General features: G+C 58.5%; 418 protein-coding genes, 9 tRNA genes, 2 pseudogenes and 1 riboswitch (2 of these 430 running past the window's edge). Of the genes and pseudogenes, 236 read left to right on the top strand and 193 right to left on the bottom strand.

Annotated elements, in window-relative coordinates; genetic code table 11:
- The 3 genes from ilvA to amt (ACWPM9_RS12270) form a co-directional block, all read left to right on the top strand.
- On the top strand, positions 1-441 hold the final stretch of the coding sequence (gene ilvA, locus ACWPM9_RS12280; RefSeq protein WP_484755349.1) for a threonine ammonia-lyase. It extends 807 nt beyond the left edge of the window; the window shows 441 of its 1,248 coding nt (coding positions 808-1,248); its start codon lies off the left edge, out of view; the stop codon is at positions 439-441.
- A gap of 87 nt (positions 442-528) precedes the next feature.
- Positions 529-852, top strand: coding sequence for an HlyU family transcriptional regulator (locus ACWPM9_RS12275; protein ID WP_428189158.1), 324 nt, complete (start codon positions 529-531; stop codon positions 850-852).
- 228 nt (positions 853-1,080) lie between these two features.
- On the top strand, positions 1,081-4,203 hold the full coding sequence (amt, locus tag ACWPM9_RS12270) for an ammonium transporter (RefSeq protein ID WP_484755348.1): 3,123 nt from the start codon (positions 1,081-1,083) through the stop codon (positions 4,201-4,203).
- Between the two features lie 116 nt (positions 4,204-4,319).
- Here the strand turns inward: amt (ACWPM9_RS12270) and ACWPM9_RS12265 are convergent, their stop codons facing one another.
- A complete protein-coding gene (locus ACWPM9_RS12265; protein WP_428189160.1) occupies positions 4,320-4,937 on the bottom strand; it encodes an FMN-dependent NADH-azoreductase in 618 nt (205 codons plus the stop codon).
- Positions 4,938-5,067: 130 nt separating this feature from the next.
- On the opposite strand from ACWPM9_RS12265, the gene ACWPM9_RS12260 reads away from it, so the two are divergent.
- A complete protein-coding gene (locus ACWPM9_RS12260) occupies positions 5,068-6,078 on the top strand; it encodes a LysR family transcriptional regulator (RefSeq protein ID WP_484755347.1) in 1,011 nt (336 codons plus the stop codon).
- Between the two features lie 188 nt (positions 6,079-6,266).
- The gene (locus ACWPM9_RS12255; RefSeq protein WP_484755346.1) at positions 6,267-7,151 is read left to right on the top strand and encodes a hypothetical protein; all 885 of its coding nucleotides are present in this window, start codon (positions 6,267-6,269) and stop codon (positions 7,149-7,151) included.
- Between the two features lie 25 nt (positions 7,152-7,176).
- Here the strand turns inward: ACWPM9_RS12255 and ACWPM9_RS12250 are convergent, their stop codons facing one another.
- The 5 genes from ACWPM9_RS12250 to ACWPM9_RS12230 all read right to left on the bottom strand — a co-directional run bounded on the left by ACWPM9_RS12250 (position 7,177) and on the right by ACWPM9_RS12230 (position 12,086).
- Positions 7,177-8,172, bottom strand: coding sequence for a hypothetical protein (locus ACWPM9_RS12250; protein WP_484755345.1), 996 nt, complete (start codon positions 8,170-8,172; stop codon positions 7,177-7,179).
- A 157-nt stretch (positions 8,173-8,329) separates the two neighbouring features.
- Positions 8,330-10,318 (bottom strand): bifunctional 2',3'-cyclic-nucleotide 2'-phosphodiesterase/3'-nucleotidase, encoded by a 1,989-nt coding sequence (locus tag ACWPM9_RS12245; RefSeq protein WP_484755344.1) that lies wholly within the window; start codon positions 10,316-10,318, stop codon positions 8,330-8,332.
- Positions 10,319-10,481: 163 nt separating this feature from the next.
- Positions 10,482-10,739, bottom strand: a complete 258-nt coding sequence (locus tag ACWPM9_RS12240; RefSeq protein ID WP_484755343.1) for a PilZ domain-containing protein — start codon at positions 10,737-10,739, stop codon at positions 10,482-10,484.
- A 455-nt stretch (positions 10,740-11,194) separates the two neighbouring features.
- Positions 11,195-11,530: a PilZ domain-containing protein gene (locus ACWPM9_RS12235; RefSeq protein ID WP_428189166.1), complete on the bottom strand. Its 336-nt coding sequence runs from the start codon at positions 11,528-11,530 to the stop codon at positions 11,195-11,197.
- Between the two features lie 97 nt (positions 11,531-11,627).
- Positions 11,628-12,086, bottom strand: coding sequence for an Lrp/AsnC family transcriptional regulator (locus ACWPM9_RS12230; protein WP_428189167.1), 459 nt, complete (start codon positions 12,084-12,086; stop codon positions 11,628-11,630).
- A gap of 162 nt (positions 12,087-12,248) precedes the next feature.
- Between ACWPM9_RS12230 and ald the strand changes: the two genes are divergently transcribed.
- On the top strand, positions 12,249-13,367 hold the full coding sequence (gene ald, locus ACWPM9_RS12225; RefSeq protein ID WP_484755342.1) for an alanine dehydrogenase: 1,119 nt from the start codon (positions 12,249-12,251) through the stop codon (positions 13,365-13,367).
- Between the two features lie 199 nt (positions 13,368-13,566).
- On the opposite strand, the gene ACWPM9_RS12220 is transcribed toward ald, so the two are convergent.
- The 7 genes from ACWPM9_RS12220 to ACWPM9_RS12190 form a co-directional block, all read right to left on the bottom strand.
- Entirely contained in the window at positions 13,567-14,508 is a 942-nt protein-coding gene (locus ACWPM9_RS12220; RefSeq protein WP_484757647.1) for a DMT family transporter, read from the bottom strand.
- A gap of 28 nt (positions 14,509-14,536) precedes the next feature.
- On the bottom strand, positions 14,537-15,013 hold the full coding sequence (locus ACWPM9_RS12215) for a DUF1203 domain-containing protein (protein WP_484755341.1): 477 nt from the start codon (positions 15,011-15,013) through the stop codon (positions 14,537-14,539).
- A 71-nt stretch (positions 15,014-15,084) separates the two neighbouring features.
- Positions 15,085-16,503, bottom strand: coding sequence for a 3-mercaptopyruvate sulfurtransferase (sseA, locus tag ACWPM9_RS12210; RefSeq protein ID WP_484755340.1), 1,419 nt, complete (start codon positions 16,501-16,503; stop codon positions 15,085-15,087).
- A gap of 25 nt (positions 16,504-16,528) precedes the next feature.
- Positions 16,529-17,266: an alanyl-tRNA editing protein gene (locus tag ACWPM9_RS12205; RefSeq protein WP_484755339.1), complete on the bottom strand. Its 738-nt coding sequence runs from the start codon at positions 17,264-17,266 to the stop codon at positions 16,529-16,531.
- Positions 17,267-17,273: 7 nt separating this feature from the next.
- Positions 17,274-18,311: a cysteine synthase A gene (locus ACWPM9_RS12200; protein ID WP_428189173.1), complete on the bottom strand. Its 1,038-nt coding sequence runs from the start codon at positions 18,309-18,311 to the stop codon at positions 17,274-17,276.
- 122 nt (positions 18,312-18,433) lie between these two features.
- Positions 18,434-19,870: a cryptochrome/photolyase family protein gene (locus ACWPM9_RS12195; RefSeq protein ID WP_484755338.1), complete on the bottom strand. Its 1,437-nt coding sequence runs from the start codon at positions 19,868-19,870 to the stop codon at positions 18,434-18,436.
- A 91-nt stretch (positions 19,871-19,961) separates the two neighbouring features.
- On the bottom strand, positions 19,962-20,177 hold the full coding sequence (locus ACWPM9_RS12190) for a hypothetical protein (protein ID WP_428189175.1): 216 nt from the start codon (positions 20,175-20,177) through the stop codon (positions 19,962-19,964).
- 385 nt (positions 20,178-20,562) lie between these two features.
- On the opposite strand from ACWPM9_RS12190, the gene ACWPM9_RS12185 reads away from it, so the two are divergent.
- Complete coding sequence (locus tag ACWPM9_RS12185) at positions 20,563-21,111, top strand: VOC family protein (protein ID WP_484755337.1); 549 nt, start codon at positions 20,563-20,565, stop codon at positions 21,109-21,111.
- A gap of 75 nt (positions 21,112-21,186) precedes the next feature.
- On the opposite strand, the gene ACWPM9_RS12180 is transcribed toward ACWPM9_RS12185, so the two are convergent.
- Positions 21,187-21,261 (bottom strand) — tRNA-Asn (locus ACWPM9_RS12180).
- Positions 21,262-21,401: 140 nt separating this feature from the next.
- Between ACWPM9_RS12180 and ACWPM9_RS12175 the strand changes: the two genes are divergently transcribed.
- Complete coding sequence (locus ACWPM9_RS12175) at positions 21,402-21,683, top strand: hypothetical protein (RefSeq protein ID WP_484755336.1); 282 nt, start codon at positions 21,402-21,404, stop codon at positions 21,681-21,683.
- 142 nt (positions 21,684-21,825) lie between these two features.
- Positions 21,826-21,899 (top strand) — tRNA-Cys (locus ACWPM9_RS12170).
- 658 nt (positions 21,900-22,557) lie between these two features.
- Here ACWPM9_RS12170 and ACWPM9_RS12165 read toward each other — a convergent pair.
- The 3 genes from ACWPM9_RS12165 to ACWPM9_RS12155 form a co-directional block, all read right to left on the bottom strand.
- Positions 22,558-23,733, bottom strand: a complete 1,176-nt coding sequence (locus tag ACWPM9_RS12165) for a tyrosine-type recombinase/integrase (protein WP_484755335.1) — start codon at positions 23,731-23,733, stop codon at positions 22,558-22,560.
- 412 nt (positions 23,734-24,145) lie between these two features.
- Entirely contained in the window at positions 24,146-24,337 is a 192-nt protein-coding gene (locus ACWPM9_RS12160) for a hypothetical protein (RefSeq protein ID WP_484755334.1), read from the bottom strand.
- A 665-nt stretch (positions 24,338-25,002) separates the two neighbouring features.
- Positions 25,003-25,725, bottom strand: a complete 723-nt coding sequence (locus ACWPM9_RS12155) for a hypothetical protein (RefSeq protein ID WP_484755333.1) — start codon at positions 25,723-25,725, stop codon at positions 25,003-25,005.
- A 573-nt stretch (positions 25,726-26,298) separates the two neighbouring features.
- Here ACWPM9_RS12155 and ACWPM9_RS12150 point away from each other — a divergent pair.
- The 10 genes from ACWPM9_RS12150 to nusG all read left to right on the top strand — a co-directional run bounded on the left by ACWPM9_RS12150 (position 26,299) and on the right by nusG (position 32,188).
- Entirely contained in the window at positions 26,299-26,808 is a 510-nt protein-coding gene (locus tag ACWPM9_RS12150; RefSeq protein ID WP_484755332.1) for a hypothetical protein, read from the top strand.
- A 4-nt stretch (positions 26,809-26,812) separates the two neighbouring features.
- Complete coding sequence (locus ACWPM9_RS12145) at positions 26,813-27,001, top strand: hypothetical protein (protein ID WP_484755331.1); 189 nt, start codon at positions 26,813-26,815, stop codon at positions 26,999-27,001.
- A 110-nt stretch (positions 27,002-27,111) separates the two neighbouring features.
- Positions 27,112-27,333 (top strand): DUF2312 domain-containing protein, encoded by a 222-nt coding sequence (locus tag ACWPM9_RS12140; RefSeq protein WP_484757646.1) that lies wholly within the window; start codon positions 27,112-27,114, stop codon positions 27,331-27,333.
- Complete coding sequence (locus tag ACWPM9_RS12135; RefSeq protein ID WP_484755330.1) at positions 27,326-28,495, top strand: MT-A70 family methyltransferase; 1,170 nt, start codon at positions 27,326-27,328, stop codon at positions 28,493-28,495. The genes ACWPM9_RS12140 and ACWPM9_RS12135 overlap by 8 nt, the downstream gene beginning before the upstream one ends.
- Positions 28,492-28,791, top strand: coding sequence for a hypothetical protein (locus ACWPM9_RS12130; protein ID WP_484755329.1), 300 nt, complete (start codon positions 28,492-28,494; stop codon positions 28,789-28,791). Before ACWPM9_RS12135 ends, ACWPM9_RS12130 begins: the two co-directional genes overlap by 4 nt.
- On the top strand, positions 28,788-29,498 hold the full coding sequence (locus ACWPM9_RS12125) for a hypothetical protein (RefSeq protein ID WP_484755328.1): 711 nt from the start codon (positions 28,788-28,790) through the stop codon (positions 29,496-29,498). The genes ACWPM9_RS12130 and ACWPM9_RS12125 overlap by 4 nt, the downstream gene beginning before the upstream one ends.
- Positions 29,495-30,388, top strand: a complete 894-nt coding sequence (locus tag ACWPM9_RS12120; RefSeq protein ID WP_484755327.1) for a hypothetical protein — start codon at positions 29,495-29,497, stop codon at positions 30,386-30,388. The genes ACWPM9_RS12125 and ACWPM9_RS12120 overlap by 4 nt, the downstream gene beginning before the upstream one ends.
- Complete coding sequence (locus ACWPM9_RS12115) at positions 30,300-30,794, top strand: hypothetical protein (protein WP_484755326.1); 495 nt, start codon at positions 30,300-30,302, stop codon at positions 30,792-30,794. Before ACWPM9_RS12120 ends, ACWPM9_RS12115 begins: the two co-directional genes overlap by 89 nt.
- Entirely contained in the window at positions 30,787-31,506 is a 720-nt protein-coding gene (locus ACWPM9_RS12110; protein WP_484755325.1) for a hypothetical protein, read from the top strand. The genes ACWPM9_RS12115 and ACWPM9_RS12110 overlap by 8 nt, the downstream gene beginning before the upstream one ends.
- Positions 31,507-31,543: 37 nt before the next feature.
- Positions 31,544-32,188: a transcription termination/antitermination protein NusG gene (gene nusG / locus ACWPM9_RS12105; RefSeq protein WP_484755324.1), complete on the top strand. Its 645-nt coding sequence runs from the start codon at positions 31,544-31,546 to the stop codon at positions 32,186-32,188.
- A 213-nt stretch (positions 32,189-32,401) separates the two neighbouring features.
- Here nusG and ACWPM9_RS12100 read toward each other — a convergent pair whose 3' ends face one another.
- Complete coding sequence (locus ACWPM9_RS12100) at positions 32,402-32,782, bottom strand: PRC-barrel domain-containing protein (protein WP_484755323.1); 381 nt, start codon at positions 32,780-32,782, stop codon at positions 32,402-32,404.
- Between the two features lie 113 nt (positions 32,783-32,895).
- Between ACWPM9_RS12100 and ACWPM9_RS12095 the strand changes: the two genes are divergently transcribed.
- From ACWPM9_RS12095 to ACWPM9_RS11965, 27 genes are all read left to right on the top strand, one after another.
- On the top strand, positions 32,896-33,459 hold the full coding sequence (locus tag ACWPM9_RS12095; protein ID WP_484755322.1) for a hypothetical protein: 564 nt from the start codon (positions 32,896-32,898) through the stop codon (positions 33,457-33,459).
- 174 nt (positions 33,460-33,633) lie between these two features.
- Positions 33,634-34,260 (top strand): hypothetical protein, encoded by a 627-nt coding sequence (locus ACWPM9_RS12090; RefSeq protein ID WP_484755321.1) that lies wholly within the window; start codon positions 33,634-33,636, stop codon positions 34,258-34,260.
- Complete coding sequence (locus ACWPM9_RS12085) at positions 34,257-36,377, top strand: terminase gpA endonuclease subunit (RefSeq protein WP_484755320.1); 2,121 nt, start codon at positions 34,257-34,259, stop codon at positions 36,375-36,377. The genes ACWPM9_RS12090 and ACWPM9_RS12085 overlap by 4 nt, the downstream gene beginning before the upstream one ends.
- Positions 36,374-38,017, top strand: coding sequence for a phage portal protein (locus tag ACWPM9_RS12080; protein WP_484755319.1), 1,644 nt, complete (start codon positions 36,374-36,376; stop codon positions 38,015-38,017). Before ACWPM9_RS12085 ends, ACWPM9_RS12080 begins: the two co-directional genes overlap by 4 nt.
- Positions 38,010-38,297 carry a hypothetical protein gene (locus ACWPM9_RS12075; RefSeq protein WP_484755318.1) on the top strand — a complete coding sequence of 96 codons (288 nt, stop codon included), beginning with the start codon at positions 38,010-38,012 and terminating at the stop codon, positions 38,295-38,297. Before ACWPM9_RS12080 ends, ACWPM9_RS12075 begins: the two co-directional genes overlap by 8 nt.
- A gap of 11 nt (positions 38,298-38,308) precedes the next feature.
- Complete coding sequence (locus ACWPM9_RS12070) at positions 38,309-39,421, top strand: head maturation protease, ClpP-related (RefSeq protein WP_484755317.1); 1,113 nt, start codon at positions 38,309-38,311, stop codon at positions 39,419-39,421.
- A gap of 14 nt (positions 39,422-39,435) precedes the next feature.
- Entirely contained in the window at positions 39,436-39,813 is a 378-nt protein-coding gene (locus ACWPM9_RS12065; RefSeq protein ID WP_484755316.1) for a head decoration protein, read from the top strand.
- A gap of 13 nt (positions 39,814-39,826) precedes the next feature.
- Complete coding sequence (locus ACWPM9_RS12060; protein ID WP_484755315.1) at positions 39,827-40,852, top strand: major capsid protein; 1,026 nt, start codon at positions 39,827-39,829, stop codon at positions 40,850-40,852.
- Complete coding sequence (locus tag ACWPM9_RS12055; protein WP_484755314.1) at positions 40,852-41,064, top strand: Rho termination factor N-terminal domain-containing protein; 213 nt, start codon at positions 40,852-40,854, stop codon at positions 41,062-41,064. Before ACWPM9_RS12060 ends, ACWPM9_RS12055 begins: the two co-directional genes overlap by 1 nt.
- A 44-nt stretch (positions 41,065-41,108) precedes the next feature.
- On the top strand, positions 41,109-41,450 hold the full coding sequence (locus ACWPM9_RS12050) for a hypothetical protein (RefSeq protein ID WP_484755313.1): 342 nt from the start codon (positions 41,109-41,111) through the stop codon (positions 41,448-41,450).
- Complete coding sequence (locus tag ACWPM9_RS12045) at positions 41,450-42,241, top strand: hypothetical protein (RefSeq protein WP_484755312.1); 792 nt, start codon at positions 41,450-41,452, stop codon at positions 42,239-42,241. Before ACWPM9_RS12050 ends, ACWPM9_RS12045 begins: the two co-directional genes overlap by 1 nt.
- Positions 42,238-42,777 (top strand): phage baseplate assembly protein V, encoded by a 540-nt coding sequence (locus tag ACWPM9_RS12040; protein WP_484755311.1) that lies wholly within the window; start codon positions 42,238-42,240, stop codon positions 42,775-42,777. The genes ACWPM9_RS12045 and ACWPM9_RS12040 overlap by 4 nt, the downstream gene beginning before the upstream one ends.
- Positions 42,778-42,806: 29 nt before the next feature.
- On the top strand, positions 42,807-43,052 hold the full coding sequence (locus ACWPM9_RS12035) for a hypothetical protein (protein ID WP_484755310.1): 246 nt from the start codon (positions 42,807-42,809) through the stop codon (positions 43,050-43,052).
- Positions 42,970-43,332, top strand: a complete 363-nt coding sequence (locus ACWPM9_RS12030; protein WP_484755309.1) for a GPW/gp25 family protein — start codon at positions 42,970-42,972, stop codon at positions 43,330-43,332. The genes ACWPM9_RS12035 and ACWPM9_RS12030 overlap by 83 nt, the downstream gene beginning before the upstream one ends.
- Entirely contained in the window at positions 43,332-44,207 is an 876-nt protein-coding gene (locus tag ACWPM9_RS12025) for a hypothetical protein (RefSeq protein WP_484755308.1), read from the top strand. Before ACWPM9_RS12030 ends, ACWPM9_RS12025 begins: the two co-directional genes overlap by 1 nt.
- Positions 44,204-45,319 carry a phage tail protein gene (locus tag ACWPM9_RS12020; RefSeq protein WP_484755307.1) on the top strand — a complete coding sequence of 372 codons (1,116 nt, stop codon included), beginning with the start codon at positions 44,204-44,206 and terminating at the stop codon, positions 45,317-45,319. Before ACWPM9_RS12025 ends, ACWPM9_RS12020 begins: the two co-directional genes overlap by 4 nt.
- Positions 45,320-45,330: 11 nt before the next feature.
- On the top strand, positions 45,331-48,519 hold the full coding sequence (locus ACWPM9_RS12015) for a DUF4815 domain-containing protein (protein WP_484755306.1): 3,189 nt from the start codon (positions 45,331-45,333) through the stop codon (positions 48,517-48,519).
- Between the two features lie 47 nt (positions 48,520-48,566).
- The gene (locus ACWPM9_RS12010; protein WP_484755305.1) at positions 48,567-49,613 is read left to right on the top strand and encodes a hypothetical protein; all 1,047 of its coding nucleotides are present in this window, start codon (positions 48,567-48,569) and stop codon (positions 49,611-49,613) included.
- Positions 49,614-49,625: 12 nt separating this feature from the next.
- Entirely contained in the window at positions 49,626-50,222 is a 597-nt protein-coding gene (locus ACWPM9_RS12005; RefSeq protein WP_484755304.1) for a DUF4376 domain-containing protein, read from the top strand.
- A 79-nt stretch (positions 50,223-50,301) separates the two neighbouring features.
- Positions 50,302-50,583 (top strand): hypothetical protein, encoded by a 282-nt coding sequence (locus tag ACWPM9_RS12000; protein ID WP_484755303.1) that lies wholly within the window; start codon positions 50,302-50,304, stop codon positions 50,581-50,583.
- Positions 50,584-51,150: 567 nt separating this feature from the next.
- Entirely contained in the window at positions 51,151-52,608 is a 1,458-nt protein-coding gene (locus ACWPM9_RS11995; protein WP_484755302.1) for a phage tail sheath C-terminal domain-containing protein, read from the top strand.
- Between the two features lie 59 nt (positions 52,609-52,667).
- Complete coding sequence (locus tag ACWPM9_RS11990; protein ID WP_484755301.1) at positions 52,668-53,177, top strand: phage major tail tube protein; 510 nt, start codon at positions 52,668-52,670, stop codon at positions 53,175-53,177.
- A 37-nt stretch (positions 53,178-53,214) separates the two neighbouring features.
- Positions 53,215-53,481, top strand: a complete 267-nt coding sequence (locus tag ACWPM9_RS11985) for a phage tail assembly protein (protein WP_484755300.1) — start codon at positions 53,215-53,217, stop codon at positions 53,479-53,481.
- On the top strand, positions 53,481-53,609 hold the full coding sequence (locus ACWPM9_RS11980; protein WP_484755299.1) for a hypothetical protein: 129 nt from the start codon (positions 53,481-53,483) through the stop codon (positions 53,607-53,609). The genes ACWPM9_RS11985 and ACWPM9_RS11980 overlap by 1 nt, the downstream gene beginning before the upstream one ends.
- Positions 53,609-55,714: a phage tail tape measure protein gene (locus ACWPM9_RS11975; RefSeq protein WP_484755298.1), complete on the top strand. Its 2,106-nt coding sequence runs from the start codon at positions 53,609-53,611 to the stop codon at positions 55,712-55,714. The genes ACWPM9_RS11980 and ACWPM9_RS11975 overlap by 1 nt, the downstream gene beginning before the upstream one ends.
- A gap of 127 nt (positions 55,715-55,841) precedes the next feature.
- Complete coding sequence (locus tag ACWPM9_RS11970) at positions 55,842-57,224, top strand: sensor histidine kinase (protein ID WP_484755297.1); 1,383 nt, start codon at positions 55,842-55,844, stop codon at positions 57,222-57,224.
- Positions 57,225-57,425: 201 nt separating this feature from the next.
- On the top strand, positions 57,426-57,788 hold the full coding sequence (locus ACWPM9_RS11965; RefSeq protein WP_484755296.1) for a response regulator: 363 nt from the start codon (positions 57,426-57,428) through the stop codon (positions 57,786-57,788).
- Positions 57,789-58,026: 238 nt separating this feature from the next.
- Here ACWPM9_RS11965 and ACWPM9_RS11960 read toward each other — a convergent pair whose 3' ends face one another.
- Positions 58,027-59,607 (bottom strand): putative bifunctional diguanylate cyclase/phosphodiesterase, encoded by a 1,581-nt coding sequence (locus tag ACWPM9_RS11960; RefSeq protein WP_484755295.1) that lies wholly within the window; start codon positions 59,605-59,607, stop codon positions 58,027-58,029.
- A gap of 123 nt (positions 59,608-59,730) precedes the next feature.
- Between ACWPM9_RS11960 and ACWPM9_RS11955 the strand changes: the two genes are divergently transcribed.
- The 7 genes from ACWPM9_RS11955 (at position 59,731) to ACWPM9_RS11925 (ending at position 65,670) form a co-directional block, all read left to right on the top strand.
- Positions 59,731-60,168, top strand: coding sequence for a phage tail protein (locus ACWPM9_RS11955; protein WP_484755294.1), 438 nt, complete (start codon positions 59,731-59,733; stop codon positions 60,166-60,168).
- Between the two features lie 5 nt (positions 60,169-60,173).
- Positions 60,174-60,386 (top strand): tail protein X, encoded by a 213-nt coding sequence (locus tag ACWPM9_RS11950; protein WP_484755293.1) that lies wholly within the window; start codon positions 60,174-60,176, stop codon positions 60,384-60,386.
- A gap of 4 nt (positions 60,387-60,390) precedes the next feature.
- Positions 60,391-61,545 carry a phage late control D family protein gene (locus ACWPM9_RS11945; RefSeq protein ID WP_484755292.1) on the top strand — a complete coding sequence of 385 codons (1,155 nt, stop codon included), beginning with the start codon at positions 60,391-60,393 and terminating at the stop codon, positions 61,543-61,545.
- Between the two features lie 27 nt (positions 61,546-61,572).
- Positions 61,573-62,319 (top strand): lysozyme, encoded by a 747-nt coding sequence (locus ACWPM9_RS11940; RefSeq protein WP_484755291.1) that lies wholly within the window; start codon positions 61,573-61,575, stop codon positions 62,317-62,319.
- Positions 62,319-62,747: a hypothetical protein gene (locus ACWPM9_RS11935; RefSeq protein ID WP_484755290.1), complete on the top strand. Its 429-nt coding sequence runs from the start codon at positions 62,319-62,321 to the stop codon at positions 62,745-62,747. Before ACWPM9_RS11940 ends, ACWPM9_RS11935 begins: the two co-directional genes overlap by 1 nt.
- Positions 62,744-63,466 (top strand): hypothetical protein, encoded by a 723-nt coding sequence (locus ACWPM9_RS11930; protein WP_484755289.1) that lies wholly within the window; start codon positions 62,744-62,746, stop codon positions 63,464-63,466. Before ACWPM9_RS11935 ends, ACWPM9_RS11930 begins: the two co-directional genes overlap by 4 nt.
- Positions 63,467-63,690: 224 nt before the next feature.
- Positions 63,691-65,670 carry a BNR-4 repeat-containing protein gene (locus tag ACWPM9_RS11925; protein ID WP_484755288.1) on the top strand — a complete coding sequence of 660 codons (1,980 nt, stop codon included), beginning with the start codon at positions 63,691-63,693 and terminating at the stop codon, positions 65,668-65,670.
- A gap of 91 nt (positions 65,671-65,761) precedes the next feature.
- On the opposite strand, the gene ACWPM9_RS11920 is transcribed toward ACWPM9_RS11925, so the two are convergent.
- Positions 65,762-67,159 (bottom strand): glycosyltransferase family 2 protein, encoded by a 1,398-nt coding sequence (locus tag ACWPM9_RS11920; RefSeq protein WP_484755287.1) that lies wholly within the window; start codon positions 67,157-67,159, stop codon positions 65,762-65,764.
- Positions 67,160-67,400: 241 nt separating this feature from the next.
- Here ACWPM9_RS11920 and ACWPM9_RS11915 point away from each other — a divergent pair, with 241 nt between their 5' ends.
- From ACWPM9_RS11915 to ACWPM9_RS11905, 3 genes are all read left to right on the top strand, one after another.
- Entirely contained in the window at positions 67,401-69,326 is a 1,926-nt protein-coding gene (locus ACWPM9_RS11915) for a glycosyltransferase family 2 protein (protein ID WP_484755286.1), read from the top strand.
- A 125-nt stretch (positions 69,327-69,451) separates the two neighbouring features.
- Complete coding sequence (locus ACWPM9_RS11910; protein ID WP_484755285.1) at positions 69,452-70,081, top strand: class I SAM-dependent methyltransferase; 630 nt, start codon at positions 69,452-69,454, stop codon at positions 70,079-70,081.
- A 538-nt stretch (positions 70,082-70,619) separates the two neighbouring features.
- Positions 70,620-70,775, top strand: a complete 156-nt coding sequence (locus ACWPM9_RS11905) for an IS3 family transposase (RefSeq protein ID WP_484755284.1) — start codon at positions 70,620-70,622, stop codon at positions 70,773-70,775.
- An 84-nt stretch (positions 70,776-70,859) separates the two neighbouring features.
- Here the strand turns inward: ACWPM9_RS11905 and ACWPM9_RS11900 are convergent, their stop codons facing one another.
- The 8 genes from ACWPM9_RS11900 to ACWPM9_RS11865 all read right to left on the bottom strand — a co-directional run bounded on the left by ACWPM9_RS11900 (position 70,860) and on the right by ACWPM9_RS11865 (position 80,402).
- The gene (locus ACWPM9_RS11900) at positions 70,860-72,149 is read right to left on the bottom strand and encodes a KpsE/RkpR family capsule polysaccharide export protein (RefSeq protein ID WP_484755283.1); all 1,290 of its coding nucleotides are present in this window, start codon (positions 72,147-72,149) and stop codon (positions 70,860-70,862) included.
- Positions 72,149-72,808, bottom strand: coding sequence for an ABC transporter ATP-binding protein (locus tag ACWPM9_RS11895; protein WP_484755282.1), 660 nt, complete (start codon positions 72,806-72,808; stop codon positions 72,149-72,151). Before ACWPM9_RS11895 ends, ACWPM9_RS11900 begins: the two co-directional genes overlap by 1 nt.
- Positions 72,805-73,575: an ABC transporter permease gene (locus ACWPM9_RS11890; protein ID WP_484755281.1), complete on the bottom strand. Its 771-nt coding sequence runs from the start codon at positions 73,573-73,575 to the stop codon at positions 72,805-72,807. The genes ACWPM9_RS11895 and ACWPM9_RS11890 overlap by 4 nt, the downstream gene beginning before the upstream one ends.
- 194 nt (positions 73,576-73,769) lie before the next feature.
- Positions 73,770-75,077 (bottom strand): UDP-glucose dehydrogenase family protein, encoded by a 1,308-nt coding sequence (locus ACWPM9_RS11885; RefSeq protein WP_484755280.1) that lies wholly within the window; start codon positions 75,075-75,077, stop codon positions 73,770-73,772.
- A gap of 135 nt (positions 75,078-75,212) precedes the next feature.
- Positions 75,213-76,196, bottom strand: coding sequence for a capsular polysaccharide export protein, LipB/KpsS family (locus tag ACWPM9_RS11880; RefSeq protein WP_484755279.1), 984 nt, complete (start codon positions 76,194-76,196; stop codon positions 75,213-75,215).
- A gap of 515 nt (positions 76,197-76,711) precedes the next feature.
- Positions 76,712-78,316: a phosphoethanolamine transferase gene (locus ACWPM9_RS11875; protein ID WP_484755278.1), complete on the bottom strand. Its 1,605-nt coding sequence runs from the start codon at positions 78,314-78,316 to the stop codon at positions 76,712-76,714.
- Between the two features lie 152 nt (positions 78,317-78,468).
- Complete coding sequence (locus ACWPM9_RS11870) at positions 78,469-79,179, bottom strand: YoaK family protein (protein WP_484755277.1); 711 nt, start codon at positions 79,177-79,179, stop codon at positions 78,469-78,471.
- A gap of 266 nt (positions 79,180-79,445) precedes the next feature.
- Positions 79,446-80,402 carry a flagellin N-terminal helical domain-containing protein gene (locus ACWPM9_RS11865; RefSeq protein ID WP_484755276.1) on the bottom strand — a complete coding sequence of 319 codons (957 nt, stop codon included), beginning with the start codon at positions 80,400-80,402 and terminating at the stop codon, positions 79,446-79,448.
- Between the two features lie 511 nt (positions 80,403-80,913).
- Here ACWPM9_RS11865 and ACWPM9_RS11860 point away from each other — a divergent pair.
- From ACWPM9_RS11860 to ACWPM9_RS11850, 3 genes are all read left to right on the top strand, one after another.
- The gene (locus ACWPM9_RS11860; protein ID WP_484755275.1) at positions 80,914-81,567 is read left to right on the top strand and encodes a protein-L-isoaspartate O-methyltransferase family protein; all 654 of its coding nucleotides are present in this window, start codon (positions 80,914-80,916) and stop codon (positions 81,565-81,567) included.
- 294 nt (positions 81,568-81,861) lie between these two features.
- A complete protein-coding gene (locus ACWPM9_RS11855) occupies positions 81,862-82,704 on the top strand; it encodes a PopZ family protein (protein ID WP_484755274.1) in 843 nt (280 codons plus the stop codon).
- 119 nt (positions 82,705-82,823) lie between these two features.
- Positions 82,824-85,751: a valine--tRNA ligase gene (locus ACWPM9_RS11850; RefSeq protein ID WP_484755273.1), complete on the top strand. Its 2,928-nt coding sequence runs from the start codon at positions 82,824-82,826 to the stop codon at positions 85,749-85,751.
- A gap of 95 nt (positions 85,752-85,846) precedes the next feature.
- Here ACWPM9_RS11850 and ACWPM9_RS11845 read toward each other — a convergent pair whose 3' ends face one another.
- Positions 85,847-86,125, bottom strand: coding sequence for a hypothetical protein (locus ACWPM9_RS11845; RefSeq protein ID WP_484755272.1), 279 nt, complete (start codon positions 86,123-86,125; stop codon positions 85,847-85,849).
- Between ACWPM9_RS11845 and ACWPM9_RS11840 the strand changes: the two genes are divergently transcribed.
- Together ACWPM9_RS11840 and exoR are read left to right on the top strand one after the other, a co-directional pair.
- A complete protein-coding gene (locus ACWPM9_RS11840) occupies positions 86,115-87,296 on the top strand; it encodes an OmpP1/FadL family transporter (RefSeq protein WP_484755271.1) in 1,182 nt (393 codons plus the stop codon). The genes ACWPM9_RS11845 and ACWPM9_RS11840 overlap by 11 nt on opposite strands.
- A gap of 544 nt (positions 87,297-87,840) precedes the next feature.
- Positions 87,841-88,632, top strand: coding sequence for an exopolysaccharide production regulator ExoR (gene exoR, locus ACWPM9_RS11835; protein ID WP_428186529.1), 792 nt, complete (start codon positions 87,841-87,843; stop codon positions 88,630-88,632).
- A 41-nt stretch (positions 88,633-88,673) separates the two neighbouring features.
- Here exoR and ACWPM9_RS11830 read toward each other — a convergent pair whose 3' ends face one another.
- The gene (locus tag ACWPM9_RS11830) at positions 88,674-89,297 is read right to left on the bottom strand and encodes a hypothetical protein (RefSeq protein ID WP_484755270.1); all 624 of its coding nucleotides are present in this window, start codon (positions 89,295-89,297) and stop codon (positions 88,674-88,676) included.
- Positions 89,298-89,509: 212 nt separating this feature from the next.
- Positions 89,510-90,301: an exodeoxyribonuclease III gene (gene xth, locus ACWPM9_RS11825; RefSeq protein WP_484755269.1), complete on the bottom strand. Its 792-nt coding sequence runs from the start codon at positions 90,299-90,301 to the stop codon at positions 89,510-89,512.
- 290 nt (positions 90,302-90,591) lie between these two features.
- Here xth and ACWPM9_RS11820 point away from each other — a divergent pair, with 290 nt between their 5' ends.
- Positions 90,592-91,917: a uracil-xanthine permease family protein gene (locus ACWPM9_RS11820; RefSeq protein ID WP_484755268.1), complete on the top strand. Its 1,326-nt coding sequence runs from the start codon at positions 90,592-90,594 to the stop codon at positions 91,915-91,917.
- 59 nt (positions 91,918-91,976) lie between these two features.
- Here ACWPM9_RS11820 and erpA read toward each other — a convergent pair whose 3' ends face one another.
- Positions 91,977-92,309, bottom strand: coding sequence for an iron-sulfur cluster insertion protein ErpA (erpA, locus tag ACWPM9_RS11815; protein ID WP_428186533.1), 333 nt, complete (start codon positions 92,307-92,309; stop codon positions 91,977-91,979).
- A 215-nt stretch (positions 92,310-92,524) separates the two neighbouring features.
- Between erpA and ACWPM9_RS11810 the strand changes: the two genes are divergently transcribed.
- From ACWPM9_RS11810 to ACWPM9_RS11745, 14 genes are all read left to right on the top strand, one after another.
- Positions 92,525-93,742, top strand: a complete 1,218-nt coding sequence (locus ACWPM9_RS11810) for a deoxyguanosinetriphosphate triphosphohydrolase (RefSeq protein ID WP_484755267.1) — start codon at positions 92,525-92,527, stop codon at positions 93,740-93,742.
- A gap of 62 nt (positions 93,743-93,804) precedes the next feature.
- Entirely contained in the window at positions 93,805-95,565 is a 1,761-nt protein-coding gene (gene argS, locus ACWPM9_RS11805) for an arginine--tRNA ligase (RefSeq protein ID WP_484755266.1), read from the top strand.
- 59 nt (positions 95,566-95,624) lie between these two features.
- Complete coding sequence (locus ACWPM9_RS11800; RefSeq protein WP_484755265.1) at positions 95,625-98,645, top strand: SPOR domain-containing protein; 3,021 nt, start codon at positions 95,625-95,627, stop codon at positions 98,643-98,645.
- Positions 98,646-98,763: 118 nt separating this feature from the next.
- Positions 98,764-99,780 carry a beta-N-acetylhexosaminidase gene (gene nagZ, locus ACWPM9_RS11795; RefSeq protein WP_428186537.1) on the top strand — a complete coding sequence of 339 codons (1,017 nt, stop codon included), beginning with the start codon at positions 98,764-98,766 and terminating at the stop codon, positions 99,778-99,780.
- Positions 99,781-99,854: 74 nt separating this feature from the next.
- Positions 99,855-100,649: a segregation and condensation protein A gene (locus ACWPM9_RS11790; RefSeq protein WP_428186784.1), complete on the top strand. Its 795-nt coding sequence runs from the start codon at positions 99,855-99,857 to the stop codon at positions 100,647-100,649.
- A 92-nt stretch (positions 100,650-100,741) separates the two neighbouring features.
- Positions 100,742-101,389, top strand: a complete 648-nt coding sequence (scpB, locus tag ACWPM9_RS11785; RefSeq protein ID WP_484757645.1) for an SMC-Scp complex subunit ScpB — start codon at positions 100,742-100,744, stop codon at positions 101,387-101,389.
- Positions 101,390-101,498: 109 nt separating this feature from the next.
- The gene (locus tag ACWPM9_RS11780; RefSeq protein ID WP_484755264.1) at positions 101,499-102,569 is read left to right on the top strand and encodes an ABC transporter ATP-binding protein; all 1,071 of its coding nucleotides are present in this window, start codon (positions 101,499-101,501) and stop codon (positions 102,567-102,569) included.
- Between the two features lie 47 nt (positions 102,570-102,616).
- Complete coding sequence (locus ACWPM9_RS11775) at positions 102,617-102,811, top strand: twin-arginine translocase TatA/TatE family subunit (RefSeq protein ID WP_428186539.1); 195 nt, start codon at positions 102,617-102,619, stop codon at positions 102,809-102,811.
- Positions 102,812-102,876: 65 nt separating this feature from the next.
- Complete coding sequence (gene tatB / locus ACWPM9_RS11770; RefSeq protein WP_484755263.1) at positions 102,877-103,656, top strand: Sec-independent protein translocase protein TatB; 780 nt, start codon at positions 102,877-102,879, stop codon at positions 103,654-103,656.
- Positions 103,653-104,480, top strand: a complete 828-nt coding sequence (gene tatC / locus ACWPM9_RS11765; protein WP_428186541.1) for a twin-arginine translocase subunit TatC — start codon at positions 103,653-103,655, stop codon at positions 104,478-104,480. The genes tatB and tatC overlap by 4 nt, the downstream gene beginning before the upstream one ends.
- Before the next feature lie 114 nt (positions 104,481-104,594).
- Positions 104,595-105,878, top strand: a complete 1,284-nt coding sequence (serS, locus tag ACWPM9_RS11760; protein WP_484755262.1) for a serine--tRNA ligase — start codon at positions 104,595-104,597, stop codon at positions 105,876-105,878.
- A gap of 5 nt (positions 105,879-105,883) precedes the next feature.
- On the top strand, positions 105,884-106,657 hold the full coding sequence (gene surE, locus ACWPM9_RS11755; RefSeq protein ID WP_428186543.1) for a 5'/3'-nucleotidase SurE: 774 nt from the start codon (positions 105,884-105,886) through the stop codon (positions 106,655-106,657).
- On the top strand, positions 106,654-107,307 hold the full coding sequence (locus ACWPM9_RS11750) for a protein-L-isoaspartate(D-aspartate) O-methyltransferase (protein WP_484755261.1): 654 nt from the start codon (positions 106,654-106,656) through the stop codon (positions 107,305-107,307). Before surE ends, ACWPM9_RS11750 begins: the two co-directional genes overlap by 4 nt.
- A 145-nt stretch (positions 107,308-107,452) precedes the next feature.
- The gene (locus ACWPM9_RS11745; RefSeq protein WP_484755260.1) at positions 107,453-108,844 is read left to right on the top strand and encodes a peptidoglycan DD-metalloendopeptidase family protein; all 1,392 of its coding nucleotides are present in this window, start codon (positions 107,453-107,455) and stop codon (positions 108,842-108,844) included.
- A 63-nt stretch (positions 108,845-108,907) separates the two neighbouring features.
- Here the strand turns inward: ACWPM9_RS11745 and ACWPM9_RS11740 are convergent, their stop codons facing one another.
- A complete protein-coding gene (locus ACWPM9_RS11740; protein WP_484755259.1) occupies positions 108,908-109,786 on the bottom strand; it encodes an ATP-binding protein in 879 nt (292 codons plus the stop codon).
- A gap of 223 nt (positions 109,787-110,009) precedes the next feature.
- Here ACWPM9_RS11740 and yajC point away from each other — a divergent pair, with 223 nt between their 5' ends.
- From yajC to ACWPM9_RS11715, 5 genes are all read left to right on the top strand, one after another.
- Positions 110,010-110,357, top strand: coding sequence for a preprotein translocase subunit YajC (gene yajC / locus ACWPM9_RS11735; RefSeq protein WP_428186547.1), 348 nt, complete (start codon positions 110,010-110,012; stop codon positions 110,355-110,357).
- A gap of 64 nt (positions 110,358-110,421) precedes the next feature.
- Entirely contained in the window at positions 110,422-112,977 is a 2,556-nt protein-coding gene (gene secDF, locus ACWPM9_RS11730) for a protein translocase subunit SecDF (RefSeq protein WP_484755258.1), read from the top strand.
- A 4-nt stretch (positions 112,978-112,981) separates the two neighbouring features.
- Complete coding sequence (locus tag ACWPM9_RS11725; protein WP_428186549.1) at positions 112,982-113,368, top strand: Mth938-like domain-containing protein; 387 nt, start codon at positions 112,982-112,984, stop codon at positions 113,366-113,368.
- Between the two features lie 13 nt (positions 113,369-113,381).
- Entirely contained in the window at positions 113,382-114,236 is an 855-nt protein-coding gene (locus tag ACWPM9_RS11720; RefSeq protein WP_484755257.1) for a phytoene/squalene synthase family protein, read from the top strand.
- A gap of 173 nt (positions 114,237-114,409) precedes the next feature.
- Positions 114,410-114,862 (top strand): hypothetical protein, encoded by a 453-nt coding sequence (locus ACWPM9_RS11715; protein WP_484755256.1) that lies wholly within the window; start codon positions 114,410-114,412, stop codon positions 114,860-114,862.
- 60 nt (positions 114,863-114,922) lie between these two features.
- Here the strand turns inward: ACWPM9_RS11715 and trmFO are convergent, their stop codons facing one another.
- The 3 genes from trmFO to ACWPM9_RS11700 all read right to left on the bottom strand — a co-directional run bounded on the left by trmFO (position 114,923) and on the right by ACWPM9_RS11700 (position 117,216).
- Entirely contained in the window at positions 114,923-116,350 is a 1,428-nt protein-coding gene (gene trmFO / locus ACWPM9_RS11710; RefSeq protein ID WP_428186552.1) for a methylenetetrahydrofolate--tRNA-(uracil(54)-C(5))-methyltransferase (FADH(2)-oxidizing) TrmFO, read from the bottom strand.
- A 280-nt stretch (positions 116,351-116,630) separates the two neighbouring features.
- On the bottom strand, positions 116,631-116,774 hold the full coding sequence (locus ACWPM9_RS11705) for a DUF1127 domain-containing protein (RefSeq protein WP_428186553.1): 144 nt from the start codon (positions 116,772-116,774) through the stop codon (positions 116,631-116,633).
- A 295-nt stretch (positions 116,775-117,069) separates the two neighbouring features.
- On the bottom strand, positions 117,070-117,216 hold the full coding sequence (locus ACWPM9_RS11700) for a DUF1127 domain-containing protein (protein WP_484755255.1): 147 nt from the start codon (positions 117,214-117,216) through the stop codon (positions 117,070-117,072).
- Between the two features lie 600 nt (positions 117,217-117,816).
- Between ACWPM9_RS11700 and ACWPM9_RS11695 the strand changes: the two genes are divergently transcribed.
- The 5 genes from ACWPM9_RS11695 to ACWPM9_RS11675 all read left to right on the top strand — a co-directional run bounded on the left by ACWPM9_RS11695 (position 117,817) and on the right by ACWPM9_RS11675 (position 122,313).
- A complete protein-coding gene (locus ACWPM9_RS11695; protein ID WP_484755254.1) occupies positions 117,817-118,932 on the top strand; it encodes a DUF2157 domain-containing protein in 1,116 nt (371 codons plus the stop codon).
- Positions 118,929-119,519: a GDYXXLXY domain-containing protein gene (locus ACWPM9_RS11690; protein ID WP_484755253.1), complete on the top strand. Its 591-nt coding sequence runs from the start codon at positions 118,929-118,931 to the stop codon at positions 119,517-119,519. Before ACWPM9_RS11695 ends, ACWPM9_RS11690 begins: the two co-directional genes overlap by 4 nt.
- Before the next feature lie 140 nt (positions 119,520-119,659).
- Positions 119,660-119,744: transfer RNA gene (locus tag ACWPM9_RS11685), tRNA-Leu, on the top strand.
- A 207-nt stretch (positions 119,745-119,951) separates the two neighbouring features.
- Positions 119,952-121,439 carry a trigger factor gene (gene tig, locus ACWPM9_RS11680; RefSeq protein WP_484755252.1) on the top strand — a complete coding sequence of 496 codons (1,488 nt, stop codon included), beginning with the start codon at positions 119,952-119,954 and terminating at the stop codon, positions 121,437-121,439.
- 133 nt (positions 121,440-121,572) lie between these two features.
- On the top strand, positions 121,573-122,313 hold the full coding sequence (locus ACWPM9_RS11675; protein ID WP_484755251.1) for an MOSC domain-containing protein: 741 nt from the start codon (positions 121,573-121,575) through the stop codon (positions 122,311-122,313).
- Here ACWPM9_RS11675 and ACWPM9_RS11670 read toward each other — a convergent pair.
- A complete protein-coding gene (locus ACWPM9_RS11670) occupies positions 122,298-123,989 on the bottom strand; it encodes an FAD/NAD(P)-binding protein (RefSeq protein WP_484755250.1) in 1,692 nt (563 codons plus the stop codon). The genes ACWPM9_RS11675 and ACWPM9_RS11670 overlap by 16 nt on opposite strands.
- Before the next feature lie 110 nt (positions 123,990-124,099).
- A complete protein-coding gene (locus tag ACWPM9_RS11665) occupies positions 124,100-124,528 on the bottom strand; it encodes a hypothetical protein (RefSeq protein WP_484755249.1) in 429 nt (142 codons plus the stop codon).
- Between the two features lie 280 nt (positions 124,529-124,808).
- Here ACWPM9_RS11665 and ACWPM9_RS11660 point away from each other — a divergent pair, with 280 nt between their 5' ends.
- The gene (locus ACWPM9_RS11660) at positions 124,809-127,046 is read left to right on the top strand and encodes a heavy metal translocating P-type ATPase (RefSeq protein ID WP_484755248.1); all 2,238 of its coding nucleotides are present in this window, start codon (positions 124,809-124,811) and stop codon (positions 127,044-127,046) included.
- A 33-nt stretch (positions 127,047-127,079) separates the two neighbouring features.
- Here ACWPM9_RS11660 and ACWPM9_RS11655 read toward each other — a convergent pair whose 3' ends face one another.
- Positions 127,080-128,261 (bottom strand): MFS transporter, encoded by a 1,182-nt coding sequence (locus tag ACWPM9_RS11655; RefSeq protein ID WP_484755247.1) that lies wholly within the window; start codon positions 128,259-128,261, stop codon positions 127,080-127,082.
- Between the two features lie 133 nt (positions 128,262-128,394).
- Here ACWPM9_RS11655 and ACWPM9_RS11650 point away from each other — a divergent pair, with 133 nt between their 5' ends.
- Entirely contained in the window at positions 128,395-128,964 is a 570-nt protein-coding gene (locus ACWPM9_RS11650) for a TetR-like C-terminal domain-containing protein (protein ID WP_484755246.1), read from the top strand.
- Between the two features lie 20 nt (positions 128,965-128,984).
- Here ACWPM9_RS11650 and sthA read toward each other — a convergent pair whose 3' ends face one another.
- Positions 128,985-130,388, bottom strand: a complete 1,404-nt coding sequence (sthA, locus tag ACWPM9_RS11645; RefSeq protein ID WP_484755245.1) for a Si-specific NAD(P)(+) transhydrogenase — start codon at positions 130,386-130,388, stop codon at positions 128,985-128,987.
- 250 nt (positions 130,389-130,638) lie between these two features.
- Here sthA and recQ point away from each other — a divergent pair, with 250 nt between their 5' ends.
- Positions 130,639-132,501 carry a DNA helicase RecQ gene (gene recQ, locus ACWPM9_RS11640; RefSeq protein WP_484755244.1) on the top strand — a complete coding sequence of 621 codons (1,863 nt, stop codon included), beginning with the start codon at positions 130,639-130,641 and terminating at the stop codon, positions 132,499-132,501.
- Positions 132,502-132,525: 24 nt separating this feature from the next.
- On the opposite strand, the gene ACWPM9_RS11635 is transcribed toward recQ, so the two are convergent.
- The 5 genes from ACWPM9_RS11635 to ACWPM9_RS11615 form a co-directional block, all read right to left on the bottom strand.
- Positions 132,526-134,031, bottom strand: a complete 1,506-nt coding sequence (locus tag ACWPM9_RS11635) for a peroxidase family protein (protein WP_484755243.1) — start codon at positions 134,029-134,031, stop codon at positions 132,526-132,528.
- Between the two features lie 190 nt (positions 134,032-134,221).
- Positions 134,222-135,061, bottom strand: a complete 840-nt coding sequence (radC, locus tag ACWPM9_RS11630; RefSeq protein ID WP_484755242.1) for a RadC family protein — start codon at positions 135,059-135,061, stop codon at positions 134,222-134,224.
- Between the two features lie 17 nt (positions 135,062-135,078).
- Positions 135,079-135,915 (bottom strand): type I methionyl aminopeptidase, encoded by an 837-nt coding sequence (map, locus tag ACWPM9_RS11625; RefSeq protein ID WP_428186568.1) that lies wholly within the window; start codon positions 135,913-135,915, stop codon positions 135,079-135,081.
- A gap of 23 nt (positions 135,916-135,938) precedes the next feature.
- Positions 135,939-136,667: a DNA/RNA nuclease SfsA gene (gene sfsA, locus ACWPM9_RS11620; protein ID WP_484755241.1), complete on the bottom strand. Its 729-nt coding sequence runs from the start codon at positions 136,665-136,667 to the stop codon at positions 135,939-135,941.
- A 173-nt stretch (positions 136,668-136,840) separates the two neighbouring features.
- Positions 136,841-138,649, bottom strand: a complete 1,809-nt coding sequence (locus tag ACWPM9_RS11615; RefSeq protein ID WP_428186786.1) for a PHA/PHB synthase family protein — start codon at positions 138,647-138,649, stop codon at positions 136,841-136,843.
- Between the two features lie 246 nt (positions 138,650-138,895).
- Here ACWPM9_RS11615 and ACWPM9_RS11610 point away from each other — a divergent pair, with 246 nt between their 5' ends.
- From ACWPM9_RS11610 to recJ, 4 genes are all read left to right on the top strand, one after another.
- Positions 138,896-139,228, top strand: a complete 333-nt coding sequence (locus tag ACWPM9_RS11610; protein WP_484755240.1) for a hypothetical protein — start codon at positions 138,896-138,898, stop codon at positions 139,226-139,228.
- A gap of 205 nt (positions 139,229-139,433) precedes the next feature.
- Positions 139,434-140,654, top strand: a complete 1,221-nt coding sequence (locus ACWPM9_RS11605) for an LL-diaminopimelate aminotransferase (RefSeq protein ID WP_428186571.1) — start codon at positions 139,434-139,436, stop codon at positions 140,652-140,654.
- A gap of 55 nt (positions 140,655-140,709) precedes the next feature.
- Entirely contained in the window at positions 140,710-142,032 is a 1,323-nt protein-coding gene (locus ACWPM9_RS11600) for a homoserine dehydrogenase (RefSeq protein WP_484755239.1), read from the top strand.
- A 202-nt stretch (positions 142,033-142,234) separates the two neighbouring features.
- Complete coding sequence (recJ, locus tag ACWPM9_RS11595; RefSeq protein ID WP_484755238.1) at positions 142,235-144,037, top strand: single-stranded-DNA-specific exonuclease RecJ; 1,803 nt, start codon at positions 142,235-142,237, stop codon at positions 144,035-144,037.
- A 28-nt stretch (positions 144,038-144,065) separates the two neighbouring features.
- Here recJ and ACWPM9_RS11590 read toward each other — a convergent pair.
- Positions 144,066-144,140: transfer RNA gene (locus ACWPM9_RS11590), tRNA-Glu, on the bottom strand.
- A 484-nt stretch (positions 144,141-144,624) separates the two neighbouring features.
- On the opposite strand from ACWPM9_RS11590, the gene ACWPM9_RS11585 reads away from it, so the two are divergent.
- The 3 genes from ACWPM9_RS11585 to ACWPM9_RS11575 all read left to right on the top strand — a co-directional run bounded on the left by ACWPM9_RS11585 (position 144,625) and on the right by ACWPM9_RS11575 (position 148,027).
- Positions 144,625-145,359, top strand: a complete 735-nt coding sequence (locus ACWPM9_RS11585; RefSeq protein WP_484755237.1) for a GntR family transcriptional regulator — start codon at positions 144,625-144,627, stop codon at positions 145,357-145,359.
- A gap of 125 nt (positions 145,360-145,484) precedes the next feature.
- Positions 145,485-146,888: a vanillate/3-O-methylgallate O-demethylase gene (ligM, locus tag ACWPM9_RS11580; RefSeq protein WP_484755236.1), complete on the top strand. Its 1,404-nt coding sequence runs from the start codon at positions 145,485-145,487 to the stop codon at positions 146,886-146,888.
- 203 nt (positions 146,889-147,091) lie between these two features.
- The gene (locus ACWPM9_RS11575; protein WP_484755235.1) at positions 147,092-148,027 is read left to right on the top strand and encodes a methylenetetrahydrofolate reductase; all 936 of its coding nucleotides are present in this window, start codon (positions 147,092-147,094) and stop codon (positions 148,025-148,027) included.
- Positions 148,028-148,188: 161 nt separating this feature from the next.
- On the opposite strand, the gene ACWPM9_RS11570 is transcribed toward ACWPM9_RS11575, so the two are convergent.
- The 3 genes from ACWPM9_RS11570 to ACWPM9_RS11560 form a co-directional block, all read right to left on the bottom strand.
- Positions 148,189-148,263: transfer RNA gene (locus tag ACWPM9_RS11570), tRNA-Glu, on the bottom strand.
- Positions 148,264-148,462: 199 nt separating this feature from the next.
- Positions 148,463-148,981, bottom strand: coding sequence for a hypothetical protein (locus tag ACWPM9_RS11565; RefSeq protein WP_484755234.1), 519 nt, complete (start codon positions 148,979-148,981; stop codon positions 148,463-148,465).
- 119 nt (positions 148,982-149,100) lie between these two features.
- The gene (locus tag ACWPM9_RS11560) at positions 149,101-149,538 is read right to left on the bottom strand and encodes a VOC family protein (protein ID WP_428186578.1); all 438 of its coding nucleotides are present in this window, start codon (positions 149,536-149,538) and stop codon (positions 149,101-149,103) included.
- A 191-nt stretch (positions 149,539-149,729) separates the two neighbouring features.
- On the opposite strand from ACWPM9_RS11560, the gene ACWPM9_RS11555 reads away from it, so the two are divergent.
- From ACWPM9_RS11555 to ACWPM9_RS11530, 6 genes are all read left to right on the top strand, one after another.
- On the top strand, positions 149,730-150,308 hold the full coding sequence (locus ACWPM9_RS11555) for a cold-shock protein (RefSeq protein ID WP_428186579.1): 579 nt from the start codon (positions 149,730-149,732) through the stop codon (positions 150,306-150,308).
- 56 nt (positions 150,309-150,364) lie between these two features.
- Positions 150,365-150,784 (top strand): DUF192 domain-containing protein, encoded by a 420-nt coding sequence (locus tag ACWPM9_RS11550; protein WP_484755233.1) that lies wholly within the window; start codon positions 150,365-150,367, stop codon positions 150,782-150,784.
- Positions 150,785-150,873: 89 nt separating this feature from the next.
- Positions 150,874-150,950: transfer RNA gene (locus tag ACWPM9_RS11545), tRNA-Pro, on the top strand.
- A gap of 362 nt (positions 150,951-151,312) precedes the next feature.
- Positions 151,313-151,618, top strand: a complete 306-nt coding sequence (locus ACWPM9_RS11540) for an ETC complex I subunit (protein WP_484755232.1) — start codon at positions 151,313-151,315, stop codon at positions 151,616-151,618.
- 67 nt (positions 151,619-151,685) lie between these two features.
- A tRNA-Arg gene (locus ACWPM9_RS11535) sits at positions 151,686-151,762 on the top strand.
- Positions 151,763-151,982: 220 nt separating this feature from the next.
- Positions 151,983-152,594, top strand: a complete 612-nt coding sequence (locus ACWPM9_RS11530) for a hypothetical protein (protein WP_484755231.1) — start codon at positions 151,983-151,985, stop codon at positions 152,592-152,594.
- A 122-nt stretch (positions 152,595-152,716) separates the two neighbouring features.
- On the opposite strand, the gene ACWPM9_RS11525 is transcribed toward ACWPM9_RS11530, so the two are convergent.
- From ACWPM9_RS11525 to ACWPM9_RS11510, 4 genes are all read right to left on the bottom strand, one after another.
- Positions 152,717-153,490 carry an amino acid ABC transporter ATP-binding protein gene (locus ACWPM9_RS11525; RefSeq protein WP_428186583.1) on the bottom strand — a complete coding sequence of 258 codons (774 nt, stop codon included), beginning with the start codon at positions 153,488-153,490 and terminating at the stop codon, positions 152,717-152,719.
- A 16-nt stretch (positions 153,491-153,506) separates the two neighbouring features.
- Positions 153,507-154,625, bottom strand: a complete 1,119-nt coding sequence (locus ACWPM9_RS11520) for an amino acid ABC transporter permease (RefSeq protein ID WP_428186787.1) — start codon at positions 154,623-154,625, stop codon at positions 153,507-153,509.
- A 36-nt stretch (positions 154,626-154,661) separates the two neighbouring features.
- Positions 154,662-155,855, bottom strand: coding sequence for an amino acid ABC transporter permease (locus ACWPM9_RS11515; RefSeq protein WP_428186584.1), 1,194 nt, complete (start codon positions 155,853-155,855; stop codon positions 154,662-154,664).
- Between the two features lie 168 nt (positions 155,856-156,023).
- Positions 156,024-157,052 (bottom strand): amino acid ABC transporter substrate-binding protein, encoded by a 1,029-nt coding sequence (locus ACWPM9_RS11510; RefSeq protein WP_428186585.1) that lies wholly within the window; start codon positions 157,050-157,052, stop codon positions 156,024-156,026.
- Here ACWPM9_RS11510 and ACWPM9_RS11505 point away from each other — a divergent pair.
- Together ACWPM9_RS11505 and ACWPM9_RS11500 are read left to right on the top strand one after the other, a co-directional pair.
- Positions 157,045-157,359, top strand: a complete 315-nt coding sequence (locus ACWPM9_RS11505) for a hypothetical protein (protein WP_484755230.1) — start codon at positions 157,045-157,047, stop codon at positions 157,357-157,359. The two genes, ACWPM9_RS11510 and ACWPM9_RS11505, sit on opposite strands and share 8 nt — an antisense overlap.
- Positions 157,360-157,420: 61 nt before the next feature.
- On the top strand, positions 157,421-158,611 hold the full coding sequence (locus ACWPM9_RS11500; protein WP_428186587.1) for a cystathionine beta-lyase: 1,191 nt from the start codon (positions 157,421-157,423) through the stop codon (positions 158,609-158,611).
- A 9-nt stretch (positions 158,612-158,620) separates the two neighbouring features.
- Here the strand turns inward: ACWPM9_RS11500 and ACWPM9_RS11495 are convergent, their stop codons facing one another.
- Together ACWPM9_RS11495 and ACWPM9_RS11490 are read right to left on the bottom strand one after the other, a co-directional pair.
- Positions 158,621-159,787: an FAD-dependent monooxygenase gene (locus tag ACWPM9_RS11495; protein ID WP_484755229.1), complete on the bottom strand. Its 1,167-nt coding sequence runs from the start codon at positions 159,785-159,787 to the stop codon at positions 158,621-158,623.
- Positions 159,788-159,815: 28 nt separating this feature from the next.
- Positions 159,816-160,064, bottom strand: coding sequence for a zinc-finger domain-containing protein (locus ACWPM9_RS11490; protein WP_428186589.1), 249 nt, complete (start codon positions 160,062-160,064; stop codon positions 159,816-159,818).
- A 161-nt stretch (positions 160,065-160,225) separates the two neighbouring features.
- Here ACWPM9_RS11490 and ACWPM9_RS11485 point away from each other — a divergent pair, with 161 nt between their 5' ends.
- Positions 160,226-161,008: an alpha/beta fold hydrolase gene (locus tag ACWPM9_RS11485; protein WP_484755228.1), complete on the top strand. Its 783-nt coding sequence runs from the start codon at positions 160,226-160,228 to the stop codon at positions 161,006-161,008.
- 12 nt (positions 161,009-161,020) lie between these two features.
- Here the strand turns inward: ACWPM9_RS11485 and ACWPM9_RS11480 are convergent, their stop codons facing one another.
- Positions 161,021-161,824, bottom strand: coding sequence for an enoyl-CoA hydratase-related protein (locus tag ACWPM9_RS11480; RefSeq protein WP_484755227.1), 804 nt, complete (start codon positions 161,822-161,824; stop codon positions 161,021-161,023).
- Positions 161,825-161,898: 74 nt separating this feature from the next.
- Here ACWPM9_RS11480 and cysE point away from each other — a divergent pair, with 74 nt between their 5' ends.
- The 8 genes from cysE to ACWPM9_RS11440 all read left to right on the top strand — a co-directional run bounded on the left by cysE (position 161,899) and on the right by ACWPM9_RS11440 (position 168,900).
- On the top strand, positions 161,899-162,723 hold the full coding sequence (gene cysE, locus ACWPM9_RS11475; RefSeq protein ID WP_484755226.1) for a serine O-acetyltransferase: 825 nt from the start codon (positions 161,899-161,901) through the stop codon (positions 162,721-162,723).
- Positions 162,724-162,797: 74 nt separating this feature from the next.
- Positions 162,798-163,001: a DUF3126 family protein gene (locus ACWPM9_RS11470; RefSeq protein ID WP_428186593.1), complete on the top strand. Its 204-nt coding sequence runs from the start codon at positions 162,798-162,800 to the stop codon at positions 162,999-163,001.
- A gap of 224 nt (positions 163,002-163,225) precedes the next feature.
- Positions 163,226-163,576, top strand: coding sequence for a phasin family protein (locus tag ACWPM9_RS11465; RefSeq protein WP_484755225.1), 351 nt, complete (start codon positions 163,226-163,228; stop codon positions 163,574-163,576).
- Positions 163,577-163,838: 262 nt separating this feature from the next.
- Positions 163,839-164,192, top strand: a complete 354-nt coding sequence (gene clpS, locus ACWPM9_RS11460; RefSeq protein WP_428186788.1) for an ATP-dependent Clp protease adapter ClpS — start codon at positions 163,839-163,841, stop codon at positions 164,190-164,192.
- A 10-nt stretch (positions 164,193-164,202) separates the two neighbouring features.
- The gene (gene clpA, locus ACWPM9_RS11455) at positions 164,203-166,698 is read left to right on the top strand and encodes an ATP-dependent Clp protease ATP-binding subunit ClpA (RefSeq protein WP_484755224.1); all 2,496 of its coding nucleotides are present in this window, start codon (positions 164,203-164,205) and stop codon (positions 166,696-166,698) included.
- A gap of 135 nt (positions 166,699-166,833) precedes the next feature.
- Positions 166,834-167,592 carry an AzlC family ABC transporter permease gene (locus ACWPM9_RS11450; protein WP_428186596.1) on the top strand — a complete coding sequence of 253 codons (759 nt, stop codon included), beginning with the start codon at positions 166,834-166,836 and terminating at the stop codon, positions 167,590-167,592.
- Positions 167,589-167,924, top strand: coding sequence for an AzlD domain-containing protein (locus ACWPM9_RS11445; protein WP_484755223.1), 336 nt, complete (start codon positions 167,589-167,591; stop codon positions 167,922-167,924). The genes ACWPM9_RS11450 and ACWPM9_RS11445 overlap by 4 nt, the downstream gene beginning before the upstream one ends.
- A 124-nt stretch (positions 167,925-168,048) precedes the next feature.
- Complete coding sequence (locus ACWPM9_RS11440) at positions 168,049-168,900, top strand: urea carboxylase-associated family protein (RefSeq protein WP_484755222.1); 852 nt, start codon at positions 168,049-168,051, stop codon at positions 168,898-168,900.
- Positions 168,901-168,982: 82 nt separating this feature from the next.
- Here the strand turns inward: ACWPM9_RS11440 and ACWPM9_RS11435 are convergent, their stop codons facing one another.
- On the bottom strand, positions 168,983-169,501 hold the full coding sequence (locus ACWPM9_RS11435) for an IS66 family transposase (RefSeq protein WP_484757644.1): 519 nt from the start codon (positions 169,499-169,501) through the stop codon (positions 168,983-168,985).
- Positions 169,502-169,569: 68 nt separating this feature from the next.
- On the opposite strand from ACWPM9_RS11435, the gene ACWPM9_RS11430 reads away from it, so the two are divergent.
- Entirely contained in the window at positions 169,570-169,740 is a 171-nt protein-coding gene (locus tag ACWPM9_RS11430; RefSeq protein ID WP_484755221.1) for a hypothetical protein, read from the top strand.
- Here the strand turns inward: ACWPM9_RS11430 and ACWPM9_RS11425 are convergent.
- A complete protein-coding gene (locus ACWPM9_RS11425; protein ID WP_484755220.1) occupies positions 169,737-170,762 on the bottom strand; it encodes an inositol-3-phosphate synthase in 1,026 nt (341 codons plus the stop codon). The genes ACWPM9_RS11430 and ACWPM9_RS11425 overlap by 4 nt on opposite strands.
- 11 nt (positions 170,763-170,773) lie before the next feature.
- Complete coding sequence (locus tag ACWPM9_RS11420; RefSeq protein WP_484755219.1) at positions 170,774-172,093, bottom strand: glycosyltransferase; 1,320 nt, start codon at positions 172,091-172,093, stop codon at positions 170,774-170,776.
- 194 nt (positions 172,094-172,287) lie between these two features.
- On the opposite strand from ACWPM9_RS11420, the gene ACWPM9_RS11415 reads away from it, so the two are divergent.
- Genes ACWPM9_RS11415 through ACWPM9_RS11395 form a run of 5 tightly spaced genes read left to right on the top strand, consistent with a single transcriptional unit; the run spans position 172,288 to position 176,473 of the window.
- On the top strand, positions 172,288-173,238 hold the full coding sequence (locus ACWPM9_RS11415) for an aminoglycoside phosphotransferase family protein (RefSeq protein ID WP_484755218.1): 951 nt from the start codon (positions 172,288-172,290) through the stop codon (positions 173,236-173,238).
- Between the two features lie 10 nt (positions 173,239-173,248).
- The gene (locus ACWPM9_RS11410) at positions 173,249-174,049 is read left to right on the top strand and encodes a 1-deoxy-D-xylulose-5-phosphate synthase N-terminal domain-containing protein (protein WP_484755217.1); all 801 of its coding nucleotides are present in this window, start codon (positions 173,249-173,251) and stop codon (positions 174,047-174,049) included.
- Positions 174,046-174,939: a transketolase family protein gene (locus tag ACWPM9_RS11405; RefSeq protein WP_484755216.1), complete on the top strand. Its 894-nt coding sequence runs from the start codon at positions 174,046-174,048 to the stop codon at positions 174,937-174,939. Before ACWPM9_RS11410 ends, ACWPM9_RS11405 begins: the two co-directional genes overlap by 4 nt.
- A gap of 14 nt (positions 174,940-174,953) precedes the next feature.
- The gene (locus ACWPM9_RS11400) at positions 174,954-175,721 is read left to right on the top strand and encodes an SDR family NAD(P)-dependent oxidoreductase (RefSeq protein ID WP_484755215.1); all 768 of its coding nucleotides are present in this window, start codon (positions 174,954-174,956) and stop codon (positions 175,719-175,721) included.
- The gene (locus ACWPM9_RS11395; RefSeq protein ID WP_484755214.1) at positions 175,718-176,473 is read left to right on the top strand and encodes an SDR family NAD(P)-dependent oxidoreductase; all 756 of its coding nucleotides are present in this window, start codon (positions 175,718-175,720) and stop codon (positions 176,471-176,473) included. The genes ACWPM9_RS11400 and ACWPM9_RS11395 overlap by 4 nt, the downstream gene beginning before the upstream one ends.
- On the opposite strand, the gene ACWPM9_RS11390 is transcribed toward ACWPM9_RS11395, so the two are convergent.
- The gene (locus ACWPM9_RS11390) at positions 176,460-177,212 is read right to left on the bottom strand and encodes an SDR family NAD(P)-dependent oxidoreductase (RefSeq protein WP_484755213.1); all 753 of its coding nucleotides are present in this window, start codon (positions 177,210-177,212) and stop codon (positions 176,460-176,462) included. The genes ACWPM9_RS11395 and ACWPM9_RS11390 overlap by 14 nt on opposite strands.
- A gap of 208 nt (positions 177,213-177,420) precedes the next feature.
- On the opposite strand from ACWPM9_RS11390, the gene ACWPM9_RS11385 reads away from it, so the two are divergent.
- A complete protein-coding gene (locus tag ACWPM9_RS11385) occupies positions 177,421-178,848 on the top strand; it encodes a GMC oxidoreductase (RefSeq protein ID WP_484755212.1) in 1,428 nt (475 codons plus the stop codon).
- A 438-nt stretch (positions 178,849-179,286) separates the two neighbouring features.
- Here the strand turns inward: ACWPM9_RS11385 and ACWPM9_RS11380 are convergent, their stop codons facing one another.
- Positions 179,287-179,775 carry an NUDIX hydrolase gene (locus tag ACWPM9_RS11380; protein WP_484755211.1) on the bottom strand — a complete coding sequence of 163 codons (489 nt, stop codon included), beginning with the start codon at positions 179,773-179,775 and terminating at the stop codon, positions 179,287-179,289.
- A gap of 176 nt (positions 179,776-179,951) precedes the next feature.
- On the opposite strand from ACWPM9_RS11380, the gene ACWPM9_RS11375 reads away from it, so the two are divergent.
- From ACWPM9_RS11375 to ACWPM9_RS11355, 5 genes are all read left to right on the top strand, one after another.
- Complete coding sequence (locus ACWPM9_RS11375) at positions 179,952-181,190, top strand: methionine adenosyltransferase (RefSeq protein WP_484755210.1); 1,239 nt, start codon at positions 179,952-179,954, stop codon at positions 181,188-181,190.
- 32 nt (positions 181,191-181,222) lie between these two features.
- Positions 181,223-182,038: a hypothetical protein gene (locus tag ACWPM9_RS11370; protein WP_484755209.1), complete on the top strand. Its 816-nt coding sequence runs from the start codon at positions 181,223-181,225 to the stop codon at positions 182,036-182,038.
- Positions 182,035-182,883 (top strand): sugar phosphate isomerase/epimerase family protein, encoded by an 849-nt coding sequence (locus ACWPM9_RS11365; protein ID WP_484755208.1) that lies wholly within the window; start codon positions 182,035-182,037, stop codon positions 182,881-182,883. The genes ACWPM9_RS11370 and ACWPM9_RS11365 overlap by 4 nt, the downstream gene beginning before the upstream one ends.
- A 74-nt stretch (positions 182,884-182,957) precedes the next feature.
- Positions 182,958-183,254: a hypothetical protein gene (locus ACWPM9_RS11360; protein ID WP_484755207.1), complete on the top strand. Its 297-nt coding sequence runs from the start codon at positions 182,958-182,960 to the stop codon at positions 183,252-183,254.
- Between the two features lie 74 nt (positions 183,255-183,328).
- Positions 183,329-184,462, top strand: coding sequence for a hypothetical protein (locus ACWPM9_RS11355; RefSeq protein ID WP_484755206.1), 1,134 nt, complete (start codon positions 183,329-183,331; stop codon positions 184,460-184,462).
- Between the two features lie 77 nt (positions 184,463-184,539).
- On the opposite strand, the pseudogene ACWPM9_RS11350 reads toward ACWPM9_RS11355, so the two are convergent.
- Both ACWPM9_RS11350 and tnpA read right to left on the bottom strand, forming a co-directional pair.
- Positions 184,540-184,838: pseudogene (locus ACWPM9_RS11350) on the bottom strand (aldehyde dehydrogenase family protein); the annotation flags it as partial.
- 277 nt (positions 184,839-185,115) lie between these two features.
- Entirely contained in the window at positions 185,116-185,637 is a 522-nt protein-coding gene (tnpA, locus tag ACWPM9_RS11345; RefSeq protein ID WP_484755205.1) for an IS66 family insertion sequence element accessory protein TnpA, read from the bottom strand.
- A gap of 1,282 nt (positions 185,638-186,919) precedes the next feature.
- On the opposite strand from tnpA, the gene ACWPM9_RS11340 reads away from it, so the two are divergent.
- Together ACWPM9_RS11340 and ACWPM9_RS11335 are read left to right on the top strand one after the other, a co-directional pair.
- Positions 186,920-189,949: a TrlF family AAA-like ATPase gene (locus ACWPM9_RS11340; protein WP_484755204.1), complete on the top strand. Its 3,030-nt coding sequence runs from the start codon at positions 186,920-186,922 to the stop codon at positions 189,947-189,949.
- A gap of 10 nt (positions 189,950-189,959) precedes the next feature.
- Entirely contained in the window at positions 189,960-190,904 is a 945-nt protein-coding gene (locus ACWPM9_RS11335) for a DUF2971 domain-containing protein (RefSeq protein ID WP_484755203.1), read from the top strand.
- A gap of 87 nt (positions 190,905-190,991) precedes the next feature.
- On the opposite strand, the gene ACWPM9_RS11330 is transcribed toward ACWPM9_RS11335, so the two are convergent.
- The 3 genes from ACWPM9_RS11330 to ACWPM9_RS11320 all read right to left on the bottom strand — a co-directional run bounded on the left by ACWPM9_RS11330 (position 190,992) and on the right by ACWPM9_RS11320 (position 194,778).
- Positions 190,992-192,206: a phospholipase D family protein gene (locus tag ACWPM9_RS11330; protein ID WP_484755202.1), complete on the bottom strand. Its 1,215-nt coding sequence runs from the start codon at positions 192,204-192,206 to the stop codon at positions 190,992-190,994.
- Between the two features lie 190 nt (positions 192,207-192,396).
- Positions 192,397-193,644, bottom strand: coding sequence for a hypothetical protein (locus ACWPM9_RS11325; protein ID WP_484755201.1), 1,248 nt, complete (start codon positions 193,642-193,644; stop codon positions 192,397-192,399).
- Between the two features lie 480 nt (positions 193,645-194,124).
- The gene (locus ACWPM9_RS11320; protein ID WP_484755200.1) at positions 194,125-194,778 is read right to left on the bottom strand and encodes a hypothetical protein; all 654 of its coding nucleotides are present in this window, start codon (positions 194,776-194,778) and stop codon (positions 194,125-194,127) included.
- Between the two features lie 160 nt (positions 194,779-194,938).
- Between ACWPM9_RS11320 and ACWPM9_RS11315 the strand changes: the two genes are divergently transcribed.
- The 3 genes from ACWPM9_RS11315 to ACWPM9_RS11305 all read left to right on the top strand — a co-directional run bounded on the left by ACWPM9_RS11315 (position 194,939) and on the right by ACWPM9_RS11305 (position 197,612).
- On the top strand, positions 194,939-195,151 hold the full coding sequence (locus tag ACWPM9_RS11315; protein ID WP_484755199.1) for a helix-turn-helix domain-containing protein: 213 nt from the start codon (positions 194,939-194,941) through the stop codon (positions 195,149-195,151).
- Between the two features lie 212 nt (positions 195,152-195,363).
- On the top strand, positions 195,364-195,591 hold the full coding sequence (locus ACWPM9_RS11310) for a hypothetical protein (protein WP_484755198.1): 228 nt from the start codon (positions 195,364-195,366) through the stop codon (positions 195,589-195,591).
- A 350-nt stretch (positions 195,592-195,941) separates the two neighbouring features.
- Positions 195,942-197,612, top strand: a complete 1,671-nt coding sequence (locus ACWPM9_RS11305) for a recombinase family protein (RefSeq protein WP_484755197.1) — start codon at positions 195,942-195,944, stop codon at positions 197,610-197,612.
- A gap of 83 nt (positions 197,613-197,695) precedes the next feature.
- Here ACWPM9_RS11305 and ACWPM9_RS11300 read toward each other — a convergent pair whose 3' ends face one another.
- The 4 genes from ACWPM9_RS11300 to ACWPM9_RS11285 are packed head-to-tail and all read right to left on the bottom strand — an operon-like array spanning position 197,696 to position 200,580.
- Complete coding sequence (locus ACWPM9_RS11300) at positions 197,696-198,121, bottom strand: HIT family protein (protein ID WP_428186599.1); 426 nt, start codon at positions 198,119-198,121, stop codon at positions 197,696-197,698.
- A gap of 59 nt (positions 198,122-198,180) precedes the next feature.
- Entirely contained in the window at positions 198,181-199,383 is a 1,203-nt protein-coding gene (locus tag ACWPM9_RS11295; RefSeq protein ID WP_484755196.1) for a GNAT family N-acetyltransferase, read from the bottom strand.
- Positions 199,380-200,111 (bottom strand): glycerophosphodiester phosphodiesterase, encoded by a 732-nt coding sequence (locus ACWPM9_RS11290; RefSeq protein WP_484755195.1) that lies wholly within the window; start codon positions 200,109-200,111, stop codon positions 199,380-199,382. Before ACWPM9_RS11290 ends, ACWPM9_RS11295 begins: the two co-directional genes overlap by 4 nt.
- A 1-nt stretch (position 200,112) precedes the next feature.
- The gene (locus tag ACWPM9_RS11285) at positions 200,113-200,580 is read right to left on the bottom strand and encodes a RidA family protein (protein ID WP_484755194.1); all 468 of its coding nucleotides are present in this window, start codon (positions 200,578-200,580) and stop codon (positions 200,113-200,115) included.
- 119 nt (positions 200,581-200,699) lie between these two features.
- Between ACWPM9_RS11285 and ACWPM9_RS11280 the strand changes: the two genes are divergently transcribed.
- The 14 genes from ACWPM9_RS11280 to lpxB all read left to right on the top strand — a co-directional run bounded on the left by ACWPM9_RS11280 (position 200,700) and on the right by lpxB (position 214,905).
- On the top strand, positions 200,700-201,527 hold the full coding sequence (locus tag ACWPM9_RS11280; RefSeq protein WP_428186603.1) for a cell envelope integrity EipB family protein: 828 nt from the start codon (positions 200,700-200,702) through the stop codon (positions 201,525-201,527).
- A gap of 192 nt (positions 201,528-201,719) precedes the next feature.
- Complete coding sequence (gene rpsB / locus ACWPM9_RS11275) at positions 201,720-202,487, top strand: 30S ribosomal protein S2 (RefSeq protein ID WP_428186604.1); 768 nt, start codon at positions 201,720-201,722, stop codon at positions 202,485-202,487.
- A 296-nt stretch (positions 202,488-202,783) separates the two neighbouring features.
- Positions 202,784-203,710, top strand: coding sequence for a translation elongation factor Ts (tsf, locus tag ACWPM9_RS11270; RefSeq protein ID WP_428186605.1), 927 nt, complete (start codon positions 202,784-202,786; stop codon positions 203,708-203,710).
- Positions 203,711-203,806: 96 nt separating this feature from the next.
- Complete coding sequence (pyrH, locus tag ACWPM9_RS11265) at positions 203,807-204,529, top strand: UMP kinase (protein ID WP_428186606.1); 723 nt, start codon at positions 203,807-203,809, stop codon at positions 204,527-204,529.
- A 45-nt stretch (positions 204,530-204,574) separates the two neighbouring features.
- Positions 204,575-205,135, top strand: coding sequence for a ribosome recycling factor (frr, locus tag ACWPM9_RS11260; RefSeq protein ID WP_428186607.1), 561 nt, complete (start codon positions 204,575-204,577; stop codon positions 205,133-205,135).
- A gap of 46 nt (positions 205,136-205,181) precedes the next feature.
- Positions 205,182-205,928, top strand: coding sequence for an isoprenyl transferase (locus ACWPM9_RS11255; protein WP_428186608.1), 747 nt, complete (start codon positions 205,182-205,184; stop codon positions 205,926-205,928).
- Between the two features lie 7 nt (positions 205,929-205,935).
- The gene (locus ACWPM9_RS11250) at positions 205,936-206,769 is read left to right on the top strand and encodes a phosphatidate cytidylyltransferase (protein WP_484755193.1); all 834 of its coding nucleotides are present in this window, start codon (positions 205,936-205,938) and stop codon (positions 206,767-206,769) included.
- A 42-nt stretch (positions 206,770-206,811) separates the two neighbouring features.
- Complete coding sequence (gene rseP, locus ACWPM9_RS11245; protein WP_428186789.1) at positions 206,812-207,933, top strand: RIP metalloprotease RseP; 1,122 nt, start codon at positions 206,812-206,814, stop codon at positions 207,931-207,933.
- Between the two features lie 198 nt (positions 207,934-208,131).
- The gene (bamA, locus tag ACWPM9_RS11240; RefSeq protein ID WP_428186610.1) at positions 208,132-210,459 is read left to right on the top strand and encodes an outer membrane protein assembly factor BamA; all 2,328 of its coding nucleotides are present in this window, start codon (positions 208,132-208,134) and stop codon (positions 210,457-210,459) included.
- A gap of 49 nt (positions 210,460-210,508) precedes the next feature.
- Complete coding sequence (lpxD, locus tag ACWPM9_RS11235) at positions 210,509-211,573, top strand: UDP-3-O-(3-hydroxymyristoyl)glucosamine N-acyltransferase (RefSeq protein ID WP_484755192.1); 1,065 nt, start codon at positions 210,509-210,511, stop codon at positions 211,571-211,573.
- Positions 211,566-212,033 (top strand): 3-hydroxyacyl-ACP dehydratase FabZ, encoded by a 468-nt coding sequence (fabZ, locus tag ACWPM9_RS11230; RefSeq protein WP_428186612.1) that lies wholly within the window; start codon positions 211,566-211,568, stop codon positions 212,031-212,033. The genes lpxD and fabZ overlap by 8 nt, the downstream gene beginning before the upstream one ends.
- On the top strand, positions 212,030-212,845 hold the full coding sequence (gene lpxA / locus ACWPM9_RS11225; protein WP_428186613.1) for an acyl-ACP--UDP-N-acetylglucosamine O-acyltransferase: 816 nt from the start codon (positions 212,030-212,032) through the stop codon (positions 212,843-212,845). Before fabZ ends, lpxA begins: the two co-directional genes overlap by 4 nt.
- Before the next feature lie 6 nt (positions 212,846-212,851).
- Entirely contained in the window at positions 212,852-213,730 is an 879-nt protein-coding gene (locus ACWPM9_RS11220; RefSeq protein WP_484755191.1) for an LpxI family protein, read from the top strand.
- The gene (gene lpxB, locus ACWPM9_RS11215; protein ID WP_484755190.1) at positions 213,727-214,905 is read left to right on the top strand and encodes a lipid-A-disaccharide synthase; all 1,179 of its coding nucleotides are present in this window, start codon (positions 213,727-213,729) and stop codon (positions 214,903-214,905) included. The genes ACWPM9_RS11220 and lpxB overlap by 4 nt, the downstream gene beginning before the upstream one ends.
- Positions 214,906-214,907: 2 nt before the next feature.
- Here the strand turns inward: lpxB and ACWPM9_RS11210 are convergent, their stop codons facing one another.
- Complete coding sequence (locus tag ACWPM9_RS11210) at positions 214,908-216,788, bottom strand: O-linked N-acetylglucosamine transferase, SPINDLY family protein (protein WP_484755189.1); 1,881 nt, start codon at positions 216,786-216,788, stop codon at positions 214,908-214,910.
- Between the two features lie 146 nt (positions 216,789-216,934).
- Entirely contained in the window at positions 216,935-217,855 is a 921-nt protein-coding gene (locus ACWPM9_RS11205) for a zinc ABC transporter substrate-binding protein (protein ID WP_484755188.1), read from the bottom strand.
- 99 nt (positions 217,856-217,954) lie between these two features.
- Here ACWPM9_RS11205 and ACWPM9_RS11200 point away from each other — a divergent pair, with 99 nt between their 5' ends.
- Genes ACWPM9_RS11200 through ACWPM9_RS11190 form a run of 3 tightly spaced genes read left to right on the top strand, consistent with a single transcriptional unit; the run spans position 217,955 to position 220,073 of the window.
- A complete protein-coding gene (locus ACWPM9_RS11200) occupies positions 217,955-218,842 on the top strand; it encodes an ATP-binding cassette domain-containing protein (RefSeq protein WP_484755187.1) in 888 nt (295 codons plus the stop codon).
- Complete coding sequence (locus ACWPM9_RS11195; protein WP_484755186.1) at positions 218,835-219,659, top strand: metal ABC transporter permease; 825 nt, start codon at positions 218,835-218,837, stop codon at positions 219,657-219,659. The genes ACWPM9_RS11200 and ACWPM9_RS11195 overlap by 8 nt, the downstream gene beginning before the upstream one ends.
- A 12-nt stretch (positions 219,660-219,671) precedes the next feature.
- Positions 219,672-220,073: a Fur family transcriptional regulator gene (locus ACWPM9_RS11190; protein WP_484755185.1), complete on the top strand. Its 402-nt coding sequence runs from the start codon at positions 219,672-219,674 to the stop codon at positions 220,071-220,073.
- A gap of 19 nt (positions 220,074-220,092) precedes the next feature.
- Here ACWPM9_RS11190 and ACWPM9_RS11185 read toward each other — a convergent pair whose 3' ends face one another.
- Positions 220,093-221,007 (bottom strand): LysR family transcriptional regulator, encoded by a 915-nt coding sequence (locus ACWPM9_RS11185; RefSeq protein WP_484755184.1) that lies wholly within the window; start codon positions 221,005-221,007, stop codon positions 220,093-220,095.
- 116 nt (positions 221,008-221,123) lie between these two features.
- Here ACWPM9_RS11185 and ACWPM9_RS11180 point away from each other — a divergent pair, with 116 nt between their 5' ends.
- Positions 221,124-221,996, top strand: coding sequence for an aldo/keto reductase family oxidoreductase (locus ACWPM9_RS11180; RefSeq protein WP_484755183.1), 873 nt, complete (start codon positions 221,124-221,126; stop codon positions 221,994-221,996).
- Positions 221,997-222,064: 68 nt separating this feature from the next.
- Here ACWPM9_RS11180 and ACWPM9_RS11175 read toward each other — a convergent pair whose 3' ends face one another.
- On the bottom strand, positions 222,065-222,805 hold the full coding sequence (locus tag ACWPM9_RS11175) for an SDR family oxidoreductase (RefSeq protein WP_484755182.1): 741 nt from the start codon (positions 222,803-222,805) through the stop codon (positions 222,065-222,067).
- 92 nt (positions 222,806-222,897) lie between these two features.
- Here ACWPM9_RS11175 and ACWPM9_RS11170 point away from each other — a divergent pair, with 92 nt between their 5' ends.
- Positions 222,898-223,848 carry an AraC family transcriptional regulator gene (locus ACWPM9_RS11170; RefSeq protein ID WP_484755181.1) on the top strand — a complete coding sequence of 317 codons (951 nt, stop codon included), beginning with the start codon at positions 222,898-222,900 and terminating at the stop codon, positions 223,846-223,848.
- Positions 223,849-223,916: 68 nt separating this feature from the next.
- Complete coding sequence (locus ACWPM9_RS11165; RefSeq protein WP_484755180.1) at positions 223,917-224,456, top strand: hypothetical protein; 540 nt, start codon at positions 223,917-223,919, stop codon at positions 224,454-224,456.
- A 44-nt stretch (positions 224,457-224,500) separates the two neighbouring features.
- Here the strand turns inward: ACWPM9_RS11165 and ACWPM9_RS11160 are convergent, their stop codons facing one another.
- The 9 genes from ACWPM9_RS11160 to ACWPM9_RS11120 form a co-directional block, all read right to left on the bottom strand.
- Positions 224,501-225,028: a gamma carbonic anhydrase family protein gene (locus ACWPM9_RS11160; RefSeq protein ID WP_484755179.1), complete on the bottom strand. Its 528-nt coding sequence runs from the start codon at positions 225,026-225,028 to the stop codon at positions 224,501-224,503.
- 37 nt (positions 225,029-225,065) lie between these two features.
- Positions 225,066-225,512: a YaiI/YqxD family protein gene (locus ACWPM9_RS11155; protein WP_484755178.1), complete on the bottom strand. Its 447-nt coding sequence runs from the start codon at positions 225,510-225,512 to the stop codon at positions 225,066-225,068.
- Positions 225,513-225,995 carry a GNAT family N-acetyltransferase gene (locus ACWPM9_RS11150; RefSeq protein WP_484755177.1) on the bottom strand — a complete coding sequence of 161 codons (483 nt, stop codon included), beginning with the start codon at positions 225,993-225,995 and terminating at the stop codon, positions 225,513-225,515.
- Positions 225,992-227,119 (bottom strand): S-(hydroxymethyl)glutathione dehydrogenase/class III alcohol dehydrogenase, encoded by a 1,128-nt coding sequence (locus tag ACWPM9_RS11145; protein WP_428186630.1) that lies wholly within the window; start codon positions 227,117-227,119, stop codon positions 225,992-225,994. The genes ACWPM9_RS11150 and ACWPM9_RS11145 overlap by 4 nt, the downstream gene beginning before the upstream one ends.
- Before the next feature lie 125 nt (positions 227,120-227,244).
- Positions 227,245-227,862 carry a GNAT family N-acetyltransferase gene (locus ACWPM9_RS11140; protein ID WP_484755176.1) on the bottom strand — a complete coding sequence of 206 codons (618 nt, stop codon included), beginning with the start codon at positions 227,860-227,862 and terminating at the stop codon, positions 227,245-227,247.
- Between the two features lie 57 nt (positions 227,863-227,919).
- Complete coding sequence (locus tag ACWPM9_RS11135) at positions 227,920-229,188, bottom strand: zinc metalloprotease (RefSeq protein ID WP_484755175.1); 1,269 nt, start codon at positions 229,186-229,188, stop codon at positions 227,920-227,922.
- 100 nt (positions 229,189-229,288) lie between these two features.
- Positions 229,289-231,301, bottom strand: a complete 2,013-nt coding sequence (locus ACWPM9_RS11130) for an acetyl-CoA carboxylase biotin carboxylase subunit (protein WP_484755174.1) — start codon at positions 231,299-231,301, stop codon at positions 229,289-229,291.
- A 143-nt stretch (positions 231,302-231,444) separates the two neighbouring features.
- Positions 231,445-232,164: a hypothetical protein gene (locus ACWPM9_RS11125; RefSeq protein ID WP_484755173.1), complete on the bottom strand. Its 720-nt coding sequence runs from the start codon at positions 232,162-232,164 to the stop codon at positions 231,445-231,447.
- 74 nt (positions 232,165-232,238) lie between these two features.
- Complete coding sequence (locus ACWPM9_RS11120) at positions 232,239-233,189, bottom strand: DMT family transporter (RefSeq protein WP_484755172.1); 951 nt, start codon at positions 233,187-233,189, stop codon at positions 232,239-232,241.
- Positions 233,190-233,502: 313 nt separating this feature from the next.
- On the opposite strand from ACWPM9_RS11120, the gene ACWPM9_RS11115 reads away from it, so the two are divergent.
- Complete coding sequence (locus ACWPM9_RS11115) at positions 233,503-233,907, top strand: helix-turn-helix domain-containing protein (RefSeq protein WP_484755171.1); 405 nt, start codon at positions 233,503-233,505, stop codon at positions 233,905-233,907.
- A 7-nt stretch (positions 233,908-233,914) separates the two neighbouring features.
- Here ACWPM9_RS11115 and lipB read toward each other — a convergent pair whose 3' ends face one another.
- Positions 233,915-234,643, bottom strand: coding sequence for a lipoyl(octanoyl) transferase LipB (gene lipB / locus ACWPM9_RS11110; protein WP_428186637.1), 729 nt, complete (start codon positions 234,641-234,643; stop codon positions 233,915-233,917).
- 182 nt (positions 234,644-234,825) lie between these two features.
- Here lipB and ACWPM9_RS11105 point away from each other — a divergent pair.
- A tRNA-Leu gene (locus ACWPM9_RS11105) sits at positions 234,826-234,910 on the top strand.
- A gap of 86 nt (positions 234,911-234,996) precedes the next feature.
- On the opposite strand, the gene ACWPM9_RS11100 is transcribed toward ACWPM9_RS11105, so the two are convergent.
- Together ACWPM9_RS11100 and ACWPM9_RS11095 are read right to left on the bottom strand one after the other, a co-directional pair.
- Complete coding sequence (locus ACWPM9_RS11100) at positions 234,997-235,491, bottom strand: BON domain-containing protein (RefSeq protein WP_428186638.1); 495 nt, start codon at positions 235,489-235,491, stop codon at positions 234,997-234,999.
- 74 nt (positions 235,492-235,565) lie between these two features.
- On the bottom strand, positions 235,566-236,054 hold the full coding sequence (locus ACWPM9_RS11095) for a peptide deformylase (protein ID WP_484755170.1): 489 nt from the start codon (positions 236,052-236,054) through the stop codon (positions 235,566-235,568).
- A gap of 222 nt (positions 236,055-236,276) precedes the next feature.
- Between ACWPM9_RS11095 and mgtE the strand changes: the two genes are divergently transcribed.
- From mgtE to ACWPM9_RS11080, 3 genes are all read left to right on the top strand, one after another.
- Positions 236,277-237,692 (top strand): magnesium transporter, encoded by a 1,416-nt coding sequence (mgtE, locus tag ACWPM9_RS11090; protein ID WP_484755169.1) that lies wholly within the window; start codon positions 236,277-236,279, stop codon positions 237,690-237,692.
- Positions 237,693-237,767: 75 nt separating this feature from the next.
- Positions 237,768-238,154 (top strand): MerR family transcriptional regulator, encoded by a 387-nt coding sequence (locus ACWPM9_RS11085; protein WP_428186641.1) that lies wholly within the window; start codon positions 237,768-237,770, stop codon positions 238,152-238,154.
- Between the two features lie 22 nt (positions 238,155-238,176).
- A complete protein-coding gene (locus ACWPM9_RS11080; protein ID WP_484755168.1) occupies positions 238,177-238,668 on the top strand; it encodes a DUF2867 domain-containing protein in 492 nt (163 codons plus the stop codon).
- A gap of 31 nt (positions 238,669-238,699) precedes the next feature.
- On the opposite strand, the gene ACWPM9_RS11075 is transcribed toward ACWPM9_RS11080, so the two are convergent.
- The 3 genes from ACWPM9_RS11075 to ACWPM9_RS11065 form a co-directional block, all read right to left on the bottom strand.
- Positions 238,700-239,173: a methyltransferase family protein gene (locus tag ACWPM9_RS11075; protein WP_428186643.1), complete on the bottom strand. Its 474-nt coding sequence runs from the start codon at positions 239,171-239,173 to the stop codon at positions 238,700-238,702.
- A 4-nt stretch (positions 239,174-239,177) separates the two neighbouring features.
- A complete protein-coding gene (locus tag ACWPM9_RS11070) occupies positions 239,178-240,155 on the bottom strand; it encodes an acetyltransferase domain-containing protein (protein WP_484755167.1) in 978 nt (325 codons plus the stop codon).
- An 81-nt stretch (positions 240,156-240,236) separates the two neighbouring features.
- Positions 240,237-240,929 (bottom strand): DUF599 domain-containing protein, encoded by a 693-nt coding sequence (locus ACWPM9_RS11065; RefSeq protein WP_428186645.1) that lies wholly within the window; start codon positions 240,927-240,929, stop codon positions 240,237-240,239.
- A 645-nt stretch (positions 240,930-241,574) separates the two neighbouring features.
- Here ACWPM9_RS11065 and ACWPM9_RS11060 point away from each other — a divergent pair.
- A complete protein-coding gene (locus tag ACWPM9_RS11060; RefSeq protein ID WP_484755166.1) occupies positions 241,575-242,975 on the top strand; it encodes an L-serine ammonia-lyase in 1,401 nt (466 codons plus the stop codon).
- 64 nt (positions 242,976-243,039) lie between these two features.
- Positions 243,040-243,477, top strand: a complete 438-nt coding sequence (locus ACWPM9_RS11055; RefSeq protein WP_484755165.1) for a DUF1489 family protein — start codon at positions 243,040-243,042, stop codon at positions 243,475-243,477.
- A gap of 158 nt (positions 243,478-243,635) precedes the next feature.
- Here the strand turns inward: ACWPM9_RS11055 and ACWPM9_RS11050 are convergent, their stop codons facing one another.
- Positions 243,636-244,415 (bottom strand): N-acyl homoserine lactonase family protein, encoded by a 780-nt coding sequence (locus ACWPM9_RS11050; protein WP_484755164.1) that lies wholly within the window; start codon positions 244,413-244,415, stop codon positions 243,636-243,638.
- A gap of 158 nt (positions 244,416-244,573) precedes the next feature.
- Here ACWPM9_RS11050 and ACWPM9_RS11045 point away from each other — a divergent pair, with 158 nt between their 5' ends.
- Positions 244,574-244,924, top strand: coding sequence for a hypothetical protein (locus ACWPM9_RS11045; protein ID WP_484755163.1), 351 nt, complete (start codon positions 244,574-244,576; stop codon positions 244,922-244,924).
- A 279-nt stretch (positions 244,925-245,203) separates the two neighbouring features.
- On the opposite strand, the gene ACWPM9_RS11040 is transcribed toward ACWPM9_RS11045, so the two are convergent.
- Entirely contained in the window at positions 245,204-245,605 is a 402-nt protein-coding gene (locus ACWPM9_RS11040) for a GlcG/HbpS family heme-binding protein (protein ID WP_484755162.1), read from the bottom strand.
- A 112-nt stretch (positions 245,606-245,717) separates the two neighbouring features.
- On the opposite strand from ACWPM9_RS11040, the gene ACWPM9_RS11035 reads away from it, so the two are divergent.
- The 12 genes from ACWPM9_RS11035 to ACWPM9_RS10980 all read left to right on the top strand — a co-directional run bounded on the left by ACWPM9_RS11035 (position 245,718) and on the right by ACWPM9_RS10980 (position 259,974).
- Positions 245,718-247,331 carry an ABC transporter substrate-binding protein gene (locus tag ACWPM9_RS11035; RefSeq protein WP_484755161.1) on the top strand — a complete coding sequence of 538 codons (1,614 nt, stop codon included), beginning with the start codon at positions 245,718-245,720 and terminating at the stop codon, positions 247,329-247,331.
- A gap of 62 nt (positions 247,332-247,393) precedes the next feature.
- Positions 247,394-248,254 carry an ABC transporter permease gene (locus ACWPM9_RS11030; RefSeq protein WP_484755160.1) on the top strand — a complete coding sequence of 287 codons (861 nt, stop codon included), beginning with the start codon at positions 247,394-247,396 and terminating at the stop codon, positions 248,252-248,254.
- Positions 248,251-249,147 (top strand): ABC transporter permease, encoded by an 897-nt coding sequence (locus tag ACWPM9_RS11025; RefSeq protein WP_484755159.1) that lies wholly within the window; start codon positions 248,251-248,253, stop codon positions 249,145-249,147. Before ACWPM9_RS11030 ends, ACWPM9_RS11025 begins: the two co-directional genes overlap by 4 nt.
- Positions 249,148-249,149: 2 nt before the next feature.
- Positions 249,150-250,610, top strand: coding sequence for an amidohydrolase family protein (locus ACWPM9_RS11020; RefSeq protein WP_484755158.1), 1,461 nt, complete (start codon positions 249,150-249,152; stop codon positions 250,608-250,610).
- 50 nt (positions 250,611-250,660) lie between these two features.
- A complete protein-coding gene (locus tag ACWPM9_RS11015) occupies positions 250,661-252,109 on the top strand; it encodes an amidohydrolase (protein WP_484755157.1) in 1,449 nt (482 codons plus the stop codon).
- Between the two features lie 96 nt (positions 252,110-252,205).
- Positions 252,206-253,732, top strand: a complete 1,527-nt coding sequence (locus ACWPM9_RS11010; RefSeq protein WP_484755156.1) for an ABC transporter substrate-binding protein — start codon at positions 252,206-252,208, stop codon at positions 253,730-253,732.
- On the top strand, positions 253,732-255,282 hold the full coding sequence (fdrA, locus tag ACWPM9_RS11005; RefSeq protein ID WP_484755155.1) for an acyl-CoA synthetase FdrA: 1,551 nt from the start codon (positions 253,732-253,734) through the stop codon (positions 255,280-255,282). Before ACWPM9_RS11010 ends, fdrA begins: the two co-directional genes overlap by 1 nt.
- The gene (locus tag ACWPM9_RS11000) at positions 255,269-255,445 is read left to right on the top strand and encodes a hypothetical protein (protein WP_484755154.1); all 177 of its coding nucleotides are present in this window, start codon (positions 255,269-255,271) and stop codon (positions 255,443-255,445) included. Before fdrA ends, ACWPM9_RS11000 begins: the two co-directional genes overlap by 14 nt.
- 21 nt (positions 255,446-255,466) lie before the next feature.
- Positions 255,467-256,732, top strand: coding sequence for a YlbE family protein (locus ACWPM9_RS10995; protein WP_484755153.1), 1,266 nt, complete (start codon positions 255,467-255,469; stop codon positions 256,730-256,732).
- On the top strand, positions 256,729-257,985 hold the full coding sequence (locus ACWPM9_RS10990; RefSeq protein ID WP_484755152.1) for a YlbE family protein: 1,257 nt from the start codon (positions 256,729-256,731) through the stop codon (positions 257,983-257,985). Before ACWPM9_RS10995 ends, ACWPM9_RS10990 begins: the two co-directional genes overlap by 4 nt.
- Positions 257,986-257,990: 5 nt before the next feature.
- Positions 257,991-258,962, top strand: coding sequence for an ABC transporter ATP-binding protein (locus tag ACWPM9_RS10985; RefSeq protein WP_484755151.1), 972 nt, complete (start codon positions 257,991-257,993; stop codon positions 258,960-258,962).
- Positions 258,955-259,974: an ABC transporter ATP-binding protein gene (locus ACWPM9_RS10980; RefSeq protein ID WP_484755150.1), complete on the top strand. Its 1,020-nt coding sequence runs from the start codon at positions 258,955-258,957 to the stop codon at positions 259,972-259,974. Before ACWPM9_RS10985 ends, ACWPM9_RS10980 begins: the two co-directional genes overlap by 8 nt.
- A 49-nt stretch (positions 259,975-260,023) precedes the next feature.
- Here the strand turns inward: ACWPM9_RS10980 and ACWPM9_RS10975 are convergent, their stop codons facing one another.
- Both ACWPM9_RS10975 and arcC read right to left on the bottom strand, forming a co-directional pair.
- Positions 260,024-260,872, bottom strand: coding sequence for an oxamate carbamoyltransferase subunit AllH family protein (locus ACWPM9_RS10975; protein ID WP_484755149.1), 849 nt, complete (start codon positions 260,870-260,872; stop codon positions 260,024-260,026).
- 2 nt (positions 260,873-260,874) lie between these two features.
- On the bottom strand, positions 260,875-261,795 hold the full coding sequence (arcC, locus tag ACWPM9_RS10970) for a carbamate kinase (protein WP_484755148.1): 921 nt from the start codon (positions 261,793-261,795) through the stop codon (positions 260,875-260,877).
- Positions 261,796-262,110: 315 nt separating this feature from the next.
- Here arcC and ACWPM9_RS10965 point away from each other — a divergent pair, with 315 nt between their 5' ends.
- Entirely contained in the window at positions 262,111-262,884 is a 774-nt protein-coding gene (locus tag ACWPM9_RS10965) for an IclR family transcriptional regulator domain-containing protein (RefSeq protein ID WP_484755147.1), read from the top strand.
- 18 nt (positions 262,885-262,902) lie between these two features.
- On the opposite strand, the gene ACWPM9_RS10960 is transcribed toward ACWPM9_RS10965, so the two are convergent.
- The 10 genes from ACWPM9_RS10960 to ACWPM9_RS10915 all read right to left on the bottom strand — a co-directional run bounded on the left by ACWPM9_RS10960 (position 262,903) and on the right by ACWPM9_RS10915 (position 274,844).
- Positions 262,903-264,381: a gamma-glutamyltransferase gene (locus tag ACWPM9_RS10960; RefSeq protein ID WP_484755146.1), complete on the bottom strand. Its 1,479-nt coding sequence runs from the start codon at positions 264,379-264,381 to the stop codon at positions 262,903-262,905.
- Between the two features lie 30 nt (positions 264,382-264,411).
- Complete coding sequence (locus ACWPM9_RS10955; RefSeq protein WP_484755145.1) at positions 264,412-265,155, bottom strand: SDR family NAD(P)-dependent oxidoreductase; 744 nt, start codon at positions 265,153-265,155, stop codon at positions 264,412-264,414.
- A 2-nt stretch (positions 265,156-265,157) separates the two neighbouring features.
- Positions 265,158-266,630: an amidase gene (locus ACWPM9_RS10950; RefSeq protein ID WP_484755144.1), complete on the bottom strand. Its 1,473-nt coding sequence runs from the start codon at positions 266,628-266,630 to the stop codon at positions 265,158-265,160.
- A gap of 14 nt (positions 266,631-266,644) precedes the next feature.
- Positions 266,645-266,968, bottom strand: a complete 324-nt coding sequence (locus tag ACWPM9_RS10945) for a 2Fe-2S iron-sulfur cluster-binding protein (RefSeq protein WP_484755143.1) — start codon at positions 266,966-266,968, stop codon at positions 266,645-266,647.
- Between the two features lie 15 nt (positions 266,969-266,983).
- Positions 266,984-268,183 carry a cytochrome P450 gene (locus ACWPM9_RS10940; protein WP_484755142.1) on the bottom strand — a complete coding sequence of 400 codons (1,200 nt, stop codon included), beginning with the start codon at positions 268,181-268,183 and terminating at the stop codon, positions 266,984-266,986.
- Positions 268,184-268,239: 56 nt separating this feature from the next.
- The gene (locus tag ACWPM9_RS10935; RefSeq protein WP_484755141.1) at positions 268,240-269,994 is read right to left on the bottom strand and encodes a hydantoinase B/oxoprolinase family protein; all 1,755 of its coding nucleotides are present in this window, start codon (positions 269,992-269,994) and stop codon (positions 268,240-268,242) included.
- Positions 269,991-272,108 (bottom strand): hydantoinase/oxoprolinase family protein, encoded by a 2,118-nt coding sequence (locus ACWPM9_RS10930; RefSeq protein ID WP_484755140.1) that lies wholly within the window; start codon positions 272,106-272,108, stop codon positions 269,991-269,993. Before ACWPM9_RS10930 ends, ACWPM9_RS10935 begins: the two co-directional genes overlap by 4 nt.
- A gap of 3 nt (positions 272,109-272,111) precedes the next feature.
- Positions 272,112-273,266: a mandelate racemase/muconate lactonizing enzyme family protein gene (locus ACWPM9_RS10925; protein WP_484755139.1), complete on the bottom strand. Its 1,155-nt coding sequence runs from the start codon at positions 273,264-273,266 to the stop codon at positions 272,112-272,114.
- A 91-nt stretch (positions 273,267-273,357) separates the two neighbouring features.
- Complete coding sequence (locus ACWPM9_RS10920; protein ID WP_484755138.1) at positions 273,358-274,095, bottom strand: helix-turn-helix domain-containing protein; 738 nt, start codon at positions 274,093-274,095, stop codon at positions 273,358-273,360.
- Positions 274,092-274,844: an SDR family NAD(P)-dependent oxidoreductase gene (locus tag ACWPM9_RS10915; protein WP_484755137.1), complete on the bottom strand. Its 753-nt coding sequence runs from the start codon at positions 274,842-274,844 to the stop codon at positions 274,092-274,094. The genes ACWPM9_RS10920 and ACWPM9_RS10915 overlap by 4 nt, the downstream gene beginning before the upstream one ends.
- 345 nt (positions 274,845-275,189) lie before the next feature.
- Here ACWPM9_RS10915 and ACWPM9_RS10910 point away from each other — a divergent pair, with 345 nt between their 5' ends.
- The 5 genes from ACWPM9_RS10910 (at position 275,190) to ACWPM9_RS10890 (ending at position 280,180) form a co-directional block, all read left to right on the top strand.
- On the top strand, positions 275,190-276,509 hold the full coding sequence (locus ACWPM9_RS10910; RefSeq protein ID WP_484755136.1) for a Rieske 2Fe-2S domain-containing protein: 1,320 nt from the start codon (positions 275,190-275,192) through the stop codon (positions 276,507-276,509).
- A gap of 60 nt (positions 276,510-276,569) precedes the next feature.
- Complete coding sequence (locus ACWPM9_RS10905; protein WP_484755135.1) at positions 276,570-278,033, top strand: glutamine synthetase family protein; 1,464 nt, start codon at positions 276,570-276,572, stop codon at positions 278,031-278,033.
- 5 nt (positions 278,034-278,038) lie between these two features.
- Positions 278,039-278,404: a 5-carboxymethyl-2-hydroxymuconate Delta-isomerase gene (locus ACWPM9_RS10900; RefSeq protein WP_484755134.1), complete on the top strand. Its 366-nt coding sequence runs from the start codon at positions 278,039-278,041 to the stop codon at positions 278,402-278,404.
- Entirely contained in the window at positions 278,401-278,895 is a 495-nt protein-coding gene (locus tag ACWPM9_RS10895) for a hypothetical protein (RefSeq protein ID WP_484755133.1), read from the top strand. The genes ACWPM9_RS10900 and ACWPM9_RS10895 overlap by 4 nt, the downstream gene beginning before the upstream one ends.
- Positions 278,896-279,334: 439 nt before the next feature.
- Positions 279,335-280,180 (top strand): copper chaperone, encoded by an 846-nt coding sequence (locus tag ACWPM9_RS10890; RefSeq protein ID WP_484755132.1) that lies wholly within the window; start codon positions 279,335-279,337, stop codon positions 280,178-280,180.
- A gap of 265 nt (positions 280,181-280,445) precedes the next feature.
- On the opposite strand, the gene ACWPM9_RS10885 is transcribed toward ACWPM9_RS10890, so the two are convergent.
- From ACWPM9_RS10885 to ACWPM9_RS10770, 24 genes and pseudogenes are all read right to left on the bottom strand, one after another.
- On the bottom strand, positions 280,446-281,252 hold the full coding sequence (locus ACWPM9_RS10885) for an ABC transporter permease (protein WP_484755131.1): 807 nt from the start codon (positions 281,250-281,252) through the stop codon (positions 280,446-280,448).
- A gap of 13 nt (positions 281,253-281,265) precedes the next feature.
- The gene (locus ACWPM9_RS10880; protein ID WP_484755130.1) at positions 281,266-282,201 is read right to left on the bottom strand and encodes an ABC transporter permease; all 936 of its coding nucleotides are present in this window, start codon (positions 282,199-282,201) and stop codon (positions 281,266-281,268) included.
- Between the two features lie 30 nt (positions 282,202-282,231).
- Positions 282,232-283,353 carry an ABC transporter ATP-binding protein gene (locus ACWPM9_RS10875; RefSeq protein WP_484755129.1) on the bottom strand — a complete coding sequence of 374 codons (1,122 nt, stop codon included), beginning with the start codon at positions 283,351-283,353 and terminating at the stop codon, positions 282,232-282,234.
- A 73-nt stretch (positions 283,354-283,426) separates the two neighbouring features.
- Complete coding sequence (locus ACWPM9_RS10870) at positions 283,427-284,605, bottom strand: ABC transporter substrate-binding protein (RefSeq protein ID WP_484755128.1); 1,179 nt, start codon at positions 284,603-284,605, stop codon at positions 283,427-283,429.
- A gap of 82 nt (positions 284,606-284,687) precedes the next feature.
- Positions 284,688-286,673 carry a primary-amine oxidase gene (locus tag ACWPM9_RS10865; protein WP_484755127.1) on the bottom strand — a complete coding sequence of 662 codons (1,986 nt, stop codon included), beginning with the start codon at positions 286,671-286,673 and terminating at the stop codon, positions 284,688-284,690.
- A gap of 246 nt (positions 286,674-286,919) precedes the next feature.
- A complete protein-coding gene (locus tag ACWPM9_RS10860; RefSeq protein WP_428186654.1) occupies positions 286,920-287,615 on the bottom strand; it encodes a response regulator transcription factor in 696 nt (231 codons plus the stop codon).
- Between the two features lie 201 nt (positions 287,616-287,816).
- Entirely contained in the window at positions 287,817-289,148 is a 1,332-nt protein-coding gene (locus tag ACWPM9_RS10855; protein WP_428186655.1) for an MFS family transporter, read from the bottom strand.
- An 827-nt stretch (positions 289,149-289,975) separates the two neighbouring features.
- The gene (locus tag ACWPM9_RS10850) at positions 289,976-290,350 is read right to left on the bottom strand and encodes a hypothetical protein (RefSeq protein WP_484755126.1); all 375 of its coding nucleotides are present in this window, start codon (positions 290,348-290,350) and stop codon (positions 289,976-289,978) included.
- Between the two features lie 10 nt (positions 290,351-290,360).
- The gene (locus tag ACWPM9_RS10845) at positions 290,361-291,548 is read right to left on the bottom strand and encodes a hypothetical protein (protein WP_484755125.1); all 1,188 of its coding nucleotides are present in this window, start codon (positions 291,546-291,548) and stop codon (positions 290,361-290,363) included.
- A gap of 50 nt (positions 291,549-291,598) precedes the next feature.
- Complete coding sequence (locus tag ACWPM9_RS10840; protein ID WP_484755124.1) at positions 291,599-292,240, bottom strand: hypothetical protein; 642 nt, start codon at positions 292,238-292,240, stop codon at positions 291,599-291,601.
- Between the two features lie 399 nt (positions 292,241-292,639).
- Positions 292,640-293,629, bottom strand: coding sequence for a hypothetical protein (locus ACWPM9_RS10835; RefSeq protein ID WP_484755123.1), 990 nt, complete (start codon positions 293,627-293,629; stop codon positions 292,640-292,642).
- Complete coding sequence (locus ACWPM9_RS10830; RefSeq protein ID WP_484755122.1) at positions 293,626-301,836, bottom strand: hypothetical protein; 8,211 nt, start codon at positions 301,834-301,836, stop codon at positions 293,626-293,628. The genes ACWPM9_RS10835 and ACWPM9_RS10830 overlap by 4 nt, the downstream gene beginning before the upstream one ends.
- Positions 301,833-302,987: a hypothetical protein gene (locus ACWPM9_RS10825; protein WP_484755121.1), complete on the bottom strand. Its 1,155-nt coding sequence runs from the start codon at positions 302,985-302,987 to the stop codon at positions 301,833-301,835. The genes ACWPM9_RS10830 and ACWPM9_RS10825 overlap by 4 nt, the downstream gene beginning before the upstream one ends.
- Positions 302,984-303,547: a hypothetical protein gene (locus ACWPM9_RS10820; RefSeq protein ID WP_484755120.1), complete on the bottom strand. Its 564-nt coding sequence runs from the start codon at positions 303,545-303,547 to the stop codon at positions 302,984-302,986. The genes ACWPM9_RS10825 and ACWPM9_RS10820 overlap by 4 nt, the downstream gene beginning before the upstream one ends.
- Positions 303,544-305,679 carry a hypothetical protein gene (locus ACWPM9_RS10815; protein ID WP_484755119.1) on the bottom strand — a complete coding sequence of 712 codons (2,136 nt, stop codon included), beginning with the start codon at positions 305,677-305,679 and terminating at the stop codon, positions 303,544-303,546. Before ACWPM9_RS10815 ends, ACWPM9_RS10820 begins: the two co-directional genes overlap by 4 nt.
- Entirely contained in the window at positions 305,672-307,381 is a 1,710-nt protein-coding gene (locus ACWPM9_RS10810; RefSeq protein WP_484755118.1) for a hypothetical protein, read from the bottom strand. Before ACWPM9_RS10810 ends, ACWPM9_RS10815 begins: the two co-directional genes overlap by 8 nt.
- Positions 307,381-308,394: an AAA family ATPase gene (locus tag ACWPM9_RS10805; RefSeq protein ID WP_484755117.1), complete on the bottom strand. Its 1,014-nt coding sequence runs from the start codon at positions 308,392-308,394 to the stop codon at positions 307,381-307,383. The genes ACWPM9_RS10810 and ACWPM9_RS10805 overlap by 1 nt, the downstream gene beginning before the upstream one ends.
- 139 nt (positions 308,395-308,533) lie before the next feature.
- Positions 308,534-309,391 (bottom strand): hypothetical protein, encoded by an 858-nt coding sequence (locus tag ACWPM9_RS10800; RefSeq protein WP_484755116.1) that lies wholly within the window; start codon positions 309,389-309,391, stop codon positions 308,534-308,536.
- The gene (locus tag ACWPM9_RS10795) at positions 309,388-311,985 is read right to left on the bottom strand and encodes a VWA domain-containing protein (RefSeq protein ID WP_484755115.1); all 2,598 of its coding nucleotides are present in this window, start codon (positions 311,983-311,985) and stop codon (positions 309,388-309,390) included. Before ACWPM9_RS10795 ends, ACWPM9_RS10800 begins: the two co-directional genes overlap by 4 nt.
- Positions 311,982-313,700 (bottom strand): hypothetical protein, encoded by a 1,719-nt coding sequence (locus ACWPM9_RS10790; protein ID WP_484755114.1) that lies wholly within the window; start codon positions 313,698-313,700, stop codon positions 311,982-311,984. Before ACWPM9_RS10790 ends, ACWPM9_RS10795 begins: the two co-directional genes overlap by 4 nt.
- Positions 313,697-314,686: a DUF58 domain-containing protein gene (locus ACWPM9_RS10785; RefSeq protein ID WP_484755113.1), complete on the bottom strand. Its 990-nt coding sequence runs from the start codon at positions 314,684-314,686 to the stop codon at positions 313,697-313,699. Before ACWPM9_RS10785 ends, ACWPM9_RS10790 begins: the two co-directional genes overlap by 4 nt.
- An 11-nt stretch (positions 314,687-314,697) precedes the next feature.
- A complete protein-coding gene (locus ACWPM9_RS10780; protein ID WP_484755112.1) occupies positions 314,698-315,906 on the bottom strand; it encodes an AAA family ATPase in 1,209 nt (402 codons plus the stop codon).
- 134 nt (positions 315,907-316,040) lie between these two features.
- Complete coding sequence (locus tag ACWPM9_RS10775) at positions 316,041-317,777, bottom strand: hypothetical protein (RefSeq protein WP_484755111.1); 1,737 nt, start codon at positions 317,775-317,777, stop codon at positions 316,041-316,043.
- Between the two features lie 804 nt (positions 317,778-318,581).
- Positions 318,582-319,094 (bottom strand): annotated as a pseudogene (locus ACWPM9_RS10770) (transketolase-like TK C-terminal-containing protein); the annotation flags it as partial.
- An 11-nt stretch (positions 319,095-319,105) separates the two neighbouring features.
- On the opposite strand from ACWPM9_RS10770, the gene ACWPM9_RS10765 reads away from it, so the two are divergent.
- Genes ACWPM9_RS10765 through ACWPM9_RS10755 form a run of 3 tightly spaced genes read left to right on the top strand, consistent with a single transcriptional unit; the run spans position 319,106 to position 321,116 of the window.
- Entirely contained in the window at positions 319,106-319,888 is a 783-nt protein-coding gene (locus ACWPM9_RS10765) for an AAA family ATPase (RefSeq protein ID WP_484755110.1), read from the top strand.
- A complete protein-coding gene (locus tag ACWPM9_RS10760) occupies positions 319,888-320,145 on the top strand; it encodes a hypothetical protein (RefSeq protein ID WP_484755109.1) in 258 nt (85 codons plus the stop codon). Before ACWPM9_RS10765 ends, ACWPM9_RS10760 begins: the two co-directional genes overlap by 1 nt.
- 8 nt (positions 320,146-320,153) lie before the next feature.
- Positions 320,154-321,116, top strand: a complete 963-nt coding sequence (locus ACWPM9_RS10755) for a hypothetical protein (RefSeq protein ID WP_484755108.1) — start codon at positions 320,154-320,156, stop codon at positions 321,114-321,116.
- A 259-nt stretch (positions 321,117-321,375) separates the two neighbouring features.
- Here ACWPM9_RS10755 and ACWPM9_RS10750 read toward each other — a convergent pair whose 3' ends face one another.
- From ACWPM9_RS10750 to ACWPM9_RS10735, 4 genes are all read right to left on the bottom strand, one after another.
- Positions 321,376-321,786, bottom strand: a complete 411-nt coding sequence (locus tag ACWPM9_RS10750; protein ID WP_484755107.1) for a hypothetical protein — start codon at positions 321,784-321,786, stop codon at positions 321,376-321,378.
- Positions 321,783-322,712, bottom strand: coding sequence for a ParA family protein (locus ACWPM9_RS10745; protein ID WP_484755106.1), 930 nt, complete (start codon positions 322,710-322,712; stop codon positions 321,783-321,785). Before ACWPM9_RS10745 ends, ACWPM9_RS10750 begins: the two co-directional genes overlap by 4 nt.
- On the bottom strand, positions 322,709-324,052 hold the full coding sequence (locus ACWPM9_RS10740; RefSeq protein ID WP_484755105.1) for a hypothetical protein: 1,344 nt from the start codon (positions 324,050-324,052) through the stop codon (positions 322,709-322,711). The genes ACWPM9_RS10745 and ACWPM9_RS10740 overlap by 4 nt, the downstream gene beginning before the upstream one ends.
- A 332-nt stretch (positions 324,053-324,384) precedes the next feature.
- Positions 324,385-325,458 (bottom strand): tyrosine-type recombinase/integrase, encoded by a 1,074-nt coding sequence (locus tag ACWPM9_RS10735; RefSeq protein ID WP_484755104.1) that lies wholly within the window; start codon positions 325,456-325,458, stop codon positions 324,385-324,387.
- A 180-nt stretch (positions 325,459-325,638) separates the two neighbouring features.
- On the opposite strand from ACWPM9_RS10735, the gene dusA reads away from it, so the two are divergent.
- Together dusA and ACWPM9_RS10725 are read left to right on the top strand one after the other, a co-directional pair.
- Entirely contained in the window at positions 325,639-326,607 is a 969-nt protein-coding gene (gene dusA / locus ACWPM9_RS10730) for a tRNA dihydrouridine(20/20a) synthase DusA (protein ID WP_484755103.1), read from the top strand.
- 145 nt (positions 326,608-326,752) lie between these two features.
- On the top strand, positions 326,753-327,100 hold the full coding sequence (locus ACWPM9_RS10725) for a helix-turn-helix domain-containing protein (protein ID WP_484755102.1): 348 nt from the start codon (positions 326,753-326,755) through the stop codon (positions 327,098-327,100).
- A gap of 33 nt (positions 327,101-327,133) precedes the next feature.
- Here the strand turns inward: ACWPM9_RS10725 and ACWPM9_RS10720 are convergent, their stop codons facing one another.
- Positions 327,134-328,189, bottom strand: coding sequence for a hypothetical protein (locus ACWPM9_RS10720; protein ID WP_484755101.1), 1,056 nt, complete (start codon positions 328,187-328,189; stop codon positions 327,134-327,136).
- A 327-nt stretch (positions 328,190-328,516) separates the two neighbouring features.
- Here ACWPM9_RS10720 and ACWPM9_RS10715 point away from each other — a divergent pair, with 327 nt between their 5' ends.
- Positions 328,517-329,116, top strand: coding sequence for a J domain-containing protein (locus tag ACWPM9_RS10715; RefSeq protein WP_428186659.1), 600 nt, complete (start codon positions 328,517-328,519; stop codon positions 329,114-329,116).
- A gap of 39 nt (positions 329,117-329,155) precedes the next feature.
- Here the strand turns inward: ACWPM9_RS10715 and ACWPM9_RS10710 are convergent, their stop codons facing one another.
- Complete coding sequence (locus ACWPM9_RS10710; protein ID WP_428186660.1) at positions 329,156-329,377, bottom strand: hypothetical protein; 222 nt, start codon at positions 329,375-329,377, stop codon at positions 329,156-329,158.
- 237 nt (positions 329,378-329,614) lie between these two features.
- On the opposite strand from ACWPM9_RS10710, the gene ACWPM9_RS10705 reads away from it, so the two are divergent.
- Positions 329,615-330,082: a heme-degrading domain-containing protein gene (locus tag ACWPM9_RS10705; protein ID WP_484755100.1), complete on the top strand. Its 468-nt coding sequence runs from the start codon at positions 329,615-329,617 to the stop codon at positions 330,080-330,082.
- 980 nt (positions 330,083-331,062) lie between these two features.
- Here ACWPM9_RS10705 and ACWPM9_RS10700 read toward each other — a convergent pair.
- The 6 genes from ACWPM9_RS10700 to ACWPM9_RS10675 form a co-directional block, all read right to left on the bottom strand.
- Positions 331,063-332,079: a reverse transcriptase family protein gene (locus ACWPM9_RS10700; protein WP_484755099.1), complete on the bottom strand. Its 1,017-nt coding sequence runs from the start codon at positions 332,077-332,079 to the stop codon at positions 331,063-331,065.
- A 232-nt stretch (positions 332,080-332,311) separates the two neighbouring features.
- Positions 332,312-332,677, bottom strand: coding sequence for a hypothetical protein (locus tag ACWPM9_RS10695; RefSeq protein ID WP_484755098.1), 366 nt, complete (start codon positions 332,675-332,677; stop codon positions 332,312-332,314).
- Positions 332,677-333,501, bottom strand: a complete 825-nt coding sequence (locus ACWPM9_RS10690) for a phosphoribosyltransferase-like protein (protein WP_484755097.1) — start codon at positions 333,499-333,501, stop codon at positions 332,677-332,679. Before ACWPM9_RS10690 ends, ACWPM9_RS10695 begins: the two co-directional genes overlap by 1 nt.
- Positions 333,502-334,143: 642 nt before the next feature.
- Positions 334,144-337,176, bottom strand: coding sequence for an excinuclease ABC subunit UvrB (gene uvrB, locus ACWPM9_RS10685; protein ID WP_484755096.1), 3,033 nt, complete (start codon positions 337,174-337,176; stop codon positions 334,144-334,146).
- Between the two features lie 114 nt (positions 337,177-337,290).
- A complete protein-coding gene (locus ACWPM9_RS10680) occupies positions 337,291-339,294 on the bottom strand; it encodes a putative bifunctional diguanylate cyclase/phosphodiesterase (protein WP_484755095.1) in 2,004 nt (667 codons plus the stop codon).
- A gap of 190 nt (positions 339,295-339,484) precedes the next feature.
- Complete coding sequence (locus ACWPM9_RS10675; protein WP_484755094.1) at positions 339,485-340,219, bottom strand: DUF4396 domain-containing protein; 735 nt, start codon at positions 340,217-340,219, stop codon at positions 339,485-339,487.
- 284 nt (positions 340,220-340,503) lie between these two features.
- On the opposite strand from ACWPM9_RS10675, the gene ACWPM9_RS10670 reads away from it, so the two are divergent.
- Positions 340,504-341,994 carry a DUF1800 domain-containing protein gene (locus tag ACWPM9_RS10670; protein ID WP_484755093.1) on the top strand — a complete coding sequence of 497 codons (1,491 nt, stop codon included), beginning with the start codon at positions 340,504-340,506 and terminating at the stop codon, positions 341,992-341,994.
- 13 nt (positions 341,995-342,007) lie between these two features.
- Positions 342,008-343,171 (top strand): DUF1501 domain-containing protein, encoded by a 1,164-nt coding sequence (locus ACWPM9_RS10665; RefSeq protein ID WP_484755092.1) that lies wholly within the window; start codon positions 342,008-342,010, stop codon positions 343,169-343,171.
- 16 nt (positions 343,172-343,187) lie between these two features.
- On the opposite strand, the gene ACWPM9_RS10660 is transcribed toward ACWPM9_RS10665, so the two are convergent.
- Positions 343,188-343,571, bottom strand: coding sequence for an acyl-CoA thioesterase (locus ACWPM9_RS10660; protein ID WP_428186668.1), 384 nt, complete (start codon positions 343,569-343,571; stop codon positions 343,188-343,190).
- 241 nt (positions 343,572-343,812) lie between these two features.
- On the opposite strand from ACWPM9_RS10660, the gene ACWPM9_RS10655 reads away from it, so the two are divergent.
- The 3 genes from ACWPM9_RS10655 (at position 343,813) to ACWPM9_RS10645 (ending at position 347,607) form a co-directional block, all read left to right on the top strand.
- On the top strand, positions 343,813-345,618 hold the full coding sequence (locus ACWPM9_RS10655; RefSeq protein WP_484755091.1) for a methyl-accepting chemotaxis protein: 1,806 nt from the start codon (positions 343,813-343,815) through the stop codon (positions 345,616-345,618).
- Positions 345,619-345,808: 190 nt separating this feature from the next.
- The gene (locus tag ACWPM9_RS10650) at positions 345,809-346,522 is read left to right on the top strand and encodes a hypothetical protein (RefSeq protein WP_484755090.1); all 714 of its coding nucleotides are present in this window, start codon (positions 345,809-345,811) and stop codon (positions 346,520-346,522) included.
- 266 nt (positions 346,523-346,788) lie between these two features.
- Positions 346,789-347,607, top strand: a complete 819-nt coding sequence (locus tag ACWPM9_RS10645) for a sulfite exporter TauE/SafE family protein (protein ID WP_484755089.1) — start codon at positions 346,789-346,791, stop codon at positions 347,605-347,607.
- 319 nt (positions 347,608-347,926) lie between these two features.
- Here the strand turns inward: ACWPM9_RS10645 and ACWPM9_RS10640 are convergent, their stop codons facing one another.
- Complete coding sequence (locus ACWPM9_RS10640) at positions 347,927-348,628, bottom strand: hypothetical protein (protein ID WP_484755088.1); 702 nt, start codon at positions 348,626-348,628, stop codon at positions 347,927-347,929.
- Positions 348,629-348,861: 233 nt separating this feature from the next.
- On the opposite strand from ACWPM9_RS10640, the gene ACWPM9_RS10635 reads away from it, so the two are divergent.
- From ACWPM9_RS10635 to ACWPM9_RS10620, 4 genes are all read left to right on the top strand, one after another.
- Positions 348,862-350,007, top strand: coding sequence for an AAA family ATPase (locus ACWPM9_RS10635; RefSeq protein ID WP_484755087.1), 1,146 nt, complete (start codon positions 348,862-348,864; stop codon positions 350,005-350,007).
- Positions 350,007-352,262, top strand: a complete 2,256-nt coding sequence (locus tag ACWPM9_RS10630; protein ID WP_484755086.1) for a S8 family peptidase — start codon at positions 350,007-350,009, stop codon at positions 352,260-352,262. The genes ACWPM9_RS10635 and ACWPM9_RS10630 overlap by 1 nt, the downstream gene beginning before the upstream one ends.
- 504 nt (positions 352,263-352,766) lie before the next feature.
- Positions 352,767-353,045: a type II toxin-antitoxin system TacA family antitoxin gene (locus ACWPM9_RS10625; RefSeq protein ID WP_484755085.1), complete on the top strand. Its 279-nt coding sequence runs from the start codon at positions 352,767-352,769 to the stop codon at positions 353,043-353,045.
- On the top strand, positions 353,042-353,569 hold the full coding sequence (locus tag ACWPM9_RS10620; RefSeq protein WP_484755084.1) for a GNAT family N-acetyltransferase: 528 nt from the start codon (positions 353,042-353,044) through the stop codon (positions 353,567-353,569). Before ACWPM9_RS10625 ends, ACWPM9_RS10620 begins: the two co-directional genes overlap by 4 nt.
- Positions 353,570-353,742: 173 nt before the next feature.
- Here ACWPM9_RS10620 and ACWPM9_RS10615 read toward each other — a convergent pair whose 3' ends face one another.
- From ACWPM9_RS10615 to ACWPM9_RS10600, 4 genes are all read right to left on the bottom strand, one after another.
- Complete coding sequence (locus ACWPM9_RS10615; RefSeq protein ID WP_484755083.1) at positions 353,743-355,119, bottom strand: mechanosensitive ion channel domain-containing protein; 1,377 nt, start codon at positions 355,117-355,119, stop codon at positions 353,743-353,745.
- A 124-nt stretch (positions 355,120-355,243) separates the two neighbouring features.
- Complete coding sequence (locus ACWPM9_RS10610; RefSeq protein WP_428186676.1) at positions 355,244-356,263, bottom strand: GlxA family transcriptional regulator; 1,020 nt, start codon at positions 356,261-356,263, stop codon at positions 355,244-355,246.
- Positions 356,264-356,447: 184 nt separating this feature from the next.
- The gene (locus ACWPM9_RS10605; RefSeq protein ID WP_484755082.1) at positions 356,448-356,660 is read right to left on the bottom strand and encodes a hypothetical protein; all 213 of its coding nucleotides are present in this window, start codon (positions 356,658-356,660) and stop codon (positions 356,448-356,450) included.
- Between the two features lie 143 nt (positions 356,661-356,803).
- The gene (locus ACWPM9_RS10600) at positions 356,804-356,962 is read right to left on the bottom strand and encodes a hypothetical protein (RefSeq protein WP_428186678.1); all 159 of its coding nucleotides are present in this window, start codon (positions 356,960-356,962) and stop codon (positions 356,804-356,806) included.
- Positions 356,963-357,030: 68 nt separating this feature from the next.
- Here ACWPM9_RS10600 and ACWPM9_RS10595 point away from each other — a divergent pair, with 68 nt between their 5' ends.
- Positions 357,031-357,975 (top strand): LysR family transcriptional regulator, encoded by a 945-nt coding sequence (locus ACWPM9_RS10595; protein ID WP_484755081.1) that lies wholly within the window; start codon positions 357,031-357,033, stop codon positions 357,973-357,975.
- 32 nt (positions 357,976-358,007) lie between these two features.
- On the opposite strand, the gene ACWPM9_RS10590 is transcribed toward ACWPM9_RS10595, so the two are convergent.
- The 9 genes from ACWPM9_RS10590 to ACWPM9_RS10550 form a co-directional block, all read right to left on the bottom strand.
- Complete coding sequence (locus ACWPM9_RS10590; protein ID WP_484755080.1) at positions 358,008-358,820, bottom strand: formate/nitrite transporter family protein; 813 nt, start codon at positions 358,818-358,820, stop codon at positions 358,008-358,010.
- A 123-nt stretch (positions 358,821-358,943) separates the two neighbouring features.
- Complete coding sequence (locus ACWPM9_RS10585) at positions 358,944-360,983, bottom strand: ASKHA domain-containing protein (protein ID WP_484755079.1); 2,040 nt, start codon at positions 360,981-360,983, stop codon at positions 358,944-358,946.
- Positions 360,984-361,149: 166 nt separating this feature from the next.
- The gene (locus tag ACWPM9_RS10580; protein WP_428186682.1) at positions 361,150-361,503 is read right to left on the bottom strand and encodes a hypothetical protein; all 354 of its coding nucleotides are present in this window, start codon (positions 361,501-361,503) and stop codon (positions 361,150-361,152) included.
- A gap of 83 nt (positions 361,504-361,586) precedes the next feature.
- On the bottom strand, positions 361,587-362,555 hold the full coding sequence (locus ACWPM9_RS10575; protein WP_484755078.1) for a methyltetrahydrofolate cobalamin methyltransferase: 969 nt from the start codon (positions 362,553-362,555) through the stop codon (positions 361,587-361,589).
- 73 nt (positions 362,556-362,628) lie between these two features.
- Complete coding sequence (locus tag ACWPM9_RS10570; RefSeq protein WP_484755077.1) at positions 362,629-363,720, bottom strand: methylenetetrahydrofolate reductase; 1,092 nt, start codon at positions 363,718-363,720, stop codon at positions 362,629-362,631.
- Positions 363,717-364,316, bottom strand: a complete 600-nt coding sequence (locus ACWPM9_RS10565; protein ID WP_428186685.1) for a methylenetetrahydrofolate reductase C-terminal domain-containing protein — start codon at positions 364,314-364,316, stop codon at positions 363,717-363,719. Before ACWPM9_RS10565 ends, ACWPM9_RS10570 begins: the two co-directional genes overlap by 4 nt.
- Entirely contained in the window at positions 364,309-364,611 is a 303-nt protein-coding gene (locus ACWPM9_RS10560) for a virulence factor (RefSeq protein WP_428186686.1), read from the bottom strand. The genes ACWPM9_RS10565 and ACWPM9_RS10560 overlap by 8 nt, the downstream gene beginning before the upstream one ends.
- Before the next feature lie 99 nt (positions 364,612-364,710).
- Positions 364,711-365,490 carry a formyl transferase gene (locus tag ACWPM9_RS10555; RefSeq protein ID WP_484755076.1) on the bottom strand — a complete coding sequence of 260 codons (780 nt, stop codon included), beginning with the start codon at positions 365,488-365,490 and terminating at the stop codon, positions 364,711-364,713.
- Between the two features lie 21 nt (positions 365,491-365,511).
- Positions 365,512-366,171: an exopolysaccharide biosynthesis protein gene (locus ACWPM9_RS10550; RefSeq protein WP_428186688.1), complete on the bottom strand. Its 660-nt coding sequence runs from the start codon at positions 366,169-366,171 to the stop codon at positions 365,512-365,514.
- Positions 366,172-366,612: 441 nt separating this feature from the next.
- On the opposite strand from ACWPM9_RS10550, the gene ACWPM9_RS10545 reads away from it, so the two are divergent.
- On the top strand, positions 366,613-366,969 hold the full coding sequence (locus ACWPM9_RS10545; protein WP_428186689.1) for a hypothetical protein: 357 nt from the start codon (positions 366,613-366,615) through the stop codon (positions 366,967-366,969).
- 348 nt (positions 366,970-367,317) lie between these two features.
- A complete protein-coding gene (locus tag ACWPM9_RS10540) occupies positions 367,318-367,695 on the top strand; it encodes a hypothetical protein (RefSeq protein ID WP_428186690.1) in 378 nt (125 codons plus the stop codon).
- Positions 367,696-367,706: 11 nt separating this feature from the next.
- Here the strand turns inward: ACWPM9_RS10540 and ACWPM9_RS10535 are convergent, their stop codons facing one another.
- On the bottom strand, positions 367,707-368,336 hold the full coding sequence (locus ACWPM9_RS10535; RefSeq protein ID WP_484755075.1) for a DUF1638 domain-containing protein: 630 nt from the start codon (positions 368,334-368,336) through the stop codon (positions 367,707-367,709).
- Between the two features lie 18 nt (positions 368,337-368,354).
- Here ACWPM9_RS10535 and ACWPM9_RS10530 point away from each other — a divergent pair, with 18 nt between their 5' ends.
- Positions 368,355-368,513, top strand: a complete 159-nt coding sequence (locus tag ACWPM9_RS10530; RefSeq protein ID WP_428186692.1) for an entericidin domain-containing protein — start codon at positions 368,355-368,357, stop codon at positions 368,511-368,513.
- A gap of 203 nt (positions 368,514-368,716) precedes the next feature.
- Here ACWPM9_RS10530 and ACWPM9_RS10525 read toward each other — a convergent pair whose 3' ends face one another.
- Complete coding sequence (locus tag ACWPM9_RS10525; RefSeq protein WP_428186694.1) at positions 368,717-369,418, bottom strand: corrinoid protein; 702 nt, start codon at positions 369,416-369,418, stop codon at positions 368,717-368,719.
- A gap of 152 nt (positions 369,419-369,570) precedes the next feature.
- Positions 369,571-372,576 (bottom strand): CHAT domain-containing tetratricopeptide repeat protein, encoded by a 3,006-nt coding sequence (locus ACWPM9_RS10520; protein WP_484755074.1) that lies wholly within the window; start codon positions 372,574-372,576, stop codon positions 369,571-369,573.
- Positions 372,577-372,787: 211 nt separating this feature from the next.
- Here ACWPM9_RS10520 and ACWPM9_RS10515 point away from each other — a divergent pair, with 211 nt between their 5' ends.
- The 3 genes from ACWPM9_RS10515 (at position 372,788) to ACWPM9_RS10505 (ending at position 376,034) form a co-directional block, all read left to right on the top strand.
- The gene (locus ACWPM9_RS10515; protein WP_484755073.1) at positions 372,788-374,365 is read left to right on the top strand and encodes a trimethylamine methyltransferase family protein; all 1,578 of its coding nucleotides are present in this window, start codon (positions 372,788-372,790) and stop codon (positions 374,363-374,365) included.
- A 119-nt stretch (positions 374,366-374,484) separates the two neighbouring features.
- On the top strand, positions 374,485-375,162 hold the full coding sequence (locus tag ACWPM9_RS10510) for a ferredoxin (RefSeq protein WP_484755072.1): 678 nt from the start codon (positions 374,485-374,487) through the stop codon (positions 375,160-375,162).
- 125 nt (positions 375,163-375,287) lie between these two features.
- Positions 375,288-376,034 carry a phosphodiester glycosidase family protein gene (locus ACWPM9_RS10505; RefSeq protein ID WP_484755071.1) on the top strand — a complete coding sequence of 249 codons (747 nt, stop codon included), beginning with the start codon at positions 375,288-375,290 and terminating at the stop codon, positions 376,032-376,034.
- 4 nt (positions 376,035-376,038) lie between these two features.
- Here ACWPM9_RS10505 and ACWPM9_RS10500 read toward each other — a convergent pair whose 3' ends face one another.
- On the bottom strand, positions 376,039-376,401 hold the full coding sequence (locus ACWPM9_RS10500; protein WP_484755070.1) for a hypothetical protein: 363 nt from the start codon (positions 376,399-376,401) through the stop codon (positions 376,039-376,041).
- A 221-nt stretch (positions 376,402-376,622) separates the two neighbouring features.
- Between ACWPM9_RS10500 and ACWPM9_RS10495 the strand changes: the two genes are divergently transcribed.
- Positions 376,623-377,642, top strand: a complete 1,020-nt coding sequence (locus ACWPM9_RS10495) for a glycosyltransferase (RefSeq protein ID WP_484755069.1) — start codon at positions 376,623-376,625, stop codon at positions 377,640-377,642.
- Between the two features lie 51 nt (positions 377,643-377,693).
- Here ACWPM9_RS10495 and bmt read toward each other — a convergent pair whose 3' ends face one another.
- The 4 genes from bmt to ACWPM9_RS10475 form a co-directional block, all read right to left on the bottom strand.
- Positions 377,694-378,710 (bottom strand): betaine--homocysteine S-methyltransferase, encoded by a 1,017-nt coding sequence (gene bmt / locus ACWPM9_RS10490; RefSeq protein WP_484755068.1) that lies wholly within the window; start codon positions 378,708-378,710, stop codon positions 377,694-377,696.
- Positions 378,711-378,845: 135 nt separating this feature from the next.
- A complete protein-coding gene (locus tag ACWPM9_RS10485) occupies positions 378,846-379,898 on the bottom strand; it encodes a quaternary amine ABC transporter ATP-binding protein (RefSeq protein ID WP_428186702.1) in 1,053 nt (350 codons plus the stop codon).
- Positions 379,891-380,805, bottom strand: a complete 915-nt coding sequence (locus ACWPM9_RS10480) for an ABC transporter permease (RefSeq protein ID WP_484755067.1) — start codon at positions 380,803-380,805, stop codon at positions 379,891-379,893. The genes ACWPM9_RS10485 and ACWPM9_RS10480 overlap by 8 nt, the downstream gene beginning before the upstream one ends.
- Before the next feature lie 236 nt (positions 380,806-381,041).
- The gene (locus tag ACWPM9_RS10475; protein ID WP_428186704.1) at positions 381,042-382,040 is read right to left on the bottom strand and encodes an ABC transporter substrate-binding protein; all 999 of its coding nucleotides are present in this window, start codon (positions 382,038-382,040) and stop codon (positions 381,042-381,044) included.
- Between the two features lie 978 nt (positions 382,041-383,018).
- On the opposite strand from ACWPM9_RS10475, the gene ACWPM9_RS10470 reads away from it, so the two are divergent.
- Positions 383,019-384,473, top strand: coding sequence for a cobyric acid synthase (locus ACWPM9_RS10470; RefSeq protein WP_484755066.1), 1,455 nt, complete (start codon positions 383,019-383,021; stop codon positions 384,471-384,473).
- Positions 384,474-384,566: 93 nt separating this feature from the next.
- Here ACWPM9_RS10470 and ACWPM9_RS10465 read toward each other — a convergent pair whose 3' ends face one another.
- Entirely contained in the window at positions 384,567-384,692 is a 126-nt protein-coding gene (locus tag ACWPM9_RS10465) for a hypothetical protein (protein ID WP_484755065.1), read from the bottom strand.
- A gap of 63 nt (positions 384,693-384,755) precedes the next feature.
- Positions 384,756-387,209 carry an ammonium transporter gene (gene amt / locus ACWPM9_RS10460; RefSeq protein WP_484755064.1) on the bottom strand — a complete coding sequence of 818 codons (2,454 nt, stop codon included), beginning with the start codon at positions 387,207-387,209 and terminating at the stop codon, positions 384,756-384,758.
- A gap of 334 nt (positions 387,210-387,543) precedes the next feature.
- Here amt (ACWPM9_RS10460) and ACWPM9_RS10455 point away from each other — a divergent pair, with 334 nt between their 5' ends.
- Positions 387,544-387,936, top strand: coding sequence for a GFA family protein (locus ACWPM9_RS10455; protein ID WP_484755063.1), 393 nt, complete (start codon positions 387,544-387,546; stop codon positions 387,934-387,936).
- A gap of 24 nt (positions 387,937-387,960) precedes the next feature.
- Here ACWPM9_RS10455 and ACWPM9_RS10450 read toward each other — a convergent pair whose 3' ends face one another.
- Positions 387,961-389,043, bottom strand: a complete 1,083-nt coding sequence (locus ACWPM9_RS10450; protein ID WP_428186708.1) for an FAD-binding oxidoreductase — start codon at positions 389,041-389,043, stop codon at positions 387,961-387,963.
- A gap of 1 nt (position 389,044) precedes the next feature.
- Complete coding sequence (locus tag ACWPM9_RS10445; RefSeq protein WP_484755062.1) at positions 389,045-390,289, bottom strand: aromatic ring-hydroxylating oxygenase subunit alpha; 1,245 nt, start codon at positions 390,287-390,289, stop codon at positions 389,045-389,047.
- Positions 390,290-390,381: 92 nt separating this feature from the next.
- Positions 390,382-390,587: riboswitch (cobalamin riboswitch) on the bottom strand.
- A gap of 188 nt (positions 390,588-390,775) precedes the next feature.
- On the opposite strand from ACWPM9_RS10445, the gene ACWPM9_RS10440 reads away from it, so the two are divergent.
- Positions 390,776-391,264, top strand: coding sequence for a hypothetical protein (locus ACWPM9_RS10440; protein ID WP_484755061.1), 489 nt, complete (start codon positions 390,776-390,778; stop codon positions 391,262-391,264).
- On the top strand, positions 391,261-393,408 hold the full coding sequence (locus ACWPM9_RS10435) for an outer membrane protein assembly factor BamB family protein (RefSeq protein ID WP_484755060.1): 2,148 nt from the start codon (positions 391,261-391,263) through the stop codon (positions 393,406-393,408). The genes ACWPM9_RS10440 and ACWPM9_RS10435 overlap by 4 nt, the downstream gene beginning before the upstream one ends.
- 277 nt (positions 393,409-393,685) lie before the next feature.
- Here ACWPM9_RS10435 and ACWPM9_RS10430 read toward each other — a convergent pair whose 3' ends face one another.
- The 6 genes from ACWPM9_RS10430 to ACWPM9_RS10405 form a co-directional block, all read right to left on the bottom strand.
- Positions 393,686-394,081 carry a RidA family protein gene (locus tag ACWPM9_RS10430; protein ID WP_428186712.1) on the bottom strand — a complete coding sequence of 132 codons (396 nt, stop codon included), beginning with the start codon at positions 394,079-394,081 and terminating at the stop codon, positions 393,686-393,688.
- A 46-nt stretch (positions 394,082-394,127) separates the two neighbouring features.
- Positions 394,128-395,933 carry an ABC transporter ATP-binding protein gene (locus tag ACWPM9_RS10425; RefSeq protein ID WP_484755059.1) on the bottom strand — a complete coding sequence of 602 codons (1,806 nt, stop codon included), beginning with the start codon at positions 395,931-395,933 and terminating at the stop codon, positions 394,128-394,130.
- A gap of 2 nt (positions 395,934-395,935) precedes the next feature.
- Complete coding sequence (locus ACWPM9_RS10420) at positions 395,936-396,799, bottom strand: ABC transporter permease (RefSeq protein WP_484755058.1); 864 nt, start codon at positions 396,797-396,799, stop codon at positions 395,936-395,938.
- Positions 396,796-397,737 carry an ABC transporter permease gene (locus ACWPM9_RS10415; protein ID WP_484757643.1) on the bottom strand — a complete coding sequence of 314 codons (942 nt, stop codon included), beginning with the start codon at positions 397,735-397,737 and terminating at the stop codon, positions 396,796-396,798. Before ACWPM9_RS10415 ends, ACWPM9_RS10420 begins: the two co-directional genes overlap by 4 nt.
- A 32-nt stretch (positions 397,738-397,769) precedes the next feature.
- Positions 397,770-399,287: an ABC transporter substrate-binding protein gene (locus tag ACWPM9_RS10410; protein ID WP_428186715.1), complete on the bottom strand. Its 1,518-nt coding sequence runs from the start codon at positions 399,285-399,287 to the stop codon at positions 397,770-397,772.
- A 66-nt stretch (positions 399,288-399,353) separates the two neighbouring features.
- Positions 399,354-400,835, bottom strand: a complete 1,482-nt coding sequence (locus ACWPM9_RS10405) for a M81 family metallopeptidase (RefSeq protein WP_484755057.1) — start codon at positions 400,833-400,835, stop codon at positions 399,354-399,356.
- Between the two features lie 15 nt (positions 400,836-400,850).
- Between ACWPM9_RS10405 and ACWPM9_RS10400 the strand changes: the two genes are divergently transcribed.
- Positions 400,851-401,033, top strand: a complete 183-nt coding sequence (locus tag ACWPM9_RS10400; protein ID WP_484755056.1) for a hypothetical protein — start codon at positions 400,851-400,853, stop codon at positions 401,031-401,033.
- A 338-nt stretch (positions 401,034-401,371) separates the two neighbouring features.
- On the opposite strand, the gene ACWPM9_RS10395 is transcribed toward ACWPM9_RS10400, so the two are convergent.
- Both ACWPM9_RS10395 and ACWPM9_RS10390 read right to left on the bottom strand, forming a co-directional pair.
- The gene (locus tag ACWPM9_RS10395) at positions 401,372-402,460 is read right to left on the bottom strand and encodes a D-TA family PLP-dependent enzyme (protein ID WP_484755055.1); all 1,089 of its coding nucleotides are present in this window, start codon (positions 402,458-402,460) and stop codon (positions 401,372-401,374) included.
- 56 nt (positions 402,461-402,516) lie between these two features.
- Complete coding sequence (locus ACWPM9_RS10390; protein WP_428186718.1) at positions 402,517-402,675, bottom strand: hypothetical protein; 159 nt, start codon at positions 402,673-402,675, stop codon at positions 402,517-402,519.
- Here ACWPM9_RS10390 and ACWPM9_RS10385 point away from each other — a divergent pair.
- The gene (locus ACWPM9_RS10385) at positions 402,661-403,524 is read left to right on the top strand and encodes a MurR/RpiR family transcriptional regulator (protein WP_484755054.1); all 864 of its coding nucleotides are present in this window, start codon (positions 402,661-402,663) and stop codon (positions 403,522-403,524) included. The genes ACWPM9_RS10390 and ACWPM9_RS10385 overlap by 15 nt on opposite strands.
- A gap of 875 nt (positions 403,525-404,399) precedes the next feature.
- Here ACWPM9_RS10385 and ACWPM9_RS10380 read toward each other — a convergent pair.
- The 4 genes from ACWPM9_RS10380 to ACWPM9_RS10365 all read right to left on the bottom strand — a co-directional run bounded on the left by ACWPM9_RS10380 (position 404,400) and on the right by ACWPM9_RS10365 (position 410,546).
- Positions 404,400-405,557 carry an MFS transporter gene (locus ACWPM9_RS10380; protein ID WP_484755053.1) on the bottom strand — a complete coding sequence of 386 codons (1,158 nt, stop codon included), beginning with the start codon at positions 405,555-405,557 and terminating at the stop codon, positions 404,400-404,402.
- A 187-nt stretch (positions 405,558-405,744) separates the two neighbouring features.
- Positions 405,745-406,701: an NAD(P)-dependent oxidoreductase gene (locus ACWPM9_RS10375; RefSeq protein ID WP_484755052.1), complete on the bottom strand. Its 957-nt coding sequence runs from the start codon at positions 406,699-406,701 to the stop codon at positions 405,745-405,747.
- A gap of 61 nt (positions 406,702-406,762) precedes the next feature.
- Positions 406,763-409,627, bottom strand: coding sequence for an ATP-binding protein (locus ACWPM9_RS10370; RefSeq protein ID WP_484755051.1), 2,865 nt, complete (start codon positions 409,625-409,627; stop codon positions 406,763-406,765).
- Between the two features lie 373 nt (positions 409,628-410,000).
- A complete protein-coding gene (locus tag ACWPM9_RS10365) occupies positions 410,001-410,546 on the bottom strand; it encodes a helix-turn-helix domain-containing protein (RefSeq protein WP_484755050.1) in 546 nt (181 codons plus the stop codon).
- 199 nt (positions 410,547-410,745) lie between these two features.
- Here ACWPM9_RS10365 and ACWPM9_RS10360 point away from each other — a divergent pair, with 199 nt between their 5' ends.
- Positions 410,746-412,023 carry an MFS transporter gene (locus tag ACWPM9_RS10360; RefSeq protein WP_484755049.1) on the top strand — a complete coding sequence of 426 codons (1,278 nt, stop codon included), beginning with the start codon at positions 410,746-410,748 and terminating at the stop codon, positions 412,021-412,023.
- A 118-nt stretch (positions 412,024-412,141) separates the two neighbouring features.
- Here the strand turns inward: ACWPM9_RS10360 and ACWPM9_RS10355 are convergent, their stop codons facing one another.
- A complete protein-coding gene (locus tag ACWPM9_RS10355; RefSeq protein WP_484755048.1) occupies positions 412,142-413,080 on the bottom strand; it encodes an alpha/beta fold hydrolase in 939 nt (312 codons plus the stop codon).
- A 26-nt stretch (positions 413,081-413,106) separates the two neighbouring features.
- The gene (locus tag ACWPM9_RS10350; protein ID WP_484755047.1) at positions 413,107-413,763 is read right to left on the bottom strand and encodes a flavodoxin family protein; all 657 of its coding nucleotides are present in this window, start codon (positions 413,761-413,763) and stop codon (positions 413,107-413,109) included.
- A 54-nt stretch (positions 413,764-413,817) separates the two neighbouring features.
- Here ACWPM9_RS10350 and ACWPM9_RS10345 point away from each other — a divergent pair, with 54 nt between their 5' ends.
- The 3 genes from ACWPM9_RS10345 to ACWPM9_RS10335 all read left to right on the top strand — a co-directional run bounded on the left by ACWPM9_RS10345 (position 413,818) and on the right by ACWPM9_RS10335 (position 416,799).
- Positions 413,818-414,033 (top strand): hypothetical protein, encoded by a 216-nt coding sequence (locus ACWPM9_RS10345; protein ID WP_484755046.1) that lies wholly within the window; start codon positions 413,818-413,820, stop codon positions 414,031-414,033.
- 185 nt (positions 414,034-414,218) lie between these two features.
- Positions 414,219-415,193 carry an alpha/beta fold hydrolase gene (locus tag ACWPM9_RS10340; RefSeq protein ID WP_484755045.1) on the top strand — a complete coding sequence of 325 codons (975 nt, stop codon included), beginning with the start codon at positions 414,219-414,221 and terminating at the stop codon, positions 415,191-415,193.
- Between the two features lie 259 nt (positions 415,194-415,452).
- Entirely contained in the window at positions 415,453-416,799 is a 1,347-nt protein-coding gene (locus ACWPM9_RS10335) for an MFS transporter (protein ID WP_484755044.1), read from the top strand.
- Positions 416,800-416,933: 134 nt separating this feature from the next.
- Here the strand turns inward: ACWPM9_RS10335 and ACWPM9_RS10330 are convergent, their stop codons facing one another.
- Entirely contained in the window at positions 416,934-419,783 is a 2,850-nt protein-coding gene (locus ACWPM9_RS10330; RefSeq protein WP_484755043.1) for an ATP-binding protein, read from the bottom strand.
- 766 nt (positions 419,784-420,549) lie between these two features.
- On the opposite strand from ACWPM9_RS10330, the gene ACWPM9_RS10325 reads away from it, so the two are divergent.
- From ACWPM9_RS10325 to ACWPM9_RS10310, 4 genes are all read left to right on the top strand, one after another.
- Positions 420,550-421,239 (top strand): hydrolase, encoded by a 690-nt coding sequence (locus tag ACWPM9_RS10325; RefSeq protein ID WP_484755042.1) that lies wholly within the window; start codon positions 420,550-420,552, stop codon positions 421,237-421,239.
- A 49-nt stretch (positions 421,240-421,288) separates the two neighbouring features.
- Positions 421,289-421,567, top strand: a complete 279-nt coding sequence (locus ACWPM9_RS10320; RefSeq protein WP_484755041.1) for a XapX domain-containing protein — start codon at positions 421,289-421,291, stop codon at positions 421,565-421,567.
- A 97-nt stretch (positions 421,568-421,664) separates the two neighbouring features.
- Positions 421,665-423,542, top strand: coding sequence for an amidohydrolase (locus tag ACWPM9_RS10315; protein WP_484755040.1), 1,878 nt, complete (start codon positions 421,665-421,667; stop codon positions 423,540-423,542).
- 4 nt (positions 423,543-423,546) lie between these two features.
- The gene (locus tag ACWPM9_RS10310; RefSeq protein WP_484755039.1) at positions 423,547-424,218 is read left to right on the top strand and encodes a YoaK family protein; all 672 of its coding nucleotides are present in this window, start codon (positions 423,547-423,549) and stop codon (positions 424,216-424,218) included.
- A gap of 1,021 nt (positions 424,219-425,239) precedes the next feature.
- Here ACWPM9_RS10310 and ACWPM9_RS10305 read toward each other — a convergent pair.
- Positions 425,240-425,329 (bottom strand) — tRNA-Ser (locus ACWPM9_RS10305).
- 268 nt (positions 425,330-425,597) lie between these two features.
- On the opposite strand from ACWPM9_RS10305, the gene ACWPM9_RS10300 reads away from it, so the two are divergent.
- The 4 genes from ACWPM9_RS10300 to ACWPM9_RS10285 all read left to right on the top strand — a co-directional run bounded on the left by ACWPM9_RS10300 (position 425,598) and on the right by ACWPM9_RS10285 (position 429,726).
- Complete coding sequence (locus ACWPM9_RS10300) at positions 425,598-426,635, top strand: septal ring lytic transglycosylase RlpA family protein (protein WP_484755038.1); 1,038 nt, start codon at positions 425,598-425,600, stop codon at positions 426,633-426,635.
- Between the two features lie 52 nt (positions 426,636-426,687).
- A complete protein-coding gene (locus ACWPM9_RS10295; protein WP_484755037.1) occupies positions 426,688-427,854 on the top strand; it encodes a D-alanyl-D-alanine carboxypeptidase family protein in 1,167 nt (388 codons plus the stop codon).
- Between the two features lie 151 nt (positions 427,855-428,005).
- The gene (tmk, locus tag ACWPM9_RS10290; RefSeq protein ID WP_484755036.1) at positions 428,006-428,701 is read left to right on the top strand and encodes a dTMP kinase; all 696 of its coding nucleotides are present in this window, start codon (positions 428,006-428,008) and stop codon (positions 428,699-428,701) included.
- The gene (locus ACWPM9_RS10285) at positions 428,698-429,726 is read left to right on the top strand and encodes a DNA polymerase III subunit delta' (RefSeq protein WP_484755035.1); all 1,029 of its coding nucleotides are present in this window, start codon (positions 428,698-428,700) and stop codon (positions 429,724-429,726) included. The genes tmk and ACWPM9_RS10285 overlap by 4 nt, the downstream gene beginning before the upstream one ends.
- A 6-nt stretch (positions 429,727-429,732) precedes the next feature.
- Here ACWPM9_RS10285 and ACWPM9_RS10280 read toward each other — a convergent pair whose 3' ends face one another.
- Positions 429,733-430,476 (bottom strand): sulfite exporter TauE/SafE family protein, encoded by a 744-nt coding sequence (locus ACWPM9_RS10280; protein WP_484757642.1) that lies wholly within the window; start codon positions 430,474-430,476, stop codon positions 429,733-429,735.
- A 281-nt stretch (positions 430,477-430,757) separates the two neighbouring features.
- On the opposite strand from ACWPM9_RS10280, the gene metG reads away from it, so the two are divergent.
- The 10 genes from metG to ACWPM9_RS10230 all read left to right on the top strand — a co-directional run bounded on the left by metG (position 430,758) and on the right by ACWPM9_RS10230 (position 439,374).
- A complete protein-coding gene (metG, locus tag ACWPM9_RS10275) occupies positions 430,758-432,314 on the top strand; it encodes a methionine--tRNA ligase (protein WP_428186724.1) in 1,557 nt (518 codons plus the stop codon).
- A 7-nt stretch (positions 432,315-432,321) separates the two neighbouring features.
- Positions 432,322-433,101 (top strand): TatD family hydrolase, encoded by a 780-nt coding sequence (locus ACWPM9_RS10270; protein WP_428186725.1) that lies wholly within the window; start codon positions 432,322-432,324, stop codon positions 433,099-433,101.
- A gap of 3 nt (positions 433,102-433,104) precedes the next feature.
- The gene (locus ACWPM9_RS10265; RefSeq protein ID WP_484755034.1) at positions 433,105-433,920 is read left to right on the top strand and encodes an MBL fold metallo-hydrolase; all 816 of its coding nucleotides are present in this window, start codon (positions 433,105-433,107) and stop codon (positions 433,918-433,920) included.
- 75 nt (positions 433,921-433,995) lie between these two features.
- The gene (locus ACWPM9_RS10260; RefSeq protein WP_428186727.1) at positions 433,996-434,232 is read left to right on the top strand and encodes an Lrp/AsnC family transcriptional regulator; all 237 of its coding nucleotides are present in this window, start codon (positions 433,996-433,998) and stop codon (positions 434,230-434,232) included.
- Positions 434,233-434,489: 257 nt separating this feature from the next.
- Positions 434,490-434,978 carry a GNAT family N-acetyltransferase gene (locus ACWPM9_RS10255; protein WP_484755033.1) on the top strand — a complete coding sequence of 163 codons (489 nt, stop codon included), beginning with the start codon at positions 434,490-434,492 and terminating at the stop codon, positions 434,976-434,978.
- A gap of 154 nt (positions 434,979-435,132) precedes the next feature.
- The gene (locus ACWPM9_RS10250; RefSeq protein ID WP_484755032.1) at positions 435,133-435,852 is read left to right on the top strand and encodes a helix-turn-helix transcriptional regulator; all 720 of its coding nucleotides are present in this window, start codon (positions 435,133-435,135) and stop codon (positions 435,850-435,852) included.
- Positions 435,853-436,089: 237 nt separating this feature from the next.
- On the top strand, positions 436,090-437,880 hold the full coding sequence (locus ACWPM9_RS10245) for a methyl-accepting chemotaxis protein (protein ID WP_484755031.1): 1,791 nt from the start codon (positions 436,090-436,092) through the stop codon (positions 437,878-437,880).
- Entirely contained in the window at positions 437,880-438,353 is a 474-nt protein-coding gene (locus tag ACWPM9_RS10240) for a chemotaxis protein CheW (protein ID WP_428186731.1), read from the top strand. The genes ACWPM9_RS10245 and ACWPM9_RS10240 overlap by 1 nt, the downstream gene beginning before the upstream one ends.
- Positions 438,354-438,508: 155 nt before the next feature.
- On the top strand, positions 438,509-438,859 hold the full coding sequence (locus ACWPM9_RS10235; protein ID WP_428186732.1) for a hypothetical protein: 351 nt from the start codon (positions 438,509-438,511) through the stop codon (positions 438,857-438,859).
- 86 nt (positions 438,860-438,945) lie between these two features.
- Positions 438,946-439,374, top strand: coding sequence for a DUF4864 domain-containing protein (locus tag ACWPM9_RS10230; RefSeq protein WP_428186733.1), 429 nt, complete (start codon positions 438,946-438,948; stop codon positions 439,372-439,374).
- Between the two features lie 8 nt (positions 439,375-439,382).
- Here ACWPM9_RS10230 and ACWPM9_RS10225 read toward each other — a convergent pair whose 3' ends face one another.
- From ACWPM9_RS10225 to coaD, 6 genes are all read right to left on the bottom strand, one after another.
- The gene (locus ACWPM9_RS10225) at positions 439,383-439,955 is read right to left on the bottom strand and encodes a regulatory protein RecX (protein WP_484755030.1); all 573 of its coding nucleotides are present in this window, start codon (positions 439,953-439,955) and stop codon (positions 439,383-439,385) included.
- A 112-nt stretch (positions 439,956-440,067) separates the two neighbouring features.
- Entirely contained in the window at positions 440,068-441,198 is a 1,131-nt protein-coding gene (tgt, locus tag ACWPM9_RS10220) for a tRNA guanosine(34) transglycosylase Tgt (RefSeq protein WP_484755029.1), read from the bottom strand.
- Complete coding sequence (queA, locus tag ACWPM9_RS10215) at positions 441,198-442,283, bottom strand: tRNA preQ1(34) S-adenosylmethionine ribosyltransferase-isomerase QueA (protein ID WP_484755028.1); 1,086 nt, start codon at positions 442,281-442,283, stop codon at positions 441,198-441,200. Before queA ends, tgt begins: the two co-directional genes overlap by 1 nt.
- A gap of 73 nt (positions 442,284-442,356) precedes the next feature.
- A complete protein-coding gene (locus tag ACWPM9_RS10210) occupies positions 442,357-442,866 on the bottom strand; it encodes a peptidylprolyl isomerase (RefSeq protein WP_428186737.1) in 510 nt (169 codons plus the stop codon).
- 34 nt (positions 442,867-442,900) lie between these two features.
- Positions 442,901-443,470, bottom strand: coding sequence for a peptidylprolyl isomerase (locus ACWPM9_RS10205; protein WP_484755027.1), 570 nt, complete (start codon positions 443,468-443,470; stop codon positions 442,901-442,903).
- A 25-nt stretch (positions 443,471-443,495) separates the two neighbouring features.
- A complete protein-coding gene (coaD, locus tag ACWPM9_RS10200) occupies positions 443,496-443,990 on the bottom strand; it encodes a pantetheine-phosphate adenylyltransferase (protein ID WP_428186739.1) in 495 nt (164 codons plus the stop codon).
- Positions 443,991-444,408: 418 nt separating this feature from the next.
- Between coaD and ACWPM9_RS10195 the strand changes: the two genes are divergently transcribed.
- Together ACWPM9_RS10195 and ACWPM9_RS10190 are read left to right on the top strand one after the other, a co-directional pair.
- Positions 444,409-444,561 (top strand): hypothetical protein, encoded by a 153-nt coding sequence (locus tag ACWPM9_RS10195; RefSeq protein ID WP_428186741.1) that lies wholly within the window; start codon positions 444,409-444,411, stop codon positions 444,559-444,561.
- A gap of 38 nt (positions 444,562-444,599) precedes the next feature.
- Positions 444,600-444,734, top strand: a complete 135-nt coding sequence (locus tag ACWPM9_RS10190; protein WP_428186742.1) for a hypothetical protein — start codon at positions 444,600-444,602, stop codon at positions 444,732-444,734.
- 104 nt (positions 444,735-444,838) lie between these two features.
- On the opposite strand, the gene gyrA is transcribed toward ACWPM9_RS10190, so the two are convergent.
- Complete coding sequence (gyrA, locus tag ACWPM9_RS10185) at positions 444,839-447,682, bottom strand: DNA gyrase subunit A (protein WP_484755026.1); 2,844 nt, start codon at positions 447,680-447,682, stop codon at positions 444,839-444,841.
- A gap of 190 nt (positions 447,683-447,872) precedes the next feature.
- Between gyrA and ACWPM9_RS10180 the strand changes: the two genes are divergently transcribed.
- The gene (locus ACWPM9_RS10180) at positions 447,873-448,505 is read left to right on the top strand and encodes a MarC family protein (protein WP_428186744.1); all 633 of its coding nucleotides are present in this window, start codon (positions 447,873-447,875) and stop codon (positions 448,503-448,505) included.
- 107 nt (positions 448,506-448,612) lie between these two features.
- Here the strand turns inward: ACWPM9_RS10180 and ACWPM9_RS10175 are convergent, their stop codons facing one another.
- Positions 448,613-449,167, bottom strand: a complete 555-nt coding sequence (locus tag ACWPM9_RS10175; protein WP_428186745.1) for a single-stranded DNA-binding protein — start codon at positions 449,165-449,167, stop codon at positions 448,613-448,615.
- Between the two features lie 268 nt (positions 449,168-449,435).
- Here ACWPM9_RS10175 and uvrA point away from each other — a divergent pair, with 268 nt between their 5' ends.
- The 3 genes from uvrA (at position 449,436) to ACWPM9_RS10160 (ending at position 455,069) form a co-directional block, all read left to right on the top strand.
- Positions 449,436-452,360, top strand: a complete 2,925-nt coding sequence (gene uvrA, locus ACWPM9_RS10170; RefSeq protein WP_484755025.1) for an excinuclease ABC subunit UvrA — start codon at positions 449,436-449,438, stop codon at positions 452,358-452,360.
- 91 nt (positions 452,361-452,451) lie between these two features.
- Positions 452,452-453,255, top strand: a complete 804-nt coding sequence (locus ACWPM9_RS10165) for a DUF72 domain-containing protein (protein WP_484755024.1) — start codon at positions 452,452-452,454, stop codon at positions 453,253-453,255.
- A gap of 158 nt (positions 453,256-453,413) precedes the next feature.
- A complete protein-coding gene (locus ACWPM9_RS10160; RefSeq protein WP_484755023.1) occupies positions 453,414-455,069 on the top strand; it encodes a Na/Pi cotransporter family protein in 1,656 nt (551 codons plus the stop codon).
- A 45-nt stretch (positions 455,070-455,114) separates the two neighbouring features.
- Here ACWPM9_RS10160 and ACWPM9_RS10155 read toward each other — a convergent pair whose 3' ends face one another.
- A complete protein-coding gene (locus ACWPM9_RS10155; RefSeq protein WP_484755022.1) occupies positions 455,115-456,608 on the bottom strand; it encodes an NAD(P)H-hydrate dehydratase in 1,494 nt (497 codons plus the stop codon).
- A 351-nt stretch (positions 456,609-456,959) separates the two neighbouring features.
- Here ACWPM9_RS10155 and ACWPM9_RS10150 point away from each other — a divergent pair, with 351 nt between their 5' ends.
- Positions 456,960-457,298, top strand: coding sequence for a P-II family nitrogen regulator (locus ACWPM9_RS10150; RefSeq protein ID WP_428186750.1), 339 nt, complete (start codon positions 456,960-456,962; stop codon positions 457,296-457,298).
- A gap of 66 nt (positions 457,299-457,364) precedes the next feature.
- Complete coding sequence (gene glnA / locus ACWPM9_RS10145; protein ID WP_428186751.1) at positions 457,365-458,774, top strand: type I glutamate--ammonia ligase; 1,410 nt, start codon at positions 457,365-457,367, stop codon at positions 458,772-458,774.
- 109 nt (positions 458,775-458,883) lie between these two features.
- Here the strand turns inward: glnA and ACWPM9_RS10140 are convergent, their stop codons facing one another.
- Positions 458,884-459,428 carry the 3' portion of a TAXI family TRAP transporter solute-binding subunit gene (locus tag ACWPM9_RS10140; protein WP_484755021.1) on the bottom strand. 499 nt of this gene lie beyond the right edge of the window, so only the last 545 of its 1,044 coding nucleotides appear in the window; the start codon falls outside the window, past its right edge; the stop codon is at positions 458,884-458,886.

Below are 459,428 nucleotides of genomic sequence, written 5' to 3'. Positions count from 1 at the left end.
ATCGAGATGCTCAATGTCGAGGGCGTCGTGCTGGAGCCGGCGGGTGCACTGTCAATCGCAACCCTTGATCAGCTCGATCCGCAAGCGCTCAGGGACAAGGCGGTTGTCTGCGTCGTCTCAGGCGGCAATTTCGACTTCGAGCGTCTTCCTGACGTCAAGGAGCGGGCCATGCGCTATGCAGGCCTGAAGAAATACTTCATCCTGCGGCTGCCGCAGCGGCCGGGTGCCCTTCGCGATTTCCTCAATCTTCTGGGCCCGGATGATGATATCGCACGCTTCGAATACCTGAAAAAGTCTGCGCGCAATTTCGGCTCGATCCTGATCGGTATCGAAACGCGGGACCGGTCAAGCTTTCCCGAGCTTCTTGCGCGCTTTGAGGCGGCAGGCCTCGGCTTTGAGGATATCACAGAGAACGAGATTCTCGCCAATCTGATCATCTGAGCGGCATGCGAGATTATGCCGTTCACCATGCCGACATTGCGGTAGCCGGGACTTCTTCCGGCAAACAGGATATGCTAGTTAATCACCATGACTTCGATTTTTTCACGTATCATCTCCGCCTTCTTCGGCGGTTCTTCCGAAAAACCGCAGGCGGCTGCGGCCGCAGAACCTGAGGTTTATAACGGCCTGACGATCTATGCGGAGCCGATCCGCGAAGGCAATCAGTTTCGTCTCGGCGGTCGCATCGTCAAGCAGGTGGGCGACGATATGCTCGAGCGTAAATTCATTCGCGCCGATGTCTTCTCATCGATGGACGATGCGCTCGATTGCTCTTTCCGCAAGGCGCGGCAGATCGTCGATCAGAACGGCGCATCGCTGTTCTCCGATGGTGAAAAGTCTCGCCTGGTGTAAGCCTGATCGCTCTGTCGTCGATCAAAACTTGCCCTTCGGACCTGTGCAGGTGCGAACAACCTGTTGCACTTGCTCAATGAGCTTTGAAATAATCACTCAATTTTAAATGATTGTCGCTTTGATACCGCTATTGTTCGATTGGATATTGCGGTGTCGTTGTCAAACTTCTGTTTTTCGAGCCGATACGTTCGGTTGTTTTTCAGTGTCGCTACATGCCTGAGCCCATCGATGGCGCTGGCAAGCGACACGTCTCTTGCTGAAATTTCCGCCAATCTCGACCTTGTCTGGCTGATCGTAGCAGCCGGATTGGTCATGATGATGCAGGTCGGTTTCCTGTTGCTCGAAGCGGGGATGGTGCGCTCCAAGAATTCGATCAACGTCGCTCAGAAGAACCTGCTGGATTTCGTCTTTGGCGTCGTCGCCTTTGCTGCGATAGGCTTCATGATTGCCTTTGGAACGTCCGATGGTGCACTGCCATTCGGCATCAGCGAGAATTACTTCTTTTTGCGTCATTTAACCCCATGGGAAAGTGGCTTCTTCGTCTTTCAGGTGATGTTCTGTGGAACCGCGGCGACAATCGTGTCCGGCGCTGTTGCCGAGCGCATGAAACTCTCGGCCTATGTTCTCGGCTCACTGGTGTTGAGCGGCCTCATTTATCCCTTTTTCGTCCATTGGGCCTGGGGCAATGCGCTGGCTCCGAGCGAAGGGGCCTTTCTGGCAAATCTCGGCTTTGTCGATTTTGCCGGCTCCACCGTTGTGCATTCCACCGGCGGATGGGTGTCGCTTGCGGCATGCCTTGTGCTTGGACCGAGGCTCGGACGATTCGATGAAAATGGACGGCCAGTTCGTATCGCCGGCCACAGCCCGGTCCTTTCGACCACCGGCGCTCTGTTGCTCTTCATCGGCTGGATCGGTTTCAACGGGGGATCGACGGTTCAGGCCTCGGCGGACATCGCGCCGATTGTTCTAAATACGGTCCTGGCAGGGGGGATAGGCGCCTGCGTGGGGTATACCATCGGTTACTATCGGGATGGTCTGATTTTTCCGGAGAAATCGATGTCTGGCATGCTCGGGGGACTGGTGGCAATAACGGCCGGGTGTCACGTCGTAGAACCGGGCGGAGCTCTCATTCTGGGTTCGGTGGGGGCAACGGTCGCTATATTCGGCAATGAACTCCTGGAACGCTGGATGAAGCTGGACGATGCCGTGGGCGCGATCGGTGTCCACGCATTTGCAGGCGTCGTCGGCACACTCGGATTGGCGTTGATCGCGCCGGCAGACCGTTTGCCGACCGGAGGCAGGCTTGAACAGCTCTATATTCAGTCCATCGGCGTCGGCATCAATTTCTATTGGTCGTTCCTGCTCGGCTTGGCCTTCTTCTGGATCATGGCCAGAACAACCAGGGTGCGCGTGTCCGCCCCCGACGAAGAGATGGGACTGAACGTTGCCGAACATGGCAGCCGGCTGGGCGTCGGTCACGTGGAAGACGCATTGAATGACCTGGTCCGCGGCACCGCCGATCTGAGGCACCGGCTCCCCCAGGTGGCCGGCGATGAAGCGGAAAAGCTGACCGGTCTCTTCAACCGCCTCATGGATAAGGTCGAGGAAGAAGAGCGGGCCCGCGATGAGTTGCAGACCGTCAGGCGCAATACCGAAGAGAACGAGCGTGTGGCTACACTTGCCAATGCGACGTTTGAAGCGATCGTCATGCATAATGGCAGCGAAATCGTTGACGGAAATGAACATTTCTCGGAATTGGTCGGCTTGCCTCTGGCCGAACTCAAGGGTCGCCGCATATCGGAGTTTCTCCTCGATCAGGATCACGCTTCCTTGATCGAGGAAGTCGATGCCAACGGCGAGTTCAATCGGGAGATCAATATCGTCCGTGCCGATGGGGATGTCATCCCCGTCAAGGCGCGTGGGCGGGCCATTACGTACCGGGGTCAGTCCATGCATATCGGTTGCCTGGTCGATTTGCGCGAACATAAGGAAGCTGAACGGCGCATCCGCTTTCTGGCCCTGCATGATACACTGACGGCGCTGCCAAACCGGGCTCTGTTCACGGAACGCCTGAACCAGAGTGTTTTGCGCTCCTCACAAGGTGCAAGCTGTGCGGTCGTGTTGATCGATCTTGATCACTTCAAGGACGTCAATGACCTCTATGGCCATCCAGCCGGCGACGAAGTGATAAGAGAGGCGGCTCGTCGCCTTTCTCACCTCATCGGCCCGCAAGACTTTGCCGCCCGTCTGGGTGGAGACGAATTTGCCATCATCCTCTCGAATGCCGCTTTCGGTGCTCAACTCGAGGACTTCGGTCGCCGTCTCGTCGAGGCCTTCCGCGAGCCCTATGACCTCGGCAACTCCGAAAGTGCCAAATGCGGTGTCAGCGTCGGCGCAGCGCTTTGCCCCGAGCACGCCAGCACTGCAGAAGACTTGATCGGTCGCGCGGACATGGCGCTCTACCATGCCAAGAACTCGGGTCGTAACACCTGGCGGATCTACAAACAGGGCATGAATGCCTTGCTTGAAAAGCGACGTGCCCTGGAAGTCGATATCGAGGCCGGGCTGACCAAGCAGCAGTTCGAACTTCTGCTGCAGCCCCGCATCTGTGCAGCGACAGGGGAAATCTCGTCCCACGAGGCACTTTTGCGCTGGCGCCATCCGGAGCGTGGTTATGTCAGCCCGATCGATTTTGTCCCGGTCGCCGAAGTATCCGGAAAGATTGTACCATTGGGCGAATGGGTGATTGCACAAGCATGCCGGATCTTGAAAGAGGATCTGCCCTTTGGCCGGCTGTCGATCAACGTCAGCCCGATCCAGGTGCGCCATCCCGATTTCCTGACGCAATTATTCAGTATCGTCGAGAGCACTGGCGTCGATCCTGGCCGCATCGAACTCGAGATCACAGAGAGCGTCTTGATGGATGACGATGTTCGTGCGCTGCAGTTGTTGACCAAGGTGAAGGAAGCCGGCTTCACGATTGCGCTGGATGATTTCGGGACCGGCTATTCTTCGCTGAGCTATCTCAACCGATATCCGTTCGACGCTATCAAGATCGACCGCAGCTTTGTCGCCAATCTCGGAGTTGAGGACAACGCAAGCGCGATCGTCAAATCGATCATCGATCTTGGCGCAGGCCTTGGAATGAAGGTTGTGGCAGAAGGGGTCGAAACCATCGAACAGGCGATGTTCCTGGCGCGCTCCGGGTGTGACGAACTACAAGGGTTTTTGCTGGGGAGACCTGAGGCGATTGCCGTCACGCGGATTGCAGACGACATCGCTGCGCAATTGCGGTCAGTACCCCGTCCAGCATCAAGAAGGGGCCGCTCGCCGATCGAAGCCCCCACGTAACGCGCCGCCTTGCTGAACAGTCGGATCGAAAACACCGAAAGCTGGATAAAGCCAGGTTCGCTTCAGCAAAGATAGGTTCCGGTCGCCGCGACATGATCGGGCGACCGGCTCGGCAATCAGGCTGCTTCAGCGAGCTGCTTTGCGCGGCTTTCAGCTTCAGCAATTGCCTTTTCAGCAGCTTCCGGACCGTATGCGACACCTTCGACGCGGATCGTTTCGACATCGGTGATGCCGAGGAAGCCAAGCACAGCGCGCAGGTAAGGTTCTGCGAAGTCAACGGCAGCGGCCGGACCGGAGGAGTAAACGCCGCCGGAGGCAACAACGATATAGGCCTTTTTGCCCTTCACCAGGCCTTCAGGGCCATTCGCGGTGTACTGGAATGTGCGGCCAGCGCGGGCAGCATGGTCGATCCACGACTTCAGGGTCGAGGTGATGCCGAAGTTGACGAAACCGGTGGACAGGACAATTGTGTCGGCAGCCAGCAATTCGTCGACGATGACGTCCGATGCTGCAATGGCCTTGGCCTGCGCTTCGCTGCGCTCATCGGGTGCCAGGCGGATGGCGGTCGAGAAGTCGCTGCCGATATGGGGCAGGGGATTGCCATGAAGGTCTCGCTCGACGATTTTGGCGCCTGGCGTTTTCTTGGCAATGTTTTCGATAAGCTGCTGAGCAACGCGGTTCGAAAGCGATGATTCGCCGTTCGTGCTGCCGCTAACGTGGAGGATGGAAGTCATGGGACACCTATCATGTTGAGTTTCTGTGCCGCACCGGGAGGAGAGCGGCGATAGCGGTTAAATAATGCAGTCTGCTCATCAATAAAACTGTGATAATATGGATGAATTCAATCGATGAAATGGATGGATCGTGCTTCCGAATCCCACTCTTGACCAGTTGCAGGTGTTTCTCGCTGTCGCCGACACAGGCAGTTTTTCGGCGGCTGCACGACAGCTCAATCGCGCCCAGTCTGTGGTGAGCTACACGATCGCAAACCTCGAAGCGCAGCTGCAGCTTGTTCTGTTCGACCGCCAGAACCGCGCGCCAATCCTCACGGATTCCGGCAGGGCAATCTTGGAAGACGCGCGCCGCATGATGGCCGATCTGGACGGGCTTCGGGCGCGCAGCAAGGCGTTGACCGAAGGCCTGGAAGGCGAACTGAAGCTGGCCGTCAGTGTCATGGTGCCCGACTCGCTGCTGATCGCCGTCCTGGCGCGGTTCCAGAAACAGTTTCCGACCATTCTGCTCAGGCTCACCGTCGGCGCTCCATTCCTCGTCAACAGCATGGTGGAACAGGGCGGTGCGGACATCGGCATCGGCGGCTCATCCTGGGAGGCCCGTCCCGGCATAGAAACCCGCCGCGTTGGATTGTCCTTCATGTCGCCGGTCGCCGCGCCTGATCATCCACTGGCGAAACTCGATCGCACGATCTATGAAACCGACCTTCGCGACGAGGTGCAGATTGTCGTAGCCGACACGACGAAGCCGGCAGAAGGAAAGAGCTACAATGTTCTCTCCCAGCGCACGTGGCGCGTCAGTGACATGGGCACCAAACGGCAATTGATGCTGGCAGGTCTGGGCTGGGGCGGTATGCCATTCAGCCTCGTCCATCAGGATCTCATGGAAGGCCGCCTCGTTCGCCTGGACGTGGAGCCCTACGATGCCGCAGATTATCCAGTTGTGGCGGAGTGGCAGACCGCAAAGCCTCCCGGACCTGCCGGCCGCTGGATCGTCAGCGAAATAGCCGGGTCGTTGGGCAAATGCCCCGGCAGCATCGATGAGGCACTGGCCAGTGTCGACCAATCGGGGCGTGTCGGTGATCCCAGATCGTCACAGGATCGACCCCCGAGCCTCCTTCCGAGTGCTCAAGCCGGTGAATGAGATTGGTTCTCTGTTCCGGGAAATTACAAAATGCTGTCAATTTATTCCTGATTTTCGAGCTCGGCTATGATACGCGCGACCATTGAAAACTATAGGGCATCGGCGAAGTGAATATGATGGACAAGCACCGTTTGAAATATCTCGGACGATACGCCTGGGTGGAACTCAAGCGAGCCCTGCGCCTGCCGGTGAAACGCGACAAGAAACATTTCTGTGCGCGCATCATCAACGGTGTTCGGTCGGGACGCATCCATCCGGATACTGTATTTACGGCAATAGCGCGCAAGGACGGTGTCGGTTCCCAAGTGCTTTCCAGGCTAACAATTCAGGCCGCCGCGCGTGATCTTGGCATTGAATATGTTCATACCCCCTTCGGTTCAATAGCGCACGGGGAAGGTGATCCTCAGCAATGGCGCCAGCGCTGCGAGGCCGCTTTCAATCTCGGTGCTCAATTGCGGTTTCGGGAAGACGTTGATCTGCCGCTGATTGACTTCCGCGACTACGTCTTTCGCAAAGATTTGTGGTCCGCCCCGCATATGATCGAGTTCACCCATATGTACGAGTACTGCGACCGGTATCCGGAGCGCCTTCTCGAAATTACCGGCGGTAACGCTCCTGCAAGGAAATTTGTCTCGCCGCGCCTGACCATGGCTGTACACGTGCGCAGGGGCGATGTGTCACTGGATATGACCAGTGAGCGCTATGTTAGCGCCGACCGGATCTATTCCACTGTCGTTGCAGCAAACGAAGCGCTGAAGGCGGCTGGATTTGAGTGCGATATAGATATTTACAGCAATGGCGATGCTTCGGAGTTCAAAGCCTTTTCCGAACGTGGCATGCGCCTGCACCTCGATAAGGGGGCGCTTGAGACGTTTGCAGAAATGAAAAAGGCTGATGTTCTGATGACCGCCAAGAGCACATTCAGCTACGACGCAGCTCTCTATTCGGATGGAATGGTCTTCTATGATCATTTCGTCAGACCGCCGGCTCCCGGCTGGGTGGGCATTGGCAGCAAAGGTGGTTTTTCTGCGCAGACATTCCAGCGCGCATTGTCCCGTCATCTACCGACATGAATTCAAATCGTTCGGTCTGAACGATTCAACGTGATTTCAGGAACCGCAGGCTTAACAATTCGAAAAAAGCTCTCTGGAAACGGAATGGAAAGGAGTCGCGTGCGGCGGCAATGCAGCCATCATAGCCCGAAAATCCACTGATCAGCCACAAAAGACGTCTGCGTTGCGCCCGTCTAGCGTGGATCGGGAACAGATATATCCAGCTGTTTAGAATCCGATAGAGTGGCTTGTCGTAATTGTCTTCCCAAGGGATGACCGCAAATTCGCTTCGCTTAACCATGATCGACAGGATTGCCTGATCGTGTCGATGGGTACGAAACTCGGAAGACTGTAAAGTTGGATCCAGCGCGTCCGTGAGAAGTGAATACTTGTCCTCGCGGCAAAGCTCGATCCAGCGATCCACGAAACCACGAGCGTCTGCACCGTTTCGCAATACCAGAATCGTACCTTGTATTTGCGCTGTTGCGGCTTCCTCTGCCGTCGCTTGGAGACGATGCAAAAGCTCGCGCTTGGAATAGCACGCCTCAATGAACGGCAGCGAGAAAAACAGCCCGCCTGATGTCGATGCCATTTCAAAATAGTCGAGCATACGCCGACCACCCTGTTGCGACAGTTCGCAGCCGCCATCCGCATAGACGAGCAGTGTTCCATCATCCAAGTTGGAGAGCAGTTGCTTGATCAGCAAAGGTTTCCAAAGCCAGTATCCAAAACCACGCGGGTTTTCGCTGATGAACCGTGAGTCTTCGTCTGACCATTCGGTCGGCATCAGCTCGACACCGTCCGGAATGCTGTGGTCGGTCTTTAAATTGATATCTGTCTGTAAGTAGACCATGTCGAACCAACCGGAACGAGCCGCTTCATCTGCAAGACGAAGTGCCGACGTGCGATATCGGGGGCGGTGTGCGCCAAAAGTGGAAAAGACAGCCTTTCCCTTCTTTTCAGGCGCGTCAAAAGGCAGGTGAACGTGATCGGGAAATTCGCGTCTGCGGTAATCCACCTTGCTCATTTTTCTCTCGTTCATGACTGCATGGGTCTCGGTCAATGGCGTTAGGAGATATCCAAGATGGATTAGCGGGTAGGGACGACCTGACGCAATCAACAAATGCCGTTGAACGATATGAGGCTGAAGACCTGCAAGGCTGGACATCTGAAGATTGCAGGCCAGCCCTTCGCGCTTTTCAAAGGATGATGCGGAATTGTGCGAAACCATCGACGCCATCGCCGGCATCCTCGATGGTCGCACCTTTGACAGCCTTCAGATAATCACGGGCCTTCGGGCCGGTTTCGAAAATGGCGGTCGTTCCGTCCATGGGGGCAAAGGACCAGTTGGCATCTGCCGACGGGTTGATGGTTCCCTGGTCGACGATGTAGCGCACGATGACGTCGCGATTGGTGTCCGGCCCGACGAAGATAACCTTGTCGCTGGCGATTTCGGGGAATTTTCCGCCGCCTCCGGCACGATAGTTGTTGGTCACAACCACGAATTTCTGGGCGGGATCAATGGCATGTCCGCTGAACTGCAAGTTGACGATGCGGCTCGACTCCGGATTGATGACTTTGCCGTCGGCATCATATTTCGGCGGCTTCGACAGGTCGATCTTGTAGGTCACGCCATCGATCACATCGAAGTTATAGGAGGGAAAGCCCGGATTGATCAGGCTTGCGTCCTTGGTGCCGGGTTCAACCTGATTGAACATGCCCGCGGACATTTCCAGCCAGTTCTTGACCTGTTCACCGCTGATCAGCACGGCCTGCACGGTATTGGGATAAAGATAGAGGTCTGCGACGTTTTTAATCGCGATATCGCCAGCGGCGACGTCTGTATAATAATCCGGACCACCGCGCCCGCCGGCCTTGAACGGGGCAGCTGCTGACAGGATTGCATAGTCTTTGTATTCGGTTTCCTTCAGCATATCGCGGATATACCAGGTCTGTGCATTCGACACGATTTGCACCGAAGGGTCGTCGGCAACCAGCGCGAAATAGGAATAGAGCGGTGCCGATGTCTTGCCGACAGGCGTGCGCACATAGTCAAGCGTCGCCTGGTGCTCAGCAGCGACCGCTGCCACTACCTCCGGCTTGTCTGCGACTTCGGCGATCACCTTGCGATCCTCGGTGCGGTGGTAGATCGGGCGTGCCTCGCAGGTGAAGTCGACGATTTTCCAGCTGCCGCCATCCTTCTCGATCAGCAGGTCGATCAGCCCCATATGCGATCCCCAGAAGCCGGCCATGACGGCAGGCTTGCCGAGCAGTGTGCCACGAACGGCATCCGCCCCCGGTACATCGGCAAAATCCTTCGGGCCGGGGAACACGAGATGCTGGTGGCCGGTGAAGATCGCGTCGATTCCCTCGACGCCCGCCAGATAGAGAGAGGCGTTTTCCATGCGGTCTTCCTGACCATGGCCATCAATACCGGAATGGGACAGCGCAATGACGATATCCGCCCCATCTTCCTTCATGGCCGGGACCCAGGCCTTGGCCGACTGGATGATGTCCCGCGTTTGTGCTCGACCTTCCAGGTTCTTGGCATCCCAAAGCATGATCTGCGGCGGCACGAAGCCGATGAAACCGATCTTCAGCGGGCTTTCATTCCCGGCACCATCCTTGATCGCCTTTTCCAGGATCACATAGGGTTTGAAGAACAGGTCGTCCTGTTTCGGGTCTGCGGCCAGTTCCCCCTTGGTCAGATTGGCACAGACCAGCGGAAAGTTCGCCCCGTTCAACGTATTGAACATGAAGTCGAGGCCGTAATTGAACTCGTGATTGCCAAGTGTACCGCAATCATATCCCAGCACGTTCATGGCCTTGATCACCGGATGCAGGTCGCCGGCTTTCATTCCCTTTTTGTAGGCCATGTAGTCGCCCATGGGATTGCCCTGCAAAAGGTCCCCATTGTCGATCAGCATCGAGTTGGCGGCCTCGGCGCGGATCGAATCGATAATCGATGCGGTGCGTGCCAGACCCATCGTGTCATTGGGTTTGTCGGCATAGTAGTCATACGGCATCACATTGACGTGGATGTCCGTTGTTTCCATCAGCCGCAGATGGGCTTGATTGGAGGCTGCACGGGCCGAGAAGGGATGAAGCACGATGAGCGCGCTCGATGCAGCAAGGCCGCCAAGCAGTGAACGGCGCGTGATGGGATGTAGATCGGACAGAGGTGTCATGACGTGCTCCTTGGCGAACTCCCGCATAGGGCAGGGAGTTTAAATTCGATCGCTCAGGAGTGCATCGAAAAAATGACAGGCGTGTGATTATCGCTCTTGTTTGAGGCAAGTGCCCTGACGAGGGAGAGTTGCCTTGCGCGCTAGGATCGAGAAGCAGAGATATTCAGCCCGCGCGCGTCAGTTGCCGTTCGTGGAAATTCTTGAAATAGGTTTCGATCTGCGCGGCAGTGTTGCTGGTCTCCTCGATCTGAATCCCCATCTTGCCGGCGCGATACCATCGGACCGTGGCCTCGATCGTTCCAAATTCGCCGGTCTTGATATGCACGGTGCTTCCGGGCCGGGCCTCGATCCATTCATAAAGTTCCAGCGCCATGCCAAGGCGTGATATGTCGATGATGCGCGCACCGAATTCCTTGTTCAAGAATCGAAGCGTCCCGCGGATGTGGCAGCGAATGCGTTCTGAGCGCCGTCCAGGAGTGTTTGAATTCGCAATCATTACTTTAATCGCCTCTAATATGGTAAATATGAACTTAAGTACCATAAAAAGTCAGCCCCTTATGGAGTCTTAATACGATTGATAAAAGTGCAAAGAACGCGCTTAAATTGTAATTGAAGTCATATTTTTCAAGCCATTGATGGTGCCTCGCGGAAATTTCGAGGACTGTCGCCATCGCGCGATGGGAAAAACGACGCCCGATCATTCATTGATTGGCATGATAATTGCTTTCGGCAAAAACAGTCTGTGCACGCGCTGTTGCATTCAAATATTTATCGACTGGCCGTAACGCGAAAGCGCCGCTGGCAAATGCCGACGGCGCTTCAATGCATCTGACGAATTGGTGTGGAACGCGGTTCAGATCTTGCCGACCCTGGGCTTTACCGCACCAGGGTGGGGCGAACCTCCTGATGGAAGTTCCTGAAATAGGCAGACAATTGTGCAAGGGAATTGCTGTTCTGCTTGATCAAAACACCAATTCGGCTTGCGCGACGCCAGCGAACCGTTCCCTCGATCAGGCCAATGTCGCTGGTCATCACGGTGATCTGGCTGCCCTCTGCCGCGTGTATATGACCGTAGAGCTCGACCGAAAGACCTTCGTCGGATACGTCCACGACCCGCGCGGTTGCTTCCTGGTTGAGATACTTGACCCGGCTATCCATACGGCAACGATAGCGCGGAAGCTTTCGACCGTCGACTTTCAGTAGCTGCCCCATGTTTCCTCCGTGAAAAAGACCTGAATGAGTTGTCTCACTGTGCGCCGGACCTGTTTATTTGAGGTTAAGGTAATGTATTAAATTTTTATGACTTGCGTCAGAGGCCGACATTGGGTCTTTCGATCACTTCGCGCAGCGCAAAGCTCGAATTGATTTTCACCACATGGGGCAATGCTGACAGCCAGTCGCGATGGATATGCTCGTAATCCTCGAGATCCTTGGCCGCGATCCGCAATATATAGTCATACTCTCCCGACATCAGGTAGCAGACCAGTACATTGGGCACCCGTTTCACTGCGGCTTCGAATTCGGCGAGCGTCTTGGCGAACTGGCCCGACAGCGAGATATGGACGATCACCATCATCTTGTAGTCCAGCGCCTTGTGGGCGAGGCGGGCGTGATAGCTGCTGATGACGCCGGATTTTTCCAGATTGTCGTGACGCCGAGAACAGGCAGAAGCACTGAGGCCGACCTTTGAGGCGAGGTCGGCATTGGAAATGCGGCCATCCTGCTGAAGCGCCTTCAGAATGGCACGATCAATGGCGTCTAGTTCCATGTATGAAATATTCTCCGAATAATTGTGTTGATTTCGCAATTATCTTCGAAAACGGGCTGAACTGCAATTCCAGTTTGCAAGGACATGCGGTGCGTTTTCTGTTGCCATAGCGCTTCCACAATCCAGTGGCGAAAAGCCAGAACCAGAAGAGAGGAACGCTCAATGCGTGTCGGTTGCCCGAAGGAAATCAAAAATCATGAATATCGTGTTGGTTTGACGCCGGGCGCGGTCCGCGAATATGTCGCCCATGGTCACGATGTGCTGGTCGAGACGGGTGCCGGTACAGGCATCGGCGCAGATGACGCAGCCTATATGGCAGCCGGCGCGAAGATCGCCGCCACCGCCAAGGATGTCTTTGAAAAGTCCGACATGATCGTCAAGGTCAAGGAGCCGCAGCCATCGGAATGGGCGCAGCTTCGCGACGGTCAGCTTCTCTATACCTATCTCCATCTCGCACCCGATCCGGAACAGACCAAGGGTCTGATCGGAAGCGGCGTCACGGCAATCGCTTATGAGACAGTCACCGATGACCGTGGTGGACTGCCTTTGCTGGCACCAATGTCCGAAGTCGCCGGTCGTCTGGCCATTCAGGCGGGCGCTACCGCGTTGCAAAAGGCCAATGGCGGTCGCGGCATTCTGCTTGGTGGCGTACCGGGTGTGAACCCTGCCAAGGTCGCCGTGATCGGCGGCGGAGTGGTTGGTCTGAACGCTGCCAAGATGGCTGCAGGCCTCGGTGCCGAAGTCTCCATCATTGACCGGTCCATCACCCGTCTGCGTGAACTGGACGACATCTTCAATGGCCGCGTGCGCACGGTCTTCTCGACAATCGACTCGCTCGAGCAGGAAGTCTTCGCAGCGGATCTCGTCATCGGTGCCGTACTTATTCCCGGAGCTGCCGCTCCAAAACTCGTGACCCGCGAAATGTTGTCGGGCATGAACAAGGGTGCCGTGATCGTCGATGTCGCCATCGATCAGGGCGGTTGTTTCGAGACGTCTCACGCAACGACCCATTCCGATCCGACCTATGAAGTCGACGGGGTGGTGCATTACTGCGTGGCCAACATGCCGGGAGCCGTGCCTGTGACGTCCACCCAAGCGCTCAACAACGCAACTCTGTTCCACGGACTCGCTCTTGCTGACCGGGGTCTGCGCGCCATCGCCGAGGATCGTCACTTGCGCAATGGTCTGAATGTCCACAAGGGTCGCATTACCAACAAGGCTGTTGCTGAAGCGCTCGGCTACGAAATGCATGCGCCTGAAGCGGTGCTGGCTGTCGCCTGAGGTCAGATGAAACCGAGTTTGCGCGCGGACGCTCACGCGGTCGCGGGCAAGGCCAGAGAGGCCGGTCGCCCATCCGACCGGCCTCTTTTTGCTGCGACTTCAGATTTGGAAGCAGAATAAAACAGTTATGATGAAAAATAGTATGTTGTGATAATTTCTTGATTCATTTTGTCATGAACTTCACGTCATGCATGAGGCCTCAACCGATATCGGGGTGCGGTCGTCTCCAGAGACGGCCAATCATCGTCGGCAGGCGGCCGTCGATGAGTGCAAGGCCCACGACAATGGTCGCCATGCCGAAGAAGTGTTTTGGCTCCAGCAATTCGCCCAGAAACAACCAGCCAAGCAGGATGGCGCTGACCGGAATCAGAAAGGTGACGAGCATCAGGTTCGTTGCCCCGGCGGTTGACAGAATACGGAAGAACAGGATGTAGGCGAGCGCCGTAGAAATAAGCGCAATGGCACCCACTGCAAGCCAGGTCGATACGCTAGGCACGGCAAGCGTCCATGGGCGGTCGACAAAAAGTGCAATTGGCAGCATCAGCACCGTCGAGGCACAGACCTGTCCGCAGGCTGTCACCAGGGGCGAAACACCCATGGCGCGGAAGCGCCTGCCGAAGACGCCGGCAAAGGCGTAGGAGAGCGCTGCTCCCAGAACCGCTAGCTGCGCCAGTACATTCGACCCCAGTCCCGAAAGGGCCGCTGGCCCGACCATGAAAGCAACGCCCGTAAATCCGATGACGGTGCCGGCGAGCCTGCGACCGGTCATCTTTTCGTCCTGAGTGAGAATATGCGCGACCACAACACCAAAAAACGGCGTGGTGGCGTTGAGAATGGATGCAAGGCCACTGGGAATATGGGTCTGTCCCCACACGATCAGGCTGAAGGGGATCATATTGTTGAGGATGCCCATACCGAAAAATGCGGCCCAGATGCGCGGATCAGCTGGCATTGACAATCCGCGTGCGCGGATAACGATCAGCAGTGCAAGCGCCGCAAGCGACACGCGCAACGTGACGAGGGTGAATGGTGGTAACTCCCGGACAGCCACCCCGGTGAAGAAGAACGATCCACCCCAGATCACCGACAGCGTGATCAGCAGCAGCCATTCCCTGGAACCCATGACATTTTGAGCAGGCATCTGATCGACCTCTTTGCGGATCGCCGCCTTAGCGGCGGTCGATGCGACATTGATAGCAGTTGTTACGGGCGGAACGGACATGCACGAAGTCGATGTCATCGCGTGACAGCAGTTCGAGTGCGCGTGATGCAATCGTGCCGCTCGCGGTAACGGCACCGGTTCCATAGACAATTCTTTCGTCCTTGTCATAGCCGCGTAGGATAAAATCAGGGCTGGTGGTCAGCACTTCAGGCAGGGCATCGTCACCGGCATAAGGCGGGCATTCCTCTGCATGCAGAAAGACTGGTCCCATTTCCGCATAGGGCTGGATGGTGGAGAAGGGCCGATAGGCAAGTGTCAGATAGGCGTCGCCAGCTGCGATGTGGCGCAGGCAATGGCGGCATGGCGTTCCGGTGCCGCTCAGCGAGATATGCCGCTCTGGCGGCATTCCATTGGCGTCTTCGGCACCGCTTTGATAGGCGCGGGCCGCTTCTGTGGGCATTGCTACAAAAATCAGGTCAGTCATCGTGAAGTCTCCGGTGTCGATGCGCCCATAGGCCCATGCAAAGGAGACCTCTGCCACCCGAAACTTGCCTGTTAGAGTTTGAAGACCGTCAACAGTTCTTCATCGCTGAGCGGTTCCACCAGGGCATCATAGGTATCGACCGGCGAGAAGCCGAAGCGCTGGTAAAGCTGCAGGGCGCGCGGATGGTCCAGCGTGTTGGTGGTCACGGTCACTTTGGCGGGATCGTCCTGCCAGGCGGAGTAAAGCGCCTGTAGCAGGAACCATTTGCCAAGCCCAAGCCCAAGCGCATGCTCCATCATGCCGAAATAGGATAGCTCGGTAATATCCGGGCTCTGCTGGGCGAGTTCGAAGAAGCCGGCCGGGGCACCGTTGACGTAAAGAACGCTGATGTTGACCGTCGGATCATGCACGATGGCCTTCAATTCTTCGTCGCTTTGTCTCAGACGCTCGTGCCAATGCCAGCGTCCGCCTACCTGCTGCTGCAGAAAGCGATAAAAAGGCAGCGGTATGTCCTTGGCGCGGATGATCGCGGTCTGCACATTGACCGGAACCGGCAACGAAGCCTTCGGCGCGGAGGTCATCTCCAGACGGGTTACGCGTGTCGTGATCGGATTGTGGAGCGCGTGCCTGACCGGTTCGGCTTCGCCCGTGACGACCGGGGTCACGGCCTTCGAGCCCCATTCCGACCATGAGCCGTCATAAAGGGCATTATTGCGGTGGCCGAGTGATTCCAGCGCCAGAGTGACAACTGCTGCGGTCACACCCGATCCGCAGCTCGTGACCACCGGCTGCCGCAAGTCGATGCCAGCCTCCTCGAAGATTGTCCTCAGACTGTCGAGGTCCTTCAGGCGACCGTTTTCGGACAGTGCCATGGCCGGCACGCTGCGTGCCCCCGGCATGTGTCCGGAACGCATGCCCGCGCGCGGCTCGGGCTCTTGCCCGGTAAAACGACCCGCAGGCCGTGCATCGGCAATTTGCCGCGAGGCGCTGTCAACGACCTCGGTCATCTCGTCGAATGAAACGACCCGGCGGGCATTGAAGGTCGGCGTGAATTGGGCGGGTTCTGGCTCAGGAAGATCCGTTTCCACGGCGCGGCCCTCCGCCTTCCAGGCATCGAAACCGCCGTTGAGGATATAGACGTTTCGGGCACCCATCACCCGCAGCATCCACCAGACGCGCGGCGCGGAAAACAGGCCCATGCCGTCATAGACGATGATCGTATCCGTCTCGGAAATGCCGAGCTTGCCAATTTCGGCGGCAAAAAATTCAGGAGCGGGCAGGGTGTGGGGAAGGCCTGTCGTGGTATCGGCAATCACGTCCTGGTCGAAGAACACCGCGCCTGGAACATGGCCGGAGGCGTATTCTTCAGCGCCGTTCCTGTTGTGGGCTGGCAGATACCAGGACGCATCGACGACCTTGACACCCGGTGCGCCGAGCTGCTTTTCGACCCAATCGGCAGAAACAACGAAGCGGCTTTTTTCTCCGGCCATCCGGTTCTCCAGTCCTGGTTCGGGCTCAGGTCTCCGCTTGTCCGAAGCGTATCCGGAAACGTCGGTTTTCCTTACCCTTTTTCTCAATTTTAGCGATGTGAATCGCGCCGACCTCCTGGGTCTCGGAAACATGTGTGCCACCGCAGGGCTGACTGTCAACGGCGGAGTTTTCGCCGATGCAGACCAGACTGACACGTCCAAGCCCGACCGGCGGCCTGACATTTTTGGATTTGACGATCCCGGGATTGGCGGCCAGTTGCTCGTCCGTGATCCATTGCAGGTAGATCGGATGGTTCTCCTCAACAAGCGTCATCAGCCTGGCGGTCACGGCATCCTTGTCGATCGTTTCGCTCATGTCGAAATCGACCCGGCTTTCATTCTCGCCAACGGCAGCACCGGTGATGGGGTAGGGCATGACAACCGATAGCAGGTGGCAAGCGGTATGCATGCGCATCAGCCGGTAGCGGCGTGCCCAGTCGACATGCAAAACCAGTGTCTCGCCGACGATTGCTGCCGGCTGGTCATCCAGTGGGTGGTGAAGAATGATACTCTTGTCAGCACCGTGGCGTGTTTCACCAAGCGCGATCTTTGTGCCATCGGCGCGTTCGAGAAAACCTGTATCCCCCGGCTGGCCGCCCGATGCTGCGTAAAAACACGTCTGGTCGAGCTCGATACCGCCATCCTCGTGCACCGCCGTCACGACACCCTCTGCGGTCGCAAGATAGAAATCATCTCGGTAGAGGGCGCGTGTCGGTGCAGTCATGGTGTCATCAGGCTTCTTCGAAGGGAATGGAAAAATCGGACTTTTCCGTGAGCCAGCCGGGAACGGGCAGGTTTTTTGAGGTGAGGAAGTCCGGGTTGAATAATTTGGACTGGTAGCGATTACCATAATCGCACAGGATCGTCACGACCGTCTTGCCGGGGCCAAGGTCGCGCGCCAGACGCATGGCGCCAGCGATGTTGATGCCGGACGAACCGCCAAGGCACAGGCCCTCGTTTTCGATCAGGTCGAAGATCACCGGCAGCGCTTCCGCGTCCGGTATCTGATAGGCGTGATCCGGCGTGAAACCTTCGAGATTGGCGGTAATACGTCCCTGGCCAATGCCCTCGGTGATCGAGGAACCGGAAGATTTCAGCTCGCCGTTCTTGTAGAACTCGTAGAGTGCTGCACCTTCGGGATCGGCAAGTCCGATCTTGACGTCGGGGTTGAGAGCACGCAGCCCTTCTGCGGTACCGGCAAGCGTACCGCCGGAGCCGACCGCGCAGATGAAGCCATCGACCTTGCCGCCGGTCTGCTCGAAGATTTCCTTGGCCGTGGTTTCCACATGGGCCTGACGGTTGACGATATTGTCGAACTGGTTTGCCCAGATCGCGCCATTGGGTTCGGTCTTCGCCAGTTGCGCGGCAAGGCGCCCCGAGAGCTTCACGTAGTTGTTGGGGTTTTTGTAGGGAACGGCTGGCACTTCCACCAGTTCGGCACCCAGAAGCCTGAGCGCATCCTTCTTTTCCTGGCTCTGTGTTTCCGGAATGACGATCACGGTTCGATAGCCAAGCGCACGCGCCACAAGCGTCAGGCCGATGCCGGTATTACCGGCCGTGCCCTCAACGATCACGCCACCGGGCTTCAGCAAACCCTTCTTTTCCGCATCACGGATAATATAGAGCGCCGCGCGATCCTTGACCGACTGGCCCGGATTGAGGAATTCCGCCTTGCCGAGAATGGTGCTGCCGGTCGCCTCGGAGGCGGCCTTGAGCTGGATCAGAGGCGTATTGCCGATCGCCTCGATGACCGATGGAAAGAATGCCATGGAACGTCGTCCTGTCTTTGCGAGAAGATTAAGCAGCGACTTTTCGGTTCACAAGGCCACAAACACAAGAAATGGGTTTCTGCGTCAGGCCGACAGGGTGGAATAAATGCCCACGGCACGCGCTAGTCTTTGCTGGTATCGGAATAGGCATCAAGCGCGCGCTGCCGGGCGGTCCTGTGATCGACAATGGGGAAGGGGTAGGTCTCGCCCAAGGTGATGCCAGCCTTTTGCAGCACATCCTCAGGTGCCTCGAATGGCTTGTGAATATAGCGTTTTTCCAGTTTCTCGAGTTCCGGCACGAACCGCCGCACATAGACACCCTCACGATCGAAACGCTCGCCCTGAAGCGTGGGATTGAAAATGCGGAAATAGGGCGAGGCGTCGGCACCGCTGCCGGCGACCCATTGCCAGTTGGCCGGATTGGACGCGGGATCGGCATCCACCAGCGTATCGCGGAACCACTGCTCGCCACGCCGCCAGTCGATCATCAGATCCTTGATCAAAAAAGACGCCGCAATCATGCGAACACGATTATGCATGGTCCCGTGCCGCCACAATTCCCGCATGCCGGCATCGACAATGGGATACCCCGTTTGACCTCTTGTCCATTTATCGAACAGGTCTGCGTTGTCTTCCCACGGGAAATCGTCAAACCGGTCGTTCCAGTTCTTCGTGGCAAGGGCAGGGAAATGGTAGAGCAGGTGATGGCAGAAATCGCGCCAGGCCAGTTCCTGTCGGAACTTGATGACATTGGCACTGCTGGCCTTGCCGCCATGGGCTGCATGCCAGATACGGGCAGGCGAGATTTCGCCCAACGCCAAAGATGGCGAGAGGCGGGAGGTGACGCTGTGTGCCGGCAGGTCACGCTGGTCCTTGTAGGCCTCGACGTCCTCGTCGAGAAAGTCATCCAGCCGTTCCAGTGCCGCGTCGCAACCCGGTGTCCAGATTTCGGAAAAACTGTGGGCCCAGTTTGGCGTCGTGGGCAGAAGCGACCAGTCTGCCAAGCTCTCCGATTTGGGCCAGCAGGCAGGTTCTGGAATGGTCTCAGGCGCGGGTATGGGTTCTTGAGGCCCGCCGCTCTTCTCCAGTGCGCGCCAGAAGGGGGTATAAACCTTGTACGGGCCGCCGCTTCCGGTTTTCAGTTTCGACGGCTCATGCAGCAATTGACCGGAAAAGCTCTCCGCTTCCAGTCCATTGTCACGCAGCGTCGCCTTCAAAGCTGCATCGCTATCGAAGCTGGCGGGATTATAGAGTCTGTTCCAGTAGACACCGCGCGCCCGCGTTTCCGCAATCAACCGTGTGATAACGTCGGACGAGGTGCCGGTTTGGAAAATGAGCCGGCTTCCGCGGGCTTTCAGGGCAGCGTCGAGCGCGGTGAGCGAATGGTGGAGCCACCACTGCTGCGCTGAGCCGAGCGGCGCGCTGGTGGCGCCGGCATCGCGAATATAAAGAGGAATGACGGCGCGGCCTGTGCCCAAGGCTGCGGACAATGCGGCGTTATCGTCGACGCGCAGGTCCTTGCGGAACCACAGGATGATCGGCCGGCTCTGTTCAGTCATATCTGCGATAATTTCCCGCTTTTGTCGTCAATGGATGAGTTTACGCGGGAAATGTCGCTGCGGATCATTCTTGTTTGAGGAGGCCTGTTTGTCAGGCCGCCATCACTTCTGGCGCACGCTTCATCGCAGGCTTGCGCTTCTTCGGCGGAGATTTGATGCGCAGAGCCAGATTGCTTGCCTGCTTTTCTTCCCGAAATTCCTGACTATAGGCTTTCGCCATTCCCCACGCTGCCACCGCGACGGCGGTCGAAACAGCAAGGACGAACAGTCCGAAGGCCAACATGATCAATTCCATTCCCATCAGCATGATACGTACCCCTTCCTTGAAGGCTACTGATCAGTCTCGGTGGTCAAATTGAATATTTTGCGGAATATCCGATCGATCACCGATATGGATAAGAAATAGTGTCATGGGTCGTTTGGTTCCAGAACCTCACCAAACTGTGAGCGCAATTGTCGCAGAGCGTCTTTCCGCCGCGCCAAGCCTTTACGCTCCTGCAACATGCATCTGAGCCGGTCGGTGCCCGTGGATCAGCATTGCCCCCCTGCAGCTCGCGTCAAACACTGCCGGAACATGTCTTCCACTCGCCGCGTTGCCCCTCTTAAGTCGCAGGGGCGCAGTTGACTGTCACGTTCTTCAAATCCTGACCGCGCCTGACCTCTGAAATCGACAATCATGATGGAGTAAGCTCTTGGAAGAAGATCGTTTCGGTCCTTTGCCACGCGGCCTGAATCATATTGGCCTCACCGTCCCGGATATCGACAAGGCGAGCAGGTTCCTGCGAGACGGGCTGGGCGCCAAGTGGTGTTATGACGGACTGACCGCAAATGACCCGCCGCGAGAAGGCGGTGACGTGGAACGCCAGCTGGGCCTGCCGGAAGGCGCCAAGGTCGTGCGCCAGAGACTGATGCGGATTGGCAATGGGCCCAATATCGAAATGTTCGAAGTGGTAACCGACAAGGCTGCAGAGCCGCTCGGACTGGCCGATCGCGGTTGGAATCACATCTGCGTCTATTGCGACGATATCGAAAGTGCACTGAGGCGCATCGTTGCAGCCGGTGCCGAGCCGCTCTCTGAGCTTCATGGTAATTCCAGGCATGAGGATACGCCCGGCAATGCCAGCGTTTACGTTCGCCCGCCCTGGGGCGGACTGATCGAATTGCAGTCTATCCCGAACGGCAATTATTACCCTGACGGGAGCGAGGCAGACGCCTGGCTGCCGTCCAGAAAAGACAAGTAGCGGAGAGGTGGAACCCAATGAGCCAAAACGAAAAAGGGTTCGCAGCGTATATCGCGCGAACCCTTCGTCTGAATTTGGCTCCCCGGGCCGGATTCGAACCGGCGACCTGTCGATTAACAGTCGAATGCTCTACCGCTGAGCTACCAGGGAACAACCGCGTGCTGCGGTTGAGCGGCGTAATACAAATGCTGATGCGATTTGCCAAGCGCTTTTTCAAAAAAAAATCCAAAAGCTTGTTTTAAATTCCAAAACGCCCCAATTGCGGGGTCTTGTATCCACAGGTTCCCCCAATGAAAAAGACAAGCCGCTACGGCATAGACAGAGAAAACGGAAAACTGCGGCTCGGCAGCCTGGAAATGCCGTTTCCGCGCTCACGCGCCGGCCGCATTGCCGTGGGCGTTCTGTTTGTGCTGGGTGGCATGCTGGGATTTCTGCCAATTCTCGGCTTCTGGATGATTCCGGTCGGACTTTTGATTCTGTCTCAGGATCTGGCCTTTGTCCGCCGTCGCAGACGCAGGCTTGCTGTCTGGTGGCGCAAGCGCCATCCAGGCTTACAAAGGGCAGGGCGCTGACTTCGACAGTCCCGTTTGTTGCGAAATGACAAGGATGCGACAAAGCGTTAGCAACAAGCTGAAAGATTTTCACAAAATCCCCCTTGCGGTTTCTTCGGAACCGTTCTAAATCCGCGCCACCACACGCTCTTTTGATCTGGACGGCCTCGTGGCGGAGTGGTTACGCAGAGGACTGCAAATCCTTGCACCCCGGTTCGATTCCGGGCGAGGCCTCCAACTCTTCCCGGTGTGACATCTAACATCTTGTAAATTATGTGTTTTTCAGCGTCAGTGTGGCTGTTCTCAACCCGATATGCACGTGGTGTGGCACCTCTTTCACTCTCCACCCCTCCTTCAGTCAAAGATCTGTCCGAATTTTTCACGCCTGTGAGCCTGCCGTTCACGACCTAAAAAACGACCCAGGGAGGCTGATCATAGAGAGACAGCTTTTGGCCGAGGGTCGAATTTAAGATTGGTCGGTGTATGCTGTCATCATCGTTGGCTATACGAATTCGTAGGCGCCAACGGCAGTGAGACATATTTTGCTCTCGCCTGCGAAAGGAAAGGAGAATGTTGTGAACGCATCTCATCATTCCAAACATCCAGCCCATCACATAGAAGTCCGTCTTCACGACCGAGCGAGCCTTTTTGTTGGGAAGCGTGACAGGATCGATCTGGTTAGCCGGACCATGATGAGCGCAGCTGATCAGCTGAGTTTCGAAGACCTTGATGGAGTTGAGCAATCGCTCTTCGCACTAATGGAGAGTATCGCTGTGGAGGACCGAAACCGGCAGAACGCGTGTCGTGTCCGGCCGGCCTGAGTTCCTCCAATTCGCCGATGTCGAGCAGTGACACTAGGATTGCGGCGGCTACCCGTGACTTTGCCTGAAAGCGATTAATCGGTATTTGACGATGAAGCGGCCGACTTGCTGCTTTCTGCTCCATCCCAGGGCAACAGTTTTGTGCCCATTCCATCCCAATTGATTTTGGCCACTGCGTGTCTTGCAAGGCGCGCTCTCTCGGCACTTTGCGTGTAGATTTTGGATGTCTTGCCATCTCTCCATCCAAACATCGCTTCGAGCATGTTATCCGTGGCTTCATTGTGGGCTTGGTCAGTGGCGAGCCCTTTGCGGACAGAATGTGCAGAGCAGTGCGGAAGGTCGGCCTGATTGAACCAGTCGGATATGCGTTTGCCCAACCCCTTCACGGTGAAGGGGTTGCCATACTCGGTCTGCAGGTAGGTCAGACCACACACAGAGCGAGAAGCAATGACGGCATCCAAGATCGGATGAATTGCGATCTCTATATCGACTGGTGTTCTATTGCGGTTCTTGAAAAGCCGAAGGCGAAACATGTCGCCACGGCGATGCTGGGGACCGAGAGCCGCAAGGTCTGAAACCCGCAAACCCGTATACATAAGCAACGAGAGCGCATAGACAGCGTTAGAATGAGCCCCGTGCTTGTCTATGTATTGGCCGATTTCTTCAGAAGTGATCGTGTGGTGGCCGTCGGTCTTTCGCCGGAAAGGCTTTACCAGTCGTGCGTGGTTGTCCACCAATGATCGCCCATTGGCGTCCTGTGTGTCCATGATCTGTCTGAGGATCTTCAATCGTTCGTCCGCGGCGAAAGGGGTATCCCTCTTGCGATCGCGCAACACTTCAATGTTCGCGCGATCGAGGTTGACCATCGGCATGTCTCGAAAGAGCCGGCCCTGCGGTTTGTGGAGAGCAATTGGCTCTTCCCACATGGCCTCGATGATGGCTCGCCGTTTAGATTGAGTTGTTACGTCGAGCTCGAGGAAGTCGTGGCTCCGGATGTACATCAGAGACAGCCATTGAAAACTTCTAGGCGCAACGGAAAGATGTACGGGCTGAACCCGCCCTGGCTCATCAAGCGGGGTGGCGGTCGTTTTTCTTGCTTTCCAGTAGGCGCGCGAAAACTCTTCGCTATCTATGTCGTCAGGCAGACGGCAGATGCGCTTGCCTCTTACACGAAAATAGTATCGCAATTGGCCATGCCGAGTGCGGTTTTTTTCTATGTAAGGCAGATCGATATTCGTCAATTCCCTCATTAGGATGCCCGCCATTCTTCTGGAACGGTGGCATCCCCCTCACTTCTTCCGTCAATGTTGTGTTCAGGCCAAGACTGTATGGCGGCTTCGACATCTGAGACCAGCCAGACCTTTCGTGAGTGCCACAAGCGAGGCGGAGGTAGTGCGCCTTCTTTTACCATGACGTCGATGCTGGTTATGCTAACGCCAATCGACACTGCAACTTCAGCACGGCTCAAGCTCAACCGCGGTACGTGACGATCTTTCGACACCGTCGGGCTTTTCATTGGATACCTCACATTCGATATTTAACCGGCCCTGTTCTTGGCGAAAGAGTGTTTTCGGCCATCTGACTTGAGGGATCGGCATCTACAGCTTCGACTTCATTAGTCTTTTCGTAAAACGCGGACGGACCCGCGGAAACACTAGCGGATCAGGCGGCGAGGCCGGAGCGAGCGTAGCGAATGGAGGCGGCTTCCATCACGGCCGGGGTGATGTCTGATTTACGGACGCAGAGGCGGCTTGCGGCTTCTTCTGCGGTGAGGCCGTGGCCACCGTTTTCAGCGACGAGCGTTGCCACCTGACGGGCAATGATCGATTGGCGTTCTGTCAGCTCGGATTTCATCGGGTTGTCCTTCTCGGCTTGAAACGGTTGGCCACATCGCCGACAGACATGGCGGTGTCTGTCGGCGATGTGCATCCCACGCTTGTGATGAGGGGAGAAACGAGGATACCCGGTGGGATGTGATTAGGGTATGAACGGTACCCTATTTGTGTCAAGCTAAAAAGGTATTTATTGTACCTTTTCGTTTTTGTTCAGAAAAACAAAGGACCGAGGAAGTGGGTGCGACCAAGCGATTTTTTCGAAATTCGGACGCTCGCAGTCCATCAAATCGTCGGCTTATTTTGTCGATTTTTGGGGCCAGAAATTATGGTCCCGGGCATTCCAAGAGCTTCGACCAGCTCTGTGATCTGCCTATGTTGGCCTAGATGCAATATGTCCGAATGGCATCGTTGGAAGCAACATTAAGACCTCGCGGCAGAGGAGTTCGGGGTGGAGATCAGGGGGCGGCAAAGAATGCCGCAGACATGGACAATTCTATGATCTCGGGGAAGCATCGTATCATCATGGTTGAGGCGCACCGATAGATCTGCTGGTAAGTCTACGAATAGGTGCAGATGATGGTTTTGCGCCCTTTTTATTTTCGCTAGAGCGTCAAGTGATGTCGTTCAACACGCAAGTTTTGCCATGAACAAAACGTGTGCCCTCTTCATTCCTTGGCTTCCAAATCAAGGTTTTCTGACGATCCAGAGCACCTTGCCAATTACCGTGATTTCTTCACCTTCAGGCACCCGGTAGAGCCTAATGGGGTCTTGATGCTGAGGATCGTCGCTTTCAGGCCAAAGTTCATAGCCATCGGCTGCTTGCCGGACCCTCTTCGCCGTTCGCTCTATCATCTGTCCTCCGAAACGGCGGCGCTCGACGATGGCCAAGTCCCCCGGTTCGATGTCTGTATGTGCTGCAATGATATTCAGACAAACGAGACGTTCCCCGTGCTGGGCAATCTTGTTCAGGCAGTTGCCCTCGATGACCACCGCGAACTGCCAATCCTCCGGATAACTACCAATTGAAGGAACGTAGTCCATGTCATCATAGGTAAAATCCATATCGTCGACGCTTAACCAGGTATTTGCTGCAACCTTGCCGGTCACCTTAATCATTCCAATTGGTGCAGTGCTTGCGATCAGGCCGTCCACCGGTTTATGTGATTTGGGTGGGGGGCCTTCTCCCGTTTGGAGCCATGCAGTGGATACTCCGAAGGCGTGAGCATAACGCTTAGCGTCGGCAATACCAAAACCATTTCGGCCAGACTCGTGAGCTTTATAGCTGTTCACATTCCAAGCGAAGCGCGCGGCTGCTTTTTCACCGCTTGTGTACCCCGCGGCCTTCCGGGCTACCTTGAGCCGCTCGGCGCGAGCTTCTTTCTCGATTTGTTCGTTTGCTTTCAACATGTTACGAATCATACCCAGATTTAAGGTACTAGTCATACCTATGATGTCTTGACTTTTAGGGTATGATAAATACCCTTTGTAACAATGACACACACCGAACTAATAGATTGCTGGCCCTCTCTTTCCGACTTCGCCGGAGATCTCGGCGTGGCATATGGAACGGCTAAAGCTATGCGCCGCCGAGGGTCTGTACCTTCAGAACATTGGGTCGCAATGGTCGATGCAGCGCGCTCTCGCGCTCTCGTCGAAGTGTCGCTTGATTCTCTCGCGGCTGCGGTCGCCAAGATCAAGGTGGCTGAATGAGTGACCTTCAGAAAGCATCCTCCCAGAAGCGTGGATCATCGACAGGTGAACGCGCCACCTGCCGCCGGAACGCGTCGGTCTTCGCCCATCCACGGGCGAAGTCGATCTGCATTCAGGAGCGTTCCGGCGGTTTCTTACTTTGTGTGAAGTCATGCGGGCCTCCTTGATGCGATGACCTGAACATTCCGCTTTTTTGACCTTTCCCACCACGGGAAAACCCGTCCGGATTTCCCGGTTCGGGAAACGCTGCTTCTTTGTCTGGAGGATGCCATGCAGGACACCCTGACGAATGGCTGGTTTTACCAGCTGAAGGCCGGAAATCGGCTTTTGATCAAGAAGAATGGTGGCATTACAACGTCCGCCGAGATCACGTCGCTTTCAAAAAGCCAGATTGGCCGCTGTCACAGCGACGGCGATACGGAGCTGCTTCCTGTGCCGGCCCAGTTGCGTCTTGAAGCGGAATGCGGCGATCCCGTGGTCACGCGCATTATGGCCGGTTTGCACGGCTGCAAAATGACCGACCCGACCGAACAAAAGACCAACAGCGCCTGCATCGTATCGGAGTCACTGGAGTTGGGCGCGCGAACAGGGAACTACCAGCGCAACACGATGCAGGCTGCATCGGACATGAAGATCTCGATGAACGAGGCGCGCGCAGGATTGCGGGATTTGCATGAGGTCGAAGAAAAGATCGCCGAGTTGAAGCGAATGCACATCGCGATCCTGGCACAGGGTGGCGCAGACGTTGCGGCGCTGAAGCTTGTCGGCGGGGAGGGGTGATCTGATGAGTCGCTTTCTATCCGAAGACTTTAGCCACTCCAACCGGGCGAAACGGCTCATGCTTGGGCAGTGCCCCGCCTGCGGCAACTGGCTGACGATGGAAGAGCGGATCGAGCGCTGGTGTCTGGCCTGCGACGGGCCGTTTGAGGCGGTGGACGTTTCGTCTGCTCGCATGCCGGAAGGCATGCGGTGATGGCTGATGAATTTGATCCCATGGCCGTGACGGGTGATCGCGCAGACGGGGGACGCAGGCCGCGCGAGCGGGCAGGAGCCGAACCGAGCTCGAATGAGGCGGCAAAGCAATTGCGCGCGTTTGTTGAGCGGGTGGAGCGATTGGATGAGGAAAAGAAGGCCATCGCCGACGACATCAAGAGTGTCTACGGCGAAGCGAAAGCCATGGGCTTCGATACCAAGATCATGAAGCGGGTGATTGCGCTGCGCAAAATTGATGATGCGCAGCGGGCCGAAGAGGATGCGATCCTCGACACCTATCTCGCTGCATTGGGGATGTTGCCCGATGAATGATGCGCCATACCAGCTGCTGCCAGCGCTTTCGTCGGATGATTATGCAGCCCTTGAAGAGGATATTATTGCGCGTGGCGTATTGGTGCCGGTGGAATATGACGAGGATGGCAACATACTCGATGGTCACCACAGGGTGGCGATCTGCGAAAGCCTTGGCCTGGTAGACTGGCCGCGCTTCGTGCGCAAAGGGCTTTCGGAAGAGCAAAAGCGCTCCCATGCAAGGGCGCTGAACCTGTCTCGCCGGCATATGACCACCGCGCAAAAACGCGAGATCATCGAAGCGCAACTGAAGGAAACGCCGTCACTGTCATCACGCGCGATCGCGGCTCGGTTCGGGGTGCATCACTCCACGGTTTCAGGTGTCCGCAAGCGGCTGGAAGATGGTGGCGAAATTAGCCACCAGCCGGATGTGGTGGGGCGTGACGGTGTTCGCCAGCCTGCTGCCAAGCCGATCCGCACCATGTTCCTGCCGGAGAAGGCCAACATCCCTGAGATGAAGGGCGTGTTCAAGGCGATCCGAACGCAGGAACGGGCCTTGAGCCGACAGGTGCGCACAGGGCTGATCAATGCCATTGCAGATCGCGGCGCAATGAATGCCGGTGTTCTGCCATCGCGCGCCTTTGCGGTCGGCTATGCCGATCCACCATGGGAACAGCAGGCGTGGAGCGATGCGACAGGGCAGGACAAGGGGCTCATGTATCCCGCCATGCCTCTGCACGAGATCAAGGCGCTTTGTGCCGGCGATGCAACACCCTTTACTGATCACGCAATTCTCTATCTCTGGGTGACGACCAACCGGCTGGACAATGGCATTGATGTGCTGAGGGCGTGGGGCTTCGAGTTCGTCTCGGCGCTCACATGGGACAAGGTGCATATCGGCATGGGCCGATGGGTGCGCGACCGCACCGAACATCTGCTGATTGGTAAGCGGGGGGACTTTCCTGGCCTTGCAGAAGGCAGCCAGCCGCACAGCCTTTATTCCGAGCCACGTACTGCGCACAGCCGCAAGCCGGTTTTTTTCGCCGAGATGATCGAGCGGCTCTATCCCGACATGCGCAAGCTGGAACTGTTTCAGCGCAAGGAAAGCCTTTGCGCAGGTGATGTGCGGCTGAACGGCAAATGGAGCTTCTGGGGCTTTGAAGCCGGGCAGGTGGCATCATGAGCGAAGCACTTCCTATTTTCGACGAGCTGGATGATGCACGCAAGTCGGCGGAACTCGCGCTTGTTCTTTTGCAGCTTCAGCCAGCCACCATGATTGAGCATCAGGACTCGATCCGCAGGCGCTGCCATGCCCGGCATTTTCCGCTCGGAGCTGAGTGTGTTGACCATTACGTCACTGCCTGGCGAGCGACACGGCGCCCTGATGGGAGCTTCAGCGAATGCGCCGAGGACCTCATGAGTTTATCCACTGCGCGTCTTTTGGCTGTGATCGCTGAAGAAGGCGAGGGGGCGGAATGAGACCTCTTCGCGTCCTCGTTGGTTGTGAAACATCGGGTATGGTGCGCAACGCCTTTTTGCGACACGGGCATGATGCCTGGTCGTGCGACCTCTTGCCGGCGGATGATCGCTCCAACCGGCACTACGTCTGCGACATCCGCGAGTTGCTTAATGAGCCTTGGGATCTGCTGGCCGTCATGCATCCTCCCTGCACGCGGCTTTGTAACAGCGGCGTGCGCTGGCTGAGCGAACCACCGGGCAAGCTCAATGCCACCCATCCAGCGGATCTGCGTGCGGCCTATGCCGGGTGGAACCGTGACCAGCGGCTGGAATTCATGTGGAGCGAACTGGAGAAGGGCGCTTCGCTGTTTTCCGACTGCTGGAACGCTCCGATCGAGCGGATTGCTGTGGAAAATCCCGTGATGCATCGCCATGCGGTGGAGCGCATTCGCAACTATCAGAAGCCGGCGCAAACCGTGCAGCCGTGGTGGTTTGGTGATGAGGCCTTCAAGGGCACGAGCTTTTACCTGAAGGGTCTGGATCCCCTTCAGCCCACCAACCGATTGGTGCCGCCACGGGCTGGCACTGACGCGCACAAGCGCTGGTCACAGGTGCACCGTGCGCCGCCCGGCGAAGACAGATGGAAAATCCGCTCCAAGACCTATCCAGGCATTGCCGAGGCTTTGGCCTCGCAATGGGGCGGCTATGCAATGGAGATGGCGGCGTGAGCGGTCCAAGGCTTTCTATTATCCCGGCTGGAGCTGTTCTGGATCGTCGCCTCATGCGGGGTGATCTCGATGTTCTTTGCCTGCTCGGTATGTCGACGGACGAACTTGGATGGTGCCGCCGTTCACAGGTGAAGATGTCGAAACAGCTTGAGGTGGCACGATCCACCATACAGGCCTCGCTTAACCGGCTGATCGCAGCCGGGTGGGTTGAGCGGCGCATGGTGTCCATCCCCGGCATGCCTGGAGAGCGCGACAGTGCGCATGAATATCGGGTGGTTCTGGACCCTTGTGAGCAGGAAGAATGCATCAAGGAAATTGATGAGACAGGCGCAGACCCCTGCCGGCACACCGGCACCCCTGCCGATCCACCGGCACCCCCTGCCGATCTGGATCGGCACCTAATTAACGACCTTACTATTAACGATACCATTCCTCCCGCGGGGCGGAATGGTGCCAAACGCACGGTGCCATCTGTTTCGGTGATGAGCGCGTTGAGTACGGTTCTCGACGACACCCATGCCAAGGCCGTGTTGGAACACCGGCGGGCAATGCGCAAACCGCTGACGGTGCATGCCGCCACGCTTCTGGCAAAGCGATTCGCCTTGATGCCTGATCCAAATGCCGCAGCTGATGCGATGATTGGCAACGGCTGGCAGGGGTTTGAGCCGGAATGGCTGGAGAACCGCAAGAGCCGTGGCAATGCCCCGAGGGGAAGCCCGTCAGGACCACAGCCCAGCGCCTTTCAGCAAAGGCAGGACGCGGCCAAAGCCGCATTCGATCACGTCATTCGCGGAGACAATCATGGAAAAGACAGCATCGACAGCCGTTACGATCTCGACCTTGGACCAGGAGATTTCGGCAATAGCAGCAAGGCTCGCTCCCGCCACTGAACGCGATGTGGCTGGTTTTCTACGCTCGCTGATGGCAGCCGGACTGGCCATTCCGTCGCCGATCGAGCCGGAAAAGGCACCGGGCATTTATGGCTATGCTTTGGCCGGACTTTCGCAAGCTTGCGTCGAGACGGTGACGAAAAAGCTTATTCGGGGCGAATACGATCGGGAGAGTGGATTTCTGCCCAAGCCACCGGAAATGGCAAAGCTGGTGCGGGCAGAAGAGGCCATCATTCGCGCTGATCTGAGACGGCAGAGGGAAATCCGCCAAGCTTATCAAGAGTTATCTGAGCGCCGCAATAGAACTCCTGTGAGTGCGGAATCGAAAGCGCGTGTGCAGGCGCTTGTGGAGAGTGTGAAACGCTCTTTGACGCCACCAAACGCAGAGGGACGCGCCAATGGCTGAGCCGAAAAAGGACAGCATTTTGCGCGAAGTGCGCCGTGTTCACAGGGATTGGCCAACCTTCCTCAGCGACAGCATCCCGGCTGTTGAAAAGGCAGCGCTGGTGCTTCCTGATGAAGACAGGGCCAAGGGGTTGATGATGGCTTCCGCCTTCATTTCGTGTTGCCGTGAGCGGAAGAACGGGGTCTGCAGCTTCGGGGTCTATCTGAAGGAAAAGCGTTGGGAAAAGCTGTCCGAGATCGGGATCGAGGTGCGGGAAACGGCAGTTGCACACAAGCCCTTCAGCAAGGCCTGGATGGCGCTGTGGTTCTCTGAATTGTTGAAGCCTTTGAGCATGGACCAGTGGCCACTGCCAACGATCTATCAGCGCAGGGAAATGCGCGATGCCGACAAGGCGAGGGTCATAGAACGGGAGCGTCGCCAGCGTTACGGATGGCCCAAGGCTAACAGCATGCGGGACCGGCCACGCGAGATGGTTGTGCCGGTGGATCTGGCAAAGTTGAGCGATAGCTTCGTGAAACTTCACCGGGAAAACGATGCGCCAACCGTTGCAGCCTGGAAGGTGTTGCACGACCACATGGGCTGGCCTTGGCTGCCTCTTCCTCTTCACGAATGGCTCTACTTCCCGGATGGTGAACCGGCCGTGGCCATGGCTGAACTTAGAGCGAAACTGTCAGGCGAAGCCGACGCGGAGGTGGAAGATGATGCAGCATAGGGGCGTGAAGGGTGAGAGATTGAGCTACCGCCCGATTATGGAAGCCGAGCTTTCGGCCAGCGAGCGTCAGCGGATCTACGAGGCAAGTCGAAAGGCGGATGCTGCACGGGCCGCTCAACAAAACCTTATCAAGATGGCATCGAAAGACTATGCGGGTTTCGATGCGATGGGCCGATGGGTGGTGACCACTTGCAGAACGGGCAGCGAAGAGACCATTGCCAAAGAACTTAGTGATGCGCGGATAGAGACCTGGTGCCCGAAGGAAAAGTTCAGAACGCGGCCAAGGCGTCAGTTGAAGCCTGTGGATATCTACCGCCCATTCTTTCGAGGCTATCTATTTGCCAAGGTCGTTCCAAGCCATGAGGCCTTTGCCGGTTTGCTAAGTGCGTCACAGTTGAATGGCATTATGGGGCGGGATGGAATGCCTTATCTGATGCCGGAACAGTTGATGGATGTGTTGCAACTTTCAATTCGGAAAAGGCAGTGCCTTCAGAAGGATGACGTCAAGATGCCGTTCAACATCGGGGAGCGCATGCGGGTTGTGGATGGGCCATTCTCTAGCTTCACGGCCATGGTGAGAGCCGTGCTGCCAGAGCGTTGGAAAGCAGAGGTGGAAATGGAGATATTCGGACGAATGACGCCTTTGACGATCAATATTGACTCTCTGGAACGCGACGCCTAACAAATTTTGCCATAGCTGAGGCGATTCTATCGCCTTCGCTTTTGGGATGACCGGGGCGTCTGATGCCTCCTGATGGAGTAGATGTTCTCCCCCGGCCCCAGCCTTGATGAAGTCTCAGCAATCTGAGGCATCGATTCACGGCCAGTGCGTGAGCTATGACGATTTTATTCAAAAAGTGGGAGACCGACCCGAAAAGGGCCGGTCTCTGATATGTTACATCCAGTATGGTGCAACGCCGTAATGGTCGTAGATCTGACGGCCGCGGTCAGCGCTCCAGTCGTCATTGTCGTTTTCGTATTTCGGCGCGCCTTCAACCTGCTCCTTGGAGACGTCGGTGCGGTAGCCGCCGAGATCTTCGTCATAGGTGAGCTTTGCCCAAGGCAATGGGTAGTGGTCGTGGCCGATACCCAGAAAACCACCGAAGCTCATGACCGCATAGGATACGCGTCCGCTACGCTTTTCGATGATCAGTCGTTCGATCGAGCCAATCTTATCGTCGCCTGTGCCGTAAACATCAGTGCCTTCGACCTTGTCGCTTGCGATCAGGTCGTGAGTTTCCTTGGTATCAGCATTCGCTGTTTGTTCGTAGGCCATTTCGTTTTCCTCCTGTTGAGACCTCTACAACGAGAGCGGGAGACCAATGTTCCTGTGGCACCGATATGATTTGGTTGCTTGGCAAGAGTTGAACGTCTGAGAAGGAAAAGCTCATGCCGCGCATCTCCCTGACTTGGGAAGGCTACGGCCTCCAACGCTTCAGCAACCAGATCGGCGAACTGGAGCACCGGTTCCCTAAGGTCCTGCCGCGTATCGTCAACCAGGTCGGTGACCGGGCAAAGACGCAGGTCATTCGCCACCTGACGAAACAGACGGGATTGCCGCGCAAGACGATCGTCAAGGCGATTGGCCGTCCGTATCGCGCCTATGCCGGCAACCTGCGCTACGACATGAGCACGACAGGCGGCAATATCCGCCTCAAATATTTCGGCGCGAAGGAAACCGAGGACGGCGTTGTCGCCAACCCGTTCGGCAAGCGGACACTCTTCCCCGGCGCCTTCATGACAGCCGGCCGCTGGCCAAACCGGAAGCAAGTCCCGAAGTGGAAGGGTCAGGTGATGGTGCGCACCAAAGGGCGGGCTTACAAGTATGCCCGTTCCGGTGTCGAAATCCCTACGGAGATGGTGGACGGCGCAACCAGGGCAGCCTTCATCATGGTGGGCCGAACACTCCTTCAGCCTCGGGTCGAAGCCGCACTGAACAAGCTGCTGCGCTGATATTCCATCCCCTCTACCCATGCCACCCCCTCCATTCAGGGACCGTGTCTGCGAATTCAGAGCGGACGGGGCCGGGGGACTGCGGGATTTTCCCAGTGCGACACTTCGCAAGCGGTACACGGATACACGTGCATGCACGGGTGATGCACAGGTGATGCACGGGACAGCATTGATATGGATGAAGACTGGATCTCGATCACGGAAGCCGCGACGCGCCTGACGGCTGCTGGTGACCGTGTCGACCGCTCGACCCTGTCGCGTTACCTCAAACAACACGCCGAGGCATTGCCACTCAAACCCGACGGCAAATCCAACCTCGTCGACTTCGTAGCACTCTCAGCCCACCGGGCTGAAAACATCCGCATCCGGACGGTTCAGAACGCGGCACCTGAGACCGTCCTTTCGAGATCCGAGCCAACGGCTCCGGGAAAACGTTTCCCCGGAACGCAATCCGATGGCGCTGCCCGCAAGGCGCAGGCCGATGCCGAGCTTCGCGAAATGGATCTGGCGGTTCGCCGCAAAGAGCTGACGCCACTTGCCGAGGTTGACCAGGCGGGACGCGATGCGGTGGCAATGATGCAATCGGCATTCGAGCGGGCGATCGAGGCCGAGGCCCAGACGCTGTCGCTCAAATATGGCTGGGATGAGCGGATCACGCGCCTGGCGCTGAAGAATTTTGCCAAGGCTGGCCTTGCCGTGTTCAACCGACAGATCCTCGAAAAGCTCGATGCCATGGCCAGACGCAAGGATGCCGGCGAAGACGTCTTCGCACTTGAAGGCGCGGCACAGTCGCTGCAATGACGGCTAACGATATCCGGGCGCGGTTTCCGGAACTGCCCCATGGGGCGGTGTCGCTCTATCGGGGGATGGCGGCTGCCAGTCGCGCGACCGAGGATCTGACGATCAGCGAGCATGCGGACCGTTACCGCGAGGTCTCGCCGGAATCCGGATCGCCCTGGCCGGGTCCGTTTCGAACGGACCGCGTGCCTTATCTGCGCGAGCCGCAGGACTGCCTGCATCCGGATCATCCGGCAAGACGGGTGACGGCCAGATGGGCAGCACAGCTCGGCAAGTCGACGGCGATCGAGAACTGGTTCTGCTTTATCGTCGACCAGTCACCGGGATCGATGATGATCGTGCTGCCAACGCTCGAGGAGGCGACCAAGTTTAACCGGGTGAAGCTGCAGCCGACGATCGAGGCATCGAAGCGTATTGCCCATAAGGTGCTGCCGGTCAGCAGCCGCGATGAGCAGGGCAGTACGACCTCTTTCAAGCGCTATGCCGGCGGCTTTTGCCAGATCGTCAATGCCGGCTCATCCAAGGGCCTGCAGATGGTGTCGATCAAGTATCTGGCCATGGATGAGGTGACGGGCTATCCGAAGGATGTCGATGGACGCGGCAGCCCACGCGACCAGGCACGGGCGCGCCAGAAGATGTATGGCGATCTGGCCAAGGAATGGCAGGGCTCGACGCCGGGTGTCTCCGGTGAATGTGCGATTACCGAAGACTTCGATCTGGGCGATCAGCGCTATTTTTATCTGCCATGCCCGCATTGCGATATCTACCAGGCACTCGGCTTTGACATGATGCGCGGGGCAGAGCCTGAGCGGGATTTGCCGGTGCATATGCGCTGCCTTTCTTGCGATGGCGTCATGCTCGATGGCCACAAGCGGGAGATGACCGAGCGCGGCCACTGGATTGCCAGACGCGTGCCCGAGGGGGCAGAGCCCGTGCCCCTGATGATCCCGTCGACCGAGATCGAGGAGTGGATCTGCTTGCCTTGCGAGGGACGTTGCCGGGACTGGCAACCGAGCTATCATCTGTGGGCTGCCTATGCGCCGCGCGAGAAGTGGTCAGAAATCTGGGCTCGCTTTGAAGTGGCACAAGGTGATGTCACCAAGATGCGCACCTTCTACCAGCAGGATCTGGCAGAGCCCTATGATCCGGGCGGTGCTGCGGTCGAATGGGAAAAGATCGTCGATGCGGCACGCGACGCCATGCTGCCATCGCGCATCATTCCGTCCTGGGCAGCCCTGGTGGTGTCTGCCGCCGACGTCCAGGGCTATGGCATCAAGTGGGTGGTCTATGCCATCGGCGCGCGTGATCAGCTGCAGCTGATTGACCGGGAGGTGTTTGAGGGCGCGCCTGACCAGTCGGACGAGCCATGGATCAAGCTCTCGGATGCGCAAGGCAGAACCTATCCGATCGAGAATGGATCGCGGGAAAAGGGTATCGATCTGAGTGGTGTTGATTCCGGTTGGGCAACCGACCGCGTTTATCGTTACTGCGCCGGGCGTCCCAATGTCTACGCGCTGGATGGCCGCGAGCCGATCGGTCTTCCCTGGCTTGGAACGCCGTCGAAGAAAGACATCAAGGATCACAAGAAGCGGATCGTGGCGAAGGTCCTGCTTTATCCGGTCGGGCTTTACGATGTGAAAACCGCCGTCACCGCTGCCATGGCCAATCTGGTGCAGGGCCGGGCGGAAAGCGGACAGTGGCCGCGCAACACCGTGCACTTCGGATCGGACCTTTGCGATCCGGACTTTGCCAAGGAATTGACGGCAGAGCGTCTGATCGATGCCGATGAAGAGGCCCGCTCCAGTGTCAGCCGCCGGGCGCGCCGCATGATCAGGCCAAAGGCTGGCCGGCAGTGGAAGAAGATCGTCGGTCGCATGAACGACTGGTTCGATGCCACGGTCTATGCCTTTGCCTTGTCCTGGCATTTGCAAAACAAGCGTCGTCTCACGCTCGATCGCTGGGCCGATCTGGTTCGTGAGCTCCATGGGGAAGACCAGGAGCCCAAGGACCTGTTTGAAGCGGCCGATCAGAACCCGTTCGTAAAGCCGAAGCCTGAACCTGCGACCGACGGTCCGGCAAAACCTAGACCCTCAAGACCCAAGTGGAAATCCTATCAGTGATCAATGGTGTCAAAAGCTGGTTTCGTGGAGCGGAAAAGCCCGCATCATCAGGGGCGCCCAAGGCCTCCATGCGCTATCTGCGCGGGGATCGCTCGGGCATCTTGAACATGCGTCGGGCGATCACGCGCGATGCCAAGCTTGATGTGCGGGAAGCTGCCGGTCGGGCGTCTGCCCTTGCGATCGACTTTCTGCAGAACTCCGGCTGGATCTCAGGGGCTGCCGACCAGATTGTGGCCGATACGATCGGGACCGAGCTGAAACTCAATGCCCGTCCGGATCTGGCAGGGCTTGGCTATTCCGACAAGGAGCGGTCCGAGTGGTGCCGCTTCGTGGAAGGCGAATGGCGGCGCTGGGCGTGGAACCCGGCAGAATGCGATATGGCGGCCAAGATGACCGTGCCGGAAATGCTGGATGCCGTGGTCAGGACCTATCTCGCCTATGGCGAGGCCTTTGGCGTGATCGACTTCCTCAAAGTACACGAACGACAGCGCTATGGTCTGACCACCGGCACAAAAGTGTACCTGGTCGCCCCGCATCGATTGCCACGCACGACGCGGGAACATGAGGGCCTCGATCAGGGCATCTTCCATGATGCGCGCGACAGGGCGCTTGTCTACCGGTTTCGAAGCCGGGAAGGCGGTATAGAGGTCGACCGGGATCTGAAGGCAAAGGATGTGATCCATGTGATGGATCGCGGCCTCAATCCGGGAAGTCCGAGGGGCATCTCGGTGATTGCGCCGGCGCTGAAGGTCTTGGCGCAATATGACCAGCTTGCCGATGCCACCTTGGCGACTGCACTGATGCAGACGATCTTTGCTGCGACCATCAAAAGCCCGGAGCCCAGCGAAGAGGCCTTCCAGGCGATCCAGACGCTGGCAGACAGCGAACCGCCGGAAGGATTTGAAGGCGACTGGAAGGCCCATGTCGGTGGTATTGCCTCTGATCTGGTCGATGTCTGGGGGATGCGCATCGATGCACTGAAGGACAAGGGCATCTCGATGTCGGATCCGGCGCGCATCAATCATTTGGGCCCCGGCGAAGAGTTCGAGATGCACACGGCGGCCACGCCCGGCTCGCAATATATTCCGTTCTCGCAAAACCTGCAGCGGGAGCTTGCACGGTGTCTCGGCATCACCTTTGAGAGCCTGTCGATGGATCATTCGGGCGCCTCCTATTCGACGGTGCGCATGTCGACCTCGACCATGTGGCCGATCACGACCAGGCGGCGCGAACGGATCGCCGCTCCATTCGCACAAGCCCTTTATGAGCACTGGCTGGATGAGGGCATTGGCGAGGGCCGCATACCCTTCAAGGGCGGGTATGATGCCTATGTCGCCAATAAACAGAAAGTGGTCTGGGCAGAATGGCGCGGACCGGAACGACCGACGGCTGATCCTTACAAGGATGCGCTAGCCGAAAAGGTCCAGCTCGAGACAGGATCCACCACCTTGCAGCGGATCTATGCGGCCAAGGGCCTGGACTGGGAAGAAGAGCTCGATCAGGCCGGCCGCGAGATTGCTGCCTGCGAGGCCGTCAACATGGCGGTACCGCACGGGCGAAGCCGCGGCGGATCGGGCGGACCATTAGGTGCTGCCGCCGAAGGCGGGCGAGATCCGGCAAAGGATGATGTCGATGGCTGATGATCCAACAACTGATCCAATCACTGATCCCCAAAGTGACCCCTTGGCCGTCGACTGGTGTGCCCGGGCGGTCATGCTGCGCAAGGTCGAGGAAGCCTTGCTGACGGGCGAAATGATCACCGAGGCGCGCTTCGGTGAGGACATGGCACGCTATGCCAATGCGAAGCTCGACGATGTGAAGCGGGCGCTCGATGAGGCAATCCGCAATTGCCAGCGCTTACGCGGCGAGACGCCCAGGCGCACACGATATGCAATCTCGGGCCGAATGCGGCCCTACTGAGGACATCTGACATGGCAGCGATACTTGAGGGCAACCGGCTCACTTTGACCGGTGATGTCGGCGATTTTGGCTGGGGTGAATTCTTCACCCATAGCGATGTGGTTGTGGCGTTGGCCAAGGTCGAGGACGACAGCGATCTGGATGTGATGATCAATTCCGGCGGTGGCATTGCCACCGAAGGGGCTGCGATCTTCGCACTTTTGGGACGTCGTGCCGGCGCAACGAATATCATCGTCGACGGGATTGCCGCCTCTGCCGCAAGCCTGATCGCGATGGCCGGCGACACCATCACCATGTCCATCGGCTCCACCATGATGGTGCATGATCCAAGCGGTGTGACGGTTGGCAATTCTGCCGATCATAGCCGGACCATTGATGGTCTGGAGGCCTTGGCCACGGCCTTTGCCCGCGCCTATGCGGCAAAGACGGGCAAGTCCGTCGAGGCCTGCCGCGAGATCATGAAAAAAGAGCGCTGGTTTACCGCTGAAGAGGCAGTCGAAGAAGGCTTTGCCGATGTCGTCGGTGAGCAGAAGGCAAAGGCGGTCGCAGCCTTTGCCTATGACAAGGCCTATGCCCATGCGCCGAAAAAACTCGTGGCCCTGGCGAAGGCCAGACACTGGCACCAGCCGAGCGTCAATCCAAGGGCCACCGCATCCACCACGCACCCATCCACCCCACACGCATCCACCACACAACCCAGCCAACAAGAGGAAGATCCCATGACTGACAAGGAACGGGCAGACCAGCTCGCCGCTGAACTGGAGGCTTTGAAAGCCCAGATGAAAACCCATGCCGAGGCGCATGTGACGGCATCTCAGCAAAAGGAGCTCGAGGAGCTCCGGGCGGAGAAGAAGGCGCGCGAGACCGCCGATGCCATCATGGCGCTGGACGAGGCCAAGGGCCGGGAAGACCAGGCAAGAGCGCTGGCGAGCGCCGGCGTCTCTGTCGAGAACGCAAAGATGATCATGGCTGCCTCCTACAAGCCGACGGACGCCGATCTCTACGAGGAGCGCCGTTTGAACGGTGAGGGTCTGGGCTCGTTCAGGGGTCTTAAGCAACCGACCGCCAAGGGCGACAAGACGGTGCTGAGTGCGGCGGTCGCGCGCAGCAACAAGCGGCGCTAACAGGAGGAAACGACATGGCAATTCTGACAGAAGACCGGTTCGCAGGCGCTGCCCACTACATCGTGTCGGAGGCGAGTGGTTATCGCTCGCGCGAACAGGTCGTCATTGAAGGCGGCTCTGGCGTCCTCAAAGCCGGGACTGTGCTGGGTAAGGTGACGGCGTCTGGCAAATACGCGCCCTATGATCCGACGCTTGAGACCGGCGTCGAGGTGGCAAGCGCGATCCTTTACGAGGGCTGCGATGCCACTAGTGCCGATCAGCGCCGCACGGTCACGGCACGCGATACCGAGATCCAGGCGCAGGTCCTGCACTGGGGCGCATCCGTTACCACCGATCAACTGAAGACCGACGCCCTGACCCATCTGGCAGGCGCCGGCATTATTGCCCGCTAAGGAGGCTTGTCCCATGGCACTTTTAACTGATGTTTTTACCGGCAATGGCTGGGGCGTCGTCGACTTCCAGGAGGAGGTTGTCGAGCGGACGGAATATCGTCCGCAGCTCTTAGGGTCTCTGGGGATCTTCGAGCCGATCTATTCGCGTTCGCGCACCATCGCCATTGCCGATCGCGACCGCACTTTGACGCTGATCCCGACCTCGGAAATGGGTGCGCCGCCTGAAGAGCTGATCCCGGAAGGGGCAAGGGTTCGTCCGTTCAACACGGCCCGCCTTGCCAAGGGATCGACCATTTATGCAGCGCAGCTTGCCGGTGTGACGGCACTTCCCTTCGATGTGCAGACGCGTGAGGTGAGCCAAGAGCTTGCCGATCGCACGGCACAGATCATGGATGATCTGGAGCTCACCTGGGAGCATATGCGCTTTGGCGCCATCCAGGGCAAGGTTCTCGATGCCGATGGCTCGACGCTGATTGACTGGTTTGGCGAGTGGGGGATTGCAGCGCCGGCCGAAATCAACTTTGCCCTGACGACCGAGGCGACGGATGTGCGCAAGAAATGCCGCGATGTGAAGCGGGCCATGCAGGTCGCTGCCAAGGGCATCTGGACACCATCGACGCGTGTCGGTGCGCTGGTTGGCGATACCTTCTTCGACCTGCTGGTCAATCACAAGCAGATCAAGGAAACCAAGCTTGGCACCGAGCGGGTGACCAGCCTTGAGAATATCGAGGGCTTCTCGACGATCGAGATCGAAGGCATCACCTTTATCAACTATCGCGGCACGGATGATGGATCGACGATTGCGATCGAGACCGACAGGGCGAAGTTCTTTCCGATCAATGCGCGTGGTGCCTTCAAGGTCGGCTTCTCGCCGGCCAACGAGTTCAAGCCTTATTTGAACCAGCGTGCGCGCGAGTTCTACGGCTTGATGCTGGCGGATACGTCCGGCCGGGATGCCTGGGACCGTGTCGAGATCTACAGCTATCCGCTGTTTATCTGCACCCGCCCTGAAATGTTGCAGACGGGGAAGGCTGCGTGATGGGCGATATGATCACGATATCAGGCTTTTATGATGGCCGGTTTTACAAGGCCGGCCAGCGGAAAGGCGTTGTCCCGGATGATGCCGGGATAGCGGATCTGGCGAGCATGACCAAGGATGAGTTGCTGGCCCTTGCCGAAACACGCGGCCTTCAGGTGAGATCCTCCGATACCAAGGCCGAGATCATCGAGGCTTTGGAAGGGGCGGCCTGACCATGCCGGTCAAGTCGCGCTCTCATTCTGTGCGGGATCGGGTAATGGCGTCGGTTGATCGGACCTTTGCCGAACCGGTCAGGCTTCTTCCCCTTGAACATGGAGAGGTCGATCCTGACCGTAAGTCCGCCAACTTCAACGCTGTGCTTCGCACAGGTGAGGGCGCTCAGTCGCGTCTGTCCGGTGGAAGAGGAGAGCGGTATCTCACGAAACTCGCCGCAGGCAAAGTAGAACTATTCATCGATAAAATAGCATATGATCATATTGTCGTCCGTAACGGCGATATGATCGTTGCCACCGCGCGCAAGGGAGAGCCGATGTTCGAGGTTTTGCGTGTCGATGATCGCGGCGAAACCCGTCTTGTTCTGGAACTGGGAGAAGCCTGATGTCGCTTGCACGCATTGCCCTTCGCATCGCGGCTGTCGAAGCCATCAAGGGTAAGACCTGGGTAGGCGACAATGTTCTCGATAGCCCCAATGGTGCGCTTGATATCCAGGTGGACGGACGCTTGCGCACCGAGCAGGAAAAACCCTTCATCTCGGTCTATACCGACTATTCGAAGAACGAGGATGTACGGGGTCGAAGCCTCACGGAAACCGGGACTTGCGACCTGGTGATCGAGATCGGCGTGTCGACGGCGATGCTGGAGAAAGATCGCCAGACCGGCCAGACGCGGTTGGTGGGCATCGATATCCCGGCTTCCGATCGCAACCGCGAATTCTTCCTCGATATCGTCCAGCGTCAGATCTTTGATGCGCTTAATGATCCGGGGAGTGAATGGTCGGACATCTATCGCGGCCTGCACCGGGATTTGCTCAAGGTCGAGTTTGCAGGGGCGCGCAGCACCGATGATGGCCAGCGGCTGACGGGGCATCAGATCCGGCTGACGGTCGATCTCGTCAATGATCCGGTCAAGGGCGTGGTGCTCAAACCGCAAAGCCCGTTTCGCCGGTTTCTGGATGCCATCGAGGAGACGGGTGATGCTGTCTATGGGCGTCAGGCACAAACGATGCGCGGCGTTATCGAGGGCGCAGGCCTGTCGATCGACACGGATATCCAGCGTTATGGGCTGACGCGCGATGAGGCAGAGGCCTTGCAGATGGCAGCCCCTGACGGCGTTGCGGAGGACACTGACATCGCCGGGGTGGTGAGCACCTATCCGGATGCATCGCCATGATCCCGCGGCGTGGCGATGAACAGATCGCGCAATTATTCTACCGGATTGCCGAACTGGAACGGCGGGCGCGCAATCGCAAGCGCACCGGCGTGATTGATGAGGTCGGGACCGGCGACAATGCCGGCAAATACCGGGTGAAACTCTCAAGGCAGAATGGCAGGCCGTATCTGACCGGCTGGCTGAAGGCCAGAAGCCTTGCCGCCGGCAGCGTAAAGATCGACGTGCTGCGAAGCGAAGGCGAGCAGGTCGATGTGATCTCCGAAAATGGCGATCTGACCGACGCTGTCATTGATCTCTCGACCTATAGCGCGAGCCACCCGCGCGAGAATGCCGACACGCCCTTCCATATCAAGATCGGCGACACGTTGATTGCGGTGAGTGGCGAGGGCGTGACCATTACCGGTAATGTCCGGATCAAAGGCGATCTCGATGTGGATGGTGGCGCTGTTCGCAATGACGGGACCGCGATCGACAAGACCCACAAGCATGGCGGCGTGATGCCGGGCGGTGCGCTCACCGGCACGCCAAGTTCATAGGCCTCAAAGGCCAACCTCAGGAGACAGATATGGCGAATTACAAGGTCAGGACGGCCTGCGAAGTGCTGGGCATTTGGCGGGAAGAGGACGCGGTGATCGAAGCGGATCCGCGTCAGGTGCGCGAGCTCGTCGCACCATTCGGTAACGTTCTGGAGCGGCAGGAGGATAAGGACAATGGCAAGGCCAGCCGGCGTGAGCGCACAAGACGGGAAACGCCTGACGGACTGGGAGCACGTCCAGCAGTCGATCGGCAAGATCCTGACGACCAGGCTTAACACCCGGGTGATGCGGCGCGACTTCGGGTCAAAACTTCCGGATCTGATCGACCAGGCCATGACCCAGAAAACCATTTTACAGGTCTATTCGGCAGCAGCAGAAGCGATCGACAAGTGGGAGCCGCGTTTCCGCATGCTGATGGGGGCCGTCAATACGGCCGATGCGACGGGCAAGATCCAGATCGATCTTTACGGCACTTACTTTCCGCGCGGGCATCTGGGCGATTATTCCGTGGCCGAGACGCGCGACACGACAGTGATTTTTGCGGGGCAAAACTGATGGTCGAACTTGCATCTTTGCCAGCACCACAGGTGATCGAGGAGATCGACTTCGAGGTGATTGTGGCCCGTCAAAAGGCGACCTTTGCCTCGCTCTGGTCTGCGGTGCGATCCGGCAATCCGGCACTCAATTTGCCGGATTACGATGTCGCCATGCTGGAAAGCGATCCGGCGATCCTGATTATCGAGGAGGAAAGCTACCGCGAAATTTTATTGCGGGCGCGCATCAACGAGGCAGCGCGCGCCAATCTGCTGGCTTTTGCGGTCGGCAATGATCTCGACCATCTGGCAGGCTTCTACGATGTGTTCCGCATGGCGGGTGAGACCGATGCGCGCCTCAAACAACGCGTCATCCTGGAAATACAGGGACGCTCGTCTGGTGGACCGGCCGCGCGCTACAAGGCGGTGGCAATGGCCGCGGACCTGAGGGTGGACAGCGTGGAAGTCTATCGCAATGGCCGAAGCCCCGTGGTGCATGTGGCGATCTATTCGACAGCGCCTGGAGGTGTTGCCTCCGACGAGCTGCTCTCGATTGTCGAGACCGCGCTGAAACAAGACACCGTTCAGCTGGTCAATGACACGATCGAGGTCGCGTCGGCGGTGCGCAGGGTTGTCAATCTGGCAGCCGATATCTGGCTCTTGCCGGATGCGGATGATGCGACGGTCACACGGGCAGCGGCTGCTCTTCGCGATGCCTGGGCAAGTGAACAAAGCCTTGGCCGTGATCTGACACTGAGCTGGTGGACGTCGAAGCTGATGATATCAGGCACTGCCAAGGTGGAGCCGACAGCCCCCATGACGGACATCGAGGCATTGCCGACGGAGGCGCTTGCCATTGGCGATCTCATCTTGACCCTTCGCGGGAGGATCTATTGACCTCGCTTTTGCCGGCAAGCTCCGGTTCATTCGAGCGGGTGATCGAAGAGAGTTTGGGCAAGCGTTGGGCGGATATCGGCTCTGCCATTGCGGCGATCAGCACGGCCAAGCTGGTCACACGTCCACCCTCTTATCTGCCCTTCCTGGTCTATGAGTTCGGCCTCGGACAACTGACGCCCTATGTGCCCAATGTCTATAACCTGCTGGATGAGGGGATCCGCTGGCAGCGTATGCGCGGCACCTATGCGGGGGTCGCCAAAGCCTTGTCCTTCATGGAATTGTCCGGCTCGGTTCAGGCTGCCTGGCAGGGGCGTGAATGGTGGAATTCCGCGCAAGTCACCTTCGATAGATTGCCGGCAAGCGATGACCCGCTTCTGGGACGGGTGGAAGGAATACTGAAACTCTCGCTGCCGACCCGGTCCGACTTTCGCCGTGGCGTGCATGTCTATGATGCAGAGGCGCTGGAAGCGGATGGGTCGATGCTCGACTACACATTGCTCGAGCATGAAAGCGGCATCCGCCTTCAGGATGACGGCGCTCTCTGGTCCTTCGGTCGCGTCACCGAAATCGAGCATGTGCTGACAGAAGCCGAAGGACTTGCGAGCGGCAACTGGATCGAGCCGCCGGACACCGATGGGCTCAAATGGTCCGAGATGATTTATCCCTGGATCGATGCGACATTCCCCTGGGCGGATAACCCGGCGGCACAACGGCGCGCGCTGATGGCAAGCTGGTTTAACGGCAAGCAGCTTTACGCCACGCTTCGGGGTGAGCGTGGTGCCATCATCGGCCATCGCCTGTGTCGTGCTGTTCGTCCCGTCAACAGCATGGTGGGCGGTGTCTATTCCTTTGGGGCTGTCACCTACCAGCCGGTGGCTGGTGGCAGGCTCGTTTATGTCGAGGCGCTCACGGATTTTGACGACTGCGATGATGTCACAACCGCCTCGGTCGAATTGACGGTCGGTGGTCTCGTTGCTCCCGGCATTCCTCAGGGACGGTCATGGCTTGGTCCCGATGATCTTGATGGTGGCGCGGCGATTGCGCTCAGCCACCCAACTCTCCCGCTCAGGCGCACGTTGCGCGAGCAGTTCAAATTCCTGCTGAGATTCTAAGTGAGGTTCTGATGGCCTATGAGCACGAAAGCGGGCTTTTGAACGCCTATGACCGGGCAGCACAGCGTCCGGACATGCAAGGCGTTGTCCATTACGGCGAGCGCCGGTTTATTCAAGGCGCTGAGCTTAATGAAGCCCAGACCATCCAGCGCGATCGTATCCGCCGCGTGGGCCGGCTGATTGCAAGCGACGGCGACCGCATTGAACGCGGCGATGCACTGGTCGATCAGGAGGCCGGCGCAATCACGATCGAGGCCGGCCGTGTTTATGCCGATGGTGATGTCTGGGACATTCCAGCCGCGATATTGAGCGACGTGCCGATGGCAGGCCGGACCGAGATCGGCATTCGCCTGGTGACCAGCTTTGTGACCGACGAAGAGGACCCTTGGCTGAAAGGCCTGGTGGCAGGATCGCTTGCCGAAGGCGAGCCGGGCGCTGCGCGGGAAATCCGCTCCGCCACATGGTCATGGGCCGGCGACGGCAAGCCCGGCACCTTCTTTGCGTCTTATCTGCTGCATGACGGCGTGATCCTTGATCAGGACGGCCCGAATATCCTGGCACCCGCCCTTCAGGCGATCCGCCAATATGACATTCCAAACGGCAATTACATCGTCTCCGGCTGCAAGGTGACGGCATTGGGTGCCGATGGTGGTGCCCAGCGTTTTACCATCTCGGAAGGCGAGGCCAATATCAGCGGCTACAAGCGCACACGCTATGCCGCCCTTCGCCATGCAGAGCCCGAACTCTGGGACGAAGCGGCGATCCCCGGCGAAACGCATACATATATGAATGGAGAGAGCTTCACCTTTGCGGTGGCAAAGCCGCCGATCAGTTCGGTCGGCACGATTTTGCTGACAAAGGAAGTCGCCGAAAACGTCACGCGCGGCGCGCTGGTTCATGGCGCCGATGGCCTCACCAATAACAGCGTGGTCGAGATCGTGTCTGTGGTGCAGGGCGGCGTCAGTTTCGTGGAAGGGGCTGACTTCAACCGCATCAACAACACCATCGACTGGGCGCTGGCAGGAGAAGAACCTGCAGGCGGTTCGACCTATCAGGTCACCTATCGGTATCGCGCCTCTGTGGTGGCTGATGCAGTCAGCCTGACTAAGATTACCGTGTCGGGTGGTGCCGAGGGCGGCGATATCATTATTGCCTATACGCAGCGTCTTCCACGCATCGATCGGCTGTGCCTGGCTGAAGACGGCTCGCCGCTTTACCTGAAAGGTCTGTCTGCGGCCAAGCCGGTTGCCCCGATCGTGCCGACCACGGCGCTTAGGCTGGCAACGATCACCAATAGCTGGGATGCCGATCCCGTCGTTGAGAATGACGGCACGCCGTCGCTCAGCTGGGATCAGCTCTGGCCTTATCTGCACCGGATCGTCGATCTCGATCGGCTGACGCAGCTTGAGCGCCTCAAATCCGGCATCGATGCGCGTGAGCCGGTGGCCAAGAAGGGCATGTTTGTCGATCCGTTGATCGATGACAGTTATCGCGACGCCGGCATCGAGCAGACGGGATCTGTCAGCGACGGCATGCTGACGCTGTCGATCGCGCCGACCTTCCATGCGCTTCCACTCTCACAGCCTGTGACGCTGGACTGGGTGGAGGAGGTGATCACCTCGCAGCCCCTGAAAACCGCCTGTGAGCTGATCAATCCTTATGCCAATTTTACTCCGCTTCCAGCCTCCATGGTGCTCGATCCGCCGGTCGACTTCTGGACGGTCAGCCGCACGCAGTGGCTGTCTGCGCAAACGACAGAGTTCAATCGCGGTGTTCGAAGCGATGGCGGTCCGCTTCAGGTGACCAGCAGCACCAATCAACTGGTCGACACCCGTGTCGAGCAGCTGGAGTTCCTGCGCGAAATCACCGTCTCCGTCTCAATCGACGGCTTTGGTGCGGGCGAGAACCTGGCTACGCTCACCTTCGACGACGTCGATGTGACGCCGGCAGGTCCTGTGACTGCCGATCCCGACGGGAAACTGGAAACCGCGTTTGCGATCCCGGCCAATATCACCGCCGGGTCCAAGATCGTGGCTGCAACGGGTGAGGGCGGTACCGAAGCAACGACGCTCTTTACCGGTCAGGGCACGATCGAGACGGATGTGATGCGGCGTGTGACGACCATTCAGCGCTGGAGCCGTCCGGTCGTGACACAGCAACGCGAGGGTAGCGATCGCCACCGCGATCCGGATCCGCAAGCGCAAGTCTTTGCCGTGCCGGACCTTCGCCAGATCGTTGGCTTCAATATCCATCTTTGCGCCATCGGAGACCGGTCCAACCATATCGTGGTCGACCAGGTGACCACCGACAATGGCTATCCAACGACGGACATCAAGGCAGAGGCCTTTGTGTCGATGGCAGGTGCTGTCGAGGGCTGGACGCCGGCGCGCTTCGGCCTGCCGCTCACCACATCGCCGGATGCCCTGCATGCCCTCGTGGTCAAGACCGACGACAAGGATCATGCGATCTCGATTGCAAAGCTCGGCGGCTTTGATGCCGAGTTGCAGCAGCGGGTGGGTGCCCATCCTTATGTGACAGGCCCACGCTTCTCCTCGGTCAATGCCGCGACCTGGACGGCGCATCAGGATGAGGCACTGGCCTTCGATGTGGTGGCCGCCTCCTATCCCGAGACGACAAAGACCATTGATCTCGGCACCCATGACCTGGTCGATTGTTCGGATCTGCAGGTGAGGGCGGCCGTCGAGCTTCCGTCCGCCGGCTGCTCGGTCGAGTTCGAGATCGAGCGGACGAACGGCACCATCTACCATTTGCAGCCGGGACAGGTGCTGCAGTTGACCGAGTTCATCACCGAGACGGTGGAACTTCGCGCCGTGTTGAAGGGCACTCAGAAACTCAGCCCCATTCTCTATGCACCGGTGCAACTGGTGGCAGGATCGATTGCGACTGAGCTCACCTATGCCACCAGGTCATTTGATCTGGGCGAGGCCGTCCGGGTGGCAAGCTACTTCAAGGCCTATCTGCCGGGCGGATCGAGTGTCGCGATGCATATCGCGATTGATGGTGGTGACTGGGTGGAATTGCCGCTCGTCGAAACCGAGGGCTTGAGCTTTCCGCTCTGGAGCGAACGCAAACACGAGTTGGTGGATCTCACCGGCAGAGCCGCACAACTGCGCATCACCGCATCAGGTGGGCCGGCATCGCGTCTGATCATCGGCGATCTCGGCGCCGGCATCTTCTAATCCCAAAACCAGAAACAAAACCAGAAACAGAACAAGAGAACGCAACAATGGCTGTGACGCTGACCGTCAATTACAACTTTCCAAAGCCCGATCCGGAGGCAAATGTCGATGAAGAATTCTTCCGTCTGCAGACGCAAACGCTGGATCTGATCGATACGGCCATCAAGGCTGCGTCAGATCTGGCCGCTGCCAAGGCCAGTGCCACCCATGGTCATGGGATCACCGACATCGCAGGCCTTGCCGACATTCTGGAACACAAGATGTCGGCCAACCGGACGTTTGCGCTGGATGATCTCACCGATGTGACCGGGGCGGCTAATGCTGCCAACGGTTATCTGCTGGCAAGGACCGCGACCGGCTGGGTGCCGCTGTCGCCGGCGGCTGTGCTCGGATCCCATCAGCATGCCATGGACGATATCGTCGGTCTGGGTGAGGCGCTGGAGAATAAGGTCGATGGTGCTGCCTTCCAGAGCCAAATGGACCAGGTCGGCGATGCCATTGCCAAATCGGTCCCCGCAGGTGCTGTCATGCCCTTCTTCCGGGCAAGTGCTCCAGGCGGATGGCTGAAAGCCAATGGTGCGGCGATCTTCAGGCTGGATTATGTCGAGCTGGATGCCGCCATCTATGTCGGCGACGGGCTGAATGCCACGGCAGACAGTGGCTATCGTTGCACGGATCCTGCCAATCCGGATGGCACAAGGGCGATTGCCGGCGATTACCTGGTCTTGCCGGATCTCCGTGCAGAAACGGTGCGCGGTCTGGATGACGGGCGTGGGATTGATGCGGGCCGTATCCTTGGCTCGTCGCAGGGCGATGCCGTCAAGGCCCATACCCATATTGTCGATCCGCCAACGGTCAATACAGGCTCCGACACCCATAACCACAAGCTCGACAAGGGCCGTTCTGGCGGATGGGGTGGACAGTATAGCGGCCCTTTCCAGAATTCCGGCGTCAACGACGATGGTGGCAATTACTACACGGACAACGACACGCACTCTCACCCGGTGAATATTCCAGCCTTCGATAGCGGTTCTACCGGTGGATCTGAAACCCGTGTCCGCAATGTCGCACTGCTCTACTGCATCAAATACTGAAGGCTGGATGCCATGGACATCTACCACTATGACCGCGACACCGGAGCTTATCTTAGACCTGGCGTCGCCGATCGTGATCCGAAGTCGCCGGCCCGGTTTATCATCCCGGCCAATGCCACGACCGTGGCACCACCCCCTGCAGAAGAGGGCAGTGTCCGCGTATTCCGGAACGGTGGCTGGGGCTATGTGCCCGTCGAAGACCCAGCCGCCGATCCAACACCAGAACCGACACCCGTCGATCTCGCAGCCTATACCGCCCATCGCCGCTGGTTTACCGAGACCTCAGGCTGCCGCTTCAACAACTGGCCCGTGAAAACCGATGCGGAAAGTCAGGCCAAGATCACGGCCGAACGTCTGGCCGTGGAGGCGGGCGTGCGGCTCGATACCGATCTCTGGAAGTTTGCCGATGGCGAATTCCGGGTGCTGACCAATGAGGAGATGACGGGGCTCTCCAACACCGTGCGCGAACATGTGCGCAACTGCTTTGCACGCGAAGGCTGGGTCCAGCTGGCGATCGCAAATGGTGACATCACCACGACGGCTGAAATCGATGAGGCCTTTGCAGATTTTAGCGCGCCCTGGCCGTCTGATCTGGATATGCAGAACTAAGTCCCTACATCCTTGAAGAGGAATCGGTTTGGAATGACGTGTCGTCTTTGAGACGGATGCAGATGAGGAGGGGTAGCATTTGAGACGTTATCTGTACGGCTTTCAGATTATACCGGGCTGCGACAACGCCTTGGGCTTTGCGACGACTCTGGAAGAGGCTGTGAAGCAGGTCGAGGAATTGAGACTGGACCTGGTGGTGGATGATCCACAGCACGAGGTCCAAGCATCGGCGATCTATGAGATCAGCGTCAATGAGATCACCCCTGAACATCTGGTGTCTGTGCTCAATAAACGTATGTCTTTGGCGAAGATCGTGCTGGGAGACCGTAAACTTGTCCAGGTGATTGGCGCAACGATGTAAGGCTTGGAGCATGCTGTTTGATCGGTTGATCCGGTCGTTTCGCCTGTCTGCCGCAAAGGCCATGTGAGTCTTCTAATTGAATTGCCGCTAATTCAACTTAAAGTTAAATGTTCAGGGAATTTTAACCTTGATCATCTATGCTGTACATCTCATCTTCCTTGCTCAAGGTGGACGTCATTGTTCTGCGCAGTCCATGAGGAAAATGAACGGAATGCGCCCGTGAATTATGCGCAGCAAAGACAACCCGCCAGCACCCCAACTGGCGGGTTTTTCTATTTTAAGAAGAGATATGTCGGATCTGTTGTGGCCAACTTGTCCGGCAATGTGAGCACCTCTTGTATTAGATGTTTCTGTAAATATATTGGGTGAGCGGTACATGCATTACCTCGCAAGTTCCATGAATTCGATAAAGGTTTGCGATCGGTGAAGTACCGCATTGTCGACGGACAATGATTGTGTGTCGTCAAGCGAACCCGCCAGTACCCCAACTGGCGGGTTTTTCTTTGTCTAATGAGCAGTGGCCGCCTTTGCGGCCAGCGTTCAACCGTCAGACAGGGAGACAAGTCGATGGCAGACCTTTCGTATCATCATGGCGTCAAGTACGGGGAGAGCGCCGATACGCCGTCGCTTGTGCGCACGCAGAAGTTTGGCGTGGCCTTCATCAATGGCACGGCAGACGGCGCCAATGCCGCAAGCTTTCCATTGGGCCTCACGCTGGTGACCTCGCTCACCCAGGCAGCACACCTTGGCGAAGAGGGCACGCTTCTGGATGATGTGACCACTTTCTTTGGCGAGGGCGGCTCCTATGCCATCGTCAACCGCGTTGCCCATGACGATGATGCCGATCAGCTGGCCTTGAACCTGATCGGCGATCCCGTGGCACGCACCGGCCTTTATGCAGCACTGACGGCCAAGGCAAAGCTTGGCATCAAGCCGCGCATTCTGGTCACCGCCGGCAATACCGGATCGTGGATCGAGAATGGTCTTGTGTCGGTGTCTCTGTCATCCAGCGGCGCAAAGCTCACCGAAGCGCCAACCGTGTCGTTTACCGGTGGTGGCGAGGATGCAGGCAAGATCCTGCCGACCGCGATTGCCGTTCTGGGTGAGGGCGCCAATGACGGCAAGGTGGTCGAGGTGATCGTCACCAGTGCCGGCGAGAACATGACCGAAGCACCGGCGGTCGTCTTCGAAGGTGGTGGCGATGATGGTGCCAAGGTGTTGCCGGTCGCGACCGCCAATATCGGCGATGTCGGTAATGCCTATATCTCGGCGTTGAAGACAATCCTGCCGCAGATCCGAGCCCGGGCCTATGTCCATGGTCCCAACACCACCAATGCCGAGGCCGTGCGCTTCCGCTCGACGCTTGGCGATCGCATCCTGGTCATCGATCCCAAGGGCATCAAGAATGTGTCGGGCGTGCCCGTGATCGTTCCATCGGCTCCGGTCTTTGCCGGCGTGCGTGCCCGTGTCGTGGCCTCGAGCGAGGGCGTATCCGGGTCTGTCTCGAACAAGGAAATCCGCACGCTGGACGGCGTTGCCCGCACGATCGAATATCCGGGCGATAGCAACTATCTGAACGAACACCAGATCGCCACGATCATCAATGAGGGTGGCATGCTGCGCACCTGGGGTTCGCGCCTGGCAGCATCAGATCCGCTGTGGCAATTCGACAGTGTCCGCGCCACCGCCGACATGATCGCCGAGTCCCTTGAAGAGACTTACTTCCAGTGGGTGGATCGCAAGCTGACGGCTGCCAACCTCAAAATGATGGTCGAAGACGGCAATGCCGCGCTTCGCGTCTATGCCCTCAATGACGACATTCTGGGCGGCCGCGTCTGGCTGTCGGATCTGAATGTTCCGACACTCAATGCCCAGGGCAAGGTGTTCCTGAATGTTGAGTTCGAGCCGGTGGTGCCGATGGAGCAGATCAACATCACCGCCTATCGCAACATCCTCTACTTCCAGCTGCTGCTGGATAAGGTGCGTGGCGCCATCGACAACGGCCCGCTGACATTAGCTGCCTGATCGGCTGGCGGCCTCAACAATCCTCCCGACATCTGACTTAACTCCACTGGAGAAACCCCATGGCAAAGACCCTGCCGTCCTTCATCCTGCGCGATTGCATGTTGTTCATCGATCGCGAAAACAAGCTTGGCCAGATTGGCGATATCACGCCACCTGTGCCCGAACAGAAGCGCGATGCCATGCGCAATGCCGGCATGATCAAGCCGCGCCAGGTCCATATGGGCTACGAAGCGCTGGAATTCTCCTTCAAGATGCCGGGCTTTGATCCGCAGGTATTGAAACTGTTCGGCATCCGTCCGGGCGTGGAAACACCCTTCATGATCACCGGTGCGCTCGTCGACGAAGATGGCGAGGTGCATTCGGCCGTGATGTCCATTCGCGGCAAGGTCTACAAGCCCAGTGCCGGCACATGGAAGGGCGGAGACATGGCCGAGAACGACTACGCCGTCGACGTCAATTACTACAAGCTCGAGATCGATGGCGAGCCGATCTACGAGGTCGACGACTTCGACTTCAAGGTGGGTGGCGTGTCGCAATATGCCGATATCCGCACGGCGCTGCTGCTCTGATCGCCATTCTTTCCCTGAACACATTGGAGCTCTATCCATGACCACGAAAACCGTGACCCTCAACAGTGCCATTGACCAGGATGGCACTTCGATCAAGTCGCTCACCTTCCGCGAAGCCAATGTTGGCGACCTGATGATGGCGGGCCGTTTTGAAGACGAGATCTCGTCCACCTGCGCAACCCTTGCTGCCATGTGCGACGTGCCGCTTCCAGCCTTCAAGCAGGTGACTGCCCGTGACCTGAAACGCATCATGAGCCAAGTGGGCGCCATGATGGGAAACGAGGAGGCCACGACTGGCGCCTGATGGCCCACGTCGTGGCCCGCTTTGCCTCCACTTCGCTCGATGTGATCGAGCACTGGTGCCCTGCCAAACTGCTCTTTCATTTTGAAGGCGCCCAAGACCTGCAAAAGCTCCTGAAGGATTTGAACTGATGGCGACGTTGCAAAGCACGCTGCGCATGAGCCTGATCGATGACGTGACCGCCAAGGCCCGTCGGATCAACGCGGTGTTTGGCCAGTTCAAGCGCCAGCAGATGGCCTTTGCCAATCCACTGCGTGGGATGGTGGGGCAGGTGGTGGCCTTTGGTGGTGCCTATCTCGGTGTCACCAAGGGTTTTGATGCGACGGCCGGATCGGCCATGGCGTTTGAGGATGCCTTTGCCGATGTGAAAAAGGTGCTGAATGGTTCTGACGAGCAGCTCGGCAATATCCGCCGGCAGATCATCGGCATGTCGAAGGAACTGCCGATTGCAGCGACCGGCATTGCCGAGATCTATGCAGCGGCAGGGCAGGCCAATATCCCGATACAGGAGATCTCGAAGTTCTCGGAAATGGTGGCGAAGGTCGCAACCGCCTGGGATATCCCGGTCGCCGAGACAGGACAGGCGCTCGCCGAAATCCGCAACCAGCTGCATTTGAGCGTGAGCGAGGTCGGTCTCTTTGCCGACAGCCTCAATCATTTGTCAAACAACTCGCCGGCCAATGCGGCAAGGCTGCTTGCCTATTCCAAGCGGGTGGCAGCAACCGGCCAGATGTTCGGCTTTACCGCCCAGCAGGGTCTGGCCTTTGGCGGTGCCATGATTGCAAGCGGGGCTGAAGCGGAAGTTGCTGCAACCTCGTTCCGCAATATGGGCCGGGCGCTCACCATGGGCGATCGCGCAACCAAATCGCAAAGCCAGGCGCTCGGTCGATTGAAGCTCGATGCCGTGAAGACGGCCAAGAGCATGCAGAAGGATGCGTTGAAGACAACCATCGATGTGATTGAACGGATTCAGGAATTGCCGGAATGGGAGCGGATCTCGATTGCCGGTGCCCTGTTCGGTGATGAAGCCCGTGCCTTGATGCCGCTCATCAACAATTCCAGTGAGTTGCGCCGGCAACTGAACCTGGTGGGCAAGGAAGCCAATTATGCCGGCTCCGCCTTCCAGGAATATGTCATCCGGGCTGACACCACGTCCAATGTCCTGAAGATCCTCAAGAACAAGTTCGCCGACGTGTTCCGGGGCTTCGGCGACAGCATGCTCGGTCCCATCAAGGACATGGCGCTGGGTATTGGCGATGTCCTCGACACGCTGGACGAACGCGTCAGCATCTTCGATGAGATCCAGACCGCCATGCAGGGCTTCATGAACGGGCTCGGCATGAATGGCGGCATGCGCGAGATGATGAACGAGCTGGGCGATCTGTTCTTCGGCAAGGTCGATGGCTCAGGTGCTGCCGATCGTCTCGGGCGGATCTTCATGGAGTTCAAAAGCTGGGGTGCATCCGTTCGTGAATTGAATGCCGCCCTTCAGGACAATCCGATTGCGCAGTTCTTCGGGGATCTCGCCCCTTATGGCTTCGAGGCGCTGAAGTGGTCGATCGGGATCATGCTGGTCGCAGGCGCCGTCAGAAAACTTGCCGCGGCTCTGTTCTTCCTGTCGGGAGCCTCGACGATTGTTGGAGCACTGAAGGTGGTGAAGGGGCTTGGCGGGATCCTGGGTGCTGGTGGTGCAGCAGGGGCTGCGACGGCCGGTGCTGCTGGAAGCGGGGCAGCTGGTGCGGCCACCAAAGCGGCCGGCTCCGGTATCTTTGCTTTGATGCGCACACTGGGGGCCGGACTTGCCGGGCTATGGGCAACCGGGGCCATCATCACCGCTGGCAAAAAGAAGATCGAGAGCGATCCGGAACGCCGGGAAAAACAGAACCAGCACACACAGCAGAACCTGCAATGGCTGAAGAGCTTCTTCATCGGGGATGCTGCCGATCCGGGCTTCAGCTTCCGCAAGCATATGGGCGTTGAAACCAAGGCTGGAGCGGGTGAGGGCGGCGCATCCAATGGGACCGACAAACCGATTACCGCGGATAGTCTGCGGGCTGCCAATGCGCCTCAGGGTGTGCAGGATGTGCGGGTTACCAATCGGCAGCCGCCGGAGGTGAGGGTCACCAATCACTTCGTGATCAATGAGGCGTCCAGTGCTGAGGCTGTCGCCGATCAGGTGATGAGCAGAATCGGGGGCTCGACCAAGTCAGCGGTGGAGGCGAGTTATAGCGATTAGGGGGAGGTGCGACAAACTCATTGACAGCCACACCGCTAGTGACATCTACCCCGACAAATGTTTTAACGATGTGCATCTGTGGTTGACGATTTCAAAACGCATTCGAGTGTCCGGACGAACCGATTCTATGAGTGAGACAAACATTCCTGCGCGAACAAATTCCCCTGTTAATACCGATACAAAACTGAAAACCCTGCTTAAAAAGATGCCGGGTTTCGTGGGCATATTGGCTGGGCCGGACCACGTTGTTGAATATGCCAATGATGCATACACGCAGTTTCTCGGCGGGCGTCAGCTTGTCGGGGTGAAGATCAAGAGTGCTTTTTCCCATTCGACAAATGAAGCCTTCTTTCAGGCACTGGATAAAGTGTACCGGTCGGGAGAGGTGTTTGAAGCCCGTAGTATGGCAGTGGCACTGGAGGGCGACGGCTACCAACGCTATGTTGATGTGGTGTGTCAGCCAATCACGGATGACCACGGAGGGATTGAAGGTGTATTCGTCACCGGCCATGAGGTCACCGACCACGTGGAAGCAGTCGCCAGAGCCAAGCGCAGTGAAGACGAATTGCGAACTCTGGCTGACGCCTTGCCCGTTCTCGTATCCTATATCGATGCTGACGAGCGGTACCAGTTCAACAACAAGATTTATGAGGACTGGTTTCCCAAGACGCGTGAGGAGATCCAGGGGCAAACCATCCGCAGCATCGTGGGGGAGGCTGCCTATAGCGCCGTGCGGCCCCAGATAGAACGTGTGCTTGCAGGGGAGCGGCTTCAGTTCGAGCAACTGATGCCGTACGAGAATGCCGAGCCTCGATACGTGCATGTTGAATATGTCCCTCGCGAAGCGAAGGGCGGCGGCATGCAGGGCTGGTACGCATTGGTACAGGATATTACCAAGACCAAGCTGCTGGAACAACAACGCGAGGATCTGACACGAGAACTGGCGCACCGCATCCGAAACACATTGACATTGGTGCAGTCCATCGTGTCCCAGTCGATGCGCCACGCGGAAACCTTGGATGCCGCCGGGGCTGCGATTTTTAGCCGGATTTCTGCGCTGGGACGGGCACAGGATGTTTTTCTGGAAAAGCACTCGGTCGCAGCGGATTTGGAGACGGTTGTCCGCGCGGCCATTGCGCCTCATTGCAATACCGATCAACAATTTTCAGTCGAGGGTCCAGCCGTTGCGATCGAACCCTCGCAAACGGTCGCTCTTTCCTTGGCGTTGCACGAGCTGGCGACCAATGCCGTGAAATACGGCGCTCTGTCGATGGAAAGCGGTACTGTCGCGATCGGGTGGCAGATCGGGCCGAAATCGGAGTTTACCTTCACCTGGTCGGAATCTGGTGGCCCCGCAGTAACGACCCCAACGCGGGTTGGCTTCGGTTCTCGCCTGATCGAGCGGATGGTCGCGCCGGCTTTTTATGGTGAAGCGGAACTGAAATTCGAAACGGCAGGCGTTCAATTTGAGCTGCATGGACAGCTGCACGTACCTGACGACAATGTCTGATGAGGCGTAATTATGTATCGCTTACGGCATGCCAGCGTCCGGGGCAGGGTTCCTCGATATTGATGCGGTCCGGGACGCAGCCCCCTAGGGAAGTTGTATCCCTGACGAATAATAATATTTAAGGGAACACTTATGAGGCGCTTTCTGTTTAGCCTCAAGCCGCTTCATTCCGGAGGCTGCACATTAAGATTGGTCCTAACCATGAAATCGCCACTGGTTGTCCTTGTCGTTGAAGACGAGCCCTTATTGAGAATGGATATCGCTTGTGATCTTGAACAACGCGGCATGGACGTTCTTGAAGCCGCAAACGCAAATGAAGCGCTAACAATCTTGCAAGAGAACCAGACTGTCGCGGCCCTTTTCACGGATATTGATATGCCTGGCAGTATGAACGGCCTGGGGCTCGCCGCCACTGTCCGAGATCGTTGGCCGCCCATCAAGATCATCGTCACGTCAGGTCATCGTCAGGTGAAGTCATCCCAGATGCCAAACGGAAGCCGCTTTTTTGGAAAGCCCTATAGCTCTGAAGAGGTAGCCAATGCGCTTCTCGAAATGAGCGCGTGAAAAGCGCACAGTTCATGGCAAAATGCAGGATCGCGACGGAAAGTGGTGCGGCGGTCGCAAACGAGGTGATGAGCAAGATTGGTGGGGCCACCAAGTCGGTGGTGGACGCTAGCTGCAGCGATTAGCATTTAGCCTCAGTGATCTCAGTGAAGAGCATGCGACTGGTGAAAACTGAGACCCAAGATACTTTAATGACAACAACTCGGCACGGTTCATCCATCGAGATGGAATGCGCGGCTTAGCCACTAAAAGCACCTTTCGCTTTCTGCGGCGATGCTGACGAAAGCGCTCGAAGCGCTAATTCAGCAGGCATGGGCCGACCTAGTAAGTAACCTTGACCTGCATCGCAGCCTAACGTTTTTAAAGCTGCGAGTTGACTGACTTCTTCAATTCCTTCCGCAGTTGTCGCAATGCTCAGCCCGTGGCCTAGAGCGATGATGGCTTTGACGATGCTGTTTTGCCTATCATCGGTTTCAAATTCCCGCACGAAGCTCTGGTCAATTTTAAGTCGATCAAATTTGAATTTCGACATTTGTGACAGGCTGGAATAACCTGTCCCGAAATCGTCGAGTGCGATCTTAATACCGAGATTTTGCAACTCATCAAGGATGAGAACCGCTGTTTCAGTATCACCAATGATTGCACTTTCGGTGATTTCGATCTCAAGCCTTGTTGGTGAGAAGCCTGTTTCGTTCAAAATATTGACGATGCGCAGAGCAATCAAACCATCAGATAATTGTGTCGGCGATAGATTGAAGGAAAGTCGAATATGCTGTGGCCAGCTCACCGCTTCGAGACATGCTTTTCGGAGCAGTTTTTCTGACAGCTCTGAGATAAGGCCTGCATCTTCCGCCAAAGGAATAAAAACAGACGGCGAGACCTCTTCGCCGGTCGGCAAATGCCATCGAGCGAGAACTTCAAAACCGTAAACATCGCCTGTCTTCAGATCGACCAATGGTTGATAGAAAGGGACGATTGCGTCGACCGACAGAGCATATCGCAGCTGGCGTTCGAATGTTGCTTTTGCTTTCGCGATGTCTCTCAGCTCTTCGCGAAAAATGGAAACCTGCTTGGAAGCGCTTTTTTTCGCGTCATACATTGCGATGTCGCCACACTGAAGAGCTTCTTCCAATGTCGAAACCTGCGAAGGATAGAGAACAACGCCAATGGATGTCCCCACTTCTGTAAACTTGCCGTCGATAAAAATGGGCTCTGTGAGTGTGCTTGCCAATTCAAGCGCGACTTGGCTGGCAACAGCGCCGTCTTTGTGTCTGGCAATCACGACAAATTCGTCGCCGGCCAGCCTGACAACGAGATCATCGGGAAAAAAGGACGTCAGTCGGTTTGATACAGTTTTGAGCAACTGATCCCCCGCCAGATGTCCATGCAAGTCATTCACTTTTTTGAAGCCATCAAGGTCCAGCGAATAAACAACGTACTTATCGCCTGTGGAGTTTTGCTTCTCCGCTAAATCAAATTTACGTACGAACTCGTTTAGCAACCGCCTATTTGGCAGTTCGGTCAATGGATCATAGTGGGAGAGCCAACTCACACTGGCTTCCGCAACTTCGCGTTTGGCGAGTTCGCCCTTGGCGTCGAGGTAGCGCCTTAGCGAAAAAATGAAGCCGCTGAATCCCAAAAGCGAAACCGCCATAATGAACTCATCAAGTTGCCAGTCTTCATGTCTTTCCATGACGCGAACAACATACTCAAAGGCATCAACCCAGCTCAGGAACAAGAATACCGCCAGGAATAAAATCCCTAAAACAATGGCGTCTAGTTTTGCTCTTGCTGATAACGATTGTGGCTGTCGGTTCATAAAATTTGGCCTGTCCGCAACTTTCAACTACATTAGCAACATTAGGATTTCTGCTTAAAAAAACAGTTAAGCTGTATCCTTATCGGTCGCGAAAAATCCTCCAAAAGATTTCAAGGAATCCCGATGTCCGGACCAGTCGCCATGGCGCTTGGCGCTTTTGCATTCGAGGCTCGTGGCTTCGGCTATGATGCACTGACACGACGGATCAATACGCCGTGGGCCGATCAGGAAGTCGTGCAGGGGCTGAACCAGCAGCAATGGACGGGTCCGACCTCGGAAGAGGTGACGATCCGGGGTGTGCTGTTTCCGGTGGAGTATGGCGGCATGGGCTCGCTGGACGGTATTATTGCGGCTGCCAATGCCGGACTGGCGCTGATGCTGGTGTCTGGAAGTGGTGCCCAAGGCGTGATCCATGGCTCCTTCACCGTTCAATCTGTCGATGAGGATCGAAGCCTCCATACGGCTGCCGGCATTCCCATGCGCAATGCCTATGCCATCATGCTGAAGCGTTACGGGCGATCTGCCGGCGTTTTAAGCTCGGTAATCTCCATTTTCCGGTGACTTTTATGACCACGACCTATCAGACCCGCGCGGGCGAGACTGTCGATCTTGCCTGCCTGCAGACCTATGGCCGCACACGCGATGTGACGGAAGCCGTGCTGGCCGCCAATCCGGGCCTTGCCGGACTTGGGCCGGTGTTGCCTGTCGGAACCGTGATCATCATGCCGGTTCTGATCGAGGACACGCCGCAGCGCAATCTCGTCAGCCTGTGGGACTAAGCCCATGAAGCCCTATGTGAAACTATCCGTCGACGGCAAACCTGTGGCAGGCGCTTTCTATGAGCGGCTGATTTCTGTCAGTGTGACGGACAAGGATGGCGAGAGTGCGGATACGATCGACATCGATATGAATGACGGACCGCCGGACTTTCTGGCGATCCCGCGCAAGGGTGCGGTGATCACTCTTGAGATGGGATATGAGGGTTTCGGCCTTCCTATGGTCGGTCGCTACACCGTCGACAAGGTCGCCTGCAAATGCCTGCCATACACCATGTCGATTTCCGGCAAGTCTGCGGATCTTCGCGCCGGCAAGCTGAAGGAAAGGCAGGAACGGCATTTTGACGATCAGACGCTCGGGCAGATCCTGGGCACGATCGCCAGGGAGAGCGGACTGACGCCGGCGGTTGATCCGGCGCTCGCCTCGATCCGCTATCCGTGGATTGGTCAGCAGGACGAAAGCAATATCCACTTTGCCCGCCGTCTGGCAGAGCGCAACAATGCGCTGTTCTCGATCAAGGGTGGACGCCTGGTCTTTGCCAGAAAGGGCAGCGGCAATTCTGCCGGGGGCAGCTTTCTCGGCACAGTCGTCATCACGCCGGATCGCATCATCAAGGGCTCATGCTCGTTCGAGGCCAATGACCGAACGCGATACAGCAAGGTCGTTGCCTATTATCAGGATGGAGAGCAGGCAGAGCGTCGCGAGATCGATGCGGATGCCGATGCGGACGGCGATAGCGTCTATCGCATTCCTGAACCTTTCTCCAGCGTGACAGAGGCAGATGAGGCAGCACAAGCCAAGGCCAAGGATCTCAAGCGCGGCGAGGGGGCATCGTCCGTCACCGTGGTCGGAGATCCGGCGATCTGTGCGGGTGCTCCACTCTTATTTGAGAATGTGAGGCCGGGCCTTGATGGCGTGCCCTACGTGATCGACCAGGTGGTGCATTCCTTCAGCAAGCAGCAGGGCCTGCACTCGCAGATCTCGGCCAAGCTCTATGACGGCAAGTCGGCAAAGGCCGGCGCAACAGATTCTGACGGCGCAGCGGGCGAAAGCTCAGATGCGTCAAGCGACAGCATTGCCCCCAATTCTCCGGCGGGAACGCCGGCGACACCCACGCTCTGGACTGCAGGGCGCAGATACGGATCGACCGACGCCAACTGAGGCGCAACTTCAAAAAAGGAAAAGGATATGATCGTCAATAACTGGCGGCGCGTTGTTGCGCTTTCTTTAAGCTTCTGGATGCAAGTGGCCGGCCTTGTCGTTCTCATCTTACCTGAGGTCCGGTTCTATTGGACGGGTGAGGATTCCGACCCTGTTTTAAGCTGGTGGCTGGGCGTTCTGCTTCTGCTCGCTGGCATTGGCGGACGTCTCTATGAGCAAGGCATGTCGAAGTGGCGAGAATGGCTGCGGATCGCTGGTGTCGGCGTCGTCATCTTCTTGCTGGCATTATTGCTAGCAGGCACGGTTCGCGCAGGCGCGCCAAGCGAGGAAGCCACGCTCAATGTGGCGGTTCCCTTTATTGCGCAGGAAGAGGGCGAGCGGCTTGAAGCCTATCTCGACATTGTCGGTGTGCCCACCATCTGCTCCGGCTCCACGCGGGGCGTGAAGCTCGGCATGAAGATGACGCGCCCGCAGTGCCGCGCCCTTCTGCGCTCCGAGGTGGCTGAGTATCGCACCAAACTGCACCGCTATTTTGTCCCGGCCACGATCAATTATCGCCTGACGCCAGAACGGGACACCGCCTACACGTCGCTGGCCTTCAATTGCGGGATTGGTGCGATCGGGAAAAGCTCTGCCACGCGCCGCCTGAATGGTGGTGACATTGCCGGTGGCTGCCAAGCTTTGACATGGTGGAACAAGGCGGGTGGCCGGGTGATCCGGGGGCTGGTGTCGCGCCGCACGCGTGAGCGTGCCTTGTGCATGCAGGGCCTGTGATGTTTTCCAATCTCTCCGACATCATCAAGATCCCGGCAGCGCTGCTGACCGGGATGGCAGTTTCGGCCTTGGTGCTGATCGTTGCCTATGAAGGCGTAAGCCTGCCGCTGGTGGGGCAGGTGATCAACGGTCGTGTGGCCAATGCTGTCGATTCTGCGACGGAAAGCACCGTCTCTAGCTTCGAGCTTCAGGCCGCAAAATCATCGCTTGAAGAAATGGAACGACAGCGCAATGCGACCGCGCAGGCGTTCGAGGAATATCGCCGCCGGCGCGATGCCGATGAACGGCTGGCCAAGGCCAGCGAAGACGCCAGAGAAAAGGAGCGAATGGCCTATGAAATACGTATTTCCATGGCAAAGCGTCAGTGCCGCCTTGATCGTGACGATCTTGACTTCCTGCTCTCCCAGCCTGATCGACCGGCTGAATGACGCCGCCCGAACGGTCGGCAGCAATGCGGTCACGCCGCAACGATCTGAGCAGCCGCAAGAGTGCCGTGAAGATCAGCCCCATGCGTCGATCAGAATGGGTGATGAAGCGCGCACAGTGCTGGATCGGGAGCGCAAAGCGCTCGATCGCGCCAATGAAAGCAAGCAACGATGCTACACGTTTAATGAGCAGCGCTGGGCGGGGCTCACCGTCAAAGGCGAATGAACCTCGCCGCAACAGACTTCAATCAGCAGACCGATATGCCGAGGGGGCTTCACGCTGGATGACCGAGAACAGACCTATGCAATTTCCGAAACGCGACCGCGACTTCAAATGGAATCTGAACACTATCATCCAGTTGGTAACGCTGGCTGTGATGCTCATAGGTGGCGTTACGGTGTGGGTGAACACTCAGCGCGATGTGAACGATCTGATTTCATGGAGGAATGGCCATGAGAGTTATCATAAGGAGCGGCTCAGGGAACTGAAGGTCGGTGATGCCCGGACCGAAGAGCGGTTTCGCGGGATAGAGGCCGATGTTCGCAAACTGACCTCGCAATCGGAGAACATGACCTATCGCCTGACGGTGGTTGAGCAATCTTCAGCGAATGTCGCGCAATCCATCAAGGAACTGCAGGCGCAGATGTCGCAATCTTCTGGGGACATCAAGGTGATCAAGGAGATCTTGCAGCGGATCGAAGCGGCACAGCGGGGTGGCTAGCTCCTACAATACAGTATTTTCCGTCCAAACCTTTCGCTTGCGGTAGCTTGATTTTAATGGATATTCTAAACGTAGAAGATGGTTGTCTGACTTTCTGCTAAAGAAGGCAGTCAAGCGAATATTCAGTCAGCGCTCCGAAATAAGTTTTGAAAGTTCCGATGTGCTGGCAAAACTTAGGATGCATTCCTCGTCGGGGGACTGGAAAGGGGTAGCGTTTGCTACATATGTTTTTCGGAGATTCCCACTCCCGCCAGTTCAAGCCGGGCAATGCGTGGGGGAATTTGTCTTTTACTAGCTTCTCTGGCGCATCGATAAAAGGTCTTAGGAACGAGAGCTCGAAGACACTTCATGCTGTGACAATCAGGAATTTGGCGGCGACGTCACCCGAAAAATCAATCTATCTCATGTTCGGGCAGGTGGACTTGGATTTTTCCATCTACCGAGAGGCGCTCAAGCCAGATTTTTCTCTCGATGAATTCATGAGGGAAAGGGTTCGCATATATGTAGAGTTTGTGCAGATACTTGCTGGATTTGAGCACGTTAGCCACATATCCATTTTGGCTCCACAGCCATCACCTATACCCGACGATCTTTTCTCGAAAGTGACTGCAGAACATGCGGAGTTGACCGTTGAACAAATGCTTTCTTTAGAAGGTCGGATTGACACGAGCGCAAAACAACGTATCGCCAGAACGATAGCATTCGCAGATCTTTTGGAAGTTTCTTTTCGCAATGTTCCGAAAACGTCGGTGTCCCGTATCGACAGCCAAATGGTCGATGAACAGGGTGGCTTACGGCGCGAATTTCTGCCTCGCAAAGCGACGGATCATCATAGCAACGCCCAGAAAACGTTGCCCCTTTGGCTTGATCACTTGGCGCAATATATCCCTTGGTTTGCCTATCAGAGAAAGCAGGGGTTGTTGAAATCGCGTAAGGCGCTTGTTGGCGTCAAGGCTGGTGGTTGGTGTTGGTTTCAGGACCGACGCTTGGTCTCGATCGGTGATCGGCTGGCGATTGCAACAGTTAGGGGCGGTGGGGGCCTCGATGTTGGTTCCGGCAGCATTTGCGTTACTTTCTTTAATCCAACTAATGGCAAAACTGATGATGTGGTCCTGATGTCTGGCCTGCGTATCAATGATCACAACACGCCGTCTTTGCTGAAAACGGGAGAAAGAGAGTTGATAGCCGCTTTCAGCGAGCATAACGGGCACGAGATATTCGTTCGCAGAATTCGCGTTTCCAAAGGCAAACCATATGTCGCGTCCGCATATTCCATCAAGCTGGACGCTCGCATTACTTATTGCAATCTCATTAAAATGGGAGAAGCGATCTACCTTTTTCACAGAGGAGAAGGCTGGAACCCGAACTTCTTGATGTCGAGCGATGCGGGGAAGAGTTTTCAATGTGGGGGCCGAATCCTTCGCTGGAGCGCCGATGGTTCGAAAGCGAAATCGACTGGAAAGAAGGGTGGCGGGCGTCCGTATGTTCAATATAGACAGGGGCCCGGGAATAAAGTTCATATCATATGCACTGAAGATCATCCTGCGGCTTATGCTACCAGTCTATACCACGGCGTTTTCATGCGAGGGAAGGTGTATCGGTCCGACGGCAAGAGGCTGTCTGGTTTTTGGCAGAAATCTGTTTCGCCCGAAGAACTCACATTGATATTTGAAGGGGATAAGGACAAAACCGCATTTCCATGCGACACGCAGTTAGGCTCGAATGGAACGATAGCTACGGTCTTCAGTGTTAAGGTCGACGGGGGGCCTGCATGTGGTCATGAAAAGGGGGGGGAAGGAGGTCGAGACCAGCGATATTTTTATGCGCGATGGGATGGGGCGAACTGGAAGACGACACAGATCGCGTTCGCAGGAACGTGCTTCACGGATGAGTTTCGTGAGTTTACAGGCCTTGCGTGCATAAACCCGCGAGACCTGAACGATATCGTCATCTCTTGCAATGTCGACCCGGAGAGCGGTGTTCCGCTCGGGACATATAAATTATTTCGCAAAAGTCTTGATAAAGCAGAAGGGTGGAAACAATTAACGGAGCCGCCAGAGGGGCAGTTAGACATTCGTCCTGTATTTGTTTGGCATCAGAAAACGCCACTAATTGCTTGGATGCGTGGGACGTATAGAGACTTCTTCAAGTATGACACGGCGATCATGTTGTGTCCTGGGACGGCCAGCAACGACCTATTCTAGCCGGGCTTAGCGGCGCTCCTTTAGTTTCAAGATGAATGCACAGATGATCGCGTATTCTGACCTATACAAGCAGGAGCTTGCAATTCAGAGCTCAGGTGGCCGTGGCGAGTTCGTGTGCTGCATCCATTGGCGTGTAAAGTGGGTTGCATTCTGCGACGCATCTGATGTGCCGATGGTTCCATCTTTCCCAATAATCCAAGCGTTCCGGGTTCATCGGTGCGCCTCTGCCAGTGCCGGTAATGGCATCGGTCATCAATGATCCAGGCCTGTGTGCCCCTAGAGAAAGGGGTTTTGAAATACGTTTTCCTGACCCTTTGCCGAATTCTAATCGCATTCGCGCCAAATACTCGCTATCCGCCCCGGAGCGAACACTTTCATAGAAGCCGAGCCTTTCAATGGCTACCGCCCGGCGCATAAGTGGCGACGCAGGGTTTAGACGCGTGAGTGGGTAGACTTGGCGGGCGTAAAACATGCCGTCATCCTGTAGGCGGACCCACTGAGAAGTCGTGAACATCAAACGTTTTGATTTCAACAACGGAATGACTTGCTGCTCAATTTTGCTTGGATGTGCCCAGTCATCAGAATCATGGCATGTTACAAATTCACCTTTGCAGATCTTCAGAGCCGCATTGCGCGCTGCATACGGCCCACTATTCTCTTTTAGTGCAATTAAATTGACCCGCATATCAGCCGCGGACAGTTCACTGACTATCGAGCGCGTGTTGTCGGAGCTGCAGTCGTCGGAGACGATGATTTCAATGTCCCGGTATGTCTGCGCCAGAAGCGACTCAATTGCGGCTTTGATCCTAGTTTCAGTGTTGTACGCCGGCACAATGACAGAGACGAGCGGCCCCCGTACAGAGCCAGGTCGGATAGCTGTGCGGATATTGCTAGCGGATATAGGTTTGTTGTTGTTGGCGCGTTCCACCGGAGCCAAGGCGTGGGCGGAAAAAAAACTGTTTAGAAATTGGTTTTTCAAAGCCTGATCGTCGCTCAAATTTGCTAGTATAAGCTGCTTTTCGGCGCTTAGACCTATATTGTTTTTAGGTGGAGCCTCATCTAAGAGCGCCGATGCCATATCCGGACGATTGGTGGCCAATAAAATTGATGCTTTTAGAATAGCGTTGGGTCGGGCGCATTTTGAGATGAGGGAAAGTGCAGTGTCTGGATTGTACTGGGCGATACTGATTGCCGCCGCTTCCAGTGCGCTGCCACGTAACAATCCACTGTCCGCGGCATCTAGCAGCAGTTGACTGCCCTTCTCGATAAAGCCGCAAGCCGCCAATGACACACCAATTGCCATGGCTTCTTGCGAGCAGGAAGGCCTTCTTGCGGCTTCGATGACCGACGCGTAGCAACCAAGCCGATAGTAGGCCCAAACGCATCGCGAGGCGAGAGCGGGGGCGTTGCGCTGCATCTCGGCAATCGCCGCGACATAATTCCCTGTTCGCAACAATACCTCGAATTTGAACCCTGTGGTAAATGCCATTCAACTGTCGCTCATAAGATCTGATAGAAAAACGCAGAATTGCCGTCCCAACGGAATTCCCCGGGGGAGGTTAAGGCTCGGCAGACAATTCGCGGCCAGCCTAGTCATATTTAAACGAAAGGCAAAGTTGGCGTCGTGATAAATTGTTGATATGTCGGATTACTGGTATTAGTGACGCCTTGCTATGTTAGTTTCTCTGCGTTGTTAATCGGAAGGCGTGTAGGCTGCGTGTATGAATAAAATGACCGAGACGACCGTAGTGCGGGCCGACAATCGAGGCTTCGAGCAACAGGTCGGAAGCCTGGGAGTTATCCGTCTTCCAGCTTCAAAGCCTGATATTGGGCTTTTGAAGTTTGTACTCAAGCGAAGCACAGTTTTGTCAAGACGACTTTACCGCAAGGCGCTGGTAGCCTTGCAGCTACGGGAGCGGCCGCAGTCGAAATTAGTCAGGACGTATGAGGCAACGCTTTGGGGCGGCTTCTCAGAGCTATCTTTGAAGAAGCTTCAAGAAATCAGGGATAACGAGAAGCTCTCACCTGGGGAGAGAGGTGACGCCTGTATAGCACTTTCTAGGTGGTATGCCGTAGCGGGCGATTTACAGAAGGCTCTCGTTGAAGTGCGCACCTGGCGATCGATCAATGCCGGCAATCGTGAAGAGAACCGGCAGTACCGAATGGAATCCTATTTTTTGTCCCGTGTCGGACAGGGGGCAAAGGCGCGGGCGCTTTTGATCCACAAGTCGCATTTTGATTCCTCGCGCTACTTGCTATTGGCGAATTCTTGGCAGTCGGACCCAATTCTCGGTGGCACTGATCAAGCCGAAAGCGAGATGTTGAACGCAGTCAACCTTATCTATGAGCAATTCGGCGTTGCAAAAATCGGTAAACGCAACAAGGACCAGCCTCTATCATTGGACAATTTACGCGGATCGCCGTGCGCAAGCCGCTCTGATCCCGCGGTCAAGGTTTCGATTGTTGTGCCGTGCTATAATGCCGGCCGCACGCTTTTGACTGCGCTCCTGAGCTTGGCCGAACAGAGCTGGACGAATATCGAGGTGCTGATTGTCGATGATTGCAGCACGGATGACACTGCCGCCATCGCCAAAGCTTTCTGTCTCGAGGATACTCGGTTTCGTTATTTGCTTCAGGAGCGTAACGGAGGCAGTTATGCAGCACGAAATAAGGCACTGGAAGAGGCTACCGGGCTTCTGTTGACAGTTTTTGATGCTGATGACTGGGCTCATCCTCAGAAAATCGAGAAGCAGGTGGACGCATTCGACTGGAGCATTAAATACGAATTCAATTGTTGCGACTGGGTTCGGGTGACCACTGATATGTTTTTCATTGGTCAAACTAGGCCCTCGAACAAGCTGACACAATTGGATCACTCGTCTGGCATGTTCAAAATCGAAGATCTGAAGTCACTCGGAGGCTGGGATGCCCGTGTCCGGATATCGGCCGACACCGAACTGCAACGTCGTATTCTCAGGTTGGTTGGCGCCAAGAACATGAACCTGAGACGTCGTGGTATATTGGGCGGCTGTCCCATGTCGTTTGGCCGCGATATCCCGACATCTTTGACGCGAACTTCCGCAACAAACATCCTGACCCTGAGGCACGGGGTTCGTCGCGAGTACCGCGAAAGCATGGACTTCTGGCACAAAATTGCGCTCGAAAATGAGATGTCCCTTCATTCATCAAAAACATTCGTGCCGCCTCCCCACACGATGTTGTCCGAGCAAACCGCAAGACCTCAGGGAGAGGTCTTGGTTATTGACGACTTTTCGGTGGAAAATTCTCCCGGAGCGGAGTTGATCGCGGAACTATACGCTTTGGGCGTTCGCGGCATATATGCATTCGACTATCCTGATTTCTATGCTCCTGTTGCTAGACGTGATACCGGTCCACTGCGCGCTCTTCTGGCCTCAAGAGGACTTGAAAAGGTCGCGGCCGGCGAAGCACTTAAAATAACGACCGTCGTTTTGGTGCGCCCTGAATTGTTGGTTGCTGAACTTGATTTGTTTCCGTCTCTGGAGTTTCAGAGGCTTCTTGTGTTAGGTTCCTCTGATGTTTCCGGCGTAATTAGAGCTAAAGTCGCCGATCAGTTTGGCGCACATGGACATTGGATGGATAGGGATCAATTGGTCGAAAAGGAGTACTGGCATTGATTTGCGTCGAGCTCTTGCTGGCAAGATAATTGCAAAAGCACGCTTTCTGGTTGCGGAAAATAAGAGTTCGTCGTGGCGTGAATTTCTCTCGGGTGCGTGATACGTATAGAAAGTGAAGATAAATAATGATCGCAACGCCTACTAAAGAAATGGTTGCTGGATATAAATCTGGGAAATACTGGTCCAAGCGGTCTGACTTGATTTATTATAAATACGTTGATTACATGATTCGTGTCTTGGCGCGAGATAGTAATTCTTTGATCGATGTTGGTACTGGAAATTGTCCATACCTTGAATGGTGGAATTGGATAAATGTGAGGAAATCTATAGATATCGTTGCGCCATATTCTTCAGGTGAAGTCGAGGGTATTACTGCGAATATACTTGATCATAAATTTGAGACTATCTACGATGTATGCACTTGCCTACAGGTTTTAGAGCACATCCCAGAACCTGGGCCATTTGCAAAGAGGCTGTTTGAGGTCGGAAAAACTGTCGTTATATCAGTGCCTTATGGGTGGCCAAAGGGGAAGACAAAAGGCCATGTCCAGGATCCTGTTACTGAAGATAAACTGAAAGAATGGACAGGCAGGGAGCCCACGTACTCGTGTGTCGCAACGGAACCGTTCAAAAAGACCCATGACCAACGTCTTATTAGCGTGTATCTGCGAGATGATACTCCCGACTGGAAACAAAAGATAGAAAATAGGATTGTGCGCGAGATTGGAGTTATTGATACTTCGCAAATTGCGTGAGAAATCCGATGGGCCACTCGTGATGTCACATTGAGGAGAATAGTCTATTTGTTCTTGCGCGCATCGCATGGCAATTTTGCTGACGGTACCCCACTCAATTGAGCCATTTCGAACTTGAGTTTTCTGCTTATGATCCGCGTTGGGCAGAATATAGGAATTCGACGAAGTCCTCGCGGTTTTCTGAAGCGCAGATCGCATGCGTGTTGAAGAAGGCAGAGGATGGAACGCCTACAGGCGATGTGAGCCGCGCGGCCAAGATTTCCGATGCGAACTTCTACATCTATGGACTGTTCCCCGTTTGCAAGCTTGATATTTAAGCGGTCTGACGCTGGACAAGGCCATGCTGCAGGAAGTTCTGTCAAAAAAGCTCTGAGGCCTGCCCGCAAGCGCCAGCTTGTCGATGCATTCAAGCCGGACTGGAAGGTTTCCATCCGGCATGCCGGCGCAGTGCTGAAGATCCGACCGGTCGCTTTACGTATACAAGTCCAGGCGCGGCGAGCAGGAGGAACTGAAGCTCAGGGACATCTGTCAGGCCCGTGTGTGCTACGGCTACCGTCGTGTTCACGTGCTGCTGAAGCGTGACGGCTGGCCCGTCAACGAGAAAATAATCTATCGCCTCTACAGGGAAATGAGCCTCCAGTTCCACAACAAGGTTCCAAAGCGTCGGGTTGGAGTAAAGCGGGGCGCAGATTGACCCGAGCCGACGCATTCTCATAGGTTTTCGTTTGCACGCTAAACTGAAATGTGCTCTTGAGGGGATTGATATGACTTGAGATGTTTAAGCTCTATCTCTTAGGTTGTAGTACCCAAGCGTCATCACGCTCCAGGTAAAAATTGAACCCAAGAACACAAGAAGGATATTGAGAAATCTTCTGGGGTATTGTGCCTCTTCTGAGGACGTTGGCTCAATGAATGCTGCGATGTAGCGTTGTTTGGAGCGTGCCTCTATGCGCGCCTTTTCCAAGCTCGCCATTGCAGCCGTGTAGGCCTGCTGCGAGAATTCTCGTTCGGTTTCAAGCGCCTCATATAGCTGCAGTTTGTCTGCGACCGCTTGTTCGTGAAGTGGCGTATCGGAGTTTCTGGCGCGAGTGCCTGATTGGGATGCAGATGAACCGCCACCGAGTTTGAGGCGCTCCTCGCTGATCTGCTTTTCCAAGCTCTCGATTTGCGCCTTGATAACGCGAACCCGCGGCGTATCCTCTGCCATTTGCGACTGAGCGGTTGTGAGATCGGAGGTAAGCTTGGACAGACGTTCTTCCATTGCGCCGACCAACTGGGTCGCCTGTCTTGCAGCCTCGACTGGGTCGATATCCTGTGATTGCTCCCGGAAATCTCGAATTGCGGTGCGCGCGTCGACGATCCGTTTCTCTGCAATAGACAACTCAGTCCTTGCTGACTTGAGGGATTCCTCTCGTGCAGAATCTGAGAGCTGATTGATGAGACTTTCACAACTAGCCAGCACAAAAGACGCAATGGCCTTGGCCTGCGCGGGCTCGAATGCGCGAATGGTCAGCTTCAATATATTAGAGGAATGGTCGTAGGTGACACTGGCCACGCTTTGCCAGAAAGCCGTTTTATCTTCGATCGAAGAATCCGGTTTGAGGCCGTAATAGAAGTCTCCACCCCTGATGGCATAAGTGCTCGAAAGGTCAAACTTCTCATCTATCTTGCGGACCATCTGGTCGCTCAGGATATAGTCGGACACAATATAGGAGTCAGAAACCGTGCTTGTGGCACCGCTTTGGGAGAATATACCGAGCAAATCACCAGTCGCTGGCATGTTATCAATGCTGCGCACAGTAAAGGACGTTGCGCTTTCGTACTGATCGGCTGCAACGAAGGTCATGTAGAATGACGCAGCGCTAGTCGGTACGACAACCATAATCGCGAAGGCTGCTCCGAGGATCAGGTGACGCGAATGAATGAGCGACTTTTTCTTCCCTCGTTGCTTTTTCGTTTTGTGAAGTAAGCCTTCAAGGACACGCACATTCGGATGTGGAGCGGTCTCCTTCGAGACGGGCGATGGGATTTGCCGAGCCGGGTTCTGCGTCTTTTCGGTGTTCGCCATCAGTCAATCTCCATATTCTTTTCATGCGTCAGTATTGCATCTTCTACGTCGTCGAAAAATGTAAGTCGGCCTTTTTCGAGCACGATTCCCGAACTGCAGTAGTCGCGGATTGTTGACGTACTGTGCGACACCATTATCACGTCGGAATCACTCAGCTTATCCTTGAATGCGTTGTGGCATTTTCGTTTGAAGTTGGTGTCTCCGACCGCCGTGACCTCATCAACAAGATAATAGTCGAAGTGAATTCCCATGCTGAGACCAAACGCAAGTCGGGCTTTCATCCCGGACGAATATGTTTTGACGGGCGCACGAAAAAAAACGCCTAACTCGGCAAATTCCTCTACATACTGCAGAAGTTCGTCCGTATCGACACCATAAACTCTCGCAACAAAACGAACATTTTGTTCCCCTGTGAGATTCGATTGAAAAGTTCCCGACAGTCCGAGGGGCCACGAAACCTTTCCCTTTCTGATGATACGCCCCGAATCAAGTCGTAGGGTCCCTGCGATCAGTTTCAGCAGGGTCGATTTTCCGGCTCCGTTTCGGCCAAGCAAGCCCACGCTTTTCCCACGCTTGATTACAAAGGACACACCGTCCAGTATGACCTTACTGGAGTTTTTGACATGCATGCGCTTGCTTGCGTTTTCTAGCCTGATCATCCGTTTCTCAGAGTTTTGGAGGAAACGAAAAACAGCGCTGATCCACTGAAAAGCGCCAGCGCGACGATAGCATAAAGATAGGACAGATCGAGGCTGGTTGCCCGGTATTCTGGAAAGAGCCCGGTTCTAAATAATGTGATGACATGGACAACGGGGTTTATCGTCAGAATGTCCCGATAAGGCATCGGCATTCCTTCAGGTATGAAAAATACGCCTGATATAAGCAGCAACGGTCTTGTCATGATGCCATATACGCTCTGATAAACTGGAAACTTGAGAAAGAGAACTGTATTGCTCATACCAACGCCGAGGGCAAGAAAGCCGCCGAGTGTTGCGGCCTCCAGAATTGGCCACCAGTTGATGTTGGGAGGCCTTTGCATCTCGAATTCGATGATTATGTAGAACGTGGCAAGGGCGACGAACACGCAGGTGAGCATCTGCAGGATAAACCTGGCTACTACGGTATCGATAGGCGCGACCGTCGGATAGTTCAAAAGTGCTTTGTTCCCACTCAAGGCGCCTCCAACATAGCTCAATGTTCCATTGTAGAAAAAAAAGCCCATATATCCAGAAGCATAGAAGTATGGAAAGCTGTCTCCAAGTGCAGGCGTGTGCGTAACAACGCGGAAAACCGACGTCATCAAAAGCACGTAACCGGCGGGTTCCAACAAGGCCCAGAGGTAGCCACCTGGCTTGTTTCCAAAGCGGGATGCCATCTCGCGGATGAGAAGGGCAATGACAATACGGTAATGGGTTATGAACAGCATGACTCGTATCTAAGCATGTGCGTGGCAGCAATAACAGTGATGTTCATAGAGGGCGCTGTCAGGGATAGCAAAGGAAAAACTGACGGCACAAAAATGGCAAATTTCTCAAGGAGCACTAATGCTGTCATGTTGGCACCGCTATGCGCTCTTGGTGTAGATTACCGAACACGGGAGCTTTGGGCAGAATTGCTGTATCAATTGGCGCGACCTACACTGTGATACTCAAACCCGTTATGCCGGACGTCTGTGGCCTGATAGACATTGCGCAGATCCACCAACACCGGTGTCTTCATACGCGTCTTCAGGCCGGCGAAGTCCAGGTCCCTAAACTGTTTCCACTCAGTGATGATGACCAGAGCATCGGCACCGTCAGCAACTTCGTTCACACCGGTCTTGTAGTCCAGATCCGGCAGGAGCTCCTTGGCTTGCGGGATGCCCTCAGGATCATAAGCTTTCAGGTGTGCGCCCTTGTCAACGAGGGCCTGAACAATGGCGAGGGCCGGTGATTCACGTACGTCGTCGGTGTTCGGCTTGAAGGTGAGCCCGAGAATGCCGATTGTCTTGCCACGTAATTCGCCGCCAACGGCCTGCTCAACCTTGCGGGCCATCGCCCGCTTTCGGGTCTCATTGATGCCGACGATCGTCTCGATAAGGCGGATGGGCGCTGTGTGATCCTGGGCGGTCTTTACCAGCGCCAGAGTATCCTTCGGGAAGCACGAGCCGCCATAGCCCGGACCGGCATTCAGGAACTTGTGGCCAATACGGCTATCGAGGCCCATGCCTTTTGAGATATCCTGTACATCTGCACCGACCTTTTCACAAAGATCCGCGATCTCGTTGATATAGGCGAGCTTCAGTGCCAGGAAGGCATTGGAGGCATATTTGGTAAGCTCTGCAGTCCGCCGCGATGTGACCAGCACCGGATGCACCGCTGGATCAAGCGAAGCGTAGACATCGAGCATGATCTTTCGGGCACGCACATCATTCATGCCGATCACCACACGATCCGGTTTCATGAAGTCGTCGATTGCCGCTCCTTCGCGCAGGAATTCCGGGTTGGAGACGACGGCGAGATCGGCATCCGGATTGGCCCCCGTCATGATGCGCTCGAGCTCGTCGCCGGTCCCGACGGGAACCGTGGACTTGGTGACGATTACGGTGAAGCCCTTGACGGACTTTGCCACTTCGCGGGCGGCCGCATAAACATAGCTCAGATCAGCATGGCCATCGCTCTTGCGCGACGGCGTGCCAACGGCGATGAAAACTACATCAGCATCAGCGACCGGGCCTGCAAGATCCGTCGTGAAGGACAAGCGCCCGGCATCCAAATTGCGGGCAATCATTTCGTCCAAACCAGGCTCGAAGATCGGCACCTCGCCAGCTTTCAGCTGCGTGATCTTAGCTTCAGCCTTGTCGATGCAGGTAACGTCGTGACCGAAATCCGAAAGGCAGACGCCAGAAACGAGGCCGACATAACCGGTACCAATGATCGCTATTCGCAACTGTCATTCTCCATTTTTGTTCGTGAATTCATCTGACTAGCGCAGTAATATTGCTGCGCGACAATGTCCAGCAGGCCCATTTTCTTTCAAAAGGGTTAGGCAAACTTTATCTGGCGACTCTCGCGGTGGCATTGGCTACATGTTCGTGGCCTTCTGAGAGATGAGCCAGTCCATGAGATCAAAGATCGATCCCAATTGTTTCGTCGCTGGATTGATGTAGCGTGTGTAGTGAAAATAGGCTGCGGCGAATAACTCATCAACACTTCGGCTCCGATTGCGCCTACTGCAAAACTGACGGTCGTCAGTAACGCCCCACCCTGAATACCAAGGAATACCGAAGCAGGAAACTGGCTTACCTGCAAGCAAGGCTTCGAATCCCATGGTTGAGGTCACGGTGAACACACTATCCATTTCCAACACCAAGCTTATGGGGTTGACTGCATCACGGAGTAATACAATTCTCTTGCTTTCTTTGAGTTCGCTAAAATAACCCTTCTTTGTCCCGTTCGTAACTTCTGGGTGCGTCTTCACGTAGACAGTAGCGCTCTGATCTTCGTCCAAAGCTGCACGCAGCATTTGGTCAAAAGTGGCCCCATTTGCAGAGCCTTTCGCAATGCTGGTATCTCCGACGGTTTGGTCTACGACCAAAATCCTGCGGCTATCGGAGCTTTTTAGGTGGGATTGAGACAGATGTGGTGCGTGATTATATTTGCTTAGACGGTGCGTGATGATCATCCTTCGAGCGCGGGCCACATCATCAGCAATACCGGAGAGTACATCGACTTGCGCATTCAGAAGATTTTCCAGGTCAGAGGGGCGGGTAGTATCATAGTAGATGCCAGCATGGTCTCTTACGAGTGCGTATGGTCTTGATTTTCGTCCTGGATGAACTGATCGCAAGAATCCATCTTCCAAGTGCAGTGGTTGGACCCCCCACCTCATCGCGAGGCTCTCTGCCTTCTTGCCACTTTTTTTTACGCCCCAGCCTGCCACAAACTCGATATTTTGAGGCCGAAGGAAAACAGGAGGGCGGCAAACTGGCGCACCAAGAAAGACATCTAGCCCCTCCATTTTCATCAGTCCAGAAGAAGTGACGCAGATCCCGCCTCGCTCTTTCATGCTCGCCTAAAACTTCCTGTCTATTAGTTTTTAGTGAAACCTCGTTGGCCGGTGAGCTCCGACTTCCCGTCTACCAGCTAGCTCAAGCCGGGCGCGAGCCTCTGTTGTATAATCCAACACACATAGCAAGTTGTTTCGAATCTTATAATTCAATAGTCATGGCCTATGCCATATCGTGCTATGAACAAAATTCGACTGGAATATGGTGGAGCCGTAATGTTCATCCTCTGCGCGGTCCTTTACGCTTGCGAGAGCCTTACTAGACCTCAGCCTCCGTCGGAGTTGCGCATATCAGGAGGTGTTCCATGACAGTTTTTGCAATATCAGAGTGCAAACTCTGCTTAGTCGCTTTGGAAACCATCCGAAACTGCCTTTTGATGTTTTGTGAGATCGGACTGGGGCAGCCTTTGGTTGGACGGGATTGTTTGCACGAATTGCCGCACGGCGCGATTTGTACATGTCGATCGTTTGAGCGTATGCAGCGGAACTTTGGGAGATTAGCTTTCAACTGTGCATCACGAACGCACCCCGCTCCGACACCCTGCGAAAATATCCAGCGCGGGCTGATAGACCGCCGTCCTAACCTGCATCAGGCCAAGCACGCTGTGGAACAGGTTGTCATGTGAATGCGGTGCGTTCGCCTCGACCGAGACGCAGGAGCGCTCTATGCCGGCTGATGTCAACAGGCTAGGGGAGGTCCACAGGACGAATGGTATATGTGTCTGCTCCTTCGGTGCGAACAGGTAAGGCGCGCCATGCAGGTACAGACCGTTTTCACCCAGAGACTCGCCGTGGTCCGACATGTAGATCATGGCGCTGTCCAGTCGGTCTTCGTGGGCACGCAGCTTGTCTATTACCTCTGCGAGAATATGGTCAGTGTAGAGGATGGCGTTGTCATAGGCGTTCGTGATCGTCTGAGGTGTGCAGGTGTTGAATTCGACCGAGTTACAATCGGGAGCGAATCTCTGAAATTCCTTGGGGTAGCGCAGATAATAGGCAGGTCCGTGATTACCGAACTGGTGCAGAACGAGAACGGAATCGCCATCGACCTTGTCCAGCCATCCATCAAGCCCATCGACCAGGATCTGGTCTAGGCATTCTCCGTCCGAACAATAACGCGGATCCTTGGAGTTGAAGAATGCTGTTTTCTGGATGCGATCGGCCACGTGTTTGTCGCCGGTATTGTTGTCCCACCATTCGGTCTTGATTCCGGCATGGCTGAGCACATCCATGAGGTTTTCCGTCCCCATCGCTCTAACGTGGGAATATTCGGCCCGGCCGTAGACTGAGAACATGCAGGGGACCGAGACGGCTGTCGCGGTTCCACAGCTCGAGGTGTTGTCGAAATAGACGATGTCACGCTTGCTCAGTTCGGGGTTGGTTTGTCGCGCATAGCCGCCGAGCTGGAAGTTCTGCGCCCGTGCCGTTTCACCGACCACCACGATGGTGACACGCGGCTTGCGGTGCGCTTCCGGTGCCTTGTTCACCACCTTCGCGTCGGTTCCAAGCGGCTGAACGACGATGTCCTCTTCCTTGGCCGCTCCGATGAAGAACCCCGCAGCACTTGCCACCGGAAAGACCGGGTTCAAGGTGCTAAACCAGTCTCGATGCTGTCGAATGTTGAAGATGAAGCTCCCGCTATTCCATAGGCCGGCTAGTCCGAAGACGATCAGGCACGGCACGATGATGAGCATATTGACAGCCATCTTCTTCAGGATTGGGCGATGCACCAGTTTCACCGAGGCGATGAAGAGCACCGGCAACAGCCCGAACAGCGCCATGTGGAGAATGAACGCGGACGTGATCAGGTGACCTGCCTCTGCCTGGCTGGTTTCCATGGCGTTGCGGATCATCTCACTGTCGATGATGGTGCCAAACCGATCCATGAACCAGGCGCCGCCAACACTTGCCAGGATGAAGAAAATGAGTGCTGGCTTGATGATGTATTTCGCCGAGAAGGTGAGCATCAGCGCTATGAATGCCCCGAACAGACCGATGCCAATGGCAAGCAGGGCCAAGACATTTCCATCGAGATAGACGAACGTTTTTTTCCAAAAAGTCACGTTCATGAAAAGGAGGATGTAGGCTGCGTTGAGTATGCACAACCATTCGCTGCGCATCGATGGCCTGTATTTCAATTGCGGCTTGGACAAGCGCTTCCTCTTTTAGAATGGACTCAGGAGTCCGCCCTATAAACTTGGGAAGCTGACATAAACCTGAAATTATGCGCGATAACGCAGAATGGGGTGTGTCAGGATTGCGTAGTCAACCCTCAGCTATCAACCGGACGTTTTCCGATCCGGATGTAGCGAATACTCAGCAAAACCAGGGCGCCTGAAAACAGGCAAAAAGCCAATCCCTGGACTGTCTCGAAAGTGAGAGCGCCGGCAATGCCGCCGAGCGCAAAGGAGGCGATCGTGACCGCGTGCAGACGCAAACGCTCCATCACCATTGTTCGCTGCGAGCGCGACACGTTGCCTGTAAGAAGTGCCAGGCCAACGCCGATGTCTGTCGCGATACCGGAGACATGCGTTGAGCGCACTCGGCTCTCTGATATCCGAGTCGAAGCGGCATTTTGGACACCCATTGAAAAGCTGAGCACGGAAACAAGCGCCAGCCCATTGATGTGTTCAAACGAGAGGGACACCCAAAGCCCCGCAAGGGCAAGCACTACCGCCTCGACTATGAGTGTTAGAGCGTAGATGTTGCTGTAACCGCGCGATTTGCCGGCTTGAATGAGAGAAGTGGCGACAAATGCTCCCACGATGAACATGCCCACAATCGCACAAAATGCTGCGGCTGCTTGAAAATGCCTGGCCGAAACAAGTTCGGACACCATGGATACATTACCAGTCATGTTGGCGGAGAAATATCCATAGGCCAGATAACCGGCACTATTCACTCCACCCGCGATGAACGCCAGGATCCCACCGAGGGTGAGGTCCGACTTCAGCTCACGTGTTTGTCCGTCATGAATAAGCATGGGCGCATTTCAGGTGTTGAAGGAAAGAACCGATCGGCGCGTAATAGCTCAAAACGCCTTGATGGCGATCCTTGGGCTTCAGAAGTCTGACCGACTCAAAGGATGAGGCGCACATATATATGTATATGAACGCGATCCGATTTTGGAGGATTTGCTGCCAAAAAATGTGGAACGTAAGCTAGCAACCCAAGGGGCGTGTGTCCGCAGGAAAATGAAAACAAGCCGTCCGGAGGGACGGCCTTGATTTTGTATTGCCGATATTGCTTTTACCGGAAGAGCGAAAGAATATTTTCCGAGTTCGAATTGGCGATCGTCAGTGCCTGGATGCCGAGCTGCTGTTGTGTTTGCAGAGCCTTCAGCCGGGTCGACTCCTCATTCATGTCTGCATCGACAAGACGACCGACGCCGGTCTCAATGGTGTCGCTGAGGTCAGAGACAAATTCGCCCTGCATCTCCAGACGGCTTTGGGTGGCGCCCAGTGTCGCGGCGACGTCCGTCATCATCTGCAGATACTTGTCGGTGGCCATGACCATTCCCTCCACCTCTTCCGAGGTGGTTGTGGAGCTCAAGGTGATCTCGTTCCCGGCCGAACCGGCGGCGGATTCGATCATGAAATAGTCGACCGGCGTCGTAGTCGTGCCAGATGGCTGGTCGACAGTCACACGCAGAGTCAGCATTCCGTTATAGTCGGCTCCGTCACTGATCAGAATGGCCGAGTCCACGTCGAATGTCGTGGTTTGCACAGTAACGGTATTGTCTGCTGCTCGCGTGAAGCCGGAGACCATTTCGGCAGGCTGGGCACCGAGCGAGTCTGTTCCGTAAAGCCAGTTTTCACCGCTGAAGCTTGCAGATTCGGCAACCGAGCGGATTTGCAGCTTGAGCTCGGTGAGTTCTTTGTTAATTTTTTCTTTGTCGACACCAGGTTCACGGGCAGCAACCAGCTTGGCTTTGATTTCATCGACTATATCGATTGCAGCTTCCATGCCAGTATAGGTGGTGTCGACTTTGGCAACCCCAAGAGCAATGGCGTCCTGAACCGCCGATAGGGCTTTGTTGTCGGACCGCATTGTGGTGGCGATCGACCAATAGGCAGCATTGTCAGATGCCGTTTCTACTCGGTAGCCACTTGAAACGCGCCCTTGGGTTTTGTCGAGTGTGGAATTAATCGAGCGCAGTGTATCGAGCGCTGCAATAGCGGCGCCGTTTGTTTGAATGCTAACCATCGGAAAACTCATAATGGGTCAATACTCATCGCGCGTCGGATTGCTCCGCCGTCCGTCATGGTCAGAAATGCGCAATCCTAAAATAGATGCGCATGTTAAATTTTGAATTAATCACTAGTTAAATTGGACCGCTTCGAAGCACGTGGTGCCGCAGAAATATCAACGCAGTTAAGATATCTGCCCTCATGCTTTAATCGCAGGCCTAGGTATTGAGGCGATGTCATCCGGACGTGTGGCAAGGTGTGGCAGGACATGTTGATTTTGTTGCGTTTTTCAAATCGCGATATGTGGCCCAAAAGCCCGCCAGCTAATTGATCCCTATAAACAAATCTGCTCCGGGCGAGGCCACTAATGGGCCATCTCGTTGGAAAACAGCTTCAATCCTGATAGAACGCTGTTAATCCATCGGCTCCTCGCTTTTTCCTCGTCGATCAAAACCGAGCCTTGAAAGCCGGGCGCGGGGGATTTAAGAGACAGAGAAGGCAGACAGGCTGGAATGGGACTCAACGACATGATGGATTTCGAAGCGGCGCGCATCAAGATGGTGGAAAACCAGATACGCACAACCGATGTCACCGCGCATTCGGTGCTTGAGGCGTTTCTCGCTGTTCCGCGCGAATCCTTTGTGCCGGCAGACAAGGTCCGGCTTGCCTATATCGATGAAGACCTCGAGATTGCGCCGGGCCGCTACATCATGGAGCCGTCACCACTCGCCAAGCTTTTGCAGCTGGCCCATATCGGCAAGGATGACGTCGTCCTGGAAATCGGCTGTGGCTGCGGTTACACCGCAGCACTTCTTTCGCTTCTGTCCGGTTCTGTCGTGACGGTTGAAAGCGACGAGGAACTGGCCGCGAAAGCAACCCAGACCCTGTCTGAACTCGGCTATGACAATGTCGCCGTCGTCACCGGGCCTTTGGAAGCGGGTTACGCTGCCGAGGCGCCCTATGACATCATTTTCGTCAATGGCGCTGTTGAAGACGTTCCGGAAGCCCTGATCGGTCAGCTTCGGGAAGGCGGCAAGCTGATAGCCGTCGTCGGCTATGGCAATGCGGCACGTGCAATCGTGCATGTCCGCTCGCAGGACGCCTATTCCAAGAGCGACTATTTCAACGCTGCCTTGAAGCCGCTTCCGGGCTTTCGTCGGGCCGCTGAATTCGTCTTCTGAATCACGCTGTCCCATCTTTCACGCGGCGCAGCGCTTAATGCTGTTATGTCGGCTGATGGGAACTGATCGGGCGAAGGGGCAGGGGCAATCGCCTGAGCGCTGGTCGTACGCTGCTATTGCTTTGTGCCTGGTGCTGCAGCTGCAGCTGATTTAACCATCACTTCATAAATCTGTGTATCACGCGGGAGAAACTCTCCGGCGTGATTTTTTTCTGCAACGCGGTATCCTACGGTGATTCGCGACGCAGTTGTCGGCGGCGACCGTCGCTTTGAGCTCGAAAATACGGGAATGAAAATGGCACAGCCAAATGTAGCGCGTGAACCGTCCATGGAAGAGATCCTCGCATCGATCCGCAAGATCATCGAAAGCAACGATCCGGAGGCTCCGCGCGACTTCTCCTCTCCAATGTCCAACGCCTATGGAGATGAGGGTGGCGATATCGGCGATGAAGCGGAATTGACGATCGAGGATGAGACCATGGCGACCGCCGCCATTTTCGCCGCCAATGATGAGCGTCCTCGTGCAGAGATGCAGCATTACACACCGGAGCCCAGCCGTCAGTCCTTCGCTCAACCGTCAGCAAATGACGCCGAACCGCCGAAGAATATTTCACTTGCTGATCTGGCGGCCCGCGTTCGCGCAGCGGCTGATCGCGCCGAGCCCGGCGTTCCAGCATCTGCGTCTTCATCGGTGCCACCGGCGCAAATGCGTCGGCCAGAGCCGGCAGCGGCGCCTGCCGCAGGGCCGCAAACTGCCCATGTGAGCCACAGCCTTGCAGGCTTGCGCGGCTCTGAAGCGCCGCTGATGACGGCACCGCTTCGCCCGTCCATGGTCGAAGAGCCAATTCGCAACGCCATTCGCGATGCCGCTGATGAGGCCCTGTCTCTGCCAAACTCGATCGACGAAAAGACACGCGAAAATGCCTTGATCTCAGCCGAGACCGGCGCCTATGTCGCCAGGTCCTTCGGCGATCTGGCGAAAGCTGTCGATGGAGAGCAGCGTCGCTCGCTGGACGAAATGGCAGAAGAACTGCTGCGACCGATGCTCAAGGAATGGCTGGACGACAATCTGCCAACATTGGTCGAGCGTCTGGTTCGAGAAGAGATCGAGCGCGTGGCGCGCGGCCCGCGTCGTTAAGAAACCGTATTGCATGCAGACAATCAGCCGCTCCGGCCGCCGGGGCGGCTTTGCTGTTGACACTGCAGGGTCGTCCGGCTTTAAAGCCCACGGTCTCGTGAAAGAAAGTTTGTTCCGAAATGCTCGATAAAACCTATGATTCCGCTGCTGTCGAACCGAAGATTGCCAAGGCCTGGGATGAGGCCGATGCATTCAAGGCGGGCGCCAATGCCAAGCCGGACGCTGAATCATTCACGATCGTGATCCCGCCACCAAATGTGACCGGCTCCCTGCATATGGGCCACGCGCTCAACAACACCCTGCAGGACATCATGGTTCGCTTTGAGCGGATGCGCGGCAAGGACGTTTTGTGGCAGCCCGGCATGGACCATGCCGGCATTGCCACCCAGATGGTTGTCGAGCGCAAGCTTGCGGAAAACAAGCAGCCCACCCGTCGTGAACTGGGCCGCGAGGCGTTCATCGAGAAGGTGTGGGAGTGGAAGGATGAATCCGGCGGGCTGATCTTCAACCAGTTGAAGCGCCTCGGCGCCTCCTGTGATTGGTCGCGCGAACGGTTCACCATGGACGAGGGGCTGTCGAAGGCGGTTCTCGAAGTTTTTGTCACCCTGTACAAGGAGGGCCTCATCTACCGTGGCAAGCGGCTGGTCAACTGGGATCCCAAGTTCGAAACCGCGATTTCCGATCTCGAGGTCGAGAACAAGGAAGCCGACGGCCACATGTGGCATTTCAAATACCCGTTGGCTGGCGGCGAGACCTATACCTATGTCGAGAAGGACGAAGACGGGAACGTCATTCTGTCTGAGGAACGCGATTATATCTCGATTGCCACCACCCGTCCGGAAACCATGCTGGGCGATGGCGCGGTTGCCGTTCATCCGTCAGATGAGCGCTATGCGCCGATTATCGGCAAGCTGTGCGAAATTCCGGTAGGGCCGAAGGAACACCGCCGCCTGATCCCGATCATCACCGATGAATATCCGGACAAGGATTTCGGGTCAGGTGCCGTCAAGATCACCGGCGCTCATGATTTCAACGACTATCAGGTCGCACGCCGCAACAATATTCCGCTCTACCGCCTGATGGATGTGACTGCTGCCATGCGCGACGACGGTGAGCCCTATGCCGTCTATGCGGCCCAGGCGCTCGACATCGCCAAGTCCGGCAAAGTGCCGACGGAGGCAGAGGTCGACGACATCAATCTGGTACCCGAAGAATATCGCGGGCTGGATCGCTACGAGGCGCGCAAGCGCATTGTCGATGCGATCAATGCCGAGGGCCTTGCCGTCACCGTCAAGGATGACGAAGGCAATGACATTCCCTATGTCGAATCGAAGAAGATCATGCAGCCCTTCGGCGATCGCTCAGGCGTCGTCATCGAGCCGATGCTGACCGACCAGTGGTTTGCAGACGCAAAGACGCTCGCAGAGCCTGCCATCGCCAGTGTTCGCGAAGGCCGCACGAATTTCGTGCCGAAGAACTGGGACAAGACCTATTTCGATTGGATGGAGAACATCGAGCCATGGTGCATTTCTCGCCAGCTCTGGTGGGGTCATCAGATTCCGGCATGGTATGGTCCAGACGGCCAGGTCTTTGTTGAAAAGACCGAAGAAGAAGCGCTTGACGCCGCCATCCAGCACTACATCGCCCACGAAGGGCCGTGGAAGGCCTGGGTTGAGGAGCGTCTTGAGAACTTCGAGCCCGGTTCGATCCTCACGCGCGACGAAGATGTGCTCGACACGTGGTTCTCCTCGGCGCTTTGGCCCTTCTCGACGCTCGGCTGGCCCGACAAGACGCCGGAAGTCGCACAATATTATCCGACCAGCGTGTTGGTCACGGGCTTCGACATCATCTTCTTCTGGGTTGCCCGGATGATGATGATGGGCCTTCATTTCATGAAGGACGAAGACGGCAATCCGGTTGAGCCTTTCAACACGGTCTATGTCCATGCTCTGGTGCGCGACAAGAACGGACAAAAAATGTCGAAGTCCAAGGGCAACGTCATCGACCCTCTGGAACTGATCGACGAATACGGTGCGGACGCACTGCGCTTCACGCTTGCGGTCATGGCGGCGCAGGGGCGGGACGTGAAGCTCGATCCTGCCCGGATCGCCGGCTATCGCAATTTTGGCACCAAACTCTGGAACGCCACGCGGTTTGCCGAAATGAATGGCGCCAGGAGCGATCCGCATTTTCTGCCAGAGGCAACCACGCTTGCCGTCAATCGCTGGATCCTGACAGAACTCGCCGCCACGGAAAACGCAGTGACCGAGGCCATCGAGAGCTACCGGTTCAACGATGCCGCGAGCACGCTCTACCGCTTCGTCTGGAACCAGGTCTGTGACTGGTATCTGGAACTGCTGAAGCCGGTCTTTGCAGGTGACGACGAAGTCGCAAAGACGGAAGCGCAGGCCTGCGTCTCTTATGTTCTGCATGAGATCTACAAGTTGCTGCACCCCTTCATGCCCTTCATCACGGAAGAGCTGTGGGCGCATACCGCTGCAGAAGGCGCCAGCCGCGGCAAGCTTCTGTGCCACGCTGACTGGCCGGCACCTGAGTTTTCCGACAATGGTGCTGCGGACGATATCAACTGGCTGATCGATCTGGTGACCGGTATCCGCTCCGCCCGTTCTGAAATGAACGTTCCGGCAGGTGCGATCGCACCACTGGTCGTGGTCGGTGCCAATGGCGTGACCCAGGCGCGTCTGGCCCGTCACGAGGCTGCTATCAAGCGCCTCGCGCGTGTTGACAACATTTCGGAAGCGCCGGAAGCCCCGCGTGGCTCGGCGCAGATCGTCATCGGCGAGGCGACCGTCTGCTTGCCGCTCGGCAATCTGATTGACGTTGCAGCAGAAACGGCACGACTGCAAAAGGCAATCGGCAAGGTCGATCAGGAAATGGGTCGTATCGACGGGAAGCTCAACAACGAGAAATTCGTTGCCAACGCCAACCCGGAAGTCGTCGCAGCTGAACGCGAGCGTCGTCTGGAACTGCAGCAGCAGCGCGCCAGTCTGGCGGTCGCACTTGCCCGTGTGGCTGAGGCGGGTTGATCTGACAAGCGAGAGTCGGTGGCGCCGCATAGCTGTCGCGCCATCGATCCGTTTTCTTCTCGATATTCTCTGGTGATCAGACTTTCAGCGTTTGCTCAAAGTTCGGGCAAGCGATTTTTGGTGTCGTGCTTTTTTTGTGACACATGGGTCAGAGATGAGGAAAATATTCTACTCTGGCCAAATCTGTATCCGTGCAGGGCGTGATTTTTTCTATTATCGCCCGATTTTCCTGTTGATTGAGAGATTTTACGTAAAAAATTAAGCTCCAACTGTGCAGAGTGAAGGCGACGCGGAAGATTGTTATTCGTCGCCGCATCGCTAAGCTCTGAAACATGGAGTCCTGGAGTGGGGAGATATACGGCGATGACAATCATCAAAACGACGGTCGCATGCCTGTTGGCAACATGCGCATTCACAACGGTTTCCAACGCCGGTGGTTTTTCCCGCGGGGAGGCGGACACCGATATCCTCTACGAGGATGGAGTCGTCGTCGGGCGTGCGGGGGTGATCTATGTCGCACCACAGCGCGATTACGACACGATTGACGGCGCGAGTGCTTCGGATGACGATTTCACGGACGCTTACGCAATTCCGTCTTTCGCAGCGAAATTTCGCTTCTCCGACAATTTTTCATGCGCCTTTACCTATACGCAGCCATTCGGTGCTGACAGTACATATGGTTCTGAATCCCAGGCAGCTGACAAGGCTGTCGATGTCGCGTCGGGCTTTCCATATACTGTGGTCGGCGGTAACGCTGTAAAATCAGCAAAGTTCGATACAAATGAGTATGGTGGAACATGTGCCGCGAACCTTGGTGTGGGCAAGGGACAGTTGTATCTGATCGGTGGCCTGTTCGTTGAGTCGTTCGATTACACCGAAGAAAAAGATTTTGGTACGCTGCACCTGCGAGATGACTCGGCGCTCGGTTACCGTATCGGCGCGGCATATGTCATCCAAGAATACGCTTTGCGCGCAGAATTAATGTATCGCTCGCAAGTCGATCACAAGGCTGACGGTGACTATACGCCGAGTGCACCAGCCGTCCCGCTGGGATATACTCTCGGTACGCCTGTCACCGCTTATGGAAATGGAACTCTCCCACAGTCGCTCGAACTCAACCTCCGGAGTGGGGTAGCGCCTGGCTGGCTGGTGTTCGGCTCCGTAAAATGGACGGACTGGAGCGTTCTCCAGACGCTCGACTATAATATTTCGGGTAGCTTTGGTGACCAGCAAAAGGACTTCTTCTGGAAAGATGGCTGGACCATTACCGCTGGCGTTGGCCACGAGTTTAGTGAAACGGTTTCTGGGGCGGCATCAATCACTTGGGACAGCGGCGTTGGAACCGGTGCCGACATCGTAACAGACACTTGGACGCTCGGCGCAGGAGCGCAGGTTAAGGCAGGGCCAGGCGCGTTGCAGCTTGGCGCGGCCGTCAGTTACCTCACAGCCGGTAGCCAGTCTACAACGGATGGCGCACCATTCAACGCTACCTCAAACGGCGATTGGGCCTACGCACTTTCCGCTTCGTACAAAATCAGTTTCTGAGTGCAATTTATCTCTGGCGCGCGTTTCGAAAGGCCCGGTTCGTCTGGGCCTTTCTTCTGCCTGGTCATGCGTCTGACCGCTGCACACACAGAAATTGTGGCAAATCTGCAACGCGCCGACAATCAGCATTGCGCTATCATGCAGAACCCTAATTTGTCCATTTCCCGCCACAAAGGAAGCGCAGCAGAATAGGTCTGCGAGGAAGAGTATCGTTTTGGAACGATGATTGACCTCGAAGACGAAGTTGGTTTGGACAGGAAATATAGCGCATTCCAAGGGGTATACAGAGACGCCGGGCTTTTCATGGGAGAGACGGCGGGCAGGCAGAGGGCCAAAGCCCCAGTCTCGCCAGAAATGCCTCCTAAATTGTGCTCAGCAGTTAAGTTGCTTGCGAAATCCTGACCCGAAATGATGTGTGACGGGTTGCTTGATGAACTGGTTGTTCACGGTTTCGCGTCTAGAGTTTTCGTGGATGGAGAATGCGATTGCGCCTCATCCACGAGCGCAGTTGATGTCCGCATTGGGATGGATGAATAACAGGACCATGGCGAATACCGAGTATAGATTTGCGAAACGCACTGCGGTCGCGCTGGTTGCCGGCCTTTTGGCCGCCCCCGCCGCCTTGGCGTTCGATATCAATTCAGGCGTCAGCAAGGAATCGGGCCCGTTCGACCTCTTCAAGTTCGGCTTCAAGGCCTACAAGGCTGGGCAGAAGAAGGATGCGATCGAGGCCTATCGCTATGCCGCAGAAAAGGGTCACACGGGCTCGCGTTGGGCCTTGGCCAACATGTATGCCGACGGCGACGGCGTGGTGAAGAACGATTTTGAGGCCTTCAAGATCTATTCGGAGATCGCAAATCAGGGTATCGAACCTGGATCCTCCGATACCGGATTTTTCGTCAATGCTCTTTTGTCGCTTGCCGGCTACTACCGCGTTGGCATTCCCGGCACTCAGGTGTCCGCGGATCTGACACAGGCCCGTCAGCTTTATTTTCAGGTCGCCTCGACTTTTGGTGTCGCCGAAGCCCAGTTCCAGTTGGCACGCATGCTGCTGGCAGGTGAGGGCGGCAAAGCCAATCCGAAACAAGCCAAGAAGTGGCTCAACCTGGCGCGCAAGAGCGGCCACGCGGGCGCCATGTCGGTTTTCGGAAACGTCCTTTTCCAGGAAGGCCAGACCGCACAGGGCTTGGCATTCATGACCGCAGCGCTTGACCGGTGTCGCCCTTCAGACTGCCAATGGATGCAGGATCTTCAGGAACAGGCCTTTTCCATCGCGACGGAAGATGATCGCCGTGTTGCCGTGGCCCTTGCACCACAGCTTGGACGTCCGCAGTAAAATCATCGGTTTTGGTCTGAGCGGGTGCGTAAAGCACCTCGTCAGGTCATTGCCGAGGGCCAGTTCAGATAGACGTTTTGATCGCCGACACGTCCGAAGTATGCGTTTCCACCATTCGCAACATCAATATAGGCGCCTGTCTCCGTCTGCTCAAAAGTCGCGTCACTGCCGCGCTTGAGATGCGTTCTCAAGAATGAAGTCCAGCTTTCACGTGAGAATGTGTCTCCGGGTTTGCGGCGAGTCAGCCGTTCTTCCGGGTCGGACACATCCCACGCAGTGATGGTCACGCCGATTTCGGCATCGGTGACCGTCAAGGATCCGTCCGCCAATGCCTCCAGCATATCGGCACCGAGATTGCCGGATCCCTGATCGGTCTCTGCCATGTCTTGCAGCTTGGTCTTCAGGCCCGCCATGAAGGATGCCGTCCGGATGTCGGATGACACCGTTTCCTCTTTCTTCGCCGCTTCGCGAAGGCTGGTATCGTAAAGCGTCGCGGCCTCGCTCAGGCTGTTGATCAGACTGCGGCTGTAATAGGTTGCCCGATCATTCAGCCCGCCATTATAGGCGGCAGCAGCAGCATCGCCTGCCTGTTGATCACCTGTTTCGCGGATGTTCCTCATCATTACGCTGGAAGCCGTTGTCTGGACGGTCGATATCGCGTTCATGCTTCAAATACCCTCTTTCCAAAACAATTCGGACCGACGGATTGGCTTGAAAAAAGCGCCTTTCGTCGGCGGGAGCGACGAGTCTCCGCGCGTTTGAAGGCTAGGAAGCGATCATTGCCTGGAACTTGCGGCGTTCACGCACATGCATGCGTTCGGCCCCCGTCAGATTTCCAGAAGCAGGTCAGCAAGACAGATATATGGGAAGCGGTCGGTCAGGCCGCGAAATCGAACCAGCCGCAGACGGGCACGTGGTCGGATGGCTTTTCCCAGCTGCGCACGTGTTTTTCGATCTCGGTCGCCGTCAGTCTGTCTGCTGCTTCCGGTGACAGCATCAGGTGATCGATGCGGATTCCGTTGTTCTTTGGCCAGGCACCGGCCTGATAGTCCCAGAAGCTGTAAAGCTTGCTCTCGTCATCGGTTGCCCGAACCGCATCTGTGAGACCAAGATTTTCAAGTCGGCGAAATGCATTGCGGGTCTTTGGCAGGAACAGCGCATCGCCTTCCCAGACCTTCGGATCAAAGCAATCGAAGGGTTCTGGAATGACATTGTAGTCACCCGCCAGAATGAAAGGTTCTTCAAGCGCAAGGCGGCTTTCGGCAAAGCTCTGCAGCCTGGCCATCCAGGCAAGCTTGTAGGGATATTTGACCGGATCGTCGGGCGGGTTGCCATTGGGCAGGTAAAGCGAGCAGACGCGCAAGACCCCGCCTTGGACTGAAAATACGCCTTCGATAAAACGGGCCTGCTCATCGCTGTCATCGCCTGGAAGACCGCGATTGACCTCATCAGGTTTCATCTTCGACAGCAGAGCGACGCCATTGAAGCCCTTCTGGCCGTGGGTCTCCACATGATAGCCGAGTGCTTCGATCTCCATGCGCGGAAATCCCTCGTCCTGGGATTTGATCTCTTGCAGGCAGGCGATGTCGGGAGCCGATTGTTCCAGCCACTGGCACAGATTGCCAATGCGCGCCTTGACGCCGTTGATGTTCCAGGTGGCGATTTTCATACGGGATCCTTTCGGCTGGCCCTCAAGCAAAGTCCGATCCAGCCGTGCCAACTATTAGAGGAGCCGTGGCCGCGAGGAAACCCGTTTTGTGCCGAGCCCCAACGATAAAGCTGCCGGGTCGCATCTGGAATTCCGGCGGCTGTTCCAATTTGCGATTGCATCGCACAACGGTTGTGGCTCTATTGAAGATCTGCGTGCGTTTGGGGAGGCCTTCGCAGGATAAAAGAGCAAAAGGGGACAATACAATGACAGACGCAATTGAGCCGAAAAGACCCGGACTTATTTATAACTTGAATGATACTCCGCCGCCCGGCCCAGCATTTCTGGCCGCGTTCCAGCACATTCTTGCCAGCATCGTTGGCATCGTCACGCCGACACTCGTGATCGGCGGCGTTCTGGGGCTAGGCGAGCACGTGCCCTACCTCATCGCCATGTCGATGTTCGTGTCGGGTGTTGCAACCTTTATCCAGTGCCGTCGCATCGGACCGGTGGGCTCCGGTCTGCTCAGCCTGCAGGGAACCAGCTTTGCCTTTTTGGGCGCTGTTCTTGCCGCAGGTTTCGGCGTCAAGGCGCAAGGGGGAACGCCCGAAGACATCCTGGCGATGATCTTCGGTCTTTGCCTGGTCGGTTGCCTGGTTGAAGTGATCCTCAGCCAGTTCATCGACAAGATGGATCGCATCATCACCCCGACCGTGACCGGCATCGTCATCACCGTGATTGGCCTCAGCCTTGTGAAGGTCGGTTTTACCGATTTTGCCGGGGGTGTCGGAGCAGGGGAAAGCTTTGGCGCACCCGTCAATCTCATGCTGGGTCTGATCGTCGTCGCCGTGATTGTCTTTTTCACCTTCCAGAAAAATCCGATGCTGCGGATTTCGGCCATCATGCTCGGACTGATCGCCGGCCTGATCGTCGCTGCAGTTTTGGGTAAGGTGAATTTCTCGATCCTCGGCACCCAGCCGATCTTCGCGCTGCCGATGCCGTTCAAATACGGATTCTCCTTCGACATCACGCTCTTCATTCCGATCGCCTTCGTCTATCTGATCACCGCCATCGAGACGACGGGCGACCTGACGGCGAATTCGGTGATCTCAGGCGAGCCGGTCGAGGGCGAGGTCTACATGCAGCGGATCAAGGGCGGTGTGCTGGCAGACGGCATCAATTCCGGCCTGGCCGCAATCTTCAACACCTTTCCCAACACCACCTTCAGCCAGAACAACGGCGTGATCCAGATGACCGGTGTGGCAAGCCGCCATGTCGGGCTCTATATCGCCGGAATTCTGGTTGTATTGGGCTTTTTCCCGATCATCGGCGGTGTTTTCATGCTCATCCCGAAGGCCGTTCTGGGGGGCGCGACACTGGTCTTGTTCGGGTCCATCGCCGTGGCCGGTATCCGCATTCTGGCCTCGCAGGAGATCGACCATCGCAAGATCTACATCATGGCAATCTCGTTTGGCCTGGGCCTCGGCGTAACGCTCGTGCCCGACGCCATGAAGCAGATGCCGGATCTGATCCAGAAGGTCTTTGCCACCCCGATCACGTTGAGTGGCCTCTCGGCGATCATCCTGTCGCTCATCATTCCGGAAAAGGCCGGTGCGGTAACGACGGAACCTGCCTGAACACAAAAAAAGCGGCGGGCCTTTGACCCGCCGCCTCAAGATGGAAAAGTTGCCGCGCCCTAAATGGCAAAGCTTGTGCCACAGCCGCAGCTTGCGACAGCATTCGGATTGTTGATCTGGAAAGACTGACCCAGAAGATTGTCGACGAAATCGATCTCGGAGCCGGCCATATAGACCAGCGAGACTGGATCGATCAGAACGGTGGCGCCGCTTTTTTCGAGAACGATGTCGTCGTCTTCGGCCGCATCGGCCAGATCAAATTTGTAGGAAAAGCCCGAGCAGCCGCCACCTTCGACAGACACGCGCAGCGCCTGCTTGCCTGATTCGCCCGCGATCACAGCCGCGATACGCTTCGCAGCGGCCTCGGAAAGGGTCACATTCGGTTCGCTCATCATGCCTCCGGCCTATGGCTTGATCGCGAAATCTCCTGGGTTTTCCACGCCATCAGGCAAACGACAGGAGCGCGTGGCAGAAGTCTGCCTTGGGCTCAGGGTTCGAATTGATGCGTCGAGCAAGGAAACTTCGCCGATGCTGTTCTAAAACAATCATCCAGTAGGTATGTAGACGAAGCGGCAACGTCAATGGGCAGAGAAGAGCAGTAGTAGCAATGACGATCGACAGCAGTGCATTGGGTTTCGGCAGCGGCCAGCGTGCAATCTATGCCGCCGATCCGTGGAATTCACGTGGAAGGCTCTTTGACGAGACCTCCAGTCCCACCCGTTCGGATTTCCAGCGCGACCGCGACCGTATCGTCCACACCACCGCCTTCCGGCGGCTGAAGCACAAGACACAGGTGTTTATCGGCCCGGATGGCGATCACTATCGCACGCGGCTCACCCACACGATCGAGGTTGCGCAGATTGCCCGCGCGCTTGCCCGTGCCTTGAAGCTCGATGAGGATCTGGCCGAAGGCGTGGCCCTCGTGCACGATTTTGGCCACACCCCTTTTGGTCACACCGGCGAGGACGCTCTCGACGAAATGCTCAAACCCTATGGTGGCTTCGATCACAATGCCCAGTCATTGCGCATCGTCACCAAGCTTGAGCGCCGCTATGCCGATTTCGACGGCCTGAACCTGACCTGGGAAGCGCTGGAAGGACTGGTCAAGCACAATGGTCCTTTGATGACGAAGGACGGAGAGGGGATCAAAGGTCCTGTACCGCTGCCGATCCGCGACTACAGCCTGATCCATGACCTTCATCTGTCGAGCCATGCCAGCCTTGAGGCCCAGGTTGCTGCAATCTCCGACGATATCGCCTATAATACCCATGACATTGATGATGGCCTGCGCTCCGGGTTCCTGACCTACGAGATGCTGGAAGATGTCCCTTTCCTGGCCGGTCTGATGAAGGAAGTCCGCGATAAATATCCGCATCTGGATGATGATCGCTTTACCAATGAGATGATGCGACGTCAGATTACCCGCATGGTGGAAGACGTGATCGGCGTGACGCAGTCGCGTTTGAAACAGGTGGCTCCTCAGAGCGCGGACGACGTGCGCAATGCCGGGATCACCCTGTCGACCTTTTCCGAGACGATGGCCGAGACGGACAAGCAGATCAAGAAACTGCTGTTCGCCCGCATCTACCGGCATCCGGATATCATGCGAATTCGTGAGGGGGCGGCGCAGATCGTCACCGATCTCTTTAAAGCCTATATGGAAGACCCGACCCGCATGCGCAGCCACTTCTGGGTGAACCACATCAGTGGCCTCAACGAGGGTCAGCGCGCCCGCCATGTCGGCGACTATCTGGCCGGGATGACCGACACCTATGCAGTTCGCGCCCACAGCGAGCTGTTTGACCGGACTCCGGAATTGCGATAGAGCCGCCTCCCGAACGAACACCTTTGCAGGCCGCACCCGGTCTTGCGCCCAGGACGGATGACATGAATCTTTTTGCCGATTTTGAAGCCAGACTTAAGAATGCTTTGGAAGATATTGATCTGATAAAGGAAAAGCGATCTGAGGTTGATTTCGGCCGCGTGATTGTCGAGCCGCCGCGCGATCCAAGCCACGGCGATGCAGCGACCAATGCTGCCATGGTGCTTGCCAAGCCGCTTGGCACCAATCCGCGTGCGCTGGCCGACATCATTGCACAAAAGCTCAAAGAGGATGCCGACATTGCCGACGTCAATGTGGCCGGTCCCGGATTCATCAATCTGAGACTGTCAGAGGATTACTGGCGCCGCCTGCTTGTCCAGATGGTCGAGGAGGGTACAGATTATGGTCGCTCCGCTGTGGGCAAGGGCCTGAAGGTCAATGTCGAATATGTCTCGGCCAATCCGACCGGTCCCATGCATGTCGGCCATTGCCGTGGCGCCGTCGTTGGCGATGCGCTGGCCAATCTGCTGGGCTTTGCCGGTTATGAGGTCACAAAGGAATACTACATCAACGATGCCGGCTCGCAGATCGACGTGCTGGCGCGCTCGGTCTTCCTGCGTTACCGCGAAGCGCTTGGCGAGGATGTCGGCGAGATCCCTGCAGGTCTCTATCCGGGCGATTATCTCGTGCCCGTCGGGCAGGCGCTGGCCGCTGAATTTGCAACCAGGCTGCTGACGATGCCGGAAGACGATTGGATGCCGATCGTCAAGGACAAGGCCATTGATGCCATGATGGTGATGATCCGTGAGGATCTCGCAGCACTCAACGTGCATCACGACGTCTTCTTCTCCGAACGCACCCTGCATGCGGGCAATGGCGGGCGCATCCTGTCGGCCATCAACGACCTGACCTTCAAGGGCCATGTCTACAAAGGCAAGCTGCCGCCACCGAAGGGACAGCTACCCGAAGACTGGGAAGACCGCGAGCAGACGCTGTTCCGGTCGACTGAAGTGGGCGACGATATCGACCGTCCGCTGATGAAGTCCGACGGCGCCTTCACCTATTTCGCCGCCGATCTTGCCTACTTCAAGGACAAGTTCGATCGTGGCTATGACGAAATGATCTATGTGCTCGGCGCCGACCATGGCGGTTACGTCAAGCGCCTGGAAGCGCTTGCGCGTGCCGTGTCCGAGGGCAAGTCCAAGCTCACCGTATTGCTGTGCCAGTTGGTCAAGCTCTACCGCAACGGCGAGCCGGTGAAAATGTCCAAGCGTTCCGGCGATTTCGTCACGCTGCGTGAGGTGGTGGATGAAGTCGGTCGCGATTCTGTCCGCTTCATGATGCTCTACCGGAAGAATTCCGAGCCATTGGACTTCGATTTCGCGAAAGTGACAGAACAGTCCAAGGATAACCCGGTCTTTTACGTGCAGTATGCCCATGCGCGTTGCATGTCTGTGCTGCGCCAGGGCAAGGAAGCATTTCCGGAACTGGAAGCCTCCAGCGCCGATCTGGCGAAGGCTGTCAGCGATATGACGCTTGATCCGGCGGAGATTCAGCTTGTGGCAAAGCTTGCGGAATATCCCCGTGTTATCGAGGCTGCAGCCCAGTCACAGGAGCCGCATCGTCTTGCATTTTATCTCTATGATCTGGCAAGTTCCTTCCATGGTCATTGGAATAAAGGTAAAGATCACCCGGAATTACGCTTTATTAACGATAAAAACCGACAATTGAGTGTTGCCAGACTTGGGTTGGTGCATGCCGTCGCTTCGGTTTTGAAGTCGGGCCTGTCAGTTACAGGCACTGACGCGCCGGAAGAAATGCGATAGTATTGACACCATTTCCCCATATTGCGCTGGCAAATGTATTTGTCGCGTAGAAGAGTGGAATGGGTATGGTTCAGAAACAGGCGGCTCTCCGAGACGGAACTGGGGACGATTTCTTCGCTGAGGACGATCCTCTCGCAGAACTCGCCCGGATCGTCGGATTCGAAACGCCCCATTCGCCAAAGCCGGTTGAAACGGAACGGCATGAGCCGGCATTCGACCTGGAAGACGAGCTTCTGCGCGAATTTGAAACCTATGATGCGCCAACTCCGGCGCCGCAGTTCGTTTCTGAATATGCGCCTGTCCGGGCGCAGCCTGAAGCGTTGTCACTCCCTTCCGTGGAAGAGCAGGTGTTCGAGACACCGGAGCAACAGCAACCCGCTGAAGATGTCGCAGATGCCTATTACCCCGAGTCGATAGAGCTTCCGCAATCTTATGAGGCACAGGCTTTCGCGCCTGAGCCGGCATATATTGAAGAGGATAGCAACGCCCGAGAGCAGAGCGCGTTCGGCCAGACCGATCTCGCCGATGAGCTTGAACTGGCAATCGCCGACTTCCCGCAATTTGCCGAACAGGCAGAGATGCAGTCGTCGCCTGAACCTGTTTATGCCGAACCGAGCTATTCTGAACCGAGTTTTGTTGAGCCCATCTCCTCGGAGCCGGCACATGTCGAGCCGGGCTATGATGCAGACGAACTGTATGAGCCGGCTTTTGCCGAGCCGGTGGACGAACTGCAGACAGCGCCTGAACAGGTTCAGACCCCTGAACAGCCTATCTATGAAGAGCCAGTCGCTTTCGATCCAGAGCCTGAAATCGTCAGCGAGGAAATGTACGATGCTCCGGCACGCACGGAGACGCGCGTCAGACTGCCTTTGACCAATTTTACGCCCAGCCGCGCCAATCTTCGCCGCGAGCCTGATGTTGAGCCGGTGCCAGCACCCGCGCCCGAACCGGAATTTGTGTCGGCTTCCGAGCCAGAGCCTGTCCTGTCGGATGAAGATTTTTTTGCGGAAGAAGAGCTGTTTGCCGATCAGGCAAGCGCGGTGGAGACGCCATTCGACTGGACCGCACCCGCTGCCGCCTATGAGGCGCCGACCGTAGAACCGGCCATTCACTCGACCCAGGTCCCGGCGTTTTCACAAGAGCCAGCTGGAGAAGCAGGTCAGGGGGGCGAGAGGCACGAGCCGGAAGTCGACTTTGCCGAACTGGAAGCCGAGTTGGAGGTGGCGCCGGCGATTGCCGCCCCATCCACGCCGGCACCGCTCGTCGCGCCTGCTGCTGAAGCCAAACCAGCACTTGCTGCCGAGGACGAGTTCGATCCTTTTGCAGACACGGAATTCGAACTGGCGCTTGACGATATCGAGCTCGACCTGTCTGACCTCGATCCTGAACCCGTAGCCAAAGTACAGGACCCGCAGCCTGTGCAGAGCACGCAGCCGGCACCCGTCATGGCCCATGTGGCCCGGCAGCCGGACGTCGCGCCAACAGCCGTGGCTCCACGATCAGTCATGCAACCTGCCGCTCCTGCGCCGCAACCCGCAGCGGACACCAGCGCCGCGATGCCATTCGACCTGTCGCAAATTGCCGAGCAGGATGAGCCGCTGACAACGATGGCGACCCTCGATGTGCCGGATCTCCCGACCCAGGAGGCACCTGCGGAACCGAACTACAAACCCGACTATGGCATCGATGTTGACGCCGAGCTTGAAACCATGTTCGCCGCGGAAGCAGCTGCTGAGACGCCACAACCAGCGTCGACGAGTCTGCCGAGCCGCTCCGCAGCGGCTGCCGCAGCCACGTCTGCGCCCGCGCAACCGGATTTTCAGGAATTCGAGCGCGCTCTGCGCCAGGACCTCGCCCAGTCTTCGCAGGGTGAAGCCCAGGGTGAATCACAGCGTCCACGCAAGATCGCCCTTCAGCAGGCCATCGAAGCGGTGCCGGCAGAAGGCTCGAGCCGCCGTTGGCTCTTGGCTGCTTCGGTCGCTTTCATCGCGATTATCGGCGCTGGCGGTCTTTATGCCTGGATGGGGGGATCACCCATAGGTCTCATCGAAACGGGTGAGCCCGTGGTCATTCTTGCGGACAAGGATCCGGTCAAGGTTGTGCCTGAAAACCGCGGCGGTGCGTCTGTCCCCAATCAGGACAAGGCCGTTTATGATCGCGTTGAAGGTGCAGCCGTTGCGCCCAAACAGGAAAGCCTGATCTCTTCAAGCGAAGAGCCGGTGGACGTCGTTCAGCGCACGCTTCTGCCGCAGAGCGCCCCGGACGATGGCGCCGATGCCGATGTGGATGCTGCTCAATCAACGCCTGTTGGGGAAACGGAAGATCCGCGCCTTTTGCCAAACGGCGGTCGCGAAAGCGCGTCAGAGGCAGATGATGCCGTGACGATCACGCCGCGCAAGGTGCGCACCATGATTGTTCGTCCGGATGGAACGCTGGTCGCTCAGGATGTGCTTGAAGAGCCTGCCCCACAAGCACCGGCATCCGAAGCCGCTCCAACGCTTGCGGAATCTCCGGTTGAAAGCGCGGCCGAGGCTCTGGCCGCGTCAACCGAAACGGCAACGACGAGTGCCGACACGGACGCCGCGGCGTCTGCGCCCCTCGAAACTGCTGCGACTTCGGAACCGGAAGCCGTCGCTGAAGAGCCGGTGGCGCCTGCGCCAAGCAATACACCCATTCCGCGGGCGCGCCCGTCTGAGCAGCCCGCCAACGTGGTGGCAACAGTGACGGAGCAGGGCAATGTCACCCAGACGCCTGCACCGGCCGCACAGCCTGCAGCCACAGCGCCTGCTGCCTCTGCGGCACCTGCGCCGGTCGAGACAGCATCGGCCTTGCCTCCTGGTACCTATGTTGTTCAGGTTGCATCACTGCCGTCTGAAGCGGAAGCGCAGAAGTCCTATCGCAATCTCTCTGCCCGCTATTCCAGCATCATTGGCGGCAGGGGTGTCGATATCAAACGCGCCGATATCTCTGGCAAGGGCACCTATTATCGTGTCCGCATTCCAGCCGGGACACGGGAACAGGCGATTTCCATGTGCGAGAGCCTGAAGGCCGCCGGCGGTAGCTGCCTCGTCGCCCGCTAAAGAGTAACCGACAGCAAAACAGGCAGGCGGCGAGATCGACGGGATCTCGCCGCTTTTTTTCTGTTGACTAACCTGCGACTCACTTCGGCTTTGGCCAGAAGCTCCGTATGGTCAGGCCATGAGCGAATCAAAAGCAATGATCCTGGGCGTCAGCGGGCTTCAACTGACAGCAGAAGAAAAAGCCTTGTTTGCCGGTGAGCGTCCCTGGGGCTTCATCGTCTTTGCACGAAACCTGTCCGAGCGCGAACAGATCTGTGATCTGGTTGCCTCTATGCGTGATGCCGTTGGCCGCCCGGATGCACCGGTTCTGATCGACCAGGAGGGTGGTCGCGTCCAGCGTATCCGCGAACCCCTCTTGCCGCGTTATCCGTCTGCAGCCGTGCTTGGCGAGATCTACAAGCGCAATGCCGGGCAGGGGCTGCGCGCTGCCTGGCTGATGTCGCGCCTGCATGCCTTCGATATGAAGAGCTTCGGCATCAATGTCGATTGTCTTCCGGTGCTCGACGTGCCGGTGGAAGGCGCAAGCAATGTCATCGGCAATCGCGCCTATGGCTTCGATCCGGATACGGTCAGCGCCATGGGCCGGGCCGCAGCAGATGGATTGACGGCGGGCGGTGTGCTTCCGGTCATGAAACATATTCCCGGTCACGGACGGGGTATGGCCGACAGCCATCACGAATTGCCTGTTGTGTCGACGTCGCTTGGTGAACTGGAAGCGCATGACTTCCCGCCATTCCGCGATATGGCCGATTCGTTGATGGCGATGAGTGCCCATGTGGTCTATTCGGCGATCGATCCGGATCGACCGGCCACGATCTCGCGCAAGGTGATCGACGAGGTCATTCGCGGTTCGATCGGCTTCAATGGCTTGCTGATCTCTGACGATGCCTCGATGAACGCTCTGAAGGGCACATTGGGCGAGCGTGCCCGGGCGATCGCCACCAATGGCTGCGACATCACCTTGCATTGCAACGGTGTTATGGATGAAATGAGGGCAGTCGTTGCAGAAGTGGGGCCACTTGCGGGTGAAGCGTTACGCCGCACGAAGGCCGTAGAGGCAGCGTTTGGCCAGGATGACGGTGCCGAAGAGTCTGTCATCCGCGCGGAGTTCGACGGAATGGGAGCCTATAGCTGATGTCGACTACGTCGGGTTCCACGGATGCGCAGGGCGTGAAACCTGCCAATGGGAGCGCACGCAAGCCGGCGCCCATGGAGCAGCTGTGGAGCGACGTGAACGCCGATCGCGGGGTAACCGAGCCGGCGCTGGTGATCGACGTTGCGGGCTTTGAAGGCCCGCTCGACCTTCTGCTGCATCTGGCCCGTGGCCAGAAGGTGGACCTGTCGCGTATGTCCGTTCTGGCGCTCGCCGAGCAGTATCTCCTTTTCATCGACAGCGCGCGCCGCATTCGGCTGGAGCTTGCGGCTGACTATCTGGTGATGGCGGCATGGCTTGCATATCTGAAGTCACGCCTGCTGATCCCGCAACAATCGAAAGATGATGGCCCCTCCGGCGAGGAGATGGCAGCGGTTCTGGCGTTCCGGTTGAAACGGCTTGAGGCCATGCGCGAGTCGGCTACGCGCCTCATCAACCGCAATCGACTGGGCCGGGACGTGTTTGCGCGCGGCGCACCGGAACACATGCCGGATCGCGTGGAATCTGCCTTTGATGCTTCGCTCTACGATCTGCTGACAGCCTATGCGTCGCTGCGCCAGCGCCAGTCGACCACCCAGGTGACGATTGCAAGGCGCACCGTCTGGTCCTTGTCGGATGCCCGTGCAATCCTGTCGCGCATGGTCGGTGAGATCAAGGACTGGACAGCGCTCGACCAGTTTCTCCTGCGCTATCTGACAAAACCCGAAGAGCGTGTTACGGCGATTGCCAGCGCCTTTGCCGCGTCTCTGGAATTGGTCCGCGAAGGCAAGATGGAGATCCGCCAGGAGGGCGCATTCGAACCGATCTACATGCGTGCAGGCGCTCATGCAGTGCCCGCCATCATGGAATAGGAATTCAGCCGGTGATCGAGGACGAGGACATTCACGACATCGTGGTCGAGGACGAGCAGGTGTCTGAGGCTCCTCCGATAGACCCGGCCGCCATGCGCGAGGCCGTCCGTGTGGCCGAGGCACTGGTGTTTGCCTCAGCCGAACCCGTGAGCGAGGGCTTCATTGCCGAGCGGCTGCCAGAGGGTGTCGACATTAGCTCCTTGATGCAGAGCCTGAAGGAAGACTACGCACCGCGCGGCGTCAACCTTGTTCAGGTTGGAGATCATTGGGCTTTCCGCACCGCAGCCGACCTATCCTTTGCCATCCGCAAGGATGAAACCGAGGTCCGCAAACTGTCGCGCGCGGCCTTGGAGGTGTTGGCGATCATCGCCTATCACCAGCCGGTCACCCGTGCGGAAATCGAAGAGGTCCGTGGTGTCCAGACGTCCAAGGGCACGCTTGATGTGCTGATGGAGGCGGGCTGGGTCCGTTTCCGTGGCAGGCGGCGGACACCCGGTCGCCCTGTCACCATCGGTACCACTCGCGATTTTCTCGATCATTTCGGTCTGGAAGAACTGCGCGACCTGCCTGGCATGGAAGAATTGAAGGCGGCCGGAATGCTGTCAGGGCGCATCCCGCAGAACTTCAACATACCGCTGCCCTCCATGGATGATGAACTGACGGAAGATGAAGATCCGATCAGCCAGCTGGAACTTGAAGAGCTCGGCCTCTTGACTCCCGGAGGTGAACCGGACGAATAGGATCATGTTTGTGTAAAGGGCATTGGTCAAATGACCGAACCTTTCTGGAGTGATCCGAAGTTCTGGGTAGATGATGGCTGTGCAGAGTGGAACCAAGCCGGAAACGGCGATGAGCGCACGGCGGACTGCAGGTGTAACCTTTGCGGCGCGTCTTTCCTTTGAAGATATTCATCACAGCTATTTCGGCAAGGAAACCATTCGCGGTGTGTCGCTGACGGCGGAGCCGGGCGAGGTGCTTTGCTTGCTCGGACCGTCGGGCTCTGGCAAAACCACGCTGTTGCGCATTGCTGCTGGCATTGAGGCGCAGACATCCGGACGTCTGACGATCAATGATCGGGAAGTGGCCGGCCCATCCGTCTTCCTGCCGCCAGAAAAGCGCGGCATCGGGCTGATGTTTCAGGACTTCGCGCTGTTTCCGCATATGTCGATACTCGACAATGTCCGCTTCGGCCTGACGGCCATGCCGCGCAAGGATGCGATCAACGAGGCCATGGCATCGCTGGAGCGCGTCGGTCTTGCCCATTACGCACAGAAATATCCACACTCTCTGTCGGGTGGCGAACAACAGCGCGTGGCCCTTGCTCGCGCGCTCGCGCCCCGTCCGGGCGTGCTGTTGATGGACGAGCCCTTTTCCGGTCTCGATTCAAGGCTGAAGGATACAATCCGCGCCGACACGCTCGATGTATTGCGTGAGACACGGGCGACTGCAATCGTTGTGACCCATGACGCGGAAGAGGCGATGCGGATGGCAGACCGTATCGCACTCCTGCGGGATGGCCAGTTGGTGCAGGTCGGCACATCGGATGATCTTTATCGCCGGCCGCGCGATCTATTCGCTGCCGCCTTCTTCTCCGAGATCAACGAGTTTTCCGGCGTGGTTGAAAATGGTTCGGTGGTCACACCTCTCGGCATATTGCCGGCCCCGGACATATCCAGTGGGCGCAATGTGTCGATTGCCGTCAGGCTGTCGGATGTCAAAGTGTCGCAGGAGGGCGGGGCAATCCCGGCACGCATTCTGTCCAGACGTTTTCTGGGCGTCGTCGAACTGCTCAATATTGCCATTCCAGGTGGCGAGAAGCCGCTACGCGCACGCATCCGTGCCGATCAATTGCCGCCCGGTTTGCGCGATATCACTGTCAACATAAACCAAAGCGATATTTTGGTGTTTGAAAAACCATAATAAACCCCTTACATCGGGGTGAAACAAAAAATTAGGAGCTGGAGTAAATGGGTTCTTTTAGTATGTGGCATTGGCTGATCGTTCTCGCGATCGTGCTGTTGTTGTTCGGTCGTGGCAAGATCCCGGAACTGATGGGCGATGTCGCCAAGGGCATCAAGAGCTTCAAGAAGGGCATGTCCGATGAGGATACCCCGGAAGAGCCAGCCAAGACTGTCGACCACAAGGCCGACGAGACCAAGTAACGCAAATCTCGCTTGCGCGAGTTCCGGCGGCGGCATTATGGCCGCTGCCTCAGGAGCATGACTAGATGCTTGACATAGGCTGGACCGAACTTTTCGTCGTCGCGGTGATCCTCATCGTCGTGGTCGGGCCGAAAGACCTGCCGCCGATGCTGAGAGCATTCGGCAAGATGACATCACGTCTGCGCAAGACTGCTGGGGAATTTCGCCACCAGTTCGATGAAGCCCTGCGTGAGTCTGAACTCGATGACGTGCGCAAGACCATAAGCGATGTGCGTAGCCTCAATCCGGCCAATGCGATGCGGGACGCGGTTAATCCGTTGCGCAAGATGGGCGAGGAGATCAAGGCGGATCTGAAGAAGGCGGCGACGCCTGATTCGGCCAAGTCATCGGCTGCGGTCGATGAAAAGAAGTCGACCCCGATGCCGGAAATGTCGTCGCCCTTGCCTCCGATCGATACTGGCATGTTCAAGGATGCGGCACCGGCAACGCTACCGGATCCAATTCCCGGCAAGGCCGACGTTCCACCGGACACGAAGGCAAAGAAAACAGCCTCGTCGCCAAAATCTGCAAAGACGACAAAGGCGGCGTCAAAGCCGGCTTCAGCAGATAAAGTTGCAAGTTCATCCGCGAAAGCAAAACCTGCAGCACCGGCACGGAAGACGGCCGTGAAATCTGCGCCTGCGGCAAAGGGCGTTGACGCAAAGCCGTCCAGCGCAGCTGTTGCAAAGAAACCCGCGAAAAAGCCAGCTGCACCAAAGACCGCAGCCTCTGAACAGAAAGTGGCAGCGAAACCCGCCGCTTCGACCCGTAAGCCGGCATCTCGTGCCAAGAAGGATTCCGCATGAGCGGCGATACTGACGACCAGCCCCAGCCGCTTCTCGAACATCTGATCGAACTGCGTCGCCGCCTGATGTGGTCGCTTGCGGCGTTCTTTGTGGCCTTCATTATCTGCTTCGCCTTCGCCAAGGATCTCTTCAACCTGCTGGTGGTGCCTTACAAATGGGCGGTCATCTGGGCAGGGCTCGATATCACCAAGAGCGAATTGATCTACACGGCGCCGCAGGAATTCTTCTTCACCCAGCTGAAGGTGTCGATGTTTGGCGCTCTGGTCATCGCCTTTCCCGTCATTGCGTCCCAGATCTACAAATTCGTGGCGCCAGGCCTCTACAAGAACGAACGCCAGGCATTCCTGCCGTTCCTGATCGCGTCGCCGATCCTGTTCCTGCTGGGCGGAGCACTGGTCTATTTCTTCTTCACGCCCATGGTCATGTGGTTCTTCCTGGCCATGCAGCAGGCGCCGGGCGAGGGCGAAGTGGCCATTTCGCTGATGCCGAAGGTGTCGGAATATCTCAGCCTCATCATGACGCTGGTCTTCTCCTTCGGGCTGGTTTTCCAGCTTCCGGTCATCACCACGCTTCTGGCCCGGGTCGGCATCATCGACAGCAAATGGCTGGCCGACAAGCGCAAATACGCCATCGTCGTCGCCTTTGTCGTGGCTGCTGTTTTGACGCCGCCTGACCCGGTCTCGCAGATCGGTCTGGCCCTGCCCACCATCCTGCTCTACGAGATTTCGATCTACGCGGCACGCATGGTCGAACGCCGTCGTGCGGAAGCGGCAGCCGCCGAAACTGACGACGCTGCGGTTCCGGCGGAAACAGAAGAGACGTAAGGCTTTCCATTCGTCTTCGTTTGCGTTATCCGAGGCCGTCTGGCCTCGGATGTCGTTTTGGCAACGCTCGCCAGGCTAGTCGCGTTTTGATCGACCAACGACCTGGAATGGCAGATGCTTGATATTAAATGGATCCGAGAAAATCCCGAGGCACTAGATGCAGCGCTTGCCAAGCGCAGCGCAGAGCCAATGGCTGCAAAGTTGATCGCACTCGATGAGAAGCGTCGCTCTGTGGTGCAGTCGCTCCAGGAGATGCAGTCCCGCCGCAATGCCGCCTCCAAGGAGATCGGCGCGGCCATGGGCCAGAAGAACATGGAGCTGGCCGAGAAGTTGAAGGCCGAAGTGGCCCTGATCAAGGACACCATGCCGGCGGCTGAGGAAGAGGAGCGTCAGGTCTCTGCAGAACTGACCGACGCCCTGTCGCGCATTCCCAATATCCCGCTCGATGAAGTTCCCGACGGCATGGACGAGAACGACAATGTGGTCAAACATACTGTCGGCCAGAAGCCCGGCTGGAACCATGCGCCGAAAGAGCATTATGAAATCGGCGAAGCGCTCGGCTACATGGACTTTGAACGCGCCGCCAAACTGTCCGGCTCGCGTTTCACTGTTCTGACCGGACCGCTTGCAAGGCTTGAGCGCGCACTCGGTCAGTTCATGATTGATCTCCACACCACCGAGCATGGCTATACGGAAGTGTCGTCGCCGCTGATGGTGCGGGATGAGGCAATGTTTGGCACAGGCCAGCTTCCGAAATTCGCTGAAGATCTGTTCAAGACCACCGATGGCCGTTGGCTGATCCCGACTGCGGAAGTCACGCTGACCAATCTCGTTTCGGGCGAAATTCTCGAGCAGGAAAAATTGCCCCTCAGGTTCACTGCGCTCACCCCGTCTTTCCGTTCGGAAGCAGGATCGGCCGGTCGCGACACGCGCGGCATGCTGCGCCAGCATCAGTTCTGGAAATGCGAGCTGGTCTCGATCACCGATGCCGACAGCTCGCTCGCCGAGCATGAACGCATGACCGCCTGCGCCGAAGAAGTGTTGAAGCGTCTTGGCCTTCATTTCCGCACCATGACCTTGTGTGCCGGCGATATGGGCTTTGGCGCACGCAAGACCTATGACCTGGAAGTCTGGCTTCCCGGGCAGAAGACCTATCGAGAAATTTCGTCTTGCTCGGTCTGTGGTGATTTCCAGGGTCGCCGCATGAATGCGCGCTATCGCGCCAGGGACGAGAAGGCGACGACATTCGTTCACACGCTGAATGGTTCGGGAACCGCCGTCGGTCGTTGCCTGATCGCGGTGATGGAAAACTATCTGAACGAAGATGGTTCGATCACCGTTCCGGACGCGCTGTTGCCTTATATGGGCGGCCTGACCCGTATCGAAAAGGCAGCGTGAGACCAATGCGCATTCTTCTGACCAATGACGATGGCTTTCATGCCGAAGGCCTCGCCGTTCTGGAGCGCATCGCGCGCACCTTGTCCGATGACGTCTGGGTTGTGGCCCCTGAAACGGACCAGAGCGGGCTTGCCCATTCTCTGACCCTTTCGGAGCCGCTCAGGCTGCGCAAGATGTCGGACAAGCACTTTGCCTTGCGTGGCACGCCGACCGATTGTGTCATCATGGCCATTCGCGAAGTCATGGATGGCAAGCCGGATCTGGTCCTTTCCGGTGTCAATGCCGGTGGCAATATCGCAGACGACGTCACCTATTCCGGCACGGTCGCCGGCGCAATCGAGGGCACGCTTCAGGGGGTGCGCTCGATCGCTTTCAGCCAGCTGTTCGACTATGCCAAATCCGGTCTCGATATTCCCTGGGACGTGGCCGAAACGCTGGGCCCGGATCTCTTGTCTCAGCTGATCAAGGCCGAGCTGCCGCCCGGCACATTTCTCAACGTCAATTTCCCGCGTTGCGCGCCGTCGGATGTGCAAGGCGTCGAGGTGACCCAGCAGGGCAAACTCGATTTCGGCCTCGAGGTGGAAGAACGCGCTGATGGCCGCGGTCTGCCTTACTATTGGCTGCGCTTCGGCAATCGCGGTGAGCGTTTTCCCGAGGGAACCGACGTTCAGGCGATCAAGTCTGACAAGATTTCAGTGACGCCGCTGAAGCTGGACATGACAGATTATGCAGCGCAGAATGCCGTGGCGCGGGCGCTTGGTTTCGGGGGCGGCATTTGAAGACAGGCATGATCGAGAAGGAAGGCTTCGCCGCTCTTGTTCTGCGTTTGCGCGCGGAAGGTATTGCCGATCTTGATCTCCTGACAGCCGTGGAGCAGACGCCCCGCTCCAAATTCGTGCCCTCGCAATTTTCAGAGCAGGCCTATTCCAGCCGAACGATCCCGATCGACTGCGGTGCCTACATGGAGGGCGCCGATCTGGCAGTGCGCATGCTGCATGCGCTGAATGTCAAACCGGGTCAGCGCGTTCTGGAAATCGGCAGCGGTAGCGGCTTCATGACCGCCGTTCTCGGGCGCATTGCAGAACGGGTGCTGTCCCTTGAGCGTTACCGCACGCTGATCACGGCCGCCCAACAACGCTGCGACGCCCTTGGCTTGCGCAATGTCGCCTTCCGCCAGGCCGATGGCACGATCGGGATGCCGGGCGAGGGGACATTCGACAGGATTATCGCCACTGCGGCATTCCCGAACTTCCCGCGCTTCCTCGCCGACCAGCTGGTGTCCGGCGGCGTGGTCGTGGTTCCGGTCATGGTATCGGAAGAAAACTGCATGATCATGCGGTTGACAAAGACAGGCAGCCGCTTCGAGCGGGAAGACCTGTTCCCGGCACCCTATCTGCCTTTGGAGCAGCGCATCGCGCAGGCTCTCTGAGGCGCGACCTGGGTCCGAAATCGCTTGGATACGAGCTCGATTCTCTAAAATAGTTCACTCGGATTCGACACGGTTAACCGCGCAGTAACACTAACGCGGTTTAATAATCAGCATGTCAAGTTGCGTAAAATTATGGATACGAGTCATGCGTATGAGTGTCTTGTCGAAATCTCGACTGCCTGTTGCCCGCTTCGTAGGAGCAGCGCTCCTGGCGAGTGTCGCCACCGGCTGTAGTTCGGATGCGACACGATTTAGCTCTGTGTTCAACGAGGACACATTGACGACCGCCTCCATCGGAAATCGAAACATCACGGGCCTGAACGGCGGCGTCCCGGTGCCCTCGGCTGATGTTGCCTCCTCTGGCGGCTATGCTCAGTCGAATTCGACACCGGACTATTCCAACCGTCAGCAGGCAATGTCTCAGCCTTATCCGTCGGCACCCGCCCGCTACGATGCCAGTGGTTCGGCCTCGCCGGCACGCATGGCGACACAGCCATCGACTGTGGAGCGCGCCGAACTGGCAGCGCCGTCAGCTCCTGCAGCACGTCAGACCCAGAGCCGGGAAACGGCAATGGCTCAGCCGTTCCCGTCTGCGCCGGCGTCCAAACCGAAGTCCCAGCCGATCGTTCCAGAAGATGCGATCGTGACCGGTTCCACGCCGAGCAGTTCCGCGCGCAATGCGGCACAGCCCGCCAACTTCCCGACGAAGCTGCCAGCCCCTGCGCCGCGTCGTCAGCCGGAAGACAATGTCGCTGTCCTGCCAACCTCTGCGCAGACGCGTGAAAAGCAGCAGGCCTTGGCGCAGCCGGTTCCGTCCAAATCCTCCGCAGGTGGCAATGATCGCACGGCTGGAACCTACAAGGTGCAACCCGGTGATTCGCTCGGCAAGATCGCAAGTGCCAATGGCGTGTCTGTCGATGCGCTGAAGCAGGCAAACGGCCTGACGAATTCCAATATTCGTATCGGTCAGAACTTGAAGGTCCCAGGCGCAGCGCCAGTCCAGGCTTCAGCGCCTGCACCCGAGGTCAAGACGGCATCGGTGCCAACCAAGCCGGTCAAGATCGTCAAAGCTTCGGAGCCAGCCTCTTACACGCCGCCATCACAGACGGTAAAGCAGGTCGCAGCCATCGACACCAAGGACAAGGCGCCAGAAGAAACCGGCATTGGCAAGTATCGCTGGCCGGTCACCGGTGCGGTGGTGTCGCGCTTCGGTCAGAATGCAGGCGGCAAGCGCAATGACGGCATCGACATTTCCGTACCTTCGGGCACGCCGGTCAAGGCTGCCGAAAACGGCGTGGTCATCTATGCCGGCAATGGCCTGAAGGAGCTCGGCAACACGGTGCTGGTTCGTCACAACGACGGAACTGTCACGGTCTATGGCCACGCTGACACGCTCTCCGTCAATCGCGGACAAAAAGTGCAGCGCGGTCAGCAGCTTGCTCTGTCCGGCATGAGCGGCAGCGCCGAACGTCCGCTCCTGCACTTTGAAGTGCGCAAGGATGCGACGCCTGTCGACCCAATGACTTTCCTTGACTAAGGTTTTGCGTCTCAAGGAATACAATGAGAAAAGCCCGGGAAACCGGGCTTTTTTCGTTGCGCGTTAATCCTTGTTGAGGCGAACCCGCTCGCGTCCGGCGAGGTCCTGAATATATTGCCAGGCCACGCGACCGGATCTAGCACCGCGCGTTGTCGCCCAGGTCAGCGCCTCCCGATGCATCGCATCGCGGTCGAGCGACAGCGCGAAATGCTCCGCGTAACCGTCAATCATCGACAGATAGTCGTCCTGATTGCACTGGTGGAATCCCAGCCAAAGACCGAAGCGGTCAGACAGCGACACCTTTTCCTCAACCGCCTCGGACGGGTTGATCGCCGTCGACTGTTCGTTTTCCATCATATGACGCGGTAGCAGATGACGACGATTGGAGGTGGCGTAGAACAGCACATTGTCCGGACGCCCCTCGATACCGCCATCGAGTGCCGCCTTCAGCGACTTATAGGCCGTGTCATCATGATCGAACGACAGATCATCGCAAAACAGTATGATGCGGTAGGGGGCCGCCTTCAGCACGTCCATCAATTTTGGCAGCGAGGCAATATCCTCGCGATGGACCTCGATGAGCTTCAATGTGTCGTGACCAGCCTGAAGCAGGTCTGCGTGGACGGCTTTCACCAATGAGGACTTGCCCATGCCGCGCGCGCCCCACAACAGAACGTTGTTTGCCGGATAGCCGCCGGCAAAGCGTTCGGTATTGTCGTGCAGGATGTCGCGAACATGATCCACGCCGCGAATAAGTGTCAGCGCCACCCGGTTGGGTTTCGGGACCGGTTGCAGATAAGCGCGCTCCGGCGACCACACAAAACAGTCTGCAGCAGTCCAGTCATTGGTCGCCGGGGCAGGGCCGGCCAGTCGTTCGATGGCGTCGGCAAGCCTTGTGACTTCCGCAAGTAGCACCGTGCTGGTGTCGTTCGTGTCGGACATCTTGCTTGCTCCATCGGCTGATTTCAGCGGCATATTGATGCGTCAAAGTTATTTTACCGGCGGTTAGCATGGCCTTTTGCAGCTCGAAAGGGTATGAGGCGGAAAATCGGTACGCTTTGCGGCTGTTTTTGTTGCATTCACACGGCTCGCCACTATATTCCGGCGGCCTGCAGTGGCAGGGCGATCGCAGGTTGTGATCCAGTTCGTTTTAGGGAGTTTTCGTATGTTCTTTACACCAGCATTTGCGCAAGACGCAGGCGCCGCCACCGGTTTCGGTTCGTCCGGCCTTGAGATGCTTTTCCTGTTCGCGCCTTTGATGGTGGTTTGGTATTTCTTCCTGATCCGCCCGCAGCGCCAGCAGATGAAGAAGCGCCAGGAAACACTGACGGCCATTCGTCGTGGTGATCAGGTTGTTCTGGGCGGCGGTATTTCCGGCAAGGTCACCAAGGTGATCGACGATAACGAGCTCGAAGTCGAGATCGCAGATGGCGTGCGTATCCGCGCTGTTCGTAGCTATATCGCGGAAGTGCGCGTCAAGGGCGAACCGGTCAAGGCTGACGCCGCATCCTGATTACTTCAACGGGCGCATCTAGCGCCCGCTTTGCCTGCCAATAACCCCTGAATTCGAGAGTTTCATGCTGTATTTCTCGCGCTGGAAGACGATTCTGATCTGGCTCACCGTTCTTGGGAGCATCCTCGTCGCTGCACCCAACCTGTTCAGCAACGAGGAACTGGACCGGTTCCCGTCCTTCCTGCCGACTGGCAAGATAACGCTGGGTCTCGACCTTCAGGGTGGCTCCCACATCATGCTCAAGATCGAGCGTTCCGATATCGTCAAGGAACGCCTTGAGGCAACCGTTGGGGATGTTCGCAACAATCTGCGCGAGGCGGGCATCCGCTACAGCGGGTTGTCGGGAACGGGGCAGTCGATTCAGGTTCGCATCAGCGATACCAGCCAGTTGCAGGCCGCCAAGGATGCCTTGGCTCCTCTGACGGAGCCGGTCTCTGTCGGTGGCCTGACCGGTGGCTCGGTGAATGAAGTCACGTTGACGGAAGGCGAGGGCGGTCTCCTGAAGCTGGACCTCACGGATGCCGGCATTGCCTACCGCCTGTCTTCGGCGCTCACACAGTCCATTGAAGTCGTTCGCCGTCGTGTCGACGAACTGGGTACGACCGAGCCGGTCATCCAGCGTCAGGGCGAAGACCGCATCATCGTTCAGGTTCCCGGTCTTCAGGATCCTCAACGCCTCAAGTCCCTGCTGAACCAGACCGCCAAGCTGACATTCCAGATGGTCGATCTGTCCATGCCTGTGCAGGAGGCAATCACCGGTCGTCCGCCGGCATCGTCCGAAGTCATGTATTCGACGGATGATCCCGCAGTTCCCTATCTGATCGAAAAGCGCGTCGTCGTCTCAGGTGAAAACCTCGTGGACGCCCAGGCGAGCTTCAACCAGCAGAACAACGAACCGGTCGTGACCTTCCGCTTCGACAGCCGCGGCGCGCAGCGTTTCGCCCAGGCAACGCAGCAGAATGTCGGCAAGCCTTTCGCGATCATTCTCGACGATCAGGTCATTTCAGCGCCTGTGATCCGCGAGCCTATCGTCGGTGGCTCCGGTCAGATTTCGGGTAATTTCACGGTCCAAGGGGCCAATGACCTTGCTGTGCTCTTGCGTGCCGGTGCGCTTCCGGCAACGCTGACTGTCGTCGAAGAACGTACGGTCGGTCCAAGCCTCGGTGCAGACTCGATTCGTGCGGGCATCATTGCCGGTATCATCGGTGCCGCACTCGTCGTCGTCTTCATGATCGGTTTCTACGGCTTCTTCGGTGTGATCGCTGTGATCGCTCTCGTGGCCAACGTGGTGATGATCCTCGCGGTCTTGAGTATTCTCGGATCGACGCTGACCTTGCCGGGGATCGCCGGTATCGTGCTGACCATCGGTATGGCGGTCGACTCCAACGTTCTGATCTATGAGCGCATACGCGAAGAACACCGCAATGGCAGGCCTTTGGTTCAGGCAATTGACGTTGGCTTCCAGAAAGCCTTTTCCACCATCGTGGATGCCAACCTGACGACGCTGATTGCAGCCGTTGTCCTGTTCTTCCTCGGCTCCGGCCCCGTGCGCGGCTTCTCCGTCACGCTGGCCGTCGGTATCATGACCACCGTATTTACAGCCTTTACGTTGACGCGCTGGATGTTTGCCGAATGGGTGCGACGTACCCGTCCAAAGACGATGCCGAAGGGTGTTCGCACCGGTATCTTCGATGGCACGCAGATCGCCTTCATGGGCTTCCGTCGCTATACGTTCATCATCTCGGCGGCTCTTTCGATCGCCTCGGTGATCGCCTTCACAACAGTCGGCATGAATCTCGGTATCGACTTCAAGGGCGGCTCGATGATCGAGCTCAAGTCGAAGCAGGGCAATGCCAATCTCGCCGACATCCGAAACAGCCTGAGTGATCTCAACCTTGGCGAAATCCAGGCCCAGGGCTTCGGAGACCCGCAAAGCGTCCTCGTCCGCATTCAGTCGCAGGACGGCGGCGCCAATGCGGAGCAGTCCGCAATCGCAAAGGTTCGCGGCGCGCTGGAAAGTCAATATGAGTTCCGCCGCGTCGAAGTGGTCGGACCTGTGGTGTCCGGCGAACTGACCCAGTCGGCGACGTGGGGCGTGCTGGCGTCGCTGGCGGCCATCCTCATCTACATCTGGTTCCGCTTCGAGTGGCAGTTCGCCCTGGGCGCGATCATCGCCACACTGCATGACGTGATCTTGACCATCGGTTTGTTCGTGCTGACGGGGGTCGAGTTCAACCTCACCAGTATTGCAGCGGTGCTGACCATCGTCGGTTACTCGCTCAACGATACCGTGGTTGTCTATGACCGAATGCGTGAAAACCTCAGGCGCTACAAGAAGATGCCGCTCGACGTGGTGATCGACAGTTCGATCAACCAGACATTGTCGCGTACCGTTCTGACGGCTGTCACGACAATGCTGGCATTGGCGGCGCTCTACTTCTTCGGCGGTGAAGTCATCCGTTCGTTCACCTTCGCCATGCTGTTCGGTGTTGCCGTCGGTACATTTTCGTCGATCTATATCGCCGCACCTGTCCTGATCGCCTTCAAGCTGCGCCCGGAAAGCATGCAGGAAGCAGAAGAAAACAAGAAGAATGTGCGCGCCGACGGCGCGCAGGTTTGAGGCCATGGCACAGGGAATCGTCATTCGTGATGCGCATTTCCCCGGCAGCTCCCAGATCGATGCCTATGGCGATGGCGGTTTCCGCTTCGCCGACATGTCGCATCGGGGGTCGCTGCTGATGGTGCCATCGGGCATCTATGGGTGGTCGGTCGAAGAAGGCGATCCGCTGACAATCGAGAGTTTTCAGCGGGTACTCGATGAGGCCGGAGACATCGAGTTTCTGCTCCTTGGCACAGGCAAGCAGATGCGCCCGATCCCGGCGGATCTCAAAGCCGCCTTTCGCCAGGCCGGTATCTCGTCCGATCCGATGAACACGGGCGCGGCCGTTCGCACCTATAATGTCATGTTGGCGGAACAGCGTGCCGTTGCGGCTGCGCTGATCGCCGTTTGATCGGGGCGGCACCTTGGCCGATTCGCCGATAGACACAGAAACGCTCTGCCTCGATATCCTGCGCGATATCGATCGTGATCGCTATCTCGCATGTCTCTTGTCGCCAAAGGAAAAGCGCGGCGCGCTCGCGGCGCTTTATGCCTTCAATGCAGAGCTTGCCCGCATCCGCGACCTGGTGCACGAGCCTTTGCCCGGTGAGATCCGCCTGCAATATTGGCGAGACCTTCTGAGTGGCGGTGCCCATGGCTCCACGGAAGCCAATCCGATTGCCGCCGGTCTGTTGAATACTGTCGAAACCTATCGACTGCCTATCGAGCCGTTGCGGGCCATGGTCGAGGCACGTCTGTTCGACCTCTATGATGACGCCATGGAAAGCCGGTCGATGTTTGAAGGCTATGCAGGAGAGACCGCCTCTGCTCTCATCCAGCTCGCCGCCGTCATACTCGATCCGACGCAGGCTGCCGGATGCGCGGAAATAGCAGGCCATGCCGGGATTGCCCAGTCCGTCGCCGGTCAGATGCTGCTCATGCCTAGACAGCGCGCACGTGGCCAGATCTTCATTCCGCTGGATATCCTGTCGGCGACCGGCCTTGACCGCGATGGTTTCCTGGCCGGCATCGACGGAGCAAGAATTGCCGCGTCAATTGATGCCTTCGCGGGCCTGGGCTTCGAGCATTTGCAGAAGGCACGGCGCGCCGGGCGCATTCCGGCATCCTTGATGCCGGCATTTCTGACGGCCTGCCTCGCCGAGCCCGTGTTGAAGTCCGCGCGCCGCGCAGGCATTGGCGTCTTTTCCCGAGATCTGCGACCAAGCCAGTGGCGCCGTCAGTGGCGTATGTTCAAGGCCAGCACCACACGCAGTATCTGAGTAGCTGCGCTGTTCCTCGCGCCCTGTTCGGTTTAATATAGCCATTGTACAGCTGAGAGACTCTCCTGCTGCCTGCCTTTTGGTATGCTTGTCTGGAGGGTAAAATTCGCGCAAGCCTCGCGCGGTAACAAGCGCAGGCAAGCCGGCTCCGCCGGCAGATCTGGGGGCTGAATTTGACTTACTTCACTTGGACATTGATCATTGGCTGCGTCGTCATGTTTGCCTATTGGTCGACACGCATGGCCAAGCGAGACACGGGCGATGATTTTGGCGATGCAGGTCTGGCGATTGTCGAATTCGGGCGCGCATTTCCCGCGGAAGCCATTCGCACGCTAAGGACAACGGCCGATCGAAAAGTCGTTTTCGTGCGCCTGCATGACAACAAGGCCGGTATCATGCGCAATATGGGCAACCATTATGCCTGTCGCGTGATTGAACCGGGTTCCGTGCGCGTTCAGCCGACCAGCAATCGAAACGGCTTTGCCATCGAGTTTCGCGATGCGCCTGCTTTCAATGATGAGTTTGTCTTCTCCTCTGCCGAAGAAGCGGCAGAAGTCTCGCTGTGGATGCTGGGCAACTATACGACGGCTGCCGACATCAAGCCGGTGGAAAAATCTGCCGGCTGAGCAGCGAATGCCTTCAGGTGAATGAGCGCGTCTGAGTGACAGCCGCGCTCTTTATCGCTTTCATGAGGCGGTCTGACTCAGCCATTCCTGGCAGGTCTTCAGCGCACGTTCCGCCATCAATTGCTTCTTCATGATCGTCTTGTCCTTGCCACGGAAGCGCTTGACCCCTTCCGGCTTGACGATCGAACCCGGCTCCAGCTCGGGGAACAGTCCGAAATTGACATTCATCGGCTGGAAAGACCGTTTGCCCGGCTCCTCATCGCTGACGAGATGCCCGCCGGTGATGTGGTTGAGAAGCGCGCCAAGCGCCGTTGTCACCGGTGGCAGGCTGGGCGCTTCACCTTTTCGCTCAGCCGCTGCGAATCGTCCCGCAAGAAGCCCGATCGATGCACTCTCGACATAGCCTTCGCAGCCCGTGATCTGGCCCGCAAATCTCAGGCCGGGTCGTCCCTTCAGCTGCAGCGATGTGTCGAGCAGGATCGGAGAGTTGATATAGGTGTTGCGATGCAGACCGCCGAGCCGTGCAAATTCGGCATTCTGCAAGCCGGGGATCATCTTGAGGATTTCGCTTTGTGCGCCGTAGCGCATCTTCGTCTGGAAGCCGACCATGTTGTAGAGCGTGCCCAGCGCATTGTCCTGCCGCAGCTGCACGACTGCATAGGCCTTGACGGTCGGGTTATGCGCATTGGTGAGCCCCATGGGCTTCATCGGGCCGTGACGCAACGTCTCGCGACCGCGCGCCGCCATGATCTCGATCGGCAGGCAACCGTCGAAATAGGGGGTGCCTTCCCATTCGTGAAAACCGACTGTATCGGCTTCGATCAGAGCATCGATGAAGGCATTATACTGCGCCTCATCCATTGGGCAGTTGATATAGTCCTTGCCCGTGCCGCCCGGTCCCACCTTGTCGTAGCGTGACTGATACCAGCATATATCCATGTCGATACTGTCGCGGTGAACGATCGGCGCGATGGCGTCAAAGAAGGCGAGTGCCTCCTCGCCGGTCTTGGCCCGGATCGCTTCAGCCAGATCGGGAGAGGTCAGTGGACCGGTTGCGATAATCGCCTGGTCCCAGTCTTCCGGCGGCAAGACCGGTACTTCTTCGCGCACCACCGTAATCAGCGGTTCGGCTTCGATTTCTTTTTGCACAGCCAGAGCAAAACCGTCGCGGTCTACGGCAAGCGCGCCGCCGGCCGGTACCTGATGCCTGTCAGCGCAAGCCATGATCAGCGAATTGGCAAGCCGCATCTCCGCATGAATAACGCCCACAGCGTTGGAAGTCGCATCATCCGAGCGGAAGGAGTTTGAGCAGACAAGCTCTGCCAGCGTATCTGTCTTGTGTGCATCCGTGCCGCGTACGCCACGCATTTCATGAAGAATGACCGGCACGCCCGCGCGCGCGATCTGCCATGCGGCTTCCGAGCCGGCAAGTCCGCCGCCAATGACGTGAATGGGGGAATATTCAGTGTTTTGCATGGCGGCTGCCATAACATGTCATCTCGTGCATGTCGCGGAAAAGTGTCAGTCACGTCACGACAAAGACAGGCACGATCGGCATTTTTTGCAAGCGACGGAGGGGGAGCGAGATCCAGGCGGAATGACTGGTTTCTCCTCAAACGAAAAACGGCACCTCAAGGGTGCCGTTTTGGATGTTTTCCAGGCCGGGTTCCAGCTCTGTGACCATCTGCGTTGCCTCGTCATCTTCGGCTCGCGCCATACCTTGAACAAGGATGGGCTGGGTCGCAGGCGGTGCCGCAGCGCGGTGGTCTTAGCGGTAAGAACGGCTCGCGATATTGCGAATGTCGTAGCGGGTGATACCGATATCCGACAGAGCGTGGTTGGACAGGTTGCTCAGTTCTGACATGGTGCGGCGGTAAGAGAGCCAATGCTTAGCGATACGTACAGGGTTCATGGGTGTTTCCTCGATAGACTTTTGATTTTCTGGTGGCTGGGCTGTTTCTTTGTGCTCCAGCCTTGAGCGCTGTAATACACCCCTACAAATAAATTGTGCAGTGCAATTTTTGAGCGACTGCCATGCATTTGTGCAGGCGCTTGCGCAATAAACAGGCGACTTAGGGTTGGTGGGTAAAAAATGGCCTCATGACATTCTGCTGAGGCTGCTTAACGCAAGGCACAAAAAAAGCCTCCCGGAAGGGAGGCTTTTTGATCGGCTTGCACCCGATGGGTGGGGCCGGGAAGTCCGCTGATCAGCCGCGAACGGCGTCACGGGCAACGCGGTTGATTTCGCCACGGCCAATACCGAGGTCGCGAAGTTCGCGGTCGGACATGCGGCCAAGTTCTGTGACGGTCTGACGATACTTGCGCCAATTGTTGAGCGAGCGTGCAAAGTTCATGATGTACCTCTTTTGAGTTGTGCGCATCGCCCTCGTTGCGTGCGCTTCAATCTGATGGGACTAATGTATGTTGCGCTGCGAAAAATAAAAGCGCTAATCCCGTAGATCACCCATGCGTCATCTGCATAGCGGCGCGTGTCTTGCGTGTCGTTCGCCTCAAAATTGAGCATTTCAGAGACGAAAAGATGCCGTAGTGAGCCTTGGCTTGGCTCCTGCGCTGCGGACGGAATGTGAAGGAGAGCGGGGATAAGCTTGAAACAATAACGCCCACCGGGGGAGGAGATCCGGTGGGCGTCATTTGAGGTGGTCAGCAACTGGGAGGAGGAGTGCTGCCGACCGTATCGCGATGGCCTTTGGGAGGAGGAGTGCCAACGCGAAATTCTGGGTCTGGATCAGATATTCGGTGAACATCTTCGTTCCCGACCCTTGTTGATTTTGAATGTAGCCCAGTTCGCATCACTTGTGCAGTGCAATAATTTCATGGAAGCCATGCACATTTAGCATGGCCTCTTCATACGGTTCTCTGATGCTTGTCTTTTACGCGCCGCCTTCACTAAAATGCGGTGTCTTGTGACAAGTGCCAGTGCCGGGGGGGCGGAGATGTATCGTGGTAGACTGAAACGGGATCTCGATCTCTGGGCGAGCCAGGGCATCATCCGGACTGACGCAGCTGAGGCGATGCTGGCCGAGTATGATGCGCGCAAGTCAGCCTTCAGTATTGGCACGGTGCTCACCATGCTGGCGGCGGTTTTGTTGTCGGCCTCGATCGCAATGGTCATTGCTGCCAATTGGGAAACGATACCCCGTCTTGCGCGGATCGTTGCCGTTCTGGCGATGATCTGGATCTTTCACCTGGGAGCAGCACTCGCCGTCGCCCGTGGCTTTGTCCGCCTTGCCGGCGCGCTGCTTGTGCTCGGCGCCGCCAGTTTCGGCGGTGCGATTGCGCTGGTCGGTCAATTATATCACCTGTCGGGCGATGCTGTGCAGGCAGCCTTGTTATGGTTTGCCATGACGATGCTCTCGGCCGCGCTGTTCCGCTCTATAGCCCTGACGACCATGGCCGGTGTTCTGCTCTGGTCTATTCTGGTCGCAGTGATCGACCAGAGTAATTTCAACTGGTCTGCGGGATATGCTGGCATACTGGTCCTGTCGGCCATGCTGCTCTCGGCACTGATCGCCTGGACGAAAGCAATCCATGTGCAGCATTTTGTCTATCTGCTGGTGCTGGCACTTCTCTTCTGGTGCTACGTCGCAGATGGCGGGGAGGGCACCGCCCTGACAATTGCTCTGGTGGCGCTGCTGCTTTTTCTGGCTGCCACGCTGAGAGCTTCGCCACTGTCACCTATTGCGGCCAGGATCGGACCCGCATTGCCATTCTATAGTCTCGCCGCCTGCATGTTGGGCCTTCTCTTTCTGCATGTTGATTTCGATGGAGACGGCCTGGCGAGTGTTGTTCTGGCGGTCGTGACCCTGGGCGTTGCAGTGTTGGCCTTGGTGGTGTCGGGCCGGGACAATGGCGCAGTCCGTGCGCTCGCCTATGCCTGTTTCTCTGCCGAAATTCTCTACCTCTCCTATGAAACGATCGATTCGATGCTCGAAACATCCGGCTTCTTCTTTATCTCCGGCTTCGTGGTCGCCGCGCTCGCTTTCATTGCCATAAGATTGGAGAAGCTGTTTTCGGCCCGCGCGGCGGAACGGAGAGGGGCACGACCATGAGGATGCCGCTTTCTCTCGCAAGCCCTGCACGCCGCGCATTATTGTCTGCCCTTGTGGTGGCCACTCTGATGACCGGTTTCATCGCATTCCAGATCGAAAGCCGTGCATCGATCCTGCGCAACGGCACTGAGGTGCTGTTGCGCACAGCGCCCGTCGATCCCCGCGACCTGATGCGCGGGGACTACGTGATCTTGAGCTACGACATTGGCAGGATACCGTTGGAGTTGCTGAGCGCCGACGAGGGCAAGAGCGGCTGGGGCTCCGTCTGGGTGCGCTTAAAGCCCGCCGATGATGGATACTGGCAGGCAGCGGAAGCCTCCTTCGAGCCTCTGCGTTCGAAAGAAGGCAGTGCGATCATCCGCAGTCAGGCTTTTGATCGACGCGATCCAGCCGAGGCCTACGGTGATTATCGTCTCGATTACGGCATTGAACGATTCTATGTGCCGGAAGGCGAGGGGCTGGCAATCGAAGAGGCGCGCAACGAACAACGCGTTTCTGTTGTCGTGCGCGTGTCTGCCTCCGGCGTGGCCCAGATCCGCAGCTTGATGCTGGACGGCACCGCTATCTATGACGAGCCCCTGTACTGAATACGGCTGATACCGCCGGACCTTTCGTGAAATGCCGGTTGAACCTTTTCATTTTTCCTTTGCGCACACGAAAACGGGTGATATAGAGACGCGCGCTCCGAAGGGGGCCTTGCGCATGCGGTGGCATGCGGTCTTGAGACGCGGGTATGGTGAAATTGGTAGACACGCCAGATTTAGGTTCTGGTGCCGCAAGGCGTGGGAGTTCAAGTCTCTCTACCCGCACCAAGGATGCCAGACAGCGTAGGACGATCGGTCTTCGAAAGAAGTCGATGCTGTTCGCGCCGTTTACGGCATTGGCTTCCTGGGGCAATGGGCTTTTGGCCGTATGGCTTTGGAATGTGCATCGCCACGTCCGGGAAACAGTTTCCGGCTCCGTGCTCTAAGAACAACATGGTAGTCCGGGCACGGTCGCCACGACATGAAGGTAGGAACATGCAGGTTATCGAAACGCTCGCTGAAGGGCTGAAGCGCGAAATCAAGGTCGTAATTCCGGCCAAGGACATGGAACAGCAGATGAACGAGCGTCTGGCTGATGTGAAGGACAAGGTCCGGATCAACGGCTTCCGCCCGGGCAAGGTGCCGGTTTCGCACATCAAGAAGATGTACGGCAAATCCATCATGGCTGAACTGGTCAACGAGATCGTTCGCGACAAGCCGACCTCCATCATTTCCGAGCGTGGCGAAAAGTCCGCTACCCAGCCGGAAATCGCGATGACTGAGGACGAGGCAGAAGCCAACAAGATTCTCGACGGTCAGGCCGATCTCGAATTCACGGTTGCCTATGAAGTGATCCCGCCGATCGAGCTGAAGCCCGTCGACAAGATCAAGGTCACCCGCGAAGTCGTTGAAGTCTCCGAAGACGAAGTCAACGAGCAGATCGAAAAGATCGCTGAAAACGCCCGCTCCTACGAGACCAAGAAGGGCAAGGCCGCCGACGGCGACCGCGTCACCATGGATTACCTCGGCAAGGTCGACGGCGTAGCCTTCGACGGCGGCAAGGACGAAGACGCAGAGCTGGTCATCGGCTCGAACCGTTTCATCCCGGGCTTTGAAGAGCAGCTGGTTGGTCTGAAGGCCGGTGACGAAAAGGTCATCACCGTCAACTTCCCGGCTGAATATCCTGCTGCCAATCTGGCCGGCAAGGAAGCAACCTTCGACATCACCGTCAAGGAAGTGGCAGCCCCTGCAGCGCTTGAACTGAACGACGAGCTGGCCACCAATCTCGGCCTCGAATCGCTGGAAAAGCTGAAGGAAGTTGTTCGCGGCCAGATCGAAAGCCAGTACGGCAACATCACACGTCAGAAGGTCAAGCGTCAGGTTCTCGACCAGCTCGACGAGATGTATCAGTTCGACACCCCGTCGAAGCTGGTTGATGCCGAATTCGAAAATATCTGGCGTCAGATCAACACCGATCTTGCCCAGTCGGGCAAGACCTTCGCAGACGAAGACACGACCGAAGAAGAAGCACGCGACGAATATCGCAAGCTCGCAGAGCGTCGCGTTCGTCTGGGCCTCGTTCTCTCCGAAATCGGCGAGAAGGCCGGCGTTGAAGTCACCGAAGACGAAATGCAGCGTGCCCTCTACGCGCAGCTGCAGCAGTTCCCGGGCCAGCAGAAGGAAATCCTCGATTTCTTCCGCAACACCCCCGGCGCATCGGCATCGCTGCGCGCTCCGATCTTTGAAGAAAAGGTCGTCGATCACCTGCTGAGCGAAGTCTCCGTCACCGACAAGACTGTCACCAAGGAAGAGCTGACAGCCGAAGACGAGGATGAAGGCGACGACAAGCCAGCCAAGAAAAAGGCTGCTCCGAAGAAAAAGGCTGAGCCCAAGGCGGAAGCCGCTGAAGGCGACGAAAAGGCGGCCCCGAAGAAAAAGGCTGCTCCGAAGAAGAAGAAGGCTGACGAAGCCGACGCCGAGTAATCTTCGGACAAACATTATCTTGAAAAGGCCGTCCCTCGGGGCGGCCTTTTTCGTCTGTATTGAGGGAACCCTTCCGCGCTTCAAGCACTTGGGTCTATGCTCACCTCATCGCTTCAAACTGCGCAGGAATTTCATGAAAAGCATCGGCCGTATTCTGGAACTGTGGCGCTACCCCGTAAGCTCGCTGCCAGGCGAGCTGTGCCAGGCGCTGGATGCACAGCCGGGCGGTATCATCGGTGACCGGTGTTTTGCGCTTTTCGATGCCGAGACCGGTCTTGCTGCTTCCCCGGAGCGCGAACCGCGTTGGCGCCCGGCCCTGTTTCTCACCTGCGGACATGATGAGACGGGACATGTTTGCATTGGGCTACCGGGCGAAACGGCCATGAGGCTTAATGACCCGGCCCTGCCGGATGCGCTGTCTGGATATTTCGGCTTCTCCGTCAATATCGGCTCTTATGAAGCAACCGACGAACCTCTGGACCGGCAGTTGCCCGTGGTTTCCAACCGCTATGATGTGAGCGATATCCATATCGTCACCACGGCATCGCTCAGGCAACTGGCGGATATCGGTGCTTTTGCAGAACTGGATCAACGGCGCTTTCGCCCCACCATTCTGGTTGAGACACCGGAGGTGGGCGGCTTTATCGAAAATGACTGGATCGGCCGGACGCTCCACATCGGTGACACGGTGCTGAAAGTCACGGAACCTGCCAAGCGATGTGGCATGACAATGATCGCCCAGCCCGGCATTGCCGAGCAGCCGGAGGTGTTGCGCCACATCTTGCGCTATAACCGGCGCAATCTCGGTATCTATTGCGCCGTACAGAATGCCGCGACCTTGTCCGTCGGCCTCGACGTCTACGCCGAGGCCTGAAGCATAGGCGCCTCAGTCGCATCGACGTCTTCTATGATGGCTGCAGCCACCACCTCACCGATATCGCGCGCGCTGGTGATGCCCTGAACGAAGGGAAGCTTGTGCAGCAGAAATGAGATGGCGGCACAATAAAGCCTGTTGCTCAGATTGCCCGTTTGCAAGGGTCGAAATTTGTCGTCCAGATCGATACCGCCGGTTCGCACAATCTCCACATCTGCTTCCACGTCCAGCCAGGTGACAGCTTTGGCGGTTGCCGATTCGCGCACGCCGCCTTGCGCAACCAATGTCGGAAAAGGAAGGTCGCGGGCCGACAGGGAGCTTTGACCTGTGGCGTCGATAAAGGCGCCATATGCATGGTCCTCGCCATGATGAGAGATCACGACACCTGTTTTGACCCCGTCGGTGCGGATATCGTATTCATCGCCCAGGGCTGCGATCTCAAGCTTGTTGGCCCGGTGAAGCGCCAGAAGCCGCTGGATCGACGCATGCGGGACGGTGGCATAATTATCGACGAACACGGTTTTGAAGTAACGGTGAAAGCGCTTCAGATCGTCTTCGTTGAGATGGGGTACCGCGCGGGCAATAATCTCATGCATGCGCAAAATCGAGTAACGCCAAGGCACAGTGTATTTCTGCGTCTTGTTCTGCTCGGCTTCCATCAGGTTGCGACCGGCCCATGCAAACGGATCGACCTCTGCGCGATCGGCAAAATAGGCGGGCGCCAGCGTCTCGATGGTCAGCTGCGATAGTCCGATCCGCGCCGCATAGTCCGGATCCGCGTGGCTGAGTTCCTCTTTGAAAAGGGCAAAGACGCGGTCCAGCAGACCAGTGGCTCCGGCCGCAATTGACGCGTCGATGGCCTCTTCCGTGCAATAGACCGGTGGCAGATAGGGCACTTCGCAATAGAAATCTGCTTCGGGCAGCAGCCCCTTGCGCGACATCATCGTGGCGTGGAAATCCTCGGTGTCGGGGGCCGGCTGATATTGCAACTGACCAGCGGCATCGAGATAGAATGTGCCATGGGCTGTGGCGACCGTCATAAGCGCATCGATACCACTCAAAGAGGTGCCAAGGATCGCGACCGGACAGTTGTGTATGCCCTTCAGCGCTGCAGCGGGCCAGGGAGAAACAAAATAGCCAGGTTTGATTTCGGTGTTCTCAGGCCAGTTGTGGCCTGTTGCCATCACCACATGCTCAAAGGCGAAGTCGAGGTGCTCTGATCCGCCGGCCTCTTCAACCGTGAGCCGGATGCCGTCCGGCTGTAGCGCGATGTCGAGGACACGGTTATGCGGTCGCACTGTGATCGAGTGGCCATTCTCGACGGCGATCCGGCAAAGCTGCTCGAACTGCGCCTTCATATATTCGCCCAGCACGACACGCGGATAGAACTCGCGCTCGTCGATGGCGTCTCGTCGAACGCGAAGGCGGGCGAGAGTGTCGTCATCCTGACGCACAAGCCATGCGACCAGTGGCTCGCAGATTGGCGGAAACTCGATACTGGCGATATTGGCCAGCATCGCGGGATCGTTGATGTCGGGATGATAGGGCGTACCCTTGCCCGGATCGCCTTCTGCCTCGAAAACCGTTATATCTGTCGGTGTGCGGGCGAGGGCCAGGCCCTTCAATGTGTATATGCCGGTCGGACCTGAACCGATAATGGCGATCTTGGGCGTCATCAAACTGTGTGCTCCGCGGGGCGACTAAATGTCCTGATCCCTATCAATCGCCTTGAGCGCAAAGGGTTCCCAAACCGCAGAATGTTTTGATGACGCTCTGATCCACCAAGCTACACGCCGCGTGGTTGCGGCTCCACCTTGAACACGTCATCGCCCACAAAGACGATGATATATTCGGATCTGGGCTCTGCCTCCGCTGCCCAGTCTCGCAAGGCAGAAGCACGCGGCTCCGTCTTCCAGGCATCGGGATGCTCGGGATCAACCAGGACGGTGATCTGCGGTCCCTGCCGATAAATCATCATATGGGTGTCGGCAGGTTCCCATTCCGGTCCGAGGGTCTCGTCGGTCATCCAGAGACAGAGGAAGTCCCGGCAAAGCTGCGGACGCTCCTCATAGACGCGGCAGCCAAAGCCTTCGACACAATTGACGCACCATGCATTGGCGGGCTTCGACAGCGCATCGATTTCCGGCAGTCTGCAACACAAGGTGCAGGTGCCGCAGGATCGGTGGGCAAGGGGTATCGGGGCTTCGATTGGCATGCAGATTGGGATGTCTCGTTTGAACGTTAGGTGGTCGTCGGACTGTCTCAAGCCTACCGATGCCATTGTAAAACGCAGTTCGTCCACCCCTCAGGCAGCATGCATTTGAAAAATGCGCAGTTGCGCATGCCTCGCATCATCCTGAAACCGGCCGCAGAGAGTATCGGCCATGTCTTTCGGAACAAGGCGGGCCTGCCATCGCGTTTTGTGAAATTGGGCTCTTGTATCTCTAGCGGCTAGAGGTCTTACAACATGCTTATGAGACCGAAAGGACGGATTGATGAGCATGCAAAGACAAACACGCTTCCGCATTGGCGGCATGGATTGCGCCTCTTGCGCCAGCAAGATCGACACGGCAGTGCGCGGTATGCCCGGCGTGGACGATGTCTCCGTGTCCGTCACCGCAGGCACGATGACCGTCTCCCATGACGAGACATCCGATCTGGATGCAATTGGCAAGAAGGTTCGTCGGCTCGGCTATTCCGTATCACCCGCGCAGGCGAAGCAGCCCGGCACACACACAGGCCAGCACACCCACGGCACGTGCTGCGGCGGAGATCACGACCATGATGCCAATTCCGGGCGGCATGATCATGATCGCGAGGGTGAAGGAGACGCCCCTGTCGTGGAAGGTCTGCATGGCCACGACCATACACCAATGGATGGCCCCTGGTGGAAAAGCCCGAAAGGTCGCCTGACCATCCTGTCCGGTGCCGCGCTGGTGGCGGCCTATCTGGTTGGTCTCGTTTTGCCGGCAATTGAAATTTGGGCGTTTGCCGCTGCCATGCTGGTGGGTCTCGTGCCGATTGCCCGCCGGGCCGTGATGGCAGCATTGGCCGGCACACCCTTTTCCATCGAAATGCTGATGACGATAGCCGCTGTCGGCGCGCTGATCATCAACGCCACGGAAGAGGCGGCTATGGTCGTCTTTCTGTTCCTTGTTGGCGAATTGCTGGAAGGTGTCGCCGCCGGAAAGGCCCGGCAAAGCATCCGCTCGCTTTCCGAGCTTGTTCCGAAGAAAGCGCTGCTGGAAGACGAGCAAGGCAAGACCCGCGAAGTGCCGGCGGAAACACTGTCGATCGGATCCATCATTATCGCCCGTCCGGGGGACCGCATCTCCGCCGATGGCATCATCCTGTCCGGCGAGAGCGCCATCGACGAAGCGCCCGTCACCGGTGAAAGCGTGCCGGTCTTCAAGGCGAAGGGCGATGCGGTCTTTGCCGGCACGGTCAATGGCGATGCAGTCCTGCGGATCGAGGTCACAGCCGCTGCCGAAGACAACACGATTGCCCGCGTTGTTCGTCTGGTCGAAGAGGCGCAGGAAAAGAAGGCTCCGACCGAGCGCTTTATCGACCGCTTCTCGCGTTATTACACGCCGGGTGTGGTGGCTGCAGCAGCTCTTGTCGCCATCCTGCCGCCCTTGTTGCTCGGTGCAAGCTGGAATGAATGGGTCTACAAAGGCCTTGCCATCCTCTTGATCGGCTGCCCTTGCGCGCTGGTCATCTCCACACCGGCCGCCATCGCCGCCTCCCTGTCTGCCGGTGCCCGCCGCGGCCTTCTGATCAAGGGCGGGTCCGTTCTTGAAACGCTGGGCAAGCTGACGGCCATTGCGCTCGACAAGACCGGCACCCTGACCGAGGGCAAGCCGAAGGTGACCGACATCGTGTCCTATGGTCGATCAGAGACGGAAGTCTTGAGGCTGGCAGCCGCAGTCGAGGCCGGCTCAAGCCATCCGCTCGCACTGGCAATCCTCAAAAAGGCAGAAGTCGACAAGCTCGATCTTCCACGCAGCAGCGACAACAAGGCGCTGGGCGGCAAGGGCGTCAGTGCCACGGTGGAAGGTAGCGAGATCTTCTTCGGTTCGCGAAAATATGCAAGCGAGCGTGGCGACATCAGTGATGCACACAAGCAGGAGATCGAGGCGCTCCATGCAGACGGCAAGACCGTCTCGGTGCTTCTGGTAGATGGTCAAATCGCAGGTCTGATCGCCTTGCGCGATGAACCACGCGCAGATGCCGAAGACGGCCTGAAAGCGCTGGAACTGGCGGGCATCAGAACCGTCATGCTGACCGGCGACAATGCGCTGACGGCGAAGGCAATCGGAGCCCGGTTGGGCATCGAGGTTCGCGCTGACCTGCTGCCCGCCGACAAAAGCCGCATTGTCGGCGAGTTGCAGGCGGAAGGCCATATGGTCGGCAAGGTGGGCGATGGCATCAACGATGCCCCGGCGCTTGCCGCGGCCAATGTCGGCATCGCCATGGGCGGCGGCACCGATGTGGCTCTCGAAACCGCAGACGCCGCAATCCTTCACGGTCGTGTTGGCGATATCGCCGCACTCATCGCGCTATCGAAGAAGACCATGCGCAACATCCACCAGAACATCGCCATCGCGCTCGGCCTCAAAGCCGTCTTCCTGGTCACCACCATCGCCGGCATCACCGGCCTTTGGCCGGCGATCCTTGCCGATACGGGCGCGACCGTATTGGTGACGATGAATGCGCTCAGATTGCTGCGGTGACATTGTCCGCGAACTCGCCCCCCAACGGCAATGTCAATTCGCGCTGGGCTCCAGCCTCCGTATGGCGACAAGCGATGTGAGCGCCAATATCACGATGGCTGTACCGTAGAGATAGGTGGTCGTCACAAGGCCGAGAACCGGTGCCGCCATACCGGCTGCAATTGCGGGCAGGGCAAAAGCGAGATAGCTCTGGACAAAGAAGGTCGATAGCAGCGCGGCGCGGTCATCCTGATCGGCAAAGGGAAGAACGGTCCGCAGGATCGCGCCGAAATTGCCGCCGAAGCCGATGCCGGCAACGACCGTGCCTGCAAACATCAAAACGGTCTGGTGGAGGCTGACGCCGAGCATGGTCACGACCACGCCGGCGACGAGGGCGGATGATCCAACGGTAAGGACCGAGGTCGGGCGCGACTTGCCTGTGGCAACCACCACAATGACCGATGTCAGCATCAGCGCTGACACGACCGCACCGCCGACCAGCGGCGAATGGTTGCCGGTCGCCGCACTCACGAGGCTCGGCATCAGCGAGAGATAGAAGCCGCCAAGCGCCCATCCGGCGATGTTCACCGGTGCGGTTCTGAGCACTGCCGACATCGCCCGCGGTGGAATGGAAACGCGCGGCCGCAATGACGCGATCGCGCCCGGTTTGCGTGTCACCGTTTCGGGAATGACCAAAAGCAAGGCCATCTCCAGCAGGATCACGACGACGAGCACGAGATAAACGGTGTGGGTTGGGTCCGGCGCGTAGGTCACCAGGATAGCGGAAAGCAATGTGCCGGTCATCAGGCCGACGAAGGCACCTGCGCTGTTTAACACCGGTCCATTCTTGGGTGCGGTATCGAGGATCTGTGCACCCAGCGCCGGTATGGCAAGTCCGGTACCCAGACCTTGCAGAAAGCGGGCGAAGATCAGCATGCTCGCACCGTCCGCCATCAGAAAGGCTGCCAATGCCGCAAGGTTGAAAAGGAGGCCGGCAAAGACAACCGGACGCCGACCGATGAAATCCGAGAGCCCGCCGAAAAGCAATAACCCGATGAGCAGACTTGCCACATACATCGCGAAAATGATCGTGATCGTCGAGGCCGCAAATCCATAGGTCTCCTGATAGATGTGGTAAATCGGGGTCGGTGCCCCGCTGACGGCGAAAAAGGTGACGACGGTGGAGAATCCGAAAGGAGCGACACGTTGCAGGGCGCTCGGGGCAGGTGACGACATGGGAATTATCCTTAACGCGAAATATGTGCGTTAGGGATATAGACCTTATCTGTGTTATTGCAATATATTCGCGTTAGCGATGTTAGGAAATAGCCTGCTTGCGGCAGGTGCAAACAAGGTGCCAGGATATCTGATGGCCAAAACGATGATCAGGCAGGGTGGCCGAAGCGCCCGTATTCAGCAGGCTGTTCACGATGCCGTCCGCCAATTGCTGACAGAAGTCGAGCGCTCTTCCATTACCGTGCCGATGCTGGCGGAGCGCGCCGGCATTCCGCCATCCACCATCTATCGACGTTGGGGCGATCTTTCAGAGGTTCTGGCCGATGTGGCCGCAGAACGAATGCGTCCTCAAGCCGATCCCGTCGATCTCGGCAATGCAAGATTGGATCTGGAAGCCTGGGCCGAGCAATATGCCGAGGAAATGTCGTCTGCAGTCGGCCGCGAACTGCTGAAAGATCTCTTCCTTCCCAAAGGGGAAAACATCTATGCCGTCCGATGCTGTGAGCTTGTTCGCGGACAACTGGAGGCGATTGCCGCGCGCTCCGCAGCGCGAGGGGAACGTGTCTTTTCCGTCGACGAGGTGATTGACCGGGTCGTTGCCCCGCTTGTCTATCATCTCCTGTTCGGTGACAGGCCGGTGACCGGAGACTATGGCCACGAACTCGTCGCTACGGTCACCACGCTTCCGGAAAGGCAGACATAGATGGGGAGCGCCGTCGGCGCTCACTCCGTCTTCGGTTCACCCATCCGGTTCCACGCGTCCAGGCCTGCAATTTTGTAGGCTTCGGCGAGCGTCGGATAGTTGAAGGTGTTGCGGACGAAATAGTCGATCGTGCCTTTGAGGTTGAGCACCGCCTGTCCGATATGCACCAGTTCGGTCGCGCCTTCGCCAACAATGTGGACGCCTAAAAGCCTGCGGGTCTTCAAGGAGAAGATCATCTTCAGCATGCCGGTATCCAGGCCCATGATGTGGCCGCGCGAGGTTTCGCGGAAATGCGCCACGCCGCATTCATAGGCAATGCCACGCTCCAGCACTTCTTCTTCGGTCAGCCCGCAAGTGGAAATTTCCGGCACGGCATAGATGCCATAGGGAAAATATTGCGGCGGCTCGCTGGCGTGGACGCCCACCGCATGACGGGCAGCGATGCGGCCCTGTTCCATGGAGGTGGAGGCAAGCGAGGGAAAGCCGATGACATCGCCGGCTGCATAGATGCCGGGAACATCCGTCTGGAACGATTCGGGATCGACCTTGAGACGGCCGCGATGGTCGGCTTCAAGACCTGCAGCCTCAAGGTTCAGTGTATCGACAGCGCCCGTGCGGCCCGCGGCAAACAGCACCATTTCGCTTTGCAGCACACGACCGTTCTTCAGCGTCACGCGACATTTGCCGCTGTCTTCCTTGACCACCTCTTCCACCGACTGACCGAAGATCAGTTTCATGTTGCGATCGCGCAATTGATAGGTGAAGTCCTCGACGATCTCCTTGTCGATGAAATCGAGCATGGTGTCGCGTGGCTCGACCAGCGTCACAGCAGTATCGAGTGCGGAGAAGATCGTGGCATATTCGACGCCGATGACGCCGGCCCCGATCACGATCAGTGAGCGCGGCAGGTGCTTGATCTCCAGAACCTCGTCGCTGTCGATGATCGTTTCGCCATCGAAGGGAATGTGAGACGGGCGGAATGGGCGCGTACCCACGGCAAGCAAGACCGCTTTGGCGCCAACGCGCAGCACTTCGCCGTCGTCTTTTTCCACTTCCAGCGTATCGCGGTCGATGAAATGCGCCTTGCCGCGCATCTGATGCACACGGTTACGAGAGAACTGATGTTCGAGTACATCGACTTCATGATTGAGCGTGATCAACAGGCGCCGGCGCAGATCTTCCGCCGAAATCTCCTGCTTGACCCGGTATGCGCGGCCATAAAAGCCGCGCTCCCGCCAGCCGGTCAGATTCAGCGCCGTTTCGCGCAAAGTCTTGGACGGGATGGTGCCGGTGTGGACAGACACCCCACCGACGCGCGAACCTTTTTCGATGACAAGGACTGTCTTGTCCAGCTTCGCTGCCTGAATTGCGGCGCGGCGTCCTGCCGGTCCACTACCGACCACGACGAGGTCGTAACTGTTCATGAGGTCTGTCCCTGAGCTTAGAACGCGAATCGGATAGGCGGTCACCCCGCACTGCAGCATAAACTAGCACATCATTCTGACTGTTTGGTTATCACCCGGCGCAAAACCTGTTGCATGTATGCAAACCGCCATCGGTCAGGCACAGGCTGAAGCTGGACGAACAGGGGATAGTGAGGGCTCCACCGCCGCAAGGCTCGCCGTCGAGGCCCGATCCGTGCCATAGAAGGGCATGCCTGAAGAAAGCGAGTCCATGCTGCAACCTCAATCCCGTATCGAGCCAATTTTCGACACAGACGGCGTCAGGAATCCGTTGTCGGTGTTGAAGACGGTTTATGGCTATTCCACGTTCCGCGGAAGACAGGCAGAAGTGGTGGAGCAGGTGGTTGGCGGCGGCGATGCTGTGGTGCTGTTTCCAACCGGTGCCGGAAAATCGCTGTGCTTCCAGATCCCGGCACTTTGCCGTGACGGCATTGGTATTGTCGTTTCGCCGCTGATCGCCCTGATGCGCGATCAGGTGGAGGCGTTGAAGCAACTGGGTGTCAAGGCGGCCGCGCTGAATTCCTCGCTCAGCCGTGAGGAATTTGCCGATATCCGCAGCGCCATATCGGCTGGAAAGCTGGACATGCTCTACGTGACGCCGGAGCGCATTGTCACACCCGGCTTCCGCGACATGATGGGCAATGCGAAGATTTCTCTGTTTGCCATCGATGAAGCCCATTGCGTGTCGCAATGGGGCCATGACTTCAGACCGGAATATCGCGAACTCGGAAAGCTTGCGGAACAATATCCGGGCGTACCGCGCATGGCGCTGACAGCGACTGCGGACCCGCATACGCGCGAGGATATTATCGAGCGCCTTGGTCTTGGTGGCGCAAAGGTTTTTACCACGTCGTTCGACCGCGCCAATATTGCCTATGAGATCGTGGAACGCGACCAGCCGCGCCAGCAGCTATTGCGCTTCCTTGCGCGCCACAAGGGGGCCAGCGGCATTGTGTACTGCCTGTCGCGCGCCAAGGTGGAAGAAACCGCCGAATGGCTGGACAAGCAGGGCATACGCGCGCTGCCTTATCATGCGGGCATGGAGCGCGAGCAGCGTGACGCCCATCAGGATGCTTTCCTGAAAGAAGAAGATCTCTGCCTTGTCGCAACCGTCGCCTTCGGCATGGGTATCGACAAGCCCAATGTGCGTTATGTCGCCCATCTGGATCTGCCGGGCTCCGTTGAGGCCTATTACCAGGAGACAGGCCGGGCAGGGCGCGATGGCCTGCCATCGGAGGTCTGGATGGCCTACGGCATGGCGGATGTCATTCAGCGTGGCCGCATGATCGATGGCGGCAATTCCTCGCCGGAAATCAAGCGGGTGGAGCGCGCAAAGCTGAACGCTCTGCTCGCCATCTGCGAAACGCCCGGATGCCGGCGCCAGGCAATTCTTGCCCATTTCGGCGAGGCCCATGCGGGTCATTGCGGCAATTGCGATACCTGCCTGAAGCCGGTCGAAACCTGGGATGGAACGGAGGCCGCGATCAAGGCGCTCGCCGCCATATACCGTACCGGCGAACGCTTCGGTGCTGGCCACCTGATCGACGTGCTGTTGGGCAATGAAAACGAACGCACGCAGCGCTTCGGCCATGCCGATATGCCGGTCTTTGGCGCGGGCAGGGATCTGCCGGCAAAGACCTGGCAATCCGTTTATCGACAACTGCTGGCAGCAGGCCTGGTGCGCGTCGACCATGAAGCATTCGGCGCGCTGAAGCTGGAGCCGGAAGAAGCCCGTGCGGTGTTTCGCAAGGAGCGCGAGGTCAAATTCCGCAAGGACCGTCCGACCAAGGGCAAGGCGTCGCGAACGTCCTCTCCAAGCGCCGCAAGCGCCAAGGCAAGCCTCGATCAGGCCGACGGCGAACTGTTCGAGGCGCTGCGCGCCAAACGCATGGAAATCGCCAAGGACCTCTCCGTTCCGCCCTATGTCGTCTTTCCCGACACCACGCTGGTTGCCATGGCCACCGAGCGCCCGACGGACGAAGCCGAAATGCTCGACATCTCCGGCATCGGCCAGTCCAAGCTCGAGCGCTACGGCGACGCTTTCCTCAAGGTCATTCTCCAACACAGTCGGTGAAGAACCGGTCCCGTTGTCTTGAGCTTAGTCGATCTTTCCATTTTTCATCATCATGGTGAAATCGCTATCGCTGGCTGGCATGCCAGCGATACGGATGATCGATGCAAGGGTCCAATCCTTTGCGTCGCGCTTGTCGCCAGCTTCAAGTAAGGGATCGTCATCCGGCGTCCAGCAAGGCGCTATGTTGACATAAGAAGTCGGATCGCCGAGCAGGAGGCCGGAAAATACGGCGCAGACAATGGTGGACCCCAATGCCCCCAGTGTTTCGCCTCCCTCCTGCGTTTCGGCTTCCTTGAGGACATAGTACCACAGACTGTCATGCTTGGGATCGATGTCCATCGGGGGCAGGCAGTACTTGCGGGCGACAGATGTGCCCGATGGCAACGAAAACCGCCAGCCACGCAAGAGGTTACGGAAGCCAAGAACATTCATGGGGACTGGCTCGTTGGGTAATTGCATAAGCGCATTGGCAAGCTTGCTGTCGATCTTGCGCGTGTGTTGCGGGAAGGGGCCGGCAGAACTTTCCATCTGCAAGAACCAATCCCATTGAATGGCATTCTGGATCTTGATCGGACCAAATCCGCGAAGATCGTTGTCAGGCGTCGCCTTATCGAACAACGGGGCGAAATCGCCAAACCCTCTAACGGGATTGTTCGTCTGATAGGCATTGCGCACCATGGAATGACCGAAGCGATAAGCAGCCACAGAAAACTCGACAGGCATATATGGCTGGTTCTTCCAGTGGAACACATCCTTCATGCCGGGTTTCCAGACAGTACGCCCCATGGGGAACATCTGTTTTTCAAACGCTGAATCGAAGATTTCCGCCTTGGTCACGCGCCGAACGAAATCGTTCCACACAATATATTGGTAAAGCCAGCGCAGGCTCATGCGTGCTTTTTCGAACGGGTCTGCGAATTTCCGGGTGATTGCCCTGTCCACCAACGTATTGTGAGCCTTCAGGAAGGACAATTGAAGCTGTGAGACGATGGCATTCTCGTCATTGCGCATATCACCGATCAGGGCACGTCCTTGCGCGTTGCGTGGCAGATCGGGAAATTTCGTGTCGGCAATCTCACCAAGCAGCAATTTCCCTTTTTGATCCTCTCGCTGGTCGTAGAGATATGGGCTGTCATCAGGACCTCTGCCGTAGACATTGTCGAGATCAAAGCGCGGCGTGCGGTGGTTCATCAGCCCTGCCGGATCATTTTGTCGCATCAGAGACGATGCCGGATCGAAGGTGATGTCGTGGTCGATGAACTGACCGAAATACGTATAGGCCGCCGGGATTTTCGATGAAAGCTTTGTAACCGCCTCCGATGTCTCGTTCGGTGGCTGTCCATCGGGAAACTCCACCATCAGCGTATTTGCCATCTGGAGGAAATGTGCAGTGATTTCTCTCTCACCGGCATTGTCCCCCAATGGCGGCGTCCATGGGTCCAGGTCGGGGCAAATGCGACCGAATGGGCCATGATAAAAGGGTGAGCGCGGAGCAACGATGTCCGCCTTGCCTGCCGTGCCATGCGCCATGAAGACCTCCTCAATCTTTAAGTGAACATCAAAATAATGCACCTAAAAATTGATTTAGTAAATATATGCAATCTTAAAATGCATTCGCGCGATTGGCAGTTGCGCACGGCAAGAGCGATGAGTGTCGTTGACGCTCTCTGCATACAAGCGTTGCAGTGCGCTGTGGTCGCAGGTCGGTCCCCGGGAAAGATCAGATCAGCCGCAGCCCTCTGAGGCTGGCATGGCCATCGCGGCCGATGATGATGTGATCGTGGATGGTAATGCCAAGCGGCTTTGCCGTATCGATGATCATTTTGGTCATGTCGATATCGGCCCGTGACGGTGTCGGATCGCCGGACGGATGGTTGTGAACGAGGATGATGGCCGTTGCCGAGAGCTCCAGCGCGCGCTTCACCACCTCGCGCGTATACACAGGTGTATGGTCGACCGTGCCGCGGCCCTGAACCTCGTCGGCAATCAGCGCATTGCGCTTGTCGAGAAACAGGATGCGAAACTGTTCGCGGTCCTCATAGGCCATGGCGGCATGGCAATAATCGATGACCGATGACCACGAGGCAAGCACCTGGCGCCCGCGCAATTCACTTTTCAGCATGCGATGGGCGACGGTGGAAATGAGCTTGAGATCGAGGGCTGCCAGTTCGCCGATACCGCTCACCTCCTGCAATAATGGCATAGGCGCTCCGAAAACTCCGGCCAGCGTTCCAAAGCGGTCAATCAGCGCCTTGGCAATCGGTTTGGTATCGCGTCGGGGGATCAGCCGAAACAGCAGAAGTTCGAGGATTTCATAGTCGGCCAGCGCTGCATCGCCATTGTCACGAAAACGCGTGCGTAACCGGTCTCGATGTCCATGATAATGGGCATTCTTGGCGTCGGTAGCGCTCTGGCGCGCGAGCTCGTTGGCTATCGTCGAGGTCTTGGCAGGTCGGTCGGCGAAAAAGCCGCGTTCGTCGGCTACGGGCTCGGCTTCCCCCGCGCTGTCGAGAGAGGCCTGAAAGCCGTCCTGTCGATCGTCGCGCGGGTGTTTCGCCATGCCCTGTTCCTTATGTTCTAGCCTTTGAGTGGCGGCAGCCCCGGCCGGTCCAGCCCGCCGGGGGAGAGCGTGAAAATCTCGCATCCGCCAGCGGTCACGCCCACGGTATGTTCGTATTGCGCCGTCAGCGAACGGTCGCGGGTCACCGCCGTCCAGCCATCGGAAAGCACCTTCACATGCGGCTTGCCGAGATTGATCATCGGCTCGATGGTGAAGATCATGCCTTCCTTCAGTTCCGGCCCTTCATTGCTCTTGCCGTAATGCAGGATATTGGGACTGTCGTGGAAAAGGCTGCCAACGCCGTGGCCGCAGAAGTCGCGCACGACCGAGCATCGCTCGCTTTCCGCATAGGTCTGGATCGCCTCGCCGATGGCGCCGGTGCGTGCACCGGGGCGCACGGCGGCAATGCCGCGTTCCAGGCATTCATAGGTCACTTCCATCAACCGTTCGGCGGCGCGCTTGACCGTTCCGACGGGATACATGCGACTGGAATCGCCATGCCAGCCATTCAGCACATAGGTCACGTCGATATTGACGATATCGCCTTCGCGCAGTGGCTTTTCATCCGGCATACCGTGACAGACCACGTGATTGATCGAGGTGCAGACCGAATATTTGTAGCCGCGATAATTGAGGGTCGCGGGCAGGGCGCCATTGTCCATGCCGAATTCGAACACGAAGCGGTCGATGGCATTGGTGGTCACGCCGGGTTTTACCACCGCTGCCAGTTCATCCAGGCAGCGTGCCGTCAATTGACATGCCTTGCGCATGCCCTCAAATGCCGCCGCATCGTATAGGCGGATCGCGCCGGTATTCTTGAGCGGCGCGGTGGCCGCATCGATGTAGTTCACCATATGCTGACTTTCGGTCTTTCGATTTATCTCGTTTCTAATGCAGCCAGGGCGGGTTCGTCCATGGTGATCAGGCGATGCGGGGCAATTTCTACCGGCGATACCCGGCAACTCACAGCATAGGCTTCCACCCCGGTGGCACTGGCGGCAGTAAAAGCCCTGACATAGGCAGGATCCAGATCGCCTGAAATGCTAAACCGGTCGCAATCGTCCCTCTGGATCAGATAGAGCATAACAGCCCTGTGGCCGGCTGCAACCATCGCGGCAAGCTCCACCAGATGCTTTGCGCCGCGTGCAGTGACGGTGTCTGGAAATTCGGCAAGTCCGCCCTCGCGCGAGAAATGGACATTCTTGACCTCGACATAGGTATCGGGCCGCCCGTCGCCGGAAAGCAGAAAGTCCACGCGCGAGTTCTTGCCGTAGCGCTGTTCGCGCCGAAGGTCTTCGTATCCACCCAGATCTCCGACAAGTCCGCCGGTCATTGCCTCTTCCGCAAGCCGGTTTGCCGCCGCCGCATGGACGCCGATGACGGTCCCCTCGGCCTCGATCAGTTCCCAGGAATATCGGTACTTTCGTTCCGATCCCAGATGATCGGCCAGCCAGATTCGCGATCCCGGCGTGGTCAGGCCCCGCATCGAGCCGGTATTGGGACAAAACCCGGTCATCTCTGTGCCATCATCCAGCACCGCATCGAACAGGAAGCGCTTGTAGCGGTGGATAAGTGTGGCGGGCACGAGGGGCGGGGCAAATTTCATGGACCCGGTCTAGCCGTTTCGAAGTGGCACCGCAAACCGGCAGCTGCACTTACCACTGTTCAGCGAGCCGTTGCCGTTGCCGATGGCTTTGCCCCTGACCGGGCAATGTCGACAATTGTCCCGCATGCGGAGCGGAGATGTGCCTGCAGTCGGATGAAGGGTATGCGCTCACGCTACACCCGCTCCAGCACATAGCTTCCCGGCGCGTCGCCAATTGCGTTCAGCTTGCCACCGCCCGGCTTGCGGGCGGGCACGCGCTCGTCGTCCAGTGCCTCGACCCATGTTTGCCAGTGCGGCCACCAGGAGCCGGCATGTTCTTTGGCTGTCTCCACCCAGTCTTCAAACTGGCCTTCGGGTGCCCCATTGGTCCAGTACTGGTATTTGTTCTTGTCGGGTGGATTGACCACGCCCGCGATGTGGCCGGAACCGGACAGCACATAATCGACCTTGCCACCGAAATACTGGCTGCCGACGAAGACCGATTTGGCCGGTGCGATATGGTCTTCCTTGGTGGCCAGATTGTAGATCGGAACCTTGACGTCCTCAAGCGACAGCGTCTTGCCGGCCAGTTCCATTTTGCCCTGTGTCAGATTGTTTTTGAGGTAACAATTGCGCAGGTAATAGGAATGGTTGGCGGCGGCCATACGGGTGGAATCCGAGTTCCAGTAGAGGAGGTCGAAGGCGCTCGGATCGACGCCCTTCAGATAGTTGTTGACGAAATAGGGCCAGATCAGCTCGGACGACCGCAGCATGTTGAAGGCTGCCGCCATCTTCTGTCCGTCCAGATAGCCGGTCGATTTCATCCGTTCTTCCAGATCGCCGATCTGTGCCTCGTCGGCAAACACCTTGAGATCGCCGGCAAAGGTGAAATCCACCTGCGTGGTAAACAGCGTGGCGCTGGCAATACGGTCGTCGCCCTCTTGCGCATGCAGCGCCAATGCGGCTGCCAGCAATGTGCCGCCCACACAGTAGCCGATGGAGTTGACCTGCCGTTCGCCGGTTGCCTTTTCCACGGTCTCCAGAGCGAAATCGATACCCTCGCGAATATAGGCCTCCCAGCCCTTGTCGGCATGGCGCTGATCCGGGTTGACCCAGGAAATCACGAACACGGTATGTCCCTGATCGATGCACCACTTGATGAAGCTCTTCTGCGGATTGAGATCGAGAATGTAGAATTTGTTGATCCACGGCGGGCAAATGAGCAGGGGTCGTTTCAGCACGGTTTCGGTGCTGGGCTCATACTGGATGACCTCGCAGATATCGCTCTGGGCAATCACCTTGCCGGGCGTCATCGCCATATTCTTGCCGACTGCGAATTTCGAATAGTCGGTCTGGCGCATGCGCAACTCGCCGCGTCCGGCTGCCAGATCTTCCGCCAGGATTTTCATGCCCCGCACCAGGTTTTCACCGTTGCTGGCCACCGTCTCGCGGTAGACCTGAGGATTGGTGGCAATAAAGTTGGCCGGTGACAATGCTGCCATCAACTGGCGCACGTAAAAGGCTGCCTTGTGCTTTGTATGCGCATCCAGCCCTTGTGTCTCTTCAACCAGTCGGTCGGCCCATTCGCCAACCACCAGATAGGTCTGTCGCAAAAAATCGAAAAACGGATTGCGCTCCCAGTCCTCATCGGAAAAGCGCTTGTCTTTCACAGCAGAGGCAACGGGCGCCTCTGCCGAGCCGGAGAGCTTGTGGGCGGTGCGCATCCACACATTGAACATGCTGCCAAGGAGAAGCGATTGCGCTTCAAGTGTCCGCTTGGGATCGGCCATCCAGTATTCGGCAATCTGGGAAAGTGTTTTCACAAGCTCGTTCATTGGCTCGGCGGCTGAGTTTGGAACCTCGCCGCGTTCGCGCGGGCCAATCCATTCAGAAGCCGCCTTGCCCAGATTTTCCACGGCCTTGGCAATGTTCATCGCCATCGCCTGCGGATCGCGCACCACGTAAGGCTCGATCAGCTTCGGGTCGAATGCTGGATTGGCCATTTCACCCGGGCCTTCGGCTCCGCTCTCCTTGGTCATACCCATCTCCCCGCTTTTTCTTGTCGCTTTGTATTTGCACATACTTGCGCAAAACAGCTAGAAGTTCCAGCAAGAGAAAAGCAGAGTCTTTTGGCGATGGTAAGACGGGCTCGTCCGAATTCGGACAGGAAGCCGCAATCCGGGGTGACGTGTTCTATGATGAACGGAAAACGAGCTATGTCAGGTGCCTTTTTGGCATGCACTGCTTTGATGCTGGCAGGTTGCGTCAGTGGCGGAAGCGACATGGTGGCCTCCGCGCCCGCAAGTTCACCCTCTGTGGTGACGGTGGTGGACCCCGACGATACCGATCAGGGACCGATGCAACCGAATGACGGCTATCCCGATTTTTCCACGCCGCTCACGGCTGCCAATACGCAGATGAGCAATGATCAGGCAGCAGCACTCGAAGCAAAGCTGAGCGCGCTTGGCGCCCAACGTCGCGCCGGCACGGTCTCTGATGCCGAATATCGGCAGCGGTTGCTGGAACTGCGCGGTATAGCGGAAAAACACGGCAGCGACGCCACGACCAGGCTTGGCAATTAGCGCTTGCCTTTGATGGAATTTCGCCGCAAATCAGGCCGTTACGGGCGTCATTCGCCAGATTTGCGCCAAACATTGCGCGCAATGTCTGGGAATGCGCTATAGTAAAAAGTGCTTCGGTTCGGTGGTCTTATGCCGTGCCGTCTTTGCAACCTTGAAACGAGCCCGCCGCATGCGGCTTTCGCCGCACGGTTAAACGGGGAGAGAAATGGAAGAATTTCATAAAGTCCGGCGCTTGCCGCCTTACGTTTTCGAGCAGGTCAACCGTTTGAAGGCGAGCGCGCGAGCGGGTGGGGCCGATATCATCGACCTTGGCATGGGCAATCCTGATCTTCCGACCCCGAAGGCCATTGTCGACAAGCTGTGCGAAGTGGTCCAGGACCCGCGCACGCACCGTTATTCGTCGTCCAAGGGTATCCCGGGCCTTCGGCGCGCGCAGGCAGGCTATTACGCTCGCCGCTTTGGAGTGAAGCTCAACCCGGAAACGCAGGTTGTTGCAACGCTTGGGTCCAAGGAAGGCTTCGCCAACATGGCGCAGGCCATCACCGCGCCCGGCGACGTCATTCTCTGCCCGAATCCGACCTATCCGATCCACGCCTTCGGCTTCCTGATGGCTGGCGGTGTTATTCGCTCCATGTCGGTCGAACCGGACGAAAGCTTCTTTCCTCCGCTGGAACGTGCGGTTCGCCACTCGATCCCCAAGCCGCTGGCGCTGATCATCAATTATCCGTCCAATCCGACCGCCCATGTGGCCACCCTTGATTTCTACAAGGATGTGATCGCCTTTGCGCGTAAACACGACATCATCGTGTTGTCGGATCTGGCCTATTCGGAGATCTATTTCGACGACAACAATCCGCCGCCATCGGTTCTTCAGGTGCCGGGGGCAGTGGATATCGCTGTCGAATTCACCTCCATGTCGAAGACATTCTCGATGCCCGGTTGGCGCATGGGCTTTGCGGTTGGCAATGAAAGGCTGATTTCGGCGCTGACCCGGGTCAAGTCCTATCTCGACTACGGCGCTTTCACGCCGATCCAGGTGGCCGCGACCCATGCGCTGAATGGCGACGGCACCGACATCGCCGAGGTGCGTTCGATCTACAAGCGCCGTCGCGATGTCATGGTGGACAGCTTCGGCAAGGCCGGCTTCGACGTGCCGCCGCCGGAAGCGACCATGTTTGCCTGGGCCAAGATACCGGAAAAATTCCGCCACCTCGGCAGTCTCGAATTTTCCAAGCTGCTGGTGGAGAAGGCCGACGTGGCCGTTGCCCCCGGCATCGGTTTTGGCGAAATGGGTGACGATTACGTGCGTCTGGCGCTCGTTGAAAACGAGCATCGCATCCGTCAGGCGGCCCGCAACATCAAGAAGTTCTTCTCAACGGCGGACGATACGATGCACAATGTCGTATCCCTCAACGCCCATCGTTGACCTAAAAAGCGGCTCCGTTCGGAGCCGCTCCCACCGAAATATTCAGGATTGATCAATGGCAGATGCCCTTCGAATTGGCATTGCGGGACTGGGAACAGTTGGCGCATCCCTGGTCCGCATTCTCCAGACACGCGCCGATGCGCTTGCAATGGCATGCGGACGTCAGATCGAGATCGTAGCCGTCTCGGCAAGAGACCGGACACGCGATCGTGGCGTGGATCTGACGGGCATCGAATGGCATGACAATCCCGTGGACATGGCAACCACCGCCGATATCTCCGTCTTCGTGGAATTGATGGGTGGAGACAATGGAGCTGCGGCAGACTCGGTGCGCGCGGCCTTGTCGCGTGGTCTGCATGTGGTGACGGCCAACAAGGCCCTGCTCGCCCGCCATGGCGTTGAACTGGCAAAGATCGCTGAAGGGAAAGGCGTTCTGCTGAATTATGAAGCAGCCGTTGCCGGCGGCATTCCTGTCATCAAGACGATGCGTGAGTCGCTCACGGGAAATTCGTTCAGCCGCATCTATGGCATCATGAACGGCACCTGCAATTACATCCTGACCCGGATGGAAAAAGAAGGTCTGTCCTTTGCCGATTGCCTGAAGGAAGCGCAGCGTCTCGGTTATGCAGAAGCGGATCCGACATTCGACATCGAAGGCAATGATACGGCCCATAAGCTTGCAATCATGACCGCTCTTGCCTTTGGCAGCGAGATTGCAGCCGACGAGATCTATCTGGAGGGTATCTCCAACATCTCGATCGAGGATATTCATGCTGCCGCCGATCTGGGGTACCGGATCAAGCTTCTGGGGGTCGCCCAGAAGACCGAGACCGGCATCGAACAGCGCGTTCATCCAACCATGGTGCCGCTCGATAGCGTGATTGCGCAGGTCGATGGTGTAACCAATGCCGTCGCACTCGAATCCGATATTCTGGGCGAGCTGCTGATGGTTGGCCCCGGTGCCGGCGGCAACGCGACGGCCTCCGCCGTGCTGGGAGATATCACCGATATCGCCAAGAGCCGTCCGGGAACCCAGGACGTTCCCGTCTTCGGGACGCCGGCGCGTCTGATGCAGCCCTACCGTCAGGCCGAGATGCAGAGCCATGAGGGCGGGTATTTCATCCGCCTCACGGTCGAGGATCGTGCCGGCGTGTTTGCCTCGATCGCCGCCAAGATGGCAGACAACGGCATTTCGCTGGAATCGATCATGCAGCATTCCAAGCGGCAGGTCGCGGCCGGCGACCCGCAGACGATCATCCTCGTCACTCACGCGACGATGGAAGCCTCGGTCCGCAAGGCTGTCAGCGCCATCAAGGCCGAGGGCTATCTGCTGGGCGAACCGCAGGTGATCCGCATCGAGCGTCCGAAAGACAGCTAGGTTCCAGCCGCGTCATTGCTGGCGCGGTCAGCATCATCGGTCGAGCAGGAATTGCAACGGGTGTCATCGCGATAGACGACATCCGTTGATTTCGCGCGTCCAGTACCTATTGTGAAGTCATGCCATCGAGGCGTGGGTAAACTGTATCGGGAGCTCATGTCAGCTTGGCTCCAACGGCACATCCAGAATCAAGACAGGTGACATGACGGACGAAGTGGATCCGGTACCGAGAGCCTTTCTCGGGGTTGAAAATTCAGTCTCGGGGCAGCGTTGGATTTCGCGCCTGGATCAGGCCGGGCAAAACCGTGCGCTTGCGATGTCACAGGTCCACGGCCTGTCAGATCTCGTGGCAAGGGTCATGGCCGGACGCGGCGTGACGCTTGATGAGGCGACGCTCTTCCTCGATCCCACGCTGCGCGCGCTGATGCCCAATCCCTCGACCCTGACGGATTGCGATCTGGCCGCCGAGCGGCTCATGCAGGCGATCAAACGCGGCGAGCGCGTGGCGATCTTCGGTGACTACGATGTCGATGGCGCAGCATCTTCCGCCGTTCTCTATCGCTTCCTGGCGCATTTCGGCGTTGAGGCCGAGATCTACATTCCGGACAGAATTTTTGAAGGCTACGGCCCGAACCCGACAGCCATCGGCGAACTCATCGACAGGGGCGCGCAACTGATCGTCACCGTCGACTGCGGATCCACAAGCCACGAATCGCTGGCTGTCGCCCGCGAACGCGGGATTGATGTCGTCGTTATCGACCACCATCAGCTTGGTCACGAATTGCCGCCCTGTCTGGCTCTGGTCAATCCCAACCGGGAGGACGATTTGTCGGGGCAGGGGCATCTCTGCGCGGCCGGCGTCGTCTATCTGGTGCTGGTGGCAACGCTGAGAGATCTGCGCAAGGCGGCCCATCCCGGCTCCACCAGCATGGATCTGCTGAGCCTGCTGGATCTTGTGGCCCTTGCCACGATCTGCGACGTGGTGCCGCTCAAGGGCCTGAACCGCGCCTATGTCGTCAAAGGCCTCGCCGCAGCGCGCCTGATGAACAATTCAGGGCTTGCAGCGCTCCTGAAGGTCGCCGGCATCGGCGGCCCCGTCACGCCCTATCACTTAGGCTTTCTCGTCGGACCGCGCATCAACGCTGGCGGACGTATCGGCGACGCAGCCCTCGGCAGTCGGTTGCTGACGGTCGATGATCAGTCCGCCGCGGCCGAGATCGCCGCCAGACTGGATGAACTCAACCGCGAGCGTCAGGCCATGGAAGCCGCCATGCTGGAAGAGGCACAGGCCGAGGCGCTGGCGGAATATGGCACGGCGGAAAACGCCGCCGTCATCCTGACCGCAAGAGAAAACTGGCATCCGGGCATCGTTGGTCTTCTGGCTGCGCGCCTGAAGGAGCGGTTCCAACGCCCTGCCTTTGCTATTGCCTTTGATTCGATGGGCAAGGGCACGGGCTCGGGTCGCTCGATCACCGGCTTTGACCTTGGCAAGATGGTGCGCGCCGCTGTCGATGACGGGCTGCTGGTCAAGGGCGGCGGTCACGCCATGGCAGCGGGCCTGACGGTGGAACGCGGCAAGCTTGGTGCCCTTCGCGCCTTCTTCGACGAATCGGCTGCAAAGCAGGTCGCATCCCTGACGGCAAACCGGGTGCTCAAGATTGATGGTGCGTTGGGCGCAAGTGCTGCCACCACCGAACTCGTCGACAAACTTGAATCCGCTGGCCCCTTCGGAGCCGGCCATCCGCAGCCGCTGTTCGCGGTCCCGTCCCATCGCCTCAAGGATGCCCGTCCGGTCGGCACGACGCATATCAAGGCGACGCTGGAATCGCAGGACGGCCGCCGTCTGGAGGCCATTGCCTTCCGCGCCGCTGAAACGCCTCTGGGGGACTTCCTGATGAGTTCACGCGGCAATCAGATCCACGTCGCAGGTTCGCTGTCGGCCGATCAGTGGCAGGGATCGCGCCGCGTACAAATGCGTATAACGGATGCCGCCAAAGCACCGTAATCATTTATCGATTCGATTTTGAGGAAACTGGTACGCCCTAGGGGAGTCGAACCCCTCTTTCCAGAATGAAAATCTGGCGTCCTAACCGATAGACGAAGGGCGCGTGCCGTGGGCGCCCTTATAGGGGTGACTTTTCATTCCCGCAAGCGCCTTTTTGCTCTTTTTCGACAGAGCGATGACGATTTTGTCTCCTGGGCGAAGATTGTATTCATTCTTTGCCCGCTACGGACCTCCATGAACAGAAAATTCTGCCGAAAGTGCATGTAGCTTGCCCCCCGTTCCGGTTTTCCCAAGAGGCCTATGTACACATTAACGGAGTTGGATCGTTGTGAGATTTACGCGCAACTGGTAATGAGATGGGAATGTACACACTCTCATGGGGATGTGTCGTGATGGATTTCAAACGCTGAAGGCGAGTGCGGTGGCATTCTCGTGAATCGGCTGGTTTTCGATCATGTGACGGCGTGCGTAAGGTGATCGGTGCCGCGTTTGCAGACAATGATGCAGACTCATGGTCTAGTGGAGCTTGCGGCCTTGGTCGCAACCGGACTTGGGGAGAGGTCCGGAGCGCAATGTGGAGGCAGGAAATGACGGAAACACCGGGAAATACGCACGCAACCCGAACCGTGATCGAGTTGCGCAAGAAAATACTCGCCGGCGAATTGGCCGGCGGCACCCGCTTGCTTGAAGTGCCCTTGTCGGAAGAGCTGGAAATATCGCGCACCCCCTTGCGCGATGCCATGAGCCGGTTGGTCGAGGAGGGGCTGCTGGAGCGGGGCAAAAGCGGTGGCTTTACCGTACGCAAATTCACCTTCGATGATGTCATCGATGCCATCGAGTTGCGGGGTGTTCTGGAAGGCGCGGCAGCGCGGCTTGCGGCAGAGCGCGGCGTATCGCCTGATGCGCTGGAGGAGATCGGGGCGACTGTGGCGAAGTTGGATGACTGCTTTGGTGCGGACCCGGACAGCATGGATTTCGATCGATATTCAGAGCTGAATGCGCAGTTTCATCATCAGCTTGCAAGATTGTGCGGCAGCGACATGATCGCACGCGAAGTGGAGCGTGCAGCGCGATTGCCCTTTGCTTCGCCATCGGCCTTCCTGCCGGACAAGGCGGATATCACAGCCTTTCGCCGCTCGCTCTATCAGGCCCAGGCCCAGCACAAGGCGTTGGTTCGGGCGATTGCGGCGCGGGAAGGCTCGCGTGCGGAAGCCTTGGCGCGAGAGCATGCGCGTATTGCGCGCCATAACCTCGACTATCTCATGAACGAAGATCGCAGCCTGATCGAGCAGGTGCCTTCGCTGGCGCTGGTTATGGCCTGAGACGGTCAATTAGCCGGCAACAAGTACAGGACCGCTTTGTCGGAGGAGAAAAAGCCTCTTGCAAGTCCCGCTTGTTTGGGTGTTATAATGTATACATAGCGAGAAACCCCATGGGAGGAGAAACCATGACTAACTCGAGCCTAGAGGCGGTATTGCAGGCTGCTGGCAATCCTGTCGAGCTTTTGCGCAATTCTAAAATCGGTATGTATGTATACCCGGTCGTGACGCCTGAGTTTTCCAACTGGCGTGTGGAGCAGCAGGCCTGGCGTGAAACAGCGGTTCTGTTCGACCAGTCTCACCATATGGACGAACTGATCGTCGAAGGACCTCAGGCGGAAGAGTTCCTCAGCCATCACGGCATCAATTCCTTCTCGAATTTTGGCCTGAACCGCGCCAAGCACTTCGTGCCGGTCACACCGAATGGCCACGTCATCGGCGACCACATCATTTTCCGCGAGCGTGAGGACAAGTTCATTCTTGTCGGTCGTGCACCGACATCCAACTGGCTGCAGTTCTGCGCTGCCTATGGAAAATGGAATGTCCGCATCAAGCACGATCCGCGTTCCCCATCGCGTCCTGAGGGCGAACGCGTGCTGCGCACCCATTACCGTTTTCAGATCCAGGGACCGGACGCACCGAAGATCTTTGAGAAGATGAATGGCGGTCCGATCCCCGACATCAAGTTTTTCCATGTGGACTGGATCAATGTCGGCTCCCGCAAGGTGCAGGCCCTTCGTCATGGCATGTCCGGTGCGCCGGGTCTGGAGATCTGGGGCCCTTATGAGGACAAGTCCTATATCCTCAATTGCATTCTTGAGGCCGCCAAGGATGCGGGCGTCGATCTGGTTCGTTGCGGCAGCCGCGCCTATTCCACCAATACGCTGGAATCCGGTTGGATCCCGTCGCCGCTGCCCGGTATCTATACCGGCGATGGCATGCTCGCGGAATACCGCCAGTGGCTCGGTGCCGATTCTTATGAAGCAGCCGGTGCGATCGGTGGTTCCTTCGTCAGCGACAATATCGAGGATTACTACGTCAATCCGTTCGAACTCGGCTACGATTTCTACATCGGCTGGAAGAAGCAGGACTTCGTTGGCAAGGCGGCGCTGGAGAAGATGAAGGGCCAGACCCATCGAAAGAAGGTCACCTTCGAGTGGAACCGCGAGGATGTGCTGAAGGTCATCGCATCGGCCTTTGAACAGGGCACGCCATATAAGTGGATCGACTTCCCGCAACCGAATTATGCCTCTTCCAGCGCCGATATGGTCATGCGGGACGGCAAGATGGTCGGCATGTCGATGTTCAACGGCTATTCCTTCAATGAACGCTGCGTCCTGTCGCTGGGCGTGGTGCATGCCGACGTCAAGGAAGGCGATGTGCTGACGATGAAATGGGGCGAGCCGGAAACGACTGGCAAGACCTCGACGGAAAAGCACAAGCAGACCGAAATCCGCGTGCGCGTCTCGCCCACGCCGTATTCGAGCGAAGCCCGCGAAAACTACGCGGACAGTTGGCGTTCCAAGAAGTAACAGGGACCACGGCCCGCGTCGTATTAGGCGCGGGCCGAGCAATCCCCGATGAGACCACTGATAGCCGATGTCAGCCGCAAGGGTTGACGTAAACCGGTGCTGCCGAATGCCGGTGAGCATGAGTGTGCCCCGGCATTCGACTATCAGCTCTTCTGCACCAGGCAGGGAAGGTCGGTGCGGCCGCAGACGGAAGGAACAAGGCAATGTTTAAGTTCTTCAAGCGCGCCGATCACGGTAATGAAAAACCTGAGCTCGATTTGTCGACTGTCGTTCAGGGATATTCCATTGAAGTGATGCCGCGCACAGCGGCCAAGATCGATGACTTCAAGGCGCTGTTGCCGGCTGGAACGCGGGTCTACATCGCCCATATCGATGGAACGCCGATCGACGACATGGTGGCAACGGCGTCGCGATTGTCCAGCGACGGTTTCCAGGTCATGCCGCATTTTCCTGCACGCAGCATTGCCGATGTCCATACCCTTGAAGACTGGATCAAGAGATACCGCGATGAAGCCGGTGTCGAGCAGGCATTGTTGCTGGGGGGAGGGAGTTCTAATCCAGCGGGAACATTCGACAGTTCGATCCAGATGATCGAAACGGGCCTGTTCGACAGATATGGCTTCAAGCGCCTGCATGTCGCTGGCCATCCGGAAGGCAACAGGGATATAGACAAGGACGGCTCATGCCGGCTGATCGATGAGGCCTTGGTTTGGAAGCAGGCCTTTTCCGAGCGCACCGATGCTCAGATGGCCGTCGTCACGCAGTTTGCCTTCGACGTCGAGCCGATCATCGCCTGGGATCGCCGATTGCGAAAGGCCGGCATCACGCTGCCCGTTCATCTCGGAATTGCCGGACCGGCCAAACTCCAGACCCTGATCAAATATGCTGTCGCGTGTGGCGTCGGACCGTCGCTGAAGGTGCTGCAAAAGCGTGCCACGGATCTCACCAAGCTGATGCTGCCTTATGAACCCGAGGATGTGCTGGCGGATCTGCAGTCCTATTTGGCTGACGAGCCAGACAGCCTAATCAGGCAGGTACATTTCTTTCCTCTGGGCGGGGTGAAAACCTGCGCGGACTGGGCAAACGGTGTTCTGGCATCTTCGAAACAGTCGGCCTCTTCCCCACCTGTCGCTGTCTGATATCAACAGGGCGGTGACGGGCAATTGACCGGACGAGGTGTTGAGCAGACCTCGCCGGTCCATTTTTTTAAAGATGGGAAACTGCGGCACCAACAGCCAGTGGCACATGCGCCAAGTGCATGATTGCCGATCGATATCCTGCAAGTTTTAGGATAGAGAACTGGTACGCCCTAGGGGAGTCGAACCCCTCTTTCCAGAATGAAAATCTGGCGTCCTAACCGATAGACGAAGGGCGCGTGCCGTGGCGCCCTTATAGTCAGGGCTTTCGAATCCCGCAAGCGGATTTTTGCGCTTTTTTCAAAAAAATGACACAGACCGAAGAAAACGTTGCCGATTGAAATTTTGCAGGAATTACAAAGCCCTGCTGTGCCGGGAAAAAGCCCTTCTCATGAATTGAAGGTGTAACGATCCAGCAACGGACCCTTCGTACCTCGCCTAGTAAAGGGCACCGTCTTCGCTGGGCGGAAGGGTCGCAGGAGCAGCAGCCGGCGCGCTGAAAAGGCTACCTGAAGCGGCATGGATTCCACGTTGCGGCATGCCGGCCGGAATGAGGCTCGATGGTGTTTCGGACGCGGTCACGGGCGCTGCATCCTCAACCGCTTGATAGGCGGAAAATATGCTGGAGCGTCCCGCGTTGACACCCGTTTGCTGCATCACAACGGCCCCTAGATCCTCAGGGGCCTCCTGTAGCTGTGCGGTATCCGTTGTGCCGCTGCCGTCGGCCGCCGTCTGTGCCACCGGGTCGGCAGCATTGGCAACCATTGGGTCGACATAGCCGCCCGGTGTTTTCCCGGGTGCGTCCGCGGTCGCCACAAGATCAGCATCCTCAATATCCAGGCCGAGGGCTGCCTGATCCTTGGCGCCGGTCATGCAGCCAGCCAATAGCAGCAGGCTGGCGCAAGCCGCCACGCGCGATGTCTGTTTCACATTGAGGTATTGAAGGTGACGCAACATATCCGCTCCGCTTCCGGCGAACCCCGCCGTTTGGTTCTTCGCTCATCCGCAACAAAAAAAGACGGGAGCGCAAACTCCCGTCTTCATGGCATGTCAATCTTGCGTGGAGCCGAACGGGCTTACCAACTGCCGGTATTCGGCATTGAAGCCCAGGGCTCAGCCGGTGCCAGACTGTCGCCCTTTTGCAGGATCTCGATCGAAATCCCGTCGGGAGAGCGGACAAAGGCCATGTGACCGTCGCGCGGTGGACGGTTTATGGTCACGCCATTGTCCATGAGGGTCTGGCAGGTGGCATAGATATCGTCGACCCGATAGGCGAGGTGGCCGAAATTGCGACCGCCGGAATACTCCTCCGGATCCCAGTTGTATGTGAGCTCGATGCTCGGAGCGCGATCGCCATATTCGGCGATGTCTTCATCCGAGCAGAGAAAGACCAGAGTGAATCGGCCTTTTTCGTTGTCGATTCGCTTCGTTTCTTTCAGGCCAAAGACCCGGCAGTAGAAATCGAGCGATGCGTCCAGATCTTTGACGCGTACCATCGTGTGTAGATAGCGCAATTTTGGTACTCCTGTATTGGCTGTTACGATATGGTGCAGACGACAGCTTGGAGCAAGGCTGTGGAGCAACAAAAGCATCTGGGTATTATTTGAAACAAGGGCTTGCGCAGCACCATTGCAGGAATGTTATTCTGGATATCAAGAATCAGTTAACATCTGGAATGTGAAGCGTTGCCGAGGGGCTGGTGGTAATGGCAGACAGAATGTCAGCGAAGGGGATCTCTGAATTTCAGGATCTTTCTAGCGAGCCGATAGATCTAATCGAAATCACGGGCGTCGTGAAATGGTTTGACGTCGCCAAGGGCTTCGGTTTCATCGTTCCGGACAATGGAATGCAGGATGTGCTGATGCATGTGACCTGCCTGAGGCGAGACGGATATCAGACCATTCTCGAAGGCACGCGCATCGTGGCCCTCATCCAGAAGCGCGACCGTGGCTATCAGGCCTTCCGGATTCTATCCATGGATCAGTCGACGGCAGTCCACCCGTCGCAGCTTCCACCCGTCAGGACCCATGTCCAGGTGCAGGCCACAAGCGGTCTCGAACGCGCACTCGTCAAATGGTTCAACAGAACCAAGGGTTTCGGCTTCCTGACGCGCGGTGAAGGCACGGAAGACATTTTCGTCCATATGGAAACGCTGCGCCGATTCGGCCTGACGGAACTGCGTCCGGGTCAGACGGTTCTGGTTCGTTTTGGAGATGGCGAAAAAGGCCTTATGGCTGCCGAAATTCACCCGGATATTCCAGATCCGATCAACCGGGCTCACTGATGCAGATGTTGCAGAATGGTTTTGTGAAAAGCGCTGTTGGGGCGCTTTTTTTGTGTTTGGCCGGCGTCGCTCAGGCGGCAGAGCCGATCTTTGGTACAGCCACCGTCACCATCGAGACGGCAGCCGGTCCCGCGCGTGAATTCGCGGTCGAATTTGCCGCCACGCCCGATCAGCGGGCGAGGGGGCTGATGGAGCGTACAGAACTTGCGCCGGACGCCGGCATGATTTTCGATTTCGCGGTGGAACGTGAAGTGATGATGTGGATGAAGAACACACCGCTTCCGCTCGACATGCTGTTCGTTGCCAGCGACGGCGAGATCAAGCGGGTCGCAGAAAACACCGAACCCTATTCAGAGACCATCGTTCCGTCGCGCAGCCCTGTACGCTATGTGCTGGAAATCAATGGCGGTCGGGCGTCTGAACTTGGCATTGCAGCGGGAGATCACCTGAAGCTCAGCAATATCAACCAGCGTTGAAACGGCCTTGTCAAAATTCCGTAAGAAAAACGCATTTTTGCTGTTGCGGCCCATGGGGTAACCGTGTATTGCCACACTCGTCAACGGCACGGAGTGTAGCGCAGCCTGGTAGCGCATCTGGTTTGGGACCAGAGGGTCGGGAGTTCGAATCTCTCCACTCCGACCATTGATCTTCCCAAGAAAACAAGAACTTGCAGGACGCTGAACATAAAGCGTCTGGCGCTTTTGCGCGGATATCATTTCACGTTGTCAGCGCAGGGATGCCGATCGGCAGGGTTTACCGATCAGCCTCTGCGACCGTCCGGGGCCACGCGCATTACGGCCTCTCAACCTTTCAGATTTATGGGATAATCGATGCCCAGCGCCGGGTCGGCATATTGCCATTTGAACCTGTAGCAAGTATCTCAACCTTATGAAGGTAGAAGCTGGTGTACAGTCTCTTCCGTCTCTCTTGCCCCGGATGGACGCTGCTGAAAGCCAGGGTGTTTGAGATGAAATCCTTCGCTTGTGTTTAGGAGCCCGAAGCCCATGTCCGCCAAGATCTATCGACCTGCAAAGACAGCCATGCAGTCCGGCAAGGCCAAGACTCATATTTGGGTGCTCGAATTCGATCAGAACAGCCCGCGCAAGATCGATCCCGTCATGGGCTACACCACGTCCAGCGATACGCGCCAGCAGGTGAAGCTCAATTTCGAGACGCAGGAACAGGCAGTGGCCTATGCGCAGAAGAACGGCGTCGACTATCGCGTGATCCCGCCAAAGGAAGCGGTCCGCCAGGTGGCATCCTACACCGATAATTTCCGCTACAGCCGCCAGCAGCCCTGGACGCACTAAGGCTGAACACCTAGACAGGCGCAAAGACGCTTCAGTCTCGCCCAAAGCCGGCTCAAGCCGGCCAGACGGCCCCTTAGCTCAGCTGGATAGAGCACCGGCCTTCTAAGCCGACGGTCGCAGGTTCGAATCCTGCAGGGGTCGCCACTTCGCTTTTTGTCCATACCGAAGACATAGGCATCAACGATGCCGATCTGTCACAGGTTGGCGCAAATGGTCAGCTTGCTCAACATCTCCGGTTTTCGATTTGCTGCATTGCGATAATATCGACTGATTCGTGGACGCACTCGGTGCGGTTCTTTCTTGCGTGCCGGCGGTACGCCGGGAGATGATGATGAAAGCGTTTCTCGCTGGTTCATTTATATATATGAGCGTGCTTGCGGTCGGCCCCGCCTGGGCAGGCGATTCAGCGCCTTTGACGTTTCAGGCCACCCGCAACTCCGATCGGGATTATGTGGGCGATTGGCGCGTGCGCTTCGGCGGTTCTCTGCCGATGAGTGCCAGCCTCAAGCTTGGCGTGGTCGCCACAGACAGCGGCGCACTCAGCGCAATCCCCACATCCATCTCGGCCTCCGTCGGCACTCTCTATGACAATAGCAGCCACGCCCGGCGCGGCGCGCGCGTTCAGCTATGTCCGAATACGCAGCAGGTGGAAGCATCAGTCAAAAATATCCAGCCTGTCTGGATCGGAGAGAGTGCTAATCTGGAACTGCGCCAGAGCATCGACACGGTGATTTATGGCGAAGCCGATGCCGGCCGCGTCGCAGTCTCCGCCAACCAGCAGGTCTATGTCACCGATATCCGCCATCGCATGGCCGTCACAGCCGGTGCACGGCTTGCCAGCGATCAGGCGCGAATGACGGCAACCCTGAGGCTCGAACAGAAGATCCTGGACCATTGGACCGTGTCAGCGGATTTTGCCCATGGTGTTCAGACCAATAGCGCAGCTTTCAAGGCCAGCTACGCCTTCAACTGGTAGGGCTCCGCCAAACCGGGTGCGGCAATCCGGCCACTTCACCAGCCGACCGGTTGCCCTTGCGATAAAAAAAGCCGCCACCTCGAAGAGGCGGCGACTTTGATGGTCTCTCTGTCTGTTTAAGCTCAGTGCAGGATCTGGCTGAGGAACAGCTTGGTCCGCTCATGCTGCGGATTGTCGAAGAATTCCGCCGGCGCATTCTGTTCGACGATCTGCCCCTGGTCCATGAAGATCACCCGGTTCGCCACCTGCCGGGCAAAGCCCATTTCGTGGGTCACGCACAGCATGGTCATGCCTTCCTCGGCAAGGCTTACCATGGTGTCCAGAACTTCCTTCACCATTTCAGGGTCGAGCGCCGATGTCGGCTCGTCGAACAGCATGATCTTCGGTTTCATGCACAGGGCCCGGGCAATCGCCACGCGCTGCTGCTGACCACCGGAGAGCTGGCCTGGATATTTATTGGCCTGTTCCGGGATTTTGACGCGTTCGAGAAAGTGCATGGCAATCGCCTCTGCTTCCTTCTTTGGCATCTTGCGCACCCAGATCGGTGCCAGCGTGCAGTTTTCCAGAATGGTCAGATGCGGGAACAGATTGAAGTGCTGGAACACCATGCCGACTTCGCGGCGCACTTCGTCGATCTTCTTCAGATCGCTGGTGAGTTCTGTACCGTCGACGAGGATCTGCCCGGTCTGGTGCTCTTCCAGACGGTTGATGCAGCGGATCATGGTCGATTTGCCGGAGCCTGAAGGACCAGCGATGACGATGCGCTCGCCCCCCATCACCTTCAGGTTGATGTCGCGCAGCACGTGGAAGTCCCCGTACCACTTGTTCATATTGATGATTTCGACGGCGACCGAGTTTTCGGCAACGGTTCTTTGAGCGGTGTTGGCCTGTGCCATTTGTATGTTCCCCTCTTTAGCGCTTGTGCCCGGTGTCGAGACGCCGTTCCGTAAAGGCGGAATAGCGCGACATGCCGAAGCAGAATATCCAGAAAATGAAGCCCGCAAACACAAGGCCCGTGAGTGGTGTCACCGGCGATGCCCAGGTGGCGTCCGTGAAGTTGAGGCGGACAATACCGAGAAGATCGAACATGCCGATAATGGAGACCAGCGAGGTGTCCTTGAACAGCCCGATGAAGGTGTTGACGATACCCGGAATGACCAGCTTGATGGCCTGCGGCAGGATGATCAGCCGCGTTTTTTGCCAGTAGCTGAGACCCAGAGAATCGGCGCCTTCATACTGTCCCTTGGCAATGGCCTGCAGGCCGCCACGGATCACTTCGGCCATATAGGCCGAGGCAAAGATGGCAACGCCAACCAGTGCACGCAGGAAATTGTCGATGGTCCAGCCTGTCGGCAAAAATAGCGGCAACATCACATTGGCCATGAACAGAACCGTAATCAACGGAACGCCGCGAACCACTTCGATGAAGAACACGCAGATGATCCGGATGGCCGGCATATGCGATCGTCGGCCCAAGGCCAGCACGATGCCGAAGGGCAGGGACACCGCAATGCCGACAAAGGACAGGATCAACGTGACCATCAGGCCGCCCCATAGGGGAGTTTCGACCTTTTGAAGGCCAATTCCGCCATGCAGCAGGAAGAAGGCGACGACCGGGAAGATGACGAACAGCAAGAGAGCGTTCAGTCCCTTCCGCGGCGCCTTCGGCATCAGCATCGGCACCAGAAGACCGATGAACATGATACCGACCAGTATCGGTCTCCAGCGCTCGTCGAGCGGATAGCGACCGAAGATGAACTGCATCATGCGGTTATCGACAAAGGCCCAGCACGCGCCGGACCACCCGTCGGGTTGATTGCCGCCTTGGGCAATCGTCGCGCAGGCTGCACGGTCAGCGCCCGTCCAGGCCGCCTGAATGAACAGCCAGTTGATAACACCGGGCAGGAGCCACAACAGAAAGGCAACGCCCAGCACCGTCAGAATGATATCCTTGGGCGTTGCGAGCAAATTTTCGCGGATCCATCCACCGGCAGTATTGCCCTGCATCGGTGCCGGCTTGGAGTCGAGCATGTCCTGACGGACATAATGTATAGTCTGTGCCATCGCTTATCTCTCCACCAAAGCCATTCTGGCGTTAAACCAGTTCATGAACAGGGATGTGGCAATGCTGATAGACAGGTAGACGGCAAGCCAGATCGAAACGATTTCGACAGCCTGGCCCGTCTGGTTCATCGTCGTGCCACCGGTGGACACCAGTTCGGGAAAACCGACGGCGACCCCAAGCGAGGAGTTTTTCGTGAGGTTGAGATACTGGCTGGTGAGCGGTGGAATAACGATTCGCATCGCCTGTGGAACCACGACGAGGCGCGTGGTGATCGAGGGGCGCACTCCCAGCGCCGAGGCAGCCTCGGTCTGGCCGTGGGGAACGCCCTTGATGCCGGCTCGGATGATCTCGGCAATAAAGGCTGCCGTGTAGAAGGACAGTGCCAGATAAAGAGCCACGAATTCCGGGCGGATAATGGAGCCGCCACGAACATTGAAGGTGCTTTCAACCGGATAATCGAACGTCAGCGGTGCGCCAACGGCCAGAAAAGCAAGCAGCGGAAGGCCGATCACGATGGCGGTCACTGCCTTTGCGGTGGCAAAGGGCTGGCCGGTGCGCATCTGTCTGGCCTTTGCCCAACGGGCAAGGAAAATGGAAGCTGCAATTGCGACGACGATGGCGATGGGCAGGACGATCGACCCTTCACCCCAAATCGGCGTTGGAAAGGCCAGACCGCGATTGTTGAGGAAGGTCGAGAACGGCAAGATGATCGAATCGCGCGGATGCGGCAGTGCCGACAGAACGCCGGAATACCAGAAGAAGATCACCAGCAGCGGCGGAATATTGCGGAAGGTCTCGACATAAACCGTGCAAAGCTTGGCGATCAACCAGTTCTTGGACAACCGGCCGACACCGATCAGAAAGCCCAGTATCGTTGCTGTCACGATGCCGGTTGCGGCAACCATCAGCGTGTTCAGCAGGCCGACGATAATCGCCCGGCCATACGTGGAATCGCTGCTGTATGAGATGAGTGATTGGCCGATATCGAAGCCGGCCCGGCTCTTTAAAAAGTCATAGCCCGAGGCAGTATTCGACCGGGCCAGATTTTCCATTGTGTTGTTGACGATGTTCCAAACCAGAAACGTCAGCAATGCCACCGTGACGACCTGAAAGAAGATGGAGCGCACCTTCGGATCGTAGATCAGCGAGCTGAAGCTCTGACCAGCCACCGGTTGGTGTACGGCGTGATCTGTCATGCTTGTGTATCCCCGCGACCCCTTTGGGGTCTTATTGGTCTTCTATATCGGCATGCCGGGTTCCCATCCACGGTCCCGGCTCTTGCCGCTCATCGCTGGTCGCCTTGATGGCAATCCTAGAGATGAACGAGGCGGCTTTCGCCGCCTCGTAAGATGTTATGCCTGATCTTAGCGGATCGGCGGTGCGTACTGCAGGCCACCCTTTGTCCAAAGAGCGTTGAGGCCGCGCTCGATCTTCAGCGGAGTGTTGACGCCGATATTGCGCTCGAACACTTCACCGTAGTTACCGACGCCCTTGATCACGTTATAGGCCCACTCATTGGTCAGGCCCAGGTCCGTACCAATCTTGGAGTCGGCTTCAACGCCAAGGAAGCGCTGCACGTCAGGGTTCTTGGAATTCGCCTTCATGTCGTCGACGTTTTCCGAAGTGATGCCGAACTCCTCAGCCTGCACCATCGCGTAACCAACCCAGGTTACGATGTCGAACCACTGGTCGTCACCCTGGCGCACGGCCGGGCCGAGCGGCTCCTTGGAGATGATTTCCGGAAGAACGATGTGATCGTCTGGATTGCTGAGCGTAAGGCGGATCGAATACAGGCCCGACTGGTCGGTCGTGTAAACGTCGCAACGACCGGCCTGATAGGCAGCGTTCACTTCTTCGAGCTTTTCAAAGACGACCGGGTTGTATTCGAGATTATTGGCCTTGAAGTAGTCGGCAAGGTTCAGCTCGGTGGTGGTGCCGGACTGTACGCAGACGGCCGCGCCCGACAGCTCGAGAGCCGACGACACGTTGAGTGCCTTCGGAACCATGAAGCCCTGGCCGTCATAGTAGTTCACGTAACGGAAGTTGAAACCCAGAGCCGTATCGCGGCTGATGGTCCATGTGGTGTTACGTGCCAGCATGTCGACTTCGCCGGACTGAAGCGCGGTAAAGCGGCTCTGCGCGGTGGTCGGCGTGTACTTGACCTTGGTCGCATCACCGAAAACCGCAGCGGCAACGGCCTTGCAGTAGTCGACGTCGAAACCGGTCCAGTTACCTTGCGCATCTGGCGAAGCAAATCCGGCAAGACCGGTGTTCACGCCGCATTGCACGAAGCCCTTCGACTTGATGTCGTCAAGGGTAGCAGCGGAGGCGCCGGAGGCGGCCATTCCTACGACTGCGGCGCCAATTGCGACGGACAAGAACTTGATGTTCATTTTTTCCCAACCTTTATCTATTGTCTTTTGCAGCAGTGGGTTGCGCGTTTTGAACACACACATTGCCACCGGCTCGCTGCCCTCCCGGCGCGAACGGATCTATCACAATCTTAAATGGGTACACGGTCAAGTGGTGATGGACAGAATCGTCCAGAAAAACGGCAATTTGAACAAGCAGCATGAAAAACGGGCAGAAAAAGACGGCTTGAGGCAGCGAATGATTAAAAAACGGTCGTCCGCAAACGCTTTGGATCGCTATTTTCTGCCAGTGGACCTGTTTCAGCCTTGCACTCAGCCATGGGGTTGACCTGTGACTGCGGCAAAGACACAAAACGTCATCGCATATTCTCGGAAAGGCCCACCCCCCAATGCATGATCGGAAAGAAATGCTGGCCAAGGCCGGCATGGAAACAAAACTCTGCCATATCGGCAACGACCCTTCAGCCTTTCACGGCTTCGTTAATCCTCCGGTGGTCCACGCCTCCACGGTCCTGTTTCCTGACACCAAGGCGATGGAATCGCGGGAGCAGAAATACACTTACGGCACCCATGGAACGCCGACGACCGACGCGCTTTGCGAAGCGATCGACGAACTGGAGGGCTCGGCCGGAACCGTTCTCGTGCCGTCAGGCCTTGCGGCCATCAGCGTCCCGTTTCTGGCCTTCCTGTCATCCGGCGACCACGCATTGATCGTCGATTCGGTGTATGCGCCCTGCCGCCGTTTCTGCGATACGATGCTGAAGCGCATGGGCGTCGAGGTCGAATATTATGACCCGGAAATCGGGGCCGGCATCGAAACGCTGATCAAGGCCAACACAAAGCTTGTGCATACAGAAGCGCCCGGCTCGAACACCTTTGAAATGCAGGATATCCGCGCCATTTCCACTGCCGCCCACAAGCACGGCTGTGTGGTGACCATGGACAATACCTGGGCAACGCCGCTTTATTTCAAGCCGCTCGATTTCGGTGTCGATATCTCGATCCACGCCGCGACCAAATACCCATCCGGGCATTCCGACATTCTCATGGGCACTGTGTCAGCCAACAAGGAACATTGGCCGCGTCTGCTGGAGGCCCAGACGGTGCTTGGCATGTGTGGCGCACCGGATGATTCCTACATGATCCTGCGCGGCCTGCGCACCATGTCGCTAAGGCTCGATCATCATCAAAAGAGTGCCCTGACCGTTGCGAAATGGCTGGAAGGCCGCGATGGCGTCGCCAGGGTTCTGCATCCGGCCTTGCCCAGTTTCCCCGGACACGACATCTGGAAGCGCGACTTCAAGGGTGCAAGCGGCATTTTCTCCTTCGTGCTTGCAGCCGGCCAGCCGGAAAAGGCAAAGCCGAAGGCACGCGCCTTCCTGGATGCGCTGCGGCTTTTCGGTCTCGGTTATTCCTGGGGTGGCTATGAAAGCCTGGCTGTCATGGTCAATCTGGATGATCGCCGAATCCGCAAGGCGCCACCGGAAGGCACCGTCATGCGCCTGCAGATTGGTCTGGAAAATGTCGAGGACATTATGGCCGATCTGGACGCCGGATTTGCCGCAGCGGCCGAGGTTTGAAGACGTCGGTTAGCCCTTGGCCTTGAAACCGTAGAGCCAGTCGAGATCCGCGGCCAGGCTCTCCGGCTTGCGCAGGGAAAGCACCACATCACGTCCGAGCCTGAACGGGCCTCGGGCGTGATAGGCAAATTTGTTGAAGGCGCCGCGGTCGCGCACCTTGGTCGCGCGCGCGCTCCGCTCAGCCTCGAAACTCGCCAGTGCCTGGGGCAGGGGCGTCCCGGCGACCTTGCCGGCCAGCACGAAGGCATCTTCGATTGCCATTGCCGCGCCTTGAGCGGCAAAGGGCATCATCGCATGGGCCGCATCTCCGATCAGCACCGTGTCCCGACCATTATGCCAGCGCCCTTTGCCGGCCTGAAACAAGGGCCAGAAATTCGGCTGGTTCGCTTTTTCCAGCATGTCGACAATGGCATCGTGCCAGCGATGGAAGTGTCTGAGCATCATGCGCTTCTGCGCAGCTGTTCCAGTCGTACCCCAGGTCTCTCCGGGGCTGTTGCCAGCCGTGATTGCCACCACGTTGAAGCCGCCGATCTCGCGCAAGGGATAGCTCACAAGATGCGAGTTTGGCCCGAGAAACGCCGTCACATTGTTACGGTCGAGAAAATCGGGAGCGGACTCGTCCGGTATCGTGAAGCGCCACGCGACATTCCCGGAAAACGAAGTCTCCGGCGCATCGGGCACCCGTGAACGGGTCCGCGACCAGACACCGTCTGCGCCGACAATCAGGTCAGGTGCGCGGCCCGTCAGCGCGCCGATTGACTGAGGCGTTGTGTCTTCCAGTCGCTGTCCGAGATGGAGGTGACACAAAGAAGATGCGTGCAGAACGGCCGTCAACAGCGCTTGCTGCAAGGTTGAGCGATGCAGGACGCCATAGGGCGATCCCCAGCGCTCAAGGGCAAATTGGCCGGCAGGCACAAAGGCCAGCGGGCGAAGACTTGTGCCGCTTGCCAGGCCGATCCGGGATGGCTTTTGCCAATGGTTCTCGAGTTCGGGCAAGACCCCCAATCTGTCGAGAATATAGGTGGCATTGGGCGACATCTGCAGCCCGGCACCCACATCGGTGAGCTGCGGTGCCTGCTCGATGATGTCTGTGCGGATGCCGAGACGCGCAAAGGAGAGCGCTGCCGTCAGGCCGGCAATGCCGGCTCCGACGATGGCGACAGAATGAATGGACATGAACTTACCCGCCCCGACGGGACCGGGATCAGGCGGCCTTGGCGTGGAATGTGCATCCGGGAGGATTGGTCTGTTCCGGCTTCAGCGATGCGTTGAAGCGGTAGAGCGTCGAGCAATAGGAGCAGACTCGCTCCGTGTCGTGTCCCATATCGATGAAGATATGCGGATGATCGAACGGCGTGGACGCGCCGGTGCACATGAATTCCTTCACGCCGATCTCGATAACGCGGTGACCACCGTCGTTCTGGAAATGGGGAATGCTATGATGTCCCGCCATGTCTGTCTCCAATGCAATGCGATTTGCGCCGCACATTATCCGGCTTCTGCGCAAATGTGTAGAGGCCGCCGTGACGGAAACCCATGGAAAAACTGTCGCAGCAGGGCTTGATCCGTGTGGCCTCTCCAATATTGTCGCCGGCGACTTAAGGAAGACGCTTCATGAATCTCAATCTGCCTGCTTTTTCACTCTTCCATCACGATGGTTTGCAGCTCGCCTTTTTCGATGAAGGTGACAAGGCAGCCCCCGCCGTTTTGCTCATTCACGGTTTTGCCTCCACAGCCAATGTAAACTGGGTCAGTCCCGGCTGGCTGAAAACACTGTCGGAAGCCGGCTACCGCGTGATCGCCATCGACAATCGCGGCCATGGGGCAAGCGACAAGCCTCATGATTCTGAAGCCTATTATCCGCCGTTGATGGCCGAAGACGCCATCGCATTGCTGGATCATCTGGGCATCGAACAGGCCCATGTCATGGGCTATTCCATGGGCGCGCGCATCTCCGCCTTTGCGGCGCTTGCGCATCCCGACCGCATCCGTTCACTGGTGTTCGGCGGTCTGGGGATTGGCCTTGTCGAGGGTGTCGGCGATTGGGATCCGATTGCAGAGGCCTTGCTGGCGCCGTCCCTGTCGGAGGTTACCCATGCGCGCGGACGCATGTTCCGCGCCTTTGCCGAACAGACGCGCGCCGACCGCTATGCCCTTGCTGCCTGCATCCAGACCAATCGTGTTCTGGTGACGCGTGAACAGGTCTCGACAATATCGCTGCCCACCTTGATTGGCGTCGGCACCAAGGACGACATCGCCGGCTCGCCGCGGGACCTGGCAGACTTGATGCCCAATGCCCGCGTCATTGATATTCCCAACCGCGACCACATGCTGGCCGTCGGCGACAAGGTCTTCAAGAAAGCCGTTCTCGAATTCTATGCCGGGTTGGCAGATTAGCGGTTCCTCGCCCTATCTGCCGGTAAATGCAGGCGCGCGACGTTCGGCAAAGGCTGCGCGTCCCTCCCGGTAGTCGGCGCTGTCAAAGGTCGAGGCTCCGGTGATCTGCGCTTCCGACAGAAGGGTCTGGTCGCCTTGCTCGAAAGCGCGAAGCGCAAGCTTGGACGCCTGAACCGAGAGCGGTGCGTTATTGGCAATCGTTTCGGCCAGCGTGAAGGCTGCTGCATCCAGTGCCTCAGCCGCGGTGACCTCCAGAAGAAATCCGTTTTGCAGCAGTTCTTGCGGTGACATCGCTGCGCCCGTGAACAAGGCTTTGCGTGTCCATTGCGACCCGAGTGCTATCGCGAAATCGCGCACGGCGTCGGCAGGATAGGCAAGACCCAGACGCGCTGCTGGAACGGCAAAGGCAGCCGTCTCGTCGGCAATTCTGAGGTCGCAGGCAGCGGCGAGGCCAAATCCGCCGCCATAGCAGATGCCGCGGACGGCAGCGATCATCGGCACGCGCGCATCGCGAATGGCGGAAAACGCCCTCGAATTGGTCGCCTCGTAGACGCCGGCGCTGGCTGCATCATGGCGCACGTCGGGAAATTCGGAAATATCCGCACCGGCGCTGAAATCGCTTTGCCCACCCCCTGTCAGCACAATGGCGCGAGCCTTTGCGTCTGCGACAAGCCATTGAATAGCATCGGGTATTGCGTGCCACATCGCCAGCGTCAGCGCGTTTTTGCGCGCGCCATTGTCGATGATCAGTGCCCCTGTCCCGTCGTGGACTGCCGCACGAATATGGCCGCCTGCGAAATCACTTGTTAGTTTCATTGACAACTGCCCATTCAGTTTGCATCTGCAATGCTCTATACAGGGAACGCCCGCAAGATACGAGGAGACCGGCGATGGCGGCTGAAAGCGAACGCGTTCGCAGCGAATACCTGAAGTCCATGGACCCGATCTGGGACACGCTCAAGCACGAGGCCAGTGCCGCAGCCGAGCATGACCCGATCCTGGCGGCCTTCCTCTATTCCACTGTGCTGAACCACAAGTCTCTGGAAGATTGCGTGATTTACCGCATCTGCGAACGTCTGGATCATGCCGATCTTCAGGCCGTGCTTTTGCGTCAGGCATTCGAGGACATGCTTAAGGACTGGCCGGAATGGGGCGCAATCCTGCGGGTCGATATCCAGGCGGTCTATGATCGCGATCCCGCCTGCCTGCGTTTTCTCGAGCCTGTCCTATATTTCAAGGGCTTCCACGCCATACAGACCCACAGGCTCGCCCATTGGCTGCTGAGCAAGGGACGCAGGGATCTCTCTCTGTATCTGCAAAGCCGCGCGTCCAGCGTGTTCCAGACGGATATCAATCCGGCTGCGCGGATCGGCAAGGGCATCTTTCTCGACCACGCAACCGGTCTCGTCGTCGGTGAGACCGCGCGCATTGGCGACAACGTCTCGATCCTCCATGGTGTCACCCTGGGTGGCACCGGCAAGGAAGGTGCTGACCGTCATCCGAAGATCGGCGATGGCGTGTTGATCGGTGCAGGCGCCAAGGTTCTTGGCAACATAGAGGTGGGCGCATGCTCGCGCGTCGCTGCCGGTTCCGTCGTGTTGAAGTCCGTGCCGCCATGCACCACGGTTGCGGGTGTCCCGGCCAAGGTCGTGGGCGAGGCGGGTTGTGCAGAACCGTCGCGGTCCATGGATCAAATGCTTTCCGGTGACGTTTAGGCCTTTGCGGGTTTACAGCGCCGCCGGGTGCGTGCAACAAGCGGGCCTGATTTGCATATCGATGGAGAAACGCCTTGAAACCTGACGAAATCAAGAAGCTCGAAGCCTACTTCAAGCGCACCTTCAATCAGGCGATGGTCGTCAAGGCCCGCCCGCGCAAGGACGATTCTGCCGAAGTCTACATCGGTGACGAGTTTCTCGGCGTCGTCTTCCGCGATGACGAAGACGGTGATCTGTCCTTCAATTTCTCGATGGCGATCCTCGACGTCGATCTTTGAGATGCCAATTTGGCGCCAGTGACTGCACAACATTTTGATGTCGCAGCAATAATCGCTCCAAACGGTTCAAACAGGCCCGCAGCATAGGTTGCGGGCCTGTTTTTTAACCGCAAATGCAACCTATGAGAGTTGTGCGATGCAGCATTTTTCTTGACGACGATCGCTGGATGTTATATGAGGCAATCCTGAATTCGAACTGAAACACATTGGGAAGGAATGCTGTCATGTTTAACTTTGATGAAGCGAGCAAGAAGAGCAAGGAAGCCATGGATACGGCGCTGAAGAACTATTCAGAAGTCGCCAAGGGCTTTCAGGCCATCGCTGGCGAGACCTCGGAATATTCCAAGAAGTCGTTTCAGGATATGGCGACATTCATGGAATCCCTGGCCGGCGTGAAGAGCCTCGAGGCAGCCTTCGAACTCCAGACCAGCTACATGAAGTCTTCCTTTGAGAGCTTTGTTTCCGAAGCCGCCAAGGTCAGCGAAATGTATGCCGGTCTTGCAAAGACGGCCTATAAGCCGTTCGAAATGCCGATGGCCAAGGTTGTCAGCGAAAAGACAAAGGCTGCCGCCTGACCCAGCGCACCACCTGCCGACCGCGGCAGGTCCGATGTAATTTGTTCAACCGGCCGCGCCCAGCGTGGCCGGTTTTCTATTTTCAGCGCGAAAACCATTGATTTCCGGTGTTTTTGCACCTGCCCCCAAGCAATTCTAATTGCACTGTGACGGAAGGGGCTTAAAATCCGCCAATTGAGAACTAATTATGTGGACAGAAGAAATCGTCGTGGAATTTGCATCAAAAGATCGGAATGGCTGGACGTATGGGGACGAGACTGAGATGATTGCCGAGCCGGTCGTAATGCAGCAGCAAGGTGACGGTGACGGCGAGGGACCCGGACGTGGTACCTCGGTTATCACCCGAACCAAATCGAAGACCAAGCAGCCGAATTTGTATCGCGTTCTGCTGTTGAATGATGACTACACTCCGATGGAGTTTGTCATTCACGTACTGGAGCGGTTTTTCCAGAAGGACAGGGAAGCCGCAACCCGGGTAATGCTGCAAGTACACAATCACGGCGTGGGGGAATGTGGTGTCTTCACGTATGAAGTCGCCGAGACCAAGGTAAGCCAGGTAATGGATTTCGCCAGGCAGCACGAGCACCCGCTGCAATGCGTGATGGAAAAGAAATGAGGATCTGACCGTGCCAACATTTTCTCCCAGTTTAGAGAAGGCGCTGCATCAGGCACTGACTTTTGCCAACGAGCGGCATCATGAATATGCCACGCTCGAGCATTTGCTTCTCGCCCTGATAGATGACGCCGACGCGGCCGCGGTCATGGGCGCATGCAACGTCAATCTTGACGTCTTGCGCAAGACCGTCGGCGATTATGTCGACAACGAACTCGCCAACCTGGTGACAGGTTATGATGAGGATTCCAAACCCACATCCGGGTTCCAGCGGGTCATTCAGCGCGCTGTGATCCATGTTCAATCATCCGGCCGCGAGGAAGTGACCGGCGCAAACGTGCTCGTGGCAATCTTCGCCGAGCGCGAGAGCCATGCCGCCTATTTTCTGCAGGAGCAGGAAATGACGCGCTACGATGCCGTCAACTATATCTCCCACGGTATCGGCAAGCGCCCCGGTTCCGGTCCTGCCCGTACGCCGCGCGGCGCCGAAGAAGGCGAGGGCGAAGCACGCCAGGCCCGCGACCAGCAGGAAGAGGGCGGCGCCAAGAAGCAGCAGGAAGCGCTGAAGGCCTATTGCGTCAATCTGAACGAAAAAGCCAAGACCGGCCGTATCGATCCTCTGATCGGGCGTCACGACGAGGTCAACCGCACCATTCAGGTTCTGTGCCGTCGTTCCAAGAACAACCCGCTTTACGTGGGGGATCCAGGCGTTGGCAAGACCGCGATTGCCGAAGGTCTGGCCAAGCGTATCGTCGAAGGCAAGGTGCCAGAGGCGCTGGCAGATGCCACGATCTTTTCGCTCGACATGGGCACGCTTCTGGCCGGCACCCGCTATCGCGGTGACTTCGAAGAACGCCTGAAGCAGGTCGTCAAGGAACTCGAGGATTATCCGGGAGCCGTGCTTTTCATCGATGAGATCCACACGGTTATCGGTGCAGGTGCAACGTCTGGCGGCGCCATGGATGCCTCCAATCTGTTGAAGCCTGCCTTGTCCTCCGGTGCGATCCGTTGCATCGGCTCGACCACCTACAAGGAATATCGCCAGTTCTTCGAAAAGGACCGCGCGCTGGTTCGCCGCTTCCAGAAGATCGACGTCAATGAGCCATCGGTTGATGATGCCATCGAAATCATGAAGGGGCTCAAGCCCTATTTCGAGGAATATCACAAGCTGCGCTATACTAATGACGCGATCAAGGCTGCCGTGGAACTGTCGGCCCGCTATATCTCTGACCGCAAGCTGCCGGACAAGGCGATCGACGTGATCGACGAGACCGGTGCGGCGCAGATGCTGCTGCCGGCATCCCGCCGTCGCAAGCTGATCACCGACAAGGAGATCGAAGTCACGATCGCCACCATGGCGCGCATTCCGGCCAAGACCGTATCCAAGGACGACGAGCAGGTGCTTGCCAATCTCGAGCAGGAGCTGCGCTCGGTGGTCTATGGTCAGGACAATGCAATCGAGGCCCTGTCGACCGCGATCAAGCTTGCCCGTGCGGGTCTGCGCGAGCCGAACAAGCCGATTGGTTCTTACGTCTTTTCCGGCCCCACCGGCGTCGGCAAGACCGAGGTCGCCAAGCAGCTTGCCTCGTCGCTTGGCGTTGAAATGCTGCGTTTCGACATGTCGGAATATATGGAACGTCACACGGTTTCACGACTGCTGGGCGCACCTCCCGGCTATGTCGGCTTCGACCAGGGCGGTCTGTTGACCGACGGCGTCGACCAGCATCCGCATTGCGTGGTTCTGCTCGATGAAATCGAAAAGGCCCATCCCGACATCTACAACATCCTGTTGCAGGTGATGGACCATGGTTCGCTGACCGATCATAACGGTAAGAAGATCGACTTCCGCAATGTCATCTTGATCATGACGACCAATGCGGGCGCATCGGAAATGGCAAAGGCCGCCATCGGCTTTGGCTCCTCCAAGCGCAGCGGTGAAGATGAAGAGGCATTGAACCGCCTGTTCACGCCGGAATTCCGCAATCGCCTCGACGCGACGATCCCGTTTGCGCCGCTGCCGACAGAGGTCATTCATCAGGTCGTCCAGAAATTCGTCATGCAGTTGGAAGCCCAGCTGTCCGAGCGCAATATCACCTTCGATCTGTCTGAACAGGCAATCGGGTGGCTGGCAACGCGCGGCTACGACGAAAAGATGGGTGCCCGTCCGCTGTCTCGCGTGATCCAGGAATATATCAAGAAGCCCCTCGCCAACGAGATCCTGTTCGGCAAGCTCAAGAAGGGCGGCGTGGTCAAGGTCGGCGTCAAGAAAGACAAGGCCGGTGAAGATGTTCTGGACCTCGAATCGATTGCCGACACGGCGCGTGTAAAGCCCAAGCCTGAGGCTGAACTCGAAGAGGTCGAAGCAGAAACGTCGAAGAAGAAGGCCCCGGCCAAGAAGGCCAGAAAGACAAAGGCCGCAGAGGCAAAAGCCTCTGATGCGCAAGCGTCCGAAGAGGCGCCGGCTCCGGCAAAGCGGTCCTCGGTGCCCAAGGTGCCGAAGAAAAAGTAAGGGCGCAGACCTCTGCATCATTTCAAGGAAGCCGGGCCATGTGTCCGGCTTCTTTGCATTTTGTGCTCCGGGATCAGGCGACGACGCTCGCGTGGTGCCATTGCCGCATTGCCGGTTTTGGGTTAGCGAGTATGCATGAATTCAACGGATGATCCTCGCAGCGCTACCTACTGGTTCCTGACCGGAATGCGCGGCATTTTCAGCATGCCGGCGCTGATCCTGATGACGTCCTTCGTCGGCTTTGCCGCCTTCGCACTCGAATCGGGACTGACGCGTAGCGAGGCCATGTTCATGACCATCATGATCTGGGCATTGCCGGCCAAGATGATCCTGACGGGCATGCTGGCAAGCGGTGCCCATATCCTTGCCATCTTCGTTGCCGTCTCGCTGTCGTCGATCCGCATGATGCCCATGGTTGCCTCGCTGGTACCGGAGTTGAAGACGCCACGCACGCCTGTATGGCTGTTGCTGTTCCTGTCCCATTTCATCGCCATCACGGCATGGGTCTTTACCACCCAGACCATAGACCGGGTGCCCCGCGAACATCGGACCGCCTATTTCGGCGGCTTTGGCATGACACTGACGCTCACCAACACGCTGCTGGTGGGCATTTGCTACGGTCTGGTCGCAACATTTCCGCCGATGGTCGCCGGCGCGCTGTTCATGCTGACGCCGGTCTATTTCGTTGCCTCCATCTGGGCCACATCGCGCCAGCCGGTGCTGAAACTGGCTTTCGTCATCGGTATCATGGGTGGTCCGCTCTTGGCGCTGGTGGCACCCGGTTTCGATGTTCTGGTGGCCGGCATCGGCGGCGGAACCCTGGCCTATGTGATCGACCGATTCCTGCTGTCTCCGCGCCGGGCGCAGAGCCTTGATAAGGGGCAGCGTTTGTGACCACAGGTGAATACGCAACCTATATCGTCATCATCGTCGCCGGCTGGCTGGCGACGGATATCTGGCGCTGGCTCGGGGTCGTGGCGGGCAATCGTCTGGACGAGCATTCCGAAACGCTCAAATGGGTGAGGGCGGTGGCCACCTCGCTGGTGATGGCCGTGACAGGCAAGCTCATCATCTATCCGGCCGGAAGTCTCGCCGACAGTCCGCTCTGGCTTCGACTGGCCGCGGCCGGTCTCGGCTTTGCCGCGTTTCTGCTGAGTGGCCAGAAGGTCTTCGTTGGCGTCGTCGTGCCCATCGCCATTCTGGCGCTCGGGCTTTTCCTGCTCTGACATATCGTGCACAGGTGTGGGAGCATGGGGCGCAGGCGCCAGAGCGAGCGATTGACTGATCGTGCGCGACGAACAGGCAGTCCGTCCTCCTCACGTCTTGCGGTATATTTGGAGTTTGCACCTGATGAACATAACCGTTGAAGTCCCCGAAGATGCAGCCGAGCGCCGTGCCGTCAAGCCGGTCATCTGCTATCCGAATGAGACGCTGCCGCCGCCAGACATGGCTGTATTGAAGCGTGCCCGCGCAACGATGGTGAAGGTGGACGAGGTCATCGTACCACCTCGCGAAGGCGAAACCTTCGATGTGCCAAAGGGTCATTTCTTCCGCATCGTCAGCATCGACGGTCCGCAGGTCGGCGATCTCAACCTGTGGAACGCAAACGACCTCACCGAACGCTTCTTCAGCGGCAAGACGCGGGCGCTGCACGCAACCCATGTCACCGAAGGTCACAGGCTGTGGAGTAACCTCCCCAATCTCCGCCCCATGGCGACGATTTCCCATGATACGCTTGGCTGGTACGGTTTCGACCAATATGGCGGTGGCGTGCATGATGTCATCGGCACGCGCTGCGACCCCTATACGCACAGGCTTTTGTCAGGCGGCGACTATCACCACTGCTGCCACTCCAACCTGACGCGTGCACTGAGCAAGGCGTCGGGGCTCAGCTTCCGCGACGCCGAGCCTCTGGTGCACGACGTCCTGAACGTCTTCATGTGCACCGGTTTCACCCGCGACACACAGCAATATTTCATGAAGGCCAGTCCGGTTCGTCCCGGCGATTTCATCGAGTTCTTCGCCGAAATCGACCTTATGGGCGGTTTGTCGGCCTGCCCTGGCGGTGATTGCAGTGCGGAACATTCCAGCGATACGGCTGCCTGCTATCCCTTGAAGGTCGAGATCTACAAGCCGGACATGACTGTATTGAAGGATTGGCCGTTCCCGAACCGCAGTGAATATCTGCCGCCGGAAGCGTGATCAGCCGTCATCCTCGGGCAGGTTTTGACCGAGACCGACACTTGCTGACTGTAGAGATTTGAAGCTGGCCCCCGCAACCACTTTAAGCATGAATCACCATTACACCGATATAACAAGCACTTAAACCGACGATCTCTCGCGCCGCCTCTGTCATCCAGGGGCGGTTTTGCGTTTGTGAAACAGAGAATCGGCCGAGTCCTGGGGAATCCGCTTTCAATATGTCGAGAAGTTCGGGATATTTCTTTGCCAAACGGGTGCCTATCGCTTTAACGAACACCTCACGTGCCTTTGGTTTGCTCTGCAGCGTGCTGTGGGCAATCAGAAACAAATAGTCTGCCGCTTTGAAGCCTTGCCGGTCGGCCATGCGCTGGGGGACGTCGGTGAGATGTGCGTGGGACTCGACGTTATTGAGCTTGCAGGTTTCCACCAGCGAGCAGGCGACGGCCCAACGTAGTGCTCCGCCATCACTTCCGGCGAAGAGATAGTCCTTGCGCCCGAGGCTGACAGGCCGGATCGCCCGTTCGACGGGATTGGCCATCTCGATACGGCCATCGTTGAGGAAACGGGTAAGGCCGTCCCATCTGGAGAGCGCATAGTGAATAGCTTTCGCCAGCCAGTTCGCTGGCGCCAGGGACTAACGCAACCTGCGCCTCAAGCCAGGTCCTCAATGTGCTGACGAGCGGCTTGGAGCGGTTCCGCCGCGCTGCCAGCCTGTGGGGCGGCGACTGGCCGCGTACGTCCGTTTCGATGATGTATAATACCCTGACCGCAAATGGTCGCATCCACGTCACGGTAGCCATTGGCGAAGACACGTTGTCGGCACGCATTGGCATCAGCTAAGCGGCGGGCGCATTGCTGAGATGATCTGGCTTTGGGCTCTTGAAAAGATGCTGGCACAGTTCGAATTCAGGTGTATTTGGGTTTCGCAGCAAGTCCGCTGCACCCAAGATCGCGTCAAGAGATATGGACGACGAATTTGGACTGTCCTCGACGGTTAGGCGAACCTCGACTGAATATTTCATGCCCAATGGCCCCGTCCCTTCTATGTGTATGTAACCAACTTTATTGTCCTGCAAAGACTCGACGAAATCGCTCGGGCCGACGCCGATCCCGTCAAAGCCGCCGAGTACTTTCCTAAGTGCATCCGTCTTTGTTTCACGTTTTGCTTGGGAACGAGCCGGATCTCGCATGTTGAGAAAGTCGTGATTGCCGCCAATGTTCAGCTGATACGTGCGATCGACGGACACGCCCCGTCCGAGCAATGTTTCAAGAAGGGCCTCGTGAATGACTGTCGAGCCAACACAGCTTTTCATGTCGTCCCCCAGAAGCGGAAGGCCAGCCGATTTAAAGCGTCGCTGTAGGTTTGGTGATCGTCCGAGGAAGGCTGGAGTGCAATTGACAAGGCCGCATCCTGCATCGAGCGCAACGTCCGCATAAAATTCGGCTGCCTCTTGTGATCCCACAGGCAAGAAGATCACAACGATCTCTGCATGAGAGCGCCGCAGTATTTCGGCAACGCTTTCTTTGGTGGCAGTCGTGCAATCACGGTGAACCAACACGCGATCGCGCAGTATGTCCGGCACTCCGTCAAGCACCGGGCCCGCACGGACCACGACCTGCGTTGGAGCGATTTCAAAGTATTTCGACGTGCAGTTTGGAGGAGAAAACAATGCCTGATCTAACGTCTTACCGACTTTCCTTTCATCAACGTCGAACGCTGCGACTACGTTCACCTCCTCAACCGGTGTAAATGTCAGGCGCGATGGTGATTTGAAAGCACTTGCGGTCGACCGGGCTTGACCTACGAGTTGGACTAGAGAATTCGCACAATTTCCGGCTCCCACAATAGCAATATTCACCATGACCAGTCCTCCTATCCTTCTTTGTGTAGATCAGCATAAGCTGACGCATGCATTTGAACGCATTTCGCGTGACAAAAATCGCTTTCGACGCGTCGCCTCGAACGCTCCCCCATCAGCGTTCGGACACGCGGGGGCAGTGAAGCAAAAGCCGACAGGGAGCCCGCGATCGCCTCGGACTTTCCCGATGGTATAATCAAGCCGTTAAGCCCATCTTCCACAAGATCGGGAATACCGCCAACGTCGGTGGTCAAGATAGGCAGACGGCATGCCATGGCCTCTTGAATTGCCAAGGGCGAGCCCTCTTCCGAAGAAAATAAACAAAAGGCATCCGCCCTTGGGAGGATGGAGAATATCTCATCCCTCGTGCGGTGTCCCAAAAGCTCCACCGCCTCGATTCCAAGGGTTTCCGACCGAATGTCTTCCAAGAGTGGGCCGTCGCCAATTAAGACAAGGTGATGGCCTACGTGTCTGTCCGAATGAGATAGAAAGGCCCTGACAAGTTCATCGGCATTCTTTTTTTTCGTCATCCGAGACGCGTAGACAAAGGTCAATTCGCCATCGGTTGAATCGCGAGCTGTGTCGACGGCGTCGATCGCCGAAAGATCTTCCGTATTTATTACGGCGACAGGAATATGGTATTTGCGGACCGGTATTTCACGCCAGGCGCTCAAGGCACGTCTATTGATAAGAATAATCCGATCACAAATACTCGAGACAAAAACTTGTAGTTGACGATTCATGCAAGTGACTTGATCGAAAATCGATGACTTAGTCGAATATAGATCAGAAATGTCTCTTTCATTGCAAAATGAATGTAGATGCGTCATATGTTTGGTTGACATCCACTTGAAGTGCAACCCGTGGGGCGGCATAAAGTCTTCACATGTCTCACGCCCGATTGTCGAGCGATAAAGGTCAGCGAATTCGAGGGAAACCTCACTCAGAATATTTTCCTCGGTCTCAGGCGGATACTTCCGCCTCACGGAGTCTAACAGCCGTTGAAGTTGTCGAAAACCGAACCTGCAATACGATACACAAAGATCTCCATAGAATGTGTGACTATGTACGATATCAATCCTTTGCTCGACCAGTGCTCTAAGGACGTTATTTGGTCCCGACAAGTTATGATCGAACGGTATTACAGAGATTCCTGCCCGATCGAAACGGCCGTAGACAGCGATATCATGGCCTTTGCCATGGCTCTTAATCTCGATCACATAAAGCCTCAAATTGGGCTCGGCGTGGCCAAGTGAACTGAGGAGCTTCTCCAAAAAGACGTGATCTCCTCCAACGAAGGAGAGATCCGTAACAACGTGCAAAATCCTGATCATGGTGAACCTCGTTTAAGATTGACCAGCCCACGATCGCAATCGACCCGGTCTCGGTAAGCTTTAGCGGCGTAACCGTGACCGAGAGACCATAGGGTGAGCACAATCTAAAATCAAAACGCTGTGCTAAAACCTATCTTGACGTGTGAGGTCAGGGGCGTAGCTTTTCCAAAAGTCATTCTGGAGTGGATCGGCAAATGCAGCAACTTGATGCCACTGATGTCGCAAAAATCGCGGCCGCGTACGGCATTAGAGATTGGTCGATTGCCCAGGATCGAAGCACCCTCAGTGATGGGTCATTTGTGCTCAAAACCGAGGTAGCCTCGTTTCTTGTCAAAGAAAAGCCGCCGTATCGAGCGCTGCGAGACTGGATCGGCCCAAAATTTCAGAGCCATGCCTTCCATCAAGGCGCGCAGGTACCTCGGGTCTTAAAAACAAATGACGGCGCCGAGATTATGAAAATACACGGGTCGTCAATACCGCGGTATTGCTACGTCCAAGAGTATATTGATGGACAAGGCTGGGAGGGCTCTGCAGAGCAGCGAAAGTCACTTGGAAAGTGTCTCGCGGTTTTGCATGCTTCATGCTTACCGGTTAATCCTGGAACAAGCCTGTCGGCCGGACCAAGAGCGAGGTTCTTCGTTTCAAAGCTTCTGGGCTGGTTGGAAATGCCGGGTGCTACCAAAATTGATCGGCGGATAAGACGCCGTATTATTGACCTCGTGCAGACGTTCGATCCTGTCGATGAGCCCGCAGTGATCCACGGCGATGTCAATACCACCAATCTGACATTTGGTCAGATGTGCTACATTTTCGATTTTGATGACGCCCGTATCTGCTCGCGACGGACGGACGTCTCGAATATGTTGCTTTTCAGCTGCGGTTTAGAGTTAGACATACGAACGAAGAGAATTTTATCTTGGCCAGCACATTTGGACGTGGAACAATCTAAACATACGCTGCATGCATACTTAGAAAATTCAATATTTCCAAAAATAAATCCGAGATTAGACATATTTATGTTAAATGCTATCGTGGTACTATGTATAGTCATAATTAAGGGTTACTACAGTTCATTGATGGATGAAAATATTCTCGATTTTTTTGGGGATAGCGGGAACGAAGCGTTCATGGCAGGGTGCTGCTAGGGAGTTGGACATGGATGTTTTGTCGAGACAGATACGCGCTGAGATAATGGGTATACTGACTTCCTCCATGATAGGTGGTCACATCGGGCCGGCTTTTTCGCTTGTGGAGTTACTTCGCGCAGCATTGATCGAAATCGAGGCGCCGCTCAAATTATATGACGAAAACCGGCGTCGCGTCGTCCTGAGCAAGGGCCATGGGTGCCTGGCGCTATACGCAATTCTCCTTCTCGCAGGGCGTATTCCGCCAGATGAAAGATCGAGGTTCTGCGCGGTGGGCGCGCAACTGGGCGGCCACCCCGAGCGCAATCTCAAGTTTGGTATTCAAGCCACGACCGGCTCGCTCGGGCATGGCCTCCCGTTAGCGGTGGGGATGGCACTTGCGGACAGGATGCATGGCTTGCGCGACCGCGACGTCGTGGTGATCGTGGGCGACGGCGAACTCAATGAAGGTTCGAATTGGGAGGCAGCATTGCACGCCAGCAAACATGGCTTGGCAAACTTGCGCGTGCTGGTCGACCAGAATCTCCATCAATGCAACGGTCCCGTCGAGCGGGTCCTGCCGGTACCCGAGCTAGCGGCGGCATGGGCCTCACTTGGGTGGAATGTGCATAATCTCGACGGACATGACCCCGATGAGATCAGACGCATTTTGAACCTTGAGGCTGATGATCGGCCTCGCCTGATCATAGGCCAGACGATCAAGGGTTGGGGGATGCCTGTCAATGAAGGCAGCCCGGCTTGCCATTACACGCCTGAGTTTGATCCCCATTTCGCCGACTGGCAAAAAGCGCTGGATAGAGGGGCGCGATGAGACAGGCGATTTCCGAAGCTTTGGAAAACCTCGCGGCGAAAGACCCCCGAGTTGTTTTGGTTGGCTCGGACCTGGGACCTGGCGCATTTGACAGGTTTAACGAAAAGTTCCCAGGCCGCGCCTATATGGAAGGGATATCGGAGCAGTATATCATTGGAATGGCAGCGGGTCTCGCAGCGAGCGGTTTCATACCCTATGTGCAAACTATCGCAACATTTTTAACTCGACGGGCATTCGAGCAAATCTATCTCGATGCAGGTGTCCAGAAGCTTCCGGTACGATTGTTGGGTTCGGGCGGAGGAATGGTCTACTCGACATTGGGTCCAACCCATACAGCGATTGACGATTTTGCTATCTTGAGTGTGGTCCCCAATCTGACGATATTGGCGCCGGCCACGCCGGCCGAAGCTTTCTCGTTGATCACCGAATATCATGAGATGCCTGGCCCCATCTATTTGCGGATCGGAAGAGGACCGGGCCAGGGCGGAAAGTCGATGCCGCTCAGAGACCCCTGCGAAGTTGCCGGGAAGACCCTTGTGCTCTCGACCGGAACAATCTCGAGCCGCATCGAAACCTTGAAATTCAGCGGCGATGCGCGTGAAAGGGTTTTTACCCTCCATGTTCCTGTTCTTAAGCCTATCAACGCCCAGTTTTTTGAGCCATATCTCCGGATGTGTCGAAACATTGTTACGATCGAGGAACATGTGGAGTTCGGCGGACTACAAACCCAAGTCCTCCATCTACTGAACAAACTGCGGCTGTCTCGTCCTGTCGCATCGCGTTTTCTAGACTACGATGCAGGATCGACCTATGGGCGCGCGGATGACGCACTCCAACGCCTCAAATTTGGTGAAGATGAGCTTTCGGAATTCATTGCCAGTCAAGCTTAGAACGGAGGCTTTAATTGCTGGAACTGCAGAATAGAGCGGCAATAATCACTGGTGGAGCGTCGGGCATTGGACGGGCAACGGTGGAAGTTTTTCTTCGATCCGGCGCGTCAGTTCTTGTCCTAGACGTCGATGATGCGGCAGGTGCGAAACTCATTCAAGAGGTGAATGGCGGCGATCGGTTACGCTTCGTTCACGGGAGCGTGCTTGATGAAACTGCTATCGAATTTGCATGTTCTGAATGCGTTCGCGGCTTTGGAAAAATCGACACGCTGGTGAACAATGCTGGAATTTTCATCATGCGGGGTTCAAGCGGCACGAGGGAGGAATGGGTTCGTTCACTGGAGGGCAATGTGGTGGCCTATGCCATGACCGCGCAAGCCATTGTTCCCAAGATTCTCGAGGCGGGCGGCGGCTCCGTTGTGAATGTGTGTTCGATATCGGCGCATATCGCACAAAAGAATTTCTGGACTTACAGCGCCGCTAAAGGTGCGGTGCACACACTCACAAAATGCATGGCGCTGGATTTTGCTCCGTTGGTGCGCGTCAATTCCGTCAGCCCAGGCACAATATGGACCGACTCGAATAAGGAATTCATGATGCGGGAGTGGGGATACGACCGACGGGCTGCAGATTCAGCACCTGATATCGGTGGTAAACATATCCTACGTCGGTGCGGCGACCCATCTGAAGTGGCGGAGGCGATCTCCTTTCTCGCTTCCGCTCGCGCAAGCTTCATCACCGGCGCCGACTTGCTTGTAGATGGAGGCTACACAGCGCTTTGACCAATCGACGAACCGCTGTAGTCACTGGCGTGGGCGGCGCCATCGGCAAGGCGGTGACACTTGAGTTGCTGGCTCGAGGGGTCACCGTAATAGCCACCTCGACAAACGCCGTATCGTTAGCCGCGGAGATGGATGGATTCGTCGAACAGGGAGTCCTCGAGATTGAACATCTGGATTTTTTGAATGCGGATCTCGTATCTCGGTTTGTCGAAAAGATTTCCAAACGTCGGGTCGATATCCTGATCAACAATGCCGCTGTCTACCTCGATGACCCCAGAGCGATCGACGATGCGGAATTGTTTCGCTTTCCGATCGATCAGCTCGAACAAACGATTGACGTCAATTGTCTTGGCGCTTTTCGCCTGTGTTGGGCCGTGATCCCGGGGATGATCACCAGAGACTTTGGCCGCGTGGTTAACGTATCGAGCGGCATGGGTCGCTTAATGGATATCTCATCACAATCGACATTCTACGCCCTTTCAAAACTCATGCTGAATGGAATGACGATAGCACTGGCAGAAGCCACGCAAGGAAAGAATGTGTTGGTCAACGCAGTTTGTCCGGGCTGGGTCAGGTCACGAATGGGGGGGGCTAAGGCACCCGTTGATCCTCATCACGCTGCCCAGGAAATCATCCGATTGGGCCTTCTTCCGGACAATGGGGATAATGGTCGGTTTTGGCGCGACGGCTTGGAGCTCGATTGGAACTTCAGCCCACGGGGCGAAGCCAGGCTCCGGCTCAAAAGTGAATGAATTCGCGGCTCATCCCGTCCACAAGGAGATGAGATCCCGAGATGAAAGACGCTGCGGGACTTGAAATAAACACTACTGACTTTGCGACTTCGTTTGGCGTGCAGAAGCGGCCCATAATGTTCTTTCGCATGCCTTCCTCGAAGCGTTCAGGCCTCTCAACCCTTAGCCTTCCCCAAATGTTTCTGTCGTCGTAGACCTCGCCTGGGGAAATGACATTCACGCGAATGTTTTCGGGTGCCAATTGTCTCGCAAGCGATCCACAATAGCTCAGGAGCGCTGCCTTGGCGGCGGCATAAGACTTATAGCGCGGCAGAGGAAGCAAGGCGGCCTGTGAACCGATCACAGTCAAAGCGCCGCGCTTCGATAGCCGGAGGCCAGGCAGGAACAGCTCAATGGCATTCGCAAATCCCTCCACGTCGACGCGCAGACACTCCGAAAGGTCTCGCGACTGTGCACTCACATTCCAGACGACGATATCAAATCCACCAAGGTTATCGTACATTGACGCAATCCATGCTTCCAAAGCAACGCGATCCGCAGCATCGACCGGTGCGGTGAAAACCCGGCCCTTGAAGTGATCTTTCGCCAGCTTGTCACGTTCCTGGTCAAGCTCACTCGCGGTGCGGGAACAAAACGCAACGTCGCACCCATCAGCAAGAAAAGCACGAACAAGGGCACCACCTATCCCGCGGGTACCTCCAACAACGACGACCCTCATTCCCGCCAGTTCAAGGTCCACATCGACCTCCTTGAAGGAAAACTCTCGACAAATTCCACAAAAACTTCAAAATCCTTAGTTGTGGAACAATCAGCGATCCTATTTTAAAGGTCAAGATGCCATGAATGCGGGTTCGGAGATTTGCGCTGACATATGCCTTGTGGGTAGCGGGCCAGCAGCAGTCTCAGTTGCACATGAGATAATGATGCGTGCACCTCATTGTCGGGTAATGATCCTCGAATCCTCGGCTTCCAACCACACTGTGATTTCCACCCCGTATCAGCTGCTCCGAAACCGGGGAGGACGCCGAAGCCGCGATTTTGGATCTGATGTGCAAGATCTTTATGGAGGGTTTGCCAAGGGGTGGATCGCCGATGCCAAGCCGTCTTACTTAACCCAGTCTCGTCTACGCGCTTTCGGAGGCACTGGGCGCGTCTGGAGTGGTTGGTGGTGCCCGCTTTCACGAAGGGATTTCTTCGCCAGTATGGAGTTGAGCTGGCCATTGGAGTACGAAGAAGTCCGACACTGGACGGATATCGCCCTGCAGGCTGCCAGACTGCCTGAACTTGCTCTGATGGAAAAGTGGCTTGAGCCGACAAATTCTATGCTCACCGACAGCGCGCTTCGATGCGAGGGAATCTATCTGAAGGATTTCAATTTTTCCGAGTTAGTGCGAGACAATGCCGCTTTGGATGTAAGGATGAACTCCAATGTCGTTAGGATCGGGCTGAGTAGTGACGGGAGATCGATTTCGCATCTAGATGTCTTGTCCTTCGATGAGGACGGCCAACCGGGTAAGCGTTTCAAGGCACGTGCTGAAATTTACGTCCTGTGTGCAGGGACTTTGGAAAACACGCGGTTGTTGCTTCATTCTGAGTTGGCACCAAGCCTTCCGGCGCTCGGTGTCTTTTTCAACGAGCATCCTTATGTCTGGAACGCCGGCTCTGTTGCGGAAAACCACGAGAACGCGCTTTTGCGTGCTCTGACGAAAGCAGTTGCATTTAACGGGCATGAAATTCTTCCCGTCCTTACTCCAACAGTTGACCAGGACTGTAAATGCGCCCCGCCAAATTTTCGCGCGATCTTGGGCGGATTGGGTGAGGATGGTGTGATTAATCTATCGTGGGAAACCCTTCCCAAAAAATGCAACAGGATTTTCCTTGATACGACGGGAGACGTGGATCGAGCCGGTCTCCATAAACTGGTCTTAAGTCACCATCTCGATGAGGATGATTGGAATGGGGTACACCGAAACTTGGAGCGCCTGATGGACTATTTGAGCCAACATTTTGGCGTGAAATGCCCTTGGAATCCAGCCGAAAGCCCAAAGGCCTTCATTCAAAACCGTCTTGCGCCGGGAAATCACCCTGCAGGCTCGACCAGAATGGGAAAATCGGTTGAACATGCTGTTGTAGACAGCGATTGCAGGGTTTTTGGTACAGAAAATCTTTTTGTGACCGGAGGAGGAATTTTCTCGAAGTCCGGTTACGCAAATCCAACGCTCACCATTTGTGCGCTCGCGCGCAGGCTAGCCGCGTTTATCACGCGAGATATGGGTCGCTCATTTGAAACGCATTCACGTCATTGGCCCGCCCGGCTCCGGAAAATCAACGATCGGAAATCTGATAGGAAAGAATTTAGGATACAGCGTCACTGAACTAGACGCGCTTTATTGGCAACCTGACTGGTCGAGGGCTGCAGATGACGCGTTCATGTTAGACGTTCAGCGGGTTGTTGACGGAGAACAATGGGTGGTAATCGGCTCGTACCCGCAGGTTTCAGACGAAATTTTTCACGCGGCAGACACGCTTATATATCTCAGCGTTTCTAAGTGGACCGCTTTTCGTCGGGTAACATCTCGCTCGCTTTCTCTGATTTGGAATCGGACGTTGCTTTGGAATGGCAACACGGAAACACTGAAACGCCTACTTTCCCGTAACTCGATGCCATTGTTTGTTTTGCGCAGTTACAAGGACTTTGTATTGATGCGAGAACACCTTCGTGTGCAATGCGGCAAGACCCAAAAGTGTTTCATAGAGATTGACGCGACAGAAAATATCTCAAAAATCATGAGCGATTTATCAAGGCAATGTCTCTACAAACGGATAACGACTGGCTCATTGGGATAGTCCTTAGCGGAAAGTGCAACGACAGCATCTTTCAAGATCTGAGGAAACACAGTTTCCTGAGTATCTCTAAGCTGACTCGGGCTCCACCACATCAGGGTCTTAACAACCGACTTTTCTTCTAAGGAAAGATTCATGCTCTCCGGCTTGAAGTCATTGATGTACGCTACAAAAAAGGTCTCGTGGAAATGGGTTAGCTCACCCTTAACTGCCAGTATTTGCTCGCCTATCCAGATTTTCGGCCCCAGCTCGATCTGGACGCCAGTTTCTTCAAGTCCTTCTCGCACTGCCGCTGCTTCAACGGTCTCGCCAGGCTCGATGCGGCCGCCGAGTGTGATCCAAAAACCTTTGGATTTGTCAACGCTGACATCCGTGATCGACGGATCCTCGATCTTCATCAGTAAGATATGACCTGCAGGATTGAACACGAGCAAACGTACCGTTGTTCTCTGTTTCATACATCCCTCCTGCAGATGATTATTGGTCTAACTCTTCCATAAGCGGGACATGTCATCAACCAAATAATGCATCTTATACTTGCCAAACCGCCCGCATTGAATATTTTTGGTATTGCTCGCCCGGCGGGATATTTCCCTGAAGTCATCAGGGCAATTGAGCGCTCGAGGAGGCAATAATGAACGTTTTAGAAAACGCGCCGAAATCTCAGTTGATCAAAATAGCGAAGTCTGCGCAATCGGTGTTCAGCAGTCGAGAATTCGAAGTCGTCGAGCGAAAGGGGAGCGGACATCCAGACACGCTGTGTGATAACATGGCTGAGACGGCGTCCCGGCTTTACGCACGCTATTGCCTCGATCGATTTGGACGCGTGCCCCATCACTGGTTTGACAAGGTGATGTTGATTGGAGGCGACGCTGATATCGACTACGGCCGCGGCGTATTGCTCGAACCCTATAGGGTTATTTTTGCAGGAAAAGCGGCGCGCGCCGTCGGAGCGCAAACCATTCCCGTAGCTGACATTGTCACGCAGGCCGCAAAGCACGTCCTTACCACCCAGCTCACCGGTTTCAATCCCGCAGAACATCTGGTTGTCGAAGATCATGTGCGAAAGAGCAGAGGGCCTGGGCAGATCAGGACCCGATATACACCAACGCTTGTCTCTGATCTGGACGATTTCGGTGGCGACAACCTCGTCTCCAATGATTGTAACCTTTGCGTCGGCTACGCCCCACTTAGTGCAATCGAAAGCGTTGTCTTGTCCGCGGAAAGGTTTCTCCAGTCCGCGGAGGTCCGGAAAAGACTGCCTTTCATCGGCCATGATATAAAGCTCGTCGGTACGAGGCGCGGATGTGATTACCACCTGCTTGTCAATCTGCCGATGCTGGCGGAAAGGGTGAACTCATTTGACGATTACCTGTCGAAGGTCGAGATGGTCGAGACGGCTCTCAGAAGCCATACAGATGAACGACTTCCTCAGATCGCCATCGTCATCAATCCTGAACGAAAATGGGGGCGGGCGTACCTGACCGTCACCGGGTCTGTCGCCGACACAGGCGACGTTGGGGTTACCGGGCGTGGCAATCGACAAAACGGATTGATTACGCCAATGCGGCCAATGAGTATGGAGGCAACGGCCGGGAAAAATCCGCTTGACCACACCGGAAAGCTTTACGGCGTGCTTGCACGAGACTTGGCGCAGGAGTTGGCGGACCGATTAAATTCGGAAGTGACAGTGTCGATCAACACATCCAAAGGGGCTAAGCTCTCAGCTCCCGACTCGTTTGTCATCGAGCTGAGCAAAGTGCCCGAGGACGTTGACATCTTGGACGAAGTGAGAAGTCGCGCCCTTCGGGCGTTAGCAAATCTCGGCGAGGTCAGCAGAGGGCTTGTCGTCGGCTCTGAAGATTTGTGGTGATGGGCTGAACCATGCCTAGTGAATTTTTGCTTATGACCAAGCCCGAACTTTCGGAGGCTCTCCGGCCCGATGGAGCCTCGATATTCGATAAGGTCGCGGGCATTTTGATCTCACATGGTGTCGAGATTGTCGGTCAAAGGACATTCGACGGCCGTTCGGCAGCTGCTCTGCTAAAACTATTGTATCCGCGCTTGCACCTCGTGGCGCGTGCCGGTCTCATTGCGGCAAGCTCCAGCGCTAAAGCCCGCGCAAACGAATTTGCTCGGGCGGAAGGAGTGCGAATTGTATCGGCACAACGGTTCTTGCAATCCAACGCCCAGTTGACCCCACAGTCCCTGCAACAGCTTGGAGATGATGCTGGATGTCACAAGTTCGGAAACGGCACCTATGGCGCCCTGGTGGCTGCGTTCGGTCAGCGACTGCTGGTACTAAACCCCTTCTATCACGAATTTGCCGCGAGATTCCGCCCTGCAAAGGTGATCAAAGTGCTTCGATGCACGGCAGATCTTGATTGGGCTGACATCCGACAGGCTGTCATTGGTGACATCAACGCCCGATCCGCTTCCGATGGAAGCATCAGAAAATGGTTGTGGTCGGCGCAAGAAGAATACGGGCTGTCCGACATTGGACTTGCGCGCAATGGAGTGCACGTGTCGCCAGGACCGGTTGAGGCGCAATGGCAACTGGCACAGATTTTTGGGACAAAAGCCTCTTTTGTTTGCGAGAGTTTAGGCTCAAGCCGGATAAGAACAGCTCTCGATCTTTTCGAGGCGACAGAAGACTCCAACTTTGAGGATGCCGACGCGCTATCTGATTTTCTCAAGGCAAATATTGGGGTAAATCGGTGAGAGAAGAGCAGCGTCTTGGCATTCAAGTCAGCGTGAACCAACTTGACGGCGAATTGCTTGAGTGGATAGCCGGTTCTCGCCGACCTATCGAATTGGATGATTTCGGCCGTATTGGTAAGGTGGTAGACGCGGAAGCGCTCAAGTCCAAGATCAGAGATATTCGTCGACTCTTGAAGTCCCCGAAGATTGGAATTCACGGACCGGTCCCTGTTCCATCATTTGCGCCCTTTGATCCAGACATCCAAAAAATAGTTGATCAGCGGTTTGCTACGGCGCTCGGTCTTTCTCAGGAGATCGGGGCTTCCTACATGGTAATCCACAGCCCGTTCCTGTTTTTGGGCGAACCTTATATCACCAGCTCGCATGGTGATATCAAGAAGGACGCAGTTGATCATGCGATCAGGGCGATACGGCCGACATTGGAGATTGCGGAGCGTTACGGATGTACTCTCGTCGTTGAAAACGTGTGGGACAGTACACCGGAATTGCTGGTAAGACTGGTGAGAGAGCTGGAATCTGACTTCCTAAAAGTTAGCTTTGACATCGGGCATGCCTTCACAGCCGGTGGATCAAGATCGCTTCCGCCAGATTATTGGCTCAGGGAGATCGGCGGCTTGCTGGAGCATGTTCACTTGAGCGATTCTGATGGATATGCGGACAGGCATTGGCCTGTCGGAAATGGCAATATCAACTGGACGCCAGTTTTCAACGAAATTGAACGCCTTCCTTCTTTTGAATCCGTCAACTTAATCCTAGAATACAGACCTGAAGATCGAAACAAAGCAGTTTTTCAACGATCTGCCGATTACATCAGTGGAAAATGTGAGAAGCGCAAAATAGGCTAGGCTTTACTTCAGGTTGAATATGGATATTATGGCATCGTAGTCCGTACAAATCGAATAGCATCGGAGGAGTAGAAATGTCTTCTGAATTCAAAACATTCGATGATGTTGCAGGAGCGCTTTCTGCAAGCCACAAGATTGGCCAGGATGCGATACTTTCCGTGTTGCAGGATGGTATGCCTCGGCTTGTTTACTCGCCGATCGAAGTGGCGGCGATCGAAACAGCAAATATTACATCAGTTCCGCTGCCCACGGTTGAGGCAATTCTGAAGTCAGCGTGGACGAGTGCTATCAGCCACGCTGCTCGTGCAGAGGAAAAACGAGGCGTGCATTCAAATGAAAGCCTTACGGCCGCGGCTCACGTCCTGATGTGACGGTCGCGACATTACAACGGTCCCGTTTGGCATTCCTCGTCGAGTCTGCACGAGATTGTGTTCCATACTATCGCATGAGGTTTACGAACCTGCTGTCTTCTAGCTGGGGTGATATCCCGCGATTAGATCGCGAAACGGTTGCAACGCGAGAGCATATCTTTTGTTGCGATGACATCAGCAAGCATGAAGTAAGGCGGTTCTTCACATCCGGCACGTCTGGGACTCCGCTTGAGATAATGTGGGATCGCGACAAGCTCGTTCATGAGTGGATTTATCTTGTTCGTCTTCTCTGTGAATATCACGGACTGAAACCACCTACGCGCGTAAACAAATGGCTGTTCGTTAAGCTGACGGATAATCCCGCCACTACAGAGGGTACTGGTTCACATCTGCTACCGCACGTCGACTACGTAAACGCATTTCTTGAGCCAAATACGGTAGTACGAAGGCTCATGTCGATCGCCAGTCACGCCGCACATTATCAGACAATAATCGTGAATGTTATCCCTGGTCCAATCGCACGAATGGTGGCAACTTTGGATCAAAGCTTCGCAGTTAAGGTCGTGTTGAGTTCGGGCGAAATGCTTAAGAACCAGGATCGCTTCGCCTTAGCGCGGTTTTTTCGCGCGCCCTGTGTAAGTCTCTACGCCATGACAGAGACCGGGATCGTCGGGATCGAATGCGCTCGGCAAAACGGCTTTCACTTCGACCCAAGTTATTGCTTCGTGGAAGTAGACGACGACCGAAAAATGATCGTCACGTCCATGACAAATAAAGTAATGCCATTTATCAGATACAATATCGACGACAGAGGAGTTTTGGAAGAAGATCGATGCCCTTGTGGAAGCTGTCTGCCTCGCCTGAATTTGACAGGCGGTCGAACAGTCACATATTTTTATTCCTCTGACGGTTCGCTTTTCAATACGTTTGCTCTGGACAATGCAGCCGGAGAAATAGGGTTACCACCTTTTAAGCTCTTTCAGGCAGATCCGGGCCGCTACTATCTGATCCTTGAACATGGGGCTGACTGCAGCCCGGATATGTTGCAGCGGTTGAAGGCTTGTATAGCGCCTTTTGCCAAAACGGACGTCGAGATCGAGACGCTTTATCTCAAGGAAGAAACCGGCCCCGTCCCGAAGTTCTACCAGCTTGCTGGCGGAAGAGCAGAACTCAAAGAGCGTTTGGTCGCTCTGCCGCTGATCTCATGAGCCCACCTACGCTTGGGTCTCTGGTAGAGGCGACGGTTCAAGCGTCGTAAAATTAGGCTTGGGAGAAATTGTGCTGATCACAACAACCCACCCATACGGAAGCTCTTCATTTCCAGATACTCCTTGATCCGCGGCTGCGCGCCTTCGCGGCCGATGTCGGATTGCTTGACGGCGCCGAAGGGTGAATTCTCATCGAGAGTGAACTGGTATTCAGCCCGACCATGCCGAATTTCGGAGCTTCATCGACGCGCCAGACGCGCTTTGAATTTCCCGTGTAGAAATAGGCGGCCAATCCGTAGGGCGTGCTGTTAGTATTGGTGATGACCTCCTCCTCCGTCTTGAAACGGAAGAGCGGCGCGACGGGGCCGAAGGTTTGTAAGATCGCATGTCCATCTTCGTGACGCAGGTGGCTCGCCTTACACTGGTCTTCCGAGGGGTGCTTCGCGCGATGTCACGCGATAAAATCGCTGCGATAAGAACTGGCGGCACAAAAAAAGATTGACGTGCCCCCAAACGACATTCCGGAGCCGTCGTGTAACGGCGCTCAGGTCGCGATCCTCGCCTTTGGGAAAAGCCGACGTGCTCTGGAACAGCATCCGGATCACTGCCGACGGCAGCGAAGACGCGCCGTCCGTGAGGCAGATCGACCGCTGTCATCCCGTCAGGCGGATGCACGAGGTCCCGTTAGCACTAATAATGCCAACGATCGGACGGGCGGAGGGATGAAGATGGGCGCACCAGTCGATTTCAACCTCGCCCTCGTCCAGTCGGTCGCGCCAGCGGCGCAGCGAATACGGCGAGAGCTGCAATGCGGCAGCATATTCACGAACACCCATGCCGCTCCAGTTCATCGCTTCAACATGCATCGCCCAGAACGCCTGGACAGCATGGTCGCGCACGTCCGTGCTCACCGAGAAGCGCAACCGGTTTCGTCTCTTTTGCCGCTTCGCTCGTTCTTCCATGCGTTTCTGACGGCGCAATTCCGCCTGATATTCTGCCTGCTTACGCGCGGCGTCGTCGCCCGCAAAGTACTTAAGCCAACGATCGAGCGTGTCCTTCGCCAAGCGATGCACACGGCAATATTCCGTCCGCGTCAGTCCGCTACGCTGCCACGCTTCAACGTGAACCACCCAATAGGATTGCCGCGCCTTGTTCTTGAAATGTCTCAAATTCATCGGAGATCCTCCATGCATCGAAGGAGCCCGACATGGCGCGCAATTGCACTACTCAATCTGGGTGCACAGATCGGACGCTTACAAACGACCAAAGGACTGCCGCCCGCAATCGGCAGGTCGCGATTGCGGCTCCGACCGAAGCGCCCGGCGCTGATATATTGCCCGCCGTCAAACCACGCAGGAGGCGGATGATGGAATACTTTTGCGGACTGGATGTCGCGATTGAGGAGACGGCGGTGTGCGTCGTCGACGATCGCGGCGAGGTACAACCGAGCAACCCTGCGACCGCACGATAGCGGTCGAAGACTGAACACGCGAGCTCCGCTCCGGCGGATGAGGACCGATGCAGACCAGGAACGACGGAACGCACGATATCTTGCCTGCGGCCGTGCCGATCACACGATGGCCGGACCGCGCTCGAATGCCTGTGACGATGCTCCGTCAGTCCGATGGTAAATTGCGCCACGACGGTTCGGGCGCTGCCAATGTGCAGCCAAAACACCCCGTCGACGAGCGCGGAGGAGTGCACGGCGCACCGGAACTCGAACGCACTGAGCGGCAGCGTGTCGAAGAGAACAGCCCAGTATGTTATCGTAGCCACAAGGAAAAACGACGATGGCGAAAAGACCAGCAGAAACACGACCGATTAGGAGGGCTAGATAAAAGCAGGCGATGTGCGCCTTCGTTCGGTCGTGTGTTTTCAGAGGCTTATGAAGCGTTTGCGCGAGGTGCGCCTGATCGGCGCAGCCTGCGCATTCGCAATTTCTTAAACGATTTCCGTGGCTTGGCGCGATGTGTTGGGCCTCAGACATGCGCAGTGAGGAGGTTTTCCTGCTGAGACCAGCATTCCTGCGTAAGAGGTGTTGTCCTCGCACATTGACCAAGCTCGATTGGCCATTGCGAAAAATGGCGCTACGATATGGATGGCAATAATGCGCCAGAGGTGGTCATTGGCTCTGCGCGACACACCGTCTGACTTGGGGCCGGTTCCTGCCTGACAGCTTTGCATGACAGGTGAACGATAGCTGCCGTCCGTAGTGCGAAGGTGGACTAGGTTCGATCAAACTAGATACTGGACCTACGGCTGTCTCTGACACCGCCCGTGGGGTCTCTTAACACTTTGCTGGCGCTCGAAAGATTCCACTGGGAAAGACGATGCCCACACGGTAATTACTTGTCTGAGTAAAGCAGGAGATACGGAGATACGATCGCCGCACAGTACAATGCGCACCTCTTGAGGGCCTTGACGGCGTCGCCGAAAACAGCAGTCGGGGGAAACGGCGTGACCGGAAGCAAATGGCCGCGGGGCGCGGAGTGGCGGAAGTGGGACCTGCACGTCCACAGCCCGGCATCGCACGGGTTCACGGGCGACTATAACCAGTTCATCATCCAGCTGGGCAATGCCGATTGCGACGTGATTGGCATCAACGACTATTTCTCCGTCGCTGGCTACCGCGAAGTGGTCCGCCGGCTGGTCGATCCTGCCGGCGACACGGAAGGCAACGCAGCCTACCGCGACGCCCTTGATAAGCTGCGCAGCAAGATCCTGCTGCCGGTCGTCGAGTGCCGCATGACCAATGTGCTGATGAACAAGCAGGGAAAGGGCGGCCAGCGTCTCAACTTCCACCTGATATTCGACCCGGCGCTCGATCCGGACGATATTGAGACATTTCTGAAGAATCAGCAGGCCGGCGGCAGCTCGATCGGCGGGCGGTACGCCAGCAGCGAGTTCCTGCTGGGCGTGCAGGTCGATTTCAACGAAATCCTGAAGAAGCTGGGCGCGGACGGCAGCTTCCGCGGGCGGTATCTCGTCTGGCTGCCCTATGACGAATACGGCGGCATAGACAACATCGACCCGAATACTGATGCGATGCTCAAGCAGCACCTGATCCGTGACGCCGATATCCTGGGGTCGGCCAACAGGGCGCAAGCCGACTTCTTCCTATGGAAAAACCCCAAATACGGCGAGGACTCCTACCGCGAGTGGTTCGGGAGCCGGAAGCCGTGCATCAAGGGCAGCGACTCCCACAACGTCAACGACGAGCTTGGCAAGCTGAAGGATCAGGACTCCCGACCGACCGACAAATATTGCTGGATCAAGGCCGACCCGACCTTCGCCGGACTGCGTCAGATCATCAATGAGCCGGAGGACCGCGTCTATATCGGCCGCATCCCGCCCAAGCTCGAAGAGGTGCGCGGTAACGCCACGCGGTTCATTGACCGGCTTCACATTCGAAAGAACACCGACGCCGACACACCGGATACCTGGTTTGACAGCGAACTGCCGCTCAACGCCGACATGGTGGCCATCATCGGCAACAAGGGCAGCGGCAAGAGCGCGCTTGCCGATATCCTCGCCTTGGCCGGCAACACGCACTGCGACCCGGTGCATTTCTCGTTCCTCGTCAGGGAGCGCTTCTGCGAGCGCAGCGGGAAGCTCGCAAAGCAGTTCACTGTCCGCCCTGTCTGGGCCGACGGCACCGAGACAGCGCTACCGCTCAATGCGAAGCCCGACACCACCGGCGTCGAGCGCGTGCGCTACATTCCGCAGACCTATCTGGAAAAGGTCTGCACCGAGACGGAACCCGGCCAGCAGAGCGAATTCCAGGCCGAGCTGCGTAAGGTCATCTTCTCCCATATCAGCGAAGCCGACAGGCTCGGCCGGCAGTCGCTCGACGAGCTGATCGAGTACAAAACCGAGGAACTGAAAGGACAGATCGACAACGCACGGCGGGAGATCGAGCGGGTGAACGCCGAACTGGTGCGTCTCGAAGAAAAGGCGGCGCCCGCCTACACCGCGCGGATCGAGGCGCTGATGCGCCAGAAGCAGCAGGAACTGACAGCTCACGGGGAGATCGAGCCGGCAAAGGTCGAGCAGCCCGGCGAAGTCAGCCCCGAACAGACGGCGGCCTACGACGCCATCGCGGAAAAACTCGACACCGAGCGGGCCACGCTCAACCGCATCGATACGGAGACGGCAGAGACGACGCAGCAGCAGAAGACGCTGACCGAGAAGATTGCGCTCGCCCGAAAAGTCGAGAGCAAGATCGACAATTTCGAGAGCGAATATGCCCGCCTCGACCGCGAGACTGCGCCCGATCTTGAAAAGCTGGGACTGTCGCTCTCCACCCTGGTGTCGCTGACCGTCGATAAAGCGGCGCTCACCACCGCGCGCGACAGGCTAATGGCGGAAAAGACGCTTGTCGATGCCGCACTGGACGATGCCGGTACCGGCAGCCTTCCCGCGCAGAAAGCCGCCTGCCTGCTACGTATCGCCGGGCTTCAGGGGCAGCTCGATGCGCCGAACAAGCGCTTCCAGGAGTACAACGAGGCCCTGCGGTCCTGGCAGGAGAAGGGCCAGCTGATCGAAGGGGCAGCCGACAAGCCCGATACGCTGAAGGGCTATGAAGCGCAGCTCTCATACCTGAAGGCGGGCCTTCCCGGCGATATCGAGCAGCTGCGCACGCAGCGCCGGGACATCGCCCGGGGCATCCACAAATGCGTCGCGGCGATCCGCGACGCCTACAAGGAACTGTTCTCCGCAGTGCAGGAGCTGATCGGCTCCAGCGTCATCATCAAGGAAGGATTTAAGCTCACCTTCGAGAGCAGCATCATCGAGCGCAACCTCGAAGGCGACCTTTTCGACAAATTCGTTTCCACGGGCGTCGCCGGCTCGTTCTACCGCAAGGAAAAGGGCACGGCGCTCGAAGAAATCCGCGCGGATTTCAACGTAAATGACGAAGACGAGGCGCTCGCCTATGTCGAGAAGATCATCGCCTATCTCGAACGCGACATGCGCAACGCACAGCAGACGCCCACCGGCGTCGCCAGCCAGCTGCGTAAGAACGTCGATGTAAAAGCACTCTACGATTTCCTCTGGGGTCTCGGCTACCTGGAGCCGGAATATTCGCTGAAGCTGGACGGCAAGGACCTCAGCCACCTCTCCCCCGGCGAGCGCGGCACGCTCCTGCTGGTCTTCTACCTATTGGTCGATAAGAGCAACAAGCCGATCATCGTCGATCAGCCGGAAGAGAATCTCGACAGCCAGACCGTGTACCGGCTGCTGATCCCGGTCATCAAGGACGTGAAAAAGCGCCGCCAGATCATCATGGTGACGCACAGCCCGAACATCGCGGTGGTCTGTGACGCGGAACAGATTATCCACGCCCATATCGACCGTGCCGCCGGCAATGCCGTCATCTACACGATGGGCGCCATCGAGTCGCCGGCCATCAACCGCTTCCTCGTCGATGTGCTGGAAGGCACTCGGCCCGCCTTCGACAACCGCGACGCCAAGTACTTCGTTTCGTAGAGCGGCCGTCATGGCAAAACGGAAGATACCGGAGAGGCTCTACAAATACCGCGCATTCAGCAACCGCACGCTCGACGCGCTGATTGCGGACCAGATATTCTTTGCCGATCCCGGCACCTTCAACGACCCGCTCGACACGAGGCCTACTCTCGATACGGATATCGACGCCGACGCTCTGGCGGCAATCCTCGCGCGACTGGTCGAGCAGCGCGTCAGCGCCGAAATGAACGCGGCCGCAAAGACGATCCGGTACAGCGGACCGAAGACGATCAGCCACATAGCTGCCCACAGCCGGCGGCGCGCAGAACAGGTCGTCGCCGAAATCCGCTACCACGCGACCAACCCCGAATACGATATCGAAGACCCGGCCCGCTTCCTCTTCGGGCAATATGTCGAGGACGAACTTCTGAGGCGCTACGGCAAGGGTATCGTCTCCCTCGCGGAACGAGCCAACTGCCCGTTGATGTGGAGCCACTATGGCGACCAGCACAAGGGCGTGTGCATCGGCTATTCCATACCCGAGCGGGCGGCAGGCGACCTGCACAAAATAAGCTACGGCGGCAGCCGGCTGATCGCGGCGAGCGCTGTCGTCGCCATGCTTGACGGCGACGAGGAAGCCCGCCGCAAGGTGGACGACGCCGTCCTCACGAAGAAGGCCATCAACTGGCGCTACGAGCGCGAATGGCGGCTTATCGGCCCGCGCGGCCCGCAGGACTCCCCGCTAGAGATGGAAGAAGTGGTGTTCGGGATGCGGTGCTCGCACACGGTCAAATTTGCCATAGTCAAAGCCCTCGCGGGCCGCAGCCGCCCCGTCCGGTTCTATGAGATACGCGAGCGCCACGGGCGGTTCCTGCTGGGCCGCTACGCGCTTGATATCGATGAGCTTTCGCTCTCGCTGCCGCGGCGCGCCCTCGATGTGTGTGACCATTTCGAGGACCTGACCGACGAAGCATAGAGGCCACGCGGGTAAAGGCGGAGCATTCGAGGGTGTTGTTGGTGGTGGTCGCGAAGGTCGGCTCGGATATCTTCTGGACGATGCCAGTCATTTCGACGTCGGAGAGTAATAGATGGCGTCGAGCATGGCGACGCGCGCGTCCCAGAGTTCCATGTCGCGACCAACCGGGCGCGGCTCGTTAAACCAAGGCGCCTGCTGGATTGGCTCGATTACGCGCTGCCAATAGTTATCCAGAGACAGAGTCGTCGGCGCGAACGAGAGAGCTCCGGCAAGACCGATTGTATTGCCGGCATTCACACAAACGAACATGTCGGGACGCTTCATGGCAAGGAGACGGGTCGCCGGTCCGAGGCGAGCCGTGCGAGCCGATCCCGAGAAGGCGTCGGTAAAGGCCATTACATAGGTATCGAACTGGTGCTCGTTCACATCTCCGCGCCTCGGAATCGAATCCAGGGCTGCTGCGAGAGCGTCACTGCGCTGTCCGATCAGTTCCGCAAACGTGCCAGCGCCCCCCATTGAGCCGAACCAGGCCCAGTCGAACCCGTCGAGACCCGCCGCTTTGGCCTCGATTTCTCCAAGGACACCGGCAACACCTTTCCATTCTGCAACGGAAAGGCCGGCGAAAGCAGCAGTCTTGGCGAACATCTGCTGGATCTCACGGAGCAGCTTCATCCGCTTCTTGAAGTCGTGGTGCTGGTCCTGGCGGGCGAGCTTCACGAAGTCTTTCCAGGATATAGTCGCGAGCGATGAGTTGACACGCGACCAGTCCTTGGTCTCGGCAGGCAAGATTGGGTTTTTCGGCCTCGGCGTCTTGCCAGCCGCTTCGGACTGTCGGCGATAGCTGTCTGCAAGTTTCCGGGTAATCGGAAGATGGAGGGGCTCATACCGAGTGAGTTGATCGCGGACCTGCTCAAAGAAGCTATCGTTTGCTGGACCTTTGACATGAATACTGGCCTCAAGGTTTCCGCCCAGACCACCCTTGGTGAAGTTGGCGCTTCCGACTATGGCCTCGGCCTTTGCGCCCGACTGAAAGTAGAAGATCTTCGGATGGAAGCAGCCAGGCCGATTTTTCGCGACGAAGGCGTTAGGGACGTCGATAAGGCGATCGATGAGGTCAGGGTCGGTAGCTGAGAAGTCGACACCGAGCAGTACGGATTGAAATTTGGCAGTGTTTGCGAGCAATTTCTCGGCAACTTCAGTCAGTTCGCCCCAGGCAACAGCGATGGAGATTTGCTCGTGCTTCTCAATGAGTGCGGGCAGACGCCTCGCAATCGCCTTTGCTTCCAGTAATGCGATCTCCATTTGCCGTCCCGTCGCCTTTCCAATCCGATCCGATACGATGATCTTCGGATCTACCAGCGCCTACGCAGAAGGAATAGTATCGCTGCGGGAGCAGCTATCTAGGATAAGTTCTCGCTGCCGCATCCCATGCTCCAGTACATGCTCTCTCATGAAGGTTACGACGATCAATTTGAACCACTCCACGTTCCCGTTAAAGGCGTGGCTTAATCCGTTCGGGGACATTGTACGCCTGAACGGTGATCGTGATCTCTCTGTTCGCATCATCCTTATGCCCAAACAAATAGGTCCAACTGCTTTCAGAGCGTTTTCGGGTCATCTTTTTGAAATTGGGATGGCCCGGGGTCGCTTCCTCAATCTTCGCAAGAACCCCGCTGAAGTCCTTGTTGCGATTGAAAACAAGGACGGCAGCCTTTGTGTCTCGCCAGCTTAAATAGGATAACACTTGGTCCAACGTTTCGAGATAGCCTTTTTCACCCGTCCAGAACTTGCACTCGCCTACGAATATGTTCTTTCCATCGACTTTGATGAGAATGTCGGACTTGCCCTCATAATTGAAAGTTTCACCAGTTGCGTCGCCCGAAAAGTGGCCATTGAGCTGTACCAAGAAATGTGTCCGTAAGCTCTCTTCGTCGATTTCTCGAAATGCGCCAGGACTTTGCTCCATCACGCCGACCATATTTTCCAATACGGACAGGATATGCTCGTAATCTTCGATGCTGAGTATTGGCTCTGGCTTGAAGGGCTCACGAGAGGGGACAGGCTTCGGTACGGTGGGACGAATCTTTCGCCGCACAGATGGAGCGACAAAGGTCTGGCTTGCGCCCGGGCGCTCTTTTATTTTGAAGCCAAGTCCTGCGACAAGCGATTTGTCTTTAAGCAGTTTCTCCTTGCGGCGCTCAATCGCCTGCATCGCCAAGCTTTCCAAGCTGCTATTATACAACATTGCGTCGTTCGCCAGCCAGCCAAGATGCTCGTTGAGCGATCTCACGACTCCGTCGATTTCCTGTTTCACCCGTTCAGGACTAAGATCAGCTCCCGTGATGGAGAATGAAACGATGCCATCCCCAATGACCGCTCGTGGATTGTTAAAATTGCGCGTCGTCGGCTGGATATCAAATCCGAGCTTATTGCCGGTAAAGGGAATTTCGACGTCCACGGACGTGCCAGTGATATGATATGATCGGGACCGGTCGCTTATCCATCTGTTGTGATCACGGCTTACGTCGATTTGGGTCTCGCGTTGATCGACCACTAGATCGTCAGGGAATATCTGTGGTACTTCAAATGCCATATCGCTCGCATAAAATTGAGCTAAATCAGTAGTCGAAGTGTTTAGTAATTCGTCGCCACTTTTCCGCTCGATAGCGTCTAGGAGCTGCCTTTTCCATTGCTCTTGTGTCGCAAACCAATCACCCTTGTTGAATAGAAGATCGGGCACTCCATTTCGATAACTGCGCATTTGTAAGCAACCCCAAAACCGAACACTCGGCAGGAGTGTATACTAACGCCTTAGCAATATATCGAGTTTCGCTGAAATAACGGGATTGCACACAGGAATATTAAGAAGTCGGTATCTCCTGCGCCCCGGAAGGCCAACGGGTAGACCCTTCATCCCGAAGTCTGGTTGCAATATGATAGTCCTAGCGATCTAGGCGTGGCTCCAACTACGCGCCAAGCCATTGCCGATGCAACGCCGCACGCCACCCTATTTTGAGGTTGGGCCGAAGCCGTCCAAATGGCCGCTTTGGGAGTTGTCGCGGCGTACTGGATGACCAAGATGAAGGCGCGAAACTGCACCGTGGAGTTGGCCAGCCATAACCGCTTCTGGCCGAATCCTGCCATTGCTGCAAGAGCGTAACGACCGGGTCGGAGCATGTGGGCGCCTCGCGACTGAGACCGACGTCCCCATCGAGGCATTTCATGGCGCAACGCCGTTGGCGCCAAGCCGCGCTATGCGCACAAGGTCAGCAAGCGCCAATCGGATGTGGGGCCAAGGAAACTCGGAACCATCCTCCCAGATATTGCCTTCCCGCAGAACAGCGTCGAGTTTGGCTGCTACACCGACCAGCGAAGTTGCGGGCATAGCTGCCATGGCGTCGAGCAGGTCCGTCGCTCGATCAGCGGATTCCCGCTCGGCTTGCACCGTGGCTGAATAGCCAATGTCCCGGTCAGTCAGGTCCCACCGCAGCTTATGATCCTCGAACTCGGCCGCGGCCTCCGCGCAGGCTGCTGCCTCCTCAGGAGCGAGACGAAGCACATCATGGATCGCCTCGCGCGAATACGCCGCCACATGCTCGCCATCGGATAACCGGATGAGTGAGAAAGGAAAGCCGACGGTCTGTATGAGTTGCCGTTCGAGGCCTTGCTGCCGACGGCAAAGGCGTTCCGTCAGACGGTGAGCATCCTGCCATTGACGCCAGAGCGTCAGGACAGGGTCCGAGGATGCCTCTGGCATGACGGTGTCGAAGGCGAAGGCGCCGGAGCCCCATGCTCCCACCACAATGGCGGTACCTGACAGCATCTTCCTGCGGGTGACGTATGGCAAAGTCGTGGTATTGTCAGAATCAACCATGATCTGAGCTCCGAACAGCTTGGGTTGTGGTCAGGCTGAGTGGAGTGTTCCCGCACTCCGCTTAGCCGCTTGCATGAGTCAAATTATATCACAGACATAATTTGGCGGCTCGATAAATTATGTCAAGGTAATAATTTTGATCACAGAAGAGCAAATCCGAATGGCACGAGCGGCCCTGAAATGGGGCGTCCGGGATTTGGCCCGCGAAGCTCATGTGACAGCAGCGACCATTACACGTATTGAATCTGGCAAATCGGCACACGCTTCAACGCTAAAGGCCATTCAAATGGCGTTCGAAGGCGCCGGAATCGAGTTCATCCCAGAGAACGGCAGTGGCCCGGGCGTGCGACTGGCAAAGAAGATCACGAGTTAGATATACGTTTTATACGCTCTTCCTACGCTGCGGTACGATCGCGGCTAAGTAACTGTTGCAAAGCAATTATTTCCTGCTTTGACTCGTCTGATGGCAGTCAGAAACGAGCAGGAGGAGGTAGCATCCCATGCCCGCATCAGACCGTATCATCCGGTCGAATACCGGGCGATTCCGCACGAGCCTGTCCGGCTTGCCAATGGGAGAGCACGGCGATGGAAGATGACGGAAGCCGCACCGACAGAGAGAGACCGGCGAACGACAACCCTGCGCCTCATGGGCAGGAGAGCGAGGGTAAGGCCAAGCCAAAGGCTTCCGGTAAGCTCGACGCAGCTGTGCTGTCCATTGCCCGGATGATCGGCAGGCAGATGGCGCGGGAACACTTCGAGGCACAGCAGGCCGCCAACGACAACAGGAGAGGAGGCACGGCGGAGGATGTTTAGCACTGTCGCGGCCTTTGCGGACGTCCGAAAACGGCTTGCCTCAGAACTCTGCTTGCAGTTACGATTCCTGACGAGGCCGCACAGTCCGAAATCTGTGTGGTGCCATGAAAGCCTTTTTTGGCTTGAACGATTGGGCCAGAGCAAAGTCGTCCCCTCAAGGCCCAGCCGCTAACGCGGTGGCGCGTACCGCGCCAGCCTTGACCGGCCGTCTTCGCTCAGGCGTTCGGCCGGGACGCAAGGAAAGGCGGATTGCGGGCGCTGCAACCGCGCCCGTCTCGGCCACGAATGCAGCCGTCGCTAGCGCCGCTGACCATGCCGCCAGCGTTGCGGACCAACAAGGAGACATGCCCATGACCCGTGTTGCCCTCTATGCCCGCTATTCCTCCGACAACCAGCGTGACGCTTCGATCGACGACCAGTTGCGCCAGTGCCGCGAGCGCGCCGCTCGCGAGGGCTGGACCGTGGTGGAGACCTACTCCGACCGCGCCATCTCCGGCGCATCGCTCGTCCGTCCTGGTATTCAGTCGCTTCTCGCTGATGCGCAGGCGGGTCGCTTCGACGTGGTGCTGTCAGAGGCGCTGGACCGCCTCAGTCGCGATCAGGAGGACGTGGCTGGCGTGTTCAAGCGATTGAGTTTTGCGGGCGTACGCATCTTCACCCTGTCAGAAGGTGAAATTAACGAGCTTCACGTCGGCCTCAAAGGCACGATGAACGCCCTGTTTCTCAAGGACCTCGCCATCAAGACCCATCGCGGAATCCGGGGCCGCGTCGAGGCTGGAAAGATCGGCGGGGGCAACGCCTACGGCTACCGCGTCGTTCACCGGCTCGACGCACACGGCGAACCAATCCGGGGCGAACGCGAGATTATCGGGGAGCAGGCCGAAATCGTGCGGCGCATCTTCCGCGAATATGTCGCCGGCAAGGGGCCGCAGCGCATTGCCGCCGACTTGAACCGCGAGGGCATTCCAAGCCCCACGGGAAAGCGCTGGAACGATGCCACCATCCGGGGCAACCGCATCATCAGTTCCGGCATCCTGAACTGTGAGCTCTATATCGGCGTCATCCGCTGGAACCGGCAGAGGAAGCTTAAGAATCCCGACACCGGGCGCTCCACATACCGCCTCAACCCCGAAAGCGACTGGATACGCGCCGAGGCTTCCGAGCTTCGTATCGTGCCGCAGGAACTGTGGGATGCAGCCAAAGTGCGTCAGGACAACCTGACCGCCCTTTACAAGAAGCAGATCGACAGTTCGCGTGATGCCATGCGGGTGGCGAGGAACAGCGGGATGAACGCCACCCATCGCCCGCGCACGCTCTTGTCCGGTCTGGTGTTCTGCGGCTGCTGCGGAGGCCCCTATGCCCGACGTGGACAGGACCGAGTCAGCTGCGCCAACCATATACTTGGCAATGGTTGCGAGAACGCCCGCACCGTCCCCGGCAAGGCGCTCGAACACCGCGTGCTGGCGGGTTTGCGTGAGCGCCTGATGATCCCGGACATGATGGCGGGAGCAGTGCGCGCCTATGCAGAGGAAACCAACAGGCTCAACCGCGAGCGCCGCAGTTCCGCCGAGGCCAACCGTCGCGAGCTTGCCGAGGCTGCAAAGGCTATTGCGGAGATCGTTCGCGTCATCGAGCGAGGAGGCTGGCACCGTGCCCTGTCCGACCGCCTGACCGAGTTGGAGGCCAGACAGGACAGCCTCACGGCGCGTCTCGCTGATATCCCGCAGGACGTTCTCGACTTACATCCAGGCATCGCGGAGACCTACAGGCGAAGGATCGAGCGTTTGACCGAGACGCTTTCCCATCCCGGCAACGCGCTAGAAGCCGCAGACACCATTCGCGAGATCATCGATCGCGTGGTGGTCACCCCAGGCGAGAGGCGCGGCAGCTATAGCGTCAACCTGGAAGGCGAGCTTGACACTATCCTCGACTGGATCGATCGCAGCGGAAAACCCGGCTACAAACCCAGGGCAGACACCGCTCAATCACGTTTGTCGGCCTCGGTAAATGCCCGGGCTTGACCCGAGGATCTACAACCGTGGCCGATGCCAGTTGGGCCGTTTGGCTTAGTGCCGTGCATGGCGTCACACGGAAAAGCCGCAACTCACAGTGCCGCCTTGATCTTTTCTGCATTGGCCGTCAGTACCGCCATATCTTCCATGCCACCGGTATGTGGCTTCAGTGTCTGGCCGTCGTGGCGTGGGATCACGTGGAAATGCAGGTGGAATACGGTCTGCCCGGCAGCTGGCTCGTTGAACTGGGCAACATAGACACCATCTGCCGCAAACGCCTGCTTGGCGGCAATCGCCAGCTTTTGCACCACCGGCATGGTCTTCGCCAGAACAGCCGGATCGGCATCGAGAAGATTGCGCGACGGCGCTTTCGGTATAACCAGAAGATGACCGGGTGCCTGCGGCATCACATCCATGAAGGCCAGCGTATGTTCGTCTTCATAGAGTTTCACCGAAGGGATCTCGCCCCGGATGATCTTGGCAAAGATATTGGTGTCGTCATAGGCGGAAGCAGTCATCGCGGGTCTCCTCGTAATTGTCGGTCATTAAGGGCCGGCTGGCGGCAAGATCAAGCACGCTACTCGTCGCACTCGGCTTGCCGCTGCAACTCGCCCTTTCGGAACGGGCTGTGTCCGGCCAGATATTCCCCGGTATATTCCACATCCCGGCGCTCGCGCTCCAGATAATCCGAAATGGCGTGTCTGAGGCCCGGATGGGAAATGTAGTGGGCGGAATGCGTGGTCACCGGCAGGTAGCCGCGTGCGAGCTTGTGCTCCCCTTGCGCGCCCGCCTCGACCCGTGCCAGCCCCTTGGACAGGGCAAAGTCGATCGCCTGGTGATAACAGACCTCGAAATGCAGGAAGGGGTGATCTTCGATGCAACCCCAGTGGCGTCCGTAAAGCGCCTCTGATCCGATGAAGTTGATGGCACCGGCGATATAGCGCCCCTCGCGTTTGGCCATCACCAGCAGCACGTCGTCTGCCATGCGCTCACCGATCAGCGAATAGAATTCCCGGGTCAGGTAGGGCCTTCCCCATTTGCGGCTGCCGGTATCCATGTAGAAGGCATAAAACTGATCCCAGATGTCTTCTGTCAGATCCGAACCGGTCAGCCAGTCGATCTCGATGCCGCCCTCCAGCGCGTGGCGTCTCTCCTTGCGCAGGTTCTTGCGCTTGGACGAGGAAAGCTCAGCCAAAAACGCCTCGTGATCGGCATAACCCTTGTTGATGAAGTGAAACTGCTGGTCGGTGCGGTGCAGGTAATCGAGCGTTTCGAATGCGGGCAGCTCGTCTTCCGGAAGAAAGGTAATATGCGCCGACGATACACCCAGTTGGTCTGCCACCTGTTTCAATCCGCCGGCCAATAGAAGCTGGATTTCCCCGGCCTCCTGTCCACGTGCCGGAAGAAGGCGGGGACCGGTCGCAGGCGTAAACGGGATCGAGCATTGCAGTTTGGGATAATAGCGCCCGCCGGCCCGCTCGAACGCATCCGCCCAGCCCTGGTCGAACACATATTCGCCGCGGCTGTGGCTTTTGAGATAGCAGGGGATCGCGCCGAGCAGTTCGCCTGCCTCGTTCTCCATCAGCAGATGATGACCAAGCCAGCCCGTTTCGGGCGACGCCGATCCGGACTCTTCCAGCGCAGACAGAAAGGCGTGGCTCAGAAAGGGATGATAGCTGCCACCGCCCGGGACTTTCGCTGTGCCTTCAAGGCTTGCCCATTTGTCTGGTGCGATATCCTTGAAGGATGAAATTGCCCGGATGGTGACATTTTGCATCATGCGATCGCTGCTTGTCCTTCTCGTGGGTCGAAACCCTCGAACGTCATTTGATCGGCATAAGTATAGGTCTTCACCCGCATGGTTTCATCCCTCACGGTCCATGTGATGACAGGAATTTTGCGTGCACGCTGCGCGGTGATGAAGCTGTTGGGAAGATGTGCAACGCTATAGGAGATGAAGTCGAGCCCCAGATGCATGGCCTCGTCATGGGAAAAGAAGGCTTCCGGCTTGACGCCTTCCGCAGTCAAACCGACCGGGTAGGGGCAATCGGCGGCCTTGAGATCCCTCAATATCCAGTGGTCGAAGCTCATCAGCGCCACATGGCCCTGATACGTTTCAAGCACGTCCAGCACGGCTTCCGGAAAACCATCATCATCGCCGGCGCGACCTTTTAACTCCAGCACCAGCGGCACCTTGCCCTTGGTCAGTTGAAGCAACTGTTTCAGCGTCGGAATACGGTCGGCGCTGCCGCCGATGGACAGAAGTCCGAGCTCCGCAGACGTCCGCTCGCGCACATCGCCGTTCAATCCACAAAGCCGTTGCAGTTTGTCGTCGTGAAAGACAACCGGAACGCCATCGGCTGCAATATGAAGATCGCATTCGATGGCAAATCCGGCCTCGATGGCGCGGGTAAAGCCGGACAGCGTATTTTCCCAGATCGTCTTGTTCATGTCGTGAAAGCCGCGATGGGCAATCGGTCTTTCGGTAAGCCAGGCGAGGTCGGACATATCAGGCAAACTCTATGATGGCGTCGATTTCGACGGTCGCGTTAAGGGGAAGCGAAGCCATGCCGACGGCCGCGCGCGCATGCTTGCCGGCGTCTCCAAGCACAGTGGCAATCAGGTTGGACGCGCCGTTGATCACCAGATGCTGGTCGGTAAAGCCGGGGCCGGACGCGACAAAGCCGTTGAGCTTGATCACCCGCACGATCCGTGAAAGATCGCCGCCGAGTGCTGCCTTGGCCTGGGCGAGAATATTGATTGCGCAGAGTTCTGCCGCCTTCTGGCATGTGGCAAGGTCGATGTCGGTGCCGGCAAGACCTGTTGCTGCAAGCTTTCCGTTTTCCAGCGGCAACTGGCCGGAGACAAACAGAAGATTGCCGCTCATGGTGAAGGGCAGATAGTTGGCGGCGGGTGCGGCGGCATCGGGCAGGGCAATGCCCAGTTCCTTCAGCCGGCCAGCGATGGCTTCGGACATATTCGTCTCCCGGTTTTGTTTGATCTATCCCAAAGAATCCTGCATTCAGGCAGCAGGTGCCTCGTTTTCGCCGGGTGTGTTCTTATATCATCGGCGGCGAGTCCAACAGGAGCAATTGCATGTATCGTGCGGGCGTTATCGAAGTTTTCAGTGTTACGTTCGCAGCCGTGAGCCTGACCGTGGTCGGTGCCACATCTGCCATCGCCGGGGGCTTAATTCCCCATCGCGCCGTCTACGACATCGAGCTGAAGCAAGCAGACGAGCAATCCGGCATCGATGGCATGAACGGTCGCCTTGTCTATGAATTCGGCGGCGACAAATGCACCGGCTACACGACCAATTTTCGGTTCGTCACGCGCCTTGAAACCGGCGATCAGGTCCGGGTGACGGATCAGCAAAGCACCACATTCGAAAATCCGGATGCCGGTGAGTTTCGCTTCGACAGCAAGTCCTTCACCGACGATCAGCTCGACAAGGAAGTCAGCGGCTTCGCGAGCGGCATCGAAAGCGGTATACGCATCGACCTCGACGAACCGGAAAGCCGCAGTGTGGATATCGCCAGCAGCCGCTTTCCGACAGAACATATGCTCGAAGTGATCGACAAGGCCCGCAAGGGCAAGTCGGTTGTGGAAGAGCGTATCTTCGATGGCTCGGAAGATGGCGATCAGAGCTATCTGACCACCACCTTTGTCGGCAATTCGCAAAAGCCCAAGGACAATGATCCCGAGATCGGCGCCGATAGCCCGCTTGCCAAGTCGCCCTATTGGCCAGTCTCGATCGCCTATTTCAATGATGGCGATAGCGGCGATCAACTGCCGGTCTATACCCAGTCCTTCAAGCTCTACGAAAATGGAATCACCCGCGACCTGACGCTGGATTATGGTGACTTCGTTTTGAGCGGCCATTTGAAGAAACTGGAGATATTGGGCGATGGCAAGTGCCAGTGAATGCTGGCCTCTGCATCACTTTTTTCGCCGCAAGCCTTGCTTTCCCCGCCAACTAGGGATATGGCCAGCCGCATTCCACACGTGTGACTTGGGATTGTCCGGGAGAAATCCGGATCGTTCCGCCGGTGGCGTCTCTGCATGGAGCGCTGTTTGTTGCACGGGGGTTAAACCGGAAACAGGAGACTACCAGGCATGTCATTGCCCGATTTCACCATGCGCCAGCTTCTTGAAGCAGGCATCCACTTTGGTCACCAGACACATCGCTGGAACCCAAAGATGAAGCCGTACATCTTCGGCGATCGCAACAACATCCACATCATCGATCTGGCACAGACCGTTCCAATGCTGTCGAAGGCCCTTCAGGTCGTTTCCGACACCGTTGCTCGTGGCGGCCGCGTTCTGTTCGTTGGCACCAAGCGCCAGGCATCCGAGATCATTGCTGACTCTGCCAAGCGTTCGGCCCAGTACTATGTCAACTCCCGCTGGCTCGGCGGCATGATGACCAACTGGAAGACCATCTCGAACTCGATCGCTCGCCTGCGCAAGCTCGACGAGATCCTCGCTGGCGAAGGCCAGGGCTTCACCAAGAAGGAGCGTCTGACGCTCGACCGCGAACGCGAAAAGCTTGAAAAGGCTCTTGGCGGTATCCGCGACATGGGTGGCGTTCCTGACCTGATGTTCATCATCGACACCAACAAGGAAAAGATCGCTATCGACGAAGCAAAGCGCCTGGGTATCCCGGTCGTTGCTGTCATCGACTCCAACTGCGATCCGGACCTGATCGACTACGCAATTCCAGGTAACGACGACGCATCGCGCGCCATCGCTCTTTATTGCGACCTGATTGCACGCGCTGCCATCGACGGTATCGCACGTCAGCAGGGTTCTGCTGGCCGCGACATCGGCGCTTCGGAAGAAGCTCCGGTCGAGCCGGAACTTTCGGAAGAAACCGGCGCCTGATTGGCCCGAAGGCGGGATCGCTGATCCCGCCCGTGTCTTCTTACAAGCATGTCTTCTTTCAGAAGCATGTCTTCGCACTGAAGATTGGCCGCCTGTCAGCACATGCTGTTCGGCGGCCAGTTCCTTTCAAGGACCGCATATTCGCTTGAGGCGTGACATGCGTATCCAGGCGAGGGAGGCCCGGCCAGGGGCGCGTTTCATAACGCTGTCATGTTGCCGGTTCATGTCCTCCCACCAAACGAAGCGCCGGCCGCGAGTCCCGCTGCTGCGCAAGATAAACGATCAAGAGGCAAACAATGGCTGAAATCACTGCTGCAATGGTGAAGGAACTGCGCGAAAAGTCTGGCGCAGGCATGATGGATTGCAAGAAGGCCCTGACCGAGAACAATGGTGACATCGAAGCCGCCATCGACTGGCTGCGCGCCAAGGGCATTGCCAAGGCCGACAAGAAGTCTGGCCGTACGGCTGCTGAAGGTCTCATCGGTATCGCCAACGCCGGCCATAAGGCTGTTGTCGTTGAAGTGAACTCCGAGACCGACTTCGTTGCCCGTAACGATGCCTTCCAGGATCTCGTCCGCGGTATTGCAAGCGTTGCGCTGACCACCGACGGTTCCGTCGATGCGGTTGCTGCTGCGACCTATCCTGCAACCGGCAAGTCGGTTTCCGATTCGCTCAAGGATGCGATTGCCACCATCGGCGAGAACATGGCTCTGCGTCGCTCGGCCATGCTGGAAGTCGAGCACGGCGTTGTTGCCACCTATGTCCACAACGCTGCCGGCGACGGCATCGGCAAGCTCGGCGTACTCGTGGCACTGAAGTCCGAGGGCGACAAGGAAGTCCTGACCTCCATCGGTCGTCAGGTCGCCATGCATATCGCTGCAACCAACCCGCTCGCCATCCGCTCTGAAGAAGTTGACGCTGCTGTCGCCGAGCGCGAACGCAATGTCTTCATCGAACAGTCGCGCGAATCCGGCAAGCCGGAGAACATCATCGAGAAGATGGTTGAAGGCCGCATGCGCAAGTTCTTCGAAGAAGTTGCGCTTCTCTCGCAGGCTTTTGTCGTCAACCCTGACGTCACCGTCGGTCAGGCCATCAAGGATGCTGAAAAGCTCGCTGGCGCCTCGATCGAAGTCACCGGCATGGCGCGTCTCCTGCTCGGCGAAGGCGTCGAGAAGGAAGAAAGCGACTTCGCAGCAGAAGTAGCTGCCGCCGCAAAGGGCTGATCAGGTCTTTACCCTTACAGGGAAAAGTCGAGGGCATCGCGTGACAACGCGGTGCCCTTCGTGTATCCGGCATTGAATTCATCCCCAGGAGCCAGCATGCCGTCCAAACCTCTCTACAAACGCGTTCTTCTGAAAGCCTCCGGTGAAGCCCTGATGGGCAGCCAGGGTTTTGGTATTGATGTGGCGGTTGCCGACCGTATCGCCGCAGACATCGCTGATGCGAGAAAAATGGGTGTGGAAGTTGGCGTCGTCGTGGGCGGTGGCAATATCTTCCGCGGCGTCGCAGTGGCCTCCAAGGGTGGCGACCGCGTGACGGGCGACCACATGGGCATGCTCGGAACCGTGATCAATGCGCTGGCGCTGGCGACCTCGCTGCGCAAGCTCGACGTCGATACCGTGGTCGTATCCGCCATCGCCATGCCGGAGATCTGCGAAAGCTTCTCGCAGCGCCGGTCACAGCATCATCTGTCCCAGGGACGCGTCGTGATCTTCGCGGGCGGTACCGGAAATCCCTTCTTCACCACCGATTCTGCTGCGGCTCTTCGCGCGGCTGAAATGGGTGCCGAGGCCATCTTCAAGGGAACGCAGGTCGATGGTATCTATTCCGCAGATCCGAAAAAGGATCCGAACGCGACTCGCTTCGACCACCTGACCCATTCGGAAGTCCTCGAAAAAGGCCTCGCGGTCATGGATGTGGCGGCCGTGGCGCTGGCGCGCGAAAACTCCATTCCGATCATCGTCTTCTCGATTCACGAGCGGGGCGGGTTCGGTGAGATTTTGTCCGGCGGTGGCCGGATGACAATTGTGACGGATAATTGAGCGGCCAACAGCAGCCGCCATCAAGTTGAGACGGGAGCAAATACGATGACCGAAGGTATTGATTTCAACGATCTGAAGCGCCGCATGGATGGCGCCATCAACGCTTTTCAGCAGGATATCGCTGCGCTTAGAACAGGCCGCGCCTCTGCCAATCTGCTCGATCCGGTGACGGTCGAAGCTTACGGTTCGCGTGTTCCTTTGAACCAGGTTGCCAACATGTCTGTGCCGGAACCGCGCATGTTGGCTGTCTCGGTTTGGGACAAGTCCATGGTCGGCGCTGTCGATCGCGCGATCCGCGAATCCAATCTCGGTTTGAACCCGATCGTCGACGGTCAGAACCTGCGCATTCCGCTGCCCGAGCTGAACGAAGAACGCCGCAAGTCTCTGGTCAAGATCGCCCATGACTATGCCGAAAAGGCCAAGGTGGCGATTCGCCACGTGCGCCGCGATGGCATGGACGGCCTTAAAAAAGCCGAGAAAGATGGAGTTATCGGGCAAGACGAGAGCAGGGCGCAGTCGGATCGGGTGCAAAAGATGACCGACGACACGATTTCCGAGGTCGACCGCTTGCTCGCGGACAAGGAAAAGGAAATCATGCAGGTATGATGGAGGCCTCTGGTCTCGCGTCATAATTGCTCAAAGCGGATTGTCCATGTCGAATATTCAGCATCGCACGCGTCCCGAGCATGTTGCCATCATTATGGATGGCAACGGCCGCTGGGCGAATGCGAGAGGACTGCCTCGCACAATCGGTCACCGTAAGGGTGTTGAAGCTGTGCGCGAGACTGTGCGCGCAGCCGGTGAAGCGGGCATTTCCTATCTCACACTGTTTGCATTTTCGTCCGAGAACTGGCGCCGCCCGCAATCGGAGATCCATGATCTGTTTGGATTGCTGAAGGCCTTCGTGCGCCGCGATCTGGCCGAGCTGCATCGTGAAAATGTGTGTGTGCGCGTCATCGGCGACAAGGTCAATCTGCAGGAAGACTTGCGCGAATTGCTCAAGGAAGCCGAAGAGATGACCAAGGACAATACGGCTTTGACCTTGGTGATTGCCTTCAATTATGGCTCGCGCGACGAAATTGCGCGCGCCGCGGCAAGCCTTGCCCGCGACGTGGCGAAGGGGTTGCTGTCTCCCGAGGACATTACCCCCGAACGGATCAATGAGCGCCTGGATACCCATGGTATCCCCGATCCCGATCTCGTGCTGCGCACCAGCGGCGAGGAGCGGTTGTCGAATTTCCTGTTGTGGCAGGCAGCCTATTCCGAGCTGATGTTCGTGCCGGAATACTGGCCCGATTTCACCCGCGACGTCTTCTTCAGGGCGCTCGATGGCTATGCTGCCCGCGAAAGGCGCTTCGGCGGTCTGTCGCCAGCCGTCGCCGTCGCAGCGGGATCCTGACCCCGCCATGTCGCAAGAGCTGAAGCTTCGCATCTACTCCGGCATTGTCATGATGGCGGTCGTCATTTCGGCCACCTGGCTCGGCGGCATATCCTTTCGGTTGCTTGCGACCCTGATCGGACTGCTGGTTTATTATGAGTGGTCGACCATCTGTCGCCTCTCCGAACGATCCATAAGGGGGCATGCCTTCGGCTGGCTTTCCATCGTGCTGGTGTCGGCAAACCTCTTGTTCGGCGATGATCTGCTGACCTTTCCCTTATTATGCGGTTTGACCATCACCGCACTGATTCCCGTTTTTCTGCGCAGATGGAGCGGCTGGCAGGCTGGCGGCATCTTTTATGCAGGCCTCAGCGCCATTTCGCTTGCCGCGATCCGCGGCGAAGACGCGCTTGGCTTTGCCGCCATGCTGTTCGTTTTCGTGGTGGTCTGGTCGACCGATATTCTTGCCTATTTCGTCGGTCGTGCGATTGGCGGTCCGAAACTGGCGCCATCGATTTCACCTGGCAAGACATGGTCGGGCGCCATTGGCGGGACGGTTGCCGGCATCCTCGGCGGTTCTGCGGTTGCACTCAGCTTTTTTCAGACAGTGGCCCCGTGGGTCATTGTGGTGTCGCTGCTTCTCTCCATATTCTCCCAGATAGGTGATCTGTTTGAATCCTTCATCAAGCGCCGGTTCGGCGTCAAGGATTCCAGCCACCTGATCCCGGGTCATGGCGGTGTCATGGATCGGGTTGACGGACTGGTGTTTGCGTGTTTTGCAGCATTCTTTCTGGCCATCCTCTACGCCTCTGTCGCCGGTGGAGTGGTCAATACCCTTGGCGGTTTCCTGTTCGGCCTTTAACGGCGCGAAACGAAGAAAGGCTTTGAAGCCATGGAATTCATCATGACAGCCGGCCACTTTCTGATCGGCTACATATTGCCCTTCGTGATTGTCTTGTCGCTGCTCGTCTTTGTGCACGAGATGGGGCACTATCTCGTCGGACGTTGGTCGGGCATCCGTGCGCTGGCCTTCTCGGTCGGCTTCGGCCCGGAACTTATCGGCTTCAACGACCGCCATGGCACGCGCTGGAAGATCTCGCTCATTCCGCTGGGTGGCTATGTCAAGTTCTTTGGCGATGCCGATGCATCAAGCCGTCCCGATGGCGATGACATGGCCGAGCTGACGCCGGAAGAACGGGCGCAGACCCTGTCTGGCGCCAAACTGTGGAAAAGAGCGGCAACAGTCGCTGCCGGTCCGATTGCCAATTTCCTGCTCGCCATTGTCATCTTTGCCTGCCTGTTCGGCTTCTACGGCAAGCCGGTGTCCGATCCCGTCGTCGCGGAAGTAAAGCCGCAAAGTGCAGCCGAGCGCGCCGGTGTCCTTCCCGGCGATTTGCTGCTGGCCCTCGATGGCGAAAAAGTCTCCACCTTTGACGATGTGCGACGCTATGTCAGCATGCGGCCTGACTTGCCGATTGATGTCACGCTCAAGCGTGGTGGCGAAACGATGAGCCTTTCCATGGTGCCGGAGCGCACCGAAATTACCGATCAGTTCGGGAACAAGATGGAAGTCGGATTGATCGGAATTGTCACAAATCAGGACGCCGGCAATTTCCGGGTCGAGCAATTGTCACCGGTTCAGGCCGTGGGCGAGGGCTTCAGGCAGACCTGGAATGTCGTCACGGGTACCTATGACTATCTTGCGAATCTGGTGACAGGCCGGATGAATGCCGATCAGCTGGGTGGCCCTATTCGCGTGGCACAGGCATCGGGCCAGATGGCAACGCTTGGCATCGGTGCTGTGCTGCAACTGGCGGCAGTCCTTTCAGTTTCGATTGGACTTCTCAATCTGATGCCCGTTCCGGTACTCGACGGCGGCCATCTTGTGCTGTATGCGCTTGAAGCATTGCGAGGCAAGCCGGTGGGCGCGGGAGCGCAGGAGATCGCGTTCCGGATCGGTCTTGCGATGATTCTGTCGCTGATGGTCTTTGCCACCTGGAACGACATTTCGAGGCTGATTGGCTAGGGGGCTCCTTGCTATTTCAGATACGATTTGTTTACGATGTTTCAAAGTCGTAGTGGCCATTGAGACACGGAAACAAACGAAGTAAACAGAATTTAACCCCCACACTTGCTTGTAGGGTGAAACCGGGTAAAAACGACTGACGGGCCGGAGTCGGGGATTTATGACTGCGGGACAACGGGAAAAAGGTAAGAAGTACTCATGAAGGCTGGTTCAACATTTTTGAACGCGGTGTCGGCGGTTGCGCTGTCTGCAGGGATTGTTTCGTCGGGAGCCGGAATCGCCTTTCTTGCATCCGCTTCAGTTGCTGAAGCAGCTGTCATCAGGAGCATTGATGTTCGCGGCGCGCAGCGGGTTGGCGCTGACGCAGTCCGCTCCAACATAACGATCAAGCCCGGTCAAAGTTTCTCGAATTCTGACATCGATGAGTCGGTGAAGCGTCTCTACGCCACTGGCTTCTTCTCCGATGTCCGCATGTCCGTATCCGGCAGCACGCTCGTTGTGACTGTCAGTGAGAACGAACTGGTCAACCAGGTCGTGTTCAACGGCAACCGCAAGATCAAGGATGAAAAGCTTCAGGCGATCGTTCAGACGCGCGCGCTCGGTCCTTACAATCAGGGGCTTATCAACGCTGACATCGAACGTATCCGTGAAGCCTATTCCGCCATTGGCCGCAGCGATATCGAAGTGACGACTCAGGTTGTTCCGGTCGCTGAAGGTCGCGTCAATCTGGCTTTCGTCGTCAATGAAGGCGATCGCACCAAGATCACGCAGATCAATTTTGTCGGCAACAATGCCTATAGCGATAGCCGTCTCGCTTCCATCATCAGCACCAAGCGTTCCAATATGCTGTCCTTCCTGACCCGTAAGGATGTCTATAATGAGGACAAGCTGCGCGCTGATGAAGATGCGTTGCGCCAGTTCTATTACAACCACGGTTATGCCGACTTCCGCCTCGTGTCGTCCGACGTGTCGCTCGATTCTGACGGCAATGATTACACCATCACGATCACCGTCGATGAAGGTGAGCGCTACCGGTTCGGCGATATCTCGGTCGAATCGACCGTTGAAGGTGTGGATCCGGCTGAATTGCAGCGTCTGGTCGAGACCAAGACGGGCGCGACCTACGATGCCAGCGATGTTCAAAAGTCGATGGAAGCCATTTCGCGCCGCGTCTCGGCTGAAGGTTATCCCTTCGCCCGCATCGTGCCGCGCGGCAATCGCGATTTCTCCACCAATACCATCGGTGTGACCTATCTCGTCGATCAGGGCGAGCGCGCCTATGTCGAGCGGATCGAGATCCGGGGCAACACGCGTACCCGTGACTATGTCATTCGTCGCGAGTTCGATATCGCTGAAGGTGATGCTTTCAACCAGGAAGTCATCTCGCGCGCCAAGCGTCGTCTTGAAGCGCTCGGCTATTTCAGCGGCGTCAATATCTCGACTGCCCCTGGTAGTTCGCCGGACCGTGTTGTCGTGGTGGTCGATGTTCAGGACCAGCCGACAGGTTCCTTCGGCATCGGTGCAGGCTATTCAGCCGGTGGTGATGGTCTCGTTCTTGAAGCCTCGGTTGAGGAAAAGAACTTCCTGGGTCGCGGTCAGTTCATCCGTGTCGCCGTTGGTGGTGGCCTTGAAGACAGCAAGACCTACAACCTGTCCTTCACCGAGCCCTATTTCCTCGGCTATCGTCTTGCGACCGGCTTCGACCTGTTCAAGAGCTCGACCAGCAGCAATGACGACTACGATTACGAAGAACAGGGCGGCACTCTGCGTGTCACAGCGCCGATCACTGATGATCTGGCAACGACATTCCGCTACAATTACAAAGAGCTGAGCTACGACAGCAATGGATCGACACCGTCCGATACCTATGCGGCGCTGATCGCCGGTGGCGATTACACCCAGTCCAGCGTGTCTCAGTCGATTGTCTACAACACGGTCGATGACCGCGTGATGCCGCGCGAAGGTATCTATGCGAGCATTACCCATGAATATGCCGGTCTTGGTGGGGATTCCAATTTCTACAAGATCTACGGTAAGGCCCGTTACTTCCAGTCGCTGTCGGATGAGCTTGATATCATCGGCTCCGTTGCAGTCAGCGCAGGTTATGTCGCAGCGACCGACGGCAACTTGAATATCTACGATCAGTTCTCGATCGGCGGCAAGGAGATCCGTGGCTTTGAAACCGGTGGTATCGGTCCGCGCCTCACCAATGGCGATGCGCTGGGCGGCACGACCTATATGACAGCGTCTGCCGAGGCATCCTTCCCACTGCCGGTGATCCCGCAGGACTTCGGTCTGCGCGGTGCAGTCTTTGCTGACGCCGGTACGCTCTATGGGAACGACGTGTCGATCATCGGTACCGATGTGGCCGAAGGAACCGGTATGGATTGGCGTGCATCCGTAGGTGCAGGTATCGTTTGGAATTCGCCTTTCGGCCCGCTGCGCTTCGATTACGCGGTCCCGGTCGTCAAGCAGTCCTTCGACAAGGTCCAGAATTTCCGCTTCTCGATGGCAAACCAGTTCTAATTCTGGCGGACCGCACCGCAACACAATTCAAGTTCCGGGGCAGAGTTCGATGGAGCATAATATATTCTTCCCACCCCATGCAGGGGTGAGATTGGGTGCGTTGGCAACCCAACTGGATGCAGAGCTAGAGGATGCCGGCAATGACGGCATCCTTATTCGCTCCGTTTCGCCCATAGCGCGGGCGAAAGAGGGCGATATCTGCTACATCCTGTCCAGATCCTCACGAGATGAACTGAAAACCTGCCGGGCATCTGCCATTCTGTGCAGGCCTGCGGTGCGCTCGGTGATTCCCGATCATATTCCGGTTTTGCTGTCGTCTAATCCGCATGTGGCATTCGCGCGCGCCGGGGCGATTTTTCACCCCGAAGCCATGCGACCGAAAGGCATTGCCGACGATCAGTCCGGTATCCAGCCCGGCGCCTATGTTCACCCGACTGCGAGACTGGAAGCCGGCGTCACCGTCGAGCCGACCGCCGTGATCGGCGCAGATGTGGAGATAGGCGAGGGCAGCCATATCGCCGCCGGTGCTATTATCGGACAATCGGTCAAAATCGGCCGGAACTGTTCGATTGCCTCCGGTGTTTCGATCCAGTGCGCGTTGATTGGAAATGACGTGATCATCTTCAACGGCGCCCGTATCGGTCAGGATGGATTCGGCTATGCGCCAAGTCCGACGGGGCTTTTGAAGATCGTTCAGGTCGGTCGTGTCATCATTCAGGACAAGGTCGAGATTGGCGCCAATACGACGATTGATCGCGGTACGATGGACGATACCGTGATCGGCGAGGGCACCAAGATCGACAATCTTGTGCAGATTGGTCACAACGTCCGGATCGGTCGCCATTGCGGCATTGTCAGCCAGGTTGGCATAGCCGGCAGCACCCGCATAGGCGACGGTGTCATGATCGGCGGCCATTCCGGCGTCAACGGTCATATCACCATCGGTGACGGGGCCCAGATCGGCGCGATGAGCGGTGTGATAGGAGATGTCGAGCCGGGTGCCCGTCTTGGTGGCGTACCGGCCAGACCCATGAAGGATTTTCTTCGCGACGTGGCAAACATCATGAGCCAGTCCGAGTCGCGGACAAAAGATAAGAGGAACGACAATGGCTGACGAAAAGAAGGAGAGCCTCGGCTCTGCCGATATCCTTGAAATCATGAAGCTTTTGCCGCACCGCTATCCGTTTCTGCTGGTCGACAAGATCGTGGATATCGATGGCGACAATTCTGCGGTCGGCATCAAGAACGTGACGGCGAACGAGCCACACTTCACCGGTCATTTTCCCGAATCCCCGATCATGCCGGGCGTGCTTCTGGTCGAAGGCATGGCACAGACGGCTGGCGCAATCTGCGCGCGTTTGCACGGTGAGGGCGGAAATCTCGTCTACTTCATGACGATCGACAATGCCCGCTTCCGCAAGCCCGTCGTTCCCGGCGATCGCGTGGAGTTCCACGTCTTGAAACAAAAGCAGCGCGGTAATATCTGGAAGTTCCACTGTGACGCAAAGGTCGACGGTGCATTGGTCGCGGAAGCCGATATCGGCGCCATGATCATGCGCAAGGAAAATCCATGAGTAAGATTGCTGCCAGCGCGCGCATCCATCCCCAGGCATTTGTCGAGGATGGTGCCGAGATTGGCGAGAATGTCTCCATCGGCCCGTTTTGTTACGTCGGTCCGAAGGTCGTTCTCGCAGATAATGTAGAATTGCTGTCCAATGCCGTCGTGTCCGGTCGAACCGACATCGGCAAAGGTACCCGTATTTTCCCCTGCGCTGTTATTGGCGGCGAACCGCAGAGCGTTCATCACAATGGTGAGGAAACCACGCTGTCGGTGGGTGAAAACTGCACCATGCGCGAAGGTGTCACCATGAATGCCGGCACCGTCGAGGGCGGTGGCAAGACGGTCGTTGGCAACAACAACCTGTTCCTGGCAAATTCGCACGTCGCCCATGACTGCCAGCTTGGCGACCATATTATCCTGTCGAATAATGTCATGCTGGCTGGCCACGTGACCATCGAAGATCGTGTGATCCTGGGTGGCGGTTCTGCCGTCCACCAGTTCACCCGTATCGGCAAGCATGCCTTTGTCGGCGGCTTGTCGGCCGTCAGCTATGACCTCATTCCCTATGGCATGCTCAACGGCAATCCGGGTATTCTCGGCGGTCTGAACGTGGTCGGCATGACCCGCGCCGGTATCGAGCGTGCAACCATCCACCGCGTCCGCAAGGCCTTCAAGCAGATCTTCCGTGAGGAAGGCTCTATCCGTGCCAATGCCGCGGCGGTGCGCGACGAGTTTACCGATTGCAAGGAAGCAATAGAGATCTTTGACTTCATCGCGGTTGAAAGCGATCGGGCATTGTCTTCTCCCTTCCGGGGCAAGAGCTAGAACCCGATGGTAGAGGTCGGTCACCAAAGGAAGGGCCGCCTTGCGATCATCGCCGGGGAGGGGCAATTGCCGCTCCACGTTGCCCATGCGGCCCGGTTGGCGGGTGAAAATCCGTTCATCATGGCCCTCAAGGATGAGGCCGCCCAGGATTGGAGCGGTTTCGACAATGCCGTCATTGGCGTTGGCGACATGAAGGGCCTGGCCGTGATCCTCAAATCCCGCGACATCGACCGCGTCGTCATGTCCGGCGGGGTCAAGCGGCGTCCCAATTTCAGCCAGATCCATGTGAATCTGGCCACCATTCTCAAATTGCCGTCCACCCTTCGCACCCTGCGTGCCGGCGGCGACGATGCCGTTCTGAAGATGGTGATCGGGCTCATTGAGGCGCAAGGCGCAACCGTGGTCGGTGCGCATGATATCGCCCCTGATCTCCTGGCAACGACCGGTCCCCTCGGCTCTACCCGGCCGAGCGATGACGACAGGCGCGATATCGCCCGCGCGGCCGATGCAGCAGAAGTGCTCGGTCGTCTCGATGTCGGACAGGGTGCCGTCAGCATTGGCGGCCGCATCGTCGCACTCGAGGGTGTCGAAGGAACCGATGCCATGCTGGAGCGCGTGGCCGGCCTGCGCGCCGATGGGCGTATTTCGCCCCGCCGCAAGGGCGTACTTGTCAAATTGTGCAAGCCGCAGCAGGATATCCGCGCCGATCTGCCAACCATTGGGCGCTCGACCGTTGAAAATGCTCTGAAAGCGGGACTGGCCGGTATTGCCGTCGAAGCGGGGCGCTCGCTTGTGATCGAAAGAGACGCCGTGTTGAAAGCCGCCGATGAAGCCGGCCTCTTTGTCGCCGGTCTTGATCTTGGTTTGCCGGGGATGGGATTATGAGCGCCAGGCCACTCAAAATCGCTGTGATTGCCGGCGAAGTTTCCGGGGATCTTCTGGGCGGCGATCTGATTGCCGCGCTGAAGCAGAAATATCAGGGCGAGATTTCCCTGATCGGCGTGGGTGGCGAAGCCCTCGAAGACCAGGGCTTGTCGCCGCTCTTCGATTTTTCCGAACTCTCGGTCATGGGGTTGAGCCAGGTTCTGGCCGGCCTGCCGAAATTCATCCGCCTGATCAAGCTGACAGCACGCGAGATTATTGAGCAGAAGCCGGACTTGCTGCTGATCATCGACAGTCCGGATTTCACGCACCGCGTGGCGAAGAAAGTCCGCAAGGCGTTGCCGGATCTCCCGGTCATCGACTATGTCTGCCCGAGCGTGTGGGCGTGGAAAGAATACCGTGCCACGGCCATGCTGGCTTATGTCGATATGGTACTGGCCGTCCTGCCTTTTGAGCCAAAGGTCATGCAGGACCTTGGCGGTCCTGAAACGCATTTCATTGGCCACCGGCTGACAGCAGACATTGACCTTCGAAACACACGTGCCGCCCGCGCCGCCCGCCATTTGCCAGGATCAGGTCAGCGAAAGACGTTGATGTTGCTACCGGGGTCGCGCGGCAGCGAAATCAAGCCGCTGATGCCGGTCATGGGCGAGGCGGCAGCCCAGTTCATCGCCCGCAACGGGCCGACCCGCATCGTCCTGCCGACGGTTCCGCGTCGCGAAGCCTTGGTGCAAGAACTGGCACGGTCCTGGTCCGTCCAACCGGAAATCGTGGTGGGCTCCGACGCCAAGTGGCAAGCATTCGCCGACGCCGATGTCGCCATTGCGGCCTCCGGCACGGTGATCCTGGAACTGGCGCTGGCAGGCGTGCCAGTTGTGTCCTGCTACAAGATGGACTGGCTGATCCGCTTTTACAGCAACCGCATCAAGACATGGTCAGGCGCTCTGCCCAATCTGATTGCCGATTATCCCGTGGTGCCGGAATATCTGAACGACTATCTGCGCCCCGGCAATGTCATGCGGGCCGCCGAACGACTATCCTCAGACACGTTGCAGCGTCGTGCCATGCTGGAAGGTTTCGATTTTGTCTGGCAAAGCCTTGAGACCGAGGTTTCGCCGGGCGAGCAGGGGGCTGTCCTTCTGCTGGATCTCTTGTCGCGCAAGGGCAAGCTTGCCTGAGTTCAAACGGGCCGCGCCGGCACATCGAAATGCTCAGGTGCCTTGCCAGCCTTTACCCGCGCCGCCATCACATCATAGGCATCTTCCAGATGCCGGCAGAAGCGATCGGCATCGAACAACGGTGTCGTATAGCGGTTTGCCTTCAGCTTGGCCTTCACGCCGGCCAGCAATGCAGCGTCCTGAGCAAGTCTGGTCGCCAGTGCCACGAAGCCGTCGTCATCCTCTGCCACCAGCTCCGGCATGCCGACCGCATGGAGAAGGCTTTCCGATACGCGCGAGGCAAAGTTGCTGCCTTTTCGGGTGATCACTGGAAGACCGGCCCACAACATGTCGGATGTGGTTGTGTGGCCGTTATAGGGAAAACTGTCGAGGCCGAGATCCGATGCCTGAACGCGCGCCATATGATTGGCATAAGCCATTTTCGGGGCAAACTGGATTCGATCGCCGGATACGCCAAGCTTTTCGAAATGCGCAAGAGTGGACGCGCGCGCATGCTCGCCATCCACCATCAACCAGAACAACGAATCCGGGTTGGCGCGCAGCACTCTTGCCCAAAGCGCCATTCCTTCCAGCGAATTCTTGCGCTGCGAATTGAAGGCGGAAAAGACGAAGCGCCCCTCCGGTAATCCAGCTTCGGCGCGCGAGACCGGTTTCGGTTGGACCCGAAACACCGGATCGTTGGGCTGATAGGTCTCGGGCAGTCGGCAGAATTTTTCGTGATAATGCGGCTGCGACGTTTGAGGCAGCACGACTGGATCGCCGATGGCATAGTCGCAATTCACATGAACGCAGCTTCCCGGAAAGCCCAGCCACTGCACATGGACCGGCGCAATAGGATGGTTCATCAGGGCGGAGCGTGACCCGCCGGTATGGCCTTTCAGATCGACCAGAATATCGATGCCGCGGCTTCGGATCGCGGATGCGGCCTCCTCGTCGCTCATGCTATCGATGCGAACGATCCGCCCCCAGCTCTTGCGATTGCCTGAATCGAAGCCGATGAAGCGTTCGCGCGTGTAACAGAACAGCGTCACATCGAAGCGTGCCGGATCATGGGCCGTCAAAACGCTCTGAAACAGCCGCATCGTGGCGTGGTCATCCCAAAGATCGTTGGAGAGATAGCCGATACGCAGCCTGTCTCCCCACTGATGCGGCATGCTCAATCGACGAGCGCCGGCATCACCCGGTGGTGCGCAAACCTCGGCAACATTCAGCGCCTGGCGGTTCAACGCCTCGTCACTGCACCACATCAGGTTATGCAGCGGTGTCTCGGCATTCAGTAGATGGAAGTCGCCCTTGGCGATGGCGGCGCGCATCGAGGTCTCTTCGCGCTCAAGAATGGGATAGTCGCAAAATTCCCGCGCAAAGCCCGACAGCGAGGCGCGCAGATAGGGATCGTCCGGCACCTTGTCGACCAGCTTGGAAAACAGCGTGAGATTGCGGATATCGCGATTGTCATGGCCGATGCGTTGCAAGGCCTGCCTGAGCTTGGCCAGATCGTCGCTGGCAATCAGCTCGTTGGTCACATCATCGACGCTTTTCGGCTTGCCGCCGAGGCCCGTCAGGGCGGCGAAAATGGCCGCCGCATCCGGATCGGTCGGGTCATCGCGGCGAAGCTGAACGACCAGCGCCATCGCCTTGTCGCGACGTCCGGCCTCGGCATAAAGTCGTGCGGCGCGGCGACGTCGTTCGGCACTCTCATCGCCACCGAGATTTGCCAGATGCTCGAACACCTCGCCAGCCTCGCCTTTCAGGTCGAGCTTTTCAAAGCACTCCGCCAGAAGGTGAATTGCATCTGCATCATTGGTGGCGGCAATGATCGGCCCCAGCAGTTCCACGGCCTCGTTGTAGCTTTGGGCCTCAAACAGGCGCCTGGCATCCGCCAATTCCGTCCCCACGATACGTGCTACCCCGCAGTCTCTTTCAATAGATCAAACGGCCGGACGGGAGTGCCCGGCCAGCCGCCAAAATCTGTAGGAGAGGGGACTTGCGCCGGGCTAACCTTGACGGCGCCCGGCGGCCTGAACGGGCCTTAGCCTTCGAGGCAGGTCTTCATCGAGGTTGCCATATTGCGCATCAGTTCGAAATAGAGGTCCGGACCATTCTTGAGATCGGCACCCAGCGGATCGAGTGTGCCGGTTCTCGCCTTCGTCCCTTCCATGACCGTCTTGATCAACTTGGATTCGAATTCCGGTTCGGCAAAGACGCAGGCCGCCCCCAGCGTTTCCAGCTTCTCATGGATCTTGGTCAGCCTCTCCGCACCTGGCATCGCTTCCGGCTCGACAACCACCGAACCTGCCACATTCACTCCGTAGCGATGCTCGAAATACTGATAGGCGTCGTGGAAGACCACGAATGGCGTGTTCTTCACCGGTGCCAGCTCAGCCTCGATCTCGGTGTTGAGCGCGTCGAGTGACGCCATCAAGGCCGAGGCATTTTCCTCATAGCGTGCAGCATTGTCTGGATCGGCTGCGACCAGCACACGCTCGATTTCAGCGGCCATTGCCTTGGCGTTCATGGGATCGAGCCACAGATGCGGATCGATGCCGCCGGGCGTGTCCTGATCGCCATCGTCATCGGCCTCAAAAGGGCCTCCCACGCGAAACTTCAGGGTTTCCACGCCGGGCGCCTTGTCCATCTCCGAAACGGTCGCCTTGTCTGTCAGCGCTTCAAGAGGCTTCTCGAGAAACAGTTCAAGACCGGGGCCGGTCCAGAAGACCACATCCGCATCCTGCAGCGCCTGCGCATTGGATGGCTTGAGGCTGTATGTGTGCGGAGAGGCGGCACCGTCGACGATCAGTGAAGGCTCGCCGACGCCCTGCATCACAGACGCCACCAGCGAGTTCAGCGGCTTGATCGAGGTCACCACCTTGGGTGCCGCAGCAAAGGCGGCGGCCGGCATCAGGGCAAGGGCTGCGACGGTTGCGAGAAGGGGTAGGGGACGTTGAAACATGAAGGCTCCTGCTTGTGATCAAGATGTAATGTTATTACATCAATTGCGTTATGCTATAACGTGTGCCATTAGCCTGTGCAAGAGCAAAAAAGGACGTCGATGTCTGTGTTATCCAAACCTGTAGAAAAGCCTCTGGTCACGCTTACCAATGCCGGCGTCAACCGCAATGGCCGCTGGCTGGTGCGCGGTGTCGGCTTCTCCGTCAGCCGCGGCGAGATCGTCACCCTCATCGGGCCCAACGGCTCCGGCAAGTCCACCAGCGCCAAAATGGCCATTGGTGTCACCAGGCCAAGCGAAGGCAGCGTCGAGCGCCACACCCCCTTTACGGTTGGCTATGTGCCGCAGAAGCTCGCCATCGACTGGACAATGCCGCTCACCGTGCGTCGCCTGATGACACTGACGGTGTCGATTTCCGACCGCGAGATCGATGCCGCACTGGACTCCGTCGGCATCGCGCATCTGGCCCGGGCCGAGGTGCAGCATCTGTCCGGCGGCGAGTTTCAGCGAGCGCTTCTGGCCCGGGCCATGGCCCGCAAGCCCGATCTGCTCGTGCTGGACGAACCCGTGCAAGGGGTCGACTATGCCGGCGAGATCGCGCTCTATGATCTGATCACCGATATCCGCAACCGCACCCAATGCGGTATTCTGCTGATTTCCCATGATCTGCATGTGGTCATGGCCGAGGCCGATACCGTCATCTGCCTCAATGGTCATATCTGCTGCCGCGGCACGCCGGAAACCATCAGCCAGAGTCCGGAATATCTGAAACTCTTCGGTGCCTCGGCCGCCAGCACCCTGGCCGTCTATAATCACAATCACGACCATACCCATCTGCCCGATGGCCGCGTGCAGCATGCCGATGGCAGCATCACCGATCACTGCCACGCAGGCGACGGCCATCACCACGGCGACCACGATCATCCTCACGCCGATCACGCCCATACAGATATGAACGGCAAGGCAGACAAGGATCACCACCATGCTTGATGATTTCTTCGTGCGCGCCATTATCGCCGGCATCGGCCTGGCACTGACCGCAGGTCCCCTCGGCTGTTTCGTCATCTGGCGGCGTATGGCCTATTTCGGCGATACCATGGCCCATTCCTCGTTGCTGGGCGTGGCACTGTCTTTGATGTTCTCGCTCAACCTGATGCTCTCGGTCTTCGTGGTCGCGGCTCTGGTCTCGCTGCTGCTTCTGGTGCTGCAACGCCGTCAGGCCCTGTCTGCCGATGCGCTGCTCGGCATTCTCAGCCACGCAACCCTTGCCATCGGTCTGGTCATGGTGGCTTTCATGAGCTGGGTGCGCATCGATCTCATCGCCTTCCTGTTCGGCGATATTCTGGCCGTCACCAAGAGCGATATCGCGGTGGTCTGGGGCGGTGGGTTGCTGGTGGTCGTCGCCATGATCGTGCTCTGGCGGCCCCTGCTGGCCTCCACCGTCAATGCCGAGATTGCCGAAGCCGAGGGCCTGAAGCCGGAACGAGCGCGCCTGTTTTTCATGCTGTTGATGGCGCTGGTCATCGCCATCGCCATGAAGCTGGTCGGCATCATGCTGATCACCTCGCTGTTGATCATTCCGGCGGCTGCGGCCCGCCGCTTCTCGGCCTCGCCCGAGATCATGGCGGTGCTGGCATCCGTCATCGGTGCAATCGCCGTTGTCGGTGGCCTGTTCGGCTCGCTGCATTACGACACGCCGTCTGGCCCCTCGATTGTGGTCGCTGCCCTCATCCTCTTCATCGCAAGCCTGATCCCCTTCGGGCGCAAGCGACTGGATGAGGCCGCCGCCACCCAGACGAGACGTTGAGGAGGAGAGCAAATGATGCAGAAACTCACCAAGAACCAGTCGCTCGTCTTTGGCGTTCTGGAGCGTTCGGATCAGCCGCAATCGGCCTATACCATTCTCGACAAGCTGCGCGACCATGGCTTTCGCGCACCCTTGCAGGTCTATCGCGCGCTGGAAAAACTGCTCGAATTCGGTCTGGTTCACCGGCTTGAAAGCCTCAACGCCTTCATCGCCTGCGCCCACGCCTCAGACGATTGCTGCACCCACGCCCATGCCACCGTCGCCTTTGCCATCTGCAACAATTGCGGCCACGTGATCGAATTCCACGACCACGCCCTCGATCACCGGCTGGAAGACTGGGGCAAATCGAAGGGCTTCAAGGCGGAAAAGACCACCATCGAGATCCGCGGCATTTGCGAGAAATGTGCCGCCTGAGGGTAGCCGGCACGCAGTCTCAAACCTCGGCCTTCATCGCCTTGATGAAATCGATGAAGGCCCTGAGCGGCGCTGGCACCAGACGGCGACCGGGATAATAGAGAAACGGGCCGGAAAAGCTCTCCCACCAGGGTTCCAGCACCGGTTCTAGAGCGCCGCTATCGAAATGCGGTTTCAGCCAGTCCTCAAACAGAGCCACGATTCCCGTTCCACCGATGGCCGCCGCGACGCCGAGATCCGAGCCTCCACCGGCCTGCACGATAAGCTGACCCGGCGCATCGACCGTGATCACTTCCCCGGCACGCTCGAACTCCCAATCGAACACCGCCCGTCCGGCAAAGCGATTGCGGATACAATTGTGTTGCAGCAGATCGCGCGGATGCTCCGGTCGCCCATGGGCTGCGAGATAGGCCGGGGAGGCGCCGCAGGCAAATCGCTGCACGCGTGGACCGATCGGCACCGCAATCATGTCCTGTTCCAGCCGTTCGTCATAGCGGATCCCGGCATCGCAGCCGGCCGTCACGATATCGACGAAGCTTTCATCCGTCTCGATTTCCATGCGGATATCGGGATGGGCCGCCAGAAACGGCGAGACGATGCTTGGCAAGACCAGCCGCGCCACACTCGTCGGCACATTGAGCCGAAGCGTGCCCGCCGGTCGTCCGCTCAGGCTCGCCACCTGGTCGAGTGCCGCTTCGATTTCGCCAAAGGCCGGGCTGACACGCTCCATCAGGCTGCGACCGGCCTCGGTGGTCACCACGCTTCGGGTCGTGCGATTGAGAAGCCGCACGCCGAGCTGCGCCTCCAGCCGCCGCACGGCATCGCTGAGCGCGGACGCACGATATGGCCCGGCCCGCGCCGCCTCGCGAAAGCCACCGGCCCGCGCCACGGCCAGAAAGGCGCGAATATCCCCCATGTCGGCATCGCCCGCCATACAGTCTCTCCATCATTCATTGTCCGGAAAAACGGACAGCCTGTCTCGATTGTATCGTCTAATCGCGAAACGGAAAATGACCTATCTCCGCTGCAGACGAAAAAAGGAGAAAGTCCATGACCAATCTTGCAAAAGCCGGCACCTTCAAACTCGCCGATCTCACCGTAAAGCGCTTGGGTTACGGTGCCATGCAACTGGCCGGTCCAGGCGTCTTCGGTCCGCCGAAGGACAGGGCGGAAGCCATCGCGGTCCTGCGCGAGGCCGTGGAAAGCGGCGTCGACCATATCGACACCAGCGATTTTTACGGACCTCACATCACCAATCAGATCATCAAGGAAGCGCTGCATCCCTACAGCAAGGATCTCGTCATCGTCACCAAGATCGGGGCGACCCGCGGGGAAGATGCCTCATGGAACCCGGCCTTTTCCAGGGACGCACTGACCAAGGCCGTGCACGACAACTTGAAAAACCTGGGACTGGACGCCATCGACGTCGTCAACTTGCGCGCCATGTTCGATATTCACGGTCCTGCGGAAGGCTCGCTCGAAGAACCGTTGACCGTATTGGCGGATCTCCAGCGTCAGGGTCTGGTCAAGCATGTCGGCCTCTCCAACGTCACGGCCAGACAGATCGCTGACGGCCGCAAGATCACCGACATCGTCTGTGTGCAGAACCAGTACAATCTGGCCCACCGCGAAGACGATGCCCTGATCGACGAACTGGCCAGGGAAGGCACCGCCTACGTTCCCTTCTTCCCGCTCGGCGGCTTCTCGCCGCTGCAATCGGAAACGCTGACATCGGTCGCTGCCCGCCTCGGCATCACCCCGATGCAGACCGCACTCGCATGGCTGCTGAAGCGCGCGCCCAACATCCTGCTGATCCCCGGCACGTCGTCACGTGGTCACTTGCGGGAGAATTTGGCGGTGGCCGAGATCGACCTGCCCGACGATGCGATGGCGGAACTGGAAGGGATCGCCAAGGCGCACTGAAGAGACCGATCAGAAATAGAAATGGCGGGTATTTGCCCGCCATTTCCTCTCTCTTCATGCAGCTATCGCTAGGCCTGCGCCGTCGGGCGTATCACGATATCGCCGACATCGACGTCGGCAGGCTGCTCGATCGCAAAGGCAATGGCCCGGGCTATCGCGTCGGGATCGATTGCCATTTCTGCCATCGCCTTGTCGGCCATGGCCCGTGCAGCCTCGTCGAGTGGCGCGTCCTTGGCAAAGTCTGTGCGGATATAGCCCGGAGAAATCCCCGTCACGCGCAGATGCGGCCCGGCCTCCTGGCGCAGGCCCTCCAGCACGGTGCGAACCGCATTCTTGGTCGCCGCATAGACGGACTGGGTCGGCACGATCCGGAGGCCCGCCGTCGACACAACAGTCACGAAATGCCCACTCTCCTGTCTTCGAAAGACAGGCAGCGCGGCAGCGATCCCATAAAGTACGCCGCGAAAGTTGATGTCGATCATCGCCTCCCAATCCTCGACGCGCAAATCGTCGAGGCGCGATATCGGTCCGACCCCGGCATTGGAGACCAGCACATCCATGCGCCCGTAGGCGCTGCAGGTCTGGTCGACGAGTGCCTGAACCGATGCCCGGTCCCGCACGTCCGTCCGGCATATCCGGGCCTCGCCGCCGGTGGATGAAATTTCCTTAGCGACCGCGCGCAATTGCTCTTCGCGCCGAGCGCCGAGCATCAGTTTCGCGCCGGCGCCTGCCAGCCGCAAGGCCGTGGCGCGGCCAATGCCACTGCTGGCGCCGGTGATGGCGATGACCTTGTTTTCGATATCTTTCATGTGCACCTCCTTTCATGTCGCTCAGGATAATGACAAGATGCACGGACACTCTATATCTCTAAGGCCAGATTATTGTTGAGATCGTCCGCAACATGTTTGATGCATTAAGCTCCATCTTCGAATTGCTCGATCTGGAAAGCGCACGTTGCACGCGGCTCGAGGCGGCCGGCGACTGGTCGCTGCGCTTCCCGGAAAAGCGCGCCATCAAGTTTGCCGCCGTCATTCGGGGTGGATGCTGGATGATCCACCCCGATCACCAGCCGATCCGGATGGAAGCGGGTGACGTCTTCCTTCTATCCCAGACGCCCGCCTATGTATTGGCCAGCGATCCGGCACTGCCGCCGGTGGACGGAGCGGCAGTGATCGACTGGAACGCATCCGATATCGGTCACTGGGGTGGCGATGAGGTCGTTCTTCTGGGCGGCGCCTTCAAGGTCAGTGCCCTGCACGAGCATCTGTTGACGGATGCCTTGCCCCATTTGATGCACATCCCCCGCGATGCGCCGTCGGCATCGGGATTGCGCCGCACCCTGGAAATGCTGGAAGTCGAATTCTCGCATTCGGACATGGGCTCGCAGCTGCTGCGCCATCATCTGGCCGACATGCTGCTGGTCCAGATGCTGCGCGCCTTTTCCAGGCGGGAGGATCTTGGTGGAAAGGAGGTCCGGGATAGCCGTCGCAACGACTGGCTCGGGGCGTTGACCGATCCGCGCCTCGCAAGGGCACTGAACGCCATCCATGCCGAGCCGCAGCACCGGTGGACGCTGAAGGGTCTGGCTTTGGTGTCGGGAATGTCACGCACCTCGTTTGCCGAGGCCTTCCGCGCCGCTATCGGCCATCCGCCGATGGAGTATGTGCTGCGTTGGCGTATGCAGCTTGCTGAAGACCGGATCCAGCGAGGCGAAGCGATTGCCGGCATCGCAGCCGAACTCGGCTACGCCTCCCAAAGCGCCTTCGGCGTCGCCTTCAAGCGGCTGAAAGGCTATTCGCCGAAAGCTGCCTCGCGGCGAGCAGCAGAAATGTCGAAAGTGCGATTGTATTGAAACATGGGCGTCAAGAAGAACCGCTATGCTTGAACTCCAAGGTCCCAAGTAAAGCCGGGGAGGTTCCAGTGAATTCAACCTTCAAGGAATTGAGCGATAGGATTGGCCATGTCGGCGAACTCTATGCACGCGTGCATGATATTGACCGAACGCCGGACTGGTATCTTCTGAAGCTCACCGAAGAACTGGGTGAACTGACAGCCGAGCATCTGTTGCTGAATGGTCTGGCAAGGCCGCTTGCCGGTGGTTCAGGCGGTACGCGCGAAGCCTTGGAGGATGAAGCGGCCGACCTCTTTGGTCAATTGGTTCTCTATCTGCGTGCAAATGAGATCGACATCGAGGCCGCGATCGAGCGCAAATGGTTGCGGCATCTCACCGACTACGAGGAGATGGCCGATGGCCGATGGGCAAATTGGCAAAGAGTTACTCGCGCCGTCGGGCTGAGAGATAGAACAGCAACGCCGCCAGAAGCAGCAGTGGCACAGCGATCGCTCCAGCGAAAAGCGGAATCATGCCGGCCATCTCATCAAACTGGCGACGCCCTGTACTTGTCTCAAGCCCCCACCAGCAGAAAAGCAATCCGAAGAGACCGAGCACGGCGAAAATGACGGAAACAGGTCTCATCATTGCAATCGGCCTCCGCCCGTAAAGATCACACCACCTTCAAATCCCGTTTGAACCGCTTCCAGTTCGCCACGTAATTCTCCGCCGACGTCGTCAGCCCCTTGGCCGCATCGCCGTCCAGCGTCCTGACCACCCGCGCCGGCGAACCGACGATCAGGGAGTTGTCGGGAAATTCCTTGCCCTCGGTTACCAGTGCATTGGCGCCCACAAGGCAGTTCCGACCGATCTTCGCGCCGTTCAGGACGGTCGCACCCATGCCAATAAGCGAATTATCGCCGATGGTGCAGCCATGGATAATGGCGTGATGGCCGATGGTGCAGTCCTTGCCGATTGAGACAGGGCAGCCCGGATCGGTATGCACCATCGCCCCTTCCTGGATATTGGAGCCGGCACCCACCGTGATCGGTTCGTTGTCGCCGCGCAGAACCGCACCGAACCAGATGCCGACATCCGGCCCAATCGTCACCTGTCCGATGACATGGGCATCGGGTGCCACCCAGAAGTTCTCGTCTTCAGGTGTCTTCGGCGTCAGGTTTCCAAGCGAATAGAGCGGCATGGCGGTCCTCCGATGGTGGTCTTTTCAAATCCGGGCGTCAGCCCGCAGTCTTTACCCGCCGGCACAGCCTGTCCAGCATTTCCAGAAAGGCCGAGCGGTCGCGGGGTGAGAAGGCGGCGTTATAGCCCTTGCTTTCGCCGGTCTCGCGCAGATGGGCGCCGAGATCGCGCATGGCGCTGGCCATGCCAATATTGGTCTCGTCGAAAAGCCGTCCGGTCGGACCGGTCACCAGGGCACCTGTGCCAACGCAGCGTACCGCCAGCGGCACATCCGCCGTCACCACGATATCGCCGGGGCCGGCGCGCTCGGCAATCCAGTCATCGGCCGCATCGAACGAAGCCGAGACAATCACGATCTTCACCATCGGATCGCGCGATGGGCGAAGACCGGAATTGGCCACCAGCGTCACCTCGATGCCGTGGCGTTCGGCCACTTTCAGAATTTCCGGCTTCACCGGGCAGGCATCGGCATCCACATAGATCATTCAGTCCGCCTTTGGCTGGCCGGGCGCATGGCGCAGCATGTCGACATGCGGAATATCGTCCTCCAGATATTCATCCGAGACGACTTCAAAGCCGAAACTCAAATAGAATTTCTGCAGATGGCTTTGGGCAGCAAGGGCAATCGGGTGACCGGGAAAGCGTGTTTCGCACACCGTCAGCGCCTCGCTCATCACCGCTTCGCCCAGACGCTTGCCGCGATGTGTCGGTGCCACCACCACGCGGCCGATGCGCGCCTCGCCATTCAGTTCGTCAGGCGCAAAGAGGCGTGCTGCCGCAATCACGACGCCTCCGTCCAGCAGGCGCAGATGCAGCGCCAGCGCGTCCTTGCCGTCGAGTTCGGGGTAGGGGCATTCCTGCTCGACGACAAACACGTCAACGCGCAGTTTCAGTAGCGCATAGAGGTCGCGTGCGGAGAACTCGTCGAGCCCCCGCACGTCCACGTCATAGGCGTTTTCGCCGCTCAATAGACCACCACGCCGCGGATCGATTCGCCCGAATGCATCAGCTCGAAACCCTTGTTGATGTCGTCGAGCGGCATGGTGTGGGTGATCATCGGATCGATCTGGATCTTGCCGTCCATGTACCAGTCGACGATCTTCGGCACGTCCGTGCGGCCGCGCGCGCCACCGAAGGCCGTGCCCATCCAGTTGCGGCCGGTGACCAGCTGGAACGGACGGGTGGAGATTTCCTGTCCGGCGCCGGCCACGCCGATGATGACCGACTTGCCCCAGCCGCGATGCGAGCTCTCCAGTGCCTGACGCATCACCGTTGTATTGCCGGTGCAGTCGAAGGTGTAGTCCGCGCCGCCGATCAGGTCGCCATGACGCTTGGTCATGTTGACGAGATACGCCACGATGTCGCCGTCCACTTCCTTCGGATTGACGAAATGCGTCATGCCGAACTTCTCGCCCCATTCCTTGCGGTCCGGGTTGATGTCGACGCCGATGATCATGTCGGCACCGGCGAGCCTGAGACCCTGCAGCACGTTGAGGCCAATGCCGCCGAGACCGAAGACGATCGCCGTTGCGCCGATCTCCACCTTGGCCGTGTTGATCACGGCACCGATGCCGGTCGTCACGCCGCAGCCGATATAGCAGATCTTGTCGAAGGGCGCGTCCGGGTTGACCTTGGCGACTGCGATTTCGGGCAGAACGGTGAAGTTGGCGAAGGTCGAGCAGCCCATATAGTGGTGGATCTTGTCCTTGCCGATGGAGAACCGCGACGTGCCATCCGGCATCACGCCCTGGCCCTGGGTCGAGCGGATCGAGGTGCACAGATTGGTCTTGCGCGAGGTGCAGGAATAGCATTCACGGCATTCCGGCGTGTAGAGCGGGATCACGTGATCGCCCTTCTTCACCGAGGTCACGCCGGGGCCGACATCGACGACGATGCCAGCACCCTCATGGCCGAGAATGGCCGGGAACAACCCTTCCGGGTCAGCGCCCGACAGCGTGAAATCGTCTGTATGGCAAATGCCGGTCGCCTTGACCTCGATCAGAACTTCGCCGGCCTTGGGGCCTTCCAGCTGAACGGTCATGACTTCGAGCGGTTTTCCCGCCTGTACGGCTACGGCTGCGCGAACGTCCATGGGGTGTCTCCTGATTGTCTTTAGATTTGTGAGCGACCTTGGCACAGCAAAAGTGATTTGCTCAAGGTCGAATTCCGCAAATTCGGTGCGACCATGCGATCAATTCAGCGTTTCTACGGGATGGGTCACTTTGGTTCGATCAGTGGCACATGGGCCGCTGCATCCTTGCGCATCTGCCCCGTCAACCGCGGATCCTCGTCCACTTCCACATAAGAAGCATAGGGCGTGAAGCCTGAGCGCTGATAAAAGGCAAGGGCAGCCGGATGGTCGAAATGGCAGGTATGCACCCAGAAGCGCTTGATTGGCTTGGACCAGGCCTTGTCGATGGCTGCATTCATCAGCTTGCGCCCTGTTCCCGAGCCGATTGCCTCAGGCGCCAGGCCAAAAAAGGCAAGCTCACATTCCCCGTCCTGCCGGAAATCCAGTTCCAGCAGTCCGACGCGTCTTTCTCCATCCATCACTGTATGGATCTCGACCTTTGGGTCATGGAGGATTGCGGTCAAGTCTTCATCCGCCATCACCAGCCGCGACATCCACATCCACTCCTCGCCGATCCGGCGAAAGAGATCGCGATAGCCATCCGGATCGGCGTTTTCCCAGCGCTCGATACGAAGGCTGTCACCGGGAGGGTCTGCCTTGACGGGCGGCTTTGCCAACATTTCCAGGCAGATGACGACATTGGCAAGCATGCCGGGCGGCACGCGGGAATAGCCGGTGGGGAGAGGGGGATTATTCGTGTCCATGGTCGCGACTTGGAGCCGCTGACGGCGCCGCTGTCAAGCCTGATGGAAGGGTTTGCCTCAGCCAAACAGGCTGTCACAGGCCGTCACCACCGCATAGGCGTGGATCAGCACGGCCGCATAGAGCCCGAACCCGGTCAGCAAACGTTCCGCGCCCGTCATCTCGTCCAGCGCATGGCGGGGTTTTGCGCCGATGGCCCCCATCAGGCTCATCAAGATGAAGACGGCAAGCGCTGCCAGCAATGCGCTGGTGGGCACGCCAATGCGCCAGCCGGTCCACAAGATAGCGAGCGCAATGCCAAAACTGGTAACCGCAAGCGCCTTGCGCGACTGGAAGATTTGGCGGAGCACCTGCCCGCCGTCGAAGCGTTGCATGGGAAGGAGGTTTAACAGGTTGAAGGCACCGAGAATGAGCAGCATCGCCATGGCCGGGGCTTCGGTCGCCGTCGGTGCCAGTCCCGCATGGGCCGATTGACCGAGCACCGCCAGGATCGGCACGAAGAAGGCCGACATCCCCGGTCCCATCAAGGCACAGGTCGCCACCTCGAACTGACTGTTATAAGGCCGGCCCCCAATGGCGATGCCGCCCAGCAGCGGTACGAAGATCATCCGCACGGTTTGATGGCCAAAGGCGCGATAGGCGGCCATGTGGCCGAACTCGTGCAGCACGATCACCATGGTCAGCATGGTCGACATCGCCAGACCTTCCCGGTTCAGCCCGAAAAATGGCCACAGGATAAGCGTCGACAGCAATGCCAGAATGATCTGCATGCCCGGATGTTCTAAAAGCCCATTGGTGCGCCGGGGCAGATGCTCCACATGCGCCTGAAGCGCCGAGGCCTCGCGGCCAAGCTGGAAATAGCGGTAGAGATAAAAGGCAAGGCCACGGTAACGGTCGGTCTGCTCGATCGTCACCGCCGCGCCGCCCGGAACAGCGCGCACCGAGCGCCGCTCATGAAAATTCTTCCAGAAGCTCTGGTCCAGCGCGCTATCGGCCACGATCTCCATATCGACCGTCAGATCCGGTCCCGCCGTATTCTGTTCAAGCGCTGACTGAAAGGTCCGCGTGATCGGCTTTCCATAGCGGTCCGGCTGCTTGAAATACACCTCTGTCTGGTCGCCTTTGCCGCCCACCGTCTCGCTGCGCAGAACCGAAGGGTTCCACTGCGCAAATCCGTCGGGCTTCAACAGCGCAAAGATGGCCGAAGCGTCACCCTTCAGGCGGAGGTCACGACGGATCGTGCGACGGCCGATCGGTGCGGCAAGCAGGAGCCAGAGCAGGCCGAGATTGACGACAAGAAGGATTATGGCCGGGAGCGGTAGGGTCACGATCTGGTCCCCGCAGAATTTGAGCGCGCAGGGTACAGTTAGCGCAGCCGTCTTAGTAGAGTGTTCAAGCTTTTGCTAAAATTGAAGATAAGCGGTTAATTTATTGAAATTCCATGATAACCGCATCCACTGCCAGGCTCTCTCCGGCCGCAGCCTTGATGCTGGATATGGTCAGGTCACGCTCGGCGCGCAACACATTTTCCATCTTCATCGCTTCCACGACAGCCAGCGTCTCGCCAGTCTTGACCTCCTGGCCCTCTTGGACATTGATCGAGACCACAAGCCCCGGCATCGGGCAGAGCAGCAGCCTGGACGTATCCGGCGGCAGCTTGACCGGCATCAGCGCGTCCAGTTCCGCCTGTCGCGGCGTCAACACCTGCGCCGTGACGGAAAGGCCCTGCCAGTTGATCCGCGTGCCGCTCAACAGTGGACGGATCTGCGCCGTCACCGTCGTCTCGCCAACCACGCCGTTCCAGACAGTGGTGCCTGGACGCCAATTGCAGGTGACCGGCATCGCATCGGCGCCATCGATGGCCATGTCCATTTCAAAGGGAATGCTGACAAAGCCCTCGGCCAGACGAACCGGCACATAGGCCTCGCCGATCTTGACGACCCAGTGCTCCTTGAGCGGTGGAATCTGCTGGCGCAACCGGTCGGCCTGGTTCTCGCGTCGGCTCAATTCCGTCAGTGCCGCGGTCATGGCAATGGCCGAAAGCGTTGCTCTCTCACTCTCATCCGGCAGCATGGGCGCAAACCCGTCCGGATATTCCTCGGCAATGAAGGCGGTCGATATCCGGCCCTCCCGCCAGCGCGGATGCTTCATCAGGGCCGAGAGAAACGGCACATTGTGCTCGATGCCATCGACAACGAATCCGTCCAGCGCATCGCTCATGGCGTCCACTGCCTGCTTGCGGGTCGGCGCCCAGGTGCAAAGCTTGGCCAGCATCGGATCGTAGAACATCGAGATTTCCGCGCCTTCGAAAACGCCGGTGTCATTGCGCACGATCGTATCGCCGTTGCGCCCTTCCGCCGGCGGCCGGTAGCGTGTCAGCCTGCCGATGGACGGCAGAAAATTGCGATAGGGATCTTCGGCATAAAGCCGGCTTTCGACGGCCCAGCCATTGAGCTTGATATCGGACTGGCTGAGCGACAATGTCTCGCCGGCCGCCACCCTGATCATCTGTTCCACAAGATCGATGCCGGTGATCAGTTCCGTCACCGGATGCTCCACCTGCAGGCGCGTATTCATTTCGAGGAAATAGAAATTGCGGTTCGCATCGACGATGAACTCCACCGTGCCGGCGCTCTGGTAATCCACGGCCTTGGCCAGCGCCACCGACTGTTCGCCCATCGCCTTGCGGGTCGCCTCATCCAGAAAAGGCGAGGGGGCCTCTTCCACCACCTTCTGGTTCCGCCGCTGGATCGAGCACTCGCGCTCGCCCAGATAAAGAGTGTTGCCATGCGAGTCGGCCAAGACCTGGATTTCGATATGGCGCGGATCGACGATGAACTTCTCGATGAAAACGCGGTCGTCGCCAAACGAACTCTTCGCCTCGGACTTGGCCCGGTCGAAGCCGTCGCGCACGTCGTCCTCGCTCCAGGCGATGCGCATGCCCTTGCCGCCACCGCCGGCGGAAGCCTTGATCATCACCGGATAGCCGATGTCGCCGGCAATGGTCTCGGCATGGGCTGCATCTTCGATGACGCCGAGATAGCCCGGCACCGTCGAGACATTCGCCGCATTGGCAAATTTCTTCGATTCGATCTTGTCGCCCATCGCCATGATGGCCTTGGGCTTGGGACCGATGAAGACGATACCTTCCTTTTCCAGCGCTTCGCAGAAGGAGGCGCGCTCGGACAGAAACCCGTAGCCGGGATGAACGGCCTCGGCACCTGTCTCCTTGCAGGCGGCAATGATCTTGTCGGCAACGAGATAGCTCTCGGAGGCAGCGGACGGACCGATATGCACGGCCTCGTCGGCCATTTCCACATGCAGTGCGTCCCGGTCGGCGTCGGAGTAGACGGCCACGGTCTGGATGCCCATGCGCCTGGCAGTCTTGATCACACGGCATGCGATTTCGCCGCGATTGGCGATCAATATCTTCTTGAACATGATGCTCCCGCCCCTCCGTCAATTCTTTCAGCCGTTTAAGCCACAAATCCGGGATGGGTTCAATCATGTGCCTATAGGCATTTGGTCTCGGGCCGGGGCAGGGATGGTCGGGCGGGCGGCGTTCTGTCCTTCGCCCTCCGCCCTCAACCCACGGCCCGCATCCGGTTGTCCCGAGGGTCGTCCAGCCGCAGCCAGGGTTGCTTTTCGCGAACCGGGGGAGACACCGCGTCATCGGGCACCTGACGCACCAGATCCATCAGGTCTGTCCAGGCCGCATGCTGCGCGCCGGTCGGCACTTCATCGTCAATCCGCAGCAGCACTGCGCGTTCTCCGGGAAGAAGCGTCTGGCGTCCGCGCTTGATGATGGCCTTGAACACACGATTGATGAAACGCAGATCGTTCTGGGTGACGCTGCGGGTATTGACCGGCCGCATGTCGCCATAGGCACCTTTGTCTTCACAAAGCGCCAGCGCGATCTGCTCGAGCACAAATTGAGGCAGGTCATCCGAGATCTCGCTGTCTGATTCCAGCAGATGGAAGAGAAGGTCTATTCCATCGGTGGTGTTGACGGCACCGGAAGACGACACGCACGACGTGATGCCGCGCGCACAGGCATCGTTGATCGCCCCGCCAGTCGCGCAGTCGCGGGCAATGAAATGCATCAGGGCGTCGGTGAAATAGGGGCGCGATAGCGGTGAACTGTCAGACGTGGACGCATAGAGTGCGTGCAGGGTCATCAGGTCACGAATGGCGCATGCACCACCCGGTAGCGCGTTGCGGCAAACCGCGCGCACCGCACCGTTATCATCAGTTGTAGCACCGGCGAAATGACATGCCGGGTGAGAGAAGCGAGACCCGCTCATCCAAAACTCCGTTTCTTCATGAAACTGGGCGGAGGACTAGCGCCGAAGCCTTTCGATTTCACCAAGAGGAAGGGTTACCCGCTGGTCGACACTTTCGTTAAAATGCCATGTTTCACCAGGCGATGTTCCCGCCACAGGATGAAAAGACCCGAGCCGACGATGATGGTAATCCCCAGCCATTTGGAGGCCGTGGGAAAGTCACCGAAAAGTGCATAACCAAGCACGGTCGCGGCAATGATTTCGAAATACTGAAAGGGCGCCAGCACCGAAAGCGGAGCCATGCGGAAGGCCTTCACCACCAGCAGGTGAATGAAGCCGGAGATTGCCCCGAGCAGTACCAGCAGGAGCAATCCCTTCAGTGATGCGGGCAGGGATGGTGTGAAATCTGCGTCACCCACACCATGGCCAATGCCAAGTGCTGCCACCATGAAAAGAGAGCCGCCAATACCGGCCAGCGTCTGCATGGTCATGGGCGAGTCGGCCGCGCCGAGTGCCCGATTGAGAAACATGTAGAGGGCAAAGAGAAAGGCGCAGGCAACCGGCAGAAACGCTGTCCAGCCGAAGATTTCATAGCTCGGCTGGATAACGATCATCGCCCCGGAAAAGCCGACGACGATGGCAAGCCAGCGCCGCCATCCGACACGGTCACCAAGGAACAGGGCAGACAGAGCCGTAAGGATGAAGGGCTCTACGAAATAGATCGCAAACACATCGGCCAGCGGCATGTATTTGACGGCGATGAAAAACAAAAGACTGGCCGCACCATGCAGAACGCCGCGAAGGAGATTGAAGCCCGGTCGCTTGCTTTTGAGTGCCGCGCTGCCGTTCAGCACCAGCAGGAAAGGCAGCGTACAGGCAAGCTGAAAGAAGAATCGGTAAAAGGTGATCTGTCCCGGGGACATCCCCTCGAAGGCAGCCATATATTTGGCGATCGCATCCATCAGCGGCAGCACCAGCATGCAGCCACCCATGAGCACCATGCCCTGCAGGACCGTGCCCTGTAACCCTGTGCTGTCCTGTTTCATTCTGGGGCATGTCCTTGGGTGAAAAGCGGTCTGTGAGCATATCACCGATACGGGAAGAAGCTGTGGACGGCGAGCCACAACTGTCTTTTTGCACCGATTCGGCCCAGGTGATTCTCCGCCCCCGGCAAATTCTGTCGCCTTCGGGGTGGCACCTGCCGACCCCGCTGCCTATGATATCGCCTATTCTTGCCGGCAACTCCCCGTGAGTTCAGCCGGCCCTTGGCAGGATCCCGTTGCGGCGGCCATGTGCGAATGCCACCGCTGCGCCTGGTGTCCTGCGCAAACGACAAGACAATGTCTGGAGACGGAAAGAATGAGGAAGAAACAGAACGAGATGCTGATCAGCGATGCCGGTGACGACACGCTTGGCGGCCGTCTGTCTTCTGCGCGTGATGCGGCGGGTATCGAGATGAAGGCTTTGGCCAACCAGCTGGGCGTCAAGCACGAAACCCTTCAGGCATGGGAAACCGACCGCTCCGAGCCACGTCCCTCGCGCCTCGTCAACCTTGCCGGCATTCTCGGCGTATCGCCCATGTGGCTGATGACCGGTGCCGGCGGCGGACCGATCGAATATGGCGCCAGTGACGCCGATGCCCCGCTGGAGGCCATGGCATCGGACCTGATGCGCCTGAAGGAACTTCACGAAGAGACCGGCCGACTGATCAACACATTGCAACGTCGACTGTCGGGCTATCGCGGAGAACAGATGGCAGAGTAACAGGTGCTTACGACGGGAGGCCGGGCTCGTTTGTGACCGGCCCGAAGACTGTCTCGAACGCCTCTTTCAGCCGTATGTCGACATCCGTCATCATGACCGGCAGGCCGAGGTCAACGAGGCTGGTCACGCCATAGGCGCTGATTCCGCAGGGAACGATGCCGGTGAAATGCGTTAGATCCGGATCCACGTTCAGCGACAGCCCGTGAAAGCTCACCCATTTGCGCAAGCGGATGCCGAGCGCTGCAATCTTGTCTTCTGACATGCTGCCATCTGGCAATGCGGGTTTTTCCGGGCGGCGCACCCAGACGCCGACGCGGTCCTCGCGGCGTTCGCCCTTCACATTCATCGAATCGAGTGTGCGGATGATCACTTCTTCCAGCGCCGCCACGAAGGCGCGCACGTCCTGACGCCGCCGTTTGAGGTCGAGCATGACATAGGCCACACGCTGGCCGGGACCGTGATAGGTATATTCACCGCCGCGTCCCGTGGCGAAAACAGGGAATCGGTCCGGTGTCAGGAGATCTGCCGCATTGGCGCTGGTGCCGGCCGTATAGAGCGGCGGATGCTCCAGCAGCCACACCAGCTCGTCCGCCTCGCCATTGGCGATGGCGGCCACTTCCGCCTCCATCTGCGCCGCCGCCTCCTCATAGGGCACGAGCCCTTCGGATATTCTCCAGCGGATCGGCGGAGAACCGGCATTGGCATACATTTCAACAGCTAGATCAGTGCGCAGCATAGGGGAACCTCTGCGCCTAAGTGGCAAGAATATCAACGAAGTTCAAGACCTGCAGGCCTTCCGTCTTCAGGGCATCCGGAAGGCTTTGAACGATTTATCAAAAATCTGTCACACCGGCCTTGTGCGGTTCAAAACCTTTTGCTACATGCTGCCCCGCCGGAGCAATTCGGCGCTACCACGATGCGGTCGTGGCGGAATTGGTAGACGCGCAGCGTTGAGGTCGCTGTGGGGCAACCCGTGGAAGTTCGAGTCTTCTCGACCGCACCAAAAACCCGGCTTTCGAGCCGGGTTTTTTGCATTTTAGACCTCAGGCAAGTCTTAGACCTCAGGCAAGTCTTAGACCTCAGGCAAGTCTAGTCGTTGTCCTGTGGAATATGGGTGTCGATTCCGCGCGTGTTGATGAGGTTCCGCACCTCCTCCACGCCTTTGGCACCCAGGGCTACAAGCTCGATCTTGCGGCGCTCTTCCGCCGTGTCCACGGCGCCGCGAAGCGTAACCACGTGCCGGTCGACATGGATGTCCACGCCCATCAGATCGATCTCACGGATCTCCTCAAGCGCCGCATTGACCTCAGATTCGACCTGATCGCTGTTTTCGCGACGATCGGTCTCCGGCAGGACGCTGTTTTTCAGCTTCGGCTGGAAACCGTCTGCCTCGACTTCGGTCACACGATAGCCCTCGTTGCGCTCGCGGTCGAAATCCGCTTCTGCCTTGCCATAGGGACCATTGCCAACCTCCGGCGCCACAGCACCCGCCTCATCGCTATAAGGCCAGCCTTCCTTGAGATCGCGCGCCTCGAAGTCGCGGTAATCTTCTTCGCGGGTGAATTCGGTTTTCTTGTCGATCATGATCGTGACCTCGGCTTTGATTGCAGTCAAAAGACAACGCGCAAGCCACCGCAAGGTTCACCAATCGAGCGAGATTATCGATTTTTCTTCCATTGCTTCACCAGCCGCTCTCGCTTTAACCGGGAAAGTCGCTGCAGCCAGAAGATGCCGTTGAGCTGGTCGATCTCGTGTTGCATGCAGATCGCCGCAAAGCCGTCCATGGCGCGTTCCTGAACCTGGCCGTCCAGATCCTGGTATCGAAGGCGAATGCTGGCCGGCCTTGTCACCGTCTCGGTTGCTCCGGGCATGGAGACGCTGCCTTCCGTATGGCTCGTTGTCTCGACCGAATGGCTGAGCACCTCCGGATTGATATAATCGTGCCGCCCACCGATCTCCGGGAGCTCCAGAACCACCACACGCAGAGGAATTCCGATATGGGCAGCGGTGATCCCGACACCCGGTGCCGCCCGCATCGTATCGTATAGATCGTCAGCAAGAGCCTTCAGCGATGCGTCGAATTGGGTCACGGGCGCACAGGGCACTGTCAGCCTGTTGTCGGGAAAGTAGACGAGGTCGCGTTTCATTTGCGTTTCCGTGATGGCGGTGGGAACTGCCAGGCACCGCCGGTTGTTATGCTGATGTCCGGTGGGTGGACCTTCCGGCGCGAATGGGCTAGCACGAGCCACATTCGCAAATGCGCATAGTCTCCATGACATTGCTATGCAGTTGTTGACAATACGTTTTCAGTCGCCATTGTCTGACCGGCGAAACAGACATGCGGCTGAGGCCGGGGAAGGGGCGGATCGATGAGCGATGTTGACGAAGACCTCCGCGCCACCGCTGCAGAAGAGAGCGGCCACGACATCTATGATGAAGATGGCTCTGTGCGATCCGACTTTCTCACGATGGTCGGCGCAGCCATCGCCGACCGCGACACGCTCTTTCTGCGCAATAACGTCGCCAGACTGCACGAGTCCGAGCTCGGTGACCTGATCGAATCTCTCCAGCAGGATCAGCGCTATGCGCTGGTCCACCTTCTGGGCGATGATTTCGACCTGACCGCTCTGACCGAGGTCGACGAAGCGATCCGCATGCAGATCGTCGACCAGATGCCGAACTCGCAGATCGCAGCGGCCATCGGCGATCTCGATTCGGATGACGCGGTCTACATTCTGGAAGACCTGGAGCAGGAAGACCGGGATGAAATTCTGGCGCAACTGCCCTTTACCGAGCGGGTGCGGCTAAGCCGGGCGCTGGATTATCCGGAAAGTTCCGCCGGTCGACGCATGCAGACGGAGTTCGTCGCAGTGCCACCGTTCTGGACCATCGGCCAGACCATCGACTATCTGCGCGACGACGAGGACCTGCCGGACAGTTTCTCGCAGATCTTTGTCATCGACCCGACCTTCAAGCTCCTCGGAGCCGTCGATCTCGACAACATCTTGCGCGGCAAGCGCATGGTCAAGGTCGAGGCGATCATGCGCGAGACCAACCATCCGATCCCGGCCGAGATGGACCAGGAAGAGGCAGCGCAGATCTTCGAACAATACGACCTTCTCTCCGCGGCCGTCGTCGATGAGAATGATCGTCTGGTCGGTGTGCTGACCATCGATGACGTGGTCGATGTGATTCACGAAGAAGCCGACGAGGATATCCGTCGTCTGGCCGGTGTGGGCGACGAAGAACTGTCGGACAATATCGCCGATATTTCCCGCTCGCGTGCGCCATGGCTCGCAGTCAACCTGCTGACGGCATTCCTCGCCGCCTCGGTCATCTCGCTGTTCGAGGCCACCATTCAACAGATCGTCGCGCTCGCTGTCCTCATGCCCATTGTCGCCGGCATGGGCGGCAATGCCGGCTCGCAGACCATGACCGTGACCGTGCGGGCGCTTGCCACCCGTAATCTCAGCATCCACAATGCCTGGCGCGTCGTGCGACGTGAGGCGGGCGTGGGGCTGCTGCACGGCATGGTGTTTGGTCTGTTGATCGGTCTGATCGCCGGTTTCTGGTTTCAGGACGTCAATATCGGCGGTATCATTGCCGCAGCCATGCTGATCAACATGATCGCCGCAGCCCTGGCCGGCATCCTGATCCCGCTGCTGCTCGACAGGCTCGAAATCGATCCTGCCGTCGCATCGGCCGTATTCGTGACCACCGTCACCGATATCACCGGCTTTTTCTCCTTCCTCGGATTGGCGACCTGGTGGTTCTCGATTAGTTGACGTGCACGTCAGAAAAAATTGACTTTTACGTAAATGACTTTACAGTGATCCGACGTGAAATAACTCGGATTTATCGTGAAAAAACACTACAGCATCACCGAACTGACACGCGAATTCGGCGTCTCGACTCGCACGCTTCGTTTCTACGAGGATGAAGGTCTTCTCCATCCGGAGCGCCGTGGGCGAACGCGTCTGTATCGCGCTGCCGATCGCCGGCTGCTGCAGGAGATCCTTCGCGGTCGCCGGATCGGCTTTACTGTCGCCGAAATTCGCGAAATTGTCCATGTCTACAAGGAACCGCCGGGCGAGATCGGCCAGCTCAAATTGATGATGTCGCGCATCGATCAGAAGCGTGAGGATCTGCGCCAGAAGCGTCGCGATATCGAGGAAACCCTCGCCGAGCTGGATACGGCCGAAGAAGCCTGTCTCACCCGCCTGGTCGAGATCGGCGTCGGCACGTGACCTGTTCGTCGCGGCACGCGCGGTGATTTCGACCGCCGATGGCTTCATTCTGGACGTCAGGGGCGCACTTCATTTCTTCGACACGCGCTCTGCCAATCTGCCTGTCGAGATGACGGCGCTTCAGGCGTGGAACCTCATCATCGCCGAGCCTTTGCCCTTGATGAAAACGGCGTTTCGCATCCGCGACGCCGTCGCATCGCGGTTTGGCGTCAAAAGGATCGGCGGCTTTTCCGGTGTGCCAAGGGAAACAGTCAGCATTGGCGACAGGCTGGATTTCTTTCTGGTCGAACATGTCGAGCCGAATGCGCTCGTGCTGACGGAGCGTGATCGCCACCTCGACGTCATGACCAGCATCCAGATCCTAGACAAGCGACTGACGATCACCTCGTCCGTGATCACGCACAATGCCTTCGGGCGACTTTATATGCTGCCTGTCGGTCCGGCCCACAAACTGATCGTCTCCACCATGTTGAAGCGTCTGCAGCGAAAGCTGGTTCGGCCCCTTGCGGTCTGAAGCCCTTTTCCGCCCAACTGACGCGCCTGTCTCAGATCCAGCGCCGCGTCTGTTGGCAGTAATGTTCGAAATCAGCCCCGAAGCGGCTCAGCAGATGCATCTCTTCGCAGCGGATCGCCATCGACGTGGTGAAAAACGCAGCCGTAAGAGCAGCCACCAGAAACCACGGGCTGGCGGTCACCAGACCGATGCCGATTGTCAACATCGTGTAGCCGAGATAGCTCGGATTGCGTGACAGCCGATAGGGTCCGTCCGTGACCAGCCTGTTGGCCCGCTTGTACGGCATCACCGATGTATGATGGCGCCACAGGGTCCGCACGGACCAGAGCTCGAGCGCAAGCGCCAGAACGATCATGAGCCCACCGGACAAAAGAAAGATGTCGCGGCTGCTTGGTGCAATCGACAGGTTGAAAAGACGTTCAAGCAGAAACGCCAAGGCAATCGCTGCCGCATAGAACAAGGGCGGCCAGTGAAAACGGGAAGGCTTCAGACGATGCGCATTCATGGGCTCAGTTCCCCGGGAAGCTGGATGCGGTGCACTCTTTCGCAATACGTGTGATATCCGCATTCTGACCCGCCTGGATTGCGCCAGACTGGAGTGGCGCGAAAAGCTTCTCGTTTTGCAACCTGTCGAGCGTGCAGGCGCAGAACTGGGTGCACAGCGTCGCGTCATTGCCTTGTTGAACACAGCTGGCATGGCAGCTTGCCAGATAGTCCTGCTGTGGATCGCGCGCGGCGGGCGGTACGGCCATGCTCATCGCATAGACCAATGCAATCAGCACCGGTTGATGCAGCAGATAGAACGCCAGACTGTGGCGACCGATGAAGCGCAAAATCCGGGGACCCGCAGGCACATTGGCAAGGCGGTGTTGCAGACCGAGCGCCAGCATCAACCGGCCACAGGCGATGCCGACCAGAACCACGCCGGCCCAGGGCAGCATTGGCACATAATCATTGGAGCGTGTCAGCACGGTCGATAGACCGACCCACTTCAGATAGGGCAGGTCGAAGACAGGCGAGCGCACATAGAATGGCAAAAGGATTGCCGCCGCACCGACGACCAGCGTGACGATCCACGGCAGGCGCAGGAAGGCCAGCCCGACAAGGCTTGCGGCCGCGATGCAATGCAGGATGCCGAAGAAGATGAAGGCGTCCGGCGTGAAGAACCATGTGGCAATGGTAATGGCGACCGCCGCGACAACGACCGTTGCCAAACGCCGCCAGAATGAGCGCCAGCGAATGCCCGGGTAATGGGCCAGCACAAGGCTGACGCCGACCAGAAGCAGAAAGCTGCTGGCAATGCCGCGCGCATAGATCCGCATCAGCCCGTGGGAGGCAGCGCCCGGATCCAGATAGCCGAAGAACTCCAGATCCCAGCCGAAATGGTAGGACGCCATGGCAATGAGAGCGATACCGCGCAGGGTGTCGAGCACGCCAATTCTGGGCAGGGACGCAGCGACTGTGGGGGCGGAGTGTGGGGCGGCCAAGGTCAATTCCCGTTGAATGCGGTTGTGGCGTGTCGACGATGTCGGTTCAGTCCGCGCAATGGGAGGGCGAATTCGGCCTTTTCATGGCAGCGTTGTCGATAGAGCCGTTCGACGTGCTTCGGAGAAGAATTGTCTGCGCACAAGCACGATAAAGACGAATATTGACGTTCCCATGAACACGTATGGCCCGGCAAACCAGCCGAGATAGCCGATGGACAGGAAGATCGCTCTCAGGCCGGCGTTGAAATGCTTGGCGGCGATGACATTCATCTCGATCACCCGGTCGATGGCAATTCTGGCCTGATCGATATCGACCCGTGTCTGCGCCATCATCGGCACCGCACCAAACAGGATCGTGCAATAGTTGAACAGCCGGTAGGACCAGCCGAACTTGAAAAAGGAATAGCCGAACATCGCCGTCAGGCCGCACACCTTGAGCTCGAATGCGGTCCGGCTGCTATGGCTGATAAAGGGAATGTCGCGAAAGACCGTATCCACCTGATCGGTCGCTCCAAGCAGCGCAAAGCAGCCACCGATGGCGAAGATAGAGGTCGATGCAAAAAAGCCGGTGCCATTCTGCAGGCCGGACAAAATTTGCGTATCGATCATCTTCAGATCGCGGGTCAGGGAATTCTCGAGCCATTCGCGCCGACGCTCCGCCATCGCCTGTGTCAGGCTCTTGCGCGGCAGCACCTGCGCAATGCCCGTGACCCAGGAAAACAGCATCCACAGCAGGGCAAACAATAAGAGAGCAATAATGTCTGTAATGGTCACCGATTCGCCCGCATGAATTGAAACTGGCAAAACTCTAGGCCACGGGCGATTGCGCAGACAAGGTAAATTTCCGTCAACCTCTCGGGCCAAATTGGGGCGGCGAAAAAATGTGATTTTCGCTCAAATTTTCGATAAATCTTTGATATCCCGACGTTCCATGCAATAGTCACATGGCTGTCATGTTGGAAAAGCCACGCATAAGCCATATTTTGCGATTGCGAAGAGAAGCGAATTTTAATAGATGAGCATCAGGAAAGCGGTCGGGGGACAGCTTTTACAACAAGCGAATTAATTCGGAGTCATTATGGAAGAAAGCATCCAGAAGTCCTGCTGGAGCATCACGTTTCGCGCGCTGCTCGGCTTTGCAGGCATCTTGGCGTTGGCTTATCTGTTTGGTCGTATCTGAAATCATCGATCCCGGTATTGCAAAAACGGCGTGGTCTTTCCCAGACCGCGCCGTTTTTGTATGCAAAGCTTGGTAAATCTGTTGATAGATGGGGAGAAAGTCACCATCTCAGGCTGACGAACGCCGTGACTTTTCACCGCGTGTCGCTGCCTTGAAAGGCAATGTCGGTTGGCCGCTACGCTTTTGTCGCGCACTCCTCTAGCGTTCCACCATAAACAGCAGGCAAGGGGCCGCATTTCATGTTTCTGTCCGTATTCGATGTGTTCAAGATCGGGGTTGGCCCGTCGAGCTCCCACACCATGGGGCCGATGTCGGCAGCCAACCGGTTTCTCGATCTGATCCTTTCGGACGACTGGCCAAGGCCGGCTGGTGCTCAAGTAGCAGGGTTGAAGGTCAGCCTGCATGGTTCGCTCGCCTATACCGGCATCGGTCACGGAACGGGCAGGGCGGTCATCATTGGTCTCATGGGCGAAGCCCCCGACACCATCGATCCCGACCGGATGGATGACATGATCGCCGAGGTCGAGCGCAAGGCGCAGGTGACGCCACCGGGTCATCCGGCCTACGCCTTCCAACCGGACACGGATCTGGTCTTCGACAAGAAAAACCCGCTGCCGGGCCATGCCAATGGCATGCGTTTTTCAGCCCTCGATCGCGATGGCCGCGTGATTCTCAGCACGGTCTATTATTCGATAGGCGGCGGCTTCGTCGTCACCGACACCGAGCTTGAAGCGACCAAGGCCGCCCGGAAGACGGCGGTTTCGACCAAGGTTCCCTATCCCTTCGCCAATGCCCGGCAAATGCTCGACATGGCCCGCGCGTCCGGCCTCACCATCGCCCAGATGAAGCGCGCCAATGAAGAGACGGTCATGAGCCGAGACGAGCTCAATGCCGGCATCGACCGCATATGGAACGCCATGACCGGCTGTATCGACAGGGGCCTGCGTCAGGACGGCATCTTGCCGGGCGGTCTGAAGGTCCGCCGCCGCGCCCGCTCCATCCACGAAAAGCTGGAACAGGAATGGCGTTCCAATCGCCTCAACCCGGTTCTCGCCAATGACTGGCTGTCGGTCTACGCCATGGCGGTAAACGAAGAGAACGCCGCTGGCGGTCGCGTCGTCACGGCACCGACCAACGGCGCTGCCGGCGTCGTGCCGGCCACGGTCCGCTATTATCTGCATTTCCATCCCGACGCCGATCAGGAGGGTATCCGCGATTATATCCTGACGGCCGCAGCCGTGGGTGGCCTCATCAAGACCAATGCGTCGATATCGGGTGCGGAAGTCGGCTGTCAGGGCGAAGTGGGCTCGGCCTCGGCCATGGCCGCCGCCGGCCTTGCCGCCGTCATGGGCGGATCGCCGGAGCAGATCGAAAACGCCGCCGAGATTGCGCTTGAACACCATCTCGGCATGACCTGCGATCCCGTGGGTGGCCTCGTTCAGGTCCCCTGCATCGAGCGCAATGCGCTGGGGGCCGTCAAGGCCGTCACCGCCGCCTCTTTGGCCTTGAAGGGGGACGGCGAGCATTTCGTCAGCCTCGACGCCTGCGTGGAAACCATGCGCCAGACCGGCAATGACATGAGCGAGAAATACAAGGAAACCTCGCTCGGCGGCCTGGCTGTCAATGCGGTCGAGTGTTGACGGCCGACGTCTTTTGCCTGCGTGACGCTTGACCTTGCCGCCTGAGAGAGTATCTGCATCTGCCATGACACTGCATATGATCAAGCTTTGCGTTGGCGCCGATTCCATCGATGACCTCAGGCAATGGGTGGCTCAGCGCGCGCTGTCCGCTGTCTCTGCCGGCCTCGAACCCCAAAGCAGTCATGTCACCCGTATGGTACCCAAACGGGTGGAGGAGTTGCTGGATGGCGGCTCGCTGTACTGGATCATCAAGGGCCAGGTCGCGGCACGCCAGAAGTTCCTCGACATCAAGTCCTTTACCGACGAGCAGGGTATCAACCGTTGCGAACTGGTGCTGGTCCCGGAAGTGATCGAAACCGCACCGGCACCCCGCCGCCCGTTCCAGGGCTGGCGCTATCTGGAACCGGACGCCGCCCCCCGCGATCTCAGCCAATCCGGCGACGATCTGGCCGAAATGCCCGAAGACCTGAAACGCGAGCTCGCCGAACTCGGTCTTCTCTAGGCTGCGGCCCGCCCGGCCTTTCAGCGGCCGCCTTGCGACTTGTCTTCGTCGTCATTCTGATTGCGCGTCCGGGCTTGCAGTCTTGTGGCAACAGTCCCCGCAGGGTGAGTCCGATCCTCGACATTCCAGAGCCGCCGTCTCCGTTACCTGCGACGGTCTCAGTCATAAAAGTCGGGAGCCAGTTTGATCGTTTGGACAAGATCCGGATCATGGGTCAGGAAAAGCGTGGCACCGGTCTCCTTGACCAGGGTGTTGATGCGACGGATCGAGGCCAGGGCCTGTTCGTCGTTCGATGCTTCTCCAGGCAGGATTTCGTCGGTAAAATTGATCATCAGGTCGCCGACATCGGCGGCCAGCACGACACGGCCTGTGGCTGGCAGGTCGCAATCCAGAGACTGGTGTCCGGGGGAATGGCCGGGCGTGGCGATGATGCGCAAGCCTTGCATGATCTCCGTATCTCCGTCCACAAGGGTCCAATCCAGTCCGCGAAGGGCATAGTCGGAGGGAAAGCAACTGCTCCTCACAGCGGTCGAATGGCCGTATTCGAACTCTGTGCGAGAGATCACGAATGTGGCCTGTGGCATATGCTTGAGATGGCCGGTGTGGTCGGCATGCAGATGGGACAGGATGACCATGGTGATATCGTTGAACCCGATACCAATCTCGGCAAGCTGCCGTTCCATTTCGTGATGCGGTTTGACGACCGGCGGCGGGTTCCAGCCTTTGGATAGGTATAACGCCTCCAGCTTCGTTTGATCCCGCAGATTGGCTTCATCCAAACCGGCATCGAACAGGACCCAGCCTTCTTCCGTGTCGAAGAGATAAGCGGTGATCGGAACAGAGATGACGAAACGTGCGCCAATGTCGCGGGTCGAAATCGTTTTGGGAATGATTTCATAGCCGCAAAGAAGCACGAACATTCGTTTGATCTTGGTCACTTGGACCTCCTGTTTGACGGGACTGCCTTGCGCCACAGCTGGTCGAAGGCGTTGAGGTTCGATTATGCGGCCCGGGTTGCCGTCGACAAAATCGATACGGCCCGGGGATACGGGCTTGGGGCCGGAGCCGGACAAGCCTTGTCATGCACGACGACGTCGTGGACATCGACCGGCAGAATGAACAGGCCCTTGTCGACATAGATCCGGGCCGCCGGCTCATGGAGCGCCTTCCGCGCGGCGATGCCGGTTCGCTTGGCCCCTTCCTCGACGGGCGCAACCTCTTGCCGATGTTCCACATGAAAGAGGCTGAACGTTGTTTCGGCGGCATGGATTGCCGTGACCCCGCGGTCGCGATGTGCCGTTCCGATGGCGGGGGAATTGCGGTTGTCTTGATGGATTTTCCGGCCAAAGCGGCACTGTTCGTCTTGCTGCGATCGGGACGCGATCACTTTTTTTGGTCTCTGATCGGCTTGACTATAAATTTCCTATTGGAAAATTGTCAATCTTGATGTTTCTTATAAGAAAATAAATAGTCCTCGATACGGCGTGTGTCGTTGAACCCGTCAGTTGGGCATCGCGACGCACATTATACGGTCCATCCAGATCACGCTGCTGATACGGCGCTCCGCAAGGCAGAACGGTATAACCTCAAGTTTTGAGTGAACAGAAGGGTAGTCATGCTAGAGGCAGGTTGCGATCATGACAATCGAACACGACGTCAATGCACTCCTGCCGCGCCGCCTGCAGGGCGTGCGCCGCCGCAGACCGTCGCTCGCCGGGTTTGCCGGCTAACTTTCACAGCCGATTGCGCCAGCGCCGGCAAGGGCACATTCCTCATCGAGATCGGCACTGGCCCCGCCCACGCCGATCGCGCCCAGCAAAAGACCATCCTGCAACAGGGGCACCGCCCCCTTGGCATATATCATATTGTTTCCCTCCAGCTCGGCGATGCGCTGCATGACGACGGAGGTCGGTGGAATGGCGCCGCTTCTGGACCGCGTCGCAGCGGCGGTCAATGCCTTTCCCTGGCAACCGTGGATGCTGGCCCAATTCGAACCATCCATCCGCGCAAAGGAAACGAGCCGGCCACCAGCATCGCAAACGCAGACACATATGGCGATGTCGCGCTTGTTCGCGAAGGCGATGGCGGCGGCAATGGCGGTCTGGGCCTGTTCAAGGGTCAAGGTCATACGGGGGGAACTCCGGGAATGAAATCACAACAATAATGTTCACATTGACAATTTATGTTCGCAATTGCAACATTCTGTCCAGCGTCATGCTACAAACACAAAAGGGGAAGTTATGCCGCAGTTTACACGTCGTGAAGTTTGCGTCGCAGGCCTGAGCGGTCTGCTGTTGTCGGCCTTTGGAGTGGCTGCCGCGCGCGCCGCCGATGGGGAAAAATCGGTCGTGAGGCTTGCAAGCACAAAGGCGGCTGCGCGTCTCGACCCTCATATCGACGTCAAGTGGGAAGTCCTCATGGTGCTGTCGGCCGTCTACGACACGCTGGTCTATCAGGACAAGACGGGCAAGATCGTGCCCGGACTGGCAACCGCCTGGCAGGTTTCGGAGGATGGTTTGCGCTATGAGTTTGAGCTGCGCGAGGGCGTCAGCTTCCACGACGGCGCGCCGTTCAATGCCGAGGCGGTCAAGTTCAATTTTGAGCGCATCAACGCGATCGGTCCGAAATCGCAGAAGGCTGCGTCCCTGATCGCCGATGTGTCCGGCGTTGAGGTGATGTCCCCCACCAAGGTCGCCATTCTCCTGAAGGAAGCGAATGGCGGCTTCCTGTTCAACCTGAGCCTGACATATCTGGCAATGGTGTCGCCTGCGGCTGCCGCGCGATGGGGCGATGAATATCATATGCATCAGGCGGGTACGGGACCTTACAAGTTCTCGGAATACGATATCGGCGAGAAATACACATTGGTGAAAAACCCCGACTATGCCTGGGCTCCGGAGAGCTTTGCCCATCCGGGGCCGGCATTGGTCGATGAGCTGCAGTGGCGCTTCCTGCCCGAACCCTCCAGCCGTTCGGTCGCGTTGCTTGCCGGCGACTTCGATATCGTTTTCGACCTGCTGCCAACCAGTCTCAGCAGGGTCCAGGCCTCGTCCGACTACGAGGTGATCTATTCGCACCTGACGGGGCAGCCGACCTACTGGTTCCTCAATACCCAGAAGGCCCCGACGGACGATCTGGCCGTGCGTCAGGCTCTGCTCCATGCCGTCAACATGGAAGCCGGCGTGAAGTCGATCATGCGTGGCATTGCGCCGCAAGCACGTGGTCCGCTGTCGCATGCGACGCCGGAATTTGCACCGCAACTGGACGACCTCTACCCCTACGATCCGGCAAAAGCCGCCTCGATACTCGACGCGGCCGGCTGGGTCGTCGGCGCCGATGGCATTCGACAGAAAGACGGCCAGCCCTTGGTGCTGGAGGTCGCGATGGCGTCCTGGGGCAGCAGCGAGCCCTTCAGTATTTTCCTGCAGTCGCAACTGAAGGAAATCGGCATCAAGGTCGAGCTGCAGATGCTCGAATACGCCGTTCAGGTCCAGGCCGGCAAGAAGGGGGAAAAGAACCTGCTGTTTACCGGCGGCTCGGGTTTTGCCGCCGGAGACTCGCTGATACCCTTCTTCCTCTCCGAATATGCCGATGACGGCTTCGCCTTCTCCAAGTTCAAGGACGCGAAACTGGATGCGCTGATGATCAAGGCCAAGGAAACCGCAGACGATGCGGAGCGGACATCTCTGTACCAGCAGGCCCAAATCTACATCATGGAGCAGGCACTCATTCTCCCTGTCTACGACTACACGGTGGCAATCGGTGCCAGCAAGCAGATGCAGGGACTGGATTTTGGTCTGGTCGGCCTGGTGACAAGCGCACATGACATGTCCATCGCAGGAAAGCAGGGCTAGTGTTCAGGTTCATTGTCCGCCGAATTATTGCATCACTCCCGGTCGTCCTGGGAGTGGTCAGTTTGTCGTTTGCGCTCATGTATCTTCTGCCCGGAGATCCCGTCAGCACCATGCTGGCGCGATCCGGTGCCTCGGTCCAGCAGATCGAGCAATTGCGGGACCAACTCGGCCTCAATCTACCGCTCTACGAGCAATATTTCAGCTATCTGGGCAATGTGCTGCTGGGCAATTTCGGGCGGTCGATCGTCAGCAGTGACAGTGTGCTCAATCTGCTGGCGAATTCCGTTCCGTCGACACTGCTTCTGACCACCCTCGCTATGCTGGTTGCCATTCCTGTCGGAATTCTTCTCGGTGCAATCGCGGCAGTGTCCAAAAGCGTCTGGTTCGACCGGCTGGTCCTTGGCTTCAACGCGGTCAGCATTTCCGTTCCTGCCTTCTGGTTCGGACTGATGATGGTGCTGTTGTTTTCGGTGCAGCTCGGTTGGTTGCCCGCGTCCGGCCAGGGCAGCATCGCCCATCTGGTCTTGCCGACATTGACCCTGTCGCTCGGTGCGATGGGCACGATCGCCAAGGCTGCCCGGACGAGCATGCTCGAGGTGTTGAAGCAGGACTACATTCTGACCGCACGCGCGCAAGGCAAGTCGAATGTGTCGATCATGATCGAGCATGCGCTGCCGAATGCGATGATCTCGGTTGTCACGATGATCGGCTTGCAGTTCGGCTGGTTGTTTTCCGGGGCCTTTTTCGTCGAGGCTGCCTTTTCCAGGAAGGGACTGGGTTCCGTGATGGTCGATGCCATCCTCGACAAGGATTTCCCCCTGGTTCAAGGGGCCGTCCTGCTGACGTCGCTGGTCTACGTAGCCTTGAACATCGTGATTGACGTCATCTATGCCCTCATTGATCCAAGGATCCGGTTCGAATGACAGTGCTTGCGCAAAACCAGAAGAGCAGGGTGGCCTACCGGCTCTCCAAGATCGGTGCCGGCGTGCTTGCCGTCGTCAAGGCGTGTTACGCGCACAAAACTGCCCGCTTCGCGTTGGGCACTCTGGCGCTGTTTGCCGTGCTGGCAATCCTTGCGCCCCAGCTGGCACCTTATGATCCTTACGATGTCAGGATCGAGAACTCGATGCTGCCGCCCAGCCTGTCGCATCTCATGGGGACGGATCTCGCCGGCCGGGATATTCTGTCGAGAATGCTGTATGGCTCGCGCGTGTCACTGGTCATTGGCATCTTCGCGGTTGCCATCTCGGCCTCGATCGGCGCGACACTCGGGTTGATCTCCGGCTTCTACGGCGGTCGGATCGACAATCTGCTGATGCGCCTCGTCGATGTGATGATGGCATTTCCGGGCGTGCTGCTCGCAATGTCGATCGTTGCCGTGCTCGGCACCGGACTGAACAATGTCATCATTGCCGTCGGCATCGGGGGCATCACCAATTTCGCCCGGGTCAGTCGCGGTGCGGTGCTCAGCATCAAGGAAGAAGTCTATATCGATGCGGCGCGCAGCACCGGCTGCTCGGACCTGCGGATCATCTTCCTGCATATTTTGCCCAATGCCTTTCCGCAGATCCTGGCACTCGCCAGCATGTCTTACGGTTGGGCACTTTTGGGTGCCGCCGGACTGAGTTTTCTGGGGCTTGGCGCAACGCCGCCGGATCCGGAATGGGGGGCAATGCTCAGTGACGGTCGGACGGTGATGTGGGATGCGCCTTGGGCTGCGGTCTTTCCGGGGATCGCTATTCTACTGGTTGTACTTTCCTCCAATCTTCTGGGCGATGCGATCCGCGATATGCTCGATCCCAAACTGCGCAATTAGCCATGGCAGAGCAGGCAAGTCTCATCCGCGCAGGAACGGTGATCACTGATCCGTCGACACATCCGGGCTATCTCGACAAGGCGGCGATCTATGTCGAAAATGCCACGATCAAGGCGATCGGTGCGTTCGATGATCTGCGCGCGGAATTTCCGACAGCAAGCGTCTTTGGCAGCGAGGCGGCGATTGCGTTGCCCGGCCTGATCAATGCGCATGATCACGGCCGGGGTCTGTCTCCCCTCAGTCTCGGGATCGACGACGATCTCCTCGAAATCTGGATCCTCAGCCTGCTGCAGATGCCCATGCTGGATGTGGAGCATGACACGGCGCTTTCTGCGCTTCGACAACTGAAAAGCGGCATCAGCACCACGATCAACAGCTATTACCATCCGCGCATTTGCGAGGAAAACCTCAAGGCCGTGCTCAGCGGTTACGCGGCATCCGGCATCCGTGCCGGCATCGTCTACAGCGCGATGGATGACAGCGTCGTGGCGCGTTTGCTCCAACAGGCGCGCGCCGTCATGCCGGCAGAGCACCGTCCGGCCATCACGGAATTTCTTGAGCAGCGGCAACCCTTCGACGTCGAGCGCTATCAGGCCATTCTCCGAGCTTACGCTTCGATTTCAGACTCTTCGCGCAATTGGCTGATGGCGGGGCCGATCTCGGCGCATTGGAGCAGCGACGCGCTGCTGCAAACGATTGAGGCCACGGCCCGGCAGCTCGGCCTGCACACCCAGATGCATTTGCTGGAAAGCCCGCACCAGGCGCGCGACAATTGCAAATTTGCACCGAAATCGCAGCTGTCCCACCTGGCGGATCTGGGCGTCCTGCATGAACGGCTGTCCTGCGCCCACTGCGTCCAGATGACCGAAGACGATATTGCCCTGATGGCGCAGTCGGGCGCATCGGTTGTGCACAATCTGAGTTCCAATCTGCGCCTGAGGAACGGGCTCGCACCGGTTGGCCGGATGCTGGAGGCCGGGGTCAATGTCGCCCTTGGACTGGATAGTGCGGCTCTGAACGACGATGCCGACATGTTCCAGGAAATGCGTCTCGTCTATCGCAGCCATGCTGCACTGACTGCCCGTCAAGTGTTGTCTATGGCAACTGTGAACGGTGCACGGGCATTGGGTCTGTCCGCCCAGTTGGGAACGATCGAAGTCGGCAAGAAAGCCGATATCCTGCTGCTCGACGGAGACCGCGTCGTCGCACCTGGGTTGATGGCGCCGCATCGGATCTTTGAGCGACTGGTGAATTTTGGACGTCCGGAGGCCGTCCATATGCTCTTCGTCGATGGCCAACCTGTAATCCGTGACGGGCTGCACCCGAAGCTTGACGAAGCCGCATTGACGGCGAGCCTCTTCGATATGGCGGCAGTCGAGAGGGACCTAAGATCGATGCAAACCGCCAAGATGATTGCCGAGGTCACGCCTTATTTGCGGCAAATCCTGCAAGGCGTGCCTTGATGACGGTCGACACCGCACCGCTATCGTCGAGTTTAACTGGAAGGCCAAACATGCATAAAAAAGGCCGGGATCAGACAAGCAGTGCCGGCACTGGAACGCCGTTGGCAGATGCCGACCGCACGCGCATCGTCGACCATGTCGAGGCCTATGCGCCGACGATGAATGCACTCGCGCAATCGATGTGGCTCAATCCCGAACTCGGCTATCAGGAAACCCAGGCTTCGGCGTTGCTGGCGCAGGCCTTGCGCGACCAGCAATTTACCCTGAGCACCGGTGTGGCAGAGATTCCGACCGCTTTCGTTGCAACCTATGGCGCGGGGCAAGGTCCTGTCATTGCATTCCTGGCGGAAATGGATGCGCTTCCAGGCTTCTCCCAGGCTGCCGTGCCAAACCGACAGCCGGTGGAGGGACTGACGAAAGGGCACGCCTGTGGCCACAATCTCTTCGGCGCGGGATCGCTGGGCGCGGCCATCGCGGTCACGCGCTGGATGAAGGAGAGCGGCGTGACCGCCGAGGTTCGCGTCTATGGCACGCCCGCGGAGGAAGGGGGCGCCGGCAAGGCCTATATGGCACGCGCCGGTCTCTTCGATGATATCGATGTCGCCCTCCATTGGCATCCGGGTGACAGCAACACTGTCTGGCAGAACCACTCTCTCGCCAGCATGGGCGCGAAATTCCGCTTTCACGGCAAAAGTGCGCATGCGGCCAGCGCGCCGGAAACGGGTCGCTCGGCGCTCCATGCTGTCGAAGCCTTCCATCATATCGCAGCCATGCTGCGCGAGCTGGTGCCGCTGCATACCCATATCCACTACGTCGTCACACGCGGGGGCGACGCGCCGAATACAATCCCGGATTTTGCCGAAAGCTATCTCTCGGTGCGCCACCCGCAGGCCGCGGTCGTGCGCGAAGTCTTTGCCCGGGTCAGACAGGCGGCTGAGGGTGCTGCGATGGGGACAGGCACCCGTGTCGAGATCGAGCAGATCGGCGGGATCCATCCCTTGCTGCCGAATGATACGCTCGGCCGGCTGACCTACCAGAACCTTCAGGCCGCGCCGCCCATCCGCTGGTCCGAGGAAGAATTGCAATTCGCCCGCGTGTTGCAGGAAACCCTCGACGACAAACCCGACCTTTCGTCGGTTTCGCAGGTGGGTGGCTACTATCACGGTCAGATCGGTGCCTTCTCGACCGATGTTGGCGACCTCAGCTGGATCGCGCCCTGCGCGGCCCTGGGCACGGCAACCTGGGTGCCGGGCACCCGGCCGCACACCTGGCAGGCAGTTGCCGCCGGGGGCACGTCAATCGGCCAAAAGGGCATGAAGCTCGCCGCCATCGTTCTGGCGACGACTGCCGCCAGTCTTCTCCGGTCGCCGGAGCACTTGGAAAGCGCGAGATCCGAATTCCTGTGCTCAAGAGGTCCCGCCTTCACATATCAGCCACTTATCTCGGCGGGCGGACCTCCGCTTGATTACCGACAGGGGCAAACCGGTACGGCGCGTTGACGGAAGCGACATTTTCCCATTGCAATCGACTCCAAAGGCGATACAAATACGAACATATGTTTTTTATGTGAACTTATCGAAGTCGGGACGGATACATTGAAGCAGCTGAAAATAGGCGTCCATTACGAGCCCTCCGGGGTCGATCCGCATCTGGGGGCCGCCGAATTGGCGTTGCAGATGACGAATGGGGTATTCGACACCCTGGTGAACAAGACGGCCGAAGGCGATTATCTTCCCGGGCTGGCGCTTTCCTATTCTGTCTCCGAGGATCAGTGCGTCTACAGGTTTAACCTGCGGCAAGGGGTCGTCTTCCACGACGGAACCCCGTTCGATGCGTCTTCGGTGAAGTTTTCCCTCGATCGTGCGCGCGACCCGGCGTTGAAGTCGCAATTGGCCGGTGGGCTTCTCGGCAGCTATCGGGAAAGCCGCGTGGTCGATACGCATTGTGTCGAGATCGTGCTGGACGCGCCTTACGCGCTGTTGCTCGATGCGCTGAGCCAGGGCTGGCTTGCGCCCGTCTCCTCGAAGGCCGTCGCAGAAAAAGGCGCATTGTTCGCCCGCCATCCGGTCGGCACCGGGCCATTTGTCTTTGATCGCTGGATCGCGGGCGACTGCATCGTGCTGAAGCGCAATGCGGCCTATGCCTGGGCGCCGCCGCTGGTCGAGAACAAGGGGCCGGCGTTGATTGACGAGATCGTCTTCAAGTTCCTTCCCGACAATGAGCAGCGCACAGCGGCGCTGCGTGCGGGCGATGTCGATGCAATCTATTTTACCAACCCTGCGGACTGCCGATCACTGCGTGCCGATGGCCGGTTCGATGTCACGACTTGGCCGATCCGAGGGGTCCCGGTGAGCTTGATGATGAATATCAAGAAGACGCCGACAGATGACCTTGCGGTGCGTCAGGCGATCAGTCATGCGCTCGACGTGGACAGCCTGGTGCAGGAGGTTTTTCACGGCGAATTCCAGCGCGCCCATGGTCCCGTATCGCAGTTTACACTGGGCTACGATCCCGCCGTCGAGGGAGCCTATGCTTTCGATCCGGACAAGGCGGGCCGGATGCTGGAAAAGGCCGGCTGGTTGCTTGGCGCCGATGGCCGGCGCTATCGTGACGGCGTGCCGCTGTCCGTTGTATTTTATGCCCTTCCAGTGAATTTCTACCCGCAGTTCGGTGCGATCGTGACGCGTCAACTCGCGCGCGTCGGCATCGCCGTCGACGTCTTGCTCTGCGATCCAGGTCCCTGGATCCGGGCTGGCATGAATGGCGAGCACAACCTCATTCCGCAGGGAAAATATGCCAGCACGTCGCAATTGTTGAGCTTTGTCTACCACGCGCGCCGCAGCGGCCCCGACGGTTATGGCTGGAGCAAACGCGGAGCGGACGACTATCCCGAGATCGACAGCTTGACCGATGCCGCCGAGACCTGCCTCGACAAGGAGGATTATGTGCCGCTGTTCAAGCAGGTTCAGCAGGCGGTGATGCAGGCCGCGCTCGCCGTACCACTGCACTGCAATACCAACATCGTCACCTCCAGTGCCGGCATTACCGGCATGGCATTCGATGCGATCGGCGCTTACCCGCTGTGCCATGACACCGATATGCCGGCAAGGAAGGTGCAGTGATGGCTTCGCGCGTCCTAATCCGTCCCAAGGAATATCACGACTCGGTCCGGCTGATGCGGGTGTCCGAGGCACTCCGGCGCGAGCCAGGCGTCAGCGAAGCCATGGTCATGATGGCCACCGCCAACAACAAGAAGATCCTCGAAACCTCCGGCTTGCTCACCGCCTCCGTGCGCGATGCCAATCCCGATGATCTCGCGATCGCAGTCATTGCCGATACCGAAGAGGGCGCCGACGCGGCAATCGCGGCTGCGGGCAGGGCGCTCAGCGAAAAGAGCCAGTCGGCCCGCAAGACGGCTAATCCACGCTCCCTGGATGCAGCTTATGCCCTGAAGCCGGATGCACGGCTGGTCGTCATCTCGGTACCGGGTCAGTTTGCCTTTCGCGAAGCCAAGCGGGCGCTTGAGATCGGGCTCAACGTGCTGATGTTCAGCGACAACATGCCGCTCGACGAGGAAAAGACCCTGAAGATGCTTGCGGCAGAGAAGAACCGCCTGATGATGGGACCAGATTGCGGCACCGCGCTGATCAACGGGATCGGATTCGGATTCGCCAACAAGGTTGCGCGGGGCGCGATCGGGATCGTTGGCGCATCGGGTACCGGGATCCAGGAAATCTCGTGCCTGCTCGATGCCATGGGCGAGGGCGTGAGCCATGCGATCGGCACCGGGGGCAGGGACCTGCACGAGGATATCGGTGGGCTCACCATGCTGCAGGGCTTGAAGCTCTTGGCCGAGGACCCGAACACAGAGGTGATCATCGTCGCCTCCAAACCGCCGAGCCCGCAGGTCGCAGAAGCCGTGCTGCGTTTCGTCGAGACGATCGGCAAGCCGGTCGTCGTCAACTTTCTCGGCAAGGACCAGCCCGTTGACCATCGCGGCAACATCATCTTTGCGAAAAGTCTGGCCGATACCGCGCAGACAGCAGCACGGCTGCGCAACCCGCAAGCGACGCTGCCGGCTTTGCCGGACGCCGATGCCGATGCCTTTGTCACGGCGTCCAGGGCCATGCTGGCGCCGACGCAACGCTATGTGCGCGGGCTCTATGCCGGCGGCACATTGTGTTACGAGGCCATGCTGATCCTCGGTGAGGCTTTGGGGCCGATTTCATCCAATCTTGCCTATGGTGACAATCGGATTGCCGACTTGTTCTCAAGCCGGGGCCATACGGTTATCGACATGGGAGATGATGCCTATACCCAAGGTCGCGCTCATCCGATGATCGACCCCTTCATGCGCAACCAGCGGATATTGAAGGAGGCAGAAGACCCGGATGTCGCGCTCCTCCTTCTCGATCTGGTGATCGGTTACGGCGCTCATCAGGATCCTGCCGGTGTGCTCGCAGACACGATCCGCGACGCACGCTCACTCGCGGCCGCACAAGGTCGGCGACTGCCGGTCATCGTCACGATATGCGGGACGCAAGATGACATCCAGAATTATGACAGCCAGCGCGACAGGTTGGTCGAGGCCGGAATTCAAGTCGTGCGCAGCAATGCCGAGGCCGCAGCGCTTGCGGCCCGTTTGGTGAGGGACATCCATGCCACACACTGACAATCCACTCCTCATCGAGGAAGACCTCCCCGTCATCAATCTCGGGGTCGAACTCTTTGCCGAAACGCTGCAGCAGCAGTCGGTCGACGTCGTGCATGTCCAATGGACGCCTCCGCCGCCGCGCGACGAAGAGCTGATGACCCTGCTTGATGCCCTTATCTGATTGCGAGTGCCGGAGAAAAACATGTCCCAACTGAAAACGTTGATTGAACAGGCCAATGCGAAGACGCTCGACATCATGCGTCAGGGCAAGCCGCAGCTTGTCGATGTTGCGCCTGCCATCGACGTCCTGCCGGGCATGAAGCCCAATCTGATCCTGCATTCGGCGCCCGCAATCGCCTTTGACGACATGTGTGGACCGCATCGCAACGGCATCGTCGGTGCCGCGCTCTGGGAGGGCCTGGCAAGCAGCGAGGATGAAGCCATTGCGAAGATCCGCAGCGGCGATATCCTGACCGCGCCCTGCCACCACCACGCCGCCGTCGGCGCGGGTGCCGGCATCACATCGGCCTCCACGCCGATGCTCGTTGTCGAAAACAGCACCTTCGGCAATCGTGCCTATAGCTGCATCTCCGAGGGCGGCGGATTGCGCCTGCTGAAATGGGGCTATTACGATGAGAGCGTCGGCAAGATTCTCTCCTGGCAGGCCAAGGTCTTTGCCCCCGTGCTGAAGGCGGCGCTGAAGGCCTCCGGGCCGATCGACATCCGCAACATCATTTCCCGTGCGGTCGAGATGGGCGACGAGTGCCACAACCGGACGATCGCCTCGACTGCGCTCTTTCTGCGTGAGCTTTATCCGCATCTGCTCGAGGTGGACCTGCCGCGCGACGATGTTCGCGACTCGATCCGGTTTCTGGTGCAATCGGAACATTTCCTGCTGCATGCGATCATGGCGGCCGCCAAATCGATGCTGGTTGCGGCAGAAGGCATCGAGTATTCGACCGTGGTGACCGCCATGGCCCGCAACGGCGTGGACTTCGGCATCAAGGTTTCAGGTCTGGGCGACCAGTGGTTTACGGCACCGGCCAATCATGTGCGCGGCCTGTTTTTCCGCGCGGAATGGAACGCGGAGGACGCAACGGCGGATCTCGGGGATAGCGCCATCACCGAAACGGTTGGTCTTGGCGGCTTCATCCAGCCTTCGGCTCCGACGGTCACCCAATATGTTCAGGGCAGCGTCCAGCAAGCGATCGCCAACACGCTCGAGATGGGGGAGATCTGTGTCGGATCGAACAACGACGTGCGCATCCCGGTCATGGACTTTGCGCCGGCGCCGATCGGGATCGATATCCGCAAGGTGGTGCAGACCGGCATTACGCCTCTGATCGACACGGCGATCACCCACAAGAATGGCGGCCTGATCGGCGCCGGCGAGGTGCGGGCTCCGCTGGCCTGTTTTGAAAAGGCGCTGAAGGCCTTCGGGCAGAAGGTGACGGGGGCTGCAGCATGAGCCTTGCCGAAACCGTCGAACACGCCAATCGTGAAGCCTTCTCGCGGCTGGCATCAGCAAAACCCGTCTGGATCGATGTGCGCCCCGCAATCGAGGTATTGCCCGGCATGACGAAGTCGACCGTGCTTCACGCCGGTCCGCCGATCGCCTGGGACGATATGTGCGGCCCCCAGAAAATGGGAGTGGTCCAGGCAATCCTGCACGAGGGACTGGCTTCGACCGAGAGCGAAGCGGAAGAGCTCATCCGGGCCGACAAGGTCGTGATTGCACCCTGTCATCACTACAAGGCCGTGGGTGGCATGGCCGGTATCACCAGCGCTTCCAGTCCCTTGGCTGTGGTCCACGATCCAGTTCACGACAGCTACGGCTATTCCCAGCTGTTTCAGGGGCCGGCCTCCGGTCTACAAAACCGGGACGACTACAACCGCGAGGCCCGCAAGCGCTGGACCTGGCTCGAAACGGTGCTCTGTCCCGTTCTCGGCGCCGCGATCCGCCATCTCGGCGGACTACCGGTCAAGCCGATCCTCTCCCGTGCTCTGGAAATGGGCGATGAATGCCACAATCGCAACAGCGCCGGCAGTGCCATGGTGCTGAACGCGATTGTGCTGGCGATCTACGAGACCTGTGAAGACCGTGATCTGCGTCGTGAGGCGATTGACTACCTGACGGGCGCGGAACAGTTTGCGCTCTGTATTTCCATGGCGGCCGCGAAGGCGATGGCCGATTCGATGGCAGGGATCGCGCACAGCACCGTCGTGACCGCCATGTGCCGCAATGGCGTCGACTTTGGCATCAGGGTCGCCGGCCTCGGCGATCAATGGTTCACCGCACCCGCAAATCGTATTCAGGGTCTCTACTTTTCGTCGGAATGGAGCGATGCCGATGCGGTGCCTGATATTGGCGACAGCGCCATCATGGAAACGATCGGTCTCGGTGGACATGCGCAGGCCGCAGCGCCCGTGCTCCAGCAATTTGTCGACGGTTCCTTCGAACGGGCGGTCTCCCTGGTTCAGAACATGCAAGGCATCACGGTCGATCTCCTTGCCGAGTTCAAGATCCCGAACATGGACTTCGCCGGTGCGCCGGCTGGGATCGACATCCGCAAGGTCGTGCAGAATGATGTGACGCCGGTGATCGACACCGCGATTGCCCATCGCAAGGGTGGCGTGATCGGAGCCGGCCAGACCCGCGCACCATCAGACTGTTTTGTCAAAGCGCTTCGCGCCTACAATGGGCAATACCTGAAAGAGTAGAGCTGATGGAACCGTTGCTGAGTGTCCGAGACCTGAGCGTCACCTTTCGATCGAACCGGAAAACCGTGAATGCGGTCAAGAACCTGTCGTTCGACGTCGGCAAGGGTGAGATCGTCGCCATTGTCGGCGAAAGCGGTTCGGGGAAATCCAATGCGGTTCTGGCGCTTCTCGATCTGGTGCGCGCGCCCGGAGAGGTGGAATCCGGTGAGATCCTGTTTGACGGGCAGGATCTCACGCAGCTCTCGCCGCGGCAGATGCGCAAGATTCGGGGAAACCGGATCGCGATGATTTTCCAGGATCCGATGACTGCGCTCAACCCGCTGCTTTCGGTCGGGCGGCAGCTGTCGGACCTCGCCAGGGACCATCTCGGCCTCGGCAAGGCGGCGGCCTATCAGAGAGGCGTCGAGACCCTTGCAAAGGTCGGAATTGCCGCGCCTGAACGGCGCATGGCGAGTTATCCGCACCAGCTCTCCGGTGGTATCCGTCAGCGTGTGATGATTGCCATGGCGCTGATCTGCGAGCCGGACCTCTTGATCGCCGACGAGCCGACCACGGCACTCGATGTGACGATCCAGGCCCAGATCATCGAATTGATCAAGGGATTGCAGCGGGAATACAAGATGTCGATCATCTGGATCACTCATGATCTCGGCGTGGTCGCATCGCTCGCCGACCGGGTGATCGTCATGTATTCCGGCACGCAGATCGAGTCAGCTTCGGCCAATACGATCTTCAATGGCACTGTGCACCCCTATACGGAAGCGCTGCTTGCCTCGATGCCCCGGGTCGATGTGCCGCCTGTCGAGGAACTGGTGACACTTCCTCCGCCCCTGGACAAGGACCCGTTGTCGACGGGCTGTCTTTTTGTCTCGCAGTGCCGCTATGCGATTGATCGCTGTCGCGAGGTCGAACCGATGCTGGATGAAGTTGTTCCCGGACATTTTGCACGCTGTTGGAGGATCGACAGAGATGAATAACTCCAGACAGGACGGCGCCATTCGCGTGAAGCCGCTTGTATCCGTCGATGATCTCGACGTGCATTTCGGCGCCGGGCGTGCCAGTTTCGCCTCCGCCGCGAGCGCCACCGTGCGCGCGGTCGATGGCTTGACCTTTACCATCGAGAAGGGTGAGACGCTCGGATTGGTTGGCGAGTCCGGTTGCGGTAAATCCACGGCGGGCAGGGCCATCCTTCATTTGCAGAAGCCGACCGGCGGACGCGTCGTGTTCGACGGGCAGGATCTCAGCCTGCTGTCCTCCCGGCAAGTCCGGCAGATGCGCAAGCGCATGCAGATGGTCTATCAGGACCCTTTTGCCTCGCTCAATCCCCGGATGAGGGTCAAGGATATCATCGCCGATCCGCTGGCAGTCCACAGTCTGGCCAAGGGGCGCGCGCGCGACGAACGCGTCGTCGAATTGATGGAGCTGGTGGGGCTCGACGTCTCGCAGATGGAGCGGTTCCCGCACGAATTTTCCGGCGGGCAACGCCAGCGGATCGGCATTGCGCGCGCGCTCGCCGTCGAGCCGGATTTCATCGTCTTCGATGAATCGATCGCCGCGCTCGACGTTTCTGTCCAGGCGCAGATCATCAATCTGCTGAAAAAGCTGCAGCGGGAAAAGGATCTTACCTATCTCTTCATTTCCCACGATCTTGCCGTGATCCGGCACATCGCGCATCGCGTCGCCGTCATGTATCTGGGGGAGATTGTCGAAATCGGGCCGAGCGAGGCACTCTATGCCACCCCGCGGCATCCCTATACGCGCGCGCTGTTGAAATCCGTGCCTGTCCCGCAGGTGAAGAACGGTGAGAAGCCAAAGCTCGAAGGCATCAAGGGCGAATTGCCCAGTCCGCTGGACGTGCTGCCGGGCTGCCGCTTCTGCAATCGCTGTCCGATTGCCGTGGAGCGCTGCTCGGTCGAGAAGCCGCTGCTGGAAGTGACGACGAGCGGGCATTTCGTCGCCTGCCATCTGGCGCGCGACAGGCCCCGTTGATGAGCCCCCAAACAGGGAATTGAGGGCGCGCGACAGGCCATTCGGCTCCTTATCGTCGTTGCAGAAATCCGGCCCATATGAATCCGGCCAGCGTGTCGGCACCGGAACTGTGGCCGTGTGCCAGGACCGCATCCAGGCTCTGCTGCAGATTGCTGTGAAGGTTTCGTCTTTCGCAGCACAGGAGCAAATCTTTCCACGCCTCCGAGACATGTCCATGTGCCGCAGCTGTCATGAAAGCATGCGACAAGGTTGTCGTTCTACCCCTTGCTGCCGCCAGTATCGCGAACGCTGCGCTCTCAGGTGACTGCCACGTGGCCCAGAGCATGGTCATGACACCGCACAGGAAGTCATCGCCGCTCGGCGTCAAACCAGCGCCCAGTCCTGCCATGTGCGCGGCGCCGTCGAAGATTGCGGACGTGTCGCCACACGCGAGCCCTGTAGCCAGTCGGCCGAGATCGCAGTCGGGCATGGTGCGCGATTCAGGGTGAGCGAGCACAGTTGCGAGCAACGGCGAATGATGTGTGCGTGCCCGGGCGGCCATGATCAGATGCTCCAGGAACCCCCTTATCTGCGAACCATCCAGCCTTGGCGTGGCGGACGGCCAGATCTGCATGTCGTTCAGTGCGATGCGAAGCCCAGGAAGGGCAATTTCCTGTCCTTGCAGGAGGCCGTCGGCCTGGGACGCCATGTCGTCCCAATCGGGCCAAGCGCAAAGCGCGAGGTTCATCGGCCCTGAAGGCTCATTCGGCCCCGTCAACACGAGTAGAGGTCCGCCCTTGGCCGATTTCACATCCAGATAGACATGCCGGTCGAATTGCGCGAGCAGACGCAGCGGGCAGGGGCCGTCAGGCAACTGCGTCGCGGCAAATGCGCCGATCCGTCGGGCTGTCACATCCATCGTCACGAACCAGTGTGACGGGGGATGATACGGGTGCCGGCCTTTCCCTGCACGATGTCGTCGATCTGATGCAGTGCTCCGATGGCGGCCGGCTTCCCGGTCGCTCGCACGAAGGCGAGTGCCGCCTCGATCTTCGGGCCCATCGACCCCTTGGCGAAGGTCTCCTGATCCAACTGCTCGGGTGTCACATCGCGCAAAAGCCGTTGATCCGGTGTGGCGTAGTTCTCATAGACGCCCTCGACATCGGTTGCGATGACGAAAAGGTCGGCGGGAACCTTGGTGGCCAGCAGACTGGAGGCCCGGTCCTTGTCGATGACCGCCTCTATGCCTTCCACCGTGTTGTCGCCCGTCGTTATGACCGGAATGCCGCCGCCGCCGGAGCAAATGACCACCGCATTGTTTTCCAGCAGCCAGCGGATCGGACGGTGCCACAGGATCCGTTTGGGGCGCGGGGATGGCACGACCCTGCGCCACTTTTTCCCGTCGAGCTTGAATTGCCAGCCGTGGGTCGTGGCATGCGCCTTCGCCTCTTCCTCATCGAAAGATGGACCGATGAATTTGCTCGGATCTGCGAATTCCGGGTCGTTTGGGTCAACCTCCACACGGGTCAGGATGGTTGCGATCGGTACGTCATAGCCGAGGAGATTGCCGAGTTCCTGTTCGAGAATGTAACCGATCATCCCACCCGTGGCCGCACACATGACATCGAAGGGATAGGGCGTAGCGGCCTTGAACATTTCCGCCTGCATCGCCAGAAGTCCGATCTGCGGTCCGTTGCCGTGGGTCAGGATCAGTTGATGCGAACGCGCCACCGGCTCGAGAGAGCGCGCTGCGATCCTCGCGTTTTTCCACTGGGTGGCGGTGGTGGGTGGTTCGTTGCGCTGCATCAATGCGTTGCCGCCCAGTGCTACGACTATTTTCATGATCGACTTTCCTCACGGCGCGCAGGCCAATGCATCAAAGTTCATATAATGCACATTAGTTCACCATGAGCAAATTATTCGGTTGCCAGTTCTCTCTATATTCGTGCATACAACCGGCGGAGATCGGTGCAGGGGGCACTGGATGATCGACGGCGCTGGACAATGGCTCAACGCGCACCACCGGCACTTGGGGCGGCGGGCGGCGGGTGGCGAGATTGTTCCGGCTTGCGAAGCCTATGCGTGGCTGCTTAGGTGCTCGACTGGCGTGCCTGTCGCCGTTGTATTTATGCAAAGTGGATTTTTTTCGTGACTGACATGCATTTGGACAAAGAAGAAAAGACCAAGTCCATGGTGGGCTCGCTCGCGCATGGTCTCAACATCATCATGGCGTTCGACAGAAACAACCCGCAGATGACCTTGTCGCAGGTGGCGGAAAAGACCGGCATGGATCGCGCCGGTGCGCGGCGTTATCTTCTGACACTGGTCGGCCTCGGTTTCGTGGAGCAGAACGCCCGCCTGTTCCGCCTGACGCCGAAAGTCATGGATTTGGGATACGCATACCTGTCATCCGTGCCGCTCAGCGAGAAGGCGCAGCACTATCTGGAGAACATCCGCGACAAGTCCGGCTTTCCGGTTGCGCTCGGCATTGTCGACGGCCTTTTCATTGTCCATGTCGCCTCCGCCAATACCGATGAACTGATCTCTCCCGCGCTGACGATCGGGCGCCGCTTTCCGATTGCCTATGCGTCCGCGGGCCGCGCCATCCTGTCGGCGATGGAGGATGCCGAGCGTGAGCAGGTCCTCGCGCAGGTCACTCTGGAACCGATGACAGATGCCAGCATCCGCACAATCGATGCGCTGCGGGGCGAACTCGAGACTGCCAGGACGAAGGGCTATGCGCTGGTCGACCAGGAAATGCAGGTGGGCGTGCGCTCCTTGGCGGTCCCGATCCTCAATGTGAAGGGCGCTGTGGTCGGCAGTTTCAACACCTTCACCTTCACCAGCCTCGTGTCCAAGGAGCAGCTGATCACAGAACTTCTGCCTGTGCTTCAGGACGCGGCAAAGGACTTGCAGCGCATGCTCACCTGAGCGCGTTGCCATGGTTCGTCAGATGACGCCCGACCAGGTCATGCGCCGCCAGTCGGATACGGCGATGGGCGCCTGATCCAGCGTGCCGGCCAGGACGACTGCGCCGAAGCGCGTGTCACCATCGGCAAGGGGGCGCAAGGCATGGCCCTTGGCCGCAAGGGCCGCGCGTGCCGGGTGGCTTTCCTCGATCAGCACATTGCCGTTTTCGCTGCGCCAGCGCGGTGCCGCCACGGCCGAGGCGATGTCTTCGCCGTCGCGGTAGATTTTCGACAGGACCTGCAGCAGGGTCTGCACCTGTCCGTCGGCACCGGGCGTTGCCAATGCCAGGGCGCCCTCGGATGAAACGACGAGTGCGGGTGCCAGCGTATGCACCGGGCGCTTGCCGGCCGCCACGTCATTCGGCGCCGGTCCGAAGCCGGCGGCGCGGTCGTTGAGGGTGATCCCGCATTCCGGCACGTAGACGCAGGAGCCGAAATCGTCGAACACGCTGACCAGCGAAGAGACGGTCAGGCCGCTGTCATCGGAGACTGCGACGCCGGCCGTGTGCAGATAGGCGCGGGGACCGCCCCTCAGCAAGGCGCGCTCCGGATCGAAGGTCAACCGTTCATCCAGCAACGCCAGACCTTCACCGACGCGGGCGCGATAGGCAAAGGACGATTCCGTCAGTTCGATACCGGCATGATCGGCGGCGGCTCCCGTCGGTCTCCCGGACTGCTCGACTGCAGCCAGCGCCATGTTGAGCAGGATGCCTTGCGCCATCGGCGGCTGGGTCGCGACCTTCACCCCGGACCATTCCGTCAGGATGGGGGCAACGATCTCGCAGGCATGGTTGGCGAGGTCGTCGCGTGACAGTCTTCCGCCGAGAGCGCCGACCGCTCTGGCGATCGCCTCTGCCGCATATCCCTGGTAGAAGGCGGCCTCGCCATCTCTGGCAATCGCTTCCAATAAGCCTGCAAGGGCAGGCTGAACGAACAGATCGCCGCGCGATAGCCCCATCAGCGCCCAGCTCTCAGCCCCGCCGGCCAGAAGACGGTCGCGTTGGGCAATACAAGCCGTTTCAAGGATGTTCGTCAGGCGGAAACCCTGCCGCGCAATGCGGATGGCGGGTTGCAATGCGTCTGCAAGAGCAAGGCGCCCCCAGCGTCTTGAGGCCTGGCTCCAGGCGGCAACGATGCCGGGGACCGTGATGCCGTTGGCGCCCTCAAGCTCTTCGCCGGCATAGGCCGCAGGGGCAGCCCCCGCGCCATTGATGGCATGCACGGCGCCACCCGGTTCATGCACCAGGCACAGCATGTCGCCACCGAGACCGCAGGCGTCCGGTGCCAGAACGGTCAGGACCGCCTGTGCCGCGATGGCTGCGTCGACCGCCGTGCCGCCGGCAAGCAGGATTTCCTGACCCGCCGAGACCGCAAGAGGGTGCGCGGCGGAGACGGCACCGCGCCGTCCTTCGAGGACCGGACGGATGGCGGAGGAATAGGGGTCGCGGATGACTGGCATAGAGAGGCCCTTGATGCGTGATAACGGAAACTAGACAGCGGTATAGCCGCCATCGACGACCAGCGACGTGCCGGTGATGTAACGGGCGGCGGGTGACGACAGGAACAACACGGCACCAGCCACGTCCTGCGGTTCCCCTTGCCGTCGCAGAGGGATGGCGGCTTCGATCCGGGCGCGCGATGCGTCGGCATCCGTTTGATGCGACCAGAACGGATCGTTGAACGGTGTCTCGATCCACCCGGGCAGCAGGCAATTGACCCGCACCCCATGCGGTCCCAACTCGTCTGCCAGGCTACGGGCAAGGCCGATCAGGCCCGCCTTGCTGGCATGATAGGCCGGCATGCCCGCATGGCCGCGCAGCGCTCCGGTAGAAGACGTAAAGAGCAGGCTGCCATTGTCGGAGCGCATCAGATGCGGGGCTGAAGCCTTGGCCAGCAGGAAAGGCAGGCGCAGGTTGAGCGCCATCGACCGTTCCCACATCTCCAGCGTCCAGTCGTTCAACGGGGCCGACTGCAGGATCGCGGCCGTGACGAAGACCGTGTCGAGACCACCGAGCGTATTCACGGCTGCAGCGACACATCGGTCGGCGGCGTCGGGCGCCAAGAGATCGATGGACAGGTGGGTTACCCGCCCTTTTGCCGCCTGAGAGATCACCTCGGCGGCGCCTTCGGTATTGATGTCGGCGAGCAGCACGTCGTGGCCCGCAGCCGCAAAGGCCAGCACCGCTGCCCGGCCGATGCCCGTTGCGCCTCCGGCGACAAGAACCTTTCCCATCGTTATTCCCTTCCACCGGGCGCGTTTTCCGAGCCCGTCAAAAATTGGCTTTGCGGCGCAAGGCCGGTCCAGCGGTTTGCCTCTTCCAGCTCGGCCGCCAATCCGAGAAGCAACGCCTCGTCACCATAGCGACCGGCAAAGAGCACGCCCACGGGAATCCCGTTTCTGGTCGTTCCAAGGGGGACCGACATCGACGGCTGTCCGGTCCAGTTATAGAGCCCGGAAAAACTCGTATAACGGCGATTGAGCGCGGCCGCCGCCGCGTCGGTATGCTCAAGGCTGATGGTGCCGGGAGAGGGCGGTAGTTCGGCCATCGCAGGCGTCAGGATGGCGTCATAGTCTTGCATGAAGCGCTGCATGGCAAATTCGGTTTCCAGCATCCGCTCACGCGCCTGCAGGATGTCTGTTCCCGAAACATCGAGCCCCGCGCGGTAACGTTGCCAGGTCACCGGCTCAAGCTCTGCCTCGGTCGCCAGTCGCCCGACGCGATGTTCGATGCCCTGGACCGTCATCGCCACGGAGGCCAGGCGCAGCGCGCGTTCGGCATCCCAGAACGTTTGCGCCGAAACCGGTAGGGTCGCCGGTTCGACGGCGTGTCCCAGCGACTGACACAGCGCCGCGGCATCTTCCAGTGCCGTGAGACAGTCCGCTGCAGGCTCGATGCCATGGACCGAGCGGCCGACGAGAGCAATCTTCAGCCGCCGTCCCTGCTTGCCGAGTGCCCTTGCGAAACCTCCCGCCAAATACCGTGGCGCATGGGCTGCCATCCGTTCTCCGCTGCATTCGATGTCGAGCAATGCGGCGCTGTCACGAACCGTGCGGGTCAGGACGTGCTGCACCGCAAGGCCCGCCGCGCCCTCGAAGCGTGAGGGACCGAGCGCTACCCGTCCGCGCGACGGCTTCAGGCCGAACAACCCGCAACAGGCGGCCGGGATGATGATCGAGCCCCCCGCATCGGTCGCGTGCGCCACGGGAACGACACCCGAGGCGACAGCGGCCGCCGCACCACCGCTTGATCCACCGGCTGTGCGGGTGAGGTCGAATGGGTTCAGGGTCACGCCATGCCGGCGGCTTTCGCTGGTCGATGTGCCGCCGAATTCCGGGCTGTGTGTCCGGCCAAAAATCAAAAAGCCCGCTGCCTCGAAGGTATCGACTACGGTCGAATTCGAGACAGCGGGAGCTGGGGAGAAAAAGGCCGAACCATTTTCGCAGACGGTGCCGGCAAGGTCGGTAAACAGGTCCTTGATCAAAAACGGCACGCCGCCGAACGCTGCGTCTGACGGCACAACCGCACTTCGTGCACGTGCACGTGCCTCATACAGAGCCGTAACGGCGTTCAGCGATCCATTGACGCATGCCAGACGCCGAAGTGCTGCATCGAGCAATTCGTGGCCTGCCACCTCTCGCCGACGCACGAGCCCCGCCAGGCCTGTCGCGTCGTGAGCCACATAGTCGTCATGGGAGAGCGGCGCCACCGGATGTCCCGTGCTCAGACTTGGGTCGGCGGGAGCCGGACAATCAGGCCATCCAGCGCTGCCGACATGGGCAGTTGGCAGGACAGGCGGCTCTTTGCCGTGCGTTCGCTGGATGTCGCCTCCAGCATCTCCTCCTCGACCGGGCCGATCGGCGGCAAGGCGTCGAGATTGCCGCTTTCGACATAGATATGACAGGTGGCACAATTGGCCGAGCCGCCGCATTCCCCGAGGATCCCGTCCAGATTGGCGTGAATTGCAGCTTCCATCAGGCTGTGGCCGACAGGAATATCGAGCGCGGTTTCCGCTCCCTCTGCGCTGATGAAGGTGACTTTGGGCATGTGCGTATTATCCTTTCAATGCTTGCGGGGCGTGAGTTTAAGCGGAAGGCTTGTCACACCCCTGAGGCCTGGATTGAGCCGGACCTGTGACGGGCCGGCCGGCTCCAGCGCTTCAATGCGGGCCACCAATGCCTGGAAAAACACCTCCGCTTCCAGACGGGCGAACATCTGGCCGACACAGCCGTGGATGCCGACGCCAAAGCCGATCTGCCCCACGGTCCGGCGGCGAATGTCGAAGGTATCAGGCTTTTCCCAACGGGCCGGATCACGGCCGGCGGAGCCGATGAAACACATGATTTTTTCGTGTTTTCCAAGCACTGTGCCGGCAAATTCCACTTCGCGCGTCGTCGTGCGAAACAGGCTCTGGCTGGATGAATCATAACGGGTCGCCTCTTCGAAGGCGTTGCGCGCAAGGCTTGGGTCGTCGCGCAGCAGCGCCCATTGGTCCGGATGCTCGGCCAGCGCCCGCAGGCACAGACCGATGGAGTCGATCGTTGTATCGACACCCGCTGACAGGAACGAGCGGACCAGCAGGCCGCCTTCCTCCTCTGTCAGTTCTCCGGCATCGACGGCCTGATAGATCATCTCGCCGACGCCACCGGGCGCAATCGCCTCGCGCTTGCAATGGGCAAGGACCCAGTCCTGCACCGGACCGATCTTGCTGAGGAGATCTTCATACCAGGGCGTTGCCGGGCCGAAGGCGCCGAACACCATGGCTCCGTAAGCGAGAAGATTTTCACGCCCCGTTTCCTCAATGCCGACAGAATCCGGAAACACCTTGAGCGGATAGGGGATGACGAGCTCCGGCATGGCGTCGATCGTACCGCGGTCTGCCACCGCATCGACGAACATCGCGGCATCCGTCTCGAAGCGTGGGCGAATGGCGCGCAACGTCTTCGGTGACAATGCCCGGGTCAGTGCCGCACGCGCTTTCTGGTGTTCCGGCGGATCGACCTCCAGGATGATGCTCGGGCGCCGCCATGGCTTCTGCTTGAAATAGTTGGGCAGGCCCCCGCCGCCGGCATTGCTGAACGTCTCCCAGTCGGTGAGCACGGCGGCCACGGTGTCGTGGTGGGAGACAGCCCAGATCTCGTGCTTCTCCAGCCAGACGATCGGGCCGAGCGCGCGCAGCATCGCATAGGCCTTGTAGGGATCGGCCCGAAACTCCGGCGAGAAGGGATCGAGATCGGATGTGACCCGCGCTGTGTTTGACATAATGCCTGTTCTCCGCTTCCCGGTGCAATGAGGCTCTCGCACCGGCCTTGGTTTTCTCAGTTTCCAGGTGCCGCTGCTCCGCGTCGCTTCCGTCGCAGCGCTTGGGTCTCAGGCTCATTCACCTTCGGGTCCTCGCCCTCACTCAAGACAACCCCATAGGCTTCCCGTGCATGGCCGGTGCTGACCAGCCCGTCGATCACATCGTTCAGAACGCGCATCGGATCACGGTCAAGGGGATCGCCATATCCGCCGCCACCCGCCATGACATGGCGGAACACATCGCCGGTCTCCAGCGTCACAGGTTCGGTCGGAAGCGGCGGCAGAATGCGCTGACGGTTCCCCGGATTGACGACATTGCTCGATGGTTCGCCGGGTTTGCCGCCGAACAGACCATGCGGGGGATGCACGCATTTGTCGGAGCGAACACCAAAATAGGTGTCGTCGGACAGGACGCGATATTGCCGCTCGAGCCCGACCCCGCCGCGGAACTCCCCGGCACCGCCGCTATCGGCGACAAAGCCATAGCGCTCAATGCGGATTGGATAATCCGCCTCGATCATCTCGATTGGAACGTTCGACTGGTTGGATCCCATATGAGGAACGCCGGATTGACCGTCATGGGACGACGTTGCGCCCCAGGTGCCCATCACGCATTCGGAAAAGACATAACGGTTGCCGTTTGCTCCGATGCCGCCGAAACTCGGCAGTGTCGATCCACCGGTGCCGTCGGCCGAAACCCGTTCTGGCAAGGCTCCGGCCAGGGCTCCGAAGATGCAGTCGATGATCCGGTAACCGGTGATGCCGCGGGCGCCGCAGGGCGCTGGGTAGACCGCATTGACCAGCGTTCCCTCAGGCGCTGTCACATGGATCGGTCGTGTATAGCCATGGCAGTTCGGGACGTCGCCGGGCATGATCGAGCGCAGGGCGGCATAGACGTTCGACTTGCAGAAGGAGAGGGGCGCATTGATCCCGCCCTTGACCTGTGCAGCCGTACCGGTCCAGTCGGCGGTGATTTCCGAGCCTGAGACCGTCAGCGCCAGATGCAGTTCAATCGGTTCCGGCGTCTCCCCCAGGCCGTCGATGTGATCGACAAACCGATAGGTTCCGTCAGCGATCTCCGAGATCGCCTTGCGCGCCAGCGTCTCGGCATAATCCTGCAGGGCGTCGCCATAGCGGGAAACCGTTTCGGCTCCATAGCGTGTCAGCAGGGCGCCCAGGCCGCGCACCCCGGCGCGGGCTGCGGCCATCTGGGCGCGCAGATCGCCGATCACCTGATCGGGCACACGCACATTGGCCGCGACGATGTCGATGAGCATCGCGTTTTCAACGCCGCGGTCGACCAGTTTCAGGAACGGAAGCCGCAGGCCCTCCTGGTGTATTTCTGTCGCCCCGATCGAGTTGGAGCCTGGCACCAGGCCGCCGATATCGGCGTGGTGGGCAATCGTGGTTGCCCAACCGCACAGACGTTCGCCGGAAAAGATCGGTTCGATGACATAGATGTCGGGGAGGTGCTGGCCACTGGCCAGATAGGGGTCATTGGCGATGAACACATCGCCGGGATGGATGTTGCCGGCATATTGCACGGCCAGATGGCGCATCGCATCGTAGAAGCTGCCGAGATGCATCGGTGTCGTCAGCCCTTGCGCGATCGTCTGGCCCTGCGCGTCGCACAAGGCGGTCGAGTAATCCATTGCATCCCGCACGATCGGGGAATGGGCGGTTCGCATCAGGATGAGGGCCATTTCATCGGCGATGGCCTCGAAGCCGTTTTTCAGGACTTCGAGCAGAATGGGGTCGAGAGCGGGCGTCATGCCGAGACCTCCGGTTGATGGAACTCGATGACGATATTGTCGAAACGATCGCGCCAGACCCGGGCGTCCGGCGGAACCACGGTCGTGCCTTCATATTCCTCGATCACAATTGGCCCCGACCGGGGGGCGTCATCCAGCGCGTGCCGGCCGATGACTGCAGTGTCATGAAGCCCCTGCTCGGACCCGAAATAGACCGGCCGGGTTGTACCCGTACCCGGACTCGCGGCCCTGCTGAGAGAGAGGGAGCCGGTTGACGGCGCTGCGATCGCGCCCAGAACGCGCAAGGTGACGAAACTGATCGGCTTGTCCGACAAAGCGTGGCCGTAGGTGCGCACATGTTCGTCCTCGAAGCTCTTGCGCATGGCCGCCATGGTGCTTTCCGGATCGAGATCTCGGGGGACCTCGACCGCCAGTTCAAATGCCTGGCCTGCATATCTGAGGTCCGCCTTCCAGGTCACCACCGCATCCGGATTGTCGAGTTCGCAAAGGACCTCGCGCTCCATGGCGTCGAGCCTGGCGATCATGGAGGCGATCGCGGTTTCTTCGACGGGTTTCAGGAATGCGGCCGAGCGGGAGACCTCGAAGTCCGCGAACAGAAGTCCGACGGCACTGAACACGCCGGCTGCCGGTGGCACGACGACACGTTTCATCTGGAGCTCACGCGCCAGCGCCACGGCATGGACGCCACCATTGCCGCCGAAGGCAAACAGGGTGAAATCGCGCGGATCGCGGCCGCGATAGGTCGAGACCGCCTTGACGGCCCGCATCATGGTGATGTTGGCGAGACGGTGAACCCCGAATGCTGCATCCCACATGCTGCAACCGAGCGCGGGGGCGATCCGGTCCGCGAAGGCCTGTCGGGACGCCTCCGCCTTGATCGGCACCGAGCCGCCGGCCAGGGCATCCGGGTTCAGATAGCCGAGAGCGACATTGGCATCGGTCACGGTCGGCTCGGTGCCGCCGGCGTCGTAGCAGACAGGGCCCGGCGCGGCACCGGCACTTTGCGGGCCGACCTTGAGCGCACCTGCCGCATCGATCGAGACGAGGCTGCCGCCGCCGGCGCCGACTTCCGAGACGTCGATGACCGGCAGCTTCAGGGCGTAGCCACCGCCCTTCACCAGCCGGCTCGACAGCGAAATGCCACCGCCGACCTCGTATTCGTCCGTGCTTAGCACGCGACCGTTCTCAATCAGCGCGGCTTTCGCTGTCGTGCCGCCCATGTCGAAGGTGATGATATCCGGATAGCCGGCCCGTGCGCCGAGATGGGCCGCGCCGACAACACCGGCGGCCGGGCCGCTTTCCACCACCGTGGCGGGTTTGGCGATCACATGTTCGATGTCGAGCGTGCCGCCGCTCGACTGCATCATCAAAAGCCTTCCCTTGATGCCGCGCTGCTCGAGCCGCTGTGCGAGCGAGCGCAGATAGGTGGCGACGGTCGGGCCGATATAGGCATTGGCCACCGTCGTCGAGGTCCGCTCGTATTCGCGGATTTCCGGCAGCACCTCGTGCGAGACCGAAAGGAAGACATTGGTCAAACGGCGGCGCAGCGCGTCCGCCACCTGCCGTTCATGCGCGGGATTGACATGGGCGTGCAGGAAACAGATGGCAACCGCTTCGATGTCCAGGCCGTTAATCTCCTCGACCAGTGCCTCGAGTTCGACGCTGTCCAGCGGCGTGAGCACCTGGCCGGTGGCATCGAGCCGCTCGGTCAGTTCGAAGCGCAGACGGCGCGGCACGAGCGGCGCAGGCTTCTCGTACAACGGTTCGTACAGCCTCGGCACCCGAATGCGACGCAGTTCCAGCACGTCGCGGAAGCCGCGTGTGGTGATCAGCGCTGTGCGCGCGCCCTTGCCCTCGAGAATGGCATTGGTTGCCACAGTCGAGGCATGCAGAACCTCGGCAAATGCGGTGCCCGGTATGCCATGACCGTCCCCGAGCGCGTCGATGCCGGTGATGATCGCCCGTGCATAGTCGTCCGGCGTTGAGGGGACCTTGCGCGTTACCAGTTCTCCGCTTGGCGACAGGCAGGCAATATCGGTGAAGGTCCCCCCGATATCGGCGGCAACGCGGTAGCCGTCGATCATGACGATGGTCCTGGTTGTTGCAGCGGTCATGGATCAGTCTTCCCGGTAGCGCGCGAGCTTTTCCTCGTCGATCTCGATGCCGAGGCCGGGCTTGTCGAGTGGAAGCAGCGCGCCGTTCTTCACCTCGAACGGCGCGGTGACGACATCGTCGACATAATAGTTGCCTCCCACCTTGCAGGGATGGGTGCCCGACGGGGCGTTGATCGGGACGACACAGGCGAGTTCGACACTGGGCGTCGCCAGGGCGAAATGGATATTGGCAGCATTGCCGATGGCGGATTCGATCGAGCCATTGACATCGCAGCGGATGTTCATGGCGTCAGCCACCGTGCCGACTTCGGTCGCGCCCCGGATGCCGCCGGCCTTGGCGAGGTAGATCGATATCCAGTCCGATCCGCGTGTGCCGGCAAGCTCGATGGCGTCGCAGACATCCCAGCAGGATTCATCGGCCATGACCGGAATCGTCGACTGACGCGTCACCTCGATCATCGACGGCAGGTCGGCTGCCGGTTGCTCCACGGCATGGGCGCCGGCATCTGCCAGTCGCTTGACGATGGTGATGGCGTTTCGGGCGTCGCGGTAGCCCTGGTTTGCATCGAGCCGCAATATGATGTCGGGACCCAATTCGCGGCGCAGCGCCCCGATCAGGCGGATGTCGCGCTCGGCATCGACCCCGCCCTTGATTTGCAAGGCCTGCAATCCGTCTGCCGCAGCGCCGGCGGCTTCCTCCATTGCGTCGCTGTCGCCCATCAGGCCGACCATATGCGAGACAGGCACACTGTTGCGCACCGCGCCACCCAGCAGCTTGTAGATGGGCTGGCCGAGGCTCTTGCCCCAAATGTCGTGAAGGGCGATGTCGATCGCGCATTTTGCATAGGCATTGCCGATCACCGCGCGTGCCAAGGCCTTGCGGGCCGAGGTGATTGCCGTCGGATCGCTGCCCATCAGGGTCGGCGCGATCACGTTTCTGATGATGGCGACCACGGTCGCTTGCGTCTCTCCGGAGCGGCGTCCAGCCGTGCCACCCCAGTCGGGCAGGGGCGTTGCCTCGCCCCATCCGGTAATGCCTTCGTCAGTCTCGATCTTGACCGCGACGAAGCCGCCGAGATCCTCGCGCAACCCGGCCCATTTGAAGTCCCGTCTCGGCTTCAGGCGAAAGGGGAAGGCTTCAATGGCGGTGATTTTCATGATGGTTCCTCTGCGTGCGCCGACTGTCTTCGCGTTTTAGCAGGCAGAGGCAGACATTCAAGAAAAATATTTCCTATAGGAAACTTTTTTCTCAGGAGATCTCAGCCCGCTTCTCGGTCTTGCGCGGCGGATCGATCAATTCCCTTTCCACCCGGCGCGTGCTTGGGTTCATGAAGTGATTGATACGCTCGGCGGAACCGGCGTTGGGATCGTGCGAGATCGAAAGGATATGGGCGTCCGTCTCGCCGATCGTCACATAGAGATGGCGCATGCTGCTGTCGAAATACGCACTTTCACCGGCGCCGAGCCGGAAAGGCGCATAATGCTCGGTGTGGATTTCAATTGCACCGGACAGCACAAAGACGAATTCTTCGCCCGCATGGCGGCTCCAATGGTCGAACTCGTCGATGGAGCGGGCACGGACGCGCATTTCGAGCGGCACCATGCCTTTACGGGACAATTCCGTTCCATGCGCCTTGTAGTCGTATTCGCCGCTGGTGAAATGGACGCCTTCGTCGATCAGCGTCACGGTTTTGCGCCCGGAAATCTGGCTCTTCTCTCCGGGGCGGACAAAATCCTCGATGCTGATGTTAAGCCCGTCGCAGATCCGCTTGATGATGTCGAATGACGGGGATACCTGGCCATTCTCGATCTTCGAAAGATAGGAAATGGAGACATCCGTCATGCGGTTCAGGTCGTTGAGCTTCAACCCCATTCCTTGGCGCACGTCCTTCAGGCGTAGGCCTATCTTGTTTTCGGAAAAGAATCCGGCATTTTCGGTCTTTGTAGCCCGTTGCGCCGGGCGTTGATCGGTCTTCTTTTCAGTCATACTATCCTCCGGTCGTATGGTGTCTCGGATGGGTCGTTACGCAGTCCGGCCGCGGCTGTGTCGCCACCGTCTATGACGAGCTCCGTCCCATGAATATATGGCTCCTCGAGCAGAAAATGCGCCGCAGCCGCCACTTCCTCCATCGTTCCGAGCCGGCGTAGCGGGATACTGGCAGCCTTGATCGTGGTGCTCCTGCCCCATGGACTATCGATCCAGCCCGGCATCAGGCAATTGACGCGCAAGCCACCGGGACCGAATTCGTCCGCAAGTGCCCGGCAAAGCCCGGAGAGGGCGGCCTTTGCCGCGTGAAACGGTGCCTTGCCGACCGTCCCCGTCAGACCTGCCGTCGATCCGGTGAAGACGATTGCCCCGCGCCCTTGAAGCATCATGTCCCGGGCGACTCTGCGTGCCAGAAAAAACGGGATGGTCAGATTGTGAGCGATATCCGCGTCGAACATTTCCGCATTCCATTGGTCGAGAGGCGCGACCGTGCTGCGATGCATGTTGACGAACAGGCCCTCGGGTGGGCCGGCCACGCGATGGCAAAAAGCCAGCGCGACATCCGCCAGGTCGGCACGGGAGAGATCCACGTCAAGCGGAAAGAGCCTGCCTTTGCGGCCGTTCGAGCCTAGATCGCATTGGCTTGCCGCAGGGTCCACCAGGACAATCTGGCAGCCGCGCGATAACAGCAGGCGCGCCAGCGCGCCTCCGCTTCCCATGGCTCCCCCCACGATCAGAATGATTGGCATTGTAATATCCGCCCGGTGGTTCACTCTTGGTTCCGGTGACGCTCAGTTGTTAAAAAAATATCCTATATGAAAATCACTGATTTTCGCAACACTGCGTCGTAAGAGATGGATTTTCATAGGCGAACGGCCACAAGAAAGTCCTTGGACGGGTGGATTTTCGACCATCTCGCACTCAAAAAATTTCCTATCAGAAATATATATTGACAAGTTTCCGATCAGAAACATACTGGCGCCGTGAATTGGCCGGTGCGCGCGCTATTCGCCGCAGACCGTAGTCGGTCGTGGCCCAGTCCTCAGATTGGTTCGTCCGTAATTCTACCTATTTCGTCAAGGAGTGCCCCCATCATGATGAGCAAAGAGCAGAATGAAATGATCAGCCGGGTTGGCGCGGGCACGCCTGCCGGCGAGGTCCTGCGCCAATATTGGCATCCGGCGGCGCTGCTCGAGGAACTGCCGGAAGCGCGACCGGTCGCACCTGTCCGGTTGCTGGGTGAAGATCTGGTGCTCTTTCGCGACAATGCCGGCGAACTCGGCCTCATCGACCGTTACTGTCCGCATCGCGGCGTCGATCTCTGTTTCGGGCGCCGCGAAGACAATGGCCTGCGCTGTCCGTTCCATGGCTGGCATTTCGACCGCACCGGCCAATGTGTCGAGCAGCCAGGCGAGCCTGAAGGCAGCCAGATGTATCGCAACATCCGCACCAAATCCTATCCGGTGGTCGAGCGGAACGGCGTGATATTCGCCTATCTCGGGGCGGGAGATCCGCCGCCGTTCCCGGATTTCGACTGCTTTCGTGCGCCTGACACGCATGTCTTTGCCTTCAAGGGGCTGTGGGAATGCAACTGGCTTCAGGCCATGGAGATCGGGATCGACCCGGCGCATGCGTCATTCCTGCACCGCTTCCTGGAAGACGAGGACCCGTCGAAAAGCTATGGCAAACAGTTTCGCGACAAGGCTGCTGACACCGAGATCCCGATGACACAGTTATTGCGCGAATATCCGCGCCCTGAAATCCATGTCGAAGAGACCGACTATGGTTTGCGCCTGACCGCGCTGCGGCACCTGCCGGATGGCCGCAGCCATGTGCGCGTGACCAACCAGATCTTCCCCGAGGCGATCTGCATTCCGATGTCGAATGAAATGACGATCACCCAGTGGCACGTGCCCATCGATGACGAGACTTGCTACTGGTTTGCGATGTTTACGAGCTTTGGCAAACCCGTCGACAAGGCATTGATGCGGGAACAGCGCCTGCAGGAGCATACGTTGCCGGACTACGCGCCGCGGAAGAACAAGCGCAACAATTACGGTTACAATCCGAGCGAGCAGGAAACCCTGACCTATACGGGCATGGGGCTCGACATCAATGTACACGACCAGTGGGCGGTGGAATCCATGGGGGCGATCCAGGACCGCACCCGGGAACATCTCGGACGTAGCGATGTCGGTATCAGTCGCAATCGCCGCCGCTTGATCGAGGCGATCAACCGCCTGAAGGTCGGCGACCTGTCGGCCTTGCCGATGATGGGCGAGCGGCGGTCTGTCGAGGAGATCCGCGGGCCCCTGTCGATTGACGCCATCGGGCCGGCCGACGAGTGGCAGCAGGTGTGGCGGGATGCGGATTCCAGGCGCCGCGAAGCCTGTGGCTGGGATGCCTCCGTCTGACCCGTGTGCCCTGCGCGTCGCATCTGACGCCGGTTTGTTCTCTACTGATGAGGTTTTCCAATGTCCGAGACCACTTCGGTTCGTCTTGACAATGGCCTGACGGCCGAAAAGGGTCTTCTGCTCGCTCAGGATTTCGACAAGGCCCATGAGGTCCTGGCAAAGATACGAGATCTGGGGCTGGAGACGATCCGGCTCAACTTCGTCGATCAGCACGGCGTGTTGCGGGGCAAGGCGGTGACCGCCGAGAGCCTGGCATCGGTGTTCCGCAACGGCATGGCGATGACATCGACCCTGCTGCTCAAGGATACGTCGCATCGGACGGTCTTCAATGTCTGGGCCGGAGATATCGGTTTCGGCGAGGGCATGCTGACAGGGGCAGGGGATGTGCTGATTGTTCCCGATCCGGCAACCTTCCGCGTGCTGCCCTGGTCGCCGCACAGCGCGATGCTGATTTGCGACGTCTATGACAAGGATGGCAGTCCCATGCCGTTCTGCACACGAGGCATTTTGAAGCGTGCGAATGCCCTGCTGGAATCGACAAGCCGGCAAATGGTTTGCGGCCTCGAAGTCGAGTTCTACGTCTTTCGCATCGATGACGAGCGGCTGGCGCATAGCGATGGCGGCATGCCGTCCCGGTCTCCCGAGACCAGTCTCCTGTCGCACGGCTTCCAGTATCTGACCGATGGGCGGTACGATGCTCTGGAAGACGTGATGGATCATCTGCGTCGGGCCGCCCAGGCACTCGAGTTGCCGGTGCGCTCCATGGAAGCGGAATTCGGACCCAGCCAGTTCGAATTCACCTTCGAGCCGGATGCCCCGCTGGCCCATGCCGATGCCATGGTGATGTTCCGGATGATGGCGAAACAGGTCTGCCGGCGTCACGGACTGCATGCGACCTTCATGTGCCGGCCGCGCCTGGACAATGCGGTGCCGAGCGGCTGGCATCTGCACCAATCCCTTGTCGATGTCGCAAGCGGCCGCAATCTGTTCATGCCGGCGGCAGATGGGACCCTGTCTGTCGAGGCGAGCGGCTGGATCGCGGGTCTGCTGGAGCATGCCCAGGAGAGTTGCCTGCTGACGACGCCGACCGTTAACGGTTACAAGCGCTATCAGCCAAACCAGATGGCCCCCGACCGCATCCAGTGGGGCCGGGACAACAAGGGCGCGATGATCCGCGGGCTGATGACGCCGGGCGACAGGGCCAGTCGGATCGAGAACCGTGTCGCCGAACCTGCCGCAAATCCCTATCTGTTTTTCGCTTCGCAGATCCTTGCCGGCCTCGATGGGCTGGAGCGGGGTCTCCAGGCACCGGAACCGGTTGAGAACCCCTATGCCACCGATGCCGCCGCCCTGCCGACCAGCCTTGTCGCTGCCATTGAACGCTTCGAGGCGAGCGCCTTCTACCGCGATCGGTTCGGGGCGGCCTTCGTCCGGTATCTGGCCCATATCAAGCGTGCGGAATGGGATCGTTATCTGATGACCGTCTCGGAATGGGAGCAGCGCGAATATTTCGCGTTGTATTAAGCGCCATGCCGCATTTTATCATCGAATATGCCCGGAACCTGGAGCACGAATTCTCGATCGCGGAGATGATGGAGGTGGCGTTTTCGGCCGGGGCGCGCTCCGGCGTGATGCAGCCGGCGGATATCAAGGTTCGCGCCATGCCCTTCGATCACGTCCGTCTTGAGGGTGGACTGACCACGTTCGTCCATGTCACCGTATGCCTGCTGGCCGGTCGCACCTCGGCGCAGAAGGCACACCTCGCGGAGCTCATCCGGCACGACCTTGCACAAGACTTTTCCACCGTGGAAAGCATCAGTGTCGACATTCGCGACATGGACCCTGTGGCTTACAAAAAAAGACTTCTGAAACAACCCGTGGAGAATGCGCATTGACCGGTTTTCTGTCACCGGCCCTGGCAGAGAGGGCCTTTTCCTTTGTCCGCCCGGCCATCGAAGCGGTTTTCGATACGGGCGTTACCGGCCGCGCGCATCTTGCCGTGGTGGTGACGGGAATTGACGCCATCACCGGCTGGCGTCCGGACCAGGGGGGGCCGTTTGCGGAGGCGTGTTACCTCGTCACGGAACTGGGCGACTTGTCGACGTCGCCTTGGCCGAACAGGGAAATCGCTCTGAAAAAGGCCGAGATTTCAGCCCGGTACGCACTGCCCGGCGCGCAAATACCACCGGCCTATCTTCGCGCGGGTGACAGCGTTTTCCAGGGAAGTGCTGTTCTGGGCGGTGTCGTTGCCGCCTGTGCCGGGCTCGACCCGCGACACGACGAAATGTTTTCCTGGTGGATCGCATCGGCCGTGCATGCCCAAGCCCAACTTGAAATCGCTGAATATGCTGCAGCCCATCCGCAAGCAAGTTTCTGGACACCGTGAGCGTTCGACGGCTTGGGCGGCGGCAACCACTGAAGAGCGCGGGGCGAACCGGCCGTCTTTCCCTTTGACGCGAATTGACAAGCATGAACGACCGCAACCCGCTCCAGGCCTCTAGGCGCGGGCAGGCCGACTGTCAGATCCGGCCAGATGCAGATCCAGTTCGTCATGGTCAATCGCCATGCCCTGGAAAACCACTTGGCATGCTCGACGATCTACGCCGCTCTCGGATGCCGGCACCAAGTCCGACAGACGTCCTCGAAGTCTGAAGGTTGCCGCAGAACCGAATGATCAAGCTGTCGTCGGACAGGGGGAGCTTCATTCATCGGTTGCCCGCGGTCGCATCAGAGCCTCCACCATATGGTTGATTGCAGGGCCACTCCCGCATGCGCAGACTTCAATGCCTGATCAAGATGGATCTGCCTCGAGAGGAACGACCGCAATGCCTTCCTTGCGCCTTTCACCTTCAATTTCGTTTCCGCATGGCGCACGACCGGCCTATCTTTTGGCGGCAAGTCTTGTCGTGTTCGGGTGGCTGGCAATCGCCGATATGCTCGGTACGGCCATTTCCGCGTCCGAAACGGGCTTGCTCGGCCCTGGCATGGCGCTCGCCGCTGGCCTTGTCCTGATGCTGAAAGGGATCCCCATCGAACTCTGGCAGTCATTCTGTATCGCGGAGGTAAAGCCGGTTTTCTCATGGGGTCTCTGGAGCCAATTCTGTGGAATGGCTGCAACGATGACGCTGGCGATGATGTTGCCCTGCGCCACGCCTGCTTGGCGGATGCTCAAGGCCGGCTGTTCCGCCGCCCCGGCCTTCTGCTTCCTCTTCGGTTACGGATTTATCTGGACCCTGTTTTCCCTCGCGCTTGCGACCATCGACATGACCTTGTCCATTGAGGTCGGTCCCCACCTGGTCTCCACTGCGGGGCTCACGGGTGTTGTGGCTGCAGGCGCGGTTGTCGCTGCCGGGGCTTTTCAATGGACACCGTTCAAACACAAGGCCCGGCGAAGCATCGCAACCGCGAATATTGTTGCAACTGATTGTACCTCGAGCACATGCGCGTCATTCGCTGCAGGCATTCGCTATTCTGTCTGTTGTGCAAGGTCCAACGGGCCGCTGATGATGACCATGATCGTTCTGGGAACGATGAACATCGTCGCCATGACGCTCATCTTCTTGGTCATGATCATGGAAAAGGGCGTGGCGAAAAACCGGTTGTCGCACGGCATCGGCATGGCGCTGGTTCTTGCCGGATCGGCATGGATGTATTCCGCAGCAACGGCATAGTGCATTCTTGGCATCGGACATGCTTGTCGGCAGGCGTCTTTGTCTGGCGTGCCGCTGCCGACACGGTCACAAGCATCGCGCCTGGGCTCGAAGCTGCAATTCACATTGCTTGACGTCAGCCGCTCACAGCCGATCCGTCAGGCCGTGCGACGGGATGAGGAACCGGTTCGACCGGCACGTCTCTCATGAAAAGAGCAGGCCTCGACCGATCTCCGGCGCGCGGGTGGCGAGCCGCCGTCAGTTGGGTTTTCCCTGCTTATCTGTTTTAGCTGGCCTTGATTTGGCGGCGCTTCATGAGCGCCGAGATCTGGTAGCCCAGTGCCATCACAAAGGCGGCGGCAAGGATGGTCAGAGTGCCCACCGCCGGTACCTGCGGCGTATAGCCGGACTGCAGCTTGGCGCTGACCCACTCGGGAATGGTCGAATCGGCACCGGATGAGAGCATCGACAGCGGAAAATTCGCCCAGGACAACAGGAACGCGAAGGTGAAGCCGGAAAAGATGCCTGGAGCCAGCAGGGGCAGGGTGATTTCCCGCATCACCTGCCAGCGGCTGGCTCCCAGGTCGTAGGCGGCCTCTTCCACCGCCGGATCGAAGGAATAGACCTGGATGGCGATCACCAGCGTGGCGATCGGCGCAATCCAGACCATATGGGCAAACACGGTCGCCTGCCAGGTGGGCGTGATGCCGAGCGCGGTGAACCACAGCAGCAAGGCCAGACCCAGCACGGCCTGCGGAAAAAGGATAGGCAGCAGAATGATCTTCTGGAACAGCCGTCGGCCCTTCCAGTCGTAGCGGGCAAAGGCCAGCGCTCCGAAGAAGGCCAGCACCGTGGACAGGCAGGCAACGGCCACGGCGACGACCGTCGAGGTCCAGAAGAAATCGCGGATCGACAGGGACTGGAACACCTCGATATACCATTTTTCGGAATATTTCGGCACCGGAAAGCTGAAATATTTGGACCGCGAGAACGAGGCGAGCGCCATCGTGATCATCGGCAAATACATGAACAGGATGAGGGCGGCCATGGCGCTGCCATAGGCGATTCTGGCGCGGCGGCTGAAATCGTTCATAAGCGTGATCCTCTCATCCCTTGCGGCCGAAAATGGCGTCGAGATCGACGCGTTTGAACATGGCGAGCGCCAGGGAGCCTGCCAGCACGATCATCAGCATCGACAGGGCCGAGCCTTTCGGCCAGTTCTGCGCGAAGGTGAATTCCTTCTGGATGTCCTGGGCGATCATCACCACAGCCGTTCCGCCGAGCACCTTGGCCTCGGTGATGGCGCCGGCGGCGAGGATGAAGGTGATCAGCGCCCCGATCATGATGCCGGGCATGGCGAGCGGAATATCGACCTCCCGCATCACCTGAAAGCGGCTGGCGCCCAGATCGAAGGCCGCTTCGCGCATCGTCGCCGGCACCATGGAGACGCCGAGGATCATCGGGAAGAGCATCATCGGCAGATTGATGTAGACCAGCCCGAACAGCGTGGCACTGAAGGTGTAGAGCATGGAATCGACGGGGATGCCGAGATAGGTCTGCAGGGTGCCGGAGACGACCCCTCCCTTGACCAGGAACAGCATCCATCCCATCAGCCGCAGATTGTCGGCGACGAACAGCGGAGCGGCCAGGATCAGCGCCAGAATGCCGGCCTTGCGTGTAAACACCCGCGCCATGGCAATCGCCAGGGGATAGCAGATGACCAGCAGGATGGCGACGGTGGAGGCGGCCAGCTGCAGGGAGGCCAGGAAGGACAGGTAATAGCTGTCGGCAAAGATCGTGCGAAAATTCTCAAGCGTCGGCATCTGCAGCAGGGAGAAGGTCTGCGGCGGCATGAAGGCAAACACGAAGACCAGCGTCAGCGGGCCGAGAAAGCCCACCAGCAGCAGAATCCCGACGGGCAGGGCCGCCAGAAATCCGGGTTTCATCAGGCCGCGGCCAAGCCGTACAGGCCAGGCCTCGGCGCGCGAGACCCGACGCGGCAGAGCGGCATTGTGGCTGAGCGTTTCGCTTGCATCCGTCATGGGCGACGTCCTTCGTCTCTGCTGCTCAAATCAGTTGGTAAAGCGGGCGGCCGGGAAGACGGTTGAATCCGCAGCGTCCCAGGCGATTGTCACGCGGCCGCCGCGGGCACTGGCCAGCTGCTGCTCGCGCAGTTTTTCGACCAGAAAGACCTGCGCATCGCCGACGCGCACCTGATACTGCACCCGCGATCCCAGCAGATATTCGTTATAGACCACGCCTTCCAGCTTGTTGGCCGCCGGGGCGGCTGGGTCGTCCAGGAAGCGGATGTCCTCGGGGCGGATGACCAGGGAGCCACCGGCGAAAGCATCGGCGATCGGGGGTGCCAGATAGCTGGCGCCGGTGATCTGGTCGATCACCGTGCCGTCCGGGCCGGGACCGACCTCGAGAATGTTGACCTCGCCCATGAATTCCGAGACGAAGCGGGTCGAGGGATTGCCGTAGATCTCGTTGGGCGTGCCGATCTGCACGAAACGGCCCTTGTTCATCACGCCGATGCGGTCCGACATCACCATGGCCTCCTCGAGCGAATGGGTGATGTAGACGAAGGTCTTGCCGGTCTCGCGGTGAATGTCCTTCAGTTCCTTCTCCAGGATCTTGCGCAGCTTGTAGTCGAGCGCCGACAGCGGCTCGTCGAAGAACAGGATTTCGGGATCGAAGGCGAGCGCCCGGGCAAGGGCGACGCGCTGCCGTTCCCCGCCGGAGCATTGCCACACGCCCTTGCCGTAATAGCTTTCCGGCAGGCGCAGTTGCGCCATCAGTTCCAGTGCCCGTTCCTTGCGGCTTGCGGCCTTCACACCGCGGATCTTCAGGGGAAATTCGATGTTCTGGCCGACGGTGCGATGGGGAAACAGCGCCAGCGACTGGAACACCATGCAGGTCGGGCGCTTGTTGGCCGGCACGTCGTTGATGCGTTCGCCGCGCAAGAGGATATCGCCATTGGTCGGCTTGTCCATGCCGACCAGCATGCGCACCATGGTCGTCTTGCCGCTGCCCGATGGGCCGACGATGGTGAAGAACTCACCCTCGCGTATATCCAGGCTGATCCGGTCGACGGCTGGGAATTCGGCGAAGAACTTGTCGACGGCGCGCAGTTGGAGAATGGGCACGGGCGTTGCCGATGCGATGTCGATATTGCCGGTGGCTGCTGTCATCTTGCGGTCCCATCTGTCTCTTGAACACGTTGAGAACTGTCGGGAGGCCGGGAGCGCCGGTCTCCCTGGCCCTTCAGGCCTTTTCGCGCACGGCGGCCGAGAAGATCTCGTGCAGCTTGGCGTAGCTGGGGATGATGTCGAAGTCGGCGCATTTGGCCATGTCTTCGGCCAGTGTGTCATACTGGAAGGCGTCGAGTTCTTCGCTGTTGAACAGCGCCAGCACCTTGGGGTCGCCCATCTGTCCAACCGGATTGTAAGTCCCTTCGGCAAACGAGACGTTCTTGGCCGTCTCCGGACGGAAGCAGTATTGGAGGAAATCCTCAGCGCGCGGCGATAGCTGAGGGTTGTTGACGAGCGAGGTCAGTTCCATCCAGCAGACGCCGGCCTTTCCGCCCATTTCCTCTGGCCCCTTGTTGGGCACGACGCAGCGCAGGTTCGGATTGCCGTCATAGCGGGCTGCCGAAACGGAATAAACGCTGCCGGGGAAGGAGCCTTCGATCGAGCCGTTGATCATGCCGAGCGCAATGGCGTTCATGTCGTCGGACAGGAAGGCGGCATTGTTGATCAGCTTGCGCATGACCTCCTCGTATGTGCCGATTTCCGCCTCGGTCAATTCGCGAAACGGGTTGAAGCCGGCGGCAATCACCACATGCATGATGACCCAGTCGTCATACATCAACACGGCATATTTGCCCTTGTAGTCGTCCGACAGCATCAGGTCGTAGCCTTCGTCGGCAAGGGTCTGCGCCGATACCTTGTCGGTGTTGATCAGCATGCCCGACGGACCATAGCGCTGGATCATGCCCAGCAATGCATCGCCGTCGTCGGACATGGCCCAATGATAGGGCCACTTGAATTCCGGGATCATCATGTCCCACAGCGGCTCGAACTTCGCCTTGTCCAGGGGCTTGATCAGGTTTTCCGGGTAGAGTTGCCGGCGGCCCCAGGCATTGTTGAGGTTGATGATGTCCCAGACCTTGGTATCGCCGGCGCGCAGCTGGTTGACGGCTTCCGGGTCGGAGATCAGGCCCTGGGCCTTGACGTTACAGTCGAATTCCTTGCGGAACGGATCCAGCACCTTGTCTGAATTGTAGCCCTCCCAGCAATAGATATTCATTTCCTTTTCGCGCGCCGCCCAGGCCGCGCCCGGCATCATGGAGGCGGCGGCGATGCCTGCCGAGATCGAGACAGTGTCGCGCAGAAAGGCGCGCCGGGACTGGCTGAAGGATTGCAAGAGGTTTCTATGCTTCATGTATGGACCCTCTGGTTGGATGACGACGATTATTGCGAGATCGGTATCGCGCGACAGGCGGCGGGCAGGGCCCGCCATGCATTCAACTGTGGCAGCAGCTCGCGCCCTGCGTATTGGACTTGCTGGCCTTGTTGGTTTCCGGCGGCAGGTTGATGAGCGGATTGCCGTTGAAGAAGCCGACCGGCATCAGCTTGAAGCCGCACAGCACGCAGGGCTGGACCGGATGGTCCTCGACGCGCGGGATGTGGTGCAGGCCGAAGGAGTGCCAGACGACGATATCGGTATTGTCGGTCGACCGGTCCTTGGCAGTCCAGGCCGGCAGGCCGTCATCGCCGCTGGAATGGTTCATGTATTCGCCAGCCGGGAAGCGTTCCTCGGGGTCGTAGGGCGTGACCCACAGATGGTTGTAGACGAAGCCCCCGCGCTTGCCCGATGGTCCCTGCGGATTGGTATAGGGCTGGATGGCCGAGGGGGTTTCCAGCTTGTAGGCGGTCGGCTTTCCCACCCAGTTCTTGACGTTCGGATTGGTGATCTTCCAGTAGCGCGACTTTTCGAAATCGACCCGGCGCCTCGCCTTCAGCTCGCTGGTGAGCGGTGTCTGCTCGACATAGAAGGCATTGCCCATGGGATTGTCCGGGCCCATCGGCGGGGCGACGGTGTCGCATTCGACGACGGTGTTGTCTGGGCCGTCGACTTCCATGTCGAGCCGCATGCAGAAGACGTGCTGGTGGATGTGACCGACCACGCCGGGGGCGACTTCGGTTCCGTATTTTTGCTCGGTTCCGGGGACGCAGGCGGCGGTGTTGATGACGCCGGTCGCCTTCATCTCGAATTCGATCGTGCCGTCCTGGAACAAATACCAGTAGCAGCAGTATTCGTAATTGCCGACCGTGGTGATCGAGGAGATGACGAGGCGGCGCATGCGACGGGTCTCGGTACGCTCCGAGCGGAAGTCGAAATGTTTCCAGGCAAGCCCGGCATCTTCCTCATGGATGCAGATGGCACTCGGGATCAGGCGCGGATTGCCCATCATGTCAGGCAGAACGACGTCCATATAGTGGATATGGCCGAGGCAATCGCAGCCGAGCGCCAGCGAATTGACCAGCTTGCCAAAGCCGTATTCGCCGCTGTCGAACACGTTTTTGCGGTAATGCACGCCGTCCGGATTGCCGTAGGGCACGACCATTTCCGCCATGGAGACCCGGTAGAGGATCGGCCGGCGCTGGCCGTCCACGGTATAGCCGACTTGTTGCAGCACCAGACCCTCGCGGCCGTTGAAGCTGATGCGAACATCCCAGTTGTCCCAGGTGAGCTTGTTGCCTTCGATGGTGAAGCTCGGACCCTCGCTCTGCACCACGTCCAGGGGTTTCAGCGGCTTGCGAAAATCGGTGAGCAGCTCGGCATCGTAGTTGATCGGGGTGTCGGGGACTGGAACGAAGGTGCCGGAGGCGGCAGAGTGATCGTCGACCCGCAGCACTTCGAGCTTGTCGACATCGACCACGACATTCAGCCCCTCGACAGGATGAGCATAATAATTGTCGAGTTCGGACATGCGCAGCCAGACAAAGGTATGCGCCAGGCGCTTGCTCTCCTCACCCGGCACGGAAAAATTGCCGGCTGACCAGGGGTCTACGCAGACAAAGGCCATGTTCTCGATGCCGCGACGGCGGATGGCCTCCTGGAAGCGCGGATCCGCTTTGGCCACATCTTCGATCATCATGAATTCTTCCGGCGAGATCATCGGACGGGCATCGGCCAGAAAGTCGACCTTTGTGACCGTCCCCGTGCCGAGATCCAACCGGCCGCGCCAGACGCCGGTGCTGCCGCGCTTGTGCACGTTGAACCGCGCCTTGCGCTCGATGGGCATGCCGGCAACGAAGGCACGCACGACCTCCTTGGCAGGCTCCAGCAACTCGATCGTCTCGAACAGCATAGCAGGACCGAAATCGAAGTGGGCGCGCAGGATCGACGCGGCCTTGATCAATTCCTCTGCCGTGAGCGGGTCGAGCGGATGCGCAAAGGCAGGCGAGGCTTGCAGGGGCAGGGAAACATTGGGCCTCTCGTTCATGGCCGATCCTCCATTTCAGGTTTTCACCGTCGACATCCGCAGGCGTCATTCCTGCGCTTCGTCAACTCTTGGAGCTCAATATTTGTGCGTGCCCAAATAATGTCCATCCACCGAACGGTTGACATCCGTCAAAGAAAACGGGCTTTGCCGGAAACGCCGGGCAGCCGGGGCCGCAGCCGGCAGCGAAGCGTCACTGCAGCAGGCATTGTCCGGATCGTCCATGAGGATTTTGGGGGCGTTGCTGGTTCAGCTGAATTGCATCATGCGCGACACAAGCCCGGCCCGATTGTCGACGCCAGCCTTGTCGAAGATGTGGATGAGGTGGGTCTTGACCGTCGCAACCCCGATCCCCAGACATTCGGCGATATCGGCATTGGTGCGACCGCAGCACAGCAGTCTGGCAACCTCCGCCTCGCGCTGGGTCAGGTGCAGCAATGCGTTGGCCTTCTGTGCCGTGCCGGCCTTCGACCGCGGCAGCACCTCCTGGAGATTGAAGGAGATGTAGGGATGCAGCGTATCGGCCAGATGGAACTGATTGGCCGTCGGCATGGTGTCGTCAGCCGTCCACATCACGCTGATGCCGGCATAGATCTGGCTGTCGCGCTGAAAGATCAGTTCTATCGTGTTGCTGACCTGGAAGACGTCGAGGAACTGCCGGTAGAGGGCCACCTCGCTTTCGGGCGCATAGCGCCCGGCATCCATCATATTGATCACCGGACTTTGCTCATGCTCGATCTGGCGCACATGCAGCGGGTCGTGGGCATGCATCTCACGGATGTAGATTTTCAGGAACTCGGAGGGGACCCGCGAACATACAAAATTATGCAGGTTATTATTGTCATCCACGGAGTAAAACACCAGTCGGCTGGCGCCCAGCGCCCCGGAAAGCAGCCGAAAGGTCTCGTCGATGAATTCCCGCTTGCGAACTTCCGTGAAAGCCATGGCTATACTCCACAGTGCGCTAAAATGCCGCAATGCAATTATTGCTGCGATGCAACAATGGAGTCAAGCGCCTCGGCGATGAGGCCCTGGAAACACAGGGTGGAAGGGAGGTGTCAGCGGCACCTGATGGCGGCACGCGGATCGCAAAAAAAAGCGCGGGCATCGTCGATACCCGCGCTCCAGTTTTGCAGTGTGTCAGTCTCAGTGATCGTTGTGCAGGTAACGCCCCTGACGCGGCAGGCGCAGGGCGACCAGGAATGCGATGACCATCATCGCCGTGACATACCAGTAGAACATCTGCTCATGACCGGCCGTCTTCATCGACAGCGCCACGAATTCAGCCGAACCGCCGAAGATGGCATTGCCGATGGCATAGGCCAGACCGACACCCAAGGCGCGCACTTCCGGGGGAAACATCTCGGCTTTCACGATCCCGCTGATCGAGGTGTAAAAGCTGACGATAGCAAGCGCGAGCACGATCAGGATGCCGGCCATAAGCGGGCTTGTGACATGCTGGAGCGTTGTCAGGATCGGCAAGGTGCAAAGCGCACCCAGCGCTCCGAACAGCAGCATGTTGTTGCGGCGACCGATCCGGTCCGAAAGGGCGCCGAACACGGGCTGCATGCACATATATAGAAACAGCGCCACGGTCATCACATAGCTGGCCGTCTTGACCGGCATATGGACGGTGTTGACCAGATATTTCTGCATATAGGTGGTGAAGGTGTAGAAAATCAGCGAGCCGCCGGCGGTATAACCGAGCACCGTGAGGAATGCCGGCGTGTGATGGCGAAACAGTTCCGTGATCGACCCGGCATTCTTGTTGGCACGGGTCTCGGCCTTCTGCGTCTCGGCAAGGCTGCGGCGCAGAAAGATCGAAACGATGGCCGCCAAAGCGCCGATGATGAAGGGAATACGCCAGCCCCATTGGGTGATCTCTTCCGAAGACATCAGGGATTCGATGATGACGATGACAAGCACAGCCAGCAACTGCCCGCCAATCAGTGTCACATACTGGAACGAGGCAAAGAAGCCGCGGCGACCGCGCAGCGCCACTTCCGACATATAGGTCGCCGTCGTGCCGTACTCCCCGCCCACAGAAAGGCCCTGAATAAGCCGGGCGACCAGCAGCAGGAACGGCGCAAATGCCCCGATCTGGGCATAGGTCGGCAAGACCGCGATCATCAGCGATCCGCCGCACATCATGGACACCGAAATCAGCATCGAAGACTTGCGTCCCAGACGGTCGGCAACGCGGCCGAAAATCCAGCCGCCGATCGGGCGCATCAGGAAGCCTGCAGCGAACACGCCTGCGGTCTGCAGCAATTGAACCGTCGGATCTTCGTTGGGAAAGAACGAGCTTTTGAAATAGAGCGCCGTAAAGGCATAGACGTAGAAATCGAACCACTCGACGAGATTGCCCGACGATGCCGCCATGATGGAGAAAATACGGTGCCGCGTTTCTTCGGCAGTATAGGGAGACGCAGCCTCGGCTGCGGATGTCTTGACCAAGATTTTATCCTCCTGGAACATATTGATAGGCCAATGTAATGATTAGTGTACGTACATCTATCGCGATCTGGGCAAAAGGCAATCCACAGCGCTTTGCAATCTGCAGGATACGGGCATGCGTCATGGATTTGCAGGCGCGACGATGACGGCAGGCTGGCATCGACCGGTGCGATATCATCGATGCGCCGCGCAATGCAGCGGCCCGGGCGCGTGAGTGGTTTCAACGGCGCGGCTGTGTTAGACAGTGGCCGATCTTGAAAAAAGACGGCGTGGACGCTCGGCAGGAACGACAGAACAATACAATGAAGAAGCAGTATTTTAACGGCGAAAAACTCTTCGCCGTCGCCCCCATGATCGATTGGACCGATCGGTGAAAAACATTCATATATAACAGAGCGATACACGAAATAACATGTACCAAGTACCATGCATTATTGATTGACCGTGAGGTGAGTATTGCAAATTATTTGCGGTTATGGCTTGGCAGCCGAAAGCAGACAGAGCTTGCCTGTAAGATGATGGTCGTCAGAGGGGGCGGGGCAGATTGTTCAACTCACTTACTGCCTGACCTTAAGGCCGTCGCGTTTTTGTTCCCCGACAAGCCAACTGGTCAAGGCCGCAAGCACTCCACGGCCTCACATAGGCCGCATCACCCGCTCGATGTTGCGTTCGCCGCAACGGTCTCAATGGCACTGTGACTGGATAGCCGCTCCGGTTTTGGGGCGAGCGGAGACTGCAAGCTCAAACACTTCCGCGCCGTCACAACACGATACGACAAACGCGACGAGGACTTCCTCGAATCCGTCCAACTCACGTCAATCACAATTGGCTCAAAATCTACGGTTCGCCTAGCGCTTCGACTTGAGTACTTCTTCAAGAATCTTCTTTATGGCTTCTCGCATTTCCTGATCTTCAGCGTCGGACAGGTCGTTTTTCGAGTTGCGTCTTTCTTGAGCGAAGACTGCGTAGAGGCTCGCGAAAGAGCCGGCAGAACCAAGGATCTCCACACCGTGCTGCCTAATAAAGCTGATGGTCACATCCGCATAGGAGAGCATCATCAAGATATCAGTGGCAATTGCGCCATCGGCCGGCGCGTAACCATATTCGATCTTGTATGCGTTTCGGGCGAGAAAGCTCTCCATGGTATCAAGGTCGTCAACCGCCTCCGCCATGGCCAACAACAGCCGCCGTCTCAAATCCTCAAAATCCAGATTGTCTGCCATGTCAATGCCCTCACAGTGTCAGCTTGTTCCGTGCGAAATACGCTATGAGGCGCGTCGCGATGTACAATATTGTGAAAATCGAAATAAAAAATAGAGGAAACTCTATTTCTCCCGCTGCAGCACGCCTTGCAGCTTCCCTTGTTAGCTCGCCTGAGAAATCAAATCTTTCGCTTTGTGTCGCCATATGGATTCCCTCTGACAAAATGGGGCCTGTAATCAATGAAAATATGCACAAAATGCAGCTCGAAATCGAGATTTCAACCCAGAAAACCTTGGATTTTGGTTGAATCAGGCTCAGGAACTGGATTCCGACATAGGCTGCCAAAACGACCACAATGATCACTAGATATATGCTATTGAAAATCGTGCCAGATAACCATTCGCCACGCAACAAACTGACGATCATAACGGCAAGAAATCCGGTCGATAGTGTGAAGCAAAAATACTGCAACACGAGACCCGGCGTTGCGCCTAAATAAAGAAGCAGCCGCATGAAAAATGGCGACCTAGGCCAAAAAACAAAGAGCGTACCGCTGTCTACAGCGTGGCGGATCGCGCGATAGGCGGTGTAGAGAAAATAATAAATCGTGACCAATATTGTCGGAAGCCCGACCAGCGGTAGGAAGATGTCCCCCCAAAGCGGTGGCGCAATCATCTTCATGGCGCCCAGAAGGCCGGGATATGAAAGGGTGAGGCCAAGAAGCGCAACGGTGGAGACGGCCCAGGGCGCTATGGGGTTTCCCTTGCGGCCTTTGGGTCGAGAAGGCAAGGCGGCTGTTAGAAGCGCGAATACGCAAAGAAGCGCGGCATCAAAAATCAATATGTAGTTCGTGTGTTCCACAGATGCCGATATCAGATAAACGCTCCGCACGGAGAACGCCGCAGGCCAGAAGAAAATCAACAGATTCCTCGCGTGAAGGCTGTAGCCCGTTTTGTGATATTCGCGTTCGTGAAGAGACATTCGATTTTTGCTGAAGACCGCAAGCAGTGGCGGTTGTTCACCGTCGCCAAGCGTATGATAGGGTCGCTCAACACCGGGCACCGAACGGTAAGCCGCGACATCGGCGAAATATTCCCGGGCCTTGATATAAGATGTTAGCAGCCCATAGATGCAAAGCGCAACTGACGAAAGAAAAGCCGCAAAAACAACCAACACACCCGAAATATATAGAGGCAATATCGATGCAAACGGCATCATCAGCATCGAAGTCGGAAGTGTGGTGAACGCCGAAAAATATATGATCGAAATCAAGATAAAAAAAACAGCGAAATAAAATATGAATGAATCAGATTGTCTCGTGTTAGATGATGCGCATATTCATGCGCCATGAAGAATTTCTGGGAGCTTGCCTGTAGGCCCGTATCCCGCCCGTTCAATATTCGTCCGATATTGAAGCGGGGCGCATAAAACAATCTGCCAATCGAGAAATAGTCCGGATAGGTCGTGCTGATGATGTCCTTGTAATAACCAAAGCGGTCCAGGATCGCTTGGGCTGTTGCTGTCGTTTTTTCGTTGGAAAGAAGTGAAACGCCTTTCAGTTTGTGGGTGCAGAGATGGCTGAAACAGAACAGTAGGAAAACGATGCAGGCCATGGCAATCCAGGCGGCTGGCCATGTGATGATGTTGGTTCTATGCGTTTCGAAGCGAGATGCGGTAACGATCATCCATTCACCGAGCCGTTCCCAGGAGCCATCCGCTACCCGTGAGAACTGAAGCCCAAACTCGCTGACTGCAACCGTCCAATCAACGGCTTGGAGTATTGTAATCATAGCCATGACCGTCAGCCAAAGCGTGAGACCGGTGAACCCTATCAAATTGAGAAGGCTGCGCCCTGAGAGTATATAACGTCTGACATTCTCTGCTGTCGTTTCGTAAGCGGATGTTTGCATGCGCACCACTCTTGAAATTGTGCCTCCGGCACTTCAATCTATACTAGAAAGCCAATTTTAAAAAAGTACAAGCGTCTTTGGTGACTGGTTACTATTTTGTCTTGTCGGGTGATTGATTTTCACTCTATGCGATTTTTGGGTTTCTCCTCATTCTGTCCGTCCTGCGCGGTTCCGGGTGCCGTTCGCTCCTCGCGTTTGGCTTCAATCTGGCCTTCTACTGTGTTCGGCACCCATTTCTTTATCAGGTGGCGAGCTTTGACACTGCAAATGTTCGGCTTTGAAACATTTTCTCATAGCTTTGAGTGCGGCATATTCTGAAGATAATCCCCCATTTGGGCGGGTTCCGCAGCAGAATTCACCCGCTACTTTTCAGTTTCTGCGCGGGCGCGATGGTGCTGACTATGACAAACGCTCGATGATCACACCACCGACCGATCCGGGAAAAACCTGACCAATATCCAGCCGTGCGGCTCGTTGAAGATCAAGCCCCCAGCCGCTACGATCGACTTGCAATTTAAGAAATACCGTTTCGGATGCATCGATGCCTTGCTCGTCGGGCTTCTGCAAGGCCCTGACCGTCAGCGTCGCGTTGCCGCTTCCAGTTCCACTCTGGACCAGGATGGCCGTGGCGATCATTTGAGCCAGCGCCAGCTGGTCGCGGTTCGCGCCGGCAGTTCCGATTTCTTCAGGCACAATGGCCAACTGGCCGTTTTCCACAATCGTATGAACGCGAGGGTGAAAGGCTTGTGGCGGAAATATGAGGTCGATCAACATTTCGCCCGTGTACTCGTGTCGTGTCGCGCGCATGTCGATCGCGAAAGGACGTTCGAGCTGATTCATAAGCTGGGCAAGATCGTTTTGCCAGAGCGTGGTGCCTGTGGCCGGTCCGGTTGCTGGATTGTCGATCGTGGGCGCTGGCTGCATGACCGAGCGCAGCCATTCGCTATGTGCCCGCCGCCAGGCTGCCAGGCCGTAACTTTTCGGTCGGACCCGCTGAAAGACGTCGCGTTCAGGCTTCCGGTAGACCGGTTGGATGCGCAGGGCTTGCGCGTGCGCACGCAGGCCGCAGCTGAGGGCCGCGTTCAGAGAATCCTGGACTTGGTAGAAGAGTTGCGCGGCCATGTACGGTTCAAGAGCAGGGCTGTCGGGCGCCTCCGCATCGCCTTCCGTAGGTGACCACAGGAAACGCTCGGCATCGAGAACGTAGGTGCGTGTATCGGCATGTCCCGCCAGACTGGGACTGGCCGTTAGCTGCAGATTGGGCTTCCGCCACTGGACGCTTGGCGGGAGCCGGATTTGCTTGGTGAGCGCGCTGGCCGGAGCAACGAACTCTATGGGACCATTGCATGGCAATGTAATGAGATGCTGTTCGCTTTTCACCATCGTCAAGGTGCTCTGTTTCCGCCCTCGTGCAGAGGGTCCGTTGGCTTGCGACAGTCTTCGGGCCGGCAAGCCTGGCCGGCGCCCGCAAGTGTGCTAATAGGACCGCCGCTCCAGGGTTCCCTCATGGCTGCCAGGCTTGCATTCTGGGGGGCAGGCCGCGATTTCGGTATAGGCGGCACGCGCGGAGGGCTATCAGATTCGGTATCTGTCAGGCCGCTAAGGGCTGCGTCTATGTCCAGCAGATAGACTTCCTGGCTCGTAATGATCATTGCGGCGTTCTGGCCGCGGCGGGCGAGCAGCTTCACAGGCATCTCGTCAGTCGCGCCAGCTGGCCGCGAAGGCAGGTCCAGCGAGAGCCTGAGCGATCGCCCGTCTGATATCGCGATGCGCCGACCGCCGAGGGTGATCGAAAGCGATGACGTCTTGGCGCCGAGCTCCGGCGCGATCGAACGAAACCGGGTTCGTAGCGCGACGTCGACCATTTCTTGCCACTGTAGAGCGGAGGCCTCGCCAGAGCAATCCATTCGGACCATGCGGGCCGGATTGGCGAACAGCAACAGGGCGCCGTCATCGGCGCGTTCCGCCTTGCGCCATTGAGCGTCCGGCAACTTTGCAAGGATGGGGCCGCAGCGACTTTCATCCTGGACCTGGTCTAGGCGAGTTACTCCGCTCCGCGATAGCTGCACCGCCGCCTGCATATCGGGATCGAATATCCACGCGCCATTGGCCGGCCCGCTGAAATAGCTGGCGATGACGCCGTCCTGACCGACAAGCGTCGCCCCCACCTCCGTCGGTACCAGAAAACCGTGCTGTTCCTCTTTTCCGGGCTGCGGCCAGCGAGTAGCGATCGGCGGAGCAAGCGCTACGAGATCGCCGAAGCGGCCGCGTTTGAGTTCGCGCGCGATTACGGGTCCGTTGATTGTCTTTCCGCTGGCGTGCGCCCCGGATTGCAGGCCGTGGCGGTAAGTCCAGAACAGGTCTTGTCCTTGCCATTCGGAACATTCCCGCGTGCTGGTCGGGACGCCGTCAGCCGTCAGGTTGCGGCTCGAAGCGTTGGACTTCAGGCAAAGCTGCGGGGTGGCGCCCGATCTGTCGGCGGTGATCCCGGTGATCGCCTGTGGATCAGAGATCGTCTTGTCGCGTTGCGCGGAGGCGATGTTCAGCCTGGTCGACATATGGCGCCACCAGCCGTTCGCCGCTATGATTTCGGTGACGCCCCTGAACGGCGCGGCAAGCGCGCGATAATCGTCCATGGCAAAGCGCCCGCCATCGAGAGAGACGTCTTCTCCCTTGAAGCGGATGGCGGCGTGGTCCGAGCCGTTCGGACCGGCGCCGATGCGACGCCAGAGCCAGGTCTCGCCATCGGCGAACAGCGTACGCGTTGCTGCAAAGGGATCTTTGGAGAGACGCTTGAAGGCGCCCAGTTCACCTTTCTCGTCGGGATCTTCCCTATAGGCACTGCCATCACGGCAGCGAAACTGGACTGGCCCTCCCGGCAGGTTCTCCACGGCCTGGTCACGTCCGTCCAGCCTCTCCACGCGATCGATGACACAGGCGGCCAGACTGTCGGCCGAAGCGGCCGTCCTGAATTCGATCCTGCCCGGGTCGATTGCGCCGGACAGGGGCGCGCGCGGCATGGCAACCATGCCTGACGGCGTCAGGCGCTCGATCCGGTCGTCGCGCAATGCTAGGCCAAGCGTCTTTTCGATCGCGGGCAGGCCTCCCGCCCAGGCCAGCGGGCGCCACAGGCCGTCCGACCAGAGATGCAGATAGCTCCTGTCGTGCTGTCCTGTGACGATGCGCAGGCGTCGGGCATCGAACACGATCTTGCCCTCGGCAAAGGCCTGCACCGCTTCCGACTTCGTGCGGTTCACGGGGGACCAGGCGGGATCGTTGAACTGCAGGCTGCCGGACCCGGTCAGGAGATAGGCGCCGGCGGCAAGAGCCTCACCGCGATCGAGCGCGGCCTCGTGGTCGTTGCAGTAAAGGCGATCTGCACGGCTGCCCGGCAGGGCAAAGAGCGGCGATGTTCCCTTGCGCGCGGTGCGCACGACGTCATTGGAGGACCAGAGTTCGTACATGGCCCCGCCGCAACGCATCGTGCCGGACAGCTGGTCATGGGGCCAGCGACCCTCGGCACGCGTCAGCACCGGCCCCTGCAGCGTGCCGTCGAACTTGTAGCGGCCATAGACCCGTCCATCTGATTTGGCCCAGACCCAGAGTGCCTCGTCGACTACCAGGCGTGTGTCCAGAATCGAAGGGCCGCCGCAGGCCGCCTGGGCCTGCCCGCCGACGAAGGTGGCGCATCCACCATCGCTGGCGCGGGCCTGGATGAGCGATGGCGCCGCATAAGGCCTGCCGGCGGCCGTTATGGCGGCGGCCGGCCTGGCGGAGGCTGGGGTGGCGTTCGCCGAGAGATCGAGTATCGCGCCCGCGCCGCCAGCCAGGTCACTGTCGCCGGGCGTCAGGCGGCGCAGGCCGAATTGCGTTCCCACGAACAGGACGTCGTTTTCCCCATGGATCGACGTTGCTCGGTCGAAGGGCATGTGCGTGCCGCGCGACCAGTCGAACGGCGCCTTGCGCGTGCTGCCGGAGGGCAGGCTCACATTGCGCAGCGCGACAACCGGCTGACCCGCGTTGAATGCGAGATCGAAAGTCCCGTCCTCCACGGCCAGTCGCTTGATCCACGGATCTTTTCCGGCGCTGGGCGATGCCCATGCCTGCGTCTGGGAATTCCAGATGGCGGTACCGCTGGAGCCGTTCCGCGCAAAAATGATCGTTTCGCCGGGGCGCGAGGGTACGGCGTCGAAATCGGCCGCAGGCACGGTTGACGTCGCGGCCGGGCCTATATCGGCGAGCTCGGCAAACGAGGGCAATGCATGGGTGCCAAGACCGGTGGCAACGACCAACGCGTTACCCTCTGCCGCCGCGGCAACCAGCCTGTCTGCCCTGAAGTTCAGCGCGTCGCGTTCCACCTGCCATGCATCGGCCGCCTGGACCGCGCGGATATCGGTCATGCCGTTGGTCATGGTCCAGCGCGTGCTGTTAATATCGACCATGGTCCGCTGGGCAAAGGGATCGGGGGCCGGGACCCAGCCGCCCTGCCGGGCTGCCGAGAACCACTGCCCGCCGACTCGGGCGACGTCGCCGCTCTTCGTTTCGGCAAGCCGCTCAACCATGAGCCCGGGAACTGGTCCGGCATCGAAACCGGTGAGGCGTTGCGCGGATGCCAGTCCCGACGGGCCGGTAAGGGTGACCGTCTGGTTCTTCCAGCCGACCGCCGCGCGGATGTCGAAAGCCCATCCCGACGCGGCGAAGGCATTGGCGCGCGATCCGTCCGGCCGCAGGAGAGCGGCCTCGATTGTCGCACGCCTCAAGGAGGCAGTGATTTCGAGATTGTCTTCGGCAATGGTTTTAAGATCGCCATCATCTGTGGCGCGGCCGGTCACGCGTTCGGTACCGGTCCGTCCGGCCATCAGAAAGCGGCCGTCGGCCAGCCCGACCGGGTCTTGCCGGTGCTCGTAGGCGACGAGGCGGGGCGGGTTTCCGGGCGAAAAGCGCCAGAGACCCTGGCGTGTGAGCCAAGCGGTGGTCCCGTCCGCCGCGCGTGAGGCCCTGCCCGCAAGGGTGGGCAACAGCTGTCCGCCGAGGATCGCTTCCGGTGGCGCCAATGCGACATCGTTCTCGTCCACCGTCCTGAAGACGATCTTGCCGGCGGCCTTGTCCCACCGGATCCAGCCTTCGTCGAGCGGAAGCCATGGAACGAAGGTGTTGGTTCCCTCGGCAAGCAGATCGCCGGTCGCGGTTTTGATCGTCGTGCCATTATCGCCTTGCTGGTAGGTGGCAGGGGCCAGGACCGGGCGTCCTTCGAGCGGGCGGATCAGATCTAGGATCCGGGCGGTTTCGTCGGTCATCCCCGGTGGGGGACGCCATGCCGGCGCATCGGCTACGCGTTCGGTGAACCGGCCATTGGCCGCGTCGACCGCGTAGGCCGCGGCATCGGTGTGGAGGATGGCCACGTCACCCTGCATGCTGGCGCCGCGGATGGCGCCGCCCCTGGGCAGAGTGATGGCGGTATCGAAAGCCAGACGCCAGCATGGATAAAAGAAGCCGGCCTCGGCGGAAGGCTTGCAAAGGCCATTGTAGAAGAAATTCACTGTACCGTCGGAATATTGGAGCCAGAAACCCGGGGTTTGTTGGCGCGAGGTCGTTTGCGGCACATTCGCAAGCGTCGCCTGGATGACGGCCACGACCATACCATTGCCCGGATTTGATCCGCTCAATATCTTGCCGTCGGAAAGGCGGAGGATGCGGTTCTGGGCGTCGATGCCGATCAGGTCGCCGCCGTTTTGACGACTACCTTGAGCATTGCCCAGGGGATTGAACGTCACGGCTGTCGTGCTTCTACCGTTGCGAAGACCCGGGCGCTTGAGCTGCCCGGATTCCACGGCGAACGTATCCGTTCCAACCGCTGCGAGGACCCGGTTCTCATGGATCGTCAGCCTGTCGACTTGCCTGGCGAGGAACTTGGCGCCGTCAGAACCAAGGTTCCACAAGGGGCCGCCCGGCCGTTCCCATAGATAGGTGCCACCGCCCGCGGAAAACACCAGATTATCCGCGGAATGGACTATATCGGGAAGCGGCACCGGGTGTCGCAGCCGCATATCCGTCAGGAAGGTCTGCCCCTCGGCAAAGATGAGGTGCCCCCCGCTGATCTGGAACGCCTTGATGAGCGCGGTGGGCGCTAGCGCGGTTGGCGTCTCCAGGATGGTGTCGCAACGCGCCGCTGCTGCATTGGCGCGCACCTCGCAGCTCAGGACGGCGCCGCCTCGATCAAGGCGGATAAGCCTCGAAGCATTGCCGATAAACATATAGCCCTGATCGTCGCCGGGTTTGTAGGAAAAGGCAATCTCGCGTAATACGGCATCGGTATCCGGGGTCTGATCCGCTGGAAGCAGCCAGATATGCGCGGGCCTGTCGGCCTCACCCTCGATGAAGGCAATGTTCCGGCCGACACGATAGGGGCGCGGCTCGACGGCATCGTTTGGAAGAACCAGATAGCGACCCGCGGCATCGCTATTGCCTTTGACGAATTCGACCTTGCCCGGCGAGCCGATCGCCCATGTCTGCTGTTCTGCCGAGATGTCCGTTATCGCGGAGGCTTCCGAGACGAGGCTTGGAAGCTTTGGTCTCTCGACTGGCTGAAGCGGAACAGGCGTATTGCCGCCTGACCAGTTGCCGGCATAGGAAAGCCCATTTTCGCCCCAGACCGTGACGACCGCGGCCGTCGCCGTCACATCCGTCATGTCGATGTTCTCGACAAGCGTCGGAGCACCGGTGAGGGCTATGCGCTGCCATGTCCTGGCGGATATGTCGTAACGCCATAGGGCGTCGAATGCGGCAAACAGCAGCGCGTTGCCGGCCTTCGCCATGCGGCGCAGCGTCGCCGGCGCCGGCCCTTCCGTCACGGGGTGAAGAAGCGTGCTGAGCGCTCCGCCTTTCCATAGCCGTACGTTGCCGTCGCTCAAAAGGGCGGCAATGCTGCCGGTCTGCTCCTGCACTTCGACCGATAGGCCGGTCAGCCGCTGCTGCCACGGGATCGTGATTGCAGGAGTATCACAGCTCTGCGGCTGTGGCAGCGCATTTTCCGGCAGCCAGGCCAGGCTGGTTCCTGTCACCGCCACGATCTGCCCGTCGAGCAGGTAGAGGCGCAGGTCCGTATCGTTCGGTAGCCCGGCCACCGTAATCCAGCGTCTTTCGGCCGGTACGTAGAGACCGGCGCCGGACTCCGTTGCCACGAGGATACGGTCGGCCGGCAGCGCCAGGGCATCGATCACCCGTCCGCCCGGGGCAATGTCGCCGAAGAACATGCAGCTTGCCGCGTCCTGGCGGGGGAAATGCATGAGATAGCGACGCCCGTTTCTGTTCCCCATGGCGACCGCCCCGCCCCCCGGAGCATTCCAGGCGGCTTCGAACGAACGGTCGGAAAGACGCTGGGTGCCATGTCGCAAGGTGCCGGCGGAAAACCACAGCGGCATTCCGTTGCTGATGTCGAGGATCCGCACATCGCCCGCACCGCCCGCCCATGTGTCGCCGAAGCGGCGTTCGGTGGGGGCGTATTGCTGGACTAGGCCGTTGCCGCCCAGATAGAGATCTCCGCCGGCGGAGAGGGCATCGGTGACCTCGTTGCGGGAAAGGGCCGCTCCCGGACCTGCACCGACGATTTCTGTCCAGTTGGAATTGTCGAGGCGCAGAACGCGCCCGTCGCTCGCAAGTGCGGTCAGGTCTCCCGAGACGCTGATGTCGGCGATCCGCTCATCGTTGGGAAGGGATCCGGGGCCGCTCCAGCTGCGGTCGCTTCCGTCATAGCGCCAGATCAGCTGTCCATCGGAAAAGAACAGCTGGTCGCGATAGGCGGCGACGCTGGAAAATGTAGTCGATCCCTGGCGCGGACTGCCGACAAGCGGCATGATATCGCCTTCGGTGGCGTTTCGCGCGGTCGCCTCGTAAGGCAGGCCGTTGCGATCGACGAGCCACAATCCCGCGCGTCCGGCATTGGACGAGCGCAGCGGCGCAGGCAGCTTGCCGATCGTGGTGGCCGATATCGCATGGCTTGGAAAAATGCCGGAGAGAGCGACCAGGCTGACATCGCCGCTGGTGGGCGAGACCAGCCAGAACTGGCCGCCGCCAGCCATCAGGCGCATGCTCTCATCGGCAAAGGGTGGATCGAGGAGATCCATCTTGATCCAGGAATAGCGCCGCTGCGCCACTTCATGCACCAGGATCCCCTGCCGTGATCGCAGAAGGACGAGGTTGCCGGCACTCGCGCCGCTGGTAAAGGTGACGCCGGGCATGGCGATGTCCCGCGAGACGACCGTGCTGTTGCGCGTTACCTCCCGGACCAGCCCATCCTTGTCGATCACCAGAATCTGGCCGGCGCCGATCGACAGCACCTGCGAGAACGGAGCGCCATCCAGTTTCCATTGACCGGCCAGCTTGCCGTCGCGCAGTTCGGTGACGCGATCGGAGGCGGTGAAAAAGATGTCCTTGCCGCCGTCGGCGGCGTGAAACGCATCGACCTTGGCCGCCTCGATCATGTTCCAGCTGCGGATGGCCGGATCGTAGACGTGAACGCCTGAGTTGCCGAGCGTGACTATCTTGCCGTCCTGAAGTGCTGCATGGCTGATCGTATTGGCCGAAAGCCCTGTATAAAGCGCCTGCTCACCGACGATCACCGGAAGGCGATCGATGCCCTGGACGGAGCGGATGCTCAGGCATCCGCCGGCGCTGCTATTCTGGCAGGCGCCCTTTGCCAAGGCGATCAGCCCACCATCGGCGGCGCGGTCGAGATCGAGGATGGCGAGGCCATCGGCATTCGACCATTCGAGCATTTGCGGCTTGGCAGTATCGATCCTGCCGATGCCCTGTGCCCCGGCGATCCAGAACACGTCGCCCACGGGAACGATGCGCATCTCCGCCGGATCCGAAGCTTTGATGAGCACGTCCGTGCCCTGCTGCGTGAACCAAGCGCCTGTTTCCTGGTTCAGCAAGGCGGTTCCATGGGCGCCCGCATAAATCAGAACCCAGCGATGATCCTCCGCTGCGGCCCAGCTGATCACGTCGGCCTGTTCCACAGGCCTGCCCTTTGCGCCGATCCAGGCACCATCGCTCCAGAAAGCGCTCCAGCGACCACCGGGACTGCGGCGGGCAACGCCGCCACCTTCGGTCACGGCGAACGATGTATCGGGCGCCGCACAGGCCGACTGGTCGCTCTCTGCTGTTTGGCCGCAGGCGCTCAAAAGGCTGACAAGTGCCGTGCCGAGACGCCGATCGTCCAGAGCTTTCTCCTCGCCGATCACCAGTTCCCGGTTGGCGTCGTAGCGATGCACGGTACCGTCGGCCCGGCCGATTAGCACGGTACCGTCGCGCATCGTCGCGGCATCCGCGATCGGCGAGGAAGAGTTGCGCAGATTGGTCAGGATCCGTTCGTCGGGCGCCCTGCGCAGGATCGGCGGATCGAGCCAGCCATTGGCATCCTCGCTGACGGCGAGGACGAAACCGGCGAATGTCAGGACGGCCAAGCTTGCGGTGGCGATCGCAAGCAGGGTGGCGTCGAGCCTCTGGCCAGGGCGGGCATTCCCCTGCCTCACGCGCCAGTGGCCGACAAGCGCTTGAAGGGACTGGCGATATTTTCCTTGCCACGTTTTGCTCAAGATGCCGTCCCCTCCCAGGCAAAGCGTTCGCCGATCGGCAGGTCCGCCCCGGATGTGCCAAGCGCCTGCGCTAGCAGGCCTTCAAGGGGAGGTCTCGTCGTGGACTGCTCGGATAGGGCGCTCCAGAAGGAAAACGAAACGAGCGTCTCGGCTTCCGGCAGGCCGCAGGCCGGCGCCTTCGCACGCACCGCCGCCCAGAGCGTGAAGAAAGGCCGTGTCGAATGGAGGCCGTTGCGGCGCGCCAGATGCGCGGCCAGAAGCGTCATCGCTGCCGCGGCAACGGGGTCGAACTGAACGTCTTCTCGGGTGCGGAGCGCGTTTTCCAGCTGTTCGATCATTCTGGACAGCGCCGTTTCCGCCGACGCCAGCCCATGGTCGTCGGCGGTCAGGCTTGCAAGCACATAGAACCAGATCGCTTCGCGTTTCTCGTCGAGTGCGCTCTTGATGTGCTCGATGATCCAGAGAGCGCCGAGCCGCCGGCCGGCGTCGGCCCGGCCGGGTACCGCCAGGCCGACGAAGGCGACGATTTCGAGCAGCTCTATGGCCGCGGCGCCATCCGTCGGGGATAGCTGCAGCCGCAGTGCACCGGTATCGAGCATCCGGCCGGCGAGACGCCTGTCGACAATGCCTTCCGCTTCGATGTGATCGATCGCTGCGTTGCGAAGCTCCACCTGCCGTTCCGAAACGACGGCATGGGCAAAATCACGCGGCGAGCGCCCGGTGCGCCTGCCGCCCGGACCCAGCCGGGCTGCTATGAACCTGCGGCCATGGGAAAATGGCAGGAGAGCCAGGATGGCTCGCCGGTGAACAGAGCGGATGATATCGGCGACTTTCAGGAATTCGGCGGTCAGGAGCAAGGCCAGCACGGCCGCCGGCAGCGCCCACAGGAGCGCGTAGGGGTAGAGGCCGGTCCACAGGGATCCTGCCAGTGGAAGATAGACGGTGTCGTGCAACCAATAGAGGATCCGACCGGGACCGTCAGTCGGAAACAGACGCGCGGCAACGGCATAGGCCGGCAAACCGATTACCGCGGCAATGGCCGCCAGCAGCGCGATCCGGAGCAGGACGTACCGCGGCCGCCGCTTCGGCCACGCGCCGGCCTGCCGCAGCAATGAGCGCGTCGCAACGATTCCGTGCCCGCCGCCGCTCATCGGACTTGCTCCACGGACATCGACCCAGTCCCAGGCGCAGGCCTAGTCTCAGCCCCGCCAGTCTCAGACGGAACGGCCGCAGGGGAGGGTGCGACGGGATCCGGCGTGATAGCTGCGCCGTCGGTCTCAGCGATGGCTGCGATGACCGCCGCGATCCTCTCGCGCAGCAGGAAGGCCGTGACGCCAAGTGCGATCATCATGGTCAGGATGGCGATGTGAAGCTGATAGCGGTGCAGAAAGAGCTTGAACTCGGCGATGGCGATGGCGCGGCGGAGCCGCCGGCCCAATTGCCCCGCCTTACGCTTCGTCTCCTGGCGAATATGCCCGATTTCGCTCGCTGTCGTGGCGAACGTGGCGACGGTCCTCGGCGCAACCGCGTTCATGCGCTTCATTGCCCTGGCGAGTTGTCTTGCGGCAAGCCGGATCTCGCCCTTCTCCGGCATGGGTACGGCGGTGCGCCGCCTTGCCGTGTCGATGCTCGCGGCGAGGCCGGCAGCCAGATCGGCAATGCCGCGACGGGACTTGTCCTGCAAACAATCCTGCGCGCCGTCACGGCTCATCTCGGCCTCCCGCGTCTTGATCCGCCGGCACCGTCCAGATCGTTGTCCGCAAGGATCCTGTCCAGCTTGCGTCGCAGCATGGCGAGCCGCTCGCTCGCATCGTCGATGGCCAGTTCGCCGGCCTGCAGTTCCGCGAGCACGCGGTCGGTGAAGCGCTGCCGCTGTTCCAGCAGGTCGCCGTCCCGGATCGAAAGCGCGCTTTCAGCCTTGCTGGCCACGCGAAGGGCTGCGTCCGCCTCATCCATCAGGGTTTCGAGCGCCTGCATGCGTCGTTTTGCTTCGGCAATGTAATCCGTGGCCAGCATGATCCGGTCGCCGGCCGCCTCGGTTTCGATGACGAGCGCATTGATCACTGTCTCGGCGTCGCTGCGGATGGCGGTCCGGCTGTCGTTCCAGGCTGCCGTCAAGTCCGTCACCGAGGCTTGCAATGTAACCCGCAACGCCTCGGCAACCGCGCCGTCATAGAGATCGGCTGCGATTTCTGTCAGCTTTTGCCTGTCGACGATCTGGGGGCTCCGGACCTGAAGATAGTCGTTGAGCCAGCCGATGTGGACGTCGAGCGGCGCGAAGGATTGCCGGTCGAGCACCTCGACTTCCAGTTCGAGAACCCGATCCGTCATCCGGGTGAACAGAAAGAGTGGTTCCGCCGTCGGAGTATCGAAGACCGGCGCTGTCTGTTCGAACAGGTCGCCTAGCACCAGGCGCAGCGTCCCATCGGTATCCGAACCGAAATGCGCCAGCGAAGGCTCGAGAAATGTGCCGCTCGGCACAAAAACCAGGGTGCGCGCCGGCCGCCTGGCATGCGCCTCGGCGACGAACGGATCCAGCCAATAGGTGATCGGGCGATCCTCCGTCTGGCGCCGCCATTGCGCTTCGGCAAGATGGATATGCGTTCTCGCGGGATTGTAGAGGATGAAATGTGCCGGTTCGTCCTGGCCCGCGGCATGGCCGGCCGTATATTGCAGGCTGCCGTCGGTCAGGGCTTCCTGCGGCAATTGGCGCAGGCCGTCGATCAGGGCGGGTAACTGCCGGTCGCTGAAGCGAAGCAGTCTTAGCTGCGGCGCGCCAAGCGCCTCGATCTGGGCGATCCGCGCGTTAAGATTATCGATTTCGCGAAGCAGGGGTTCAACATCCTGCCCAGCGCTGAGGTCGCGGGGAATGCTGACGATCGAGACCCGGTAGCCAAGGCGAAAACGCAGGTCGCGAATGCGCTGGCGCAGCTTTTCGGCCGCCTCGACTGACGCCGTCGCGCGGAGGACCTTGAAATCGAAAGCCTGGGACGGCTCTTGCCTGGCCAGCACGTCTTCGACCGGTAGCGCCGGGGGTTCGACGAGATAGAGGCGATAGGTATCCTCCTGCGGAAAAAGCAGCGCAATGCCTGTGCAGGTGGCGCTGATGGCGCCGGCGTTGCGGGTTGCGTCGAATATGGCTCCGAGCTGCGACAGGACGTCGTTGGAGAGGTTCTTGAGGCGATGGTCACGCCACAGCGTGAAGCGGCCGGCATGCTGCGGCAGGAGCATATAGACACCGCCGCGAAGATCGCTACGGCCGAATTTGCCGCCCAGCAGCCCGCCCTCTTCGGCATTGTCGGTGAGGAAGATGATCGTATCCGAAATGGTCTTCTCGGCATCCTCCGCCGAGAGGATCTGCACGTCGCGCCCCCTCCGGGTCACGTCTGCGATCTCCTCCGCGACCGTGGCGTCACCCAGGGTTGCGCTGATGATGACGAGCCGCTGGTCCTGTGCCGTCAAAACTTGCGGGACCGCATGTGGTTCGGCACTTCGATCTGCGAGAAGGACGGCGGCTTCAAACAGCGGCAACCCTCTCGAAAAATCGATGGAGCGAACGCCCTCAAAGCGTGGTCCGACAGGCGTGCCGGCGATCGACTGTATGTAGTTTACCAGCCTGCCGCGGCTCGCGGAGATCTCGTCGGCCCGCAGATAGGGCGGCGAGCCTTGGCCGGGCAGGGCGAAGCGGGCAAGGTTGTCGTCAAGAACATCCACGCGCAGGCCGGACTTGACCGCGTCCTGCCACATTTCGCGGGCGACAGTGGCAAGCACCGCCAGCATATCCTGGGTGGAAATCGATGGAAACGTATAGCCATGTCGCTGGCCGGATTTTGTCTCAGCCACGGATGGCCTCCAGCGTCTGCACCATGATCCAGTCCGATAGGCGCCCCATCACGGTTTCCAGGGCGCGCCTGGGATCGTCGTCCGCCTCGATCTTGATGACTCCGCCGGACGACGTACGGCCGGCAAACACGCTGAAGACGGAGCCGGTTTCGAGGCGGTCCGGCACCAGGATCAGGGCGCAGGTGTGGCGTCTTGCCCTTTGCAATCCCATTGCCGCGGCAAAGGCCACCTGTTCTCCCGACCATCTCACCATCAGGGTTTCATCGACGCCGATCCGGCTCGGGCGGATGTTAAGTGCAAAGGCGCGGGCATAGTCGGAGAGTTGCACCGGCCGCACCGCCGCTGCACCGCGCAAGGGGCGCTTCCCACCGGCTGATGTCGCGACTGCGGCAATGGCTTCGCTGCAGACCGCAATGGCCGCATCCGTTGCCTGGCCTAGCAGCTCGCCTCGGCCGATCTCGGCCGGCTGGCCTCCCCTGGTCCGCAGTTTTACCCTCGACAGGCGATCGAAAATGGCCGGCGTCAGCGTGGAATCGGCGATCATGCGGCGCCGGTCGTCGCCTGAGAGCAGGATGGGATCGAGTTCAAATTTTGCCCGCGGCCCGTTCGCCGAGACCGCCGCGGCAAGAAGGCCGTTGCCGATCCGGCCGCACCAGGCGAATTCGCTGCGCGTCAGGCTGTGGTCGGCAAGAATGAGCTGCAGCCGCATGGTGGCGTCGATCCAGGCGGATTTGACGAGCATGGCGGCCGTGGCGTCGAGCGGCGCTTCGTCGATTGCGATCGACACGAGGTCGCGCATCGGCCGTTGCGGCGGGGGACGATGCTTGATGAGAAACCCCTGCTCGACGAATTTCAGCAGCCGATAGTCGCGTGGCATCATGAATTCCGAATAAAGCGCGTCGGTCAGGTCCTCGAGCTTGCGGGAATGCAAAATGCCTTCCACGCCGTCCTGGCGCGGCCGGGAACCGGCGCGCTCGTGATGCGCAACGGTGGAATGTGGCGGCGGCCGTCTGCGATTGGCGCCGCTATCGTCGAATTGCGGCTCGCAATCGAACACGAGCTGGGTGAGCACGGGATCGACATCCACCGGAATGGCTGGCGCGCTGGTGCGGCCGTGGGCCTCGATGGCTGCGGTCCCCCTTCGTTTCACCGTGCCCCAGAGGATAACGGCCCGGGAGGTCCAGAACGCCGCACCCATGACGGTTGGGTCGGTCAGCGCGGCCAGCACCTTTTCCTCGATCGCCCGATGGTAGGTTTCAAGGTCCGGCCCGCTGCCGAAGCGAGCATCTTCGCGGTCGAACGCGACAGGGCCGAAAATGACCACTTCGCCGAGCGCGAGCGCGGCATGCCGCACCACTGGCTCGGCCACATGGATGTGGAACACGTCATGGACCCGATGCCAGGCGGCCGTATTGCCAAAACCCCTGTTGATGCCGAGGGCCGCTGCCGCCAGCGGATAGACATGCCCCCAGGGGAGGACGGCAGCGGGGCTTTCTTCCTCCATGCGCGCAAGAGCGATTGCCAGCCTCGGCGTCAGCGGCACGTGTCGATCATGCATCGCATCGAGCATTGCGCGCGCGCGCTCATCGAGCCGGGGAGCGACCGCGAGATCAATCGTTGGATCGGCCTCGGCATCCGGAAACAGCGTCCGCGCCGGGGCAATGATTCGAAGCGCGGGGATGCCATGCGCGGGCGCCGCCATCACGAATTGACCTTGAGCACGGTCTGCCTCAGCTTGCTCTCGATATTAGGATCCCATTGATCGAGCGAGAAGCGGGTGATGACGTCCAGATCCTCCGGCCGCATGTCGATCGTCTTTTCGCCGGCCTGATCGGCGCGCAGAAGGCGCATGCTCAGGATGAGGCCGGTCAGCTTGACGAGGCGCCGGTTGGACATGGCCGAGAGATCGTCGCGCACCAGCGTGCGCACGAGGTCTGTCAACGCGCTGAACACCACGTGCCCGGGATCAATGCGCAACGTGTTCTTGCGCGTGCGATCGTCGATATCCGCCCGCATCTGCGCCAGCTTCGCGAGAAGCTCTTTCCAGTCCGGCTTGCGCTCGAGCGCGGTCGCATGGGTCTCGCGCCAGCCGGATCCGATCAGGCTGGCGATCTCATCCGTCTCGACCGCCTCGCGGGCGACGTTGGAAAGGCGGCATCGCAACAGGAAGCGATCGAATACCGCGGCCAGGTGCGGGTCGGTCGGCGTGTGGTTGGTCGCGGCGAACATCAGCTGTAACTCGGTGGCTACCGTCTCGCCGCGATCGTGGAATTTCCGCTCGTTCATGAAGGTCAGCAAGGCGTTCAGGATGGCGCTGGACGCATTGAAGACTTCGTCGAGGAACACGACCTTGGCATTCTGCATCATGTTGCGATCGAGGCGCTTCAGCTGATTGTTCTTATGCAGTTCGGCAAGATCGTAAAAGCCGAACAATTCGCTGGGCTCGGTGAACTGCGTCAGAAGATATTCGAAATAGCCCGATGACTGGGCCGCAGCCGGTGCGGCGGGCGCGGCCTTTGCCGTGGCGTCGAGCCCGGTATCGGGAAGCAGATGCAGCAGGTGGCAGAAGGAGCGCACCAGCCGCGATTTCGCCGTACCCGGCGGGCCGATCATCACCAGGGCTTCGCCCGAGAGAGCGGCGATCAACATGCAGTCGACGGCGTCGTCCATCTTGTAGAAGCGCTTCCTGAGCTGGGCTCCGACGGCATTCAGCATTGTCAGTGTCTGCCGGTGGCTCTGGTAGAGCGCATTGAGCCCGTCACGTTCGAACATGGATTACCTCTCAGCTTGCATTCTGTGCCGTCCGCGGCGCCTGACCCAATTCCATTCACAGTCCTGAAGACTGTAAAGCGCCCTAGAGCCGCCTTGCAAGAAGCATCGGCGCGTAGCCGGGCGCCTCCCGCCGCCAGCCGGGACGCACCTGTTCCGTCGCCGGCCCAGCTTCGTGCTCAAAGGCTGCGTCCCGGTCGACCAGCAGCGGTAAGGCCGCAATATGCGGTGCGGGCACGGAAAAGCGGCCGAGCGCGCGCATGAGCACATACTGGTCCCAGAAGCCCGCCCAACCCTTGCCGCTCGCCATGGACCTTGCCTTCGCGGCGATACGGCCGCGCAGGACTGGTCCCGCCCTGCCTCTTGCGCGCGGCTGCACGCGGGTGCCGGCGAGGTCGATCAGCAGCCACCAGGTCGTCTCCGACAGGACCGGCGCGATACCGCCGGCCGGATGCATGATCACTTCCCGGCGGAGCGTCGTGCGGATCACGGCGGCCACCTGCAGCTGGAAGGCCGGATCGGTCCAGGCTTCCCGAACGAGGGCGCCGATGAAATGGGGCCATTCCGGCGGTGCACTGGGCCTTTGGCGGGAAAGGCGACGGATGACATCGTCCCCGAAAGCCTGCCAGCCGCTGCCGCCGATGGCGCTCGCCAGGATGCCGGCCTGCCGCGCGTTCCAAAGGGGAGGGTCGTTGATGAAGAACCTGGAGGAAAGGGTGCGCATCGCCCGCTTGCCTGCCCTGTCGGGCGCTTCATCCTGCGAAAGCAGCGCGATCAGCGCGTTGGCGGCGGCCGGACCGTTCGGCCCCGGCGCTGGAAGCTCGGCGGGCCGGTCGAGTATGATGAAAATGGCGCGCAGGGCCATGTCGCGCAGGGATGCCACCGCGACATCCCGGTCGAGCTGCGCGCGTTGCCTGCGATGTGTATCGCGCCTCGACATCATCGCCGGACGCCTCCGCCATAAAGGGAGGCCGCGAACAGAACCAGGCCGATGCCGGCGAGCGAAGGCCACAAGGGCAGGTCCGGATAGCGGTAGGTCGCATTGCCAAGCCTTGGCGTGCCGCTGGTCAGGTCCATGCCGCCTGTTTCCTCCGCCAGGGCGGCAAGGCTAGCCTGATTGATGCCGAAGTCCAGCGCTTCCGCTGTCGAGATCCGGGCTCCGGCACCGCTTGCCGCGGCCGGCAGATAGAAGGGGATCGTCTGCGGCTTCCTGCCCGGTTCCGACAGGGTCAACAACCCCCGCTGCGGCTTTTCACCAAGGGAAAGCCGCGCCGATCCCTCGAAAATACCGGGCTCGGACGCGGGCTGCAGTGCTGCGGGCACGGATTGCCCATCGGCCAGCATGATTGCGCCGCCGAGGCTCTCGCCCGGCTTGTCTTCGCCGGTAAAGACGACGCGCAGATGGAAAATCGCGCCCTCCTGGCGGATATGGATATCGAAGCGATCCTGTTCGCTCCAGCTGACGAGCCGTCCGAGAATGGCGTCGATGGCAGCCCTCCCATCGGCGGAATTCGCCCAGGCCTGGGGGATGGCGCCGAGAAAGGCGCCGGTTCGCAGGGACCGGACCTCGGGATCGTCGCGGAAGACGAGCAACGGATCGGGCGGCGGGGCCGAATGGATCGCGACGAGATCGGCCTCGGGGCGAACGTAGCTGTAGGCAATGCCGTCAATGGCGGCCTGCGGCGCGAATGTCGCATCGCCGAACGGCGCCAATGGTCGGAACGCGCCCTCGCGCCAGAACACTTTTCGCTCCTGCGGTGTGAAGGCTTCGAACTTGATATCGGCAGGAACCCGGCCGCGCGAGAAGGTTTTTTCCTCTCCCCAGCTTGCCAGCCCGCCCTTATAGCGCTGGTCGTCGACGCCGATCAGCGTGGTGTGGCAGGCCGGGCTGACGCCGGGCGCCGAGAAATCGGCATCGCTGATGAAGAAGAACAGGCAATTATTGCCTTTGAGACTGGTCGCGGCTTCGATGGCGGCGGCGGGATTGGTGCCACCAGTGGCGCCGAGAGCCCTGACGAACCCCATCGCATCGCTCTTTGCCTGTTCCGTCATGGCATTGCTGCGGAACGGGCGGGCAGCCACGTCCGAATAGGGAATGACGGTCAGCGTATCGACGGCACGCAGGCGTGCGACGATCGTTTGCGCTGCCGCCTTCGCATCGGCAAGCCTGCCATTGTCCTGCATCGAACCCGAGGTGTCGATCATGATCAGCACGTCGCGTCTCGGCGGCTGCGCCAGCTGCAGGTCCGGATTGCTGTTGACTGGCAGGACCGGACCGAGCGCCGTCGCCTCCCAGTCGCTGATGCGCTGCTTGTCTTCGACCGAGCCGCGTTTTGGCCCGTTGACGATGAAGACGCCCGTTCCGCTTGCGGCGGCATTGACGAGCGCGCGCGGGAATTCCGCGGCGAAATCGGACGGCTGGAGCCCGTCGACGACAATGGCATCGAAGGTCGCAAGATCCGCCTGTTCATCCGGACGCGCATGATAGATGATATATTTCCGCTCGTCTGCCGCGCCGAGCCATGCGGCGGGGCCATAGGCGAGGATCCGCGCAGGGCCTCGCACCAGGGCGAACAGCCGTTCGGTCTGCTCCTGGACATCGGCATTCTGTGCGCCGCCGGAGCGGAAGCTCAAATCGAGATAATTGATCCCCAGTCGGTCGAAACGCGTATCCACCCGCACGCCGCGGGGCTCGGCTGCGGCGCCCGGAGATTTCTGCCCCCTGCCCTTGGCCGCGCCGTCCACGGAAAAATCCATCGTGCCTTCGCCGAGCAGCGTCAGGCGTGCGACGGCAGGGCTTGCGAGCGTCTGCCCGGCGGGCAGGTCGGAGGCGATGATACCCATGGTCGGACGTTTCGAGCCGAAGGGCATGACATGAACAGGTATGCCGGATTGCCGGGCGCGCAGTGCTGCCGCGGCGGCATCCCCACCGGTTGCCCAGCCATCGGACAGGACGAAGATCGCGCCTGTCCCCTTGTCGCTGGCAATGAGATCGATCGCGCCATCGAGCCCGGCGGCGATATCCGTGCTTCCGTCGGCGCCGCCGAGCGCCTGCCCGCGGACGCTCGCCGGCAGGCCGGCGAGCGGCATGAGCGTGACGCCGCGCGCTGCGGTGGTGCCGAAGGGCAAGACACCACCGCGCCAGCCGTCCCGCACATCCTGGGGCATGTCGGCGATGATGCGCTCCAGCGCGTCCGCAAGCGCGTTGCGCTGGATGTCATAGGCCGCGTCGCCATCGCGGCGCACGCTTTCGGACGTATCGAGCGCGACGACCAGCACACCGCCTTCGGGCGGCTGCGTATTTTTCCTTAGTTCCGGCAGGCCGGCCGCGACGCCGAAAAGCAAGGCGGCGAAGACGCCCGCAAGCGCGCCCAGGCGGCGTGTCGGTCCCGAGGAGACGAACAGGAAGGTCCATGCCAGGCTGGCGATCGCGACGGCAAGGCCGAGCCATCCGCCGATGAGCAGCGGTATGTCGCCGGCCGGGCAGGTGAGGTGGTAATCGGCGAAAGCAAGCGCCTCGAGCCAACGGCAGATCATGCGCGAACCTCCTTTCGCCAGATCAGCCCTTTCCACCGTTCGATCGCGATGAGCAGCAGGGCGGCAACCAGCAGCCAGGCGACCCAGTCGGGCACCTGCTGGTCGGCGCTGACGGTCGTCAGGCCGCTCTCCGCCGAGGACGGAAGGTCGAGCGGGCCGTAATCGGGCGGTGGCGAAAGGGGCCGGGCCGTGTCGCTTTCGAAATTGGCATTGGTGATTTTCCGTCCGGCCGCGTCGTGCCAGTCCAGCACGGGCGGATCGATGGCACTGTCGGCGGCCCAGCGCAGCGCATTGAAGAAGAGGATAAGGGAGAGCGCCTCGACATCGCCGGAGGCGCCTGTGACGGGAGCAGGAACCACAGCCGCCCGCGGAGTTTCCCGTGCGGCGATAAACGCCGATCCGATGGATGCCTCGGGGCGGATCACTGCGATCATGTCACGCGGGATACCGGAGGGCGGCACCGGCGCATTCGCCTCGAATATATCGAAATCGATGTCATTCAGCAGCGGATGGGCGTGAACGAAAGGGCCGATCCGGTTCGCGGCGCCGGCGCTTCCCGGAGCCCTTGCGGGGGACCTTGCCGCTCCGGAGGCCCAGCCGTCATAGACGGCCACGACGGCGCGATCGGCGGGCAGGCCGCCGGCAAGGCGGTCGAGGCTGGTGACGAGAACCGCATTGCCCGTTGTCGACGGATTGGCCGCGGCAAGCCCCGGTGGGCGCGGCATGGCGGCGAGCTGCCAGTCGAAGACCGGCTCGGGAACCCGGGCGAGATCGAACGATACGGCATCGTCGCCGGAATAGGCGCCGCCGTCGCGCAGCCTTATGTCGTACCGACCGAGCCTCATCTCCGCGATCGTCGCGCGCCAGCCATTTTCGGTATTTTCGTCGCGATAGAGAGCCACGTCGAGGTTTTGCCCATCCCTGCGGGCTTCCAGCAGGATTGTATCAGGGGCCTGCCCATAGGCGCGAATATAGATGTCGAAGGCAACCTTGCCGCCATTCAGGCCGCCACCGTGTGGCACCACTTTGGTGATGGCGAGGTTTGGCAGCGGCTCGCCCACCTGATGCCAGATCACCGGCCCGCGGAAGGCCGGCCGCATCGAAGCCGGCCGGGGTCGGTCGCTGACGACGAGAACATGGGAGGCGGCGCAATCGCTTGATGCGGCGCTGTCGAGCGCCGACAGGAGAATGCCGGCACCGGCGCCCTCGGGAAGCGGATGCAGGGCATCCAATAGTGTGGTCGAGATGCGCGGATAGGGCTGGAGCGTGGCGCCGGCCGCCACGAGATCGCTGCAGAACGGGGCGGTGCCGGCTGCCGCACGTGCCTGCGCCTCCGCCTCCGCCTGCCGGATTATCGCCCTGGCGGCGTCGAGCCGCGTCCCGGCACCGCCTGTTTGTTCGGGCAGGGCCATGGACGTGCTGAGGTCGAGGACGATCCGAAGCCCCATGGGACGGCTCTCCCTGGGGATCTCGGCGAACCAGGCGGCGAACACGGCGGAGAGGACGCTTGCGGCCGCACCGAATCGCAGCCAGAAGGGCAGGGACGATACCGGCGGTATCAGGGATATCCTGTTCTTCGGCGCCTTGCTCACCGGTAGGTCCGGCAGGAAACGCGCCACTGAGATGCGCAGCGACCGGTAGGCCGGGCGGACCATGTGGAATGCGGTCGTTACCACGCCGCCTGCGATTGCCGCCATGAGTGCGAACCAGATCATGCGGCCCTCGACATCAGGCCCGGCAGGAAAGCACCTTTCGGAAACGACCGCCGGAACCACAGCGCAGCACCTTCGGTTGAAAGGCCGGCCTCCTGCGGATACCGCAACGGTGCTTCGGGCCAGATCAGGCCGGGGCCTTTCCACGCCCGCCGCAGGTTGTCGCGGTGCCGTTGCAGGGATGCGTCCGTCTCGACAAGGATTCGGTCCGTGCTTTCGTGGATTGCATTGTCGAAATTGCGGCCCTCCATGCCGCCCAGGCTGAACGGACCGGCGGAGATCATCGCCCGCTCCACTGGCCATGCATCGATTTCGATAACCGAAAGCGTGCGGTAGTCCCGCTGGGCGTGCCGGGCAAACGCCTGTATCGCACCATCGGTATCGAGGAACAGCATGTCGCTGATCAAGGCGACGGCCGATGCCGGCTTCACCTGCTTGAGAAACGGGCCTGGATTGGCCGGCGGCGTCGAGCGCCATTCCGCTTCCGTTGGCCGCCTAGCCATCAGGCCGGAAAACAGCCGCCGCGCCGCCTCAAGGCCGACCACGCCGCGGACCTGCAGCGGACGGGCTTCGGTTGCCGGCCCAAACAGGGTGCCGACGACAATGCGGTCGCCTTCGGCAAGTGCTGCATGGATGAGGCATTGCGCAATCCAGATCGCGACACGGATCTTCTCGACTCCTTCGGGGAGATACATAGCGGGGCGGCAATCGATCGCGACCGCGAGCGTCATACGATCTTCCGCCTCGAAGGTTCTGACGATGCGTTCGTTTGGCCTGCCGCGGCGGGCCGAGGCCAGCCAGTCGATCTTGCGGATATCGTCGCCCATCGCATAGTTGCGAAATTCCTTGAACTCCAGCGATTGTCCCATACGGCGGCGCAAATGGGCGCCGAGGTCCCGCGCCGGCACGTGCCGGCGCATGTCGAGCCGCAGCCGCTTCAGTTCTGCGTCACTGAAAGGCGGGTCTATCGGAGCGCTGAACTGTGGCATGGGCCATGAACCTAACGATCTGCGGGCGTCTTGATCGCGGCTTCGAACCGCTCGTGATAGCCCTCGAATTCCTTGGATGATGGTGCGCAAAGAGCTACGAAGCGACGGACTTCGTCATCATGATCGGCCGGTTCGTCCTCCATTCCGGAATAGGCATGGCGAAACCGGATGCGATGCCGCAGGGCCGCAACGATGGTGGCGACAAGGCCCTCGGCCGATTTTGCGGTGATATCGCCCGGTTCAAAGCCATCGGGATCGAGGCCCGCCACCACCGCCCAGCCAAGCGCGCCCCGCGTCATTGCCACGGCCGCACGGGGGCCGAGCGCGTAGTCGACGCGCTCTTCGCAATAGTCGCGTAGGTTCTTCGCCCTCCCCGGGGTGAGCCCTTCCAGCTGCTGATACGCGCGAACGCTGGCAAGGACGATGTTGAGGATATGCTGGCGCACGGCATTGCTGGGATGCGCCCCGCGCACCAGAGCGCCGAGCCGGTGGAGCTGGGCCAGCGTTGCATGGCCATCGGCATGCGATCCTGCCCCTTCGTTCTTTGCCGCGTCCCTTTTGATCTTCCCATGCACGTCCTTGTCGATGATCCATTGCAATTGTGAGGCATCGGGAAATGGCATCTTGGCCTTGAACAGAAAGCGGTCGAGCTGCGCCTCCGGCAGGGAATAGGTGCCCTCCTGATCCACCGGATTCTGCGTCGCCACGACCATGAAAGGTGTTCTGGCCTGGATCAGGCTGCAGCCAATCGCTACCGTGACATCGTCCACCAGGTCCTTTGGCTCACCAAGTACGGTCACCTGTTCTTCCGCCATGGCCTCGAGCATGGCCGCCTGGGTTTTCGGTGTGGCGCGGTTGATTTCATCGGCAAGCAGGATCTGATGGAAGATCGGTCCGGGCTGGAAGGTAAACTTGTTCTCCGCATCGGGTATTTTCGTGCCGGTGATATCGGAGGGCATGAGATCCGGCGTGAACTGTATGCGTCCGAAAGCCGGCTTGCCATGGATGCCGTTGTTGAGGCTCAACGCCGTCGTCAGGCTCCGCGCGAGCGCCGTCTTGCCGAGGCCCGGATTGCTCTCCAGCAGAACATGCCCGCGCGTGACGAGCCCGATCAGCAGCAGGTCCACCACCTGCTCCATGCCGAACATCTGGGCGCAGATGCACTGCCGAACGCTGTGAATGAACTGGATCTCGCCCTTCGCAACCCTTAGGTCAGTCATGCTGTCGAGAAGCCCCCATGCCGTTCGAGGCGTGTGTAAGAAAGTCGCGAAAGTCCGTTTTTACGTTTTTTCGTCAAAGCCGACCGTTCCCGCCATTTGGAGAGAGCTAGCGTTTCAAAGAAATGCAATTTTTCCTACAATAGTCCCTTGATCCACACAGGTACCTTTTGATGTCTTGGATCAGACGGAGGCACGTTCGTCGGAGGCGGTTCCTCCGGAAAATGTGAAAATTCAAGATTATCCGGCACCTGTCCCACGGATGCGAAAGGATGCTGAACATGTCCGACGCCTAGTGTACCCTTTTCCCGATTGTTACCATCATTCACCACTGTTGAGGGATTTTCAATAGGCTTAACGTTAAGATTGTCGTTGTTTGCGTGAGGTGCATCTTTACCCTGAACACCACCGGAGGATGAATTCTTGTCGGCGGTGACCAATTGTCCGTCAGAGGGGGCACCCATTCTATTGCCCGACTCTTCGGCGTTGCTACCGGCCTGCCAGCGCTGAACATGGCCGTCGGCCCTCGTCTCCATGGGCGAAGCCGCCTTGTCGGTTCCGCCGGCCTGTGCTGGGTTGGATGCTTCATCCGGTCCACCTGAGCTGGGGGGTGTGTCGGGTTGCGAAGCGCCATTCTTCTTAGGCTGCTGCGTGTCATTGTTGCCGTTGTCCGCATTCTGGCCAGAATGGCCTTGGCTGTTTCCAGGAGACTGGTTGTCTCCCTGTCCAACTTTACCGTGCCCCGTCTCGTTCTTTCCGGTTTGGGATTGCTGGCCGGGCGCGTTTCTGAGTGCAACCGACGCGGCCTCCAGCTGTGTTCCTTTATCCTGAGCGGCGGCATTCGCTTTACCCGATGCGCCGCCGCTAGATGCCTGATCCTGCTGTTGTGGGTCCTGTGTTGTTGATGTGCCCGAACCAGGATTTCCACTTTGCTCAGAACTTCTGCCTTGCGATGTTGAATCCCGCTCCTGCGAACCACCGCTGTTTCCACCCGCCGATGGCTCTCCCGGTTTCCCGCTTGAATCTCTTCTGCCTGATGCGCCATTCTGCGCGTTTGATCCGGCCGCGGCATTGCCAAGGGCATTGTCGGCGGCATTCGTTGGCCCATCGGAGGCTCCGCCGCCCACAGCTGCGCTATCGTTCGTCGCGCCGTTGCCTTGGTCAGGCCGTGGCTTATTCCTGGACATGGCTGTCGTATCGTCCTGGTTCTCGCCAGCACCGGTCGGGTCGGTAAGATCGTTCCAGAATTGCAGCGGCCCGACAAATTGCGGTACAAACGAAGATGGGACCGTTAGCAAGACAATAAAGGCGATCGCGGCGGCGACCAATGACGGTAGCCAGAGACCCGCAAGAGCTTGAAAACGCAACGCGAGAACCGGTGCCAGCCGGCGCCCCTCCATGTGGCCGGACAGGTTGGCTGGCCAGACACCGCCGGGCTCTTCAAGGAGTGTTATCAATTCGCGCGCGGCGAGGCAGTGACTCTCTTTCCTGTAAAGCGCGCGCAAGGCTCGATCGACGAAATGGCGGCGGTCAAACATAGCCAATGCCGCCGGCAGATTTGAGGAAATGTGACCGGAGGGGGGCAACAGCGCCGTCACGATATCGTTCGGGCTCCGGCGTGCGCAAACGGAGAGTGCCGTCAGTACGAAAACAGGGAGGAGGCTCGCGGCAGTCAGCGCGGCAGTAATGGGCAGGCTTCGAAACGCGGCGACGACAGTCAACAGCGTGGCGAGACAGAAAAGGACATAAAGCGATTGCAGCGCGCCAAACCGTCTCCGCTCCGATGCGGCCAGCAGCAAAAGCCCCTGCCGCACATCGTCAACACTTCCAGGGTGTAATTTGTTGACTTGCTGTATCCGGATATAGGATAGCATTCCTTGAATGACAGTCGCCAGCAATGCGACCAGTACAAGGATTATCAGCCAACCGAGCAGAGGGGCGGCGCGCAAACATATCATAGCGCCGACCAAGGCGGCAGCCGCGATCGAGAGGGCGACGATAAGTGCATTGCGCCGTCCCAGGAGGCGGTCCCAAGCGGCAGGGTGGAGAACTTCCTCCCCTCTCTCCCAAAGCCTTCGCACGGTCTTCAAAATGCAGTCCAGCCGTATATGTCATGGTTTATTTTTTAGATCCGCCAGGGCTTGAAGATATTCATACCTCGCGGAGCCCATCGAAACTATCGACTATGTCGCAATCCGGCAACGTTTGTCAGGTCATCGAAACTTCGGAAACGCCGAATTCAATTGTGTCCGGAAAAATACTCCTCCTTAAAAACTATAATTGCTCTATGCAAGTCTTCAACCATCTGGCAATTCGTGGCGTTGGTGGAATGCGCTTACGAATTGCTACCTTGGCGATCCTGCTTAATCTCATCTTGCTCCTCAACCAGAGGTGTGAGCCCGAGAAATGAAAATCTGTTGCCTTTTGTGGAATGCCAAGAGTTTTATTTGGGTATTCAGAAATGGCGCGCCTGTATGAGGGTACGAGGGCGAGACCAAGCCAATCGCTGATCATGAACGAAACTTTGAAGGCGCTCCAAAACAAACACTCATATGGAATTGTCTCGACGCTGATGGCTTAACGCCTGTAGTCAATTGAGCGCGATGGATAGCTGGCCATCAGGTAGAAGAACCGTCGCGTTCCAAAACAGATCCTGGTCCATGTCCGTGGTTGTTCGTTCATCTCAGCGCGAGCAAAAATGAACTCTGCCGATGGCTGTGCGATACCGCCGCCTCCGCTGCTTCGATGATCGAATCAGTATCGATGCCGAAATGGGCGTAGAGATCTGATATCGTTCCGGTCTGACCGAAATGCTCAACGCCGAGGCTTGTCAGCGCATGCCCGTGAACCGAACCCCGCCATCCCAGCGTTGCCGGGTGACCGTCGGTCACGGTTATCATATGGGCATGCTGGTGTAGGGGGGCGAGCAGGTTTTCCACGTGGCTGCGGGCGGCGGGATATCCGTGCCGTCTGGCGCGTTGTGCGGCCGTCCAGCCGGCATTGAGCCGGTCGGCCGACGTCACGGCTAGGACCGCCACGTCGCGATGGCGTTCTGCCAGCCGCCCGGCGGCAGTCAGCACTTCCGGCGCAACGCAGCCCTGATAGGCCAGAACCAGAGACGTATTCGGTTGCGGTTCACGAAGCCAGTAGGCGCCATCGACAACGCCTTGGCGAAACGTCTTGCTGTCCCGACAACCGGCTGATGCTGATCGACTACGGCACAAACTTGGAAGTACTGTTTTCTAATCTTATTCTTGGCTCGGAGCCTGTTCGAACTGAATTGCTTCGGCATGCCCGCCTTGGTGATCTAGCGTCCTGTCGCTGCATCGTGCGTCTTGCTCACCCGGCCGTTCCTAAAATTCCAAAGAAAAAACGCGTCTCGTCTCGCAAGGGCATCCAGCTCACCGACGAACTTGAGACGGTTATCGCCAATCTTCAACGCACCGCAACCTGTTGGCACGTCGACAATGAAAGCGAGACATACACCTTTGACTTCCTAATCACGGAGGCGACACGGCAAGCATTTGCCCATTTCTGGCCAGATGCCTTCTCGCTTTACCGCTCTCTGCACAAGCTCGCCCTTCTTAATGACCTCGCAATTCCTCGACCTGCGCGACAGCGGTTTGACAAGGCGGTGAAGGAGCGGAGGTTTGCCTCCAGGCTGCCCGAGCCTCAACAAGAGGACATGGTTTTCAGCTTCGAGGAGGTTCGATTCTGGCCCGCGCAGTCTAAGTCTGATCCGGTCGATTATGTCTCACTCTCAGATGGTGAACACCAACAAGCGCTGATCCTTGGCACTTACGCAATGATCGCCGACACCAACGCGATCTTCCTGCTCGATGAGCCTGAATCACACTTCAACCCGAAATGGCGCGTCGAATTTGTCCAGCAACTCATGAAGATGGTGGGGGATCGCGGCAATCAGGAATTGTTGCTGACGACGCACGCCCCTTCGTGCCTTCGGACATGCCTAGAGATCAAGTGATGATCTTTTCGAGAGATGAGGAGACGGGTAAATTTTCCGTCAGTGATCCAAAGATCGAGACGTTCGGGACAACATTCGACCGTATTCTCGAGAGCTGTTTCGGCATCCGACCGCCCAACTCGCAGATTGCAGAAAAAGAAATCGAGAGGCTTCTCAAGTCTGACGATGTCGCTGAAATTGAGGAGGGGTTCAAAGATCTTGGTCCCTCGATCGGGAAGGCCCTTTTGGCAGACCATCTACGCAAGCTGAAAAAATAGGCCTAAAGATGCTTTTTTCCTACCCGATTAATGCGTTGGGCGATAACTGGCTGAACGCTCTCGCCGTAAATCTTATGCTCGCAGGTATGGATGCGATCGACGACGGCTCCCAACCTGCGACGTGGCCTGGATGTCTCCCGGAGGGACGGCGCAATATTTTGGCGCAACGCACGGGGTTACGGTCGAAGCTCGCGAGCCTACTCCAAGAGTATTCTCAGCTCCCCATGGAGGAGCGGTCGGACGTTCGGGCCGCCATCATCCGACAGACGGCCTTGCCGGACGTTTTTAACGATAATGGTCTATGCCCGACTATCAATTCCCTTCCTCAGTCTATTCGAGGGCCAGCGGACGCGTTGGCGACGTATCTCTTTGGCCAACTGTCGAGCATCAAAGAGGGCAACGGCTTCCTTCGCGACAACCAGTACAACGCCATCTATGCAACTGAGATACGGATTTGCCCCTTTTGTGGCCTGAACTATTTTCGGGCTCCCGGTGCTCCCCGACATGCGCTCGACCATCTGCTTCCAATCTCGATATACCCCTTTGCTGCCGCCGATCTTCGCAATCTTCCGCCAGCGTGCGACGAATGCAACTCGACCTATAAACGCGCAATCGACATTCTGATCGGGAACGATGGCTTAAGACGTCGCTGCTCCGATCCTTATTTTGGTCCTACCTATCGCATCACGCTTGATGGCAGTGAATTTTTCAATGGTAATGAGATCAGAGGTTATACCCTGCCGCGTTGGAACATTAACATCGTTGGTCAGGAGCCGGATCGCGCCGACACATGGGACGCAGTGTATCAAATCAAAACTCGCTACACGCGTGATATTCTTGACGCAGATTTCCTCTCGTGGATCAGTCACTACAGCAAGTGGTTTATTCGGGAGAAAGGGGCTGATCATGACGCCGCAGCGGTTGCGGCCGAACTTCCACGCTACATCGAGGGTGTCGTTCAGGATGGCTAGGCGGATCGTGCCTTTCTGAAAGCTGAAGCTTTTCGGCTACTGGACAGGTCCAGCAGCGATCCCCACATCGGAGAGGACGTACGGCAATGGCTGTGGGGCTTTGTCGAGTACGCCAGCTAAATGCGAGCATTTATTCCGCTTTCAATGGCTGTAATTACCCTCAACGAGAGGGTCCTGCGATTGCATGCGGAGAGAGATGTTTCCATTCTCTAGAAGCGCTTTGGCGTTGGCCGCTCCAATATGATTGCCCAGTGAGGTACTATTCACCGCGGATTGCCGACGAATCCAAACGATATCCGACCATTCTGGCAATGAGCTTGGTTTTGATCGTTTCGACATTGTCTTGCTTGACGATGTGAACATCTCTTATCCTTCCCGCTTCGACTAGCACCGCGCGGCTGATTTTAATCCCATCGAGGTATTCTAAAGCTTTTTCCCTTGTCTCCATCATTGAAAGAGCAGTCACTATTTCATGCGCTAAATTCTGAACTCGATTTCGCTCCTCAACGAGGCTCTCTGTGGCACGATTATATTTATTTTTCGGAGCCCGAAACTTCTTTAATCCTGCAACGTCCAATACCGCCTGAAGTTCTTTCTCGTCGAGAGCGTCAATGGCGTCGGCGAAAGAACGAAGAAAGCTCGATATAATTTTATTTTTGCTTTCTGTCATAGCTTTATTGCCTCCAAGAATTCAGTTGTGACTTGCCCAATGCCATCCACAACCTTCTGATGCGAGTAATTCGATGTGTCATTAAGAACAACGGGAACGCCGTATTCCGGCGCGCCGGCAAACATGGTGTCATTGCGAGTGATATATGATTTAAAAACCCGTAGGCCGCTATCCTGGGCAATTTTGCGCATGTAGGTCCGCTGCGCGGAGATTGGGACCCCCCCGTATTCCTGGATCATCGTGAAAACAATGCCTAAGATCGTTGGTTTAATTGTCTCTTCTTTGTGGCCGTTCTCAAGGTTTGCGAAATCATTATAATCATCGATTAGTTGCCGTATGCTTCTCCTGAGATAATCTATACCTAATGTTGATAGTTGATCTGGTTTTGTTGGTACTAATATATGCTTGCTAGAGACGATAGCAGTCTTAGTTACTATATTAAAATTCGGTGGGCAGTCGATGAGGCAAATATCGTAGCTATCTTGTAACTTTCGATCGTTGAGGCCCGTTAGCAGGCGCTTGTGTACCGAAAGAAAATTGCGGCGTGCTTGAGCGAGACTTGCGCCGCCAATCTGTGTCGCTAGTTCCAAATCAACGTTGATCAAGCCGAGATGGGAGTAAATTACATCTAACCTTCCTCTAGCGCGCAAACTGGCATTTACGCGCTTAGGACTTTGAACGAGAGAAAGCAGCGGAAGCTTGTCGCCAGTGTCAAAACCATCGAACCACGCTTTAATCGTTCCCTCTTTCTCATAAACACGACTCCATTCATCTGCTGAAATAAACGAAAATGTCAGACTGGCTTGCGCGTCAAGATCAAGCAGGAGCACTCGATGGCCACGCCAGGCAAGCTCAGCCCCAAGGTTTGCGGTAAGCGAAGTTTTACCGACGCCGCCTTTGTAGTTGATAACCGATACGACTTTCATTTTGGTATAACCTCATCATTGCTCCCCGTGCCTGGCTGAAACTGAATTGCACGTTCTATCGCTCTCGGCACCAGAGCAAGGCTTCGCCGGTCTCGCAGCACCCATCTCATGTAAAACATCAGAAACGGATCGGTAAGAGCTAACACCTGCTGTGTTTGAAGCCATTCTAATGGCGCTGTGCGACTATCTGAAACTTGGCTTGCCAAGCCAGAAAAAACCTCATTGACCCGACTGAGCGTAGGTTTTCGAGCGCTACTCAGTTTCGAGGCCGACTCGCATATTTCCGAGTAACTGGTTAATTGTTGTGGACCGAGGCGCGCGACAGCGCTGAGCAAAAAAATCCCAATCTCCTCCTCGCCACCATCGCGGAGCTTTACCATTCTGGATTTTGCTGGCTTTGCAGAAGCGAAGCGGTCGAAACGCGTCAAGCCTTTTCGATCAACCACGTTATCATAAATTCTGGCGAGAGCGCTTGCGTCTATTGCCTTGGTATCTGTAGCCCCCTGAAGTGTCTCGCTAATCTCATAGCAAATTTCCTGAACCAGAAGAGGATTACCGAAACTATCCTCGCAAATACGACTAAGCACATTGGTCGGGACTTCAATTCCCAGCGCAGAAAAACCCTTCAACGCAATGTCAAGTAGATCATCCGGTGACCACTTTGGCACTTCAACATGATGAACGCGGCCCTCGACCTCAGTTTCAACATCAGTTGGATCAAAAGACCGGTGAGGCACAGCCAAAATGACTACCTTCAGCCCCGCAAAGACCGATGACTTGAGTGAGCGTACAACAGTACGTTGCGTTACTTTGTCTAAATAATGGAAATCCTCAATCACGAGCACTGCATCTTGCCGGCGTAGCTCACTAAGCGCATCAAGCAGCGCGACGTTATTAAAGGTCAGGGCCTCGGATTTCTGCCACCCTCTTGTAGCATCCGTAGAAATCTTCCCCTGAAAGAATGCCGGTACCGAAAGTGCGAGTTCGGCAAGGGACCTAATCGACCATGAGCTCGTTTTGGTCCGTGTTTTTGAGGAGGGAATCTTAGCATGGTGGGCAATGTGCTTCCAAAAATCTTGCGCACTTTCAATTTGACCACCTTGTACCAAAATTTGGCGCGTATTCTGTAAAACACGCGTGATGAGCACTGACTTGCCGCACTTTGTTGGCCCACTCATGACGATAAACGCATGTTTCCTAGCGAGGGCGCCCGAAACCTTGGCTTCGAGGTCAAGATGCGGCCGAGCGACGTATGTTACCGATGGAACGCCGCCAGGTTTGAAAACCTCACCGATACTAATGGTGCGAGAAAATACTCCGCGTATCCAGTTTGTCGCCATCTGTCATCCTCGTTGCGCTAGTTCGATAGCCGAACGTAACAAACCAAAATCAGACCTATACCGCGGAACTCCTCGGAGCAACACACCTCACCATGCTTAGCCGAACCGTGATAAAATTTGGCGATTTCTTCGATTGCCGGTTGGCCGGCGGGTCAAGAACTTCGCTAACGGGGGAGATTTTCTGCTTCTGGCACGCAGGGGAGTAAACGCCCCGCGCTTTGCGAAGCGTATCGTAACAAGTCTTTGTTGCCTTAGGCCCCCGCAACCAATCCCTTCTCACACACTACGCGGTTCCGCGCTTGCACCAGTGGCACACAGTAGGCAGACGCTACCTATTTGGTGTCCATGACCAACTGAAGGCCGTGCCAGCCCGCATATTTGTCGCCCGTCTCGCGAATGTGCGTATAACGCTTGAGGCTGATCCATGAACGGTGCCCGCTGACTGCAGCTACATGGGGGATACTCCAACCCATCTCAAACAACCGTGAAATGCCCTCGTGACGCAGGTCATGGAAGCGCAGATCGTCGATGTCCAACAACTTGCAGGCTCGCGTGAAATTCGCGGAAATGGCGTCGGTGGAGTAGGGGAAGATGTCTGACTTGTTCTTTGGCATGCTGCCGATGATCTGGATCGCCTGGTCGGGAAGATCCACCCAGGTATGATTGCCTATCTTTTCTCCAGGATGCTTCATATCGCGAACAAGGGCGCGTTTGTGCTCTCTCTGGAAATCCTTCCATCGGATCCGCGTAATTTCTTCCTGGCGGCGGGTCGAAAATAGCGCGAAAGCGATGACTTTGTGCATTGGCATTGACTGGGGGGCTTTCTTCCGCCGTTCAATGAAATGGCCGATCAGGCGATCGAGCTCATCCAAAGTCGGTCGCCGATCGCGTTGCGCTGACCGGGTTATGATACCCATCCGGCGGGCAACCTTGACAGCGTCCTTCATTTCCTGCTCGTCGAGCCGATAGCCCCACATCGGCCGCGCGATCGCGAAGATTGCACCGAGATGGCTGGCGTAATTCCCGACGGTTTGTGGCTTTGCCGTGAGTGACTGTAGGAATTCAACGATGTCCTTCGATTTGATCGAAGAGCAGGGCATATTGGCGATGTCGTAGTTCTTGATGGCTTTCAAGACCTGCGCTTTGGTTCGACCAACCCCTTTGACGGTTTCCTCGGTGTAGCGATCAATGACTTTGCCCAGCGTCGTCGGATCAGAGTTTTTTGATGTGATGACTGCCCCTGGTTTCGAAAGCTCCCGCTCGCGCTTTGAAATCCAGGCCGCCGCCGCCGGACGTCTGTCAAAGGTCTCGGTCTCGTGATAGGCTTCACCATCCCGCACAACCCGCACTCGTGCCATGTAGCCGATACTGCCGTCCTTGCGCTTGCGTGCGGTGATAGTGCCCATAACCGTGCCTCAGTTGGTACATGAAAAACGATAATTGTTACATTGTACCAAGTCTAGTACCAGAATCGGCGGAGATAGCGCGGTATGAGCGTAAATGAGACGATGAAGAAAGTGCCATAAGTGTCTGCAACACAACAAAATGTCAATTATTTCAAAGCTCCCGTTTTTGCCGTGGCGCCGATGATCGATTGGACGGACCGGAATTGCCGGTTTTTCCATCGGCAGTTGTCGGCGCATGCGCTGCTCTATACCGAAATGGTGGTGGCGGATGCGATCATCCATGGGCCGCGCGAGAGACTGTTGTCCTTTTCGCCGGAAGAACGTCCGGTGGCCTTGCAACTGGGTGGCTCCGATCCGGCCAAGCTCACCGAGGCGGTGCGGATTGCCGCCGATTACGGCTATGACGAGATCAACCTGAATGTCGGCTGCCCCTCCGACCGGGTGCAGTCGGGCACATTCGGCGCCTGTCTGATGCAGACGCCGGATGTGGTGGCGGCCTGTGTGGAGGCCATGAAGGCGGTGTCGGACGTGCCGGTCACGGTCAAATGTCGCATTGGCGTTGACGACCAGGACCCGCAAACGGTGCTGCCGGATTTCCTCGCCCGCGTGATTTCCGCCGGCGCCGATGCGATCTGGATCCATGCCCGCAAGGCCTGGCTGAAGGGGTTGAGCCCCAAGGAAAACCGCGAGATTCCGCCACTCGATTACGATCTGGTCCATGCCATGAAGCGCGCGAACCCGGATGTCTTTGTCGGCATCAACGGCGGCATAACGACGCTGGACGAGGCGGCCCGACATCTGGCGGTGATGGATGGCGTGATGGTCGGCAGGGCGGCCTACCACAACGCCACGCTGCTGACCGGCGTGGATTCAGCATTCTACGGCAAGACCCCGGAGGAACCCGACTGGGATCTCTTGTGCGACACCATGATGGCCTATGGCGAAAGCGTGATGGCCGGCGGCGGACGGCTGCATCATGTGACCAAGCATATGGTCGGCCTGTTCCAGGGCTATGCCGGCGCCCGCCGCTTTCGCCAGATCCTCTCCAATGACAGCACCAGGCCCGATGCTTCGCCGGAACTGATCGCCCGCGCCTTTGCAGCCGTCGATATTGCGGCAGGGCCGAAGCTGCAGGTCGCTGCCGAATAGGGTTTGCGCGGTGTGTCGGTGCCGGTCTTCACGCCCGCAAGGGAGCGGCGTCCCGCGCCCATGGCTCGTGCTATGCAGTGGACTGGCGGCCAGATTGGCATGTTCCCGACCGCTGTATCTGCACAAGTGAGGGAGCAATTGGCACATGAGCACGATCGGGGAACGGTTTCAAATGGCGCTCGCCAGCCGCGGTGCGTCCAAGCAGATGGCATTCGCGGCGCGCATCGGCGTCGATGCCAGCCAGATCAGTCGCTGGCGCCGGGGGCGCGGCTGGACGGTGGGCAATGCGGTCCGGGTCTGTCTGATGCTGGATATTTCGGCCGACTGGTTGCTTCTGGGCCGCGGTCGTATGGATTTGCATGTCGATCCAATGCCCGCCAGGTCCGAAGACAAACTGTCCGAGGCGGCGACGCGATTGCCGCCGCCCATCATCGACGTTCTGACCAGCGTTGCAGAGACCGTTCAGGCCCAGCTGGATCGCTGCCGGCACTAGGCCGCCATGGCATGAATGCCGGCAGCGATCGGCCTACTGGGAGACGAACCACAGCGCTCCCTCGTCCGGCAGGATGGAGTTCAGGATCATCGGCATGGTCTCCTGCCGTCCGTTGCGCTGATAGCACAGCACATAGCGGTTCTCTTCATGCACCGCGTTCTGGATGTCGGGGGCCTCGGCCCAGAGCTGAACCAGTGTGCCGTCCTTCGAATATTGCCCCTTGGCGGCCGTGGCGAAGGTTGTGCTGCGTGCCCAGTTGCTGACGATGACATTGGTGACCGGCGTGAGATCGACCATCGGCCCGTCGTCGGAACTGTCGTCGGGCGTGGCCCCGGTCTGCGCCGCGAGCGCGTGGCGCAGACTGTTGCTGCCCGGCGATTTGGGGAACAGGATCTGCCCGACCTTCATGGCGTCCAGCTTGACCGAATAGGTTTCCCGGTCGGAGACGGTGATGAACAGCACGCGTTCATACTCCTGGTTGACCTCGATTTCCATCGACATCGGCAAGGCGAACATCATCTTCCCCGTCGAGGCATCCTGGATGGCAAACAGGATGGCGTAGCTGTAGGTTGTCTTGTTGCCGGTCTTCTTTTCCCAGAAGATCCAGGCATCGCCCGATTGCGTCTCCAGATCGGTGAAGGCGTCGGTGATCGCCCCGGTCATCTGTTCGACCGTTGCCGTGCCGAGGGCAACGCCCACCGCCTGCTTGAGCACCTCGACAATGCGGCTGATCATGCCCGAGACCAGCGCATTGGTCTGGCTGAGCGTCGACTGGTAGACGTTGAAAATGCCGATCTGATAGCGCTTGTCCGTGATGGGAAGGGCGGCGTTGTAATTGGCGATCAGAGTGCGCGCCTTGCCCTGGTCGAAGCGGCCAGACACCGTGTCGATGGCGTCGTTGAACAGCGCCGTCAAGGCGACCGCCTGGCTCAGATAGTCGATGTCGTCAATGGCCACGATCTCCTGGAAATTCTCGGGCAGGTTGGCGGTCATGTTGACGAACAGGAACGGCGGTCGACGCCCCCGGCACCTGGCGATGTGGCGTGCACTGACACGGTAGTCCATGGGTTTCGCTGGCGATGCGGTCATGTCGGTTCTCCCTGTGTGTTTGCTCCGTTGAGGTTGCGCCTCGATAAAAGTGTACCGCGCCTGGACTGCAACCATGGGGTGCTTTCGCATGCGTTACGCGCAAATCCCGTGCAGGCTGCGCAAGCGGCATGCCCATGCCGATGCTCATGCCAGTGCCTATGTCCATGCCGCCCGGCCGGGTACCGCAGACCGGGAGCATCTTATTTTCGCCCCGTGCGTGGCCGAGTGAATGAGCGGACGCGATTGGTCGGTGAAAACCGCTTTGGCGTCTTGAAGCGAAGGGCGCCGGGCGGTAGGTCTGGGGCGGGCTGCAGGACGGACTGACGAATGACGGAAAACGGCGTGATCGACCCTTACGAAATGCTCGGCATCGAGCGCGACGCCAATGAACAGGCGATCAAATCGGCCTATCGCAAGGCGGCCAAGACGGCCCATCCCGATTCGGGTGGCGATGCCGAACAGTTTGCGCGCCTGCAGACGGCCTTCGACCTGCTCAAGGATCCGGTGCGCCGCCGCGTCTATGACGACACCGGTTACGATCCGCAGCTGGCCGATCCCAAGGACCTCAAGGGCCTGATGATGATCGAGACGCTGGTCAACGACTTCATTCTCGACGAGCGCGAACCCGGCAGCTTCGATCCGGTGGCTGCCATGCGCCGCAAGCTGTCGGACGACATCCTGAAAAGCCGCTTCCACATTCTGGAACTGGAACGCCACCGGGCCCGGGTGCGCAAGCACATGGACCGCCTGGGCCGCAAGCCGGAAACCGATGTGCTGGGCTCGATGCTGCGCGCCCGCTCGCAATCCATTTCCGATGCCATCAAGCAGGCCGAGACCCAGATCGAGGTGATCGAGCAGGCCTATACCATGCTGCAGGGCTATTCCTACGAACTGGATGCCGCCGACGAGGCCAAGGCGGCGGAGTAGGGCGGTTGGCCGGACCGAGCCGGGCGCCGGGCTTTCGCCTCAGGCCTCGCTTGCCGATTTCGGCTTGACCTTGCCTTCCATGCGCGCGCGCACCAGCTCGACACTGCCGCGCACATAAATGGCGGCCGGCTTGCCGCCGGCACCGGCCACGGCAAAGGTGATGATCGACACGCCTTCCTCGAAGGTGGTGATGTAAAGCACTTGATCCGGATTGATGTAAACATCCTGGTTGTGGGTGTTCTTGAAACCGATCAGTGCCATGCATGTCTCCCGTTTGACCTTGCCGCCCGCGCTTTCGATTCGCCTCAGGCAGCCCTTGCAGCTTGTTCTTTTGCCGCGATAAGGTGAATGGAAAATTACGCCTCTCCCACTATTTTGCACACGAGATCGCCGCAAGCGCCGATCACACTGTCTGGCGCCCGACAAAGCCTCTTCGCCAAGGCGCCGGTCCGGTCTAGGATGCGGCCGACAACCGATCGGCGCGGGAGAGACGAGATCATGACGCAAGCAACCGACCTGGAACGCAAGGTGGCCGCCGACGAGGCAAGGCTGGTCTTCGACGGCTTCGACGAGGCCGCCGCCTTCGAGATCGGCTGCCGACTGGTCGATGCCGCCCGCAGGGCCAAGGCCCCCGTGGTGATCGACATCCGCACGCCCGACCGCACCCTCTTTCACGCAGCCCTGGCCGGTGCCGCCCCCGCCAACGATCTGTGGGCGCGGCGCAAATCCAATGTGGTCTTCCATTTCCACCGCTCCTCCTATGCCGTCGGCCTGGAAAACGCCCGCAAGGACCGCAGCCTCGGCCCCGGGATCGGCCTCGACCCGATCGACTATGCCGATCACGGCGGCAGTTTCCCGGTGCGGGTGAGGGGCGTGGGCGTCGTTGCCGCCATCACCGTTTCGGGTCTGGCCAGCGCCGAGGACCACGCCATGATCGTCGCCGTGCTGGAAAGCATGCTCGGCTGACACGCCAGGCGGGGGAAGATCGAGACTGCTGTCGCGCCGCGCTGCCAGACACATCTGTTTGCTCCTCCTGTTTGCCACTTCTGTTTGCCAGTCCTGTTTGTCAGTCCTGTTTGCCAGTCCCGTTTGCGAGTGCGGTTGACCGGCGACGGCGAACGGCCGGCCGGGCGAAAACCCTCCGGTGGATGGTCTGCTGTTCTGGCCTCTCGCTTGAGAGGCGGACGGGGCGCCGGAAGCTGCCTCGATAGAACATTATAAATGGCACCTTTCGGCGCCCCGTTCGGCGGTTTTTGTCCCGGGCATCTTCGGTGCGGGCTGACACCGGCTCCACCCGATGCCTCGTCCGGCGACTTTTCGCGATTGTCGGTCGCCCGCCGGATTTTAAAGGACGACGGTGTTGCACCCGCCGCCGTGGCCCTCACGCCCTGGACCCTCGCAGACCGGGACATGCGTCTTCCCCCGATCCCGAGCGCCGGCCCCGCCTCGCTGACACGCCTGTCAGTGTATCCGATGGCGGAACGGAGCCATTATCGCACGGGTTTTACGGGTGTGGAAAAATTAGGGGTGGCTGCGTTGAAATCATTGGTAAATCGGGCAGAAACGTCCAACGGGTTGGGGGTAAAAACCCGTGGGTTTTTAGGGGGGGGGCACCATGATCGCTGACGCCCTGGACCCTCGCAGACCGGGGCATGCGTCTTCCCCCAATCCCGAGCGCTGGCCCCATCGCGCTGGCAAGCCTGCCAGTGTATCCGAGGGCGGGGCGGAGAGGGCGTCGCACGGGTTTTGGGGTGGGGATGAGAATGGGGAGTGGGTTTTGGTTTGTTGGGGGGAGTTCGCGCAGGTGAATTCTGAGTGAGGTCGTGAAACTATGGCGTCAACGAGGCGCCAATAGCCCAAGTTTTCGACTCTGGCGTCAATCGGTCTCGTGTCCGCCAACTGATTGTTAATAAGCCCTGAGGTGAGCGCTGAGCCAACGGCATGAGTCAGCGCGAACGGGCAGCTCTTAAACGCTCTGTCAACTTAGCAAGGTGGGGATTGTCCGGTTCAACGTGTCGAATGAACTCTAGACGACCTGCAAGATGTTCTAGGTAGAAAGGATTGAAGATTTTACGTCGCGAGACATGTGTCTCAAGCCCAGCGGACCAAACAAAAAAAATATCTCGGGCCAGGTCCCTTCTGAACTCCCGCGTGACGCGCGGTTTCCCAGAGGTAATATCTAAACCCGTCACTATTTTTTTATCATGTTCGCCAAGAAGTATATATTTTCGCTCGTTAATGGAGAATCCGAAATTTTCTATCGATCTGGTGAAGAAATGGGCAACATTTGGAGTTATATTGTTTCCAGATACAGCGATGTCATCTGCGTATCTCGTGTATCTTAGTCCGTGTTTCTTGGCGTATTTGAACATACATTCATCAAATGGACGCATTATGATATTGCTAATTGATGGACTAGTTATTGCGCCCTGTGCAAGGCAATCATGCAACGTGCAAAGTTTAGCGAACAACAAGCTCAAATTTCTTGGGTACCCAAGATCTGAAAATATCGAGAAGACCCGACCAATCTTAATGCTCGGGAAAAAGTCTTTAATGTCTATTTTTAAGAGAGATTTCCTTCGGCAGTGCACGTTTGCGTTATATAATATGTCTCTATTTTTTCGGAAACCAACTGCAGTGTTGTGAATTGATACTTGGTCCAGAACTTCTGACTTAATCCAATTTTGCACGGTGCGTAGCGAAGGGTAAGGTGTTGATATTTCTCTTAACCCACCACTGCGCTTCTTAATCCGAAATGTTCGGTAGAAGGAATGTGGAGCGTGCGCCATCGAAAAAATTGAATGTTCTTCGATACCTACGAGTTGGCTTAGATGTGTGGATTCGAATACCGGTGGAACGCCCGCTTGAATGCATTTCCGCACAAAACTAAGATATGCTCCCGAAATATCTTCGGAAACACCGCAGTCGGAAAAGTAATATTTCCATTCTTGTTCATTATTCATGGAGTTCAAGAGCGCCCATTGCTACTGAAATTATTCGTTGTTTACAACGCAGCAGTGAGTGAACGAAAATCTTGTTCAAGATTTTTCGGGCACTTACTAGGACGTAAGTCCAGCAACGCACCGAATTTCGCGAGACGCGAAATGAGGTGCGTTGAGCTGGCTTATGTCTGCCTTACACACAGAAGCGATTTCACTTCCTAACGCTAGCAATGGGCGTTCTTGACTCGCTAGCCTAATGATCCTTGGAAGTGTGTAAAGCGAAAAAATCAGCATCAAGCTGTGAAATTCGAGGTAGGTATGGGGCGAAGGCCTTCAATGGTTGACGGTGGAAGCGATCGGGAACTTCGTTGATATCGCTATCCTGAGTGGCGCGGAACTTTGATTGATTTTCCAACGCCCATTTTCGTCCTAGTCTGGTAATGGCTACATTAGCTCCTTCGACTGATACGAAGCCATCAGCCTCCAGAGACTTTACCGTAGCAATTAAATCGCGAATCGATATTCCAAGTTTTGTCGTTATCGATCCTGAAAATATCGGAGAATTATTCGTCATCAGAACGCGAAGTATGGTTGTCTCAGCCGTCGAGAGCTCGATCATTACTGATTTCTCACAAGAATGGTGTCTCGTTTTGCGCCTTGGCGTGTCTGGGGCCACCAAAGCACGGGAAAATTTGAGTTCGGTGCATTGCTTCTGTGCAGCGAAAACATGGCTTCTGCTTTGCCGTAGCCAAAACTTGGCAGTTCTACATCGTCGACTTTGGGCATGAGTTCCGCCTCCAAAGCTGTCATAGTTTTCGTCATCAGCGCCAACTCTTCGTCAACAAAATAACCAGAAATGCCAGCTTTGAAGGCCTCTACGACATGAATTTTAATGTCGGCCTTCTGAATATTGGTGATGGCGTTCTCCATCGCTCCGACTAATATACATTCACACCGAATCTCATGTCCAAGCTCTTCGGCTCTTTTTTTAACGACGCCATAGCGCTGAATTATTGTTTTACCTGTTCCGGAAAAGTCATCTATTATGAATGCAGCATCATATTCAGCGATTTTCGATACGAACTTAGGCATGTAGGAATATAAGTCAATGTTCTTGTGGTCGCGCAAAAATGGCTTCAATTTGTATAGAAGATGCTGAGAACTGTCAGAGTCTGGATCAAATGCAGTTGCGACAATTGCAACCTTGTTCTGATCGGTTAAATCATCGGTTATTATTCCGACGATCGATTGTACTGCAAACCCAAATTGTTTGTCGGATAATATTCGCAAGTTGTCGATTATGTGTTCGACAAGATTGAGTTTTTCTTTAGTGTCGCAAGCTGAAATCAGGCTCCTAATACCGACATCGTAGTCAGACAAAATTTCGTTCACAAAATATTTTTTGAAAACAAAGGCTTCTAACGCCTTTCCTTCAAGTGCCATGTCTGCTTACCCTCTTACAATACCACCCGATTTTTCTGTGCTGGATCCAAAAGTCAATACTTCGATGTCATAGGAAGAGAGGAATCGGTCAATATGGGATAAGTTTGCTAACCGATGAGTTCGGTTAGAAGCGATGTCTTTCTGCGTCACTGCAATGAGACCTGTTTTCAAGCGTAGTGGATTTATTCGGCCACACCTCACCGCATCCAGATAGACACACCATACAATCTCCGCCAGTACAAAGCCGGTCGCGCCGCGCAGCGCCAGCGATCCGTTATGATGCGCCAGCCGCCGCAGAGTGCGCCGAGCGAAGAGGCTGCATCGTCAAGGCGCGGCTGACAGACGCACGCTTTACCCCCTCACCAAGTTCGCCATGCCAATCGGCTTTGCCTCTTGGGGCGAACTATCCTCTCCCACAAGGGGAGAGGAGGGGATGGTGACGTGGATGGCGCTCACCTCTCCCCTTGTGGGAGAGGAAGCGATTTCTGCGTCTTGGCGCAGCCAAGTGCTAGAAATCGCAGGTGAGGGGGATGTGAGGCGGGCGTGACCTGCCCCCTGACCGACAAAATCCAAGACCTGGCTGCGCCAAGACCTTGATTTTGTAACCTCTCCCACGAGGGGAGAGGCGGTATCGCGTGGGGCTCACCGTCCCGGCCGGCCGGTCTTGCCTTTGCTGCGCTTCTGCCGTCTGGCGTCGCCCTCGTCCTCATAGGAGCCCGTGCCCACCTTGCCGCGCACCAGCGGGCGCGGGTCGTCGGGCTGCCCCTCGCCAACCCTGCCCGCAGCGGGGAGGGCGCTGGTTGTGCCTGCCGGCTTGTCGGGGACCTTGCCGGTGACCGGCTTTTCGGTGCGGCCGACGGTCATTTCGTCGAGATCGTTTTTTCGAAACAGGCTTTTGCCGGCGGGTTTGGCCATGTCGGTGCCCGGTCCCATATCGTCGAGTGAGGGCTTGGCGAAATAGGAGGACGAGGCCTGCGGCTTGCCGGTCTTGGAGCGGCCGGACAGGGAGATGCGGGGTTGGTCGACAGACCCCTCGCCAACCTTCCCCACAGGGGGGAGGGCGTTCGTTGGGCTTGCGGCGGCCTTGCGGCTTCCTCCACCGCTCTCCACTGCCTTGGCCTCCTGCCTGGCCATGGGGTCGTCCATGGCGGCCAGTTCGGCGGCCTTGAGGCGCTTGATCTCGTCGCGCAGGCGCGCGGCCTTTTCGAAGTCGAGATCGGCTGCGGCGTCGCGCATGTCCTTTTCCAGCGCGTTGAGATGGGTCTGCAGATTGTTGCCGACCAGATGGCCGCCATCGGCAAAGCCCTTGGCCCCGCTGGCCCCGGAAATGTCGGCGCGGACATGGTCGCGCTCGTAGACCGAATCGAGAATGTCGGAAATGCGGGCCTTGACCGATTCCGGCGTGATGCCGTGTTCGGTGTTGAAGGCCATCTGCTTTTCGCGCCGGCGTGCGGTCTCGTCCATGGCGCGCTGCATGGAGCCGGTGATCTTGTCGGCATAGAGGATGACCTTGCCGTCGACATTACGCGCCGCACGGCCGATGGTCTGCACCAGCGAGGTTTCCGAGCGCAGAAACCCTTCCTTGTCGGCATCGAGAATGGCAACGAAACCGCATTCGGGAATGTCGAGACCCTCGCGCAGCAAGTTGATGCCGACCAGCACGTCGAAGGCGCCGAGCCTGAGATCGCGGATGATCTCGATGCGCTCCAGCGTGTCGATGTCGGAATGCATGTAGCGGACGCGCACGCCCTGTTCATGCAGATATTCGGTCAAGTCTTCGGCCATGCGCTTGGTCAGCACGGTGCACAGCGTGCGGTAGCCCTTGGCCGCGGTGTCGCGGATTTCGCCCAGCACGTCGTCGACCTGGGTCTTGGCGGCGCGCACCTCGACCGGCGGGTCGATGAGGCCGGTCGGGCGGATCACCTGTTCGGCAAAGACGCCGCCGGATTCTTCCAGCTCCCAGCTGCCGGGCGTGGCCGAGACGGCAACCGTCTGCGGGCGCATGGCGTCCCATTCCTCGAAGCGCAAGGGTCGGTTGTCCATGCAGGACGGCAGGCGGAAGCCGTATTCGGCAAGCGTTGCCTTACGCCTGAAGTCGCCGCGATACATGCCGCCGATCTGGGAGACGGAGACATGGCTCTCGTCGATGAAGAGCAGGGCGTTGTCGGGGATGTATTCGAACAAGGTCGGCGGCGGCTCGCCGGGGGCGCGGCCGGTCAAGTAACGCGAATAGTTTTCGATGCCGGCGCAGGCACCGGTTGCCTCCATCATCTCGATATCGTAGCGGGTGCGCTGTTCCAGCCGCTGGGCTTCGAGCAGCCGTCCGCCCTTTTCCAGCTCGGCCAGACGGATCTTAAGCTCTTCCTTGATCGCCTTGATGGCGCCGTTCAGCGTCGGCCGCGGCGTGACATAGTGGGAATTGGCGTAGATTTTCACCGACTTCATGTCGCCGGTCTTCTTGCCGGTCAGCGGATCGAATTCGGTGATGCTCTCGATCTCGTCGCCGAACATGGAGATGCGCCAGGCGGCATCTTCCAGGTGGGCCGGGAAGATCTCGATGGTGTCGCCGCGCACGCGAAACGAGCCGCGCACGAAATTGATGTCCTGGCGTTTGTATTGCTGGGCCACCAGATCGGCCATCAGCTGGCGCTGGTCGAGCCGGTCGCCGACCGACATCTGGAAGGTCATGGCGGTATAGGTCTCCACCGAGCCGATACCGTAGATGCAGGAGACCGAGGCAACGATGATGCAGTCGTCGCGCTCGAGGATGGCGCGGGTGGCGGCGTGGCGCATGCGGTCGATCTGTTCGTTGATCGAGCTCTCCTTCTCGATGAAGGTATCCGAGCGCGGCACATAGGCTTCCGGCTGGTAGTAGTCGTAATAGGAGACGAAATATTCCACCGCATTGTCGGGGAAGAAGTTCTTGAACTCGGAATAGAGCTGGGCCGCCAGGGTTTTATTGGGCGCGAGGATGACGGCGGGGCGCTGGGTCGCCTCGATCACCTTGGCCATGGTGAAGGTCTTGCCCGAGCCGGTGACGCCGAGCAGGACCTGGGTGCGGTCGTCATTGGAGATACCCTCGACCAGATCCTTGATCGCGGTCGGCTGGTCGCCGGCCGGTTCGTAGTCGGAGGCCATGCGGATCTTGATGCCGCCCTCGGACTTGTCGGGCCGGGCCGGGCGGTGCGGGGTCCAGATCTTGCCGTCCTTAAACAGCGGATTGCCGCTTTCGATCAGCGAGGACAGGGCCTCGACCGTAGCGGTGACGGCCCCGGGGGCCAGCGTCTGCGCCTCCTCCAGGCTTACATCCATGCCCGCGACCGGATTGAGGCCGGCGGCCGCCCGCGTCTTCGGATCGGAGGATGCGCCCATGGAGGTGCCGCGCGCGGAGCGGCTGGCGGTGGTGTTCTTGTTGAGGCTGACGGTTTCGGAATGCTTGCGCGCGGCATTCTCGACCTTCTTGCGGTGCTTGCCGGCCTTGGAGGCCACCTCGCGCTGCGTTTCCACCGTGGACGACTCGGCTTCGGCCTCGAGCTGCTTCACCCAGTCGGAGACGCTGCCGCCTGCGGGCGCGCCTTCGAATGCGGATTGCGGGGCTTCCTCGAAGCCGTGCGCTGCGCTTGCGGACGCATCGCCCTGCTGTTTCGGATCGGATTTTTTCGCTGATCTTGCCATGGGAGGAATATGGAGAAGCCCCTCCGGAAAGGAAAGGGGGCGGGCCGCGAAAATCGGAACAAAGGTGCAACGGGCAGCGACCATGCTGACAGGTTCTGGTTGCGCAAGGCGGCCTCAGGCCACCGCCTTCTTCGCCTCTGCGGTATCGACAGCGCTCTTGCGCGCGGCAAGCCAGGCGCGCAGGGCATCGGCCGACATGGGGCGGGCGAAATGATAGCCCTGGGCGATCTTGCAGCCCAGCATCAGCAGCATGTCGGCATCGGTCTGGTTTTCCACGCCTTCGACGACGATTTCGATGGAGAGCGCATGGCCGAGGCCGACCAGCGCCAGGATCAGTTCCTGGTTGGCACGCGATCCGGTCACGCCCTGGACGAAGCTGCGGTCGATCTTCAAGCGGTCGACCTGCAGGCTGATCAGATAGGCGAGCGACGAATGCCCCATGCCGAAATCGTCCACGGCCAGCTTGAACCCGGCATTCTCCATGCGCTTGAGCTGTTCGCCGGCGCCCTCGGCATCGAGAATGGCTTCCTCGGTGATTTCGATTTCCAGCAGCGAATGGGTGATGCCATGGGCTTCTGTCACGGTTTGCAGCACATCGGCCACCGAATAATGGGCGAATTCGCGCGGCGATATGTTGAGGCCGACGGTGGCCTCGGGCAGGCCGAGTTCCGGCAGTTCGGTGAGCAGGCGGCACACGGCATGGGCGATATAGATCGTCAGCTGGTCGGCGATATGCAGAGACTGGGCCGCCTGGATGACTTCCGGTGGAGACACGGACCCCAGTTGCGGATGAAACCAGCGCAGCAGCGCCTCGAAACCCAGAACCTCCCTGGTGTCGAGCGCCATTTGCGGCTGGAACCAGACTTCGAGCGCATTGGCCTCGATGGCGCGGGCGAGATCCTGTTCGATCACGCGCTGGCGCTCCACATGGGTCTTCATTGCCGGATCGAAGGCGCGCACGCAGCGGCGGCCGGATTCCTTGGCGGCATAAAGGGCAAGATCGGCACAGGCCAGGAGATCGTCTGCATTTTGGGCGTGATGCGGATAACCGCCAAGCCCGATGCTGAGGTGAACCACCATCGCCGCGCCGCCGACCGAGATCGGGCGCTCGCTGAGTTCGATGATGCGGTTGGCATAGGCGCGCGCATCGACCGTGGCCATGGGACCCTTGACCAGGACTGCAAACTCGTCTCCGCCGATCCGGGCAATCATGCCGTGATCCTGGACCGCGCAGGTCAACCTGTCGGCAATTTCCTTCAGCACCCGGTCGCCGGCGCTGTGGCCGAGGGTGTCGTTGATCTGCTTGAAATGATCGAGGTCGATCAACAGCAGGGCGACTTCGGATTTGTCCCGGGCTGCGGCAGCAAGATCGGTCGCGACGCGGTCGTTGAAGCTGGCCCGGTTGGCCAGACCCGTCACGGGATCGTAATTGGCGATCTGTTCCAGGCGTGCATTGGCCTGGGTGATATCCTCATTGGCCTGCGCCAGGGAGTCTGCGAGTGCCGTGGCACGCAGTCTGACAACTTCGCTCTCGAAAAAGGTTTGCTGCGCGCCAAGGCTGCTGCGCACCAGAATGACCACGAGCGCGAACACATTGGAGGCAAGAATATAGGCGGTAGCGCTGCCGTTGCCCAGCAGCGAGATGAAGATGGCCGACTGGATGGGCAAGGCGAAGACCATCGACATGGGGAAGCAGACGATGCCCCGCACCACGGAGCCGCTGGATATGCCGAGCATCACCAGCAGGATCGCAACATCGCTGGTGCTGCCATCGAAGTTGGGAATGATGAAGGGCAGACATGTCCATGCCAGGCCAGATGCCAGCGAACCGGCGATCAATGTCCGCAACACGAGATGCGGGCTCGTGTGAACGAGCGAGGTTCTTGCAAATATGGCAACCGAGACGCCACGCAAAATCAGTGTGGCCAGCACCACGCCGAGCCAGATCGTGACTGCCTTGGATGGACCATGGGTTATGATGGCAACCGCCGCCGCGGACACGGCGATCATTGCATTGGCAAGGGTCGTCGCGAGATGGCTGGAAAACAGGATACGTACCTGTGCCCGCTGAATCTCGGGAAGAAAATGTTGGCGATCACTTTCTTCTATCGATGCCACCAGGCACTGTTCTCCCGAAATTCGATTGCATTGAAGCGCGCGCCAGTGCACGCGGCTCATCCCGCTGGACCGTTGCATATATTCAATAATAATATTTTAATGGTCGGCAGCGACGGGGCTCGATCCCGGTGGGAACCGCAACTTTCGCTTGTCATGCGCGCCGGGCGCGCACGCGATCTCGGGCGAGCCGCTACATCTTCTCCTTGATGCCTACTGCGACCAGATACCAGTTGACCGGATAGCTGGTGATGAAACCGCAGATCATGGCGATCTGCATGGCAAACCAGAATTCGAAGCTGTTGACGGAGGCTTCCGCTCCGAAGGCGGCTGGAAAGATCCACAGCTGTAGGGCGGCCATGGCGCCATACATGCCGACCTGCCACGACAGCAAGGACAGCGTGTCGGCTTTCAACGCCGCGATGATTCCCTCCGCCGGAGTGAGATTGCGCATGGGGACGATAGCCAGATATTGAAAGATCACGCCGAGGCCGAAGGCAAAGATGAAATCGAGAATCCAGACCGCGAACATCTTTTCCGAAAACAGCGTCTGCCAGCCAAGAGCGATGTCAACGCCCGGAGCCGCAAAGGCCAGCCATTCGGCGATGACGTCACCGATCATGCAGCCGCTACCGCAGTGAAGCGCGCCTTTGCCGACCATGATGTAAAAGGGCGTCTCGCCCATGTCCCGCATGTCTTCACCGCCGGCACCGGTTTTTGCCATCATGTGCTGATGGGAATGGCGTCCGTAGCGCCAATAGAGCAGAAGCAGGGGGATCGTGCCGAAGAGAGCGGTGACAGGCCAGACCACGTTCATGATCGCCATATGCTGAGGATGTTTGAGGACATCGAAGAGGATGATCAATGCCGTGATGACGCCAAGGGAGATCGCCGCAACGGCCAAAAGATGGAACCAGTCTGGAAACATTGTTTCCTCCTCTGCGCGTGAGCGCCCGGGCGAAAGCCGGTCGCAGGGTGGAAGTGGAACATTCAATAGGGAAACAGTGTTGCAGCGTTGAAGTTCCGGTCCCGCCTGTGCGGACGCGCGCACGCGCAAGAGGAGGGGTCGAGCCACCCCTGTTAACGACATGGAGCGGACTGCCATGATCTGTGCGTAATCAGGCCGTCAAAAATCCGTAAAGCTCGGCAATACTGGTGTTCATCCAAAGAGTGTCAATGATGTTGGCCGAAAGGCCATGAAGGGGACGGAAGATGACCTTAACCCCATCGAGCATGACGGCCATTCGTTTCGGTTATGGTCTTGGATCGGCGAGCGCCGCCGACGATGCAGAAACACTGATCGCAGAACTCGAGCCCGCGCGCCGGCAAGTTCCGCTATTCCCCCTTGGCGGAGCACAGCAGCGGCTTGCGGATATCCGAAACTATCTGCAAGAACAGAAACGCCTGAACCAGATGAAGGCGGCGGGTGAGTCCGACGCGGAGCCCAAAAAAGCGCTTCGCAGCCAGGCGCAGGCGCTGTTTCGCAAAGATGCCATGGCACGTATCGCACAGGCCGTGACATCCCCCTATGCCTTTCACGAGCGGCTGGCCTCGTTCTGGATCAACCACTTCACGGTCGGTGCCGGAAAAACGCCGGTGATGCTGCTGATGGTGCCGCATTTCGAGGCGGTGGCCATCCGACCGTATCTGTCCGGCTCGTTCCGCGAACTCGTTGCTGCGGCATCGCTTCACCCGGCCATGCTGACATTTCTCGATCAGGCCAAATCCGTCGGGCCGAATTCGCCGGTCGGGAAGCGCCGGGGCAGTGAAGGCCCAAACGAAAACTTCGCCCGCGAGTTGATGGAACTGCACACGCTGGGCGTCGATGCCGGATACAGCCAGGAGGATGTGCAGCAGCTAGCGCTGCTGTTGACCGGCCTGGCTATCGCCCCGATGACGGGCGAGACACGTTTCGAACAGCGCCGGGCCGAGCCGGGGCAATTTACCGTTTTGGGTAAGGTCTATCAGCGAAGCGATGTGCCTTTCGCCGATGCGCGCCTGGTTTTCGATGACCTGTCTCGCGATCCCCGCACCATAAAGCATATCTCGACGCAACTGGCCTCGAACTTCATCAGCGAGCCACCGCCTGCTGCTGTGGTCGAGGCCATGGCCAGACGATGGGAAGACACCGATGGTGATCTGACGGACATTTATCGCGCCATGCTCGGCGAACCGATGTCCTGGGAGGCGGCGGGTTCCAAGATCAAGATGCCGCTCGATTATGTGGTGTCCAGCCTGAAAGCGCTCGATGCGGATGAAGCCGTCTTGCTGAAGGCGTCAACGGTGGGGCCAGTACCTCGACAGGACGTGATGGCCGATGACGATACGGCGATGGACGGCATGATGCAGCCAAAGGCACAAGGGGAGCCCAGGCCAAAAGGCGGCGCGAATCGGCAGCCGCTGGCCGGTCACGCGCTGCGCGCACTCACCGATCTTGGGCAACCGCTCTGGCGTGCCTCCAATGCGGCAGGCTTTGACGACGAATCGCAGAGCTGGCTGAGCCCCAGCCAGATTTCCGAGCGCATCGCCTGGGCAAGGCGGGCCATCGGTTATCTGGGCGCAGGTCGCGATCCGCGTGAATTTGTCGAGACGACCCTCGCCGATTTTGCCCGCGACGATACCATCCGTGTCGTTGGACAGGCTCCCAATCGTCAGGCCGGTTTGCTGGCGGCGCTGGCATCGCCCGAATTCAATCGCCGCTAAGGAGGAATTGATCATGCAAAATTCCCTCGTCTTGAGACGTCGTGATCTGTTGGGGGCGGCCTGCTGTCTGGCCGCCTCGCCTCTGGTGACGCCGGTGAGCTTCGCCGCCATGCCCGGAGAGAACCGCTTCGTCACCATTCTGTTGCGCGGTGCCATGGACGGACTGGATCTCGTGCAGCCGCATGGCGACCGCCTGTTTGCGGCGCTGCGGCCAAAATTGGCCCTGGGCGGCGATGCCGGCCTGATCGACCTCGACGGTTTCTTCGGGCTTCATCCGGAGGCAGCAGCACTGGAGCCTCTCTATCGCTCCGGCGAATTGGGATTTGTGCATGCCGTCTCGACCTCCTATCGCGATGTGCGCAGCCATTTCGACGGTCAGGACTTTCTCGAAAGCGGCGGTGCCCGGGGAACGACCGGGGAGGGCGGCTGGCTGAACCGCGTTTTGTCGCTGACCGATGCACGGCTGTCTGCCGTGGATGTGAGCCCGACGCGGGAGATCATTCTGTCGGGCGCCAATCCCGCCGAGGTCTGGTCGCCGCGGTCGGACATGTCGCTGGCGGAGGATGAATTGCAGATGCTGGCGCGTCTTTACCGCAATGACCCCGACTTCTCAGAGGCCCTGACGGAAGCGGTGGGTCTCGACCGCTATACCGATCTGTTGCGGGGAGACGACATGCCGGGGCAGGGAAGTGCCGCGACGGCCAGAATGGCCGCGTCCCTGCTCAAGCAGACATATCGCATCGCCAGTTTCTCGCTCAATGGCTGGGATACGCATGTGAACCAGAAGGGGCAGTTCAAGTCTGCCGTCAACGGTCTGGCATCGGCCGTGATGACCTTGAAAGAGGATCTTGGACCGGCAGTCTGGGACAAGACGGCGGTGATTGCCGTGACCGAATTCGGCCGCAGCGCGCGTGAAAACAGCAATGGTGGCACCGATCATGGCACGGGCGGCTGTGCGGTGATCGCCGGTGGCGCCATTCGTGGCGGAAAGGTCTTTGGCCGATGGCCGGGGCTGGACGATGCAAACCTGCTCGATCAGCGCGATCTGATGCCGACCGGCGATGTGCGTTCCGTTGCAGCGGCCCTGCTCGCCAGCCAGTATGGCATTTCACGTTCTGCATTGGAAAAGACCGTTTTCCCGGGCATGCAGTATGACGGCAAGGCGGCCTTCCTGTAGCGGCAGGCCTTGTGTCTTACTCGGCGGGCACCGGCGTCGGTTTGCCGTTCTCGTCGATGGCGACCATGACGAAGGTCGCTTCCGTCACCTTCTCCATCTTGTCCTTCAGATAGCGCTGCGCCCAGACCTCGACGGCCAGCGTGATCGAGGTGCGGCCCACCTTGGCGACTTCCGTATAAACGCAGAGTGTATCGCCGATCTTGACCGGCATGGCGAAGGCCATTTCCTGGACGCCGGCGGTGACCACGCGACCGCGGGCACGCTCAGCCGCGCGGATGCCGCAGGCCAGATCCATCTGCGCCATGACCCAGCCGCCGAAGATATCGCCCGCCGCATTGGCATCGCCCGGCATGGCAAGCGTGCGCAGGGTCAGTTCGCCGCCGGGTGCCTGCTCAGTCATGATGATATCCATCCTTCATTGCGTCGTCGCTCATCCGCCATGCTCCATGATTGTCGAGACAAGGCCAGAGCCATTGTCGGCAAGTCACAGGAAAAATGCATCGCGCGAAGACGGGCGCCAGCACACGATAAGCGCGATTAATGCTTTGCTCATGAATTTGAGGCTAATTTTAGCAATCGGAATTTACCAAATTCGAACTGTGCCGGATCACAGTCAATGACATTAATGGGGTGGGGATTTCATGAAGAACTTTGGATTGTCGACGCGATTATATGCGCTGGTGGGAATTACGCTGGCTGTTCTGGTCGTCGGAATGGCCTTCAATCTGTACATGTCTTACAACGCGCTGGTGGGCGAACGTCGCGCCACGCTGGCATCGATCGATGACGGTGCCATCGGCATTTTGAACAAATATCACGACATGGAAGTGCAGGGCGTTCTGACCCGGGAGGAAGCCCAGTCCCAGGCAATGGATGTCATTTCCGCCATTCGCTATGCGCCGGACGGCTATCTCTGGATCAATGACATGACGCCGCGCATGATCATGCATCCGATCAAGCCGGCGCTGGTCGGCCAGGATCTGACGGCCATGGCCGATCCGAACGGCAAGCATCTGTTCGTGGAATTCGTCAATACCGTCAAGAAGAGCAAGGAAGGCTTCGTCAATTACTATTGGCCGAAGCCTGGCTTCGAGGCGCCTGTGGAGAAATTTTCCCACGTGATCGGCTTTGAGCCCTGGGGCTGGATTGTCGGCACGGGCCTTTATTCCGATGACCTGCAGGCGCAGTTCCTGCGCACGGTGTCCTACAGCATCGCCCTGATCGGTGCGAGCCTGGTGATCATCGCCGGTTGTGCCTTTGCCATCGTGGCAAGCGTGACGCGTCCGATCCAGCGCCTGAAATCCGCCATGGCCGATATTGCCGAAGAGCGGGTCGATGCCGATATCATCGATGCCGACCGCAAGGACGAGATCGGCGGCATGGCCAAGGCGCTGCTTGTCCTGCGCGATTCCGTGCGCGAACGCATCCAGCTCAGAAGCCGCCAATCCCAGCAGCAGCAGGCACTGGATGCCGAGCGGCAGGGCAATGAACGGGTGCTGCGCACCTCCGCCGAGCGGCAGGAGCATGCCATTCGCGAACTGGGCGATGCGCTGGAACGGTTGGCAAGCGGCGATCTGACCGCGCAGATCGGCGATCTCGGTGCGGACTATGAAAAGCTGCGCTGCGACTTCAACGCCGCGGTCTCCTCGCTGCAGACCATCATGACCGGGATCAACAATTCCAGCCATGTGGTGAGCGAAAGCGCCACCGGCATCAGCGAAGCGACCGGCAACCTGTCCCGCCGCACCGAACAGCAGGCCGCAGCCCTCGAACAGACAGCCGCGGCCCTGGACGAGATCACGGCCACGGTGAAGACCTCGTCCGACCGCGCCAACGAAGCCCGCGACATGGTCAACGAGACCAAGGACAGCGCAAACCGCTCGGGCGAGATCGTGCGCAATGCGGTCGAAGCGATGAGCCGGATCGAAAGCTCGTCGGACAAGATTACCCAGATCATCGGCGTGATCGACGAGATTGCCTTCCAGACCAATCTCCTGGCGCTGAATGCCGGGGTGGAAGCGGCCCGGGCCGGTGAAGCCGGACGCGGCTTTGCCGTGGTCGCGCAGGAAGTGCGCGAACTGGCGCAACGGTCCGCCAATGCCGCCAAGGAGATCAAGACGCTGATCAGCGCCTCGGCCAACGAGGTGGAAACGGGCGTGAAGCTGGTGCGCTCCACCGGCGATGCGCTGGTGGACATCGAGACACTGGTCAACAAGGTCAATGACCATGTCCACACGATTGCGACGGCTGCGCGCGAACAGTCGACCGGCCTGCAGGAGATCAACAGCTCGGTCAACCACATGGACCAGATGACCCAGCAGAACGCGGCGATGGTGGAAGAAACCACGGCGGCCGGCCAGACGCTCGCCCATGAGGCAGCCCAGCTGCGCGAATTGCTGTCACGCTTCAATCTGGCCGCAGCCAGCATGGGCAAGCGGGCGGCCTAGGCCTCCTTCATGATCTGCAAGAGGAGACGGCGCCGGAGGAGAAATCGTCCGGCGCCGTTTGCGTTGGCCCTGTCAGCGCTTTCAAAACGATGAATTGCATTTACCTTAATTTGCAAGGAAAGCTTTACGGCTGCGGCCTAGAATGCCCCGATATTGCCGGTTCGCCGGCCTTGGCAGAATGGTTGTTTGTATGGCGTATTCTTCTCTGCTTGGACGCGTAACCGTGCTGGCGCTGTCGCTTTCGGCGCTGTCGGCCTGTTCGCCGGATCGCTATGTGCCGACCGCAAGCGTTGGCTCGCCGGGCAATCCCGACCGGCAGCTGGTCGGGCGCGTCAACAGCCGCGGCGATCAGCTGCTGGGGCGTGTGGGCGAGGTGTCCTACAATCCCGAAGCGCCGCAAAACAGCGGTAGCGAGGGCATCGATTATCTCAATACGCCCAATCTCGCAGCCGCCGACCATACGACTGCGCAGCCCGAGCAGAGCGCGGAACAGCCGCTTTATGCGCAGGCGGGCGACGAGGATGCGCTGCCGCCGATCGATGGAGGCTATGAAGCGGCAAGCGCACAGCAGACGCCGGCAAAGCTTCCCCCCATCGATGGCGGTTATGAACAGGCCGATGCATCCGCCGACGGCACGCAACCGCTGACCATTCCAGCCGATGGCGTCAATATCGATGCCGGGCTGGGGGGCGCAGCCGGCGGAGAGGCGCAGGTGCAGACGCAGCCATGGCAGCAACCGGGCGGCATCTCGATCGCCGAAGGGCTGACGGCCCAGCCGGTGGTGGACGGGATCGGCACCGAAAATCCGGTGGTGCTTCTGCCCAACGCCTATGACACGCCGGACACCGATGCCGTCACCGGAACCGTTGTGCGAAGGCCGTCTGCCACGCCTGCCAAAAAATAGGCCGGCACAAGGGCCGGCCAAAACCCGAAACGCGGCGGACAGGGGAACCGCGCTCCAGCAGGGATATCGCGTCGCATCCCGACTTCTGGGCTGCGAGGGGACGCTTGGACATGCGGCAGGTCTGGCGGCGGACGGGGCGGCAAACGCAGTGGATGCGTACCGCATTGCCCCATGTCATGCTTGTCCGGCGCCCAGATTGGCCTAAACACGTCACGGTTTGATGACGGACGCCGGAGACCGGCGTCATCCGGGGAGGGCAACCAGCCATGCCGCCACTGAGCGATCTTCTGATCTTTGCCGTCCTGCTGGCCGCAGCCGGCGGTCTGGCCGGCCTGTTGGCCGGGATTTTCGGCATTGGCGGCGGGGCCGTGCTGGTGCCGGTCTTCTACCAGATCTTCGGGCTGGCCGGCGTGCCGGAGGCGGTGGCCATGCATCTGTCGGTCGGCACCTCGCTTGCGGTGATCGTGCCCACATCGGTGCGCTCCTTCATGGCCCATAGACGCCATAGCGCCGTCGATGAAAAACTGCTGAAAGGCTGGGTGCTGGCCGTGCCGCTCGGCGCCATCCTGGCGGCGATGATTGCCGCCGAAGCCTCCAGCGCCATGCTGCGCGGCATCTTTGCCGCCATCACCCTGCTGCTTGCCATCCGCATGGTGGCCAATCGCGCCAGCTGGCATCTGGGCACCGACCTGCCGGGGGAGCCGGCGACCTTTCTGGTCGGCAGCGGGATCGGTCTTCTGTCGGGCCTGATGGGCATTGGCGGCGGGGTGTTGAACAACACCTTCATGACGCTCTACGGCCGCCCGATCCACCAGGCGGTCGCCACCTCCTCGGCCGTCGGCGTGCTGATCGCGGTGCCGGGCCTGCTGGGCTATATCTGGGCCGGCTGGGGCGAGCCCGGCCTGCCGCCGCTTTCGACCGGCTTCGTCAACTGGATCGCCGTCCTGCTGATCATCCCCATCACCCTGATGATGGCCCCGATCGGCGCAAGACTCGCCCATGCCATGAGCAAACGCCAGCTGGAGATCGGTTTCGGGATCTTTCTGCTCGTGGTTTCGGCAAGGTTCTTTGTCAGCCTGAGGTGAGCGCCCAAAAGGGTGGCGTTCGCGGGAAGCTGTGTCCGATGGTGGCAATGGGGGGCTGGCGGACGCCGATTTTGCCCCGCCAGCAAGGGCGTGTTTGGGGGATAGCCGTTGAGGATAAGGGGTGGTGCCCCCTCATGTCTCTTATGCTGTATAGAAGGCAGGGTAATGCTCATGCTGAGCTAGCGCGCCAAAGCTCTTGCGCCCCACCGGTGTATACCCCTAGGAGGAGGTGGCTGCGCAAACCTTCTTAAATACCCTATCGCAAAAATTTCTGGTTTCCGACATTGCATCAATCAAAATACACAAGTGGGGTTGGTGCTTACCCCGTCTTGGCAGGCACCAACCGTAAGGCTTGCTCTAGCCGCTCCCCAATATTCGAGGCCTTGCCCCTACCAGAAAGCTCCATCTCATGCTTGCTGAATACCGCCGCTATGTCGTCCTTGGCAGGCTTAACGAATGGCACGGCTTCCTCGTTCGACATTCTGCCGAATGGAAACAGTCGATCTATCTGAAATTCCAGCTTTGCTAAATCAACAGCTGCCTGCCCCGGATGAAAGTGCGAGCGTGGCTTCTTCTCAAGGTGGCGGCTCTCGAATACCTGTAGTGCACTCACGAGTTCGCGAACCGTCTGATAGCTGATATCGTCAATAGCCTCCGCTACTGACATCAACGTCTCTACAGGCCGCACAGGAAGCTTAATAGAGTTTAGCGTACCCCCTCCCCATGCTATAAATCCATCCTCAACGAACTGCATCAACTCAGCAAGCGCATGCGGTATGCGGATCCGCGCCGCCCGTTCTTGACGCTTCGATAATTCCAGCTGCTTTCGACGCTCTTCGGCTAGCTGCTTCCGCTGGACAACCAATTGAGCATAGACAGCCGCACCCGCCAGAAGTGCGATACCGCCTGAGACTAAGGTCTGCCAGTCATACACATAGCCCCAAAAACCATCGTACTTCGGTTGGCTGGCCCACATCCCAACCGTCGTCAGTCCTTCGAGGTAGATTTCCCATTCTTCCAAATCGGCCTCCTGCTTGCCGCCCGACGGACCTCCTGTCGCACGCGTTATCACATCTCCGCAAGGCATCGCCGCAGTCTGGAAGTGCGTCAATCAGGCCATCAAAAGGCCCCCTTGCAATCAGCATCCACGGGAGCCTGCACGCTCACAATAATGGAAATGGACTAACTTTTAATATTGAAATGAAAACTAGTCCACTGTATGCTGACGAAAAGTCATTGATAGATAGGCATAAAATGACAAAAACTGACGAATCTGACATCAAGGGCGAGTTTATAGTCCACTTGGCCAGACTTGGGATGACCGGAAAGTCCGGGGATGTACAGGCTTATGTCCGGCGCATCGCGAAAAAGCTTGGCAAGGCTGATACTGCGCTCACCGATAGCCTAACTGACTTACTTTCAAGTCAACCTTCCGCGCCAAATGCAATGCGAGATGCGGGAACTGGTTTCGTTCCAGTTGATTCCGATTCGCGCCTGGCCTTGCTGCGGCAGGAGTTTCCCGTATCCCTGGAAGTTGACCCTATTCTCGATGCAGGCATAGCCGAGCAGCTTGAGCAGATAGTAGCAGAGCGCCAAAATCTTTCGTCGCTGGAGAAAGCTGGGCTGCCCCCAACCAGAACAGTCTTGTTTTCCGGCCCTCCTGGCGTTGGCAAAACAATGTCTGCACGGTGGATAGCCAAGCGGTTGAGACGACCCTTGCTTACTTTGGACTTGGCAACCGTCATGAGTAGTTTTCTAGGAAAAACTGGAGCAAACATTCGGCTGGTTCTGGAATACGCCAAAAGCATAGACTGCATACTTTTGCTAGACGAATTTGACGCAATAGCAAAAAAACGTGACGATGACGGAGATGTCGGCGAGTTAAAGCGCTTAGTAACTGTACTTCTACAGGAAATTGATGAATGGCCGTCTCGAAGTCTTCTCGTTGCCGCCACAAACCATGCTGAATTGCTTGATCCAGCGATTTGGAGGCGTTTTGACGACGTAGTCGTATTTCCGCTCCCGGATAACAAGACAAGAGCTCATGTTATCAACGTCGCATTTGACCGGGATGCCGACGCTATACAACCACTGCTGAATACGCTTTCTGACCTGTGGGAGGGGAAATCAAGCAGCGACATCACCCGCCTAGCCAGATGGATTAGACGAAGAACTGTTATCGGGAAGGTTCCTATTGAGGAGGCCTTGCTGGAGACAATCGGACGCGACCTGAAATTGGCACCAGCGTCTGATCGTAAGAAGCTGTTACCGCTTCTCGCAGGTCTAGATATCGCTGATCGACGCATCAGCGCAGCCACAGGAATATCAAGAGACACTTTGAGAAAGTACCGCACAGGGAATGCGCGAAAAATCTCTAGTGATATGGAGGATGATGATTGATGGCCAGCACTCCGAGATACCTAATTGGCGGCGGCGAGAAGCTTAGCGTCGAGGTGGCACGTCCGCCTCGCGGCTTTGGAGACAAAGCGCATCCCTACACATTTTCCGAGGCGGTCGAGCGGCTATCATCACAACTAGAAAATGTAAAAAATGAGCTGAGAAGCTTGCCAAGCTTGGCTTGCCCGAACGGTGAGACCGTTGTGGCTATAACGCTTCATCCTACATATCTTGCTAAAAGCTACTATCCGGCAAACTTGATAACCGAGCTTAAGCTCAAGCACCTAGGCAGTCGGGCGGTACACATCACACCAGACAAAGTCACATCAGAGAAAGTAGCCGATGACGATAGGCCACAACCCGCTCCTCTGCTGTATCTTGCGGGTCGTCGCGAACGACTGTTGAAATTTGCTGAGGCGCTGCCTGATTGGCGTCCAGTAGAGCAGGCCGTTCGAAGCGAATTTAGAGAAATTGAAAAGGTATCGCTCCCAGACGCCACTCGTGCCAAGCGCCTACCTGATGCCCCGTCTGACAAGGCTATACCACTTGAGATTGTTCTGCATGCCGATGCGGACGAAGGCGGCTACATACTGGAGGGGTTTGCAAGCTTCGCTAAGTCCATTGGCCTCAATGTCGATTTGTCGCGTGGACGACAGAACGGGGGGCTGTGCTTTCTGCCCATTTACGCGCCAAAGCAGTTGGTACCTAGGCTTCTCCAGTTTTCTTTTCTTCGTGCGCTACGGAGCATGCCGAGAATTGTGCCACTGGACCCCATAGTTCGTAGTCTGGTTCCAGGTTTTACCGTTGACCTCCCGACTGATCCTGCCACGGCGCAAGAGATTAAAGTTGCAATTTTTGATGGCGGTTTACCGAGCAACCACGGTCTTGACGCATGGGTTAGTCGCAAGAAGGCACCCGGCGTGGGCAACCCAATTCCGTCAGCCCAAGCACACGGCCTTATGGTCACCTCTGCATTCCTATTTGGATCACTGGACCCAAGCCGCACGCAGGCCGTACCGCCCGCAAACGTGGATCATTGGCGCGTATTAGGCGACGATACGACAAACGATGACTTTGAACTTTATTCTGTGCTCGAACGCATAGAGACCGTCTTAGACAGCAGGCCGTACGATTTCGTGAACATCAGCCTTGGTCCGGACTGTGCGATTGAAGATGATGATGTCAACGCATGGACATCGACACTCGACACTCTGCTTGCCGACGGCGAAACCGTCGCTACCGTGGCGTGTGGGAACAACGGGGAAAGCGACAAGGATTTAGGCCTTCACCGTATTCAGCCGCCATCTGATGGTGTGAACATGATTGCCGTAGGCGCTGCAAATAACTCGGGCGCTAGCTGGCAGCGGGCTCCTTATAGTGCTTGCGGTCCCGGTCGTAGCCCCGGCTATGTCAAACCCGACATAGTCAGCTTCGGTGGAACACCTACCTCTCCTTTCTTGGTATTGGGGGGCGCCTCAGAAGGAACTGGTACACAAGGCACCAGCTTCGCTGCCCCCTTAGCAATGCGAAGCGGCGTTGCAATCCGAGCGCAGTTTAATGACCCGCTGTGGGCACCCACGGTTAAAGGATTGCTCATCCACCACGCCAATGCGGGAAGCAACGATCGTACAGAAGTGGGCTGGGGAAGGGTATCGCATGAGATTTCTGATCTAGTGACCTGTGCTGACGGTGAGGCACACATTGTATATCAGCGACAGATGCCGACTAGTGGCGCTGTGCGACTATTCTTGCCGGTACCAGCTGGACTAAGCGGTAACGTCGACATCAAAGCAACCTTCTGCTTCTTTTGCGAGGTCGATCCAGAGGATTCAATCAACTATACGCGTGGCGGTCTCGAAATCCAGTTTCGTCCGGACACGCATAAGTTGGGGAAACCATACTTGAAAGATGGTAAGCTTATCACGCCAAAGCTCCCTCCTACGGATAGGTTCTTTCAAGCCGATGACTTCTATACATCAGAATTCATGCGCAGAGATGATGCGCAGAAATGGGAAACAACCATCACCAGAACCAAAACAAAAAGGGCAACTTCACTTAACGAACCGGCATTTGATGTCAGCCATATCACGAGGTTACACGGGCACAACGGTGGCCGGCGTCCACATATAAAGTTTGCACTGATACTGACTTTAAAAAACAAAGCAGTCGATTTGTACGATCAGGTAGTGACAGCTTCACGCAACCGCCTGCAGCCCATGGTTCCACGTACAGATGTTCGTGTTATAACGCGTAGCTAACATGAACACAAAAAGGAGACGTCGCCCCCCCCCCGGCCATCCCCTCAAGCCACAGCTTCTAAGGCTTTTGAGCGATGGTGGGCGCGCCCTCCAGCACCGCCATAGTTACTTTCAGACCCGTATCGAATTTCACAGACAAGTGTGTTTGCCTCCCGCTGAACACATCTAGCTGTTGCGCGCTCTGGCACCAAGTGCAACGCAAAGACACAAAAAGGAGCCATCGTGTCTCCCTCGTCACGTGTCGCAGTCAAACATGTCAAGGCTTTAGGCGGGTCGTGGCCGCTCGCTCATGGTTCACCGATCCAACGACATCGGTGCAGGCGTTTGGGTGCGCTGGACCGACGGCAGCCATGGGCAAGCGGCTGCACGAAAGGACCGAGGGGCCTGCTCGTCACAATTATGGTTTCTGGGACTGCGAATGGCAACGCGTACGCATTGAAGGCGTACAGATTGACGTGAAGCATCCACTCCCATAGTCTTGAAGTCGTATGAATGGAGGCCTCCATGCCAAGAGCAGCAGTCGAAGACAACGAGCGCATGAGCCTGCGTATCGCAGCGACAGCGAAGGCCAAGCTGCTGCGGGCGGCCGCATTGCGCGATACCGATCTCACCAGTTTCGTCACACAATCCGCGCTTCGAGAAGCAGAGGCGGTGATTGCCGAAGCCGAGGTCGTCAAGGTTTCGGAACGGGACTATCTGCGCATTCTCAATCTTCTGGAAAACCCTCCCAAGCCGAATGACAAGCTGCGTGCTGCCGTCGCAGCGCTGCCGGATACTCTATGAGCCTGCCGCAATGGCATGAGGAGCCGATCAAAAAATCGCATGATCGGTCTTCCTTCGATTGCGGCGATGCGCAGATGAACGCGTTTCTGCAACGCTTTGCACGGCAGAGCCATGAACAGAATGCAGCCAAGACCTTTTGTGCTGTCGATAATACGATAGCAGACCGCATCCTCGGTTTTTACACCATGGCACCTGCGTCTGTGGCGCATGAGGCCGTACCCGCATCGATGACGAGGGGACTGGCACGCCATGACGTGCCGGGCTTCAGGCTTGCCCGTCTGGCGACGGACCGTGCCCTGGCGGGGCAGGGATTGGGAGGACAACTCCTAGCCGCAGCAGCCTTGCGTTGCCTGCGGCTTGCCGGTGAAGGCGGCGGTCTTCTCCTCATGATCGATGCCAAGAGCGAACGTGCTGCCTGCTGGTATGCTTCTTTCGGAGCGGAGCCGCTACAAGACAGACCACTGACCCTCGTTCTGCCGCTCGCCACCTTTGCCCCCGATTTACGCGCCAGGGGCCTGCTGTAAGGGGAGGCGCGATATGCACTCCTCAACGCTTGCTCGCAGCCATCGCGTGCTTCCCGATCCTGTGACACGCAAAGACACAAACGGGGGGCATGGTGTCTGCCCAGCCACCCCTGAAAGCCCGGTTTCCGAGGCTTTTCTGCGATGGCGCGCCCTCGTTTCCCGGCCTCATTCCCCTAATCCAGCTCGCTTGGCGCATGGTCGGTCAAGAGGTCGGTCCGTTTCGATGCCTGCCGCTCTTCGTCGATCTGCTCTGCAATCGCCGGATCGGCGCTGACATCGGCTTTGGTCTGTTGCGGCTTTGTCGCGGGCGTCTTTTTGGATGGTTCGGGCGTTTTGGCGGCTTTGTCTTGCGTCCCCAAGAAGGACGAACCGCCCGGCATGGAGCTGATATTCACCCGATAGATGGGCTCGGGCAGGGAGAAGCCGGCGGCTTCGATCGCATTCTTCGTCACGCGCAGAGCTTCCGAGCGGGCCTTGATGAAATCGGTCTCGTTCTGATCGATCCAGGCGCAAAAGCGAAGGAGGATATTGGAATCGCCCACCGTCTCGATCCAGCCGTCTGCGGGCGGTCTGGTCAAGGTGAAGTCGAGTGTTTGCAGGCTGTCTATGCCGATTTTCAAGGCGACATCGAGCGCGCTTTCGGCATCGACCCCGAGGGCAAAATCGAAACGCCGTTCGGGATTGCGGGTGTAATTGATGATCGTTGCCTTGAACACGACGGCATTGGGTATGCGCACGTGATTGCCGGACGCGTCGAGCAGGATGGTGGCACGCGAGGTGAGGCGGGTGACAAAGCCCTCCTGGCCCTCGATGCTGACATAATCCTTGGGACGAAACGGCTGGCGCAGGCTGAGCAGGATACTGGCGAGATAATTCTCGACCGTATCGCGAACGGCAAAGCCGACGGCCAGACCGACGATGCCGGCGGCCCCCAGAACCGTGCCGATCACCGTTGCCGCCCCGACAATGTCGAGGGCCAGCAGCGCGCCGATGAGAATGAACAGGATCCACACGAATTGCTTGAGCAGATCGGCAATGAAGATATTGGGCGCCATGCGCGACCAGGGCCAGCTGCGCGAGGTGATGAACCAGCCGAAGACAATGAAGGCGCCCCAGAGAATGAGCGCCACGCCGACCAGCGGCAGATAGCGAATGCCGTCCTGAAAACGGGTGAGCACCCGTTCGAAGACCGGCGTCAGGCGCTCGTCGATGGAGGTCTCTTCCTGCAGGGTATTGGAGACCGCAACCACGCCCTCCACGCGTTTGGCCAGGGCCTCGGCCTCGTCGATCAATTGCGCATTGGCCACGGTGCCGAGCAATCTGACAACGCCGGATGCCACCTTGACGTCGACCGTGCTCAAGCCGTCGATTTCCCGGTAGATGGCGCTCAGGCGCTTTGAAATCGCGACATCTTTGTCGGGGCTCGACTGTGCCGAGATCGCCGGCGCATCGGCATTGGTCTGGGCAAAGGACGGCTGTGTTTGCAGGAGGATAAATGCTGCCAGACAGGTGACGGCGATCAGGCGTGTCTTCGAGGTTCTGTTGCGCATCGTTTCCCCAGCCGTTGTGGACGCCTACCTTCTGCTATTCAGGATGGAAGGTCCAGATGCCGGTCTGTTGTCGGGTTGCGCGGCTTGAGGGACACCGGCAATGCACGCGGTGCAAGATGCCCCCTTACACCACCACCCCGGTGCGATTGTTCGACATTGTCTGCTTGCGCTCGGCGCGTTCCTGCTGGGGCGAGCGGTTGTAGAGTTCGCGGTAGCATTTGGAAAAATGCGAGGCGGAGACGAAACCGCAGGCAACCGCGACCTCGACGACCGGCATGGAGGATTGCACCAGCAGATGGCGGGCGCGGTCGAGGCGGATTTCGAGATAATAGCGGGCAGGGGAGCGGCCCATTTCCTGGCGGAACAGCCGTTCGATCTGGCGACGCGACAGGCCGGCACCGTCGGCGATTTCGAGCAGCGACAGAGGTTCGGCCAGATTGTTTTCCATGAGTTCGATGATCTGCAGAACCTTGGAATTCTGCACGCCGAGGCGTGCCCTGAGCGGCAGGCGCTGGCGATCATGCGGGCTTCGCACGCGGTCGGTCAGATGCTGTTCGCAGACGCGGTTGACCAGACCCTCGCCAAAATCCTCGCCAATCAGGTTCAGCATCATGTCGAGCGAGGCCGTGCCGCCGGCGCAGGTATAGATATTGCCGTCCACCTCGTAGAGATCGGCATAGACATCGGCCTGGGGGAAATGTTCGGCAAAGCCCGGCAGGTTTTCCCAGTGGATGGCGCAGCGCTTGCCGTTGAGCAGGCCTGCCTGCGCCAGCACATGGGCGCCGGTACAGAGCGAACCGATGGCCGCACCGCGGTTATAGACCTCGCGCAGCCAGGCATTGACCGACTTGTTGCGGAATTCCTCCACATAGATGCCCGAACAGACGATCACCATACTCGGCCTGTTTTCGCCCGACAAAAAGCGTCTCTCATCGGCAAGCGATGTGTCTGCATCCATGGCTATACCGCTGGAAGAGAACACTTTTTCGCCGTCGACAGAGGCCAGCCGCCATTCATAGGCCTGGTAGCCCAGCATGCGATTGGCAATGCGCAAGGTCTCGATGGCACCCGCAAAGGGTAGCAGCGTGAAATGCGGTACCATAAAGAAAACAAGCGAACGTTTTTTGGTCGGCGATTTGTTCATGCTGAAAGCCCGTGCCCGCGAATATGCCAATTCCTTGCGTGGAAGCCTGCCACGGAGATGGCTCAAAAGCGACAGGGCAATAGCAAAAAACGTCTTATGCGTGCATGGATGATTAAATTCGCGACATTTTAATGGCGCGCCTAAGCAAGCGGCATTCACTGCCGCCCAAAAAGCGCCGGCGGCCTCAGCGAGCGGCTGTTTTGGCCCGGTCGGCTGCCGGCCAGCCGATATCCTTGCGCACGGAAAACGGCAGGCTGGCCAGTGCGTTTTCAGCGCGGCGGCGCGCCTGCCAGTCCCGATAGGTATAAAGCAGGGTAAGGGTGCGGGCAAGCAGACGGCCGACTGGCGGGTGCAACGGGGCGGCTGCCACTGAACGCGGTGCGGTGATATAGGCCATGATGGTATCCTTTCGTCCTTGGCCAGGCGCGATCGAGCGCCGGATGTCGTTATGACATCGCAAGATAAATCACTCAAACGAATGTTGTTTGTGGTATCCATCACAATTGGTGATGAATGTTGCGGACCGTCCGGTGCGAACGCTCAGGCCTTGGGCGGCCAATCGACATCGCGCAGGATATGCGGCGGCAATTTCGACAATTCGCGCTGGGTCTTGCGCCGGTCGTCAGACCGTTTTGCCGCTTCCGCGATCTCGCGGTGGCCGAACAGCCCGAAAAGTCGGGCAATGATGCCGATCAACATGGCGCATTCTCCTTCGTTTCGTTGCCATGACAGGAGAATGCGCCCCATTTGACATTCAATCAAACGCAATGATATCATCTTCATGTTCAATTAAATTGAAGGTCATTGCCATGACGGTTTCATTCAGACAGCCTCTTCCGCTTCTCGACAATGACGTGCTGCGCACCTTTGTCGCCATTGCCGAGACCGGTAGTTTTTCCATGGCAGCCGAGACCGTGTTTCGCACGCCCTCTGCCGTGTCGATGCAGATCAAGAAGCTGGAAGAGCAGTTGGGGGCAGCGCTGTTCCTGCGCGATGCCCGCTCGGTGCGGCTGACGGCGGGCGGCGAGACGCTGCTCACCTATGCGCGCCGCATTCTGGCCTTGTCCAATGAGGCGGTGTCGCGCTTTCGCATGCCCGACCTGCAAGGTGTCGTGCGTCTCGGCGCGACCGACTATATCGGCGAGCGGTTCATGCCCGGCATCTTGCGGCGCTTTGCCGAAACCTATCCCTCGATCATGGTGGATCTGACGGTCGATTCATCCAATGCGCTGCGCAAGCGGCTGCAGGAACAGCGGCTGGACCTGACGCTGGTCAATTGCACGCCAGGGGGGGCGGAGCCAGAAGGCGAAGCGATCTTCCGTGAACAGCTGGTCTGGGCCGGCGCCAAATGCGGGACCGCCTATCTGCGCGAACCCTTGCCGGTGTCGATCTGGGAAGATGGCTGCTGCTGGCGCGCCGAGGCGCTGACCCAGCTGGAAAAGATCAAGCGCCCCTATCGCATAGCCTATCTGTCGGCCCATACCATGGCGCAGCGCGCCGCTGTCGTGGCCGATCTCGCCGTGGCCCCGCTACCCAACAGCTATCTGACCGACGAGATGGTCGCGCTTGGCTCGCGCCACAGCCTGCCGGAGCTTGGAACCTTCGAGGTGCGGCTGCTCTTGAGCGACAATAAGAGCGAGATCATCCAGGCCGTCGCCGACAGCGTGCGCTATGCCTTCGGAGAGATGCATCCGAACATGGCGGCGGCGTAGCCGGAGAACGGCCTGCAGCGCTCCTTCGTGGTCTACTCGTCCGATTTCACCTGGACATGGGACATCAGCGCGAAGATCAGCGTGCCCCCGACCATATTGCCAAGCAGCGTCGGCAGGGCGAAATCGACGACCACCTGATAGAGGCTTGCCTGTCCCTCGGCATAGAGGAACATGGCCTCGATCGCGCCGACGATGATATGGGTGAAATCGCCGATGCCGATCACATAGGTGACGAGGAAGATCACCAGCAGATGGGCATTGGTGATGCGGTGAAGCATCCACACCATGGTGGCGATCAGCCAGCCGGCGAGAATGCCCTTGGCAAACATCTGCAGCGGATCGTTTTCCATCATGTGCAGGCCGATCTTGGTGAAGGCCTCCATCACATCGGTGTCGAAAACGGGCATGGTGGTGATGAAGGCGACGGCGATGGCACCGCCGATGAAATTGCCGGCAAGGGCCGTGCCCCAGATGCGCAGGAGCTTGAACAGATTGCGCCCGGTCGGTTCCGACATGAAGGGCAGGACCGGCGTCAGCGTGTTTTCGGTAAACAGCTGCTGGCTTGCCAGCACCACCAGCACAAAGCCGACCGTGTAGCCCATGGCATCGAACAGGAAGGAAAATTCGGTATCGGGCAGATGCGCCATCAAGATGCCGCGCGCCATCAGCGATGTGCTCATGGTCATGCCGCCGGCAATTGCCGACCACAACAGCGCCAGCACATCGCGATTGATCTCCTTCTCGCCGTCGCGGCGAATGAGCTCGTGAATGGCAGCGGAGGTGGAGGGAAGTTCGTCCTCGATCTCGTCAACGGTATTGGCGTCTTCTTTGGTGTGTTTCGGCATCGGTCGGGCGTTCCTGGCGAGAGCCGCCAGCATGTCTGCGGCGGGGCCTGCAGAACACAGGCCAAGGCCTCAACGCGTCACGCGCCGTTTTGTTGCACAGATCGCACCCGCTGAAAGCGCGGATCACTCCCGATTGCGCCGCCGCCTGCGTCCGCCGCCGTCGCCGTCAGCCTCTGCCAGCACCTTGCGCTCGGGCAAGGTGACGACGTTCGAAAGCTGCGGAAAGGCATCGACCTTGTTGGGCAAAGCCATGGCGTCGATGAAGAGCTGCTGGAAATGCGGCTCAAGCGCCGTTTCGATCTTCTCGATACGCTTGACCGTTTCCTCGATCTCACGGCGGCTGGCACGGTTCAAAAGACACATCAGCGCGCCGTCGCCGGCCGCATTGCCGACGGCCTTGACTTCGCTCAGGTCGCAATCGGGGATCAGCCCCAGCACCATGGCGTATTTCGGATCGATGAAGGAGCCGAAGGCACCGGCAAAGCGGATCGTGTCGACATGGTCGATGCCGAGTTTTTCCATCAAGAGCTTGATGCCGGCATAGAGCGCAGCCTTGGCCAGCTGAATGGCCCGCACATCGTTTTGCGTGACGATGATCTTCTGCGCGCCGTCATGCAGAAGATAGGAAAAGGTGCGGCCATTGGCAAAGACCCGTGGCGAACGCTCGGCCATCGCGCCATCGACGACACCATCGGTGGAGATGATGCCGGACAGATACATTTCAGCCACCACCTCGATGATCGCCGAACCGCAAATGCCGGTAATGCCGACCTTGTCGGCGCCTTCGGCAAAGCCCGGCTCATCCGACCACTGGTCGACGCCGATCACCTTGAAGCGGGGTTCGAGCGTGGCCGGATCGATGCGCACGCGCTCGATCGCACCGGGGGCGGCACGCTGGCCGCAGGAGATTTCGGCCCCCTCGAAGGCAGGGCCTGTGGGCGAGGACGCAGCCACCACGCGGTTCCGGTTGCCGAGCACGATCTCGGCATTGGTGCCGACATCGACCATCAGCATCATCTTGTCCTGGCGGTGCGGACCTTCCGACAACGTTGCACCGGCAGCATCTGCGCCGACATGGCCTGCAATGCAGGGCAGGAGATAGACGCGGGCCCCGTGATTGATGGCCAGATCGATTTCGCGCGACCAGGTATGCACCTCGCCGGAGACCGCCAGAGCAAAGGGAGCCTGACCGAGTTCGGTCGGGTCGATGCCGAGAAACAGGTGATGCATGATCGGGTTGGCGACAAAGGTGGCGTCGAGAATGTCGTTGGCATCGATGCCTGCCTCGGCGCAGACCTTGGCGGTGAGCTCGTTGATCGCCTGACGAACGGCTTTCGTCATGGCTTCGCGACCGTCCGGATTCATCATCACATAGGAGACGCGGCTCATCAGATCCTCGCCGAAACGGATCTGGGGATTGGGCGCGCCGGACGAGGCAATGACGCGTCCCGACAGCAGCGAGACCAGATGCATGGCGATGGTGGTCGAGCCGATATCGCAGGCAATGCCATAGGCCTCGTTATGGAGGCCGGGCCAAAGCGCGATGAGGTTGGGACGCGATCCTTCGAGATCCCGGTGGATGGCGGCCGTCACTCCCCAATTGCCCTTGCGGAGAATGCCCTGGACCTGCGGCAGCAGATGCTGGGCGACCAGAATATTCTCCCAGCCCCAGTCCTTTTCCAGCATCAGGTTCAACCGGTCGAGATCGCCCAGCGGCTTGTGCATGTCGGGCTCATCCACCTCGACATAACAGAGCTGGACCGCCGGATCGCGTGTGAACAGACGGGTGGAGGCGGATTTGCGGATCACCTGGGCATTGACGACGGTATCCTGCGGCACGTCGATGACGAGATCGCCGAGGATCTGCGCCGAACAGGACAGGCGGCGCCCGTCGGGTATGGTGCGCACTTCCGCATATCGCTTCTCCTTCGCGCCGACCGGGGAGATATGGTCATTGGAAGAGACGATCTTGTGCTTGGCAAACGAGCCTTGCTGCACCTCGATCTGGCAGCGCCCGCAGGTGGCACGACCGCCGCACACGCTTTCCACATAAACGCCAAGCTCACGGGCGGCATCGAGCACAGTGGTGCCGACCGGAAACCGGCCGCGTTTGCCGGATGGCATGAAGAGGACGAGGGGATCGGTTTGCGACGCATCATTCATGGCGTGTTTTCCAGCGTCGAACGAACGCAAAAGAGCAGGAATCATGCCCGAAGGGGCGGCTTCTGACAGGAGAGAATGCCCAAGCATGTCCCTTGGCAATTGTCTATTCCCGACATGGTGCCATTTAGTTGCGCAATCGCTTGTTTGAACGATGTCGACGGCTTCGTCACATCATCATTTGTGCCGTCGTGCGGGCGAAATAGATGAAGGAAATCAGGAAACCGAGAGCGACCAGCGGCGCCAGAAGTTCAAGCCAGCGCGCCAGGCCACGGGATGCCTTGAAGCGGCTGCTGCGCAGGTCAATGAGGATCGAGACGAAGAATGCGGCGGCGATATAGAGTGTGCACAGGCCAATCACGATCGCAATCGTCTCATTGAGGGCGGCGTGCTCGGGATGCGCGGCCGACAGCTCGAACAGGGCAAAGGCAGCACCGGCGCCGATCGCTATATGAAGGACGATGGTGAAATAGTCCGAGATTCGGCGCGCATAGATGAATGCTTCATTCGGCTTGTCGGACATGTCGCTCACCCTCCATGGAAAATTGCCGGTGCTTATGTTGCACCGGCAATGCCAATCGGTCGAGAGCAGATATCGATAGAGGCTTATTCGCTTGCTAAACCGCCGCCGACACGCGCTGCACGTCCGCCCCGTCTTCCACCGCCCGTGGAGGCCGATGCAGGCGAGGGGGCCGCCGCCGCGCCGCCTTCTGCGGGTTTGTAGTCGCGATAGGTCTTGATCCAGTTGTAGCAGTTCTCGTCGGTGCCGTTCAAAACATTTGCCGCACGCACGGCTTCCATTTCCTGCGGGCGGCAGGGGTTCATGATGGCGCTGGTCATGCCGGCACCGATGACCATGGGGATAAAGCCGGCATTGATGCCGTGGCGGTGGGGCAGGCCGAAGGAGATGTTGGAGAGGCCGCAGGTGGTGTTGACCTTCAACTCCTCGCGCAGGCGGCGCAGCAAGGCAAAGACCTGCATGCCGGCAGAGCCGACGGCACCGATCGGCATCACCAGCGGATCGACCACGATGTCACAGGGCTTGATGCCGTAATCGGCAGCGCGCTCGACGATTTTCTTGGCAACGGCGAAGCGCACGTCCGGGTCCTGGGAGATACCGGTCTCGTCATTGGAGATGGCCACCACCGGAACGTCGTATTTCTTGCACAGCGGCAGGATCGCCTCGAGTTTTTCTTCCTCGCCCGTGACCGAATTGATCAGCGGCCGACCCTTGGCGATCTTGAGCGCTGCTTCAATCGCGGCAGAGACCGACGAGTCGATCGACAGCGGCACATCCACCAGCCCCTGAACGATCTCCATGGTTTTCACCAGCAATGGCGGTTCGGTCTCGTTGGGATTGACGGCGGTCACGCCGGCATTGACGTCCAGCATGGTGGCACCGGCTGCGACCTGGGCCAGCGCATCCTGGATCACCGTATCGAAATTGCCCTCGATCATTTCGGCGGCGAGCTTCTTGCGGCCGGTTGGATTGATACGCTCACCGATGACGCAGAAGGGCTGGTCGAAACCGATGATGATTTCCTTGGTGGCGGAGGCGACTATGGTACGGGTCATGCATACTCTCCAAAGGCAGGCTTGTGATCCTTGCTGCCGGATAAGGGGTTCGTGGCCGGGCCTGTTTGCCGGTTCACTGCGATTGTTGCGCTGCCTTGCCCGCAAGCGCCTGCTGGTCTTCCGTATTGCGTTCCTGAATGCTTTCGAGCTGGTCGATCACGGCCTGGTCGCCGGTGGAGGGTTCGCGCCGCCAGGGCTTGCGGCCTTTGAGCACACCGGACTCATGGACGATTTCGGCCACATATTCTTCCTGCCGATAGGCCATGACATGGATGCCCGACACGCCCTCGATCTCCTTCACCTCGTTGATGATGTCGATACAGAGCTGTTTGCCCTCTTTCTTCTGGTCGGCTGCGCCTTCCAGACGGGCAATGATGCTGTCGGGAATATGGATGCCCGGCACATTGGAGCGGATCCATTTGGCGGTTTTGGCCGAAGCCAGCGGACCGACGCCGATCAGGATATGGCATGCCTCGGTCAGTCCCAGATCGCGCACCTTGGCCATGTAATCGCGCAGCATCGGTACGTCGAAACAATACTGGCTCTGCACGAATTGCGCGCCGGCGGCGATCTTCTTGGCGAGCCGATAGGGCCTGAAATCGTAAGGCGGGGCGAACGGATTGATGGCCGCGCCCAGAAACACTTCCGGCGGTGTCGAAAGCTTGCGACCGGAGAGAAACTTCGCCTCGTCGCGCATGGTGCGCACGGTTTCCAGAAGCGACATGCAGTCGAGGTCGAACACCGGCTTGGCACCCGGCTGGTCGCCTGCCTGCACGCCGTCGCCGGTGAGACACAGGATATTGGCAACGCCCATGGCGGCCGCCCCGAGCACATCGCCCTGGATGGCGATGCGGTTCTTGTCGCGGCAGGCGATCTGCATGATCGGCGCATAACCCATGCGGGTCAAAAGTGCGCAGATGCCGACCGAGGACATGTGGCAATTGGCGCCGGAGGCATCGACAGCATTGATGCCGTCGACCCAGCCCTCGAACACCGCCGCGCGTTCATAGACGTCGTAGGGATTGGCACTGTCGGGCGGGTTGAGCTCGGTGGTGACGGCAAATTCGCCGCGCCTGAGCACCCGCTCTAGGCGACCACGAGAGGAATGGCCGGGAAGCGGCGGCAAAGGGGCGCTGAAGTCGAGCGCCTGCAGGTCCGGTGTCATGACTGCTCTCCCTTTGCCTTGTCCTCACGCTGGGCCGCCGATAGCGCCGTCACGCGCAGCCAGGACGACGTTTCGCGCAGGGACTGGTTGACGGGCTTTTGCACATTCATGATCGCATCGCCCTTCACCATATTGCGCGAGCCGCTCCAGGCCTGCACCCAGACACAGGGCATGTCCGGCTCGACTTCGCAATTGCCATTGGCCCGTACACCCCCGCATGGTCCGTTGCGCAACTGCTTGGGACAGTTCATCGGACAGGACATGCCGGTGGAGGACAATACGCATTGGCCGCACATGCGACAGTCAAACAGAAGGCCTTTGACATTGCGCTCGACAAAGGTGATCGGAGTTTCGACGCGGTTGTAGCCCAGCGCCTTCCACAGCGGATGCAGCAACAGAAAGGCATCGGCAAACCGGGCATAGAACCATTCGAGCGCACGCGAATGGCGCACCGACCACAAACGGATGGTATAGGAGCGACGGGCGCGCCGGCTGGGCGAGACATCGGACGGGGTGAAGGCGCCGCTTGCGGCCTTCTTGCCCGGTGCAGCATTTCCGACCTTCGGCTTGTCGGCGGCAATTCCCGGATCAGCCATCGGTCTTGCCTCCGGATTTTACCAGTGCCACCAGCCGTTCCCTGTCATAGGCTGCTTCGATCTCGGTCGCCGCCTTGTCGGCTTCCGCTTCCAGATCGTCGCTGACGGGTTCAGGATCGCCCTTGCGCCATTCGGCCAGATAGTCGTCGGTTTCGGCGGCCCCGGTGCGCATGGCGCACATGTCGATGGCCTCGGTGAAGCGCAGCGACAATTCGCGCTTGGCCGTCTTTCGGCCCTGCTTGATGATGACCTGAGCCGGAATGTCTCGCCAGTATACAATGATCTTGTCGGCCATCACGCAATCTCCTCTTCCAACAGGAGAATGCACGTGTGGCGGGCGACAGACTGCGCTTTGGACGACGTCGCAATGAGCAAAAAACGACGCGATGAAGATTTACCAGATGCGCCGGGTGATGCCGCGCCAGAACCACGCCCAGATGACGGGCGGGAAATGGAGCGCCGAAGGTCCGCCGGCTGCGATCGGCTTCAGGTGTCCAGACACGGCATCCGCGACCGCCTGAACGGCGATCGGCAGGGCCGCGGCCGTCAACAGCAGGGGATAGGTTGCAATGGTGTCGTTCTTTGCAGGGACAGTGCGCGCCTCGTATAGCGTCGCACCCGTGTCGGTGCCGGCATCGACGAGATGGACGGTTGCGCCGAAATTCCCCTCGTCGCGATGAACCAAGGACCAGTATCCACCCATCTGGCCGCGATAGGCGGGGTTGATGCCGGCATGCAGGTTGAGGATGGGGCAGGCGATCTGCGACAATGTCCGTTTGTGCAAAAGTCGCGTGCTGACCAGAAGAACGACGGCAGGCTCGATCCGGGCAAGCGCGGTCAGGCAGGTCTGGTCGTTGATCGTGTCGATGCGGTGAATATGCGCGCTGGAAGAGAGTTCGGCAGACAGGCCTGTGGACTGCACGATATCGGCCACCCTGCCGGCGGCCAGACGGCGCAGAAACTTGGAGCCGGCCATGGTGGCCATTTGACCGATGGAGCGAACCCAGCCCAGGCGTCGGGCGCGGCGGCGCAAAATCTCGCCCTTGCTCTCGACGTCTTCGATCAGCACATGGACAGTGTCAAAGCGCCCACAAAGCGCGTTGATCACCAGCGTCGCCGGAAGGCCACCGGGCGTGATCACCACGACCGGGGCGGAAGAATTCGCTGGGGTCATCGGGCCGATATCGCCTTTATACTAGAATACCAGGCTGAGCAGGGCGCCGGCGGTGAAGACGACGAAGCCTGCCACGGCAATGGAGATGACGCCGACTGCGCAGCCGATCGCCACGCCGAGCCCGTCGCGTTCGGAATGGGCAAAGCCGATAATGGCAAGGGCGAAGGCTGGCAGCCAGTTGCCAAGCGGAATGGGCAAGGCGCAGACGATGGCGACGACAAGGGCAAAGACGCCCAGAAGCCGTTCCGAGGTCCGGCTATCCAGAAACCAGAAACGCGGCAGAACCCAGGTCTCGGCGCGTTTCAACCACGGCACCAGCCGGGTGACGATCAGCTCGAAGGTTTCGCGCTTGATGGCGTAATCGCCAATGATGCGTGGCAGGATCAGTCGGCCATGGGTGGAAAAGATCATCTGCCAGGCAACGAAGATCAGCGGCAGTCCGACGATCAGTGTCGCGCCCGGCGGCAGGGGCACCAGATTGGGAAGGGCAAATACGAGGAGAAAGGCACCGAAGGAGCGGTCCTGCATGGCGACAGCAATATCGCGGATCGAGATTTTTTCATGGGTTGTCCGCGACAGTCTGAGCAGCAGATCGGACAGATGTTCCGGATGCTCTTTGTCTGCGGCCCGCTCGAAGGCCTGTGCGAATGCTGTTGCGACCCTGTTGCCCACCTGTTTCACCCTGCCTTTTCTTGTTTGTTGAGCCATGTTGTTACAGACAGTTTGTAAAGCCTTTAAGGCAGGCCTGTTCCCCGAGCCCTTTCGCGCAATATCGTGAACGATTGCTTAAATGCGGGCGTCCTACCCCTACAGTGCCTGGTCGGCCGGAAGGTTCCATCGCACGCAATAGGTGTTTTTTTCGCCAGGATGTGTATTTTGCCACGGCAAGGATACCTGTTTCTTATTCCTGTGACGCCAGTCACTGCTGAAGCCTGGGCAGCGTGATACCCGTTTTTCAGTCGTTGATCGTGCCGAACGACACCCGCAAGCGTATAAGTCTCGCAAAAAGAGGGCGCTTAATACGTGCACATCTCAATCTCGTCCCGACTATTCGAAGGGACGAAATTGGCGATACCGCACGAAGCAAAACAAGGTTGGGGCACGGAAAGAGATTTCAGCTCGATGAGCCAGATATTTGATAATGTCTGCAGTTTCGACACTGCAGAGGAAGCCAAAACCTATGCCCGCAGCGCCCAGGGCCCCCATATTGTCACAGCGCCCGAAATCCTTCGCTACATAACCGGCGATGAAGAACGCTGGGCGCGAAATGACGGCGATGGACCGGTCGGCTCTGTATCCCAGCCCTGGTGCACAGATCCGTTGGCGATGCTGATTGCCGGTGCCCTTGTGGAAGGACATCAGCAAAGCCCGCTGGATCTGATGGACCTGAGCGATCTTTTGAACGAGAGCACAGTGTCGTCGCTGCTGGTGGTGCCGAGAAGCGAGCTTGAGCCGTTGTTCGGTCCCCGGCAGCTCTAGATCCACGGCCGTTGAGCGATAAGGGAGGCGTTGCCCGTCCGGCAGCTCCACACCTTGACGAGCGACAAACCTGTCTTTCCCGAAACTGCGCCGCGATCGTTGCAGTCGGTACCGTGTCATGCGGGACGGTCGCAGCTCTTCTCGACAGTCTGGGATGATGGGTGGCGCGGTCCCTTGGGCCGGGCTTGCCTCTCACATGCCCTTATCGTCCCGCCGGAGGCATCTCTTGCGAATGTCCGCGCGCCGCCGATTGCGCGAATGTGCAAGTCAATTGCGGTGCGCGTCATTGAAGATATTCGGTCATTTATTGACCTTGCGCACGAAGATGTCAGAGCCCGGAGCGGCGTAATGAGACGATCAGATGGAGAGGTAACCGTAGCGCCCGGCGGGACGAGGGTCAGTCGCTTTTCGACGAGGGAAGGGGCGATGCGTTACCTGGAGACGCAGCCGGGTCCGCATCTGGTCACCTCGCCCGAGATCCTCGGCTACATTGTCAAAGACGGCGACTGGGAAAACGATGGCGACGCAGGACCGCAAGACGCAGCGCAGCGCTTTTGCATAGACCCCGTAGCCTTGATGGTGGCCGGCGCGAAGGTCGACCAGCGACAGGTGCAAATGCTGGATCTCCTCGACATAACGCAGATCTTGCACGACAATCCGAAAGAATTGGTTTTGCTCTTGCCGCGCGATGAACTGCTTCTTCTGCTGGACGAAGACGCGGTCTGAGGCCAGAGGCGCTAAAGTCTCGTCAGTTCCTCTGCAAGATCACCATATCCGGTAAAGCGGTATTCATAGGCGAGCCCGAGATATGTGGCTGCGGCTTCAGCCCGTAGCTGAAGATCGGGGTCTTCCTGTTGCGACAGGTAGATGAGCTTGGTGTAATTGCCGAAATAAATGTCGCGCAATTCCGGGTGCCGGTCCAGGCCGAGAGGTTCGATCACGAAGGCATCGAACTGGCGGGCGAGGAAATCTGTCAGGAAAAAAGCGGTGACATCCTCGTCCCACCGGGCCGCAAAGGCCTCGTTGCCGGCGAAGAAGGAATAACAGTGCGGCCCGTCCAGCCGCTCGACACCCTCACGTGCACAAAGCGTATCGATGTCCCCGCCGGTGCCGCAATCGGCATAGCCGATAAAGATGCGTCCGGCTCCGTTTTTCCGGGCCTGCGCGATCGCGTCTGCCAGCCCCGGCGCGATCTTTTCAGGGCGTGCATGCCAGATCGCCGGCAGGCAGGTGAGCTCGATATGCGACAAATGGCTCTGCTCGATCACGGCCAGAATTTCCCGCGCAATCGCTCCGCACGCAATCACGTGAACTTTTTCGCCTTTCGTGCGTTCTAGTGTCGAACGATCTGTTTGATTAACAACCATCACGGGGAGACTACCATAATGAAATTTGCTAAAGTATTCGCACTGACGGCCATCGGTATCATGGTTCTGGTACTGAGCGGTTGTGGCAACACCATCCGCGGCGTTGGCCGTGACACAGCAAATGCCGTCGATGCGACGCAGGATGCTGCTGTAACTGTAGAGCGTTCCACTTACTGATTGTATACGCCAGGAGAGGGGTAGACAGCCATGGAAATGACGACCGTTGCAAAGATTTCGGCCATTCTCATGCTTACCGTTGTGTCGATCGGAATGTTCGATGCCGTGTGGAGGTCAACCTCCAAGACAGGGGCTGCAACTGCCCCGGCCTTCAATATAGCGCTGACGGGGAACTGATCCCCGTCAACCTATGACACTATTGGTCAGGCGCGCGCACCCAGACTGTTGTGCTTGCGGCTGATCAATTCCTTGGCTGTCTCGACGGCGACAGCGGCGTCGCGACAATAGGCGTCGGCGCCCACGGCCTTGCCGAATTCCTCATTGAGCGGCGCGCCGCCGACGAGAACGATGAGATCGTCGCGAATACCTTTTTCCTTCATCGTATCGATCACGACCTTCATATAGGGCATGGTCGTCGTCAAAAGTGCCGACATGCCGATAATGTCGGGCTGTTCGCGCTCGATGGCTTCCAGATAGTTCTCGACCGGATTGTTGATGCCGAGATCGACGACATCGAAGCCGGCCCCTTCCATCATCATGCCGACCAGGTTCTTGCCGATGTCGTGAATGTCGCCCTTGACGGTGCCGATGACCATCTTGCCCTGCTTGGGCGCGCCGGTGGCGGCGAGCAGCGGGCGCAGGATCGTCATGCCGGCCTTCATCGCATTGGCCGAAAGCAGCACTTCCGGCACGAACAGAATACCATCGCGGAAGTCGATGCCGACGATGCGCATGCCCTCGACAAGGGCTTGCGTCAGGACATCATAGGGCACCCAGCCGCGTTCCAGCAGGATATTGGTGCCTTCCTCGATTTCCTCCTTCAGACCGTCGTAAAGATCATCATGCATCTGCTGCACGAGTTCCTCGTCGGACAGTTCCGACAGGATAATTTCGTCGTCTGACATAGTCTCTCACTCCTCGCAGCACCATATCGCTCAAGAGCAACCCAAAGCTCCCAGATTGTCAGTCTAGCTGCAGTTCGGCAAAAACGCATTTCGAAAACGACGCGGTGCGCGGAAATTGCGACAGGCAAAAAGGACGGCACTTCAGTTGTCGATCAGTTGTTGATGAGAACGAAGGCGGCGGCCGTGGCCTCGTCGACGCCCTGAATAACGCCATTTGCTGTGTCGATCTTTGTCTGTCGGAAGGCTTTCTCATAGGAGATGCCATTGGCCAGATTGCGATAGAAAGCCGCCATGAAGCGCTGGGCTCCGGCGTCGGAAACGGACCAGCGCGCCAGCAGGCTGCGCTTGACGCCAGCCGCTGCGAGTGCCGATGGCATGCCGGCCAGACCGTCGACGTAACTGATGTCGCCGCTTGCCGTCTGGCAGGCCGACAGGGTGACAAGTTCGGCCCCGGACAGCGGAAAGGTGGCAAGTTCCGATGCCGTCAGCAGACCGTCTTGCGGATCCGTCGGGCCAGAGTCCGTATCGGCGTGATTGGCATCGGCGAGTGCAATACCGGCAAAACGCAAGGGATGGGGCTCGGTCTTCGATACGGGCCGGAAATAGCCATGCGTGGCGAAGTGAATGATCTGACGCCCTTCGCTGTCGGCCCTGACAGCTTTTTCCGTCGCGCTGTCGCCACTCAATCGGGTGGTCTCCACACCCATTTTCGAGAGGGTCGAACGCACATCATCCGCTTCGATTTTGGTGCCGGGCAGCGGTGCGAATGGGCTGTCACCGGAAAAATCGACATCGCCGACGACCAGGGCCTGCCTGGCCGAGCCGGCTGACAGATCGCGTTTTTCCTCAACCGGTATGGAGGCGGCATTGCCGACGATGCGGATGTCCAGACGCTCGAACAGCGGGCGCCTGTCGCCATCAAGCAGACTGTCGAACGGGACGAGATTGAGAATGCCGTCCGGAGCGACAAAAACGGTCTGCTTGCGTTCAAGCTTTTCATCGATCCTGGAGAACAGCATCTTGTAAAGTGCAGAGCGTGTCTCGCGCGATGACGGGTCGGCCGGCGGTTCCAGCAATCGGGCAATCTCGTCCGTATCGCCGAGATCGTAGATGTAGACCTGACTGTCTGACAGCGACAGCATGGCAAAGATCCTGTCATGCCAATCACCGTCATCCATCTTGACCGGAACCACGATAAAGTCGGCGATGGCGGCGTCCGGGCCCATGTGACGGACGATATCGGAATAGTCCCGACGCTTGACGGTCGACAGGTGCTTCAATTCGTTGAACCGCCCGGCAAGGCGCGCCTCGGCTTTCGCCAGACTGTCGCGTTCCGCTGCGCTGCTGTCATCCTGCAGGCTCTTGCGGCGCAGGGACTGGACTTCGTCGATCAGAGCCTTGTCATCGCTGCTGGCGTTCTGTTGTGCGGCATCGATCACCAGGCGTTCGAGGCTGCGCGGTGATTTCCAGTCGAGAAGCACGGAGGCGAGCACGCTGCTGTCATCCGGCCGTCCTTCCTGGCCACCGCGATAGGCGAAAGTGACGATGTCGCCCAGCGTTGCGCGGGTCGTCTCCGCGATCTCGTTGAGCAGGCGCGCATCCGAACTCGATGCGAATTCGCGTTGCGCCCAGGCGTTCAGGTCGGTTTCGAGCTGGCGATAGCGCCTGGAAGCTGCCGGGTCTTTTTGCTGCCGCTCGACGCGGGCGAGGTTGGTGAGCATCTTGATCGAGGTTTGATGGATCGGTCCGAACACGGAACGGGAAAGCTGATAGGCAAGGCGTGTCAGGCGCAGTTCTTCCCGGGCGTCGCCTCGCTGTTCGGCAATGCCGGCCTGCTGATTGGCAATGATGACGTTCATCCCGGTGGCTGGCGCACTATCGGCCAGAACATCGCTGGCCAACGCTGCATTAGGTTCGACCCCGGACACGGCAGCCAGGCGGTTGCGCCGTTCGATCATCGCGAGGGTCTGCTGCCCGTCTTCCCCGAAAGCCTGCGTCATGACGGCAATCAGCGCGTCATATTGTTGGATGGATTCTGCCTTTAGACCGATCATCAGAAGATCGAGGGCATAATTCTTCCAACTGACCAACGTGTCCTGATCGGTCGGTCCAAAAGTGCGCCTGCGCGTGTCAAGATTGCCTTTGTCGATGGGCAGTGCCTTGTCGGCCTGTCCGATCTGGCGATAGACCTCGGCGAGATTGTTGCCTTGGATCATGGTGTCGGCATCGCTTGCCCCAAGCTCTTCGACGGCGCTGCCGTAGGATTTTTCCAGAAGCGGCAAGGCGGCGGTCGGGCGCCCGGCGACAGAGTAAGTCTGGCCGAGCCCGCCGATTGCGGAAATGGTATCAGCCGAGTTTTCGCCAGTGGTCTTCGTCAGGAGGGCGATGGCGCGCTCGTGATAGTCGACCGCCTTGTCCCAGTCCTGTCGCTGACGTTCGAGGATGGCCGTGTTGAACAGGATGATGCCGAGCGAATAGTCATCCGGCTCCGTCTCGTAATCGGCAATCAGCTCGGCAAACGCCTGCGACGCTGAATCGACAAATCCGTTGTTGACCAGAATATTGCCGAATTGATTGGCGAGGCGGCGATAGCCTTCGCGATCCACCGGGCGCACCAGCGCCAAGGCTTCGCGCCGCGTTTGACCGGCCTCCAGACGGCGCTGCGCGCGCTCGAGAAGAACCGCCTTTGTTAACAAGGCGCCGGCATAATCGAAATTAGCCTTGCCGCTGTTGCGCTCGATAAGGTCCATGCGCTGTTCAGCATAGGCAATCGCCTCATCGTAGCGTTCAAGCGCGCTGCTGGCATCCACCGCGATCTCAAGTCCGTAGAGTGCGGCAGAGCCGCTGCTATCTCCCAATTTGGACAGGAACGGCAAGACCACATCCAGGGCTTCTGACGGCCGTCCGGTCTTGTTTGCCATTTCGGCAAGGCGCAAGACCACAACGGGCTGCCGGGTCGTGTCGTCCTCGCGATTGAAGAGCGCCTTGTACTGTTCGTAGGCGGCACCATAATTGCCCGCTTTCGCCAGTGTATCGGCGACATCCAGCTCCGATTCGCTCGCCTGCATATTGTCTTGCGCTGTGGTCGGCAGGGCCGGTTGGACCATCCACAGAATGACAAGGGCCGCAGCAAGGCGGGCGGTAGCGGAACATGTCATGCAATGGCCTTTTCAGTACTATGACTATTGTCTTCAAATACTATTTGGATGATGTCGATATGAAAATTGCCGAGGACGTTTTCTGTTCCCGAAATTGAGAGTTTCGTTGTGAGCGACATGCGTGCCGCTTTCAGGAAGGTATCGCTTGCGGCATTCATTAGGATCAAAACGAATAAAAGGGCCGCGCGCGGCGATCAGAGAGGAGATCACCATGGACGAGACGACTGACAGGAGCGGACAGGCGGAGGGAGCTGGTCGGCGTGTACGTGGTGAAGGTCGCGGAGCTGCCGCAAGACGCGCGTCGCGCAGCGGTGGCGGCGCCGGACCGTCCATGCCCTATATCACGCGCAAGATTGGCGTTTATGAGGTTCTGGACGATGAAGCGCTGAGCATTATCGAGCGCAATGCCGATATCGTTCTCGAGGAGATCGGTATCGAATTTCGCGATGACGCCGAAGCCCTGGCGCTGTGGAAGCAAGCCGGTGCCGATGTCCGGGGGCAGCGCGTCCATTTCCCCAAGGGTCTGTGCCGCGACATTCTCAAGACTGCGCCCTCGGAATTCACCTGGAATGCCCGCAACCCCGCCCGTTCGGTCCGCATCGGTGGCAATGCGACGGTTTTCGCGCCGGTCTATGGCCCTCCCTTCGTGCGCGACCTCGACGGCAATCGCCGCTATGCGACCATCGAGGACTTCCGCAATTTCGTGAAGCTTGCCTATATGGCGCCATCCATGCACTCGTCGGGTGGCACGGTTTGCGAACCGGTCGATGTGCCGGTCAACAAACGCCATCTCGATATGGTCTACAGCCATGTCAAATATTCCGACAAACCCTTCATGGGATCGGTGACGGCACCGGAACGTGCCGAAGATTCCGTGGCCATGGCCAAGCTGGTGTTCGGCGATGACTTCGTTGAAAACAACTGCGTCATGCTCAACCTCATCAATGCCAATTCACCGATGGTCTTCGACGAGACCATGCTTGGGGCGTTGAAGGTCTATGCCCGGCACAACCAGGCCTGCGTGGTCTCGCCCTTCATTCTGTCGGGCGCCATGAGCCCGGTCACAGTGGTGGGCACGCTGACGCAGATCCTGGCGGAAGTCCTGGCCGGTGCGGCGTTCACGCAATTGATCCGCAAGGGCGCGCCGGTTCTGTTCGGCACTTTCGCGGCTTCCATCTCCATGCAGTCGGGTGCACCGACCTTCGGCTCCCCGGAACCGACACTGGTCTCTTATGGTGCAGCCCAGCTCGCCCGTCGCATGGGGCTTCCGTTCCGCACCGGCGGCTCGCTGTGCGGCTCCAAGGTGCCGGATGCCCAGGCAGCGCATGAATCGGCCAATACGCTCAACACGACATTGCTCGCCGGCACCAATTTCGTCCTGCACGCGGCAGGCTGGCTGGAAGGCGGCCTCGTCAGCTCCTATGAAAAATTCATGATCGATCAGGATCAGCTCGGCATGATGCAGAAGCTGGCGGCGGGTGTCGATGTCTCGGAAGACGGTCAGGCCATGGATGCCATCCGCGAAGTGGGCCCCGGCAGCCACTATCTCGGATGCGCCCACACCCAGGCCAATTTCCAGACGGCCTTTTATCGCTCGCCTCTCGCCGACAACAACTCCTTCGAGCAATGGGAGATCGAAGGTGCCAAGCGCATCGAGGAACGCGCCAACGCGCTTTGCCGCAACTGGCTGGACACCTATGAAGCGCCGGAACTCGACCCGGCCATCGATCAGGCTCTGCTGGACTTCATTGCCGAGCGCAAGAACTCCATGCCGGACGCCTTTACTTGAAAGCATCCCGTTGCCAGGGAGCAAGGCGGGGCGGCTAAAGTCGCCGACATGATCCAGGAAGAGGTCTGGCGTCCTCACTATAAATACGAGGGGCCGCGCGGGTGAGCGCGGCCTTTTCCATGTCAGTCGACGATATTGCCGAACAGCTGAAGCCATCGGGCTTGACGGTGCTGGGCGTTGTCAATTTCGACGCAGGCGAGGGGCCGGCACTGGAAGGCGGAATTTCGGCGCGATCCGTCTTGCTGATTGGCAATGCTGGCGGCAGCATGTGGCCACGATTTTCAGCCTGGCTGGCGCAACATGAGGACTGCGACGAGCCGCTGGATACCTGGTCCAGACAGGTGATCGCTCCGGTGGCGACGCGCCAGGGTGGAACGGCCTTTTATCCCTCCGATCCGCCCTATCAGCCCTTCCAGCAATGGGCGATGAAGGCCATCGGTCTCAAACCGTCGCCACTCGGTATCTTGATGCACCCGGAGTTTGGCCTGTGGTTCGGCTTTCGCGGCGCGATTGCCTTCAAGGACAAGGCCGAAGGTCCTGCGCCGAAACGGAATGCCCATCCCTGCGACAGCTGCCCGGACAAGCCATGCATGACTGTATGTCCCGTCGGTGCGGTCACCGAGAGCGGATTTTCGGTGACCAAATGCCGTCAATATTTAGGGGATACGGCGGGGCAAGTAGGCTGCATGCGGTCGGGCTGTCTGGCGCGCAATGCCTGTCCGGTTGGCAGCCGCCACCGCTACCCGGACGGTCAGATCCGCTTTCACATGCAGGCTTTGACCCTTCCGGCGATATGACAATACCCATCTGGCCGCTTTCTGCAGCGCGGGTCGATGCGTCTTGGCTGGTGTCGTCATGGCTTCGTCAATATTGCAGTCAATACAGGGGCCTGAGCCGCGTCGATTGAATCTGGACATGAATCATGAAGCTTGTGGCATTACTGGCCGTCCTCATTGCCTTTGCCATGGCACCTGCAGCTGCGGCGCAACCAGCCTGCGAAACCATGGAGAAGAGTGGCGTGGACTTTACCGTCTGCCGCTTCGATCCGGCAAAGGACGACATTCGCCTTTTCAATCGCGCCCCAGATGGTGAGCCGTTTGGCAGCTTCGATGCGTTGAAGCGGCAATTGTGGATTGATCGCCATTACCTGCGCTTTGCCATGAACGGCGGCATGTTCGAGCGCGATCTCTCGCCGGTCGGGCTTTATGTCGAGAACGGCATTCGCCTGAAAGCGGCTTCAACGGCCAAGGGCTGGGGGAATTTCCACCTGCTGCCGAATGGTGTCTTCGCGCTGGGAGGGCGAGAGGCGCGGATCGCCGAGACGCACCGCTACCTGCAATCCGGATTTCAGGCCGACTATGCCACCCAATCTGGCCCGATGCTGGTGATCGATGGTAAGATCCATCCGCGTTTTCTGCCAGACAGCGACAGTCTAAAGCGTAGGAATGGCGTGGGGATCGACGGTCAGGGCAGGGTGGTGTTTGTCCTCTCGCGCCAACCGGTGCGCTTTTATGATTTTGCCACGCTGTTTCGCGACCGGCTGGATTGCGCTAATGCGCTGTTTCTCGATGGCACGATTTCAAGCGTCTACCAACCGGATACGGGTCGCAATGACAGGTTGTTTTCCCTGGGGCCGATGATCGCGGTTGTCGGGCGCGCGCCCGACTGAAGGATCAGAGCGGCGACTTTGGATAAGCCCGCTCGAAACCGCCGGATTTCGTCAGCCCATCGCGAAAGGCGACGAAGGCCGCGTGCTGGCTCGAACGGCCAACTTCTGCCAAGCGCATCTGCAATCTGGCCGGCGCGTTATTGCCCATCCATTCGCCGCAACGTTCCAGTTTCAAGGAGTTGAGAAACTTGGCCTCCGACTGGTTGTCGAGATAAAGGTTGATACCCGCAAGCAGCGCTTCATCCTGCGTCGGATTTTCGAGCAACAGGCGAAAAAAGGATTCGTCTGCTTCGTTGAAAGTGGAGAGCTTGCTCGCAACCGTTTCGCGGTCGGGGAAGGGCATCTGCTGCGCTGACATCCGTGGCATCCTTCATTTCGATTCGTTCGTGCCCTTTGATTAGAAGAGACGCGACTTCACCGCAAGTTGTGCGCGCTCTTGCCGTGCGAGAGCGCGCTTTCGTTGACAGCTGTAACTTTAAGTCTGAACAGTTGTATTAGCGCCAGCTACGATTCGTGGAGCCTCTGTCGAGACTGGCGAAACTGGCGAGGGCAGAGTGGCTTGCCCATTCAGCGCCCGGAGCGGGAAATATGACACAGCTATCCATCTGCATGCCGAGCAACAGAGTGCTCAAGGATTCGATCGCCTCGATCGAGAGCGCAATCGCCTATTGCCGGCAGACAGATGCGGTTCTGATCGTCTCGGACAATTCCGAAGATCCGGAAAAACGCGAATTCTTGCAAGGGCATTCAGGCGATTTGATCTACGTGTCCAGCGTCAACACATCGGCTGCGGAGAACTGGAAGCGTGCATTCGCAGCCGCCGAGACCGCCTTCATCATGCCGATGGGAGACGATGACTTGATTTTCGCCGACCCGGCACAGCCCGCACTCGATCTGGCGACGCTGGGCGGCGATTATATCGGCGCCTTTGCCGTGAACATCGCTTTCACCCAGGCGCATGGCCAGTTGGCACGAAAGGCGCTTTCGCTGACTGCCGACGATCCCGCCGAGAGGATGAAAGGCTATCTCAACAATGCCGGTGGCAATAATAGCAACTACTACAGTATGTACCGCCGTGACGTTTTTGGCGGATTGTTGTCTCTATTTTTGTCGGCTCATCCGACCCAAGGCAGCTATTGCGATTGGGCGCTTTCTCTCGCCCTCGTGGCCTCGGGCAAGATGGCCCACGACCCTGGCACCGTGTTTCACTACAACATGGACAATTGGGGGTCGCGGGAGAAGATCGATGCGCTCAACACGACCATATACACTGCGGTCGGTTTGCCTGAAGGATCGGACAGATACGAACATCTGCTGATGTTTCTCGATCTTTACGTAATGGCGGCGCGCAAGGACACGCCGCTGACAGAGCCGCAAAAGACAAAGCTTGCGAATGACATCGTGCTGATGACGATGGGACGGTTCGTCCGTCGGGTGAAACAGACGCCGGACGATTATGACGAAACGACGCGCTACCTCGTCGAACTGGCGATGGCGGAACAGAATTCGCTCGGCATTTTTCAGATCGCGCTCATGATGGCGGATATCCTTCAGCCGGGTCTGAAGGATCGCTATGTCGAGTTTTTCCGGCGGGCCGTCGCAGCTTAGCTGTTTTCTCGCACCGTGAGCGGCTCCGTTCGCGCGTCTTTGCCTAGGCGATCAACCGCGACGGCGATTGCGGCGTTCGCGTCCGCCAACCGGTTCGTCGGATGCCGCCTTGTTGCGCAGGGGGCCGATATGATCGACGATGGTTTCGATCGTCGGGCGCGGACCGGCGCTGTAGTCATCGATTGCCTTGCGCATGGCGGCAAGATGGTTGCACGAGGTGCCGCAGCAGCCGCCGATGATCGTCGCACCTGCATCACGTGCAAGCCTGGCATATTCCGCCATCAGCGGCGGGGTGCCGGAATAGACGATCTCGGTGCCCTGATATTCGGGAATGCCGCAATTGCCCTTGACGATGACAAAGGCGTCTGGCGCAGCCTCGGTCATGTCGAGCAGGCTTGAGAGAATGTCGGATGCGCCCACACCGCAATTGGCGCCGACGGCAACCGGGCCATCACCGATATCGCTGGCCACGCCGTGAATATCTTTCGGCGCAAGCCCCATCATGGTCTTGCCGGCCGTGTCGAAGGAACCGGTATAGGTGTAGGCGAGACCAACCCTGACGGCGGCCTCTGCTGCTGCCCGGATTTCCTCGGGCGACGACATGGTTTCGATCCAGGCGACATCGACTCCGCCGGCCTTCAGCGCTTCCATCTGCTCCACGAAGGAGGCAACGGCCGTTTCGTGGGTGAGCGCGCCCATGGGTTCGAAAAGCTCGCCCGTGGGTCCGATGGATCCGGCAACGATGACCTTGCGGGGGGCCTTGTCGGCAACGGAACGGGCGATCTCTGCCGCCGCCTTGTTCAGTTCGAAAACGCGGTCCTGGGCATTGTGCAGCTTGAGGCGATGGCTGGTGCCACCGAAACTGTTGGTCAGGATGATGTCGGCGCCGGCATCGACGAAGTCCTGATGCAGCTTGACGATCTTCTCAGGCGCGTCGGTATTCCAGAGTTCAGGCGGCTCGCCTGCCTCAAGGCCCTGCGCGAACAGATTGGTTCCGGTTGCCCCATCGGCGAGCAGCACACCTTTTTCGGCGATGAGTTGCGAAAGCGGATTGGTCGCAGCAGGCATGGGCAGATCCTCCAATATCAATTCTGAATTGATATAAGGATTTCTTTATATGACCGCAATCGGAAAACCGACCAAAACAAACGCCGCAGCGACAGGTCCCTGTCTCTGCGGCGTCAAAGGTCATGCCGTGATGGATCACTCAGCCGCGATCGGCTCGTCCAGATGGGAAGACGGTGTGACCATGGCGGCGATGATGGTCGACAGGGTAACGGTGCCCATCGGGGTTCCGTTGCTGGCCATCACCGTTGCCTGTGTCTGGTTGGCATCCGTCATCTTCTTGGCCGTCTCCTCGAGAACCGTACCGGCCTCGACCGGCAGGCCGACGGGCGCCCCCTCCAGCGGCTGCATGATGGTTTCCACCTTGATCACGCGCCCGCGGTTCACTTCCTTGACGAAGGCGGTGATGTAGTCGTCCGCGGGGTTGAGCACGATCTGCTGGCCGGTTCCCTGCTGGATAACCTCACCGTCGCGCAGAACGGCGATCTTGTCGCCGAGGCGAAGCGCTTCATCCAGATCGTGGGTGATGAAGCAGACGGTCTTCTTCAACTCTTCCTGAATGTCGAGAAGAACCGTTTGCATATCCACGCGGATCAGCGGATCGAGCGCGGAAAATGCCTCGTCCATCAAGAGGATATCGGCATCGTTGGAAAGCGCTCTCGCAAGTCCGACGCGCTGCTGCATGCCGCCCGAAAGCTGGTTGGGATAGTGGTTTTCGAAGCCGGCGAGCCCGACGCGTTCGATCCATTTCTGTCCCGTCTTTTCGCTTTCCGAGCGCGAGATGCCCTGAATGTCGAGACCGTAGATGGTGTTTTCCATCACCGTACGGTGCGGAAGCAGGGCAAATTTCTGGAATACCATTGCCGTCTTGTGGCGGCGGAATTCCCGAAGCTCGTTCTTGCTCATCTGACAGACGTCGATGTTATCGTAGAGGACCTCGCCGGCGGTCGGATCGATCAATCGGTTGATGTGGCGGATCAGGGTCGATTTGCCCGAGCCTGAAAGCCCCATCACCACGGTAATGCCGCCAGCCGGCATCGAGATGTTGATGTCCTTCAGGCCCAGCACATGACCGTGCTTTTCGTTGAGTTCGGACTTCGTCATCCCACCCTTGACCGCGTCGATATAGCGTAAACCGTCGGGGCCAAAGATCTTGTAGAGTTGGCGAACTTCGATGCCGTGACTAGCCATGAATGACCTCCGAATGTCTCTGGAGCCGCTTGCCGTAAGCCTGGCTGGTGCGGTCGAAAATGATAGCGATCGCAACGAGAGCGAAGCCGTTCAGGAAGCCGATGGTGAAGAACTGGTTGGTAATGGCCTGAAGCACGTTCTTGCCAAGCCCGCCCACACCGATCATCGATGCGACGACGACCATGGCCAGCGACATCATGATGGTCTGGTTGATACCAGCCATGATCGTCGGCAATGCCAGCGGTATCTGCACATTGAAAAGCTTCTGGTGGTTGGACGATCCGAAGGCATCGGCCGCTTCCAGGACTTCCTTGTCGACCAGCCGGATACCCAGATTGGTCAGGCGGATCATGGGGGGAATGGCGTAGATGACCACCGCGATCAGACCCGGCACCTTGCCGATACCGAAGATCATCACGACCGGGATCAGGTAGACGAAGCTCGGCATCGTCTGCATGACGTCCAGAACAGGATTGACGATGGACTGCGCTCGCTCGGAACGCGCCATGACAATACCGATCGGAATGCCGACAACAATGGCAATCAGCGTACAGACCGTGACCATGGCAAGCGTGACCATGGTATCTTCCCACAGACCAACCAGGCCGATCACGAACATGGATATAAATGTGCCGATCGCCACCTTGGTATCCCGGCTGGTGATGTAGACCACCAGCGTGAGCGCCAGAAGGATGATCAGCCAGGGCGAATCCACGAAAAGGTCCTGAAGCCAGTTGAGAAACCACTGTAGTGGTTGAAGAGCGTTGTCCAGGAAATCGCCATAGGCGCGGACAAAGGATTTGAAGCCGGTATCGACCGTCTTCTTGAATGCGCGCATCAGATCATTGTCGATTGCCGGAAACTCACACAGGAGCGTCGGCAGCGCATTGCACAAAGTTGAAGCCATAAATTCTATCCCCTTATTGACCCCATCCATCCGGCCGGTAGCTCTTTTTGGCTTCTGGTTACCGGGAGGATGCATGCGGAACAGGATTGCTTGTCTGACAGTCCCACATGCTGCCGAAAAGGCACGCCCTCGATGAGGTGTGCCCTATTTTCTGTCATGACGCCCGCATGGCTGGCGCCAGACCGGATATCCCAAAACAAAGATGACGGGGTTTCCCCCGTCATCTCCAAGACCGCTTAAAGCGCAGCCTTTACTTTTTCAGCAGTTTCCGGAGAAACCCACTTGGTCCACATATCCTCGTAGTTTTCGAGGAAATGTTCAGCGGCCTCTTCGTTGGTACCCTGGTTGTCGTCCATCCAGGCGAGAACCTTGCCGACGGTCTGGTTGTCCCATTTCCGGGTCTTCAGATAGTCCATGGCGACGGCATTGTTTTCGGAGAAGTCCTTGGTGACGACCGTGTAGACGTCCGATACCGGATAGGAGTTCACCTTCGGATCCGGGCAATCTGGAACGGCTGTGCACTTGTCCCATTCTTCCTTGTCGTTTTCGACGCCGAAGGACAGCTTGACCATCTCGTATTTGCCGAGGATTGCGGTTGGCGCCCAGTAGTAGCCGAGCCAGCCCTTCTTCTTTTCGAAGGCGTTGGCGATGGAACCGTCAAGACCGGCAGCGGAACCGGTATCGACCAGATCGAAGCCTTCTTTTTCAGCGCCCAGAGCGCGGTAGAGGTTGGCAGTCGAGATCTGGCAGTTCCAGCCCGATGGGCAGTTGTAGACGGCGCCCTTGGACGGATCTTCCGGTGCCGGGAACAGGTCAGGATGCTTGAGCGCGTCCTGAACGGTTTTGATGTCCGGATGTTCGTCGGCGATGAACTTGGGAATCCACCAGCCTTCGACACCGCCGTCAGACAGAAGCGGTGCCGCTTCGATCAGACGGTCTTCTTCGATAGCCTTGTCGAGCGGAATGCGGACAGCGTTGACCCACAGTTCCGGTGCGATGTCGGGTTCGCTCTTTTCGTTCATGGATGTGAACGTCGGCATGGTGTCGCCGGTCACAAGGGTCACGTCGCAGCCGTAGCCGTTTTCGAGGATTGCCTTGTCAACGTATGCCGCAACACCTGCTGAAGCCCAGTTCATCTCGGCAATGGAAACTTTGCCGCATTCTGCCGCCTGAGCGGATCCGGCCAGTGCGTAAACGCTGGCTGCGAGGAAAGTGGAAGCGAGGAGCCTCTTCATTAGCTAAGACCTCCCAGTCTTAATAGATTTAAGCAGCATTGAAAGATGGGACCGACACGGCAGCTGCAAGGCCCTGCGGTCCAAAAGAATTCATTCGCCACCAAGCCGCTTGGGTGGCTCGGACTGGCTGTCGGCTGACATTTTTGTCTGGGGATCTGCGAAAAAGTGCCGCAGGCCACCGACGTCTTCACCGATGCCTAAAGCCTAGAGGTTTGATTACAGAAATCAACCTTTTCATAATGATAAATAGGGGCTGCAACCCTTGGGACCCACCACAACCACCCAGCCGGAGGCCGTCTCTCACAGCGGTTTGGGCAAAATTTGGCCGTGAATTCTGACTGCGCGCAAAAGTCGCGCTTAGGCAAGACCGATTGTGTCTCATCTGCGTCAAAACTGGGACATTCGGGAATTTGCAAGGCGTGTCCGGACGAAAGTTGCGGATGCAATATTTTTTGCGCTGCCAGGCGCTGCGCTAACGTTCCGGTAACGATGTGCCGATAATTGTGTGCCTGTCATCCGCTGAAAAGCGGCAAAGGCGCACCGGTCTTATGTATTGCGTACCGGTGCGCCTTTTTACGTTTGCGGCGACGCGTGTCGCCCAGCTGTCAGGCAGATTACTTGCCGAAGCCGAAACGCGGGAAAACGCGTTCCCAGCGTGCTGGTGCCGATGGGGCCGAAACCCGCGAGCCCCAGAGGATTTTCACGCTGTTTTTGTTTGTAAATACGTAGACCATGAGCATTTCCTCGGATGTACTGCTGTTGGGCTTGTTTTTCTCGTTATTTCCCCGGCATCTAATCCCTTTCTGCGGCGCGTTAATGCTCACAGACGTCACGCGATGTCGCAATTTGAGGATGACTGATCAATTTGCGCCAACATGCTGGACGCGAAATGCCTGGCACTTTACAAGCCCTTAAAAAACAAGCGGAAATTACAATGTCGCGCCCTGTGACAAAGCCAGCCAACGAAGGTTTGAAACCATGACCAGAACGATCATGTTGCAAGGCACGGGCTCGGATGTCGGAAAAACGATACTGGTGGCAGGGCTCTGCCGGCTGGCGGCATCCAAAGGACTAAAGGTCCGCCCGTTCAAGCCGCAGAACATGTCGAACAACGCAGCCGTTTCCGATGACGGTGGCGAGATCGGGCGTGCGCAGTGGCTGCAGGCGCTGGCAGCGCGTATTCCGACCTCGGTCCACATGAATCCCGTGCTGCTGAAACCCCAGACAGAGACGGGCAGTCAGATCATCGTGCAGGGCAGGGTCTATGGCCAGGCGAAGGGACGCGACTATCAGGCGCTGAAGCCGAAACTGATGTCGGCCGTGATGGAGAGTTTCGAGACCATGCGCGCCGGTGCCGATCTTGTGATCGTCGAAGGCGCGGGCTCGCCGGCGGAAATCAACCTGCGCGCCGGCGACATCGCCAATATGGGATTTGCGACCCGTGCCAATGTCCCGGTGGTACTGGTCGGCGATATCGATCGGGGAGGGGTGATTGCCTCCCTCGCCGGCACGCATCTGATCCTGCCCGAGGAAGACCGGCGCATGGTGTCGGGCTATATCATCAACAAGTTTCGCGGCGATGTCTCGCTGTTTGCCGACGGCATCGACGCCATCGGCGGCTTCACCGGCTGGTCTTGCCATGGCATCGTTCCCTGGCTGAAGGTGGCGCGCCGCCTCCCGGCAGAAGATTCCGTCGCCTTGGAGCGTCTGACACGCAAGGCAGAGGGGGGGCTGAAAGTGGCAGTGCCCGTTTTCTCGCGCATCGCCAATTTCGATGATCTCGATCCGCTGGGGGCCGAACCTTCTGTCGATCTGATCTTTGTGCCTCCTGGCGAACGAATACCGCCTGATGCCGGGTTGATCGTGCTGCCGGGTTCCAAGTCGACGATCGGCGATCTCAAGGACCTTCGAGCGCAAGGCTGGGACCGCGACATTGCCGCCCATGTCAAGCGCGGCGGCCGGGTGATCGGTATTTGCGGCGGCTACCAGATGCTGGGGCGGATGGTGCGCGATCCAAAGGGGATCGAGGGTGATCTGCCGGAAATCGAGGGCTTGGGTCTTCTGGATGTCGAGACGGAAATGGCGCCGGAAAAGACGGTCCGCAACACCACGGCCCATTCGAGGGAATACGATGCGCCTCTGCACGGTTATGAGATCCATCTGGGGGTGACAGAAGGACCGGATTGCGCCCATGCACCCGTGTTTGTCGACGGTCGGGAAGAAGGGGCGATGTCGCCAGACGGCAAGGTGATGGGCACCTATCTGCACGGGCTGTTTGGAAGCGATGCCTATCGCATGGCCTTGTTGCGAAGCCTCGGCATCGATACGCCCGGCTTCAACTATCGCCAGGGGGTGGAAGATGCTCTCGATGACGTGGCCCGGGAGCTCGAGGCGGTGCTGTCTCCGCGCTGGCTCGAAGGCTTGATGGGGTGATGCGGGACTCTGGAGCGCGCAAACAGAAAAGGAGCGGCGAAAGCCACTCCTGTTCATGCTGGAACATTGATTGTTCCCGACAATGTGCCGCTATCAGCCGAGGCCGATAAACGACAGAATTGCACCGACGACGACCACAAGGCCTACGATGTAAATAATGGCGTTCATTGTCTCTCTCCTTTGCTTGTCTCGCAAAGATGAACGGGCCAGATCGGTCATTGTTCCGCAGCTTTGTCGAACCGCGGTCGGCAGGCCAGTCTTTAGGCGTGGAAATTTGCCGCCTCAGGCTGATTTCCGCGTCAGGGATGCGGGCTCTTGGGGCTCGATGTCGTAACCTGCCACCTCGCGGCGCAGACCGTCGGTCGTTTCAGCCAGACCGTTGGCGACAGAATGGGTCTTTTCCGCCATCACGGCTGTCTCGTCGATGGATTTGCCGATGCGGTCGATCGCGTCCATCAGGTCATTGCATTGCGCGCTCTGGCGCTTGGCGGTCTCGGCAATTTCCGCCACCGACCGCATGCCGCGCTCGGCGCGTTCGGACACGCCATCGAGCGTGGTCGATGCCTTCGAGATGGCCTTTACCGATTCCTGCACAGTCTCCATTGATGAGTTGAGCAGTTTTCCGGCCTCGTCGGCAAGCGAGCCGACCTGGCTTGCAAGACCGCGCACCTCTGTGGCGATCACCCCGAAGGATTGCCCCGCCTTGCCGGCGGAGGAGGCCTCGATTGCGGCATTGATGGCCAGGATATTGGTCTGGAAGGCAATCTCGTTGATGTGATCGATGATCTTGAGCGCCTCGGCGGCCGTGACCTCCATGCGGTTGACGGCATCGACGGCAACGGCTGCCGCATCCTGACTGCTGCGCGAGGCAGCAACCGCCTCGCCGACCGCGGTGGTGGCACCCTGGGTTGCCGTCGAAATGCTGTTGGAATCGGCCTGAAAGCCACCCAGGCTTTGGCGCAGGGACGCCATCTGCTGATGCTGTTGGTTCGCCGAGACCGCAAGCTGGCGCGAGCCGGTTGCCTGTTGTTCGGCGGCGCCGGACAGATCGTCGACCGAAGAGCCGATCGAGCGGATCAGGCCCGACAGTGTATCGAGCAGTCCATTGACGCCATCGCCGATGGATTTCAGCGTCCCCATCTGAGCACCGAGATCGACGCGGTTGTTGAGGCGTTTGTCCTGAACGGCGGCGATCACCTCGGCAATCTTGGCGATGATTTCCTGTTCGGATTCCTGGCGCCTGGCATCGGCATTGCGGCGGACCGTATCGGCATCGCGGTTCTGGTCGTCGAGGAAGCGGCGGCGGATATTGTCCTGCTCCAGACGCGCCATCAGCCGGTTGAACAGGTCTGCCAGTTCTCCGGCCTCGTCTCCGCGGTCGACTTCCAGGCGGGCCGAGAGGTCCGCGTCGCCGACCGCAAGTTCCATCAGCAGCTCCTGCAGCCGCCCGGTGCCCAGCGTTTCGCCATGTTCTGCCGTATTGAGGCCCGCCAGTTCCTGCTCGGCCGTGACGCGCAGAGGCATGACGGACGACAACAGCTTGAGCACGATCCAGACGCCGCCGAATGCCCAGACGAAGGCGGCGCCGGCGCCCAGCATCTGCACCCCGATCTGCGCAAACCGCGATCCGGCGGCCAGATGCTGCTCCGGTGCCAGAAGGGCAAGGGCAATGGTGCCGAAGACGCCGGCGAAACCGTGCACGGGAATGGCGCCGACCGGATCGTCGATCTTGAGTTTCAGCAAAAGCCACACACCCGATACCGCAACCATGCCACCCACCAGGCCGACGAGCAGCGCACCTTGGGTGGTCAGAACCATGCAGCCGGCCGTCACTGCGACCAGGCCGCCCAGGACGCCGTTGATCAGGCCTTCGGGACGCCATATCCCTTCCTTCATGCGCGACAGGAATGTGCCGGAAAGACCACCGAAGACACCGGCTGCCAGCGTGTTGAGAATGATATGCCCCACGGGGGCATCCATCGTTAGGGCCGATCCGCCGTTAAAGCCGAACCAGCCGATGAACAGGATGAGCGTTCCGGCGCTTGCCAGAACCGTGTTGTGGCTGGCAATGCGGCCGACCGTGCCGTCTTCGAGAAAGCGCCCGATGCGCGGCCCCATGATGACGACAGCTGCCAGACCCGACCAGGCGCCTATGGAATGGACGACGGTAGAGCCGGCAAAATCGATGAAGCCGAGATCCGCCAACCAGGCCGTATTGCCTGGAAACAGAAGCTTGCCCCAGGCCCAATGACCGAAAATGGGATAGACGAGGGCGGCAATGACCGCGACCAAGACGAGATAGGCGGAGAAAGTCAGCCGCTCCGCCACCGCACCGGAGACGATGGTGGCAGCCGTGCCGCAGAACATGGCCTGGAAGATCAAGAAGGAAAGTGCCGCCTCGCTGTCGCCGGAAAACAGCATGAGGTTGCCATCCATGCCGATGAAGCCGAAGAGATCCGCGCCGAACATGAACATGTAGCCAATGATGCCGAACAGGGCGACGGAGACGACCAGATCGACCAGGTTCTTCTGAGCCACGTTGATGGAGTTCTTGGAGCGAACCAGGCCGCCTTCCAGAAACAGAAAGCCGATCTGCATCATGAACACCAGAGCAGAGGCGACCAGAACCCATGTCTTGTCGATCAAGGCAATCGGATCGGCGTCAGCGGCATAAAGAGGTGGAGCAAAGGCAAGAAATAAGAATGTATTCGTCAGTAGAAGTGCGTGTTTGCGCATGATTGTTTCCCGCAAGGTTATGGGCACAATCCTTGTTCGGTTATACTTAACGAAGTGTTGCTTTGTCGCTTTGCACGTCGAGTAAATGCCCGCGATTGCAGGACTTTATGGCTGAGACCGGACGTATCCATGTGCTGATTTCAAGCCGACGCATAAAAAATATGCGTTTGCTTTATTCTAAGGCAGGGCAAGTGACTGTCGTCGCAATACTTCAGTCCTCTGTACATGTCGCCGGAATGGCCCCGATTCCGACTGGTAGCGGGCACAGAGCGTCGTGACATTGAAGCCAGTCTCGGCAATGGTCTGGCCGAGTTTCAAGACGGGGAGATGATGGATGGAAACCTTGACCGGCGGGTGCCTGTGCGGTGCGCTGCGTATTGTCGCTTCAGGCCGGCCCGACAGGGTTGGGCTTTGCCATTGCATGGATTGCCGAAAACACCATGGTGCGCTGTTTCATGCCTCGGCTATTTTCCCGCAAGACGCGGTGAAAGTGGACGGAGAAACGCGCGCTTATCAGGGACGGCATTTTTGCCCGCGCTGTGGATCGTCCGTCTTTTCATGCAGCGGCGATGAGATCGAGGTCAATCTCGGATCGCTCGATCAGCCCAATCAACAGGTCCCGACCTACGAGCTCTGGACGGTGAGGCGCGAAAACTGGTTGCCGCCATTTCCGCTGCAAAGGCGCTACGACCGCGATCGGGAGAGTGATGAGCGCTCCGAAGAATAGATCGCGGTCGTGAAATCGCAGGGTTTAAGCTTCGATCTCGACGGGTGTCAGCGGACGTGAGCAGCAGGCGAGGATATAGCCTTCCTCGATCTCTTCTTCGAGAATGCCGCCATTATGCTGCATGTCGACTTCGCCCTTGAGCTTCATCACCTTGCAGGTGCCGCAAAGCCCGGATTCGCAGGCAGCGGCAATTCGCACACCAGAGGCACGCGCGGCCTGAAGCAGGGTGTGGCCCGGCTCGCACAGACCGTCCTTGCCCGACATTGCGAATGTGACCTTGGTCGGCTTTTCGCCGTCCGCATAATCGGGCACCACGATCGGGGCAGGGGCAGCGGCCGGGAGGAAGGCTTCTTCATGATAGTGGTCCATGTCGAAGCCCGCACTTTGAAGTGCGTCCTTGACCGTCGCCATGAAGGGCGCAGGACCGCAACAGAAGACCTTGCGGTCGAGGAAGTCGGGCACCAGAAGCGAGATCTTGGCCCGGTCCACCCAACCCTTCAGGCCCGACCACAGCTGCGTGCGCTCCAGCTGCTCGACGATAAAGCCGAGCGTGAAATGCGGCATGTAGCGCGCCTTGTACTCCAGCTCCCAGCGGAAGATGATATCGTTGGGCGAGCGGGCGCAGTGGACGAAGGCGATGTCGCTGTCGGGTTCGCGGTCCGAGAGATCGCGGGTCATCGACATCATCGGTGTAATGCCGGAGCCGGCCGAGATGAACAGATATTTGTCGCCGGGATGACGGACATAGGAAAAGTCGCCAACCGGCCCATAGGCCTTGAGTTTCATGCCCGGTTGCAGATGTTCCATCATCCAGCGTGTGCCGATGGAATCCTTCTGCGCCTTGGCCGTCACCTGAATGGTGTAGGGACGCGACGGCGTGGACGAGATCGTATAGGTGCGCATGACCGGTTCCGGCCCGACCGGCAGTTCCAGCGTGAGGAACTGACCCGGCTGGTATCGGAACCAGTGGCCCGGATGGTCAGACTTGAAGGTGAAGGTCATCACATCCGGTGTTTCCGGCGTCCAGGCGACACATTCGAGCATATGCTCCTTGTCGCTCCAGGGCCGCATTTCATCGACATGCCTGTATGTTTTGTCTTTTGCCATTTTATGCCACGACCGAGAGTGGAGCCTTGTCGCCCTGCAGGCGGTTGACCATGAAATTGGCGTACCATTCGACAAACTGCATCACGCCGCCTTCATGTTCGACGGAGTAGGGGCCGGGCTCATAGGCCGGCGAGCGGATGCCGAAGGCGTTTTCTTCAACGATGGAGCGGTCCTGGTCGTTGGTCATGTTCCACACATGGGTCAGCTTTTCGACGTCATAGTCGACGCCTTCCACCGCGTCCTTGTGAACGAGCCATGTCGTCGTGACCGCCGTCTCTTCTGCCGACAGCGGCAGCACGCGGAAGGAAATCGCATGGTCGCCGAGAATGTGGTTCCACGTGGTTGGATAGTGGAACAGCAGCATGGTGCCGATATTGGAGATGTTGACGTCGCCTGACAGCGGCTTCTTCACCGCCGGCTTGCCGTCCATGGTGTAGCTCTCCGCACCGGGGATCAGCGGCATGCGGGCAACGCGGAACTGGCCTGTCGGATCCATCAGGAACTCGCTCGGCAGCCCACCGGCTTCGCAACGGGCCCAATGCTCGGCAATGACCGGATCGTCGCCGGCGCCTTGCACGCCGGTCGCAGTCGGCGCTTCCGGATAGGTTCGGCAAAGTTCGGGATGGTTGCCGGCGCAGTGATAGCACTCGCGATTGTTTTCCCAGACGAGCTTCCAGTTGCCTTTTTCGATAATGGTCGAGCGGGCAGCAACCTTGGCTTCGGCCAGACGGTGCGGTGCCATATAGGGTTCGATACTGGCGCGCATCGGCGCAAAATCGGCAGGTTCCTGCGCAAGACAGACGAAGATATAGCCGGCTACACTCTCGCAGGCGACGGGCTTCAGGCCAAACTCTGCCTTGTCGAAGGTTTCACCCATCTGCCGGGCAAAGACCAGCGAGCCGTCGAGGTCGTAGGTCCAGTTGTGGTAGGGGCAAACCATCTTGGCTGCCGCGCCGCGCTCGGACGTGCAAACGCGATGCCCGCGATGGCGACACGTGTTGTGGAAAGCGCGAATGACGCCATCCTTGCCGCGCACGATGACCACGGGATAGTCGCCGATCTGCACGGTGAAATAATTGCCGGCGCGCGGAACCTCGCAGTCATGGCCGATAAACAGCCAGTCACGGTACCAGATGGTCTCCATGTCCAGCTTGAAAATGTCCTCATCGATATAAAAGGGCTGCTCCAGGGAGAAGCCTTCGCGGCGGTTCTTAAGTTGCCGCAAAACTGTCGTCTGCAAATCCATTTGCGCCCTCATTGATGTTCATTGGCGGACGCAGAAAAGCAATGCGGCCTCTTGGGTTTGCCGCATGTGCCCGGACCGCCCGCCGCGGCCGAAACTGACATGTCTACAAGGCTGGTTTCCGGGCTCCGGAGCTGTCCGTCATGGACCATCCGACTCCTTCCCAGGCTTGTCTGCCCAGTGGCCTCCCGTCGGATTTTTCGCTCCGCCACCGTTGCGGGGGCAGCGCCGGATTTAGACCGGCTTCCCAATTCTCCGCTCCGCTTCCCTGCGGCCCGGCACCTTGGATTGAGATCATACTAGCGGCTATGCGGGGGTGCGATGCGATGGAAAGCGACATCGAGAATGCGCAATTTGAATAGTCGCTGAAAACTGTGTCCGCCCCTTGGCCGCCGTCTGCTCACGACACGGCGGCGCTTCGAACTATTTCGCTAATGTGCAAGGCGCGATGGATCCTATCGCCAAGTTGTGCGTTCACCCCAACAAGGGGTGAGTAGTGCAGACCCTGAAAACGGTCAAAACAAAGTGGTTTCGTTCAATCACGCGGCGGGTGGTTGGGCACAGTTTTGCGTTTTGGGCCGTCCCAACTCGAAGAGGAAAGTCATGAACAATCCAAATTATTATTACCCATTGGGAATTTGGGTGCTTGCTGTCGGCGCTGCCCTCGGCCTTGCCGTCGCACTTTATAATTTTGTTGTCCCGCTCACGGGCGTCAACGGCTCGATCGGAGCGGGTCTGGTGGTGTTTTCCACGGCCATCATGTTGCTGGCGGCGTTGTTTTTCCCGATTTTCGGCCATGGCGCGCTGAGAAACATCGTACGCGCATTAATAGTACTCGACATCGTCTGCACGGCAGCTGCCGGTTATTTTCTGCATGAATGGTTGCTGATTGGCGCCATGGTTGTGGCCCTGATCGGTGCGATCTGGGAGATCGCCCAGCCTTCGCCTGCCGCAACGACATTTCAAGGAGCAGCATGATGAAGCGGATGAATATCGTTTTTGCAAGCGGCCTCATCCTGGCCGCATTGGGCACCGCCGCCTATGCTCAGGATACCGCCCAGCCCGAAGCGCCGGCCGCTCCGTCAGCCGGCACCACGGTTGAACAGGACAGCACTGCGCCAAGCGCGCCTTCGACATCCGACAGCGCCGATACGGCAGCGCCGTCTACGTCCCCCGCGCTTACGGACGCAACGCCCAAGCCGGACCGCTATCCGGGCGTCGCCGATCCGACATTCAACACCACGCCGCGTCAGCGCACGAATATTCCGATGATGCCGAAAACGGCGACATGGGACAGTTTTCACGGTCAGCTGAATGCGCAGAAATATTCTCCGCTGACCGAGATTACGACCGATAATGTCAAGGACCTGAAAAAGGTGTGGGACATGCATACCGGCGACGTGTCTGACGGCAGCGGCGGCACGCCGGCGACGGTGTGGTCGGCAACGCCCGTCTTTGCCAATGACACGCTGTATATCGGTACGCCCTTTTACCGCATTCTGGCGCTCGATCCCGCAACCGGGAAAGAGAAATGGCACTTCGATACCGATTCCACGCTGGAGGCCCTGACGCAGCCGGCGCTCAAGAATCGCGGCGTTTCCTATTGGGAATCGAAAAATCCGGTCGCCGGCGAGCCGTGCCAGAAGATCGTCTATATCGGCACCATGGATGCCCAGCTCTTTGCGGTCGATGCCGATAGCGGCAAGGCCTGCGAGAAATTCGGCAATAACGGCGTTCTCGATGCCAATCAGTGGAACACCATCAATGACCGCTTCCCGTTCTCGCTGCTGCAGCCGCCAACCGTGGCCGGCAATCACGTGATCATCGGCTGGGCCGGCAAGGACTGGGCCTTTGCCGAAGCACCTCCGGGTGCGGTCTTCTCCGTCGATCCGCAGACCGGCAAACTGCAATGGTCGTTTGAGACGCTGCCGGAAGAGGTGCGGCAGAAGACCGGTACCGCCAATGTCTGGACGCATATGTCGGTCGATGAGGATCTGGGCCTGGTCTATCTGCCCGTGTCCTCGCCCTCGCCAAACTACTGGGGCGGCAATCGTACCGAGGAGATCCCCTATGCAACCTCGACGACAGCGCTCGATCTGGAAACAGGCAAGGTTGTCTGGTCGCGCCAGTGGGTCCATCACGACATCTGGGATTACGACATCAATTCCGCTCCGACACTGATGGATATCACGGTCGACGGAAAGACCATCCCGGCCCTGATGCAGGCGACCAAGATGGGCTTCCTGTTCGTCGTCAATCGCGAGACCGGCGAGGATGTCTGGCCGATCGAGGAGCGTGCGGTGCCGGGCGGCGACGGATCGGTGGACGGCGAATATTACGCGCCGACACAGCCATTCCCGACCAAGCCGGCCCCCTTGCTCGACCAGTCGAAGAAGCCGAAGGTCTGGGGCATTGCCGATCTGGTGAGTGGCGGTGCCTGCTCCAAGCTGTTCGATGATCTCTGGTATGAAGGCATGTACACGCCGCCCACAGCCAAGGGCAAAGGTGTCCTGACCTATCCGGATTCCGCCGGTGGCGTTCAGTGGGGCGGGGTTGCCTATGATCCGGAAAACCAGATCGCCGTGGTCAATACCTCGCATATCGTGCAGTACATCAAGCTTTATGCCCGCAAGGAATATGATGAGAACAAGGGCGGGTCCGGCAATGAGAACGGTTTCTACGCCCAGGAAGGCGCGCCCTACGGCATGGAGTTGCAGAACGCGCTGAACTGGCTGGGCATGCCGTGCTGGGAGCCACCATTCGGTGAGCTCGTCGCCATCGACATGCATACAGGCGATGTGAAGTGGCGCCGTCCGCTGGGCGAATCGCAGAAATATGGCTTCTTCATGCCGGAAAGCATGGGTTCGCCCACGATTGGCGGTCCGGCGGTGACAGCTGGTGGCCTGGTCTTCATCGGCTCCACCATGGATGCCAAGGCCCGTGCCTTCGACATCAAGACCGGCAAGGAGCTGTGGTCGGCCCAGCTGCAGGCCCCGATCGTCGCCAACCCGGCAGTCTATGAATATCAAGGCCGCCAATATGTCGCCTTCATCTCCGGCGGCAACTCCATCCTGTCGCCGACCCTCGGCGATCAGGTGGCGGTCTACGCCCTGCCGAAGTAAGTGACAGGCTCAAAGATGCTGAGAGGGGGAAGGGCGCATTTGGCGCCCTTTTCCATGGGCGACAAGGCGCATGCCATGGCGAAGGGCCGCATGCATGGGAAGCCGGTGGCATTCGCATTTGGCAGAGGGGATGCAGCCAAGCGAATGCCCGATGATCGGCGCACAAGAAGACCGGGGTCTTTGGATGTCCGTCCTCGACCCGCAGAGATCCGTTTTGCGGGTCGGGGAACTGATCGATATGGGTGCGGCTGAGCCGGCAGATGGAGCGCCGTCAGGCTTAGCTCAGCGGCTTGTAGGCGATCACGTCCATCTCGACTTTGACATCCACCATCATGGGCGATTGTACGGCGGAACGTGCGGGTGGGTGGTCTATGAAGTGCTTCTGGAAGACGGCGTTGAAGCTTGAGAAATCGCGTGCGTCGTCGAGCCACACATTGACCTTGACGACGTCTTCCAGTGTGCAGTCGGCCAGTGCCAGAACCGCCTTGATGTTTGCCACCACTTGTTCTGTCTGGGCCACGATATTGCCGACGATCACTTCACCGTCGACGGTCGGGACCTGGCCAGAAACATAGACGTAATCACCGGCGCGGACGGCCTTGGCAAAAGGGCGGCGCTGACCGCCGGCCTGGTTCTCGGCCGCTTCGTAGCGAATGAGTGTCTTTGTGCTCATGATGTAAACTTTCTGCTTGGAAGATTGTAAATCGCGGGGGCGCCGATCAGGGCATGTTCTGCACGAAATGACCAGGCGATACTTCCCGGTAGGTGCGTTTTGGCACAACATAGTCGAAGGGCCGAACGGGGCTCTTGATCTCTTCGGCCATGGGCGGCAGCGTCTGGCCACGACGCGACGGATCGGGGATCGGCACGGCGGAAATCAGGCGGCGCGTATACGGATGTTGCGGGTTGTCGAAGATCGCCGCACGCGGCCCGATTTCGACGATTTCACCCAGGAACATGACCGCGACGCGATGGCTCATTCGTTCCACAACAGCCATGTCGTGGGAGATGAAGAGATAGGCAAGTCCGCGCTTTTCCTGCAGGTCCAGCAGAAGATTGGCCACTTGCGCCTTCACGGTCACGTCGAGCGCTGAAACAGCCTCGTCGGCAACGATGAATTTTGCGTCGAGCGCCAAGGCACGCGCGATGGATATGCGCTGCCGCTGGCCGCCGGAAAACTCATGCGGATGACGGTCGGCCATCCTGGCCGACAGGCCGACCTGTTCGAGCAATTCTGCCACGCGTTCCTTCGCCTCGCGTCTGCCCATCAAGCCATGGGCCAGTATCGGCTCTGCAATGGCGGATCCGATGGTGATGCGCGGATTGAGAGAGGCGAATGGATCTTGGAATATCATCTGCGAGGTGCGCCGCATGGCACGCAAGTCGCGCGTGCCGGCTTTCGTCACGTCCTGGCCTTCGATGACGATCTTGCCGGACGAGGGGCTGATCAAGCGAATGATTGCACGACCGGTGGTGGATTTTCCGCAACCGGATTCGCCCACCAGGGACAGTGTCTCGCCCGGACGCAGGTCGAAGGAGACATCCTCGACAGCATGCACACGGCCATTGGGCAGATCGAAGCGCACGGAAAGATTGTCGACCTTGAGGATGGGTTCGATAGACGGGGAGACGGGTATCATCTCCCGGCCTTCGATCGGATCGCCGGTCGACGCATCGACTTCCGGGAAGCGCTTGGGAGCCATGGCTCCCCCCATCGTGCCTAGTCGCGGGATCGAAGCGAGAAGCGATCTGGTGTAGACGGCCTTGGGCGATTTGAAGATATCTTCTGTCCTGCCGGTCTCCAGAACATCGCCGCGGAACATGACGACGGTGCGGTCAGCGATCTCCGCAACCACACCCATGTCATGGGTGATGAAGAGGACGCCCATGTTCTCCTCGCTCTGCAATTCGCGCAGCAGATGCAGGATTTCGGCCTGGATCGTGACGTCGAGCGCGGTCGTCGGTTCGTCGGCGATCAGCAGTTTTGGCCGACAGGCGAGGGCCATTGCAATCATCACCCGCTGTCGCATGCCGCCGGAGAACTTGTGCGGATACTCGTGAAGACGCGTCTTTGCCGCAGGAATGCGAACCCGCTCCATCAAACGGATGGTTTCGGCCGCGGCATCGCTCCAGGAAAGGCCGCGATGCAGCACCAGTGCCTCGGAGATCTGGTTGCCTATCGTGAAGACGGGGTTGAGCGAGGTCATCGGCTCCTGGAAGATCATTCCGATCGAACCGCCGCGCACAGCGCGCATTTCGGCTTCGCTGGCCTGCAGCAGATCCTGCCCGTCCAGCAGGATGCGCCCTTGCGACCGCTCGCGGTCGGCGGGCAAAAGCCGCATCGTGGAGAGCGCGGTGACGCTCTTGCCCGAGCCGGACTCGCCGACGATGGCGACCGTCTCGCCGGCATCCACATGCAGGTTGATATCGCGAATGACCGCGGTCCAGCCCTGCTGGGTCTTAAAAGATGTCGTCAGGTTCTCGACCGAAAGCACGGGCCGGACCTTGGTAATGGTATCCATCATGATCAAAATTCCTTGGCCAGCCGTGGATCGACGAGATCACGCAGGCCATCGCCCAGCAACTGCACGGAGAGCACGGAAAACACGATGGCGAGGCCGGGAAAGACCATCAGCCATGGGGCGTTGTTCATATATTCGCGGCCCGCAGCCAGCATTGTCCCCCATGTCGGCATGTCGGTCGAAACGCCAACGCCGAGGAAAGAAAGGCTTGCTTCCGCCAGCATTGCCGACGCGAAGACGAAGGTGGCCTGCACCAGGATCGGGGAAGCGAGGTTCAGCAACACGTGGCGCGCCAGAATTTGCCATGTCGGCAAACCCATGGCGACCGCGGCTTCGATATAGGGAAGCTCGCGAAGGACCAGTGTCGACCCGCGCACGATGCGTGCAAGACGCGGTGCATAGGTGATGCCGAGCGCCAGGATGACCGTGGAAAGGGACGGGCCGAGCGCGGCGACCAGAGCAATCGCAAGCAGGATATCGGGAAACGACATCATCGCGTCGAGCAGCCGTGAGATCGGTGCGTCCAGGTGGCGGAAAAAGCCTGCCGCCACGCCCAGAATAACCCCGAGAACCGTTGAGATGGCAACCACGCCGAGGCTGACAAGAAGCGAGATCCGCCCTGCAAAGATTGCGCGTGAAAAGATGTCACGCCCGAATTCGTCTGTGCCGAACAGGTGGGCCATCGATGGCGGCTTAAGCTTGTTGACGATCGAAAGCTTGTTCGGCGCGTAGGGCGCAACCCAGGGCGCAAGAAGCGCTGCGAGAACCACAATGGCCAGGATGATCGCACCGGCGAGCATGGCGCGATTGCCGAACAAGCGGCGCAGACTTGAGGCGAACGGCATGGATACGGAGGCCATGGTAGTCATAGGCGCACCCTTGGATCAACGAGAATATAGAGCATGTCGACGATGAAGTTGATCAACACATAAATGGCGGCCACGACGAGCAGTGCCCCTTGTATGACAGGATAGTCGCGGCGCAAAACGGCTGAGACGACGAGATTGCCAACACCGGGAAGGCCGAAAACCGTTTCGGTCACCACCGCGCCCGCGACCAGCATGGCGATTGACAGGCCGATGACCGTGATGATCGGGATCAGTGCATTTTTCAGCGCATGCTTGAGGATCACCCGACCTTCGCCGGCTCCCTTGGCGCGTGCGGTGCGCACATAATCATCCCCGAGAACATCCAGCATGGCCGCGCGCGTAAAGCGGGTGATCAGCGCTGAATTGACCACACCCAATGCCACCGCAGGCAGGACCAGATGATGAAGCCGTTCGAGAAACGGCGTATAGGGGCCGCCGTAACCGGATGCCGGAAACCATCCCTGGCCAACGGCAAAGACCTGGATCAGGATCAGGCCGAGCCAGAAACTGGGTACGCTGGCAGCGACCATGGTCAGGGTGACAACGATCTGGTCGAATAACGTGCCACGCTTGACCGCAGACAGAATGCCGACCGGCAGGGCGATCGCAACCGCAATCAGGATCGAAAACAGGGTCAGGAAGAATGTCGGTTCGGCACGTGCGGCAAGCGCGGTCGTCACCGGCTGCCCGAGGAAGATCGACTGACCGAGATCGCCATGCAATATGCCCACGACGAATTGGACATATTGCATGATCAGGGGCGCATCGAGCCCCAATTTGGTGCGCAACTGGGCTATGTCTTGCGGGGTCGCATCCGACCCCAGCATGACAGCGGCAGGATCGCCAGGCGTCACGCGAACGATGATAAAGACCACCGTCACGACGAGAGCCAGGACAATGGCCATACCTCCCAGTCGTTTGAGCAGTGCCTGCGCAATCCTTGCCATAGTCAGGTCCTTACTTTGTCACATTACTGCTTGGGAGTGACGTTCCAGAAATGCGGCCAGTAGGTTGGCTCATATCCGGAAACGCCCTTGGCAACACCCGAAACGGCGTTGAAGTTTCCAACCTTATAGAGCGGCGCATCATCATAGATCACGGTCTGAATGCCTTCCCAGGCAGATTTTTTCGCGTCGTCTGTGGTGGCGTCCATATAGGTGCTCACAGCCTTTGCCTTCTGGTCGGAGACGTACCAACCGGGATAGGCATCGGTGATCGTGTTGATCGTTGTGGGGTCGCCAGGGAAGTTGGAGTGGGTGATGAAGATATCCCATTCCTTTGGATCGGCGCGGCGCGTGGTCAAGGTTGCCCAGTCCACCACCTGCAGATCGACCTTGAAGCCGGCGGCTTCGAGATAGGCCTTGGCGACTTCGCCGATCTTGTAGTGAAATTCATACTGCCGGCTGGTCATCAGGCGCAGCGGCTGACCGTCATAGCCGGCCTCTTCAAGCAGTTTGGCAGCGGTTTCGGGATCGCCCTCGCCATACCGGGCCACACCGGCTTCGGTATGCCAGAACGAGCCCTTCGGGAAGATCGAGCCGTCGACGCTGAAGAACCGGTCGTCAGAAAAGGCAGCCAGCATCATGTCATTCGGGTCAAGCGCTGCCTGTACGGCCTGGCGCATCGCTTTCTTCGTCAGCAAGCCTTCCTTCATGTTCATGTTGAGCGAGGCCCAGCCTGCATCCTTGAAGATAACGGGCTTTGCATTGTCGCTCTGCTCGACCCGCTCATAGGCGCTGACCGGCAATGAATCTGCATAATCGAACTGGCCGGCGATCAGGCCTTCAACACGGGTATTCGCATCCGGAACCGGCACGAAGCGGATTTCCTTGGCGATTGCCTCGCGTTTGCCTGCATAATTGCTCGGCGTGCCTTCCGGTGACTTGTAGCCATCGAAGCGAACGAGCTGGGTATACTGGTCAGGCTTGCGTTCCTTGAGTTCGTAGGGACCGGTGCCGACAAACTCGGTCAAGGTATCGGCCAGCTTTTCAGACGGCATGATCACGGATGCCTGGGAAAGGGTCGCAAGCAGCGGTGCATAACGGGACTTCAGCGTGATGACCACCGCGTGGTCGCCGTCTTCACTCAGACTGTCGACAAGTTCGGCAACCTGCTTGCCCTTGGAATTGATGGCCATCCAGCGCTTCAGCGAGGCGGTGACATCCTTGGCATCAAAGGCGCTGCCGTCATGGAAGGTAACGCCTTCGCGCAGCGGGATCCGATAGGTCAGACCATCTTCGGAGATGGTCGGCATGTCGGCCGCGAGCAGCGGCACAGACTTCCATTCGGCATCATATGTATAGAGGGTCTCGAAGATATGCTGGTCGATGGTCAGCACGATATCGGTCGGTGTCTGCATGGCGTCAAGCGTTGGCGGTTCACCGATGGTCGCAACGGTGAGCACGCCGTCGCTTGCCTGGGCCAAAGCCAGGCTGCTTGTGCCGGCAAGCGCTGCCAGTGTTATCAGAACAAATGCACTCTTTTTCATGTCATTCCCCTTGTTGCAGTTTGTGTGGTCAAAGCTTTCGTCGGGCTTTTGTCCCGGTTCGAAAATTCATCCATCCAGTCCCAACGGATCGGCAACGCGCGGCCAAAGCTGGAGGCTTGCCTTCAGGTATGGTGTCGTTGCGGGGTCGGTCGGATAGGAGGTTGGCGCGGCGACATAGACGATCTCGGACGAAATCGGCTGGAAGCCCGCATAAAAGTGATTGGTCGATTTGATCAGCAAATAGGCCTTGTTTGCAAAATCGATGCCCTGATTGGAAAAGATGTCCGGCTCATAGGTCTGGGTGCGACTGGTAATCAGTACGATATCGATATTGGTTCCAACGGGACGGATAACGGCCGTACTGCCGAGTGTCACGCGACTGTTACGGAAACTTTGCCAACCGGCGTGAAAGACACGTTCAACGGTGACGCGAAGGTCCAGCGGCTCGCCGCCTTCCGGGCTGGATTTGCCGCCGACGCGCAGCTTCAGTTCAGCGCCCTGGCCGGCCGCGTGGCAGAAGGTGACGGCGATCGGATCCCAAATGGCAGCGACCGCGAAGTCATCCATGCCGCGCTCGAGCATGCGCCGCAGAATATGCGTGGCGTCGCCCGCAACGCCGCCGCCGGGATTGTCCCAGACATCCGCGATCAGAACAGGTTTTTCAGGTTGCGCGCCACGAATGGACACGGCGAGATCCAGGCCCGCTTCGGTGCCGAGCATCGGCATGGCTGTGTCTTTTCGCATGCCGTATAGCTCGCGACCGAGAGCAGCCGCCAAAGCGTCGCCCTTGTCCTTGTCGTTGTCGGTGATGACGACAATGCGGCTTCCCATGTCCTCAACATCGCCGGCCATGAACCCGTGAATGACGGAGACGGACAGGATGCCATCCTTGCCTTCCAGCGCCTGCAGGCGATTGACGAAGGAGCGCATCGGCTCGCGACTGGTCGGGAAAATGGTGATCATCCGACAGTCGAAGGTGGAGATGACCGGCCTGATTTCTCCGCGCAGGGCCTGAAGCGCGAGCTCGACCACATGTTCCCCACGCTGCTCGAAATCCGTGTGCGGGAATTCGAGAAATGTCGCCATGATGTCGAGATTGGCGACCCGGCGCGCTGTCAGATGGCTATGGGGGTCGAATTCGGCGGCGATCAGCACATCGGTTCCGACGAGTTCCCTGATGCGCTGCAGGAAATCGCCTTCGGGATCGTCATAACCCTGGGCAACCATGGCACCGTGGAGGCCGAGCACGACGCCATTCACAGGCATCGCGGCCTTCAGTTCGTCGAGGATCTGGTCGCGCAGGGTTTCATAGGTTTGGCGTTGGATGAGGCCGGCGGGTTCTGCCCAGCACGATGTGCCCTCGATCACGGTAAAATTTTCTGCCTTGCCGCGACGCCGCAAGATCGGCACGACCGAGGAGCAGAGCGTCGGCGTATCCGGATGTTCGCCCGGTCCGGCATAGAATGCCGCCTTGAAAGCGTTCATGTCTGTTGGCACCGGAGAGAATGTATTGGTCTCAGTCGCCAACGAGGCGGTAAAAATGCGCATGTCTTTCATCCGAATATGCTCAGGACCAAACCTCCATCGCTGTGGAAGATCCAATGCCGTCGTAAAGCTGTTTTGATTTCCAAGTTTCGTTCGTCAGCGCTGTCAGGTCTGGAGGCCGATGTGGCGACAGAAGCTGCGCGTATTGAAGATGTGCTTTCCAGTCTCGTTCAGTTCACCCGTTCACCATTTGCGGTGTAATTTATTTTCTTAATAATGCCAATCGAGCCGTTTATGTCAACACGCAGAAACGATTCTGAACATATTGTGTAAAATATTTACGTAATTGAGGAAAAGCCCCTCAGATTTTCAGGCGGGCCGGCATCTGTCTAGGAAGCGCATGGCGGCCCCGACGCGGCAAAATATCAAGAAATCAAGGTCTTCAGTCGCATTGGATCGGCTGGGTTGGCATTGTGGCTGAGGCGCCGTCATGAAAACGGGCGCCCGTGATGGACGCCCGATTTTCACGATATGGTGCAGGCCGCATGGGTCTCGGCGCAGCACGTCAGTTGAAACTGAAGAAAATTATTGCCCGGGCATTACCAGACTGTGCCCCGCGCATCGACTTTTTCGACCCGCGTGACGATCCCGTCGCGATGAAACACGATGCGGTCGAACAGATTTGTAACGACGCAGGTGTGGTTGGGTATAATTTTGACGACCTGACCGATCTCTGCAAACGGCACCTGGCACCCCTGAAGGTCGATGACGGCATGTTCCTCGGATAGGGAGACGATCTGCGCTCCCGCGTAGTCGACAATCGTGCCGTAATCGGTGAAGCCGAGCAGGTCTGACGTGAGAGCCTTCGATCCGCAATCGAGGACCGCGCGATCGGGGGCCGGGCGGGAGACGACGGTTGCGAGGATCTGCATGGCCAGATCGTCGGTGGTGCAATGGCCAGCACGGACCATGCTGCGGTCGTTATAGACATAGGTGCCGGCACGGTGTTCGGTGGCCGACGGCACGAGATGGGCCGCAAACAGATCCGGCGATCCGCCACTGGAACGCACCGGGCAATCGATCCCCTTGTCCGACAGCAATTTCATGGTTTCGGCCATGAACCGCTCCACCTGTTCCGCGCCCCCGACCGCCGGATAGGTCATGATGCCGCCGAAGCGTAGCGCCGGCGCAGCCGCGATCTTCTCGGCAAGTGCCACCGCTGCCTGTGGCGTCTGGACGCCGCAGCGCTTGGCGCCGGTGTCACATTCGACAAGCACAGTGAGTGGCCTGTCCTCACCGAAGGTGGAGGCTAGTCCATCAACCGTGGTTTCGCTATCGGCGACGACGGCAAGCTTTCCAACGCGGTCATTCAGCGCCTTGAGTCGGGCAAGCTTGGTTGGACCCAGAATGTTATAGGTGATGAGGATGTCATCGAAGCCGGCATCGGCGAACGCTTCTGCCTCTGTGACCTTTTGGCAGTTGAGGCCAATTGCGCCCGCCTCGATTTGCTGACGGGCGACCGCGGCCATCTTGTGGGTCTTGATATGAGGGCGGAAACGCTTGCCATGCGAATTGCAATAGGCCTGGGCCCTGGCGATATTGGCGGCAAGCCGTTCCTCGTCGATAACGGGCATCGGCGTTGCGACCTGTTCAAGCGGCGTGCCGGGTTGGGGCCACGGATAGTTCATTGTCAGACCTCATTTGGGGGAGCTGTGCCATTGGTCAATGGAGACAGTTGATATCATCAGGCACAAGTATTTGCATTTTCGTCAGCATCGACAGTTACGTTGATGCTTTGCGTCATTATGCTATCAAAACAGGCGTCAGTGAAATTCATTTTCACGGACCCGCGCATTTTTTCGAGATCGCCGCTGAAGGAGACGACCGGATGGATCTGTTTCATGCCCTTTCCGACGAAGAGGGAAGGCTTTCCAGCCTTGAGACGAAGCTCGCACATTTCGCACTGGAAAATGTCGATTTCGTTGTCAACTCTTCCATCATCGATCTGGCCGAACGGGCCGGGGTCTCGCCGCCGACTGTCACGCGCTTTTGTCGTCGGCTTGGTTGTCAGGGCTATTCGGATTTCAAGGTGCAGCTTGCAAAACTGGCCTATGTCGGCTTGCGCTACCTGAAACCGGAGGCACCGACGGCGACGGCGGAAGAGGTTGCCCACGACATCGTTTCCAAGGCGCAGAACGCCCTTTTCGAGGTCCACCGCCAACTTGATCTCAAGGCAATCGATACGGCTGCGAGCATGCTCAGCAGCGCCGAGTTTATTCAGGCCTTCGGCGCCAGCGGCAATTCGGCGATGATCGTCAACGAATTGCACAATCGCCTGTTCCGTCTTGGCTGTCGTATCAATGCATCGAACGATCATGGCATGAACCTGATGATCTCGGCTGCCGCGCAGCCCGGCACCGTTGTGTTCGGCTCGTCATTCACCGGCCGGGACGAGGGCCTCGTCCATTGCCTTGAACTTTTGCGCCAGCAATCCATCCCGACAATCGTCATGACCCAGAACGACTCGCCTGTGGCGGCGGCAGCCGATGTGGTGATTGCGATCGAGATGCCGGAAGGCAAGAACATCTTTCGTCCGACATCCACCCGATATGCATATCTCGCAGCGATCGACATCCTCGCCAACATGGTGGCCTATGCCAGCCGCAACAGAGCACTGAAATCTCTGCGCTCCATCAAGGAGGAATTGGTGCGCAACCGCGATGGCGACGACCGCCAACTGCTTGGTGACTGATGAAAAAGGGGAGGAGGGGCGTTGGCCGCGTCCGGCGATAGGGAACACCACGTCTACACGATGGCCCTCTGACGCCACTTGTTTGAACAAGGCCGGACCAGGCGCGCTCCAGAAGAGTATGCGGCGGACCTTCCCCGGATTTCAGGCGTAAGCGCGCCTTGTTGCGCTTGGACTGTCCGTGTCGCCATCGCAAAACCAGCATCGGGCAAATTTCGAATAATGGTACAATTTAAAATTTCCTGGTGGAGCAAAAGTAATTTTGCAAACGGCGATCATTTGCCGCCCAAGTAAATACAGGAGATTAAAATGAAATTTGCTATAGCAGCAATCGGATTTGCATTGCTTTCGTCCACGAGTTCATTTGCACTCGATCCGATTCCGGGAAGCATTACATATGATGACGGATACGGATACCTTTCGAAGTCCCCTGTCGGTTCCGTGACGTCGCAGGATTTCTATAGTGGTGGGAATCACTATAGCGAATTGTACGTTCTCGGTGCCGACGGTCGTCTGAAACTGGTGTCGCGCCAGCAGAGAGATTCACACTAGCGTTCCAAGGACGCGACTGGAAAGCAGCACTCTCCAGAATCAGCGCTGCAGTCCATCGGCCTTACACAGTGCCCAGGCAGACTATTTCCAAAAACCATCGGGGGACCAGCAATTGGCCCCCCGATGGTGTTTTTGCGTTCTGCATCATGGTGCACTCCAATTTTGACAAAGCCCGCCGATGGCGAGAATGGCAAGTCGCCGATCAGGTCAACCGATTTGTGGTGAACGCCATACGCGGCCTGGTCGGCGTGGGGCTCTTCGAAAGGGGCGCAAACTACCCCACCGACTAGCCCGCCCCACGCAACCACCCTTCCGACCATCAACATTCAGACGGGGGCTTTGGGCGTCATTGTTCTGGTTCGAGCAAAGAATGCCAGACCGAGCGTCGACATCGCGGCTCCTGCCAGCATGATTGCAGGGTTCCCGAGGTTGGCAGCAATGACAGCTCCCCCCAGCGCCGCACCGGCTGCATTGCCCAGGTTGAAGGCGCCGATATTGACCGAGGACGCAAGGCTCGGCGCGTCCGCCGCAGCTGTTATGACCTGAATTTGCAGCGGCGGAACGAGAATGAAACTCGCAGTGCCCCATATGAAAATGATCACAGCTGTGGGCAGCGAATAGGGCATAAGGAACGAAAAGGCGATCAGGGCCGCTATGACCGTCGCAAATCCGGTCAACAGTGTCAGGTCAACGGAACGGTCGGCAAGTTTGCCACCCAACCAGTTGCCTGCTGTCAGTCCAAGACCATAGTTGACGAGCATCGCGGTAACGAAACCCGGCGAGGCATGGGTCGCGCCATGGAGGATGGGCACAATATAGGTAAAGACCGTAAACATGGCGCTTGCTGCGATGACCGTTAAGGCGAGCGCGCGCAGCACCGGTCCGCTTGTGAGCGCGCGCAACTCCTTTAGAGCGTTGCTTCCCACCGCAACCGGCAGAGCTGGAAGCGTAAGCCGCAGCGCCGCCATCGTGATGACGCCGAGCCCGGCGATACCCCAGAAGGAACTGCGCCAGCCCAGATAGCCTCCGGCCCAAGTGGCAAATGGTACGCCCGCCACATTGGAAAGTGACAATCCCATAAACATCATGGCGACTGCGCCGGCGCGCCGGTTGGCGGGGACGAGACCGGTGGCAACGACAGCCCCAACGCCAAAAAAGGCGCCTTGGCTAAGCGATGTGACGATGCGCGCGACCAGCAGTGCCGTATAGCTGCCGGATACCGCAGCAAGCACATTGCCGAACGTGAAGATGCCGATCAATGCGATCAGGAATGTTCTGCGCGCAACCTTGTCGGCCGCAAGTGTCATGAGCGGAGCGCCGAGGACCACCCCCAGCGCGTAGGCACTGACGAGAAGGCCAGCCCTGGGGATGGAAACGCCGATATCGGTCGCGATCACCGGCAGAAGTCCCATCGGTGCAAATTCGGTCACGCCGATGCTGAATGTGCCGAGGGCGAGAGCCAACAGGCCAAAATTATATCTCATTGGACGCACTCCTTCCCGTCGGCGGAATGCGGCTTCATTTTGGATTTCTGCCGATGGTCGAGCGGAGCAGTCAACGCGGTCCCAGTTTTCGGCAGCGCGTCGACCGCATCTGAAGTGGTGAGCAAGGAAGTAAGGGGCATTCACGGTCCTCCGATGGTTGAGATACCTTGGTTGAGTGGCTTTGCCGTCAGGTGATGATGTTGATCGGGCTTCCCCTGGCGTAAGCGCGCACCTGATCGAAGACGACTGCGAGACAGTCTTCGAATTCGTCAGTGGTTGCGTATCCAAGATGCGGCGTCGCAATCACACGCGGGTGAGAAAGCAGTGGCTCCAAGGCCGGATCTGTTGGGTCACGGTCAAAGAGGTCGATCGCTGCGAGACCTGGGCGTCCCGTTTGCAGCGCAGCCAGCAGCGTATGGGCTTCGAGGATTGTCGAACCACTGGTGTTCACGAGGATGCTGTCTGGACCCATGCCAGCAAGATCCTCGGCGGTAACGGAATGCATGGACCCGCCCGGCAGGCAAAGGTGAATCGACACCACATCGGATCCACAAAAGAATGCACCACGCGTATCGGGCACGGTGTATCCGGCCATACGCGCATGGCTGCGTCCGGCCTGCGAACCCCAGACATTTATGGACATGCCGAATGCCACGCCGTAGCAGGCGGTCAACTGGCCGATATCATTGAATCCCAATATACCAAGTCGTCGCCCTTGCAATGTCCGTCCAAGGGAGGTTTGCCAGCGACCTTCCTTTAACGCGGCTATCTGATCCGGCAGATATCGGGCGGCGGCCAGGATCAGCGCCCAGGTGAGTTCCGCTGTCGCGAATGATGGCTTCGATGCGCGGGTGGCGGATGTCACCAGAACATCGGCACTGCGGCATCCCTCAAGATCGATATGAGACGCGGGGCCCCACAGGCTGATCAGGCGCAAAGCAGGAAGTGCCGCGATGACGCGCTGGCCGATATGTGTCCGTTCCCGGATCAGAACAATCACTTCGGTTGCGACAAGGCGACGGATCAGAGTGTCCTCGTCGACAGCACTATCGGTCCAAATCTGGACGTCATGCCCGGCGAGTTTGCTGAAGCACTTTAGATTCCGAACAGAATTGGTCCAGTCGTCGAGGATCGTGATACGCATGCGAATATCTTGCGCATGCATTCGAATGAAAATTGTATCATTCTATCATTCCGAACGGGCACTATTCTGAAGAAGAAAGCAGAGCGATTGCGCGTTTGACATCCGCCGAATCCGACGCCCCGCGGAGTCTTGCAAGCAACCTTTCGATCATCCGCAATGCCTGTGTTTCCTGTCTTTCCAGTTGCATAGCAGCAAGATCATTGATGATGCGCAACTCCCAGTAACAGGCTTCCTGCGACCGGGCGAGATCAAGCGCCTTGTGCAGACGTGCCTCCGCTTCCGCCGAACTGATTGCACCTGCCTCAAACAGGTTCGCTGTATACCCGCGGAAAATTTCCGGTGCCGCCCAGGGTGAATTTCCGGCCTCGAAGCGCGCGCAGATCTCTGCTGTCACCAGATGGCGGTTGTAGGTGGCAAGGTCGTCGGCCATGAGCGGCTCGAGCACCAGTCTTGACACTTCATCAGGTCTGCTGGTCGCAGTCAGAAGGAGCTTGTGACCCCAATCAATCCAGTAATCCATCCCACTCTCAATGGCGACTTCGACAATGGCGTTCGCATAGCGCGTCATTCCAACTGTATCACCCGACCAGGCGGCAACCGGCACGGCCCCCATCGCCAGTCCCTGGCACAGGGGGTGGTTGCGAAATTGCTCGGCAAAAGCCAGGCAGTCATGGACGACTTCGACCGCGTTGTCGCACTCGCCCAACAGCCATAGAGAACGCGCCATAACCGCGCGCGCAGAGATCCGCGGGTCGACGCGTGTAAATGCCATATAAAGTGAAGAGCCGGTTGCCGCGGTCAGCACCGCTTGTCCGCATTCAACCGCTTCTCTGTGCCGGGCAAGATAGTGAAATGCCTGCGCCCGCATTCGTTCGGCCGATGCCACGAGGTACGGTTCTCCCGGCACGGCTGCAGTTATCTTAGCTGCTGTGGCAGCTTCCAGTGCCTTGTTCCAATCGGTCCGGCTGAACAGCATTCCGAAGTCGAAGTGAATGGCCTCGAATCTCTCTTTTGCATCCCCAGTCTGTAGCTGTAGCTGTGTTACGCGATCATAAACGCGCCTAAGCTCGATCGTGTCCCCCGAAGTGTGCTGCAGCAGATAAGCGAGCTCAGCATTGACGCGCAGTTCCAGAAACGGGTTTGGCGGCTCCAGCATCCGAACTTGGTCCGAGGCATACTCGATCCGCCCCAGATATTCTCGCAGCAATGCCAGCCGACTGGCGAGCGGCGAAGAAAGAGCCGAGAGTTCGATGCCCAGAACTACATTTCCCTCGCCGGAATACGTCCAATCAAGGGCAGCGCGGACATCGTCCATCCACCGGCCATAAGCCCTTACCCAATCCGCTTGTGCTGTATTGTGCCGATCATCCTTTGCCCTCAGGAGAATCTCCCGGCACAATAAAGCATGCCGACCGGCAATATCGTTATGCTCGCCAGACTTTAGAAGTTTCTCACTCGCGTAGGCGCGCGTCGTCTCCAGCAAGCGATAATAATCCTCTCCGTCAACCGTCTCAACGGTCACCATGGACTTTCCGACAAGTTCGAAAAGGCTATCGGCAGCTTCCCCCTCGTTCATGTCGCCGAAACCAGCGACCGCAAACACAGCTTCGAGCGTGAAGCTGTTCCGGAAAATCGACAGGCGATTGAGCGTAATTCGGTCACGGGAATCGAGCAACTGGTAACTCCAGTCCAATGTCGCACGCAGCGTTTGCTGATGCGGCTTGGCTGTCCGTTTGCCAGGACCTAGCAATTCCAGCCGATCTGGCAGGAGTGCAGCCAGTGATCGAACATTCAGACGGTCGACGCGTGCCGCAGCAAGCTCAATCGCGAGCGGTATTCCGTCGAGACTTCGGCATATTTTGGCCACATGCGCGGCGTCTTCGTCGGACATCACGAACAGATCTCGGCAGGCAATAGCCCGCTCAACGAACAATTCAATGGCCGAATAGGCAATCGCTTCATCGGCCATCAAGCTGTCCGATTGAGGTGGTGAATCGAGCGGTGCCAGACGATGGATCCACTCGCCGTCGACGCGAAGTGCTTCGCGGCTGGTACACAACATATGAACACGCGGCGCGCCCCGCAGGATCTCCTCGACCAGCTCAGCGGCCCTTTCGATCACGTGCTCGCAATTGTCAAGGACCACGAGCACGTGGCGATCAGATAGCCATTCCAAAATCTGATCCATTGGCTCGGCCATCGTCAGCCTGAGATTGAATGCCTTGGTCAGCGCGGACACAATGGTTGAGGCGTCCGGGATTGTTGCAAGATCCACAAAATAAACACCGTCCTCGTAAGCATTTTCCAAACGTTCGGCCAATGTCATCGACAGGCTGGTCTTGCCGATGCCTCCCGGACCGACAATCGTCAGGAGGCGGCGATGCGGCATGTGAACGAGAAGTTTTGTCAGCACAGGTTCGCGACCGATCAGCCCGGAAAGGCGGTTCGGAAGGTTCTTGTTGGGCATTGCGCTCGGGGGCAGGGCCACCGGAACAAAGGCCGGGTTCGGTGGCTGCACCTGTTCGGAGTCGATAGGACAAGCATTGTCGCAGACGACCGGCAAGGTGAAACTATATCCCCTGCCGGTAACATTGACGATCATGCGACCGGCAGTCCCATTGTCACCGAGGGCACGCCGCAAGGAAGCCATCTGCACCCGCAGATTGGATTCACTTACCGTCGATGTCGGCCAGATACGTGCGATTAACACGTCGTTGCTCAAGAATGTTCCGGCATTCTCCACAAGCGCGTACAGAAGGTCGAACTCCCGGCCCCTCAGCTGAACTTCCGTGTTGGCCCTGAAAAATTGCCGACGTGTGGGAAATAAGCAGCAATCGGAAAACGATAAGCAAGGCTCTAACGGGACCGGTAACCCGGATCGGTCGCCTTCCTGTTCGTTAAGCGATGGCATTTGCTCATCTTTCATCAGTTCCCCGAGATGAAGGTCTGCGAGGTAGTGAGGCTTCGGTGCTCTTCGTCCCTGCCGAACAGGTCGGTGTCTGGATCAGCACAACGCATTGGATATGTTGACAAGCAGATCATCACTCATCGTCGCCACGGTCTCAAGTGTCATTTTGCGGCATCGCTGAGCGGTGCACTCGCTTTCCTTCGGGGAAGCAGTTCGCCGAGAAGCCGAGACGCGGTCGCCTGTGCCTCGGATATGCCGATTACGCGCAGTCGTTCAAGTGGAATCGGTCGCGATCGTCTCCATCCCGGGCCTGTCGCAAGTGGTCAAACTTGCCACTGCCCTCGGCGGACTTTCTGGCCATTGGACCAACCGGCCACGATCTCCAGGTGCGTCACCTTATCCCAGAAGGAAAAAATACGCCTCCTCGTCTCAATCTCCGCCAGGCTCCTGGCGGTAAACCCGCCCGACGGGAGAAGACCCTTGAGAAATGAGCCTGGTCGGCAAAGCCGCAGGCGAGTGCGATCTGTGCAATTGGGTCGTCACCTTTACTTAGAAGTTCCATCGCGCGATCGATCCGGTGTCGCATGATAAAGGCGTGTGGCGCCACACCGAAGGTACCGCGGAAGGCACGATAGAAATAACTGGCGCTCAACCGCGTTTGCCCAGCAAGCGCCTCGATACGGATTGGTTCTTCCAAGTGTTCTTCGATATAGCTCTTGATGCGCTTCTTCTGCCAAGGTGCAAGGAAATAACATTCATCTTCTTGCCTTTCGCGCGATGTCTGCAGGATTGCGAGCAAGACCAAAACCTCGTCGAGCCGAAGCCGTGTTGCGTCGGGATCGCGCACCACCAGTGAAGCGGCATCTTTAAGTAAAAGCTCTATTTGGGTAGCGCTAATATTGGCTTCGATACAGTTATTCTCGGGTGATATGTTCATCGATCATGCTCCATTCAATTTCAGGTCGAACTATTGTTGAAACTGGGTGCGATTGTTCGATGGCAGGGTGAGAAGAGGCAAATCATTACATGCGAAATTTTGTTAAATATCGCTGTATTTGCTCTCGTTCTATTGTGAGATACCAGGTTCTGGATCAGAAATGACAGGCCTGTTTAATGGGCCTGCTTTGGAGGCATCAATGGTTTACTCCGCTTCACATTCTGACAAAGAAAAGAGCGATACCGGCATGTACGGTGAGCGGCCAACGCTCACAGCCCATCATTTCCTGCTATACTTGGTCTGTGCCCTGGGCTTTATGGTTGATATCGGAGAAATCGCCATTTCCAGTGCATTTGGCGCAATCTTTTCCGTGCCATCGAGTAGCGGAATGGCAGGAAATGGATTGCTTTCAGTGCTCCTGTCGGCACCATATGTCGGCGCGACATTCGGCGCACTCGGCTTCGGTCAACTGGCGCGCCGGTTCTCTATTCGGGTATCTCTGGCCGGTGCCATGGCGCTGCTCACGGTGACCTCCCTTGGCGCCACTTTCTCTCAAGACATTGAGATGTTGATCGTTATGCGGGCCCTGAGCGGGCTTGCCATCGGCGCATTCCCACCCCTTGCCATCGCTTTCCTGGCTGACCACACCCCCGGTCGCTGGCGTGCAGCGGTTACGCTCACAGTAACGGCTATCGGAACCCTTGGTGCCCCTTTGATGATCTATGCCACGCGTCATTTCACCCAGAACCCCGTCTATGGGTTTGAAGGTTGGAGGGTGGCACTGTTTTTCGGAGCGATGATGTCGCTGGCAGTCAGTGTCGGGTTCAGCGCACTGCGCAAGTCAGATAATCGCGCCGCAACACGGGCGCGGATCGAGCCAGCCTCTCCCAATCCTGCGGGACAAGGAAACAGTAAAATGACCACCTTCCTTATCCTTCCCGTTCTATATGCTGTCGTCCCTTGGGCAGGAGTAGGGTTTCCGCTCCTGAGCGGTGCAATCCTCGTCAACAAGGGTTTTAATCTGAACGACACACTGCTTTTTGTAACGGCCATGAGTTTCGGCCCTGCCGTTGGCACTGTTTTGTCCGGCTTCATGGTCGACCGGATTTCGAGACGTAGCGCCGTGTTTTTGACACTGGTCGGAGGAGCCATTTCGCTGGTTCTGTTCGGAATCGGCAATCAACCCTGGCTTCTGGGCGTTTCGTCAGTCTTGTTCGGGTTTTCCATGGGTCTCTTTCTCGCAATCCTGAGCCTCTACGCTGCGGAGTTCTTTTCCGCAGAAAAGCGTGTCATCGCGACAACAAGGCTGTGGGCAATGAATCGGGTCAGCGTCATTTTCGCTCCGCTCGTTCTTCTTCCTCTGCTTCACGGCGCCGGCCCATGGACGCTGCTTCTCACCCTGGCACTGGTCTTGTGTTGTTCGGCCGCACTGACATGGCTCGCACCGGCAGGGCGTGCGGGCGAAGAACTTGCCTGATACAAAGCAAGAAAGCGTCACCGGCAACCGGCAACGCTTTCCTAGATCGCCCTGATCGGCTGGTATCGTCCTGACAGTGAAGAAGGATACCTTCGGCCGGATAGAGGAGGGGACGCCCCTAATTCTTTGCGAGAAAAGTCTTCACAATCCGAATTGTTGCAACCGGGTTTTCTTCCATGATCCAGTGACCCGAGGCGGGCACAATCCCCTCCTCTACATTTATCGCAGTAGCTCTCATGACAGTCGCCATAACCGGGCCAAATGACTGCTCGCCCCCAATCGCCAATACCGGCATGTCGAGTTTACCGTGTTTGGCCAGGAGGGCGCGGTTATCGACGGCATCCTGATCGAAAGCTGCGAATTGCGCAAAGCCTGCATGCATATTGCCGGGGCGGGCGTAGAGCGCGGCGTAATGGCGTCGGGAATCTTCGTCAAAGTTTGCCGGATTGGCCGAGAAATCATTCCAGAAACGGTCGAGATAGATGCGTTCGCGCCCGGCAACGAGGCGCTCCATATCCGGACCGCCGAAGCGGAAGTGCCAGAGCAGGGGATTCTTGAGAACCTCTTCCCACGGACCGATGCCCGGGACCGGCGCATCGATCACGACAAGCTGGTTCACCCGTTTGGGAAACTGCATCGCAAGAGAATAGGCCACCATGTTGCCGATATCGTGGGCGATAACGACGGTGTCCTTCACATCCAGCCTGTCGAGGATGCCGGCCATGTCGACCGCTTCATTCTTCTTCTCGAAGCCTGATGTGGCCGGTGCAGACAGTCCCATGCCGCGCAGATCCGGCACGATGACGGTGTATTCGCTCGAAAGATCGGTTGCCATCTGCGCCCACATGTCGCCGGTTTCTCCATAGCCGTGGAGCAGCAACACCGCCGGCCCGTGTCCCCCTACTCGTGTGTGGATTGTTGTTCCGTTGGTGGCGATCTCCTCTATATGGAACGATGGGGGGAAGGACACCATCGGCGCGGCGCGCACGATTGCGCCGGATGCTGAGGCGAGGATGGCTGTCGCCAGGGTCATTGCGGCTGCGATTAGCTTTAACATGATCAATTTCCTTCGGTCGGCTTGCACTAGCGTTGCGCTGTTTCAAGGTTTGGGCGATCGCCTGCTGCGCCAAGCGGAGCGCGGTTATCGAACCAGGCAGATTGGCGACCCTGAGCGAGCTGCAAGGCAAGCTCGGCCACCCGGCGTCCCAGATGTTCCGCTGTCTTCAGATCGGCTGTCGGCGGCGCAGCTCTGGCATCTTCGTCCGCGTTGGATTGCGCTGCAGCGCCGAGGAAAAAGCCGAGCCGGTTAAGATCCTCTTCTGATCCCGCAGAACTGTTGTTGCCAGGAGGCAGACCGAGACCGACCCAATACATACCGTGCTGCGCGGCGAAGATTGATAGCTGCTGGAGTGTGGCGAGCTTGTCACCGGAGCGGGCAGCAGAGTTTGTGAAACCTGCGGCAATCTTGTCCTTCCAAAGAAACCCGGCGCCGAAGACCTTGCTTGAGGTCGCGTCCTCGAAGGCTTTGAACTGGGCGGAGGGGCCTCCCATATAGGTCGGGCTACCGAAAATCAGTGCATCGCTTCCAGCCAATTCATCCCAGGGCACCTCCGTCCCATCGAGGGCAACAAGCAAGGTTTGAGCGCCAGCCGATGCGCTGCCTCGCGCTACTGCGGCGGCTTGGGACGCTGTGTGTCCATAGCCAGAGTGATAGATGATAGCCACTTTTGCTTTCGTCATTTGAACCTCCTATTGGATCGCAGAATTCAAATGACACGTCAGACGATCGGTCGCTTGACGATCTCTGTTGGGTTTGTCTCGTTCTCGATGTTCATTGCGAGGGGAGATGAAAAGAGCCGGATGCTGGGCTTGTTGGCGGCCCGAAGCCAGCTTATTGCGGTCGACGAGCTGAGTGCTTTGCCTCTTTGTCGGAAAGATCCGCTGACAGCGGCTCACGCTTCGGCGCCCATTCGCGAGCGCCTGCGGCCAGTCTCCTTCAATGAAATTTGAGCACAGACATTCTGCGCTGCCTTCCAAGGAATGGCATCACCCATGCAACAGATCGAGATGCCGTTAAAAGTGTCCTGTTCAAACGAGCAGGGAAAAAGACAATCCAGCGACGAACGGACGTGAAAGTCTTGAAGACGTCAACCAGGGCCTCCTGTTGAGCCCCTTCTAGCAGGAGACACATCTTCATGAGGGATATCTTCAATTTCCATCTTTCCCGTCGGCAGGCCCTCAAGGCAAGCGCCACAGCTTCATTCGTGATTGCTGCACCCGCTCTTGCGGCCGCCGAAGTGGCCCCCATACAACAAGGAAATTTTCCAATGAATGAGAGCTATGTGAAAACCAAAGACGGTGTCGAAATCTATTTCAAGGACTGGGGGCCCAAGGACGCTCAGCCAATCGTCTTCCATCATGGCTGGCCACTGTCGTCCGATGATTGGGACGCGCAAATGCTGTTCTTCCTGCAACAGGGCTACCGCGTCGTCGCCCATGACAGACGTGGCCACGGACGCTCGCAACAGGTCTCCGAGGGTCATGACATGGATCACTATGCCGCCGACGCGTCGGCCGTGTTCGAGGCGCTGGACCTCAGGAACTCAGTCCACATTGGCCATTCCACAGGTGGCGGTGAAGTCGCGCGCTATGTTGCCAAATTCGGCGAACCGCAGGGCCGTGTCGCCAAGGCGGTGCTGGTCAGTGCGGTGCCTCCAATCATGCTCAAGACCACCACCAATCCGGGCGGTTTGCCAATCGAGGTTTTCGACGGGATTCGCCAGGCTGTTGCAGCAAATCGCTCCCAATTCTTCGCCGATTTCCCCGCAGGCCCTTTCTACGGGTTCAATCGCGAGGGTGCCAAGGTGCTTCCGGGAGTGATTCAGAACTGGTGGCGTCAGGGCATGGCGGGTGGCGCCAAGGCACACTATGACGGCATCAAAGCGTTCTCGGAAACGGACCAGACCGAAGACCTGAGGTCGATATCTGTGCCGACGCTCGTCATGCACGGAAAGGACGACCAGGTCGTTCCGATTGATACAAGCGCCATGCTTTCCGTGAAGCTGCTCCAGAACGGCTCACTGAAGGTCTATGAGGGTTATTCGCACGGTATGCTGACGGTCAACGCGGATGTGTTGAATCCGGATCTGCTGGCATTCGTCAAAGCCTGAGCGGGAGGATCTCGCACCGTCTATCGGTCACCCTGCTCATCCCCGGGCGACCGGCAGCATCCTCCCCGCCTGTGCTGCCGGTCCCAAAACCTGGAAACGGGCGGAGTAGGGGGCGAGCCCTTTGTCATGCGGCGGCAGGCTGGAACTGTCGCCAGCGCCGGTCGCGACCTGACTTTTTCAAAAATTTACATCAATTTACTAGCGCTCGGTCGGCGCTGGACCTGAGTATCCGTCCACGTAACCGGAGTGGGGGTGGAACGTGACTGGAAACGACGACGCAACGACAGTGGCGACCCGCGAGCTGCAACTTAACAATCTGCCATTGACGCGCCTGCACATATTCATCCTTCTTGTTTGCGCTATCGGCTTTTCCTTCGATCTCGCCGAAATCGCCTTTGGCGGCATTCTTTCTGCGATCTTTTCTTCGCCGCCCAATGTCGTCGACCAAAGACTGTTGGCCTGGCTTCTCGCCTCAGCCTATATCGGTGCCATCGGCGGCGTGCCTGTGCTGGGATGGTTGGCCGACCGATACGGTCGCCAACGCGTGCTCTTTTGGTCGCTGATCATCTTGACCGCCACCTCGATTGGCGCGGGCTTCAGTTCCAGCATTGAAACGCTGATCCTGTTTCGCGGTCTTTCGGGATTTGCTCTCGGTGCCTATCCTCCTCTGATGATTGCTTTCATGACTGATATTTTCCCAGCGTCACGACGCGGCCGACTGGTCCTGATCGCCGTGGCCATCGGATATCTCGGACCGCCAGGCCTCATCTTCATGGTACGCGGTCTTGGCAGCGCGATGCCGTTCGGCCTCGAAGCCTGGCGCTGGGCGTTCCTGGCCGCAGGCGCCGGTGCAGCCGTCAGCGCTTTCCTGTTCCGTTTCGTCCCGGAATCCCCCCGCTGGCTGCTGACCCAAGGGCGTGTGGCTGAGGCCGAAGCGGTCTTGGCGCGGTTCACCGCCTCACCGGCGATCGGTCGGGCAGTGCCGGCAACGCATTTGGTAAAAGAGACTTCGCCCCGCCAGTCTATGTCGAATTCGGCTTTCGTGAGGAGCCTGGTATTCCTGATCGTCGCCTATTTGCTGATGCCGTGGGCCACGGTGGGGTTCAGCACATTATCGGGAGCGGTGCTGGTGGAAAAAGGCATCAATCCGCGCGATTCGATCCTCTATGTTGGCGTCTCGACATTCGGGCCGCTGATTGGCACGATTATCGGTGGTTTCGTAGTGGATCGCGTCGAAAGACGATCAGCCCTCATACTACTGGCGATCGGAATGGGTGCGCTCGGGATCCTATTCGCGATTGTCAACAACCCGATCGCGCTGATGTCTACAGGCTTGCTGTTCAACCTGCTTGTGAACCTATTCACACCGATTATAGTGCTTTATGCAGCTGAAATGTTCACCACTGATCGCCGCGCGCAGGGCGCTTCGTGGGGCTGGGCCGCGAACCGTTTCGCTTCCGCGCTGGTGCCGCTTGCATTGCTGCCACTGCTTCATGCTCAGGGGCCGCTCGCAATGTTCTTGGTGATCGCAGGTACACTTATGGCCTTTGTAACGGTGGTGGCGATGTTCGGTCCACGCGGGGAGGCAGGCCGCGTCGTCGCCTGACGCCCAAGCGTCTCCCGCTTGCGCGGCGCCAATCGTACCGGCGCCTCCCTAGCCAATGCGCTTCGCAGTCAGCGTCGCTCCATCCTCATCAGGAGAATCCAGCGACGTGTTGACCTGCGATGCCGCATTCCGCGTCAGATACGGCCCTCTAGCAGGCTGCGGGCATGGAGAGCGTCCATCGTATTGTGGCCTTCCGTCAGCCGTTCGAACACTGGCTCCAGCACCTGGCGAAGCATCGCAGGTCTTCCGTCAGCACGGTGCATCTCGGCCAAGGTGATCGCGATCCGCAACTGCCAGGCGAGAGCCGACTGTTGCTCCGCCAGTTCCATGGCCTGCGTGAGAAGGGCAGAGGCTTCCGCTACGCGATCGGAACGCGTCGATTTGAGTGTACGTAGCGCCATTGCCCGTAATATTTCGGGATTGGCCCATCCCGCGATGCCAACGCGGGCACGCATTGTCGCATCCTTGCTGAGCATATCCGGATCGAACGTAACGAGAGTGTCGGCCTGAAGCGACACGGCAGGCGGGATCGAACGAGGCGGGTCGCAGCGACGGCGTGCCAGTACCATGTCGAAGATCTCTCCCCACCGCTGCCAGTTAGGCAATGCGTAGCGCTGAGCGTGTTCGAGCAGTTCAATGACCATGCCTTCGGCTTGTTCATCGAAACCTGACCAGATAGCGACGGGACACGCGCCGAAGCCGAACGCCAGAGAAACAGCGTGTGGGCCGTCCTTGCGGGCATACGACAAAGCTTCGAGTGCTGCTGAATTGGCCTGCTGCGCGTAGCCCTGCATCCAAAGCGAGCGGGCCAGGACAACACGCATGGAAGCCTGACGGTCAACCTGCATCGTACCGAAAATGAGAGGAATATTCACAGCCGGATGTGCCGTGGCGCGCCGCGCATAGAGGACGGCACGCTCATGGTCGCCCGTCATGTTGGTCGCCTGAGCCAGCACGCGATCGGCGGCCAGTCTGGCAGCGTCGTCCGTTGTATTTGCAAGTGCATCGGAAGCACGTTCGGCATAGGCCAGGCCGGCCCTGTAACGGCCTAATGTCAATTCGTGCGAAGCGTATTTGATCAGGGGCGCGGCCAACAGCGAGGGATCTCCGCTCAACTTTGCGAGTGCGATCGCGCGGTCAAGTGAAGTATCCTTGTTCAGGAGTTCGACATCTCGGCTCTGCCGCAGGCCAGAATAGGCAACATTGAGGCGTATCTCGGCCAGCAGTTGGCGCGGCGAGGCTTCGGAGGCGCGAGCCAGTGCCTTTTCCACGCGGTCGTCCAACTCGTTTACCAGTGCAAATTGGTAACCCAGAGGCAGCAGCAGAGCCGTCAAGCGCAGGGCCTGTCCGATATCACCTTCGGCGGTCCAGGCCCAGTCGGTCGCGGCGCGGGCATCGTCGAGCAAGAGGCCGTAATTCTCCATCCAGCTGCTGCGCGACATACGAGTCCAATCGATGTCGGCACGTTCAAGCACGCTTTCGAAATAGACGGCGTGCCTGCGGTTGAGCACAGTCAATTCGTCCGTTTCCTCCGCCTTTTCATAGGCATAGGCACGCGTACTGTTGAGCAGCCGATAGCAGGTCAAGGCTCCTTCGACCTTGACCTGCAGCAGCGACTTGCGAACGAGGCTGGCAACATCGTTGATCACCGCAAGGGGCGAGTTGTCGATAGCGGCGACGGCACGGGCCGCATCAAGCGTAAACCAGCCACGAAAAATCGACAGACGCCGCAGGGTTGACTGCTCACTCGTCGTTAGCCTGCCATGACTCCAGTCCAGCAGATTACGCAGCGTCTGGTGTCGCGGCGCTGCCGTCCGCCTGCCGCGCACCAGAATCTGAAACCGGTCGTCCAGGTGTTCGACAAGATCTTTGAGGCCGAATATCTCAACGCTCGCGGCGGCAATTTCGATGGCAAGCGCATTGCCATCAAGCCGGCGGCAGATTTCCGTTACGAGCGGAACATCGGCGTCTGTGAACCGAAAAGCCTCGGAACATGCCCTCGCGCGCTCAACGAACAGCTCGACGGCGGGGACGCATAATGCATCATCAGCCCGGAGGGCTTCGGCTTCTGACGGCAACCGGAGCGGAAGCAGCCGAAATACCCATTCACCCTCGGCGCTCATTGGCTCAGTAGACGTCGCAAGAATGTGCAGCCGGGGCGCGTTTCGCAGCAACAACTCGGCCATTTGCGCAACAGCGTCGATGATATGCTCGCAATTGTCGAGCACCAGCAACATATTCTTGCCATTGAGAAATGCGCCAAGCGCAGTCGGGCCGTCGTCAACGTTAGCCGAAACCTTGAGCGCGATCGCAACGGCCTGCTGCAGGCTTTGCTCATCAGCGGCAGCGGCGTCCAGATCGACCGTGACGATTCCGTCTTCAAACGTTTCCTGCAGCTTGCCGAGCAGTGCGAAAGCGACGGATGTCTTGCCGATTCCACCCGGACCCGAAATCGTAACAAGCCGTCGGCGTGCAACACGCTCGGCCAGTGTCGTGATCTCTTCGTCACGGCCGATCAGGCGGGTCAATGCCGCGGTACGCAGCGCGTCATCTTGTTCCGGAACCACCCCCGCGATCAGCCGGTATCCTCTGCCGCTGACATTGGTGATGTATTGCGGCGGATCGGCCGTATCTCCAAGGACCTTGCGCAGCGCAGCGATATGAACCCGAAGATTCGCCTCTTCGACGAAGGTGTCCGGCCAAACGCTTGCGATCAAGGCTTCCTTGGTGATTAGCTCTCCGCGCTTTTCGACCAGGGCAATGAGGAGCGACAAGGCGCGACTGCCGATGCGCACCGGCTCGCCCGCCCGGTGCAAGCTGTGCTGCTCAGGATATAGGGTGAATGGCCCGATCCGGATCGCCGGCCCATAAGGTTGAGTATTGGTTGCGCCATTATCCTGCACAGCCAGCCACGCCGAGGGGGCATTGCCCTCGGACGCGATTGGCGCCTGCCTATCGCTTGGCTTGTCTTGCAAGATTGACATGAGGGCACCCTCGGCACCACAATTTATGTGTGAACTCTAAAACAGTTTCTCATCAACCTAAACGATATACCAAATTGTCGCACAAGCAACTAGAAGTGCGAGTCTTCCCGCGTGTAATTGGGCGTAAAGCGAGATGTAAAACCTGTTTGGAATTGCAGTGTGGTCCGCAAGCCCGGGATACGGTGCCTTGCTCGAAACCCGTTGCAGAGCAGGCAGTCGTCGGTTGTGCTGTGCACTCCGCACGACGTTTTACAAAATTTAACACGCGCATAGCCTGACGACGGTCGCTGTGTTGCTTCCCGTGATTAACGAGGCGAGCATGAGATTCCCCAGAATTGGCTCTAGCCATAGAATCGACGACCTGATCATCTTGTTCTTTGCCTGATGTGCAACAGGCCCACATATTGGTTGAACGGCGGTCGAACTCCCGTGTCGATCGGAACAGCATCGATGACCCCCGACAGCCGGTCGACCAGAACGATTTCATAGATCGTCGATCTGTCATGCGGATCGGCTCGGCTGTTCGAGGATCTCCACAAGATCGGTCTCGTTTAGCCACCCGCCCACGGCCTTGGACACGCGCTCTCGCCGCATATTGTCAGAAAACAATCATTCCGGCCAAATTTGATCGGCAGATTCAAGAGCGATTGCCCTGGATGCTGCATTTCGTGGCTTGTCAACGATATGTGGGTCTCCTTCTTCCGAGACCCTCTGATTTTCATGCGACTTTTCAGTCGGAACTGTCCCAGGTCATGAGGTGAATTTAATGTCGAAGCTCGAAATCATTACGCCTTCCAATAGCCAGTTGATCTTTATCGACCAGCAACCGCAAATGGCGTTTGGCGTGCAGTCTATCGATCGCCAGGCGCTGAAGAACAACGTTGTCGGCCTGGCCAAAGCCGCCAGGATATTCAATGTTCCGACGACCATCACGACGGTCGAGACGGAGTCCTTTTCCGGGCATACCTACCCAGAATTGCTGGCGGTCTTTCCACAGAACGACATTCTGGAGCGTAGCTCCATGAACTCATGGGATGACCAGAATGTACGAGATGCATTGGCCAAGCACGCGGCCTCGGGGCATAAAAAGATCGTCGTTTCCGGTCTCTGGACGGAAGTGTGCAATCTGACCTTTGCCCTCTCGGCGCTCAATGACGTAGCCGACTACGAGATCTACATGGTTGCCGATGCCTCTGGCGGAACGTCTGTCGACGCACATAAATATGCGATGGACCGCATGATGCAGGCCGGCATCATTCCGATGACATGGCAGCAGGTTCTTCTTGAATGGCAGCGCGATTGGGCGCGTCGCGAGACCTATGATGTGGTGATCGACCTGGTCAGGGAGCATTCGGGCGGTTACGGCATGGGTGTCGATTATGCATACACCATGGTGCACGGCGCGGAGGAACGTGTCGCTCACGGAAAGCGCATCGGTCCCAACCCCGTCAAGTAAGCGCAGCCAATGTCGCACACGGCTTCTCATCCTGATCGAGGACGCTCGCATGAAAATCTATCTGTTTTCTCTCGGTGCCGGTCTGCTGGTTGGTATCGTATACAGCCTTCTCAATGTTCGTTCTCCGGCACCACCGGTGGTGGCGTTAGTCGGGCTTCTCGGCATTCTCGTCGGCGAGCAGATCTTGCCGTTTGCAAGATCGTTCTGGAGTAGCGAGCCGGCCGCCGTTTCCTGGATCAAGCAGATCAAGCCACACATGTTCGGCCATATGCCCACAGGTAAGTCCGGTGATGGCGCGGTCACCCAGCGTGTTGAAGACCGCGCGTGAGCGCTGACCAGCGACAGGCATGGCGCATTCCACGTCGCCACAACGCCTCTTGTTTCAAATGACGCTTAGCTTCACCCGCACTATCAGGAACCCAACCATGTATGCTGACCTTATTCTTCATCATGGACTTGTCACCACACTGGACCGGACGAATCCCGCAGCTACCGCAATTGCCATTCAAGACGGAAAGTTTCTGTCGGTTGGAAGCGACAGCGAGATCATGACCCATGCCGGTCCGGACACGACAGTCATCGACCTGAAGGGCAAGCGGGTCTTGCCGGGCCTTATCGACAACCATACCCATGTCATCAGAGGTGGCTTGAACTTCAATATGGAGCTGCGCTGGGATGGCATTCGCTCGCTTGCTGATGCAATGGATATGCTGAAACGTCAGGTGGCGGTGACCCCTCCACCCCAATGGGTGCGGGTCGTTGGCGGTTTTACCGAGCATCAGTTCGCGGAAAGGCGTCTCCCGACGATTGAGGAAATCAATGCGGTGGCACCCAATACGCCTGTGTTTCTCCTTCACCTTTATGATCGCGCATTGTTGAACGGCGCGGCGCTACGCGCCATCGGTTATACAAAGAACACGCCAAGTCCACCGGGCGGCGAAATCAGGCGCGACGCCAACGGCAATCCAACCGGCCTTCTTCTGGCAAAACCGAATGCCGCTATTCTGTATTCGACGCTGGCCAAGGGCCCCAAGCTCCCCCTTGAGTATCAGTTGAACTCGACGCGGCACTTCATGCGCGAGCTCAACCGCCTGGGCGTGACCAGTGTCATCGATGCTGGCGGCGGCTTCCAGAACTACCCGGAAGACTATGAGGTCATCCAGAAATTGTCCGATGATGGACAGATGACCGTTCGGCTCGCCTACAACCTCTTCACCCAGAAGCCCAAGGCGGAGAAGGACGATTTTCTCAACTGGACCTCGTCGGTCAAATACAAGCAGGGCAACGACTATTTTCGCCATAACGGTGCGGGTGAGATGCTTGTCTTTTCTGCCGCAGATTTCGAGGATTTTCGCCAGCCGCGACCGGACATGCCCCCCGAGATGGAAGGTGAACTGGAAGAGGTCGTGCGGGTGCTCGCCGAAAACCGTTGGCCCTGGCGGTTACATGCGACCTATGACGAGACGATTTCACGCGCGCTCGATGTGTTCGAGACGGTCGACAAGGAGATCCCGCTAGAGGGGCTGAATTGGTTTTTCGATCATGCCGAGACCATTTCCGAGCGCTCGATCGACCGCATTGCCGCTCTGGGGGGCGGGATCGCCACGCAGCACCGGATGGCATATCAGGGCGAGTATTTCGTAGAACGCTACGGCCATGGTGTGGCCGAAGCGACTCCGCCAATTCGCCGAATGCTGGAAAGAGGCGTCAACGTGTCTGCCGGCACAGATGCGACACGTGTCGCCTCCTATAACCCATGGGTATCAATGTCGTGGATGGTGACTGGAAAGACGGTCGGCGGCATGCAGCTTTATCCGCGCGCCAACTGCCTCGACCGCGAGACGGCGCTGAGAATGTGGACGGAAAAGGTGACCTGGTTTTCAAACGAAGTGGGTAAGAAGGGGCAGATCGCTGTCGGTCAGTTGGCCGATCTGGTCGTACCGGACAAGGATTTCTTCAACTGCTCTGAGGACGAGCTGTCTTTCCTGACCTCCGAACTGACGATTGTTGGCGGAAAGGTTGTCTACGGAGCTGCCGATTTTGCAACATTCGACGAGAGCGACTTGCCGCCAGCCATGCCGGACTGGTCGCCAGTACGAAAATTTCGCGGCTATGCCGCCTGGGGCGAGCCGGAGGGCGCGGGACGCAACTCTCTTGGTCGAACTGTCATAGCCTCCTGCGGCTGCACGAATGATTGCGGGGTCCACGGCCATGACCATGCCGTCGCATGGGCCTCGACACTGCCGATTTCCGATCTGAAGGGATTCTTTGGCGCTCTTGGTTGCTCTTGTTGGGCGGTATGAAGAGATGAAATCTCCCACCCATCTCGTCCTTTTGAGTTTCAATGGCGGCTATGTGGACACGCTCGGATTTCTCGCCCTTTCCGGTCTGTTTACCGCGCATTTGACGGGCAATTTTGTAACCTTGGGGGCGACCGTCGCTGTGGGCTTGGGCGACGCCCTACCAAAACTGCTCGCGCTCCCAGTCTTTTGCATGATTGTTTTCACTGCCCGGCTTTTCAGCCTCAGGTTGGAAGATGCGGGCATCAACCCCATTCGCCCACTTCTTCTGATCAACCTGACATTGCTCTGTGTCGTTGCTATCGGCGTGCTCTACCATGGTCCGATTCGGCCCGGTGAAAACGGCGTTACGCTGGCCGTCGGATTGACGCTCGTTGCAGCGATGGCCGTTCAGAACGGTCTCCACAGGGCATATCTCACCAAGACGCCGCCTACGACCTTGATGACCGGTACGACCACACAAATCCTGATCGACGTGGCAGACATGGTGGTTCGTACCAACGCGGAAAGTGTCGCTGTTGCAAAGATGCGTGTCGGGAAGATGGTCGTCGCAGTACTTTCATTTGCGTCCGGTTGCGCGATTGGTGCTGCCGGCTACATTTTTGCACCGGCTGCTGCTTTCTGCGTGCCGGTGATCCTGGCTGCCGTCGCGCTTTTGGCAGGCGTCGAGGATAACTGATATTCTTTGTTGTATCGGCACCGGCTCCCGAGCCGTCAGGACCATAGCAATCGCGTCACCAAACGCCCCGATTGGGTCTGTTCAGTATATCGAGATCGCGAGAAAGAACAGCTATCTCAGGCTGGCTGCTGGTCATTGACCCAGTCGTCAAGGACGATTATGCGCCGAATCAGCGGCATGCTGAATTCGCTCGCAGCCTGCACTTCCCGACATTCGGCACCGCCATGGTGCCATATACAAAAAAGGCCGACTAACCCTGGCGGAGTAGGGCTAGTCGGCCAAAATCGACAGAGCAATAACGTCTCCATCGACGTGCGCGGTTGGGAGGGAACCGGCACGGTGGCCAGCGGGAGGGGAAAGCGCTGGCCCGTTCGTTTGAACAGCTCGATATTGGGGCAGATTGTCGCCTGAAGATTGTCGCAATCGATCAAACTTCGCAAATCCAACTGTTACGGTCGCTGTTTCAGCGACCTCACGGATATCGAGTGGCAGCGTTTCGATGTGTTGGCAGCCTGCTCGATCTCGATGCCGAACATGATTTTGACGAATGTCTTTCGGGAGAAGCAGATAACCGCGAGCAAGACCAAGATATCGAACGCCACCATGTCCCGAGAAACGGACGACGCCGAAAGGCGTGCGAGAACTGGACATTCCGTCCAGAAATTCCAGCATTGCCGCAAGGATATGATTAGGGCTCTTCGGACGTCGCGCCCAACCGCTCGACTATTCTCACAACTGTTGAGGGGAGTGCATGCGGTCGAAAGAAGTCGGATACCGCCCCCTCACTCGGCCACTGACAGACATTGGGGGCAGCAAGCACGTGCTGCGCACGACTTCGTTTAAGAACCGTTTGCGCGGTCTATATCGCTGGGTACGAAATCGTGACGACCAGAACATTCCCAGCCGCAACAAGCTGTTATCCGGAAAATACCGAGCCAAACCGTCGCGATGGACTCAATGACGCGCTAGCACCATAGGCCATGGAAAGGTCGGTGAAAATCAGGCGCTTACAGAAGCGAAGTGGCGGACAGGGTGGGATTCGAACCCACGGTACGGTCTCCCGCACGCCGGTTTTCAAGACCGGTGCCTTAAACCGCTCGGCCACCTGTCCGTCCTGTTTGCGCTTATGAACAAACTGCACACGCTTTGCAAGAGCGCTTATTCGGCAGCCCGGCAAATATCGCGTTTTACGGTGAGCATTAATAGATACTAAACCAAGGTCGACTACCCGTATAGCCAGTGCATCAGCTGTGCGGGAATTTACCATGTTGTCCTCGTCTCCACGTTTCTGTTATAGACGAGCGGATCGACAGGTTCGGACAATATTGGTTTGCCATTGTTTTCGTTCAAAATGATGGTGTCTGAGTAGTGTGGAGACGATGAGAATCAACCGCGTAAACTTGCGGGCTGCTGGCAAGTGGTTCGGTCTCGCCATTGTGTGCTTCGGCGTCGCATCGTGCACGACCACAACAACCACGACAGGCGGGAAGAAAAAAACCGCAAAGTCCAAGGAATATTTTTCAGAGTCGGCCTATGGTGTGAAAGCCAGCCCGAAAGTCACCGATGGCAATAATGTGCCCAAGGGTGGCGGTCGCTATCTGGTGGGACGGCCTTACAAGGTTGCGGGCAAGACCTATGTTCCACGTCCCAATCCAAGCTACGACAAGGTCGGCCTTGCGTCATGGTATGGCTCCGCCTTCCATGGTCGCCGCACCGCCAATGGCGAGGTCTACGATCAGTATGATCTGACGGCGGCGCATCCGACAATGCCGCTTCCAAGCTATGCCCGTGTGACCAATCTCGACAATGGCAGCTCGGTCATTGTTCGTGTCAATGATCGTGGACCTTTCCACAAAGGCCGCATTATCGACCTGTCCAACACGACTGCCGAACTTCTGGACATGAAGGGCACGGGCACCGCCAAGGTTCGTGTGCAATATATCGGACCTGCGCAGATGGATGGCCACGACAAGGCATTCCTGATGGCGTCTTACAACGGCAAGGGCGGGCGACTGCCGCAATTTGCCCCTGATGGTCTGACCGCGACCCCGGGCGTGATGGTTGCGTCGAACGACGTGCCAACACCGGTGGATCCCGAAAGCCAGATGCCGGTCGCCCCGACGCTTGTGCCCGTCCCCGCCACAGCGACGGCCTTCAATAACACCGCGGTTCAGACCGCCGGCGCCGATCCGTTCCAGCAATTCGTGATCCTGCCGGATACCGGTCCGCAGATCGTCGAGCGACCGCAACAGTCGGCCTCGATCATGTCTGCGCCGGCCAGCAGGCTATCTGCCTATTCCGCGCCTGATTCTGATGCGAACGAAACGCCTTTCCGCGCCGTTCTGGTCCGCAATGACGGACTGACGGAGGAGGCGATCAAGGCCTTTGCGCTCAAGAAGCGCATCGCCGTCAACTGACATCACCAATCCGCCCGGCCTTAGATGTCGCGCGGCACAGTATTGGGAACGCATGAAGATCCTATGCTTTCGCCGTGCCGTTGCGGGTTTGTTTGCCATCGCCCTGGTGGCGACGCAGGCGCTTGCGCAAGATGCGACCGATTTCGAGACAAAGGCCGAGCAGGCGCTGATGGTGGAGGCGTCCACCGGGACGATCCTGTTGTCCAAGGGCGAAGCACAGACCATTCCGCCGGCCTCGCTTGCCAAGCTGATGACCATGGAGGTGGTCTTCGATGCGCTGACAAAGGGCGAGATCTCACTCGATACCGAATATACTGTGTCTGAACATGCCTGGCGCACGGGCGGCGCACCGTCGCGCACGTCCACCATGTTTGCAGCCATCAAATCCTCGATCCGGGTCGAGGACCTGATCAAGGGTGTCATCATCCAGATGGCGAATGACGGTTGCATCATATTGGCAGAGGGCATGGAGGGCTCGGAAGAAGCATTCGCCGCGCGCATGAACCTGAGAGCCGCCGAAATCGGCATGAAGGACAGCCATTTCGCCAATCCCACCGGTTTGCCGGACCCTCAAAACAAAACGACGCTAGAAGACATGGTGACGCTTGCGCGCCATCTGCACACGGCCTATCCGCAATATTACAGCCTCTATGCCACGCCCGATTTCGAATGGAACAACATCTTCCAGCGCAATCGCAACCGGCTGCTCTACACCGATCTTGGCGTCGACGGGCTGGCAACCGGCTATGCCGACGAAAGTGGATTTGCCATTGTCGTGTCGGCCGAGCGCAACGGCGTCAGGCTGTTTCTGGGATTGAGCGGGTTGAAGAATGACCGCGAGCGCAATGAGGAAGCCATCCGCGTCCTGCAATGGGGGCAGACGAATTTCGAGCGAAAGTCGGTGTTCAAAAAGGGCGAGGTGATCGGTCAGGCCAGCGTGTATGGCAGTGCCGAAGGCCATGTCGACCTGCTGACGGTGGCCCCGGTCGAGGTCTATGTGCCTGTGCTGGATCCCAATCCGCTGTCCGGGCGCATCGTCTATCACTGGCCATTGCGACCACCCGTCCAGCCGGGCCAGGAAATTGCCCAATTGCGCGTGTTCTCCGGTGACCGCCTGTTGCGCGAAGTCCCGCTTGAGACGGCCAGTGCCGTGAGCGTTGGAACCTTGAGGCAGCGGGCCATGGACGCCATCATAGAGATGTTGTTTTTCTGGCTTTAGAATGCGTGTCCGGAAGGGTAGCCAGCAATGGTGAAGCCAGCCGCGCTTGATTCATGGGTAGGAACGGCCAGCAGCTGTTTCACCCCATTGATTCTTGCGTTAAACACATCGACATAACCCTCAACACATCCCGCAGAGCAGGAAAGACGTTTTGGCATACCGCAAGGGACTGTTCGTGACATTCGAAGGCGGCGAGGGGGCTGGCAAGTCGACCCAGATACGTCGTCTTGCGGAGGCCCTGCGCCGCAAGGGTCATGATGTACTGACGACCCGTGAGCCCGGCGGTTCTCCGGGCGCCGAGGCACTGCGGCATGTGCTCTTGTCGGGTGCAGCCGAGACCTATGGCGTGCGCATGGAGGCCATTCTCTTTGCTGCCGCGCGCAACGATCACGTCGAAAATGTCATCCGTCCGGCCCTGTCGAAGGGCTTTATCGTGCTTTGCGACCGTTTCATGGATTCCTCGCGTGTCTATCAGGGCGTCACCGGAAATCTGGAGCCGGACCTGATCGACGCACTGGAGCGTGTCGCCATCGATGGTATCGCACCCGATCTGACACTGATCTTCGACTTGCCGGCGGAGGCCGGACTGGCACGCGCCAGACGTCGAAGCGAGCAGGATAACGCGCAATCCGATCAACCCGACAGGTTCGAGCGCGAAGAGATCGAGACCCATGAAAGACGCCGCCGGGCCTTTCTCGAGATCGCCAGGGCGCATTCCGAGCGTTGTCGCGTCATTGATGCGACAAAGGCAATCGAGGAAATTGCAGCGGATGTGTTGTCGCTGGTCGAGCCTGAGATCGCAGCGCACAATGCCGAGGATCGCAAGCAAGTGGCCGGTGGCGAATGAGTGAGGCAACGCCAGGCGTGCTGGACGGCGCAATCGCGCCCATGCGCAATACGGCCCTGTATGGCCACGCGCAGGCCGAGGCGTTCCTCGCCCAGGGCTATCGCTCCGGCAAGGGGCACCATGCCATCCTGATCGAGGGCGAGGAGGGGATCGGCAAGGCGACGCTCGCCTTTCGCTTTGCCAATCACGTGCTTTCCTATCCAACGCCTGAAACGGCACCGGAGATGATGCCCGATCCCGACACCAATTCGCTGGTCAGCCGGCAGGTGTCATCCGGCGCGAGCCACAATCTTTTGCACCTGACGAAACCGGTGGACGAAAAGACCGGCAAGGTGAAGAGCGCCATCACGGTCGACGAAGTACGCCGGGCAGGGCACTTCTTCTCGCAGACCGCCGGCGGTGGAAGCTGGCGCATCGTCATCATCGACGCCGCCGACGACCTGAACAGGAATGCGGCGAACGCCATCCTGAAAATCCTGGAGGAGCCGCCGAAACGGTCTCTTTTCCTCGTCTTGTCCCATGCGCCCGGTCGACTGCTTCCGACCATCCGCTCGCGGTGTCAGCCCCTCAGGCTGTCGCCTCTCGACCATGAGGACATGCACCGCAGCCTCGCCCATCTCGGCATTGGTTTCAGGGACGCCAAGCAGGAGGAGGGGGTCTTGAACCTTGCCGGCGGCAGTGTCGCCCGCGCCCTGAAGCTGGTGAACTACGGCGGTCTCGATATCATTGAGGCCTTCGACAATGTTCTCGCCTCGAGTGGCCCGTCTGCGCGCCGCGGCATGCAGAAGCTGGCCGATGTGCTGAGCGCCAAGGATTCGGACGCGGCCTTCGGCTTCTTTACCGATCACATCGGCGATTATCTGATGCAGCAGGCGCGCAATGCAGCGATGAATGGCGATGGGGCGGAAGCCGATCGGTTCGCGCGGCTGACGGAAACGGTGAACCAGCGTTTCGTCATCAGCGCCGGCTATAACCTCGATCGCAAACAGACCATCCTCGATACCTTTGCCGATCTCGGTATCTAGGCCGTATCAACTTGAAATCAGCTTGGCCGCGACGGTCATCAATGTCACAGCCAGAATGTTGCGGACGAGCTTTTCGGGCATGCGGGGCGCCAGAGCGCTGCCAATCATGATGCCGGGTATGGAGCCCAACAGAAGTTCCAGCAGCATCAACCAGTCGACTTCGCCGATCATCAGATAGCCGAGGCCTCCGACCAAGGTGAGAGGAATGGCATGGGCGATGTCGGAACCGACGATTTCCTGAATCTGCAAACGCGGATAAAGCAATAGCAGCACGGTGACGCCGATGGCCCCGGCACCGACCGAGGTCATGGTGACGATCACACCGAGGACGAAGCCCAGGCTGACCGTGAGCACGGCAATCGTCCGGGGCGAGGGCGGCGATGCGCCGGCAAACAGTCGTGTCTTGAAGGTTGCAATGCGCTCTCCGGCGAAGAGGATGATGGCGGTGAGCAGCAAGGTCCAGCCGAGCGCCGATGTCAGAAGGTCAACCGATTCCAGGCTGCGACGGTCGATCCCGGACAGCATCCACAAGGTCCAAAGGGCGGCTGGAACACTGCCGGCGGCCAGAAACGCCACCATGCGCCAGCGGATCATGCCATGGCTTTGATGAACCAGGGCCCCGGCCGATTTGGTAATGGAGGCGTAGAGGAGATCGGTGCCGATCGCCATCACCGGATGGACGCCAAACAGCAGAACCAGCATGGGGGTCATCAAAGATGCGCCGCCAACGCCGGTAATTCCGACCAGCATGCCGACGGCAAAACCTGTCAGCGAAAAGAGCGGCTCGAAGGAATCGATCACGTGCGGTCGTCCCCGGTTCAGGTGGCCAAGCCCGCAATACGCCGCACAATGAGCAACAAGCCATTCACGATACATCAACCGGGGTAAGGGCCGTCTGGCATCCTGTCAAGAAAAGACGGATCGGGAGCAAAACGCGGATTGCCGCGAAACTTGGTGTTTCGCAATGCGGCAACATGCGTTAAGAGCGGGCCTTGAGTTTGTAAACAGTAGCTGCGGTCAAAGGCCGATCGATGACAGACACCTTTTATATCACCACCGCCATCGCCTATCCGAACGGCAAGCCCCATATCGGCCATGCCTATGAGCTGATCGCGACCGATGTTATTGCGCGCTTCAACCGGCTCGACGGCAAGGATGTATTCTTCCTGACAGGCACGGACGAGCATGGCCAGAAAATGCAGCAGACAGCCAAGGCCGAAGGCGTCACGACGGAAGCGCTGGCCGAGCGGAATTCAAATGAGTTTCGCGCCATGGGCAAGCTGCTGAACGCCTCCAATGACGATTTCATTCGCACCACCGAAGCGCGCCATCACGAGGCGAGCCAGGCAATCTGGAACCGCATGGCCGAGAATGGCGATATCTACAAGGATAGCTATGCCGGCTGGTATTCGGTGCGCGACGAAGCCTATTACCAGGAAGACGAGACCGAACTGCGCGCCGATGGCGTGCGCTACGGACCGCAAAACACGCCGGTCGAATGGGTGGAAGAAGAAAGTTATTTCTTCAAGCTGTCGGAATATCAGGACAGGCTGCTGGCGCATTATGAAGCCAATCCGGATTTCATCGGTCCGGCCGAACGCAAGAACGAGGTGATTTCCTTCGTGAAGTCCGGCCTCAAGGACCTGTCGATATCCCGCACCACCTTTGACTGGGGCATCAAGGTGCCCAACGATCCCAAGCATGTGATGTATGTCTGGGTCGACGCCCTGACCAACTACATCACCGCGACTGGCTATCTCACAGATCAGAGCGGTCCGCGCGCCAAATACTGGCCAGCCGATATGCATATCATCGGCAAGGACATCATCCGCTTCCATGCCGTTTATTGGCCGGCTTTCCTGATGTCGGCTGGACTGCCATTGCCGAAGAAGGTTTTTGCGCACGGCATGGTACTGAACAAGGGCGAGAAGATGTCGAAATCGCTCGGCAACACCGTCGGTCCGTTCGAGCTCATTGACCAATTCGGCTTGGACCAGTTGCGCTATTTCCTGATGCGCGAAGTCTCCTTCGGTCAGGATGGCAGCTATTCGGAAGAGGCGATTGCGACCCGTATCAATGCCGATCTCGCCAACGGCATCGGCAATCTGGCCAGCCGCTCGCTATCGATGATCGTCAAGAACTGCGACGGCAAGGTGCCGGAGCCCGGTGCATTTACGCAAGCCGACGAGGCGATGCTGGGTGCGGTGGATGGCCTGATAGCCACCTGTCGCGACGAGATGGACAGGCTCGCCATCCACAAGGCTGTGACAGCCATCATCGCCGTGGTCTCCGAGGCTGACCGCTATTTTGCCGGCCAGGAACCATGGGCTTTGAAGAAGACAGATCCGCAGCGTATGGGCACTGTGCTCTACGTGACGGCAGAAGTCGTGCGCCAGATCGCCATACTCTTGCAGCCCGTGATGCCGGACTCGGCCGCAAAGCTGCTCGATCTGGTTGCCTCGCCCGCCGACAAACGCGATTTCTCGGCGCTGGGCGCGGCCAACCGTCTGATCGCGGGCACGCCGCTCGAGGCACCAAAGCCGGTCTTCCCGCGTTATGTCGCGCCGGATGCAGAGACAAAGGCCTGAGGTTCCCATGCTGATCGATACCCACTGCCATCTCGATTTCGCTGATTTCGACGCAGAACGCGATGCTCTGGTCGAACGCGCCCACGAAGCCGGTGTGACGCAGATGGTGACGATTTCGACCCGGGTGAAGAAGCTCGATACGCTGCTGGCGCTGACAGATCGCTATCCGACCGTGTTCTGCTCGGTGGGAACCCATCCCAACAATGCCGATGAGGAACTGGACATCGAGACCGGCGATCTCGTGCGGTTGGCGCAGCACCCAAAGGTGGTCGCCATCGGTGAAGCAGGTCTCGATTACTTCTACGACACGCAAAAGCCTGAGGACCAGAAGACGGGGTTTCGCCGCCACATCGCCGCAGCCCGCGAAACGCAATTGCCGCTCGTCATTCACGCCAGAAGCGCGGACGACGACATGGCCGCGATCCTGACGGAGGAAACGGGGAAGGGGGCCTTCCCTTTCATCCTGCATTGCTTTTCCGCCGGTGAAGCGCTCGCCAAGACCGGCGTTGAACTGGGTGGCTATGTGTCCTTCTCCGGCATCCTGACCTTTCCCAAATCGACGGAGCTGCGCGAGATTGCAAGCGGCGTGCCCATGGATCGGCTGCTGGTTGAAACCGACGCGCCATATCTGGCGCCCAAACGGTGGCGCGGCAAACGCAACGAGCCGTCTTACGTCGTCAACACAGCCGAAGTTCTGGCCGAGGCCAAAGGTGTGAGCTACGAGGAAATCGCCCGCATCACCACGGATAACGCACTGCGGATATTCTCGAAAATGCCGAGGCTCTGATCCATGGGCTTTCGCCGGCGCTTTACCATTCTCGGCTGTTCCTCGTCGCCCGGAGTCCCGCGCATCAATGGTGACTGGGGCGCGTGTGACCCGGACAATCCGAAAAACCGCCGCAGCCGCGCATCCTTTCTGATCGAGCAATTTGCGCCCGATGGCGGCAAGACGACACTGGTGGTCGATACCGGTCCGGATTTTCGCGAGCAGATGATCAAGGCCAAGGTCGATCATATCGACGGCGTGTTCTATACGCATGCGCATGCCGATCATCTGCACGGGATCGACGATATCCGCGGTTATTTTCATAGCCAGAAGCAACGGATACCGATCTACGCCGATGCGGAAACCATGGAGCGTATCGAGCAAGGTTTCGGCTATTGCCTGAAGACACCGCCAGGCAGCGGCTATCCGCCCATTGCCGAACCGCATATCATCGAGGACGTGGAGGCACCGTTCACGATAACGGGCGCTGGCGGCACCATATCGGCGCAGCTTCTAAGACAGATACACGGTGACATTATCTCGATGGGTCTGAGAATTGGCGACATTGCCTATTGTTGCGACGTCAGCGATTTCCCCGAGCGCACACTCCAGCATCTGCAGGGTCTGGATGTGCTGATCATCGACGCCTTGCAATACCGCGAGCATCCAAGCCATTTGTCTCTAGAGCAGGCTTTGGGCTGGATCGAGCGGTTGAAACCCAACCGGGTATTCTTGACCCATATGCATATTCCGCTGGACTATGCGACGGTGATGCGCGAGACGCCGGATCATGTCGAGCCGGCCTATGATCAGCTTTCGTTCGAGGTCACGGTCGACTGACCGGCGCTCCGATTGTACATTAGAACAGAAGAATAATAGCCTGATCGAATGACGAAAAGGCGCTCAGGAGGTAACATGGTCTGCATCTTCATCCAGATACGCTGCCGTCCCGGCCGGACCTACGAGGTCGCCGACAGCATCTATGAAAAGGAAGTTGTCTCGGAGCTTTATTCGACGAGTGGCGAATATGATCTGATGGCCAAGGTCTATGTGCCGGACGATCAGGACGTCGGCAAATATGTCAACGCCATTATCGCCGATATCCCGGATGTCGACCGCACGCTGACGACGCTGACATTCCACGCATTCTGAACGAGCGGTGGGATGCAATGTTGGCGCGGGTGACTGATTGTCAGGCGTTCGCGGTGTGTTCCTGAGTGCTGATAATAGTGCAGGTTCATACAGTTATGGGAACGAGATAATGCGTTATGTGATGCTTATTAGTTCCATAATCTATCTTATGTGATCGATGTGTGTAGCCGGGGTACATTCCATTTCCAAGTGCGACATGCCCGTTCCAGCGCCACCCTGCACGTGCCTCCATTCTCCTCATTGAAAGACCCGACACTGTGATACGCGGTTTACAGGATGATGACCGGTCTGCCGTTCTGGCCCTCTGGCATCAGGGTTGGCATGACGCCCACGCGGCTCTGGTCCCGGCTGGCGTTTTGACATGCCGAACTCCGGATTGTTTTGAGATCTGGTTCGACCAGAGTACGGATGTGTTTTATGTGGCGGTTGAGAACGCGACCGTGCTGGGCTTCGTGTCGATCAAGGATGACGAGGTCGTCAAACTCTATTGTTGCCGTAAAGTGCGGGGCTCGGGTCTTGCCGGTCAGTTGCTCGCACATGCAGAAAGTCAGATTGCTGCGCGCGGCTTCACCAAAGCCTGTCTTTTCTGTACCGCTGGCAACCACCGCGCTGAACGTTTCTATGAAAACCATGGCTGGATCCTGTCAGGGTCGTCCCTGGAAACGTTGTGGCTTCCACCAGATGAAACATTGACCGCCACTGTTCTCACGCATCGCTTTGAGCGTGACGTCTCAACATCGCTTTGATCGAACATCGTGTTTTGTGTCCCCAATGCGCCGCTTTATTGCCAGGGGTGTTCCGACTTGAGGTATTCTGTGTTTTGGGAGTAACATCATCGCCGCTAATCGGACAAATACCTCGCACGAGGACCCGGGGGTAATCGAGACGGTGCCGAACCAGATGCGCAGAGCGGCCGAGGCACGATACCGAGATGCCGTAGATCTACGCTCGGTACCTGCTATCAGGCAGTTGTTACACCATCCCTTTGTCGAGCGGATCAGGGCTGCCGTGCCCTTTGACCACGTGGTAGTCGCTGGCCTCGATCTCGACGGCTACCGTCTGGGCCTTGGACATTCGGTCGATACAGATCTTCCGCCCATGTTCCTGGATGCCTATTACGGCGAAGAATTATATCTGGTCGATCCGTTCTTGACGGCGTCGTTGAAGGCAACCGGCGTGACCGTCGAAGCCGATGTCTATCGCGAGACCCCTCCTCCGCCGCGTCTCCGCTATATCACCGAGCAGTTCGAGGTTTTCAATCGTACCTTGTTTCCATTGTTCAGAGACGAACGCCCCTTCGGTGCCGTGGCATTATCGCGCGCAACGCGGTTCGATGCCGAAGAGCTGGCATTTCTCTCCGACATCGCACCGACCATGCACGAGGTCGTCACCCGCCCGATCACGGCGAGGTTCTCAGCGCAGGCGCTGAAACTGACCGCAGGAGAAGTCGCCTGCCTGAAATGGGCAAGCCATGGCAAGACCAGTGATGGGGTTGCAGCCGAGACAGGCTATGCGGCGGAAACGGTCAATAGTTATATAAAGAGCGCGTGCCGCAAGCTCGGCGCGGAGAACCGCGTTCATGCGATCGCCGAAGCGCTTCGCCGTAAGTTGATCCTTTAGAGCACGACCTCCGATCACCACAGCCCCCGATTCAATTTCAAGCAGTGAGCAAAAACACATTTTTTGGTCATATGCCCAATTTAGCCATTCTAATTTACGAAACGTAGATGTTTTGACCCTAGATCTGGCGTTCACAATTGGACGTCGACCTGACTTCGCCAGACAGCGCAGACAAACAAACAGAACAACCTGGGGGTCATCTTGGCCGCCGGGTCAAAAATGGAGGCTCGCTCGACTATGGTATCATTTCCTTTTTCTTCCGATGCCAACGCGGTTTTGGCCGCCTTGAGCAAGTCTCAGGCGGTCATCGAGTTTGACCTGACCGGAAAGATCCTCACCGCCAACGAAAACTTCTGCCGCGCGCTCGGTTATGAATTGAGTGAGATTGTTGGCCAACATCACCGCATGTTTGTCGATCCGGCAGAAGTGTCATCGGCGGAATACAAGCAGTTCTGGCTTAATCTGGCCGCTGGCAAGTTTGACCGCCGTCAATTCAAACGCATCGCCAAGGGCGGAAAAGAGGTCTGGATCGAGGCCTCGTACAACCCGATCTTCAAGGGCAAGAAGCCCTACAAGATCGTCAAATTCGCCACCGACATCACGGACACCAAACTGAAGTCGGCGGAAGATTCCGGCAAGCTGACAGCGCTGTCGCGTGCACAAGCCATCATTGAGTTCACGCCTTCAGGCGATGTCATCACCGCCAATGACAATTTCAACACAGCGCTCGGCTATACCCTGTCAGAGATTCAGGGGCGGCATCACTCGATGTTCTGCGATCAGGACTATGTTCGCACCGCAGACTATAAAAAATTCTGGGAGCGTCTTCGCGGTGGTGAATTCATCGCCGAAGAGTTCACCCGCATCGGCAAAGGGGGCAAGAAGGTCTATATTCAGGCGTCCTATAACCCCATCTTCGACATGAACGGCCGCGTCTTCAAGGTCGTCAAATTCGCAACGGACGTAACTGACCGCGTCGACAACGTGAACACGCTTGCCAGTGGAATGCGCGGCATGGCAGCCCGTGACCTGACCATCTCGATCGACAAGCCATTCATTCCGGCACTCGACCTGCTGCGCCAGGACTATAACTCGGCGGCCGAAATGCTGCGCACGGCTCTTCGAAGCGTTGCTGAAAATGCAGGACATATCGCGTCCGGTTCGAGCGAGATACGGTCGGCTTCCGATGATTTGTCAAAGCGCACGGAGCAGCAGGCAGCCTCTGTCGAGGAAACAGCAGCAGCGCTGGAACAGATTACCACCACGGTCGCCGATTCCAGCAAGCGCGCCGACGATGCGGGAAAGCTCGTGTCGCGCACCCGGGAAAATGCGGAGAAGTCAGGCATAGTCGTACGCAATGCCATCGCTGCAATGGGAGAGATCGCAACCTCGTCAAAGGAAATCTCCAACATCATTGGCGTCATCGACGACATCGCCTTCCAGACCAATCTTCTGGCTCTCAATGCAGGTGTCGAAGCCGCCCGTGCCGGCGATGCGGGCAAAGGATTTGCGGTTGTCGCCCAGGAAGTGCGAGAACTGGCGCAACGCTCCGCCAAGGCCGCCAAGGAAATCAAGGCGCTGATCAACACCTCCGGCGAGCAGGTCAAGAGTGGCGTCAATCTTGTCGGTCAGACCGGACAGGCATTGGAAGAAATCGTCAAACAGGTCCATGACATCAACACCAATGTTGCCGCCATCGTGGAATCCGCCAAGGAACAGTCCATCGGACTGAAGGAGATCAACCAGGCCGTCAACACGATGGATCAGGGCACACAGCAGAATGCGGCGATGGTTGAGGAAACCAATGCTGCAAGCCATTCACTGGCGTCGGAAGCCGATGCCTTGTTCAAGCTGATCAGCCAGTTCCAGCTCAATGATGGCAAGCAATCGGCAGGCTCGGTGCACCGGACGGCACGCCCTGCCCCAACACCCGCCAATTCATCGGTCGCAAGGCCAATCCGTTCCGCGGGCGGCACCCGCGGCAATGCCGCCCTGGCGGTCAAGACCGAGAACTGGGAGGAGTTTTAATGACCGGAATTTCCACCAACCATGATGGCAAGGCGACGCTAGACATCATCGCCTTTACGCTCGGCCAGCAGAGCTTTTGCATCGAGACCACCTCTGTCCGCGAAATCAGGGGTTGGGCCCTGTCGACACCGATGCCTCACAGTTCGCCGGAAGTTCTGGGCGTGATCAACCTGCGTGGTACAGTCATCCCGACCATCGACCTGTCGCGTAAACTCGGAATGGCCGCTGGCATCACCTCGGAGCGCAGTGCCATCGTGGTGGTCGAAGTCTTCGGTAAACCGATAGGCCTTCAGGTCGAGCAGGTCACTGACATGATCTCGGTCACGATCGACCAGTTGCAGCCGACACCGGACCTTATCAGCTCTTTCGAGCGCTCCTATTGCGAAGGCGTCATCACCCATCAGTCCGGCATGATCTGCTTTTTGAACCTGCAGCGCATGTTTGCCGAGGGGCTTGAAGAACTGGCCGCCTGAGGCCCGCGCAAAACTGCCGATCGGCTTCGATCCGGCATCCAGATTGACCTGTGAGAATATCCATATTGTCGAATATATGGTTGTTCAATCAAGGCGTTACACGTAAATGGCGAATCGTGTTATCCCTTCCTCCGGCGGATACGATACGGGGATTGATGATGCCGAATACGCAGGAGATCGAAGTCTGGGCTCTCCAACGCGCCGAGCAGATTGTCTTGAGCGAAGGCATGAAGCTGATGGAGGCGGCCCAGTGGCTTGATCGCAAGAAGACGATGAAGGCATCGGCACAGTTACGTGTCGCGATATGCCAGTCCTTGGTCGAAGCGCTGGCGAAAACCGAATTGCCGAAACCGCGTGAGACGGAAGACAGGTTTGATCAGGAACTGGACAGCCGCACCTCGATCATCGATCAGACCATAAAAAATTCAGCCAAGCCGCCCGAAAGCAATGGCCTTGCCGGCCGGCTTCCGCCATTGATGATGTTCAAGGTCAGTGCATCGGGCTGAACGGATCACGACTTCGAGAGCGCCCTTTCCAAGCGGCTCCATTACCCTATTCTAATAGTGTCAGCACCGAATCATGAGGTACTTGTATGCCCGGATATCGCGTACCCACTATTGTCTTTCTGTCTCTCCTGTCGCTCGCCCTGCCCGCATCGGCCGACGAGACCACCGATAGCATCCGCAAAGTGATCTCATCACAGATAGCGGCCTTTATCGATGAGGATGCATCCAAAGCCTTCTCCTTTGCCGCCCCTGCCCTGCAAAAACGCTTCGGCGATCCACGCGTTTTCGTTGAAATGGTGCGCAAGAGCTATGGCGCGATCTTGCGCCCGGGCGCTTATGCCTTCGGCAAAAGCCATGTCGATGACGACAAGTCCCACGCCTTTCAGGTGGTCTTGATTTCCGAGCCGGACGGCAAGGAATGGGCCGCACTTTACGAAATGGAACGCCAGACAGATGGTCGCTATGCCATCAGTGGCGTCCGGATCATGCGCGATAGCGTCAGCAAGGGCATATAATTTTCGCCCTACAGCGCGCGCCCCTCGGCAATCAACTCTTCAGCGTCTTCGCGGTCCGTTGACAAGACACGTTGGGCGAGGTCGAAGGAAAAGCCGTTGCGGGCGAAGGCCGAAAGCTCCTTGGCCCGGCGCTTCTCGTCGGCGTCCAGGCGGCGAAAAGGTCCGAAAGCGCGCTTGCGGGCAAAGATCATGGCCGCCAGAAGGTCATCTGTGTCGGCCAAGGTCTCGGTTATAAGGGCGCGATCGACGCCTTTTTCAGCAAGTTTGCGGGCAATCCCGCGTTTCGATTTTCCGCTGGCAATGGAGGAGCGGCGCTTGATGTCGGCATAGGCCTTGTCATCCAGCACCTGCAGCGATCGCCCGAATTCAAGGGCGATATTGGTCAAAGCCACGATCTCGTCTTCCGATATGTCCTCGAACTTTTCCTTTGCCTTGCGGCTGATGGCCTGGACGAGCTCGTGCTCGGTCATCATGCGCCGCGACAGACGATAAATCGTCGAACGCTTGACCCAGGCAACCATGCGTTTGGTTGGCTCTGGCTTACCGTCTGTTGCGTCTGCGAAGAAATCGGGCTCGGTCATGGCGGTTTTTTACCACGCCAGGCAGTGGCTGACTATCGGTACGAATGGGCTTCTGAAGACCAATCATTGTCCGTGGTGCGCTTCATGTTTTACCCCCAAAGTTTAGGGATATTCAAATGGGGTCGATATCGCCGCGCGCCCACATATCCTGCGTTTCCGCCATGAAGTCCTCGAACCGCCCCTCCTCGAGCGACTTGCGGATGCCTTGCATCAGTTCCTGGTAATAGGCCAGATTGTGCCAGGAAAGCAGCATGCCACCCAGCGCCTCGTTGGAGCGGACCAGATGATGCAGATAGGCGCGGGAATAGTCCCGGCTGGCGGGGCAGTTGGACTGTTCGTCCAGCGGACGCATGTCTTCGGCATGGCGGGCATTGCGGATATTGACCTTGCCGCGACGGGTGAAGGCGAGGCCATGCCGGCCGGATCGCGTCGGCATGACGCAGTCGAACATATCGACCCCACGCGCCACCGACTTCAGCAGATCGTCCGGCGTACCGACGCCCATCAGATAACGCGGCTTTTCCGTTGGCAGCACCGGCAGAGTGATATCGAGCATATCCAGCATGACGGCCTGTGGTTCGCCCACGGCCAGGCCGCCGACGGCATAGCCCTTGAGGTCCAGTTGTTTCAGGCCCTCGGCCGAACGTATGCGCAGATCCGGGATGTCTCCCCCCTGCACGATCCCGAACATGGCCTTGCCCTGCTGCTCGCCAAAGGCCACGCGGCAGCGCTCGGCCCAGCGCAGCGACATTTCCATTGCGCGCTCGATTTCCGTGCGCTCGGCTGGAAGCCTCAGGCATTCGTCGAGCTGCATCTGGATGTCGCTGTCGAGCAGCCCCTGAATTTCAATGGAGCGTTCGGGCGACATGTGGTGGGTTGAGCCGTCCACATGGCTTTTGAAGGTAACACCCTTCTCGTCGATCTGGCGCAATGCCGACAGCGACATCACCTGAAACCCGCCGGAATCGGTCAGGATCGGATGAGGCCAGCGGATCAGTTCATGCAGCCCGCCCAGGCGGGCAACGCGCTCGGCGCCCGGTCGCAACATCAGATGATAGGTATTGCCGAGAATGATATCGGCGCCCAGATCGCGCACCTGATCGAGATACATGGCCTTGACGGTGCCAACGGTCCCGACCGGCATGAAGGCCGGTGTGCGGATCACGCCGCGCGGCATGGAGACTTCGCCAAGGCGCGCCTTGCCCGAGGTCGCTTTCAGGGTGAACTTGAACGTATCATGCATCAATCATGTTTCCGGTGAAGCAGGCTTGTATCGCCATAGGAATAGAAGCGGTAGCCATCGGCGATGGCGTGGGCATAAGCGTCTCGCATGGTCTCAAGGCCGGCAAAGGCCGAAACCAGCATGAACAATGTCGATTTGGGCAAATGGAAGTTGGTCATCAACATGTCGACCGCACGAAATCGGTAGCCGGGTGTGATGAAGATGCCTGTCGGGCCGGCAAAAGGCAGGATGTCTCCCTCTTCGCTCGCAGCACTTTCGAGCAGACGCAAAGAGGTGGTTCCGACACAGACGACGCGGCCGCCGCGCGCCTTGACGGCGTTGAGCTTTTGCGCGGTTTCAGCCGACACATGACCGATCTCTTCGTGCATCTTGTGCTCGGTTGTATCCTCCGCCTTGACCGGCAAGAACGTGCCAGCCCCGACATGAAGCGTCACGAAATGGCGCTCGACGCCTGCGGCGTCCAGCTTATCGAAGAGATCCGGGGTGAAATGCAGGCCGGCGGTCGGCGCGGCAACAGCCCCTTCTTCACGGGCGTAAATGGTCTGGTAGTCGGCACGGTCCTGCGCATCCTCATGCCGTTTGGCGGCAATATAAGGTGGCAACGGGATATGCCCGACCGTGGCGATCGCCTGGTCCAGATCGGGACCGGACAGATCAAAGGCAAGGTCGATTTCGCCGGCCTCGCCCTTTTCTGCGACGGTGGCTGCAAGCGTGCCCAGCAGGCAGGTCTCGCCGGAATTGCCAAATTCGATCCGGTCGCCTTGCTTGATGCGCTTGCCGGGCCGGGCAAAAGCCTTCCAGCGATTGGCAGCGACGCGCATATGCAGCGTGCAGGACACAGCGGTGCGCTCGGCGCCTTCGCGCAGGCGAACGCCCTCCAATTGCGCCGGGATCACCCGCGTATCGTTGAACACCAGCGCATCGCCTGCATTCAGAAAGGACGGCAGGTCAAAGGCATGGCGATCCGCGAGAACGGGGTCGCCGTCGGGCTTGACGATCAGCATGCGCGCGTGATCACGCGGGCTCGCAGGCCTCAGCGCAATGCTGTCATCCGGCAGATCGAAGTCGAACAGATCGACGCGCATGGTCATCCTTCAGAAACGAGAAAACCCGCCCCGGTGCCGAAAAGCACTGGGACGGGTTGCTGAGATAGCGGCCTTAAGCGTCGGCGGCAACCTTCATCGATGTGATCGAATCAGGATCGCTGACCGGCTCACCCTTTTTGATCTGGTCGATGACATCCATGCCTTCCATGACCTGACCCCAGGCAGAATACTGCTTGTTGAGCCAGGGAGCATCGGCGAAGCAGATGAAGAACTGGGAGTTGGCCGAGTTCGGGCTCTGCGAGCGCGCCATGGAGCAGGTGCCGCGGACATGAGACGTTGCCGAAAATTCAGCCTTCAGGTCCGGCTTGTCGGAGCCGCCCATGCCGGCACGTGCCGGATTGAAGTCAGAGCCACCCTTTTTGCCGAACTTCACGTCGCCGGTCTGGGCCATGAAGTCTGCGATCACGCGGTGGAAGACAACGCCATCATAGGCCCCTTCGCGCGCAAGTTCCTTGATGCGAGCCACATGCTCGGGAGCCACTTCCGGCAGCAACTGGATCGTGACCTTGCCCTTGGTGGTTTCCATGATGATCGTGTTTTCCGGATCTTTGATCTCGGCCATAGTATCTCTCCTTGTAGTGTGGGCGTTTCGCCCCTTACTTCCTGCCGACGGTGACCTTGATCATCCGGTCGGGATTTTCCACGGCGCCGCTCTGCGGATCGCCCCGCTTGATCTTGTCGACGTAATCCATGCCGGCGATCACCTGTCCGACGACCGTATACTGGCCGTTCAGGAACGACCCATCGTCAAACATGATGAAGAACTGCGAATTGGCGGAATTCGGGTCCTGCGAGCGCGCCATGCCAACGGTGCCGCGCTTGAACGGAACGTTTGAGAACTCGGCCGGTACATTGGCAAGCTTGGAGCCGCCTGTGCCTGCCCGCTGGGGATTGAAGCCGTCTTCCATATCGCCGAATTCGACGTCGCCGGTCTGGGCCATGAAGCCTTCGATGACACGGTGAAAGGCGACATTGTCATATTCGCCCTTGGCAGCCAGTTCCTTCAGGCGCGCCACATGCTTGGGCGCAACATCCGGCAACAATTCGATCACCACCGGACCGTCCTTCAGCTGGATTGTCAAAAAGTCGTCATCTGCCGCATGGGCAAAACCGACAAAGCCAGTCAGCATCATGATGCCGGCGGCTGCGAGGGAAATGAGTTTCATGGGGTCTCCCGTCTTGTTTTCGAGCTCATTTCTTGAGCTTTGATTGTAAGGCCTTGAGAACGGTCGCAGGCACAAATGCGCTGACATCTCCGCCCATGGCAGCGATTTGCCGGACCAATGTGGCGGTTATGGGCCGCGACGCCGTCCCCGCCGGCAGGAATATTGTCTGAAGATCCGGTGCCATCTGCTGATTCATGCCGGCCATCTGCATCTCGTAATCGAGATCGGTGCCATCGCGAAGGCCACGCAACAGCAAGGTTGCTCCATTTGCGCGGGCGGCATCAACAGCCAGATTGTCGAAGGAGACGACCGAAATATCCCCTGCCCGCGCTGGCAAGACTTCCGTCAATGCCTGGCGGATCAGATCGGCGCGCTCGTCATAAGTAAACAAGGGCGTCTTGCCCGGATGTATGCCGATAGCCACGACCACCTTGTCGGCAACATTGAGCGCCTGCAGAAGGACGTCGAGATGACCATTGGTCATTGGATCGAAAGAGCCGGGATAAAAAGCAGTCGCCATAGGTGCCTTACCGTGTTTGCCGCCTTTTGTCATGGAAGCGGTTTGGCTGCAAGCGCTTTGCTTGTCTACACCACTGCCTATGTACCGCAGATGAACGCAGTATTCAGCATCGCTTCAAGCGCGTTGTGGGACAAGGGAGGCATGCAAGGCGGGATCGGCGCCGAATGAGAAGGAATACTGGAATGCTTGCCATACTCGCGCTCTCCGCCACGCTATTGTCCCTCATCGTGGAATATACGTTTCAAGTGCTTGCAGAGCGCTTTGAAATAGATGGAAACGACGAAGGCTGAACTTGCAAGCGTGTGCGCTGCCGCAATTTAGGCGTCATTCTTGTTCTTTTATCCACCTCATGCGGAACCTTTAACGAAGTCTTTCGTTTTTGAACCACGCACAAACATTTTTCCAAAGGGACCATGCCATGCGCGACAAAGTAACGGTTATCAATCTGGCCTGGATGCTGACCATGACCGCGATGCTGGCCACGTCAGTCGGCTTTTACATGAACACCGAGGATCAGGCGAGCTACTACGGTCCGCCGATCACGGCGCGGTATCACAGCTTCGGCCACTAAAGAGAGAGCCTGCGGGCACGAACGGAATTGGAGACAGCATGTTTGCAACATTGACCATACTGGCAGCGCTTATCAGTGGAATGTTTGTAATCTCGGTCGCGTCCACGATTGTCGCCTTGCGCCGCGAGCGCGAAGAGCTTGATGCAATGATGGCTCGACGCGAACTGTTCTAGGCCGTTTGCCTCTGTCCGATTGCGTCTGCCGCAACGCACGAAAAAGTCTCTGAGACGTAGGATAGCCCAGCCCCCGAAAGGGCCGGGCTATTTTTTTTTACCGATTACTCAGCAGTATTGCCGGATGTGTCTTCGCTGCCAGGCTCGATCGCCGCTGCCTCGTCAGACACAACAGCCTCGCCCTCACCTTCGGCCACGACATCCTCGTCTTCAGGCTCACGAACGCGCTCGACAGACACGACCTTTTCGTCCTTGGCCGTCGAGAATATCGTCACACCCTTCGTTGCACGGCTGGCAATCCGAATGCCGTTGACCGGAACGCGGATCAGCTGGCCACGGTTGGATACCAGCATGATCTGGTCCGCGTCGTCGATCGGGAAGGCTGCGATCAGTTCGCCGATTTCCGCAGTCTTGGAGGTATCGGTTGCGCGGATACCCTTGCCGCCACGACCCGATGTTCTGAAGTCGTAGGAGGAGGACCGTTTGCCGAAGCCACGTTCTGCAATTGTCAGCACGAACTGTTCAAGCTGCTTCATCTGCTGGTAACGCTCTTCAGACAGCTGGCCTTCTTCGACCACCTCTTCACCGACCAGTGCAATTTCTTCCACCTCTTCGCCAGTGACGGCACGACGTTCCTGTGCTGCACGCTTCAGATAGGCTGCGCGCTCCCATGGCTCGGCATCCGAATGATGGACGATTGTCATCGAGATGATGCGGTCGCCATCGGCCAGATTGATACCGCGCACACCGATGGAGTTGCGTCCTGCAAAGACGCGAACATCGGTGACCGGGAAGCGGATGCACTGACCAAGCGCCGTCGTCAGCAACACATCGTCGCCAAGTTCCGGTGTCGATCCGGTGAGGTCCGGCTCGCGGCAGGTCTCGACGGAGAGGATTTCGTCACCCTCTTCTTCGAGTTTCATCGCGATCTTGCCGTTGCGATTGACCTGGATGAAGTCGCTGAGCTTGTTGCGGCGCACGGTACCGCGCGTCGTCGAGAACATCACGAACAGGTTGTCCCAGGTGCTCTCGTCCTCAGGCAGCGGCATGATCGACGTAATGCGCTCGCCGGCTTCCAGCGGGAACATGTTGATCATGGCCTTGCCGCGCGAGGTTGGCGTGCCGATCGGCAGGCGCCAGACCTTCTCCTTGTAGACGATCCCGCGCGAGGAGAAGAACAGCACCGGCGTATGGGTATTGGCAACGAACAGACGCGTTGCGAAATCCTCGTCCTTCATGGCCATGCCGGAGCGTCCCTTGCCGCCACGGCGCTGGGCGCGGTAGGTGGCAAGCGGAACGCGTTTGATATAGCCGGCATGCGAAACGGTCACGACCATGTCTTCGCGTGCAATCAGGTCCTCGTCGTCCATGTCCGGACCGCCTTCGACGATCTGGGAACGGCGCGGTGTGCCGAATTCATCGCGAACGGCCGCCATCTCATCCTTGACGATCTCCATGATGCGCAGGCGCGAGGACAGGATGTCGAGATAATCGGAGATTTCCGCACCGATCTTGTTCAGCTCGTCGTCGATTTCATCGCGACCAAGAGCGGTCAGTCGGGCCAGACGCAATTCGAGGATCGCGCGGGCCTGCTCTTCCGACAGGTTATAGGTATTGTCGTCATTGATCTTGTGACGCGGATCGTCAATCAGGCGGATCAGCACATCGACGTCGTGGGCAGGCCAGCGGCGTTCCATCAACTGGGTCCGCGCCGTTGCCGGATCGGGCGCCTTGCGGATCAGGGCGATGACTTCGTCGATATTGGCAACCGCAATCGCCAGACCGACCAGGATATGGGCGCGGTCACGCACCTTCTTCAACAGGAACTTGGTGCGGCGGCTGACCACGTCTTCCCGGAAGGCGACGAAGGCACGCAGCATGTCGAGCAGCGTCATCTGCTCTGGCTTGCCACCTGTCAGCGCCACCATGTTGCAGCCGAACGAGGTCTGCAGCGGCGTGTAACGATAAAGCTGGTTCAAGATCACGTCGGCATTGGCATCGCGCTTGAGCTCGATGACCACACGATAGCCTTCGCGGTCGGACTCGTCGCGCAGATCCGAGATGCCCTCGACGCGCTTTTCGCGCACCAGTTCGGCCATCTTCTCGATCATCGTCGCCTTGTTCACCTGGAACGGGATCTCGGTGATGATGATCTGCTCGCGATCGCCGCGCATCGGCTCGACCCGGGCCACACCGCGCATGACGACAGAACCGCGACCGGTCTCATAGGCAGAGCGGATGCCGGAGCGACCGAGAATCATCGCACCGGTCGGGAAATCCGGACCCGGAATGATTTCCATCAGTTCCGGCAGTTCGATCGCCGGATTGTCGATCAGTGCAATACAGCCGTCGATGACTTCGCCAAGATTGTGCGGCGGAATGTTCGTGGCCATGCCGACCGCGATACCGCCGGCCCCATTGACGAGCAGGTTCGGGAACTTGGCCGGTACCACAACCGGCTCGGACATCGTGCCATCGTAGTTGTCGCGGAAGTCGACCGTATCCTTGTCCAGATCGTCGAGCAGCGAGTGCGCGGCCTTCTGCAGGCGGCACTCAGTATAACGCTGAGCGGCCGGCGGGTCGCCGTCGATGGAGCCGAAATTGCCCTGACCGTCGACCAGAGGCAGGCGCAACGACCAGTCCTGCGCCATACGGGCCAGCGCGTCATAGATCGCCTGGTCGCCGTGCGGATGGTATTTACCCATCACGTCACCGGTGACGCGTGCGCATTTCACATACTTCTTGTTCCAGTCCAGACCCAGCTCGTTCATGCCGTAGAGAATACGGCGATGCACAGGCTTCAGGCCATCGCGGACGTCGGGAAGTGCGCGGCTCACGATCACGCTCATGGCGTAATCGAGATAGGACCGTTGCATTTCCTCGATAATGGAAATCGGCTGGATATCGGACGGGAATTCGCCGCCGCCGGGAGTATTTTGCTCAGTCAAATCAGGTCACGATCTCTATTCAGAATCACTACTCAGCTTATAGCCGAAAGGGCGTTGCAGCGCCAATTTCGCCAGCCGTTTTAAACAGACTTTTGCCCGCGAAGTAAACGGCCTGAAATGATGTGGTAACGCGGGGTTGCACCCGCCCCCAAGGCTCGGTCATATATGGGCTCAAACGAGGGACTTAGCCATGGCTAGCGGCGATATTCTTATCAACGCCTTCACGACCTTGCTGGTGACACTGGATCCGCCGGGGCTTGCGCCGCTGTTTCTCGGGCTGACAAGTGGAATGAATTCCGTACAGCGCCGTATGGTGGCGTTGCGCGGAACGCTGATCGCCTTTGCCATTCTGGCAGTGTTCGCCATTTTCGGCGCGCGCATTCTCGATCTGCTCGGCATCTCCATCGGTGCCTTCCGCATTGCCGGCGGCATCCTGCTGTTTGCCATTGCCTTCGAAATGATCTTCGAGAAACGGCAGGAGCGCAAGGAAAAGGCGCGCGACCAGGCCGTCACCGAAGATCACGCCCAGAACATCGCTGTCTTTCCGCTGGCGCTACCGCTCATCGCCGGCCCTGGTGCCATTTCCGCAACCATCCTTCTGTCCGGTCATCTGCCAAGTGCAATCGAGCGTATGGAGCTGCTGGCCGTAATCGCGGTCTGCATGTGTCTGGTGCTGGGTGCGATGCTGATCTCCGGCCCGCTCAACCGCTTTCTCGGCAATACCGGGCGCATGATCCTCACCCGATTGCTGGGCGTGCTGCTGGCGGCTCTGTCGGTCCAGTTCGTGGTCGACGGTGTGAAATCGGTGATCACCGGCGCGTGATGGCGCGTTGCTTTCGCATTAGCGTCACGGACCCGGATGTCAGAATCGGAAAAGGGCCGCAAGGCCCTTTTCCTGCAAACACCAATGTTCGGCCTGGCGCCTCTCGATCAAAACGGAATATCGTCGTCCAGATCGCGTGAGAAATTGCCGCTGCCCTGATTGCCGCCACGGGCGCCACCGCCAGCGGCTGCACCGCCCTGGGCGCCGCCGCGCGACTGGTTGTAGTCGTCGTAACCGCCGCCGTTGCCGGTACCGCCGAAATCGCTGCCGCCACCGAAGTCGCCGCCGCGCGATGCACCGCCACCGTCGCCGCGCCCGCCCAGCATGGTCAGGTTGCCGTTGAAGCCCTGCAGCACCACTTCCGTCGAATAACGGTCATTGCCGGTCTGGTCCTGCCATTTGCGGGTCTGCAGCTGGCCTTCGATATAAACCGTCGAGCCCTTCTTCAGATACTGCTCGGCAATCTTGCACAGACCTTCATTGAAGATCACCACCGTATGCCATTCGGTTTTTTCGCGGCGCTCGCCGGACGTGCGGTCGCGCCAGCTCTCGGATGTCGCGATCCTCAGGTTTGCGATCGGTCGTCCATCCTGGGTGCGGCGGATTTCCGGATCCGCTCCCAGATTGCCGATCAGAATGACCTTGTTGACACTACCTGCCATAACTCACATCCTTGCCGCTATCATGGCGGCCCTATTCATTGCCTCGTTTGCGCACACCTTAAAGCAAAGCGCAGCGCGATTGGATTTTACTGGCCAGAATTCGGCTTGTAATCCACAGCCAATTATGTTCTTTTTTTGTTCTATAAATTGCCTATGATCCTGTCAACCGAATCGGGGAGATTGCAGAGAGTTTCTTGCATTCGCCTCGACACCGGCTTGTCGATGCCTACATAAAGACCCGTCCTCCTCCCTGACAGGCTTGTTATCTATGAGTGATCTGAAGACCATTTCCATTCGCGGCGCGCGTGAGCACAACCTCAAGGGTATCGATATCGATCTGCCGCGCGACAGCCTCATCGTCATGACCGGCTTGTCCGGCTCGGGCAAATCGTCGCTCGCTTTCGACACGATTTACGCCGAGGGTCAGCGCCGTTACGTCGAAAGTCTGTCGGCCTATGCCCGTCAGTTCCTTGAAATGATGCAAAAGCCGGATGTCGACCAGATCGACGGATTGTCGCCGGCGATCTCGATCGAACAGAAGACCACCTCGCGCAATCCGCGCTCGACGGTTGGCACTGTCACCGAGATCTACGACTATATGCGTCTGCTCTTTGCCCGTGCCGGAATTCCCTATTCGCCGGCCACCGGCTTGCCGATCGAGAGCCAGACCGTGTCGCAGATGGTCGACCGCATCCTCGCATTCGAGGAGGGCACGCGTCTTTATATATTGGCGCCGATGGTGCGCGGTCGAAAGGGCGAGTATAAAAAAGAACTTGCCGAGCTGATGAAGAAGGGCTTCCAGCGCGTCAAGGTGGACGGCACCTTCTACGAGATTGCAAACGTTCCGGCGCTCGACAAGAAGTACAAGCACGATATCGACGTGGTGGTCGACCGCATTGTGGTGCGCCCGGATATCGCCAGCCGCCTGGCCGACAGCCTGGAAACCTGCCTGCATGTGCTGGCAGACGGTCTGGCGATTGCCGAATTTGCAGACAAGCCTTTGCCGCCGGAAGAAACGGCAGCGGGCGGTTCGGCCAACAAGTCGCTGAACGAGACCCATGAGCGGGTGCTGTTTTCGGAAAAATTCGCCTGCCCGGTCTCCGGCTTCACCATTTCCGAGATCGAACCGCGGCTGTTTTCCTTCAACAACCCCTTCGGTGCCTGCCCGACCTGCGACGGTCTTGGTTTCCAGCAGAAGATCGATGAAGCGCTGATCGTGCCCGAGGCCGAGCGCCGGTTGAACGACGGGGCCATTGCGCCCTGGGCCAAATCCTCGTCGCCCTATTACAACCAGACACTGGAAGGGCTGGGCAAGGAGTTCGGCTTCAAGCTGTCGAGCAAATGGTCCGATCTGCCGATGCCGGCGCAAAAGGCGATTTTGCACGGCACCAAGGAGAAGATAGAATTCAATTATGCCGATGGGGCGCGTTCCTACAAGACGGTCAAGGAATTCGAAGGCATCGTGCCAAACCTCGAGCGTCGCTGGAAGGAAACCGACAGCGCCTGGGCACGCGAAGAAATCGAGCGCTATATGTCGGCCGCCCCCTGCCCGGCCTGTAACGGCTATCGCCTCAAGCCGGAAGCGCTGGCAGTCAAGATCGACGGTCGCCATATCGGCCAGGTGACGGAAATGTCGATCAAGAATGCCGGTGCCTGGTTCGAGACACTGCCGGAAAAGCTGACGGCCAAGCAGAACGAGATCGCGGTTCGCATCCTCAAGGAAATCCGCGAACGCCTGCGTTTTCTCAACGATGTCGGCCTCGACTATCTGTCGATGTCGCGCAATTCCGGCACGCTGTCGGGCGGCGAAAGCCAGCGCATCCGGTTGGCCTCGCAGATCGGCTCGGGCCTGACCGGCGTGCTTTACGTGCTCGACGAACCCTCCATCGGCCTGCACCAGCGCGATAATGCCCGCCTTCTCGATACGCTGAAGCACCTGCGCGACATCGGCAATACGGTGATTGTGGTCGAGCATGACGAAGATGCCATTCTGACGGCGGATTACGTGGTCGATATCGGCCCCGCTGCCGGCATCCATGGCGGTCAGGTCATCGCCGAAGGCAGCCCTCAGGAGATCATGGCCAACTCCAAGTCGCTGACCGGAAAATACCTGTCCGGCGAGATGGGCGTTCCGGTTCCGGACAAGCGGCGCAAGCCGAAGAAGGGGCAGCGCATCAAGATCGTTGGCGCGCGCGGCAACAACCTGAAGAATGTGACGGCGGAAATCCCGCTGGGCGTCTTCACCTCGGTGACCGGCGTGTCGGGTGGCGGCAAGTCGACCTTCCTGATCGAAACGCTTTACAAGGCCGCCGCCCGCCGCATCATGGGCGCACGCGAGAACCCGGCCGATCACGACCGCATCGAGGGCTTCGAATTCATCGACAAGGTGATCGATATCAACCAGTCGCCGATCGGTCGCACGCCGCGCTCCAACCCGGCAACCTATACCGGTGCCTTCACACCCATCCGCGACTGGTTCGCCGGCCTGCCGGAAGCCAAGGCACGCGGCTATCAGCCGGGCCGCTTCTCCTTCAACGTCAAGGGCGGGCGCTGCGAAGCCTGCCAGGGCGACGGCGTCATCAAGATCGAGATGCACTTCCTGCCGGATGTCTACGTCACCTGCGACGTCTGTCACGGCAAACGCTACAATCGCGAGACGCTGGACGTTACCTTCAAGGGCAAATCCATTGCCGACGTGCTGGACATGACGGTTGAGGAAGGTGTCGACTTCTTCTCGGCGGTGCCGGCCGTACGCGACAAGCTGCAGGCGCTGTTCGACGTCGGTCTTGGCTATATCAAGGTCGGCCAGCAGGCCAATACGCTGTCAGGCGGCGAGGCCCAGCGCGTGAAACTCGCCAAGGAGCTGTCCAAGCGCTCGACCGGTCGTACGCTCTACATCCTCGATGAGCCGACCACCGGCCTGCATTTCCACGACGTCGCCAAGCTTCTGGAAATGCTGCAGGAGCTGGTCAACCAGGGCAATTCGGTGGTGGTCATCGAGCACAATCTCGAAGTCATCAAGACTGCCGATTACATCCTCGACTTCGGCCCCGAAGGCGGCGACGGCGGCGGCGAGATCGTCGCCACCGGCACACCGGAAGACATCGTCAAGGAAAAGCGCTCCTATACCGGCCAGTTCCTCAAGGAGCTGCTGGAGCGCCGGCCCATGAAGAAGGTGCAAGCGGCGGAGTGAGGGATAAAATATGGGCCTGCCGCTTTCGCGGCGGCGCCTGGTTTAGGTTGAATGTAGGTATACTTGATCGATTTCTGACTGGAGATTTTCGATGACCAAATCCGGCAAAATCCGCACCGGCATCGGCGGTTGGACGTTTGAGCCCTGGGAGGGCACGTTTTATCCAGACAAACTGGCCAAGAGGCGCCAGCTGGAATTCGCCAGCCGCGCGCTGACCGCGATCGAGGTGAACGGCACCTATTATTCCAGCCAGAAGCCCGCCACCTTCGCCAAATGGGCCTCCGAAGTGCCTGATGATTTCATCTTTTCGCTGAAGGCCAGCCGCTATTGCACCAACCGCAAGGTGCTGGCCGAGGCCGGTCCATCGATCGAGAAGTTCCTGACCCAGGGGATTACCGAGCTTGGCAGTCACCTCGGCCCGATCCTGTGGCAGTTCATGAAGACCAAGAAGTTCGAACCGGAGGATTTCGAGGCTTTTCTCAAGCTCTTGCCGAAAGAGCAGGACGGAATCGCCCTGCGCCACGTCGTCGAGCCGCGGCATGAGAGCTTCTGCACGCCGCAATTCATAGATATGCTGACCAAATACAATGTCGCCGCCGTTTGCGCCGATCACCACGATTATCCGATGTTTGCCGACGTCACCGCCGATTTCGTCTATGCCCGCCTGCAAAAGGGGACGGACGAGACGCCGACCTGCTATCCGCAGTCGGACATGAAAGACTGGGCAAACCGCTTTGAAGCCTATGCGGCCGGCGGTGTGCCGGATGATCTGTCTTTGATCGCTCCGGACCGGACGGCTGACAAGACGCCGCGCGATGTCTTCGCCTTCTTCATCACGGGCGGCAAGATCAATGCGCCCAATGGGGCAAGAGAGCTGCAATCGCTTGTGGCCTAAGTTTGCGGTGCAACTTTTCATCGTCAAATTGTGACAATGGCGAATCTGGGCTAGTTTCGGTCGTAGCGCTGCGCACATCCATTGCAAAAGCTTGAAATTTTACGTCTGTCGCGGACTGGTTTGTCCAGCCCGCGCATTTTTCTGTTCAGGGATCATCAATGTCGGGCATCGTCGTCTTCATCAATCTGGCCGGGGCCGTTGCCCTTTTGCTGTGGGCGACGCGTATGGTGCGGACGGGCGTCGAGCGTGCCTATGGGACGATACTGAAGGACAAGCTGCGCACGGCCCTTGGCAATCGCGTCTCTGCCGCTGCGGCCGGTTTCGTCTTTGCGGTTGTGTTACAAAGCGCAACCGCTGTCGCCTTGATCCTCTCGTCCTTCGTGGCAGGCGGATATGTCAGCTCTGCCATCGGCATTGCGACCTTGCTCGGTGCCGATCTCGGTTCGGCCTTCGTTGCCCGGATCCTGCGCTATGATCTCTCGCTTCTGATCCCGTTGCTGCTGCTGGCGGGCACCGTGATGTTCCGTGCATCCGAGGCACGCGACTGGCGCCAGCTCGGGCGCATTGCCTTCGGCCTTGGCCTGCTGCTTTTGTCCTTGCGCCTGATCGGAGAAGCCTCGGATCCGCTCAAGACCAGCGAGATCCTGCCGGTCATCATCAACTATCTGTCGAGAGACTGGATCACAGCCTTCTTGCTGGCGGCCCTGCTGGCCTGGGCGTTTCATTCCAGCGTGGCCACCATTCTTCTGTTTGCCTCGCTGGCAGACCGGCATCTCGTCACCCCGGTTTTGATCATCCCCCTGGTGCTCGGCGCCAATTTTGGCGCCGCCGTGATTGCGGCCATGCTGACGCGCAATGCCGAAGCTGCCGCGCGTGTTGTGCCGATGGGCAATGTCGTCATTCGCGGTCTGGGCACGGTTGCAGCCCTGGCCATCCAGATCGCCTATCCTCTGGATACGGCTCTTATCGCTGAACATCCGGGCGATGCCGTCGTGTTGACCCATCTCTATATAAACGCCCTGGTCCTCGTCGGCGGGCTTCTGCTTTGCGGCCTGGTCGATCGGGTTTTGCGGAACGTCATGGCAAGGCCCACGCCCTCGGATAACGGATTGGCCCACGAAGCCCGCTTGTCCTCGCTCAATCCGGATGACGTCAAGGAGCCGCGTCAAGCCGTCAACAATGCCACGCGTGAAGTGCTGGCGCTGTGCGAAAAGACCGAAGTTATGCTGGGGCGCATCTTCGATCTGTTCGATACCTATGATGAAAGCCGCATGCGGCGCATTGCCGAGCTCGATGACGAGATCGATCACATTCACCGCGACATCAAGTTCTATCTCGCACGGATATCCGAAGGCTCGCAGGATCCTTTGACCGCACAGCAATCGCAGACGCTGTTGAGCACCACCATCAAGATCGAGCAGGCAGCCGACATCATCGCCCAGAACATGCTCGCCCGCGCCCGCAAGAAGCATGATCGCAATGTCATGTTCTCCGCTGAAGGCTGGGCAGAGCTTTGCGCCATGCACAATGAGGTGGTCAAGAATGCCCACCTCGCCTTCAATCTGCTCATCAATCGCGATGTTGAACACGCCCGCCAGCTGGTCGTGCGCAAGGAAGTGGTTCGCGAGATGGTACGCCAGAGTGAAGAACAGCACATGCAGCGTCTGAGGGATGGAAATCTGGCAAGCTATGATTCAAGCTCGCTGCATATCGATACCATGCGCGACCTCAAGGAAATCAACTCACTTGTGGTGGCAATCGCTTATCCGGTGCTGGAAGGCGAAGGCATGTTGCGCCACAGCCGCCTGCTCTGATGCCGGATATCCGGAGCATGCCCGGTCACACGTTGCGCGCCGGCGCTAACCATCCTTTACGGAGCGTTGGAATGGCAATATGGCGGAAACCAGATCTTCTGCCGTCATGCCCTCTCCCGCCCTCTTGGCCGCCTCACCATGCAGCCACACACCAGCTGCGGCCGCTTCAAACGCAGGCATGCCCTGCGCCAGAAATGCACCAATGATGCCGGACAGAACATCGCCCGATCCGGCTGTTGCAAGCCACGGCGGCGCACTGGTATTGATCAGCGCTCGCCCGTCCGGCGACGCAATCACGCTGTCGCCCCCCTTGTAGACCACCGCCGCATTGGCGCGGCGGGCGGCCATGATCGCCTTGTCGACTTTGCCCAGCGCGTCATCGCCGGCGAGATCGGGAAAGAGACGGCCAAACTCGCCTTCATGCGGCGTCAGCACGAGCCGCGGTTCCCCATGGGAAAAGGCATCGAACAGAGCCTCCGGCGCGTCCCTGAAGCTCGATATCCCATCGGCGTCCAGCACAAGACAGCGCGCCTTGAGTGCCAGCGCAAAGTCGCGAGCACGGTCCCCGATACCAAATCCCGGACCAAGAACGAAGGCGCTGAGCCGCTTGTCTGAAATCCAGTCTTCAAGGGCTGGGAGATCCGTCACCTCCTGCAGCATCACCGCTGTCAGATGAACCGCATTGGCGTCCATGGCATCACGAGGCGCTGCGATTGTCACCAGCCCTGCCCCGGCCTTCAATCCCGCCATCGCACTCATGCGCGCGGCACCTGTGGCACTTGGACCTCCGGAAAACACCCCCAGATGCCCGCGGGAAAACTTGTGCTGCCCGGCATCGCTCTGTCGCAGCTGAGTGCGCCAGAACACAGGGTCATTTTCCGCCACCGTTCCGGCGCAGGCTTTGACGATCCGCCAGGGGATGCCGATATCGAAGACTTCAACGCTCCCGCAGAGCGTGCGACCAGGCAGCAGCAGATGGCCGGGCTTTCGCGCCATGAAGGTGACCGTGTGTCTGGCCTCGAACGCCGCGCCCAGCACCTGCCCCGTCCGACCGTCCAGTCCTGACGGCAGATCGACCGCGATAACCGGCAGGCCCATGGCCGCGGTTTGCGCAATGGCCGCAATCACCTCTGCCGGTACGGCGCGCGCCAAACCCGCCCCGAACAGGACGTCTATCACCACGTCTCCCGCGCGAGGCGACCACACCGCAAGACTGTCGACCGGCAAATGCCAGCGATCGCGCGCTGATGCGGCATCGCCCTTTAGCCTGAGTGGATCGCCCAGTGCGAAGACCTCTGTCGCGGCGCCCGATTGCGAAAGCGCGCGCGCGGCGACATACCCGTCGCCGCCATTATTGCCCGGGCCGCAGAGCACCACGAAGCGCTGAGCCTGCGGATAGTGCTTCAAGGCCGAAGCTGCCACTGCCTGCCCTGCGGCCTCCATCAGGCGATAGCTATCGATCCCCGAATGTGCCGCTGCCCGATCGGCATCCGCCATTTCAGGAGGTGTGAGCAAAATGTGCAGGCGATCTTCGTTCATGAAACCCATCAAAGCAAATTATCGTGACAGACGACAGCGCCAAACTTTTCCCTTACGCGATAAAAAACATGCACTTGCCTATTTCCTAAACATAATATGTGGTGCAAGGAACGGCCTCGGTGATCGCTGTTGGATCATTCTCCTGTGATTTCCGTTGCAAACGACAATTTTTAGGCAAGATCGGCTGGATTTTTCCGCGCCATTAAGCGAGGTTTGCTCCAGCGGAGTGAGGAAGAGGTAATTTGGACCGAATCCCCATTACAATTTGGCACGTTACATGCATCATCGTGTGCGGGCGGGCATGAGCCCGCAAGTGTTGATGACGATGAGGAAGCGGAGAGATATTTTCTCATGAAAAAGATCGAAGCGATCATAAAGCCTTTCAAGCTCGACGAAGTGAAGGAAGCCCTTCAGGAAGTCGGTTTGCAGGGGATCACTGTAACCGAAGCCAAGGGCTTCGGTCGACAGAAAGGCCATACCGAGCTCTATCGCGGCGCGGAATATGTGGTGGACTTTCTGCCGAAGGTTAAAGTTGAGGTCGTCCTTGCGGACGATAACGTGGAGGCCGTCATAGACGCAATCCGCAACGCGGCGCAGACCGGTCGCATCGGGGATGGAAAGATTTTCGTATCCAATGTGGAGGAAGTCGTTCGTATCCGTACCGGTGAAACGGGCGTTGACGCCATCTAAACGACCTGAGCCTCTCCGGGAGGGACAGGCCATTCTAATCGTCATCACACACAAGGAATTGGATAAATGACGACCGCACAAGACATTATGAAGCAGATCAAGGACAACGACGTAAAGTTTGTCGACCTGCGCTTCACCGATCCAAGAGGAAAGCTGCAGCATGTCACGATGGACGTAACCTGCGTCGACGAAGACATGTTTACCGATGGCGTCATGTTCGATGGCTCTTCGATCGGCGGCTGGAAGGCGATCAACGAGTCCGACATGGTGCTGATGCCAGATACGGATACCGTCCATATGGATCCGTTCTTCGCCCAGTCGACCATGGTTGTCGTGTGCGACATTCTCGATCCGATCTCCGGCGAATCCTACAACCGTGACCCACGTGGCACGGCCAAGAAGGCTGAAGCCTATCTGAAGGCATCGGGTATCGGCGATACCATTTTCGTAGGTCCGGAAGCCGAGTTCTTCGTCTTCGACGACGTCAAGTACAAGGCCGACCCCTACAACACAGGCTTCAAGCTCGACTCGACCGAGCTGCCGTCCAACGACGACACCGATTATGAGACCGGTAACCTCGGTCACCGCCCGCGCGTCAAGGGTGGCTACTTCCCGGTTCCTCCGGTCGACAGCTGCCAGGACATGCGGTCGGAAATGCTGACCGTTCTGCAGGAAATGGGCGTTACCGTTGAAAAGCATCACCACGAAGTGGCTGCTGCCCAGCACGAACTGGGTATCAAGTTCGACGCCCTCGTGCGCAATGCCGACAAGATGCAGATCTACAAATACGTTGTGCATCAGGTTGCCAATGCCTATGGCAAGACCGCAACCTTCATGCCAAAGCCGGTCTTCGGCGACAACGGCTCGGGCATGCATGTGCATATGTCGATCTGGAAGGACGGCAAGCCGACTTTCGCTGGTGACGAATATGCCGGCCTGTCGGAAAGCTGCCTCTATTACATCGGCGGTATCATCAAGCATGCCAAGGCCATCAACGCGTTCTCCAACCCGTCGACCAACTCCTACAAGCGTCTGGTTCCGGGTTACGAAGCACCGGTTCTGCTGGCCTATTCCGCCCGCAACCGTTCGGCCTCCTGCCGTATTCCCTTCGGCTCCAACCCGAAGGCCAAGCGCGTTGAAATCCGCTTTCCGGATCCGACCGCCAACCCTTACCTCGCCTTTGCCGCCATGCTGATGGCCGGCCTCGACGGCATCAAGAACAAGATCCATCCCGGCAAGGCCATGGACAAGGATCTCTACGACCTGCCGCCAAAGGAACTGAAGAAGATCCCGACCGTCTGCGGTTCCCTGCGCGAAGCGCTGGAAAGCCTCGACAAGGATCGCAAGTTCCTGACCGCCGGCGGCGTGTTCGACGACGACCAGATCGATGCCTTCATCGAACTGAAGATGCAGGAAGTCATGCGCTACGAAATGACCCCGCATCCGGTCGAATTCGACATGTACTATTCCGTCTGATGCATCAAGACTGCGGTCCGCCGTCGTGGACCGCAGCCGGAAAACATAAAAATCCGGCAAGCCGAATTGGCCTGCCGGATTTTTTATAAACTATAACATATAGATGGTGTCAGTTCTTCAACCGTTGCTTTAGCAGGTTGAGGTATTCTTCGTTGCCATCGGACGGCGCTGACGTTTTTGCCTTCACACATTGCGGTGCATAGTTGAGCGCCAGGCCAGCTTTCACGCAGCTTCCAACCTGCCAGCCGGGTGGCAGTGCCGTCAGATCGACAGAGGACCATTTCGGATGGCCGGTCTCCTTCAGCGTGTCGAGACCGTTGAGGATCAGGTTGGAGAAATCCGACACGGTCGAGCAACTTTGCCGGTGATAGGCGTTGCGCTTAGGGTCGTAGTCGAAGGTCATCAAAACAGCCTTCACCGCCACAAGATCGACAGCATCCTTCTGGAACGGATAGGTACCGGCGGGGATTTCCGCCTTGGTATAAGTGGCCAGAAGCGGCGTATCGGTGATCGGCAGAAGATGGAATTTCGACGGGTCGATATCGGCCTTGGCAAACAGCGACGCAGGCGCCCCGGCAACATAGAAGAACGCGTCTATATCGCCCGACTGCAACTTCGGCAGAGCCTGATCGGGATTGATGGCGATACGGTCGG

It is taken from the genome of Agrobacterium sp. H141 (assembly GCF_057158725.1).
The sequence above is the reverse complement of the archived record's forward strand: the minus strand, read 5'-3'. Positions and strand labels throughout refer to the sequence as shown.

What these genes read in the sequence shown, in the direction of transcription:
- ACWPM9_RS10395 (WP_484755055.1), bottom strand. Translation starts at nt 402,460, where the DNA reads ATGAACTATCCGTGGCCCCAACCCGGCACGCCGCTTGAACAGGTCGCA.
- ACWPM9_RS11130 (WP_484755174.1), bottom strand. Translation starts at nt 231,301, where the DNA reads ATGTTCAAGAAGATATTGATCGCCAATCGCGGCGAAATCGCATGCCGT.
- ACWPM9_RS10245 (WP_484755031.1), top strand. Translation starts at nt 436,090, where the DNA reads ATGGTATCATTTCCTTTTTCTTCCGATGCCAACGCGGTTTTGGCCGCC.
- ACWPM9_RS11740 (WP_484755259.1), bottom strand. Translation starts at nt 109,786, where the DNA reads ATGTCCGACACGAACGACACCAGCACGGTGCTACTTGCGGAAGTCACA.
- ACWPM9_RS11745 (WP_484755260.1), top strand. Translation starts at nt 107,453, where the DNA reads ATGCGTATGAGTGTCTTGTCGAAATCTCGACTGCCTGTTGCCCGCTTC.
- ACWPM9_RS11860 (WP_484755275.1), top strand. Translation starts at nt 80,914, where the DNA reads ATGATGGATTTCGAAGCGGCGCGCATCAAGATGGTGGAAAACCAGATA.
- ACWPM9_RS11995 (WP_484755302.1), top strand. Translation starts at nt 51,151, where the DNA reads ATGGCAGACCTTTCGTATCATCATGGCGTCAAGTACGGGGAGAGCGCC.
- ACWPM9_RS11190 (WP_484755185.1), top strand. Translation starts at nt 219,672, where the DNA reads ATGATGCAGAAACTCACCAAGAACCAGTCGCTCGTCTTTGGCGTTCTG.
- ACWPM9_RS11075 (WP_428186643.1), bottom strand. Translation starts at nt 239,173, where the DNA reads ATGAATGCGCATCGTCTGAAGCCTTCCCGTTTTCACTGGCCGCCCTTG.
- ACWPM9_RS11465 (WP_484755225.1), top strand. Translation starts at nt 163,226, where the DNA reads ATGTTTAACTTTGATGAAGCGAGCAAGAAGAGCAAGGAAGCCATGGAT.
- ACWPM9_RS11845 (WP_484755272.1), bottom strand. Translation starts at nt 86,125, where the DNA reads ATGATTGTCATCGCCGTATATCTCCCCACTCCAGGACTCCATGTTTCA.
- ACWPM9_RS11610 (WP_484755240.1), top strand. Translation starts at nt 138,896, where the DNA reads ATGCTGGCAGGTTGCGTCAGTGGCGGAAGCGACATGGTGGCCTCCGCG.
- ACWPM9_RS10630 (WP_484755086.1), top strand. Translation starts at nt 350,007, where the DNA reads ATGGCCAGCACTCCGAGATACCTAATTGGCGGCGGCGAGAAGCTTAGC.
- ACWPM9_RS10695 (WP_484755098.1), bottom strand. Translation starts at nt 332,677, where the DNA reads ATGATCGAGCTCTCGACGGCTGAGACAACCATACTTCGCGTTCTGATG.
- ACWPM9_RS10760 (WP_484755109.1), top strand. Translation starts at nt 319,888, where the DNA reads ATGATCTTTTCGAGAGATGAGGAGACGGGTAAATTTTCCGTCAGTGAT.
- xth (WP_484755269.1), bottom strand. Translation starts at nt 90,301, where the DNA reads ATGAAAATCGCCACCTGGAACATCAACGGCGTCAAGGCGCGCATTGGC.
- ACWPM9_RS10850 (WP_484755126.1), bottom strand. Translation starts at nt 290,350, where the DNA reads ATGGCAGACAATCTGGATTTTGAGGATTTGAGACGGCGGCTGTTGTTG.
- ACWPM9_RS10405 (WP_484755057.1), bottom strand. Translation starts at nt 400,835, where the DNA reads ATGCGCATTTTTACCGCCTCGTTGGCGACTGAGACCAATACATTCTCT.
- ACWPM9_RS11405 (WP_484755216.1), top strand. Translation starts at nt 174,046, where the DNA reads ATGAGACAGGCGATTTCCGAAGCTTTGGAAAACCTCGCGGCGAAAGAC.
- ACWPM9_RS11505 (WP_484755230.1), top strand. Translation starts at nt 157,045, where the DNA reads ATGTTCATTTTTTCCCAACCTTTATCTATTGTCTTTTGCAGCAGTGGG.
- ACWPM9_RS10675 (WP_484755094.1), bottom strand. Translation starts at nt 340,219, where the DNA reads ATGTTTCCAGACTGGTTCCATCTTTTGGCCGTTGCGGCGATCTCCCTT.
- ACWPM9_RS11200 (WP_484755187.1), top strand. Translation starts at nt 217,955, where the DNA reads ATGTCTGTGTTATCCAAACCTGTAGAAAAGCCTCTGGTCACGCTTACC.
- ACWPM9_RS10370 (WP_484755051.1), bottom strand. Translation starts at nt 409,627, where the DNA reads ATGAAAGATGAGCAAATGCCATCGCTTAACGAACAGGAAGGCGACCGA.
- ACWPM9_RS11925 (WP_484755288.1), top strand. Translation starts at nt 63,691, where the DNA reads ATGTTTTTCGGAGATTCCCACTCCCGCCAGTTCAAGCCGGGCAATGCG.
- ACWPM9_RS11100 (WP_428186638.1), bottom strand. Translation starts at nt 235,491, where the DNA reads ATGATCGACAAGAAAACCGAATTCACCCGCGAAGAAGATTACCGCGAC.
- ACWPM9_RS10340 (WP_484755045.1), top strand. Translation starts at nt 414,219, where the DNA reads ATGAGGGATATCTTCAATTTCCATCTTTCCCGTCGGCAGGCCCTCAAG.
- sseA (WP_484755340.1), bottom strand. Translation starts at nt 16,503, where the DNA reads ATGGCCGGAGAAAAAAGCCGCTTCGTTGTTTCTGCCGATTGGGTCGAA.
- ACWPM9_RS11670 (WP_484755250.1), bottom strand. Translation starts at nt 123,989, where the DNA reads ATGACGCCCAAGATCGCCATTATCGGTTCAGGTCCGACCGGCATATAC.
- ACWPM9_RS10295 (WP_484755037.1), top strand. Translation starts at nt 426,688, where the DNA reads ATGAAGATCCTATGCTTTCGCCGTGCCGTTGCGGGTTTGTTTGCCATC.
- ACWPM9_RS10865 (WP_484755127.1), bottom strand. Translation starts at nt 286,673, where the DNA reads ATGAACGAGAGGCCCAATGTTTCCCTGCCCCTGCAAGCCTCGCCTGCC.
- ACWPM9_RS11025 (WP_484755159.1), top strand. Translation starts at nt 248,251, where the DNA reads ATGACAGTGCTTGCGCAAAACCAGAAGAGCAGGGTGGCCTACCGGCTC.
- ACWPM9_RS10505 (WP_484755071.1), top strand. Translation starts at nt 375,288, where the DNA reads ATGAAGCTTGTGGCATTACTGGCCGTCCTCATTGCCTTTGCCATGGCA.
- clpS (WP_428186788.1), top strand. Translation starts at nt 163,839, where the DNA reads ATGATTGCCGAGCCGGTCGTAATGCAGCAGCAAGGTGACGGTGACGGC.
- ACWPM9_RS10960 (WP_484755146.1), bottom strand. Translation starts at nt 264,381, where the DNA reads ATGCCAGTCATCCGCGACCCCTATTCCTCCGCCATCCGTCCGGTCCTC.
- ACWPM9_RS10825 (WP_484755121.1), bottom strand. Translation starts at nt 302,987, where the DNA reads ATGAGCGGCGGCGGGCACGGAATCGTTGCGACGCGCTCATTGCTGCGG.
- ACWPM9_RS11985 (WP_484755300.1), top strand. Translation starts at nt 53,215, where the DNA reads ATGACCACGAAAACCGTGACCCTCAACAGTGCCATTGACCAGGATGGC.
- ACWPM9_RS11830 (WP_484755270.1), bottom strand. Translation starts at nt 89,297, where the DNA reads ATGAACGCGATATCGACCGTCCAGACAACGGCTTCCAGCGTAATGATG.
- ACWPM9_RS10280 (WP_484757642.1), bottom strand. Translation starts at nt 430,476, where the DNA reads ATGCTGGTCGGAATTACCGGCGTTGGCGGCGCATCTTTGATGACCCCC.
- ACWPM9_RS11920 (WP_484755287.1), bottom strand. Translation starts at nt 67,159, where the DNA reads ATGGCATTTACCACAGGGTTCAAATTCGAGGTATTGTTGCGAACAGGG.
- ACWPM9_RS10690 (WP_484755097.1), bottom strand. Translation starts at nt 333,501, where the DNA reads ATGGCACTTGAAGGAAAGGCGTTAGAAGCCTTTGTTTTCAAAAAATAT.
- ACWPM9_RS12175 (WP_484755336.1), top strand. Translation starts at nt 21,402, where the DNA reads ATGAAAAAGACAAGCCGCTACGGCATAGACAGAGAAAACGGAAAACTG.
- ACWPM9_RS10240 (WP_428186731.1), top strand. Translation starts at nt 437,880, where the DNA reads ATGACCGGAATTTCCACCAACCATGATGGCAAGGCGACGCTAGACATC.
- ACWPM9_RS11935 (WP_484755290.1), top strand. Translation starts at nt 62,319, where the DNA reads ATGTTTTCCAATCTCTCCGACATCATCAAGATCCCGGCAGCGCTGCTG.
- ACWPM9_RS11410 (WP_484755217.1), top strand. Translation starts at nt 173,249, where the DNA reads ATGGATGTTTTGTCGAGACAGATACGCGCTGAGATAATGGGTATACTG.
- ACWPM9_RS10750 (WP_484755107.1), bottom strand. Translation starts at nt 321,786, where the DNA reads ATGACAGAAAGCAAAAATAAAATTATATCGAGCTTTCTTCGTTCTTTC.
- ACWPM9_RS11000 (WP_484755154.1), top strand. Translation starts at nt 255,269, where the DNA reads ATGCCACACACTGACAATCCACTCCTCATCGAGGAAGACCTCCCCGTC.
- lpxB (WP_484755190.1), top strand. Translation starts at nt 213,727, where the DNA reads ATGAGCGCCAGGCCACTCAAAATCGCTGTGATTGCCGGCGAAGTTTCC.
- scpB (WP_484757645.1), top strand. Translation starts at nt 100,742, where the DNA reads ATGCGCGAGGCCGTCCGTGTGGCCGAGGCACTGGTGTTTGCCTCAGCC.
- ACWPM9_RS11035 (WP_484755161.1), top strand. Translation starts at nt 245,718, where the DNA reads ATGCCGCAGTTTACACGTCGTGAAGTTTGCGTCGCAGGCCTGAGCGGT.
- ACWPM9_RS10800 (WP_484755116.1), bottom strand. Translation starts at nt 309,391, where the DNA reads ATGATGTCGAGGCGCGATACACATCGCAGGCAACGCGCGCAGCTCGAC.
- tatC (WP_428186541.1), top strand. Translation starts at nt 103,653, where the DNA reads ATGAGCGGCGATACTGACGACCAGCCCCAGCCGCTTCTCGAACATCTG.
- ACWPM9_RS10580 (WP_428186682.1), bottom strand. Translation starts at nt 361,503, where the DNA reads ATGTCCGACAAGCCGAATGAAGCATTCATCTATGCGCGCCGAATCTCG.
- lpxA (WP_428186613.1), top strand. Translation starts at nt 212,030, where the DNA reads ATGAGTAAGATTGCTGCCAGCGCGCGCATCCATCCCCAGGCATTTGTC.
- ACWPM9_RS12230 (WP_428189167.1), bottom strand. Translation starts at nt 12,086, where the DNA reads ATGGAACTAGACGCCATTGATCGTGCCATTCTGAAGGCGCTTCAGCAG.
- ACWPM9_RS11440 (WP_484755222.1), top strand. Translation starts at nt 168,049, where the DNA reads ATGAACATAACCGTTGAAGTCCCCGAAGATGCAGCCGAGCGCCGTGCC.
- ACWPM9_RS11945 (WP_484755292.1), top strand. Translation starts at nt 60,391, where the DNA reads ATGAAGCCCTATGTGAAACTATCCGTCGACGGCAAACCTGTGGCAGGC.
- amt (WP_484755064.1), bottom strand. Translation starts at nt 387,209, where the DNA reads ATGCGCAAACACGCACTTCTACTGACGAATACATTCTTATTTCTTGCC.
- ACWPM9_RS10980 (WP_484755150.1), top strand. Translation starts at nt 258,955, where the DNA reads ATGAATAACTCCAGACAGGACGGCGCCATTCGCGTGAAGCCGCTTGTA.
- ACWPM9_RS11725 (WP_428186549.1), top strand. Translation starts at nt 112,982, where the DNA reads ATGGCACAGGGAATCGTCATTCGTGATGCGCATTTCCCCGGCAGCTCC.
- ACWPM9_RS10945 (WP_484755143.1), bottom strand. Translation starts at nt 266,968, where the DNA reads ATGCCCAAAGTCACCTTCATCAGCGCAGAGGGAGCGGAAACCGCGCTC.
- ACWPM9_RS11125 (WP_484755173.1), bottom strand. Translation starts at nt 232,164, where the DNA reads ATGAGCGGGTCTCGCTTCTCTCACCCGGCATGTCATTTCGCCGGTGCT.
- ACWPM9_RS12025 (WP_484755308.1), top strand. Translation starts at nt 43,332, where the DNA reads ATGGTCGAACTTGCATCTTTGCCAGCACCACAGGTGATCGAGGAGATC.
- ACWPM9_RS10740 (WP_484755105.1), bottom strand. Translation starts at nt 324,052, where the DNA reads ATGGCGACAAACTGGATACGCGGAGTATTTTCTCGCACCATTAGTATC.
- ACWPM9_RS10540 (WP_428186690.1), top strand. Translation starts at nt 367,318, where the DNA reads ATGAGACGATCAGATGGAGAGGTAACCGTAGCGCCCGGCGGGACGAGG.
- ACWPM9_RS10365 (WP_484755050.1), bottom strand. Translation starts at nt 410,546, where the DNA reads ATGAACATATCACCCGAGAATAACTGTATCGAAGCCAATATTAGCGCT.
- ACWPM9_RS11315 (WP_484755199.1), top strand. Translation starts at nt 194,939, where the DNA reads ATGGCACGAGCGGCCCTGAAATGGGGCGTCCGGGATTTGGCCCGCGAA.
- amt (WP_484755348.1), top strand. Translation starts at nt 1,081, where the DNA reads ATGGCGCTGGCAAGCGACACGTCTCTTGCTGAAATTTCCGCCAATCTC.
- ACWPM9_RS11700 (WP_484755255.1), bottom strand. Translation starts at nt 117,216, where the DNA reads ATGAACTTTGCACGCTCGCTCAACAATTGGCGCAAGTATCGTCAGACC.
- ACWPM9_RS11415 (WP_484755218.1), top strand. Translation starts at nt 172,288, where the DNA reads ATGCAGCAACTTGATGCCACTGATGTCGCAAAAATCGCGGCCGCGTAC.
- tnpA (WP_484755205.1), bottom strand. Translation starts at nt 185,637, where the DNA reads ATGAATTTGAGACATTTCAAGAACAAGGCGCGGCAATCCTATTGGGTG.
- ACWPM9_RS10430 (WP_428186712.1), bottom strand. Translation starts at nt 394,081, where the DNA reads ATGAGCACAAAGACACTCATTCGCTACGAAGCGGCCGAGAACCAGGCC.
- ACWPM9_RS11525 (WP_428186583.1), bottom strand. Translation starts at nt 153,490, where the DNA reads ATGGCACAGGCCAACACCGCTCAAAGAACCGTTGCCGAAAACTCGGTC.
- ACWPM9_RS10310 (WP_484755039.1), top strand. Translation starts at nt 423,547, where the DNA reads ATGAAATCTCCCACCCATCTCGTCCTTTTGAGTTTCAATGGCGGCTAT.
- ACWPM9_RS10230 (WP_428186733.1), top strand. Translation starts at nt 438,946, where the DNA reads ATGCCCGGATATCGCGTACCCACTATTGTCTTTCTGTCTCTCCTGTCG.
- ACWPM9_RS10475 (WP_428186704.1), bottom strand. Translation starts at nt 382,040, where the DNA reads ATGAAGAGGCTCCTCGCTTCCACTTTCCTCGCAGCCAGCGTTTACGCA.
- ACWPM9_RS10955 (WP_484755145.1), bottom strand. Translation starts at nt 265,155, where the DNA reads ATGGGAAAGGTTCTTGTCGCCGGAGGCGCAACGGGCATCGGCCGGGCA.
- ACWPM9_RS11575 (WP_484755235.1), top strand. Translation starts at nt 147,092, where the DNA reads ATGTTTAAGTTCTTCAAGCGCGCCGATCACGGTAATGAAAAACCTGAG.
- ACWPM9_RS12035 (WP_484755310.1), top strand. Translation starts at nt 42,807, where the DNA reads ATGGCGAATTACAAGGTCAGGACGGCCTGCGAAGTGCTGGGCATTTGG.
- ACWPM9_RS12135 (WP_484755330.1), top strand. Translation starts at nt 27,326, where the DNA reads ATGAATGATGCGCCATACCAGCTGCTGCCAGCGCTTTCGTCGGATGAT.
- bmt (WP_484755068.1), bottom strand. Translation starts at nt 378,710, where the DNA reads ATGCCTGCTGCGACCAATCCGCTTTCGCAACTCATCGCCGAAAAAGGT.
- pyrH (WP_428186606.1), top strand. Translation starts at nt 203,807, where the DNA reads ATGCCGTCCAAACCTCTCTACAAACGCGTTCTTCTGAAAGCCTCCGGT.
- frr (WP_428186607.1), top strand. Translation starts at nt 204,575, where the DNA reads ATGACCGAAGGTATTGATTTCAACGATCTGAAGCGCCGCATGGATGGC.
- ACWPM9_RS11615 (WP_428186786.1), bottom strand. Translation starts at nt 138,649, where the DNA reads ATGGCCAATCCAGCATTCGACCCGAAGCTGATCGAGCCTTACGTGGTG.
- ACWPM9_RS11870 (WP_484755277.1), bottom strand. Translation starts at nt 79,179, where the DNA reads ATGCTTATTCATGACGGACAAACACGTGAGCTGAAGTCGGACCTCACC.
- ACWPM9_RS10885 (WP_484755131.1), bottom strand. Translation starts at nt 281,252, where the DNA reads ATGAACGATTTCAGCCGCCGCGCCAGAATCGCCTATGGCAGCGCCATG.
- ACWPM9_RS10195 (WP_428186741.1), top strand. Translation starts at nt 444,409, where the DNA reads ATGCGCGACAAAGTAACGGTTATCAATCTGGCCTGGATGCTGACCATG.
- ACWPM9_RS11555 (WP_428186579.1), top strand. Translation starts at nt 149,730, where the DNA reads ATGGCAGACAGAATGTCAGCGAAGGGGATCTCTGAATTTCAGGATCTT.
- ACWPM9_RS10470 (WP_484755066.1), top strand. Translation starts at nt 383,019, where the DNA reads ATGACCAGAACGATCATGTTGCAAGGCACGGGCTCGGATGTCGGAAAA.
- ACWPM9_RS10500 (WP_484755070.1), bottom strand. Translation starts at nt 376,401, where the DNA reads ATGCCACGGATGTCAGCGCAGCAGATGCCCTTCCCCGACCGCGAAACG.
- ACWPM9_RS11530 (WP_484755231.1), top strand. Translation starts at nt 151,983, where the DNA reads ATGAGCGTGCTTGCGGTCGGCCCCGCCTGGGCAGGCGATTCAGCGCCT.
- ACWPM9_RS11380 (WP_484755211.1), bottom strand. Translation starts at nt 179,775, where the DNA reads ATGAAACAGAGAACAACGGTACGTTTGCTCGTGTTCAATCCTGCAGGT.
- ACWPM9_RS11155 (WP_484755178.1), bottom strand. Translation starts at nt 225,512, where the DNA reads ATGATCTATGTGGATGCCGATGCCTGCCCGGTGAAGCCGGAAATTCTG.
- ACWPM9_RS12095 (WP_484755322.1), top strand. Translation starts at nt 32,896, where the DNA reads ATGCCGCGCATCTCCCTGACTTGGGAAGGCTACGGCCTCCAACGCTTC.
- ACWPM9_RS10930 (WP_484755140.1), bottom strand. Translation starts at nt 272,108, where the DNA reads ATGACCGCTGCAACAACCAGGACCATCGTCATGATCGACGGCTACCGC.
- ACWPM9_RS11910 (WP_484755285.1), top strand. Translation starts at nt 69,452, where the DNA reads ATGATCGCAACGCCTACTAAAGAAATGGTTGCTGGATATAAATCTGGG.
- cysE (WP_484755226.1), top strand. Translation starts at nt 161,899, where the DNA reads ATGGCGGCTGAAAGCGAACGCGTTCGCAGCGAATACCTGAAGTCCATG.
- ACWPM9_RS10350 (WP_484755047.1), bottom strand. Translation starts at nt 413,763, where the DNA reads ATGACGAAAGCAAAAGTGGCTATCATCTATCACTCTGGCTATGGACAC.
- ACWPM9_RS10755 (WP_484755108.1), top strand. Translation starts at nt 320,154, where the DNA reads ATGCTTTTTTCCTACCCGATTAATGCGTTGGGCGATAACTGGCTGAAC.
- ACWPM9_RS12115 (WP_484755326.1), top strand. Translation starts at nt 30,300, where the DNA reads ATGGAAAAGACAGCATCGACAGCCGTTACGATCTCGACCTTGGACCAG.
- ACWPM9_RS10455 (WP_484755063.1), top strand. Translation starts at nt 387,544, where the DNA reads ATGGAAACCTTGACCGGCGGGTGCCTGTGCGGTGCGCTGCGTATTGTC.
- ACWPM9_RS11250 (WP_484755193.1), top strand. Translation starts at nt 205,936, where the DNA reads ATGTCGCAAGAGCTGAAGCTTCGCATCTACTCCGGCATTGTCATGATG.
- ACWPM9_RS10400 (WP_484755056.1), top strand. Translation starts at nt 400,851, where the DNA reads ATGCTCAGGACCAAACCTCCATCGCTGTGGAAGATCCAATGCCGTCGT.
- ACWPM9_RS12100 (WP_484755323.1), bottom strand. Translation starts at nt 32,782, where the DNA reads ATGGCCTACGAACAAACAGCGAATGCTGATACCAAGGAAACTCACGAC.
- ACWPM9_RS10935 (WP_484755141.1), bottom strand. Translation starts at nt 269,994, where the DNA reads ATGACGCCCGCTCTCGACCCCATTCTGCTCGAAGTCCTGAAAAACGGC.
- ACWPM9_RS11660 (WP_484755248.1), top strand. Translation starts at nt 124,809, where the DNA reads ATGAGCATGCAAAGACAAACACGCTTCCGCATTGGCGGCATGGATTGC.
- ACWPM9_RS10250 (WP_484755032.1), top strand. Translation starts at nt 435,133, where the DNA reads ATGCGCAGAGCGGCCGAGGCACGATACCGAGATGCCGTAGATCTACGC.
- ACWPM9_RS10450 (WP_428186708.1), bottom strand. Translation starts at nt 389,043, where the DNA reads ATGGCAAAAGACAAAACATACAGGCATGTCGATGAAATGCGGCCCTGG.
- ACWPM9_RS10645 (WP_484755089.1), top strand. Translation starts at nt 346,789, where the DNA reads ATGCCGCCACTGAGCGATCTTCTGATCTTTGCCGTCCTGCTGGCCGCA.
- ACWPM9_RS11955 (WP_484755294.1), top strand. Translation starts at nt 59,731, where the DNA reads ATGTCCGGACCAGTCGCCATGGCGCTTGGCGCTTTTGCATTCGAGGCT.
- ACWPM9_RS11510 (WP_428186585.1), bottom strand. Translation starts at nt 157,052, where the DNA reads ATGAACATCAAGTTCTTGTCCGTCGCAATTGGCGCCGCAGTCGTAGGA.
- ACWPM9_RS10360 (WP_484755049.1), top strand. Translation starts at nt 410,746, where the DNA reads ATGGTTTACTCCGCTTCACATTCTGACAAAGAAAAGAGCGATACCGGC.
- dusA (WP_484755103.1), top strand. Translation starts at nt 325,639, where the DNA reads ATGATCGATTGGACGGACCGGAATTGCCGGTTTTTCCATCGGCAGTTG.
- ACWPM9_RS10990 (WP_484755152.1), top strand. Translation starts at nt 256,729, where the DNA reads ATGAGCCTTGCCGAAACCGTCGAACACGCCAATCGTGAAGCCTTCTCG.
- rpsB (WP_428186604.1), top strand. Translation starts at nt 201,720, where the DNA reads ATGTCATTGCCCGATTTCACCATGCGCCAGCTTCTTGAAGCAGGCATC.
- nagZ (WP_428186537.1), top strand. Translation starts at nt 98,764, where the DNA reads ATGAGCGAATCAAAAGCAATGATCCTGGGCGTCAGCGGGCTTCAACTG.
- ACWPM9_RS11635 (WP_484755243.1), bottom strand. Translation starts at nt 134,031, where the DNA reads ATGGCGCATGGCACGGCAGGCAAGGCGGACATCGTTGCTCCGCGCTCA.
- ACWPM9_RS10445 (WP_484755062.1), bottom strand. Translation starts at nt 390,289, where the DNA reads ATGGATTTGCAGACGACAGTTTTGCGGCAACTTAAGAACCGCCGCGAA.
- erpA (WP_428186533.1), bottom strand. Translation starts at nt 92,309, where the DNA reads ATGAGCGAACCGAATGTGACCCTTTCCGAGGCCGCTGCGAAGCGTATC.
- ACWPM9_RS11480 (WP_484755227.1), bottom strand. Translation starts at nt 161,824, where the DNA reads ATGAAACTAACAAGTGATTTCGCAGGCGGCCATATTCGTGCGGCAGTC.
- ACWPM9_RS10660 (WP_428186668.1), bottom strand. Translation starts at nt 343,571, where the DNA reads ATGACTGAGCAGGCACCCGGCGGCGAACTGACCCTGCGCACGCTTGCC.
- ACWPM9_RS10650 (WP_484755090.1), top strand. Translation starts at nt 345,809, where the DNA reads ATGGCGTATTCTTCTCTGCTTGGACGCGTAACCGTGCTGGCGCTGTCG.
- ACWPM9_RS12060 (WP_484755315.1), top strand. Translation starts at nt 39,827, where the DNA reads ATGGCACTTTTAACTGATGTTTTTACCGGCAATGGCTGGGGCGTCGTC.
- ACWPM9_RS10515 (WP_484755073.1), top strand. Translation starts at nt 372,788, where the DNA reads ATGGACGAGACGACTGACAGGAGCGGACAGGCGGAGGGAGCTGGTCGG.
- ACWPM9_RS11330 (WP_484755202.1), bottom strand. Translation starts at nt 192,206, where the DNA reads ATGGAGATCGCATTACTGGAAGCAAAGGCGATTGCGAGGCGTCTGCCC.
- ACWPM9_RS11385 (WP_484755212.1), top strand. Translation starts at nt 177,421, where the DNA reads ATGATCCTCGAATCCTCGGCTTCCAACCACACTGTGATTTCCACCCCG.
- rseP (WP_428186789.1), top strand. Translation starts at nt 206,812, where the DNA reads ATGACAGCCGGCCACTTTCTGATCGGCTACATATTGCCCTTCGTGATT.
- ACWPM9_RS10710 (WP_428186660.1), bottom strand. Translation starts at nt 329,377, where the DNA reads ATGGCACTGATCGGTTTCAAGAACACCCACAACCAGGATGTTTACATC.
- recQ (WP_484755244.1), top strand. Translation starts at nt 130,639, where the DNA reads ATGCTGCAACCTCAATCCCGTATCGAGCCAATTTTCGACACAGACGGC.
- ACWPM9_RS11300 (WP_428186599.1), bottom strand. Translation starts at nt 198,121, where the DNA reads ATGACTGCTTCCGCCTATGACGACACCAATATCTTTGCCAAGATCATC.
- ACWPM9_RS12045 (WP_484755312.1), top strand. Translation starts at nt 41,450, where the DNA reads ATGTCGCTTGCACGCATTGCCCTTCGCATCGCGGCTGTCGAAGCCATC.
- ACWPM9_RS11120 (WP_484755172.1), bottom strand. Translation starts at nt 233,189, where the DNA reads ATGAAACAGGACAGCACAGGGTTACAGGGCACGGTCCTGCAGGGCATG.
- ACWPM9_RS11790 (WP_428186784.1), top strand. Translation starts at nt 99,855, where the DNA reads ATGGAGCAGCTGTGGAGCGACGTGAACGCCGATCGCGGGGTAACCGAG.
- ACWPM9_RS11290 (WP_484755195.1), bottom strand. Translation starts at nt 200,111, where the DNA reads ATGTCCGACCTCGCCTGGCTTACCGAAAGACCGATTGCCCATCGCGGC.
- ACWPM9_RS10670 (WP_484755093.1), top strand. Translation starts at nt 340,504, where the DNA reads ATGACCTTAACCCCATCGAGCATGACGGCCATTCGTTTCGGTTATGGT.
- ACWPM9_RS10615 (WP_484755083.1), bottom strand. Translation starts at nt 355,119, where the DNA reads ATGCGCAACAGAACCTCGAAGACACGCCTGATCGCCGTCACCTGTCTG.
- ACWPM9_RS10355 (WP_484755048.1), bottom strand. Translation starts at nt 413,080, where the DNA reads ATGTTAAAGCTAATCGCAGCCGCAATGACCCTGGCGACAGCCATCCTC.
- ACWPM9_RS11095 (WP_484755170.1), bottom strand. Translation starts at nt 236,054, where the DNA reads ATGAAACGCGACCTCGTCTACTTTCCCGACAACAGGCTGACAGTGCCC.
- fdrA (WP_484755155.1), top strand. Translation starts at nt 253,732, where the DNA reads ATGGCTTCGCGCGTCCTAATCCGTCCCAAGGAATATCACGACTCGGTC.
- ACWPM9_RS10610 (WP_428186676.1), bottom strand. Translation starts at nt 356,263, where the DNA reads ATGAACAAATCGCCGACCAAAAAACGTTCGCTTGTTTTCTTTATGGTA.
- ACWPM9_RS11485 (WP_484755228.1), top strand. Translation starts at nt 160,226, where the DNA reads ATGAATCTCAATCTGCCTGCTTTTTCACTCTTCCATCACGATGGTTTG.
- ACWPM9_RS11705 (WP_428186553.1), bottom strand. Translation starts at nt 116,774, where the DNA reads ATGAACCCTGTACGTATCGCTAAGCATTGGCTCTCTTACCGCCGCACC.
- ACWPM9_RS10545 (WP_428186689.1), top strand. Translation starts at nt 366,613, where the DNA reads ATGAGCCAGATATTTGATAATGTCTGCAGTTTCGACACTGCAGAGGAA.
- sfsA (WP_484755241.1), bottom strand. Translation starts at nt 136,667, where the DNA reads ATGAAATTTGCCCCGCCCCTCGTGCCCGCCACACTTATCCACCGCTAC.
- ACWPM9_RS10300 (WP_484755038.1), top strand. Translation starts at nt 425,598, where the DNA reads ATGAGAATCAACCGCGTAAACTTGCGGGCTGCTGGCAAGTGGTTCGGT.
- ACWPM9_RS10155 (WP_484755022.1), bottom strand. Translation starts at nt 456,608, where the DNA reads ATGAACGAAGATCGCCTGCACATTTTGCTCACACCTCCTGAAATGGCG.
- ACWPM9_RS10560 (WP_428186686.1), bottom strand. Translation starts at nt 364,611, where the DNA reads ATGGCCGACAAGATCATTGTATACTGGCGAGACATTCCGGCTCAGGTC.
- ACWPM9_RS11800 (WP_484755265.1), top strand. Translation starts at nt 95,625, where the DNA reads ATGGGTATGGTTCAGAAACAGGCGGCTCTCCGAGACGGAACTGGGGAC.
- secDF (WP_484755258.1), top strand. Translation starts at nt 110,422, where the DNA reads ATGCTGTATTTCTCGCGCTGGAAGACGATTCTGATCTGGCTCACCGTT.
- ACWPM9_RS11930 (WP_484755289.1), top strand. Translation starts at nt 62,744, where the DNA reads ATGACGCCGCCCGAACGGTCGGCAGCAATGCGGTCACGCCGCAACGAT.
- ACWPM9_RS10315 (WP_484755040.1), top strand. Translation starts at nt 421,665, where the DNA reads ATGTATGCTGACCTTATTCTTCATCATGGACTTGTCACCACACTGGAC.
- ACWPM9_RS11960 (WP_484755295.1), bottom strand. Translation starts at nt 59,607, where the DNA reads ATGAACCGACAGCCACAATCGTTATCAGCAAGAGCAAAACTAGACGCC.
- ACWPM9_RS10790 (WP_484755114.1), bottom strand. Translation starts at nt 313,700, where the DNA reads ATGATCTGGTTCGCACTCATGGCGGCAATCGCAGGCGGCGTGGTAACG.
- ACWPM9_RS12110 (WP_484755325.1), top strand. Translation starts at nt 30,787, where the DNA reads ATGGCTGAGCCGAAAAAGGACAGCATTTTGCGCGAAGTGCGCCGTGTT.
- ACWPM9_RS11880 (WP_484755279.1), bottom strand. Translation starts at nt 76,196, where the DNA reads ATGAAAGAGCGAGGCGGGATCTGCGTCACTTCTTCTGGACTGATGAAA.
- ACWPM9_RS10410 (WP_428186715.1), bottom strand. Translation starts at nt 399,287, where the DNA reads ATGAAAAAGAGTGCATTTGTTCTGATAACACTGGCAGCGCTTGCCGGC.
- sthA (WP_484755245.1), bottom strand. Translation starts at nt 130,388, where the DNA reads ATGAACAGTTACGACCTCGTCGTGGTCGGTAGTGGACCGGCAGGACGC.
- uvrB (WP_484755096.1), bottom strand. Translation starts at nt 337,176, where the DNA reads ATGGCAAGATCAGCGAAAAAATCCGATCCGAAACAGCAGGGCGATGCG.
- metG (WP_428186724.1), top strand. Translation starts at nt 430,758, where the DNA reads ATGACAGACACCTTTTATATCACCACCGCCATCGCCTATCCGAACGGC.
- ACWPM9_RS11255 (WP_428186608.1), top strand. Translation starts at nt 205,182, where the DNA reads ATGTCGAATATTCAGCATCGCACGCGTCCCGAGCATGTTGCCATCATT.
- ACWPM9_RS11280 (WP_428186603.1), top strand. Translation starts at nt 200,700, where the DNA reads ATGTATCGTGCGGGCGTTATCGAAGTTTTCAGTGTTACGTTCGCAGCC.
- ACWPM9_RS11810 (WP_484755267.1), top strand. Translation starts at nt 92,525, where the DNA reads ATGACGATCGACAGCAGTGCATTGGGTTTCGGCAGCGGCCAGCGTGCA.
- ACWPM9_RS11310 (WP_484755198.1), top strand. Translation starts at nt 195,364, where the DNA reads ATGGAAGATGACGGAAGCCGCACCGACAGAGAGAGACCGGCGAACGAC.
- ACWPM9_RS10600 (WP_428186678.1), bottom strand. Translation starts at nt 356,962, where the DNA reads ATGTTGATCGGCATCATTGCCCGACTTTTCGGGCTGTTCGGCCACCGC.
- ACWPM9_RS10860 (WP_428186654.1), bottom strand. Translation starts at nt 287,615, where the DNA reads ATGGCTTTCACGGAAGTTCGCAAGCGGGAATTCATCGACGAGACCTTT.
- ACWPM9_RS11940 (WP_484755291.1), top strand. Translation starts at nt 61,573, where the DNA reads ATGATCGTCAATAACTGGCGGCGCGTTGTTGCGCTTTCTTTAAGCTTC.
- ACWPM9_RS10575 (WP_484755078.1), bottom strand. Translation starts at nt 362,555, where the DNA reads ATGACCCGTACCATAGTCGCCTCCGCCACCAAGGAAATCATCATCGGT.
- ACWPM9_RS11360 (WP_484755207.1), top strand. Translation starts at nt 182,958, where the DNA reads ATGTCTTCTGAATTCAAAACATTCGATGATGTTGCAGGAGCGCTTTCT.
- ACWPM9_RS12275 (WP_428189158.1), top strand. Translation starts at nt 529, where the DNA reads ATGACTTCGATTTTTTCACGTATCATCTCCGCCTTCTTCGGCGGTTCT.
- ACWPM9_RS12010 (WP_484755305.1), top strand. Translation starts at nt 48,567, where the DNA reads ATGGCTGTGACGCTGACCGTCAATTACAACTTTCCAAAGCCCGATCCG.
- ACWPM9_RS10890 (WP_484755132.1), top strand. Translation starts at nt 279,335, where the DNA reads ATGCCTTCCTTGCGCCTTTCACCTTCAATTTCGTTTCCGCATGGCGCA.
- ACWPM9_RS10975 (WP_484755149.1), bottom strand. Translation starts at nt 260,872, where the DNA reads ATGGATGTGACAGCCCGACGGATCGGCGCATTTGCCGCGACGCAGTTG.
- ACWPM9_RS11055 (WP_484755165.1), top strand. Translation starts at nt 243,040, where the DNA reads ATGACACTGCATATGATCAAGCTTTGCGTTGGCGCCGATTCCATCGAT.
- ACWPM9_RS10705 (WP_484755100.1), top strand. Translation starts at nt 329,615, where the DNA reads ATGACGCAAGCAACCGACCTGGAACGCAAGGTGGCCGCCGACGAGGCA.
- ACWPM9_RS12050 (WP_484755313.1), top strand. Translation starts at nt 41,109, where the DNA reads ATGGCGTCGGTTGATCGGACCTTTGCCGAACCGGTCAGGCTTCTTCCC.
- ACWPM9_RS10435 (WP_484755060.1), top strand. Translation starts at nt 391,261, where the DNA reads ATGATGAAGCGGATGAATATCGTTTTTGCAAGCGGCCTCATCCTGGCC.
- ACWPM9_RS11895 (WP_484755282.1), bottom strand. Translation starts at nt 72,808, where the DNA reads ATGATCAGGCTAGAAAACGCAAGCAAGCGCATGCATGTCAAAAACTCC.
- ACWPM9_RS11650 (WP_484755246.1), top strand. Translation starts at nt 128,395, where the DNA reads ATGGCCAAAACGATGATCAGGCAGGGTGGCCGAAGCGCCCGTATTCAG.
- ACWPM9_RS10530 (WP_428186692.1), top strand. Translation starts at nt 368,355, where the DNA reads ATGAAATTTGCTAAAGTATTCGCACTGACGGCCATCGGTATCATGGTT.
- ACWPM9_RS10920 (WP_484755138.1), bottom strand. Translation starts at nt 274,095, where the DNA reads ATGACTGAAAAGAAGACCGATCAACGCCCGGCGCAACGGGCTACAAAG.
- ACWPM9_RS10855 (WP_428186655.1), bottom strand. Translation starts at nt 289,148, where the DNA reads ATGTTCCAGGAGGATAAAATCTTGGTCAAGACATCCGCAGCCGAGGCT.
- ACWPM9_RS10420 (WP_484755058.1), bottom strand. Translation starts at nt 396,799, where the DNA reads ATGACTACCATGGCCTCCGTATCCATGCCGTTCGCCTCAAGTCTGCGC.
- ACWPM9_RS10390 (WP_428186718.1), bottom strand. Translation starts at nt 402,675, where the DNA reads ATGAAACAGATCCATCCGGTCGTCTCCTTCAGCGGCGATCTCGAAAAA.
- ACWPM9_RS11900 (WP_484755283.1), bottom strand. Translation starts at nt 72,149, where the DNA reads ATGGCGAACACCGAAAAGACGCAGAACCCGGCTCGGCAAATCCCATCG.
- ACWPM9_RS12245 (WP_484755344.1), bottom strand. Translation starts at nt 10,318, where the DNA reads ATGACACCTCTGTCCGATCTACATCCCATCACGCGCCGTTCACTGCTT.
- ACWPM9_RS10180 (WP_428186744.1), top strand. Translation starts at nt 447,873, where the DNA reads ATGGCTAGCGGCGATATTCTTATCAACGCCTTCACGACCTTGCTGGTG.
- ACWPM9_RS11195 (WP_484755186.1), top strand. Translation starts at nt 218,835, where the DNA reads ATGCTTGATGATTTCTTCGTGCGCGCCATTATCGCCGGCATCGGCCTG.
- argS (WP_484755266.1), top strand. Translation starts at nt 93,805, where the DNA reads ATGAATCTTTTTGCCGATTTTGAAGCCAGACTTAAGAATGCTTTGGAA.
- tatB (WP_484755263.1), top strand. Translation starts at nt 102,877, where the DNA reads ATGCTTGACATAGGCTGGACCGAACTTTTCGTCGTCGCGGTGATCCTC.
- ACWPM9_RS10165 (WP_484755024.1), top strand. Translation starts at nt 452,452, where the DNA reads ATGACCAAATCCGGCAAAATCCGCACCGGCATCGGCGGTTGGACGTTT.
- ACWPM9_RS10375 (WP_484755052.1), bottom strand. Translation starts at nt 406,701, where the DNA reads ATGCGTATCACGATCCTCGACGACTGGACCAATTCTGTTCGGAATCTA.
- glnA (WP_428186751.1), top strand. Translation starts at nt 457,365, where the DNA reads ATGACGACCGCACAAGACATTATGAAGCAGATCAAGGACAACGACGTA.
- ACWPM9_RS11115 (WP_484755171.1), top strand. Translation starts at nt 233,503, where the DNA reads ATGAGGAAGAAACAGAACGAGATGCTGATCAGCGATGCCGGTGACGAC.
- ACWPM9_RS10385 (WP_484755054.1), top strand. Translation starts at nt 402,661, where the DNA reads ATGGATCTGTTTCATGCCCTTTCCGACGAAGAGGGAAGGCTTTCCAGC.
- ACWPM9_RS10965 (WP_484755147.1), top strand. Translation starts at nt 262,111, where the DNA reads ATGCATTTGGACAAAGAAGAAAAGACCAAGTCCATGGTGGGCTCGCTC.
- ACWPM9_RS10260 (WP_428186727.1), top strand. Translation starts at nt 433,996, where the DNA reads ATGGTCTGCATCTTCATCCAGATACGCTGCCGTCCCGGCCGGACCTAC.
- ACWPM9_RS10480 (WP_484755067.1), bottom strand. Translation starts at nt 380,805, where the DNA reads ATGGCTTCAACTTTGTGCAATGCGCTGCCGACGCTCCTGTGTGAGTTT.
- nusG (WP_484755324.1), top strand. Translation starts at nt 31,544, where the DNA reads ATGGAAGCCGAGCTTTCGGCCAGCGAGCGTCAGCGGATCTACGAGGCA.
- arcC (WP_484755148.1), bottom strand. Translation starts at nt 261,795, where the DNA reads ATGAAAATAGTCGTAGCACTGGGCGGCAACGCATTGATGCAGCGCAAC.
- ACWPM9_RS10590 (WP_484755080.1), bottom strand. Translation starts at nt 358,820, where the DNA reads ATGCCGAAACACACCAAAGAAGACGCCAATACCGTTGACGAGATCGAG.
- ACWPM9_RS10720 (WP_484755101.1), bottom strand. Translation starts at nt 328,189, where the DNA reads ATGACCGCATCGCCAGCGAAACCCATGGACTACCGTGTCAGTGCACGC.
- ACWPM9_RS11970 (WP_484755297.1), top strand. Translation starts at nt 55,842, where the DNA reads ATGAGTGAGACAAACATTCCTGCGCGAACAAATTCCCCTGTTAATACC.
- ACWPM9_RS11450 (WP_428186596.1), top strand. Translation starts at nt 166,834, where the DNA reads ATGAATTCAACGGATGATCCTCGCAGCGCTACCTACTGGTTCCTGACC.
- ACWPM9_RS10810 (WP_484755118.1), bottom strand. Translation starts at nt 307,381, where the DNA reads ATGGCGGCGCCCGCGCATGGCATCCCCGCGCTTCGAATCATTGCCCCG.
- serS (WP_484755262.1), top strand. Translation starts at nt 104,595, where the DNA reads ATGCTTGATATTAAATGGATCCGAGAAAATCCCGAGGCACTAGATGCA.
- ACWPM9_RS10625 (WP_484755085.1), top strand. Translation starts at nt 352,767, where the DNA reads ATGCCAAGAGCAGCAGTCGAAGACAACGAGCGCATGAGCCTGCGTATC.
- ACWPM9_RS11515 (WP_428186584.1), bottom strand. Translation starts at nt 155,855, where the DNA reads ATGACAGATCACGCCGTACACCAACCGGTGGCTGGTCAGAGCTTCAGC.
- ACWPM9_RS10900 (WP_484755134.1), top strand. Translation starts at nt 278,039, where the DNA reads ATGCCGCATTTTATCATCGAATATGCCCGGAACCTGGAGCACGAATTC.
- ACWPM9_RS11865 (WP_484755276.1), bottom strand. Translation starts at nt 80,402, where the DNA reads ATGGTTAGCATTCAAACAAACGGCGCCGCTATTGCAGCGCTCGATACA.
- coaD (WP_428186739.1), bottom strand. Translation starts at nt 443,990, where the DNA reads ATGGCGACTGCTTTTTATCCCGGCTCTTTCGATCCAATGACCAATGGT.
- ACWPM9_RS12265 (WP_428189160.1), bottom strand. Translation starts at nt 4,937, where the DNA reads ATGACTTCCATCCTCCACGTTAGCGGCAGCACGAACGGCGAATCATCG.
- ACWPM9_RS12070 (WP_484755317.1), top strand. Translation starts at nt 38,309, where the DNA reads ATGGCAGCGATACTTGAGGGCAACCGGCTCACTTTGACCGGTGATGTC.
- ACWPM9_RS11775 (WP_428186539.1), top strand. Translation starts at nt 102,617, where the DNA reads ATGGGTTCTTTTAGTATGTGGCATTGGCTGATCGTTCTCGCGATCGTG.
- ACWPM9_RS12195 (WP_484755338.1), bottom strand. Translation starts at nt 19,870, where the DNA reads ATGACTGAACAGAGCCGGCCGATCATCCTGTGGTTCCGCAAGGACCTG.
- ACWPM9_RS11140 (WP_484755176.1), bottom strand. Translation starts at nt 227,862, where the DNA reads ATGGACACGAATAATCCCCCTCTCCCCACCGGCTATTCCCGCGTGCCG.
- ACWPM9_RS10210 (WP_428186737.1), bottom strand. Translation starts at nt 442,866, where the DNA reads ATGGCCGAGATCAAAGATCCGGAAAACACGATCATCATGGAAACCACC.
- ACWPM9_RS11285 (WP_484755194.1), bottom strand. Translation starts at nt 200,580, where the DNA reads ATGTCCGAAGCCATCGCTGGCCGGCTGAAGGAACTGGGCATTGCCCTG.
- ACWPM9_RS11335 (WP_484755203.1), top strand. Translation starts at nt 189,960, where the DNA reads ATGGCAAAACGGAAGATACCGGAGAGGCTCTACAAATACCGCGCATTC.
- ACWPM9_RS11370 (WP_484755209.1), top strand. Translation starts at nt 181,223, where the DNA reads ATGACCAAGCCCGAACTTTCGGAGGCTCTCCGGCCCGATGGAGCCTCG.
- tgt (WP_484755029.1), bottom strand. Translation starts at nt 441,198, where the DNA reads ATGCATGATACGTTCAAGTTCACCCTGAAAGCGACCTCGGGCAAGGCG.
- ACWPM9_RS10805 (WP_484755117.1), bottom strand. Translation starts at nt 308,394, where the DNA reads ATGCTGAATGCCGTCGGAGCCCAGCTCAGGAAGCGCTTCTACAAGATG.
- ACWPM9_RS11145 (WP_428186630.1), bottom strand. Translation starts at nt 227,119, where the DNA reads ATGGACGTTCGCGCAGCCGTAGCCGTACAGGCGGGAAAACCGCTCGAA.
- ACWPM9_RS10565 (WP_428186685.1), bottom strand. Translation starts at nt 364,316, where the DNA reads ATGGCTGATCCGGGAATTGCCGCCGACAAGCCGAAGGTCGGAAATGCT.
- ACWPM9_RS10870 (WP_484755128.1), bottom strand. Translation starts at nt 284,605, where the DNA reads ATGAAGCATAGAAACCTCTTGCAATCCTTCAGCCAGTCCCGGCGCGCC.
- ACWPM9_RS12130 (WP_484755329.1), top strand. Translation starts at nt 28,492, where the DNA reads ATGAGCGAAGCACTTCCTATTTTCGACGAGCTGGATGATGCACGCAAG.
- ligM (WP_484755236.1), top strand. Translation starts at nt 145,485, where the DNA reads ATGACTAACTCGAGCCTAGAGGCGGTATTGCAGGCTGCTGGCAATCCT.
- ACWPM9_RS11655 (WP_484755247.1), bottom strand. Translation starts at nt 128,261, where the DNA reads ATGTCGTCACCTGCCCCGAGCGCCCTGCAACGTGTCGCTCCTTTCGGA.
- ACWPM9_RS11675 (WP_484755251.1), top strand. Translation starts at nt 121,573, where the DNA reads ATGAAAAGCATCGGCCGTATTCTGGAACTGTGGCGCTACCCCGTAAGC.
- ACWPM9_RS12055 (WP_484755314.1), top strand. Translation starts at nt 40,852, where the DNA reads ATGGGCGATATGATCACGATATCAGGCTTTTATGATGGCCGGTTTTAC.
- tig (WP_484755252.1), top strand. Translation starts at nt 119,952, where the DNA reads ATGCAGGTTATCGAAACGCTCGCTGAAGGGCTGAAGCGCGAAATCAAG.
- ACWPM9_RS12220 (WP_484757647.1), bottom strand. Translation starts at nt 14,508, where the DNA reads ATGCCTGCTCAAAATGTCATGGGTTCCAGGGAATGGCTGCTGCTGATC.
- ACWPM9_RS11990 (WP_484755301.1), top strand. Translation starts at nt 52,668, where the DNA reads ATGGCAAAGACCCTGCCGTCCTTCATCCTGCGCGATTGCATGTTGTTC.
- ACWPM9_RS11205 (WP_484755188.1), bottom strand. Translation starts at nt 217,855, where the DNA reads ATGTTTCAACGTCCCCTACCCCTTCTCGCAACCGTCGCAGCCCTTGCC.
- ACWPM9_RS11950 (WP_484755293.1), top strand. Translation starts at nt 60,174, where the DNA reads ATGACCACGACCTATCAGACCCGCGCGGGCGAGACTGTCGATCTTGCC.
- ACWPM9_RS10995 (WP_484755153.1), top strand. Translation starts at nt 255,467, where the DNA reads ATGTCCCAACTGAAAACGTTGATTGAACAGGCCAATGCGAAGACGCTC.
- ACWPM9_RS10570 (WP_484755077.1), bottom strand. Translation starts at nt 363,720, where the DNA reads ATGACACCGGACCTGCAGGCGCTCGACTTCAGCGCCCCTTTGCCGCCG.
- uvrA (WP_484755025.1), top strand. Translation starts at nt 449,436, where the DNA reads ATGAGTGATCTGAAGACCATTTCCATTCGCGGCGCGCGTGAGCACAAC.
- ACWPM9_RS10665 (WP_484755092.1), top strand. Translation starts at nt 342,008, where the DNA reads ATGCAAAATTCCCTCGTCTTGAGACGTCGTGATCTGTTGGGGGCGGCC.
- ACWPM9_RS11875 (WP_484755278.1), bottom strand. Translation starts at nt 78,316, where the DNA reads ATGCGCAGCGAATGGTTGTGCATACTCAACGCAGCCTACATCCTCCTT.
- ald (WP_484755342.1), top strand. Translation starts at nt 12,249, where the DNA reads ATGCGTGTCGGTTGCCCGAAGGAAATCAAAAATCATGAATATCGTGTT.
- ACWPM9_RS12085 (WP_484755320.1), top strand. Translation starts at nt 34,257, where the DNA reads ATGACGGCTAACGATATCCGGGCGCGGTTTCCGGAACTGCCCCATGGG.
- ACWPM9_RS12250 (WP_484755345.1), bottom strand. Translation starts at nt 8,172, where the DNA reads ATGAACGAGAGAAAAATGAGCAAGGTGGATTACCGCAGACGCGAATTT.
- ACWPM9_RS10910 (WP_484755136.1), top strand. Translation starts at nt 275,190, where the DNA reads ATGATGAGCAAAGAGCAGAATGAAATGATCAGCCGGGTTGGCGCGGGC.
- bamA (WP_428186610.1), top strand. Translation starts at nt 208,132, where the DNA reads ATGAAGGCTGGTTCAACATTTTTGAACGCGGTGTCGGCGGTTGCGCTG.
- ACWPM9_RS11850 (WP_484755273.1), top strand. Translation starts at nt 82,824, where the DNA reads ATGCTCGATAAAACCTATGATTCCGCTGCTGTCGAACCGAAGATTGCC.
- ACWPM9_RS11600 (WP_484755239.1), top strand. Translation starts at nt 140,710, where the DNA reads ATGGCAGATGCCCTTCGAATTGGCATTGCGGGACTGGGAACAGTTGGC.
- ACWPM9_RS10270 (WP_428186725.1), top strand. Translation starts at nt 432,322, where the DNA reads ATGCTGATCGATACCCACTGCCATCTCGATTTCGCTGATTTCGACGCA.
- ACWPM9_RS11020 (WP_484755158.1), top strand. Translation starts at nt 249,150, where the DNA reads ATGGCAGAGCAGGCAAGTCTCATCCGCGCAGGAACGGTGATCACTGAT.
- ACWPM9_RS11170 (WP_484755181.1), top strand. Translation starts at nt 222,898, where the DNA reads ATGTTTGATGCATTAAGCTCCATCTTCGAATTGCTCGATCTGGAAAGC.
- ACWPM9_RS11060 (WP_484755166.1), top strand. Translation starts at nt 241,575, where the DNA reads ATGTTTCTGTCCGTATTCGATGTGTTCAAGATCGGGGTTGGCCCGTCG.
- ACWPM9_RS10495 (WP_484755069.1), top strand. Translation starts at nt 376,623, where the DNA reads ATGACACAGCTATCCATCTGCATGCCGAGCAACAGAGTGCTCAAGGAT.
- ACWPM9_RS11855 (WP_484755274.1), top strand. Translation starts at nt 81,862, where the DNA reads ATGGCACAGCCAAATGTAGCGCGTGAACCGTCCATGGAAGAGATCCTC.
- ACWPM9_RS10735 (WP_484755104.1), bottom strand. Translation starts at nt 325,458, where the DNA reads ATGGGCACTATCACCGCACGCAAGCGCAAGGACGGCAGTATCGGCTAC.
- ACWPM9_RS10765 (WP_484755110.1), top strand. Translation starts at nt 319,106, where the DNA reads ATGCTGATCGACTACGGCACAAACTTGGAAGTACTGTTTTCTAATCTT.
- ACWPM9_RS10845 (WP_484755125.1), bottom strand. Translation starts at nt 291,548, where the DNA reads ATGATGCCGTTTGCATCGATATTGCCTCTATATATTTCGGGTGTGTTG.
- ACWPM9_RS12205 (WP_484755339.1), bottom strand. Translation starts at nt 17,266, where the DNA reads ATGACTGCACCGACACGCGCCCTCTACCGAGATGATTTCTATCTTGCG.
- ACWPM9_RS10940 (WP_484755142.1), bottom strand. Translation starts at nt 268,183, where the DNA reads ATGTCAAACACAGCGCGGGTCACATCCGATCTCGATCCCTTCTCGCCG.
- ACWPM9_RS10820 (WP_484755120.1), bottom strand. Translation starts at nt 303,547, where the DNA reads ATGAGCCGTGACGGCGCGCAGGATTGTTTGCAGGACAAGTCCCGTCGC.
- ACWPM9_RS10795 (WP_484755115.1), bottom strand. Translation starts at nt 311,985, where the DNA reads ATGATCTGCCGTTGGCTCGAGGCGCTTGCTTTCGCCGATTACCACCTC.
- ACWPM9_RS11420 (WP_484755219.1), bottom strand. Translation starts at nt 172,093, where the DNA reads ATGATCAGGATTTTGCACGTTGTTACGGATCTCTCCTTCGTTGGAGGA.
- ACWPM9_RS10715 (WP_428186659.1), top strand. Translation starts at nt 328,517, where the DNA reads ATGACGGAAAACGGCGTGATCGACCCTTACGAAATGCTCGGCATCGAG.
- ACWPM9_RS10985 (WP_484755151.1), top strand. Translation starts at nt 257,991, where the DNA reads ATGGAACCGTTGCTGAGTGTCCGAGACCTGAGCGTCACCTTTCGATCG.
- tsf (WP_428186605.1), top strand. Translation starts at nt 202,784, where the DNA reads ATGGCTGAAATCACTGCTGCAATGGTGAAGGAACTGCGCGAAAAGTCT.
- ACWPM9_RS11160 (WP_484755179.1), bottom strand. Translation starts at nt 225,028, where the DNA reads ATGCCGCTCTATTCGCTTGGAAACCTGACGCCGAAGACACCTGAAGAC.
- ACWPM9_RS11295 (WP_484755196.1), bottom strand. Translation starts at nt 199,383, where the DNA reads ATGATGCAAAATGTCACCATCCGGGCAATTTCATCCTTCAAGGATATC.
- ACWPM9_RS10520 (WP_484755074.1), bottom strand. Translation starts at nt 372,576, where the DNA reads ATGACATGTTCCGCTACCGCCCGCCTTGCTGCGGCCCTTGTCATTCTG.
- ACWPM9_RS11180 (WP_484755183.1), top strand. Translation starts at nt 221,124, where the DNA reads ATGACCAATCTTGCAAAAGCCGGCACCTTCAAACTCGCCGATCTCACC.
- ACWPM9_RS12075 (WP_484755318.1), top strand. Translation starts at nt 38,010, where the DNA reads ATGGCTGATGATCCAACAACTGATCCAATCACTGATCCCCAAAGTGAC.
- ACWPM9_RS12200 (WP_428189173.1), bottom strand. Translation starts at nt 18,311, where the DNA reads ATGGCATTCTTTCCATCGGTCATCGAGGCGATCGGCAATACGCCTCTG.
- ACWPM9_RS12005 (WP_484755304.1), top strand. Translation starts at nt 49,626, where the DNA reads ATGGACATCTACCACTATGACCGCGACACCGGAGCTTATCTTAGACCT.
- ACWPM9_RS10635 (WP_484755087.1), top strand. Translation starts at nt 348,862, where the DNA reads ATGACAAAAACTGACGAATCTGACATCAAGGGCGAGTTTATAGTCCAC.
- ACWPM9_RS11220 (WP_484755191.1), top strand. Translation starts at nt 212,852, where the DNA reads ATGGTAGAGGTCGGTCACCAAAGGAAGGGCCGCCTTGCGATCATCGCC.
- ACWPM9_RS12235 (WP_428189166.1), bottom strand. Translation starts at nt 11,530, where the DNA reads ATGGGGCAGCTACTGAAAGTCGACGGTCGAAAGCTTCCGCGCTATCGT.
- ACWPM9_RS10880 (WP_484755130.1), bottom strand. Translation starts at nt 282,201, where the DNA reads ATGACGGATGCAAGCGAAACGCTCAGCCACAATGCCGCTCTGCCGCGT.
- ACWPM9_RS11305 (WP_484755197.1), top strand. Translation starts at nt 195,942, where the DNA reads ATGACCCGTGTTGCCCTCTATGCCCGCTATTCCTCCGACAACCAGCGT.
- ACWPM9_RS11375 (WP_484755210.1), top strand. Translation starts at nt 179,952, where the DNA reads ATGAACGTTTTAGAAAACGCGCCGAAATCTCAGTTGATCAAAATAGCG.
- ACWPM9_RS10320 (WP_484755041.1), top strand. Translation starts at nt 421,289, where the DNA reads ATGAAAATCTATCTGTTTTCTCTCGGTGCCGGTCTGCTGGTTGGTATC.
- ACWPM9_RS11425 (WP_484755220.1), bottom strand. Translation starts at nt 170,762, where the DNA reads ATGGTGAATATTGCTATTGTGGGAGCCGGAAATTGTGCGAATTCTCTA.
- ACWPM9_RS10285 (WP_484755035.1), top strand. Translation starts at nt 428,698, where the DNA reads ATGAGTGAGGCAACGCCAGGCGTGCTGGACGGCGCAATCGCGCCCATG.
- map (WP_428186568.1), bottom strand. Translation starts at nt 135,915, where the DNA reads ATGGTGAACTACATCGATGCGGCCACCGCGCCGCTCAAGAATACCGGC.
- exoR (WP_428186529.1), top strand. Translation starts at nt 87,841, where the DNA reads ATGGCGAATACCGAGTATAGATTTGCGAAACGCACTGCGGTCGCGCTG.
- ACWPM9_RS12190 (WP_428189175.1), bottom strand. Translation starts at nt 20,177, where the DNA reads ATGCTGATGGGAATGGAATTGATCATGTTGGCCTTCGGACTGTTCGTC.
- trmFO (WP_428186552.1), bottom strand. Translation starts at nt 116,350, where the DNA reads ATGGCAGCCGCCATGCAAAACACTGAATATTCCCCCATTCACGTCATT.
- ACWPM9_RS10525 (WP_428186694.1), bottom strand. Translation starts at nt 369,418, where the DNA reads ATGTCAGACGACGAAATTATCCTGTCGGAACTGTCCGACGAGGAACTC.
- ACWPM9_RS10595 (WP_484755081.1), top strand. Translation starts at nt 357,031, where the DNA reads ATGATATCATCTTCATGTTCAATTAAATTGAAGGTCATTGCCATGACG.
- radC (WP_484755242.1), bottom strand. Translation starts at nt 135,061, where the DNA reads ATGGCGAAACACCCGCGCGACGATCGACAGGACGGCTTTCAGGCCTCT.
- ACWPM9_RS11585 (WP_484755237.1), top strand. Translation starts at nt 144,625, where the DNA reads ATGACGGAAACACCGGGAAATACGCACGCAACCCGAACCGTGATCGAG.
- ACWPM9_RS10325 (WP_484755042.1), top strand. Translation starts at nt 420,550, where the DNA reads ATGTCGAAGCTCGAAATCATTACGCCTTCCAATAGCCAGTTGATCTTT.
- ACWPM9_RS12155 (WP_484755333.1), bottom strand. Translation starts at nt 25,725, where the DNA reads ATGTTGAAAGCAAACGAACAAATCGAGAAAGAAGCTCGCGCCGAGCGG.
- ACWPM9_RS10840 (WP_484755124.1), bottom strand. Translation starts at nt 292,240, where the DNA reads ATGCAAACATCCGCTTACGAAACGACAGCAGAGAATGTCAGACGTTAT.
- ACWPM9_RS10535 (WP_484755075.1), bottom strand. Translation starts at nt 368,336, where the DNA reads ATGGTTGTTAATCAAACAGATCGTTCGACACTAGAACGCACGAAAGGC.
- ACWPM9_RS11890 (WP_484755281.1), bottom strand. Translation starts at nt 73,575, where the DNA reads ATGCTGTTCATAACCCATTACCGTATTGTCATTGCCCTTCTCATCCGC.
- ACWPM9_RS11040 (WP_484755162.1), bottom strand. Translation starts at nt 245,605, where the DNA reads ATGACCTTGACCCTTGAACAGGCCCAGACCGCCATTGCCGCCGCCATC.
- ACWPM9_RS11690 (WP_484755253.1), top strand. Translation starts at nt 118,929, where the DNA reads ATGAGGATGCCGCTTTCTCTCGCAAGCCCTGCACGCCGCGCATTATTG.
- ACWPM9_RS11520 (WP_428186787.1), bottom strand. Translation starts at nt 154,625, where the DNA reads ATGCTCGACTCCAAGCCGGCACCGATGCAGGGCAATACTGCCGGTGGA.
- ACWPM9_RS10585 (WP_484755079.1), bottom strand. Translation starts at nt 360,983, where the DNA reads ATGAATGATGCGTCGCAAACCGATCCCCTCGTCCTCTTCATGCCATCC.
- ACWPM9_RS10555 (WP_484755076.1), bottom strand. Translation starts at nt 365,490, where the DNA reads ATGACCCCAGCGAATTCTTCCGCCCCGGTCGTGGTGATCACGCCCGGT.
- ACWPM9_RS11965 (WP_484755296.1), top strand. Translation starts at nt 57,426, where the DNA reads ATGAAATCGCCACTGGTTGTCCTTGTCGTTGAAGACGAGCCCTTATTG.
- ACWPM9_RS10175 (WP_428186745.1), bottom strand. Translation starts at nt 449,167, where the DNA reads ATGGCAGGTAGTGTCAACAAGGTCATTCTGATCGGCAATCTGGGAGCG.
- ACWPM9_RS11490 (WP_428186589.1), bottom strand. Translation starts at nt 160,064, where the DNA reads ATGGCGGGACATCATAGCATTCCCCATTTCCAGAACGACGGTGGTCAC.
- ACWPM9_RS10190 (WP_428186742.1), top strand. Translation starts at nt 444,600, where the DNA reads ATGTTTGCAACATTGACCATACTGGCAGCGCTTATCAGTGGAATGTTT.
- fabZ (WP_428186612.1), top strand. Translation starts at nt 211,566, where the DNA reads ATGGCTGACGAAAAGAAGGAGAGCCTCGGCTCTGCCGATATCCTTGAA.
- ACWPM9_RS11185 (WP_484755184.1), bottom strand. Translation starts at nt 221,007, where the DNA reads ATGGCGGGCGATGCCGACATGGGGGATATTCGCGCCTTTCTGGCCGTG.
- ACWPM9_RS11695 (WP_484755254.1), top strand. Translation starts at nt 117,817, where the DNA reads ATGTATCGTGGTAGACTGAAACGGGATCTCGATCTCTGGGCGAGCCAG.
- ACWPM9_RS11320 (WP_484755200.1), bottom strand. Translation starts at nt 194,778, where the DNA reads ATGGTTGATTCTGACAATACCACGACTTTGCCATACGTCACCCGCAGG.
- mgtE (WP_484755169.1), top strand. Translation starts at nt 236,277, where the DNA reads ATGAGCGATGTTGACGAAGACCTCCGCGCCACCGCTGCAGAAGAGAGC.
- ACWPM9_RS10780 (WP_484755112.1), bottom strand. Translation starts at nt 315,906, where the DNA reads ATGACTGACCTAAGGGTTGCGAAGGGCGAGATCCAGTTCATTCACAGC.
- ACWPM9_RS11540 (WP_484755232.1), top strand. Translation starts at nt 151,313, where the DNA reads ATGTCCGCCAAGATCTATCGACCTGCAAAGACAGCCATGCAGTCCGGC.
- ACWPM9_RS10620 (WP_484755084.1), top strand. Translation starts at nt 353,042, where the DNA reads ATGAGCCTGCCGCAATGGCATGAGGAGCCGATCAAAAAATCGCATGAT.
- ACWPM9_RS10915 (WP_484755137.1), bottom strand. Translation starts at nt 274,844, where the DNA reads ATGCCAATCATTCTGATCGTGGGGGGAGCCATGGGAAGCGGAGGCGCG.
- ACWPM9_RS10925 (WP_484755139.1), bottom strand. Translation starts at nt 273,266, where the DNA reads ATGAAAATCACCGCCATTGAAGCCTTCCCCTTTCGCCTGAAGCCGAGA.
- ACWPM9_RS10465 (WP_484755065.1), bottom strand. Translation starts at nt 384,692, where the DNA reads ATGACCGATCTGGCCCGTTCATCTTTGCGAGACAAGCAAAGGAGAGAG.
- recJ (WP_484755238.1), top strand. Translation starts at nt 142,235, where the DNA reads ATGACGGACGAAGTGGATCCGGTACCGAGAGCCTTTCTCGGGGTTGAA.
- lpxD (WP_484755192.1), top strand. Translation starts at nt 210,509, where the DNA reads ATGGAGCATAATATATTCTTCCCACCCCATGCAGGGGTGAGATTGGGT.
- surE (WP_428186543.1), top strand. Translation starts at nt 105,884, where the DNA reads ATGCGCATTCTTCTGACCAATGACGATGGCTTTCATGCCGAAGGCCTC.
- ACWPM9_RS12160 (WP_484755334.1), bottom strand. Translation starts at nt 24,337, where the DNA reads ATGAAATCCGAGCTGACAGAACGCCAATCGATCATTGCCCGTCAGGTG.
- ACWPM9_RS10510 (WP_484755072.1), top strand. Translation starts at nt 374,485, where the DNA reads ATGTCAGTCGACGATATTGCCGAACAGCTGAAGCCATCGGGCTTGACG.
- ACWPM9_RS12040 (WP_484755311.1), top strand. Translation starts at nt 42,238, where the DNA reads ATGATCCCGCGGCGTGGCGATGAACAGATCGCGCAATTATTCTACCGG.
- ACWPM9_RS11500 (WP_428186587.1), top strand. Translation starts at nt 157,421, where the DNA reads ATGCATGATCGGAAAGAAATGCTGGCCAAGGCCGGCATGGAAACAAAA.
- ACWPM9_RS11980 (WP_484755299.1), top strand. Translation starts at nt 53,481, where the DNA reads ATGGCCCACGTCGTGGCCCGCTTTGCCTCCACTTCGCTCGATGTGATC.
- ACWPM9_RS10160 (WP_484755023.1), top strand. Translation starts at nt 453,414, where the DNA reads ATGTCGGGCATCGTCGTCTTCATCAATCTGGCCGGGGCCGTTGCCCTT.
- ACWPM9_RS11840 (WP_484755271.1), top strand. Translation starts at nt 86,115, where the DNA reads ATGACAATCATCAAAACGACGGTCGCATGCCTGTTGGCAACATGCGCA.
- ACWPM9_RS12165 (WP_484755335.1), bottom strand. Translation starts at nt 23,733, where the DNA reads ATGAGGGAATTGACGAATATCGATCTGCCTTACATAGAAAAAAACCGC.
- ACWPM9_RS10265 (WP_484755034.1), top strand. Translation starts at nt 433,105, where the DNA reads ATGGGCTTTCGCCGGCGCTTTACCATTCTCGGCTGTTCCTCGTCGCCC.
- ACWPM9_RS11780 (WP_484755264.1), top strand. Translation starts at nt 101,499, where the DNA reads ATGAGCGCACGGCGGACTGCAGGTGTAACCTTTGCGGCGCGTCTTTCC.
- ACWPM9_RS10150 (WP_428186750.1), top strand. Translation starts at nt 456,960, where the DNA reads ATGAAAAAGATCGAAGCGATCATAAAGCCTTTCAAGCTCGACGAAGTG.
- ACWPM9_RS12065 (WP_484755316.1), top strand. Translation starts at nt 39,436, where the DNA reads ATGGCAATTCTGACAGAAGACCGGTTCGCAGGCGCTGCCCACTACATC.
- ACWPM9_RS10205 (WP_484755027.1), bottom strand. Translation starts at nt 443,470, where the DNA reads ATGAAACTCATTTCCCTCGCAGCCGCCGGCATCATGATGCTGACTGGC.
- ACWPM9_RS12125 (WP_484755328.1), top strand. Translation starts at nt 28,788, where the DNA reads ATGAGACCTCTTCGCGTCCTCGTTGGTTGTGAAACATCGGGTATGGTG.
- ACWPM9_RS10725 (WP_484755102.1), top strand. Translation starts at nt 326,753, where the DNA reads ATGAGCACGATCGGGGAACGGTTTCAAATGGCGCTCGCCAGCCGCGGT.
- ACWPM9_RS12215 (WP_484755341.1), bottom strand. Translation starts at nt 15,013, where the DNA reads ATGACTGACCTGATTTTTGTAGCAATGCCCACAGAAGCGGCCCGCGCC.
- yajC (WP_428186547.1), top strand. Translation starts at nt 110,010, where the DNA reads ATGTTCTTTACACCAGCATTTGCGCAAGACGCAGGCGCCGCCACCGGT.
- ACWPM9_RS10655 (WP_484755091.1), top strand. Translation starts at nt 343,813, where the DNA reads ATGAAGAACTTTGGATTGTCGACGCGATTATATGCGCTGGTGGGAATT.
- ACWPM9_RS11665 (WP_484755249.1), bottom strand. Translation starts at nt 124,528, where the DNA reads ATGCCAATCGAAGCCCCGATACCCCTTGCCCACCGATCCTGCGGCACC.
- ACWPM9_RS11015 (WP_484755157.1), top strand. Translation starts at nt 250,661, where the DNA reads ATGCATAAAAAAGGCCGGGATCAGACAAGCAGTGCCGGCACTGGAACG.
- ACWPM9_RS12015 (WP_484755306.1), top strand. Translation starts at nt 45,331, where the DNA reads ATGGCCTATGAGCACGAAAGCGGGCTTTTGAACGCCTATGACCGGGCA.
- ACWPM9_RS10235 (WP_428186732.1), top strand. Translation starts at nt 438,509, where the DNA reads ATGATGCCGAATACGCAGGAGATCGAAGTCTGGGCTCTCCAACGCGCC.
- ACWPM9_RS12090 (WP_484755321.1), top strand. Translation starts at nt 33,634, where the DNA reads ATGGATGAAGACTGGATCTCGATCACGGAAGCCGCGACGCGCCTGACG.
- ACWPM9_RS11355 (WP_484755206.1), top strand. Translation starts at nt 183,329, where the DNA reads ATGAGGTTTACGAACCTGCTGTCTTCTAGCTGGGGTGATATCCCGCGA.
- ACWPM9_RS10875 (WP_484755129.1), bottom strand. Translation starts at nt 283,353, where the DNA reads ATGACAGCAGCCACCGGCAATATCGACATCGCATCGGCAACGCCCGTG.
- ACWPM9_RS10785 (WP_484755113.1), bottom strand. Translation starts at nt 314,686, where the DNA reads ATGCCACAGTTCAGCGCTCCGATAGACCCGCCTTTCAGTGACGCAGAA.
- ACWPM9_RS10605 (WP_484755082.1), bottom strand. Translation starts at nt 356,660, where the DNA reads ATGGCCTATATCACCGCACCGCGTTCAGTGGCAGCCGCCCCGTTGCAC.
- ACWPM9_RS12145 (WP_484755331.1), top strand. Translation starts at nt 26,813, where the DNA reads ATGAGTCGCTTTCTATCCGAAGACTTTAGCCACTCCAACCGGGCGAAA.
- queA (WP_484755028.1), bottom strand. Translation starts at nt 442,283, where the DNA reads ATGCGCGTCGATCTGTTCGACTTCGATCTGCCGGATGACAGCATTGCG.
- ACWPM9_RS10485 (WP_428186702.1), bottom strand. Translation starts at nt 379,898, where the DNA reads ATGGCTAGTCACGGCATCGAAGTTCGCCAACTCTACAAGATCTTTGGC.
- ACWPM9_RS11175 (WP_484755182.1), bottom strand. Translation starts at nt 222,805, where the DNA reads ATGAAAGATATCGAAAACAAGGTCATCGCCATCACCGGCGCCAGCAGT.
- lipB (WP_428186637.1), bottom strand. Translation starts at nt 234,643, where the DNA reads ATGCTGCGCACTGATCTAGCTGTTGAAATGTATGCCAATGCCGGTTCT.
- ACWPM9_RS10225 (WP_484755030.1), bottom strand. Translation starts at nt 439,955, where the DNA reads ATGACCGAGCCCGATTTCTTCGCAGACGCAACAGACGGTAAGCCAGAG.
- ACWPM9_RS10745 (WP_484755106.1), bottom strand. Translation starts at nt 322,712, where the DNA reads ATGAAAGTCGTATCGGTTATCAACTACAAAGGCGGCGTCGGTAAAACT.
- ACWPM9_RS10380 (WP_484755053.1), bottom strand. Translation starts at nt 405,557, where the DNA reads ATGAGATATAATTTTGGCCTGTTGGCTCTCGCCCTCGGCACATTCAGC.
- ACWPM9_RS10775 (WP_484755111.1), bottom strand. Translation starts at nt 317,777, where the DNA reads ATGCTATCCTATATCCGGATACAGCAAGTCAACAAATTACACCCTGGA.
- ACWPM9_RS10330 (WP_484755043.1), bottom strand. Translation starts at nt 419,783, where the DNA reads ATGTCAATCTTGCAAGACAAGCCAAGCGATAGGCAGGCGCCAATCGCG.
- ACWPM9_RS11975 (WP_484755298.1), top strand. Translation starts at nt 53,609, where the DNA reads ATGGCGACGTTGCAAAGCACGCTGCGCATGAGCCTGATCGATGACGTG.
- ACWPM9_RS12150 (WP_484755332.1), top strand. Translation starts at nt 26,299, where the DNA reads ATGCAGGACACCCTGACGAATGGCTGGTTTTACCAGCTGAAGGCCGGA.
- ACWPM9_RS10425 (WP_484755059.1), bottom strand. Translation starts at nt 395,933, where the DNA reads ATGATGGATACCATTACCAAGGTCCGGCCCGTGCTTTCGGTCGAGAAC.
- ACWPM9_RS11495 (WP_484755229.1), bottom strand. Translation starts at nt 159,787, where the DNA reads ATGTCCATTCATTCTGTCGCCATCGTCGGAGCCGGCATTGCCGGCCTG.
- ACWPM9_RS11915 (WP_484755286.1), top strand. Translation starts at nt 67,401, where the DNA reads ATGACCGAGACGACCGTAGTGCGGGCCGACAATCGAGGCTTCGAGCAA.
- ACWPM9_RS10905 (WP_484755135.1), top strand. Translation starts at nt 276,570, where the DNA reads ATGTCCGAGACCACTTCGGTTCGTCTTGACAATGGCCTGACGGCCGAA.
- ACWPM9_RS11565 (WP_484755234.1), bottom strand. Translation starts at nt 148,981, where the DNA reads ATGTTGCGTCACCTTCAATACCTCAATGTGAAACAGACATCGCGCGTG.
- ACWPM9_RS11605 (WP_428186571.1), top strand. Translation starts at nt 139,434, where the DNA reads ATGGAAGAATTTCATAAAGTCCGGCGCTTGCCGCCTTACGTTTTCGAG.
- ACWPM9_RS10700 (WP_484755099.1), bottom strand. Translation starts at nt 332,079, where the DNA reads ATGAATAATGAACAAGAATGGAAATATTACTTTTCCGACTGCGGTGTT.